The sequence below is a fragment of the Pseudanabaena sp. Chao 1811 genome, assembly GCF_027942295.1.
Lineage (GTDB): Bacteria > Cyanobacteriota > Cyanobacteriia > Pseudanabaenales > Pseudanabaenaceae > Pseudanabaena.
Map to the genome: position 1 here is coordinate 57,672 of NZ_CP101416.1, position 461,373 is coordinate 519,044.

412 protein-coding genes, 6 tRNA genes, 24 pseudogenes and 1 riboswitch (1 of these 443 cut by a window edge) are annotated in these 461,373 nt (G+C 42.5%); of the genes and pseudogenes, 231 read left to right on the plus strand and 211 right to left on the minus strand.

What is annotated here, in order from left to right; genetic code table 11:
* From NMG48_RS00210 to NMG48_RS00240, 7 genes are all read left to right on the plus strand, one after another.
* Positions 1-291 carry the final stretch of an HNH endonuclease gene (locus NMG48_RS00210; RefSeq protein WP_271253479.1) on the plus strand. It extends 1,416 nt beyond the left edge of the window, so only the last 291 of its 1,707 coding nucleotides appear in the window; its start codon lies off the left edge, out of view; its stop codon occupies positions 289-291.
* On the plus strand, positions 288-503 hold the full coding sequence (locus tag NMG48_RS00215; protein ID WP_271253480.1) for a CopG family transcriptional regulator: 216 nt from the start codon (positions 288-290) through the stop codon (positions 501-503). The genes NMG48_RS00210 and NMG48_RS00215 overlap by 4 nt, the downstream gene beginning before the upstream one ends.
* Positions 500-910: a type II toxin-antitoxin system VapC family toxin gene (locus tag NMG48_RS00220; protein WP_271253481.1), complete on the plus strand. Its 411-nt coding sequence runs from the start codon at positions 500-502 to the stop codon at positions 908-910. The genes NMG48_RS00215 and NMG48_RS00220 overlap by 4 nt, the downstream gene beginning before the upstream one ends.
* A gap of 170 nt (positions 911-1,080) precedes the next feature.
* A complete protein-coding gene (locus tag NMG48_RS00225; protein ID WP_271253482.1) occupies positions 1,081-2,211 on the plus strand; it encodes a metallophosphoesterase family protein in 1,131 nt (376 codons plus the stop codon).
* 152 nt (positions 2,212-2,363) lie between these two features.
* Positions 2,364-3,095: an SIMPL domain-containing protein gene (locus tag NMG48_RS00230; RefSeq protein ID WP_271253483.1), complete on the plus strand. Its 732-nt coding sequence runs from the start codon at positions 2,364-2,366 to the stop codon at positions 3,093-3,095.
* 332 nt (positions 3,096-3,427) lie between these two features.
* Positions 3,428-3,742 carry a hypothetical protein gene (locus NMG48_RS00235; protein WP_271253484.1) on the plus strand — a complete coding sequence of 105 codons (315 nt, stop codon included), beginning with the start codon at positions 3,428-3,430 and terminating at the stop codon, positions 3,740-3,742.
* Between the two features lie 223 nt (positions 3,743-3,965).
* A complete protein-coding gene (locus NMG48_RS00240) occupies positions 3,966-4,760 on the plus strand; it encodes a carbonic anhydrase (protein ID WP_271253485.1) in 795 nt (264 codons plus the stop codon).
* A 26-nt stretch (positions 4,761-4,786) separates the two neighbouring features.
* On the opposite strand, the gene NMG48_RS00245 is transcribed toward NMG48_RS00240, so the two are convergent.
* Positions 4,787-5,089, minus strand: a complete 303-nt coding sequence (locus NMG48_RS00245) for an ArsR/SmtB family transcription factor (RefSeq protein ID WP_271253486.1) — start codon at positions 5,087-5,089, stop codon at positions 4,787-4,789.
* A 191-nt stretch (positions 5,090-5,280) separates the two neighbouring features.
* Here NMG48_RS00245 and NMG48_RS00250 point away from each other — a divergent pair, with 191 nt between their 5' ends.
* A complete protein-coding gene (locus NMG48_RS00250; RefSeq protein WP_271253487.1) occupies positions 5,281-6,372 on the plus strand; it encodes an alkene reductase in 1,092 nt (363 codons plus the stop codon).
* Positions 6,373-6,539: 167 nt separating this feature from the next.
* On the opposite strand, the gene NMG48_RS00255 is transcribed toward NMG48_RS00250, so the two are convergent.
* The 13 genes from NMG48_RS00255 to NMG48_RS00315 all read right to left on the minus strand — a co-directional run bounded on the left by NMG48_RS00255 (position 6,540) and on the right by NMG48_RS00315 (position 19,855).
* A complete protein-coding gene (locus tag NMG48_RS00255) occupies positions 6,540-7,769 on the minus strand; it encodes an HD domain-containing protein (RefSeq protein WP_271253488.1) in 1,230 nt (409 codons plus the stop codon).
* Between the two features lie 10 nt (positions 7,770-7,779).
* The gene (gene proB, locus NMG48_RS00260; protein ID WP_271253489.1) at positions 7,780-8,913 is read right to left on the minus strand and encodes a glutamate 5-kinase; all 1,134 of its coding nucleotides are present in this window, start codon (positions 8,911-8,913) and stop codon (positions 7,780-7,782) included.
* A 53-nt stretch (positions 8,914-8,966) separates the two neighbouring features.
* Positions 8,967-9,791, minus strand: a complete 825-nt coding sequence (gene cpdA, locus NMG48_RS00265) for a 3',5'-cyclic-AMP phosphodiesterase (protein WP_271253490.1) — start codon at positions 9,789-9,791, stop codon at positions 8,967-8,969.
* Between the two features lie 562 nt (positions 9,792-10,353).
* Positions 10,354-11,802 (minus strand): protoporphyrinogen oxidase, encoded by a 1,449-nt coding sequence (gene hemG, locus NMG48_RS00270; protein WP_271253491.1) that lies wholly within the window; start codon positions 11,800-11,802, stop codon positions 10,354-10,356.
* 70 nt (positions 11,803-11,872) lie between these two features.
* Positions 11,873-12,358: a hypothetical protein gene (locus tag NMG48_RS00275; protein WP_271253492.1), complete on the minus strand. Its 486-nt coding sequence runs from the start codon at positions 12,356-12,358 to the stop codon at positions 11,873-11,875.
* Between the two features lie 18 nt (positions 12,359-12,376).
* Entirely contained in the window at positions 12,377-12,604 is a 228-nt protein-coding gene (locus tag NMG48_RS00280) for a DUF2811 domain-containing protein (protein WP_271253493.1), read from the minus strand.
* 437 nt (positions 12,605-13,041) lie between these two features.
* Positions 13,042-13,473 carry an NfeD family protein gene (locus tag NMG48_RS00285; RefSeq protein ID WP_271253494.1) on the minus strand — a complete coding sequence of 144 codons (432 nt, stop codon included), beginning with the start codon at positions 13,471-13,473 and terminating at the stop codon, positions 13,042-13,044.
* Entirely contained in the window at positions 13,470-14,789 is a 1,320-nt protein-coding gene (locus NMG48_RS00290; RefSeq protein ID WP_271253495.1) for an MlaD family protein, read from the minus strand. The genes NMG48_RS00285 and NMG48_RS00290 overlap by 4 nt, the downstream gene beginning before the upstream one ends.
* 5 nt (positions 14,790-14,794) lie before the next feature.
* Positions 14,795-15,628: an ABC transporter ATP-binding protein gene (locus NMG48_RS00295; protein WP_271253496.1), complete on the minus strand. Its 834-nt coding sequence runs from the start codon at positions 15,626-15,628 to the stop codon at positions 14,795-14,797.
* Positions 15,629-15,817: 189 nt separating this feature from the next.
* Positions 15,818-16,633, minus strand: a complete 816-nt coding sequence (gene pstB, locus NMG48_RS00300; RefSeq protein WP_271253497.1) for a phosphate ABC transporter ATP-binding protein PstB — start codon at positions 16,631-16,633, stop codon at positions 15,818-15,820.
* Positions 16,634-16,747: 114 nt separating this feature from the next.
* Positions 16,748-17,731, minus strand: coding sequence for a phosphate ABC transporter permease PstA (gene pstA, locus NMG48_RS00305; RefSeq protein ID WP_271253498.1), 984 nt, complete (start codon positions 17,729-17,731; stop codon positions 16,748-16,750).
* Positions 17,724-18,686 carry a phosphate ABC transporter permease subunit PstC gene (gene pstC, locus NMG48_RS00310; protein WP_271253499.1) on the minus strand — a complete coding sequence of 321 codons (963 nt, stop codon included), beginning with the start codon at positions 18,684-18,686 and terminating at the stop codon, positions 17,724-17,726. The genes pstA and pstC overlap by 8 nt, the downstream gene beginning before the upstream one ends.
* 77 nt (positions 18,687-18,763) lie before the next feature.
* Positions 18,764-19,855, minus strand: a complete 1,092-nt coding sequence (locus NMG48_RS00315; protein ID WP_271253500.1) for a PstS family phosphate ABC transporter substrate-binding protein — start codon at positions 19,853-19,855, stop codon at positions 18,764-18,766.
* A gap of 910 nt (positions 19,856-20,765) precedes the next feature.
* Here NMG48_RS00315 and NMG48_RS00320 point away from each other — a divergent pair.
* Positions 20,766-21,821 carry a DUF1176 domain-containing protein gene (locus NMG48_RS00320; protein ID WP_271253501.1) on the plus strand — a complete coding sequence of 352 codons (1,056 nt, stop codon included), beginning with the start codon at positions 20,766-20,768 and terminating at the stop codon, positions 21,819-21,821.
* 48 nt (positions 21,822-21,869) lie between these two features.
* Here NMG48_RS00320 and NMG48_RS00325 read toward each other — a convergent pair whose 3' ends face one another.
* The gene (locus NMG48_RS00325) at positions 21,870-22,781 is read right to left on the minus strand and encodes a TIGR04168 family protein (protein WP_271253502.1); all 912 of its coding nucleotides are present in this window, start codon (positions 22,779-22,781) and stop codon (positions 21,870-21,872) included.
* Positions 22,782-22,916: 135 nt separating this feature from the next.
* Between NMG48_RS00325 and NMG48_RS00330 the strand changes: the two genes are divergently transcribed.
* Positions 22,917-23,867: an amino acid ABC transporter permease gene (locus NMG48_RS00330; protein ID WP_271253503.1), complete on the plus strand. Its 951-nt coding sequence runs from the start codon at positions 22,917-22,919 to the stop codon at positions 23,865-23,867.
* Between the two features lie 47 nt (positions 23,868-23,914).
* Positions 23,915-25,387, plus strand: a complete 1,473-nt coding sequence (locus NMG48_RS00335) for a DASH family cryptochrome (RefSeq protein WP_271253504.1) — start codon at positions 23,915-23,917, stop codon at positions 25,385-25,387.
* A gap of 122 nt (positions 25,388-25,509) precedes the next feature.
* Here NMG48_RS00335 and NMG48_RS00340 read toward each other — a convergent pair whose 3' ends face one another.
* From NMG48_RS00340 to NMG48_RS00370, 7 genes are all read right to left on the minus strand, one after another.
* Complete coding sequence (locus NMG48_RS00340) at positions 25,510-26,205, minus strand: hypothetical protein (protein WP_271253505.1); 696 nt, start codon at positions 26,203-26,205, stop codon at positions 25,510-25,512.
* Entirely contained in the window at positions 26,202-26,672 is a 471-nt protein-coding gene (locus NMG48_RS00345) for a phycocyanin (RefSeq protein WP_271253506.1), read from the minus strand. Before NMG48_RS00345 ends, NMG48_RS00340 begins: the two co-directional genes overlap by 4 nt.
* 134 nt (positions 26,673-26,806) lie before the next feature.
* Complete coding sequence (locus tag NMG48_RS00350; RefSeq protein WP_271253507.1) at positions 26,807-27,184, minus strand: hypothetical protein; 378 nt, start codon at positions 27,182-27,184, stop codon at positions 26,807-26,809.
* 1 nt (position 27,185) lies between these two features.
* Positions 27,186-27,917, minus strand: a complete 732-nt coding sequence (locus NMG48_RS00355) for a V4R domain-containing protein (protein ID WP_271253508.1) — start codon at positions 27,915-27,917, stop codon at positions 27,186-27,188.
* Positions 27,918-27,984: 67 nt separating this feature from the next.
* Complete coding sequence (locus tag NMG48_RS00360) at positions 27,985-28,491, minus strand: 2Fe-2S iron-sulfur cluster-binding protein (protein ID WP_271253509.1); 507 nt, start codon at positions 28,489-28,491, stop codon at positions 27,985-27,987.
* Positions 28,492-28,498: 7 nt separating this feature from the next.
* Complete coding sequence (locus NMG48_RS00365) at positions 28,499-29,350, minus strand: hypothetical protein (RefSeq protein ID WP_271253510.1); 852 nt, start codon at positions 29,348-29,350, stop codon at positions 28,499-28,501.
* Positions 29,351-29,748: 398 nt separating this feature from the next.
* Positions 29,749-30,189: a 2Fe-2S iron-sulfur cluster-binding protein gene (locus tag NMG48_RS00370; RefSeq protein WP_271253511.1), complete on the minus strand. Its 441-nt coding sequence runs from the start codon at positions 30,187-30,189 to the stop codon at positions 29,749-29,751.
* Between the two features lie 135 nt (positions 30,190-30,324).
* Between NMG48_RS00370 and NMG48_RS00375 the strand changes: the two genes are divergently transcribed.
* Both NMG48_RS00375 and NMG48_RS00380 read left to right on the plus strand, forming a co-directional pair.
* Positions 30,325-34,446 carry a cache domain-containing protein gene (locus NMG48_RS00375; RefSeq protein WP_271253512.1) on the plus strand — a complete coding sequence of 1,374 codons (4,122 nt, stop codon included), beginning with the start codon at positions 30,325-30,327 and terminating at the stop codon, positions 34,444-34,446.
* A gap of 64 nt (positions 34,447-34,510) precedes the next feature.
* Positions 34,511-36,307: an EAL domain-containing response regulator gene (locus tag NMG48_RS00380; RefSeq protein WP_271253513.1), complete on the plus strand. Its 1,797-nt coding sequence runs from the start codon at positions 34,511-34,513 to the stop codon at positions 36,305-36,307.
* Between the two features lie 103 nt (positions 36,308-36,410).
* Here NMG48_RS00380 and NMG48_RS00385 read toward each other — a convergent pair whose 3' ends face one another.
* On the minus strand, positions 36,411-37,349 hold the full coding sequence (locus NMG48_RS00385) for an NAD(P)H-dependent glycerol-3-phosphate dehydrogenase (protein WP_271253514.1): 939 nt from the start codon (positions 37,347-37,349) through the stop codon (positions 36,411-36,413).
* Positions 37,350-37,644: 295 nt separating this feature from the next.
* Between NMG48_RS00385 and NMG48_RS00390 the strand changes: the two genes are divergently transcribed.
* The gene (locus tag NMG48_RS00390; RefSeq protein ID WP_126386129.1) at positions 37,645-38,142 is read left to right on the plus strand and encodes a bifunctional nuclease family protein; all 498 of its coding nucleotides are present in this window, start codon (positions 37,645-37,647) and stop codon (positions 38,140-38,142) included.
* A gap of 33 nt (positions 38,143-38,175) precedes the next feature.
* Here the strand turns inward: NMG48_RS00390 and NMG48_RS00395 are convergent, their stop codons facing one another.
* Together NMG48_RS00395 and NMG48_RS00400 are read right to left on the minus strand one after the other, a co-directional pair.
* The gene (locus NMG48_RS00395) at positions 38,176-39,348 is read right to left on the minus strand and encodes a helix-turn-helix domain-containing protein (protein ID WP_271253515.1); all 1,173 of its coding nucleotides are present in this window, start codon (positions 39,346-39,348) and stop codon (positions 38,176-38,178) included.
* Positions 39,349-39,598: 250 nt separating this feature from the next.
* Positions 39,599-40,333, minus strand: a complete 735-nt coding sequence (locus NMG48_RS00400) for a pseudouridine synthase (protein WP_271255301.1) — start codon at positions 40,331-40,333, stop codon at positions 39,599-39,601.
* Between the two features lie 300 nt (positions 40,334-40,633).
* On the opposite strand from NMG48_RS00400, the gene NMG48_RS00405 reads away from it, so the two are divergent.
* The 10 genes from NMG48_RS00405 to NMG48_RS00450 all read left to right on the plus strand — a co-directional run bounded on the left by NMG48_RS00405 (position 40,634) and on the right by NMG48_RS00450 (position 52,685).
* Positions 40,634-42,316 carry a ferredoxin--nitrite reductase gene (locus tag NMG48_RS00405; RefSeq protein ID WP_271253516.1) on the plus strand — a complete coding sequence of 561 codons (1,683 nt, stop codon included), beginning with the start codon at positions 40,634-40,636 and terminating at the stop codon, positions 42,314-42,316.
* Positions 42,317-42,368: 52 nt separating this feature from the next.
* Positions 42,369-43,703: a CmpA/NrtA family ABC transporter substrate-binding protein gene (locus tag NMG48_RS00410; RefSeq protein ID WP_271253517.1), complete on the plus strand. Its 1,335-nt coding sequence runs from the start codon at positions 42,369-42,371 to the stop codon at positions 43,701-43,703.
* 83 nt (positions 43,704-43,786) lie between these two features.
* Positions 43,787-44,716, plus strand: coding sequence for a nitrate ABC transporter permease (gene ntrB / locus NMG48_RS00415; RefSeq protein WP_271253518.1), 930 nt, complete (start codon positions 43,787-43,789; stop codon positions 44,714-44,716).
* A gap of 154 nt (positions 44,717-44,870) precedes the next feature.
* A complete protein-coding gene (locus NMG48_RS00420) occupies positions 44,871-45,707 on the plus strand; it encodes an ABC transporter ATP-binding protein (RefSeq protein ID WP_271253519.1) in 837 nt (278 codons plus the stop codon).
* A gap of 113 nt (positions 45,708-45,820) precedes the next feature.
* Complete coding sequence (locus NMG48_RS00425; protein WP_271253520.1) at positions 45,821-47,842, plus strand: ABC transporter ATP-binding/substrate-binding protein; 2,022 nt, start codon at positions 45,821-45,823, stop codon at positions 47,840-47,842.
* Positions 47,843-47,855: 13 nt separating this feature from the next.
* The gene (locus NMG48_RS00430) at positions 47,856-50,027 is read left to right on the plus strand and encodes a molybdopterin oxidoreductase family protein (RefSeq protein ID WP_271253521.1); all 2,172 of its coding nucleotides are present in this window, start codon (positions 47,856-47,858) and stop codon (positions 50,025-50,027) included.
* 100 nt (positions 50,028-50,127) lie between these two features.
* Positions 50,128-50,463, plus strand: coding sequence for a type II toxin-antitoxin system RelE/ParE family toxin (locus NMG48_RS00435; protein WP_271253522.1), 336 nt, complete (start codon positions 50,128-50,130; stop codon positions 50,461-50,463).
* The gene (locus NMG48_RS00440) at positions 50,456-51,571 is read left to right on the plus strand and encodes a helix-turn-helix domain-containing protein (RefSeq protein WP_271253523.1); all 1,116 of its coding nucleotides are present in this window, start codon (positions 50,456-50,458) and stop codon (positions 51,569-51,571) included. Before NMG48_RS00435 ends, NMG48_RS00440 begins: the two co-directional genes overlap by 8 nt.
* A gap of 15 nt (positions 51,572-51,586) precedes the next feature.
* Positions 51,587-52,495 carry a nucleotidyltransferase domain-containing protein gene (locus tag NMG48_RS00445; RefSeq protein WP_271253524.1) on the plus strand — a complete coding sequence of 303 codons (909 nt, stop codon included), beginning with the start codon at positions 51,587-51,589 and terminating at the stop codon, positions 52,493-52,495.
* Position 52,496: 1 nt separating this feature from the next.
* Positions 52,497-52,685 (plus strand): Cap15 family CBASS effector, encoded by a 189-nt coding sequence (locus NMG48_RS00450; protein WP_271253525.1) that lies wholly within the window; start codon positions 52,497-52,499, stop codon positions 52,683-52,685.
* Positions 52,686-52,709: 24 nt separating this feature from the next.
* Here NMG48_RS00450 and NMG48_RS00455 read toward each other — a convergent pair whose 3' ends face one another.
* On the minus strand, positions 52,710-53,852 hold the full coding sequence (locus NMG48_RS00455) for a transposase (protein ID WP_271252192.1): 1,143 nt from the start codon (positions 53,850-53,852) through the stop codon (positions 52,710-52,712).
* 166 nt (positions 53,853-54,018) lie between these two features.
* Here NMG48_RS00455 and NMG48_RS00460 point away from each other — a divergent pair, with 166 nt between their 5' ends.
* Positions 54,019-54,402, plus strand: coding sequence for a hypothetical protein (locus NMG48_RS00460; RefSeq protein ID WP_441339200.1), 384 nt, complete (start codon positions 54,019-54,021; stop codon positions 54,400-54,402).
* A gap of 212 nt (positions 54,403-54,614) precedes the next feature.
* On the opposite strand, the gene NMG48_RS00465 is transcribed toward NMG48_RS00460, so the two are convergent.
* Positions 54,615-55,166 carry an RNA 2'-phosphotransferase gene (locus NMG48_RS00465; protein WP_271253526.1) on the minus strand — a complete coding sequence of 184 codons (552 nt, stop codon included), beginning with the start codon at positions 55,164-55,166 and terminating at the stop codon, positions 54,615-54,617.
* An 86-nt stretch (positions 55,167-55,252) separates the two neighbouring features.
* Between NMG48_RS00465 and larE the strand changes: the two genes are divergently transcribed.
* The 6 genes from larE to NMG48_RS00495 all read left to right on the plus strand — a co-directional run bounded on the left by larE (position 55,253) and on the right by NMG48_RS00495 (position 62,724).
* Positions 55,253-56,086, plus strand: a complete 834-nt coding sequence (gene larE, locus NMG48_RS00470) for an ATP-dependent sacrificial sulfur transferase LarE (protein ID WP_271253527.1) — start codon at positions 55,253-55,255, stop codon at positions 56,084-56,086.
* A gap of 947 nt (positions 56,087-57,033) precedes the next feature.
* A complete protein-coding gene (locus NMG48_RS00475) occupies positions 57,034-58,170 on the plus strand; it encodes a septal ring lytic transglycosylase RlpA family protein (RefSeq protein WP_271253528.1) in 1,137 nt (378 codons plus the stop codon).
* A 268-nt stretch (positions 58,171-58,438) separates the two neighbouring features.
* A complete protein-coding gene (locus NMG48_RS00480; protein ID WP_271253529.1) occupies positions 58,439-60,013 on the plus strand; it encodes a bifunctional pantoate--beta-alanine ligase/(d)CMP kinase in 1,575 nt (524 codons plus the stop codon).
* Entirely contained in the window at positions 60,010-60,603 is a 594-nt protein-coding gene (locus NMG48_RS00485) for an LptA/OstA family protein (RefSeq protein WP_271253530.1), read from the plus strand. The genes NMG48_RS00480 and NMG48_RS00485 overlap by 4 nt, the downstream gene beginning before the upstream one ends.
* A 121-nt stretch (positions 60,604-60,724) precedes the next feature.
* On the plus strand, positions 60,725-61,453 hold the full coding sequence (lptB, locus tag NMG48_RS00490) for an LPS export ABC transporter ATP-binding protein (protein WP_271253531.1): 729 nt from the start codon (positions 60,725-60,727) through the stop codon (positions 61,451-61,453).
* 83 nt (positions 61,454-61,536) lie between these two features.
* Positions 61,537-62,724 (plus strand): LptF/LptG family permease, encoded by a 1,188-nt coding sequence (locus tag NMG48_RS00495; protein ID WP_126386114.1) that lies wholly within the window; start codon positions 61,537-61,539, stop codon positions 62,722-62,724.
* Between the two features lie 26 nt (positions 62,725-62,750).
* On the opposite strand, the gene NMG48_RS00500 is transcribed toward NMG48_RS00495, so the two are convergent.
* Positions 62,751-63,332, minus strand: coding sequence for a Uma2 family endonuclease (locus NMG48_RS00500; protein ID WP_271253532.1), 582 nt, complete (start codon positions 63,330-63,332; stop codon positions 62,751-62,753).
* Between the two features lie 126 nt (positions 63,333-63,458).
* Positions 63,459-64,094, minus strand: a complete 636-nt coding sequence (locus tag NMG48_RS00505) for a hypothetical protein (protein ID WP_271253533.1) — start codon at positions 64,092-64,094, stop codon at positions 63,459-63,461.
* A gap of 234 nt (positions 64,095-64,328) precedes the next feature.
* Between NMG48_RS00505 and NMG48_RS00510 the strand changes: the two genes are divergently transcribed.
* From NMG48_RS00510 to NMG48_RS00525, 4 genes are all read left to right on the plus strand, one after another.
* Positions 64,329-67,004: a GAF domain-containing protein gene (locus tag NMG48_RS00510; protein ID WP_271253534.1), complete on the plus strand. Its 2,676-nt coding sequence runs from the start codon at positions 64,329-64,331 to the stop codon at positions 67,002-67,004.
* Positions 67,005-67,088: 84 nt separating this feature from the next.
* A complete protein-coding gene (locus NMG48_RS00515; protein WP_271253535.1) occupies positions 67,089-68,729 on the plus strand; it encodes a protein kinase domain-containing protein in 1,641 nt (546 codons plus the stop codon).
* 264 nt (positions 68,730-68,993) lie between these two features.
* A complete protein-coding gene (locus NMG48_RS00520; RefSeq protein ID WP_271253536.1) occupies positions 68,994-69,422 on the plus strand; it encodes a hypothetical protein in 429 nt (142 codons plus the stop codon).
* Between the two features lie 103 nt (positions 69,423-69,525).
* Positions 69,526-69,996 carry a Spy/CpxP family protein refolding chaperone gene (locus tag NMG48_RS00525; RefSeq protein WP_271253537.1) on the plus strand — a complete coding sequence of 157 codons (471 nt, stop codon included), beginning with the start codon at positions 69,526-69,528 and terminating at the stop codon, positions 69,994-69,996.
* Between the two features lie 197 nt (positions 69,997-70,193).
* On the opposite strand, the gene radC is transcribed toward NMG48_RS00525, so the two are convergent.
* Positions 70,194-70,928: a RadC family protein gene (gene radC / locus NMG48_RS00530; protein ID WP_126386107.1), complete on the minus strand. Its 735-nt coding sequence runs from the start codon at positions 70,926-70,928 to the stop codon at positions 70,194-70,196.
* A gap of 77 nt (positions 70,929-71,005) precedes the next feature.
* Positions 71,006-72,658, minus strand: a complete 1,653-nt coding sequence (locus NMG48_RS00535) for a hypothetical protein (protein WP_271253538.1) — start codon at positions 72,656-72,658, stop codon at positions 71,006-71,008.
* A gap of 48 nt (positions 72,659-72,706) precedes the next feature.
* Here NMG48_RS00535 and nblS point away from each other — a divergent pair, with 48 nt between their 5' ends.
* The 11 genes from nblS (at position 72,707) to NMG48_RS00590 (ending at position 81,147) form a co-directional block, all read left to right on the plus strand.
* Positions 72,707-74,683 carry a two-component system sensor histidine kinase NblS gene (nblS, locus tag NMG48_RS00540; RefSeq protein WP_271253539.1) on the plus strand — a complete coding sequence of 659 codons (1,977 nt, stop codon included), beginning with the start codon at positions 72,707-72,709 and terminating at the stop codon, positions 74,681-74,683.
* Positions 74,684-74,695: 12 nt separating this feature from the next.
* Positions 74,696-75,157, plus strand: coding sequence for a hypothetical protein (locus NMG48_RS00545; protein WP_271253540.1), 462 nt, complete (start codon positions 74,696-74,698; stop codon positions 75,155-75,157).
* A 126-nt stretch (positions 75,158-75,283) separates the two neighbouring features.
* Complete coding sequence (locus tag NMG48_RS00550; RefSeq protein ID WP_271253541.1) at positions 75,284-75,538, plus strand: hypothetical protein; 255 nt, start codon at positions 75,284-75,286, stop codon at positions 75,536-75,538.
* A 44-nt stretch (positions 75,539-75,582) separates the two neighbouring features.
* Positions 75,583-76,989, plus strand: coding sequence for a GUN4 domain-containing protein (locus NMG48_RS00555; RefSeq protein ID WP_271253542.1), 1,407 nt, complete (start codon positions 75,583-75,585; stop codon positions 76,987-76,989).
* A 329-nt stretch (positions 76,990-77,318) separates the two neighbouring features.
* Entirely contained in the window at positions 77,319-77,561 is a 243-nt protein-coding gene (locus NMG48_RS00560; protein ID WP_271253543.1) for a hypothetical protein, read from the plus strand.
* Positions 77,558-77,965, plus strand: coding sequence for a putative toxin-antitoxin system toxin component, PIN family (locus NMG48_RS00565; protein WP_271253544.1), 408 nt, complete (start codon positions 77,558-77,560; stop codon positions 77,963-77,965). The genes NMG48_RS00560 and NMG48_RS00565 overlap by 4 nt, the downstream gene beginning before the upstream one ends.
* A gap of 28 nt (positions 77,966-77,993) precedes the next feature.
* On the plus strand, positions 77,994-78,758 hold the full coding sequence (locus tag NMG48_RS00570; protein WP_271253545.1) for an ABC transporter ATP-binding protein: 765 nt from the start codon (positions 77,994-77,996) through the stop codon (positions 78,756-78,758).
* Positions 78,759-78,801: 43 nt separating this feature from the next.
* Positions 78,802-79,053 (plus strand): type II toxin-antitoxin system Phd/YefM family antitoxin, encoded by a 252-nt coding sequence (locus NMG48_RS00575; RefSeq protein WP_271253546.1) that lies wholly within the window; start codon positions 78,802-78,804, stop codon positions 79,051-79,053.
* The gene (locus NMG48_RS00580; RefSeq protein ID WP_271253547.1) at positions 79,050-79,304 is read left to right on the plus strand and encodes a Txe/YoeB family addiction module toxin; all 255 of its coding nucleotides are present in this window, start codon (positions 79,050-79,052) and stop codon (positions 79,302-79,304) included. The genes NMG48_RS00575 and NMG48_RS00580 overlap by 4 nt, the downstream gene beginning before the upstream one ends.
* Before the next feature lie 36 nt (positions 79,305-79,340).
* The gene (locus NMG48_RS00585; protein ID WP_271253548.1) at positions 79,341-80,393 is read left to right on the plus strand and encodes a DUF3326 domain-containing protein; all 1,053 of its coding nucleotides are present in this window, start codon (positions 79,341-79,343) and stop codon (positions 80,391-80,393) included.
* Between the two features lie 136 nt (positions 80,394-80,529).
* Positions 80,530-81,147, plus strand: coding sequence for a metal-independent carbonic anhydrase (locus NMG48_RS00590; protein WP_271253549.1), 618 nt, complete (start codon positions 80,530-80,532; stop codon positions 81,145-81,147).
* 88 nt (positions 81,148-81,235) lie between these two features.
* Here NMG48_RS00590 and NMG48_RS00595 read toward each other — a convergent pair whose 3' ends face one another.
* A complete protein-coding gene (locus NMG48_RS00595; RefSeq protein WP_271253550.1) occupies positions 81,236-82,273 on the minus strand; it encodes an aromatic ring-hydroxylating dioxygenase subunit alpha in 1,038 nt (345 codons plus the stop codon).
* 303 nt (positions 82,274-82,576) lie between these two features.
* Here NMG48_RS00595 and rpmG point away from each other — a divergent pair, with 303 nt between their 5' ends.
* Both rpmG and rpsR read left to right on the plus strand, forming a co-directional pair.
* A complete protein-coding gene (gene rpmG, locus NMG48_RS00600; RefSeq protein WP_009629301.1) occupies positions 82,577-82,771 on the plus strand; it encodes a 50S ribosomal protein L33 in 195 nt (64 codons plus the stop codon).
* 38 nt (positions 82,772-82,809) lie between these two features.
* On the plus strand, positions 82,810-83,037 hold the full coding sequence (gene rpsR, locus NMG48_RS00605) for a 30S ribosomal protein S18 (RefSeq protein ID WP_126386092.1): 228 nt from the start codon (positions 82,810-82,812) through the stop codon (positions 83,035-83,037).
* Between the two features lie 85 nt (positions 83,038-83,122).
* Here the strand turns inward: rpsR and NMG48_RS00610 are convergent, their stop codons facing one another.
* Entirely contained in the window at positions 83,123-84,094 is a 972-nt protein-coding gene (locus NMG48_RS00610) for a histone deacetylase family protein (protein ID WP_271253551.1), read from the minus strand.
* 130 nt (positions 84,095-84,224) lie between these two features.
* Here NMG48_RS00610 and NMG48_RS00615 point away from each other — a divergent pair, with 130 nt between their 5' ends.
* The 4 genes from NMG48_RS00615 (at position 84,225) to NMG48_RS00630 (ending at position 91,846) form a co-directional block, all read left to right on the plus strand.
* Positions 84,225-84,845, plus strand: a complete 621-nt coding sequence (locus NMG48_RS00615) for a helix-turn-helix transcriptional regulator (RefSeq protein WP_271253552.1) — start codon at positions 84,225-84,227, stop codon at positions 84,843-84,845.
* A gap of 111 nt (positions 84,846-84,956) precedes the next feature.
* Positions 84,957-88,652 carry a PAS domain S-box protein gene (locus NMG48_RS00620; RefSeq protein ID WP_271253553.1) on the plus strand — a complete coding sequence of 1,232 codons (3,696 nt, stop codon included), beginning with the start codon at positions 84,957-84,959 and terminating at the stop codon, positions 88,650-88,652.
* Positions 88,653-88,995: 343 nt separating this feature from the next.
* Positions 88,996-91,041: a magnesium chelatase ATPase subunit D gene (gene bchD / locus NMG48_RS00625; RefSeq protein WP_271253554.1), complete on the plus strand. Its 2,046-nt coding sequence runs from the start codon at positions 88,996-88,998 to the stop codon at positions 91,039-91,041.
* Positions 91,042-91,192: 151 nt separating this feature from the next.
* Positions 91,193-91,846, plus strand: coding sequence for a DUF2459 domain-containing protein (locus NMG48_RS00630; protein WP_271253555.1), 654 nt, complete (start codon positions 91,193-91,195; stop codon positions 91,844-91,846).
* 23 nt (positions 91,847-91,869) lie between these two features.
* Here NMG48_RS00630 and NMG48_RS00635 read toward each other — a convergent pair whose 3' ends face one another.
* Both NMG48_RS00635 and NMG48_RS00640 read right to left on the minus strand, forming a co-directional pair.
* Complete coding sequence (locus NMG48_RS00635) at positions 91,870-93,117, minus strand: tetratricopeptide repeat protein (RefSeq protein WP_271253556.1); 1,248 nt, start codon at positions 93,115-93,117, stop codon at positions 91,870-91,872.
* A 16-nt stretch (positions 93,118-93,133) separates the two neighbouring features.
* Complete coding sequence (locus tag NMG48_RS00640) at positions 93,134-93,955, minus strand: FAD-dependent thymidylate synthase (RefSeq protein WP_271253557.1); 822 nt, start codon at positions 93,953-93,955, stop codon at positions 93,134-93,136.
* Positions 93,956-94,264: 309 nt separating this feature from the next.
* On the opposite strand from NMG48_RS00640, the gene argH reads away from it, so the two are divergent.
* Both argH and NMG48_RS00650 read left to right on the plus strand, forming a co-directional pair.
* Positions 94,265-95,656, plus strand: coding sequence for an argininosuccinate lyase (argH, locus tag NMG48_RS00645; RefSeq protein ID WP_271253558.1), 1,392 nt, complete (start codon positions 94,265-94,267; stop codon positions 95,654-95,656).
* A 189-nt stretch (positions 95,657-95,845) separates the two neighbouring features.
* Complete coding sequence (locus NMG48_RS00650) at positions 95,846-96,283, plus strand: peroxiredoxin (protein ID WP_271253559.1); 438 nt, start codon at positions 95,846-95,848, stop codon at positions 96,281-96,283.
* Between the two features lie 230 nt (positions 96,284-96,513).
* On the opposite strand, the gene ureC is transcribed toward NMG48_RS00650, so the two are convergent.
* The 11 genes from ureC to ureG all read right to left on the minus strand — a co-directional run bounded on the left by ureC (position 96,514) and on the right by ureG (position 107,158).
* Entirely contained in the window at positions 96,514-98,226 is a 1,713-nt protein-coding gene (ureC, locus tag NMG48_RS00655; protein ID WP_271253560.1) for an urease subunit alpha, read from the minus strand.
* A gap of 4 nt (positions 98,227-98,230) precedes the next feature.
* Positions 98,231-98,542, minus strand: coding sequence for an urease subunit beta (gene ureB, locus NMG48_RS00660; RefSeq protein WP_271253561.1), 312 nt, complete (start codon positions 98,540-98,542; stop codon positions 98,231-98,233).
* 55 nt (positions 98,543-98,597) lie between these two features.
* Positions 98,598-99,218 (minus strand): Uma2 family endonuclease, encoded by a 621-nt coding sequence (locus NMG48_RS00665; RefSeq protein ID WP_271253562.1) that lies wholly within the window; start codon positions 99,216-99,218, stop codon positions 98,598-98,600.
* A gap of 20 nt (positions 99,219-99,238) precedes the next feature.
* Positions 99,239-99,541: an urease subunit gamma gene (ureA, locus tag NMG48_RS00670; protein ID WP_271253563.1), complete on the minus strand. Its 303-nt coding sequence runs from the start codon at positions 99,539-99,541 to the stop codon at positions 99,239-99,241.
* A 121-nt stretch (positions 99,542-99,662) separates the two neighbouring features.
* The gene (locus NMG48_RS00675) at positions 99,663-100,487 is read right to left on the minus strand and encodes an urease accessory protein UreD (protein ID WP_271253564.1); all 825 of its coding nucleotides are present in this window, start codon (positions 100,485-100,487) and stop codon (positions 99,663-99,665) included.
* 54 nt (positions 100,488-100,541) lie between these two features.
* Positions 100,542-101,264 (minus strand): urea ABC transporter ATP-binding subunit UrtE, encoded by a 723-nt coding sequence (urtE, locus tag NMG48_RS00680; protein ID WP_271253565.1) that lies wholly within the window; start codon positions 101,262-101,264, stop codon positions 100,542-100,544.
* A complete protein-coding gene (urtD, locus tag NMG48_RS00685) occupies positions 101,264-102,016 on the minus strand; it encodes an urea ABC transporter ATP-binding protein UrtD (RefSeq protein ID WP_271253566.1) in 753 nt (250 codons plus the stop codon). Before urtD ends, urtE begins: the two co-directional genes overlap by 1 nt.
* The gene (gene urtC, locus NMG48_RS00690; protein WP_271253567.1) at positions 101,991-103,196 is read right to left on the minus strand and encodes an urea ABC transporter permease subunit UrtC; all 1,206 of its coding nucleotides are present in this window, start codon (positions 103,194-103,196) and stop codon (positions 101,991-101,993) included. Before urtC ends, urtD begins: the two co-directional genes overlap by 26 nt.
* 5 nt (positions 103,197-103,201) lie before the next feature.
* Complete coding sequence (locus NMG48_RS00695; protein WP_271253568.1) at positions 103,202-104,371, minus strand: ABC transporter permease subunit; 1,170 nt, start codon at positions 104,369-104,371, stop codon at positions 103,202-103,204.
* Between the two features lie 195 nt (positions 104,372-104,566).
* The gene (gene urtA / locus NMG48_RS00700) at positions 104,567-105,907 is read right to left on the minus strand and encodes an urea ABC transporter substrate-binding protein (RefSeq protein ID WP_271253569.1); all 1,341 of its coding nucleotides are present in this window, start codon (positions 105,905-105,907) and stop codon (positions 104,567-104,569) included.
* Positions 105,908-106,564: 657 nt separating this feature from the next.
* Complete coding sequence (ureG, locus tag NMG48_RS00705; protein WP_271253570.1) at positions 106,565-107,158, minus strand: urease accessory protein UreG; 594 nt, start codon at positions 107,156-107,158, stop codon at positions 106,565-106,567.
* A gap of 146 nt (positions 107,159-107,304) precedes the next feature.
* Between ureG and ureE the strand changes: the two genes are divergently transcribed.
* From ureE to NMG48_RS00745, 8 genes are all read left to right on the plus strand, one after another.
* Positions 107,305-107,760, plus strand: a complete 456-nt coding sequence (gene ureE, locus NMG48_RS00710; protein ID WP_271253571.1) for an urease accessory protein UreE — start codon at positions 107,305-107,307, stop codon at positions 107,758-107,760.
* Positions 107,750-108,472, plus strand: a complete 723-nt coding sequence (locus tag NMG48_RS00715) for an urease accessory protein UreF (RefSeq protein ID WP_271253572.1) — start codon at positions 107,750-107,752, stop codon at positions 108,470-108,472. Before ureE ends, NMG48_RS00715 begins: the two co-directional genes overlap by 11 nt.
* A gap of 135 nt (positions 108,473-108,607) precedes the next feature.
* Positions 108,608-109,477: a bifunctional methylenetetrahydrofolate dehydrogenase/methenyltetrahydrofolate cyclohydrolase FolD gene (folD, locus tag NMG48_RS00720; RefSeq protein ID WP_271255303.1), complete on the plus strand. Its 870-nt coding sequence runs from the start codon at positions 108,608-108,610 to the stop codon at positions 109,475-109,477.
* Positions 109,478-109,718: 241 nt separating this feature from the next.
* On the plus strand, positions 109,719-110,621 hold the full coding sequence (crtE, locus tag NMG48_RS00725) for a geranylgeranyl diphosphate synthase CrtE (RefSeq protein WP_126386066.1): 903 nt from the start codon (positions 109,719-109,721) through the stop codon (positions 110,619-110,621).
* A gap of 58 nt (positions 110,622-110,679) precedes the next feature.
* A complete protein-coding gene (locus NMG48_RS00730; protein WP_126386065.1) occupies positions 110,680-111,120 on the plus strand; it encodes a divergent PAP2 family protein in 441 nt (146 codons plus the stop codon).
* Between the two features lie 111 nt (positions 111,121-111,231).
* Positions 111,232-112,305 (plus strand): AAA family ATPase, encoded by a 1,074-nt coding sequence (locus NMG48_RS00735; RefSeq protein WP_271253573.1) that lies wholly within the window; start codon positions 111,232-111,234, stop codon positions 112,303-112,305.
* The gene (locus tag NMG48_RS00740; protein WP_271253574.1) at positions 112,298-113,011 is read left to right on the plus strand and encodes a DUF3226 domain-containing protein; all 714 of its coding nucleotides are present in this window, start codon (positions 112,298-112,300) and stop codon (positions 113,009-113,011) included. The genes NMG48_RS00735 and NMG48_RS00740 overlap by 8 nt, the downstream gene beginning before the upstream one ends.
* 84 nt (positions 113,012-113,095) lie before the next feature.
* Complete coding sequence (locus tag NMG48_RS00745; RefSeq protein WP_271253575.1) at positions 113,096-114,850, plus strand: SulP family inorganic anion transporter; 1,755 nt, start codon at positions 113,096-113,098, stop codon at positions 114,848-114,850.
* Between the two features lie 105 nt (positions 114,851-114,955).
* Here NMG48_RS00745 and NMG48_RS00750 read toward each other — a convergent pair whose 3' ends face one another.
* Complete coding sequence (locus NMG48_RS00750) at positions 114,956-115,162, minus strand: hypothetical protein (protein WP_126386062.1); 207 nt, start codon at positions 115,160-115,162, stop codon at positions 114,956-114,958.
* Between the two features lie 470 nt (positions 115,163-115,632).
* Between NMG48_RS00750 and NMG48_RS00755 the strand changes: the two genes are divergently transcribed.
* Positions 115,633-117,693 carry a M48 family metalloprotease gene (locus NMG48_RS00755; RefSeq protein ID WP_271253576.1) on the plus strand — a complete coding sequence of 687 codons (2,061 nt, stop codon included), beginning with the start codon at positions 115,633-115,635 and terminating at the stop codon, positions 117,691-117,693.
* Positions 117,694-118,017: 324 nt separating this feature from the next.
* On the opposite strand, the pseudogene NMG48_RS00760 reads toward NMG48_RS00755, so the two are convergent.
* Positions 118,018-118,383: pseudogene (locus tag NMG48_RS00760) on the minus strand (IS1634 family transposase); the annotation flags it as partial.
* A 37-nt stretch (positions 118,384-118,420) separates the two neighbouring features.
* Positions 118,421-119,632, minus strand: coding sequence for an IS256 family transposase (locus tag NMG48_RS00765; RefSeq protein ID WP_271251743.1), 1,212 nt, complete (start codon positions 119,630-119,632; stop codon positions 118,421-118,423).
* A 76-nt stretch (positions 119,633-119,708) separates the two neighbouring features.
* Here NMG48_RS00765 and NMG48_RS00770 point away from each other — a divergent pair.
* A pseudogene (locus NMG48_RS00770) lies at positions 119,709-120,479 on the plus strand (IS256 family transposase); the annotation flags it as partial.
* 121 nt (positions 120,480-120,600) lie between these two features.
* On the opposite strand, the gene NMG48_RS00775 reads toward NMG48_RS00770, so the two are convergent.
* Positions 120,601-121,567, minus strand: a protein-coding gene (locus NMG48_RS00775) for an IS1 family transposase (protein WP_271253577.1) whose coding sequence is annotated in 2 segments (ribosomal slippage) — positions 120,601-121,203 and positions 121,205-121,567 — 966 coding nt in all. Because the reading frame shifts where the segments join, the coding sequence is not laid out codon by codon here.
* Between the two features lie 36 nt (positions 121,568-121,603).
* Positions 121,604-122,005 carry a cupin domain-containing protein gene (locus NMG48_RS00780; protein WP_271253578.1) on the minus strand — a complete coding sequence of 134 codons (402 nt, stop codon included), beginning with the start codon at positions 122,003-122,005 and terminating at the stop codon, positions 121,604-121,606.
* A gap of 190 nt (positions 122,006-122,195) precedes the next feature.
* Here NMG48_RS00780 and NMG48_RS00785 point away from each other — a divergent pair, with 190 nt between their 5' ends.
* From NMG48_RS00785 to NMG48_RS00805, 5 genes are all read left to right on the plus strand, one after another.
* Positions 122,196-123,197: an AraC family transcriptional regulator gene (locus tag NMG48_RS00785; RefSeq protein WP_271253579.1), complete on the plus strand. Its 1,002-nt coding sequence runs from the start codon at positions 122,196-122,198 to the stop codon at positions 123,195-123,197.
* A 394-nt stretch (positions 123,198-123,591) separates the two neighbouring features.
* A complete protein-coding gene (locus NMG48_RS00790; RefSeq protein ID WP_126387654.1) occupies positions 123,592-123,891 on the plus strand; it encodes a ferredoxin in 300 nt (99 codons plus the stop codon).
* A gap of 286 nt (positions 123,892-124,177) precedes the next feature.
* On the plus strand, positions 124,178-124,477 hold the full coding sequence (locus tag NMG48_RS00795) for a ferredoxin (RefSeq protein ID WP_271253580.1): 300 nt from the start codon (positions 124,178-124,180) through the stop codon (positions 124,475-124,477).
* A 366-nt stretch (positions 124,478-124,843) separates the two neighbouring features.
* Positions 124,844-126,556: a murein biosynthesis integral membrane protein MurJ gene (murJ, locus tag NMG48_RS00800; RefSeq protein WP_271253581.1), complete on the plus strand. Its 1,713-nt coding sequence runs from the start codon at positions 124,844-124,846 to the stop codon at positions 126,554-126,556.
* 256 nt (positions 126,557-126,812) lie between these two features.
* Positions 126,813-128,870, plus strand: coding sequence for a serine/threonine-protein kinase (locus tag NMG48_RS00805; protein ID WP_271253582.1), 2,058 nt, complete (start codon positions 126,813-126,815; stop codon positions 128,868-128,870).
* Between the two features lie 218 nt (positions 128,871-129,088).
* Here the strand turns inward: NMG48_RS00805 and NMG48_RS00810 are convergent, their stop codons facing one another.
* Positions 129,089-131,635 (minus strand): O-antigen ligase family protein, encoded by a 2,547-nt coding sequence (locus NMG48_RS00810; protein WP_271253583.1) that lies wholly within the window; start codon positions 131,633-131,635, stop codon positions 129,089-129,091.
* 224 nt (positions 131,636-131,859) lie between these two features.
* Here NMG48_RS00810 and NMG48_RS00815 point away from each other — a divergent pair, with 224 nt between their 5' ends.
* Positions 131,860-133,056, plus strand: a complete 1,197-nt coding sequence (locus tag NMG48_RS00815; protein ID WP_271253584.1) for a GAF domain-containing protein — start codon at positions 131,860-131,862, stop codon at positions 133,054-133,056.
* A 48-nt stretch (positions 133,057-133,104) separates the two neighbouring features.
* On the opposite strand, the gene NMG48_RS00820 is transcribed toward NMG48_RS00815, so the two are convergent.
* The gene (locus tag NMG48_RS00820; protein ID WP_271253585.1) at positions 133,105-133,302 is read right to left on the minus strand and encodes a hypothetical protein; all 198 of its coding nucleotides are present in this window, start codon (positions 133,300-133,302) and stop codon (positions 133,105-133,107) included.
* A gap of 134 nt (positions 133,303-133,436) precedes the next feature.
* Here NMG48_RS00820 and NMG48_RS00825 point away from each other — a divergent pair, with 134 nt between their 5' ends.
* Positions 133,437-137,240 (plus strand): hydantoinase B/oxoprolinase family protein, encoded by a 3,804-nt coding sequence (locus NMG48_RS00825; RefSeq protein ID WP_271253586.1) that lies wholly within the window; start codon positions 133,437-133,439, stop codon positions 137,238-137,240.
* Between the two features lie 91 nt (positions 137,241-137,331).
* Here the strand turns inward: NMG48_RS00825 and NMG48_RS00830 are convergent, their stop codons facing one another.
* The 5 genes from NMG48_RS00830 to NMG48_RS00850 form a co-directional block, all read right to left on the minus strand.
* On the minus strand, positions 137,332-138,420 hold the full coding sequence (locus NMG48_RS00830; protein ID WP_271253587.1) for a transposase: 1,089 nt from the start codon (positions 138,418-138,420) through the stop codon (positions 137,332-137,334).
* A gap of 51 nt (positions 138,421-138,471) precedes the next feature.
* The gene (locus NMG48_RS00835; RefSeq protein ID WP_271251719.1) at positions 138,472-139,683 is read right to left on the minus strand and encodes an IS256 family transposase; all 1,212 of its coding nucleotides are present in this window, start codon (positions 139,681-139,683) and stop codon (positions 138,472-138,474) included.
* Positions 139,684-139,754: 71 nt separating this feature from the next.
* Positions 139,755-140,393 carry a transposase gene (locus tag NMG48_RS00840; RefSeq protein ID WP_271255304.1) on the minus strand — a complete coding sequence of 213 codons (639 nt, stop codon included), beginning with the start codon at positions 140,391-140,393 and terminating at the stop codon, positions 139,755-139,757.
* Positions 140,394-140,730: 337 nt separating this feature from the next.
* Positions 140,731-143,745: an SbcC/MukB-like Walker B domain-containing protein gene (locus tag NMG48_RS00845; RefSeq protein ID WP_271253588.1), complete on the minus strand. Its 3,015-nt coding sequence runs from the start codon at positions 143,743-143,745 to the stop codon at positions 140,731-140,733.
* A gap of 52 nt (positions 143,746-143,797) precedes the next feature.
* Positions 143,798-144,964: a metallophosphoesterase family protein gene (locus NMG48_RS00850; RefSeq protein ID WP_271253589.1), complete on the minus strand. Its 1,167-nt coding sequence runs from the start codon at positions 144,962-144,964 to the stop codon at positions 143,798-143,800.
* 354 nt (positions 144,965-145,318) lie between these two features.
* Here NMG48_RS00850 and NMG48_RS00855 point away from each other — a divergent pair, with 354 nt between their 5' ends.
* A complete protein-coding gene (locus NMG48_RS00855; protein ID WP_271253590.1) occupies positions 145,319-146,950 on the plus strand; it encodes an iron uptake porin in 1,632 nt (543 codons plus the stop codon).
* Between the two features lie 85 nt (positions 146,951-147,035).
* On the opposite strand, the gene NMG48_RS00860 is transcribed toward NMG48_RS00855, so the two are convergent.
* Both NMG48_RS00860 and NMG48_RS00865 read right to left on the minus strand, forming a co-directional pair.
* Entirely contained in the window at positions 147,036-147,836 is an 801-nt protein-coding gene (locus NMG48_RS00860; RefSeq protein ID WP_271253591.1) for an SH3 domain-containing protein, read from the minus strand.
* 89 nt (positions 147,837-147,925) lie between these two features.
* Positions 147,926-152,290, minus strand: coding sequence for a hypothetical protein (locus NMG48_RS00865; protein ID WP_271253592.1), 4,365 nt, complete (start codon positions 152,288-152,290; stop codon positions 147,926-147,928).
* A 185-nt stretch (positions 152,291-152,475) separates the two neighbouring features.
* Between NMG48_RS00865 and NMG48_RS00870 the strand changes: the two genes are divergently transcribed.
* The 5 genes from NMG48_RS00870 to NMG48_RS00890 all read left to right on the plus strand — a co-directional run bounded on the left by NMG48_RS00870 (position 152,476) and on the right by NMG48_RS00890 (position 156,841).
* On the plus strand, positions 152,476-152,802 hold the full coding sequence (locus NMG48_RS00870; protein WP_271253593.1) for a hypothetical protein: 327 nt from the start codon (positions 152,476-152,478) through the stop codon (positions 152,800-152,802).
* Positions 152,803-153,218: 416 nt separating this feature from the next.
* The gene (locus NMG48_RS00875) at positions 153,219-154,178 is read left to right on the plus strand and encodes an orange carotenoid-binding protein (protein WP_271253594.1); all 960 of its coding nucleotides are present in this window, start codon (positions 153,219-153,221) and stop codon (positions 154,176-154,178) included.
* A gap of 103 nt (positions 154,179-154,281) precedes the next feature.
* Positions 154,282-155,034 carry a fatty acid desaturase gene (locus tag NMG48_RS00880; RefSeq protein WP_271253595.1) on the plus strand — a complete coding sequence of 251 codons (753 nt, stop codon included), beginning with the start codon at positions 154,282-154,284 and terminating at the stop codon, positions 155,032-155,034.
* A gap of 130 nt (positions 155,035-155,164) precedes the next feature.
* The gene (locus tag NMG48_RS00885; protein WP_271253596.1) at positions 155,165-155,452 is read left to right on the plus strand and encodes a hypothetical protein; all 288 of its coding nucleotides are present in this window, start codon (positions 155,165-155,167) and stop codon (positions 155,450-155,452) included.
* 177 nt (positions 155,453-155,629) lie between these two features.
* A complete protein-coding gene (locus NMG48_RS00890; protein WP_271251743.1) occupies positions 155,630-156,841 on the plus strand; it encodes an IS256 family transposase in 1,212 nt (403 codons plus the stop codon).
* Here NMG48_RS00890 and NMG48_RS00895 read toward each other — a convergent pair.
* The 10 genes and pseudogenes from NMG48_RS00895 to NMG48_RS00940 form a co-directional block, all read right to left on the minus strand.
* Positions 156,838-157,206: a transposase gene (locus tag NMG48_RS00895; RefSeq protein WP_271255305.1), complete on the minus strand. Its 369-nt coding sequence runs from the start codon at positions 157,204-157,206 to the stop codon at positions 156,838-156,840. The genes NMG48_RS00890 and NMG48_RS00895 overlap by 4 nt on opposite strands.
* A 53-nt stretch (positions 157,207-157,259) precedes the next feature.
* Complete coding sequence (locus tag NMG48_RS00900; RefSeq protein ID WP_271251623.1) at positions 157,260-157,628, minus strand: helix-turn-helix domain-containing protein; 369 nt, start codon at positions 157,626-157,628, stop codon at positions 157,260-157,262.
* Between the two features lie 203 nt (positions 157,629-157,831).
* Positions 157,832-159,043 carry an IS256 family transposase gene (locus tag NMG48_RS00905; RefSeq protein WP_271251743.1) on the minus strand — a complete coding sequence of 404 codons (1,212 nt, stop codon included), beginning with the start codon at positions 159,041-159,043 and terminating at the stop codon, positions 157,832-157,834.
* Positions 159,044-159,214: 171 nt separating this feature from the next.
* Positions 159,215-160,450: a CCA tRNA nucleotidyltransferase gene (locus NMG48_RS00910; protein WP_271253597.1), complete on the minus strand. Its 1,236-nt coding sequence runs from the start codon at positions 160,448-160,450 to the stop codon at positions 159,215-159,217.
* Positions 160,451-161,178: 728 nt separating this feature from the next.
* Positions 161,179-161,481: pseudogene (gene minE / locus NMG48_RS21600) on the minus strand (cell division topological specificity factor MinE); the annotation flags it as partial.
* Positions 161,482-161,489: 8 nt separating this feature from the next.
* Positions 161,490-162,293 (minus strand): septum site-determining protein MinD, encoded by an 804-nt coding sequence (gene minD, locus NMG48_RS00920; protein ID WP_271253599.1) that lies wholly within the window; start codon positions 162,291-162,293, stop codon positions 161,490-161,492.
* A gap of 60 nt (positions 162,294-162,353) precedes the next feature.
* A complete protein-coding gene (gene minC / locus NMG48_RS00925; RefSeq protein ID WP_271253600.1) occupies positions 162,354-163,400 on the minus strand; it encodes a septum site-determining protein MinC in 1,047 nt (348 codons plus the stop codon).
* Positions 163,401-163,465: 65 nt separating this feature from the next.
* Positions 163,466-165,955: an ATP-dependent Clp protease ATP-binding subunit gene (locus NMG48_RS00930; RefSeq protein ID WP_126386025.1), complete on the minus strand. Its 2,490-nt coding sequence runs from the start codon at positions 165,953-165,955 to the stop codon at positions 163,466-163,468.
* 240 nt (positions 165,956-166,195) lie between these two features.
* A complete protein-coding gene (locus NMG48_RS00935; RefSeq protein ID WP_271253601.1) occupies positions 166,196-166,564 on the minus strand; it encodes a type II toxin-antitoxin system PemK/MazF family toxin in 369 nt (122 codons plus the stop codon).
* The gene (locus NMG48_RS00940) at positions 166,558-166,809 is read right to left on the minus strand and encodes an AbrB/MazE/SpoVT family DNA-binding domain-containing protein (protein ID WP_271253602.1); all 252 of its coding nucleotides are present in this window, start codon (positions 166,807-166,809) and stop codon (positions 166,558-166,560) included. The genes NMG48_RS00935 and NMG48_RS00940 overlap by 7 nt, the downstream gene beginning before the upstream one ends.
* Positions 166,810-166,955: 146 nt before the next feature.
* Between NMG48_RS00940 and NMG48_RS00945 the strand changes: the two genes are divergently transcribed.
* Positions 166,956-167,141, plus strand: coding sequence for a DUF2283 domain-containing protein (locus NMG48_RS00945; protein WP_271253603.1), 186 nt, complete (start codon positions 166,956-166,958; stop codon positions 167,139-167,141).
* Between the two features lie 57 nt (positions 167,142-167,198).
* A complete protein-coding gene (locus tag NMG48_RS00950) occupies positions 167,199-167,594 on the plus strand; it encodes a hypothetical protein (RefSeq protein WP_271253604.1) in 396 nt (131 codons plus the stop codon).
* Positions 167,595-167,599: 5 nt separating this feature from the next.
* Here the strand turns inward: NMG48_RS00950 and NMG48_RS00955 are convergent, their stop codons facing one another.
* Entirely contained in the window at positions 167,600-168,820 is a 1,221-nt protein-coding gene (locus NMG48_RS00955; protein ID WP_271253605.1) for a DUF3293 domain-containing protein, read from the minus strand.
* 18 nt (positions 168,821-168,838) lie between these two features.
* Entirely contained in the window at positions 168,839-169,141 is a 303-nt protein-coding gene (locus tag NMG48_RS00960) for a hypothetical protein (RefSeq protein WP_271253606.1), read from the minus strand.
* Between the two features lie 256 nt (positions 169,142-169,397).
* Between NMG48_RS00960 and NMG48_RS00965 the strand changes: the two genes are divergently transcribed.
* The 4 genes from NMG48_RS00965 to NMG48_RS00980 all read left to right on the plus strand — a co-directional run bounded on the left by NMG48_RS00965 (position 169,398) and on the right by NMG48_RS00980 (position 170,619).
* The gene (locus NMG48_RS00965; protein ID WP_271253607.1) at positions 169,398-169,613 is read left to right on the plus strand and encodes a hypothetical protein; all 216 of its coding nucleotides are present in this window, start codon (positions 169,398-169,400) and stop codon (positions 169,611-169,613) included.
* Positions 169,614-169,616: 3 nt separating this feature from the next.
* The gene (locus NMG48_RS00970) at positions 169,617-170,021 is read left to right on the plus strand and encodes a hypothetical protein (RefSeq protein ID WP_271253608.1); all 405 of its coding nucleotides are present in this window, start codon (positions 169,617-169,619) and stop codon (positions 170,019-170,021) included.
* A gap of 78 nt (positions 170,022-170,099) precedes the next feature.
* Positions 170,100-170,378 carry a BrnT family toxin gene (locus NMG48_RS00975; protein WP_271253609.1) on the plus strand — a complete coding sequence of 93 codons (279 nt, stop codon included), beginning with the start codon at positions 170,100-170,102 and terminating at the stop codon, positions 170,376-170,378.
* Positions 170,341-170,619: a BrnA antitoxin family protein gene (locus NMG48_RS00980; protein WP_271253610.1), complete on the plus strand. Its 279-nt coding sequence runs from the start codon at positions 170,341-170,343 to the stop codon at positions 170,617-170,619. The genes NMG48_RS00975 and NMG48_RS00980 overlap by 38 nt, the downstream gene beginning before the upstream one ends.
* Before the next feature lie 85 nt (positions 170,620-170,704).
* On the opposite strand, the gene NMG48_RS00985 is transcribed toward NMG48_RS00980, so the two are convergent.
* A complete protein-coding gene (locus NMG48_RS00985; RefSeq protein WP_271253611.1) occupies positions 170,705-171,619 on the minus strand; it encodes a sulfite exporter TauE/SafE family protein in 915 nt (304 codons plus the stop codon).
* A gap of 80 nt (positions 171,620-171,699) precedes the next feature.
* Here NMG48_RS00985 and rimI point away from each other — a divergent pair, with 80 nt between their 5' ends.
* From rimI to NMG48_RS01000, 3 genes are all read left to right on the plus strand, one after another.
* On the plus strand, positions 171,700-172,239 hold the full coding sequence (rimI, locus tag NMG48_RS00990; RefSeq protein ID WP_271253612.1) for a ribosomal protein S18-alanine N-acetyltransferase: 540 nt from the start codon (positions 171,700-171,702) through the stop codon (positions 172,237-172,239).
* Between the two features lie 123 nt (positions 172,240-172,362).
* Positions 172,363-172,959 (plus strand): hypothetical protein, encoded by a 597-nt coding sequence (locus tag NMG48_RS00995; RefSeq protein WP_271253613.1) that lies wholly within the window; start codon positions 172,363-172,365, stop codon positions 172,957-172,959.
* A 182-nt stretch (positions 172,960-173,141) separates the two neighbouring features.
* Positions 173,142-174,455, plus strand: coding sequence for a peptidoglycan-binding domain-containing protein (locus NMG48_RS01000; protein ID WP_271253614.1), 1,314 nt, complete (start codon positions 173,142-173,144; stop codon positions 174,453-174,455).
* Positions 174,456-174,496: 41 nt separating this feature from the next.
* On the opposite strand, the gene NMG48_RS01005 is transcribed toward NMG48_RS01000, so the two are convergent.
* The gene (locus NMG48_RS01005; RefSeq protein WP_271253615.1) at positions 174,497-175,075 is read right to left on the minus strand and encodes an L-threonylcarbamoyladenylate synthase; all 579 of its coding nucleotides are present in this window, start codon (positions 175,073-175,075) and stop codon (positions 174,497-174,499) included.
* Positions 175,076-175,117: 42 nt separating this feature from the next.
* On the minus strand, positions 175,118-175,693 hold the full coding sequence (locus NMG48_RS01010) for a DUF2854 domain-containing protein (RefSeq protein ID WP_271253616.1): 576 nt from the start codon (positions 175,691-175,693) through the stop codon (positions 175,118-175,120).
* 726 nt (positions 175,694-176,419) lie between these two features.
* On the opposite strand from NMG48_RS01010, the gene rpoD reads away from it, so the two are divergent.
* The gene (rpoD, locus tag NMG48_RS01015) at positions 176,420-177,583 is read left to right on the plus strand and encodes an RNA polymerase sigma factor RpoD (protein ID WP_412973768.1); all 1,164 of its coding nucleotides are present in this window, start codon (positions 176,420-176,422) and stop codon (positions 177,581-177,583) included.
* Positions 177,584-177,607: 24 nt separating this feature from the next.
* The gene (locus NMG48_RS01020) at positions 177,608-178,084 is read left to right on the plus strand and encodes a DUF29 domain-containing protein (protein WP_271253617.1); all 477 of its coding nucleotides are present in this window, start codon (positions 177,608-177,610) and stop codon (positions 178,082-178,084) included.
* 88 nt (positions 178,085-178,172) lie between these two features.
* On the opposite strand, the gene NMG48_RS01025 is transcribed toward NMG48_RS01020, so the two are convergent.
* Both NMG48_RS01025 and NMG48_RS01030 read right to left on the minus strand, forming a co-directional pair.
* On the minus strand, positions 178,173-179,273 hold the full coding sequence (locus tag NMG48_RS01025; RefSeq protein ID WP_271253618.1) for a sensor histidine kinase: 1,101 nt from the start codon (positions 179,271-179,273) through the stop codon (positions 178,173-178,175).
* On the minus strand, positions 179,260-179,964 hold the full coding sequence (locus NMG48_RS01030) for a response regulator transcription factor (protein WP_271253619.1): 705 nt from the start codon (positions 179,962-179,964) through the stop codon (positions 179,260-179,262). The genes NMG48_RS01025 and NMG48_RS01030 overlap by 14 nt, the downstream gene beginning before the upstream one ends.
* A gap of 210 nt (positions 179,965-180,174) precedes the next feature.
* On the opposite strand from NMG48_RS01030, the gene NMG48_RS01035 reads away from it, so the two are divergent.
* From NMG48_RS01035 to NMG48_RS01065, 7 genes are all read left to right on the plus strand, one after another.
* Complete coding sequence (locus NMG48_RS01035) at positions 180,175-181,626, plus strand: hypothetical protein (protein ID WP_271253620.1); 1,452 nt, start codon at positions 180,175-180,177, stop codon at positions 181,624-181,626.
* Positions 181,627-182,097: 471 nt separating this feature from the next.
* A complete protein-coding gene (gene rpmH, locus NMG48_RS01040; RefSeq protein ID WP_009626678.1) occupies positions 182,098-182,238 on the plus strand; it encodes a 50S ribosomal protein L34 in 141 nt (46 codons plus the stop codon).
* Positions 182,239-182,296: 58 nt separating this feature from the next.
* Entirely contained in the window at positions 182,297-182,647 is a 351-nt protein-coding gene (gene rnpA / locus NMG48_RS01045; RefSeq protein ID WP_271253621.1) for a ribonuclease P protein component, read from the plus strand.
* The gene (locus NMG48_RS01050; RefSeq protein WP_126386002.1) at positions 182,637-183,035 is read left to right on the plus strand and encodes a PH domain-containing protein; all 399 of its coding nucleotides are present in this window, start codon (positions 182,637-182,639) and stop codon (positions 183,033-183,035) included. Before rnpA ends, NMG48_RS01050 begins: the two co-directional genes overlap by 11 nt.
* Before the next feature lie 113 nt (positions 183,036-183,148).
* A complete protein-coding gene (gene yidC, locus NMG48_RS01055) occupies positions 183,149-184,456 on the plus strand; it encodes a membrane protein insertase YidC (protein ID WP_345961220.1) in 1,308 nt (435 codons plus the stop codon).
* A gap of 111 nt (positions 184,457-184,567) precedes the next feature.
* Complete coding sequence (locus tag NMG48_RS01060) at positions 184,568-185,098, plus strand: Jag family protein (RefSeq protein WP_271253623.1); 531 nt, start codon at positions 184,568-184,570, stop codon at positions 185,096-185,098.
* Complete coding sequence (locus tag NMG48_RS01065; protein ID WP_271253624.1) at positions 185,098-185,595, plus strand: YceD family protein; 498 nt, start codon at positions 185,098-185,100, stop codon at positions 185,593-185,595. Before NMG48_RS01060 ends, NMG48_RS01065 begins: the two co-directional genes overlap by 1 nt.
* Before the next feature lie 275 nt (positions 185,596-185,870).
* Here the strand turns inward: NMG48_RS01065 and NMG48_RS01070 are convergent, their stop codons facing one another.
* Positions 185,871-187,403, minus strand: coding sequence for a tetratricopeptide repeat protein (locus NMG48_RS01070; RefSeq protein ID WP_271253625.1), 1,533 nt, complete (start codon positions 187,401-187,403; stop codon positions 185,871-185,873).
* 216 nt (positions 187,404-187,619) lie between these two features.
* Between NMG48_RS01070 and NMG48_RS01075 the strand changes: the two genes are divergently transcribed.
* Positions 187,620-187,772, plus strand: coding sequence for a chlorophyll A-B binding protein (locus NMG48_RS01075; protein ID WP_126385997.1), 153 nt, complete (start codon positions 187,620-187,622; stop codon positions 187,770-187,772).
* An 82-nt stretch (positions 187,773-187,854) separates the two neighbouring features.
* Here the strand turns inward: NMG48_RS01075 and rpsF are convergent, their stop codons facing one another.
* On the minus strand, positions 187,855-188,223 hold the full coding sequence (gene rpsF / locus NMG48_RS01080; RefSeq protein WP_271253626.1) for a 30S ribosomal protein S6: 369 nt from the start codon (positions 188,221-188,223) through the stop codon (positions 187,855-187,857).
* Between the two features lie 274 nt (positions 188,224-188,497).
* Between rpsF and NMG48_RS01085 the strand changes: the two genes are divergently transcribed.
* From NMG48_RS01085 to NMG48_RS01105, 5 genes are all read left to right on the plus strand, one after another.
* Entirely contained in the window at positions 188,498-189,694 is a 1,197-nt protein-coding gene (locus NMG48_RS01085; protein ID WP_271253627.1) for a hybrid sensor histidine kinase/response regulator, read from the plus strand.
* Between the two features lie 24 nt (positions 189,695-189,718).
* The gene (gene ribD, locus NMG48_RS01090; RefSeq protein WP_271253628.1) at positions 189,719-190,834 is read left to right on the plus strand and encodes a bifunctional diaminohydroxyphosphoribosylaminopyrimidine deaminase/5-amino-6-(5-phosphoribosylamino)uracil reductase RibD; all 1,116 of its coding nucleotides are present in this window, start codon (positions 189,719-189,721) and stop codon (positions 190,832-190,834) included.
* A 71-nt stretch (positions 190,835-190,905) separates the two neighbouring features.
* The gene (locus tag NMG48_RS01095; protein WP_271253629.1) at positions 190,906-191,520 is read left to right on the plus strand and encodes a 7-carboxy-7-deazaguanine synthase QueE; all 615 of its coding nucleotides are present in this window, start codon (positions 190,906-190,908) and stop codon (positions 191,518-191,520) included.
* Between the two features lie 19 nt (positions 191,521-191,539).
* Positions 191,540-192,223, plus strand: a complete 684-nt coding sequence (gene queC / locus NMG48_RS01100; protein ID WP_271253630.1) for a 7-cyano-7-deazaguanine synthase QueC — start codon at positions 191,540-191,542, stop codon at positions 192,221-192,223.
* 169 nt (positions 192,224-192,392) lie between these two features.
* Positions 192,393-193,157, plus strand: a complete 765-nt coding sequence (locus NMG48_RS01105; RefSeq protein WP_271253631.1) for a cobalt-precorrin-6A reductase — start codon at positions 192,393-192,395, stop codon at positions 193,155-193,157.
* 50 nt (positions 193,158-193,207) lie between these two features.
* On the opposite strand, the gene cbiE is transcribed toward NMG48_RS01105, so the two are convergent.
* Positions 193,208-194,419 (minus strand): precorrin-6y C5,15-methyltransferase (decarboxylating) subunit CbiE, encoded by a 1,212-nt coding sequence (cbiE, locus tag NMG48_RS01110; protein ID WP_271253632.1) that lies wholly within the window; start codon positions 194,417-194,419, stop codon positions 193,208-193,210.
* A gap of 119 nt (positions 194,420-194,538) precedes the next feature.
* A riboswitch (cobalamin riboswitch) is annotated at positions 194,539-194,722 on the plus strand.
* Positions 194,723-194,745: 23 nt separating this feature from the next.
* Between cbiE and NMG48_RS01115 the strand changes: the two genes are divergently transcribed.
* The 5 genes from NMG48_RS01115 to cobI all read left to right on the plus strand — a co-directional run bounded on the left by NMG48_RS01115 (position 194,746) and on the right by cobI (position 199,525).
* Positions 194,746-195,420 carry a HupE/UreJ family protein gene (locus NMG48_RS01115; protein WP_271253633.1) on the plus strand — a complete coding sequence of 225 codons (675 nt, stop codon included), beginning with the start codon at positions 194,746-194,748 and terminating at the stop codon, positions 195,418-195,420.
* Between the two features lie 135 nt (positions 195,421-195,555).
* Complete coding sequence (cobW, locus tag NMG48_RS01120) at positions 195,556-196,596, plus strand: cobalamin biosynthesis protein CobW (protein ID WP_271253634.1); 1,041 nt, start codon at positions 195,556-195,558, stop codon at positions 196,594-196,596.
* Between the two features lie 130 nt (positions 196,597-196,726).
* Positions 196,727-198,175, plus strand: coding sequence for a precorrin-3B synthase (gene cobG / locus NMG48_RS01125; protein ID WP_271253635.1), 1,449 nt, complete (start codon positions 196,727-196,729; stop codon positions 198,173-198,175).
* Entirely contained in the window at positions 198,168-198,797 is a 630-nt protein-coding gene (locus NMG48_RS01130; RefSeq protein ID WP_271253636.1) for a precorrin-8X methylmutase, read from the plus strand. The genes cobG and NMG48_RS01130 overlap by 8 nt, the downstream gene beginning before the upstream one ends.
* Complete coding sequence (cobI, locus tag NMG48_RS01135) at positions 198,794-199,525, plus strand: precorrin-2 C(20)-methyltransferase (RefSeq protein ID WP_271253637.1); 732 nt, start codon at positions 198,794-198,796, stop codon at positions 199,523-199,525. Before NMG48_RS01130 ends, cobI begins: the two co-directional genes overlap by 4 nt.
* Before the next feature lie 27 nt (positions 199,526-199,552).
* Here the strand turns inward: cobI and NMG48_RS01140 are convergent, their stop codons facing one another.
* Positions 199,553-204,967 (minus strand): hypothetical protein, encoded by a 5,415-nt coding sequence (locus tag NMG48_RS01140; RefSeq protein ID WP_271253638.1) that lies wholly within the window; start codon positions 204,965-204,967, stop codon positions 199,553-199,555.
* Between the two features lie 206 nt (positions 204,968-205,173).
* Here NMG48_RS01140 and NMG48_RS01145 point away from each other — a divergent pair, with 206 nt between their 5' ends.
* Positions 205,174-205,590 (plus strand): hypothetical protein, encoded by a 417-nt coding sequence (locus NMG48_RS01145; RefSeq protein WP_271253639.1) that lies wholly within the window; start codon positions 205,174-205,176, stop codon positions 205,588-205,590.
* Between the two features lie 66 nt (positions 205,591-205,656).
* Here NMG48_RS01145 and NMG48_RS01150 read toward each other — a convergent pair whose 3' ends face one another.
* Positions 205,657-207,270 carry an iron uptake porin gene (locus NMG48_RS01150; protein ID WP_271253640.1) on the minus strand — a complete coding sequence of 538 codons (1,614 nt, stop codon included), beginning with the start codon at positions 207,268-207,270 and terminating at the stop codon, positions 205,657-205,659.
* Positions 207,271-207,554: 284 nt separating this feature from the next.
* Between NMG48_RS01150 and NMG48_RS01155 the strand changes: the two genes are divergently transcribed.
* Positions 207,555-208,241 carry a HEAT repeat domain-containing protein gene (locus NMG48_RS01155; RefSeq protein WP_271253641.1) on the plus strand — a complete coding sequence of 229 codons (687 nt, stop codon included), beginning with the start codon at positions 207,555-207,557 and terminating at the stop codon, positions 208,239-208,241.
* 85 nt (positions 208,242-208,326) lie between these two features.
* Positions 208,327-209,373 carry a glucokinase gene (locus NMG48_RS01160; protein WP_271253642.1) on the plus strand — a complete coding sequence of 349 codons (1,047 nt, stop codon included), beginning with the start codon at positions 208,327-208,329 and terminating at the stop codon, positions 209,371-209,373.
* Here NMG48_RS01160 and NMG48_RS01165 read toward each other — a convergent pair.
* A complete protein-coding gene (locus NMG48_RS01165; protein WP_271253643.1) occupies positions 209,366-209,824 on the minus strand; it encodes a hypothetical protein in 459 nt (152 codons plus the stop codon). The genes NMG48_RS01160 and NMG48_RS01165 overlap by 8 nt on opposite strands.
* Before the next feature lie 33 nt (positions 209,825-209,857).
* Complete coding sequence (pdxH, locus tag NMG48_RS01170; protein ID WP_271253644.1) at positions 209,858-210,496, minus strand: pyridoxamine 5'-phosphate oxidase; 639 nt, start codon at positions 210,494-210,496, stop codon at positions 209,858-209,860.
* Between the two features lie 181 nt (positions 210,497-210,677).
* Here pdxH and NMG48_RS01175 point away from each other — a divergent pair, with 181 nt between their 5' ends.
* The 4 genes from NMG48_RS01175 to NMG48_RS01190 all read left to right on the plus strand — a co-directional run bounded on the left by NMG48_RS01175 (position 210,678) and on the right by NMG48_RS01190 (position 214,449).
* Entirely contained in the window at positions 210,678-211,265 is a 588-nt protein-coding gene (locus NMG48_RS01175; protein WP_271253645.1) for a Uma2 family endonuclease, read from the plus strand.
* 114 nt (positions 211,266-211,379) lie between these two features.
* Positions 211,380-212,879 (plus strand): anthranilate synthase component I, encoded by a 1,500-nt coding sequence (trpE, locus tag NMG48_RS01180; RefSeq protein ID WP_271253646.1) that lies wholly within the window; start codon positions 211,380-211,382, stop codon positions 212,877-212,879.
* 94 nt (positions 212,880-212,973) lie between these two features.
* Positions 212,974-213,951 (plus strand): succinate dehydrogenase/fumarate reductase iron-sulfur subunit, encoded by a 978-nt coding sequence (locus NMG48_RS01185; RefSeq protein WP_271253647.1) that lies wholly within the window; start codon positions 212,974-212,976, stop codon positions 213,949-213,951.
* Between the two features lie 51 nt (positions 213,952-214,002).
* Complete coding sequence (locus NMG48_RS01190) at positions 214,003-214,449, plus strand: Uma2 family endonuclease (RefSeq protein ID WP_271253648.1); 447 nt, start codon at positions 214,003-214,005, stop codon at positions 214,447-214,449.
* An 11-nt stretch (positions 214,450-214,460) separates the two neighbouring features.
* Here NMG48_RS01190 and NMG48_RS01195 read toward each other — a convergent pair whose 3' ends face one another.
* Both NMG48_RS01195 and NMG48_RS01200 read right to left on the minus strand, forming a co-directional pair.
* A complete protein-coding gene (locus NMG48_RS01195; RefSeq protein ID WP_271253649.1) occupies positions 214,461-214,628 on the minus strand; it encodes a hypothetical protein in 168 nt (55 codons plus the stop codon).
* Positions 214,629-214,792: 164 nt separating this feature from the next.
* Positions 214,793-215,935 carry a transposase gene (locus NMG48_RS01200; protein WP_271252192.1) on the minus strand — a complete coding sequence of 381 codons (1,143 nt, stop codon included), beginning with the start codon at positions 215,933-215,935 and terminating at the stop codon, positions 214,793-214,795.
* Between the two features lie 149 nt (positions 215,936-216,084).
* Here NMG48_RS01200 and NMG48_RS01205 point away from each other — a divergent pair.
* Positions 216,085-216,567, plus strand: a pseudogene (locus tag NMG48_RS01205) (IS4 family transposase); the annotation flags it as partial.
* A gap of 35 nt (positions 216,568-216,602) precedes the next feature.
* Here the strand turns inward: NMG48_RS01205 and NMG48_RS01210 are convergent.
* Positions 216,603-217,217, minus strand: a pseudogene (locus tag NMG48_RS01210) (IS256 family transposase); the annotation flags it as partial.
* Positions 217,189-217,530 (minus strand): ISAs1 family transposase, encoded by a 342-nt coding sequence (locus tag NMG48_RS01215; RefSeq protein ID WP_271253651.1) that lies wholly within the window; start codon positions 217,528-217,530, stop codon positions 217,189-217,191. The pseudogene NMG48_RS01210 and the gene NMG48_RS01215, both read right to left, overlap by 29 nt.
* Before the next feature lie 4 nt (positions 217,531-217,534).
* On the opposite strand from NMG48_RS01215, the pseudogene NMG48_RS01220 reads away from it, so the two are divergent.
* The 3 genes and pseudogenes from NMG48_RS01220 to NMG48_RS01230 form a co-directional block, all read left to right on the plus strand.
* Positions 217,535-217,877: pseudogene (locus tag NMG48_RS01220) on the plus strand (IS630 family transposase); the annotation flags it as partial.
* Between the two features lies 1 nt (position 217,878).
* Positions 217,879-218,772 (plus strand): annotated as a pseudogene (locus NMG48_RS01225) (NF041680 family putative transposase); the annotation flags it as partial.
* 132 nt (positions 218,773-218,904) lie between these two features.
* Positions 218,905-219,234: an IS66 family transposase gene (locus tag NMG48_RS01230; protein ID WP_271253653.1), complete on the plus strand. Its 330-nt coding sequence runs from the start codon at positions 218,905-218,907 to the stop codon at positions 219,232-219,234.
* A gap of 100 nt (positions 219,235-219,334) precedes the next feature.
* Here the strand turns inward: NMG48_RS01230 and hisB are convergent, their stop codons facing one another.
* Positions 219,335-219,937, minus strand: coding sequence for an imidazoleglycerol-phosphate dehydratase HisB (hisB, locus tag NMG48_RS01235; protein WP_271253654.1), 603 nt, complete (start codon positions 219,935-219,937; stop codon positions 219,335-219,337).
* Between the two features lie 119 nt (positions 219,938-220,056).
* Between hisB and NMG48_RS01240 the strand changes: the two genes are divergently transcribed.
* Positions 220,057-220,674, plus strand: a complete 618-nt coding sequence (locus NMG48_RS01240; RefSeq protein WP_271253655.1) for a lysozyme inhibitor LprI family protein — start codon at positions 220,057-220,059, stop codon at positions 220,672-220,674.
* A gap of 48 nt (positions 220,675-220,722) precedes the next feature.
* Here NMG48_RS01240 and NMG48_RS01245 read toward each other — a convergent pair whose 3' ends face one another.
* The gene (locus NMG48_RS01245; protein ID WP_271253656.1) at positions 220,723-221,106 is read right to left on the minus strand and encodes a ribosomal maturation YjgA family protein; all 384 of its coding nucleotides are present in this window, start codon (positions 221,104-221,106) and stop codon (positions 220,723-220,725) included.
* A 42-nt stretch (positions 221,107-221,148) separates the two neighbouring features.
* Between NMG48_RS01245 and NMG48_RS01250 the strand changes: the two genes are divergently transcribed.
* The 3 genes from NMG48_RS01250 (at position 221,149) to NMG48_RS01260 (ending at position 226,498) form a co-directional block, all read left to right on the plus strand.
* Entirely contained in the window at positions 221,149-221,748 is a 600-nt protein-coding gene (locus NMG48_RS01250) for a hypothetical protein (RefSeq protein WP_271253657.1), read from the plus strand.
* A gap of 301 nt (positions 221,749-222,049) precedes the next feature.
* Positions 222,050-224,947, plus strand: coding sequence for a cation-translocating P-type ATPase (locus NMG48_RS01255; protein ID WP_271253658.1), 2,898 nt, complete (start codon positions 222,050-222,052; stop codon positions 224,945-224,947).
* A 12-nt stretch (positions 224,948-224,959) separates the two neighbouring features.
* The gene (locus NMG48_RS01260) at positions 224,960-226,498 is read left to right on the plus strand and encodes a YcjF family protein (protein WP_271253659.1); all 1,539 of its coding nucleotides are present in this window, start codon (positions 224,960-224,962) and stop codon (positions 226,496-226,498) included.
* A gap of 36 nt (positions 226,499-226,534) precedes the next feature.
* Here the strand turns inward: NMG48_RS01260 and NMG48_RS01265 are convergent, their stop codons facing one another.
* Both NMG48_RS01265 and NMG48_RS01270 read right to left on the minus strand, forming a co-directional pair.
* Positions 226,535-227,686: an ABC transporter ATP-binding protein gene (locus NMG48_RS01265; protein WP_271253660.1), complete on the minus strand. Its 1,152-nt coding sequence runs from the start codon at positions 227,684-227,686 to the stop codon at positions 226,535-226,537.
* Positions 227,687-227,753: 67 nt separating this feature from the next.
* Positions 227,754-228,143, minus strand: a complete 390-nt coding sequence (locus NMG48_RS01270) for a GxxExxY protein (protein WP_271253661.1) — start codon at positions 228,141-228,143, stop codon at positions 227,754-227,756.
* A gap of 69 nt (positions 228,144-228,212) precedes the next feature.
* On the opposite strand from NMG48_RS01270, the gene NMG48_RS01275 reads away from it, so the two are divergent.
* The gene (locus NMG48_RS01275) at positions 228,213-229,409 is read left to right on the plus strand and encodes a class I SAM-dependent methyltransferase (RefSeq protein ID WP_271253662.1); all 1,197 of its coding nucleotides are present in this window, start codon (positions 228,213-228,215) and stop codon (positions 229,407-229,409) included.
* A gap of 106 nt (positions 229,410-229,515) precedes the next feature.
* Positions 229,516-230,700 carry a response regulator transcription factor gene (locus NMG48_RS01280; RefSeq protein WP_271253663.1) on the plus strand — a complete coding sequence of 395 codons (1,185 nt, stop codon included), beginning with the start codon at positions 229,516-229,518 and terminating at the stop codon, positions 230,698-230,700.
* Positions 230,701-230,772: 72 nt separating this feature from the next.
* On the opposite strand, the gene NMG48_RS01285 is transcribed toward NMG48_RS01280, so the two are convergent.
* Positions 230,773-231,657: a DUF455 domain-containing protein gene (locus NMG48_RS01285; RefSeq protein WP_271253664.1), complete on the minus strand. Its 885-nt coding sequence runs from the start codon at positions 231,655-231,657 to the stop codon at positions 230,773-230,775.
* Between the two features lie 90 nt (positions 231,658-231,747).
* Between NMG48_RS01285 and bioF the strand changes: the two genes are divergently transcribed.
* Together bioF and NMG48_RS01295 are read left to right on the plus strand one after the other, a co-directional pair.
* Positions 231,748-232,914, plus strand: coding sequence for an 8-amino-7-oxononanoate synthase (gene bioF, locus NMG48_RS01290; protein WP_271253665.1), 1,167 nt, complete (start codon positions 231,748-231,750; stop codon positions 232,912-232,914).
* Entirely contained in the window at positions 232,896-234,053 is a 1,158-nt protein-coding gene (locus NMG48_RS01295) for a GGDEF domain-containing protein (protein ID WP_271253666.1), read from the plus strand. The genes bioF and NMG48_RS01295 overlap by 19 nt, the downstream gene beginning before the upstream one ends.
* Before the next feature lie 59 nt (positions 234,054-234,112).
* Here the strand turns inward: NMG48_RS01295 and pnp are convergent, their stop codons facing one another.
* On the minus strand, positions 234,113-236,257 hold the full coding sequence (gene pnp, locus NMG48_RS01300) for a polyribonucleotide nucleotidyltransferase (RefSeq protein ID WP_271253667.1): 2,145 nt from the start codon (positions 236,255-236,257) through the stop codon (positions 234,113-234,115).
* A 252-nt stretch (positions 236,258-236,509) separates the two neighbouring features.
* Positions 236,510-236,755, minus strand: a complete 246-nt coding sequence (locus NMG48_RS01305; RefSeq protein WP_271253668.1) for a hypothetical protein — start codon at positions 236,753-236,755, stop codon at positions 236,510-236,512.
* Positions 236,756-237,301: 546 nt separating this feature from the next.
* Between NMG48_RS01305 and NMG48_RS01310 the strand changes: the two genes are divergently transcribed.
* A complete protein-coding gene (locus tag NMG48_RS01310) occupies positions 237,302-237,691 on the plus strand; it encodes a universal stress protein (protein WP_271253669.1) in 390 nt (129 codons plus the stop codon).
* Positions 237,692-237,823: 132 nt separating this feature from the next.
* On the opposite strand, the gene NMG48_RS01315 is transcribed toward NMG48_RS01310, so the two are convergent.
* From NMG48_RS01315 to NMG48_RS01330, 4 genes are all read right to left on the minus strand, one after another.
* Positions 237,824-238,957, minus strand: a complete 1,134-nt coding sequence (locus NMG48_RS01315; RefSeq protein WP_271253670.1) for a cysteine desulfurase family protein — start codon at positions 238,955-238,957, stop codon at positions 237,824-237,826.
* 229 nt (positions 238,958-239,186) lie between these two features.
* Positions 239,187-240,614, minus strand: coding sequence for a hypothetical protein (locus NMG48_RS01320; RefSeq protein ID WP_271253671.1), 1,428 nt, complete (start codon positions 240,612-240,614; stop codon positions 239,187-239,189).
* A gap of 152 nt (positions 240,615-240,766) precedes the next feature.
* The gene (locus tag NMG48_RS01325; protein ID WP_271253672.1) at positions 240,767-241,843 is read right to left on the minus strand and encodes a PIN/TRAM domain-containing protein; all 1,077 of its coding nucleotides are present in this window, start codon (positions 241,841-241,843) and stop codon (positions 240,767-240,769) included.
* 161 nt (positions 241,844-242,004) lie between these two features.
* Positions 242,005-242,406 (minus strand): pentapeptide repeat-containing protein, encoded by a 402-nt coding sequence (locus NMG48_RS01330; RefSeq protein WP_271253673.1) that lies wholly within the window; start codon positions 242,404-242,406, stop codon positions 242,005-242,007.
* A gap of 573 nt (positions 242,407-242,979) precedes the next feature.
* On the opposite strand from NMG48_RS01330, the gene NMG48_RS01335 reads away from it, so the two are divergent.
* Positions 242,980-243,330 carry a hypothetical protein gene (locus tag NMG48_RS01335; protein WP_271253674.1) on the plus strand — a complete coding sequence of 117 codons (351 nt, stop codon included), beginning with the start codon at positions 242,980-242,982 and terminating at the stop codon, positions 243,328-243,330.
* A 35-nt stretch (positions 243,331-243,365) separates the two neighbouring features.
* Here the strand turns inward: NMG48_RS01335 and NMG48_RS01340 are convergent, their stop codons facing one another.
* From NMG48_RS01340 to NMG48_RS01350, 3 genes are all read right to left on the minus strand, one after another.
* Complete coding sequence (locus NMG48_RS01340; protein ID WP_271253675.1) at positions 243,366-243,869, minus strand: hypothetical protein; 504 nt, start codon at positions 243,867-243,869, stop codon at positions 243,366-243,368.
* Complete coding sequence (locus NMG48_RS01345) at positions 243,859-244,611, minus strand: hypothetical protein (protein ID WP_271253676.1); 753 nt, start codon at positions 244,609-244,611, stop codon at positions 243,859-243,861. The genes NMG48_RS01340 and NMG48_RS01345 overlap by 11 nt, the downstream gene beginning before the upstream one ends.
* Positions 244,612-244,867: 256 nt before the next feature.
* Positions 244,868-246,625 carry a DMT family transporter gene (locus NMG48_RS01350; RefSeq protein WP_271253677.1) on the minus strand — a complete coding sequence of 586 codons (1,758 nt, stop codon included), beginning with the start codon at positions 246,623-246,625 and terminating at the stop codon, positions 244,868-244,870.
* 621 nt (positions 246,626-247,246) lie between these two features.
* On the opposite strand from NMG48_RS01350, the gene clpB reads away from it, so the two are divergent.
* Positions 247,247-249,922, plus strand: coding sequence for an ATP-dependent chaperone ClpB (clpB, locus tag NMG48_RS01355; protein ID WP_271253678.1), 2,676 nt, complete (start codon positions 247,247-247,249; stop codon positions 249,920-249,922).
* Between the two features lie 49 nt (positions 249,923-249,971).
* Here the strand turns inward: clpB and NMG48_RS01360 are convergent, their stop codons facing one another.
* The 6 genes from NMG48_RS01360 to NMG48_RS01385 all read right to left on the minus strand — a co-directional run bounded on the left by NMG48_RS01360 (position 249,972) and on the right by NMG48_RS01385 (position 256,580).
* Positions 249,972-251,159: a DNA double-strand break repair nuclease NurA gene (locus NMG48_RS01360; RefSeq protein ID WP_271253679.1), complete on the minus strand. Its 1,188-nt coding sequence runs from the start codon at positions 251,157-251,159 to the stop codon at positions 249,972-249,974.
* Between the two features lie 47 nt (positions 251,160-251,206).
* Positions 251,207-251,674, minus strand: a complete 468-nt coding sequence (locus NMG48_RS01365; protein WP_271253680.1) for a hypothetical protein — start codon at positions 251,672-251,674, stop codon at positions 251,207-251,209.
* 107 nt (positions 251,675-251,781) lie between these two features.
* On the minus strand, positions 251,782-253,089 hold the full coding sequence (gene thrC / locus NMG48_RS01370; RefSeq protein WP_271253681.1) for a threonine synthase: 1,308 nt from the start codon (positions 253,087-253,089) through the stop codon (positions 251,782-251,784).
* A gap of 159 nt (positions 253,090-253,248) precedes the next feature.
* Positions 253,249-254,322 carry a hypothetical protein gene (locus NMG48_RS01375; protein WP_271253682.1) on the minus strand — a complete coding sequence of 358 codons (1,074 nt, stop codon included), beginning with the start codon at positions 254,320-254,322 and terminating at the stop codon, positions 253,249-253,251.
* A 37-nt stretch (positions 254,323-254,359) separates the two neighbouring features.
* Positions 254,360-255,502, minus strand: a complete 1,143-nt coding sequence (locus NMG48_RS01380; RefSeq protein ID WP_271253683.1) for a cache domain-containing protein — start codon at positions 255,500-255,502, stop codon at positions 254,360-254,362.
* Positions 255,503-255,737: 235 nt separating this feature from the next.
* Positions 255,738-256,580, minus strand: coding sequence for a response regulator transcription factor (locus tag NMG48_RS01385; protein WP_271253684.1), 843 nt, complete (start codon positions 256,578-256,580; stop codon positions 255,738-255,740).
* A gap of 139 nt (positions 256,581-256,719) precedes the next feature.
* Between NMG48_RS01385 and NMG48_RS01390 the strand changes: the two genes are divergently transcribed.
* The 3 genes from NMG48_RS01390 to NMG48_RS01400 all read left to right on the plus strand — a co-directional run bounded on the left by NMG48_RS01390 (position 256,720) and on the right by NMG48_RS01400 (position 257,574).
* Entirely contained in the window at positions 256,720-257,151 is a 432-nt protein-coding gene (locus tag NMG48_RS01390; RefSeq protein ID WP_271253685.1) for an NUDIX hydrolase, read from the plus strand.
* Between the two features lie 185 nt (positions 257,152-257,336).
* Positions 257,337-257,409, plus strand: a tRNA-Glu gene (locus tag NMG48_RS01395).
* A gap of 92 nt (positions 257,410-257,501) precedes the next feature.
* A tRNA-Glu gene (locus NMG48_RS01400) sits at positions 257,502-257,574 on the plus strand.
* Between the two features lie 43 nt (positions 257,575-257,617).
* On the opposite strand, the gene dapB is transcribed toward NMG48_RS01400, so the two are convergent.
* The 3 genes from dapB to NMG48_RS01415 all read right to left on the minus strand — a co-directional run bounded on the left by dapB (position 257,618) and on the right by NMG48_RS01415 (position 259,487).
* Positions 257,618-258,439: a 4-hydroxy-tetrahydrodipicolinate reductase gene (gene dapB / locus NMG48_RS01405; protein ID WP_271253686.1), complete on the minus strand. Its 822-nt coding sequence runs from the start codon at positions 258,437-258,439 to the stop codon at positions 257,618-257,620.
* Between the two features lie 46 nt (positions 258,440-258,485).
* On the minus strand, positions 258,486-258,884 hold the full coding sequence (locus NMG48_RS01410; protein ID WP_271253687.1) for a hypothetical protein: 399 nt from the start codon (positions 258,882-258,884) through the stop codon (positions 258,486-258,488).
* Between the two features lie 240 nt (positions 258,885-259,124).
* Positions 259,125-259,487 carry a cupin domain-containing protein gene (locus tag NMG48_RS01415; RefSeq protein WP_271253688.1) on the minus strand — a complete coding sequence of 121 codons (363 nt, stop codon included), beginning with the start codon at positions 259,485-259,487 and terminating at the stop codon, positions 259,125-259,127.
* A gap of 178 nt (positions 259,488-259,665) precedes the next feature.
* On the opposite strand from NMG48_RS01415, the gene rpmB reads away from it, so the two are divergent.
* Together rpmB and NMG48_RS01425 are read left to right on the plus strand one after the other, a co-directional pair.
* Positions 259,666-259,902 (plus strand): 50S ribosomal protein L28, encoded by a 237-nt coding sequence (rpmB, locus tag NMG48_RS01420; RefSeq protein ID WP_126386374.1) that lies wholly within the window; start codon positions 259,666-259,668, stop codon positions 259,900-259,902.
* A gap of 47 nt (positions 259,903-259,949) precedes the next feature.
* Positions 259,950-260,828 (plus strand): prephenate/arogenate dehydrogenase, encoded by an 879-nt coding sequence (locus tag NMG48_RS01425; protein WP_271253689.1) that lies wholly within the window; start codon positions 259,950-259,952, stop codon positions 260,826-260,828.
* A gap of 406 nt (positions 260,829-261,234) precedes the next feature.
* On the opposite strand, the gene NMG48_RS01430 is transcribed toward NMG48_RS01425, so the two are convergent.
* From NMG48_RS01430 to NMG48_RS01465, 8 genes are all read right to left on the minus strand, one after another.
* The gene (locus tag NMG48_RS01430) at positions 261,235-261,690 is read right to left on the minus strand and encodes a DUF29 domain-containing protein (protein ID WP_271253690.1); all 456 of its coding nucleotides are present in this window, start codon (positions 261,688-261,690) and stop codon (positions 261,235-261,237) included.
* Between the two features lie 33 nt (positions 261,691-261,723).
* Positions 261,724-262,176, minus strand: a complete 453-nt coding sequence (locus NMG48_RS01435) for a DUF29 domain-containing protein (protein ID WP_271253691.1) — start codon at positions 262,174-262,176, stop codon at positions 261,724-261,726.
* Between the two features lie 131 nt (positions 262,177-262,307).
* Positions 262,308-263,402: a redox-regulated ATPase YchF gene (gene ychF, locus NMG48_RS01440; protein WP_169361788.1), complete on the minus strand. Its 1,095-nt coding sequence runs from the start codon at positions 263,400-263,402 to the stop codon at positions 262,308-262,310.
* A gap of 189 nt (positions 263,403-263,591) precedes the next feature.
* Complete coding sequence (locus NMG48_RS01445) at positions 263,592-266,102, minus strand: response regulator (protein ID WP_271253692.1); 2,511 nt, start codon at positions 266,100-266,102, stop codon at positions 263,592-263,594.
* Positions 266,103-266,197: 95 nt separating this feature from the next.
* Positions 266,198-266,755 carry a Rab family GTPase gene (locus NMG48_RS01450; protein WP_271253693.1) on the minus strand — a complete coding sequence of 186 codons (558 nt, stop codon included), beginning with the start codon at positions 266,753-266,755 and terminating at the stop codon, positions 266,198-266,200.
* Between the two features lie 22 nt (positions 266,756-266,777).
* Positions 266,778-269,570, minus strand: coding sequence for a BON domain-containing protein (locus tag NMG48_RS01455; protein ID WP_271253694.1), 2,793 nt, complete (start codon positions 269,568-269,570; stop codon positions 266,778-266,780).
* A gap of 508 nt (positions 269,571-270,078) precedes the next feature.
* Complete coding sequence (locus tag NMG48_RS01460) at positions 270,079-270,777, minus strand: hypothetical protein (protein WP_271253695.1); 699 nt, start codon at positions 270,775-270,777, stop codon at positions 270,079-270,081.
* A gap of 10 nt (positions 270,778-270,787) precedes the next feature.
* Positions 270,788-270,955 carry a hypothetical protein gene (locus NMG48_RS01465; protein ID WP_271253696.1) on the minus strand — a complete coding sequence of 56 codons (168 nt, stop codon included), beginning with the start codon at positions 270,953-270,955 and terminating at the stop codon, positions 270,788-270,790.
* A 75-nt stretch (positions 270,956-271,030) separates the two neighbouring features.
* On the opposite strand from NMG48_RS01465, the gene NMG48_RS01470 reads away from it, so the two are divergent.
* A complete protein-coding gene (locus NMG48_RS01470; protein WP_271253697.1) occupies positions 271,031-272,725 on the plus strand; it encodes an ABC1 kinase family protein in 1,695 nt (564 codons plus the stop codon).
* 91 nt (positions 272,726-272,816) lie between these two features.
* On the opposite strand, the gene NMG48_RS01475 is transcribed toward NMG48_RS01470, so the two are convergent.
* Complete coding sequence (locus tag NMG48_RS01475; RefSeq protein WP_271253698.1) at positions 272,817-273,818, minus strand: pentapeptide repeat-containing protein; 1,002 nt, start codon at positions 273,816-273,818, stop codon at positions 272,817-272,819.
* 484 nt (positions 273,819-274,302) lie between these two features.
* Here NMG48_RS01475 and NMG48_RS01480 point away from each other — a divergent pair, with 484 nt between their 5' ends.
* From NMG48_RS01480 to kaiC, 12 genes and pseudogenes are all read left to right on the plus strand, one after another.
* Positions 274,303-274,920, plus strand: coding sequence for a low-complexity tail membrane protein (locus NMG48_RS01480; RefSeq protein WP_271253699.1), 618 nt, complete (start codon positions 274,303-274,305; stop codon positions 274,918-274,920).
* An 88-nt stretch (positions 274,921-275,008) separates the two neighbouring features.
* Positions 275,009-275,401, plus strand: coding sequence for a hypothetical protein (locus NMG48_RS01485; RefSeq protein ID WP_271253700.1), 393 nt, complete (start codon positions 275,009-275,011; stop codon positions 275,399-275,401).
* Between the two features lie 55 nt (positions 275,402-275,456).
* Positions 275,457-275,825: a helix-turn-helix domain-containing protein gene (locus NMG48_RS01490; protein WP_271251623.1), complete on the plus strand. Its 369-nt coding sequence runs from the start codon at positions 275,457-275,459 to the stop codon at positions 275,823-275,825.
* Between the two features lie 29 nt (positions 275,826-275,854).
* Positions 275,855-276,403: pseudogene (locus tag NMG48_RS01495) on the plus strand (transposase); the annotation flags it as partial.
* Positions 276,404-276,410: 7 nt separating this feature from the next.
* Positions 276,411-277,262, plus strand: coding sequence for a serine hydrolase (locus NMG48_RS01500; protein WP_271253701.1), 852 nt, complete (start codon positions 276,411-276,413; stop codon positions 277,260-277,262).
* A gap of 20 nt (positions 277,263-277,282) precedes the next feature.
* Positions 277,283-278,002: a phytochelatin synthase family protein gene (locus NMG48_RS01505; protein ID WP_271253702.1), complete on the plus strand. Its 720-nt coding sequence runs from the start codon at positions 277,283-277,285 to the stop codon at positions 278,000-278,002.
* Positions 278,003-278,272: 270 nt separating this feature from the next.
* Complete coding sequence (locus tag NMG48_RS01510; protein ID WP_271253703.1) at positions 278,273-278,575, plus strand: hypothetical protein; 303 nt, start codon at positions 278,273-278,275, stop codon at positions 278,573-278,575.
* Between the two features lie 115 nt (positions 278,576-278,690).
* Complete coding sequence (locus tag NMG48_RS01515; protein WP_271253704.1) at positions 278,691-280,628, plus strand: ABC1 kinase family protein; 1,938 nt, start codon at positions 278,691-278,693, stop codon at positions 280,626-280,628.
* A 198-nt stretch (positions 280,629-280,826) separates the two neighbouring features.
* Positions 280,827-281,315: pseudogene (locus tag NMG48_RS01520) on the plus strand (ATPase domain-containing protein); the annotation flags it as partial.
* Between the two features lie 63 nt (positions 281,316-281,378).
* Entirely contained in the window at positions 281,379-281,747 is a 369-nt protein-coding gene (locus NMG48_RS01525) for a helix-turn-helix domain-containing protein (protein WP_271251623.1), read from the plus strand.
* A gap of 29 nt (positions 281,748-281,776) precedes the next feature.
* A pseudogene (locus tag NMG48_RS01530) lies at positions 281,777-282,325 on the plus strand (transposase); the annotation flags it as partial.
* 14 nt (positions 282,326-282,339) lie between these two features.
* A pseudogene (gene kaiC, locus NMG48_RS01535) lies at positions 282,340-283,554 on the plus strand (circadian clock protein KaiC); the annotation flags it as partial.
* A gap of 91 nt (positions 283,555-283,645) precedes the next feature.
* Here the strand turns inward: kaiC and NMG48_RS01540 are convergent.
* Positions 283,646-284,788: a transposase gene (locus tag NMG48_RS01540; RefSeq protein ID WP_271252192.1), complete on the minus strand. Its 1,143-nt coding sequence runs from the start codon at positions 284,786-284,788 to the stop codon at positions 283,646-283,648.
* A gap of 123 nt (positions 284,789-284,911) precedes the next feature.
* Between NMG48_RS01540 and NMG48_RS01545 the strand changes: the two genes are divergently transcribed.
* From NMG48_RS01545 to NMG48_RS01575, 6 genes and pseudogenes are all read left to right on the plus strand, one after another.
* Complete coding sequence (locus tag NMG48_RS01545) at positions 284,912-285,238, plus strand: circadian clock KaiB family protein (RefSeq protein ID WP_271253707.1); 327 nt, start codon at positions 284,912-284,914, stop codon at positions 285,236-285,238.
* Between the two features lie 69 nt (positions 285,239-285,307).
* The gene (locus tag NMG48_RS01550) at positions 285,308-285,706 is read left to right on the plus strand and encodes a circadian clock KaiB family protein (protein ID WP_271253708.1); all 399 of its coding nucleotides are present in this window, start codon (positions 285,308-285,310) and stop codon (positions 285,704-285,706) included.
* Positions 285,681-288,452 carry an ATP-binding protein gene (locus NMG48_RS01555; RefSeq protein ID WP_271253709.1) on the plus strand — a complete coding sequence of 924 codons (2,772 nt, stop codon included), beginning with the start codon at positions 285,681-285,683 and terminating at the stop codon, positions 288,450-288,452. The genes NMG48_RS01550 and NMG48_RS01555 overlap by 26 nt, the downstream gene beginning before the upstream one ends.
* Before the next feature lie 288 nt (positions 288,453-288,740).
* Positions 288,741-290,877, plus strand: a pseudogene (locus tag NMG48_RS01560) (EAL domain-containing protein).
* Positions 290,878-291,099: 222 nt separating this feature from the next.
* A tRNA-Arg gene (locus NMG48_RS01570) sits at positions 291,100-291,173 on the plus strand.
* A 683-nt stretch (positions 291,174-291,856) separates the two neighbouring features.
* A complete protein-coding gene (locus tag NMG48_RS01575) occupies positions 291,857-293,455 on the plus strand; it encodes a B12-binding domain-containing radical SAM protein (protein WP_271253712.1) in 1,599 nt (532 codons plus the stop codon).
* Between the two features lie 139 nt (positions 293,456-293,594).
* Here NMG48_RS01575 and NMG48_RS01580 read toward each other — a convergent pair whose 3' ends face one another.
* Positions 293,595-295,049 (minus strand): sugar transferase, encoded by a 1,455-nt coding sequence (locus NMG48_RS01580; RefSeq protein ID WP_271253713.1) that lies wholly within the window; start codon positions 295,047-295,049, stop codon positions 293,595-293,597.
* 348 nt (positions 295,050-295,397) lie between these two features.
* Here NMG48_RS01580 and NMG48_RS01585 point away from each other — a divergent pair, with 348 nt between their 5' ends.
* Together NMG48_RS01585 and NMG48_RS01590 are read left to right on the plus strand one after the other, a co-directional pair.
* The gene (locus tag NMG48_RS01585) at positions 295,398-295,820 is read left to right on the plus strand and encodes a hypothetical protein (protein ID WP_271253714.1); all 423 of its coding nucleotides are present in this window, start codon (positions 295,398-295,400) and stop codon (positions 295,818-295,820) included.
* Positions 295,821-296,059: 239 nt separating this feature from the next.
* The gene (locus NMG48_RS01590; protein ID WP_126386391.1) at positions 296,060-296,272 is read left to right on the plus strand and encodes a hypothetical protein; all 213 of its coding nucleotides are present in this window, start codon (positions 296,060-296,062) and stop codon (positions 296,270-296,272) included.
* 474 nt (positions 296,273-296,746) lie between these two features.
* Here NMG48_RS01590 and NMG48_RS01595 read toward each other — a convergent pair whose 3' ends face one another.
* The 5 genes from NMG48_RS01595 to NMG48_RS01615 all read right to left on the minus strand — a co-directional run bounded on the left by NMG48_RS01595 (position 296,747) and on the right by NMG48_RS01615 (position 302,055).
* Complete coding sequence (locus tag NMG48_RS01595) at positions 296,747-297,055, minus strand: DUF3155 domain-containing protein (RefSeq protein WP_126390166.1); 309 nt, start codon at positions 297,053-297,055, stop codon at positions 296,747-296,749.
* Positions 297,056-297,271: 216 nt separating this feature from the next.
* The gene (nrdR, locus tag NMG48_RS01600; RefSeq protein ID WP_126386392.1) at positions 297,272-297,724 is read right to left on the minus strand and encodes a transcriptional regulator NrdR; all 453 of its coding nucleotides are present in this window, start codon (positions 297,722-297,724) and stop codon (positions 297,272-297,274) included.
* A gap of 152 nt (positions 297,725-297,876) precedes the next feature.
* Entirely contained in the window at positions 297,877-299,244 is a 1,368-nt protein-coding gene (locus NMG48_RS01605) for a pyridoxal phosphate-dependent decarboxylase family protein (RefSeq protein ID WP_271253715.1), read from the minus strand.
* A gap of 59 nt (positions 299,245-299,303) precedes the next feature.
* Positions 299,304-301,082 (minus strand): dipeptide ABC transporter ATP-binding protein, encoded by a 1,779-nt coding sequence (locus NMG48_RS01610; RefSeq protein WP_271253716.1) that lies wholly within the window; start codon positions 301,080-301,082, stop codon positions 299,304-299,306.
* 493 nt (positions 301,083-301,575) lie between these two features.
* On the minus strand, positions 301,576-302,055 hold the full coding sequence (locus NMG48_RS01615; RefSeq protein ID WP_271253717.1) for a transposase: 480 nt from the start codon (positions 302,053-302,055) through the stop codon (positions 301,576-301,578).
* 377 nt (positions 302,056-302,432) lie between these two features.
* Between NMG48_RS01615 and NMG48_RS01620 the strand changes: the two genes are divergently transcribed.
* Positions 302,433-303,644, plus strand: coding sequence for an IS256 family transposase (locus tag NMG48_RS01620; protein ID WP_271251743.1), 1,212 nt, complete (start codon positions 302,433-302,435; stop codon positions 303,642-303,644).
* 34 nt (positions 303,645-303,678) lie between these two features.
* On the opposite strand, the pseudogene NMG48_RS01625 reads toward NMG48_RS01620, so the two are convergent.
* A pseudogene (locus NMG48_RS01625) lies at positions 303,679-304,606 on the minus strand (IS1/IS1595 family N-terminal zinc-binding domain-containing protein); the annotation flags it as partial.
* A gap of 53 nt (positions 304,607-304,659) precedes the next feature.
* On the opposite strand from NMG48_RS01625, the gene NMG48_RS01630 reads away from it, so the two are divergent.
* The 5 genes from NMG48_RS01630 (at position 304,660) to NMG48_RS01650 (ending at position 308,878) form a co-directional block, all read left to right on the plus strand.
* Complete coding sequence (locus tag NMG48_RS01630) at positions 304,660-304,914, plus strand: hypothetical protein (RefSeq protein WP_271253718.1); 255 nt, start codon at positions 304,660-304,662, stop codon at positions 304,912-304,914.
* A 148-nt stretch (positions 304,915-305,062) separates the two neighbouring features.
* Positions 305,063-305,581, plus strand: a complete 519-nt coding sequence (locus NMG48_RS01635) for a glyoxalase-like domain protein (protein WP_126387581.1) — start codon at positions 305,063-305,065, stop codon at positions 305,579-305,581.
* A gap of 128 nt (positions 305,582-305,709) precedes the next feature.
* Positions 305,710-306,879, plus strand: coding sequence for a glutamine-hydrolyzing carbamoyl-phosphate synthase small subunit (carA, locus tag NMG48_RS01640; RefSeq protein WP_271255224.1), 1,170 nt, complete (start codon positions 305,710-305,712; stop codon positions 306,877-306,879).
* A 63-nt stretch (positions 306,880-306,942) separates the two neighbouring features.
* On the plus strand, positions 306,943-308,034 hold the full coding sequence (locus tag NMG48_RS01645; protein ID WP_271253719.1) for a RuBisCO accumulation factor 1: 1,092 nt from the start codon (positions 306,943-306,945) through the stop codon (positions 308,032-308,034).
* A gap of 235 nt (positions 308,035-308,269) precedes the next feature.
* Positions 308,270-308,878: a hypothetical protein gene (locus NMG48_RS01650; protein ID WP_271253720.1), complete on the plus strand. Its 609-nt coding sequence runs from the start codon at positions 308,270-308,272 to the stop codon at positions 308,876-308,878.
* 127 nt (positions 308,879-309,005) lie between these two features.
* Here NMG48_RS01650 and NMG48_RS01655 read toward each other — a convergent pair whose 3' ends face one another.
* Positions 309,006-310,694 carry a protein kinase domain-containing protein gene (locus NMG48_RS01655; RefSeq protein ID WP_271253721.1) on the minus strand — a complete coding sequence of 563 codons (1,689 nt, stop codon included), beginning with the start codon at positions 310,692-310,694 and terminating at the stop codon, positions 309,006-309,008.
* Positions 310,695-310,784: 90 nt separating this feature from the next.
* On the opposite strand from NMG48_RS01655, the gene NMG48_RS01660 reads away from it, so the two are divergent.
* The 5 genes from NMG48_RS01660 (at position 310,785) to NMG48_RS01680 (ending at position 317,329) form a co-directional block, all read left to right on the plus strand.
* Complete coding sequence (locus tag NMG48_RS01660; RefSeq protein ID WP_271253722.1) at positions 310,785-311,423, plus strand: flavin prenyltransferase UbiX; 639 nt, start codon at positions 310,785-310,787, stop codon at positions 311,421-311,423.
* 2 nt (positions 311,424-311,425) lie between these two features.
* Complete coding sequence (locus tag NMG48_RS01665; protein ID WP_271253723.1) at positions 311,426-312,013, plus strand: LapA family protein; 588 nt, start codon at positions 311,426-311,428, stop codon at positions 312,011-312,013.
* 237 nt (positions 312,014-312,250) lie between these two features.
* Complete coding sequence (locus NMG48_RS01670) at positions 312,251-312,436, plus strand: hypothetical protein (RefSeq protein ID WP_271253724.1); 186 nt, start codon at positions 312,251-312,253, stop codon at positions 312,434-312,436.
* Positions 312,437-312,442: 6 nt separating this feature from the next.
* Positions 312,443-314,164, plus strand: a complete 1,722-nt coding sequence (locus NMG48_RS01675; RefSeq protein WP_271253725.1) for a CocE/NonD family hydrolase — start codon at positions 312,443-312,445, stop codon at positions 314,162-314,164.
* A 234-nt stretch (positions 314,165-314,398) separates the two neighbouring features.
* Complete coding sequence (locus tag NMG48_RS01680) at positions 314,399-317,329, plus strand: cation-translocating P-type ATPase (protein ID WP_271253726.1); 2,931 nt, start codon at positions 314,399-314,401, stop codon at positions 317,327-317,329.
* Between the two features lie 25 nt (positions 317,330-317,354).
* Here NMG48_RS01680 and NMG48_RS01685 read toward each other — a convergent pair whose 3' ends face one another.
* The 6 genes from NMG48_RS01685 to kdpA form a co-directional block, all read right to left on the minus strand.
* Complete coding sequence (locus tag NMG48_RS01685) at positions 317,355-318,458, minus strand: universal stress protein (RefSeq protein ID WP_271253727.1); 1,104 nt, start codon at positions 318,456-318,458, stop codon at positions 317,355-317,357.
* A 5-nt stretch (positions 318,459-318,463) separates the two neighbouring features.
* Positions 318,464-319,096 (minus strand): hypothetical protein, encoded by a 633-nt coding sequence (locus tag NMG48_RS01690; protein WP_271253728.1) that lies wholly within the window; start codon positions 319,094-319,096, stop codon positions 318,464-318,466.
* A 33-nt stretch (positions 319,097-319,129) separates the two neighbouring features.
* The gene (kdpC, locus tag NMG48_RS01695) at positions 319,130-319,756 is read right to left on the minus strand and encodes a K(+)-transporting ATPase subunit C (protein ID WP_271253729.1); all 627 of its coding nucleotides are present in this window, start codon (positions 319,754-319,756) and stop codon (positions 319,130-319,132) included.
* Positions 319,757-319,795: 39 nt separating this feature from the next.
* Positions 319,796-320,023, minus strand: a complete 228-nt coding sequence (locus NMG48_RS01700) for a potassium-transporting ATPase subunit F (protein ID WP_271253730.1) — start codon at positions 320,021-320,023, stop codon at positions 319,796-319,798.
* A gap of 133 nt (positions 320,024-320,156) precedes the next feature.
* Positions 320,157-322,217 carry a potassium-transporting ATPase subunit KdpB gene (kdpB, locus tag NMG48_RS01705; protein WP_345961221.1) on the minus strand — a complete coding sequence of 687 codons (2,061 nt, stop codon included), beginning with the start codon at positions 322,215-322,217 and terminating at the stop codon, positions 320,157-320,159.
* A gap of 115 nt (positions 322,218-322,332) precedes the next feature.
* On the minus strand, positions 322,333-324,045 hold the full coding sequence (gene kdpA, locus NMG48_RS01710; RefSeq protein ID WP_345961236.1) for a potassium-transporting ATPase subunit KdpA: 1,713 nt from the start codon (positions 324,043-324,045) through the stop codon (positions 322,333-322,335).
* A 257-nt stretch (positions 324,046-324,302) separates the two neighbouring features.
* Here kdpA and NMG48_RS01715 point away from each other — a divergent pair.
* A pseudogene (locus tag NMG48_RS01715) lies at positions 324,303-326,735 on the plus strand (type IIG restriction enzyme/methyltransferase); the annotation flags it as partial.
* A gap of 16 nt (positions 326,736-326,751) precedes the next feature.
* Here the strand turns inward: NMG48_RS01715 and NMG48_RS01720 are convergent.
* The 4 genes and pseudogenes from NMG48_RS01720 to NMG48_RS01735 form a co-directional block, all read right to left on the minus strand.
* Positions 326,752-327,300: pseudogene (locus NMG48_RS01720) on the minus strand (transposase); the annotation flags it as partial.
* 29 nt (positions 327,301-327,329) lie between these two features.
* Positions 327,330-327,698: a helix-turn-helix domain-containing protein gene (locus NMG48_RS01725; protein WP_271251623.1), complete on the minus strand. Its 369-nt coding sequence runs from the start codon at positions 327,696-327,698 to the stop codon at positions 327,330-327,332.
* 107 nt (positions 327,699-327,805) lie between these two features.
* Positions 327,806-328,354: pseudogene (locus NMG48_RS01730) on the minus strand (transposase); the annotation flags it as partial.
* A gap of 29 nt (positions 328,355-328,383) precedes the next feature.
* Positions 328,384-328,752, minus strand: coding sequence for a helix-turn-helix domain-containing protein (locus NMG48_RS01735; protein ID WP_271251623.1), 369 nt, complete (start codon positions 328,750-328,752; stop codon positions 328,384-328,386).
* A 13-nt stretch (positions 328,753-328,765) separates the two neighbouring features.
* Between NMG48_RS01735 and NMG48_RS01740 the strand changes: the two genes are divergently transcribed.
* Together NMG48_RS01740 and NMG48_RS01745 are read left to right on the plus strand one after the other, a co-directional pair.
* Complete coding sequence (locus NMG48_RS01740; protein WP_271253734.1) at positions 328,766-329,272, plus strand: Eco57I restriction-modification methylase domain-containing protein; 507 nt, start codon at positions 328,766-328,768, stop codon at positions 329,270-329,272.
* Positions 329,273-329,442: 170 nt separating this feature from the next.
* Positions 329,443-329,988: a TaqI-like C-terminal specificity domain-containing protein gene (locus NMG48_RS01745; protein WP_271255225.1), complete on the plus strand. Its 546-nt coding sequence runs from the start codon at positions 329,443-329,445 to the stop codon at positions 329,986-329,988.
* 92 nt (positions 329,989-330,080) lie between these two features.
* Here the strand turns inward: NMG48_RS01745 and NMG48_RS01750 are convergent, their stop codons facing one another.
* Complete coding sequence (locus tag NMG48_RS01750; protein ID WP_271253735.1) at positions 330,081-331,292, minus strand: IS256 family transposase; 1,212 nt, start codon at positions 331,290-331,292, stop codon at positions 330,081-330,083.
* Between the two features lie 86 nt (positions 331,293-331,378).
* On the opposite strand from NMG48_RS01750, the gene NMG48_RS01755 reads away from it, so the two are divergent.
* On the plus strand, positions 331,379-331,585 hold the full coding sequence (locus NMG48_RS01755) for a hypothetical protein (protein ID WP_271253736.1): 207 nt from the start codon (positions 331,379-331,381) through the stop codon (positions 331,583-331,585).
* Between the two features lie 93 nt (positions 331,586-331,678).
* On the opposite strand, the gene NMG48_RS01760 is transcribed toward NMG48_RS01755, so the two are convergent.
* Positions 331,679-331,993 carry a hypothetical protein gene (locus NMG48_RS01760; protein WP_271253737.1) on the minus strand — a complete coding sequence of 105 codons (315 nt, stop codon included), beginning with the start codon at positions 331,991-331,993 and terminating at the stop codon, positions 331,679-331,681.
* A 138-nt stretch (positions 331,994-332,131) separates the two neighbouring features.
* Positions 332,132-332,455, minus strand: a pseudogene (locus tag NMG48_RS01765) (Uma2 family endonuclease); the annotation flags it as partial.
* Between the two features lie 136 nt (positions 332,456-332,591).
* On the opposite strand from NMG48_RS01765, the gene NMG48_RS01770 reads away from it, so the two are divergent.
* Together NMG48_RS01770 and NMG48_RS01775 are read left to right on the plus strand one after the other, a co-directional pair.
* Positions 332,592-332,960 (plus strand): helix-turn-helix domain-containing protein, encoded by a 369-nt coding sequence (locus NMG48_RS01770; protein WP_271251623.1) that lies wholly within the window; start codon positions 332,592-332,594, stop codon positions 332,958-332,960.
* A gap of 29 nt (positions 332,961-332,989) precedes the next feature.
* Positions 332,990-333,538, plus strand: a pseudogene (locus NMG48_RS01775) (transposase); the annotation flags it as partial.
* 329 nt (positions 333,539-333,867) lie between these two features.
* On the opposite strand, the gene msrP reads toward NMG48_RS01775, so the two are convergent.
* Positions 333,868-334,830 (minus strand): protein-methionine-sulfoxide reductase catalytic subunit MsrP, encoded by a 963-nt coding sequence (gene msrP / locus NMG48_RS01780; RefSeq protein WP_271253738.1) that lies wholly within the window; start codon positions 334,828-334,830, stop codon positions 333,868-333,870.
* A gap of 119 nt (positions 334,831-334,949) precedes the next feature.
* Here msrP and NMG48_RS01785 point away from each other — a divergent pair, with 119 nt between their 5' ends.
* Positions 334,950-335,567: a ribonuclease HII gene (locus tag NMG48_RS01785; protein WP_271253739.1), complete on the plus strand. Its 618-nt coding sequence runs from the start codon at positions 334,950-334,952 to the stop codon at positions 335,565-335,567.
* A 40-nt stretch (positions 335,568-335,607) separates the two neighbouring features.
* Here the strand turns inward: NMG48_RS01785 and NMG48_RS01790 are convergent, their stop codons facing one another.
* The gene (locus tag NMG48_RS01790; RefSeq protein WP_271253740.1) at positions 335,608-336,225 is read right to left on the minus strand and encodes a hypothetical protein; all 618 of its coding nucleotides are present in this window, start codon (positions 336,223-336,225) and stop codon (positions 335,608-335,610) included.
* Positions 336,226-336,412: 187 nt separating this feature from the next.
* Between NMG48_RS01790 and NMG48_RS01795 the strand changes: the two genes are divergently transcribed.
* Entirely contained in the window at positions 336,413-337,387 is a 975-nt protein-coding gene (locus NMG48_RS01795) for an alpha-ketoacid dehydrogenase subunit beta (RefSeq protein ID WP_271253741.1), read from the plus strand.
* 63 nt (positions 337,388-337,450) lie between these two features.
* On the opposite strand, the gene NMG48_RS01800 is transcribed toward NMG48_RS01795, so the two are convergent.
* The 9 genes from NMG48_RS01800 to NMG48_RS01840 all read right to left on the minus strand — a co-directional run bounded on the left by NMG48_RS01800 (position 337,451) and on the right by NMG48_RS01840 (position 345,005).
* Positions 337,451-337,705, minus strand: a complete 255-nt coding sequence (locus NMG48_RS01800) for a hypothetical protein (protein ID WP_271253742.1) — start codon at positions 337,703-337,705, stop codon at positions 337,451-337,453.
* 184 nt (positions 337,706-337,889) lie between these two features.
* A complete protein-coding gene (locus tag NMG48_RS01805; RefSeq protein ID WP_271253743.1) occupies positions 337,890-338,594 on the minus strand; it encodes a DUF4079 domain-containing protein in 705 nt (234 codons plus the stop codon).
* Between the two features lie 107 nt (positions 338,595-338,701).
* Positions 338,702-338,775, minus strand: a tRNA-Pro gene (locus NMG48_RS01810).
* Between the two features lie 160 nt (positions 338,776-338,935).
* Positions 338,936-339,508 carry a TIGR04376 family protein gene (locus tag NMG48_RS01815; protein ID WP_126387666.1) on the minus strand — a complete coding sequence of 191 codons (573 nt, stop codon included), beginning with the start codon at positions 339,506-339,508 and terminating at the stop codon, positions 338,936-338,938.
* 34 nt (positions 339,509-339,542) lie between these two features.
* Positions 339,543-340,661, minus strand: a complete 1,119-nt coding sequence (locus NMG48_RS01820; RefSeq protein WP_271253744.1) for a hypothetical protein — start codon at positions 340,659-340,661, stop codon at positions 339,543-339,545.
* A 304-nt stretch (positions 340,662-340,965) separates the two neighbouring features.
* Positions 340,966-341,931 (minus strand): DUF1517 domain-containing protein, encoded by a 966-nt coding sequence (locus tag NMG48_RS01825; protein ID WP_271253745.1) that lies wholly within the window; start codon positions 341,929-341,931, stop codon positions 340,966-340,968.
* Between the two features lie 180 nt (positions 341,932-342,111).
* Positions 342,112-343,071: a glutathione synthase gene (gene gshB, locus NMG48_RS01830; RefSeq protein WP_271253746.1), complete on the minus strand. Its 960-nt coding sequence runs from the start codon at positions 343,069-343,071 to the stop codon at positions 342,112-342,114.
* A 125-nt stretch (positions 343,072-343,196) separates the two neighbouring features.
* On the minus strand, positions 343,197-344,216 hold the full coding sequence (locus tag NMG48_RS01835) for a long-chain acyl-[acyl-carrier-protein] reductase (protein WP_271253747.1): 1,020 nt from the start codon (positions 344,214-344,216) through the stop codon (positions 343,197-343,199).
* 81 nt (positions 344,217-344,297) lie between these two features.
* Positions 344,298-345,005, minus strand: coding sequence for an aldehyde oxygenase (deformylating) (locus NMG48_RS01840; RefSeq protein ID WP_169365809.1), 708 nt, complete (start codon positions 345,003-345,005; stop codon positions 344,298-344,300).
* A 375-nt stretch (positions 345,006-345,380) separates the two neighbouring features.
* Between NMG48_RS01840 and glyS the strand changes: the two genes are divergently transcribed.
* Positions 345,381-347,507, plus strand: coding sequence for a glycine--tRNA ligase subunit beta (glyS, locus tag NMG48_RS01845; protein WP_271255226.1), 2,127 nt, complete (start codon positions 345,381-345,383; stop codon positions 347,505-347,507).
* Between the two features lie 52 nt (positions 347,508-347,559).
* Here the strand turns inward: glyS and NMG48_RS01850 are convergent, their stop codons facing one another.
* The 5 genes from NMG48_RS01850 to NMG48_RS01870 all read right to left on the minus strand — a co-directional run bounded on the left by NMG48_RS01850 (position 347,560) and on the right by NMG48_RS01870 (position 351,629).
* Positions 347,560-348,111: a hypothetical protein gene (locus NMG48_RS01850; RefSeq protein ID WP_271253748.1), complete on the minus strand. Its 552-nt coding sequence runs from the start codon at positions 348,109-348,111 to the stop codon at positions 347,560-347,562.
* Positions 348,112-348,351: 240 nt separating this feature from the next.
* The gene (locus NMG48_RS01855) at positions 348,352-349,014 is read right to left on the minus strand and encodes a hypothetical protein (protein WP_271253749.1); all 663 of its coding nucleotides are present in this window, start codon (positions 349,012-349,014) and stop codon (positions 348,352-348,354) included.
* 88 nt (positions 349,015-349,102) lie between these two features.
* Positions 349,103-350,293, minus strand: a complete 1,191-nt coding sequence (locus NMG48_RS01860) for a hypothetical protein (RefSeq protein ID WP_271253750.1) — start codon at positions 350,291-350,293, stop codon at positions 349,103-349,105.
* A 255-nt stretch (positions 350,294-350,548) separates the two neighbouring features.
* Positions 350,549-350,830 carry a glutathione S-transferase family protein gene (locus NMG48_RS01865; protein WP_271253751.1) on the minus strand — a complete coding sequence of 94 codons (282 nt, stop codon included), beginning with the start codon at positions 350,828-350,830 and terminating at the stop codon, positions 350,549-350,551.
* Positions 350,831-351,080: 250 nt separating this feature from the next.
* Entirely contained in the window at positions 351,081-351,629 is a 549-nt protein-coding gene (locus NMG48_RS01870; RefSeq protein WP_271253752.1) for a DUF3124 domain-containing protein, read from the minus strand.
* 152 nt (positions 351,630-351,781) lie between these two features.
* Here NMG48_RS01870 and NMG48_RS01875 point away from each other — a divergent pair, with 152 nt between their 5' ends.
* On the plus strand, positions 351,782-352,177 hold the full coding sequence (locus NMG48_RS01875) for a hypothetical protein (protein ID WP_271253753.1): 396 nt from the start codon (positions 351,782-351,784) through the stop codon (positions 352,175-352,177).
* Between the two features lie 36 nt (positions 352,178-352,213).
* Here NMG48_RS01875 and NMG48_RS01880 read toward each other — a convergent pair whose 3' ends face one another.
* Positions 352,214-352,981, minus strand: a complete 768-nt coding sequence (locus NMG48_RS01880) for a peptidylprolyl isomerase (protein ID WP_271253754.1) — start codon at positions 352,979-352,981, stop codon at positions 352,214-352,216.
* 137 nt (positions 352,982-353,118) lie between these two features.
* Complete coding sequence (locus NMG48_RS01885; RefSeq protein ID WP_271253755.1) at positions 353,119-353,676, minus strand: photosystem I assembly protein Ycf4; 558 nt, start codon at positions 353,674-353,676, stop codon at positions 353,119-353,121.
* 206 nt (positions 353,677-353,882) lie between these two features.
* Between NMG48_RS01885 and NMG48_RS01890 the strand changes: the two genes are divergently transcribed.
* The 3 genes from NMG48_RS01890 to NMG48_RS01900 all read left to right on the plus strand — a co-directional run bounded on the left by NMG48_RS01890 (position 353,883) and on the right by NMG48_RS01900 (position 356,911).
* The gene (locus NMG48_RS01890; protein ID WP_271253756.1) at positions 353,883-354,467 is read left to right on the plus strand and encodes a hypothetical protein; all 585 of its coding nucleotides are present in this window, start codon (positions 353,883-353,885) and stop codon (positions 354,465-354,467) included.
* A 156-nt stretch (positions 354,468-354,623) separates the two neighbouring features.
* Positions 354,624-355,442, plus strand: a complete 819-nt coding sequence (locus tag NMG48_RS01895; RefSeq protein ID WP_271253757.1) for a RibD family protein — start codon at positions 354,624-354,626, stop codon at positions 355,440-355,442.
* A gap of 2 nt (positions 355,443-355,444) precedes the next feature.
* Positions 355,445-356,911 (plus strand): ArnT family glycosyltransferase, encoded by a 1,467-nt coding sequence (locus NMG48_RS01900; protein ID WP_271253758.1) that lies wholly within the window; start codon positions 355,445-355,447, stop codon positions 356,909-356,911.
* 300 nt (positions 356,912-357,211) lie between these two features.
* On the opposite strand, the gene NMG48_RS01905 is transcribed toward NMG48_RS01900, so the two are convergent.
* Positions 357,212-358,849: an ArnT family glycosyltransferase gene (locus NMG48_RS01905; protein ID WP_271253759.1), complete on the minus strand. Its 1,638-nt coding sequence runs from the start codon at positions 358,847-358,849 to the stop codon at positions 357,212-357,214.
* A gap of 336 nt (positions 358,850-359,185) precedes the next feature.
* Between NMG48_RS01905 and NMG48_RS01910 the strand changes: the two genes are divergently transcribed.
* From NMG48_RS01910 to NMG48_RS01920, 3 genes are all read left to right on the plus strand, one after another.
* Complete coding sequence (locus NMG48_RS01910; RefSeq protein ID WP_271253760.1) at positions 359,186-359,449, plus strand: hypothetical protein; 264 nt, start codon at positions 359,186-359,188, stop codon at positions 359,447-359,449.
* Positions 359,450-359,514: 65 nt separating this feature from the next.
* Positions 359,515-360,450 carry a DMT family transporter gene (locus NMG48_RS01915; protein ID WP_271253761.1) on the plus strand — a complete coding sequence of 312 codons (936 nt, stop codon included), beginning with the start codon at positions 359,515-359,517 and terminating at the stop codon, positions 360,448-360,450.
* A 189-nt stretch (positions 360,451-360,639) separates the two neighbouring features.
* Positions 360,640-360,711: transfer RNA gene (locus NMG48_RS01920), tRNA-Asn, on the plus strand.
* A gap of 74 nt (positions 360,712-360,785) precedes the next feature.
* On the opposite strand, the gene NMG48_RS01925 is transcribed toward NMG48_RS01920, so the two are convergent.
* Together NMG48_RS01925 and NMG48_RS01930 are read right to left on the minus strand one after the other, a co-directional pair.
* Positions 360,786-362,882, minus strand: coding sequence for a putative bifunctional diguanylate cyclase/phosphodiesterase (locus NMG48_RS01925; protein WP_271253762.1), 2,097 nt, complete (start codon positions 362,880-362,882; stop codon positions 360,786-360,788).
* A gap of 550 nt (positions 362,883-363,432) precedes the next feature.
* Complete coding sequence (locus NMG48_RS01930; protein WP_126385887.1) at positions 363,433-363,957, minus strand: Ycf51 family protein; 525 nt, start codon at positions 363,955-363,957, stop codon at positions 363,433-363,435.
* Positions 363,958-364,239: 282 nt separating this feature from the next.
* Between NMG48_RS01930 and NMG48_RS01935 the strand changes: the two genes are divergently transcribed.
* Together NMG48_RS01935 and gorA are read left to right on the plus strand one after the other, a co-directional pair.
* Positions 364,240-365,037, plus strand: coding sequence for a carbonic anhydrase (locus tag NMG48_RS01935; RefSeq protein WP_271253763.1), 798 nt, complete (start codon positions 364,240-364,242; stop codon positions 365,035-365,037).
* A gap of 172 nt (positions 365,038-365,209) precedes the next feature.
* A complete protein-coding gene (gene gorA / locus NMG48_RS01940) occupies positions 365,210-366,577 on the plus strand; it encodes a glutathione-disulfide reductase (protein WP_271253764.1) in 1,368 nt (455 codons plus the stop codon).
* Between the two features lie 41 nt (positions 366,578-366,618).
* Here the strand turns inward: gorA and NMG48_RS01945 are convergent, their stop codons facing one another.
* The 3 genes from NMG48_RS01945 to NMG48_RS01955 all read right to left on the minus strand — a co-directional run bounded on the left by NMG48_RS01945 (position 366,619) and on the right by NMG48_RS01955 (position 367,899).
* Positions 366,619-366,885 carry a Txe/YoeB family addiction module toxin gene (locus NMG48_RS01945; RefSeq protein ID WP_271253765.1) on the minus strand — a complete coding sequence of 89 codons (267 nt, stop codon included), beginning with the start codon at positions 366,883-366,885 and terminating at the stop codon, positions 366,619-366,621.
* Positions 366,863-367,081: a hypothetical protein gene (locus NMG48_RS01950; RefSeq protein WP_271253766.1), complete on the minus strand. Its 219-nt coding sequence runs from the start codon at positions 367,079-367,081 to the stop codon at positions 366,863-366,865. Before NMG48_RS01950 ends, NMG48_RS01945 begins: the two co-directional genes overlap by 23 nt.
* Before the next feature lie 83 nt (positions 367,082-367,164).
* Positions 367,165-367,899, minus strand: a complete 735-nt coding sequence (locus NMG48_RS01955) for a biliverdin-producing heme oxygenase (RefSeq protein ID WP_271253767.1) — start codon at positions 367,897-367,899, stop codon at positions 367,165-367,167.
* 340 nt (positions 367,900-368,239) lie between these two features.
* On the opposite strand from NMG48_RS01955, the gene ndhC reads away from it, so the two are divergent.
* From ndhC to NMG48_RS01970, 3 genes are read left to right on the plus strand one after another with little or no spacing between them, the layout of a single operon-like run.
* Positions 368,240-368,602, plus strand: coding sequence for an NADH-quinone oxidoreductase subunit A (gene ndhC / locus NMG48_RS01960; protein ID WP_126385882.1), 363 nt, complete (start codon positions 368,240-368,242; stop codon positions 368,600-368,602).
* Entirely contained in the window at positions 368,599-369,339 is a 741-nt protein-coding gene (locus tag NMG48_RS01965) for an NADH dehydrogenase subunit K (protein ID WP_197725198.1), read from the plus strand. Before ndhC ends, NMG48_RS01965 begins: the two co-directional genes overlap by 4 nt.
* Positions 369,329-369,856 carry an NAD(P)H-quinone oxidoreductase subunit J gene (locus NMG48_RS01970; protein ID WP_271253768.1) on the plus strand — a complete coding sequence of 176 codons (528 nt, stop codon included), beginning with the start codon at positions 369,329-369,331 and terminating at the stop codon, positions 369,854-369,856. Before NMG48_RS01965 ends, NMG48_RS01970 begins: the two co-directional genes overlap by 11 nt.
* 71 nt (positions 369,857-369,927) lie before the next feature.
* Here the strand turns inward: NMG48_RS01970 and NMG48_RS01975 are convergent, their stop codons facing one another.
* The 3 genes from NMG48_RS01975 to NMG48_RS01985 all read right to left on the minus strand — a co-directional run bounded on the left by NMG48_RS01975 (position 369,928) and on the right by NMG48_RS01985 (position 371,058).
* Positions 369,928-370,611, minus strand: a complete 684-nt coding sequence (locus NMG48_RS01975) for a Uma2 family endonuclease (protein ID WP_271253769.1) — start codon at positions 370,609-370,611, stop codon at positions 369,928-369,930.
* 76 nt (positions 370,612-370,687) lie between these two features.
* The gene (locus NMG48_RS01980; protein ID WP_271253770.1) at positions 370,688-370,834 is read right to left on the minus strand and encodes a hypothetical protein; all 147 of its coding nucleotides are present in this window, start codon (positions 370,832-370,834) and stop codon (positions 370,688-370,690) included.
* Entirely contained in the window at positions 370,831-371,058 is a 228-nt protein-coding gene (locus tag NMG48_RS01985) for a DUF433 domain-containing protein (protein WP_271253771.1), read from the minus strand. The genes NMG48_RS01980 and NMG48_RS01985 overlap by 4 nt, the downstream gene beginning before the upstream one ends.
* A gap of 560 nt (positions 371,059-371,618) precedes the next feature.
* Here NMG48_RS01985 and NMG48_RS01990 point away from each other — a divergent pair.
* Together NMG48_RS01990 and NMG48_RS01995 are read left to right on the plus strand one after the other, a co-directional pair.
* Entirely contained in the window at positions 371,619-372,269 is a 651-nt protein-coding gene (locus tag NMG48_RS01990) for a hypothetical protein (protein WP_271253772.1), read from the plus strand.
* A gap of 18 nt (positions 372,270-372,287) precedes the next feature.
* Positions 372,288-372,527, plus strand: coding sequence for a DUF2281 domain-containing protein (locus NMG48_RS01995; protein ID WP_271253773.1), 240 nt, complete (start codon positions 372,288-372,290; stop codon positions 372,525-372,527).
* A gap of 83 nt (positions 372,528-372,610) precedes the next feature.
* Here NMG48_RS01995 and NMG48_RS02000 read toward each other — a convergent pair whose 3' ends face one another.
* The 3 genes and pseudogenes from NMG48_RS02000 to NMG48_RS02010 form a co-directional block, all read right to left on the minus strand.
* Positions 372,611-372,892: a Txe/YoeB family addiction module toxin gene (locus NMG48_RS02000; protein ID WP_271253774.1), complete on the minus strand. Its 282-nt coding sequence runs from the start codon at positions 372,890-372,892 to the stop codon at positions 372,611-372,613.
* Positions 372,879-373,163 (minus strand): type II toxin-antitoxin system Phd/YefM family antitoxin, encoded by a 285-nt coding sequence (locus NMG48_RS02005; protein WP_271253775.1) that lies wholly within the window; start codon positions 373,161-373,163, stop codon positions 372,879-372,881. The genes NMG48_RS02000 and NMG48_RS02005 overlap by 14 nt, the downstream gene beginning before the upstream one ends.
* A 132-nt stretch (positions 373,164-373,295) precedes the next feature.
* Positions 373,296-374,024, minus strand: a pseudogene (locus NMG48_RS02010) (IS256 family transposase); the annotation flags it as partial.
* 84 nt (positions 374,025-374,108) lie between these two features.
* On the opposite strand from NMG48_RS02010, the gene NMG48_RS02015 reads away from it, so the two are divergent.
* Positions 374,109-375,320: an IS256 family transposase gene (locus NMG48_RS02015; protein ID WP_271251719.1), complete on the plus strand. Its 1,212-nt coding sequence runs from the start codon at positions 374,109-374,111 to the stop codon at positions 375,318-375,320.
* A gap of 36 nt (positions 375,321-375,356) precedes the next feature.
* Here NMG48_RS02015 and NMG48_RS02020 read toward each other — a convergent pair.
* From NMG48_RS02020 to NMG48_RS02030, 3 genes and pseudogenes are all read right to left on the minus strand, one after another.
* A pseudogene (locus tag NMG48_RS02020) lies at positions 375,357-375,842 on the minus strand (transposase); the annotation flags it as partial.
* Between the two features lie 98 nt (positions 375,843-375,940).
* Positions 375,941-376,270, minus strand: a complete 330-nt coding sequence (locus NMG48_RS02025) for a helix-turn-helix domain-containing protein (RefSeq protein ID WP_271253776.1) — start codon at positions 376,268-376,270, stop codon at positions 375,941-375,943.
* 13 nt (positions 376,271-376,283) lie between these two features.
* Positions 376,284-376,649, minus strand: a complete 366-nt coding sequence (locus NMG48_RS02030) for a type II toxin-antitoxin system RelE/ParE family toxin (protein ID WP_441339182.1) — start codon at positions 376,647-376,649, stop codon at positions 376,284-376,286.
* 407 nt (positions 376,650-377,056) lie between these two features.
* Here NMG48_RS02030 and NMG48_RS02035 point away from each other — a divergent pair.
* Positions 377,057-377,149 (plus strand): annotated as a pseudogene (locus NMG48_RS02035) (NADH-quinone oxidoreductase subunit C); the annotation flags it as partial.
* Positions 377,150-377,219: 70 nt separating this feature from the next.
* Here NMG48_RS02035 and NMG48_RS02040 read toward each other — a convergent pair.
* Positions 377,220-377,903 carry a Uma2 family endonuclease gene (locus tag NMG48_RS02040; protein ID WP_271253778.1) on the minus strand — a complete coding sequence of 228 codons (684 nt, stop codon included), beginning with the start codon at positions 377,901-377,903 and terminating at the stop codon, positions 377,220-377,222.
* 201 nt (positions 377,904-378,104) lie between these two features.
* Here NMG48_RS02040 and NMG48_RS02045 point away from each other — a divergent pair.
* The 12 genes and pseudogenes from NMG48_RS02045 (at position 378,105) to NMG48_RS02100 (ending at position 388,218) form a co-directional block, all read left to right on the plus strand.
* Positions 378,105-378,177, plus strand: a tRNA-His gene (locus NMG48_RS02045).
* Positions 378,178-378,346: 169 nt separating this feature from the next.
* Positions 378,347-380,605 (plus strand): ABC transporter substrate-binding protein, encoded by a 2,259-nt coding sequence (locus tag NMG48_RS02050; protein WP_271253779.1) that lies wholly within the window; start codon positions 378,347-378,349, stop codon positions 380,603-380,605.
* A 106-nt stretch (positions 380,606-380,711) separates the two neighbouring features.
* Positions 380,712-381,497 carry a cache domain-containing protein gene (locus tag NMG48_RS02055; RefSeq protein WP_271253780.1) on the plus strand — a complete coding sequence of 262 codons (786 nt, stop codon included), beginning with the start codon at positions 380,712-380,714 and terminating at the stop codon, positions 381,495-381,497.
* 55 nt (positions 381,498-381,552) lie between these two features.
* The gene (locus NMG48_RS02060) at positions 381,553-381,921 is read left to right on the plus strand and encodes a helix-turn-helix domain-containing protein (protein ID WP_271251623.1); all 369 of its coding nucleotides are present in this window, start codon (positions 381,553-381,555) and stop codon (positions 381,919-381,921) included.
* A 29-nt stretch (positions 381,922-381,950) separates the two neighbouring features.
* A pseudogene (locus NMG48_RS02065) lies at positions 381,951-382,499 on the plus strand (transposase); the annotation flags it as partial.
* Between the two features lie 7 nt (positions 382,500-382,506).
* Positions 382,507-382,887 carry a HAMP domain-containing protein gene (locus tag NMG48_RS02070; protein WP_271253781.1) on the plus strand — a complete coding sequence of 127 codons (381 nt, stop codon included), beginning with the start codon at positions 382,507-382,509 and terminating at the stop codon, positions 382,885-382,887.
* Positions 382,880-384,139 carry a hypothetical protein gene (locus NMG48_RS02075; RefSeq protein ID WP_271253782.1) on the plus strand — a complete coding sequence of 420 codons (1,260 nt, stop codon included), beginning with the start codon at positions 382,880-382,882 and terminating at the stop codon, positions 384,137-384,139. The genes NMG48_RS02070 and NMG48_RS02075 overlap by 8 nt, the downstream gene beginning before the upstream one ends.
* A gap of 92 nt (positions 384,140-384,231) precedes the next feature.
* Positions 384,232-384,687 (plus strand): hypothetical protein, encoded by a 456-nt coding sequence (locus NMG48_RS02080; protein WP_271253783.1) that lies wholly within the window; start codon positions 384,232-384,234, stop codon positions 384,685-384,687.
* On the plus strand, positions 384,684-385,118 hold the full coding sequence (locus NMG48_RS02085) for an IS1595 family transposase (protein ID WP_271255227.1): 435 nt from the start codon (positions 384,684-384,686) through the stop codon (positions 385,116-385,118). Before NMG48_RS02080 ends, NMG48_RS02085 begins: the two co-directional genes overlap by 4 nt.
* A 56-nt stretch (positions 385,119-385,174) precedes the next feature.
* Complete coding sequence (locus tag NMG48_RS02090) at positions 385,175-386,239, plus strand: IS4 family transposase (protein ID WP_271253784.1); 1,065 nt, start codon at positions 385,175-385,177, stop codon at positions 386,237-386,239.
* 120 nt (positions 386,240-386,359) lie between these two features.
* Entirely contained in the window at positions 386,360-387,445 is a 1,086-nt protein-coding gene (locus NMG48_RS02095) for a sensor histidine kinase (RefSeq protein ID WP_271253785.1), read from the plus strand.
* Positions 387,446-387,549: 104 nt separating this feature from the next.
* Positions 387,550-388,218 carry a response regulator transcription factor gene (locus tag NMG48_RS02100; protein WP_271253786.1) on the plus strand — a complete coding sequence of 223 codons (669 nt, stop codon included), beginning with the start codon at positions 387,550-387,552 and terminating at the stop codon, positions 388,216-388,218.
* Positions 388,219-388,247: 29 nt separating this feature from the next.
* Here NMG48_RS02100 and NMG48_RS02105 read toward each other — a convergent pair whose 3' ends face one another.
* The 6 genes from NMG48_RS02105 to NMG48_RS02130 all read right to left on the minus strand — a co-directional run bounded on the left by NMG48_RS02105 (position 388,248) and on the right by NMG48_RS02130 (position 391,929).
* Positions 388,248-389,117 carry a DNA-formamidopyrimidine glycosylase gene (locus NMG48_RS02105; protein WP_271253787.1) on the minus strand — a complete coding sequence of 290 codons (870 nt, stop codon included), beginning with the start codon at positions 389,115-389,117 and terminating at the stop codon, positions 388,248-388,250.
* A 64-nt stretch (positions 389,118-389,181) separates the two neighbouring features.
* On the minus strand, positions 389,182-389,373 hold the full coding sequence (locus NMG48_RS02110) for a photosystem I reaction center subunit IV (RefSeq protein WP_055077578.1): 192 nt from the start codon (positions 389,371-389,373) through the stop codon (positions 389,182-389,184).
* Between the two features lie 217 nt (positions 389,374-389,590).
* On the minus strand, positions 389,591-390,091 hold the full coding sequence (locus NMG48_RS02115) for a L,D-transpeptidase (protein ID WP_271253788.1): 501 nt from the start codon (positions 390,089-390,091) through the stop codon (positions 389,591-389,593).
* A gap of 150 nt (positions 390,092-390,241) precedes the next feature.
* On the minus strand, positions 390,242-390,529 hold the full coding sequence (locus NMG48_RS02120; protein WP_169365792.1) for a small RNA NsiR4-regulated ssr1528 family protein: 288 nt from the start codon (positions 390,527-390,529) through the stop codon (positions 390,242-390,244).
* A 49-nt stretch (positions 390,530-390,578) separates the two neighbouring features.
* A complete protein-coding gene (locus tag NMG48_RS02125) occupies positions 390,579-391,274 on the minus strand; it encodes a class I SAM-dependent methyltransferase (protein WP_271253789.1) in 696 nt (231 codons plus the stop codon).
* A gap of 7 nt (positions 391,275-391,281) precedes the next feature.
* Positions 391,282-391,929, minus strand: coding sequence for a DUF2301 domain-containing membrane protein (locus NMG48_RS02130; RefSeq protein WP_271253790.1), 648 nt, complete (start codon positions 391,927-391,929; stop codon positions 391,282-391,284).
* A 248-nt stretch (positions 391,930-392,177) separates the two neighbouring features.
* On the opposite strand from NMG48_RS02130, the gene NMG48_RS02135 reads away from it, so the two are divergent.
* Complete coding sequence (locus tag NMG48_RS02135) at positions 392,178-393,017, plus strand: hypothetical protein (protein WP_271253791.1); 840 nt, start codon at positions 392,178-392,180, stop codon at positions 393,015-393,017.
* 64 nt (positions 393,018-393,081) lie between these two features.
* On the opposite strand, the gene infC is transcribed toward NMG48_RS02135, so the two are convergent.
* From infC to holA, 3 genes are all read right to left on the minus strand, one after another.
* Positions 393,082-393,606, minus strand: coding sequence for a translation initiation factor IF-3 (gene infC, locus NMG48_RS02140; RefSeq protein WP_126385849.1), 525 nt, complete (start codon positions 393,604-393,606; stop codon positions 393,082-393,084).
* A gap of 139 nt (positions 393,607-393,745) precedes the next feature.
* Positions 393,746-394,876 (minus strand): 3-dehydroquinate synthase, encoded by a 1,131-nt coding sequence (gene aroB, locus NMG48_RS02145; protein WP_271253792.1) that lies wholly within the window; start codon positions 394,874-394,876, stop codon positions 393,746-393,748.
* Between the two features lie 92 nt (positions 394,877-394,968).
* A complete protein-coding gene (holA, locus tag NMG48_RS02150; protein WP_271253793.1) occupies positions 394,969-395,952 on the minus strand; it encodes a DNA polymerase III subunit delta in 984 nt (327 codons plus the stop codon).
* A 41-nt stretch (positions 395,953-395,993) separates the two neighbouring features.
* Between holA and NMG48_RS02155 the strand changes: the two genes are divergently transcribed.
* The gene (locus tag NMG48_RS02155; protein WP_126385852.1) at positions 395,994-396,698 is read left to right on the plus strand and encodes a sugar transferase; all 705 of its coding nucleotides are present in this window, start codon (positions 395,994-395,996) and stop codon (positions 396,696-396,698) included.
* A 54-nt stretch (positions 396,699-396,752) separates the two neighbouring features.
* Here the strand turns inward: NMG48_RS02155 and NMG48_RS02160 are convergent, their stop codons facing one another.
* The 4 genes from NMG48_RS02160 to NMG48_RS02175 form a co-directional block, all read right to left on the minus strand.
* A complete protein-coding gene (locus NMG48_RS02160) occupies positions 396,753-397,964 on the minus strand; it encodes a calcium-binding protein (RefSeq protein ID WP_271253794.1) in 1,212 nt (403 codons plus the stop codon).
* A gap of 317 nt (positions 397,965-398,281) precedes the next feature.
* Positions 398,282-399,217: a hypothetical protein gene (locus NMG48_RS02165; protein ID WP_271253795.1), complete on the minus strand. Its 936-nt coding sequence runs from the start codon at positions 399,215-399,217 to the stop codon at positions 398,282-398,284.
* A gap of 119 nt (positions 399,218-399,336) precedes the next feature.
* Positions 399,337-399,993 carry an Npun_F0813 family protein gene (locus NMG48_RS02170; RefSeq protein ID WP_126385855.1) on the minus strand — a complete coding sequence of 219 codons (657 nt, stop codon included), beginning with the start codon at positions 399,991-399,993 and terminating at the stop codon, positions 399,337-399,339.
* Positions 399,994-400,268: 275 nt separating this feature from the next.
* Positions 400,269-401,747, minus strand: coding sequence for a hypothetical protein (locus tag NMG48_RS02175; RefSeq protein WP_271253796.1), 1,479 nt, complete (start codon positions 401,745-401,747; stop codon positions 400,269-400,271).
* 510 nt (positions 401,748-402,257) lie between these two features.
* Between NMG48_RS02175 and NMG48_RS02180 the strand changes: the two genes are divergently transcribed.
* The 6 genes from NMG48_RS02180 (at position 402,258) to NMG48_RS02205 (ending at position 412,601) form a co-directional block, all read left to right on the plus strand.
* Positions 402,258-406,196: a replicative DNA helicase gene (locus tag NMG48_RS02180; RefSeq protein ID WP_271253797.1), complete on the plus strand. Its 3,939-nt coding sequence runs from the start codon at positions 402,258-402,260 to the stop codon at positions 406,194-406,196.
* A gap of 73 nt (positions 406,197-406,269) precedes the next feature.
* On the plus strand, positions 406,270-406,857 hold the full coding sequence (locus NMG48_RS02185; RefSeq protein WP_271253798.1) for an antibiotic biosynthesis monooxygenase: 588 nt from the start codon (positions 406,270-406,272) through the stop codon (positions 406,855-406,857).
* Positions 406,858-406,942: 85 nt separating this feature from the next.
* Positions 406,943-407,779 carry a hypothetical protein gene (locus tag NMG48_RS02190; RefSeq protein ID WP_271253799.1) on the plus strand — a complete coding sequence of 279 codons (837 nt, stop codon included), beginning with the start codon at positions 406,943-406,945 and terminating at the stop codon, positions 407,777-407,779.
* A 70-nt stretch (positions 407,780-407,849) separates the two neighbouring features.
* Positions 407,850-409,265, plus strand: a complete 1,416-nt coding sequence (locus NMG48_RS02195) for a glycosyltransferase (RefSeq protein WP_271253800.1) — start codon at positions 407,850-407,852, stop codon at positions 409,263-409,265.
* Between the two features lie 153 nt (positions 409,266-409,418).
* The gene (locus NMG48_RS02200) at positions 409,419-411,338 is read left to right on the plus strand and encodes a hypothetical protein (RefSeq protein ID WP_271253801.1); all 1,920 of its coding nucleotides are present in this window, start codon (positions 409,419-409,421) and stop codon (positions 411,336-411,338) included.
* Between the two features lie 132 nt (positions 411,339-411,470).
* Positions 411,471-412,601 carry a CO2 hydration protein gene (locus NMG48_RS02205; protein WP_271253802.1) on the plus strand — a complete coding sequence of 377 codons (1,131 nt, stop codon included), beginning with the start codon at positions 411,471-411,473 and terminating at the stop codon, positions 412,599-412,601.
* Positions 412,602-412,651: 50 nt separating this feature from the next.
* Here NMG48_RS02205 and panB read toward each other — a convergent pair whose 3' ends face one another.
* Positions 412,652-413,416, minus strand: a complete 765-nt coding sequence (gene panB / locus NMG48_RS02210; protein ID WP_271253803.1) for a 3-methyl-2-oxobutanoate hydroxymethyltransferase — start codon at positions 413,414-413,416, stop codon at positions 412,652-412,654.
* 170 nt (positions 413,417-413,586) lie between these two features.
* Between panB and petP the strand changes: the two genes are divergently transcribed.
* The 7 genes from petP (at position 413,587) to NMG48_RS02245 (ending at position 419,851) form a co-directional block, all read left to right on the plus strand.
* A complete protein-coding gene (gene petP / locus NMG48_RS02215; RefSeq protein WP_126385864.1) occupies positions 413,587-413,778 on the plus strand; it encodes a cytochrome b6f subunit PetP in 192 nt (63 codons plus the stop codon).
* 108 nt (positions 413,779-413,886) lie between these two features.
* Entirely contained in the window at positions 413,887-414,204 is a 318-nt protein-coding gene (locus tag NMG48_RS02220) for an HU family DNA-binding protein (protein WP_126385865.1), read from the plus strand.
* Complete coding sequence (locus tag NMG48_RS02225; RefSeq protein WP_271253804.1) at positions 414,176-415,240, plus strand: Get3/ArsA fold putative tail anchor-mediating ATPase NosAFP; 1,065 nt, start codon at positions 414,176-414,178, stop codon at positions 415,238-415,240. Before NMG48_RS02220 ends, NMG48_RS02225 begins: the two co-directional genes overlap by 29 nt.
* 419 nt (positions 415,241-415,659) lie before the next feature.
* Positions 415,660-417,156, plus strand: a complete 1,497-nt coding sequence (locus NMG48_RS02230; RefSeq protein WP_271253805.1) for an Ig-like domain-containing protein — start codon at positions 415,660-415,662, stop codon at positions 417,154-417,156.
* A gap of 239 nt (positions 417,157-417,395) precedes the next feature.
* Entirely contained in the window at positions 417,396-417,956 is a 561-nt protein-coding gene (locus tag NMG48_RS02235; protein ID WP_271253806.1) for a Uma2 family endonuclease, read from the plus strand.
* Positions 417,940-419,118 carry a beta-ketoacyl-ACP synthase gene (locus NMG48_RS02240; RefSeq protein ID WP_271253807.1) on the plus strand — a complete coding sequence of 393 codons (1,179 nt, stop codon included), beginning with the start codon at positions 417,940-417,942 and terminating at the stop codon, positions 419,116-419,118. The genes NMG48_RS02235 and NMG48_RS02240 overlap by 17 nt, the downstream gene beginning before the upstream one ends.
* Before the next feature lie 184 nt (positions 419,119-419,302).
* On the plus strand, positions 419,303-419,851 hold the full coding sequence (locus tag NMG48_RS02245; protein ID WP_441339183.1) for a biotin transporter BioY: 549 nt from the start codon (positions 419,303-419,305) through the stop codon (positions 419,849-419,851).
* Positions 419,852-420,075: 224 nt separating this feature from the next.
* Here the strand turns inward: NMG48_RS02245 and NMG48_RS02250 are convergent, their stop codons facing one another.
* The 3 genes from NMG48_RS02250 to NMG48_RS02260 all read right to left on the minus strand — a co-directional run bounded on the left by NMG48_RS02250 (position 420,076) and on the right by NMG48_RS02260 (position 422,842).
* Positions 420,076-420,225: a hypothetical protein gene (locus tag NMG48_RS02250; protein WP_271253809.1), complete on the minus strand. Its 150-nt coding sequence runs from the start codon at positions 420,223-420,225 to the stop codon at positions 420,076-420,078.
* 55 nt (positions 420,226-420,280) lie between these two features.
* Positions 420,281-421,864, minus strand: coding sequence for a phosphoglycerate dehydrogenase (serA, locus tag NMG48_RS02255; RefSeq protein WP_126385871.1), 1,584 nt, complete (start codon positions 421,862-421,864; stop codon positions 420,281-420,283).
* Between the two features lie 336 nt (positions 421,865-422,200).
* Positions 422,201-422,842 (minus strand): CHRD domain-containing protein, encoded by a 642-nt coding sequence (locus NMG48_RS02260; RefSeq protein ID WP_271253810.1) that lies wholly within the window; start codon positions 422,840-422,842, stop codon positions 422,201-422,203.
* A gap of 117 nt (positions 422,843-422,959) precedes the next feature.
* Between NMG48_RS02260 and NMG48_RS02265 the strand changes: the two genes are divergently transcribed.
* The 4 genes from NMG48_RS02265 (at position 422,960) to NMG48_RS02280 (ending at position 426,168) form a co-directional block, all read left to right on the plus strand.
* Positions 422,960-423,733: a sulfite exporter TauE/SafE family protein gene (locus NMG48_RS02265; protein WP_271253811.1), complete on the plus strand. Its 774-nt coding sequence runs from the start codon at positions 422,960-422,962 to the stop codon at positions 423,731-423,733.
* Positions 423,734-423,830: 97 nt separating this feature from the next.
* The gene (locus NMG48_RS02270; RefSeq protein WP_271253812.1) at positions 423,831-424,697 is read left to right on the plus strand and encodes an alpha/beta fold hydrolase; all 867 of its coding nucleotides are present in this window, start codon (positions 423,831-423,833) and stop codon (positions 424,695-424,697) included.
* 293 nt (positions 424,698-424,990) lie between these two features.
* Positions 424,991-425,512 carry an adenine phosphoribosyltransferase gene (locus NMG48_RS02275; protein ID WP_271255228.1) on the plus strand — a complete coding sequence of 174 codons (522 nt, stop codon included), beginning with the start codon at positions 424,991-424,993 and terminating at the stop codon, positions 425,510-425,512.
* Between the two features lie 257 nt (positions 425,513-425,769).
* Entirely contained in the window at positions 425,770-426,168 is a 399-nt protein-coding gene (locus NMG48_RS02280) for a hypothetical protein (RefSeq protein WP_271253813.1), read from the plus strand.
* A gap of 19 nt (positions 426,169-426,187) precedes the next feature.
* Here the strand turns inward: NMG48_RS02280 and NMG48_RS02285 are convergent.
* Positions 426,188-426,796: pseudogene (locus NMG48_RS02285) on the minus strand (IS256 family transposase); the annotation flags it as partial.
* Position 426,797: 1 nt separating this feature from the next.
* Between NMG48_RS02285 and NMG48_RS02290 the strand changes: the two are divergent.
* From NMG48_RS02290 to NMG48_RS02300, 3 genes and pseudogenes are all read left to right on the plus strand, one after another.
* Positions 426,798-427,787: pseudogene (locus tag NMG48_RS02290) on the plus strand (IS256 family transposase); the annotation flags it as partial.
* 301 nt (positions 427,788-428,088) lie between these two features.
* Positions 428,089-428,400 carry a hypothetical protein gene (locus tag NMG48_RS21765; protein WP_441339178.1) on the plus strand — a complete coding sequence of 104 codons (312 nt, stop codon included), beginning with the start codon at positions 428,089-428,091 and terminating at the stop codon, positions 428,398-428,400.
* A 180-nt stretch (positions 428,401-428,580) separates the two neighbouring features.
* The gene (locus NMG48_RS02300) at positions 428,581-429,690 is read left to right on the plus strand and encodes a hypothetical protein (RefSeq protein WP_271253814.1); all 1,110 of its coding nucleotides are present in this window, start codon (positions 428,581-428,583) and stop codon (positions 429,688-429,690) included.
* Positions 429,691-429,738: 48 nt separating this feature from the next.
* Here the strand turns inward: NMG48_RS02300 and NMG48_RS02305 are convergent, their stop codons facing one another.
* Positions 429,739-430,368 (minus strand): pentapeptide repeat-containing protein, encoded by a 630-nt coding sequence (locus tag NMG48_RS02305; RefSeq protein WP_271253815.1) that lies wholly within the window; start codon positions 430,366-430,368, stop codon positions 429,739-429,741.
* Between the two features lie 152 nt (positions 430,369-430,520).
* On the opposite strand from NMG48_RS02305, the gene NMG48_RS02310 reads away from it, so the two are divergent.
* Positions 430,521-431,614 (plus strand): ISKra4 family transposase gene (locus NMG48_RS02310; RefSeq protein ID WP_271253816.1). Its coding sequence is split into 2 segments (ribosomal slippage): positions 430,521-430,686 and positions 430,686-431,614, totalling 1,095 coding nucleotides; the frame shifts between segments, so codons are not numbered across the junction.
* Here the strand turns inward: NMG48_RS02310 and NMG48_RS02315 are convergent.
* From NMG48_RS02315 to NMG48_RS02335, 5 genes are all read right to left on the minus strand, one after another.
* Positions 431,600-431,797, minus strand: coding sequence for a hypothetical protein (locus tag NMG48_RS02315; protein ID WP_271253817.1), 198 nt, complete (start codon positions 431,795-431,797; stop codon positions 431,600-431,602). The genes NMG48_RS02310 and NMG48_RS02315 overlap by 15 nt on opposite strands.
* A 303-nt stretch (positions 431,798-432,100) precedes the next feature.
* A complete protein-coding gene (locus NMG48_RS02320) occupies positions 432,101-432,457 on the minus strand; it encodes a type II toxin-antitoxin system PemK/MazF family toxin (protein WP_271253818.1) in 357 nt (118 codons plus the stop codon).
* On the minus strand, positions 432,415-432,633 hold the full coding sequence (locus NMG48_RS02325) for a hypothetical protein (protein ID WP_271253819.1): 219 nt from the start codon (positions 432,631-432,633) through the stop codon (positions 432,415-432,417). Before NMG48_RS02325 ends, NMG48_RS02320 begins: the two co-directional genes overlap by 43 nt.
* Positions 432,634-432,855: 222 nt before the next feature.
* Entirely contained in the window at positions 432,856-435,087 is a 2,232-nt protein-coding gene (locus NMG48_RS02330) for a PhoX family protein (protein ID WP_271253820.1), read from the minus strand.
* Between the two features lie 88 nt (positions 435,088-435,175).
* Positions 435,176-436,849: an iron uptake porin gene (locus NMG48_RS02335; RefSeq protein WP_271253821.1), complete on the minus strand. Its 1,674-nt coding sequence runs from the start codon at positions 436,847-436,849 to the stop codon at positions 435,176-435,178.
* A gap of 225 nt (positions 436,850-437,074) precedes the next feature.
* Here NMG48_RS02335 and NMG48_RS02340 point away from each other — a divergent pair, with 225 nt between their 5' ends.
* Positions 437,075-439,147 (plus strand): FAD-dependent oxidoreductase, encoded by a 2,073-nt coding sequence (locus NMG48_RS02340; protein WP_271253822.1) that lies wholly within the window; start codon positions 437,075-437,077, stop codon positions 439,145-439,147.
* 10 nt (positions 439,148-439,157) lie between these two features.
* On the opposite strand, the gene NMG48_RS02345 is transcribed toward NMG48_RS02340, so the two are convergent.
* Both NMG48_RS02345 and def read right to left on the minus strand, forming a co-directional pair.
* Positions 439,158-439,520, minus strand: coding sequence for a cupin domain-containing protein (locus NMG48_RS02345; protein WP_271253823.1), 363 nt, complete (start codon positions 439,518-439,520; stop codon positions 439,158-439,160).
* 52 nt (positions 439,521-439,572) lie between these two features.
* A complete protein-coding gene (def, locus tag NMG48_RS02350) occupies positions 439,573-440,139 on the minus strand; it encodes a peptide deformylase (protein WP_271253824.1) in 567 nt (188 codons plus the stop codon).
* Between the two features lie 256 nt (positions 440,140-440,395).
* Here def and NMG48_RS02355 point away from each other — a divergent pair, with 256 nt between their 5' ends.
* Positions 440,396-440,677: an antibiotic biosynthesis monooxygenase gene (locus NMG48_RS02355; RefSeq protein WP_271253825.1), complete on the plus strand. Its 282-nt coding sequence runs from the start codon at positions 440,396-440,398 to the stop codon at positions 440,675-440,677.
* A 115-nt stretch (positions 440,678-440,792) separates the two neighbouring features.
* On the opposite strand, the gene NMG48_RS02360 is transcribed toward NMG48_RS02355, so the two are convergent.
* A complete protein-coding gene (locus tag NMG48_RS02360) occupies positions 440,793-441,017 on the minus strand; it encodes a DUF6737 family protein (RefSeq protein ID WP_271253826.1) in 225 nt (74 codons plus the stop codon).
* A 52-nt stretch (positions 441,018-441,069) separates the two neighbouring features.
* Complete coding sequence (gene argS / locus NMG48_RS02365; protein ID WP_271253827.1) at positions 441,070-442,827, minus strand: arginine--tRNA ligase; 1,758 nt, start codon at positions 442,825-442,827, stop codon at positions 441,070-441,072.
* A 357-nt stretch (positions 442,828-443,184) separates the two neighbouring features.
* Here argS and NMG48_RS02370 point away from each other — a divergent pair, with 357 nt between their 5' ends.
* Positions 443,185-443,727 (plus strand): hypothetical protein, encoded by a 543-nt coding sequence (locus NMG48_RS02370; RefSeq protein WP_271253828.1) that lies wholly within the window; start codon positions 443,185-443,187, stop codon positions 443,725-443,727.
* A 63-nt stretch (positions 443,728-443,790) separates the two neighbouring features.
* Here the strand turns inward: NMG48_RS02370 and NMG48_RS02375 are convergent, their stop codons facing one another.
* Positions 443,791-445,392: a TolC family protein gene (locus tag NMG48_RS02375; RefSeq protein ID WP_271253829.1), complete on the minus strand. Its 1,602-nt coding sequence runs from the start codon at positions 445,390-445,392 to the stop codon at positions 443,791-443,793.
* 379 nt (positions 445,393-445,771) lie between these two features.
* Here NMG48_RS02375 and NMG48_RS02380 point away from each other — a divergent pair, with 379 nt between their 5' ends.
* Positions 445,772-447,313 carry a leucyl aminopeptidase gene (locus tag NMG48_RS02380; RefSeq protein WP_271253830.1) on the plus strand — a complete coding sequence of 514 codons (1,542 nt, stop codon included), beginning with the start codon at positions 445,772-445,774 and terminating at the stop codon, positions 447,311-447,313.
* A gap of 144 nt (positions 447,314-447,457) precedes the next feature.
* Here NMG48_RS02380 and NMG48_RS02385 read toward each other — a convergent pair whose 3' ends face one another.
* Both NMG48_RS02385 and NMG48_RS02390 read right to left on the minus strand, forming a co-directional pair.
* Entirely contained in the window at positions 447,458-447,916 is a 459-nt protein-coding gene (locus tag NMG48_RS02385) for a YbjN domain-containing protein (RefSeq protein ID WP_271253831.1), read from the minus strand.
* Between the two features lie 270 nt (positions 447,917-448,186).
* Positions 448,187-450,658: an eCIS core domain-containing protein gene (locus NMG48_RS02390; protein WP_271253832.1), complete on the minus strand. Its 2,472-nt coding sequence runs from the start codon at positions 450,656-450,658 to the stop codon at positions 448,187-448,189.
* Between the two features lie 857 nt (positions 450,659-451,515).
* On the opposite strand from NMG48_RS02390, the gene NMG48_RS02395 reads away from it, so the two are divergent.
* Entirely contained in the window at positions 451,516-456,993 is a 5,478-nt protein-coding gene (locus tag NMG48_RS02395; RefSeq protein ID WP_271253833.1) for an nSTAND1 domain-containing NTPase, read from the plus strand.
* Positions 456,994-457,167: 174 nt separating this feature from the next.
* On the opposite strand, the gene NMG48_RS02400 is transcribed toward NMG48_RS02395, so the two are convergent.
* Positions 457,168-457,392 (minus strand): DUF433 domain-containing protein, encoded by a 225-nt coding sequence (locus NMG48_RS02400; protein ID WP_271253834.1) that lies wholly within the window; start codon positions 457,390-457,392, stop codon positions 457,168-457,170.
* Between the two features lie 215 nt (positions 457,393-457,607).
* Between NMG48_RS02400 and NMG48_RS02405 the strand changes: the two genes are divergently transcribed.
* Complete coding sequence (locus NMG48_RS02405; RefSeq protein ID WP_271253835.1) at positions 457,608-458,525, plus strand: histone deacetylase family protein; 918 nt, start codon at positions 457,608-457,610, stop codon at positions 458,523-458,525.
* Here the strand turns inward: NMG48_RS02405 and NMG48_RS02410 are convergent.
* The 3 genes from NMG48_RS02410 to bioD form a co-directional block, all read right to left on the minus strand.
* Positions 458,520-459,122, minus strand: a complete 603-nt coding sequence (locus tag NMG48_RS02410) for a Uma2 family endonuclease (RefSeq protein ID WP_271253836.1) — start codon at positions 459,120-459,122, stop codon at positions 458,520-458,522. The genes NMG48_RS02405 and NMG48_RS02410 overlap by 6 nt on opposite strands.
* A gap of 97 nt (positions 459,123-459,219) precedes the next feature.
* Entirely contained in the window at positions 459,220-460,545 is a 1,326-nt protein-coding gene (locus NMG48_RS02415) for a PrsW family glutamic-type intramembrane protease (protein WP_271253837.1), read from the minus strand.
* Between the two features lie 57 nt (positions 460,546-460,602).
* The gene (gene bioD, locus NMG48_RS02420; protein ID WP_271253838.1) at positions 460,603-461,307 is read right to left on the minus strand and encodes a dethiobiotin synthase; all 705 of its coding nucleotides are present in this window, start codon (positions 461,305-461,307) and stop codon (positions 460,603-460,605) included.
* Positions 461,308-461,373: the final 66 nt, after the last annotated feature.

Sequence of the window (461,373 nt, forward strand, 5' to 3'; positions counted from 1 at the left end):
ATGAAGGATATGTATTCCGTAGAAACAAAATCTTCGCAAACTTTACGGATGCGACATGAAGTGTCTTTTGACTTCCTTGAACAAAAAATTTTTCTTGGAGAAGCTATATTGATTTTCACAAATGTTTTACTTGCTAAATCTATACAAGAAATTGAACAAGAAATTAGTTTGCTGTCTGATGGCGAAGAGATTGATATTTTAATAAAATATGATAAAGCAATAAGATATTTCCCTAAATGGTTTTCTGATAAGAATGATGAGTATGCAGAAATGGTAATACAACAGTTATGAAACCCACAGTTATATATCTTCCTCAAGAAACCGAACAAGTCCTTGAGCGACTTTCTGTTCAAGGAGGCAAAACACCTTCGGAAATTATTCAAGAAGCAATCCAACTTTATGTTGTGAACAAGAAAAAGACATTGCCTAAATGCGTTGGCATGGGTAAAAGTGGCATCTCCGATCTCTCTGAAAGAGTTGATGAACTGCTTTGGAAAGAATGATTAGAGTTATTGCTGATACTGGCGCAATCATTGCCCTACTTGACGAAGACGACAAACACCATGCCGCAGTTGTTGAAGTCGCTCAATCCTTTGATCTGCTGATTCCTGTTACAGTTCTACCCGAAGTAGACTACTTAGTTACAAAATATCTTGGTGAAGCAGTTGTCAGATCTTTTCTAGAGGCAATGACAGAGGGCGCATTTATCTATTTACCGATAGAGATTGAAGAAATTCGGCGCACTACAGAAATTATGGCTCGATATTCTGATATTCCGATTGGCTTTGTTGATGCTAGTTTGGTAGCCCTTGCCGAAAGTCATAATATTCATAAGATTTTGACCTTAGATCGCCGCCACTTTAATATTATTAGACCTGAAGGAATCGACTACTTAGAGCTATTGCCGTAATCTAGAAAGACAATCATAGGTAAAGCTTTACATCATCTGGACGATCGCTATCAATACTTTCGTTAAACCATTGTCAAGTCATTTCAGCATCTACCGCAATTACGCCTAGCGATCGCTATAAAAGCTATAAAATATTGCAGCAATCAGATCGATTAGATACTTAATTTCCTATGGCAATCAAACGGCGGCAGTTATTGATATTAGGTGGATTGGCTCTTGGTGCTGGGATTGGTGGCGCGGCAGTTTCGGGAATCTTGAGTCGTAACAGTCAAGCGATCGCCCCCGCAGATCCTAAAGCAACTACAGCCAATAATCCTAAACCCACCAAATCAACTGTTGCGCGATCGCCAAATCCTGCACCTAAAGGACTATATGCCCCTGCGCGAGGTGATGTACGGATAGTCGTGATTAGTGATCTTAATAGTGCCTATGGCTCAACTGACTATATTGCTCAGGTCAAACAGGCGATCGCCTTTGTGCCAGCTTGGGAACCAGACTTAGTATTATGTGGCGGCGATATGGTGGCAGGACAAGACAATAGTCTCAAACCATCGGAAATAGAAGCTATGTGGCAAGGCTTTGATAAGCATATTGCTGCACCAATCCGTAAAGCGAAACTTCCCTTTGGATTTACGATTGGGAATCACGATGCATCAGGTTCATCCTTTGGAGGGAAGTCAACCTTTGAGAACGATCGCAATGCTGTGATTAAATATTGGCAAGATCCCAAGCATGATGCGAATTTGAACTTTGTCGATCGCGCAGGATTTCCCTTCTACTATACATTTGCCCAAAATGATATTTTCTTTTTAACTTGGGATGCTTCCACATCAGAGATTCCATCGGATCAGTTGAAATGGGCAGAAAAAAGTCTCGCGAGCGAAGCTGCTCAAAAAGCGAAGTTACGCATTGCGATCGGGCATTTGCCCCTCTATGCGGTTGCCAAGGGACGCGAGACGGCAGGTAATTATCTAGATGATGCCGATCGCTTAAGAGCTTTGTTTGAGAAATACAACGTTCACACCTACATTAGTGGACATGATCACGCCTATTATCCCGCCCATAAAGGGAAATTGGAACTTCTGAATGCAGGTGTTTTAGGCGATGGACCACGCCGCCTTTTGAGTGGTGATATTCCCCCAAATCGGACTGTTTCCGTCATCGATATTAAGCTAGAAACTGCGGAAACAATTTATACAACCTACGACATGGATACGCTCAAGGTTATCGATCAGAGTACTTTACCTCGCTACATTGATGCGCCTAACGGTCGCATTACCCGCCGTGATATCAAGATCTAACAAAATAAGCACTTCGTGCTTATTTTGTTAAAAAAGGGAACCTTGTATATTGTTGTTTCCGAAAGTGCAACCAGATGAACTCTCTATTATTTGAGTGATATCGTAAAGACAGTAGAAATGAAAATATCAAAAAATAAAAGAGAGTTAATCCTATGCGTCCCTTAACTACATTTGTTCTTAGTCTTGCCTTTTGCGTTCCCTCGATCGCAATCATTGCCCCTTCCGCAAAAGCCCAAGAAAGTTCGGCAAGCATTCAAGCCATTAAAAATGAGCGCGTTATCACCGTCACAGGTCGAGGGGAAAGATCCGTCAAAACTACCAAAGCGAGAATTCAACTAGGAGTTACTGCCGAGGGTAAAACCGCGATCGCTGTTCAAGGAGAAATTGGTCGGCAAGCCAATAGCATTGTTTCGCGACTACAACAACTAGGCGTAGAAAAGCTCCAAACTACGAGCATTCAACTTAATCCCAAATATGTCTATGAAAACAATCGTCAACGTCAAGATGGATTTACGGGACAAACAAGTGTCAGCTTTGTCGTAGACATAGATAAAGCAGGTTCTACCCTTGATGCAGCAGTTAACTCAGGGGCAAATCAAATTGAGCAAATCACCTTTATCGCTACGGATGCGGAGTTAAATGCTGCCAAACAACTGGCACTTCAGGATGCGGTGAAAGACGCTCAAACTCAGTCCAATACAGTTTTGGGTGCTTTAGGTTTTACAGCTAAAACTATCAAGACAATTAACGTTGGGGAATCAGCGATCGCCTATCCAGTTCCACAACCACGTTTACAAGCATTTGCAAAGGATGCCAACTCCGTACCGATTTTAGGTGGTGAGCAGAAAGTCGATGCTTCTGTCACTTTGCAAATCACCTACTAAGTAGCTAAAAAGCTATAGCGCACGCTGCGCGTGCGCCATAGCTTTTTGAATCTGGAATTATGCCCAGATGCTTACTGCTGATTTCCCCCTAACTAATGCGAGTTTGGGATAACTTGAAACGGTATGAGAGAGGGTTGGCGTAGCCAACCCTCTCTCATATATTCCAGCTTAACCTGAACTAACGTTAGCTATCTATAACCTCAATAACGAAAGACGAAGCAAGCCTCCGTCTTTCGTTATTTGGACTTTTCTCAGCTAAATAACTATTGTTTTTTAGGACAAAATCAATAAATATTTTGTAGGAATCAAGATGCAAATTTTCAGAGTAAGCAATGAAATTGAAGTTGACAAATATACCTGTAGCATTAAGTGATTTTGGCGCATATTTAAAAGCTAGCGGTAGAAGATTTCAGTGGCTTGCCCCCAAGAGAGACACCCAATTTCGGACGATCGCATGGTCAAGTGGCACGATCTTACTGTTGCGGGTGCTATTACCAAACCGCAAGTATGCAATAGCTAGAATCTATTGTGCCAATCCAGAGATCTTAAAAAAGACCCGCCAACATTTACTAAATGGCGATCGCCTCTCGGTAAAACTAGGCTTTCAATTGACGCGATCGATGTGGTGCACGATTCCTCAAGTTTAAAATTTGAGAAGTCATACTCCTTTCCTAGTCAAGAAACAGAGGTGCGGGGCGAAGTCCCGCACCTCTGTTTCTTGGTTTTATATGTCTATTTCTTCGGTGGGAAGGGAGTATTTGGTTAGACTTTACAAATTATCGACTTGGTTTTAGGGAGAGCGCAAAGCGCTATAAACTAAATAACAATAAGCAAGCAATAAATTGCTGCATCCTGAGTCAACACTGGTATATGAGAAAGCTACTAAAGGGTTTACATAAGTTTCAATCGTCCTATTTCCCTGCCAACCAAGAAATTTTTGAACAACTCGCCGAAGGACAAAAACCGCGAGTATTGTTTATCACTTGCTCCGATTCGCGGATCGTGCCACATCTAATTACCCAGTCAGGTGTCGGCGAGCTATTTGTAATCCGTAATGCAGGAAACTTAGTACCGCCCTTTGGTGCTGCCAATGGTGGCGAAGGCGCAGCGATCGAATATGCCATTCATGTCCTCGGCATTGAGCAGGTCATTATCTGCGGTCACTCTAACTGTGGCGCGATGAAGGGCTTATTGAAGCTGGAAAAACTCAGAACTGAGATGCCTCTAGTCTATGAATGGTTGCAACATGCTGAGTCAACCCGTCGCCTAATTCAGGAAAATTACGCTGATACCAAGGGTGAAGAGTTGCTGGCAATTACAATGGCGGAGAATGTCGTCACCCAGATTGAGAATCTGAAAACTTATCCTGTCATTCGCTCAAAGTTGCATCAAAACAAGATGGCAATTTATGGCTGGATCTATGACATTGAGACAGGGGAAGTTCTTGCCTACAATCCTGAAACCGATGAGTTTGAAGTACCACAAACTCTGCTAGCCAATTCTGGTAGTGACAACAAGGGGCATTTTGTACATACCGATGCGCCCCCAATTCCATCGGCATATCAAAAGACTGCACCTCAAACACCAACCAATAACCCCGGTGATTTACCCTCATGGATGTCTCGCGAACAAGCTGATCGCATCTATCGTGGTTCCGCCAGATAAATTAAAAGCAGTGCTAAGCACTGCTTTTAATTTATGCCATTCAACACAGCATCTAACAAATTGGGAAAACGCGCATCTAAATCTTCGCGACGGAGGGAATTGTAATGCTGCGTTCCTTCTAAGCGCGTATACATAATTCCCATATCGCGCAACACTTTAAAGTGATGGGACTGCGTAGATTTACTCATTTCCAAACAGAATTCGCCGCAGGTAATCTCTTCCTGTGTTGCTAGCATTTTCACAATTTGGAGGCGCGTTGGATCGCTGAGGGCATAGAGCACTCCAGTGAGAGAAATATTTTCGCGATCGGGATGTTGATATTGACGCATCACAGACAACTTTAAACAAATCTATCCATATCATTTTGATGACGAACTAAGCTTGGTGCAGTGCATCATGCTTAGTATCTCAAAAGAAATAAATTCTAGAAAGGATACCATTACATTATTGCATAAAGTTTTATTGTTCGCTTATAATCGAACATTAGAAATCCAAACCTTCCTACATAACAATTAAACCCATGAGCGCACCTCTTCTCTCTTCAGTTAAGCTAGGTCGTTATACATTGCCTAATCGGATCGTGATGGCTCCCTTAACGCGCAATCGGGCTGCTGCTGGTAACGTGCCAACAGCATTAAACGCATTACATTACGAACAGCGCGCTTCAGCAGGATTATTAATTACCGAAGCTACACAGGTTTGTCCCGAAGGCTTAGGCTATCCCAATACCCCTGGCATTCATTCTCCTGAGCAGGTTGCAGGTTGGAAACTAGTCACAGATGCTGTCCATGCTAAGGGTGGCAAGATTTTCTTACAACTTTGGCACGTAGGCAGAATTTCCCATCCAGATTTACAGCCCGATGGCAAATTGCCCGTTGCACCATCAGCGATCGCCCCAGAAGGTGAAGTTGCTACCTATACAGGGATGAAGCCCTATGTCACACCTCGCGCCTTGGAACTAGAGGAAATTCCCCAAATAATCGAGCAATATCGGATTGGTGCAAAGAATGCTCTAGAAGCAGGATTTGATGGTGTAGAGATTCACAGTGCTAATGGCTATCTCCTCGATCAATTCTTGCAAGACAACACCAATCATCGTACTGATATCTATGGCGGCTCAGTAGAGAATCGCGCTCGTCTATTATTGGAAGTCACTGAGGCAGTAGTAGATGTATGGGGTAGCGATCGCGTCGGAGTGAGAATCTCTCCTAGTGGCACATTCAACAGTATGTATGATTCCAATCGTGCCGCGATCTTTGGCTATGCTGTGAAGGAACTAAATCGCTTTAATCTTGCCTATTTGCATTTGGTCGCGCCCAGAGTCGAAGGATTTGGCTCGGCTGAAGATCAACCCGATCTCGGTGCAGATTTCTTCAGACCTATCTATAACGGCCCGATTATTACCGCAGGTGGTTATAGCTTTGAAACTGGTAATCAAGCGATCGCTTCAGGTTCGGCAGATCTCGTTGCCTTTGGTCGTCTCTACATCGCTAATCCCGATCTCGTAGAGCGTTTCGCTGCAAATGCACCTTTGAATAAGCCCGATCGCAACACCTTCTACGGTGGCGATGAAAAAGGCTATACCGACTATCCCACTTGGCAAGCTGCCTAAAAAAGCAGTGCTTTTTTTTGGCATTAATATACTTAGCACACCAAATCTTGCAAACCCCCTCTAACTCCCCCTTGAAAGGGGGAGAACTTAGACTTCCCCCCTTTCAAGGGGGGACTGAGGGGGGTAAAAATCTGTGCAGTGTGCCAAGTATATTAACGCCGAATTTTTTATGGATGAACCAACCATGCTCTTTGAATTGGATGCACGATCGCTTGCACTAATGGCGAAAGTCGAGCTATATCCTGCAAGCCCTGTTCCGTTTGAATGTTAATACCTTGGCGGTAAATGCTATAGCCCTTAGTCCGCGATACACGGATGCCACAATAGTATTTCGGATCGAGTCCCAGAGCTTGCAATTTTGCATACCAAATATCCAGTTGTTCCTGTTGCTGAATATCATCGAGGTGTGAGATTTCAGTAGCGTGGAATAGATCGCGATCTAGAAAGCGGCGGCATAAATCCGCGAGAATCGCATCCTCACTATCGCGCCAGCGATGGATGTGATAGGCAAAAACAATATCATCGGAGGCAAGATATTCCTCACAGGTAAGAGTTTGCGGATCTTGGTTGAGCCAAGCGGTAATGGTGCGATCGGCAAATATTTGATTTGGAGAAAGATTTGCAGAAATTAAGGCTTTGGCTCTATGAAAAATCTTTTCTAAAACAAATCTGGCGGCTAAGTTTTTCGCATGGTTATAAACCTGTAAATACATAAAGTAGCGCACCGTTAAATAATGCTCGATCGCCACGATTCCCTTGCGACCAATCACTAAACTTTGAGAAATTGGATCAAATCTTAGTGCTAATAAAATGCGATCTAAATCTAACTGTCCATACTTTGCCCCCGTGAAATAACTATCACGCTCTAAATAATCAAGGCGATCGCAATCAATTTGACTCGAAATTAATTGATAAATAAATGGGACTGGATATTTTTTCGTAAATACTTTTGCTAAATCATCTATTAAATTCGGAGAGAACCTGTCGAGAACCTCGGCAATTTTGCCAAACCTAATTAATCGCAAAGTCCAGATTTCATGGTTACTCCCAAAAACCTCTTCAGAGGCATGACTATAAGCCCCATGTCCGAGATCGTGCAGCAGGGCAGCTACTAAAACCACAGTGCGATGGATTTCCAGATAAGGATATTTGATCACGATCGCCTCAAAAGCACGACGAGTTAACGCCATGACTCCTAGGGAATGCGTAAACCTCGAACCCTCTGCCCCATGAAAGGTAAAGTAGGCAATATCTAATTGATGAATGCGTCTTAAGCGTTGAAACTCAGGTGTATCAATTAGTTGAATTAATAACGCCTCAGTGCGATCGCTACCATTCAGAGTAATCGCTCCATGAATTGGGTCATGATAAGTACGGGATTTGCCTGAGAGGATCATGCAGTTAGTTTTAGAGACTAACTAAATTATCCCGATGAATTACGGTTTCTTCACCATCAAATCCTAGTAATTTAGGAATATCTTCTGACTGCGAACCGAGAATACGCACAATATCATTACTGCTGTAATTAGAAATGCCCCTAGCAATTTCCTTACCATCGCGATCGCATAAACTCACCGATTCATTCACCTCAAATTTTCCTTCCACTTGGGTAATCCCCGCAGGCAAGAGCGATCGCCCTTTACTAATCACTGCATTGACTGCGCCATCATCCAAAAACAGCTTACCGACGGGAACCATACCATAGGCAATCCAACGTTTACGGGCATTTACAGTTTTGGGTTGAGCAGCAAATTGTGTACCAAAGTTCTCTCCCTTGAGAATTGCCGCAATGCGATCGGGAAAAGCACCTCTAGTAATTACTGTGCGAACTCCCGCTGCCGATGCAATTCTCGCCGCATCCAGTTTGGTTGTCATTCCGCCAGTTCCCCATTGTGTACCGCCCCCCTGTGCGCCCAAGGCTTGCTTCTCCCCGATCGCTTGACGGAGTCCCTGAAGCTGTTCATATTCCACAAACTCAATGGGCTGAGCATCGGGATTCTGGCGTGGATCATCGGAATAAAGGCGATCAACATCGGTTAAGAGAAATAACCAATCCGCTTCGATCAAACTAGCTACCAAAGCCGACAGCGTATCATTATCGCCAAATTTCAATTCATCGACAGCAACTGTATCATTCTCATTCACAATTGGCACAACTCCTAGTTCCAGCAGCTCATGGAATGTCGCGTGAACATTCATATAATGCTGACGTTGAATCAGATTGCCACGAGTTAAGAGAACCTGTGCAACGGGTTGTTGCAACGAGCCAAAGAAGTCATCATAAATTCTAATTAAGCGTCCTTGCCCAACGGCAGCCACTGCTTGCTTTTTAGAGATTTTGCGAGGACGTTGTTTCAATCCGAGTCTACCGCAGCCAATTCCCACTGCGCCCGACGATACCAAAACTACGCTATGCCCTTCTCGACGCAAATGAACGATCGCTTCTACTAACTTGGCGATCGTCGCTAGCTGAAGATCCCCTGATTCAGGATGACTGAGGCTAGATGTGCCAATTTTAATAACTATGATCTGCGGCTGCATTTGCTCTAAGGGTTGGTATAAAAAGTCACTAAGCGACTTTTTATACTATCACTTTAATACCCAACTGCTGCCAGATCAGGCTGAAAGCTACCCACTTTGAGACGATGGACTTCAGTTTCCATTGTGCCGTTAGGATAAAGGCGCAAATGACGGAATCCAGGAGGTTGACTATCAATTTGGAACTTGGGATTTTGGGGCTGAAACTGAATACAAGTTGAAGGTGTGACTAAACAGCGTACTGAATTATGGGGAGTTTCATAGATTTCATCAAACTCTTGATGGGCATGACCATTCAGGACAACTTCTACTTGTGGATGGCGATCGCAGATCGCCCAAAATTCATCTTGATTTTCTAGACAAATACCATCAATCCATTCTGAGCCAAGTGGTACAGCAGGATGATGAAAAGCAATTAAGGTAGGGCGATCGGGATAGGCATTCAGATTGTTTTCTAAATAGGATAATTCAGCACCTGAAAGATATCCGTGAACCGCGCCCTCAACTACGGAGCTAAGTAACAAAATTCTCCATTTACCAACATCAAGCGATCGGCTGAGATGAACATATTCGTTAGGTAAATATGTTTGCATAACAGGTAAGTCATCATGATTACCCGCTAAACAATAGGAGTGAATTCCAAAGTTATTAAGGGACTGGCTCAACCGCTCATAGGAAGCAATACTACCATCTTGAGTTAAGTCCCCTGTCAGCATGAGTAAATCAATCTGTGGCAAGGTTCTTTTTATTTTCATCAGAACTTCTTGAAAAGAGAATTCCGTTGGAATGCCCACCAAAGAGCGCTCAATATCTGCAAATAGATGGATATCAGTTAATTGTGCAATGGAAACGAAACTACCGTAATTGATGATGCCTTTCATACTACCTATGCCTGTATAAATAAGCTTTAAGTAGCAACTATCTATTTCTATGATGTTTACTTTTCTTGTGCCGTAGAAAAGCAGTAACTATTCAGCCCATTGAATAGTTAGCTAGATGTTCACTCTATGATGATTTTGATAAATATTTTGAGAAATATTGTCAAAAAGCTTATATCTATTTATTAACTTATGATAGCCGTAACCAAGACGATGTGATTTGCATCACAGCAGATCTATACCGCCATCGCAAAATTGTTAAGAATCAGCATATATAGCAATGAAAGAGATAGCTAGGACAAATCAAAACCCAAATAAACAAAGACGGCGCGAAGCGCCGTCTTTGTTTATTTGGGTTTTATGTCCTAAGCAAAACTTTCACTGCTATAGCAGTCCTAAATCATTTGTAGATTTTTAGGTTTGTGGAAGCGCACCCCTTCGGGGTGCGCTTCCACAAACCATTTAGGATTGCTATTTTTGATGGCGCTTACTAAGTAGCTGAGCATAATCAAAAAACAGTCTAAAAACCTGTGGCGTAGGCTATGCGTGCACCACAGGTTTTTGATTATCCTTGACTACTTAAAAAGGCATCAATTTTACTAGCTTCTTGTAGACCCCGTTTAATGCAATCACCAAGCGAAACACCACCAATAAAATTCGCGCTGACATACAGACCCTGTGACTTTTGCAATTCAGCTTCTATCGTCGCTAGACGCTCTAAATGTCCAATCTCATACTGAGGAATTGCCTTGTCCCACACATGCACTGCGATCGCCTTGGGTTCGGCTTTCGTATCAGGACGCAAAATTGTTTTCTTGAGATCTTGATGCACCGCTTGAACAATCTCAGCTTCTGAAAGTTTTGCCAGAGCAGGATCGAGTGTGCCACCAATAAAGTTAAGTAATAGTTGCCAACCTTCAGGGGCGCGTCCTGCAAACAAACTCGATGACCAAATTGTACCAAGGGTTCTTACGCCTTGCGTGCGCGGAATAAGATTGCCAAATCCCTTCATGTCATAGGCAAATTCGCTTTTGGGATAGGCAAGTACGACACAGGCAACGGTCGGATAGAAAATATCGCTCAGAGCTTGGCTCGCCGCAGGTAAATAGTCCTGCAATAACTTAGCGCTGACATAGGCAGGAGTGGTCAGAACTACCGATCGCGAAGTGATGGTTTCTGCACCCGTAGGTGTATCAAACTGAGAAATATAGATTTCGCCTTGCTTTTCTAGCGATCGCAAAGTCCATTGTTGTTTGACAGCCGTACCTTGATCTCTAAGTTTGGTAGCGATCGCTTCGGGCAGCATTTTAATACCTTGGCGAAAAGAACCTAGTTCGCCAGCCTTCACCTTGGGAATATTGGGATCGTTCAGCTTTTGGGCTTTGCGTTCTTTTGCGGTCAGGATTGCCCCTGCGAGCAAACCACCATAGCCATTTTCTAGGCGGAAAATTTTAGAAAATGCAGCTCTAGCACTGAGTCGTTTAGGATCACCCGCATAGACTCCAGAGATAAAAGGTGCAACTAATCGCTCTACGGCTTGCTTACCGAGTAGGCGCGAAAAGAATTGATCAACGGATTCTTCGCCACTCATCGCAGGACGCGCAAAACCTAATGCACCTAGGGCTAGACGGATTTTGCCGCCCCAAGTCAAGATTTTGGAGGCGATCGCTGTGGGAGGACTCATCGGCAGCGCATTTAACTTGCCATTAAGAAATACAAATCGCGGTAATTTACCATCAGCAAGTACTAACTCATCCTTGAGACCCACCTGTACGGCTAGACGTAATAACTCTGGTGCTGGCTGAAAACTATTGGGTCCCTCTTCCCAGAGATAGCCTTCATCATTACGATTACTGGTAATTGCACCACCCACACGATCCTGAGCTTCTGCCACTAATACATGGTAATTTTTGGCGATTGCTAATTCATGGGCGATCGCTAAACCAGAAATTCCTGCCCCAACGACAAGAACATCTAGAGGTTGATTGATATTGGTGGCAGAATTGGCGATCATAACGGTTGAAGATTGAGTATCGTTTTGCTCTTCAGTCTAATACAAGAGGATGTTTCTAAATCTCTGGTGATCACTGACTGAGGTAGTACTGATCATATAAATCATTCAAGTGGTAATGAATAAAAACCTTAATATAATGAGGTTTACCATCATATTTGGCAGGAAAGTAGATCTGTTCAGGGTCTGGCAAAGCTTTAGATAAGTTCTCAAGCCGTCCTTCATAAATCTTATGGGGTTCTTGCTCTAAATAAAAAAGCGTACTGCCTACAGAAGATAGTTGCCAACCCTTTAAATGCTGTTTCCCTTCCATAGGAATGCCATTACGAAAATATTGGTAGACCTCTCCTGAAACCAACTTTTCACCATAATTAAGTTCACCATCTAAATGAAACCTTTCGTGAATAATTAGCGGTTTATCGCTAGAGTTAATGATAAACCAGCGAACATCATCCAACTTCTCATACTTTTGTATAGTGACTCCTTCGGGTAAAGAATCAACATCAATTGCAAGAGAGTACCCATATCTAGAAGGTGGCGGAATTGGGCGATCGCACATAGGTTTAAGCCATGCTTACTAGAGTGAGTGCTGAAATAAAGCGTTGAGATACACTTTGGCGGTGCTGCGATAGCTATGGGATGCACCACCAAGGCGATCGCTGCCACCATTTTGTAATAGGAACAAAGATAAAGCTGCGGCAAATACGCGATCCTGATCCCAATCGGGGTGGGACTCTAGATAATTCTTGAGGGTTTCGTGCAATTCTTCAGGAATTTCGGCAAGGATGCTGACGGTCGTACTCATGCTGAAACCTCAACTTTTAAACAAGTTTTGTAGGAATGTCGCAACCATTTTCAGAGGTCGGGACTTAATTGTGCGTTCAACTAGCAGTTCTTGTCAACGTAACGAAAAGATTAATGTAAAGGATAAATACATGAACAGCACTTGACAGAATCAGCATTATCATTGTTTTTCTTTTACATATCTTCATAAACTATCAGCTTCGAAAAGTTTTCCCAAGTGTGACACTCTCCTCATTAATGAATCCTTAACCAGTAAGGCTGAAGCATGTTGATTTCTAAAACAACCTGTGGAAAACTCCTATTAATCTGTGGAAAAAGTCCCAATATCTGTGGAAAACTCTGTGGAAAACTTTTGATTTACCAACTTTAAAATTATTTATTTTTAATATTTCTGACATCTCCACTAAAAAATAAAAGAGGGGCTTTGCCCCTCTTTTACTATTGCAGCCAATTTTCAGGAACAACGATTAGGGTTGTGCCTTGTCGTCTTAAAACAATTACTTTCTGCTGAGCGGCGATCGCAATTTTGGGATCATCACACCTTGCTTTCCACGAGACTCCCTCATGCTGTACTCTGCCTGTCTGTCCTGCGGGAATTTCGGTCAGCGTAATCCCTTCACTCGATTCCTTAAGCTGATGGGAATCTCTAGGAATAAAGCGGCGCGATAGCACTACCAATATTCCTGAAGTTAGCATCCAAGCTACTATTTGCAAGGCAGGAATGGGCAGGATCAGTGTGATCGCAGCCACCAAAATTGCCGCTAGTCCCATTGCACCCGCAATCAACAATGTCGGTAATGGTACTAATAACTCAATTACCCAAAGTGCGATACCAATAATTAGCCAAACTTGACTAGGTGTAAAGTTCATTGATCACTTGAGCTAGCAGAATTAGAAGTTCCTGTAACTGAGTTTGTTGTCGATTTGCTAATGGTCGTACTTGGTGTAGGACTATTAATTTTTACTTTTTCGGCATCAAGAGACTTTTCACGTTTGGGTTGATCGTCCGTTGCAGGCTTAATCACCTTGTTCCGCGCAACTTCGACAGTAGTCGGTAATTTAGGGAGATCGCTAGCGGTTTCACTAGATTGCGATTTGTTTGCCGTGGGCAAATTATCCAAATTCGGTGCGGTGGAGAGCAATCCCCCCAAACCATTAATCAAATTGCGAATATTACTACGGAGTTTAGGATCGCCCGTTAGTTCATCGAGATCCGCCGTAATTTTCTTGGCATTAGCAAAGGTAGCTCGCGCCGAATCCAGTGTTTCCCGTAGGGAAGCAATCGTGGCGGGATCATTTAACTCCCCAGTCACCTTGCGCAGGTTTGCCGAAGTCTCAGCCGCATTTTCTGCGAGTTTCTGCAAATTTGCGATCAGTTTGCCATCGTTTAACAGGGGTTTGGCACTAGCTAGTAGCGATCGCGCTTCTCTCGATGTAGCCGCAATCCCATCTAAGGTTTGGGCAAGTTTCTCGCGATTGACCTCAATCAAATCTTGAGCGCTATTTGCCACATTGCCTACCTTCGTCGCTGCCCCACTAATCGCATCAGCCGTATCCCCAAACTTGGCAATCTGACTTTCAAATGTGCCGACTACCCGATTAGCAGAATCAGTTAATTTCTGGATGCTTTTTGCAGTCGCTTTGGCGGAGACTAAAGTGTCATTGAGATTATCAATCAAGCTCTGATCATTAATCTTGCGGAGAGTCACACTCATGTCTTTCAGCAAAACGGTAAAGCTCACACCCCTTGAGCCTTCAATTTGTCCACCTTGGCAAACAATTAAATCATTGTTGCAATCTTTGGCAAGAGGATTGAGATTAGGATCGATCGCTACCTTATCCTTAGGCGGAAAAATATCAATATTGGTATTGCCCAAAAAGCCACTTTGATTAGTTTCGGCAATTGATTGTTTGGGAATCAGTAGTTTTGGGTTTTCAATCCCCACCTGCACATCAACCCCCTCAGCTTGAGCCGTTAGCGCCGTAACTCGTCCTACTTCTACGCCACGAAACCTCACCACTGAGCCAGTATTCAACCCACTAGCATCAGGTAATTTAATCGTAAATGTAAACTTAGAACCATTTAGTTGCAGCCCGCGCAACCAGAGCAATGCGCCCCCAAAGGCAACTACTCCACCGATGATAAATAAGCCAAGCGCACCGTCGCGTAAAGTTTTTCGCTGCACGAGCCTCATACCTCCTTTGTCAAAAGTTGAATTGGACCTTCAGTACTGCCACTAAAAAATTGCCTGACATACAGATTGTCTGTCGTATCAATTGTACTCACGTTTCCTGCATAGCGCACCGATCCGCGATACAAAACCATCAAGCGATCAGCTGTACGACGGATCGTACTATCTTGATGTGTCACCACGATGTAACTATCACAAACCTGCTGCTCCCTCAGAGATCGCATCAAGTCTTCGATAATCGTCGAAGCGACAGGATCAAGCCCTGCGGTCGGTTCATCATAGAGCAGTACTTTTTTCGCTTGATTCTTGGCAGTGGGATCATCCATAATCGCACGGGCAAAACTCACCCGTTTTCGCATCCCTCCCGATAGTTGGCTCGGATAGCGATCGCTAATATTTTCTAGTCCCACCAAAGCTAATTTTTGTTCAACCAGTCGATAAATTTCATGGCGGGATAATCGCGAATGCTCAAACAGTGAAAAGCCGACATTTTCAGCAACTGTCAGCGAGTCAAATAACGCCGCATTCTGAAATACCATGCCAATATTGAGACCATAGCCGCCTTCTTGAATATCTTCTTCAGACTCAACAAGGTTGCCATTGATATAAACTTCGCCAGCATCGGCAGCCAGCAATCCACAAATCACCCGCAAAATCGTTGATTTACCCGTACCAGAGGGACCAATAATGGCGATCGCTTCTCCAGAATGGACAGTTAGATCAACACCATTCAGTACAGCGTTCTCCCCAAAGGCTTTATGGATTCCACGCAGTTCTAGCAAAGGCGTAACCACATTGCTACTATTTTTGGTCAGAGATCTCACTGGCTCCATTGGTATTTATTTCTGCTTAAGAAACATAGCTCTACAAAAAACTAACATTTTTTCAGAAACATTTCCTAAAAAAGCCAAAAAGAAAAGGACGCTTTGCGTCCTTTTCTTTGTTTAAGCAAGACGACAATGTTTTTTAGCGCGGCTTTGCCGTAACACAAACCATTGTCTCCTTAATCAAATTGCAAAATTCTAACCAAATCTACCGCTAATGTACTCTTCGGTAGCAACTTGCTTGGGACTACTAAAAATTATGGAAGTGCGATCCATTTCCACTAGCTTACCTGTGCGCTTACCATGTTCATTAATTTCTGTGTTAAAGAACGCGGTCATATCTGCCGATCGCGATGCTTGCTGCATATTGTGAGTCACAATCACCAGCGTAAACTTTTGCTTGAGTTCCTGCATCAATTCTTCGATCCGCAAAGTGGAAATCGGGTCAAGCGCCGAACAAGGCTCATCCATCAAGATCACCTGTGGTTCCACAGCGATCGCTCTAGCAATGCATAAACGTTGCTGCTGACCACCAGAAAGCGCTAAACCACTTTCCTTGAGCTTGTCCTTGACTTCATCCCAAATGGCGGCTGAGCGCAGTGACTTCTCAACCAAGTCATCCATATCAGTTTTAGAACCCTTAAATCCATTGATTCTGGGACCAAAGGCAATATTTTCGTAAATTGATTTTGGGAAAGGATTAGGACGCTGAAACACCATCCCAATATGACGACGCACCGCAACGGGATCGATTTTAGGATCGTAAAGATTATGCCCATTAAAGGTAATTTTCCCTCTAACTTTTGCCCCTTCAATTAGATCGTTTAGACGATTAAAGCATCTCAGAATCGTACTTTTTCCACATCCTGAAGGTCCGATAAATGCTGTAATTTGATTTTTGAAAATATCTAAGTTAACACCTGCAACTGCGGGTGAGTTAGAGCTATAAAAAACGTTAACATCTTCAACTTTTAAAACTGACTGATTGTCGGAAACGCTGCTACTTAAGTTCATTGTAAAAAACCAAATTCGTTAGATTTATCTCTCGTCCAATATTCTGGGTAATGCTTATTTTTGAGTTTGAAATTTGCCATAGGTAAATTTCAAACTAATGCCCCATAATCTGAATTACTTTGTTCGACTGCGTAGAAAGATCGCAACCAAATTCATACCTAAAACTAATAGCAAAAGCACGACGATACCTGCTGAAGCTAGTACCTGAAAGTCTGCCTTAGGATCACCAACCCATTCATAGATTTGGTAAGGCAGTACTGAAAAGAAGTTGTCGTTTGACCATAATGTATCGGTAAATACATCCCCTATCTTACCACTGAATAAAGCCCCAAAATTGATGGGAGAAGCCTTAGGATCGAAGAGAACCGTACCTGCACCAAGCACAACTATCGGCGCAGTTTCACCAATCCCTCTAGAGGTAGAGATAATTACCGCCGTTAAAATTCCAGGTAATGCCGAAGGTAAAACATGATGGCGGATCGTTTGCCACTTAGTCGCACCAACTCCATAGGAGGCTTGTCTGATTGATTGGGGAACAGCACGGATTGCCTCTCTGGAAATCACAATTACTGGCGGTAAAATCAGTAAAGTAATTGTTAAAATCCCTGTCACTAAGACTGCCCTTCCACTGTACATGCCACGTACAAATAGCCCTAAGCCCAATAGTCCATAAATAATTGACGGAATACCAGCTAAGTTGTAAATATTTAGCTCAATGATCTCCGTAAACCAGTTTTTCTTAGCATACTCTTCTAAGTAAATGGCGGAGCAAACTCCCAAGGGAATTACTAAGAGCAGAACATAGAGCAACATCCAAATCGATCCGAGAATTGCCGCTCTATATCCAGATTCTAAAGGACGGCGCGATGGATATAGGTTAAATAGATCCCAGTTCAAGCGGCTAGAACCATCACTAACCACCTTGTAAAGCAGGAACGCCAAAACGATCAAGCCAAGGGATGTCGCAAAAATACAAAAAGCTGCAAATACTTTTCCCCATAGCTGTCTTGATGCTAGTTTTGGTTCAAATTTTGACTCGCTAGATTGTCCGTCGATCGCATTTTCTAATGGATCGAATGTATCGAACCCTTTACTCATAGGTTTCTTGGAAACGTTTGCTAATTTGCTTACTGATAATGTTGAGAAGAAGCGTGATCAAAAAGAGTGTCATACCCACAGCAAATAGGGCTTCGTATTCAACGCTGCCCACCCGCGAATCACCTTTGGCAACCTGCGCGATATAGGCTGTCATCGTACCAACGGTTTGTCTCGGATCAAGGGTAAGAATCGGACGTTGTCCTGCGGCAATCGCCACAATCATTGTCTCACCGACAGCACGAGATATTCCTAAAATAATAGCGGCACAAATGCCAGACAATGCAGCTGGAAGCACGACCTTAGTAGAAACTTCTTTTTTCGTGGAGCCAAGTCCATAGGCTGCTTCACGCAGAGAGCTTGGTACAGCAATCATTGCATCTGTACTGATTGAGGCGATCGTAGGGATAATCATTACCCCCATAATCAAGCCTGCGCTGAGAGCATTAAAGCCCTGCACCCCAGGTAGAATTTTGCTGAGTAGTGGGGTGATAAAGGTGAGCGCAAAGTATCCATATACAACAGTCGGTACACCTGCTAGCAGTTCAATAATTGGGCGGAGGAATTTACCTAAACTTGGTGAAGCATATTCTGATAGATAAATAGCCGTAGCAAGTCCTAAAGGTGTTGCTACCAACATCGCAATTAGCGCCACCATCAATGTGCCGTTAACAGTTGGCCATACACAAAAACTTTTTTCAGCAAATTGTGGTGTCCAGCTACAGCTATAGTTGCCATTCTCTAAAGTTTTACCAAATAAAAACTCACCAATACTCGCCTTACCAAAGAAACTAATGGTTTCAGAGGCAAGTACATAAACGATCGCAACTGTGGTCAGCACAGAAATGAAAGCGCAAAAAAGTAACACATAGCCGATCACACTTTCGCGGATATTGCGATCGCGGCGTTGATAGAGATCGAGTGAATCTGGTTCAAAATTATTCACGGGACTTGGCATTAAAATTTTCCAATCAAGTAAATCAAAAAAATAAGCCCCCCACCAATAACATGGGGAAGGCTTATCTCAAATTCCGACTATTTCAAGTCTTTGGACATCAATTCAACAATAGGTACGCCTGTAGGAGCGCCCATAAAAGTTGTCCCCACAGTTTGAGACTTGAGACGCTCCTTAACTTTAGTAAGTGCATCACCAGGAAGAGGAACATAACCTACTTCCTTGACCAATTTTTCATCTTTAGCAAGATAGAAATCAACAAAAGCCTTAACTTCAGGACGTGCTAGAGATTTCTTGTTTACATAAATAAACAGAGGTCGAGATAAAGGAGAATATTTGCCAGTATTAATGTTTTCAATACTAGGAGAAACACAGCCTTTGCCACCATCAACTTCAACCGCATTCAAAGACTTGGCATTTTCTTCAAAATAGGCTACACCAAAGAAGCCCATTGCACCTTTACCACCTTGAACACCCTTAACGATGATGTTGTCATCTTCGCTAGGTTGATAGTCTTTACGAATGACTTTCTCTTTTTTATTGATAGCTTCAGTGAAGTAGTCAAAAGTACCAGAGTCTGCACCAGCACCAAACAAAGCGAGAGGCTCGTTAGGGAAGTCAGGACGAACTTGATTCCAGCTTGTGATTTTACCTTCTGACTCAGGACTCCAGATTGTTTTGAGTTCTGCGGTCGTCAAGCACTTTGCCCAAGTATTTTCTTTGTTAACAACTACAGTTAAACCATCAACTGCAACAGGTAATTCAATAAACTCAACACCTGCTTTTTTGCAATTTTCAGCTTCTTTTTCTTTGATTGGACGTGATGCATTTGAGATGTCAGTATCGCCAGCGCAGAACTTTTTAAAGCCGCCACCAGTACCACTTGTACCAACAGGAACTTTTACGCCAGGATTTGATTTTGCAAAGTCTTCAGCAACAGCCTTGCTGATTGGGGCAACTGTGCTAGAACCATCAACAGTGACGTTGCCAGATAGTTTAGATGTTTCGGCTGCGGGATCTTTTGCCGCCGTTGTTTGTGTCGCTGCGGGGCTAGATGCGGTCGCATTTGGTTTGGTGTCGTTGCCGCCGCTACAGGATGCTAGTGTTGTGGCTAATGTAACACCTGCTACAAACGTTAAAACACTACGATTGATATTCTTTTTAGACATCATAAAATCTGGTTGGGATTGAATCTGTTACGGTTGACTAAGCGTTTAAACTACACAAGATTGATACTAAACTGCTTCCGCCAACCAAAGGTTAAGAACTGTTAAAGGTGCAGTTAAATTTGGATTGCCAACAATATTTTGTGTCAAGACTTGCAAACTTTAAGTATATTTTCCTGCTTACCTAGGGATGCTTAGGAAAATAAGAAACCGTTTTTTGGGTGCATATAAGCCTGATCACGAAAAATCTGGTGCATTAACTTCATTACATTGCTGAATACCTAAAGCCTTTCATGATCGCTTCACTATAGAAAAAGCTAAGTGTCTTAATACAACGTCAGTTCGACGAAGGCAGAAAATGGTAAAAATCGCTAAGCGATTTTTACCATTTTCTGCCATTTGCACAGCGCTGCGCGCTGCGCAAATGGCGTTATCGAACTCACGTTAATACAATTTGCCTGCTAAACTATTAAAACTTAAATTTATCTAAGTTAAAGATCCAGTAGTAAATATCGAGTATGGGTTAAGCGATCGCAAAACCTCTCCTAAATTATTTTTACATTCTAATGGGGAATCTCTTTCTTGTTTATTACTATTCAGTCTAGAAGTAAATAATTTGTCATCTCTATTCCACGCAACATTAGTTCTTAATTAAACATAATTCTTTATTGATAGAAGGAATTAATCATAAGGCTAGAAAACGATATAGCGTATACCAATCTAGTGAAGTACAGGGTTATGTCCCTACCTTCGGCGAGGACATAACCCTCTGTACATCGCTTGCTTGAAAAGCGCTATATAGGAACTTATCTCCACAGATAAATGTCAATAATTGAATAATTCATAGACAATATTTAAAGAATATTTGCTTGACTATTATTATTTAGTGAAGCTTAAGACATAAGGAGCAGGACGCATGTTGCCAAATCGACTCGGTTTAATGGCTGTGATGGTAAGTTTGACATTTCTAGGATGTGCTAATCCCGATGCGACTAGTTCATCACCATCACCGATCGCGAGTACTACGACCACAAAAGCTGTTACTTCACCTACTGCTTCCACTTCAGAAGCACCCAAAGCAACTACTGAGCCTAAAAATGCGGCGGCAAAGGCGATCGCAGTAGGTGATATCAAAGAGCTTGACGATAATAGTACCTGTGGCAAGTCTAAAGTCACTTATGCTTATGGTGAAACCTCTAATTATCGAGTTTACATTTGTGCGGATGCTAGCGCACCAGAGCGTCCTCGCTATTACATCAGTCGCAACAAAGATGGTAGCGGTGGTCTCAATATGGAAGCAATGAATTACAATCCCCAAAAATCTGGATCAATTGAATTTAAGAATGATGGATATTTGTATACGCTCGAAGCGCCAACCACCCAAAATCCTGAGCCTGTTTTGCGGGTGACTTTCCCAAATGGCAAATTGAATGAAGAGCAGTTATTGAGATATCTTGCTCGAACTGGTAACTCCAATTCTAGTACTGCTAGTTCTACTGATCCACTCCTATATGTTCTGGACAATCGCGAAAGTCTAGGGGTTTGCAAGGATAATTTCCGTGCTGAGGATGGCAAGAGAGGCATGGGTTCTAAAGCTTTCCAGATCTCTGACAAGAAGTATCTAGTCCAGATTCAATGCTTTTTAGCGGCTTATCAGGGTGCGTTTGAATATGTACTTTGGATTGATGATGCTCCTAAACCCCGTGCAATTCCATTAGAGTTTGATAGTTTCCAAGAAGGAAAGAATGGCGAAAAGCCCAAACGGATTACCGATCGCTCGATCGCTGGTGTGCCTAGAGTAAATGTGCGATCGCAGACTCTCACCAATTTCACTAAGTTCCGTGGTGTTGGTGACTGCGGCTCGTCGGCGATTTATAAACTAGAAGGCGATCGCATGGTTTTACAGGAGTTTCGCGCAAAATATGAATGTGATGGGAAGTATGTACAGGATATGCCTGTGATTTATCCTTAATTCTTAAACCAAAAGAGTGGGGCGCAAATCGCCCCACTCTTTTGGTTATTACTTTGCTACAAATAGAATATCTTCGCTAATTACTTTCAAGAGAGCGTCAAGCCAGACAATCGATATCTGGCTAACTCGTCCAGATTCTAAGGTGACAAGCGAGAAATTCCGATAATATCCATCATTGGTTTGGACAATTCTGGGAGTCAACGCCGAATTGAAAAAAATTGTCCCCATGTCGTTAGTAGCGATCACCTCACGTTTACGATTTTTATTTAGACGTAAATGATGGTGCATATGTCCAAAGGTGGCAAAGGGAACGGATTTACCCATTTGATAGGTTTTCGCGATTGCCTCCGCAAAATCAGGATCGCCATAGTCGCCGCCAATTGGTTTCCAATCCTTACCACAGATCGAATATTCTTCTTTACCCAGTCCAGAGGGTCCATTATGACCTAAAAAGATCACGGTGTCATGCTTAGTATTGCTGACAGATTCCGTAATCCTTTGCGTCGATTCTGCAAAGCTATGTACTTGATAGCGATCACGATAAAAATTTTCCTTCTTCCATTTAGAACTTCCCCAACTAAAGGGACGCGCACCAACTACCGAGAGATCGAATTCAGGGAAATCAAGCCAACTGTAACCGACATGGAGTTTCCCTAAGATATCTAATTGCTGTTGAACGCGATCTTCTTTAGTTCGATCATAGGGACATTGTTTCTTTTGAGAATTTTTACTATGAGGATCGGAGGCGCTATACCAAGCGTCATGATTTCCCAAAATAATTGCCTTGGGCAAGTCTAAATCCGCGATCGCCTGTACAACTTCTACGGACTCATTGCCAAAATCACCCACAAATAGAGTTAAGTCAACTTGCAATGTATGTAATGCTAAACGATCTTCGACGGATTGCCACAGGTCATGAACATCGCCAACTATAGCTATTTTGATGGATGACTTGGGCATAATTTCAGAACAGGCTTTTCACCTTGATGCACCAAGTATACTAGACTTAAAATCCTAAAGAGTAATGATGGGCAGTAATAATCACCATCCATCATTAATCAAAAACTTTAATCCATTTTGGGAGTGCTACAAGCAATGTCCGCTAGTAATGGGAAGTTCACCGCAAGCATCAAAGATCGTTTCAATCAATTTTGGAATTGGCGCACGATCGCTCAATTGATTTTTTTAGTAGTTGGTATCACTTGCAGTATTTTGGCTTGGAATACCCTAGCTAGAAACATGCGAAGTTCAGGGCTGGCGATTAGTTTTGACTTTCTTGGTGATCCTGCTTCCTTTGACATTGCCGATACCCCTTTCCCATACCAAGCTTCCGACAGCTATACCCGTGCGTTACAGGTGGGCTTGATTAACTCGCTGAAAGCAATCTCCGTCAGCATTATCTCCGCAACCATAGTTGGTATTACTGTAGGAATTTCTCGGCTCTCGACTAATTGGTTACTCAAACAAATTGCCCGTGTTTATGTGGAAATCCTCCGCAACACACCATTATTGTTACAACTATTTTTCTGGTATTCGGCAATCTTTTTGTCGCTTCCCTCAACTAGCGATCGCATTTCCCTTGGTTTTGCCACCCTTGCTAAAGATGGATTAACGATTGCAGCTCTAAAAATGACCATTAGCTCTGAGTTTTGCGCCCTTGTCTTAGGCTTGACCATGTTTTCTAGCGCCTTCATTGCCGAAATTGTCCGAGGGGGGATTCTCTCAGTCCCCAAGGGACAGACAGAAGCAGCCAAAGCACTGGGCTTAAGCAATTTCCAAACTATGCAAAAGATCGTCTTGCCGCAAGCATTACGGGTGATTATTCCATCGCTAACTAGTCAATATGTAAACATTGCCAAAAACTCTAGTCTAGCGATCGCGATCGGTTATACCGACATCTATCGCATTGCCTCCACAACGATTAATCAAACGGGTAGACCCGTCAATGTCATTTTGATTATCATGGGAACCTACCTTGCGATGAGTCTGACTATTTCCGCCAGTATGAACTTACTTAATCGTCAATTCCAAATTGTAGAAAGATAAATTTTAGTAGAACAAGGGGCTTCAGCCCTTGTTGCTGATAGGTAAGTATGACTAATCAAAATATCTTAGTTTGGTTTCGCAATGACTTGCGATCGCATGATTGCGAAACTTTATGGCGAGCATCTCAATTCGCTCAGCAAACGGGAGCAACAGTATTTCCCATTTATTGTTTTGATCCGCGTCACTTTGGCGAAACATCCTTTGGTTTTGCGAAAACAGGGACATTTCGCGCCAAGTTTTTAATTGAGTCTGTGGCTAATTTACGGGAGAATTTGCGATCGCTTAATTCTGATCTTATTGTTCGTATTGGTAAGCCCGAAGATATTTTACCAAAATTAGCCCAGCAATGGGGAATTACTTCTATCTATTACCATGCAGAAGTGACAACGGAAGAAAAATCCGTAGAAACGAATCTTCTGACTGCTTTAAATCCACAAGATATTGCAATAAAAAGCTTTTGGGGAAACACACTATTACATCCCAACGATTTACCCTTTGCGATCGCACAACTGCCTGAACTATTTACCCACTTTCGCAAACAAGTAGAAGTTGATTTTACAGTTCGGGATGTTTTCCCCACACCAACTCACCTCAGTCATCTACCTCATCACTTTGATGTTGGCGAAATTCCAACTCTATCGATATTAGGACTAGTAGAACCTGTCCCTTGCGATCGCTCAGTTTTAAAATTTTGTGGTGGCGAATCTGCTGCGATCAAACGTCTAGAGCATTACTTTTGGCAAAGCGATCGCCTACAGGTTTACAAACAAACCCGCAATGGCATGTTGAATGCCGATGATTCGTCCAAATTTTCACCTTGGCTAGCTTTGGGCTGCATCAGTCCGCGCTATATCTATGCTCAAGTCAAGCAATATGAGAGCGATCGCCTTGCGAATGACTCAACTTATTGGCTGATTTTTGAACTTCTCTGGCGCGATTATTTTCGATTTGTAGCAGCGAAACATGGAGACAAATTATTCTATCGCACAGGTCTACGCGGTATGAATATTCCTTGGAAACAAGACTGGAAGAGATTTGAACTATGGCAAACAGGACAGACAGGTTTTCCCTTAGTTGATGCGAATATGCGTGAACTTCAGGCTACTGGCTTTATGTCTAATCGGGGGCGTCAAAATGTAGCTAGCTTTCTTACCAAAAATCTAGGTATTGATTGGCGAATGGGGGCAGAATGGTTTGAATCACTTCTCATTGACTATGATCCTTGCAGCAATTGGGGAAATTGGAACTACACTTCAGGTATTGGCAATGATGCTAGAGGTTTCCGTTTCTTCAATATCAATAAGCAATCGCAGGACTATGATCCTCAGGGTGAATATGTGAGACATTGGCTACCAGAACTTGCAGCTCTACCAACTAGTAAAATCCATCAGCCTTGGCAACTACTAAAGGTTGAGCAAAAACGTTTTCATGTGCATCTCGGTGTTGATTATCCCCATCCCGTGGTCGATTTATTTGCCTCTGCAAAAGTCAATGAAGAAATTTATAACTCTGTCCGTTGATTAACGTGAGTTCGATAACGCCCATTTGCGCGGCGCTTCGCGCCGCGCAAATGGCAGAAAATGGGAAGAATCGCTTAGCGATTCTTCCCATTTTCTGCCAGCTTAACCCGAAATGACGTTATTTAATTGGCTGTTAATTTTTCCAAAATATCCGTCGTGCGTAATCCCTGCTTTACCCAAGGCTCCACCTGTTGGATCTTGCTGTTTACTCCCACAATGAAGCGTGTGTAATTGTCCTGCATAGGAATAGAAGCATCTAGAGACTGCGTAGTACTTACCTCAGCTTGTTCTGACCAATCCGTAGCACAGGCACGAATATCCTTCCCTGCCCAGCGGGAAAACCATGCAGCAATAAATCCTGCTTGGAGCTGATGCCAAGGCAAATTTCCTGACTGCAAGCCAATTTCACTACCTGTAGTTAATACCGAATTTTCGGTCGTAACTACAATCAAGCCATGTTGGCGATGGCTAAAGTCTAAGGTCAAAGTTCCCATGCCGTGGACAGTCCACAGTTGACGCATCGTAGCCAAAAACTCCACAGCATTAGTTGCCATAATCGTTGCGCCTTTATAGGACTCGATCTCACCACGAATGTGATCATAAAAAGATCCGCCCCAGCCAAAGCCAAAGGTATAGAGTGCCAAAGTTCCTGCCTGTCCTGCTTCAGACTGTAAAGCGCGATGGATACTTCGTAACAAAAAATCTGGTATCGCAATGAGGCGATCGCCTTGACGAGTAGACAGTAAACCCGTCGCAGGATCGGACTTAACATAAAAACGAGGCGAGAAATAATTTCCGGGAATTGAATTATTCGTCATTGGCTTAACCATTGGTGAGCGATCGCAATGTAGGGCAGTAGCAAATCTGCATTTTCTTTAGGCAGATTTTCCTGAACAGATTTTTGTAAAGAGCGATAAACAAAATCATTAACTCGTTGATTTTTCAAAGCGATCATGATGTTCTGCATCCAGTACAGCAAACGATCTTTGAGGAGTTCCTCATCCTGCAACAACATCGCGGTGGCACAATAGCGCAGTACCAAGGCCATATCCCGATTGCACTTGTTACCACCATCAAAAGTCACCTTTGCTGCCACATCAGGAGCGGTAACTTGGATCTGCTGCATCACCTGAGCGAGGATGGCATTTTCCTCTACTTGAATCAGATCGTAGGTTTTGCGTCGTAGTTGCCAAGAAGCGATCGCCTGATCCAAAGTTCGCAAATCCTCAGGTGCAATGTATGAGCCATCGGCGCGGTCTAAAACGTTTTCTAATAAAGTAAGCATAATTATAAAATTATTGAGAAATTAACAATTAAATTAATATAGTGATTGTTTAGTTTTGAGTTTTATTTTGCGGTAACGAGCCATAAACAAAGCCTGTTGTTAGCATCGATAAAAATTCCTGACAAACTCTCAACCTAAGCCTCAGGAAAGTTAATCAGTAAATCTTCTAGTAAAGTGAGATCCTCCTCCTTCACAGGCAAAATTTCCTCACTCTCCGCATTCCATTCAATTTTCTGAATAAACTCCCTTGTAGTCAAAAACTCCAAATCTTGCATATCTTCTAAACCCAACAAAAAAGGAGTTGGACGAGAAACAACGCTTACTTGCCTACTATTTAGATAAGATTGATCATACGTTTCGGCATCGTTGTTCTGCGATCGCCCCGACGGCTTAGGATGATTGCGATCGAGCGCGAACAGGTTTCTAAACAATCTCAGAATTGATCGCCCCAACCTGCCCAAACGTTGGAGCGCATTCTTAAAAAACTTACTGCTGCGATTACGCTTCCTCACCTCAAATACCTCCTGTCTCCATGGCTTGGCTGAGACCATTACTATTGGAGATATCCTGATCTAGCAGTCTTTGCTCAATCTCTTGGGCAGTAGCACCAGAACTTAACCAAAACTCTGCTGCCTTAATACGAGTCTCAGACCCGATCAAAAACCGACAGAAGTTATTGCCCATGGAATAGCATTGAATTTCGGTACTACTCAATCCACGATTTAGCATTACCGAAAAGAAACCCGCCAGTAGGCCTGCATAAAGAAAACATACGGGCTTACCAATATTCCCCATCGACTTAGCTACCGCAGAATCAAATAGATCGATAAAAATGAAACCTTCACGAATAGAGCTGAGATCGACATTCCACTTTCCCCAACCTTGAGAAGTTAATGGCCACCACCAAGTTTCTAAAGCAAATTTGAGACTTGATTTGTTAATACTGAGGTGATAATCCCTCTCGAACCAAATTTTAAAATCTTTAGCATCCTCAGTTCCCCAATCCTTACCAATTAAATACATCAACCAACCAGAAGCTTCCCCCACTTCATGCTCTAGCCCCTTAAGCAACGACACAATAAAATCATCACTTGCTAATACATATTTGTGGTGATTCCAGTCATGAATTTGTCCCCTAGATTGATCAAATTTAAAAAAAGTATGGCGACTAAAATGACAAACTTGAGATAAAGAAGTCAACGAAATAAGCGTTTCCCCGTTAGGTATAGTGTTTGATTTTGGCATTGGAACTCCTTACATTTGCGTAGATACGAATTGTGAATCCTGAAGTTTTGTCTAAACAGTGACTGCATTACCTATTTAAAACTTTAGATTTCTCCGAAGGCAATAACATTTGGCTTAAATCAGCCGTAAAGGTGGAATCAATTTCAGTCATCTTTTCTAAAGCCGATCGCAAAATCAGCTTACCTTCCTCAACTAAAACCTCACCAGTCAATGGATGGATTAAATTTTGTTGAGCGCGTTTCCCAATTAAGCTTTTTAATTCCCCAAGCGAGCCTATATACATTCCTTGAGGGACTTCGATCACCAGCCCATCTTGCAAAACCCTTGCTTGACAAGCCAAACGCGAATTTTCCTTAGAGGTAGTGATAAAGCTCAGAGTTAATATTTCCTGTTCACTTTTGGGACTTAGAGCCTCTTTGCCTGATTGAACATATATATGACAGGTTGCACATCGCCCCTGACCACCACAGGCTTGAAGTACATTCATTTCTTGTTCCAGCAAAACACTAAGCAAAGTACTTTCGGTTGCGACCTCCACCTCTTGATTTAATGGTTGTAATTTTATTTGTTTCACTTAGATCTCATTCAACGGGGGAAATTAGCTTAGCAACATCAACAGATATTGCCTTAGATTGCAATACCTGAGAGAAATCAATAATAACCCGTTCACATTCCTTTAAGAAAGCTCTGACCCATGTTTGGACATCCTGCAATTGTTCAGGAGTCAAGGGAGCAATCTGCTCAGAAATAAACGGACAACTGACTTGACCTTGATAATCAACTTGCCAATATTCCAAAGAAGGATGCAGATTCACAAGACTTTCATGACTTTTTCGCCAATAGTTACCGATCGCTAAAGGTCCCAGATAGCCAGAACTATATTTAGTTAAACGGTTGAGGGCTACTAGCGTTGCTTCCCATGTCAAGGTGTCAGGATTGGTTTGGGCTACCAAGGGAAAAGCTTGATCAACAGGCTCTTTTTTAGCGTTAGAAGCATAGATAAGGGTTTTTAAGGCATTGTGAACTAAGGATTTCTGCAATAAGTGAACATTTTGAGGATGAATACTCACCACATCATGAACACCACGGGCGATCGCCCATTCCCGAAAAAAGTCACTAACAACTGACTGTTCAACTAGCAAAATTATCGGCAAATTTTGCCATTGCTTGAGACAGCGTCGGCATACCTCTAGCCAATTCAAATCTTCTAATTTACCTAATAAAATTAGGTCAGAAGACTGTCTGGTGATCGTCTGCTCTAACTGTTGATAGTTAGAACATAGATCAGGAATCCAACGATTATCTTTTTTGATTTCTTGAAGAAGTATCTGGGATACACTTGGTTGTGATTCAGCTAAAGCTAAGTGAATAAGCGGTTTTTTGGGATAAGGCTGATCAACTAATTCTTCAAAAAAAGAATCTGAGTTATTCATCTTTAACGTCTGCATTTGCGGCTTTTATAATGTTTTATTAAATTTTGAATGATATTCTAGTGTTTGAATTTAGATTAGTTAAATGATTAATGTGATAAAAATAAAAAATAAAAAATTAGAATAGTTAATATTAAGAAATAGCCCCTCATCTGCAACACAGTTTCCTTCGGTTACAGCAAATCAAAAAACCGACTTATCCTGAAATTCAGCAGAACAGTATGTAGTTAATTTACTAACGTTGAGAAATGCTATAGATAAAAGTTAATAGTAATCTTGTCACAAATCTATAATCCGTTAAAAGATTGACTGCGAAAAGTTAAAAAAAATATGTAATTTTTAACACTAAGGATAATAAAGCTAAAGACTTGCTTTGTAAGCCTTTAGCTTTACGGATTAAATCAGGAGTCACTCAGCAAACTTTCTAGAATTTCTTGGGTAATCAAAGCCCCTTCTTGGACTAGCAACTCTCCTGTAAGGGGATGATGGATATTACGTGGGGCAAGTCGATTTTTTAATCTTGCAAAGATTTGCGCTAATTTTTTATCAGCTTTATTATCTAAATGAAAAACGACTCCATCTTCTATTACTGAAGCTTGGCAAGTGAGACGGTATAGAGAGATATCTTTGCGCGTGTTTTTCAGGGTTACTTGCTCTAAGGTTTTCATCGGACTCAGGCTACTTGCCCCATCAAAAACCCTCAAGGCACAAGTACCACAGGTTCCTTGTCCACCACAGGTTGCGGCTAGTTCGACCTTGGCATGTTTGAGCGATCGCCACAATCCATTTTTGGCAGAGACATTGATTGTGATTCCTAGAGGTTCGAGTTTAATGCGAGGCATAGAGCGTAGATTGGGCCGAAAAGGTTTTAAAAAAGTTATTAAAAAGTCAGGGCGCTAAATTCGGTCTGGATAATACGACCTTAGAATAGTAATCATATCCTAGGCTCCATGCGTAACTAGAAAGTTATTTTGTTTATGAGCGATCACTTACTATTTCCAGATATTGCTCACAAAAAGCATAGGTTATCTCTGCGATGTATGCTGATTTGTCAGTTTGTGATCTTGATTGCAGGCATATCAGGGGTAATGGCATGGATCTCTTGGCGCAGTGAACAGGAAACGATCGCAAATTTAGTCGGACAGCTTCAAAATGAAATCAGCGATCGCATTGAGCAAAAACTTACCTCTTATCTCGAAACTCCCCATCTAGTTAATAAAATTAATGCTGATGCAGTAAAGCAAGGCATTTTAAAAACTCAAGGTCGATCTAGTGAAATCTATCTCTGGCAGCAAATTCAAAATTTTCCTACGGTTTGTTGGATTTATTATGGCGGCGAAAAGGCAGGCGAATTTTTGGGAATTACTCGATTAGAAAAGGATCAGAACATATCTCAAAAATATCCAGATCCAGCGCGATCACTACAACTCGCAATTAATATCAATGGCTTCCAACGTTACTATTACAGTCTTGATCAACAAGGCAATCGTCTAAGCCTAAACGGAAAGCCCGAATTTTATGATGCGCGTCAACGCCCTTGGTATCAGGCTGCCTTAAAAACAAATAAACCAACTTGGAGTCAAATTTATCCAGACTCTACTTTATCTGATCATGTAATTACTGCGAGTTTGGCTGTTTATGATGCTAATGGTGAAAGGATAGGGATTTTAGGTGCTGATATCTCTTTGGAAAATATTAGTCAATTTTTAAGGGAATTACGCATAGGCAAGTCGGGTCAAGCTTTTATTATTGAGCCATCAGGGTTATTAGTGGCTAGCTCAACTACGGAAAATCCCTATGCGATCGCTAACAATCCCACCAAGCCCCAAAGACTATCCTTTAAAAATAGTAATCAACCGATGATTCGGGCATCGGCTCAGCATCTAGATCAACAGGTTGGAGATTTAACCAAGATCAAAACCGAACAGAACTTACAGTTTTGGGCTGACGGAAAACAGATATTTCTCAAGGTAATGCCCTATCGAGATGAACGGGGGATTAATTGGCTCATCGCTGTAACCATGCCTGAGTCAGACTTTATGGAACAGATTAATGCCAAACGGCAAACAACAATTTTGATGACTTGCATTGCTCTCGGCAGTGCGATCGCTTTAGGGATTTTTACAACTCAATATATTAATAAATCACTGCGGCGACTGACTCTAGCAAGCCAAGCCCTAGCAAATGGAGAATTAGATCGGGAAGTTCCCTCTACCAGAATCGAAGAACTAAATATCCTCTCCCAAGCTTTTAATCAAATGGCTTCTCGCCTCAGACAATCTTTTGCCGAGTTAGAGAGTATCAATGAGGGCTTAGAAGATCAAATTGAAGAACGGACATCAGCATTACGAGCATCGGAATCAAAGTTTAGAAGTTTAGTTGCCAATTTCTCAGGTATCGTTTATCGAAGTACCTACAATCAAGATGGGAAGATGGAGTTTTTGGGCGGTGCAGTCACAGAAATCACAGGCTATTCATCGACAGATTTTATTAATAGTCAGACAAGAAGCTGGAAAAGTATTATCCATCCAGAAGATCAAGAAATGGTAGAGAGAATCATCAATGAAAGCTTGGTCTGTAGAGATTCCTATAGCTTAGAATTCCGAATTATTAATGCTCAAGGTAATATTCGCTGGTTATATGAAAAGGGACAGGGAGTATTTACTGAAGATGATCAATTACTCTGGATCGATGGAGCAATTTTTGATATTAGCGATCGCAAACAAGTAGAAACAGAGCTATTAGAACGGGTACATCTATCAATTTTGATGGCAGAAATTGGTTCTGCATCCACTCAACTCCGTACATTAGAAGAAGTTCTGCAATCCTATGTAGAATCTCTATGGCGGCATATGAACATTGCTTTTGCCCAGATTTGGATCGTTAATGATCTTAGAAATGGTTTGGATCTATATGCCAATGCAGGACATTACAATCATACCGATAGCGATCGCCTGCGGAATTTGATTGCCAAGGATAAAATTTGGGCAATTACACAGGGTAATTTTCAGCCATTGTTAACGGATCAAATCTTAACAGACTTATCGGCAGAGGATCGGGAATGGTTACAGAGCGAGAAGATTGCCTCACTTGTTGGATATCCCATCATGCTGAGAGAGAAGGTGATTGGGGTCATGCTTTTGATTTCTGAGTCACATTTAGATACTGATATCCAATCTATTGATGCAGTTGCTAATGCGATCGCTTTAGGTATTGATCATAAACAGTCCGAGGAAAAGCTTAAAGTTACTAATGCGGAAATGCGCGCCTTATTTGCAGCTATGGATGAGGTGATTTTAGTCCGCGATCGCTCAGGCAGAATTCTCAAGATCCCTGAAACACGCAAAAAACTAGGTTGGCTAACCCCTAGCCAAGTTCTTGGTAAACTTCCTTCAGAAATATTAACTCCCGAACTATCGGAGTTATTTGTCAGTACGATCCAACAGGTGTTAGAAACCCAGCAAACATTAAATATTGAATATAACCTCACTGATACCGAGCAACCAATTTGGTGGAATGCGAGTATCTCTCCCATCGATCAAGAAACAGTAGTTTGGGTAGCCCGTGATATTAGCGATCGCAAACAAACCGAACAGCAACTCAAACAGGCAAAACAAACCGCCGAAGCTGCAAGTCAGGCAAAGGGACAATTTTTAGCAAGTATGAGTCATGAACTGCGAACACCCCTAAATGCGATTTTGGGTTTTGCGCAACTCATGGCTCGCGACACTTTACTCAAGGACACCCATCGCTCTTATCTCAAAATCATCCATAATAGCGGTGAGCATTTATTAGAACTAATTAATGATGTTTTAGATATGTCCAAAATTGAATCTGGACGGATCACCCTAAATATCACTAGTTTCGATCTACATCATCTGCTCGATACGCTCGAAAAAATGTTTCGACTCCGAGCAAACGATAAAGGATTGCAATTAATTTTCAAGCAAGCATCAACACTTCCGCAATGGATTAGTACCGATGAAGGAAAGCTACGCCAGATCTTAATCAATCTATTAAGTAATGCTGTCAAATTTACCAATTTCGGATCTATCATTTTATCTGCCAATATAATCTATTCATCAGAGACTCCAACGGAGAAAAATCTTGGATCGCAAATAGAGCCCCTAGCAGAAAATCCCCAAGATCAAATTATCTTGAGATTTACCATAGAAGATACTGGTGAAGGTATCCCCTCAACGCATTTAGAAAAAATATTTGAAGCCTTTGAGCAAAGTGATCTAGGAAGACAGGCTGGGGAAGGCACTGGTTTGGGTTTACCAATTAGTCGTAAGTTTGCCCAATTTATGGGTGGCAAGATCATTGTGAGCAGTAAATTGGGGCAAGGTAGCATTTTTCAGGTAGATCTGCCAGTGCATATACCTAAGATTTCAGGTTCATCCAAACATTTAAGCGATCGCTATATTATTGGCTTAGCCCCCAACCAATCTGAATATCGCATTCTCGTAGTAGAAGACCGTTGGGAAAGTAGGCATCTGCTAGTCAAATTATTAGAATCTGTAGGTTTCCAAGTGCGAGAAGCAGAAAATGGGGCAGAAGCGATCGCCATTTGGGATGAATGGGAACCACACCTGATCTGGATGGATATGCGAATGCCAGTTATGGATGGCTACGAAGCTACCCGCCAAATTAAAGCCCATCTAAAAGGACAGGCAACTGTAATTATCGCCTTGACTGCCAGCGCCTTGGAAGAAGAAAAAGCCATTATTCTATCGGCAGGTTGTGATGATTTTGTGCGGAAGCCTTTTCGCGAAGATGTAATTTTAGACAAATTGACAGAATATTTGGGCGTATCTTACCTATACGAAACCGATACCGAGCATCACAATCGAGAAGTGGATAACCCTGATCTAGATACATTAGAAGATGATCTCAAGGTACTTTTATCGCACATGCCTGATAGTTGGATCGCCCAGTTACATGAAGCAGCAACTCTTGCTGACAATGACTTAATTGCTGATTTAGTTAAGTCAGTACCTCCAGATAACAATTCTTTAATTCAGTCTTTAATCAGTCTTGTTGATAATTTTTGTTACAATCAAATCATTAAATTAACTCAACAAGCCATCAAAGAATAAATGCAAATGTAGTAGCTAGTCATCTAAATCAGCTAACAAAAAACTTTATGGAAACAGCTAACTAATGACTAGAGAATATAGCGGCGATATATTAATAGTCGATGATACACCTAATAACCTGCGTTTTTTATCGACAACTCTGACAGAACAGGGCTATAAGGTGCGTAGTGTCACGGATGGGTTGATGGCTTTGACCGTCGCCCAAGCCGCAAAGCCTGATTTGATCTTGCTGGACATCATGATGCCCAATATCGATGGCTATGAGGTTTGCCAACGCCTTAAAGCCAATGAAAAAACTAATGATATCCCTGTAATTTTTTTAAGCGCTTTAGATGAGGTGCTAGATAAGGTCAAAGCCTTTAGTGTGGGTGGGGTGGACTATATCACTAAACCATTTCAGTTAGAAGAAGTCTTAGCACGTATCCAAACCCATTTAAGTTTGCGATATGCCCAAAAAGAAATCAGTCAGCTAAATTCTGAGCTTGAACAGCGCGTAAGACAGAGAACTGCTCAATTAGAAAAAGAAATTGCTGAGAGATTACAAGCCCAAGAACGTTTATTACATTTAGCGCTCCATGATGTACTCACGGGACTACCAAATCGCACTTGGTTTATGAAGCGCCTAGAGCAGCTAATGCAACAGGTACGACAGCAAACGGGTTATCATTTTGCGGTTTTATTTTTAGATTGCGATCGCTTTCAGTCAGTAAACGACTCCCTTGGTCATCTTGTAGGTGATCAGCTATTAGTTTCGATCTCACGACGAATCGAGCTATGTTTACGTCCGGGAACCATGCTATGTCGTTTGGGGGGGGATGAATTTACCGTATTGCTGCAAGATATCAACAACTCCAATGATGCTGCTAAAGTTGCTCAAGATATTCTAAGTGAGCTAGCATCACCTTTTCAAATTGGGGATTATCAAATATTTACCAATGTCAGCATTGGGATTGTGATGGGTAATGACCTGTACAAACAACCCGAACATATTCTCCGTGATGCTGACACAGCCATGTATCGCGCTAAGGCAAATGGCAAGGCATGTTATCAATTGTTTGAGCAAACAATGCACTGCCATGCCCTAGATAGTTTTCAACTAGAATCTGATCTCAGACAGGCCTTAGAACGCAATGAATTTGTCGCTCACTATCAACCAATCATTAATTTAGGAACTGGCAAAATTGCTTCATTCGAGGCTTTAGCACGTTGGCATCATCCCGAAAAAGGAATGCTTTATCCTGATAAATTTATTCCGATCGCTGAAGAAATGGGACTAGTGATAGCGATCGATTTGTTCATTTTGCGTCAAGCTTGCCAACAATTGCGGAATTGGCAAAATGAGGGAATTGCGGATGCGTCTTTGAGCATTAGCGTGAATCTTTCCGTGAAACATTTCATGAGCTTCAATCTGCTAGAGAAAATTGATCTAATTCTCCAAGAAACAGGAATTGATGGACATTCTCTAATTTTAGAAATTACGGAAAGCGATATTATGGAAAATGCTGAATTTGCAGGCAAAATTATTGAGCAATTGCAAGTTCGGCATATTCAGTTAAGTATTGATGATTTTGGTACAGGTTATTCTTCCCTAAGTTATTTACATCGCTTGCCGATTGATCACCTCAAAATAGATCGCTCCTTTATCATGAGAATTGGTAAAAATGGCAAGAACACCGAAATTATCAGAGCAATCATTGCTTTAGCCCAAAGTTTAGGCATGTGTACGATCGCTGAGGGGGTAGAAACGCAAGAGCAGTTAGAGCAGATTCAAGAATTAAGTTGCGAATTTGGTCAGGGATATTTATTTTCGCAACCTGTAGATGCCAAAATAGCGCGCAATTTACTAAGTAGCTCAGCATAGTTATAAACTTTCTGTACTGATCACTACGCGGGCGGTACAGAAATAGGGGTTTTAAGTTTACTTATACTTGACTACTTAGTGGGAGGTTTTGAAAGCACAGGTTCTAATTTTCTGGTTTGAGATCCCGTTCCATTAACCCTTCCACCGCTTGCTGTAAGTTAATTTCACCCTTAAGTAGTCGAGCAACGTAGCGCGACACAGGCACACTGATTTTTTCACGATCGCTGATTTCCATTAGTACATGAGCCGTATTTACACCCTCAGCCGTACCCTGCACATGGGCGATCGCCTCTTCTAGACTTCTGCCCTGCGCGATCGCATAGCCCACTTGATAATTGCGGCTGAGATTGCTACTACAGGTTGCTAGTAAATCCCCTAAACCTGATAAGCCCCAAAAGGTTTCAGGTTGCGCCCCAAAATAAACACCGACTCGAATAATTTCAATCAGTGATCGCGTGATTAATGCCGATTTAGCATTAGTTCCCAGATTTAGACCATCACAAGCACCAACGGCGATCGCGATTACATTTTTGAGTGTGCCACCTAATTCCACGCCAATCGGATCAGAATTGGTATAGACCCTGAAATTTCGCGATGCAAAAATCGTTTGAATAAACTGAGCCGCAGCTTCATCGGTACTCGCCACCACCGTTGCCGCAGGTTGTCCCGCCATAATTTCAGCCGATAGATTGGGACCCGATAAAACCACCAACGGATGATCGGGCAACAGCGATCGCCAAATTTGCGATGGGGTTTGTCTAGTAGTTGGCTCCAGACCTTTAGTAGCGCTGACGATCACCGCATGGGGCAGCAATTGTGCAGTTTGTAATTGCTCCGCGATCGCTCTGACCCCTTTCATCGATACTGCGGAAATAATTGCATCACTACTACTAGCCACCTCCGCTAGTGGTTGTGGACTTTGACGCGACCAAATTTGGACATGATGACAATTTTTTTTGACCAGACTTGCTAGCGCTGATCCCCAAGCACCAGCACCAATAACCGTAATATTTCTTAAATCTGATTTCAAGTCTGATTTCATGCTGTGAATAGTGTCCTTAAAAACAAGACGGGAAGCCAGATTCCCTATCGTGACGGTGATATAATAACCTGCAAAAGCCTCTCAATTTCTAAAAGCCTTGCTAGTTAGATATTGATCGTCTTTAATTATCAATATCTAAACTAAGAAGGGACGCGCAGGAAAATAAGGAACCGAGCTTCTGTAGTGCGGCAAAAACGCAACACAGAAGATTAGATTCTTTATTAAATCGCAGAACCCTAAAGTTTTTGATTTATGAGGGGTACTTTCACTCATTTCTTGAGGAAGGCGGGCAATAATGATCGAAATGAAGGTGGCTGGGATCGCTATTGATGCGGTCAGCCGTAATCCTATCGTTCTACTGCGAGATACTTTAGAACGGAGAGCATTGCCAATTTGGATCGGTGAAGCCGAAGCCAAGGCAATTATTGGCGCTTTAGATGGCAGACCGTTAGAGCGCCCTATGACCCATGATTTAATGCTGAATTTCTTAGACGCATGGGGGATCACCGTTGAGCGTGTCGTTGTCCATGCTCTTAAAAACAGCACTTTCTACGCAGTAATTACGGTTTCACAAGGAGATATAAAAAAAGAAATTGATGCCCGCCCTAGTGATGCAATCGCGATCGCAGTGCGTGCTAAATGTCCCATTTGGGTTATGGAGGAGGTAATTCTTGAAGCTTCAATCCCTGTGGATCAAGATGCCGACGAAGCAGAAAGAAAAGCATTCCGTGAGTTTTTATCCAAACTCACACCAGAGGAATTAGTCAAAAAAAGTGGGCTAGAAAGTAATTAACAAAGAAATGGGTGCTACGCACCCATTTCTTTGTTAGGGGATTTCGTTGTTAGACATCGATTCTAAAAATCCACGCAGCTCTGTTTCATTAGCTTCAACATTGTTTGGTTGGTTGATTCCAAAGAGCCTTTCCGCAACTTCCCCTTCCTTACCTAATACCTTGATTTGCTGATTGTTATAGCTCAGACCAACAGCCGAAGCATTACCAGCACGAATCGAGATTTGGCGATCGCCTGACCAAGTCAACTTTTTGCCTTCATCAAGAACACCTTCAAACTCAGTCTTACCATCCACAGTGATGCGTAGCCAAGACTGCCCCTTCATCAACAGCCCAATATTAACGGGCTTATTACCGACAAACTCAAACTTACTATTAGCAGCATTTTCTGAACTATTTTGGTTTGCACTATTTTGAAAGGCAAAATTATTTGTCCAAGATTTAGCGGCATTATTGAGACTAGAACTAACTTCCCCAAAAGTAGCTTCAGATGGTGATTTCTTGACCGAATTAAGCGAATTATTGGAGAGTGAATTATCAGTAGTCGTTGCGGCTGGCAAGACATTTGGCGTTGGTACTACAGCTTTAGACATATTCACGGTAGTTGCCATTGCGGAAGAATCCGTAACCGACTGCCTTAATACCTCTAGTCCGCCAATTTTAGGTAATAGATTATCTTGTTCCGTTGGTTTGTTGGCTTTAGGAGAAACGATCTGGGCAGCACTACTTAAAATGGTTTGGCTGTCGTTAATTTTATTAGCCTCTGGCGCATTTAAAAATGTTGCTAACAAGCTCACTGCGCCAGCAATCACACCAACATATAGCGCATACAAGTGTAGGGGACGTAGCTCCGCCGCAGCACTACCTGCCCATTTTTGCTCAGGCAGCACCGAATTGAGAGGAAAATCTTCCGATAGATCGCCAACCCCTAGGGCATTGCCATATTTACGGATAAAACCACGTACATAAACAGGCTCAGGGAGGGACTCTATTTCCCCATCTTCGATCGCTCGCAGGTAGCGTTCAGAAATTAAGGTAGTTGCAGTTAGATGGGGAATCGATAGGTCTTTATCCTGCCGAATACGCTTGAATTGCGCTCCGATTTCTGCTAATTTCTCTGCTTGCTTGGAGGTTGTAATGTTCACAATACTCACGACATATATGAAGAGATTGGACTGACTGGCTTGTAAAATCTGACGCTGAGTCACACCTTAATAGCCACAAGTTCTATATAGAGCGTTGTTTAGATTTGGAGTAAGTTGATTTGGATTTAGTTACTTACCCTCAATCAATATAACATTTTGCAAAGATTTGAAAGCAAACTCTGAACATATAGGGGATAATCCCTAGATTTTGTCATTGCTCACTCAACTATCGAGATCCTCTAAAAATTACCAGAGAGTCCCCCCTTGCATTACTCTTATCTAATTTTAGTATCCTAAAGATCCTTTGCAATCACTACAAATTTTTAATTTCTTGTTCGTTCAATAACCGATAGTTACCAATTTTTAATGAAGCAACCGAAATTGTGGCGATCGCGACTCGATGTAATGCCAAAACAGGATGCCCTAATAGTTCAGCAACTTTTCTAATCTGACGGTTACGCCCTTCTGACAAAACTATCTGTAATTTTGTGCGCGGGTTTTGACGTGATTTTTGAGCTTTATTCTCTTCAACCTGTTGAATGCTGACAATCGCAGGTAAGGTGCGTTTACCTTCAAGGATGATCCCCTCTTGCCATTGCTTAAGAGTTTGTTGACTAGGAATATCTTTAACCCATACTTCATAGGTTTTGGCGACATGGTGACGAGGATGCATCAGATAGTTGGCAAATTCACCATCATTGGTCAAAATTAATGCGCCACTGCTGTTGTAGTCCAATCGTCCTACGGGATAAACATGGCGATATTGAGCTGGCAATAGATCGAGAACTGTCCTGCGACCTTGGGGATCATCACAGGTACAGACTACGCCCGTTGGTTTGTTAAGTAATAGATATACAAATTCTGGGGCATTAGTTTGCAATAACTTCCCATCTACTTCAATGCGATCGCGATCGGGATCAGCTTTAGTCCCTAATTCCTTAACTTGTCTCCCATTTACCCAAACTCGACCTGACAGAATGATCTGTTCTGCGTCACGACGGGAGGCAATTCCATGTCGAGAGAGGATTTTTTGGAGGCGATCGAGCATGAGCAGCAACAGGAAATAGAGAATGACGGGCTTAAGCACCTTGCTCTTTATATTTACACAATGCAAGCATCTATGCGTTTAATGCATGGCAGTATTGCAATTATTAAATAATAGTTAAAAATATGTAGTTGTTTATACGTATTGGGATCGAAACGTTAAGTAGTGTAAACCCTATACAAAGTTTAAATAGCGCTTGAGAGTTAGATATTTGAGATTTTGCACATTTACATACACATCTATATAAATTGCGATCACCTCTATCTATTTATTCATCTCCAGCATGAGCCAAGGATAAATAACATGGCAAACAAAATTGAAGACCTGAAAGCAGCCAAAGATGGTCTTGCCCTTAAAGCCGAAATCGATCGCTTCGCCGCAATAGGTTGGGAAGCGATCGACGACGACGACTTACAACATCGTTTAAAGTGGCTCGGCATCTTCTTTCGTAAGAGTACCCCCGGACGTTTCATGGTACGGATGCGAATTCCCAATGGTTTGCTCAATAGCGATCAGATGCGTGTTCTCGCCTCAGTAGTTGAGAAGTGTGGTGAGCATGGCGTTGCCGATATTACCACTCGCCAGAATATTCAAATGCGTGGCATTCTTATCGAAGATGTGCCTGAAATGTTCGCAAAGTTTCGTTCTGTTGGTTTGACTAGTGTGCAATCGGCGATCGATAACGTGCGAAATATCACAGGTTCACCCGTTGCAGGTATTGATGCCGATGAGCTTTACGATACTCGCGAATTAGCGATGCAAGTTCAGAATTTACTCACCAATAATGGCGAAGGAAACCCTGCTTTTACCAACTTACCTCGCAAATTTAATATTGCGATCGCAGGCTGTCGCGATAACTCTACCCATGCCGAAATCAATGATTTAGCCTTTGTACCTGCATTTAGAGAAGTAGCTAAGACAAGCCCAGTCACGCCTAAGTCAGAAGGACAACGCCCAGAGTGGGATATTCCTTCAGGATTCTGGCATATCTATAATCAGACTCAAGGTAATAGCTCATCAGAGAGTACTGATACAACTGAGACTCGATTTGGATTTAATGTACTTGTCGGCGGATTTTTCTCCGCGAAGCGGGTCGAGGCAGCAATTCCTCTTAATGTCTGGGTTCCGCCTGAAGATGTCGTTGCCCTCTGTGAAGCGTTACTAATTGTTTATCGCGATCATGGACTCCGCGAGAACCGTGCTAAATCGCGATTAATGTTTTTAATTGATGAATGGGGAATTGAAAAATTCCGTGCTGAAGTTGAGAAGCAACTCGGCAAACCATTGGCAACCGCCGCCGCCAAAGATGAAATTGTATGGGAAAAGCGCGATCACATTGGCGTTCATCCTCAAAAGCAAGCAGGATTGAATTATGTAGGGCTGCAAATCCCTGTGGGACGGATGTATGCCCCTGATATGTATGAGTTTGCAAGACTTGCGGATACCTACGGTAATGGCGATATACGCCTTACGGTTGAGCAAAATTTACTGATTACCAATGTCAGTGATCAGCAAGTACCTGCACTATTGCAAGAACCTCTACTTCAGAAATTCCCTGCTAATCCCGACAACCTCATGCGGGGCTTAGTTTCCTGCACTGGTAATCAATTCTGTCCTGTGGCGATCGTGGAAACCAAAAACCGTTCCCTCGCACTCACCAAACAACTGAGCGAAGATTACCATCTTCCTAAAGTTGTGCGGATTCATTGGAGTGGCTGCCCTAACTCTTGCGCCCAGCCACAGGTTGCCGATATTGGCTTTACAGGCTGCAAAACCCGCAAGAATGGCAAGGTTGTCGATGGTGTTGACATTTATATGGGTGGCACAGTCGGCAAGGATGCCCATCTCGGCAAATGCGTCATGGAAAAAATCCCCTGTGAGGATTTGCGCGAAGTTGTCGGCAAGCTTTTAGTCGAACACTTTGGCGCTGTTCCAAAACAACAGGCGATCGCTGAACCTTCAGCCGAATTAGTCGCAATTGGCTAAAAATCCTCAAAATTAGATTCTCAAACCTCAATCAGTTATTACAAGGAAATTCATGAGTACATTCTCTCGTCGCAAGTTTTTAACCACCGCAGGACTTTCTACTGTTAGCGCGATCGCTTTAAATGCCTGTACAGGCGGCGGCGAAGCACCAAAAACTGATACCAAGACTACCACTGCCGCCAGCAAGTCCCCTGAAGCAAAAGTTAGTGCTGCTGATGCCCCTGAAGTCACTAAAGCAAAGCTTGGTTTTATCGCTCTCACCGATGCAGCTCCTTTGATTGTTGCTAAGGAGAAAGGTCTATTTGCGAAATATGGCATGAAGGATGTCGAAGTTCTCAAACAGGCTTCTTGGGGAACCACTCGCGACAACATTGCCCTTGGATCTGATGCTGGTGGTATTGATGGCGCACATATTTTGTCGCCTATTCCCTATTTACTGAATGAAGGCAAGATTACTAACGGCAAAAAAGTCCCCATGTATGTCTTGGCAAGACTAAATACCAATGGACAAGCAATCTCTATTGCCAATGACTTTAAAGAACTCAAAATTGCGCTCAAGAGTGATTCTCTCAAAGATAGTTTTGCCAAGATTAAGTCTAGTGGTAAAGAAATCAAGTGTGCTGTCACTTTCCCCGGGGGAACCCATGATTTGTGGATGCGCTATTGGCTAGCGGCAAATGGAGTCGATCCGAATACCGATGTCAATACCATCGTCGTTCCCCCACCACAGATGGTTGCCAATATGAAGGCTGGTAACATGCAAGCATTCTGTGTGGGCGAACCTTGGAATGCTCGTTTGGTTGCCCAAAATTCTGGCTACAGTGCCTTAATCACTGGCGAACTATGGAAAGATCATCCTGAAAAAGCCTTCTCTATGCGTGCCGATTGGGTTGATAAGAATCCTAAAGCTACTAAGGCTCTGCTCGCAGCAGTTCTCGAAGCTCAAGTTTGGTGTGAACAAGCTGAAAATAAAGAAGAGATGTGTAAAATCATCGGTGCTGATAAGTGGCTGAAGGTTCCACCTGCCGAAATTTTAGGAAGACTGCAAGGTAAGGTTGACTACGGCGATGGTAGAACTCTAGACAATCCCGATCTTGCGATGAAGTTCTGGAAAGATGCAGCTTCCTATCCATTCAAGAGTCACGATCTTTGGTTTGTAACTGAAGATATGCGTTGGGGCTATTTTGATGCTGACACCGATGCGAAGAAGTTGGTAGATAAGGTCAATCGTGAGGATCTCTGGAAAGAAGCTGCGAAGATGATTGGCAAAGAAGCTGATATTCCTAAGAGTACTTCTCGCGGCATCGAAACTTTCTTTGATGGAGTCAAGTTTGATCCAGAAAATCCCAGCGAATACCTCAAAGGATTGAAGATTAAAAAGGCTTAATTATTAACTGAATCTAATTCTCGAACAAGGGGCTTAAGCCCCTTGTCATCATCTTTTCTAAAGCAAATACGGAGATATAAAAAATGGCGGCAGGAAGCTTAAAGTCACGATTTTCAGTTAATAACATAGGCGAATGGTTTCAGAAACAGGCCCGTTTTATCATTCCGCCTGTGATAGCTTTGTTCTTTATTTTGGGAACATGGCAAATACTCTGTTCAGGTAAAACCCCTCCTTTACCACCTCCAAGCAAAGTCTGGCAAGAGACTCAAGAATATATTTGGAATCCCTTCTTCGATCGCGATTATTTTGATGTTAGTGCTGCGGACAAAACCGATAGTCCTGCCCGTCAAGCCCTCAAGGAAAAACTCACCATCGAAAAAGGCTTAGGCGTAAAAACAATGGTCAGTTTACGTCGTGTGGCGATCGGCTATACCGCTTCCGCGATTATTGGCATTTCCTTCGGTATTGCGATCGGTACAAATGTATTTCTCTATCGTGCCTTTGACCCCATCTTCCAAGTTTTGCGGACAATCCCTCCCCTTGCATGGCTACCGATCGCCATGTCCGCCTTCCAAGGTGTCAACGAATCACTGAAATCTATTGGTCTAGACGTTACCGAAGCCGCCGCATTATTCGTGATTTTCGTCACTTCGATCTGGCCGATCTTAATGAATACCGCAGTTGGCGTACAACAGGTTCCCCAAGACTATCGCAACGTGTCGCGAGTCTTGCGCCTAAGTAAGTTTGACTACTTCATCACGATTCTGATGCCCTCGGCAGCTCCCTATATTTTCACAGGTTTACGGATTGCCGTTGGTCTGTCGTGGCTAGCGATCGTGGCAGCGGAAATGTTGACTGGTGGTGTCGGCATTGGCTTCTTTATCTGGGATAGCTACAACAGCCAAAAGAGTAGCGAACTGATTTTAGCTCTGGTTTACATCGGTTTAGTAGGCTTCCTACTCGATAAAGTCGTTTATTACGTCAGCAAACTAGTTGCTCAGTCAGATGCTTAGTTTTTTAGCCGTTAGCTGTTAGCTTAAAAGGCAAATTTTCAAAGTGAATTATGTTTTTAGTAATACACATCCAAGCTAAAAGCTAAAAGCTAATTGCTAAAAGCTAAAAGCTAATCACCCTACCTCACTTAACTCTTTCCCTTAACCTTCTCCTATGCAGACTCTTGATCTTACAGATAATAATCAGCAAATAAATAGAGATCCATTTCTAGTCATGGATGGAGTTTCTAAGGTCTATCCCACACCTAGAGGTCCTTATACTGTTCTCGAAGATGTTAATTTGACAGTCTATGAAGGCGAGTTTATCTGTGTCATCGGTCACTCTGGCTGTGGTAAATCGACACTTTTAAACATGGTGGCTGGTTTTAATAAACCAACCTCAGGCGAAATCTGTTTGCGATCCAAACCAATCGTTCGTCCCGGTCCCGATCGCATGGTGGTGTTCCAAAACTACTCGCTCCTACCTTGGATGACCGCCTTTGAGAATGTCTATCTAGCAGTTAAGCAGGTTTATAAAGAGAAATCTAAGGAAGAAAAAATCAAAATTGCTAAGGATATGCTCGAATTAGTCGGCTTGAGCGAAGCAATGCACAAAAAACCAAAGGAACTTTCTGGTGGTATGCGTCAGAGGGTATCAATCGCCCGTGCGTTATCCATTCGTCCTGAAGTATTGATCCTTGATGAACCCTTTGGTGCGTTAGACGTAATGACCCGCGAAGAATTGCAGGAAGAACTATTAGCAATTTGGCGCAAAAATCGGGTTACAGCACTGATGATCACCCATGAAATTGATGAAGCACTCTTCCTCGCCGATCGCATTGTGATGATGAGCAATGGACCTGCCGCCCATATTGCTGAAATCATCGATGTACCATTTGCGCGTCCTCGCGATCGCAAAGCGATCGCCGATGATCCTCGCTACTACAGCCTTCGCAACTACATCCTTGAATTTCTCTATAGTCGCTTTGCCTTAGCTGATGAGGCTGATTAATTACGAATTACGAATTACAAATTAAGAAATTCCTAGATATCACTTTCTAATTCGTAAGTCGTAATTTGTAAATACTAGATCCTAAATTCGTAATTCTAAATTCGTAATTGATTATGTCCAAATTCCTAGAAATCGATCACGTTAGTCGTGTTTTTAAAACCAACAAAGGGCAACCCTATGTTGCGGTCAAAGATGTTTACTTTGAGATGAAGGAAGGTGAATTTGTCTCAATCATTGGACATTCAGGTTGCGGTAAATCAACAGTTCTAAATATCCTTTCGGGGTTAGATCGTGCTAGTGCAGGTGGTATTGTCCTAGAAGGGCGTGAAGTACGTGAACCAGGACCCGATCGCATGTTGGTATTCCAAAACCATTCACTGTTGCCTTGGTTAACGGTACGTCAGAATATTGGCTTGGCGGTAAATCGGGTGCTAAGGGATTTACCTAAAGAGGAACGCCGCCGCATTATTCAAGAAAATATTGACTTAGTGGGCTTGAGTCATGCTGCGGATAAGTACCCTAGAGAAATTTCGGGTGGGATGAAGCAAAGGGTAGGTATTGCGCGCGCATTATCGATTAAGCCGAAAATCTTGCTATTAGATGAACCTTTTGGCGCATTGGATGCCTTAACTAGAGGTCGATTACAAGAAAAATTAATGCAGATTTGCGATGAGCATAAAATCTCGGCAGTAATGATTACCCATGATGTTGATGAAGCTTTACTTCTGAGCGATCGCATTGTGATGATGACTAATGGTCCCGAAGCGAAAATTGGTCAAGTCCTCACCGTTGATCTGCCCCATCCCCGCAAAAAACTAGAAGCTGTCAATCATCCCAACTATTACCGTCTCAGAGGCGAAGTTGTTAGCTTCCTCGATCGCCAGAAACAAATCAAAATTGAACGGGCTAAGAACAAGAGCAATGCGGCGATCAGTCTTGGCAATATCGAGAAAACAAATCTCACCATTGGCTACATTCCCCTCACCGACTGCGCTCCCTTTGCGATCGCCCAAGAGAAAGGACTATTTGCCAAATATGGTTTAGATGTCACTCTTTCTAAAGAAAATAGCTGGAATGATCTTGCGGAAGGAATTCGTGAAGGTCGCCTCGACGCAGCCCAAATGGTAACGGGAATGCCTCTCGCAATTACTCTGGGTATGGGTAATCAAATCCCTGTGCCAGTCGTGACATCCTTAACCATGAGTCGGAATGGTAATGCCATTACTCTCAGCAAGAGACTCCAAAACGAAGGGGTACATGATCTTGCTTCTTTAAAAGCTTACATTGATAAATTTCAAGATGAGGCCTATAACCCTGCAATGGGCATGGTACATCACGCATCCATGCACAATCTATTGCTAAGGCATTGGTTAGCTAGTGGAGGCATGGAACCAGATACAGATGTGGATGTAATCGTGATTCCACCACCGCAGATGGTTTCTAACCTGATGGCAAACAATATCATTGGTTACTGCGTCGGCGAACCTTGGAACGTGCGGGCAGTGAATGATAACGTTGGCTTTGTCGTGGCAACTGACCTCGATATATGGCGTGGACATCCCGAAAAAGTACTAGGACTTCGCAAGGATTGGGCGGAGCAATATCCTAATACCCATCTTGCTGTAGTCAAGGCTTTACTAGAAGCATCTCAGTTCTGTGAACCCTTAGAAAATCGTGATGAAGTAGTACTGACGTTATCACAACCACAGTATCTCAATCTTGATCCGACCTATATCCGCCCTGGATTTGCAGGGCCTTATCGGGTCAGTACGATGGCAGCAAAGTATGATCAGGACTTCTGCCAGTTTGGTATGGGCAATATGCCTTCTCGCAAAGAGCATCTCTGGGTATTAACACAAATGGCGCGTTGGGGCTTAGTCAGTTTCCCTGAGAACTATGCGGAAGTAATCTATAACTTGCTAGCAACCAATGTCTATCAACAGGCTGCCAAGGAATTAGAAATAGAGATCGCTGATGAGGATCGCTCACCAATTGCTTTAGCCGATGGCTCTGTATTTGATCCCAATGATCCGATCACAGCATTGCAATCCATGCCATATTCACGATTTACTGAAGCTAGCTACTTTGATCCCGTTAAAGGTTTCGCCACCAAAAAAGTAGCTGTTCGTCAATAGCTCAACATCATCTATGTCTGCAACTACTCCTTCTAATGCCAATGCCACACCACAAATCGCCAAAACCCTCTGTCCCTATTGTGGTGTCGGCTGCGGTTTAGAAGTCGTGGAGACGGGCAAAGAACCAACGCTAAAATTTCCCGATCGCTTTAAAGTTCGAGGCGATCGCAGTCATCCTTCTAGTCAAGGTATGGTCTGCGTCAAGGGTGCAACGATCGCCGAGTCTATCCAAAAGGATCGACTGCTGCACCCAATGATGCGAGATCGCCTTGATCAAGAATTTCGCCAAGTCAGTTGGGATGAAGCTCTTGAAGCGATTACTAATCAGATTCAGCAAGTGCTGGCAACCAAAGGCGCAGATGCTCTCTGTATGTATGGTTCAGGACAATTCCAGACTGAAGACTATTACATTGCCCAGAAATTATTTAAAGGCTGTTTAGGAACTAATAATTTTGATGCCAACTCCAGACTCTGTATGTCTTCCGCAGTTTCGGGCTATGTCAAAAGTTTTGGTTCCGATGGACCTCCTTGCTGCTACGAAGATTTGGATTTAACGGATTGTTTATTTGCGATCGGCACAAATACCGCCGAATGCCATCCAATTATCTTCAATCGCTTTCGTCGCCATCATAAAAAAAATCCCCATGTCAAGCTAATTGTCGTTGATCCTCGTCGTACTCAAACCGCCGAAGTCGCCGACCTACATCTAGCGATTCAACCAGGAACAGATATCGATTTATTAAATGGCATCGCTCATTTGCTATTACTTTGGGATAAATGCGATCGCCAATTTATCGAAAATCACACCACAGGTTTTGCGGAATTCGCAGAAATCACTCAACTCTATACTCCCGAATTTGTCTCGCGTCGCTGTGGGATTAGCATCGAAGATTTAGAACTTGCCGCTAAATATTGGGCAGAATCGCAACGAGTTCTCTCCATTTGGTCAATGGGTGTCAATCAATCTACTCAAGGTACTGCTAAAGTCCAATGTATTATCAATCTGCATTTATTAACTGCTCAGATTGGGAAAGAAGGTGCAGGTCCCTTTTCACTAACGGGTCAACCCAATGCGATGGGGGGAAGAGAGGCAGGTGGTTTAGCCCATTTACTCCCCGGTTATCGCTCCGTTGTTAACCCTGACCATCGTGCCGAACTCGAATCATTTTGGAACTTGCCATCTGGACATATTTCGCCTCAAGTTGGACGCACAGCATGGGATATGATTCGTGGTTTAGAAGCTAATGAAGTAGATTTCCTCTGGATTGCGGCGACAAATCCTGCTGTCAGCTTTCCTGATCTCGTGCGAACCAAAGCGGCTTTAAGGCGATCGCCTTTCACCGTCTACCAAGATGCCTATTACCCCACAGAAACCTCCGCCTTTGCCCATATTCTCCTCCCTGCCACACAATGGAGCGAAAAGACTGGCACGATGACTAATTCCGAACGCTGTATCACCCTCTGTCAAGCTTTTCAGCCCCCCCTCGGTGAGTCCCGTGCAGATTGGGAAATATTTGCGGAAGTCGGACGGAGATTAGGTTTTGCAGATAAATTTCCATTCCAAAATTCTGCCGAGGTCTATGCAGAATTCACACAGATTACTCGCGATCGCCCCTGCGATATCACAGGGCTTAGTCATGCCAAGCTCTCTGAACTTGGCGTAATCCAATGGCCGAATCCTGACCATGCAACTGAACTGGATCGCAAGCATAACAAGCGTCTCTATACCGATCATCAATTTCATACTAGCGATCGCAGAGCTAGATTTGGTAGCTATCATTCTCAAGGTGTCTTTGAAGTTCCCGATGAGCAATATCCATTCATTCTCACCACTGGGAGACTATACGGGCATTGGCATACGCAAACCCGCACAGGACGCATCGATAAGATTCGGCAAATGTATCCCAATCCCTTTATCGAAATTCATCCAAAAGATGCTGCAAAATTCGGTATTAATAATGGCGATCTCGTAGAAGTTAAATCGCGTCGTGGTTCTTCTAAATTTCCTGCACTGGTGACAGAAGCGATCGCACGAGGTGTATTATTCGTCCCGATGCACTGGGGAACGCTCTGGGCAGATAATGCTGAAGCCAATGCCCTCACCCATCCCGAAGCCTGTCCCGACTCTAAGCAGCCAGAATTAAAGGCTTGTGCGGTAGCGATCGCTTTAGCTAGTGTGGATTAATCCTAGTTGATCATAATGCAGATTTTATTGGTTAAATCTAGCTTGGCTAAAAAATTGTGTTAACCTTATGGGTGAATAATATTAACTAAGTCCTGTTATAATGGACATTGTATTCAAAAATAAAAAAATCGATAAGTTGTGCAATAACCAAAAACTTTTAGTCAAAGAATTTGGTGCAGATAGAGCTAAACGCATTCGCCGCCGACTTGATGATCTTCGAGCCGTTGCGGTGCTAGAAGATATGCGAAGCTTTCCAGGGCGTTGTCATGAGTTACTTTATGACCGTTCGGGGCAATTGTCGCTCGATCTCGATCATCCTTATCGACTTATCTTTGAGCCATTTCACGATCCATTACCTCAAAAGCCTGATGGTGGAATTGACTGGACGAAGATTACCTCGGTAACAATTATTGGAATAGAGGACACCCATGATTAGCACAGTTAAAAATCCCAAAAATCAATATTTACCAGATTATGTTTCTCCTCCTGGTGAAACTTTAATGGAACTATTAGAAGATCGTGGTATGACTCAGACCGACCTAGCTGATCGTACTGGTAGACCAAAGAAGACAATCAATGAAATTATTAATGGTAAGGCGGCGATTACCCATGATACAGCTTTGCAGCTAGAGAGGGTCTTAGGTATACCTGCTAGTTTTTGGAACAGTCGAGAGCAGCACTATCGTGAGTTCTTGGCACGTCAGCAAGAGCAGGAACATTTACAACAACAGATTGCTTGGCTTGATCGCGTTCCTGTCAATGAAATGGTAAAACTCAGTTGGATCGAAAAACGAAAAGAGAAGGTTGAGCAGTTACAGATTGTCTTGAATTTTTTTGGTGTGGTTTCCCCTGAGCAGTGGGATACCTATTGGAGTTCGCGATCGCTTGCTTTTCGTAAGTCTGTCAAGTTCGAGGATAATCGAGTTGCCACAAATGCTTGGTTGAGAAAGGGTGAACTTGATGCTCAAAAGATTGAATGCGCTCCTTATCATACGGAAAAGTTTAAGCAGGCATTACAGGAAATCCGTAGCTTGACGGTGCAGCACCCCAAAGAAGTAATTGCTCAGGTGAAGCAGTTATGCGCCTCGGCTGGTGTGGCAATCGCTTTAGTCCCATCACTGAAAGGTGTGAGGGCTAGTGGTGTGACTCGTTGGCTAACACCCAGTAAGGCGATGATTCAACTCAGTTTGCGCTACAAACGGGATGATCGCTTTTGGTTTACGTTCTTTCATGAGGCGGGTCATGTGCTTCAGGAGAAGAAGCGCGATGTTTTTATTGAAACGGATGAGAAGCAGGATTATGACCCGAACGATCCAATGGAGCAGGATGCTGATAAGTTTGCCGCAAATTTTCTAATCCCAAAGCAGGATTTACAAAGGTTTCTGAATGAGAATACATTTGACGATCAGGCGATCGCTAAGTTTGCCTCAGAGATTGGTATTGCTGCTGGGATTGTTGTTGGTCGGTTGCACCATGAAGATTGCTTGTCCTATAAGCGAGGCAATAATTTGCGGCGAAAGATTGACTGGGATGATTTTCAGTAAAGGAGGCATGAAAACATGGGTATTCCAGAAGCACAACTAGAAATATGGGCAAAATATCAACAACCTCAAGCCGCAGTAAATACGCATGAGTCTATTAGACTTGCACTAAACAGCAAAAACTCACCACTCAAACTTAGAGAACTCTCGCAAGGTAATCACTTTGAGATTTACTTGCAAGGATCTTACAAAAATAGTACAAACATTCGTGCTGATAGTGACGTTGATGTTGTTGTGCAACTAAATACAACTTTCTGTAGTAATAAATCAGAATTACCCCCACTAGATCGGATAATTTACAGCAGTACATTTAGTGATGCCACATACTCATGGAACGATTTTCGGAATGATATACTAAACGCCTTGCAATCTTATTACAGTATTTCTAATGTGGTTTCAGGCAATAAGTCGATTAAGCTTGTTAAAGGCAGTAATCGTCTTGCTGCTGACATAGTTCCATGTATTCAGTATCGAAACTATAGGCAATTTAAAAGTAGTAGTGAGGCTTTCATCGAAGGGATGACGCTGTATACACAAAACGAGTGGCGAAAGGTTATTAATTATCCCAAACATCACTATCAAAATGGAATAAACAAACATACCGCAACCAACAAATGTTTCAAACCAATGGTTCGGATCTTCAAAAATGCCAGAAATATTCTTAAAAATGCAAGAATTATTTCCGATAACTGCGCCCCTTCTTATTTTATTGAATGTCTACTCTATAATGTTCCTGATAAGTGTTTTAGGGCAAGTTATCAGGAAAACTATCTTGCAATTCTTACTTATCTATTTGAGTACTCGATCAATTCATTTGTATGTCAAAACAGACAGATTTATCTATTTGGTAATACACCTGAGCAGTGGTCAACACAAAATGCTTTTCTTTTAATGAAAGGCTATCTGGAATTATGGAAGGCATGGTAATATGCACGCATATGCGACGGATGCAAAGGATAGAGAATCAATTCCCTTATGGTTAGCAGCATTTGCTGTTGCTGCTGCATTGGCTCTTAGTTCTGTTCTAAAACTCCTAAAATGGGAAGTTCCTTGGTGGGTGGATGCCCCATCTGTGATGGGATTTTATGGTTTTTTCTATTATTTTTTCGATAACTGAGATCTTGCAGCATTCGTGAAAGAGTCAAGTGGGAATGGGTTTGAGAATAATTTCAAAGCCATGACGAGCAGCAATATCGGCACTAATTTGAAGATACCTGAGAAGTTTCAACCAAAGGACAGAAGGGAATAAAACAGAAAGGGTTAAATCACAGGTAGCTTTCCAGTCCAAGATGGGAGGAAACGACCATTGATCAATCCAATGAGCCAAAAGATAAGAAAGCAGAGAGAGGATAAGCCAACGATAAACGCCAAGTTTTGTAGATTGCCCAAAACAATGCAAACCAAAGCGATGTTTGATGGTTTTGAAGAATCCCTCAATCGCCCAACGCTTACGACCTAACATCACCAGATAAGCGCCAGAATAAGGATGAGAAGAGACCACAAAGCGTAACTCCCGTTTACTATCGGCTCTTTTGAGCCAGAACCAAGAGATCGTCAAAGGCGTACTTAGCCCTTCCAGTAAAATTAGTTGTCCACGTTTGCCATGGGGATAAAGTTGTTTGACGGTACGTCCATCTTGAAGTTTACGATTGTTGCGGACACCGACAACGATGCGCCAAGACTTGGCGCGGACAGCATTGAAAAACTTCACCGTACTAAACTCAGTATCAGCAAGGACAATCACAGTCTTGCCTTGGGTTAGTTGCTTGGGTACTGTCCCCAATAACTTACAAGCTAAGTCAGAGGGACTGGAGTATCCTTTGCCGCGCCATACTCTAAAACTCCATGGTACGCGCCACTCTCCATAGACCAGATACAGTACAACCAGATGTAGTCCTCGCTTTCCGTTGAGGATTCTCACCCATGGGTCTGGTTCGTTTGGGGTGGGATTGCTCAAATGTAAAAACTTGCCGCTTTTTTCTAAGGTGGTCAGGTCTATCAGTATCTTTAATGGCACTCTCTTCGATGGGCGATGCTTGGCGATTTGCCCCAAAATTGACAGCCTTGTTGCTCGAATTAGTCCTCTTGTTGACCAGTTATAGTGATTGAGAAATCGGCTTAATGCACTCGCTGATTTTACCTGTGTATGTTCTGGATAGGGATGCCCTTGCGCTTCCAGAAATAGCCCTAATATTGCATTCAGACTTGCTTTTTGATACACACTTGGCATCAGACAAATTAGGCTATACACTAAACCTTGGGCGTGCTTAACGATGCTTTCCATAATCGTTATTTAATTTACTACTACGCCCTTTTTTTCACATCTTTACTCTCTTTGCAACCCCTTTCCAGAATGGTGCAAGTTCTCAGATAACTTTATCTGGTCATATCAATTAGGAAAATTTTCCTTTTCGAGTATTCCAAACTTAAAGGGAACTTGGGTAGGTGTAATTCATTCTTCTTATAATGATACTGATTATGATGGAATTGTCTTATATGTTCATCAAACATGGTCAAGTGTCAGTGTGCAGTTACAGACAATGACTTCTAGCTCACGTTCAACAATGGCATCCATCAATACTCTAGATTCCTCCGAATCAACTTTAAAGTATGAGTACATGAACGAACCAACTGCAAGAAGCTTGCAAACTATGTCAATTCATCGAGGAACTGCCAATATGAGACTTTCCCCTGATGGACTTTCTTTGGAAGGAGACTATTTCACAGGAAGAGGGCGACAAACTTTTGGAGATATGAGATTTAAATTGATGTCTCGTGATCGAATCACTAGAGATAAAGCTTTAGAAAAATATAGCAAATCGGTTACACCATAACTAAAGGACATAGCATAGATTTAATCTTTCAGTTAACTATGAGTATAATTTGGCTTGCTAAGCGATCGCACTGTATTAGCAATAAAAGGCTATCGCTAGATTTAAAGGCTTGTGTGGTAGCTTTACAATCCATCCATCTGATAAGGAATTTAGGGATACAGGCTTAAAAGTTGTATCAAAATCAGGTTTTTATGCTGTCGTGATAACGAAACCTATTTGCTAACTATTTGTAAATACTCAGGTGGAACGTGATCGACTAACCACACTTGATTAGCGGAACAATAGAAAATAGATCCTGCCTTGTACATCGCCGCCGCATCAACCTCAAATACCACAGGCTTACCATGTCTCTGCCCCACCATTTTCGCAGTTAGCAAATCCATCGATAAATGGACATGATGACGCGACATTTTCTGTAAACCGAAACGTCTAATTGCTTCTACATTCTTTTCCGCAGTTCCGTGATACAGCACATCAGGGGGCAGCATTGGCTCCAGTTGCAAATCCACTTCCACACTATGCCCTTGGTTAGCCCGAATCAAAGTTCCCGTTGGATCAAAGGAAAAACGTTGCTTAGCATTAGTCACGACAACTTCCTCTAATTCCTCATGACTGATGACGAAGTTGTGCTTAGCACTAGCCGCTAGCAAATCATCGACCTTCACCCAACCACCAACATCGAGACTCAAACCAATTTTTGCTGGCTCATGGCGCAGATATTTACTGAGAAACTTGCTAATTGAGGTATTCCGTGACTTGTCCATGATTTCTCGTCAAATAACAACGATTCCAAATAAAGATGCCAAAGGGCAGATGCCACAATATTAAACAATAAGTATCCAGAGTTTTTATGTTAAATGCCACCCTATCCGACAAGCTCGATCGCTTACGTCACATTTTTAATGAAGCCACCGAAGTCCTTGTTGCTTACTCTGGCGGCATCGACAGTACCCTTGTTGCCAAAGTTGCCTTTGATGTTTTAGGCGATCGAGCCTTAGCGATTACCGCTAACTCACCGTCATTATTACCTGCTGACCTCGCCGCCGCCACCGTCCAAGCCGAATTTATTGGCATCAGCCATCAAATCGTCCAAACCGATGAGATGAATAATCCTAATTACACCTCTAATCCAATTAATCGTTGTTATTTTTGCAAAAGCGAACTCCATGACACACTCAAACCCCTCGCCAAAACGATGGGCTATGGCTATGTCGTCGATGGCTTAAATGCTGATGATTTGCAGGATTATCGTCCGGGGATTCAGGCAGCAAAGGAACGCGGCGTGCGATCGCCTCTTGCCGAAGTAGGCATTAGCAAAATAGAAGTACGCATGTTATCGCAATATTTAGGAATGCCTTGGTGGGACAAGCCTTCACAGCCATGCCTAAGTTCGCGATTCCCCTATGGTGAAGAGATTACAATTGAGAAATTACGGCGTGTGGGCAATGCCGAACAGTATTTGCGCGATCAGGGCTGGAAAGGCGACATTAGAGTGCGCTCAATGGGAGATACCGCCAAAATCGAAGTCCCTAGCGATCGCCTCAGTGAACTTATCAACACTATAGATATGTCCAAGCTCACCAAAGCCTTTCGAGCATATGGCTTTACCTCGATTACCTTGGATTTAGAGGGTTTCCGCAGTGGCAAACTCAATGATGCGATCGCTGAAATGACAAAGAAGTAGCAACATCTAAATACTAATCCCCTAAAGTGTGATGGGTAGTCCTAAATAGGTAAGGGATGGGCGGCGCTTCGCGCCACCCATCCCTTACCTATTTAGGTGGTGAAAGTTCAGGGAATTAAAACCCAGTCCCAGCAAGCCTTTAAGTTCAAGAAGCTGTATAGATATTTCTGGAATTGTGATAACAACTAGAGACATCACAGAGCCAAACTTCTGGATATTGGATCTATTTTCAGTGAATCAGATCACAATATTTTTGTTAAGTTAGGCGATTTTTTTAAGATCTATGATTAGAAATCCTTATACTTTAACTGTAAATGTTTTGCTTAGCTTTTTAGTTGTTGCCCCACAGTTCTAGATTTTTCTCGTCAAAAAATCTAGATTTAGCTGATTGCGAACATATTCAGCAAATTAATTCTAAATGGCTTCTATAAATTCAATTTTTGTATCTATCCTAAGGTTGATCTATTACTATTTCTGACATTTTATTTCCAAGATCATGTCTTCATCGGGCTTGTATAGACTCAAAAGTTAGTTGATCCCCTTAACAAACCTAATATTTTCTTGTATATTGCCCTCCTATGCATATAAAAAATTTTTGAGCGCAAAAACACCTATACCCAAAGGCATACTTTTATGGGGATCTTTTTGTGATTATTGGCACAAAGTTCCATTTTTATAAAGAATTCTAATGAGAAAGAAGCAAAATTTTGATTTTTATTGAGAAAGAAGAGCTTAAAAGCTTGACTGACAAGGGTTTGAGCCGCAAACTATTGTCATTTTAAATAACCATGTTAATCTGAACGACAAGAACAAAAACGTTAGTACTTTGTTCCCAAATTGCAAAAACATTTTTCTGAATTAAGCTTGTCAGTAAGTCGCATACAAGCTTATTCAAGAAAGTATCCACTTGTAATTTCAGTCGTTTATCTTCATATTCTGCTTTACCTATGCTTAATTGGAACTGGAGCTATACTCTCTCTACCTCAGTCGTAGCTCTTGCTATCATCTCAAGTCTCGCTAGCCATGGCGCACAGGCACAAACAGGAACTCAATCAGAAGTCAAAGCTACTGATACATCTACCTCCTTGCCACAATCTAATACTCTCAAAATCGGGGAAACCAGATCGCAATCGTTAACCAGAACTCAAAATGAGGCGATCGCCAAAATATATACGCACAAATTGAATGGCAAAAATGCCGCAACCGTATATGTTCGAGGCATTCCTGTAGTTACTTATATTGAATCTGAGAATCCATCTAATTCAGAGTCATCAAAACCATCCATAGATCAGACTGACGAATCAAACTTATCTAAGAACAAAAGCGAAGTTAAGGGCGAAACCAAAAAGAATGCTGAGTTAATTAAGTTGCCATCTAATGAGTTTCAGAACTCTAAGACTGAGTCTAGTAATTCTACTAAATCAGTAAAGTCAACAAACGATAACCCTGAGTATCTCCTCACCTCTCCTAACCCCATCGAGCGTGCCACTGCCGCCGCTGCTATGATTAACCAACTTAATCGCGATGGGTTAGATGCAAGTCAGATTATTCCCGCTTGGAAAAATGGTGATTATGTAATCAAGTTTGGCGATCGCGCTACTTTGAAATTTGATCAACAAGCCCTTTTCCCTGATTCTCAACAAAACAAGTCTGAAGATGTTTTGGAATCAGCCAATTTACTGCGACGCTTGCTTGGTGGCGCAACCCCTGTTTCCGAAGTTGTCAATGCTCCTAAATCTGGAGTTGCGACAAGATCTGTTTTCAGCCAGACCATAAACAATCGTATCGTGGGAGTCATGTCTGGCATGGCTTCTTGGTATGGACCTGGATTTGATGGCAACTACAGTGCTAGTGGCGAATTGTTTAATGCTAGTGATCTAACTGCTGCCCATCCTAGTTTGCCTTTTGGCACTTTGGTGCGGGTTGTGAATATGGATAATGGTCAGTCGGTTGTGGTACGCATCAATGATCGTGGGCCCTATGCCCATGGTCGCGTAATTGATGTTTCTACTGCTGCCGCCAATATGATTGGCTTAATTTCTTCTGGCGTTGCACCAGTGAGACTCGAAGTTCTCTCTAGATAAAAATCTTAAATTGTGAAACCCTAAGCTAATCAACTGCATTGCTTAATTTTCACGGTTTACTAAAAGCATTCCAATCCATACAGCCTATTTAGGGTTTGTGTAATACAGATAAATTTTGAAAAAGCTTGCGAAGCAAGCTTTTTCAAAATTTATCTGAGTTTCGAGAAAGCGCAAAGCGCTGTAAATTAAAAATCACATGTAAAAAGCTATAGTCACTTCCTACAGGAGGCGGCTATGCTTTTTATGGTGGTTTCATTGAGGTGAGTACTTGACACAGATATTTAGTACGATCGCTTCTCTGCGCGATTATTTACATGCTCAGAAATCAAAACAATTGCTGGGGCAAGTTACCATAGGACTTGTACCAACAATGGGTGCTTTACATATTGGGCATTTGAGCCTGATTGATCGCGCTCGCACAGAAAATGCTTGTGTGGTTGTCAGCATTTTTGTAAATCCTCTCCAATTTGGCGTAGGTGAGGATTTTGAGAGATATCCAAGAACCTTAGACCAAGACTTACAAATCTGCGAAACCGCAGGAGTTGATGCAATTTTTGCGCCCAATGCTGTTGAAATGGGCGTAAACAATACCCAAGTGACTCAGGTAATCCCACCATTAGGAATGACCGATATTCTCTGTGGGCGATCGCGCATTGGACATTTTCAAGGTGTAGCCACCATCGTGACTAAGCTCTTAAATGTTGTTCAACCCGATCGAGCTTACTTTGGCAACAAAGATGGTCAGCAACTTGCCATTATTCGGCAACTGGTCAATGATTTAAATATACCTGTGGAAGTGATTGGCTGCCCAACGGTGCGTGAACCTAGTGGATTAGCCTATAGCTCTCGCAATCAATATTTATCAGCAAACGATCGCATTTTGGCGGCACATATTTATCAAAGTTTGCAACAAGCCAAACAGCAGTTTTTCCTATGCCATGAAATTTGTTCCGCATCACAAATCCTTGAAGTTGCCCATAATTATTTAGCCAAGCTACCTGAGATCAACCTAGAGTATATTGAATTAGTCGATGCTAAGACCTTGCAACCATGCAGTCAAATTACGTCTGAAGCAGAGTTAATGCTAGCGATCGCCGCTCGAATTGGAAATACACGCTTAATCGATAACATTTTGCTGAGCCACACAATCACCCCTCGAAAGCCGATCATTGCGATCGATGGTCCCGCAGGTGCGGGCAAATCTACGGTTACCAAACAAGTTGCCAACAAACTAGGTTTATTATTTTTAGACACGGGCGCAATGTATCGCAGTGTCACCCTAGCAGTATTACGTGAAGGCATTGACTTACGTGATCACGACAAAATTCAAGACATCGCCGCCAAATCAAAGATTCAACTATTTGCCAATCCGATCGCAGGGCAACCAATGCAGGTACTCCTCAATGGCGAAGATATCACTACCGAGATTCGCACCCCCGAAGTCACCGCTAATGTGTCTACCATCGCAGCTCAAGCCCCTGTGCGTGAAATTTTAGTCAAGCAACAGCAGCTCATTGGACAGTCTGGTGGGGTGGTAATGGAAGGTCGGGATATCGGAACCCATGTATTTCCCGATGCGGAAGTCAAGATATTTTTGACAGCCTCAGCCAAGGAACGTGCTAAACGTCGTCACGCTGATTTAATTGCCCAAGGTCAGGTTGCCCCCGATCTCGCGACTCTTGAGCAGGAAATTGCCGAACGCGATCGCAAAGACTCCACCCGTGATTCATCTCCGCTAGTTCAAGCCGAGGATGCAACTTTAGTTGACACAGATGGTCTAACCATAGAAGAAGTGGTCGCCGCTATTGTAAATTTGTATGAAGCCAAGGTGCAAAATCTATGAAGACATCAATCACTTCACTTTTTCAAGGGAAAGAAAAATTTCAAGGGAAAAAAGAAAAAGGAAAAACTAAGCGAACATTAGCAATTAGTAAGTTATTCCTAATTGTGTTGCCGCTTTTGGCGATCGCCACTAGCTCGTTGCCACCAACACAAGCCCAGTCGGTGAATACAGCACTCACTATCCGTGCCGATGTCCAAGAGGCTAACTCGATTACTGGCGTAGTCACAGCAACAGGCAATGTAAAAATGAGTTATCCTGCCCGACAGATCGATGCGATCGCCGAGCAAGCACAGTATTTTTCTAAGGAACAGCGCGTAGTTTTGACGGGCAATGTGATTGTCACGCAGGAAGGAGTCAATAGCATCAAAGCTCAAACCATTACCTATCTTGTCAGCGAAGGTAAATTTGTCGCTTCTCCCCCCAATAATCAGCAGGTAGAAACCATTTATGTTGTCCCAGATCGTGACGCAACCAGTACGCCTGCAACTTCTGCCTCCCCTGTCACCCAAATCAAACCTGCCTTTAAAAAGCAACAAGTCAGCCCACCAACTCTAGAAAATACGTCTGAGAAGTTACCAGCAAAACCATAAATGGTAAGACTTAAAGTTACAAGAAAGTTACAAGAATTTGATGATTCCCATAATTCAGTAATACTGAGGGGTGCGAATCTCCAACATCACTTCCAAAACATATGAGTAATGACATTGAGTAATGCAAATCACCCTTGACAACGTTAGTAAAAACTACAACGGTAGGCAAGTTGTTCAGCAAGTAAGCCTTACCGTCAAACAGGGAGAAATCGTTGGACTGCTGGGACCGAATGGTGCTGGCAAGACCACCTCGTTTTATATGGCGACAGGACTGGTACAACCTGATAGTGGCAGTGTATGGCTTGACCAGCGAGACATTACTCGCTTACCGATTCATCAAAGAGCTAGGCTAGGGATGGCATATCTGGCACAGGAAGCAACGATTTTTCGGCAGCTCTCGGTGCGAGACAATATCCTCTTAGTAATGCAGCAATCCCATGTACCAAAATCAAAACGCCCACACCGTCTACGCACTTTATTAGAAGAGTTTCGCTTGACCAAGATTGCAGATACAATGGGAATCCAAGTGTCTGGGGGAGAACGTCGCCGCACAGAAATTGCTAGGGCTTTGGCTGTTGGCGAAGAGGGACCAAAATTTATTTTGCTGGATGAGCCTTTTGCGGGGATTGACCCGATCGCTGTTAGCGAAATTCAGACCATTATTAGCAATTTGCGCGATCGCAATATGGGGGTTTTGATCACCGACCATAATGTTCGCGAAACACTGACAATTACGGATCGGGCTTATATCATGCGTGATGGTGAAGTATTTGCCGATGGTTCTAGCCGAGAATTAGCTAACGATCCCGATGTTCGCAAATACTATCTTGGCGAAAAATTTCATTTTTAATGATATTTTTCCATCCTCCATAGGGATGAAAAAATAAAATCGACCCAAAAACCTGTAATCTCGAATAGAGTCATAATTCAGAAATGGCAACCTTACAAACGACGCAGCCGAGGAAAAAAGTTACAAACGTGTCGCAGGGATGGCTACCGAAACTATCGATCATGGATCGTTACCTATTCACCCAGATGTTAACCCCATTTTTATTCGGGGTGGGGGCATTTTCCTCGGTGATTTTAGCGATCGGATCACTATTTGAACTAATCCGCCTGATCACAGATTCGGGACTAAGTATTTGGACAGCCTTCCAGATTTTTGGATACCAAGTCCCCGGATTCATGGTGTATTCGTTTCCAATGTCAATGTTACTCGCAACATTGCTCTCCTATAGCCGTATGTCTGGAGATGGCGAGACTACGGCTTTACGTAGCTGTGGAGTTAGTACCTATCGCCTAGTCTTACCTGCGTTGGTGCTAAGCCTATTTGTTACAGGAATGACCTATGTGTTTAATGAAGCGATCGTCCCTGCGGCAAACTGGCAGTCACGAAGTACCTTAAGAGCTGCCCTCAACCAAGAAAATCTTCAGTTTAAAAAGCAAGATATTATCTATCAACAATATGGGGAAGTGCCGCAAGAAGATGGCACAACTAGGCAGGGCTTAGTTCGTAGTTTTTATGCCCGTAACTTTGATGGCAAGGAAATGCGCGGGTTAACGGTTTTAGATTTTTCGCAAGGACAACTTCAGCAAATTTTATCTGCGGAGTCCGCAGTTTGGCTGCCCGATCAAAATGTCTGGAAATTTAGTAAAGGCACAACCTATCTAGTCGGAGCAGATGGCAACTATCGCAGTATTCTCCGCTTTGATGATCAAAACCTTAAACTTCCTCGCGCTCCCCTAGATTTAGCCCAAGAGCAACGCAGTACCGAAGAAATGAATATTAGCGATATTCGTCGCAATATTGAGTTGCTACAACAATCTGGCAATACCAAAGAGATCCGTAAGCTAGAGGTCAGACTGGAGCAAAAGTATGCACTGCCCTTTATCTGTGTCGTATTTGCGATCGTTGGGGCATCTTTGGGAATGCGCCCCCAACGTACTGGGGCAGCCCTTGGTTTTGGCTTGAGTGTGTTAATTATTTTTGGCTATTACTTACTGCTGTTTATCTGTGGCGCACTCGGACAAGTTGAGGTTCTCTCACCCCTCGCCGCCGCATGGATGCCAAATCTAATTGGCATGACGGCTGGATTTATTATTCTTGCTCGTGTCACATAATTTAGAAAATAAGCTTTGCTTATTTTCTAATCTTCAGGCTTTTCCTCAAATTGAATTTGTCGATATATATCGCTTACTGCTATTTCGACATTGACCGATTTAAGGAATAGCCGATCACCTATTCCATACTCAAAAAACACCCATTGCCCCTGATCATTACGCTGAAACACTTCCACAATTGGCTGTTCGACTTGCACTAAAACATACTCTTGCAAAGTCTCGAAACTGCGATATTGCGAAAACTTAAAGCCGCGATCAAATCCTTCGGTCGAAGGTGAGATAACTTCGATAATTAGACAAGGAAAACTAACTACTTGGGCATCGTAGCGATCGCGTTCATCGCAAGTAACCACAACATCAGGATAAAAATATTTGTGTCTTGGCTGTACCTGCACCTTAACATCAGCAATGTAAACTTCGCAGGAGCGATCAGCTAGTGCATTATCTAAGATTTTAGAAAAATTGAGTGAGACTCGATTATGGTTACGGCTACCGCCAGCCATAGCGATAACTTCACCATCACAAAATTCATGGCGCATTTCTTGGGTTGATTCCCAAGCGAGATATTCTTCATAGGTCATCAATAGGCGATCAGATAAATCAGCCATACTGCAAAGAGTTTATACAAATAATTTAAACTTGTTAGGATAAACGGCGCTTTGCACCGCCTATCCTAACAACTAGATCAATTTACAAAAACAAAAAAGCAGCACGAAATACTGCTTTTTTTGAGGTTATTTTTTCTTGGTGGATTTGCTTACGGGTACTTCCACGATCGCATTGTCAACTTCTGTCACAGACTCACTAGTAACTTCCGTGTCATCAGCTTCATTAGCATTAGTCTCACTTTCTACAGGTGCAGCAACTTCAGTCACAACTTCGGGAGCTTTAGCTTCGGAGTTGGGAGACTTGAGCGCTTCATCGAGGACTTGACGGGCATTCTCAGCTTGCGATCGCGCATCGAGAAACTTCATATTAAGCTGAGCAAAGTTTTTGAGGGTTTTAAAACCTTCCTTAATGCTATTGATTTGTTCCTCAGAGACAATTTCATCGCTAAACAAAATGTCAATTTGCGATCGCACCTGCATCGCATCAGAGCGCAATTCTTGAACCTTGATTTTGAGGGTTGCAAGATTATTGAGGATTTGTACAGCTTGGGTAATGGGATCTTCACGATCTTCAGACATGGAAAGTTCTCTCACTTCGATAAATTGGTCGGGACTAAAGCCATCGGCAAGATCGGTATCGAGTTTGCCTGAGTCCATTAATTCAATCAGTTCTGCCATTGCCTTGTCGCGTGCTTTTGGCGAATCTTTGCCAGCAACCGTCAAGACAACTTCAGGACTCTGGGCAAGCGTATAGCGCACCATATTTTTTAACTTAAAGTCGATTTGCAAACAAAATACGATCTTAACTTGTTTTTACAGTCAAAACTCGCATAGACAAGCCTTACGGCAAAAACAAAATCCGATCTAAAGTTACGCTTTGTGTCTCATGCGATCGCGAAATCAAGTTAGTTAAAATCCATTGTCTAGGTTAGGTATCAACTATCTGACCTTATCTAGAAAATGCTGGAATACTATCGAGGATAGTCGTTTGCAAACATGGATTCTACCCTCTTAGATCAAATTCGCCACCTATGCCGCGATCGCGCTGCCTATGAACGACTCAAAGCAATTTTGGTGCAGCAGGAACGTGTTCATCAACTGAGCTGGGAAGAACGATACAAAAAGCTCATGTCCGTGCCAGATACGGAAACGGAGACCGCCAATGCTTTTAGCAATATTATTGCTAGAGAAAAAGCACTCGCCCAACTTGCCGATGCCATTCAGCGATCGCCCTCCTTAGAGCTAGTTTTACAGGTAGCTGTCCAAGTCGCACAGAAACTCCTCCAAGTTGATCGAGTCGCCATTTTTCGCCGTTATCCCGATGGGCGTGGTGAGTTTGTTACTGATGCGATCGCCTCAGGGATGGTATCTATTGCAGATATGCCCGAAAGACAACTTCTATTAGCGCGGCATATGATTGATTCTATGCAAACGGAACAATCTCCCCAGATCGTTGACAGTATCCGTAGTTCGAGCTTATCTTCGCATATCATCACATTGCTTGAACAGATTGGCATATCCTCCTATACCGCAAACAAAATTTATGCAGGACATGACGCATGGGGGACATTAGTTGCTTTTCATGGCACTGCTTATCATGTTTGGTCAGAAAGCGATCGCACTTCTCTCTCCCTAGTTGCGGCTCAGATTGGGATTGCCATCTCTTTAGCCAATCTACGGCAACAGTCTCAAGCCTTAGCCGAAGATCTGGAAACTCTAAAAGTTGAACTAGATGGTTTACAAAAAACAGTTGCCGAAATTATCGAGAGTGAAACTCAACCGCTAATTGCTGAAGCGCCAAGTTCTTTAATCTCAAATATAGATGAACCGCTCGTCACGATGTTCTCCCAAGATGTAACGACAGAAGAGCTTGAGAATAACAGTGATGATTTAGAGGAGGATGATCAGAAAGATTTAGAAGAAGATCATTTTGAGCCTATTAGCCCATTAGAACATCTAGTAGATCAAGATTTGGACGAAGAGATTGGTGAATCAGAAGCAGATATCGAAGACGTAGAAGACATTGTTGATGAAGATGAGATTGTCGATTCTGAATATATTGCAATATCTCAGAATGGTCTGCCACGCTTATTTTTGATTCAGGATATCAAGCCATCATCAAATGAGGACTCTGGAGAACCTGAAGATATTGAAGATATTGAACCAGAAGAAGAAACTGCAAATACAGATGAGCAAGCAACGCTCATTTCTCATCCAGTTGAAGCAGAAGAGTTAACTAGAGATGAAGAATGCTTGGAGACTGTTCAAGAGAATACTACTGATACTGAAGAGACTCAAATAGCTGAAAGTGCATCAGAGTTCAGAAGAATTGAGACTGGAGAGGTAATTGTTCATGAGATCAAAGAAATCAATGAACCTGAAGAGGTAATTGTTAACGAGGCTAAAGAAATCAATGAATCTGAAGAGACTATTGAAACAGAAAATATATCTAAATCTGAGACAGAGGAGTCTCAATGCGAAGAGATAATTGTTAACGAGGCTGAAACCACAGATGAGCCTGAAAAGCAACCTGAAGAGGAGATAACTGTTGTTAAATCTGAAGAAGTAAGTGAGAAGGAATCTGAAGTTTTAGAAACCTTTGAGATCAAGAGTCTTGACGCAGAGAAAATAGTTGAGCCAGAAATTCTAAATTTACCATCTCCTGCCAATGTTGAAATAGATTCCAATCAACAAGAAGCGATCGACCCAGAGCCATTGGAACCAATCACTAACGAATCACAACTAGTTGCAGAAGTCTCAGACCTAGAACCATTGGCTCTAGAAGCTCTAGTCGCACCAAGAGCCTTGGATGTAGAAAGTAAGGTAGATGACTCTGAGCAGGAGGCGATCGCAACAGAGCCATGCGAGACAAGCAGTAGTAAAGATCAGACTGAGTCAGATGCAAATTCTGAGATTGCAGCAACATCAGATGGATTAGCCCAACCTGAGCAGGAACCGATCGCCTCAGAAATTGAATTGGAATCTGAAGATGTTGCAGTAGATATTGCAGAAACTATAGAAACCAAAACTTCCTTATCTACGGAACTAGAAGCGACCGAATCTCCTGCGATAGAGTCAACAGAAAATATTGAGGAAGAATCGATTGCAGACAATATTGCCGAAAATAATACAGAACACGGAAATGAATCAACATCTGAGGTAGAAATTAGCACTCTAGCAATAGGACAGGAGAAGGAAGAAATAAAAGATGTAGATGAGAGACCAGAAGAGTTAGCTCCATCAGATCAAGAGAAACTTTCTCAAGCGGATTTAGAAACCTCAAGACCTGATATTTACGACGAAGAGCGCGACCCTGCCATAGAACCGCAATTTATGGAAACGATTTTAGCGATCGCAGGTAATGACAGTAAGGGCATCAATTTCTTGTTAAATGTAATTGATAGCTATTTAGAAGAAACTCCAAAGCTGGTGCAAGCCATTGACAAGGCAATCGCCCTCAATGATCATCCACGCCTATTGCAAATATTGAATACATTGCGCTCAAGTAGTGACTATATCGGTGCATTGCCCCTATCCTATCAATGTCGCCAGCTTGAATCGGCGGTGAGAGCTAATTATGTGGTGTTGATTTATGCTTGCCTATCACAGGTAGCGATCGAAGCTCAAAGGGCTACTGAAGCATTAAGAATCGAGCGATCGCGCTATGTTTAGGCATAGACATTATCAATCAAATATAGCTCTGGTGCTTTAGGGCAAAGCATTGTAAGGTTGCATTGTGGACTCATACAAAACTGCATGATTGATACTGTAATTAGTCAGCGATATCAAATCATCCAAAACCTTGGCAGTGGAGGGTTTGGACAAACATTTTTAGCTAAAGACCTGCAACTACCCGATCATCCCAAATGTGTAGTCAAACGCTTAAAACCTGCAACTAGCGATGCCAATATCTTGCAAATTGCGAGTCGTCTTTTTGAGTCAGAAGCGCGAATTCTACACAAGTTAGGCAGTCATGATCGCATTCCGCGATTGCTGGCTCATTTTGAAGAAGCCCATGAATTTTATCTAGTCCAAGAGTTAATTGATGGCTATGAACTGACCAATGAATTAATCGCCACAGAACGCTCGGAAGATGGTTATCCTGTGGGGCGAATGAATGAAGCACAGGCGATCGCTTTTTTATTAGATGTACTAGAAATTTTAGTTTTTGTACATCAACAGGGAGCTATTCATCGTGATATTAAACCTGCGAATTTAATGCGGCGGCGATCCGATGGCAAATTAGTTCTGATTGATTTTGGGGCAGTCAAACAAGTGGAGACGGCAACGGTGATCGCTTCGACGGTGGCGATTGGCACTGATGGCTATATGCCCAACGAGCAAGCGATCGGCAAGCCCCGCCCCTGTAGCGATCTCTATGCCGTAGGAGTAATCGCGATCCAAGGTTTGACAGGAGTTCCCCCCAGTTTATTGTCAGAAGACATGGAGACAGGTGAACTGGCATGGCGACAATCTCCCCCCTATGCAGCGACAAAATATCGCACCCAGATTAGTGATGAGTTGGCGAGAGTAATCACCAAACTCGTAAAATATGACTTTCGCGATCGCTACCAGTCTGCTGCCGAAGCATTAGCAGATATCCAAAATTTGTATATACCAATCGCACCAACCATTCTATCTAAACCTATTCAAATCAGTACTTCAACAAATACTCAAGATTTAACGGCGATCGCGAGGTTGAGCGATGAGGTGAAACCAACCGTTGCCCCCAGAGATCATCTGCCATCCAAGCCCAAAAATTGGCTAGTAATTGGGGCGATCGCCTTAGTATCAGGAATTATGGCTACGGGTGCAGTTATCTTCTTCCGTCCATCACCTACCCCAAAAAGTGAAGTCAATATCAGTGCTATTTCCCCTAGTCCCCAATATTTGTTTTTGTCAGAACGGGAGATTGCCGATCAGGATTTGATCAATAAGAGTGCATTTGAGCTAGACATCATGCGTAATGAAGTGTTTGCGAGGTATGGTCGTCGCTTTCAAGATCCTGAATTGCAAGCCTATTTTAGTAAACAGCCTTGGTATAACCCCACATACCAACCCAACCAATTTCCTGAAGATCTCCTAACACCGATTGAGATCAAGAATGTTACATATATTCGTGATTTTCAAGCTCGTAACAGTCGAAATGTAAACTTATCAAATCCTAGCTCTAATAATCTCCAAGAAGCTAAGTGTGACTATAGTAAACGCATAATTTCTGACCCCAACCCACCCATTAATGTCCGCACAGGTGCAGGCAAAGACTATGCGATCGTGGGGACTCTCGATAATGGCATACAAATCACGGTTAAGGTTGAAAAGCAAGGCTGGCTACAAATTTCTACTCCAATCGAAGGTTGGGTTGCTGCCAATCGCACCAAGCCTCTATGTCTTTAAAGCCCGATTTTCATTTTTCCTAAGGCAAAAGGAGGGGCGGTGCTTTGCGCCGCCCCTCCTTACCTATTTAGCAAAATGAAAATTCCTATACGCCTGAGTGCGAATCGCTGTAAAATTCAACTTAGTTAAAGATGTTAAGTAGTTCAGCATAGTTAAAATCTAAAATCAGAGCCTTGACCAACCGCTAGGCATGGGGCAAAGGCTTCTAGAATTTAAGGCTTAGCTACTTACCATCCTTTACTTGCCATTTACTACATTGATGTTGTGACAGAAATTTCTGATTGGAGCGATCTTGAAACTCAACTCCAAGAAACTAGAGAATCCTTAGAAGAAATCGAGCAACGCCTGCATCAGGTTCGTCGCGACCTGCAAGAAAAGCAGGAACTGCAAGCACAACAGGAACAAATCAGATCGCAAATTCAAGAAATTGCTGGAGATCGCCCTCGGAGAAATAAGAATTCCAAAATTCGCCGCAAGCCGAACTCAAGTACTGGACAGTCGCTATCAAATCCTCTCCAAGAATCTCTACAGCAACAACTCCAGCAAATTAGCGATCGCCTCGAACAAATCGAAGCGGATCTAGAAAGTCGGCTGATTTCATGGAGCAGTTTACATGAATCTTTCTGGCAAGTCGTTCGTTTTGTCGGCATCGGCATAGTTATCGGCGTAATTTTAAGAGGTTGTGCTGGCTAAATTACGCACAGGGCTTTTTTAAATTTCTTTTGAACCTTTTGATCACCACGCTTGTCCAAACCCTCGTACAGATAATTAAGCCTTCCAGAAAGGGGAAAAACAAATGTTTCGTGATATCAAAAAAGTTTTAGCGATCACCTGTGTAAGTATGGCAGTTGGCGCAGCAACAATTCCTAGCATTGTTTCGGCACAAGATTCTACTCAAAGCCCAACTACAACCAGTACCGCAAAACGCAAGCCTCATCAAGGTGAAGGCTGGAAAAAGCTAAACTTGACCGATGCTCAGAAAGCCCAAATCAAGACCATTCATGAGAATGCCAAAACGCGCCGTCAAAGTGTATTCACTCCTGAACAACGCGCAATTATGGAACAAGCTCGTCAGTCTGGCGATCGCAAGGGTGTCCGTAAGTCGCTGAACCTAACCGATGCTCAAAAGCAACAGTTAAAAGCGATCATGCAAGATACCAAGTCACAAGTACAGAGTGTATTGACTCCTGAACAGAAGCAACAACTTGAACAAATGCAGCAACAACGGAAAGAGCGCCGCAATGCAAGACAAGGAACTCCTCGCTAGTTGTTTCTGATTTATCGTGCTTTAGAGCTTATTTGAGAAGTATCCTATTTAGCATAAATTTCTGCTTTTACCCCCCCCTTAATCCCCCCTTACAAAGGGGGGAAACTCAAATTCTCCCCCTTTGTAAGGGGGAGTTAGAGGGGGTAAAAACTCTCAAACATTCTATAGAGAAAGGCGGCGCATTGCGCCGCCTTTCTCTATTCTGATTGTGGAACTTCTTTCCATAATGTCGAAAGTTCACGAATACTAGAAAAGGTTCCATTGCCTAAAATTAAATGATCTAAGAGAGGAAGACTCAACATTCTTGCTGCTTCCAGTAATTGGCGCGTGAGCTTGATATCTTCAGGACTTGGTGTTGTATTGCCCGATGGATGATTGTGCGCCACGATGAGCCTGACTGCACCACTTTTTAAAACCTCGCGGAAAATATCACGGGGATGGGCAAGCGTTTCTGTTGCCGTACCAATCGTGATGATCCGTTGGGCGATGATCCGATTTTTGTTGTCGAGCATGACTACTGCTAGACGCTCTTGGGGTTGCCACATCAGATCTTGGCTAAGGGCAGCAGCCGCGATCGCAGGTTCCGTAACTTCAGTTAAATCAGGTAACTTCGCATAAAGGGCGCGTTTACCCAATTCGATCGCTGCCAAAATTGCCGTTGCTTTAGCAGGACCTACCCCCTCAATTTGCATCAATTCCTCTGGAGACACAGTTTGCAACGCTGCCACAGGATCACTATTCCGATCTTTACCGATGGTTTGCAGGATTAGCTGTCCTAGCCCCACAGCAGAGAGTTTGCCTGCCCCCTGTCCTGTACCTAAGAGAATGGCGATTAATTCGGCATTGGATAGACTGCGAACTCCCTGACTGAGCAATCTCTCGCGGGGGCGATCACTTTCAGCCATATCTACTATCCGCAGAGAATAAGTCATTTAAAGTCCCACCCAGAAACTATAAAAATCTTGCCCAATTATTGTTGAAAATGTTGCAAAGCAACATTTTCATATTTTTAAGAACTCCAGAAATAAGCGCAGAGATATTCCGTTAAAGTTACTACTGGTAAGCCCACTCTTTGAGCATCAAAACTAGAAATTTGTGGTTGTAAAATAGCCTTACATTGAGGCAAAAACTTCTGTTTATCTAGAGTCTTGGTCTTCAACTGTTTTAGTTGGTTTACTACATTAGGACTCACATTAGCGATTACCGACTCCGCTCTTTGCTGGATTTCTACCCATTTGCTAATTTGCACTAATTCCGCACGATAGGTTTTGAGGTACTTTTGAGCATCCGCATATAGTAGAGAGTCTGTCGGAACCTCTTCCAATAGTTGGATCGCTTGTTGTCGCTTTTCTTGGGCAGATTTCCAGATCGTGGACTTGTGCGGTGGATTTTGGACTAACTTCGCGGCTTCAACTGTACCACTGCGAGCCGACTCCAATTTCTTATTAGCCCCTTGTTCCAGATTCAGTTTGCGATCAAAATCTTCGAGTTTTGCCCGCAAAGTGGTTAGCTCGGTCTGAGCATCGGTGTACAACGAAGCAGGGCGATCGGGAATACTCTCCAATTGAGAAATATTAGCCTGCAACTGATTACGAGTTTCCGCAAGGGATTCTAGTTTTGTAACAGTTTTAGGATTGAGATTTTGACTATTCAAGTCACGGGCATCCGCGATATATTTTTGCTGAACTGAACGATCCCATAATAACCAACCACAAATCCCCAAGATGCCGATCGCTACTACGGCAAAAGCTCCTGACAGAAGCAAAGAATTTTTACTGGGAGAAGCTGATTTTTTGGGATCAGGTTGGATTTCGGAATTATCATCAACCTTAAAGTTGCGTCGGGTAGGAGGCAATGGTGGTGGTGGCAATGGCATAGGCATCGCCAAGGTTGTTTGATCTAAACTAAGGTCATCATCGTTCCAAGCATTTTTATCTATAGGAGTAGGCGATCGATGATTAGACGATGGGCTACTTAATTCAAAGGGATCTGGCTCAAGATGATCTGCGTCTAGACTATCTAAGTCAAAGCTATTTTGCTTTTGCTGGAGATTATTTATTTCAAACCCACTTAAATCTAAATCACCGAAATCAAAGTTCTCAGACTTACCATTACCATTTTTGTGATTGCTGGTGTGATTGCCAGTGTGGTTACTAGAGTTATTATCACCAGTTTTTAGGGATGCTCTTCTGAGGTCATTTTCGATGCTTTGCTTAAAGCTATCAAAGGTATCAGGATTCAAATCAAAACTATCAGTCTGGATTTCAGTTTCATTGCTTTCCATCGGGAAGTTTAAACTCCCTAGCTCCGCAATTTCGCTTAGGTCTTCTAAATCTTCAAGGTCAAGCTCAATCAATGGCAAGGGCGGTTTAATATCACCTGTCTTTTGCCATTCAGGATGTTTCGCGCCAGCCAGTCTGCCATAGAGAACAAAACTACTTGCTCCCTCGATCGCCATCTTATCAATACGGCTTTTCACAATATCATAGAGAGATGCGTAGTCAATCTTATCTCCCTCAGCTCTGGTGATCAGAACATGTAGCTGAGATTCCTTGCGGCGGATTTGGGTTTTTACCTTATAGTTTTGAAGGTCTGCCTGTATCGCACTGAGAATGCTAGCCTCATCCATCTTGAGATCCTTACCCTTGCGTTTCGATCGCACATATTAAACGAAAAGCTATACAAATATCTAACAAATGCCTACAAAAAGATGAACTTTTTGCTTCAAATTTACAATACATCCCGACGTTGGTGGACAGAGTTTTCACTCCAAACGAAGCTAATGGCTCTGATTACGCTGCTAGTGTCTTTGCTAATGAGTGCAGTCACATTTTGGGCAGTCAACGATATTCAGACCGATGCTCGCCTCAATGATACGCGCTTTGGCAAAGACTTGGGATTGCTACTTGCTGCTAATGTTGCCCCTTTAGTTGCGAAAAATGATCTAGAGGAAGTAACACGCCTATCTAAAGAATTTTACGATAGTAGCTCTAGCATTCGCTACATTCTCTATGCTGATCCCGATGGTGAAATTTTTTACGGTATCCCATTTAATTCCAATGAGGTACAAAATTCGCTGAGCATCAGGCGGCGGATTCAGTTACCCGAAGATCCGATGTCGCGCCCCGATCGCCCTTTGGTTCGCCAGCATATTACGCCACAGGGGGAAGTAACAGATGTGTTTGTGAATTTACAACATGATGGTAAATCACTAGGAATTATTGCGATCGGGATTAATCCTAATCCGACGGCAGTTGCCTCTTCGGGACTGACTTTAGATGTGACCACAGCTGTCTTTGTGTCGATTTGGGCAATGGTGATTTTGGGGGCTGCCTCGAATGCGGTGACAATTACGCGACCACTGCGGGAACTAGTGGCTGGGGTACAAAATATTGCCAGTGGTAATTTTAAGCAACGTATTGATCTGCCTTTTGGGGGTGAATTAGGGGAATTGATTCGTAGTTTTAATGAGATGGCTCAAAGGCTCAAAACCTATGAAGAACAGAACATTGAGGAGTTAACGGCTCAAAAGGCAAAGCTGGAAACCTTGGTATCGACGATCGCTGATGGGGCATTATTACTCGACTCAGATATGCGAATTGTCCTCGCTAACCCTGCGGCAATTAAAATCATGGGCTGGGAGCAGGATGCAGAAACCAGTAGCTGGAAAGGTAAAAGTATCTTAAATATTTTGCCAGAGCGACTCAGTGAAGAATTAGGACGATCGCTGATGCAAATTGCCACAGGCGATCGCGAAGGCGGCGAATTTCGGATCATGGCATCGGGTGATAAGGGGGACTCGGTGCTAGCCCATGCCTTTAGAATCTGGATTACTAGCGTACTTAGCTCCAGCAACGAGATTAAGGGGATTGCGATCACGATCCAAGACATTACCCGTGAGGTGGAGCTAAATGCTGCCCAGAGTCGCTTTATTAGCAATGTCAGCCATGAGTTACGCACACCATTATTTAATATCAAGTCCTTTATTGAGACTTTGCATGAATATGGCGATGAGTTAAGCGATGAACAGAAAAAAGAATTTCTCGGTACGGCAAATAATGAAACCGATCGCCTGACGCGCCTTGTCAATGATGTACTGGATCTCTCGCGCCTCGAGTCGGGTCGTCAATATCATTTCTCGGCGATCGATCTATCCGAAACCATCGAACAAACTGTACGCACCTATAAGCTCAATGCTTCCTCTAAGGGTATTGATCTGCTCCATGAGATTGCGCCAAATCTAGAAAGAATTTGGGGTAATTATGATTTGATTTTGCAGGTGTTATCTAACCTCGTTGGTAATGCGCTCAAATTCACTGAAGCTGGGGGTAAAGTCACGATCCGTATTTATCCTTGGCAAGACCAAACCACCACCCATCCCCATCGCATTGTCAATTATGTGCGGGTCGAAGTCGAAGATACAGGTTGTGGTATTCCTGCCGAAGATTGCGATCGCGTATTTGATCGCTTTTACCGCGTCGAGGATAAAGTGCATACCCTTGAAGGTACTGGCTTAGGTCTATCGATTGTCCGTAACATCATCGAAAAACACCATAGTACGATCCACATTAAGAGTGAGGTTGGTGTGGGTACGACGTTCTGGTTTGACTTGAGTGTGTATCAAGATCGTTGTGAGTTACCAGTAGCTGGCGCGATCTCTACACCAGTTCAAGCAATGACGGTTTAATACAGTTGAACGATGTATGACAACACCTGTAAATTTTTAGTCGAAAATTTCCCCACCGACTTTGCCAGTTGGCTCTTGGGGAAGCCGATCCCACTGACGAAACTGGAACCATCGGAGCTATCCGCCGATCCGATCCGTGCTGATTCCGTAATTCTTTTGGAATCAGCAGAAGTGATCATGCATCTAGAATTTCAAACCAAAACCGATGACACAATGGCTTATCGGATGGCTAATTACTACTTGCGGCTCTATGGCAAATATCCCACTAAGGATATTCATCAAACTGTCATCTACTTAAGAGAAACAGGGTCATCACTTGCCTATCAATCAAGCTTTAACACTAAAAAGTTAAATCACGAATTTAATGTCATTCGTCTTTGGGAGCAACCTACAGAAATTTTTCGACAGTATCAAGGACTGTTGCCTCTGGCAGTTTTAACAAAAACAGGCGATCGCACGGAAACCTTAAGATAAGTTGCCCAACTAATTAATAATATTGATGATAAAAAAGTTAAAAGTAATGTCGCTGCTGCCACAGCAATTATCTCTGGGTTAGCATTAGATCATGAAGTAATTCAACGATTACTCAGGAGTGAGATCATGGAAGAGTCAGTAGTCTATCAAGAAATTTTGCGCGAAGGTTTAGCTAAAGGCAAAGCTGAGGGTTTAGCTAAAGGCAAAGCTGAGGGTTTAGCTAAGGGCAAGGTTGAAGCGACTAACCAAATTGCGCTCAATATGTTGCGTTCTAATATGTCTCCAGATTTAGTGGCTCAGTTAACTGGGCTAACCCTAAAACAAATCCAAAAACTACAAAAAATTGCGACAAAGCAGTCTAGTACAAGAAAATCATCTTAATGAAGTAATTAACTCACGCCAGTATAGAAACACCTAGCAAAATCATGAACTATATAAAAGCTATTGAATCTGCAATCGGAATAACATTTCTCGATAAAAACTTACTTTTACAATCGCTAACTCATACAACTTATGCACGATTGATAGGTGATTCTGAAGCTCATAATGAATGGTTAGCAATTTTTGGAGATACTTTACTTGACTTAATTGTGGTTGAGCATCTCTACAAAATTAATGGCAATCGGTATGGTAAGCAATTTATTTCTGATGAACGAGATAAATTGGTAAAGAGGGATGAAAATCTGATCTTATTTTCAAAAAAAATCTTTCTCGATAAACTTGTCAGAGCTAAAAAGACAGACGATCGAATTAGCTTAGAAGATATCATCCGCTCGTTTAAAGCATTGTTAGCTGCTATATATTTGGATCAAGGATTAGGTATAGTCCAGAATTGGTTTATAAATCAATTTCTCTCGCCTCTAGACTCAGATAGTAGTGAAACTATAAAGAATAATCTATCAATAGTTGATATAGCAGTTATTGAAAAGGCAATCTCTCACGAATTTTGCAATAAAGCAATCCTTCAAACAGCAATTACAGAGCGTTCTTATGCCGTGCGATGGAAAAATGCTGGTGACCATAATGAAGGGTTAGCATTGTTAGGAGATTCTTTATTAGATTTCATTGTTCTCGAATATCTCTACAACCTCAAAGGAAAATATGGGAAAGGTAAGTTGTCGAGTAATCGAGACAGGTTGGTGAACGATAATACACTAGAATTTATTGCTTGCAGATTGGAATTAGTACGCTTTATTCGCCACGATGGAATGTTGGGGGCTAAAAATTTGACGGATGGGTTAGAAGCTATATTAGGGGCAATTTATCTTGATGGGGGACTCAATGTTTCAAGAGATTGGCTCTTTAGGCAGATCCCAAAAGAAATCATTACTCAGATAGAAAATGAGTTTCACCAAGATGAATCGATGTCGCAAGGTTTACCTGCAAATATTTTCAGTACAGATTCCTTAATTTCATCAACAGGCATAAGCTACAGCAGACTTAATGATTTATTGAGTAATGGAAAATGGCAAGATGCTGATCTAGAAACAAAGGAATTGATGTTGCGTGTTGTCGAACAAGTTGACTTTTTGCCAAGCGGATTGATTGATACTTTTCCCTGTGAGGATTTAAAAATAATCGATCAACTATGGACATACTATTCAAGTGGTCGGTTTGGGTTCAGTACTCAGGTTGCAATTTTGAGAGATGTAGAATCAGATTGGGACAGTTTTGGGGATCGTGTGGGTTGGCGAGGACAGTCTAAGAATGATCGTATTTATAGCCTGAATGCTCCCAAAGGACATCTTCCTTCATCAGCTAACCGTCTTGCTGGGAAAGGTGCTAAAGCGAGGATGCAACTGTTGAAACGTGCGGAAATATGTAGATTGTAAAAAATTTGATTTGGATCTTGTTGATTCGCCAATTCTAAAGTAGGAGTTTGACTTATACTGATTCAAAAAATCATCCAAAAATCACAAGATATACCAGAAGAAAAACTTGTCAAAATTTATGAGCGTTGCACAATGAATGCGTGATTCGGATAATTCATAGTGGTGAAATTCTTGCTTAGTAGCTTCGTCATATTTTTTGTGTCTTTTAAATATGTAATGCCTAATTCCTTACTTTTGACTAAATTTAGGTAATGATTAATTACAACATTTCACTTCTAATTTACTAACAGTAAAACTTAATATTTAATCTTGTATTGGAGGATAAAAAGATGCCAAACATAACTCTTAGTAACGAGCAAGTTGTGGAGCTAGTTAAACAACTACCTCAAGAACAAAAAACAGAAATATTTAGATTTTTATTGATTTCTCAATGGCAAGAATGGCAAGATTTGTCTAGCTATGGATCTGATAAAGTCAAACTTGCAGCACAAGAAAGAGGATACGACTGGGAAAAGATGTCTGAAGCAGAAAAAGAAGAATTTATTGATGAAGTTTTACATGAAACTCCATGAAATACATTGTTGTTTTTGACACAAATATCTTGATTTCTGCATTGTTCTCACAAACTGGAAGTCCGTTTCGAGTCTTAGCACTAGCAAAAATTGGACAGATAGAGTCTGTAACCTGCCAAGAAATTTTAGACGAATTTGCTGAAAAGCTATTATTAAAATTTAAATTCTCTGAAGAAAAAACTCGACTTGCGGTTAATGAAATACAGAAGTTTTCGCGGATAGTGACAATTTCTGGAACACTTAAAGTCGTGCCGAATGATCCTGATGACGATATGGTAATTGAGTGTGCGGTAGCTGGTTGTGCAACGCATATAATTACAGGTGATAAACACCTTTTGTCACTTAGTCAACATCAGAATATTGCGATCGCTAAAGCCACAGACTTTGTTAATTTATTTACTTAGTATGCTCAACTTTTAACCCGTCAAATCTATGTCGATTGCCCCAATCCTTAAAGCTGAAAACATCTCGAAATCCTTTGGCGGTATTCATGCCGTAAGTAATGCGCGGATCGAAGTACCTACGGGAAGTATCACAGGGCTAATTGGTCCCAATGGGGCAGGAAAAACCACATTTTTTGGATTACTCTCCAATTTCCTGAAACCCGATCGCGGCACAGTGCAATTTGACGGGATACCAATTCAAGGCAAACCACCCCATGCGATCGCCAAACTCGGCATGATCCGCACCTTTCAAGTACCTCGCGTCTTGTCGCGCCTATCAGTACTAGAAAACATGCTACTGGCAGCTCAAGATCAAGCAGGTGAAAAGTTTTGGAATACTTGGTTTCAAGGACAAAAAATCGCCACACAGGAAAAAGAAAATCGCGAAAAAGCAAGACATATTCTCGAATCCGTCGGCTTAATCAGAATGGCAGACAACTACGCAGGTTCTCTATCGGGTGGTCAGCGTAAGTTATTAGAAATTGCCCGTGCCTTGATGACTGACCCCAAATTAATTTTGCTAGATGAGCCTGCGGCGGGAGTAAATCCTGCCTTGATCGAAGAGATTTGTAGCCTGATCCACAAGTTGAATCAACAAGGATTAAGCTTTTTGATCATCGAACACAATATGGATGTGATTATGTCCCTATGCGATCGCGTCTGGGTCTTAGCCGAAGGTCACAACCTCGCTGATGGCTCACCCGCAGAAATTCAAAGCGATCCTAAAGTTTTAGAGGCATATTTAGGTTCATAGATATGTACAATGTACTGTACATATAATCACTAGGTGACTAGTTATGAATGCAGTTACTTATACCTATGTCCGCAATAATCTTGCGAAAACCTTAGAGAAGGTTTGTGATGATCACGATCCTGTAATTGTGACCCGTCAAAATCAAAATTCAGTAGTGATTATGTCACTTGAGGACTACGAAGCTCTTGCAGAAACTGCCTATTTGTTGCGTAGCCCCCAAAATGCTCAGAGGTTAATTAGGGCGATCGCTGATCTAGAATCTGGTAAGGGCAAGCAGAGAGAACTTGTCGAATGACGATAATTTTTTCTGACGATGCATGGGAAGACTATCTTTACTGGCAACGTACCGATCCCAAAATCCTCAAACGCATTAATACACTAATCAAGGAAATTCAACGCACTCCCTACGAAGGCATCGGTAAACCTGAAGCCTTAAAACATGGCTTTTCGGGTTACTGGTCAAGACGTATTACTGATGAGCATCGCATTATTTACAAAGCGGAAACTGATTCTTTGCTAATTGCTCAACTTCGTTATCATTACTGAACAATTTTTTTTGGTCTATCAATTCTCCAATACCAGATGTCGTTGAATTCAAAATCCCTGTCTCAATCTTTCAATGTGTTGCTACTAGTGCCTACTGGCATTAATGCGTCGATCGGTGGTTACGCAGGGGATGCCTTGCCAGTGGCGAGAGCGATCGCCTCAATAGCAGATAACGTAATCACTCATCCTAATGTCTTAAACGGCGCGAGTTTATATTGGTCAATGCCAAATGTGTTATACACCGAGGGCTATGCCCTCGATCGCATGGCAAAGGGCGACTGGGGACTGCGTGCGGTCAGATCTAATCGCATAGGTGTAATTCTCGATCGCGGCATGGAACCAGATTTAGAATTGCGCCACCGTCAAGCAATATCAGCAGCACAGGCAACTTTAGGTTTAAACATTACCGATGTTCTCGTTACCGATCACGATCTGGGAGTGGAACTGCGATCGGGAGACTCTGGCGCAACATGGGGGACAATCGCGAACCTCGATAGTTTGCTCAGAGCCGCCGAGAAATTGATTAAAGTTTCTCAAGTAGAAGCGATCGTAGTTGTCGCCAGATTTCCCGATGATCCTGATAGTGAAGCATTACAAAACTATCGCCAAGGTAAAGGAGTGGATGCTCTTGCAGGAGCCGAAGCCGTAATTAGCCATGCGATCGTGCGCGAGTTTGCCATACCCTGCGCCCATGCCCCTGCTTTACAACCATTACCCCTCAATCCAAGCGTTTCGCCCCGTGCGGCGGCAGAGGAATTAGGCTATACCTTTTTACCCTGTGTGCTAGTCGGGCTAAGTCGCGCCCCGAAGATCATTACCAATCGCAATCTGCTTAAGCCCGATGATATTACGGCTGATGATATTGATGCGATCATTACGCCTTACAGTGCTTGCGGTGGTGCGGGTTTATTAGCACTTAATCCATTACCCCATGTCCAAACTATTTTTGTGAAGGAAAATCAAACAGGACTAAATGTTACTCCTGAGATGTTGGGATTAAAAGGCGTTGTAGTTGCAAATTATTGGGAAGCGATCGGAGTTTTAACAGCGATTAAATCTGGAATTAATCCTCAAAGCTTAAGACCATAAGTAACATTTTCGTGAATTGGTATTACAGAGAATATTTCTGTAACACCAACCCTAAACGGCTAAGCAATGTTTTGCTGTTCCAAGTGCAAAATTCATGAGACGATTAGCTACATAATATTTGCAACTTATAACAATTATGAAGTTTTGGAAGATTAGCATTTCGGCATTGTTGGCTACAGTTACATTTGCCTCTGGAACTCTATTAGTAGTCAAGACATCTGTTGCCCAATCTAAGAGCACAACTGCTCCTTCAAGTCTGAAGACAACTATTGTCAACAGAGCAATTACTGAAAGTGAGGTTTTAGAAGCCCAAAAAGCTTGGGGAGAAGCATTGGTATCTATTTCCACAACATATGAAAAAGAGGGCAAAGATGCTGCTAAAGAATTAGCTGGAAAGGTAATTGACAAAGCCTACGGCTATCAATTTGGACTTGTTCTTTTCAAGCCAACACTCACTACAGCTCCCCAGACATTCCGAACTACCCGCGCAAGCGCTTTGGCTTATTTTGTCGGGGATGATCCTGCATTTCCAAGAGATAAGGGTTTTGCTTTGAATGGTTGGCGAAAAGTAGAGATTAATAATATTGGAATCTTTATTTCTGGTGATACGGCTACCTCTATGGGTAAAGTGAATCTTACCGATAAAGATGGCAATGTGGTCACAGTAGACAAGACTTGGCAGTTCTTTAAGGATGATAGCGGTAAGCTACGCATTATTGTTCACCACTCCTCATTACCTTATTCAGGTAAATAATTCATCCAGCGATGCAATCATAAACCACAAAATGGTAAGAATCGCAAAACGATTCTTACCATTTTGTAGCACGAATATTAATATCAAACTAGGAAGTAAAAGACTTGCCTAAACCCAAAGCCGCAAGCTTTTTACGGAAAGTAATCGAGCTTTTATCGCCAGCAATATGTACCTCGTCAGCAAGGCAAATTGGCAAATCCTCTGGCCATTGCTCCTCAACGATCGCCTTGTCCTCATAAAATACCTGATCATTAAAATCGAGAGTGTTTTGTAGAGGCGCATCTTTATCAAAGTTTCGACAAATCGGGACAAACAATCGCGTTTTCCTTGCCGAAATTGGCGAAGCCGCGTTGAGAATATGTAGCTTGCCATGAGGGAAGAAAACAGTCAGCTTGGCGGTGAAGGGAATAAACAGTTCAAATAGTCTTCGCCACAAAAAATCAGGCGGAGCTAAATGCTTCATGCCATGAGCATAGTTGCTAACAGTACTGATATAGTCGGCTCTGAATCCAGAGGCTGTTTGCTCGATACTATAGTCTGGCACTTCGGGATTATCCTTTTCCCCAAAAGACTTCGCATGGATAAAGGCAAAGTGACTGACATCTAAGAAGCCTTCCACTTGTCGCCCTGCTGCCGCATCCAAATCCACGGACTTGGGTAACACCTGAATATAATCTGGATCTTCCCATTCAGCTAATTCAGGGAATGGAACTGCACCATTATCGATCAATCTTGTCCAGACTAACCCATAGCGCTCCATCACTGGATAGGTCTTGAGTTTAAGTCTTGATGGAATTGTGGCTTCAGGCTGAGCAGGAATATGAACACATTTCGCATTGCAGTCATATTGCACACCGTGGTAAGGACAAACAAGGCGATCGTTTTCAATCCAACCTAAACTCAGGGGTGCGCCACGATGCAGGCATAGATCTTTAGCAACAATAACCGAGCCATCGGAAACTCGATAAATCACCAATCTTTCGTCTAAGAGGTGTGTACCATAGGGCTTTTCAGATGTGATCTCATGGGAAAATGCAACGGGATACCAGAAGGGTGCAAGCGCTTGCCAATCAGTTGAACTAAAAGTGCAATTGCGTGGCAAAGATACTTCTTTGGTTGCTACCATAAAAATCACTCTTTTGTTTAGTTCTATAGAATTGACGTTACAACGCACCAAAGTTTTATTCTGTATAACTTTGCACGAATCTAGTGAACGCGAGTTCGAGATAACTCAAAACCCAAAAGTAAAAGGCTTGCTAAGCAAGCCTTTTACTTTTGGGTTTTTAAAATTTGCTAGCTTAACCCGAACTGACGTTAGTTATTGCGATCGCCAAAATTTCTGACAATAATTTTCCTATTGATGTGGAAGTAGGATGATTTTGTGTAATACTTGTAGATCGCACTTTTAAGTAATCTCACAACTAAAAAAATGGCTAAAAACAAAGGTGTCCGTCTCGTTATTACGCTAGAGTGCACCGAATGTCGCACCAATGCCAATAAGCGATCTCCTGGTGTATCTCGTTATACGACCATGAAAAATCGTCGTAATACCACTGCAAGATTAGAACTCAAAAAGTTCTGCCCTCATTGCAACTCTCACACTGTTCACAAAGAAATCAAGTAGTCCGTAAATCCCAATCATTAAAATCGCATAATCCCATCATGGCAATTAACTCCTCTTTTTATCGCAAGCGCCTCTCTCCGATCGCGCCTGCTGCCAAAATCGACTATAAAGATGTCGAATTACTGCGTAAGTACATCACCGAACGTGGCAAAATTCTTCCCCGTCGTATTACAGGTTTGACCGCAAAGCAACAACGTGCTTTAACCACAGCGATTAAACAAGCGCGTGTAGTTGCATTACTACCCTTCATCAACAAAGAAGGTTAAGAAATAAAAGACGCAATGCGTCTTTCTTATATTTGAGATCAATAAAAATATTAGGGGTAATTCATGAATTGCCCCTAAATATTTTTTATAGGCATTGCTCAATAACGCTAATAACTGATCGCGAAAGGCTATCAAAGTCATAACCGCCTTCTAGTCCAAATAAAATTTTGGGTGTTATTTCTAGACAAAGCTTTGTCAAAGTCCCAAAATCCTCTGGTCTGAGTAAAACGCTAGCAAGGGGATCGTCTGCATTAGCATCAAATCCTGCACTGATAATTAGTAAGTCAGGATTAAATTTTTTCAGGAATGGAATAACTTGATTTTCAAATACTGGTAAATAATCCGCAATTGTCGAATTAGCACGCATCGGAATATTCAAAATATTGTCATGCTCACCTGTTTCATCTTGATGTCCTGTCATCGGATAAAACGGTGCTTGATGGGTGGAAATATAGGCAATATCATGACGATCCCATACCGCTTCCTGTGTGCCGTTGCCGTGGTGCACATCCCAATCGAGAATCGCCACACGATTTAAATTGAGACGATCAATTGCTGACATTGCCGCGATCGCCGCATTACCAAAAATGCAAAAGCCCATACCTGAGTGGGCGCGAGCATGATGTCCGGGGGGACGAGCTAGCACAAAGGCAGGACGACCAGAATTAATCACAATATCCACACCATCTAGCCATGCACTAACGGCTAACAGGGCAACATCATAACTTTGCCAAGATGCGATCGTATCCCCGTCAATATAGCCACCACCTTGATTTGTTAATGCACGCACCGAATCAATATACTCCTGCGTATGAAAACGGCGTACTTCCTGCAAAATATCCACCCCCGATCGCTTCCGTGATTTGACCGAAGTTGGTTCTTGCCAAACTAATTGCGGAGCGATCGCCGAATTTTTTAAAGCATCGATTATGGCAGTAAGCCGACCTGCTTTTTCGGGATGATAAGTCCCTGTATCATGCTCTAGAAAAATATCAGAATAAATGATTGGAAATTTATGGGTAGATGGGGAAGTAATTTCTAAGTTAGATGTCAACATACGCACTTTTGCCTATCGATTAATCAACTAATAGTTGTTGTCTCTATAGAGACTAGCGTTATACTTTTAAAATTACTGATTTGTTGGAAATCTTTCATATTTTCATAGCAATTTTACTTAGGGTTTTCCTGTGGTCGATCCATCTCTACCAACGCAGCAATCAGATACGGAAATGCTAGCCGTGCCAGAGGAACTAGCATTGTCGTTTAAAGAGATTATCCATCTCTATCACTACAACAAACAAAATACATTAGAAGCTGTCAGAAATCTTCTTTCCACAGCGAAAGAAGACATAGATTATTCACTATTAGAAAATCAAAATTTCGCTAGTTATCCCAATAATTCAGAAGTAGAAAGTGAAGATGAATTTCGCAAAAGTTGGGATGGTATATTGAATGTCCAAGTCTATATTGATACTGAAATTTTTGGGGAATTAGATCCTAGACCACCTGCCCTCGTAGAGCTTAACAGTAGCGATATCGACAGCGAGACGGTAATTCAGCATACTGAAGCAACTGAAGCTTATGTTCAGACATGGAAGGAATTAGCGAAAAGTATGTCTACTTTTCCTGATGATTTGTTTACACGCCTCTGGACAACTATAGAAATCGCCAAAATTTTGGAATGTTCACCTAGTAGTTTACGCCGTGCGCGAAGAAGTGGTCGTTTACCAATTCGGATTAAGGATTTAATTCTTGATTGTATTTCCCATGATGGAAAGAGGAGTCTATGGTTTGTCCGCCCAGCCTAAAAAAAGAGGGATTACACTTTACCTAATTACTCTTTTTTAAGTAGCGTTTAAGTCGAGATCGCTATAACATCAAGGTAGAATTATGAACTCTCATTCTTTGCCTATTAGTCCATGATGTCTTCTCAAGACTTACAAAAACGCTTTGGGCTGGGCAACATTTCCCTGTATTGGGTAATGCTCGTACCCTTTGTGGTGCAGATTGTCGGAGCAGTGAGTCTTGTAGGTTATTTATCTTACCGTAGTGGTGAATCGGCAATCGATAAACTAGCTAATCGGATTATGCAAGAGGTCGGCGATCGCATTGATCAAAACCTTGTTAACTATCTTCGCAAACCCACTGAAATTAATCAAAACAACGCTGCTAGCATCAAACTGGGAATTCTGGACTGGCAAAATCTGGCAACTGTAGAAAAATATTTTTGGCAGCAATCACAAATCTTTACAGATATATCTGCCTTGGCGATCGCAACAGAACAAAAAGAAATTCTCATCATCGAAAAATTAGATGATGGCTCCCATGCCATTCGGTTAAGAGATCAAACCACTAATTACAATTGGGATAACTACCTCGCAGATTCTGATGGTAATCGCAAACAACTGCTCAGGCGTTCATCTACCTACGATCCTTATAACGATCCGCCGAATAATCCTTGGTATGGACAGACAAAAAAGGCAAGGCGATCGCTCTGGCGGTTAACCGTTTCTCTCGCAAATCCAAAGAAACCTTCTCTAATTGCTGCCAACTTCCTTCCATTTTTTGATCGCAACAACGATTTCCAAGGCGTATTGGGAACTTCAGTTTCCTTAACCCAGCTTGGTGACTTCTTAAAAAAGCTCAAAGTTAGCACATCGGGACAAGCTTTTATCATTGAGCGCAATGGTCAGATGATTGGCATGTCCACAGGTGAAATTCCCTTTCGACAGGGTTTACTTGCACCATTGACTACAGGGGGACTAAACAAAAATGTCGATCCCAATAATCGCCGACTCCATGTTTTAAATAGTCAAAATGATTTAACCAAGATGACTGCTCAATATCTGATTGAACATTTTGGTAGTTTAGAAAATATCAAAGAACGCCAACAATTACAATTTGAGCAAGCTGGAATCCACTATTTTGTGCAGGTTTTACCGCTTCAGAATGATCTCAATAATCAAGATTTGGATTGGCTCGCGGTACTGGTAATACCTGAAACTGACTTTATAGCTGAGATTCAGGCAAATAAGAATTTAACAATTTGGCTATGTGGACTAACTTTAGTTGTATCGATGGGAATTGGGATCGTGATTACGCGCTGGATCACCAGTCCCATTTTACGCCTAGGCAAAGCAAGTGAAGCTCTAGTCAAGGGAGATTGGCGACCGATATCCGAAGATATTGCGATCGCCGAGATTAAAACCCTAGCCATATCATTTAATTGGATGGCTGAGCAGTTTTACCAATCTTTTACTCAAATAAAAAACACTCTTCGTGACTCAGAAGCAAAGTTTTCCAACATTTTTCAAGTCAGCCCCGATCCTGCGTGGATTGCGACATTAGCAGAAGGAAGATGCCTTTATGTAAATCAAAGTCTGGGTCAGTTTATGGAAACTGACCCAAGTAATATCATTGGTCATACCTGTAGAGAAATTGATCTGTGGGACGATCTTGAGGATTTTCATTATTATCATCAAACCCTAGTTAAGGAAGGAATCATTCAAAACTTTGAAGTAGTCGTTCGTACCGCTACTAGAGCCACTAAAACCGTCTTAATATCTGCAATTCGGGTATATCTAGATGGACAAGACTGTGTGATTGGCGTAATCAAAGATATTAGCGATCGCAAACAGTTAGAGATGACCTTAAGAGATTCTGAAAAACGCTTAAGGCTAATCCTAGAAAGCACTCCAGCTTTTATTGCAGGTATATATATTCATAATCTCGACATTTGGGAATATCAATACTATTCTCCTAATGCAGAAGCGATTTATGGCTATACAAGTGAACAAATTGCCCAAAATCCTTGGCTGATTCCCTCATTGATCTTGCCAGAAGACATGAGAAGGGTAATCAAACCGATTTTACCCGAAATCATGACTTCAGGATTCAATACCACTATAGAATACAGAATCCGCCGAGTTGATGGCACAATTCGCTGGCTCAGTAACACCCTAAGTTCCATTTGGGATGAGTCAATGCAATGTATTTACATGACAGGAATCACTCTCGATATTACTGATCGCAAACAAGCAGAAGCAGATCTGGATAACAGCAAAACCTTTGTCCAAAGGATTATGGATATTACTCCAAATCTGATGTATATCTATGATCTAAAAAAACAACGCAATGTTTACGTCAATCGTCCGATAGCTGAGCTTTTAGGCTATTCTGACATCGAAATCCAAGAAATCGGCGCAAATTTATTGCAAACCATTTGTCATCCCGATGATTTTGAAAAGGTTTGTGAAGCAATCCAGCAATGTCAAGCACTCAACGATCATGAATATGTAGAGCTAGAATATCGAGTTAGAGATGCCGACGGAAACTGGCGCTGGCTATATAATCGTGAAGGAGTATTTTCGAGAGCATCTGATGGCAGTGTTAAGGAGACTCTTGGCACTTCCCAAGATATTAGTAATCTCAAAGAAGTAGAAATAGAACTTCGAGAAAGCCAAGCCAAACTCAACGCTGCTTACACAGAACAAAGTATTCTATTTAACGCGATGACTGATGTCGTCTTAGTTCGAGATGCTGAGGGACGTTGTATTAAGATAGCTGCAACCAAAAACTTAAACTTAAAGGGAACCTACGAAGAAGTTTTAAATAAACCAATTAATGAAGAACTTCCACAGGAATGTGCCAACATAATTTTGCAAGCCATTCACACATCTTTGGCGACAAGACAAATGGTAAGTTGTGAATATAGCTTAGAGATCAATGGTCGCGATCTATGGTTTGTAGCGAGTATTTCACCTTTGACTGAAGATACAGTGATCCAAATTGCACGGGACATCACCGAACGTAAACATGCCGAGATCATTTTAGCTAATGCCAAGGAAGCCGCAGAAGCCGCAACTAAAGCTAAGAGCGAGTTTCTAGCCAACATGAGCCATGAAATCCGCACGCCGATGAATGGAGTTTTAGTAATGGCGCAGCTACTTGCGACGACAGAACTCACAGAAGATCAACAGGAATTCGTCCAAACTATTCTCGATAGCGGCGATGTCCTATTAGCAATTATTAATGATATTCTCGATTTTTCTAAAATTGAATCGGGAATGCTAGAAATAGAGCAAAGAGAATTTCTTTTAGAAGAAGTCATAAGTTCTGTTTTTAATTTACTCAATGGTCAAGCCAAAGACAAGAAAATTGAGTTGCAATATTCGCTACATCCTGATATGCCGACGCATATAGTGGGGGATAGCGCTCGTTTACGGCAGGTTTTGATCAATTTAATTGGTAACGCAATCAAGTTTACCCCCTGTGGCACTATATCGGTCTCAGCTACAGCTAGTCCTTTAGCTAATGATAAACAATATAAGCTTCAATTTGCAGTTACAGATAATGGCATTGGCATTCAAAGCGATCGCATTGTTAATTTATTTCAGGCTTTTACTCAAGCTGACACCTCAATTAGTCGTCGCTATGGTGGCACTGGGCTAGGTTTAGCAATTAGTAGAAAACTGATTGAACTCATGGGAGGAACGATCTGGGTAGAGAGTTTTGGTCAAATTGGGGGGAATTCTCCTGTCGGTTGGCAATCTGAACTAGTCACACAAGGTGCAACATTTTATTTTGTGATTCATGTAGCTGTACATGAGATGTAGTGCTTTGTGCTGTTTAGCTGAGAGCTGCGGAGCAACTCTCTATGCTGAGAATTGCTCCGCAGATCTCTATTGGTTTTTATGTCCTGATTTGAGTGGCTATAGCTATATCTCATCCTCTAAATACAACGTCAGTTCGACGAAGGCGGAAAATGGTAAAAATCGCTAAGCGGATTTTTACCATTTTCCGCCATTTGCGCGGCGCAAATGGCGTTATCGAACTCACGTTAATATAATTAGCGATCGCGATAAATAGTTTCGCAGACTGCGAAACGCTATAATTGACTCGAAGCTTAAAATTTCATTTTTTAAATTTTTCATATTTCATAACCCCATAACTCGATCAATGGTATCTTCGCTGCCCCTAACCACAAACATCACCAATATTCCCATCACCTTTCCCCTTGCGGCTGTGGTCGGTCAAGAAGCAATTAAAACCGCTTTACTACTTGCAGCGATCGATCCTGCGATCGGTGGCATTGCCCTCGCAGGTAGACGTGGCACGGCTAAATCCGTCCTTGCTCGTGGTATTCATGCCCTTTTACCTCCCATTGAAGTCGCCGTTGAATCCCTCAGCAATTGCGATCCGACTAAGCCTGACACATGGGACGATGTACTGGTCAAGGCAATGAAGGATAAAGATCCTAGTGAAATTCAAACCAAAGTCATTCCTGCGCCATTTATCCAAATCCCTTTGGGAATTACCGAAGATCGACTGATTGGTTCCGTCGATGTGAGTCGTTCGGTGCGTGAAGGTCAGACCGTATTTCAACCAGGGTTATTAGCAGAAGCCCACCGTGGCGTTCTCTACATTGACGAAATTAATTTACTCGACCCGCAAATTTCTAATTTACTGCTTTCGGTTCTCTCCACAGGTTATAACCAAGTCGAACGGGAAGGAATTAGCTATCAACATCCCTGTCAACCTTTGCTGATTGCTACTTACAACCCAGAGGAAGGAGCTTTAAGTCAGCATTTGATGGATCGGATTGCGGTTAATCTCTCCGCCGATGGCGTTCTCTCCCTCGATCAGCGCGTAGAAGCTGTGGATATGGTGTTGGATTATGCCAATTCCCCTGAAGCCTTTTTACGTGGCTATGATGCCGATGTTGATGATCTGCGAACCCAGATTATTTTGGCGAGAGAATGGCTGAATGATGTGACCATTTCCAGAGCGCAGATGCAATATTTGATTGCAGAAGCTGTGCGGGGTGGAGTGCAGGGACATCGGGCGGAACTATTTGCGGTGCGTGTGGCGAAGGCGGCGGCAGCGCTGGAAAGTCGAACTCAAGTTAATGCCGATGATTTGCGTCAAGCGGTGGAATTGGTGATCGTACCGAGATCGCCTCTTTCTCCAGAACAACAGCAACAACAACCCGAACAGCAGCAACAGCAAGCACCACCCCCACCGCCCAATGATGATGGTGAACAGGAGCAAGAGGATAATCAAGAGGATCAGGAACAAGATCAAGAGCAGGAAGATGAATCTCCTGAAATTCCTGAAGAGTTTATCTTCGATCCTGAAGGTGTAATTCTCGATCCTGAAGTGCTATTTTTCGCCCAGTCCATGCAAAAACAGGGGCGATCGGGTACGCGCAATGTAATCTATTCCCAAGAGCGTGGGCGTTATATCAAGCCAGTTTTGCCTCAAGGAAAGAGCGATCGCATAGCCGTTGATGCCACTCTCCGCGCTTCGGCTCCTTACCAAAAGGCAAGGAAAGCGCGTCAACCCCATCGCAAAGTCATCGTCGAAAGTACCGATGTCAGAGCGAAGAAGTTAGCCCGTAAGGCAGGGGCGCTCACGGTTTTCCTCGTGGATGCGTCAGGCTCGATGGCATTAAATCGGATGCAATCAGCTAAGGGAGCGGCTTTACGGATGCTCACAGACAGCTATCAAAACCGTGACCAAATTTCCTTGATTCCTTTCCGAGGTGAAAAAGCGGATGTATTGTTACCACCTACCCGTTCCATTGAGGCAGCAAGGCGGCGTTTGGATACCATGCCCTGCGGTGGTGGATCACCATTGGCACATGGTTTGACGCAAGCGGTACGTGTGGGTTTGAATGCTAGACAATCAGGAGATGTTGGTTCAGTAACAATTGTGGCGATTACCGATGGTCGTGGCAATGTGCCACTAGCGCGATCGCAGGGTGAACCGATCGATCCTGAAAATAAGCCCGATATCAAAGGTGAATTAATCGATATTTGCCGTAAAATTCGCGCCTTGAATATTGGTCTATTAGTTATCGATACCGAAAACAAATTTGTATCGACGGGCTTTGCTAAGGAACTCGCTGCCGCAGGTGGTGGTAAGTATTACCATTTACCCAAGGCAACTGATCAAGCGATCGCCAATGTTGCCATGAGTGCGATCGCAGATCTGCGTAACTAAACAAGAAAGGGTGCTTTGCCACTTTTCTTGTTTATGGCTTAATTCCTATCTTCGATTTTGTAGAAGCGCAACCCTTCGGGTTGCGCTTCCATAAACCATTGAGAATTGCTATATGATTATTAGAAATTAGACAATAGCTTGAAAGTTAATCGTGTCCCGCAAAAGAAAAATTGCGATATTGTTAGGCGTATTGTTGGGGATTGCAGTAGCAATCGCTAGTTACTTTCTCTATTGTCCTAGCCCTGTTGCAGGTCTATTTCCACCACCACCCAATACCAAAACTCGGACGATTTATTTTGTGCAGCATGACTGGCATTCAGGATTAGCATGGGCGCAACAAGATAAGGAAAACTTTGGTGCGGAAGCTTGGAAGGATGCGCCATTTGTGGAAGTAGGATGGGGCGATCGCCAATTTTATTTTGCAGGCGATCAATCAATTCCTTCAATGCTGCGCGCAGTTTTTATTCCATCAGATAGCGTGATGCACGTAGCCAGCTTTGTGGAATCACCCGAACAATTTTTCAAATTTCCCGTTTTTAAAATCGAATTATCAGAAGTCGGTTTTCAAAATTTATTTGCCTATGTGAAACAGACTTTTGCGGTGAATGAAACTGGCGATCGCTTAGCGGCGATCGGTAAGGGACAGTATGGTGTGAGTAATTTTTATGCGGCAGTTCCTAGATATTTCTCTTTGTTTAACTGCAACACATGGGCTGCCGAAGCTTTGCGCCAAGCAGGGGTTTCTATCTGTCCTAATCGCGCTCTGTTAGCCAAAAATCTTGCTGAACAACTAAAACACCAATAAAGATTTTAGCTAAGCCCAAATCTTTATTGGAACTCCTGCAACGCCGATCGCAATATTTCCGCAGTTTCGTAATTTTGTTGCTGCTCATGGAGTTGAATGGCTTTAGTAAAAGAGGCGATCGCTTCTGGGAAATATCCCACCTTCATCAGCACCACACCCAAATTTTGATGGGCATCAGCATAGTCTGGTTCTAGAGAAATAGCCTTTTGATAAGCGGCGATCGCTTCCGTAAAACGTCCTGCAGTTTTGAGCGCAATCCCATAGTTGAAATGCCCTTGGACAAAATTGGGAGCAATTTGAGTCACCTTTTCAAAACAGGTGATCGCTTCCTGTTGATTAAGCTCTTGATAGATATTTCCTAAATTGAGATAAGCAGATAGCTTTACGAGATTAGGAACATCTAGCTCAATTACCTGTTTATAAGCATTTTTCGCTGATTCCCAATCCTCATTTTGTTGATAGGCAAGCCCTAAATGGTAATAAATCTCACAGCGAGTCAAGTTCTGTTGATCGGTATCATCAATTAATGACAAGCCCTTTTGTAATAGAGAAATACCAAAATGGCGATCGCTGTCGGGATTATTGATATACAAAGCCCCTAATTTATTGAGCATATAACTGTCCTCTGGAAACACTTCTAAATGCTTGTACATTAGCTTTTGAGCAAACTCATACTTATGCCTAAGTTGAATTGCGCTATCCATGTAGCCGTAATGAAGTAAAACTGGAACTTCCACATCTAGAACTCTCCAATGTGGTTCTTTCACCTGCAAAGCAGCTACCGATTGATCAATAGATTCATGGTAGATTCCCGTAAAGGTAATTGCAGGATGATTGCGGAATAGACGTAATATGAGGGAATAGGGAGCTTGTCTTGCACCAATTTCCGATCGCAAAAGATTTGCAGCCAGACAATCCTCTCGTTCCATCACCTCTTGCAAAATCGCGATCGCACTTTGTTCCAAAACCTCATCAGCATCGATGACTAAGATCCATTTACCCTTAGCCTGTGCGATCGCATAGTTTCGCACCTGTGCAAAATCGTCACACCAAGCAAAATGAAATACTCTCGCTCGATATTTCTTAGCAATGGCAACGGTGCGATCGCTTGAACCTGTATCCACGACAATAATTTCATCAACAAGCGATCGTAAGCTCTCCAGACATTTTGGTAGATGCTGCTCTTCATTTTTCACAATGAGGCAAGCACTTAATAATATAGGAGATGGCGATTTAGAAAATCCTTTTTTAGCTGTTTTAATACGGGACATGGAGAAATCTTGGTATTTATTTACTAAGCCGATTACGTTCTAAATCAAATCGATAGGACTGAAAGCCAGTAAAATTAGCCCGTTTTTCGGAATTAGCTATAGCCATAGCAACATGCTCAAAGGGAGATAGGTGAGCTGGTTTAGAAGTTAATAGGCGATCGTGCAGCTTCACATCATCGGCAAGACTGCGAACCCCATCATGATTGAGATAGCTCACTCGCGCACAACGTCCTACGGCAACCTTAATCAATTCATTAATATCACTAATTTCATCAATATCTTCTTGTTTAATTAGTGGCAAATGCCATTCCCCTGCGGCTAGTTGTTTGGGCTGACTCGCATCATAGGCAGCTTTCATTTTATTAGCGAGAGCTTGGATTTCAGGCTGTGCGTCAGGATGACAACGCTGCTCGAAAAAGTTTTGATATTCCGTGCCTGAACAAATTACAGTAATTGTGGAAAAAGGTTCCAAAAGGCGATTGACAACTTGTTTATGAATACCAATATGCACTAATTGTTTGGCATGACGAATCGCATCAAGTCTAGCTTCCTGCCACACTGCTGAGGCAGCTTGCATTTCCTCTTCTGTAACTTCGGTTTGGGCGGACATTCCCTTTTGATTTTTACCCCAATGTAATGGATAGACTTCTTGACTCTCGACAAGTTTAATCATCTTTTCGACAGGAATGGCGCGACTGCTGCTGCTGTTTTTGCTGAGCATTCGATGGGTCATGAATTCTGAGTGAATCATGCGGTGGTAGGTCAGCACAAAAGTAGTCAGGCGATCGCCTGTTAAATTAACGCTATCAGCAATGATCGCGGCTTGGGGTTGAAACATGATGCTTAATTCTTAATTCATCTAAGATTGTAGTCTTGATTGGCTATATGGGGTATGGCTTTTAGGATAACGGCTAATTTCAAGCTGCCCCACACCTCTGCGGGGCGCTCAGCAACAAAGTAAGTAGCTAGGCATAATTAACAAATAGAGCCAAAAACTGTAGCCCACGCTGAGCGTGGGCTACAGTTTTTGGGTTTTTATATTTAATTGCGCTCAGCAACTTACGATAAATAGTCAATTCATGACAAAAAGGCGCAAAACTGGCTGTCAAAAAGTAAACTAAGTCTTCAAGTACTACAGTTTTTTTGTATGAGCCAGCCAACAGCCCCCCAACCTTGGAGTCAGCGTTTCGAGACCGCGCTGCATCCTGCGATCGCACTATTTAATGCCAGCATTAATTTTGACATTAATTTAATTGAATACGACATCACGGGATCGCAGGCACATTCGCGGATGCTAGCAAAAGTCGGCATCATTAGCGCCGAAGAAGGGGAAATGCTTGTCAACGGATTAGAGCAGATCCGCCAAGAATATCGATCTGGAAATTTTAACCCTGGGGTTGATGCTGAGGATGTCCATTTTGCGGTAGAGCGTCGTCTGACAGAATTGATCGGTGATGTCGGCAAAAAAGTACATACTGCGCGATCGCGTAATGATCAAGTTGCTACGGATGTGCGTTTATATCTGCGTGACCAAATTCGCAAAATCCAAAAGGATCTAAGGACTTGGCAACAAACTCTAGTTAGTAAAGCTGAGCAACATATTGAGACTTTCATCCCTGGATATACGCATCTACAACGCGCCCAGCCCATTAGTCTCGCCCATCATCTCTTGGCATATTTTGAGATGGCACAACGTGACTGGACGAGACTAGATGAGATTTATAACCGAGTCAATATTTCTCCCCTTGGTTCGGGGGCTTTGGCTGGTACGCCCCATCCAATTGATCGGCACTACACTGCGGAACTATTAAACTTTGGGTCTGTGGGGCGCAATAGCCTTGATGGTGTGTCTGATCGCGACTTTGCGGTGGAGTTCCTCTGCGCGGCAAGCTTGATCATGGTACATCTCAGCCGCCTTTCCGAAGAAGTAATTCTTTGGTCATCACAGGAATTTAGTTTTGTAAAGCTAAGCGATCGCGTCAGCACTGGCTCTAGCATCATGCCCCAAAAGAAAAATCCTGACGTTCCCGAACTAGTGCGTGGTAAAACTGGACGTGTGTTTGGACATCTCCAAGGCTTGCTGACAATTATCAAGGGCTTACCTCTAGCTTATAACAAAGATATGCAGGAGGATAAGGAAGGGATTTTTGATGCTGTAGTAACCGTTCGGGCTTGTTTGGAAGCAATGACGATTCTCGTTGAAGAAGGCATTGAATTTCAGCCTAAACGCCTTGCCGAAGCCGTTGCTGAAGACTTCTCTAATGCGACCGATGTTGCCGACTATCTAGCTTCTAAGGGAGTACCTTTCCGTGAGGCATATCAACTAGTTGGGAAGTTGGTCAAAACCTGCACTAGCGAAGGGATTTTGCTGAAGGATCTATCCGTTGAGCGTTGGAAAACTTTCCATCCTCAGTTTGAGGCAGACATTGTCGATGCGATCGCACCTGCACAAGTAGTCAAGGTTCGTAATAGCTATGGTGGGACTGGTTTTGACCAAGTCAGAAGTCAAGTCGAAGCAGCGAAACAGTTAATTGCGTAGTTACAGCACTTTGCGCTCAAACCCGAACCAAGAAAATCTTTAAAAGCCTTGCAAAGCAAGGCTTTTAAAGATTTTCTTGGGTTCTTTTGATCAAAAACTACTGTAATTGCGTAAACATCACCTAACATTGTCTAAAATTTTAGCTGTGCTAAAATCCCAACATTATCCACAAATATCAAAAGGTTAATTATGCCTCTAGCAGTCGGTACGGATGCCCCAGCGTTTACCACCCAAGATACCAACGGCAATACAGTATCTTTATCTGATTTTGCTGGAAAAACCGTAGTATTGTACTTCTATCCTAAAGACGATACCCCCGGTTGTACAAAAGAAGCCTGTAGCTTCCGCGATGCCAAATCTCAATACGAAGGTAAAGATGTGGTGGTTCTAGGAGTCAGTGCTGATGATGAAGCTGCCCATCAAGCCTTCACTGCTAAATACGACCTCAATTTCCCATTATTGGCGGATACCAACAAAGCTTTGATCCAAGCCTATGATGTTGATGGTGGTGGTTATGCCAAGCGTGTCACCTATGTGATTAGCCCCGAAGGAAAAATAATTCTTGTCGATACTGCAATCAACACATCCACCCATGCCAGTGACATTTTAGCTGCATTAGGATTGTAAGGATTCTGCGATTGAATAATTTTTGTGGTGCGGTTTCGCCACACCACAAAAAATTAGTTCTTTTTTTATAGAGATAATAAGTTGAGGTGTTACGTGGAACCCTCATCCCCCAACCCCTTCTCCCGCAGGAGAAGGGGAGCAAAACCCATATTATTTTCTTGTTCCCCTCTCCTGCGGGAGAGGGGCTAGGGATGAGGGCTTTACAACCTTCCACATAACACCAGTAAGTTCTAAAACAAGAAATATCGCTGTGCCATCGGCAATACTGACGCAGGCTCACAGGTCAATAATTCGCCATCAGCACGAACTTCATAGGTTTCTGGATCTACTTCCATCACTGGCAATGCATCATTAAGCTTTAAGTCACGTTTACTAATATTACGAGTTCCTTTAACCGTGAGTACTTGCTTCTGTAAGCCTAATTGGGTAGGAATACCTCGCTCCATTGCAGCTTGAGAAACAAAGGTAAAGGATGTGGGTGCGATCGCGCCGCCATAACTGCCAAACATCGGACGCATATAGACAGGTTGCGGTGTAGGGATACTGGCATTGGCATCACCCATCTGCGCCCATGCAATGAAGCCTCCTTTAAGAACCATTTCGGGCTTTACACCAAAAAAGGCAGGATGCCAGAGAACGAGATCGGCGATTTTGCCAACTTCAATGGAACCGACATATTCGGAAATCCCATGCGCGATCGCAGGATTAATCGTGTACTTTGCCACATAGCGCTGAGCGCGGAAATTGTCGGCTCTAGTACTTTCGGAACTTGAAAGAACTCCTCGCTGCACCTTCATTTTGTGAGCAGTTTGCCAAGTTCTGATAATCACTTCACCGACTCTTCCCATCGCTTGCGAGTCAGAGGAGAGCATACTAAACGCGCCGATATCATGGAGAATATCTTCAGCAGCGATCGTTTCGCGACGGATTCTTGATTCGGCAAAGGATACATCTTCGGGAATACTAGGATCGAGATGGTGACAAACCATCAGCATATCCAAATGTTCATCGAGCGTATTTAAAGTATAGGGACGGGTGGGATTTGTGGAAGATGGAAGTACATTTGCTTCACCGCAAATTTTGATAATGTCGGGAGCATGACCACCGCCAGCACCTTCAGTGTGATAGGTGTGGATAACGCGATTTTTAAAAGCAGCGATCGTATCTTCCACAAATCCTGCTTCATTGAGCGTGTCCGTGTGGATGGCAACCTGCACATCGTACTCATCGGCAACACCCAAGCAAGTATCAATCGTGGCGGGAGTCGTTCCCCAATCTTCATGAAGCTTCAAGCCGATCGCACCTGCTTCCACCTGTTCGACTAAGCCTTCAGGCTTGCTGCTATTTCCTTTACCGAGAAAACCTAAATTCATCGGGAAAGCATCGGCAGCTTGCAACATGCGATACATATTCCAAGGACCGGGGGTGCAGGTGGTCGCATTTGTGCCAACTGCGGGACCCGTACCACCACCGATCATCGTCGTGATCCCAGAGGCGATCGCTACTTCAATTTGCTGTGGACAGATGAAATGGATATGGGTATCAATACCCCCTGCGGTGAGAATCCTTCCTTCTCCTGCAATGATTTCTGTACCCGCACCGATGATGATATTCACATTGTCCTGAATGTAAGGATTTCCTGCCTTCCCGATCGCCACAATCTTGCCATCTTTAATCCCCACATCAGCCTTGACCACGCCCCACCAATCGAGAATTAAAGCATTGGTAATCGCGACATCAACGGCTCCATTGGCATTAGTAATTGGCGATTGTCCCATGCCATCGCGGATCACCTTACCACCACCAAATTTCACCTCATCGCCATAGGTGGTGTAGTCGCGTTCCACTTCAATAAACAGTTCCGTATCAGCTAAGCGAACTTTATCACCAACGGTTGCGCCATAGGTCTCTGCATAGGCGCGGCGGGACATTCTGTAACTCATTCGTTTAATTCTCCAATTTGCCTTCTACTAAAGCATTAAATCCATAGATCTCGCGAGTCCCTACATAAGGAACGAGATTTACTTCCTTTTCATCCCCCGGTTCAAAGCGGATGGAAGTTCCCGCAGGAATATCTAGGTGTGTGCCTTTGGCGCGATCGCGATCAAAGATCAGCGCTCGATTGGTTTCATAGAAATGATAATGGGAACCGACTTGGATCGGGCGATCGCCTGAATTAGCAACCTTGATTGTAATCACTTCGCGACCAGCGTTTAATTCAATATCACCTTCTTGAGTAATAATCTCACCAACAATCATAGATTTATCTCCATTGTTATTTAATGTTTATGTAATTAGGATGTAACGCTACATCCTAGATGTTGAGAATTGCAGCAGCAGTTAAGTCAATCTCTGGAAAAGTCCGCGAATTAATTTTGTCATCTCCTGTAAATCTAGTTGTTTGATATTTACCATTTTCATCTAGCAAATTCACAAACACAGTGGGAATCTTAGGATTACCAAGAAATTCACGACTAGCGATCGCTAAATAATCCACAATCCAATATTCAGGAATACCAAGGCTTTGATATTCTGAAAACTTATCAATATAGTCATCATCCCAATTAGTTGATGTGACTTCTACTGCTAGCTGAATCGGTTTTTGCAATGGAGAATAATCGGCTGGATTAGATTGCCAAAATTGCTTATCTATCACGCTCAAGTCTGGAACCCTACTCTGCTTATCACTACTAGCAATAGTTCTAATACTCACATTTTGGCGCACTACAAGATCCAAATTTAACCTATCAATTTCTCGGTCAAATTTTTTATAAACAAAAGCAACAACATCTTCATGCTGTCTAGTGTTTACCACTTTAACGACTTCTCCGTTAACAAATTCATAGCGTCCGTCAGTAAGTCTCAGATTGACGAATTTTTCATAGGTCAGCTTTGATTCAGTTTGTGAATCTTGAACTTTAGCGATCGCAATCATCTCAGACCTCCATAGCTAAATTAGCGAATAGGATTATGTACTGTTACAAGTTTAGTTCCATCGGGAAAAGTCGCTTCCACTTGGACATCATGGATCATTTCGGGAATACCTTCCATCACATCATTACGGGTGAGCAAAGTCGCGCCATAGGACATTAACTCGGCAACCGTACGACCTTCCCTTGCTCCTTCCAAAATCTCCGCAGTGATAAAGGCGATCGCTTCAGGATAATTTAACTTCAAACCTTTAGCTTTACGACGCTCTGCTAGTAATGCAGCCGTAAAAATCAATAATTTATCTTTTTCTTGAGGCGTAAGTTGCATGAATATCTACCAAACTCATTTACTTAGTTTGTGATTTTGGCGAAGCCAAAATCACAAACTCACCAAACTCTAGGTATGCATTTACTGAGTTTCTAGTTTTGGCTTTGCCAAAACTAGAAACTCACCAGACTCTAGGTACGCATATTGCTCTATCCCTATAGGATACACGCAAAAGCTGCCAAATTTGTTGAAACCATTTACGTGCTTCACTAGAGGAGTGCCCACAATAGCGACAAACTAAACCCGATAGCGATCGCGTGACTCCTGATATTCCTTGATAATTTCCCTGCTCCCAAGTAGAGCGAATGCGCGTAATTAATTCAGGTTCAACTTGTGCGCCTACAAAAACAAAACTCGCAGCGATCGCATAATTATTTAAGCCATTAGGACTCCCTAACATTTCCGAATTTCCATTGAGATATTGCCGATCAATCCATAACGGGCTTTGGTCGCGCCATACCTCCGTATGAGATCGCCAATTCCCATCTAGAAATTTCTCACCCCGAGCCGTGCGCCCAAACCTAACAATTTCCCACATGGTTAAAGTGGCGGCTGGTGCGAGTTCAATTCTGGTTTGCTGTCGATATTGCGCTTCGGAAAATACAATTGTTTCCTGTGGCAACCATTCCAAACTTGCTCCTTCATCGATGTGAATATGGAGATTTTGTAAAGATTCTGCACCTGTGCTGCGATAGATTTTACTAGCGGCTGCCGTAGTAATCAGGGCTTGACTTTGCGGTTGTAAATGAATTTTTGCAGCCAGGCGATCGCCACCGACTAAACCGCCTGCGGTATGTAAGAGAATGCAATGACAAACTTCTTCACCTTCGGGATAAAGCGATCGCTGAATTTTCCAAGGTGCGACAGTGTAATTACGGGTTAATACGGTTTGTTGATTCCGTTTCGCAAATTCTAATTCTAATTCTCCCGCCCAAGGTGAAGCCATAGGAATATCCTCATATTGTAGTAAAGAGAAGCTATGCTTCCCTTTACTACAATACTAAACTGCTAAGAATTTCTGAATAACTTCGTTACTGAGTTCTGAAGTTTTACCAGAAGCAACAATGCCGCCTTTTTGCATGGCGTAATACCAATCTGCTTGGCGCACAAAATGTAAATGCTGCTCCACTAATAGGATCGAAATCCCTGTGGTTGCCACAATATGCTTTACGGCAGATTCAATCTCTAAAATAATCGATGGCTGAATTCCTTCCGTTGGTTCATCAAGAATCAACAATCTGGGCTGTCCCATCAACGCACGGGCGATCGCTAATTGTTGTTGTTGACCGCCGCTAAGGTCGCCACCCATCCGATTGAGCATCGATTTCAATACTGGGAATAGCTCGTACACCATATCCAAAAGATTTTGGCGCACCGCAGGCGTAACAGGACGAGACTCTAAACCGAGTAGGAGGTTTTCTCTCACGGTCATCCGAGGCATCACTTCACGCCCCTGTGGCACATAGCCCACACCCATTCTGGCGCGTTGATCCGGAGTGAGTTGAGTAATATCTTTCCCAAAGAAAGACACATCTCCTTGTCTAGGCTTCAACAATCCCATAATTGTTTTTAATAGAGTAGTTTTACCGACTCCATTGCGTCCAATTAAGCAGACCATTTTTCCAGAAGCCACACCCATATCCACGTTACGGAGAATATGGCTTTCACCGTAATAAACATTGAGATTATTGATTCGTAAAATCGGATCGTAAGTTTCTTCCATTATTCTTCCTCTTCCTGATGTCCCAAATAAACTTCAATGACTCGTGGATCGTTTTGGACTTCTTCAAAATTGCCTTCACAAAGAACGCTACCTTGATGCAAAACCGTGACTTTACGAGCAATCTGGCGCACAAATTCCATATCATGCTCGATCACGATAATGGAATGGGATTCTGCTAAAGACATGAGCAGTTCGCCAGTTTTTTCGGTTTCCTCATCAGTTAAGCCTGCAACAGGTTCATCCACTAGCAACAGATCAGGAGATTGAGCAATTAACATCCCAATTTCTAGCCACTGCTTTTCGCCATGGGATAGAAACTCGGCTTTCATTTCCGACTTGGGCATCAGTCCAATGACCTTTAACAAGTCATTCACTTTCTGCTTTTCGACTACCGATGGTGGCTTAAATAAAGTAGAGAAAACATTCTTATTGGGATTGCTTGCTAACTCTAAGTTTTCTCTAGGAGTGAGATTGAGATATACACGAGGAGTTTGGAACTTACGACCTACACCCATTCTGGCAATTTTATGCTCAGATAGCGATCGCGTATTTCTACCTTTAAATCTAACTTGACCTTCGGTAGGCTTCACTTTACCCGTAATTACATCTAAGAATGTGGTTTTACCCGCACCGTTGGGACCAATAATTACTCGTAATTCACCCTGCTCCATCTCAAAGTTTAAGTTATTAATTGCCTTAAACCCATCGAAGCTTACCGTAACATTTTCAATCTCTAAGATTCTGCCGCTCATTTTGTACCTCTGGATCTAATTCAAGACTGGGATATGTAACCTTCGGTCTAATACCAAAGACTCTCTTAAATAGCAATACACCAGTTGTGCGGAACCAACCGACTAAGCCATCAGGCAGCACCATCACCACAATCAAGAACATTGCCCCCTGAAAGAACAACCAAATTTCAGGAAACTGTTCACTGAGGATACTCTTGGCAAAGTTTACGAGGATAGCGCCGATTAATGCGCCAATGAGCGTTGCTCTACCGCCGACCGCGACCCAAATCACCATTTCAATCGATAAGCCAATATCCATAGCTTTGGGTGAAATGATGCCTGTTTGGGGAGTAAATAATGCGCCGCCAATACCAGCTAAAACTGCGGATATGGCAAAGACGAGAACTTTAAAACCTGTGGGATCGTAGCCTGAAAATCTTGCCCGATTTTCGTCATCCCTTAGAGCTATTAGTAATCTGCCAAATCTACCAGTGGTGAGCCAACGGCAAAGCGCATAGGATAGACCGAGAAAGACAACGGTGAGAATATAGAAAACTCGTTGGGTTTCAGGAGCGTTGATATCATAACCAAATAGGGTTTTGAAATCAGTGAGTCCATTTGTCCCATTGATATACTGCTGCTGACCGTTGAAGAAGTTGAAGAAAATAATCGTGGTTGCTTGGGTCAGAATTGAGAAATATACGCCACGAATACGGTTTCTAAATACGAGATATCCTAAGATTGCGCCGACTATCGCTGGTATTAAGACGATCGCTAAAAGCGTAAATTCAAAGGAGAAAAACGGTTCCCACAATGCAGGTAGTTTGGTAATGCCGTAGAGGGGCATGAAGGAAGGTAACTTATCGGTTGCGTCAGGAGGAAATTGCAGCTTTAAGTGCATAGCGAGGGCATAACCACCCAATCCAAAGAATACGCCATGTCCTAAGCTCAAAAGCCCTGTATAGCCCCAGATCAAGTCAATTCCTAGAGCCACGATCGCTAAAGCCAAAAATCGACCTAGCATCGTGATCCGAAAGGCTTGACCTGTGGCGGTAAAAATTGCAGGAATTACAAAAATCAATAATAGAGCGATCACTAAACCGACACCAATTTCAATTCCAAGCGATCGCCACTTGTTGTTTGATGAATTTTTCGATGTAGATGGAGTCGAAATCGTAGAAATATCTTCTGTCGTACTCATAATAATTACAACTCCACTGAACGACCTTTTTGAGGAAACATTCCCGCAGGCTTATATTGCAAGAAAGCAACAATCATCAGGAACAGCAATACTTTCGCCATACTTGTAGTGCCAAAGAAAGTGAAAAATCCTGCAACGGGACTTTGTGCGCCAAATAAAGTAACAAAGGTTTGGGAACCGAAAAGATAACTCGTAATCCCGATCGCCATTGCGGCGGCGATACTACCAATCAACTTACCGACACCACCAACGACCACCACCATAAAGGTATCGACAATGTAGTTCTGTCCTGTATTGGGACCTACCGAACCAAGGAAGCTCACCGCACATCCTGCGATCCCCGCCAATCCTGAGCCAAGAGAAAAAGTTAAAGCGTCCACAGTTTTCGTAGGAATACCTAAACAAGAACTCATTTGGCGGTTTTGGGTAACGGCACGAATACGTAAGCCCCAAGGCGATTTTTCCAGAAATAAGTAAATGCCGACTACACAGGCGATCGTTAAAACAATGATGAATAGGCGGACATAGGGTAATTGCAATGACCCGATCGCAATCCCACCTCTTAACCACTTAGGCGCTGTTACGTCCACATTCTGAGCGCCAAACCAAGGTTGAGTGACCGCCATTTTGTAAGTCTGTCCTAGAAATACTGCCACGGCTCCTGAAATTGCGAGGGATAGGGGCAAGAGAATCGCGATCGCCCAATTCCGAATCGCTTCCCAATTTGGTCTTTTTTGTAAAATCCAAACTGCCCCAAAATACAACAGGCTAAACACCAAGATGGCGGCAATAATCACCCAATTCACACTGCGAACAAATTGCTGCAAAATCAAGCTCACGCCCCAAGTTGCCAAAAGTGTTTCTAATGGCCGCCCATAGAGATAACGAATTACTCCCTTTTCCAAGAGAAATCCGATCCCTGCGGTCACCAAAAAAGCGGCAATCAGGGCTGCAAAAACATAAAAGTCTGTCCAAGGTTCTCCCAACTTTTTGAAGCCATTCTGCACCACAAAGGTTGTATATGCACCCAGCATCATCAATTCGCCGTGAGCCATATTAATTACGCCCATTAAGCCAAAGACGATCGCCAGTCCTAATGCTGCCAATAATAGTACCGAACCCGTACTGATACCATTAAATACTCCCTCGAGAAGTCGGAGAAGATTTTCATTCATGACTCTATCTACATAAAAAATATGAGCAGCTTCGGTAATAAATACCGAACAGAACCAAAATAGTTTGCTACGCAGTAATTGCCTGCACAGCAAACTATTTTGAGGTTTGAAAGTTAATTGATGTCAGGGATAGACGATGCAAAGCATCTCTCATACCTGCCACGACAAAGGGCTTAGCCCCTTGCCTGTAGAAGTCTAAGCCTTCTTGAATTTGCCACCCTTTGCCTTATCGGAGTAGTCGCAAGCAAAGCCCTTAGTCTCAGCTACGAATTGGTTCCAAGGTAGTGGGGGAACTGCGGTCTTAGTTTCATAGACCACCTTGAATTGTCCATCAGGTGTAACTTCACCAATACGGACAAACTTAGACAAGTGATGGCTATTTTCCATCGTTACCTTGCCTTCAGGAGCATCGAAGGTTTGACCGAGTGCAGCCATTCTTACGGCTTCAAGATCATCTGCCTTACCAGCCTTCTCAACAGCTTGCTTCCAAATGTTGACGGCAATGTATCCAGCTTCCATTGGGTCATTGGTTACACGATCTGCGCCATACTTCGCCTTGAAAGCTTCGACAAACTTCTTGTTAACGGGATTGTCAACGGTCATGAAGTAGTTCCATGCTGCATAGTGACCCTTGAGGAATTCAGGTCCGATCGCTTTAACTTCTTCTTCAGCGATACTTACAGACATGGAAGGATACTTATCAGCCGTGAGACCAGCACCTTGCATTTGTTTGAAGAACGCAACGTTACTATCACCGTTGAGGGAGTTGTAGATTACGCCGCCATTAGGAAGTGCTTGCTTAATCTTGGTGATAATTGGGGTAACTTCAGAGTTGCCCAAGGGTAGATAGTCTTCGCCAACGACCTTACCGCCCAAAGCTTCAAGCTGAGCCTTGATAATTGTATTCGCGGTACGAGGGAATACATAGTCAGAACCGACGAGGAAGAACTCTTTGCCCTTGTTCTTGAGCAACCATTCTACGGAAGGCTCAATCTGTTGGTTCGGTGCAGCGCCAGTGTAGAAGATGTTCTTCGAGCATTCTTGACCTTCGTACTGAACAGGATAGAAGAGTAAGTGATCCTTGGATTCAAATACAGGAAGTACTGCTTTACGGCTAGCAGAAGTCCAGCAACCAAACACGACCACAACCTTATCTTGGTCAATTAATTTCTTGGCTTTTTCTGCAAATGTTGGCCAGTCAGAGTTACCATCTTCCACGATCGCTTCGATTTGCTTGCCAAGCACACCGCCCTTCTTATTAATTTCTTCGATCGCAAGTTGGGTTGCATCAACTAGACTCTTTTCGCTGATCGCCATTGTTCCACTTAGGGAGTGCAAGATACCAACCTTGATAGTGCCACCTTTGGCGGCTGTAGTTGCTGCAGTTGGGGAAGCGGCTGTAGTTGCGGTTGTGGTTGCTCCTGTAGTTGCCGTTGGTGTAGGTGTAGATGGGGTACAGGCTTTAATTAAACCACTAACTCCAAGCGCCGCAGATCCATAGACAATAAACTTACGACGATTAATTTTCTTGCTCATTAAACTTTAATGCCTCCAAACAATTGATAAATTCTATTGAAGAAATTTGACAAAAACTAGGATGGAGGTTGAACCTCACTCCTCTCACACTGAAATCAATCAAAATTTACAGCTTCACAATCCTGATATAGTTAAATCAGACAAGTTGTATCACAGAATACTTTTTATACACCTTGGTTGTGTCAGAACCTATGTTTACCAGTAGTTTGCGATACAACAAGCAAGAGAGCATGTGTTAACACTTTGTGACATAGACAAGTAGGGAAGTCCTGAAAAGGAAGGTATTTACTGTGATTAATGATAGGCGGCGCTTTGCGCCGCCTATCATTAACTATGTAGCACTGCAAGTTCAGACATAAAAAAACAAAAGAGAGTTGCGCCGCAACTCTCTTTTGTTTTTTGTCTTTTCTAATATAACTGGCTATGACTATAAATATTAAATTCCACTGATATTATGCTCATATACAGCGCTTTGTGCTTACTTGTAACCCAGAAATATTTTTGAAAGCTTTGCGAAGCAAAGCTTTCAAAAATATTTCTATACTCCTCAAAGCCTCAATAGGCTGAAAGTATATGTTTAATTAGTCAGTTTGACGAGTGCACGAAATGGTAAAAGAGAAATAGATTTATAGATAGGAATTACTCCCAAGAACCTTTTTACATCTTTTTAATAATGAAATCAGTTATATGTTCTAAACCTTCCTGATTCTTAAGGTTGCTGAAGACAAAAGGTTTGTCGCCACGCATTTTCAGTGCATCCCTTTCCATTACTCCGAGATCTGCACCAACGTAAGGAGCTAAATCAATTTTATTAATTACCAATAAATCAGATTTAGTGATTCCTGGTCCCCCCTTGCGTGGAATTTTGTCACCTGCGGCAACATCAATCACGTAGAGTGTCAAATCAACCAATTCAGGACTGAAGGTGGAAGCCAGATTATCACCACCACTTTCGACAAAGATTAAATCTAAATCAGTAAAGCGAAGTTCTAATTGCTCGATCGCCGCTAAATTCATGGAGGCATCTTCGCGAATCGCGGTATGGGGACAACCTCCTGTCTCTACACCAACAATGCGATCTCGGTCTAGAGCTTCACTCCGTACTAGGAACTGAGCATCCTCTTGAGTATAAATATCATTGGTCACGACAGCAATTTGAAAATGCGATCGCATTGATTTACAGAGCGAATCGACAAGGGCAGTTTTTCCAGAACCGACGGGACCAGCAACGCCAACACGAAATGGTGACATAGAAATTTATCTTTAATCTATACTGTTTAAGGATAACGCTTAAATATTCGCATTTAATATTTTTGATGGAGCGGATTTGCAGCTCCATCAAAAATATTAAATTATGGAAAGCTTAGCGCTATCCACCATAGTATAGGTTAGGAATTATGCACATTCTCACACAACGTTTATCTTCCCATGCCAAACAACTATTTAATGCAGAATCTTTACTTACACTATCTCTAGTTGCAGAAGATAGAACTCGTAGCCGTCATCGCTTTACCACAGTAGAAGGAGAAGAGGTAAATTTACAACTTCCTAGAGGAACCGTACTAAAGGAAGGAGATTTTCTTGCCGATGAGCATGGTCAGGCGATCGCTAAAGTTGTCGCTAAGCCAGAACCCGTTGTCACTGTCACCACCCACCATCCTCTTGATTTTCTGCGTGCTGCCTATCACTTAGGAAATCGCCACATAGCCTTAGAAATTACCGAAAGTTATTTGCGCCTATCCCCCGATCCCGTTCTCGAAGATATGGTTCGCAAAATGGGATTGAATATCATTGAAGAAATTCAGCCATTCCAACCTGAAACTGGCGCTTACCATCATCACCATGATCATTAATCCCGACGCTTTGCAAATATTGCGGCTCTTGCAAATTACTAGTCCTGCTTTGCCTGTGGGAGCCTACAGCTATTCAGAAGGAATTGAGTACCTTTGCAATTCAGGAGTGATTCAGACTGAGGTGGATCTCTGTAATTGGTTAAAGAGAGAGATGCACTTTGGATTTATCACCAACGAGGCGGCGATCGCTCTCCGCGCCCATCAAGCAATGCTCAACAATGATCTAGTTGACCTTAACTATTGGAATAGTTGGCTTTCAGCAACAAGGGAAACCGAAGAAGTCCGTCTTGCCAGTTGGCAAATGGGGCAGTCATTGATGAAGCTCTGGGCGCAACTTGACGATCAACAATTATGGCGATCGCAATCAATAAATCAGATTTTGCCAACCGCTAAGGATAATTCTGAAGGACAGGGTTGTAACTATGCGATCGCCTTTGGCATTGTCGGGGCGAGTTTAGAAATTGATGCAAGTAACACCGTCCTTGGCTACATGCATAGCTGGGTATCGAATTTAGTGAGCGCGGCTGTGCGATCGGTTCCCTTTGGACAAACCACAGGACAGCAGATTATTTTTCGACTCAATACCGATATTTTGCAAAGTTCACAATCAGCATTAGACCGTCTAGATAGCGAGTTGGAATGGTGCGGCTGGGGGGCAAGTTTAGCCAGTGCCAATCATGAAACACAATATTCACGACTATTTCGCAGCTAAAACCCATATTGTTATGCTGTCTACATAGCGGGCTGCATAACAATATGAGGAGGGGCGCAGTGCGCCCCTCCTCATATTGAGCCATCAAACGATACAATCGTTTAGATAGTGGGTATCGCAAAAAATTTAGAGAATATGGCAGTAATTATTGACGGCAAGGCACTTGCTAAGAAAATGCAAAGCGCGATCGCAGAGGAGGTCGCACAATTACAAACCCAGTATGGTCGTCCTCCGGGGCTAGCCGTGCTAATGGTTGGCGATAATCCTGCCAGTGCCGCCTATGTCAAAAACAAAGAAACTGCCTGTCACAAAGCGGGGATCGCATCTTTTGGCAAGCATTTTCCTGCAAGCGTTACCCAACAAGAATTAGAGCAAGTAATTGATGAACTCAATGCCGATGATCGCGTGGATGGCATTTTGATTCAATTACCTTTGCCCGACAAATTTGATGCGATCGCCCTGTTAAATCGCCTCGATCCTGATAAAGATGCCGATGGCTTACACCCCAATAATTTAGGTAAACTAGCGCGAGGTGAAGCAGGCTTACGGAGTTGCACACCTGCGGGAGTGATGGAGCTTTTAGCCGAAGCCAAAATTGATATTGCTGGGAAAAATGCCGTAGTGATCGGGCGCAGCATTCTCGTAGGCAAGCCCGTTGCCCTAATGCTGCTCGAAGAAAATGCCACAGTGACGATCGCCCATTCCCGTACCAAGAATCTTGCCGAAATTACCCGCAAAGCTGATATTTTAATTGCAGCGATCGGTAGACCCGAATTTGTAACTGCCGAGATGGTAAAACCTGAAGCTGTGGTAATTGATGTGGGGATTAACCGCATCACCGACTATGAAGGCAAATCCCGCTTAGTTGGCGATGTGGACTATGCCAGCGTCAGTGAAGTTGCCTCCCACATTACCCCTGTTCCGAGGGGAGTTGGTCCAATGACTGTAACCATGCTCCTACACAACACTGTATGGAGCTACAAGCAAAAGTTTGCTAAACCCTAGAATTTTTGGGTTTCAATAGATTAGGTATTAAAACCCAAAAATTCTAGAGAGAGGATCGCAAGACGTTGCATAATATACATTCTGGATACTGTCTGGAATTCTGCCCCAATTCCAGCAATTATTAGGACTTACGCATCGTTTAGATGTGGCGCGGGCAAAGCCCACGCCACATCTAAACAAAAACCAGTAAATTCTTTAATTATTTATTGTCGAGTAACTGTCGAAATCACTAAAGCCAGCTATGCCATCACAAACCGTCGCATTCAATTTAGATAAGTATTTACGCGATCTCAAGCAGGAGGTTGAGGCAGCCCTTGATGCTTCGATCGCTGTTACCTATCCCGAAAAAATTTATGAATCCATGCGCTACTCGCTGATGGCTGGTGGCAAGCGTTTACGCCCAATCCTCTGTCTTGCCGCCTGTGAATTGCTCGGTGGCGATCGCGCTTGGGCAATGCCCACAGCCTGCGCGATGGAAATGGTACATACTATGTCTTTAATCCATGACGATTTACCATCGATGGACAATGACGATTTTCGACGCGGCAAACCAACCAATCACAAGGTTTATGGTGATGATATTGCAATTTTGGCGGGGGATGCCTTACTTGCCTATGCCTTTGAATTTATCGCTGCTCAAACCAAAAACGTACCTGCGGAGAGGGTTTTAAAAGCGATCGCCCATCTCGGTCATGCTGTGGCGGCGACGGGTTTGGTTGGTGGTCAGGTAGTTGACTTAGAATGTGAGGGTAAGCAGGATGTGACTGCGGACACACTCACCTTTATTCATTTACATAAAACGGCGGCTCTATTAGAGTCCTGCGTCATCTGTGGAGCATTGCTAGCAGGTGCAAATGATACCGACATTAAGCGTTTATCCACTTATTCTAATAATATCGGTTTAGCTTTTCAGATCATTGATGACATCTTAGATATCACTGCTACTTCTGAAGAGCTTGGAAAAACTGCTGGTAAAGATCTCGCTGCTCAAAAGGTTACTTACCCTAGCCTATGGGGAATTGAGGTTTCTCAGCAAAAAGCTCAGGAATTGGTAGAACAAGCAAAAGCTCAACTGGTAAGTTATGGTGATGCGGCTTTACCTCTTATGGCACTTGCTGATTACATCACTGCTCGGAAAAACTAGACTACATTCTCAAACTCTTTCTTGACCTTTTCTTACCCTTTAACTGTTGCAATTGATTATGAACATACATCCTGTTGGCGAAATCCTCGATAACCAAGTTCTGCTAATTGCTTTATGTTCTAGCCTAACTGCTCAACTTCTCAAGTTATTTATTGAGCTAGCGCAGTTTGGAAAAATCAGACCCAAGGTGATCTTTGAAACAGGGGGAATGCCTAGTTCGCATTCTGCTTTAGTTTCGGCACTTGCTACAGGGATCGGTCGTACTCAAGGATGGGATACACCACAGTTTGCGATCGCCACAGTTTTCGCATTTATCGTGATGTACGATGCCGCAGGTATTCGCCGCGCCGCAGGTAAGCAAGCAAAGGTTCTCAATCAGATCATGGTGGAAGTATTCGAGGAAGAGCATGATCCACTTAAGGAGTTATTAGGTCATACTCCTGCCCAAGTTGTTGCGGGTTCGCTCTTAGGTATTTTATTAATGTGGGTTTTCCTATAGATTGCGATTAGATTGCGATCGCTATTTCCAGCAATTGAAAGGGTAGTGCGATGCGCTGCCCTTTATTGTTTTCAGATTAAAATATTTTGTAATGTCTAGGCAATAAAATCCATGATTAGAGATATCTCAATCCAAAATTTCAGATGCTTTGAAAATACCTCTATCTCTGGTTTTAAAACCGTAAATCTCATCACTGGCAAAAATAACGCAGGTAAAACAGCACTTCTAGAAGCTTTACTTTTGGGCGGCTCTCCATACCCAGAGACACTAGCATCTCTTAAGGGTTATCGTCATGAATCTGAAGAGTTGGACAAAACCTTACCTGAAAGAGCTTGGGATTATTTGTTTTATAACCAAGACAAATCGAAGATAATTACTATTGAGACTAATACTAAAAATATTAGCGATCAGACTAATAGCCTTTTTATCAAAATTGATGATAATAAGTTAATAGAATCAAACAAATTAATTGATACTAATAAATATATAGATTTCCCATCTACTAAATCGTCTAATCTACAAATAGAATCTGTTATCAACAAAGACACATTTAAAGGCAAATTGATAGCTAATAAAGAAGGTATTCTAGGCACTTGGTTTAAGCCTTTAGGGAAGGATAATATACCGTTCATACCATCTAGTTTTGTATTTTCTCAACAGCAAATTGCAGATGAATATGATAAAGCTAGGCTTAGCTATAGAGAAAAAGAAGTGTTGAATGGATTGAGGATTGTTGATTCATCTATAGATTTAATTGAGTATTTTGGCATAGGAAGTCCTATGCTTTATTTAACCCGCAATAATGAAAAAAGATTACCTTTACCTTTATTTGGAGATGCTATTAATAGGATTACTGTTATTATTCTTTCGATAGTTAATAACAATAGCAATATATTGCTCATAGACGAAATAGAAAATGGGATTCACTATACTAATCAAGCTAATTTATGGAGAGTATTATTTCACTTAGCCAAAGAATTTAATGTGCGAATATTTGCTACTACTCATAGTTTGGAAATGCTTACAGCATTTGCTAAAGTTGGATTAGAAAGTGAATTTAGTGATTTGGCGGCACATTTTGAGATGGCTAGAAGTGTCAAAACTGGTCAGATAATTGGCATTAAACGCGATATGGAAACCTTAGAATATAGCTTGTCTCATGATAGGAGAGTTAGAGGTGAGTAACCGTATAATTGTTGAAAGTAAAAACGATAAAATCTTTATTCAATCTCTTGTAAGTTATCTCAATATCCATGACATAGAGATTCTCGAAATAAATCTGTCTGATAATGATTATATGACTTTGGGAGGGTTGAGTTTATCTTCTCTAAAAGGTGAATTAGGAGATATAAAGGCTGCTTCTGAAAACAACAATATCTCTAAAGTTGGCATAATTTTAGATGCAGATAATTCCCAACAAGAAAAGTTTGATCTTATAAATAATGCAATTAAAAGTATCTTTCCTCAATTACAACAAGTTAAGCTCGAAAGAATCAACAGTTTTATAAATATTTCTTTTGTTGCATCTGACCAAAAACTATTTTCTCTTCAGCTAGCTTGCTATTTTGTTAATATCAATGGTACAGGTGAATTAGAAACTTTACTAAAATCAATTAAATCCCAACCCTCACCATATGCTGATTGTCTTGATGCGTGGCGAAGCTGTGTAGAAAAACTTAGTAGTGAATCAATTAGCCAAAAAGATTTTGATAAATTTTGGGTTAGTAACTATTTGCGATTTGATACTTGTATTGGTGATGAGAATGATCAGGCTGGGAAAAAATGCAGCATGTCAGGTTTTGATTATGTAATGGCAAATAAACTGCATATTTGGGATTTTGAACATCCTGCTTTAGATGAATTGAAAGTATTTTTAAAAATGTTTGACTGATATATTTTTGTTAGCCAAAACAAAGGGGGCGCAGTTTTTCGGTAAGCTGGAAGATCTACCAAAAACTAAACTTGAGGTGTATTTTTGACAACTCCTCCACCGATCGCACCATTTCCCCTTACATCCCGTCCTCACGGATTAGCGCGATGGCTACCAATTATTGCCGTATTGCGAAACTACAAACGCTCTTGGCTAACACAAGACCTCAGCGCAGGACTAGTACTAACAGCGATACTTATTCCCGCAGGCATGGGTTATGCCGAAGCCGCAGGGCTACCACCTATTTATGGACTCTATGCCACGATTGTCCCTTTAATCGCCTATGCCATTTTTGGACCCAGTCGAATTTTGGTATTAGGTCCCGACTCAGCTTTAATTCCATTAATTTCGGCAACGGTGTTACCACTTGCTGGTGGTGATCCTGCCAAGGCGATCGCGATCGCAGGCATGTTAGCAATTCTTTCGGGGGGAATGTGCATTATTGCGGGTATCGCCAAATTTGGCTTTATTACCGATCTCATTTCTAAACCGATCCGCTATGGATATCTCAATGGCATTGCGCTGAGTGTCATTATTGGACAGATGCCAAAAATATTTGGGTTATCGATTACGGGAAATACCATTTGGGACGAATTAATCGCCTTAGTACAGAATGTTCACGATGGCAAAACTAATATCGTGGCTTTAGCGATCGGTTCATCCTGTTTGTTTGTCATTCTAGGCTTGAAACATTTCGCGCCAAAGATTTCGGGGGTTTTAATAGCAGTAGTTGGTGCAACTATAGTCAGTTCCCTATTTGACCTATCTCATCAAGGTGTATCGGTAGTTGGTATATTGCCACAGGGTTTACCAACTTGGCAGATTCCGAATATTACCCCAGTTAAATTTGACACTTTACTTTCTAGTGCCTTAGCAATCGCGCTAGTTTCCTTTGCAGATATGAGCTTGTTGTCACGCACTTTTGCAATTCGGGGAGGGTATAAAGTCGATCGCAATCAAGAGTTAATTGCTCTGGGCATTGCCAATATCAGCGCAGGACTATTTCAAGGATTTTCGGTAAGTAGTAGTGCCTCACGGACACCAGTTGCTGAGGCAGCAGGGTCAAAAACCCAAATTACAGGTTTGGTCGGCGCAATTTGCATCGCCCTAGTTTTATTTTTCGCCCCAATGTTATTGCAAAATTTACCCCAAGCCGCTCTCAGTGCCGTCGTAATTTCATCGGGTATTGCTATTTTTGAGATTACGGGGACATTAAGGCTTTATCAACTACGACGATTTGAGTTTGGGCTATCAATTGTCTGCTTTGCTGGTGTGGCATTTCTAGGAGTAATTCAAGGGATCTTTATAGCAGTAGGTTTAGCCCTACTAGCATTTGTTTGGAGTGCATGGCGACCACACTATGCAGTTCTTGGACGTATAGACGGGATTAAAGGCTATCACGATGTTTTGCGCCATCCCGAAGCTAGACGAATTCCGGGGCTAGTGATTTTTCGTTGGGATGCACCGCTATTTTTTGCTAATGCGGAAACCTTTTGTGAACGGGTAATGCAGTCGGTAGTGACTGCCCCAACGATGACTAATTGGGTACTAGTTGCTGCTGAGCCTGTTACAGATATCGATATCACGGCAGCAGATGCGATCGCGGAACTTGATAAGACTCTGTGCCAAGCGGGAATCGAGTTATGTTTTGCGGAAATGAAAGGGCCGACTAAGGATCGGCTCAAGCGCTATGGCATCTTTAACACCTTGGGGAAAGAGAACTTCTTTCCGACCATTGGACAAGCCGTGGATGCTTATTTAGAAATCAACAAAGTTGAGTGGAAGGATTGGGATGAATAGACTTACGAAGAGATGCTAAGCATCTCTCCGTAAGTAGTTTTGAAAAACCTTACTGGATTTGCGTTTTACTTCACGAAAGTGTGACCACACTTTCGTGAATTGGTATTAGGACTTAATAGTGATCCAATCTCTCTTTAGTAATGCTCGAAATGTGGTGATGCCTTTAGAGAATCCGTCAGGATCTTGTAAAACATAGTCGGGAAATTCTTCGTAGTTTCGCCATTGTTCCGAGGGGCTATGGCGTAAATGTAGGACATGCTCGCCATTTTCGCGCCTCCAACACATTTGACCACCAGTTGGGATATCAGACATGGTCTCCTCCTTCTTATGTGAATAAAACACTGATAGCATTTTTCAAGGTGATGTAGTTGCTTTGACAAGTCTCTACAGACAACTTGAACATAGCTATAGCGTTGTAGCAATCAATATGAGCTAATTGCTAACCTAATTGTGGCGATCTAAATATTAAATTCTGTAAAGATTGTTACCTTCAATATCGCTATTGTTACCAAATTGGTGTAGGGAGGCAAAATCGATTAGTTCATCCAAAAGGAAGATTTCTCGCGATCGCCTGCTTGTATAGACACCCGCGTTCGCTTACAAATAGGGGGATTTATAGCAATAGCCAAAATAAAACCCAGAAGAGAGTTGGGGCGCTTCGCGCCCCAACTCTCTTCTGGGTTTTGGTACTGCTATATTTGCAATTGCTTGACTACAGGGTAGTTAATCATGCGCGGTAAATGTCAAAATAAACTTTAACGTTGCGAGATTGAGGCGAAACGATGTCACTAAAAGCCGGGAAAGAGGCATTGTTGCGAAAACACTATACTGAGGCGATCGCCATCTTGACTGAATATAGCCAAGGTTGTGACGATCCTACATCCAAAGATTATGTGCAGTCACAAATCTGGCTTGTTTCGGCATACAAAAAGACAGGACGTGCCGATAAAGCGATCGCCATTTGTGAACAATTGGAAACCTATGCTGACCCACAGTTACAAAAATGGGCGCAAAAATCTTTAATTACCCTTCGCGCAATTCTAGCTGATCCACCCGATGATCGGATTAAGCGGAATGAAGATGTTGCCTCGGTAATTAAGTCCAATCCTCGTCGCTATCGCAAAAAAAACGTTACCCTCGCCCTTCCTTCTCGCTACACCTATTTTTTTATTGCCGCAATTCTATTCACAATCCTTTCAATTGTTGGATTGCAGTTTTTAATTGGCTATGGAATTTCGCTGATTTTTACTGATACCTTTACCAATACTTGGTTGATCGCCATTTCAATTGTGACATTCGTGATCAGCATTTTGGTGTTTTTTATGTCACCTTGGATCATCGACATTACCCAAAAGCAATATCACCGAATTCAATGGATTACTCTTGCAGATTTGGATGAGAAAAGTCCCGAAGCTGTAGAAGTTATTGAGGATTTTTGCGAAAAATATAATATTTTTGTACCGCGTTTGGGATGGATTGAGGATGATGCACCTGTTGCCTTTACCTATGGTGTGATTTCCAATTCTGCGCGAATTATCGTTAGTCGGGGTTTATTTGAATGTCTAGATGATGATGAAATCGCGGCGGTTTATGCCTATCAATTGGGAAGAATTCGGAATAAAAGCTTTGCTGTCCTGACCTTTATTTCTGCCCCTGTGCAGATTCTCTATTACCTCTATGTATTACTAAGCCGCCGCAGTTATCGAACCAAAAGTGCCAAACAAGTCTGGCAAATTGCCGCGACCTTTGCCAATGTTCTTTACTCCCTGAGTAATTATTTGCTGGTTTGGCTTTCCCATACCAGTACGATAGTCAGCGATCGCTTTGCCTCAGAAGTAACGGGCAACCCCAATGCCCTCGCCCGTGCCTTACCTAAAATGGCGCGACAAATGTTGCCCTATAATCAGCCTGCCATGCCGACTAATCGGCTTTTAGAATCGACAAGAGCGCTTGGTATCTGCGATCGCCAAACAATGACAGCGATCGGTTTAGCCATGGAAATTGCCCATGTCGGACAAACCGATCAAGATCCCTATCGCGTATTTCTATGGGAGTTATTCAATCCTTGGCGACGTTGGCTAGAGATCCATTCTACGCATCCCTTAATTGGCAAGCGTCTTAAGTTTCTATCTGGATATTCCAAACAATTAGGACTATTAACAGAATATGATTTTGAGGAATTACTCAAGGAAGAAAAGAAGCTCAATAAAAATCGCCTATATCGCAACTTTTGGCGCGACTTATTAATTCAAATCTCTCCATTTATCGGTGTAGCGATCTCCATAATTGCATCAACACTTTTATATCAACTCTTTAACCGATGGTTACTCCTGAGCTTTTCTCTGATTGGATTGGGTCTAGGCTTTATGTTTCAAGGCAGTTTACGCTATCCAGACTTTCGCAAAGTTGCTGATACCGATCTCGTCAGTTTATTAACCGATCCCTATGCCAGCTATGTTCAAGGCGCACCCGTCCAAATCCCAGGGGAATTACTTGGCTATGGTACTGATGAATTTTACATTGGCTATTCATTGCGTTTAGAAGATCAAGGTGGTTTAGCTTTTCTCAACTACATTCCTAACTTCCGCCAATGGATTATCGATCCTTCTAGTACGATTAAAAATTTAGAATTGCTATGCGATCGCTCGGTACTTGCTTCAGGTTGGTTTCGACGTGGCAAGTTTCCCATCATTGATTTATCAACATTACAACCGATCATGGAGGATCGTCCCAATCAACGCGCCTCTCTGATTAGCTACCACCAGTTTTGGAACAATATTGGTAGTTCGATTTTAGTTCTATTAGGTCTGTCAATTTTACTGCTAACTTCACGAATATTCTAAAATCCGCTAAAATTTCTTATAACAGCGAGGTCTCTATGGCACTTCCGTCCGAATTTATAGAAGGTTTAGCAAGGATATTACCTAAACCAAGTTGTTACCCATCGTAAGAAGAAAAAATGCTGCTACAAAGGAAAATAACTGAGTAGCAGCAAGAAAAATGAATAATAAAATTGTAGCGATTTATTGCCTATCGGTTTACAGCGTTGATAGTTTTCCGATTCCCTTCTGTAGAAATATCCACATTCCAAGGTCAAAAATCGGTAGTCCTAAAAAGGAAAGGATTTATTGAGCCCACATTCCGCTCGTAATGGAAGAAAAAAACAATTACGAAACAGGAGCAGGGAGGAGATAGTAGCGTTGGCAGGAGGGAGAAAAGAAATTCAAAATGTGAAGGCGAAGAGGAGACAAATTTGCAACTTGAGTCAGGTTCTGAAAAGAAACTAAATGAACCGCCATAAAACATTGAAAAATCCAACGCAAAGTTGGCGAATTAGTGGGTTTACCCAATTGATTAGGAATAGTATCTTGAGCGAGAGCTAAAGCAAGTCTGAGTTGTCGTTGAGCTAAATTATAAACGAGCAAGCAAAGCACCATAATCATGCCCAAAGCCTCAATGCGTTTAGCAGACTTGAGAAAAACACTAGAAGTAAAAAACAAAGGATCTTTGAGGAAACGAAAGCCACGCTCAGTGCCGAGATTGTCAAGTAAAATGTGTAAAGTCTAGAAGCTAGACGTGGAGACGATCCTCGAAGAGGATGGCAAAGCGATTAAGAGCAGGTTTCCAATCACGAATCGGCATCGTCCACTTCTTCGAGATATTCCGCATTGCTAAATAAACGAGCTTGAAAGCAGCATCATCAGAGGGAAAAATCTGTTGGGATTTAATCACCTTCCGCAAACTACTGTTCATCGACTCAATCGCATTGGTGGTATAAATCGCCCTGCGAATCTCGGTCGGGAAAGCAAAGAAGGGGATAATGTTTGCCCAATGACTGCGCCAAGACTTGGAGATTGATGGATATTGCTTGTCCCACTTTTCAGCAAAGAGTTCGAGATTAAACTCAGCCTCCGATTCCGTCGCCGCGCTATAAATAGCCTTGAGGTCAGCACAAACTTGCTTGCGTTGTTGCCAAGGTACAAAAGCGACCGAGTTTCTGACCATGTGGACAATGCATAACTGCACCTGAGTTTTAGGAAATACCGTCTCAATCGCATTAGGGAAACCAGTCAAGCCATCGACACAGGCAATCAAAATATCTTTGACCCCACGGTTGTGAATTTCGGTGAGTACTGACAACCAGAATTTCGCACCTTCATTCGGAGAAATCCACATACCCAGTAATTCCTTGTACCCGTCCATATTCACGCCCAAGGCAAAGTACAAGGATTTGTTAATCACTCTGCCATTGTCTCGGACTTTGATGACTAGACAGTCCAGAAAGACGATTGGATAGACTGCTTCAAGGGGACGGTTTTGCCATTGCTTCACCTCGTCAATTACTGCATCTGTAACATTGGAAATAAGTGTTGGTGATACTTCAACACCATACATTTCTTGCAACTGGGCTTGAATATCCCTGACACTCATACCTCGTGCGTAGAGAGCAATGATCTTTTCATCTAGTCCTGACAAGCGACTTTGTCCTTTCTTCACCATCTGCGGTTCAAACTCCCCTTGCCGATCTCGGGGGACTGCGATTTCGGCTACGCCAAAGTCACCTTGCACTTTTTTCTGGCTATAACCGTTGCGACTGTTGGTTTGTCCTTCTGGTCTAGGTTCGTGCTTACCGTATCCCAGATGGGTTGATAGTTCTGCTTCCAATGCTCTCTCCACCAACGCGGTTGTCAGTTGTTTCAGAATGCCTCCTTCTCCGAATAGGTCAGGTGGTGTTTTACATTCTTGCAGCAATTCGTCGAGCAATTCTTTGCGTATATTCATCAGTTTTAGTGTTGGTAATTGTGTGTCTAGATCATCTCTCTGTATATATCCCAGACTTTACACACTTCACTTTACACTCTCCGAGGTGAAGCAATGGCAAAACCGTCCCCTTGAAGCAGTCTATCCAATCGTCTTTCTGGACTGTCTAGTCATCAAAGTCCGAGACAATGGCAGAGTGATTAACAAATCCTTGTACTTTGCCTTGGGCGTGAATATGGACGGGTACAAGGAATTACTGGGTATGTGGATTTCTCCGAATGAAGGTGCGAAATTCTGGTTGTCAGTACTCACCGAAATTCACAACCGTGGGGTCAAAGATATTTTGATTGCCTGTGTCGATGGCTTGACTGGTTTCCCTAATGCGATTGAGACGGTATTTCCTAAAACTCAGGTGCAGTTATGCATTGTCCACATGGTCAGAAACTCGGTCGCTTTTGTACCTTGGCAACAACGCAAGCAAGTTTGTGCTGACCTCAAGGCTATTTATAGCGCGGCGACGGAATCGGAGGCTGAGTTTAATCTCGAACTCTTTGCTGAAAAGTGGGACAAGCAATATCCATCAATCTCCAAGTCTTGGCGCAGTCATTGGGCAAACATTATCCCCTTCTTTGCTTTCCCGACCGAGATTCGCAGGGCGATTTATACCACCAATGCGATTGAGTCGATGAACAGTAGTTTGCGGAAGGTGATTAAATCCCAACAGATTTTTCCCTCTGATGATGCTGCTTTCAAGCTCGTTTATTTAGCAATGCGGAATATCTCGAAGAAGTGGACGATGCCGATTCGTGATTGGAAACCTGCTCTTAATCGCTTTGCCATCCTCTTCGAGGATCGTCTCCACGTCTAGCTTCTAGACTTTACACATTTTACTTGACAGTCTCGAAACCTGCTCTTAATCGCTTTGCCATCCTCTTCGAGGATCGTCTCCACGTCTAGCTTCTAGACTTTACACATTTTACTTGACAGTCTCATAGCAACTCCAACATGGAAAGCGGTCGATGATATAGACCAATCGCCATAGCTGGAGTCTTATTCTTGCCTAAGCCCGCATGAGGTCTTACCCAGTTGTGCACTAATCTTTGCACAGTGACTGTGCGTTGTAATCCTTCAGTATTCTTTGAATACAGGTTTTGTCTGCGGCGATAAGCGCTACATCTACTTCTCAAGGCACTGTTGTTTGCTTCATTGTGATTAGCATGAACTTCACTCTTGTCGCTAATCGCTGTATAGGGATGCTCAGGTTTTACCCATTCGACCCGACGATTTCCCTGTGAGCCTTTGATTTTGATCGCCACTTCTAATCCATATCGCCATACTTTCCGATGTCCATACTCACGACTTACTTCGGTGGATTTGAGGTATACACTTGCCATTTGCCACAGTTGTTGGGCATATCTCCTTTCCCCATCGCTAAACCATCGGATGTATTGACTTGCCTTTCCCCATGTCCATGCTGTTTTTGTTGCTTTTGCAAATAGCTCGGTATTTTTCTGTCCTGCCTTTGCTTCAATCCAAGAGCGACTGTTACGTTCGATAAATATCACTGTCCACCCTTTTGATTCACTGGGGGGGAAGGTTCTCGCCTACGCGAGTATAAATTTCATCTCCTTCAATAGTCACTTCTCCTCCTGCTGGGGCTTCTGGACTCCATTGTTCTGCATGATTTGCCAGTTTTTGCTCCCATCTCATGATGCTAGTGTGTGATTTTTCTAGCACTCTCCCACTTGCTCTGATTCCCATCCCCTCTGTCCTCATTTTCAGGGCATAGGACACGATACTTGCTGGGGTTCTTAGCCTTGACATCGCTGTTCCTGTCCGTTCGTTGAATCGCTTGCCACATCCTTTCCATAAATAATTTTGGATCGCTTTGCCGTCTTGGTGGTAATCTCTGCCATTTTTGACCCCCTGTTCACTTTGGCAGTGCGGACATTTCATCTTTGCCTCCTTGTCTCTACCTCTTTATTTTAACCCTCACTCCTTTACTGACCAGTGCCCGTCAGGCATCTCTCGAATTTGTTCTGACATTTCAGTAAAGAATTCATCAATGGCTCCACCAACGCTCCATGCAAGAAAACGAACGGGTTGATGGGTATCGTTCCTGTAGCCGTGAATTGTTCCTGCGGGTACATGCACAAAATCACCAGTTTCAATCGTCAATTCTTGGCTACCTAATTGCATCACCATCATCCCTGCCAACATAAAGTAGCTTTCTTCTTCCTTAGCATGGGTATGGGGAGGAACAGAACCCGTTGGCGGAACCTCCACCGTCATTACCGCCATACGGTTGGGTGAATCCGAGGCTTTTAATTTGATACAAATGCGATCGCTTAATACTTGTAGGGTTTCACCTGCCTGACCTCGTAATACTGTCATCTGACTATGCCCTCTCTAAAATCTGTGTTTAGTTAAATAAGTGGAACTTTTGATAGCTTTAGACTACTGGTTAACCCACTTGCAAAGCAGTGACTAAAAGCGTCGAAAAAATTGACTTAAAATGTCACTGTGCTAAAAATGCCACTCTGACCATGTAATGCATAATCCTGAGAGCATTGAGAGGTCTCTCATGCAAAATTCTGTTTCAGTTAAACTCGTGCAAGCGATTTTAGAGGCTGCTGCCCACTGTGGTCTGGAGTCCAAGCATATTCTCTCTGACCTAAAGCTTGCCCCAAGCTGTCTAGAGGATGTGGATGGGCGGATTTCCCACGAGCGTTTTTGTGCGCTTTGGCAAGTCATTATGCTGCGATCGCCCACTAGCTGTATCGGCTTGCGAATGGCGACATTGGCAAAACCGAAAACTTGGGATGTCTTAGGTTATGCCATGCATAGCAGCGCCTATTTGGGAGAAGCATTTGATCGGCTAGTCCGTTACTCTCGTCTTAGACATACTGGAGCCGAATTTACCTTTGAAGTTCAGGGAGATGTTGCCCAAATTACGATGGCAATTCCTAGTACAGTCCTACCACCAAATGATGCGATGGGTGAATGGGTGGGAGCCAACTTTGTACTATTGAGTCGTCAGTTAACAGGCTTAGATTTAGTGCCGCTACACATGGGCTTCCAGCACTCTAAACCCAAGGACTTGTCGGCTTACCATCACTTTTTTAGGTCTCCTTTAGCATTTGATCAACCCGTCAATGAAATGAGACTAGATGCAGCACTGATCCAACATCCCTTAGTGCAAGCTGATCCGAGTCTCTCTTGTATTCTCGATCGCCATGCCGAAGAACTCTTGGCTCGATTGCCACAATCTGAAGGTTTACTCGATAGTGTCCATCGCTTGATGAGTCAAGGATTGCGGGGAGGTGATCCGAGTTTAAAAGCGATCGCTCAGCAACTTGGCTATGCTCCCCGTACCCTCCAACGGAAGCTAGACGAGGCAGGTACTTCTTACCATAAGCTGCTAGATGATATGAGGCGAGAACTTTCGATTTACTATTTGCGGGAAGCACAAATTGCGGTGAGCGAGGTCGCTTTTTTGTTGGGATTCTCAGAAACCAGTGCATTTCATCGTGCCTTTCGCCGTTGGATGGGAGTTTCCCCTAGCGAGTTTCGCCGTAGTGCCTAACAGCTTGGCAGTGAACTTAGATATATTGAATTTTCCTATTAAAACCTCCTCTATAAATTAAGATCACAGATAAGTTAACAAAAACTTATCGAATATTTTTAAATTCAAACGAAACCTCATCATTTTATAGACCTATCAAAACACCTAAAAGCTCTGACTAGAGGAGGATTTAGCTAATTTAGATGTACCAAAAGCAATCTATAACTATCACCTATCACCAATGATAGAAATAAAAACCTAACTGTTTGTCGTGATGCCAAGAGCGATATGATGCGTTTTATGCCCTTGTGGGTGATGGAAATAAACAGAAATTGGCTGAGTGCCTATACTTGGGTACAAATTCAAGACCACGTTTATTAATTTGGCTGCAATCTTTAAGAGGTCTATTACATTCATGGCTACTACCTACAAAGTAAAATTGATTGATAACGAAGGTAACTCTCAGACTATTGATGTACCTGCTGATGAGTACATCTTGGATGTTGCCGAAGCTCAAGGAATTGATCTTCCTTACTCTTGCCGTGCTGGTGCTTGCTCTTCCTGTGCAGGTAAAATTGTTAAGGGTGAAATCGATCAGGGCGATCAATCTTTCTTAGATGATGAGCAAATCGAAGCTGGTTACGCTCTGCTTTGTGTAACCTATCCCCAGTCTGATCTCGAAGTCTTGACCCACCAAGAAGAAGCTCTATACTAATCGCTTCTTTGTTATAAATATTTTTAAAGCTGCGATCGCCAGCTAAATATAGCCTAGCTAAAAGGCAAAAGAGAGTTGTGACATGTCGCAACTCTCTTTTGCCTTTTGTTGTCTGTTTTTTGGTATTGCTGTATCAAAATTACAAAATTAATTGTTAGCTGTAGGTCTTGCCCAATTAGAGTTGAGAGCAATAAATGTTGCTCGACTCAGTATTTCTCTCTTGTTTAGGTCTCGGATATCACTTATGATTGGGGCTGCAATCTTTAACAGGTTTATTACGGAAAACATGGCTACTTACAAAGTAACGCTTATTAACGCAGCTGAAGGCATCAACAAAACCATCAACGTACCTGCTGACGAGTACATTCTTGATGTTGCAGAAGCTGAAGGTCTAGATCTTCCTTACTCCTGTCGCGCTGGTGCTTGCTCATCCTGTGCAGGTAAAGTCGTCAGTGGCACTGTTAATCAAGAAGATCAGTCTTTCCTAGATGACGATCAGATTGAAGCTGGATATGTCCTTACCTGTGTTGCTAAGCCAACCTCTGATGTCACCATCGAAACCCATAAAGAAGAAGAGCTTTACTAACATAGAACTACTTTGGGGTGATTTGCGCGCCCTAAAGCATTTCATGAATACTGTGAATTCTTTATGTAGAGCATCGTAAACATTACGAAAGCGCCGATCGCTAGCTAACTATTATTTAGCAATCGGTGCTTTTTTCATGCTCGGTAGATAGTTATAGCTGCTGCCAAGTGTATCAGGACGTAAAACCCCAAAGGGAGTTGCGGTGCTTTGCACCGCAACTCCCTTTGGGGGCGGTATATATAATTAAAAAGCTGTGGCGCACTCACAGAGTGTGCCACAGCTTTTTAATTACGCCTTTAGTTACCACAACGATGTGATTTGGTGTTACATTTTTCAGAGTTTAAATTGTAAAGGGCAGCACCAATTTTGTCTGGCAACGAAGAAGATATCGTCATCGAACCTCAACCACCACAATCCACTAAGCGATCGCTTCTCAATATCGCGACGATTGTGGCAGTTGCCACTTTATTGAGCAAAATATTTGGTCTACTGCGCCAAGTGGCGATCGCTGCTGCTTTTGGTAATGGCACAGCCTATGGTGCATATAACTTTGCCTATGTAATTCCTGGATTTTTATTAATTCTCCTCGGCGGCATTAATGGTCCCTTTCACAGTGCGATCGTCAGTGTCCTCGCCAAACGCGATCGCCGCGAAGTTGCCACGATTATCGATAGCATCACCACGATCGTTACGGGCATTTTGCTATTGGTGACGATCGCTTTGGTGATTTTTGCGGAACCATTAATGCACCTAGTCGCTCCTGGCTTATTTGTGCCAGAGGCAGATTTATTGGCTAAGGGCATCTCCCTTGAAACGATTCAAAATCTCAAGATTACTAAAGACATTGCCATTCAGCAGTTTCAGATCATGGCTCCGATGGCAGTCTTAGCAGGGCTCGTGGGTATTGGCTTTGGGGCGCTCAATGCCTCAGATACCTACTGGCTACCTTCGGTGAGTCCGATCTTTTCTAGCTTGACTGTCTTAATTGGCATCGGTGGTTTAGTTTGGACGATGGGCGACAAAATCTTGCTGCCTGAAAACGCAATGTTAGGTGGTGCAGTCCTCGCTTGGTCAACAATGGCGGGAGCAGTGTTGCAATGGCTGGTGCAGTTACCTGTGCAGATCAAATCGGGTATGGGGGGCTTTAAACTAAGGTTTGATTGGCAGCGTCCCGAGGTCAAAGAAGTGATGAAAATCATGGTTCCTGCCACTTTTTCATCGGGGATGCTGCAAATTAATGTCTGGACGGACTTATTTTTTGCTTCCTTTATTCCTAATGCGGCGGCGGCAGTTTCAGCAATGGGCTATGCAGGGTTACTGGTGCAAACGCCATTAGGAATTTTGTCGAATGTGATTCTTGTACCGTTGTTTCCCGTTTTATCGAAACTAACCGATCCCGAAAATTGGGATGAACTGAAACAGCGTATCCGTCAGGGTTTGATGCTCACAGCTTTAACGATGTTACCCCTGAGTGGTTTGATGGTAGCGCTAGCTTTGCCGATCTCTCAGGTGGTGTATGAGCGCTATGCCTTTGATACTGAGGCTTCACAGCTAACCGCTGCTGTATTGATGGCTTACTCTGTAGGCATGTTTGTGTATTTGGGGCGTGATGTATTGGTGCGGGTGTTTTATGCGTTAGGGGATGGCGATACACCTTTTAAAATTAGCATTGTTAATATTTTCCTGAATGGACTATTTGATTACTTTCTTGTCCAAAAATTTGGCGCTCCGGGATTGGTACTAGCGACAGTTGCCGTCAACCTGATCTCGATGATTGTGATGATGTATTTACTTGATCGCCGTTTAAATGGAATGCCTCTAAAAAGTTGGAGTGTAACTATTTTGGGACTAACGATCGCCAGTGTGATCGCAGGTGGTGCAAGTTGGGGGATCTATCATTTACTCAGCCAAAGCTTTGATAGTTTTGGTATGTTGGCAAAATTTGGTGCAAAGCTAGGTGGTTTAGCGATCGCTAGTGCTATTGGTCTAACTATATTTGGGGCGATCGCGGTACAAATGAAAATCCCTGAAATTAGCACTCTCACCAATCAAATTAAGCGTCGCTTTTCACGTAAATAAACACAATCTTATGAGGCAGCGCTTTGCGCCGCCTCATAAGATTGTCCTAACAAGATGGGTGACAGCTATAAAATTACGTGAGTTCGATAACGCCATTTGCGCGGCGCTTTGCGCTACGTAAATGGCGGAAAATGGTAAAAATCGCTAAGCGATTTTTACCATTTTCCGCCTTCGTCGAACTAACGTTAAAATTGATTGGCAATATGTCAAGATGATTAGCAAATCTGAGACATTCCCAGAAAAACTTCAATAACTTATGAGTCTTACAGCAGGGCAGTTAGTCGGCGGACATTACGAAGTTATGACACGGTTAGGTGGTGGTGGCTTTGGCGAGACCTATCTCTCACGGGATTTGCATCTACCTGATCGTCCATCACGGGTAATCAAAAGATTATGTCCTCGCAATTCAGACTCAAGTTTGTTGCAGCTCTCACGACGGCTCTTTGAGACGGAAGCACAGGTGCTTTACCGTTTAGGGGCGCATCCGCAAATACCCCAACTATTTGCCCACTTTGAAGAATTATCAGAATTTTATCTAGTTCAAGAATATATCGATGGCAAAGACCTCAGCCATGAATTGATTAGAGGCAAAATTTGGGAGCAGTTTGCAGTTGTCGATCTATTGCAAAATCTGCTCACAGTGCTGAGTTTTGTGCATCAACACAATGTAATTCATCGTGATATAAAACCTGAAAATATTATTAGGCGGCGTGATGGACAGCTTTTCTTAATTGATTTTGGTGTTGTTAAGCAAATTGCTACGCCAACAATGGTTTTGAATGGACATGAGGAAGCTGTCTACACAGTGGGAATTGGCACCCCCGGATATATGCCTAGTGAGCAGGCGCATGGAGAACCTAAGTTTGCCAGTGATCTCTATGCGATCGGTATGATTGGCATCCAAGCTTTGACAGGCATTCCGCCTAGCCATTTAGAGAAAGATGACAATCTCGAAATTGTGTGGCGACCACTTGCCCCGAAAGTCTATCCCGAATTTGCAGATATTCTCTCGCGGATGGTGCGGTTTGATTTTCGCCAGCGTTATGCCAATGCCCATATTGCCTATGAAGCCCTCAAAGAATTTCGCGATCGCTATCCGATTTCTGATGTCAATCACAGCTTGCCCACAATCAGACTGAGTACGATTCAGTCTAGTAATGCTATTAGTGACTCTGTGCGCGATCTCCATTCTGCCCAGAATCCGCCATCCAAGAAATCAGCAATTTGGCAATATCTCCAACCTTGGCAGTGGTTTTTAGGATTTACAACTCTTGGCGCGATCGTGATTACCACAGTTGTACTTCTCTTATCAGTCCCACCCAAAGCAAGTCGCACTGATGTTTCGGAAGAAGTCACCCCAGCCACTACGGTTCCTCAAAACTCTACACAAACCTCATTAAAAGATGCTCCTAGTTCTGGCACGACCACAGGTTCTATTTCTTTAGTTAAGGAGTTTTCTAGTAATGATGCGATTTACGGAGTTGCTCTGAGTCCCGATGGTAAAACCTTGGCTGGGGCAAGTGCTGAGCGCAATATTGACCTATGGGATTTTGCAACGGGTAAAAAAATTCAAACCTTAAAAGGGAATACAGGTCGAGTTTACGATATTTACTTTAGCCCTGACGGTAAGAGGTTGGTTAGTGCTAGTGATGATCGCAAAGTGATGATTTGGGATGTGAAATCTAGCAAGACTTTGAATATCCTTGAGGGGCATCAGGAACGGGTATATACTGCGATTTTTAGTCCCGATGGCAAAATGATTGCTAGTTCTGGTGGCGATCGCACGATTCGGTTATGGAATGCGGAAACTGGTAAACCCATCAAGACATTCCTCGAAAAATCTTGGGTCTATGATGTGTCCTTTACGCCCGACGGCAAAGTTTTAGTGAGTGCTTGCAAAGATGGGGCAATTCACCTATGGAATGTTGAAACAGGAAAAGTGGTCAAAACTCTGGTGGAAAGTGGTAGCTCTGTCCGTGCCATCAACTACAGCAATAATGGCAAACTGATTGCAAGTGCAATGGAAGATAATACGGTGCGTCTATGGGATGCCACCACAGGTCAGTTAAAGGAAGTGCTGACGGGGCATACGGGTGAAGTGCATACCCTCGATTTTAGTAAGGATGATCGCTTACTTGCCAGTGGCAGTGCGGATAAGACTGTCCGAGTGTGGCATTTAAAAGAAAAGCGATCGCCACAGGTTTTAGCTGATCACGAACGTGGTGTTGCTTCCGTGGAATTTAGCCCCGATCAGAAGTTTTTGATTAGTGGCAGTCTCGATGGCAAAATCAAAATCTGGAAATTAGCTTTATAAAGGTATTAACATACTTGACGGACAAATCTCTAAAACCCCCTCTAACTCCCCCTTGGAAGGGGGAGAACTTAGACTTCCCCCCTTTCAAGGGGGGACTGAGGGGGGTAAAAATCTGCGCAGTGTGTCAAGTATATTAACGCCTTTATAAAATGGTCAGCATTTTGCACTGGACTTAAACCAAAAAGCTGTGACGCTCGCGCAGCGAGCGTCACAGCTTTTCATAAAAATAGATCTTTTAAAAAGAAAGATATTTCGGCGCGATCGCTGACATTGAAAAAGTCAAGGGGAACCACTCCATCCACATGCCGACTGACCACATTAAAGCCTAATCTGGCGCGTCGATAGTTAATGATCAGAGGACTATTGGCAGGTAAAGGCTGACGTAACCAAGCATCGAAATTCGTGGCTTGGTTCATGCGATCGCTCATAGCTTTAACTATGGCAACAGAACGCTCATCGGGCAAACTGCTAGAAGCAAATACATAGGCTCTTTCTAGTAATTTATCGCGCAAGTTGGGATTGAGCCAAGCCGAAACTACCATTTCTAAAGGTGTTTGTGGATTTTGTTTCACTGATGTTAATCCGTCCACATCATTAGCGATCGCCTTAGCGAGCAGTAATGCCATAGGATTTCCCGTTTGTTTGAGTTCGGTTATGGCATTCGGCTGTCCTGTCCACCATCTTAAAGCGGCAAGATGCAAGGCCTGACTGGGATTACTGCTATATTGGCGCTCCACACTTGCCACGATCTGCGGATATAGCGCTTGAAAGGTATCATCTGACCACATTGGGCTAGTAATAAAAATCGGATCATTAACTACTTCCGTAGTAATCGCCTTAATCGCTTCAGCCGTCTTGCCCTGACGCAATAAACTCACCCCTAAACCAAAATAGAGCGATTTTTTTAGAGGAAGTAGCTCTAAAGCGCGTCGGAAATAAGTCTCTGCTTCTGGCGCGGCGCTACTTGAAGTTTGCTGAAGACTGAGCCATGCCGCCGCATTGTAAGCTGCTTCGTTATTAGGGTTAGTGGCGATCGCGGTTTTGATCCATGCCAATCCCTCTTTTTGCCAAGTTTGCGCCTGCGGTAAATTGCTGTAGGTAAGGGCAAGGTCAGCTAAGTTCCAACCCAATTGATAGGGATAGTAAGGCTCCCAAGGGGCAAGTTGATTGGCAAGTTTGAGGCGATCTTGAAATTTATCAACGGCGGCGATCGCTTCAGGTAGAAATTCCTGTTTTGCATTGGCTAAATCTACCTTTGCCCTTGATAAATAGATAAACCCTACACTTGATGCTTGCCAAGCCGTATTCACAGGTACTAACCAAGCGATCGCCGCAACAAGATAAACTGTGGTAATCATTGCTAACCACAGACGGGGCTGTTTGTAATAGCCAAGGGTAATGAGTTCGCCTGTATGTAACTGTCCTAAATAAGCTAAAGCCGCAAAGATAATCACTAAACTGCCACTAATTGCAGGGACATCAAGCTGATAGTCCGTAATTGCCAACATGCCATAGCCCAGCAAACTACCAAATAGTCCATAGGCGATCGCTTGATCCTGCGGATGAGCCTGCCAACTGCGAGAGCGATGCAATTTGATAAAAAGAGATGCGATCGCTACTAATAAAACGACAAAGGTAATCACAGCACCAATCCCTAGTTCTGCCCAGAGATGCACAGGTGTGCTGTGCAATTGGAATAAAATCTCCGCTTCGCGCCCTGCCCATTGGGGACGATATTGCTGATAGAGCATAATTGCCGAGCCTGCCCCTGCCCCAAATAGCCAATGATCTAAGCCCATGCGCCAACCCACATCGGCAGCAATGGTTCTAAACAGTAATTCCCCAGAGCCTTGGGTCGGATTTGCAAAACTAGTGAGCAATCCTGATATCAAAGATCGCAAGCGATTATTTGCCGCTATTAGTAATCCGAATATGGTGATCGCCCCTGTCCCGCCAAAAATGACTAACCAGCGACTAACGTTGCTACGAAATAGTGCCACGATAATTGCATATAAAACTATGGCTCCCAATCCCAAAAATCCGCCCCGTGAACTGGTGGTATATAAATCAATTAGCCCTAGCCCAATGCCTAATAGCCAGATTGATCGCCACATCCCCTTTTGGGCGATCGCTAAACTTCCAAAAAGTGGCAACACTAACATCAAAAATCCTGCCACATAATTTTGATGCCCCATCGGGGCCCAATTGCGAGACATCAAATCCGAAAAGTCGTAATTAAGATTGAGTCCCCATTGATTTAGCTTGGCTAATTGCGCTAGCTGTGGCAGCCATGTTTGCGTTGTCCATAGAAATAAGCTTTCAATAATTACAGCTATTCCCAGCAAACCTTGAAATCTGAGAATTGATAAGACTCCCGAATCCCTAGAGTTATTTGATGATGTGGAGTTATGTCCTATATTGTCAGTTACATGCAGAAAATTATTAGTTACATATAGCGCAATCAAATACCCAAAGGCAGTCAAGCTATACCACATCCCCTGATTGGGAAATTGCGAAAACATTGTGGATAAGCAGAGGGTGACAAAGCCAGAACCAACTACCCAGTCAAAGCTGCTACCTAATAAATAAAAGGGTTTATCCTTGCGCCAGAGATTAAGCAAACCTGCGATCGCAAAGCATAGTAATCCCACTTGCCACAGCAGTACAAAGGGAAATCCCACCATTTGTGTACTGCTATCGGGTAGTAAAGTGAATAAGATATAGGCGGCGATGCCTAACTGGATGATTAACCGACCTGTACTCATAAAACTCGACACCCAAACTCAGCAAAGGATAATCAACAAAAATAATCAATAAAAATTAGCAATTTACGGGAAAGAAGACAATTTCTAGCTTTTCTCTGGTAAATCAACAGGTTAAACTTAATTATGTCAGCAATTCTCATATCAAAACCGATTTTGGGGTGGCATCATCCATAGACCTGTTTAAAAATCGGGATATTATGGCGATCGCTCATACTTTGTAACTTATGAACGAAGTTTTATCATCTTGGGATTCTAGTGAAGTAATAGGGGTTGAATTAATTGCCAATGCAATGTTCTCAAGTACTAACCCTGAAGAGCTATTAAAAATATTCTTAACTAGTTTGGGGGAAAATCTCGCTGTCAATCGAGCTGCTATTTACCAGTTTATTGACCATAATCAGGGCAAAGTGCTTGTAGAAGCTGTTTCTCAAAATTATCAGAGCATTAGAAATCAAGTATATCCAATTAATTATTTTGGAATAGCTTGCCCCAACAACTATCCTTGCGATCGCCCTGTGATTTTGTCAGATCTTTCTCAAGTAACTGAGACTTTGACTATCCATAATTATTGGCAAAGTACACAGGTTAACTCTATGATGTCAGCGCCAATCTTATTGGATGAAGCCACATCAATTAATCAAATCTGGGGATTAGCTTTTGTCCAACAATGCGATCGTTCAAGAATATGGAAATCCCATGAAGCTGACTTTCTCTTTAAAATGTCCCAAGTTTTAAGCCAATGCTTGCAATATTGGCAATTGCGATTGAGATCACCTGCCTTCTCTAAATTGTTTTCTATCGGTTCCCAATATCCAAGCCAGCCATTTGGTGATAACGATCAAGAAGAATTTATTGCCAAAAGAGTAGAGCTATCTCCAGATCTAGAAGAGATACCGACACAGACAGAGACTGGCTCTGAGGAAATCGCAGTGTCGAGTAGCTTTAATATTCCCGATGATGAAGACAATGAAATCCTTGATAGGGTTAATTTTAAAAGTAGTCAAACTTCTATTAATCAAGCTATTAATCTCGCAATGCAAAAACTGGAGAGGCAGAGGCAAAATAGTTCTGCGCAATATTCCCATGATTTTGTGCAAATAGATGATTTCCAAGAATTCGATGGATTTGATGATGTTGATGTCGAATCTTTAACTTTAGAAGATGTCTTAGAAGATATTCACCATGAGCAACCTCAAGATAAAGTTAGCTATTTGCAGCGAAGAGTCCAAGAATTGACAGAATCGCTACAGCAGAAGCTAGATGAAGTCGAAATACTTCAGGAACAAATTCAAGAATTAACGGAATCTCAAAGAAAATGTAGCGAGATATTGCTAGCTTTACAGTCAGAAAATCTCACGAAAACGATTAAAGATGCCGTCGTAGAAGTTTACCGTTCCCTTTTATCTGACTCATCAGCATAATAACTGGTAACTAGAAGCGGTGCAAAGCGCCGCTTCTAAATTCTTCTGCTATTTACGAGTTACGACTGCTTCAATATGAGCAGTTTGAGTTTTAACATTTGTGTCTGTATCAACTTTGCCTTCTACGGCAGTGATCGCCCAACGCAATGGTTCTCCATGTTTGGCTAGCTCCTGTTCAACGGTTTTAGCGATCGCTTCTTGCTTCTCATTAATCTCAATTTCCGCAGTAATAAAATGGGTAGTCATTTTGGTTGATTTTGGCTTAAGTTAATAGTTTGATTAATTAGGATTGTATAGTGATTTGCTGCTATTGGATATAACTTTCGCGGCGATCGCCTATCATCAAAAATATATAGCAGTTGCCAATAACATCATTTGCCATGAGTTCTGATTCGGAAAAGGTTAGCAAAATTAACACAAATTCTAAATGGCAGTTTTGGATTGATCGCGGTGGTACTTTTACCGATATTGTCGCCCAACGTCCCGATGGCGAGATTGTGCTGCATAAATTGCTTTCGGAAAATCCCGATCGCTACACCGATGCGCCGATTCAAGGAATTCGCGATATTTTAGGACTTTCGATCAATGAAGCAATTCCTATTGAGCAAATTGCCGCAATTAAAATGGGAACGACGGTGGCGACTAATGCTTTGTTAGAACGAAAAGGCGATCGCACGGTTTTATTAATTACTAAGGGATTCCGCGATGCCTTACGCATCGGCTATCAGCATCGCCCGAATATTTTTGCTCGCCATATTGTGTTACCTGAAATGCTCTATGAGCAGGTAATTGAAATAGAAGAACGTTATAGCGCTCATGGGGAAGTTCTCATTTCTTTAAATGAGGATTTGGCGATTCAAGAATTACAAAAAGCTTATGATTTAGGAATTAGGGCTTGTGCGATTGCTTTAATGCATAGTTATCGCTATCCGCACCATGAGCAAAGGTTAGCCGAATTAGCTGAGCAAATTGGCTTCACGCAAGTTTCTGTATCCCATGAAATTAGTTCCTTAATTAAGTTTGTTAGTCGTGGCGATACGACGGTTGTGGATGCCTATCTATCGCCAATTCTCAAACGCTATGTCGATCTCGTTAGTGCTGAACTTAATCAGACCCTCACCTCTAGCCCCTCTCCTGTGGGAGAGGGGAATGCGACCCTCACCCCTAGCCCCTCTCCCGCAGGAGAGGGGAATGCGACTACAAAATTAATGTTTATGCAGTCTAATGGCGGCTTGACGGAAGCGAAGACTTTTCAAGGGAAAAATAGTATTCTTTCGGGACCGGCAGGCGGGATTGTGGGGGCAGTGCAAACCTGTCTGCAAGCAGGTTTTGAGAAAATCATTAGTTTTGATATGGGTGGAACTTCTACAGATGTGGCGCATTATGCGGGAAGTTATGAGCGATCGCTATCTACAGAAGTTGCTGGGGTGAGGCTGAGTACACCGATGATGGCAATCCATACGGTGGCGGCGGGTGGCGGCTCGTTACTGTTTTTTGATGGCGCAAGGTATCGCGTAGGACCTGAATCAGCAGGCGCATTTCCTGGCCCCGCCTGTTATCGCAATGGCGGTAATTTAGCCGTAACCGATTGCAATGTGATGTTAGGGAAGTTACAGCCTGATTTCTTTCCGAAAGTATTTGGGAAAGATGGGAATTTGCCCCTCGATCGCGAAGTTGTGGTTGAGAAGTTTACGGAATTAGCGCAAACCATTAGCCAAACCACAGGTCAAACGGTTACGCCTGAAGTTGTCGCCCAAGGATTCCTAGAAATTGCTGTCGAAAAAATGGCGATGGCTATTAAGAAAATATCGGTGCAGCGCGGCTATGATGTCTCGGAATATGTCCTCTGTTGCTTTGGTGGTGCGGGTGGTCAGCACGCCTGCGCGATCGCGGATGTGTTAGGTATGACGCAGGTATTTATCCATCCCTACGCAGGGGTACTATCCGCCTATGGTATCGGTTTAGCGGATATTCGCACAATTCGCGATCGCTCGGTGGAGTCAGAGCTAAATTTAGAACTACTTGCGGAACTGGAAACTATGGCGCAAAATCTTAGTGAAGAGGGCAAGAGCGAGATTTTGCAAGGTAATGAGGATGGCGATTTGCAGGTTGAAACCAGTTTGCGACTGCGTTACACAGGTACAGATTCATCGCTAACTGTAATAATTCCGAATCCTCTCAACTTCTCTTCTCAAGAAACTTTTGATTATTTGCGAACTAATTTTGAAGCTTTGCACAAGGATCGCTATGGCTTCATCTTTGCAGACAAGGCTCTAATCGTTGAAGCGATCGCTGTGGAAACCATCATTTCAAGGAAAAAGGAGAAAGGAAAAAGGAAAAAGGCTAATAGCCAACAGCCAAAAGCTAATAGCCAATCTAACAGCCAAAAAGCCCAAGTCTATATGGCAGGCGCATGGCGCGAAACTCCTGTATTTCAGCGGGAGGATTTGCGGGTAGGCGATCGCATTGTAGGGGCAGCATTGATTATTGATGCGACGGGTACTAATGCGATCGAACCTAATTGGGAAGCAGAGTTAAATGAGGATGATTGTTTGATATTGAGGCGATCGCCTCAATATCAAAATCAAATGTCTGGAGGAGAAGAAATTGAAGTCCCCCTTATTAAGTGGGATTTAGGGGGATCTCTTCCCGATCCGATTAAATTAGAAATCTTTAATAATCTCTTTCAATCCATTGCCGAGCAGATGGGGTTTACCCTGCAAAATACGAGTGCAAGTGTGAATATCCGTGAGCGCTTGGACTTTTCCTGTGCGATTTTCGATCGCGAAGGCGAATTAGTTGCCAATGCACCGCATATTCCTGTGCATCTTGGATCGATGGGTGAAAGCGTCAAGGCTTTAATCAAAGAAAAGGGAACAGAAAATATCCATTTTGGTGATGTGTTTGCAACAAATAATCCCTATAACGGAGGAACCCATTTACCTGATATCACGGTAATTACGCCTGTATTTATTGATTCCGAACAGCCGATTTTTTATGTTGCTTCGCGCGGACATCATGCAGATATTGGTGGGATTACCCCCGGTTCCATGCCTTCTAATAGTACCAGTATCGAAGAAGAAGGAATTCTCTTTGACAATTTCCAACTTGTAAAAAATGGTCAGTTTTGCGAAGCGGAAACCCTCGCTTTATTAACTTCTAGTGCATATCCCGCCCGTAATCCTGCTCAAAATATTGCCGATTTACAAGCCCAGATCGCCGCCAATGAATGTGGAGCAAAGGAACTTAAGCGCATGGTGAATCATTATAGTGCGACAATAGTGCAAGCCTATATGGGTTTTGTGCGCGACAATGCAGAAGATGCTATTCGGAAGGCGATCGCTAATCTTGCCAAGGAAAAAGATGAACGTAGGTTTGTTTATCCGATTGATAATGGAAGTCAAATAGTTGTTTCCGTAAGTTTAGATCCCATTGAGAGAACGGCAAAGATTGACTTTACGGGAACTTCGGCGCAATTAGGAAATAACTTTAATGCGCCGCTTGCGGTGTGTAAAGCCGTTGTTTTGTATGTGTTCCGTACTCTCGTTGATGATGATATCCCTCTCAATGGGGGATGTTTGGAACCTTTGGAAATTATTGTTCCTGAAGGCTCGATGCTTAATCCTGTTTATCCTGCGGCGGTAGTGGCGGGAAATGTGGAGACTTCTCAGGCGATCGCCAATGCTTTGTATGGTGCATTGGGCGTGATGGCAGCCTCACAGGGGACGATGAATAACTTTACCTTTGGTAGCGATCGCTATCAATATTACGAAACTATTTGCGGCGGATCGGGTGCGGGGATTGATTTTGATGGTACTGATGCGATTCAAACGCACATGACCAATTCGCGACTCACCGATCCTGAGATTCTGGAATGGCGATTTCCTGTTCTTTTGGAAGAGTTCTCCATCAGGGCAAATAGTGGCGGGAAGGGCAAACACAGAGGCGGTAATGGTGTGACGAGGCGGATCAAGTTTCTAGAACCGATGACTGCGGCGATTTTGTCGAGTAGTCGCGTGATTCCTCCCTTTGGCTTAAATGGTGGCGAAGCGGGTGCAACTGGACGCAATTATGTAGTTAGGAATGATGGCACGATTACCGATTTAACCAGTACGGCGACAGTCCAAATGGAGTCTGGAGATACTTTTGTAATTGAAACTCCTGCGGGGGGAGGCTATGGATAGTTATGCAAAAGTATGTGTCAAATGGGTAATGAAGCGATCGCTACTTTTTCATAATTAGTTTATCTGAGATCTTGCAGCATTCGTGAAAGAGTCAAGTGGGAATGGGTTTGAGAATAATTTCAAAGCCATGACGAGCAGCAATATCGGCACTAATTTGAAGATACCTGAGAAGTTTCAACCAAAGGACAGAAGGGAATAAAACAGAAAGGGTTAAATCACAGGTAGCTTTCCAGTCCAAGATGGGAGGAAACGACCATTGATCAATCCAATGAGCCAAAAGATAAGAAAGCAGAGAGAGGATAAGCCAACGATAAACGCCAAGTTTTGTAGATTGCCCAAAACAATGCAAACCAAAGCGATGTTTGATGGTTTTGAAGAATCCCTCAATCGCCCAACGCTTACGACCTAACATCACCAGATAAGCGCCAGAATAAGGATGAGAAGAGACCACAAAGCGTAACTCCCGTTTACTATCGGCTCTTTTGAGCCAGAACCAAGAGATCGTCAAAGGCGTACTTAGCCCTTCCAGTAAAATTAGTTGTCCACGTTTGCCATGGGGATAAAGTTGTTTGACGGTACGTCCATCTTGAAGTTTACGATTGTTGCGGACACCGACAACGATGCGCCAAGACTTGGCGCGGACAGCATTGAAAAACTTCACCGTACTAAACTCAGTATCAGCAAGGACAATCACAGTCTTGCCTTGGGTTAGTTGCTTGGGTACTGTCCCCAATAACTTACAAGCTAAGTCAGAGGGACTGGAGTATCCTTTGCCGCGCCATACTCTAAAACTCCATGGTACGCGCCACTCTCCATAGACCAGATACAGTACAACCAGATGTAGTCCTCGCTTTCCGTTGAGGATTCTCACCCATGGGTCTGGTTCGTTTGGGGTGGGATTGCTCAAATGTAAAAACTTGCCGCTTTTTTCTAAGGTGGTCAGGTCTATCAGTATCTTTAATGGCACTCTCTTCGATGGGCGATGCTTGGCGATTTGCCCCAAAATTGACAGCCTTGTTGCTCGAATTAGTCCTCTTGTTGACCAGTTATAGTGATTGAGAAATCGGCTTAATGCACTCGCTGATTTTACCTGTGTATGTTCTGGATAGGGATGCCCTTGCGCTTCCAGAAATAGCCCTAATATTGCATTCAGACTTGCTTTTTGATACACACTTGGCATCAGACAAATTAGGCTATGAGACTGTCAAGTAAAATGTGTAAAGTCTAGAAGCTAGACGTGGAGACGATCCTCGAAGAGGATGGCAAAGCGATTAAGAGCAGGTTTCCAATCACGAATCGGCATCGTCCACTTCTTCGAGATATTCCGCATTGCTAAATAAACGAGCTTGAAAGCAGCATCATCAGAGGGAAAAATCTGTTGGGATTTAATCACCTTCCGCAAACTACTGTTCATCGACTCAATCGCATTGGTGGTATAAATCGCCCTGCGAATCTCGGTCGGGAAAGCAAAGAAGGGGATAATGTTTGCCCAATGACTGCGCCAAGACTTGGAGATTGATGGATATTGCTTGTCCCACTTTTCAGCAAAGAGTTCGAGATTAAACTCAGCCTCCGATTCCGTCGCCGCGCTATAAATAGCCTTGAGGTCAGCACAAACTTGCTTGCGTTGTTGCCAAGGTACAAAAGCGACCGAGTTTCTGACCATGTGGACAATGCATAACTGCACCTGAGTTTTAGGAAATACCGTCTCAATCGCATTAGGGAAACCAGTCAAGCCATCGACACATGCAATCAAAATATCTTTGACCCCACGGTTGTGAATTTCGGTGAGTACTGACAACCAGAATTTCGCACCTTCATTCGGAGAAATCCACATACCCAGTAATTCCTTGTACCCGTCCATATTCACGCCCAAGGCAAAGTACAAGGATTTGTTAATCACTCTGCCATTGTCTCGGACTTTGATGACTAGACAGTCCAGAAAGACGATTGGATAGACTGCTTCAAGGGGACGGTTTTGCCATTGCTTCACCTCGTCAATTACTGCATCTGTAACATTGGAAATAAGTGTTGGTGATACTTCAACACCATACATTTCTTGCAACTGGGCTTGAATATCCCTGACACTCATACCTCGTGCGTAGAGAGCAATGATCTTTTCATCTAGTCCTGACAAGCGACTTTGTCCTTTCTTCACCATCTGCGGTTCAAACTCCCCTTGCCGATCTCGGGGGACTGCGATTTCGGCTACGCCAAAGTCACCTTGCACTTTTTTCTGGCTATAGCCATTGCGACTGTTGGTTTGTCCTTCTGGTCTTGGTTCATGTTTTCCGTAGCCCAGATGCATGGATAGTTCTGCTTCCAATGCTCGCTCCACTAACGCGGTTGTCAGTTGTTTCAGAATGCCTCCTTCTCCGAATAGGTCAGGTGGTGTTTTACATTCTTGCAGCAATTCGTCGAGCAATTCTTTGCGTATATTCATCAGTTTTAGTGTTGGTAATTGTGTGTCTAGATCATCTCTCTGTATATATCCCAGACTTTACACACTTCACTTTACACTCTCCCACTATAGACTGGCGGAACTCCCCAAACACAGCGATTAGATGCCAAACGCAGCAATAGATCTGCCTCAATATTCGCTGTTGCTTTGACAAAACTAGCATTCCCATATCCTCGGTCATAGACAGCTAGTGAACGTACGCTTAACTGCTCTGTGACTTGTTTGAGTTGGAAGGCTGCTTTACTCACAGGAGTCTCGAAACTGCTGATCCGCTCATGTTTTATCGGTAGTGCCCAACTCCCACTTGCTTCGGGAATCCACGCCAAGGTGCTGTAGCTTTGTCCTACGTCGATACTTTCGTCTTTGCCATGATGGAATCCTCTTTCCTTCAGCGTTTCTGCATCTGGTCGCAACCATACGCTATTATCTCCTGCTAACAAAGGTTGCTCTTCCGTGGGCAACTCTTGCACCATCAGTTTCATCAACTTTGCTCTGACTGGTCGACTATCCCGCAGTCCCTCATAAATACTTGACCATTTTCGCCGAAATAATGGATTCATTGATAGACTCACATACGAGCTAATGCTCGGACTTGTCAGGACGGCATCCATTATTTCAAATACTGCATCTTTTCCTGTCCCAAGGTATTCATATATCGACTTGCGAAATTCTTGTAGTTTTTGGAAAATCATAGTAGTCAATGTCAATTTGGTTTATTGATCATTGCTCTTTTGGCAATTTGTGCCTAGCACTTCCTGCCTTTCTTTTCTTCTTTTTAGTCTAAAGTCCAGGCTGATAACGATAATTCTGCAAATGATTTCACGCTCGGACTGGTTAATACTGCATCCATTAAGTCAAATATTGCATCTCGTCCATTCCCTAAAAATCTATATACCTGTTGACGAAAGTTCTGTAATTTATCAATAATCATGGCTGTAGATGTCCTTTTTCTTTTTCATCTACTTTAGGCAGTTTGTATCTCTTTTACTCTGCCTTTCTTACCTTTTTTAGTCTAAACTCCAGTCTTTGTTAGATTCTCACCAATTCTGAGCCATTGATGGACTTGCGAACGTGAATTTGGGTGGGTAATCGCTCGGCTAGGGATTGGATGTGGGTAATCACACCGATTAAGCGATCCTGTTGGCGCAAGGACTCGAGGATTTGGGTGACGCTTTCGAGGGTTTCACTGTCGAGCGTGCCGAAACCTTCATCAAGAAAGAGACTACCCAGTTCGATCCCCATTGATAATTTTTCTGATAGCGCCAGTGCCATTGACAGGGAAGCTGCAAAGGTTTCACCACCTGACAGGGTGCGTACGCGGCGCTTTTCGCCACCATTCCAATTGTCTGCTACCCAATAGTCACCACTTTCTATTTGGAGGATATAGCGATCTTCTGAAAGTTGTTGTAAGAGAACTGAGGCACGATGAGCGAGTTCCTGTTGCAGACTATCGAGAATATATTCCTGAAAGCGATTGGATTGCAAGTCTTGAGCGAGGGTGTGATAGGTTTGCTCTTGTGCTTGAAGAGCTAGTTTACGTCCTTCAAGTTCCTGCGATTCTTGGCGTTTTTGGTAGGCTTGCTCTAGCCATGCTTTGAGGTCGGCGCGATTTTCACTGGCTAGCTGTAAGGATTCTGCGGCTTGTTGAGATTCCTCACGCAATTTTGCGATCGCCTGTTCATCAGTAGTTCGCTCAGCGATCGCTTCCGCAAACATTTGTAAGCGCGTCGTTAAATCCTGCTCTTGACGCTGATAGTTCTCGATTTGTTGTTGCCATGCGTCCATTTGCGATCGCGACGTTTGTGCGGCGAGAAACTCTAGTTCAGTGAAGTTAATGGAATTGAGTTCCTGTTGCCAATTAGATTCCTGTTGAGATTGCTCAGCAATGGCAAGATCGTGATTTTCTTGAGCCTTATTTGCTGATTCCTCCCGCTTAGCAAAGGTTTCACGGGCTTGTTGATATCTGGTTTCAATGGTTTTGAGGCGATCGCTAAGTTCCTGCTTTGCTTGCAAAATACTTTGGCGCAAGGATTCATAACTCTTGCCATTGGTAATTTCTAGCAACCGTTGCGAAATTTCATGTAATTGCGATTCTCTGAGGACTTTTTCCTGTGATGATTTATCAAATTCTGTTTGGGCTAATTGCAGACTTTCTTGACTGGTTTTAAGTTTATTTTCGGCGTTTTGAGCAGCGATCGCAATTTCCTTTTGTTCGGCAATGAGCTTGAGATAAGCTGATTCTTGCGCTTCGAGCGTTTGGCGATCGCGAAGAATATCGACCGCTTGCCAAGCAGACTTGAGAACTTGATCGATTTGTTTTTTCAATTTTGAAAGTTGTGATTCTAAATCCTCAATTTCCTGAGCTTGACTTTGCAATTGTTGCTGTGAAGCTTCGAGACTAGCCTCGATTTTTGCTTTATCTTGTAATAACTTCGCTAACTGACGCTCAGTGACATCCTTCTGTTTTATCAATCCTGTCGTATCAATTAATGCTAATTCAGGAAGTTCGGGCAATCCCTCTAAACTATAGAGATGATTACAAACGGGGCAATGATCGCCATCATGTAACTCAGCCCGTAAAGCGTTAGCGTGACTAGTTTGCAGGGCTTGTAAATTAGAAGCTTCTGCTTCCCTGAGAGCATTATTCGTAGTTTGGGAATCACTTTCAGCCTTAGCGATCGCCTGTTGTGTCTTTTCGAGTTGCTGCGTGAATTTCTGGATCTCTGTTTGGAACTGGGTTGATTTTTGCTGTTGCTTAGTGAGATTTTCTTGTAGAATTTGCCATTGTGTAAGCGGTTCAGCAATTTGACGCAATTGTTCGAGCCTAGTGGGATCGTATTGCGAATTTTTAAGAGCAGTTTCAAAGCTTTGCAGATTTTGGTTAATAGTTTGTAAATCTGATTCTGCTTGAGTTACAGCCTTATTTGCCTTTTGGAGAACCTGCGATCGCTCTTGCAAATTCTGCTCTGCCCGTTTTAACTCAGATTCCGATTGTTGTTGCTGTGTATGGAGAGATTCTGCTCGAGCAAGATTGCGCTCTTGCGACTCGATCTGACTTTGGGCGACGATCTGCTCTGAGCGAGATTGTTCATAAGCTTGTTGCTGCTGATCGAGATCTAGCCTCGAAATTTCTAGCTGTTTCTTAGCGCTTGCAAGATCAGCGATCGCAGTTTCTACTCGCTTACGCGCAGTCTGGAGAACTGTCCAAGTTCCCATAATCGAATTTGCTAACTGAGCATTTCGTAATTGATTTTCTAAAACTTGGATTTGCGATGCGTCCTGTTGCAATTGTGCTAATTTTAGAGAAAGCTGCTGGTATTGCTGGATTTGAGCAAAGAGTCTTTCTTCCACTTCCAAAAGTTTCTGACTTTGCTTTGCTTGCAGATCCAACTCAGGAATTAAAATTTCTAGATTCGCTAACTCTAGTTGTTGGGCTTCCACTTCCGCTTGCGTTGGCGCTTGCATTCCTTCAAGGACTTTATCTAAGCCTTCACGCTCAGCTTTAAAACGACTAGTGCGATCGCTTGCCTCTTTCCGCATTTGCTCAAAAATTTGAAATCCTGCCAACTGTCGCAAAATCTCGCGCCGCTTACCCGCCTCACCTTTGAGGAATTCATCAAACTGTCCCTGCGGCAAAATGATCACACGGGTAAAAGTCTCAAAGTCCATCCCGATGATGTCTTCTACCTTTTGGACGCGATCGCATCTTTCCCATTCCCCATCAATTAACTGATCAAATAGGAATTTCTTCTCGTCGGTTTTGCCGCGATTACGCCAAGTTCGCAATACCCGATATTCCGTTTGGCGCATCTCAAACCGAAATTCTACTTTTAGCTGGCTCGCGCCTTGGCTAACTAATTCTTTAGAGGAATTGGGCTTATTCGCCACCTTGTCATAAAGGGCAAAGGTAATCGCATCCAATAGCGAAGTTTTTCCTGCCCCCGTTGCACCCGTAATCGCAAACAAATCAAGGCTCGTAAAATCTAACACTTGACGAGTGCGGAAACTGGTAAATCCTTCAACAATTAATTCAAGAGGACGCATCAAAAAACTCCATGTAGAATAGCAATAATCAATTAGTCATTAGTTTTGTTTTTTAAGCGGGTATTTCACTAAATTCCATATACAACTCTTTGAAAGCAGTAATTACTTCAGGAGATAAGTTTTTTTCCCGATCGCTATAAAACTTTTGAAACTCAGCGATCGGATCGAAGCGATCGTAATCCTTTGGTTCAGGAACCTGTGCCGATTCATTTACGATTAACTTCGGCTCGACTATCACCGCTTGTGGACAAACTTTTCGCACCCGATCCGCAAGTCCGATGGGCGGTGTATTCACAGCGATCGCAAATTTCAAATAGCCTTCATAATCACGATGGGCTTCTAGATGCTCATCCAGTTGATCCAGATGACATTCCACGCGCTTGAGGGGCTTATGGCAAGTAAGCGGCTGAAATTGCACTTTCGCAGGTCTACCAGTTTCCACTTCAATTAAGTTAAATCCTTTCTCTTCGCCCACTTCCCCAAAATCCACTTGAATTAGAGAACCAGCATAATAGGTCGGCGCCGCATTGGGAATTTGCTGTGGTCGATGGATATGCCCTAAGCCCACATATTGACATTCCGAGGGAATTGATTGTCCCGAAAGACTATACACAGCACCACTATAAAAAGCTGCCTCAGAACCCGTAAACTTTGCTCCATTAACGGTCATATGCGCCAGCATCACATTTACTGCATCAGTTTTAAAGGCATTAGCAAGATTCTGGAGAACATAGGTAACCGTAGTTTTATAATCATTTCGCTGTTCCAAAGCATCCTTATTCCAAACATCCTCAGCAGCTAATAATTTCCGTTCCGAGGCGAAGGGCATCGCACCAATGCAAAGTTTACCACTTGCAGTTTCTAGATTGACCACCCCACCCTCCTCAGCAATTCTAGGACGACCCAAAGCTCTCACCCCTGCTAGCGATAGCAAATCGGCGAGGCTATCAATGCGATTTGCTGAGTCATGATTTCCTGCGATCGCTACGGAAGGAATGCTTAACTGATTGAGCTTATAGAAAAAATCATAGGCAACGCGCTCGGCTTCAGTTGTAGGATTTGGCACGTCGAAAATATCACCTGACACTAAAACGGCATCCACTTCATATTCTTTTGCATATTTGAGGATTTCGTCTAGGGCTAAGGCAATTTCAGGCGTGCGATCAACTCCTTTTAACTTTCTTCCCAAATGCCAATCTGAAGTATGTATTAAACGCATAATCGAGGTTTACCGATGAGAGCAAGCTAGGTAGATCAGAAATAGCACGAATACCAAAATTATGCCACTTAGTAGTTATTTATAGCAATTCTTTATCATTAGTAGATTTGAGGATTTATAAAAGAGATCGCACAAATAGAAGCTTTTTAGTAACGATTGAGGATAAATACTTTACATAAATTACAAGTTTGGTATAAGCTAATTGCAAATTATATTCAATTAGCTATGATGCTACGTGAGTTATAAAAAGTCATGCTTTTGACTAAATGGCGCTTACATAGTTTAATCAAATAATTGATAATGATAATCGTTATCAAATTCAGGATCATATAAATTTAGGTGAGGAACTACGCTGTGGCTAAGGTTTGGTCTCAACAAGTACAAATATCTCTGGTTGGCGCGATCGCTATTTCCGCGATCGGTATGAGTGCGCGTGCATCTGCTCAATCGCAACAGTTGAACTCAGTCGCAACTCAAGATGTAATCGGGCAAAATGTCACATCGGTCTCTCAACTTAGCGATGTCCGCCCCACCGATTGGGCTTTTACCGCTTTGCAATCCCTAGTGGAGCGCTATGGCTGCATCGCAGGATATCCCGATCGCACATTTCGCGGGAAACAAGCGACCAGCCGTTATGAATTTGCCGCAGGTTTGAATGCTTGTTTAGACAAAATTAATGAAATTATTTCCGCAGGGTTAGCTGACAAAGTTAGCAAAGAAGACCTAGCCACATTGCGAAAACTACAAGAGGAATTTGCCGCAGAGTTGGCAACCTTGCGCGGGCGTGTCGATGCCCTAGATGCTAAAGTTGCTAAACTTGAAGCACAGCAATTCTCCACTACAACTAAACTTGATGGTCAGGCGATCGTTTCAGTTACAGCAAGCGGCTCTGGAACAGATAACCTATTAACGGCAAATGGAACTTTAACGGGGAATTCGGGTAAAGCGAATACAACTGTAATTAATCGTGTGCGCTTGAATTTGAATACCAGCTTTACAGGCGAAGATTTGTTGCTCACCCGCTTAGAAGCAGGTAATGGTGGTGCGAGTATTGCAAATTCCCTTGATGCGGCTGGTGATATTTTTCGAGGTTTTTCAGGATTTAAGAATAGCTCCGTTGCCGACTACAGTGAGGTTGGCAATAATTTTGTACTAGGACGTTTGCGCTATGATTTTCCCATTGGCAAGGATATTAGAGCATCTGTAGGGCCAATCATTGCTTTAAATGATCATCTTGATAAAAATAGTTTTGCTAATGATGAATCCGTTGATTTTTCAACCCGTTTATTCATCAACAACCCGCTAATTTTGCCTGTAAACGATGGGGCTGGTGCGGCGATCGCATGGAATATCAACGGTGGTGCTTTTAGCTTGAGAGCAGGATATGTGGCGGCGAATGCTAGTAGTCCAACTGTGAATGCTGGCGCTCCTAATGGAACAATTAACCAAGGCTTATTGGGAGACTCCTACCAAGGTACGTTTGAGTTAGAGTTTGCACCCAAAAATGGCGAGGATGAAAAGCCTTTTGCGGTACGGTTGCAATATACCCGCGCATCGGTCAATAATCTCGATTACAACACTGGTGGCGTGAACCTAGAGTGGGCATTTAATAAAGCGATCGCTATTTTTGGTCGCTACGGATTTGGCAATATCAGCAATCGTGGTACAGCGATCGCCACAGCACTACCGACCTATATCAACGCTGGGGCATCGGGTGATTCGCTCAGTCCGCAAACATGGTCGGCTGGGTTTGCTTTTCCTGATTTATTTAAAGAAGGAGCAATGGCTGCGATCGCCGTGGGTCAGCCTTTAATTGAGAGTACAGTTGGCAATGCCACACAGACCAATGTGGAGTTGTTCTATCGCTTTCCAGTCTCCACCAATATCAGCATTACTCCTGATTTGCAGTTCATCTTTAATCCCAATAACAACAGTGGCAATAGCACCATCACCGTCGGTACATTGAGAACTGTATTTACCTTCTAAAAACGAATTACCGTGCAAAAAAGGCAACATGAAAAATTACTTTGTGATTCTTCATGTTGCTTTTTGTTGAAGAACCCTTCTGAATCTATGGATTCACAAAGCGAATCGTACTTGTAGGCGAAGTAAAACTAAAGTTCTTGGCGTTGATCCATCCTTTCTTGCTATAGGCAAATTGCACCTGAATCCAATCATTATTACTTGAAGATTGAACAACAGAAAGAAGCTCATTCCTCGATATCATGGTGACAATCTTAGATTGAGCATCTGGGAGTTCTCTAATTGCTACACAATCCCCTAATACCCAACCATATTGTCTATTTTGACTCCTCCATAACTTTGCGGATTTATCCCACTTTGCAAACACAGCCCCTCTAAAAAGCTGTAAGTCTAGCATTTTGTTAAGCTGAGCCCCTGGTAAATCTGTAACTCCCAAATTAACAGCTTTTGTTCCATCTGGTTTGAGAAAGAGATAAGTTATCTCTTGACTCGTATCGTCTCCCATATAGAACAATAACTCTTTCTGTCCATCACCATCGATATCACGATCCAATGTTAATCGATGTACCCAATAGCTTGCCACACTGCTTCCATAGGATTTCTCGAAAATGACCTTACCCGTCTTTTCTCCATTGGCAAATAGAGTGTATCTCACAAATTTGCCAGACACCTTATGGCAAGTATTTGTGGAATCATATTTGGGAATCCAAACGGGGCGAATGAAATAACTAGAAATAATCAGGTCAGGCTGTCCATTATTATCGACATCCTGTTTAATTACAATTTCAGATTTTGGCAAATCTAGATTTGGCTTGGCATATCCCAAAGCAGGAAATAAGCCGATAGATGTTAACCCAATGGTTAATACAAGTCCAAAATTTCTAATCATGTGTGTTATTAACGTATGAAATTTGTTTTCTCACCTTCGACGGTGAAACAAAAATACTTGTTGCGTCTAAAAAAGATTTTTACAGCTATTTATTCCCATGATTCCAACTCGATCGCTAAACCACGAAATAACGCCAAAATGCGATCGCGCCTTACTTCAAAGTTTGCGGCAACCAGAATAAAGCCAATCCCTGCAAAGATACCGAGCGCCCACATTAGGAATGAATATTGAGTGATTAAAATTACGGCTTGGGTGAGGACTAGCAAAATGAATGTCAGCGTTCCCATAAAGAGATAGGCACGGATACGGAAAGACAGCCCCAAAATGATAAAAGCAAAACTTAAGCCCCAAGTCGCAAAGGCAATACTCGGATCGCTAAAGGAATAGAGAAAGGCGATTAGTCCCATTGCCCCTGTAAGCAGACTGCGTAGGGCATGACGTAGAGCTTTGCTATTATGCGATCGCAAACTTGGTTCCACTTGCGCGAAATATAAACCTGATAGCCCAATTACAAGAACATAGCTTAAGAAATCGAATCTTCCCAAATTGGCAGCCCCTACATTTTGGAAGATTGCCCAATCCCATAGGAGAACAGTTAGATAAGAGGCTCGAATTTGATCTTGGACTCTGGCATAGATGGCGTAGAAAATCCCAACGATGACTAGGCTCAGGGCCACATTATTGGGAAATAGAGTGAATATCAAGGGTAAGGAGAAGGCGGTATTATGCCAAGGATGCTCTGACCAGCCCCATTCTTCCCAAGGTGGTAAGTAGAGAATTGCAGCAAATATACAGGCGATCGCTGCCCCATAGGGTTGGATCACATTGGTAATTAGCCAAGGATTGGGGAAGGCAAAGAAGAGGAAATAGGCGATCGCACCAAGGCCAGTAGCAATCCCTGTATAAATCCAGAGATCTGAACCCTCTGAATCCCCCTTGCGAAGGGGGGCTTGCTCTATTCCCCCCTTTGCAAGGGGGGATCTTCCCTGCGTAATTGCATAGGCAGCTAAGGCGATCGCTAAACCACCACCGATCAAGCCACCAGTGGCTGAGGGTTGATATAAACTTCCTGATAGCAAGAAGAGAACGCTGGCAGTCCAATGTAAATGGGCAGAAATGCTGATTTCACGGACAGAAAGGCGTAAATATGGCACGATCCAATCGGTAAAAATCTGATAGGCATAGGCGATCGCACAGGCAAGCGTCGCTAAAATCACTAAGCCATCGCCAAGGCTACCACCTTTGGAATTAGCAACCATTTGATAGAACAGTAACTCGTATGCCGAGAAGGTGGCGACTACCATCGATAGATAGGTTAGAGCTTTGAATACAGGATTTGATTGGGATGCTCTGCGTCCAATGCCAATACCAATTAGAGAAGTGCTTAGGGAAAATAGTCCTGTTAAGCCACTAAAACTACCGATCCGAAATAGTGAACCCATTGCCCCATAGATTAAGGGAACAATATCCCAACTACGTGGATATTCGCCCCTGTTTGTACCATCGCCTGTATGCTGCATCCACCAGTCGCCGATTAGTTGCGTGATAAAACCAAGGGCTAAATTAGCGATCGCCAATTCAATTACCGAACCATTAAAAACGGCGATCGCTCCTGAAGTCAGGAGTTCGATGCTCCATGCAATTCCCCATTCTGTCCAAAAGGGAGGATATTGTTTTGAGGAGGATTGTCCAAGGGATTGCCAGACGCGATAAATTAAGCCAAGAGTGACTAAAATCGTGCTGGGTAGCAGATTGACAAATAATTGCTCATCTGCATTAAAGGCAAATACATTAATGGCTAAGAGCGATTGCAGAATTAGTAAGCCTGTGGAAAGTACTGCCGCCCAAATATCAAAGGCTTGGGCATAGGATTGATTTAAGGGCAGGTTGAGATCGGCGACATGGCGATCGCGGCGATATTTGAGCCAATGATTGAGAACATAGAGCAGCAAAACGCTAACGATTAAACCCGTGATCCCAAAGGTGAATTGGGCAATTTGACCATCACCAACCTTAAACTTCCATAGCATCGCCGCAATAAATAACAATCCATAGCCAACAGTGTTGAAAGTGGTTAACAGAGATTTGCTACGGCGCGTATTCACCAACATCAGGGCAAAGGCAACCCCTAAGCCAATCAAACGCGAACTATCATCTGTCCATGTGAGAAATTGCGCGATCGCTAGTCCTGCAATGCTGAGTTTAATCGCCAAATCGCGATCGGTAAATTCGCGCCAAGTTCCCAAAAATGTTAGAGATAAAGGCACGGATAACCAAGCGACACTCCAATAACTACTATTAATTAACAATTCACTACTGCCAAATTGCCCCAGTCGTTGACCTTCAATTGTGGCATTCCACAGCAAAATGTAACTCAATGCCGCCAAACTCGCACCAATATGCCAAGCACTATCCCGCCATGCTTGCAAATGAGGATTCTCTCTCTGGGATAGGGGCTGGGGGCTAGACTCATCACCAAGAGAAACCGCTTGAAGTTTAAACTTCCCAATCACTAAAACCACAGTCCATTCCAGCAACATAATCCCTAAGAGAAATCCACTCCAGACAAAGATCGAATTAATTCGAGTGAGTAAATAGCTCCCTAAGCTAATGGCGATCAAACTCACAATATGAGCGCAATAAACCAGACTGCTCAAGTCTTTGCTAGTAGGCGATCGCTTTGCTTGGACAGCTAAGAGGGTAATTGCTGAAAGCGTTAAACTAGCGCACAGGGTATTCAAATTCAGGAAGCTGACACTAGTAAGTGTTACCCCAAATCCTAATGCTAGTAATTCCCCACGTATGGCTAAACTAGGCTTTTGGCGATCGCGATAAATCGCGGCAATCACTAAAAACAAAATCGCATAGGGAAATAGCAAAACACCTAATAAGGCTATTTCCGAAGTAGTTTGAAATAGAGCAAGCAAAAATTTGAAGGTATGTCCACCCCATGCTTCGGGAATTAATCTTTTAACTAGCCAAAGCAGTTGTAAACCCCAGACAAATAAATAAGTTAAATCGTTAGGTTCTTCATGCTTGAATAGGCGATCGCATAATATCCATGCAATCAGTAAACTCACCGTAAAAGCTTGCCAAGGATATTGATCCCAAATCGATACCAGCCAACCTAAGCCTAAGAGAATCTGCCCAAGATTTTTCTGAAATGATAATACTGACTTACTGCCCACAGATTGTTGGCTGAGCGAAGCCTCACCCAAATCCCCAACCCCTCGCTGGCTGAGCGAAGCCGAAGCCAATCTCTCCGTTTTATTGGTAATTTGCACCAACACCCAGCCACAAATCCCAAATGCTAATCCCAACTTAAAAACGGAAACATTAGCAAATAGAAGCGCTCGACTAACCAATAACACCGTGCTGTAAGCGCCAGTAATCAAGGCTAGCGGGAATGTAGAACTATCGGCAGTATTTAATCCCTGATCGCGATTGAGAAAAGTGGAAGTCGCGATCGCGCCAATACCTAAATAAACGGCAATGAGTGGATAGTAGGGAGATATCAGCCATCCCAAATGCAACCAAGAAAGAATCAGAATTGTAGCGATCGAAAGTTGGCTAAGCTGTCGCCTTGTGCGCCTAAGTTTTTGGGAATCTGCGTTAATTTCCTGTGTCTCGCGAAAGAGAAAGGAGGTTTGCAAAAGAAAGATGGCAATCCCTGAGAGCAGACAACCAGCGATTAATCCTAGCCCCACTCCCGCAGGATTAGTTAAGACCCTTAGCCCATCGATCGCCCAAAAGTTTGCAGGCACTAACAGCAAAGTCACCAACTGCAAAGCGCGAGTGGTCAAGCGCAAACGCTCATTTTTGCTTGTCCAGAAACTCACCCCAAAAAATCCCAGCGTATAGGCAAATAGGAGTAAATATTGCCCCTGTGCATCAAAATTATTCCACTGACTCGCGGCAAGTAATCCCGATGACACCACCACCAGAAACACGCCTAAAAACAGCAACCACATCGTGCTGAATTCCGAAATGAGCGATCGCACAGTTTGCGCGACCTTACTCGGTGGTTGGTCAACTTTAGGGGAAATTGGTCTTGGTGGCGCTTGAGGCGATCTCGTTAGCCGTGAACTAGAACCTGAACTAGAAATATTGGCAGAACGCGATCGCGATTTTGCATGACTCGATACCATCGGCTCGGCTTGTGCTGGGACTTCGGCTTTAATCTCACAAACAAAGCGCGTTCGCCCCACAAGCATAACTTGCTCATGACTCAGCAAACCCATCTCTAGCCATAGATTCAGTCCATCTAAAATTGCCTCATTCTGAATCGCGACAACCCTTAGCCGATTTACTGATCGATTAGTATTGCGCCATTGAAAATCTATTTCTGAGACTAGACCTAAATCAAACCAAGCTTCCAATCCCTCTAGAACAATGTTATAGGGAACATCTATTGGTATGTCGAAACGCAAATATTTCAAGGGGGCTGACGGCATTGGCGATCGCTCCAAATTTACAATCAGAGATTGAATTCATTATGTCCGATTTTGTATCCATTTTTTTCGTGCCTTATTCAGAAACATCACCAAGAAAATAAAGAAACTTAGTGATAATCCCTCAAACCAAAAGCTTAGTTACTATTGTTAATATAAATACATAAATATATTTTTTAATTTTAATAATGCAGTTAACAAACGCTGAGTGGACAGAAACAGAGGAAGACATTGCGAAAAAAGCTTTTGAAACTGCCTATAACAGAGAAATTAGCCACTTGATCGATTCAGTAAAACACAAGGCAATTTCCCTCGAAGAAATAGAAGATATGTGGCATTTGCATGATTTTCTGAGCGCAAAGCGTCATGAAGTCGATGGGAAGTATGACTATCGATTGCCAATGCTAGTATTTGTATTTGCGGGGTTGGTCAAAGATGGTTGGTTGAGTCTTAGTGAATTAGAAGGATTAACTTCCGATAAAATCGCTAAAATATCAGCACTTGCACGTATGTAGAGTTAAAGTGGGGATAAACAGCTATTTGTGCTTTCTATCCCCACTCTCAAATAGGAGCGACAGGGCTTTGCGCTGTCTACTCCGTTGTATAGATTGTTAGGGGATCTCTACCTTTAGAGGTTTTGAAACAGTAATGACAATATGAGTAGATATTAATGAGAGAAATCAATAAATGCACTAAAAACAATAGCTTGTTTAATTGAATTACTTAATTGCTCGTTTATTGTTGTGATTTCTCAGAATTAATTATTCTAACTATGCAGTAATTGCAATTCCTGTAATTACTTATATGCGATAACTGATTCGCCCATAACTGCTGGAATTAAGGTTCTATAAGCCTAGTTCCAGATTTGTTTCGACGGTTTATGCTCTTGTGCGGACTTAAATCCCTTCAGTCAACCCCTAAAACAACTCATATGACATATACCGTTTCCACTGCAAGAAATATTTTCCCTAATACCTTGGCTGCTGACGTTGTACCAGCAACCACAGCAAGATTCAATCAACTTAGTACCGAAGATCAACTCGCTTGGATTTGGTTTACATACCTTGAGATGGGTAAAACTGTAACAATCGCGGCTCCGGGATCAGCAAGTATGCAGCTAGCTGAGTTGACCTTAAATGAAATCAAGAAAATGAGTTTTCAGCAACAAACTCAGGTCATGTGTGACCTAGCGAATCGTGCTGATACTCCTATTTGTCGCACCTACGCGATCTGGTCTCAAAATATCAAGCTAGGTTTTTGGTATCAACTTGGCAAATGGATGGAAGAAGGAATTGTTGCTCCTATTCCTGAAGGATACAAGCTTTCTGCTAATGCTTCTGCGGTTCTTGCCACATTAATTAGTTTAGAACCCGGTCAACAAATTACGATTCTCCGTAATTCAGTTGTAGATATGGGTTATGACCCTAACAAACTGGATGGAGCAACACGCATTACTGAGCCAGTATTGCCTCCTAAAGAATTATCAAAACGTACTCAAGTTAAGATCGAAGGAATTGACAATCCCACAGTATTGTCTTACATGGATAACTTGAATGCCAATGACTTTGATGCTTTGATCTCGCTATTCGTGACCGATGGTGCTTTGCAACCTCCCTTCCAAAAACCAATTGTTGGTAAGGAAGCGATTATGCGCTTCTTTACAGAAGAATGTCAAAATCTTGTGCTTGTTCCAGAAAGAGGTGTTTCTGAAGCCGCAGATGGTGGCTACACCCAAATTAAAATCACTGGAAAAGTGCAAACACCTTGGTTTGGCTCTGGTGTAGGTATGAATATCTCTTGGCGCTTTTTGCTTGACCCTAGCAATAAGATTTTCTTCGTAGCGATCGATTTACTCGCTTCTCCGAAAGAGTTATTGAACTTGATTCGTTAAAAATTTACAGCGCTTTGCGCTTCAAACCAAGAAATCCTTAAAGAGTGTTGCTTTGCTGCACTTTTTAAGGATTTCTTGTAATTCCTTAATTTCTTCTTGAGAAATGCAAATACTTAGACTGCAAAACAAGGCGCTTAAAACTGATAACTGGATGGGCGCAATCATAACCGTTGTTATAGCCAGTTTATGGATTGCTAGTCTAGTTGGCTCGTTTCAGATTTTCGTACCAAATAGTTCTTGGATATGGCTAATTTGTTTGATCTTAATTCGTACATATTTGCATACTGGGCTGTTTATTCTTGCCCATGAATCTATGCATGGGAACTTAATTCCACAAAACCAACGCTTAAACAAGATAGTTGGACGCTTGATGTTAGGCATCTATGGATTTCTACCCTACGATCGCTGTTTGGTGAATCACATTAATCATCATCGCTATCCTTCTCAAAGTGGTGATCCTGATTTTCATGGCGATGTGGCAAATCCCATCCATTGGTATTGCAAATTTATGGGCGAATATTTCCCATTGCGATCGCTAATTACTTTCATTACGAGCATGATTGTAATTATTGCAATCTTGATGATTGCTTTCAATGTTTCCCTCACAAATCTAATCCTCTTTTGGCTTTTACCCCTCATCCTCAGTTCGCTACAGCTATTTTTCTTTGGCACATATCTTCCCCATCGCCTAATTGATAACAATTTAAACTTCTCGCCCCGCTTGCATAGCGATCGCTATTCGATGCTGTGGTCATTTTTGAGTTGTTACAACTTCGGTCATTACCATTGGGAACACCACGCATATCCCCATGTTCCTTGGTATAAATTGCCTACAGCGCTTCACACCCAAACTTAAAGAGATTTTTTGAAATGGTTTCATAAGCTTGTAAAGGTGAATTTCTCGAAGTTAGCTATAATATCACCATGAATGTTATATAAGAGATTAAAAGAAGTTTTTTAAAAAGCTGATTACGAGGGTTGTTAACATGTCAAAAATTACACAAATGACGCTGAGCTTACCTACTGATTTGATTAATGCTACCGAAAGGTTAATTCAGTCTGGACTCGTCAAAACTATTGATGATTTTGTTACTTTGGCTTTGCATCATGAGCTTTTAAAGATGCAGAAATTATCAGAAATTAGTCAAGATTCACAAGAAAATAGTGATGCTTTTGATGATCCAATTTGGGGATTAGGAGAGAATCCTATTCAATCTGGTTTAAGGGATGCTTCTGAGAATATTGATAAATATCTATACGGCACTTCAGTCTAGAACCTTAGAGGAGTTCAAGTTACATCTTTAGATAGAAATACATAGTTACTTTTGATGAATTACGCCAATTCAAGGATGAAATGCAACGGTATCTGAGAGAGTGTAAAGTGAAGTGTGTAAAGTCTGGGATATATACAGAGAGATGATCTAGACACACAATTACCAACACTAAAACTGATGAATATACGCAAAGAATTGCTCGACGAATTGCTGCAAGAATGTAAAACACCACCTGACCTATTCGGAGAAGGAGGCATTCTGAAACAACTGACGACCGCATTAGTGGAGCGAGCATTGGAAGCAGAACTATCAACCCATCTGGGATACGGTAAGCACGAACCTAGACCAGAAGGACAAACCAACAGTCGCAACGGTTATAGCCAGAAAAAAGTGCAAGGTGACTTTGGCGTAGCCGAAATCGCAGTCCCCCGAGATCGGCAAGGGGAGTTTGAACCGCAGATGGTGAAGAAAGGACAAAGTCGCTTGTCAGGACTAGATGAAAAGATCATTGCTCTCTACGCACGAGGTATGAGTGTCAGGGATATTCAAGCCCAGTTGCAAGAAATGTATGGTGTTGAAGTATCACCAACACTTATTTCCAATGTTACAGATGCAGTAATTGACGAGGTGAAGCAATGGCAAAACCGTCCCCTTGAAGCAGTCTATCCAATCGTCTTTCTGGACTGTCTAGTCATCAAAGTCCGAGACAATGGCAGAGTGATTAACAAATCCTTGTACTTTGCCTTGGGCGTGAATATGGACGGGTACAAGGAATTACTGGGTATGTGGATTTCTCCGAATGAAGGTGCGAAATTCTGGTTGTCAGTACTCACCGAAATTCACAACCGTGGGGTCAAAGATATTTTGATTGCCTGTGTCGATGGCTTGACTGGTTTCCCTAATGCGATTGAGACGGTATTTCCTAAAACTCAGGTGCAGTTATGCATTGTCCACATGGTCAGAAACTCGGTCGCTTTTGTACCTTGGCAACAACGCAAGCAAGTTTGTGCTGACCTCAAGGCTATTTATAGCGCGGCGACGGAATCGGAGGCTGAGTTTAATCTCGAACTCTTTGCTGAAAAGTGGGACAAGCAATATCCATCAATCTCCAAGTCTTGGCGCAGTCATTGGGCAAACATTATCCCCTTCTTTGCTTTCCCGACCGAGATTCGCAGGGCGATTTATACCACCAATGCGATTGAGTCGATGAACAGTAGTTTGCGGAAGGTGATTAAATCCCAACAGATTTTTCCCTCTGATGATGCTGCTTTCAAGCTCGTTTATTTAGCAATGCGGAATATCTCGAAGAAGTGGACGATGCCGATTCGTGATTGGAAACCTGCTCTTAATCGCTTTGCCATCCTCTTCGAGGATCGTCTCCACGTCTAGCTTCTAGACTTTACACATTTTACTTGACAATCTCTCTTAGCACCTGTCGCTGTAATTGCTTTTGCGACCCCCTCAACTTTATGGCAGTTGAGGTTATCCATGATGATCCTATGCTCAGGACGTAATTTAGGTACTAGGTCATCTTGGACAAAGGTGAGAAAATCTGCTCCTTTCATAGAACCCTGAATCGTTTTCAGGCAAACAATCCCATCAACTGAAATAGCGCCAATTATTGTGTATTTCTGACCTTTGTAAAAGGGACGAAGACTGAATACTCTTTTGCCACATTCACTTCTTGCCACAGAGCGTTCCATCCCCTGCCATACTCCCGTTTCATCAATACAAATCAGATCTTCAGCTTTCACTTCATTCAATGCTTCCCAAAATTCACATCTTTGCTGTTGTACTGCCTCACTTTTTACCTTTTCATGGCGATAGGTCTTTTTTTTAGAGTGATGTTATGCCTCTGGAAAAATCGGCACATGCTGCCTGTGGTCACTGATACTCCTGTTTGTTCTGCTACTTCTTCACAGTACTGCCATAGTGTCCAATCTGGATGCTCTGAGACAATTTCGAGGATTTTCTCCTGATGCGCTTCGAGGGGACTTTTGATTGGACTACCTAATGGTTTGTGGTTTAGTTCTCCTGTCTCTCGGTATTGATTCAGTAGTTTTTGCACTGTTTTCGTCGCGACTTGAAATTGCTTCGCTACTTCCCGAATCGATGTATTTCCTGCTTCGTAGTTTGCTACGATCTTTTCTCTGAGATCTAGTGAGTAAGGTGCCATTTTTTACTCTCTTTTGGGTTTTGCTATCCTAGCTTATCTTGTACTACTCTTTCCCTCAATAGGCTGTAGGAGATCGGGTGTATAGTTCAGAAGAATCACATCTTTGCTTACTTTTTGGCTTTTGTTAAGTTAGAACATCTTCGGATGAAAACTAAACTCAATTATTTTGGAGACTGTCAAGTAAAATGTGTAAAGTCTAGAAGCTAGACGTGGAGACGATCCTCGAAGAGGATGGCAAAGCGATTAAGAGCAGGTTTCCAATCACGAATCGGCATCGTCCACTTCTTCGAGATATTCCGCATTGCTAAATAAACGAGCTTGAAAGCAGCATCATCAGAGGGAAAAATCTGTTGGGATTTAATCACCTTCCGCAAACTACTGTTCATCGACTCAATCGCATTGGTGGTATAAATCGCCCTGCGAATCTCGGTCGGGAAAGCAAAGAAGGGGATAATGTTTGCCCAATGACTGCGCCAAGACTTGGAGATTGATGGATATTGCTTGTCCCACTTTTCAGCAAAGAGTTCGAGATTAAACTCAGCCTCCGATTCCGTCGCCGCGCTATAAATAGCCTTGAGGTCAGCACAAACTTGCTTGCGTTGTTGCCAAGGTACAAAAGCGACCGAGTTTCTGACCATGTGGACAATGCATAACTGCACCTGAGTTTTAGGAAATACCGTCTCAATCGCATTAGGGAAACCAGTCAAGCCATCGACACAGGCAATCAAAATATCTTTGACCCCACGGTTGTGAATTTCGGTGAGTACTGACAACCAGAATTTCGCACCTTCATTCGGAGAAATCCACATACCCAGTAATTCCTTGTACCCGTCCATATTCACGCCCAAGGCAAAGTACAAGGATTTGTTAATCACTCTGCCATTGTCTCGGACTTTGATGACTAGACAGTCCAGAAAGACGATTGGATAGACTGCTTCAAGGGGACGGTTTTGCCATTGCTTCACCTCGTCAATTACTGCATCTGTAACATTGGAAATAAGTGTTGGTGATACTTCAACACCATACATTTCTTGCAACTGGGCTTGAATATCCCTGACACTCATACCTCGTGCGTAGAGAGCAATGATCTTTTCATCTAGTCCTGACAAGCGACTTTGTCCTTTCTTCACCATCTGCGGTTCAAACTCCCCTTGCCGATCTCGGGGGACTGCGATTTCGGCTACGCCAAAGTCACCTTGCACTTTTTTCTGGCTATAACCGTTGCGACTGTTGGTTTGTCCTTCTGGTCTAGGTTCGTGCTTACCGTATCCCAGATGGGTTGATAGTTCTGCTTCCAATGCTCGCTCCACTAATGCGGTCGTCAGTTGTTTCAGAATGCCTCCTTCTCCGAATAGGTCAGGTGGTGTTTTACATTCTTGCAGCAATTCGTCGAGCAATTCTTTGCGTATATTCATCAGTTTTAGTGTTGGTAATTGTGTGTCTAGATCATCTCTCTGTATATATCCCAGACTTTACACACTTCACTTTACACTCTCTTATTTTGTTCTCAAAGCTAAACTCTACTTCAATGGGATTAGAGCTAGTTTCTCTCTTCTCCAAAAGCTAACTATTCCTTCCACATAACATCAGTACTTAATAATTGATTGAACAAAAGTGATCGCCTCTGCTCTAGAACTAATCTTGCCCTCTACCTGAGCAATTTTCACACTTTCGAGAAACTCCCCAATCTGTGGACTAGGTGGTATTCCTAAATCCTTACGCAGATCATCACCTGTAATTAAGGTAATCGGATAGGCGATCGCATCATTCGGATTGAGCCAACGCTCTAACCAAGGGCTAATCCGCTCTAACTCATAACCACTGGCGAGAGCTAAAGTAGCGATCGCTGGAAAAAACTCTAGAGTTGATTGAAAAAATTTGTATTGCTCCTTAGGGGTAGCTTGATCTAGCAAGTTAATAAACTGAGGCAAATATCTCAAAATACCTACTAACCAGCGTTGCTCAGCTCGACTTAATCCCAAAGATTCCAGAGCAGTTGCACTATTGGTTAAAGCCGCCAATTTGACGATCACAATAGCATAGCGATCGCCTGACAAATGTTTGCTAAAAAATAATTCTAAATTAGGAAACTGAGATAGCAAACTGGAGATTACTCTCTCTATCTCTGCAAATCTGGGCAAATTCAAATGCTGACTTGGTAGCCAATCCTCTAAAATGCCATCGCTGATTGCTTCCATCATCCATCGGCTACCATTGTTAATTGACAATAGATAACCTAATTCTGTGCGTACTCGTTCTGCTGCCACAGACTTTAATCTCGACGCGAGTTTCATCAAAACCTTTCGCGTTAAATCTTCGATCTCAAAGCCCAATTGTGCTGATTGACGATATCCGCGCAAAATCCGTAAAGGATCTTCCGCCAAGTTCTCAGGAGCAACCATCCTAATTCTCTTTGCTTTTAAATCCCCAATCCCATCAAAAGGATCTATAAAATCTTCTCCTGCCAATCCATCACCAATAGATTGATCTTCAATTAATTGATGACATTCCATTGCGATCGCATTCATACAGAAATCACGCCGCCCCAGATCTTCCTCTAAACTAATGCCCATCTGCTGAGCAAAATCCGCCGTACCATTCTTAAAAACAACCCTCGCAATTTTGCGTTCAGCATCTAGAACGACAAAGCCTGCTTTATATTTACGAGCAACCTCTTGAGCCGTTTCCACAGCATTTTCAGGTAATACAAAATCTAGATCAAGATATTTACCTTGACGATTCAATAGGCGATCGCGCACCCATCCCCCCACGAGATAAGTTGGTGTAGGCAAATCATTAAAATCAAAAGGAAACTGCTGCAAAATCGATTTATATTCCGCTTTTTATAAGGTTTTGATGGCTTAAGCTATGTTATACGATCATCGCACTGACAATATAAGCGATCGTACTTCGTTTGAATTCCTTAAGTTACAGATCTGACCCTAAAACAAATCGAAAAACTATAGAAACAGTCTCTGATAAGGATTATAAGATTTAATAAGGAAACGATTTTTTGTGGTGCAGCTTCGCCGCGCCACAAAAAATCGTTTCCTTATTTTCCTGCATGTCCCTAAGTAGTCCAAAGTTATAAAGCACCCTAAATCTAAAAAGTGCGCGTGCAATAACTAAGGTTTTATTTAACTCAAAATTTCCTTCACTCTGAGACTTGATTAGAGGTTTCTGAAGATTCCTCAGAGTCTGTCAAATTGAAAGATAGCTCTAATTGATCGCTTGCTTGTTCTTCTAATTGTTCAGGCTCATTACTAATAGAACTTTCTACTAAATCACTAGCAGTACTTGTAACTTGCTCCTTAGGTATATCAGCAGTAGGAGCATCTATTTCTAAATTTTGTTTTTGTGATTTATTTGCCGCGTTCCTTAATTTGTTAGCTACTTCAGTAGTTCGTTCAGCAAGTTCTGTAGTGTTTTCTAAACTCGAATTTTCTGGAGCTAATTTGGTATTTTCTTTTGCCGCGATCGCATCAAGTGCCTCGTCGGCAAATTGATCCATCTCTAATGCTAATGGGTCAGATTGTTCAGAATTTGTTTCTTGGCTAGGTTCATCAAAAAGTGCTACGAGATCAGGTAGTTCTTCGCGCACCATCCTAATGGGCAAATTGGCAATTAACGCGGTCATTCGCTTATCGGACTCTAGGCGAATATCTAAAGAACCCTCATCAAGCTCGACATATTTAGAGACGACGCGCATAATTTCATGGCGCATATTATCAAACACCTGTGGCTCGATCGCAGCCCGATCATGGGCGAGGATAAACTTCAAACGCTGTTTGACTTGCGTTCCGCTAGTAACATTTTGGCGTTGAAAAAGGCGATCGAGCAGTGTTGAAATCATCTCAAACCTCAGGAGTTCCCACTAATCCAGCTTGACAGACGGGCAAAGATTCCTTTGGGTGGAGCTTCGAGTTGTAAAAACTCAACCTCTCTACCTTCAAGTCGTTTTGCCACATTCATATAGGCAGTGCCTGCGAGTGAAGGCTTATCTGACAACACCAATGGTTCCCCTTTATTGGTGGAAACGATCACCTGTTCGTCATCGGGTATTACGCCAATTAATTTAACTGACAGAATATCCAACACGTCTTCGACACTCATCATGTCGTTATTTTTTACCATAGCTGGGCGAATACGGTTCAAAATTAACTTAATATCCGTAATTCGATTGGCTTCTAAAAGCCCAACGACGCGATCAGCATCACGTACCGCTGAGATTTCAGGAGTTGTGACAATAATTGCTTCTTTTGCACCAGCGATCGCATTTTGAAACCCTGACTCAATCCCTGCGGGGCAATCGATCAAGACATAATCAAAATATCGGCTTAAAACTTCCACCAAAGCCTTCATATGCGCGGCAGTAATCGCCGTTTTATTACGAGTTTGCGGTGCTGCCAATAAAGATAGATTCGGTTGGCGTTTATCTTTGACTAGGGCTTGGTCGAGTTTACATTCTCGCGCAATCACCTCTAGGGCTGTATACACGATGCGATTTTCTAATCCCAATAACAGATCGAGATTTCGCAAGCCAAAATCAGCATCCACCAAAACCACTTTGCGTCCGAGCTTAGCGATCGCCATGCCGAGATTTGCGGAAGATGTGGTCTTGCCGACACCACCTTTACCAGAGGTAACAACGATAATGCGACTCATGTTTACGGGTTACTATAGGTTACTATTTGACGATTAATATCGCTTTGCGCGACTAAATACTTATTTCTTAGAATAATCAACAGCTTGGACAATTTGGATCGCAGGTACACCTTGCGTACTTACAAAGGCAACTTCTGGACAAAAATAAGTACTCGGACTCTCAACACGGGCGATCAAACTGGCAATTCTAATTTGGGTAGCATCGAGGTGCAAAGCCATAACCACCGCTTGGGCATTGCCTTTGACACCTGCATGAGCCATGCCCTTCAGCTTGCCCCATACAATAATGTCACCCTCAGAGATTAGCTCTGCACCAGCATTTACATCACCGAAGATAATAATACTGCCAGAATGCCGAATTTCTGTACCAGATCTTACGGTCGCCTTAATATATAGGGGATCATCCAGAGGCGCATCAGGAATCGGATTGAAACCTAATATTTCACGAAAGATGGTTCCCTGCTCTACACAGAAGCCCATACTCGCAGCGTTAATTGCTGTCTGGCGGCGATTTGTCACCACACAATGTAACAGCAATTGATGATTTTGTAATGACTCGGATAATTCTTGGAGTTGGCGCGTATCTAATAAGCGATCGCCTGCTTGCAAATATACCTGTGTACGGGGCTTCCAGTCATGCCCACTTGCCGCCATTCTTTGTTCTAGCTGGGCGAGTAGCTCTTGCCAAGTTAGACTCAATAATGGCGTTGCCGAGGCATTAAAATTGCCATCATTACCAGTATTTACAACTGCTTGCTCCGCATTAGTAGCTACTTTATCAAGCGTGATACTTGTCTTGTTTTCTGTCGGCAATAGTAGATTTAGCTTGCCATCTAAGGTCTTAAATCTGACTTGAAAAACCTCAGGATCGCTACTCGGTTCAGATTGCGGTTGCTTAGATGGTTTGATCGGAATCGGCTTAAGCTCCCCACCCTCAACATCCGCAAGAGTTAAAGGTGCAGGAATGTTGCCAACAGGTTCCTGATTGTCAGGAACAACAATCACTTCAGGCATCTCCGCAGATGACAAATCCCCTGCACCTGACTGGAGTTTGCTAGGCGACAGAGGATTAGTTCTCACGGCTATATTACGCTCGTTTACATTCATGAAGCTTTGGTCAAGCTGAAAAATCTAAATATAACGAAACAAGGGGCTTAAGCCCCTTGTTTATTCTAGGCTGAAGGCAGTAACTGAAGGTTGTTATCAGAACCACTTAAAGCTTCTTGTTCAATGACTTTGACCTTGCCATCGTCATCGACATCTACCTGTACCGATGCGCCTTCACGGACTTTGCCCGTCAAGATCTCTTCAGCAAGAGAATCTTCAAGTAAGCGCATGATCGCTCGACGTAATGGACGTGCACCGTAGCTAGGGTTATAGCCTTCCTGGACTAACAGATCCTTAAAGCGCTCGGTCACGGTCAGAACAATGTTCTTATCGAGCATCCGCTTGAAGAACTCGTTGAGCATGAGATCGGCGATCTCCTTGACTTCGGGCTTAGTCAATTGACGGAAGACGATGATTTCATCAAGACGGTTGAGGAACTCTGGACGGAAGTACTGCTTCAGTTCTTCGTTAACTAGGGAGCGAATGCGGGTATAGAGTGCATCCTCTTGGCTAGCAGCGAAGTCAAAGCCGAGTCCACCACCACCCTTTTCAATGACCTTAGAACCAACGTTGGAGGTCATGATCAGGAGGGTGTTCTTGAAGTCAACGGTGCGACCCTTCGAGTCAGTCAAGCGACCATCTTCAAGGACTTGTAAAAGCAAGTTGAAGACATCGGGGTGAGCTTTTTCGATTTCGTCGAATAGCACAACGGTGTAGGGACGACGACGGACTGCTTCGGTAAGCTGACCACCTTCGTTGTAGCCGACATATCCAGGAGGTGAACCGATCAGCTTGGATACGGTGTGACGCTCCATGTATTCGGACATATCGAGGCGAATCATCGCTTCTTCGGAACCGAAGAAGTAGGATGCAAGTGCCTTGGTTAGCTCAGTCTTACCAACGCCTGTAGGTCCAGAGAAGATAAAGCTTGCGATCGGACGGTTAGGACTCTTCAGACCAACACGGGCGCGACGGATCGCACGGGAAATTGCCTTAACCGCTTCATCCTGACCGATTACGCGGCTATGCAGGGTTTCTTCCATCTGCATGAGCTTGACGGACTCGGATTCGGTGATCTTGAGAACAGGTACGCCAGTCCAAGAACTGACGATGTAGGCGATGTCCTCTTCGGTAACGCGAATTTCAGGAGCATCCTCGGTAGGCGCTTCGGCTTTTTTGGTTTGGCTAAGGGCACGAATTTGTTGCTTGAGGTCGATTTCCTTATCACGCAATTCCGCAGCCTTGTCAAAGTCTTGCTTGCGAACGGCATCATCCTTATCTTTGAGGGTTTGGCGCAATTCTTTGTCGAGTTCTTTGGCGGCAGGAGGCAACTGCGAGTTAATCAAGCGCACACGAGAACCAGCTTCGTCGATCAGGTCGATCGCTTTGTCGGGTAAGAAGCGATCACTGATGTAGCGATCGGACAATCTTGCGGCGGCAACAAGGGCTTCGTCGTCAATCTTGAGTTTGTGGTGTTCTTCGTAACGCTGACGTAAACCGATCAAGATTTCGATGGTTTCTTCAACGCTAGGCTCACCGACCATGACGGGTTGGAAGCGACGCTCTAGGGCAGCATCACGCTCGATGTGCTTACGGTATTCGTCAAGGGTAGTTGCGCCGATGCATTGCAGTTCGCCACGAGCGAGGGCAGGCTTCAAGATATTCGCGGCATCGATCGCGCCTTCGGCAGCACCAGCACCGATTAAGGTATGGACTTCATCAATTACCAAGATCACATTTCCAGCCGTGCGGATTTCTTCCATGATTTTCTTGAGGCGTTCCTCAAATTCACCACGGTATTTTGTACCCGCTACGAGCAAGCCGATATCGAGGGTGACAACCCGCTTTTCTTGCAAAATGTCGGGGATGTCACTGTTAGAGATGCGCTGCGCTAAACCTTCAGCGATCGCGGTTTTACCTACCCCCGGTTCACCGATCAAAACAGGGTTGTTTTTGGTACGGCGACCGAGAATTTGGATTACTCGTTCAATTTCTTTTTCACGACCCACAACAGGATCGAGTTTGCCATCTTGGGCTAGCTGAGTCAGATTCGAGCCAAATTCATCAAGGGTAGGTGTTTTGGTGCGTCCCGATGAACCGCCACCTGCGGATACTTCAGCAGTCTCACCGAGCATTCTGATTACTTGTGTGCGAACCTTGGAGAGATCCACGCCGAGATTTTCTAAAACTCTAGCGGCAACGCCTTCGCCTTCGCGAATTAGTCCTAGCAATAGATGCTCAGTCCCGATATAGTTATGTCCCAACTGGCGAGCTTCTTCTAACGACAACTCTAGGACTCTTTTGGCGCGAGGCGTGAAAGGTATTTCAACTGCGACAAAACCAGAGCCGCGTCCGATGATTTTCTCAACCTCGATGCGGGCATCTTTGAGGTTTACACCCATGGACTTAAGTACTTTGGCGGCAACGCCAGTTCCTTCTCCGATTAGACCCAATAGGATTTGCTCTGTGCCGACAAAGTTATGACCGAGGCGGCGAGCTTCCTCTTGAGCCAGCATGATGACTTTAATTGCTTTTTCTGTAAAGCGTTCAAACATGGCGTTTCCCCATACTTTGCTGCGTTCTGGTTAAAGTTAATACTAGCACAGCATTAGCAGCATTCTGTGTGTACGGCTTTCACTCCTTTTTACCTAAATTGTTAAGATCTCTCTTAGGGATTATGTTGGTTTTTTATAGGGCGTTTTAACTCAATATTTTTAGCTTTTTGTTGCCTGTGCAACCGATTAAAGAGACTCTTTGATGTAGCAAAATGTTTTTAGCAATACTTTGAGTAAATCTTACAACTGGATTATTTGATTAAGGCGATCGCATACTTGAGTAAACAATTCAATATTCAACTTTCCTAAAGGATGGGGTTTTGCGCCACGTAATCGCCAATCAAAAGATTTGGGCTGATGACAAAGAACATAACTAGTTTTACTGGCTTTACGTCCTGAAACTTTTCCTACGGAGATTGCAAAAGGATTGTCGGCATTGTATGCGGCTGTTGTCATTGGTAAGCCAATTACGATCGCTGTTTTGTCATTAAAAATGCGTGGTGATAGTACTAGGAAAGGATGAACGTCTTTCATTTCCTGTCCAACCTGTGGATTGCAATCGATCCAAATAATGTCTTGGCGATCGGGTATCCATAGTTTTTTTACCATTGCTCTGCGCCAAGTCTTTGCGATGTTGCCATCACTTCGCCACCATGTCGGGCTGGATCAAATTTAGCTAGCCGCTCTTCAAGAGTTAATGGCTCATCTAAAGGTGTAATAACGACTTGATTATCGATAACAGATAGTTTCACTCTTTGGTTGACGTGGAGATGGGCAGCACGAGCGATCGCTGCGGGTAGCCGAACACCTAAGTTATTGCCCCATGTTTTGATATCAAGTATTACTTCAGCCATAGTAATATTCCACAAGAGAAATGTTTAAACATTAGTATAAACATTATGCCTTTTTTGATAGCAATTTGAAGGAAATAGAAATATGAAAATCAGATATTTTGCAGATACCGACACCCTTTAATATCGTCTTTTCTCAAAAAACACCTATGGAGACACGAGATTTAGACGAGAATACATTATTGGATTTAGATGAAGATGCTCAACTTTGCAGTATGACGATTGAACACGCTAAAGAAAGGGTATGTATTCCAGAGATTGATTATCAACAGATAGCTGCACAGATTGACACAGCGATCAGTTATTCCATAGATAAAATACTTGTCAACAGTTGATAAGTTGATATGTGTGGCAATCTCTGGGAAGTCTTAGAATAATTGAGATAATCCACAATGTCCGCAATTACTACAATGACTAAATATAGCCAATTTCCCAGTGAAGAAGACTTAGAAGCGCTCTTAGAAGAGGAGCCTGTGTACAGTGTGTATTGGGATAGTGAATCACTTGGGGCAGGTGCTGATCTTGAGCAAGTATATCGTTGGGGCGATAAATATATCGTTTGTCTGAGCAGTGACGAAAATACAACGGTATATTCATCACTGTTAGAGGCTATCGCAAGTAATGATCTCTTCAATGTCGGTGATGTAACTAAAGAGATCGGTAGCTCAGAGTTGTCATCAGAAGAAATTGCTATTCGTCTCAGGACTTTGGAACAAAAGCCTTACAAAATTTTAATAAATGGTGAGACTTGGCAATTTGGCGATAATCAAAAGTTTGACAGAACTTGATCTATTCAACGTTTACGAGGTAAATCTTTAACTTCATATTGATCTTTAGGATTAGTCGGAATAACACGAATATAGTCTTGATCAAGCTCAAAAACTGCCCTTTGTCCAAACATTTCTGCTAACTCACGAGCTTCATTTATACCAATACCTCCAACAGCAAAGCTATTCTGTTTCCAGTTTCCATCGGGAGATTGACCAACAACTTCTTCGTATTCCCACTTACCATCATTATTCTTTGAACAACGGCTATTGAGAATATCAAGCAGTGCGTTAGTTCTGATTTTGTTTTTGTCTTCTGAAAGCACTTCTCCTGATGGATTCGCAGCACTTATTATATAAATGGCTGGGGATGATAATAGATCTAGAGGCAAATCCACTATATTGGAACCAACCCAAAACTCCTCTTTCAACGTAACTATATGCGTACCTTCATAAGCTTTCCATAATTGCTCTCTGTAGTCATCTAATTTGGAAATAGCTGCTAACACATTGTTGATTTTCTCGTTGCGTTTAATAAGATCTTTTATATCTTTAGCAAACGAAAGTATATTTCGTCCATGAGCAAGCTCATCTCGAAGAGCAGCCATAGATCCTAGATGTTCTAATGTCACATCATATTTTTTTAAGTCATCCCGAAGATTTGATATACTAATTTCTTTTGGTTTATCGGAATACTCTTTAATTTTTTTAATTACATCTTTAAAATACTTAGGATCTCCATCAACTCCGTCTTTGGATGGGGAGTCAGTAGTAGGAATATTTGTATATGTACCCAACAATCTGCGAAGTCCAGATTCTATCATCAATAACTTTGCTAACAAATAGAAAGAAACTGCGGGTCTACCAAAATCCTCTAGAGTAACAATCCCCTGTAAGTCATTACCTGTACCGACAAAAAACCATCCTCTTTCACCTAGTTCTTTTAGTGCATCTTTAATAGACGCATCTTTCCCAACAAATTTACTTGGGTCTATTGGTTTCATACGACTTGCAATAGTTTCCCCTTCAGCATGAGCTTTGAGATCTTTTTCTCTATCAATAAAGAAAGATTTTTCGCCATCTTTTTTCACAGGAACAATATTAAAATCATTCGCCTTCATCCGAGCAAGTACTTCTACAGTAGGATCTTGTGAATCAACATATTGTAATTCTTCGCCCATCGTTGCAAAATGCTCAACATGAAGCGCATCTGCTAATTTTTCTAAGTCTTTAAAGTATCTGAACATAGTAGTAATCTCCAATAATTAATGAATATTATTTTCGTGAAGTAAATCTTCTAAGTCTTGCTGCATTAGTTGTGCAAGACTCTTGCTTGGCGTTTTCTCTATCTCGATTACGAGTTGTACTGCCTGTTGATGCCATTCTTTCTCCAGATTTGGGCAAGAAAACTCATCACGAGGTTTGTCTAGTCTCGCCATAGCCGCTACAAAGCCTGATTTTGCTGGCAAGTTGCGCTCAACTAGGCATTCAGCACCGCAGATGTTACATTCTAATGATTTATAAGCATTTGGCTCAGTAACAAAAAATCCATATCCTTGAGTTGCCATGTATTCCCCCTTAAATTGAGAGTAAAAATTGAAACATGACAATATAACTACAAATCCTCAAAATTATCTTGTATAGCAAGGAATATTTTTATATTTGATAACCATACACGAAATTCCAACAATTCAAAGAGTTAAGTTACTGTTCGATTGTTTTTGGTGAATAGATGATCGCTGTTTTGTAATGTCAATGGTGGGGCGATCGCATTTGATCAAGTTAAGCTAGAAACACAAGATTTCAGATTATGGAGACACCAACATGACATTAGCTGAAGTAATTCCAGCAGCACGGCGACTCAGTGCGATCGAAAAGCTCAAACTAATTCGTGTTCTAGTAGAAGACTTAGATATTGCTGAAGATATTGCACCAATAGAAGCATTTAAAACCTATGACCTGCCGACTCCTTACGATATGTTTGGTGCTGGTGCAATTTTAATGGAAACACTCAAACAGTCAGACACAACTCATCAATAATCTATGCGCTTTCAGTATTCCACCACTAGCCCAAGTCAAAACGAGTTTGATAGCCCCCCAAGAATTCCACTAACACTACAACAAGGCGATCGCGTATTTGATACAGTTGGCTTAGTTGATAGTGGCGCTACGATTAACGTCTTGCCCTATGAGATTGGTTTGCAATTAGGAAGTGTATGGGATGAGCGCAAGGCTATAGTTCGATTAACAGGTAATCTTGGTAATCAGCAAGCAATACCGTTTTCTTTAATCGCTCAAATTGGAGAATTTGAACCAGTCAAATTAGTGTTTGCTTGGACAAATAGCCCAAATGCTCCATTAATTCTTGGTCAAACCAACTTTTTTCTTGAATTTGATGTTTGCTTTTATCGTTCCAAGTCAGAGTTTGAAATTAAACCCAAATCTTGAATTATTAAGATCGCCTTATTTTGATTTTTGGTGAATAGGTGATAATGAAAACAATTAGTTTGATTAGCTATAACATTCATGCAGTTTGAGTGGGACGAAACAAAAAATCTTGAAAACATTCGTAAACATGAGATTGACTTTGTAGATATTCCCTCAATGTTTGATGGTGAAATGCTGATTGAGCTAGATAACCGCTTTGATTATGGTGAAGATCGCTGGTTTGGGATCGGTTTTCTCGGTCTTGGAATAGCGGTAGTAGTCTGGACAGAACGTAAAAACAACATCATCCGAATCATTTCTGCAAGAAGAGCCAACCGTCATGAACAGAGAAGATTTGAACAGTACCTCTCGTACTAACTGGGAAGCATTGAAGGCAATGTCAGATGAGGATATTGACTATTCAGATATTCCACCACTAACAGATGAATTTTTTGAACGTGCAACTTTACGCATTCCCGTAGATCAAGCTCAAAACTTAGTTCAACTAGATCCTGATGTAAAACAATGGTTTCAGAATCAAGGAGATCAGTATAAAACTCTGATTAATAGTGTGTTACGCCAATATATTGAAAACAGTAAAACTCAACAGTCCGCCTAAAGTTGTTCTAAATACTTTGATGGATAGGCGATCGCCTTATCTTGATTTTTGGTGAATAGGCGATCGCCTTAAGACTTATTCCTAACTACAGGATATTTAAAAACAGACTTCTTTGTTGCCATAGCATCCATGAGCCACCAAGTCCCATAAAAGCAAGAACAACTTGGCGGAACTGTTGAGGACTCATGCGATTAAGGAGATATTTGCCAATGAGGTTCGCAGGTATTGCGGCTAAGCCGATCGCTAATCCTGCGACAATTTGTTCCTTTGACATGGCGGCTAACGCACCGTAGGTGATGATTTTCACGACATGGATAATTGTCATATGAGTTGCTTTAGTGGCTAGCATTTTCTCCTTGACCAATCCATAGCCTAGATAAAAAGGATTTAAGACGGGGCCAGTAGTGCCGACTAAACCTGATACATAAGCCTTGAGGAAACCCGCAGGCATAATGTGCCAAGCCTGAAGTTTAAATTTGGGTTTTACTTCTTGAGGAATTAAATCTGATTTTTCAAGAGCGCTTAATTCACTTAATTCACCTAGCTGATTGATTTCGATCAGTTCTTCTATCTCTTCTAACTCCTTGGAATCATCGACCAGTTTGATCTGTTTTGCCTGATCCTCAGCAACGGTTTTTTCGGGACTTTTTTCTAGTTCAAATAAAACAGCACTCACAATTAGGAATATTGCAATCACGATTTGCAACCAATCGAGATGGATTTGGGTAAAGGTATAGGCTCCCAAAATTGCCCCTGCGATCGCCCCCGGTGCATACCAAGCTGTCAAAACCCAGTCAATATCTCGCCAAAACAGTAAAACTCGGTGGGCGTTACCAAAAAACATACCGATCGTGATTACAGGTGGAACGGCGGCAGCTCCCATGAGCAGGTTAACTAGAGGAATTAGGATGAAGGGACTACCCCCACCTGCCAAAGTGCTAACAATCCAAGCAAAAAAGCTAACCACGCTGAGATATACAATTGGCATGAGTTCTGACATTGATCGATAATCCGTTGGTATCAGGCTAGTTACGGCACTTTATGCCGCAAATCCTATGAATGTTTAGATAATTACAACACATGAGCCTATCGACCCGAATCTATCTAAGTGAGATTGATCAAAAATTTTTAGCGCAGTTAAGGGCTATTGATTGTGCGTGCCTAGGTGATTTTTGGAGTTTAGAAGCTTATCAACGTGAAATCGATAACCCTAGTAGTTGCGTACTCGGCTTAACAACGGAAAATCATGAATTACTTGGTTTTGGTTGCCTTTGGGCTGTTATGGAAGAAGCGCATATTACGGTTTTAGCGGTACGTCCCGAATATCAAGGTCAAGGTTTCGGAAAGTCTCTAGTTTGGGGCTTACTTAAAAAGGCTCGCGATCGCCATTTGGAATGGGCAACCCTCGAAGTCCGCGAGTCCAATCACATAGCGATCGCCTTATATCAAAGCTTTGGATTTCAAGAAATCGGTAGAAGACCTAAATATTACGAAATGACAGGTGAAGATGCTTTGATGCTATGGCGCAAAGGAATACATACCCAAGAGTTTGGGATATTGCTAGAGCATTGGCATGAGTCAATATCTTTCAATTTGTTAGCTAAAGGCTGGGATTTATAAAGGTATTAACAAGTCATTGCACTAAGTAAGGCAACTCGTAAGGCTGCTCAAAAAAATTATCTAGGCATTGCTATAGAATTAATTTAGGTTTAAGAACTATCAAGGTTTAAAGGGTTAAGATTTATGAAGATGCCCGACTGGACAAAGAAAGCTATCGGCTTGGTGATTGCTAGTCTAGGACTATGGAATGTGGCGATCGCTAGCACTAATGCCCAAGCAGGCAACGTTCTCGTTTATGTCGCAGGCAATAATCCTGTAACTCTCAATATTGCAAGGCAAGTGGTCACTAATCCTGTAGTGGCTTTAGTAAATGGACAGACTTCGATTGTGGCAGGAGCATTTGATCCTTCGACCGCAGATTTTGTGACCAGAGAACTGCAACGGCGTGGTGTTGCTGCCCAGCAAACTTCTTCTGCCAATTACCAAGTTAGCCAAAATCCTAATACTTCGCCTTATGTAACATTGCCAAGCTATCTCCCTACCAATCTTTCCAACACGAATAACTTGGCTCAATATCGCTACGTTACCGCAGTACCAATGGGAGCAGGAGGAGCAGGGGTTTTAGCACAGGTACAAAGTTTGATTCCTAACGCATTTATTGCGAAATCAGGTCGTGGTGATTACATTTATGCTGGTGGCTATACCAATCGTGATGCAGCCGAGGCATTGAAACATTTCTTGCGATCGCAGGGAATAGATGCCCGTGTGATTTATTTTTAAATGCAGAAGTTAAAGGAACGGGCGTTCGATAAAGCCATTTGCGCGGCGCGAAGCGCCGCGCAAATGGCTTTATCGAGTGAAGTTAAAGGAAGAAGATGGTTAGCTTTCGACAATACCTACTTCTGAGTTTGCTAGACTTTGAGCCAATCGCGAACTATTAATTTGAGAAAATTGGGCTAATTATGGACGCAATATTAAGACAAGGTAGTAAGGGTAATGCTGTAGCTGAGTTACAGCAAATTCTTCAGGTTAAAGGATTTTATACTGGCAAAATCGATGGTGATTTTGGGGCTGGTACTGCCAACGCGGTTTTAAAATTTCAAAAAGCTAATGGTCTAACGGCTGATGGCATTGTGGGTAATGCTAGCTGGGCAAAATTGCGAGCATCTAGCCCATTACCAAGTACTCCTCAACCTGCTCCGCCTTCTGCCCAATTATTACCAACTTTATTACCAGGGTCGCAAGGTCAAGCTGTAGCTCAAGCCCAACAACTTCTCAAGGCAAAGGGCTATTACCAAGGTCGCATTGATGGTGATTTTGGCGTAGGCACAAGGGATGCGATCGCGGCTTTTCAACGTGCCAATGGTTTAACTGTTGATGGCAAAGTGGGCGCACAAACATGGCAAAAATTACAAGCACCTGCGATCGCTGATGTTACACCTTCGCCATCTACAACTCCACCAACTGAGGTAGTGATTGTTCGTCCACCAGATATAACACCCTCACCTACACCTGCAACCCCATCTCCATCACCTAATCCTACTCCTACTCCTCCATCCTCAGTCTTTGTCCCTACGCCGACAGCTTCTCCAGATACCAGCCCTTCACCTGCGATTCCAGCAGCAAGCGCTATTAGTTTAGTTGATGCTGCTAATAGCTATAGCCGTGGCAAATTACCGAATCAAACCGTGGCTATTAATAATTTGCAAGCGAATATTTCAGGTGAAATATTGCAGCAATTTTTGCAACGTTGGCAAGTTGCCTCTGGTCAAGCAAATACTGTGGCATCTTTGCAGGAAGCTCTTAGTGGTTATAACAGTAGCCAAATGCTTAATCAAAATCTCGCTTTACAGTGGTTACAAAGTCAACTACTACCCCAAACCCTTGATCAGTTTCGCCAAGACTGGTCAAATCTGAACGTTGCTGTAGGCACAGTAGGTACACCATTTACCCCATCTCCTCAACCCAGCACCCAGCCCACAAATACACTCCCACTGCTCAATCTAACGGATGCCGTCAAGGTTTATAAGCGTAGTGCTAGTCAAGTAACTGCCCTAGAAAATCTCCAAGCTGCTATACCTGATCAAACCTTGCAACAATTTTTCCAACGTTGGTCAACGGCTTCCGAGCAAAGTGCGATCGCCATTTCTTTGTTAGATGTTTTCCAAGACTACAACAGCCAGCAATTTCCGAGTCAAGTTACTGCCTTGCAATGGCTAGAAAAGGAATTGACCACTGCTCAGTTAGAGAATTTCTCACGAGATTGGCAAGCTTAAAAAAGGGGGACGCTAAGCGTCCCCCCTTTTTGCATTTGTTTTTAAAACTTAATTGCCCCTTGCCGACGAACTAACCACCCCCCTTGTGTCCATTCCACGACTGTCGATGGCAAACCACTTCCTATTGGCTCAGCAATATCGATCCCATCACCTAAAGTCCATACATTTGGGAAATTAGTAGCTATTTCTAGCATTTCGCGTAAGGGGGGCTGATTACTTTTATTGGCACTAGTAGTCAGCATGGCTCCTGTTTGCTGCAAAATTGCGATCGCAATTTTACTATCAGGAATTCTGATACCTAAAGTTGTAAAGCCTTGATTTAACTTTGCGCCGCGATCGCTAGCAGGCAAAACCAAAGTTACGGCTCCCGCAAAATATTTCTCAGCAGTTTGTTCCCAAATTTCTAAAGCGGGATGTCCAATATCAATAAATGGTAAAAACTCCTGCCAACTCGATGCCATCAAGATCAATGGCTTATCAGGCGATCGCTGCTTGAGAGTAAAAATATCGGTACTGCGATCGGGGCGTACCGCCAAAGCAGGTACAGTATCAGTCGGAAAGCTAACTAACTGCCCCGATCTCGCACCTGCAATTAAAGCTGCTAAAGATACTAAACCCATTAGTTTTGTTGCATTGTTAATTGGTAATTGTTGATTGAAAAGCTAATCAGCTACATTCTGGGAAATCAACCGCAGATCAACTTCTTTATTGGCGAGTTCAGAAACAGTAGCCACAATTCCAGGACCAAAAAATCGCGTTAACTTATCTTGTTTTTCTTGCCAAACCTCAAAGCCCATTAGAGGAGATTGAAATCGCAAAACTAAACTGTAGGCTCCCTTAGTTTCTTCAGCTTGGGAAATCTCTTCATAAATACCAATCAAGAGAGGACGTTCTTCATCGGTAGGTCGCATTCCCAATTTTTCTAAAACTTCATCTAAATGTGCCTTAATCCCATAGCGATAGCGAGTAACATCCTTGCGTAACTGCTTTTGGGTTGATGTTTCTTGCAACTTACGGACAGCCAAAACATCCTCAGATTCAGGCACAATCACGGGTATGGGGGCTACCTCCGATGATTTAAAAGCAAATCCTCCCAAGAGAATCGGAAAACCATAGAAAAATCCAATCAGATTTAAGGTTGAATTTCCCTTAGAGTAAGCCCAAAAACCAACTACAAACAGGATTCCGCCAACAAATAAGCCAATTGAAGCGAGGGATATTTTATTAAGCTTAAGCATAATCAAAAATTAATAATACTTAATAAATGTATCTGAGTTTTTGCAAAATATAGTGATCCCTAGGGAATAGGTAATGAATATTGGTGGTTGGTACTATCAGCGATCGCTATCTGATATCTATGTGTTTCGAGTCAATATTAAGTAGTTGAGTGCAATTAAATATAAAAAAGCAAAGCCTGTAGCGCAAGCTGCGCTTGCGCTACAGGCTTTGCTTCTGGTTGTTAATTATGCCAAGCTACTTAGCAACTTGTGTAAAAGTAAAACTTTGGAGAATGTCGCGAAGCGATGTAATCCTAGAGGGTTTGGAGAAGAACACTTTTCCACAAACAAAAAATCTACAAATAATTGAGGACTGCGATAAATTTATTTGATAATCACTAAAATTCTTTCAAAAGTAAACAGAGCATCGCTAGACTATAAATATATAAGTAGGAATTACAACACTAGTCAGACAACTTTTAAGTATTAGGGATGTGCAGTAAAATAAAGAACCGTTTTTTGTAATGTGGCTTTGTCACACCACAGAAATTCTGACTCTTTATAAAAATCGCAGAAGCCTTATGAACTAACTTTTAGAAGTTGTTTGCATGATTCTTAAGTAGCTACAATCACCATTTTTGTGTTTGTCAAGCTACAATCATCTAGGTGTAAATCCCCGTAGACACAAGTTTTAGACAGTACGGATCTGAGGAATCTGGCATGAGCAAAGCAGCCATCGACCTACCTATTGACATCAAGTTGCCTATTGGCAAGCTTGGCGCAAATCTTGAAGAAATTGAAGAAGACCTTGAAGACTTAGATGATGATATCGATCTTGATAAGGACGACTTAATTGATGACTCAGACGAAGACCCTGATCTTGATGACGATCCCGACAAAGCTGGCAAATTAAAGGGGGCTAAGGGGAAAAGAGCCAGTCAAACCAAGAAAAAGCACTTTACCGAAGACTCTATCCGTCTCTATTTGCAAGAAATCGGTCGAATTCGTTTGCTTAGAGCCGATGAAGAGATCGAGCTAGCGCGTAAAATTGCCGATTTGCTGGAACTAGAGCTAAAGCGTGAAGAAATAGCTACCGAAATCGATTGCCATCCCGATGATGTCAGAGAGCCTGATTGGGCTGTCAAGATGGGTATGCCCCTTGGCGAATTTCGCAAGCGTCTCCACTCTGGTCGCCGTGCCAAAGACAAAATGGTGCAGTCGAACCTACGTCTAGTCGTATCGATCGCCAAAAAATATATGAATCGTGGCTTGTCCTTCCAAGACTTGATCCAAGAGGGCAGTTTAGGTTTGATCCGTGCCGCCGAGAAGTTTGACCATGAAAAGGGTTATAAATTCTCAACCTATGCGACATGGTGGATTCGTCAGGCAATCACCCGTGCGATCGCCGATCAATCCCGTACAATTCGTCTTCCTGTCCACCTTTACGAAACTATTTCGCGAATTAAGAAAACTACCAAGTTACTTTCTCAAGAAATGGGACGTAAGCCTACCGAGGAAGAAATTGCCACGCGGATGGAGATGACAATCGAAAAGCTCCGCTTTATCGCCAAATCTGCCCAGTTGCCGATCTCTCTCGAAACCCCCATCGGTAAGGAAGAAGACTCTCGTCTCGGTGACTTCATTGAGTCCGAAGGTGAAACCCCTGACGATCAAGTTGCTAAGAGCCTTTTACGTGAAGATCTTGAAAGCGTTTTAGGAACTCTCAGCCCTAGAGAACGGGACGTACTGCGACTGCGCTACGGCTTAGACGATGGACGAATGAAGACCCTCGAAGAAATTGGACAAATCTTTAACGTTACCCGCGAACGTATCCGTCAAATCGAAGCTAAGGCTCTCCGTAAGTTGCGCCATCCCAACCGTAATAGTGTTTTAAAAGAATACATTCGTTAATTCGTTCGCTGTTGAGTATCTGCTATGACTCAAGCCTTACCCAAACCTTCTAAAACCTCTCTCTACGATCACGATCTTCATCTTTGGTTAGAAGAGGCGATCGCCCAGTTAAAAGCTGGTGATTTTCAAAGCCTTGATATTGAAAATTTAGTGGAGGAGTTAGAAGGTTTGGCTGGTAGGGATAGACGAGAGATAAAGCAAAGATTGACTACGCTAATTGAGCATTTGCTGAAGCGTTGCTATGTCAAAAGTGAGTATGACTATGCAGGGTGGGTAGAAACCATTGACAGAACACGCAATGCGCTTAGAGATATTCTCAAGCAGTCACCGAGTTTAAAAAATTATGCTAGTAGTCCTGAGTTATTTCAGGATGCTTTTGATGATGCTTTACGCATAGTTAGAAGAAATATAGGTTATAAGTCTGTAAATTTTCCTGATACATGGGAATTTAGTCGAGATATCGACTCATTGTTAACTATTGATTTCTGGGAAAATAGTTGAATAAGGATCTCAAGAAAAATTGGAGCTGAGCATTGCTCAAGGCACTCGACATTTTTAAAAGCGATCACTTTGAATAATTCAGATTTAATTAACTAGGCAGGCAAAAACGAAAGATACTACCTTCATTAAGTTGACTTGCTACTTCAATCTCGCCGCCCTGTAATTCTACTAAGCATTTAGTAATCGCTAAACCAATACCAGTCCCTCCTGAACGTCGCGATCGCGCCTTATCGGCTCTCCAAAAACGGGCAAATACATGGGGCAAATCTTCGGACGCAATACCAATACCTGTGTCTTGGACTTCAATCCAAACTCGATGATCGCGGTCATAGGTACGCACAATAATTTTGCCAACTTCAGTATATTGGATGGCATTTCCAATTAAATTAACTAAAACTTGTTCTAAACAATCGCGATCGCCAATTACACTAACCGCCTTAGAGTTATATTCTAAAAACAGTTCTATATCCTCAACTAACTGCTCGGCAAACCTTTCCACCAACATTGACAAAATTGGCTTAAGGGCGATCGCTTCTAGCTTTACAGCAATAGTTCCCGCCTGCGCCTTTGATAGCTCTTGCAGATTATTCACCAATCTTTCCAAACGCCGATTTTCTTGAATTAGACTTTGAAATAGTTCGGGTGAAGGTTCAGATTTTCCATCTAGCAAACGCTCAAGATATCCTCTCGTCACAGTTAGCGGCGTTCGCAACTCATGGGTCATATCACTAATCAACTCACTCCGCTTCTGTTCTGAGTCCTCCAAACTCCGCGCCATCAGATTAAAGCTTTGACTCACATAATCGAGTTCAGGAATATCATTACTAGGTATGCGTACTTTGAAATTTCCTTCCCGAAACTCCTGCATCACTGTCGTAATTTTTTGTAAAGGATGACGAATGCGCCGCGCCACTAGATAACTCAAACCAAATGCTCCGATCGCCCCTAAAGCGATCGAAATCGTCATACTTTTTCCCCAAGAATGATGAAACTCTTGCGTAATTAGCTTCTGCTCGGTCTGCGAATCAATATCTAGCAAACCCTTATTTTGCATTTCCTGAACTTTGCGATCGAACAACAATGGATTAATTGAAACCCCACTCAAAGCAACAATCACCATACTTAGCACAACCACTAATAAATGGGAAACTAATAGCCTTGTTCGTAAACTCGGTTTAGCCATCATCATCCTCAAACTTATAGCCCACACCACTCACAGTCTTGATAAAAGTTGGTTTACTACTATCAAACTCCACCTTCTTTCGCAATCTTGCCACATGACTATCGACGACCCGATCTTCACCAAAAAAATCATCACCCCATAGTTTCTCAATCAGTTGGGCGCGACTCCAAACCCGATTCGGATAACTCAAAAAAGTTGACAATAACTTGAATTCAATTATCGTTAAATCTAGAAGTTCCGAATTTCCCCCATATAAACGAGTCACAGTTCGCCGATCTAAATCGATCGCAAAATGCTGTGTTCGATAAATTTGAACTGGCTCTAAGTGACGCAAACTACGACGTAAGACCGCGCGCACCCTAGCTATCAGTTCCCTCGGACTAAAGGGCTTCACCATATAGTCATCTACACCCGTAGATAATCCAATAATGCGATCGATCTCTTCACCTTTAGCCGTCAGCATAATAATGTAGGGATCTTTAATAGATTTATTTTGTCTGATACGCGAACAAATCTCTAAACCATCAAACCCCGGCAACATTCGATCTAACACAATCAGATCAGGCTGTGTCTTCTGCACTAAGTCTAATGCCACTATCCCGTTATCAACTGATTGACAAGTAAAGTTTTCCTCTTCTAAGGTCTGCTGAATGAGATGCCGAATCTCTGAGTCATCCTCAACGATTAAAATCTTCATTAATTACTTGTTTAGCAACGCCCCATATTTTACAAGAAACTCACTAACATCAATTCATCTCAAGTTTTTTATGCCTTGACACAAAAATGACATAACTCTAGCAAACCCTCGACATATCTCTTTTATAGATTAGTTACATCGAAAAGCAAAGGCAAGGCAACCCCGAACCTCAAGCCAATCAAAGACTAATTAATTCAAGGAGATAAAGACATGAGCATATTTAGCAAAGTGTTTAAGGTGGTTTCTGATGCAGTTTCCCAAAAAGTCGACACAGCTATTAGCATCATCAAACTACCACTTGATGTGATCAGTATCCGCGAACCTCAGGATGCAGCGCGTCTAATAATAGATGCAGCAAACAGATACACACAGACCGTTATTACTCCCTACAAAATTATTGCGGACACAATTAATATTGTGAAACCCATGGAAACTAACTCAATTTCTTCTTGGGAAAATCGCGAGATAAAAAAAGATGCCAAGACTTACATCGTAATTCATGGATTCCAGAGTGGTGCTAATGAACAGTGGGTAAAAGATATTGAGTCAGGGCTAGCAAAGAAAGACCCCTCGGCAAACATCCTTGCCCTTGACTGGCTCAATGGTGGCAATTTCATGAAGAAGTTGGTTAATAAGGAATATACCAATGCCGCAGACATGACCGCCGAAGCAGGAAAGTATCTTGCCCAGTATCTTAAAGACAAAGGGCTTGATCCTAGCAATATCACTTTAATTGGACATAGCTTGGGCGCTCATGTCGCAGGTATTGCTGGAAAAGAATATCAGAATTTGACGAAAACCAAGTTAGGCGAAATTCTTGCCCTTGATCCCGCAGGTGTTGAGAATGGCACCAATTTGATGTGGGATGGACTCAGAAACTCTTCGGCAAATCGCGTTGTCTCCCTACACACAAGCCGCATTTTTGGGACTCAGATCGAAAAATCATCAGATCCTCGTAATGCTAGATTGGCAGACCTAGATATTCATATCAATCCGTATGATCGTTATCAACCCAATTCAAAAAGCCCTATTGATAATCACAGCTATCCTCAAGAATTATTGGTCAAACTTCTCAATGGCGAAAGCTTCAAACAGGCTGATGGTTCAATCTTTAATTTAGATTCTCTCAAAAATTGGAAAGGCAATAAAGAGATTATGACCAAAAGCTCTACCCCTGATTTTTTACTTTCCAATGCACCAGACAGACTTATATCACAGTCCGAGAATTCTCCAACCGAACTTTATGCAATTCAGCCAAACTTCGCTCAAGAGTTTAATTGGATAGGGCAAGGCGGCATAAACGATGCTGAACCCGTAGAACATTCCAATTTCTATACCAATGCAGCTAACTCTTTGCAATCTGAAATGAATAGCTTTCTGGGGGGACAAGGTAATGCGCATCTTCTTGTTTCTGAGAAAAGGGTAGATTACTTTCAAAATTCCAGTGTCTTTAACAACAGTTCACCTTTCGATACCTCTTATCAAAGTAGCAATAATGCTCTTGATGTGAATACTTCTAACAGTTCTTTTAGTATGGGTAGTCTGACTCAAGTAAGTCCAATGACAATGAATGCAAATATATTGATCAATGACCAAGTTATAAGTGATGTATTTAGTACACAATCCAATCCTGAATTCATAAACTTCACTAAATCTTTATAAACAGCTACGCAAGGGTAGGTGGCACAAAGTGTCTTCTACCCTTACTTAATGCGAGGTCGGAATAATTTGAAATGGGCTTTGAGAGAGAGTTTGATACGCAAACCCTCTCTCAAAGCCCAAAAGTAAAAGCCTTGCTACGCAAGGCTTTTACTTTTGGGCTTTTAAAATTTGCCAGCTTAATCCGAACTGACGTTACTTAGACGTTACTTATTAGTATGTATCTGATGTTACGGTAAGGTTGATATTTCCCCTGTGCTCACTTTAATTGAATGGTTTCCCGATCGTTTAGGTATAGGAACAAGGATGGCGATCATGGGAGTTCTTTTTGGTGGTGCAATTACCTCCAAGTAATGGCAGTAGCTCTCAAATGTTACCTTAGTAATTGTTAGCAAATGGCTAAACACAGGTGTTATAATTAAAAGCCTGTGAAAAAATTGACATCCTTTGAAACTAAATAAGTAAGTAACGGTTATGACAAAACGTACTCTACGCGGTAGTGTCCGCAAAAAGAAACGCACCTCTGGATTTCGCGCCAGAATGGAATCCCCCACAGGTCGCCGTGTCATCAAAGCTCGCCGCAGTAGAGGCAGAGTTCGCTTGACAACCGTATAATTATTCAGATTTAATTCGCAAACCTATTCGTACTTAACTTGTACTTGTTAATTTTCTAGTGCTTCCTAATCAAAACCGTCTGCGACGGCGAGAGGATTTCGCAAAGGTATATGCCAATGGCGATCGCTACAGAGGCACGTACTTAAATCTGAGAATTCTTTTTGATAGTAATGCCGAATTCACCAAGATTGGCATTGTTGTCAGTAAAAAAGTCAGCAAGTTGGCGGTAAGCCGTAATCGATTTAAGCGCCAACTTCGCGCAATTTTTCGACAACTTCTGTCACAATTGAAAAATAGATTACAAATTGTTGTAACAGTTATTGCTTCTCAAAGCAAACCAAGTTATCAACAGCTTTGTGATGATCTCAAGAATTTATTAGCAAAGGCGAAGGTTTTGCATGGCAGTTAATGAGGAAGTTTATTACGAAGGCGCACCTCACATCGGCGATCTAATTATTAGCTTGCTGATGAGTATTTTTGTGATCACAATTCCCTTTGGCATTGCTGCGATCGCAAGGGCGCTATGGGTACGTTATCGCATCACCAACCGACGCATTACCGTTACAGGTGGATGGAGAGGTCAAACTCGCACAGATGTTGTGTATGCAGAAATTGCCAAAATTGTCACCGTTCCCCGTGGCTTAGGCAGTTGGGGCGATATGGTATTGACCCTCAAAGATGGTTCACGCCTTGAATTAAAATCTTTGCCTAAGTTTCGTGAAACATACGAATATATCGAATCAAAGCTAAGCCTGAAAGCACAAGACAGAAGTGGTGCGATCGGTAGCAAAGCCTAAAATATTCAAGGATCGCCCTAGAAAATAAGCTCTTAGGCGATCCTAATTTTAATGAGTGATAGCTGATCACTTAGTAGTCACTTTTAGATGCAAACTCAACAGTAAAGTAGAAAATGGATTTCGGTGTAGGTTTTCTTTCCAACAACATAATGTTGCCTTTCCTAGATTTTTTCTACGGCATCGTGCCGAGCTATGGACTGGCAATTATTGCTTTGACGTTGGTTGTACGTTTTGCGTTGTTTCCCGTTAGCGCTAATCAGCTTCGCAGTATGCGTCGCATGAAAATCGCTAACCCCGTGATGCAACAAAGAATCAAAGAAGTGCAAGAGCGTTACAAGAGCGATCCTGCCAAACAGCAAGAGGAGCTAGCCAAAGTAAACTCGGCAAACTTCAAAGAATTTGGTAATCCTTTGTCGGGATGCCTACCTGCGATCGTGCAATTGCCAATTCTCTTTGCTTTGTTTGCAACTCTAAGGGGATCGCCCTTTGCAGACATTAACTATTCGCTAAACTTCCAAATAGCTGCTCCTGCGGAAAATCAGGCGCAGATTATCCATCAGCCTTTTACTTCGCCTAGCCAAAACGTTTACTTTGCCGATCGCGTACATTATCCGATTCTGGCGACTGCTTTAAATGGTACAAACTTGGCGATCGGTGAGCAATCGAAAATTGTTTTACAAACTTCTCAAGGTCAAGATTTCACCGCATTATCTGCTGAGTATCCAGACGTAGATCTTACTCCTCATTGGAAAGTTACTAAAGGACAAGACTTAGTAGAGGTTTTAGCCGATGGAACCGTAGTCGCCAAGCAAGCTGGTGATGTCACTGTTCAAGCGACTGTACCGGGCTTAGCTGCCAATAAAGGATTTCTCTTTATCAAAGCACTTGGTAAAACTGGTGTAACTAATGCTGATGGCAGTATTAATTGGGACATTGTCATCATGGTTTTGGGCTTTGGCGTGAGTCTTTATGCCAATCAAAATATCTCTGGTGGTTCTACGCCTAAATCCAGCAATCCCAGCCCTGAGTCTTCCCAGCAAGACACCATGAACAAACTCACACCAATTATTTTCTCTGGTATGTTTTTGTTTTTCCCCTTGCCATCTGGTGTAATGCTCTATATGTTGATTGCAAACATTTTTCAGACATTACAAGCATTTATTGTGGCTAAAGAACCACTGCCAGAAAATCTGCAAAAGTTAGTTGCGGTTTCGGCAAATGAGGCTCCTGCGAGTAAAGCTAAAGCTGATCCCAAAGCAATCACTCCTAGCAAAGCCGAGTCTAGCAAAATCCCCTTCGATGCTAAAGCTAAAAATACAACTGTAGTAGATGACAAGACTAAAGGTGCCAAGCCGCCAACTAAATCAGCTCTACCCTTTGAACCCAACTCTAATTCTTCTAAGAAAAAGAAAAAGAACTAGACTATAGGTTGCCAATCACCACATAGTTGGAAAGATAAACTTACTAAATCAGGTAGTGCTTTGTGCTGCCTGATTTAAAAAATATTTATATTGAGTGGGAAACTACCGTTTATGCAAGATGCTTCAGCAAGTGCAAATTGGCTTCAAGAGCTTTTAAGCTTGATGGGGTATTCGGCTTCGGTGAATACTCATCTGCTAGAAGCATCTCCAGAACAAGCTGCTAGTAACTCTAAAAATTATTGGCTGGAAATCAGTACGGATGGTTTACAAGAGCAGCAAATTCAAAAATTGATTGGTCAGGATGGCGTAGTAATTGATTCGCTCCAATATCTTGCTAATACTGTCCTGAACAGTCATCTTCCATCAAATTTAAATCAATCATCCAGTCATCCACAAAACCATAATTTTTATACTGTCGAACTAAATGGCTATCGCTCAAAATATTTAGCTAATTTGAATGACTTAGCTGAAAAAGCTGTACAACAGGTTCGCGAAACCCAAACAGAATTTGCTATTAAGAATCTTTCATCTGCCGATCGCCGTTATATTCATCAGTTTTTAGAAAGTTTTCCTGATATTCAAACCTATAGTCAGGGCAAAGAGCCAAATCGTCACTTAATTGTTAAATTGGTGCAGATCTAATGGAAAAACTATATATCCCTCAAATTGCAAGAGCTGTTGAAGCAACCGAGTCTTTTGAGTTTAAGGAATTTATCGAAGGACTCGAAACCCTCACACCTGTTCAGGGATTTATCTCTGTTTGTCATCTTGGTGCGTTTCTTGAGGTCAATGCCAAAGCTTCGACAATCATGACCTTGACCTGCGATCGCACATTGGTGCAGTTTAACTATCGATTGGCGATCGATACATCAGAGAAGATTTGGTTAGCCGAGCCATTACCCGAAAGTGAATATCCCAAGGAAAGAGAGGTCGAATCAGGAGATTTAGTTGAGTCTTTGTCTCCTAATGGATATTTTGATCCTGCGGCATGGTTATATGAACAGCTAACTTTAGCTATTCCCTATCCTAAGATTGCTCCTGATGCTCCTGCTTTGGAGTTAAGAGATACAAGTGCAAACTTAGAAACTTCCGTAGATAAGCGCTGGGCAGCACTTAGTTCACTCCAGTTATCTGAATAAAAAAGTTTCACAATGCGCGGCTTTTATAACAGTAGCCATTATGTTAATAGGAGAACTGGGGCGCGAAGCGCCCCAGTTCTCCTCTAGATTTTATGTCTTAACTTATTTAACGTGAGTTCGGGTTAAGCTGGCAAATTTTAAAAGCCCAAAAGTAAAAGCCTTGCTACGCAAGGCTTTTACTTTTGGGCTTTGAGAGAGGGTTTGCTACGCAAACCCTCTCTCAAAGCCCATTTCAAATTATCCCGAACTCGCGTTTATTTAGCCATAGCTATAACTTAACTAGCACAAGTAAATAATTTGCCCAACTGTTCTTTTTCTTTGGGATTCTCGATTTCTTGAGCGATTGCTTGGGCTTTATCCCGTTGACCGATCGCCCAGTAGGTACTACTAATATCAGAGAAAGCTCTAGAACGAATATTGGGATCAGGGGCAGTTTTGGCGAGAGCAAAGCTATCTTGCAAAATTGGCTCCACTTTATCAACTAAGCCAAACTCCCCATAGGTACTGGCAATGATGTTGAGAGCTAAAAGTCTTTCAGCAGGTTGAGTCAGTTTTTGGGCGATCGCTAAAGCTTGATCCCAAGTTTTGCTTGCCTGTTCTGTATTTTGAATGGTTTGGTATTGACGACCAATTTCAACGAGTATATTAAAAACATCTATTGAAGGCGCAAATTTACTTAAGTCTTGCAGACTTTGAGCGAATAATTTATTCGCTTCATCAACCTTCTTGTCCTTAGCATTGGCGATCGCGACATTGGCAAGTCCAATACTTTTCTCAATTACTTTTTCGTCAAGGTTGTTGATGACTTCTAGAGCTTTGTCATACTGCTTGGAAGCTAAATATTGACCAGCAACTAAAAATAGCGATCGCGTTTTCAAGATTTCCGCGTTAGCTCGCTCTGTTTGTTCGACAACTTGAGGATCGGGGACATCTTTTTCATCCTTAGCAGAATCATTTTTGAGAGACTTGGTTGCTACTTTGGGAGATGATTTTTTGGTAGTTTTCGCATTTTTGGCAGCGTCCTTAGCTGAGGCGATCGCATTGTCGCGGATTGCATCAAACTCTTGGAAAACATTGGACAATGAAGCAACTGCCTTAGCATGATTGCCTGCCTGAGCGTAGCTTCCTGCTATCTCAACTCTTGCTCTAGTTTTAGTATTGCGATTGTCGATCATAGACAATAGCTCAGTGGCTTCGGAAATCGCTGATTCAGAATTGAAATCATCACCTAGTTCCGTATATATATTGGCGATCGCCGCAAAGGCTCGCGATCGGACATAGGGATCAATAACTTCAGGAGTGGCTTTAATCGTAGCTGCTAGCAAGTTTTTCGCAATTTCCTTTTTGCCAGCTTCACCATAGGCTTGAGCAATTTTGATATTGGCAAACACTCGATCTACAGGATCAGGTAACTCCTTAGAAATTGCTAAAACGCTATCTAAAGTATCTGTTGCTAGTTTTAGTTGTGATGCCTTAGTCAAACGACCTGCTGTATCTAATAACGCAAAGGCTTTTAGAGATGGATTAACGATGTCATTGGCAGCAAGGATGCTCTTCTCTAACACCTTCTTTGCCTGATCGGGACGTTGTAATTCTAAATATTGACCCGCGATTTCAGTATAGGCTGCGACCTTGGCTTCAGGAGAGTTGCCTGCATCAGCTAGGGATATATAGCATTGCAGTGGTATACCCTGAAATTTTGGATCTCCAGTCTTCTTAGGGGCCGCCGCCCATACTGCACTCGTGGTGGTCAAATTGATCAGTACAGCTAAACAGCCCGCTAGAAGCCTAATCCATATTTTTCGCATAATTAATTCTGTCCTTGCGTGGATTATTGATTGTAATGTCTTTTGGATTCTACCCAATTCATTAGCGATCGCACCAAAATCATCATCAAAATTACCGCTTTGACATGGGTTGAGAATTTCTTCCTAAAGGTGGAAAACGTAAAGAAAGATTGCAAATCCTTAATAAATCTGTTACATTTCGCAATGTAGAGCAATTAATTCATAAGGTAAATCGATATGTCTGACGAAAACCGTAATGTATGGAGTTTTGGATTTAATACTGGTGCTGAAAATTGGAATGGACGCTTAGCCATGATCGGCTTTGTATCAGCACTAGCGATCGAATTAATTAGCGGTCAAGGCGTATTGCACTTTTTCGGTATTCTGTAATTAACAAAAAGAGGCCGTGATTTTCACAGCCTCTCTTGCTTTAGGGGTGGCGCTTTGCGTCACCCCTAATTTATTGGATTCTTTATTCAGCAGTAGCTACTTCTTCTACAGGAGCTTCAGCATCGGGAACTACTTCACCACCATCTTCAGCAGCTTCTGGATCAAGCTTAATGGTTAGGTAACGAATCACATCGTCGCCGAGACGAAATGTTCTTTCTAAGGTTTCAATGGTTTTAGGGGTTGCTGAGTAATTAACTTGAATGTAGATACCTTCACGATGTCCCTTAATGTCGTAGGCTAATCTACGTCTACCACGATGTTGAATTGTGATATCTTCTGCTTCTTGTTGTACTAAGAAGTCTTGATATTTGGCGATCGCTGCATCGGCATCCTGATCGGGAAGATCAGGGCGCAGGATATACATAGTTTCGTACAAACGCTTAACAGTCATTTAGTTATTTCCTTACGGTCAAGTAATTTGGCTTCTACTAGCTTAGATATTAGAAGCAAGGATTTATTATTATATCGTGTTAAGGCAACTAAAACATTCTACTCTCAAGCAAAAAGCACATTTTCATCAAAAAAGCTGTTTAGTAATACTTTCAAGGAAAATAGCTCTGTTTAGTAGTAATCTAGAGTGTAGGATAAGCTGTGTTTTAATGTCCTAATTCTAAAGATTTTCACCCTGAGTTTTATATAGTAATCATATAATTAAAATATAAACAGTGCTAGAAGCGGTTTATTCCCATTATAAGCAAGGCGCAGTAAAAAGCATGACGGTGCAGACTAATACGATAGCAAATGTCTTAATTGTGGAAGATGAACTTGTTACCGCAAATGCACTTTCAGACGTTCTATCGGATTTGGGGTACAGAGTTCTCGAAATAGTTGATAGCAGTGACGAAGCGATCGCATCTATCCATCGGCATCAACCCGATATTGTTTTGATGGATATTAAGTTAAGAGGCTCTGATACTGGGATTATTGCGGCTAGCGAAATTCATAAAATTGCACCTATTCCTGTAATTTACTTGACAGCCTTTAGTGATCCAGAAATTTTACAACAAGCAATTTCTACTTCTCCCTACGGGTATCTTACCAAACCCCTCAGATATGCCGAAGTAAATATGGCGATGATGCTTGCTTTAAAGAAGCATCATGAAGAACAAATCCTCCGAGAAGCCTTAGAAAAAGAGAAAGAGCTTCATACTTTAAAAAATCGCCTACTTGCGATGGCATCCCATGAATTCTCTACGCCGATGTCAGTAATTAGGTTGTTGATTTGGAAATTACAAAATTTTGAAGAACAACTAAGTAAGGAAAGTAGAGCAAAAAATCTTGCTTCTATTCAATCAGCAATTAAAGATATCAACTGGCTACTGGAAGAGATTAAACTAATTTCCTGTTCTGAGTCTGGCAAATTCCCATTTCACCCTGAAAATGTTGATGTTAAAGCATATTGCCAGCAATTAGTTGATAGTTTTCAGACAGAAGATAGCAACTGCAAATGCCGTATTAAATTTCAGAGTCATGGAAAATGCCAAAGATTAAAAGTTGACAAGAAATTGTTATGGCATATAGTCATGAACTTAGTTTCTAATGCGATTAAATACTCCTATGAAGGTGGTACTGTTGATGTTGATTTAAACTGTGATGCTCAGCAGTTGATTTTAAGTATTCGCGATCATGGTATTGGCATACCTGATGAGTACTTAAATAGTTTGTTTTTACCCTTTTTAAGAGCTGAGAATGTTGGCAGTGTTAAGGGCTTAGGAATGGGGTTATACATCGCTAAGCAAGCTGTGGATGCACATAATGGCAAAATAGCAGTGGAAAGTGAAGTCAATGTGGGAACCAAGTTTACGGTTATGTTGCCTTCAGCGAATACCCAGTCTAAGCAGACACATCCAATCATTCCATAAGTTAGAACGGATCAAAATTTAGAAATGATAGCAAGAGATCATGAAGTCATCCTAGCTTCCCATGAGTACTGGATGCAGCGATGTATTGATTTAGCGAAACAAGCTAGAGGTCAAACAGCTCCAAATCCAATGGTAGGTAGTGTGATTGTTAAAAATGGAGAAATCTTAGGTGAGGGCTTTCATCCGAAGACAGGTGAACCCCATGCAGAAGTATTTGCCATTCGAGCAGCCCAACAAACGGGAGTCGATTTGAGTGATGCGACTTTGTATGTCAACTTAGAACCTTGCAATCATCATGGTCGTACTCCTCCCTGTTCCGAGGGAATTATTCAAGCAGGAATTGGTAATGTGGTAGTTGGTGCGATCGATGCTGACCCTAGGGTGTCAGGCAGTGGTTGCGATCGCTTAAGATTGGCGGGCATTAATGTGACGACAGGTATTTTAGAACAGCAATGTTTAGACCTTAACGAAGCATTTTTTCACCGTGTAAAGACTAACTTGCCCTTTGGCATTTTTAAATATGCGATGACCCTTGACGGCAAAATTGCGACAACTTCAGGACATAGCTATTGGATTACAGGGAAGGAAGCGCGGCACGTGGTGCATGATTTACGCCTTGGCTGTGACGCAATCATTACAGGTGGGAACACGGTCAGGTTAGATAATCCCCACTTAACGACGCATGGATTGAGTGAGCATTGCCCTTTACGGGTAGTCGTTACCAAGAGTTTTAATCTTCCTGAAGAAGCGAATTTATGGAAGATTACTGATATGGAAAAAACCCTCGTGATTACATTGCCTCATCAAAATCCACAACTCCAACAAAAGCTAAGCGATCACCATGTAGAAATTCTAGAACTAGAAGATATATCACCACCAATAGTCATGAAGGAACTAGCTAAGCGTGGCTGTAATCAGGTTTTGTGGGAATGTGGTGGTAGATTAGGTGCGGCAGCAATTAAAGCCAAAATGGTACAGAAGATATATGCTTTTGTTGCTCCTAAACTAATCGGTGGCTTTACAGCCCCCAGCCCCATCGATGATCTAGAGTTAAATTTGATGACTGATGCAATTAATCTACTACAACCGCAATTTCAGCAAATTGGTACAGACTTTTTAATTACTGGCTATACACGTTAATAAATGTTTTGTAATGAATGCTCTGTAATGAATGCCTGTGGTGCATCATTCTGTAATCCACATAATAATCTATGAATAAAATCAATTATCTAACGCATTTACCAATTGTCGAAACCTTTCATTCTGTTCAAGGAGAAGGTACATGGATGGGGACAAATGCTTTTTTTATCCGCTTAGCAGGTTGTGATGTAGGTTGTCCTTGGTGTGATACTAAGATCTCTTGGAATGTTAAAAAGCACCCTGAGATTGCGATCGCCGATTTGGTTGCAGAAGCTGTAAATGCTGATCCTGCGATCGTGGTCATTACAGGTGGAGAACCATTGATGCATGATTTAACAGAGTTAACACAGCAGTTAAAAGCGAAAGGTTTGCAAGTTCATTTAGAAACATCAGGTTCTCATCCATTCAGTGGCAAATTTGACTGGGTAACTTTTTCACCGAAGCAGTTCAAACATCCCCATGCAAGTATTTATGAACAGGTGAGCGAACTTAAGGTAGTAGTCAAGGATGAATCAGATTTAGACTGGGCAGAAAAGAATGCAGCCAGAATCCCACATAATGTGGTGAAATATTTACAGTCTGAGTGGGAAACTTCCAGTAGTAAAGATCTAGTGTTGCAGTATGTTCTAAGTCATTCAGACTGGCGAGTGAGTATCCAAACTCATAAGTTACTGGGTGTGCGGTAAGGTAATTGAGGAAATTAAAATGACCGAAGCAACAAGTTCTCCAAATCTTAAAAGCACTAAAAAAGCAGTGGTTTTATTGTCAGGCGGTCTTGATTCGTCAACGGCAGCAGCTCAAGCGATCGCTGATGGCTATGAAGTGATTGCCTTATCCTTTCGTTACGGTCAAAGGCATGAACGAGAGTTGTTGGCAGCAAGACAGGTTACAGCAGCGCTAAAGATTACTGAACATTTGGTTGTCGATGTGAATTTGGCACAGTGGGGTGGCTCAGCATTAACCGATGACACGCTTAATGTCCCAACTGAAGGTGTACAAGCAGGAGAGATCCCGATTACCTATGTACCCGGACGCAATACGGTATTTATTGCGATCGCCTTATCTCTAGCTGAGTCAAAAAGTGCTGAGGCAATCTATTTGGGTATTAATGCAGTGGACTATTCAGGTTATCCCGATTGCCGTCCTGAGTATTTGGAAGCATTTCAGAAGCTAGCCGCTCTTTCCTCCAAAGTGGGTGTGGAAGGACATGCCCCAAAATTGATTGCGCCTTTAGTTATGGATTCTAAAACTGATATTGTGCGACGAGCAAAGCGTTTAGGTGTGCCGATTGATCTGACATGGTCATGTTATCAGGGTGGAGAAACTCCCTGTGGTGTCTGTGATTCCTGTCGCATTCGTGATAAAGCAATCCTTGAAGCTAATATATAACAGCGCTTTGCGCTTAAACCCGAATCAAGAAAATTTTTAAAAGCTTTGCTTCGCAAAGCTTTTAAAAATTTTCCTGTAGTTCTTGTGCTCGAAAACTGTTGTAATTTATCTATGATAGGAATTGGCACTTTGTCCCACTTTCCAATTATACAGAACAGTTTTTTGAGGAATGAAACATATTAAAAAAGTCCTGATTTTAGGTGGTACAGGTGATGCGGTTAAATTAGCTGCGAAACTAGTCGATATCCCTACAATAGAAGTCATTAGCTCCCTCGCAGGACGCACCAAAAAGCCATTAGCCCTAGTTGGACAATTTCGCATCGGTGGATTTGGTGGTGCGGAGGGCTTAGCCAATCATTTGCGAGAGAATGCTATTGATTATCTAATTGATGCCACCCACCCCTGTGCTGGACAAATTACGGTGAATGGAGAGATCGCTGCTCAATTAGCTAATATTCCTCATTTAATGCTTGTGCGTCCTCAATGGGAAAGGCAATCTGGCGATTATTGGATTGAAGTGGAAACGGTGGAGTCTGCGGCTAAAGCCATTCCTGAATCGGTAAAGCGTGTATTTATTACGTCAGGAAGACAACAGTTAGAGCCATTTTTACAGCGATCGCAGACCTATCCAGATACTTGGTATTTAATGCGTTCCATCGATCCCCCTGATATCGAACTTCCTAATAGCAAAGTATTACTAGATCGCGGTCCTTTTAGTTTAGAGCAGGAACGAGAATTACTTCGCGAATACCAGATTGAGGCAATTGTTAGTAAGAATAGTGGCGGTGATGCGACCTATGCCAAGATTATTGCCGCAAGGGAATTAGGAATTCCGATCGTGATGGTACAGCGTCCTGCAATACCTGAAGGCGAGAAAGTGACAAGTATTGAAGAAGCGATCGCTTGGTTAAACTCTCAAATAAAACCATTTTAAAAATGTTTTTATTGCCATACATTTTTTGAAAGTTTTGCTTTGCAAAACTTTCAAAAAGGCTTTATTGCTTGCCATTGTGTAACAGGACGCATCGGTTTCCATCCTAGAAAAGATCCGATCACTTCGGCACGACTGATCGAGATTTGCGTAAGCGTGCCGCCATATTTTTGTTGCCATTGAAATAGTTTTTGCTCTCCCTCAAGCGTGACAACGTTAGCAACTAAACGTCCCTGCGATCGCAAATTTGCCCAACAAGTCTCAAATAAATCTGGAACAGTCGCACCACCACCGATAAAAATCGCGTCAGGGGTGGGTAAACCCTGCAAAACTTCGGGAGCTTTGCCCTCGATAATTTTGAGGTTAGGAGTACCGAGAGCGATCGCATTTTCAGCGATGAAATGGGTGCGGGACTTTTCGATGGCGATCGCTTGACAACGGGGATGACTTCGCATCCATTCAATGCCAATGGAACCGCAACCAGCCCCAACATCCCAAAGTAATTCGCCAGCATTGGGGGCAAGGGTAGATAGGGTAATTGCTCTGACCTCGCGCTTAGTTAACTGTCCATCATGACAAAAAGCATCATCGGGCAGCCCTACCATCCGCGATAGAATTTTCGTTTCAGGATTAGGAATACATTCCACGGCGATCGCATTGAGATCAGCAAATTCGGGAAAGCTCTGAAATTGATTAGTTACAGTAGAAATAATCTGTTCTTTAGTTCCGTTGAGATGTTCTAAGACCGTAATTTTGCTATTGCTAAAATTGCGATTGCAGAGCATATTTGCCACAATTTGCGGTGTTTCTTTTCCCGAACTCAGGATTAGCAGTTTAGCATTTGGATAGATATAGGACTGTAAAAGTGAAGCAGGACGACCGCATAGGCTCAGGGTTTCCACTTCGTTCAATGACCATCCTAATCGCGCACAAATCAAACTAAAAGTAGAAGGTGAGGGAATAATCGCTATTTCCTCAATGGGAATTCTCTTTAATAAAGTTGTGCCAATGCCAAACCAAAGGGGATCGCCACTAGCTAAGACACATACTGATTTACCACGTAAATTAATGATTTGCTGAATAGTTGCCTCAATGGGCGATGCCCAAACAATTTGAGATCGCTGATCTTCTGGCAACATCGCTAAATGGCGATCGCCACCTACTAATATTTCAGCATGATCGATTAGCGATCGGGCGGATGAGCTTATTCCCCCTAAACCATCCTCACCGATACCAATAATCTTTAGCCATTTTTCACTGGTCATCGACACAATTTATAAATCTATTAAGTATTTTTTCGCAAGGCAGTCAAATTATTGTAAAGTCAAAGACTGTTCTAGTTTTAACGGGGAACAGCCGTTAACAGATGTAATTGTTTCTATGACTTGATTCTAAGCTTCTTAGCCCAAAATTCTTTTCAAAGATACAAAATTGCAAATGGGGAAAGTTTGGTGAAAGTCCAACGCTGTACCGCAACTGTAAAGGATACCTCAGTAATATCGTTTTCCTTCGGAAAACGATATTACTATTCCCAAAGTCAGGATGCCCGCTAGAGCTAGTTTAATTTGTCCATATCTGCGAGTTACAGAGTATGAATTTATCTAAGATTTTCGCTTCAGTTCAATCTAAAGCTCTAGCGATCGCCATTGGTTTTAGCCTTTTAGTAGTGGCTAGTCCCGCATCAGCACATCACGCAATGGGTGGCGGGATGCCCAGCAACTTTTTTGAAGGGTTTATGTCGGGCTTGGCTCACCCAGTGATTGGTGTCGATCACCTTGCCTTTATTGTTGCGGTTGGTTTGTTTGCCGCGCTTAAGCCCCAAGGTATTTTTATTCCCTTATCTTTTGTTTTGTCGGCAATGCTCGGCACGGGAATCCACCTGTTAGGTGTATCTCTGCCAGTAGTTGAACTCATTGTTTCCGCATCAATTTTGCTATTTGGGATTTTGATGGCAATGAAGAATAGTCCTAACCTATTAGTTATGGTGGCTCTGTCGGCAGTAGCAGGCTTGTTTCATGGCTATGCCTACGGTGAAGCAATTTTTGGCGCACAAACTACCGCTTTAGTGGCTTATTTAGTTGGCTTTACCACGATTCAATTAGTGATTTCGAGCGCAGCCTTCTTTGTCGGTCAGAAAGTCCTTAAAGGTGATTTTTCTCAAGTATCGCCTAGCCTCAAATCAGCAGGTTTAGTAATTTGCGGAATTGGTGCTGCATTTTTTGCATCAAGTCTTTCTTCTTTGATTCTCCCAGTGCCTAAGGGTTAAATCATTTTTCAAGGTAGGGGCAGTTCATGGCTTGCCCCTATTTTTGAAATTTCTATTAATAACTGATGGCTTCGGCTTCGCTTAGCCATCAGACTTATTAACAACAAGGGATTTTAAAGTTTTTTAGAGAGAATTATGGCAGCGAAAATACCTGTAACTGTGATTACTGGTTTTTTGGGTAGTGGTAAAACTACCCTCATTCGAGAACAGTTACAAAATAACCAAGGTCGGCGGATTGCCGTACTGGTGAATGAATTTGGCGAGATCGGCATTGATGGCGACTTGCTGCGTTCTTGTCGGGTGTGTGATGAAGATGGCACAGAAGTTACGCCCAATATTGTGGAATTGACCAATGGTTGTCTTTGCTGCACGGTGCAAGAGGAATTCTTGCCAACGATGCAGGAACTTCTAAAAAGACGCGATCGCATTGATTGCATTCTCATCGAAACCTCTGGCTTAGCCTTACCCAAACCCTTAATCCAAGCCTTCCGTTGGCAAGAGATTCGCAATGGCGCGACGGTTGACGGTGTGATTGCGGTAGTTGATTGCGAGGCTGTCGCTAGTGGCAAATTGGTAGGCGATCTGGATGCGATCAATGCTCAGCGTCAAGAAGATCCCAATCTCGATCATGAAACTCCGATTGAAGAATTGTTTGAAGATCAGTTAGCCTGTGCGGATTTGGTCTTATTGACGAAAACGGATTTGGTGGATGTTGAAGCTCAGAACAAAGTTCATGCTTGGCTTAAGCAGGAATTGCGGGATGGCGTTAAGGTCATTGCTTGCGATGAAGGCAAAATTAGTTCTGAAATTCTCTTAGGCTTCAATGCGGCGGTTGAGGATAATCTTGATACTCGTCCTAGCCATCATGATTCTGAAGAAGAACATGAGCATGATGATGATATTAATTCGATTAATATCGTTACCGATCGCGCCTTTGAGCCGACACAGTTACTCACATCGCTAAAACAAGCGATCGCCGATCAAGAGATCTATCGGATTAAGGGCTTTGTGAATGTCCCGAATAAGCCGATGCGAATGGTGTTACAAGGCGTAGGCGATCGCCTCGAAACATCTTACGATCGCCTATGGGCTAGTGATGAATCTCGCCAAACCCGTTTGGTATTTATCGGTCAAGGTCTAGAGCGATCGCAAATTGAAGCGGCGCTAAGTTTATAAGACCCTCACCCCCCTGCCCCCTCTCCCATTAAGGGAGAGGGGGAGAAAGAGCTTTTCTTGTTCCCCTCTCCCTTAATGGGAGAGGGGCTAGGGGTGAGGGCGCAATCTATATTTTTTGGAATTTTCTCAATTGCAATCTACAACAGCTATTTGTCCCAGTCTCTTTAATGCCACCACTGCTCAAGATGGCATTCTTTCGCGTATCCGTTTACCTGCGGGATTAATTACTTCTACACAATGCGAAGTTCTCACAGAGGTCGTCAATCAATTTGGTAATGGCGAAATCCAAATTACCAATCGCGCAAATCTGCAAATCCGCACCAGTCAAGCTTTGCCTGAAGAAGTGCTACTAGATTTCCAAGACTATGGACTTGCCTCTAGTACCGAAAGTACCGACGGTTTGCGGAATATGATGGCTAGTCCCAGCGCTGGGATTGATGTCCATGCCAAAATAAATACAATTCCATTGGTTAAAGCATGGAATTTCTATCTACTACAGCATCCTGAATTAGCGATTCTTTCTAATAAGTTCAGTATTTGCTTTGATGGCGGTGAGGCGATTAGGGTTAGTGATCGCCCCAATGATATTTGTTTGGTAGCTATTGAAACTAAAAGCGAGATTTATTTTGATTTGCATTTAGGCTTAGGCGATCGCGGCGATTCGCCAGCACCAGTCGGTGTTGTGATTCACCATAATCAAGTCTTGGAAGTTCTTGCAGCTCTAACAGAAGTTTATCGGCAATATACAGAGCAAAAGCTAGAGCAGAAGATATATTCGCGATCGCGTCCGCCTAGATTGAGGGAATTACTGCATGATTGGGGCGTGGAAAAATATCTTGATTTAGTTGAACAGCAATTAAGTTATTCATTAAGACCCTCACCCCTAGCCCCTCTCCCATTAGGGGAGAGGGGAACAAGAGCGTATGAACATTTAGGGATTCATGCACAAAAGCAATCGGGACTTTTTTATATTGGTGTGGTTGTGACCTTAGGAAGATTAACTTCGCCGCAACTCGCAGGATTAGCAAGCCTTGCTAAACAATATGGTGGTGGGGCTTTGCGGTTAACGCCTTGGCAAAACTTGCTGATTACGGATATTGCGGAAGCTGATCTTGAGCAGGTAACGCAAGAGATTTTGAACTTAGGATTGTATATTTCGGCTCATCATCCCTATGCGGCGATCGCTGCTTGTTCTGGCTATAAAGGCTGTAAGTCAGCCTTTACGGATACTCAATCTGATGCCAAGGCGATCGCCTCGCACTTAGAAAAATGTATTCAACTGGATGATCCCATTAATTTGCATGTTTCAGGTTGTGATAAATCTTGCGCTCAGCATCATGCAAGCGATATTGCGATCATCGGACAAGCCTCTGAAACTTACAAAGTTTATGTTGGTGATGGCGAGATTAATTTCGGCAGGGAACTCTATGCCGAATATGCGGCTCATGAGCTACCGCATTTAATGGAACGATTGATCAATATCTATCAAAACCAACGCCAAAATCCTGAACAGAGTTTTCGAGAATTTGTCAATCAATGTAATTTGCAAGAATTAAGGGAAGTGATCAGCCATGCTTGATTACATTCGTGATGGCAATGAAATCTATCGCAAATCCTTTGCGACGATTCGTGCTGAGGCAAATTTAGCTATCTTGCCAGAAGATTTAGAAGTGGTAGCGGTGCGGCTTATTCATTCCTGTGGGATGACCGATATTGTTAATGATCTTGCCTATTCTGAAGATGTGGTTAAAATCGGTAGAGAAGCGCTCAAAAATGGTGCAAATATTCTCTGTGACGCACAAATGGTGGCGAATGGAGTTACTCGTAAGCGCTTACCAGCAAATAATGCCGTAATTTGCACTCTCAATGAACCTGAAGTTCCCGACCTAGCTAAACAAATCGGTAATACGAGATCGGCGGCGGCGATGGAACTGTGGCGATCGCATATTGAGGGATCGATTGTGGCGATCGGTAATGCGCCTACAGCGTTATTTCGACTCTTAGAATTGCTTGATGACGGTTTTCCGAAGCCAGCCGTTATACTAGGATTCCCCGTTGGTTTTGTCGGTGCGATCGAGTCAAAAGCAGCTTTAGCGGAAAATAGTCGTGGTGTCCCCTTTTTGACCATTCACGGTCGGCGTGGGGGAAGTGCGATGTGCGCCGCCGCCTTGAATGCCTTAGCGATGGAGAATGAGCTATGAACCCCGTTGAACCAATTGAGAATGAAGTCAAAAAAGGAAATTTATATGGACTAGGCATTGGGCCTGGCGATCCAGAGCTATTGACCATTAAGGCGCATCGCATCTTAACCTCAGTTCCCGTAATCGCCTATCCGACGATGGAAAGCGGCAAGGTTTTTGCGAGGGCGATCGTTGCTGACTTTATCCGTCCTGACCAGATCGAAGTACCGATGCCGCTTCCCTTTAGCGTAGAAAGATCTTCACAGCCCTATTACGATATTGGCGCAGAAAAAATTGCCGAACATTTAGAAGCAGGGCGCGATGTTGCCGTGCTTTGTGAGGGCGATCCTATGCTGTACGGTTCCTTCATGTATATTTTCAAACGACTATCCGATCGCTTTCATACTGAGGTCATCCCTGGAATATCTTCCACCTTTGCCAGTGCCGCCATGCTCGGTGCGCCGCTCACTTTTCGCAATGACGTATTGAGCATTATGCCTGCAACTTTGGAAGCGGAGATTTTACGCGATCGCCTAGCGGTTGCTGATGCTGCTGTAATTATTAAACTTGGTAGGCATTTCGCCAAAATCAAAACGATTTTGCAAGAATTAAATCTGTTTGAACGCGCCTTATATATCGAACGGGCAACTTTGCCCAATCAAGTAATTAGACCGATCGCTGAAGTTGATCCCGATAACGTTCCCTATTGGGCGATCGTCATGATTCCCAGTCAAACTAATCCTCAATAAAAAAGTGGTCGCTAAGCGACCACTTTTTTAGACTTTGACTTCAGGAAATACTAGTGGCTCATTGAGGGTTTGACTCATGTTGCCAATAATCGCTTGCAAATAGACCCTTAATTGCTGGAATTTAGTCACATTTGGCTGATAGGTTCCATCGGTCTCTAGCTCAAACAACCGACCTGCGAATAGCTCACTGCTAAGAGTTGGATCTTCTAAGACGGCTCCATGTTCAGGCTCTTGCCAAGGGAAAATTCCTTCTGGCAAATCACCTTGCAAAATGCTGAGAATGCGATCGCGGCAAGCCTTAATATTGACACCCCGCATTTGTAACTGCTTCAGCAATTGGTTAGGATTGACAGATTGGGTGAGGTTGAGGCGGCAAATCTCTTGCAATAGGAAATAATCGGAATATTGCTGACGCGCCACATCATGTAAATTTGCATATAGGGGAGCAACTGCTAAACCATTGGCGACAACCGATGCACCTAAGGGATCAATCTTGGCATTAGGTAGTTTTTGGGCTAACCAACGGGACAGCAATGGGATATGCATGGTATTACCAAGGAGCAACACTTGACGCACATCTTCTCCTAAAATGCCCGCATTGCTAATAATGGCATTCAGTTCGCGATTAATGCGTTGGATAAATGGTTGCAAAATCAAGTTTTCCACTTCACGGCGTAACACCACAATCGGCTGCCCCAGCAAATCCTCATTCCAACTATCAACACTAATGTCTTGACCAAAGGTGACCTTAAGGCGATCGGCTAATTCCAACATCTGTTGACCAACATTAGAACCTAGTAAGTACTGTTGTAGGGGAATCCGTTGCTGTGGTGACTCTGTACCGACTTCTGGCAAAGTGAGATGATCAAATTTGCAAAGATGACGATTGGGGTTAGTAATTAATTGCCAATGGGGATAGAACAACTGCACGATAATATCTTGGCTCAAGCTATTACCTGCATAGTCCAGACTGCGGATATGTAATTTTGAGCGATCGCTCGTTTTTCGATCCAGACTGCCTTTGATTAAACATAGACTAGTTGTTACTGCCCCTGCATCTATGAGGAGTGTAATTTCTTGGGAAGTTTTCTGCTCATGGATCAAAGCCAACACTGGTGCGATCGCTTGATCAACTGCCATTACCTGTTCTGGTTGTACAACTAGTCCTGATTTGAGAATTGCTTCGCGTATATTCAATACATAGGTATCTGACCAGCTTGCTGGATAGCCAAATACCACACCACTGAGCTTTAATAAAATCAAGCCTAGATCAGGAAGTTTCGGATGATTGGCACGGGTTTGAATTTGTTCAATCAGATTTTTAAGTGCGGCGATCAACCAGCGCAAATTTGCCTGATGACTATCCGACCATTGAATAATCGGCTGCCAAGTACTAACTCCACGATAGGGCAATCCCAGTTTCAAGAACTGCTTAAAGTGGGTAATTGCTACCTCTCCATTTTCTAAATCCGATATCTGGGATTTCTTAATAAGTACTCGAATATCCTTAGTCATCGGATCATCCAGACTGTGATCTTCAGTCCAGACTAGCCGACAGGGAAGCTCATCAACATCATCTAAATACAGAGAATAAACCTTACCTGTATTAGCATTCAGTAAACTAGTACGCAGCGCGGTACTACCAAAATCGATACCAAGAACCCAAGTATCATCTAGGCTATATACTTCCTTTTCAGGTGGAGGGGGTATGAGTGCGGCACTGCGAGATTCTACGACTAATGAATCAATATCTAAAACATTATCAAGGCTGTCCGTAATCGGTGCGACTGATGATAAACCAAGCTGTTCTCGGTGATCATCTAATAATGGTTCGCTGAAATTGAAAGCATTTAAATCATTTAATAGATTGTCCCAATCATTATCCAAAACCTCATTTTGGGAATCAGCAAACTCATTTAGTAATAGATCGGCTGAGTCATCCTCAGAGCTAATGTCTAGATCAACTAAATCAGCGATCGCTTGATTTGAGGATTTAGTTGATGACCAAGAAGTCAAAGGATCTAATTTTTCACTAGCATCTGCAAACATGTTGAGTTTATTGCTCTCTAGCGAAGCAAAGAACTCATCGGCTGAAAGTTCACCAACTTCAGGTTTATACTCGGAATTCCTGACGGGTTGAGTTAATTTTGCTTCCAGTTCCTCTAGTGCAAAGCTCCATTCATCTTCTTGGGTAATGTTTGCATTCGGATTTTCAAGAACTGTCGGTAAGTCCTCGATCATGACAAAGTTCGTATCTTCTTCAACAGAACTAGCTAGGTCTGACACTTCTGTTCGAGCTAAACCTTGCAAAATCGTATCCAGTTCTTCTACATCTTGCATAGATTCAGGAAAAGTAAGCGCTTCCTGCATGGTTACTGCCCCAACATCTAGCCCTGCATAATCATCCTGTTTCCATTCCTGCAATACTGTATCGAGTTCATTAACTTCTTTGAGTTGAGGATCATTGTTTTTGACAACGGGTAATTGTGGGGTGGTAGCGGTGATATCTGGGCTAGCCAATTTATTGATAAAGACATGTTCAATTTCAGTGTCAGGATCGAAGCCAAATAAAAGCGTATCCAGTTCACTCTCATTCATTTCTGCTTCGGCTTTGATTCTCTCCATAGATGCTTGCGAATCAGCATCAACACTACCAAGATGATCAAAATCGATATTGGATGCAGACTTGTTATTTTTCCCAGTTCCCTCAAATAATTCATCAAGCTCGTCATTAGTTTCAAAGGGAGGGGATGGGGCAGCATACCTCGCAGTTGTTTCGGCGATAACATCCGCAAAAATAGCCTCCATGTCATCATCGATAGAAGAAGATTGTGAAACTTGCAGTGGAGTTTTGCCTGCTATCTCAAATAGAGCGTCAGGGTTGTCAAAGATCTCAGGGATTTCGCTGGATTCTGTACTAAAAGGTGATGATTGTGAGTCTGTATCAGTTACTGTCTGCTCATTGGAGAGATTAATTTGCAGTTTATCCTGATTATTTTCTAATGACTCAGTGGTTTGTGGCTGAACTTCTGTAGGTGGCTTAGCTGAAACCTCGATAATTGTAGGATAAGCTTGTGACTCTTCAGTTTCCCAGTTGATTAATGCATAGGGAGTGTTGCGAATAAACTGATCTAGACTGGTTGTAATTTCTGGATCAACAATTAAACCCTCGTCAAGGTGTTCTAGATCTGAATTTAGCGCATTAACTAATGCAGCTTCCCATTCTGGAGACTCGATACTACCAGTATTTTTGTTAGTGAGTAATATTAGTGATTCATCTGAGTCAGAGGCTTGATCACTAAGAGAATGATTAGAAGGTAGCTGTTCAATCTCGTTGTCTATTTGCTCACCTTGATTCTCACTAACAGCAATTTCAGTTGAAGATTCCAGATCTACAGACGCAGCCAAATTAGTATTAATAATTTCTAGATCTGAGATCGAATTGGTTACTATAGATGCCTGTTGTGGTTGCTTAGGTATTCTTGCCATATCAAGCGCGTCATTACCTAGCCATGATAATAAATCTTGATCAGGTGATATTTCAGCGATATTTGTGGTAGGAACGGGACGATTACTACTTTCCTCTAACCATTGTAGAAGTTCTGGTTCATTAACTGTTTGTCCAGATTCAATGGCTAATTCTGGAGATAAACTGAAGGGCTGTAAATCCAGTTCATTAGTTTCTTCAATGCTCGTAATATCCTCATTAAAACTATCAAATATTTGCGTTTCTGCTTCTATATCAAAGTCAGGACTAATTTGAGGAGCATTGATATTACTTTGAGGATCTTCGCTAAAACTGGGATCTAGATATAAACTTTCTGCATCATCAAGGAAGCCAGCGAATGGCTCATCGTTCTTGCTAGTTTCAACTGGAGACTCGAATAGAGTGTCAGAGGAAGCGCCTAGAATAATTTCAATCTCGGTAATCTCCGAGTCATCTTCGTCAGAATCATCGGTATTACTCGGCTCTACGAAGTTAACTAGTTGATCACTAGATTCGTTCTCATTATTACTATCTGTAACCACAGATTCTAAATTTAGCTCTGAGTTGAGATGGAGATCGGTTAACTCTGCATTCATCTCCTGTTCAAGCATCTCAGCTTGAGGCACATCTATTAATGGAGATACTTCAATAATTTGCTCAACAACTGGTTCAGTAATTGTTTCGCCGAACTCATTACCAGCTAGTAGGGCATTAATGAGATTTTCGTCAGCAGGTTCTGTAACAGTTTCAAGATATTGGGCGGGAATATCGTCTGGTAATTCGGGTAATATGTTGCTGGACTCAGATATCGAGTTTTCGACTTGATTTTCGCTCTGTTGACTAATTCGATCAACTAGAGCATTAATTAAAGCTTCCCCTTTCTGTTCTAGGGTTTCTATATGACCAAGCTTGGCTTCGATGGAACTTTGATATTCTTGGATATCCTGTTCTAGAGCTCGAAACGTAGAGTTAAACATTTCATCTAAGTGCAGTAAAAAGCGATCGGTTTGCTCCTGTACTTTGTTTACAAATTCCTGTTCACGATTTGATTCAGTTTCTAAATTGGCATTAACTGATGGCAGATTTACTAAATTATCTTGTAATGTAACTTGAATTGTGTCTTGAATTGTTTGGGCAACAGTTTGATTAACTGTTCCTGTCACTGTTTGTTGTACGGTGTCGCTAATCTGATCGCGAATCTGATCCTGTAGATAAGTATTTACCGATCGCAAAGATCGATCTAACGACTCTTGCTGTGAGGATTGAAATTCTTGAAACTGCTGCATCCAAGATGCGCGATCCGATTCTAGCTGCGAAATTTCCGCACTTAACTTTTGCTTTTGCTGATTTAACGTTATTAATTCCTGACTTATTTGCGATCGCTGTTGGGATTCGACAATTTTATTTATGCTCGCGGAGATTTCTCCCACCATCAAGGCTCTTTCTACGGCGAGAGTTTGACTAACGACTTGCTGTACTGATAGCTGAACTGACTCTTTGACTACCTGTTGCAATGTTTGTTGAATTGCTTGCTGGAGCGCGGCAATCATGCGATCGTTGACAAATGAATTGGATTCAGGCGTGCCATTCGTCATTGTGCTAGTCTCCTGTATTAAGTCAGATTCAGCACCAAATAAGTTGCTAACTACTGGGCTGACTAATAGGGTTGGCAATGTCTCTAGTTTATCTGTTCTGGGGGCTTGGGTGTTTGCGGTTAAATGCTCAATATCTTTGCCATGAGGACTTTGCAAACGGATGACTAAAGCTTGGTACTGTTTGTCTAAGTTTCCTATTTGAGAGTCATCGGTTAAGCTTTCGAGATGCGATCGCAATTGTTTTAACTGCTCTCTTTGGTGAATTGTATCTGGGGATGCCTTCCTAGATACCGATCCTACGGGACGGCTCAGCAATACGTTAATTTCATCAATCAAACTATTAATCAGAACTTTTGACATAACGCCCCCTAGATGACCTCCATGACGACACAAAAAATAATGGGTAAATATTAAGGAAATAATTGACCGTTAAATTGGCTCTTGAATGAGCTACACTTTAAAGCCAAATTTGTTAGCAGACAATAGCACACATCTTTCCCAGTTTTTTGCTAATATCTTGGCGATTTTTGTATAATTTTTTTTGTGAGTTTCTGGCGAAGATAACTATGAAAAACAACTCGCATGTTTCTCCGATTTTTCCCCTTGCAGGGCGGTTGCGTAGATTTACTAACTACTTAATGCTTTCGGCGATCGCGTCTTTATCAACTATGGCGATCGCCAGTAGTGCTGTTGCGGAACGTCGTGAGGTCGATATTCGGATGCTGGTCAATCAAGATGAGGGTTTTGCGGTGATGACTCGTAAAGCTGAAATACTAGCGCGATCGGCTGCCCAACGCACCTTTGATCGCGAAGTCCTTGTCTCGGACGTATCGGTCAAAATCACTGCCCAAAACCCATATCAAGATCAAGCGGCAATTATCTTGCAATTGATTGTTTCGCGTAGTGAATGGGCAAGCCGTCCCGATCCTAAAGTATGGGCAACTTATTTCCCGATGGCAAAAAAATTAATTGGTATTAAATAAAAACAGGGGTGGTGCTTTGCACCACCCCTGTTATACAAAAGGGACGCAAAGCATCCCTTTTGTATATTAGAACGAGAATACGGTTCTCAAAGTACCAACGAAAATGGTGCTACCAGATGTGTTGTTAGGATTGAAAATAAACTGAACATCAGGAGTAATACGGATGTTGTTGGTTACAGGGAAGTTGTAGAACAATTCCAAGTTGGTTTGTGTAGCGTTGCCAATTTGGTTTTCGATGAAAGGCTGACCTACAGCGATCGCAGCCAAAGCACCTTCCTTGAACAAATCAGGGAAAGCGAAACCTGCCATCCAAGTTTGAGGACTCAAGTTAGTTGCTGCAGCATTAGCTCCAAGTAGACTTGTAAAAGGAGCTACATTAGCAAGAACACCACGGTTGTCAAGTGTGCCAAAGCCATAACGACCAAAGACAGCGATATTCTTGGCAAATTTCCACTCAACGTTAACACCACCAGCATTAACACCAGTATTGTTTACTGCACCATTGGTGTACTGAAGTTTAATGGCAAAGGGCTTATCGCCATCAGCATTCTTAGGTGCAAATTCCAATTCAGCCGTTGCTTGGTAAGCATCACCGAATAGACCGCGATTAACACCAGCAGCAGCAGTAGGGCTACTAGCATTACCTGCTAAGTAAAGACCACGAAGAGTGAAAGCACTCTTAGCAATATTCCAATCGAAGGCCGCACCTGCTCCACCAGTTTGACCATTAATCAAGACCATCAAAGGATTGTTAATGAAGAAGGTAGAAGCAAAGTCATAGGCTTCATTGTTGGCAAAGCTGTTGGTGTCGATGTGGTCATAGGCGTGCATTACGGGACCAATCGATACACGAGCATCAGCAACATTGAAGTCGTAACGTAGTTTAGCTAATGTAAAGGTTGTACCACCAGTCAAACCTGTGTAGTCTTGACCATAGGTTTGGAAACCAACATTGCTGCTGACTCCAGTAGTTCCAGTAGTTGAAGCAGCATTAAAAGTCCCAGGGATATTAGTTGTTCCATTGCCAACTTCTAGTCTGGTTTTCAACAGATCGCTACCTGTGAAGCTAGTGTTGAGGTCTAAACGAACACGGCTAGACACAAATACGTTTGTACTTGTGGGGAATCCAACTGTATTGTTACCGCTAGCACCTTGTACGGAGAAAATAGCTTCGCCAGTAAGCTTGGTAGTGGTGGAGAACTGTTGTGCTTCAAGCTTGGTAACTTTGGCATCAAGAGCATCGACACGACCGCGAAGGGTTGCTAGCTCAGCCGCAAACTCTTCTTGGAGCTTTTGTAGAGTTGCGAGATCTTCTTTGCTAACCTTGTCAGCGAGACCTGCGGAAATAATTTCGTTGATTTTGTCTAAGCAGGCATTCAAACCAGCAGCAAACTCATAGCGGCTGGTTGCTTGCTTACCACGGAAAGTGCGATCAGGATAGCCAGCGATACAACCGTAGCGCTCTACCAATGATTGCAATGCAGTGAAAGCCCAATCAGTAGGCTTAACATCACTGAGTTGGGATACTGAAGTTACGTTTTGAGCAACTGGATCGCTGCTCATTGCTTGGCTAATTTGCGAAACACCAGTGGTTTCTGCAAAAGCTGGACTTGCGGCTACTGCACCAATAACGCCTAGCAAGCCGATACTACCAACCAAATTCAAAGATACTTTTTTCATATTCCACTCCTCACGAGAGTAAATTTTTAGTTTATGTATGTCTAACATATGTATTCCGTAGGAACAGTGGATGACCGATATGCTATTGGCACGTCAGTCAATCTATGGGAGTAGATTTGTTTAAACTACTCTTTTATAGCGACGGATACTGATAAGTTAGCTACATAGATAGAATCACATTTGTATACTAGCATACATGGCTCCCATGTTTGGGTCATCCAATCGGGGCATTTCGCTATCTTTAATTTCTCTATTAATACTTATATTTTTAAGTTTTTGCTTTTATGTTTTCTAACGATCAGAATCTAAATTTACGCAATATTGCTCAACAGTTAGAGAGTGAAAATTCTCGCGATCGCCTCCGTGCTTTGGTATCTCTGCGAGATTTATCGCCTGAAGAAGCAGTACCTTTGATTCTGAAAGTGATTGATGATGATAATTTGCAGATTCGCTCAATGGCTGTATTTGCGTTGGGATTAAAACATACGGAAGATTGTTTTCCAGTATTGTCAAAAATACTAGAGACGGAAAATGATTATGGGATTCGTGCTGACGCGGCGGGAGCCTTGGGCTATTTACAGGACAATCGCGCAGTAGAACCTCTATTAAGGGCTTTTTACGAAGATACAGAATGGTTGGTACGATTTAGCGCAGCAGTCTCCCTTGGTAATTTGGGTGACATACGCGCTTATGATGCTTTAATGCAAGCATTGGAAAGCAAAGAAACGATGCTGCATCAAGCGGCGATCGCAGCTCTAGGTGAAGTAGGCGATTTGCGTTGTATAGATAAGATCTTAAGGTTTGCGCAGTCCGATGATTGGCTAACCAGACAACGTTTAGCCGAGGCGTTAGGACATCTCAAGTGTGATAAGAGTTTGTCAGCTTTGAATTACCTAGTGAAAGATCCCCATCCGCAGGTAGTAACAGCTGCAAAATATGCAATCGAAAAATTTGGAGCAGATAGCAAATAAATAATGGGTAAAGATTTGACAGTCTCAATCTTTACCCAATTTAGTTTCAAGGTTCTTTTCTTGTACTTCTTCTAAGGACACAGACATGACAATAATTTTAGCTGGTGATATCGGCGGCACTAAGACACTTTTGCGTCTTGCTGAGAAGAGTGGAGCAGAATGGCGATCATTGTACGAACAACGCTTTGCTAGCGCTAACTATGCCAGTTTCTCCGATGTTTTACGTGAATTTCTTGCTCAGTCAAAGCAGAATTTAGGTGATCTGCCAAATTTGGCGGCGGCTTGTTTTGGGATTGCGGGACCAGTGCGCGATCGCCGATCTAAATTAACTAATTTAGGCTGGTCGTTTGATAGCGATCGCCTTGCTGAGGAATTTAATATTCCCAAGATCAGCTTGATTAATGATTTTGTGGCGGTTGGTTATGGGGTTTTAGGATTGCAACCCCATGATTTGCATACTTTACAAGATGGGAATGTGTTAGAACGAGCGCCGATTGGAGTGATTGGTGCGGGGACAGGCTTAGGTGAGGCATATTTAGGATGGAATGGCGATCGCTATGAGGTCTATGCCACAGAGGGTGGACATACTGATTTTGCGCCGAGGAATGAGTTAGAAATTGAGTTGTTAAAATATTTGCAACAGCGTCATGATCGCGTATCCGTGGAGCGGGTAGTCTCAGGCATGGGGATTGTGACAATTTATCAATTTTTGCGCGATAACCAAGCTGCACCTGAATCTTCAGAGATTGCCGAAAAGGTGCGTCAATGGGAATCGGGAGATGTGGAGTCGGGAGCCGCCGCCGCGATCGCTAAGGCAGCTTTAGCAAATTGTGGAATCAATAGTGAAACTAATGGTGATCATCTCGCTACACAGACAATGCAAATGTTTGTGGAAGCCTATGCTGCCGAGATTGGGAATTTAGCTTTAAAGTTAATTCCCAATGGCGGCTTATATATTGCAGGAGGCATTGCCCCAAAAATATTGCCACTATTACAGGATGGAACATTTTTGCGAATTTTAAAAAGTAAAGGCAGAGTCAGCCCAGTTTTGGAAGATATTCCTATTCACATCGTGCTGAATCCTGAAGTGGGGCTAATTGGCGCAATGCTTTATGGGGCAATCTCTATTTGAGTCGCAATCGAATCTTATCGCCTACAGGTAATGGAAATACTTGATTGATTCTCTCTGGAGATTTTTTTAACTCAGCGATCGATAAGTAGTTCAATACCGTAAAGTGAGTTTTTTCTACGGCTGCAACTTTAACTGCGCCTTCGCCAATTAATGCTTTTTGTCTAGATATTTGTCTATATATTTTCACCCAGATGTAATATTTAGGCAAAGCAACACCAACTTGAGTTGGCTTAGCTCGCAGTAGTTCATATTCAACAGTTACAGTTTCTTTATAGGTGTCCTGAAAATAGTTGGTGAGATCTCGCTTGAGAAGTTTGTCAAACTGTTGAGGTACATCAGGTGTATTGACCTTAACATGCGAACCTTGAACGATCGCTAATGGATGTAATAGCTTTAATGGAGCATATCCAAAGCTAGCAATTCCAATCAATAGGATCATGCTATATTCCATAACAATTAGCCTCTACATAGAAATATCGTAAGTTTAAGGAGCTAGTCTATGAATTTGCCATGATTGATCTTCTTGCAATGTATATAAGAAGCGATCATGCAAGCGGTTAGTGCATCCTTGCCAAAATTCAAAGCTAGTCGGAACTACGCGATATCCTCCCCAGAAATCAGGCAAGGGAATTTCTCCATCCATAAATTTCTGCTTAATCTGTTCAAATTGCATGAGTAGAAGTTGTCGAGAAGAAATAATAGAGCTTTGTTGAGAAGTCCATGCTCCTAGCTGGCTACCGCGAGGACGAGAGCTAAAGTATTGCAAAGATTCGGCAGTGCTGACCTTCTCAGCGGTTCCTGTGATATGGACTTGACGCTGTAGCGGTAGCCAAGTAAACAGAATTGAAACCTTGTGATTATTCTCAATCTGTTTTGCCTTGCGACTTTCATAGTTAGTAAAAAATACTAATCCCTTCTCATCAAAATATTTCAGTAATACTGTCCGCATAAACGGTTGACCATCAGCATTAACAGTTGATAGCGTCATGGCATTAGGTTCTAGCAATTCAGCATTACATGCCTGCTGAAACCATTTCTCAAACTGCTTAAAGGGATCATCATATAGATCTTTGCGTCTTAGTTCCCCCTTTTTATAATCTTCTCTTAGCGCATGGATATCCATTTTCTAAACTCTATAAGAACAACTGATTTTAATCTCAGTATATAGCGATCACCCCTTGAATTATGCTGAGATGTGGCACTTTACACTGAATTTCATTCCATAGCCAATTAATGCCCATGATAAAATCAAGATTGCTATAGCAAGTATCAGCTAATGACAATGACTTAAGTGAGGCATATCAATGCTAGTTCAAACTAAAAGGTTTACGATCGCGGAATATCATCGCCTCAGTGAGTTGGGAATGTTGCAAAGCGAGTTTGAATTCCCACGCACCGAATTAATTAAAGGAGAAATCGTATCAATGTCAGCTAAAGGTACTAAGCACACAGTTTGCTGTAGTAATTTAATTGCAGAACTGTCAGTCTTGGTTAGGGGGCGGGCAATATTGAGATGTCAAGATCCAATTTTTTTGCTTCCTGATAGTGAGCCTGAGCCAGATTTTACGATTGTGCGCGATCGCGAAGATAACTATCTCACAGGACATCCCACAGCCGATGATATTTTGTTAGTCATTGAAATTGCTGATTCTTCTCTTAATTATGATCGCGATATAAAAGGTGCACTTTATGCCGAAGCGGGGATTGAGAACTACTGGCTATTTAACCTAGTAGATAATCGTTTAGAGGCTTATAGCGAACCTTACCGTGATGCTCAAGGTAAAGGTAACTATGCTCAAAGGAAATATGTTCTTGCCCATCAAGCGATCGCTTTACCAGCATTTACTGATACGAGCATAGAATTGAGCAAAATTTTACCTAGTGCCAAGTAGGAGGTGCGGCGCTTCGCGCCGCCCATCCTTTTCTGTAGCTTTTTGTTAAGCAGTGTGAAAAACCACGATAAGATCTTAATTAGTTGAACCAAATTATTTAGCAATCCTGATCGCATGATTTTCCCTGAGTATTCTGACTTTATTAAGCTTGCTGAGCAGGGCAACTTTGTACCTGTATATATGGAACTGGTAGCGGATCTGGATACCCCTGTGTCGGCTTGGTATCGCGTTTGTCAAGGTCAACCCTATAGCTTTTTGTTAGAGTCAGTCGAAGGTGGCGAGAGAATTGGTCGTTACAGTTTATTAGGTTGCGATCCCCTCTGGGTATTGGAAGCAAGGGGCGATCGCACGACGCAGACATTTCGTGATGGCAATGTCAAAGAATTTATTGGCAATCCCTTTCAGCATTTGAGTGAATGCCTTGCACCGATTCAGCCTGTGCATTTGCCACAGTTGCCACCGAGTCTGGGGGGACTATTTGGCTATTGGGGCTATGAATTAATTAATTGGATCGAACCGAAAGTACCTGTGTTTCCCTGTCAGGAAGGAGATACCCCTGATGGTGTGTGGATGCAGGTGGATAGTCTGTTGGTATTCGATCAGGTCAAGCGCAAGATCTGGGCGATCGCCTATGCCGACTTGAGTAATGGCAATGATCCTGAAGCTGCCTATAAATCCGCTAGCGATCGCTTGACGATATTGGTGGATAAATTGCGATCGCCCCTAGATCGACAGAAGACCGCGATCAAATGGACAAATCCTCGCTTGCAGCCGCCTGTAAACTTTACGAGCAATGTCACCCGTGAAAAATTCTGTAAGGGTGTTGAACTAGGTAAAGAGCATATCAAGGCTGGCGATATCTTCCAAGTTGTTCTCTCGCAACGTTTGACAACGGAATTTAAAGGTGAGCCATTCAGTCTGTATCGCTCCTTGCGCGTAGTTAATCCTTCGCCCTACATGGCATTCTTTAACTTTAAGGATTGGCAGCTCATTGGATCTAGCCCTGAAATCATGGTCAAGGCAGAAGTAATTAATGGGGTCTCCAAGACTGTGCTCCGCCCGATCGCAGGCACAAGACCTAGAGGTGCAAACTCTTTAGAGGATGCAGAACTTGCCAAGGATTTACTTGCCGATCCTAAGGAAGTTGCTGAGCATGTCATGCTCGTAGACCTAGGCAGAAATGATTTAGGTCGCGTTTGCAAAAGTGGCACGGTCAAAGTCGATGAGCTAATGTCCATTGAGCTTTATTCCCATGTCATGCATATCGTCAGCAATGTCGTCGGAGAAATTCGTCCCGAAAAAAATGCTTGGGACTTACTGCAAGCCTGTTTCCCTGCGGGTACGGTTAGCGGTGCACCCAAGATTCGGGCGATGGACATTATCCATAACTTAGAAGGAGATCGCCGAGGCACTTATGCAGGAGCCTATGGCTATTATGATTTTGAGGGACAGTTAAATACTGCCATTACCATTCGCACGATGGTGGTCAAGGATGGCAAGGCAAGCGTACAGGCGGGTGCTGGCGTAGTTGCTGATTCCGATCCTGAGAAGGAATATCAAGAAACCTTGAACAAGGCAAAGGGAATGTTGGAGTCTCTACGCTGCTTAGGTTAGCTTTAGCTTTGCACATCCATTAAGCATTAAGTTTGAGCTAAACTTGATGCAAAAAGCCAAATCGTGAATGTTCCCTGATAATGAATAGCTAACCATGAATATTACTGTCAAGCTTCGCCGCCAAACATCTCGTACTAGCGAACCCACCTATCAAACCTTTGAAATTGAAGCCGATCCCGATCGCACTACAGTATTAGATGTATTGATTAGGATTCAAAGTGAACAGGATGGCTCCGTTGGGTTTCGGCGCAACTGTCGCAATGCGATCTGTGGTTCCTGTGCAATGCGAATTAATGGGCGATCGGGCTTAGCTTGTCAGAAACATATTAGTGAAGTGATGGGAGAGCATGATACGGAATTGGTAATCGAACCAATGCAAAATCTGCCTGTGATTAAGGACTTAATCGTGGATATGACAAAGTTTTGGGATAACCTCCACAAAGTCGATCCCTATGTCTCCACTGCATCACGGCAAATTAGCAAAACGGAATATCTGCAAACCCCTGCTCAACGCACCAAACTCCAAGTCGCCGCCAACTGCATTCTCTGCGGTTCCTGCTATTCCGAATGTAACTCCGCAGCAGTCAGCGATCGCTTTGTTGGTCCCCATGCCCTAGCTAAGGCATATCGCGTCATGGCAGATAATCGTGATGATCGCACGGTCGAACGGGTCGAAAAATATAATGAGTCGGGCTTTGTTTGGGACTGCACGCGCTGCTATAACTGCAATGAAGTTTGTCCAGTAGAAGTGCAACCCCTAGATCGGATTTCCCAAATCAAGCATGAGATTCTCGCTAATCGTGATTTGCCAGAATCTATGCCACAGCGTCATCGTCATACTCTGCTCGATTTAGTCAAAGAAGATGGTTGGATCGATGAAAGTAAATTTGCGGTACGACTAGTCAGTGACGATTTCAAAGATTTAAAAGCATTGCTGGGTATTTTTCCCGTCGGTATTCGGATGTTGCTAAGTGGCAAAATCCCCTATCCTTGGCAATTCAAAAAGTCGGAAGGAGCAGCCGAAACTAAAGCTCTAATTGAGGCGATCGCTTCAGCAAAAACAGAAAAATAAGAGACGGTTCGCATAGCAAACCATCTCTTAGAGAAACTAGGGTACTTAAACATGAAAAGTACATTGCAAGGCGAACTTGTCCCAGAGATTAATCGGATCTTGAAACCGCATCGGATTGGTCGTGCTTATCCTGAATTGCGTTGTACCTTTGGTGGTCGTTCAACAGTGCCCGATATTACTGTTTTCAAATGGGAGAGAATTCCCCGTGAAGCTAATGGTGAGGTCTCTAATACTTTTGCGATCGCACCCGATTGGACAATAGAAATCCTCTCACCCGATCAAAGTCAAACCAAAGTAACCAAAAATATTCTGCATTGCCTAAAGCACGGCACACAAATGGGTTGGCTAATCGATCCAGATGAAAAAACGGTATTTGTCTATCAGCAAAAACAAGAAATCGAAGTTTTTGAAGAACCAGAGGCAATTCTTCCCGTTCCAGATTTTGCTAATGGCTTACAACTTACAGACAAAGACTTATTTGCGTGGCTATTAGATTGAGTATGGTTTTCTTAAACCACATCTTGTAACCATTGCCGACAAGCTCTCATGGCGACATTTCGACCTTGGTGAAGAGCGATCGCGACAAACTGGGGAATTGCTTCGGTAATTTTTAGATTTGGGAAGATGGGACTCATTGCAGTGGCGATGTAGCGATCACCTTGCAAAATGTAAATCAATAATTGGCGATCGCTGTAGCACCATAGCTCTTTAACTTGTAAAGCTTCATAAGCTTTTAACGTTGCAAAAGTAGGCAGGGAGGGGTTTTATAAAAGATAACCACATCGTAAATAAAACCCCTATGAAAGAGATTAACTGAGATCTTGCAGCATTCGTGAAAGAGTCAAGTGGGAATGGGTTTGAGAATAATTTCAAAGCCATGACGAGCAGCAATATCGGCACTAATTTGAAGATACCTGAGAAGTTTCAACCAAAGGACAGAAGGGAATAAAACAGAAAGGGTTAAATCACAGGTAGCTTTCCAGTCCAAGATGGGAGGAAACGACCATTGATCAATCCAATGAGCCAAAAGATAAGAAAGCAGAGAGAGGATAAGCCAACGATAAACGCCAAGTTTTGTAGATTGCCCAAAACAATGCAAACCAAAGCGATGTTTGATGGTTTTGAAGAATCCCTCAATCGCCCAACGCTTACGACCTAACATCACCAGATAAGCGCCAGAATAAGGATGAGAAGAGACCACAAAGCGTAACTCCCGTTTACTATCGGCTCTTTTGAGCCAGAACCAAGAGATCGTCAAAGGCGTACTTAGCCCTTCCAGTAAAATTAGTTGTCCACGTTTGCCATGGGGATAAAGTTGTTTGACGGTACGTCCATCTTGAAGTTTACGATTGTTGCGGACACCGACAACGATGCGCCAAGACTTGGCGCGGACAGCATTGAAAAACTTCACCGTACTAAACTCAGTATCAGCAAGGACAATCACAGTCTTGCCTTGGGTTAGTTGCTTGGGTACTGTCCCCAATAACTTACAAGCTAAGTCAGAGGGACTGGAGTATCCTTTGCCGCGCCATACTCTAAAACTCCATGGTACGCGCCACTCTCCATAGACCAGATACAGTACAACCAGATGTAGTCCTCGCTTTCCGTTGAGGATTCTCACCCATGGGTCTGGTTCGTTTGGGGTGGGATTGCTCAAATGTAAAAACTTGCCGCTTTTTTCTAAGGTGGTCAGGTCTATCAGTATCTTTAATGGCACTCTCTTCGATGGGCGATGCTTGGCGATTTGCCCCAAAATTGACAGCCTTGTTGCTCGAATTAGTCCTCTTGTTGACCAGTTATAGTGATTGAGAAATCGGCTTAATGCACTCGCTGATTTTACCTGTGTATGTTCTGGATAGGGATGCCCTTGCGCTTCCAGAAATAGCCCTAATATTGCATTCAGACTTGCTTTTTGATACACACTTGGCATCAGACAAATTAGGCTATACACTAAACCTTGGGCGTGCTTAACGATGCTTTCCATAATCGTTATTTAATTTACTACTACGCCCTTTTTTTCACATCTTTACTCTCTTTGCAACCCCTTTCCAGAATGGTGCAAGTTCTCAGTTAACCTATTCCGAGAAAAGTTGCAGCAACATCTGCAATGGAATAGAGCAAGACTAGCCAGAGATTAACCTATTCCGAGAAAAGTTGCAGCAACATCTGCAATGGAATAGAGCAAGACTAGCCTTTGTGTGCATGTTCTTGATCGCGCTAATGCGAGTAAAGACAGTAAACCTAGCTGAAATTGCCACAGGATTTAGTGGTTATGCCAAAGTCGAATCACACTATAAGAGGTTACAGAGATTTTTTCGAGACTTTGAAGTGGACTATGAAAACATCGCACTCATGGTAGTCAAAGTCATGCAAATCCCCGAACCTTGGGTAATTTCTATCGACCGCACCGATTGGGAATTCGGTAAAACCGTGTTTAATGTGCTGACATTGGGAATAGTGCATTACGGTATTGCATTCCCGTTGGTATGGATGATGCTGGACAAAAAAGGTAACTCAAACACCCGTGAGCGCTGTGAATTGTGTAATCGATTTCTGGAAATATTTGGAGACCGCAAAATCGACTTTTTGAGTGCAGACCGAGAGTTTGTCGGTGAGGGAGACTGTCAAGTAAAATGTGTAAAGTCTAGAAGCTAGATATGGAGACGATCCTCAAAGAGGATGGCAAAGCGATTAAGTGCAGGCTTCCAATCGCGAATCGGCATCGTCCATTTCTTGGAAATATTCCGCATGGCAAGATAAACCAGCTTGAAAGCCGCTTCATCGGTCGGAAAAATCTGTTGAGATTTAATCACCTTCCGCAAGCTACTATTCATCGATTCAAGTGCCTTGGTGGTATAAATCGCCCTACGAATCTCAGGGGGGAAAGTAAAGAAGGGGATAATGTTCGCCCAATGACTACGCCAAGACTTGGAGATTGATGGATATTGCTTGTCCCACTTTTCAGCAAACAACTCAAGGTTAAACTCCGCCTCCGACTCCGTTGCAGAGCTATAAATAGCCTTGAGGTCAGCACAAACTTGCTTACGCTGTTGCCAAGGTACAAAAGCGACCGAGTTTCTGACCATGTGGACAATGCATAACTGCACCTGAGTTTTAGGAAACACAGTCTCAATGGCATTAGGGAAACCAGTCAAGCCATCGACACAGGCAATCAAAATATCTTTGACCCCACGGTTATGAATTTCGGTGAGTACTGACAACCAGAATTTCGCACCTTCATTCGGAGAAATCCACATACCCCATACTGGACTTAGAAGACTTATCGCAACTTAAGAGATTAAGAGCAAAGTGACGCAGCATCGCCATATTTTCAGGAGAATTATCTTTGCGAATACGGGAAGCATCTTCGTGAAAAGAGACATCTAAAACCCAATGCAATGAATTTTCAATCGACCAATGAGTACGAACAGCCTCTGCAATAACGGTTGCATTGGAAGGCAAGCTAGAAATGTAGTAGCGATTTTCAGTGGAGACTTTCCCATTGATTCTGCGTTCACTCTGAACTAAGGCAATAGTTTGTAAACCAGCCCATAGAGGCAATTGAGTCAGGTAATCCAAGTTAGGGATTGTCCGAAGTCGAGAACAGGTGCGTCATTTCCTGAAATCGATGGGAATGAGTTGTCGCCGAGTGGGTCTAATACCTGCTAAGGTTGACCCAGCAGCACAAGAGGAATTTCTCAAAAAAACTAGAACCACGCTTAGAGAAAGCTAAATCTGGACAAAGAGCCGTTTTCTTTGTCGATGCGGCACATTTTGTCCTCGGTGCTTATTTAGGCTTTTTGTGGTGTTTTGAACGCTTGTTTGTCAAATCTGGGGCTGGAAGGCAGCGTTTTAATGTCCTCGGTGCACTTAATGCTGTTACTCATGAGTTGATTACTGTGACTAATGATTCTTACATCAATGCTCATGTCAGGGAGTTGGGCAATCCCTTTATGTCACGAGCGAATCAGTAGTTTTGAGACAGCAGCCCAAAGAGGTGCTTTCCAACTGAGGCAAGTATGTCGCGATTTGTCGGTAAGACCGATCGCCACCTATGACAGCGAATATGGCAGTGCCGCATTTATAAATTTGACTGAGGATATCCCAGCAGACTTACTACTGCGTCTACGCCCGAATCGATGCTTGTACAAATCTCCTGAGGCATATAGTGGCTGTGGTCGTCCCCGCAAGCATGGTGATAAATTCCAACTTGCTAATGCTGATAGTTGGGGAGAAGCCCAATCAACTTTTACCCTAGAGGATGAAACGGTCGGACAGGTGCTAATCCAACAATGGTCTAATTTACACTTTAAAAAAGCAGCCCAACGACATTTCCACGTTATTCGAGTCACCCATCCCCATTGCTCTAGTTTGTGGTTAGCTTGGGTGGGTGAACAGATGCCGACTTTGTCTCAACTTTGGCGTTTGTACTTACGCCGTTTTGCTATCGACCATTGGAACCGTTTTGCTAAACAAAGATTACATTGGACTCTGCCCCTTTTGTTGACTCCTCAGCAAGCTTTGAGATGGAGTGACCTGAGGCAATTGCTCTCTTGGCAATTGTGGCTAGCACGTCAACTGGTTATTGATACTCCTTTACCTTGGCAGAAACCTCAAACTAATCTCACCTTTGGTCGGGTTGCTCAGGGCTTTGCGTCACTTTTAGTCAGGATTGGCTCTCCTGCTTGTGCTCCGAAACCTCGCGGTAAGTCTCTTGGTTGGAAATCTGGACGTAAGCGTTCTCTTCATCTTCGGTTTCCCATCATCAAAAAACGGGCTTCTCGTCCAAAAAAGGACAACAAAGACAACCCTAATTCCTAGTCCTGAATATTCTCCTTTGCATTCTCTTGGATTTGCTCAGTTCTCCATTTTCTGGGTTTCTTTTTCCTGCTCTTTTTTTCTTGTCTTAATCAACTTAGTCTAAACTCCAGTAGTTATCAATATCGATGTCAATTGTATCGAGACCTTGACAGTATTCTGGCTCTGTTACCGACTCAAGAAGATGGACTGAGATTACAGAAGCGATATCTGGAGTTACGAGAAAACTTATTCCTGTTTTTGGATGACCCCACCATTCCACCGACTAATAACTCTAGCGAACAATCTTTGCGTTGGAGCGTCATTTTTAGAAAAGTTACGAATGGGTTTCGCTCTGATTGGGGGCGTGATTTATTTGCGGCTGTTCGTTCCATTGTCAATACTGGAAGAAGACAAGGCTTTTCTGCTTTTGAGTCCATTCTCATCGCTTTGAACCCCGTCAAATCCTTGTTTGCTATAGGTTGAGCAATTACATTTATAGTTACTTTGCAGTTATCAAAAGATCAAACTTAATTCAAATCTTAAATACAAGGGGCAACTCACGAGTTGCCCCTTAAAAGTAGACTTATAAAACGCCTTTAGAGCTAGGAATCACACTGGCGCGACGTGGATCGACTTCGATCGCCACTTTCATCGCACGGGCAAAAGCTTTAAAAGCAGCTTCGATGATGTGGTGGGAGTTGCCGCTTTCTAAAAGGCGAATATGTAAGGTCATTTGAGCATGATTGACTACGGCTTGAAAAAATTCTTTCACTAGCTCGGTGTCGTAAGTCCCCACACGTTGATTGGGAATCACTAAGCCATAGACGAGATAGGGACGACCCGAAAAATCAAGGGCAACCTGCACCAGAGACTCATCAAGGGGAGCCACAAAATGTCCAAAGCGATTAATGCCCTTGCGATCGCCTAGTGCTTGTCCGAGCGCTTGTCCTAATACAATCCCCACATCCTCATTGGTGTGATGGTCATCAATATGTAAGTCGCCTGTAGCTTGGACATCAAGATCGATCAAGCCGTGGGAGCAAATTTGATGCAGCATATGATCGAGAAAGGGAATACCAGTATTGATATTGCCTTTGCCCGTGCCATCAAGATTGAGCGACACGGTGACATCGGTTTCACCAGTTTTGCGATGGACTTTGGCAATGCGAGGAGTATCGTAGGACATAGCAGAGCAGAATTGATAAAAGTTGTAAGTTGTAAAATGCCAGGTTTACTACACTTTAACCTTAAATTGCGATCGCATTATTTTTTGACGTAGCATGAAGAATCGATGTCGAGGTAATCATGCAAAAGATTTTCAAGTCTCTTCCAGTCGCCTTGGGACTGTCTTGTATGGCGATCGCGCCTGCTGGCTCGCAAACCATTGCTCAATCTCAAAACTATGGCGTTGCACCACCCGCTTGCCATGAGCAAACCCAGATTGCGCTTAATTTCTGTGCTGTGCGCTGGGCAAAAACCGCTGATTTTTTGCGATCGCTAGTTTATGAAGATATCAAGACGCAACTAACTTCAGCCAAGCAGATCCAACTGAAAGCGATCGAAACAAATTGGAATTCCTATCGCGAGAAACACTGCCTAGATTTGAGCAAACCATTCCGTACAGGTTCCATTTATCCATTGCTTTACCACAGTTGTCTAGCTAGGGTAACGAATGATCGCATTGCTGATTTGCTAGGCAAAAGTAATTCGCAACTTTCTCCCGATGAAACATCTCAGCGTCTTGCCAAAGTTCTCAATCAAGATAATCTCAAAAATTCGGCTGGGCAGATTCAATGGCTACGTTATCAATCTCTGCAATGTCGATTTGAGGCTTTACAGTTTACGGAGACACCTCAGAGGGCAAAGCAATGTCGCGATCGTTTAGCAGCAAGTCGGCTAAGGGAACTAGAGAAAATTAGATAGAGAATTGAGTGCCGCCACAGGGTAGGCAGCACTCGATTCACTCTCGATTCACTTATGATTAATTCTATTTTCTGTAATAAGAATGATTGCTGTGCCAAGAGCATAGGCAATAATATCCGCCCAATCAAAGGTGGAGCCTAAAACAATTACTAAGAGCCTGTACTGACGCAATCCTAGCTTGTCAATAAGATTTAGATACTGCAAGCCTTCGATCGCACAAGCAAAGATAAAAACTGATAGCGCTACGGCTTTGACTGGGGCTTGCCAAAAAGATCTAATAAAACAATAGATGAGAATGACAACCAGAACGTCTCCAACCAAAGGACGAATCAAGCGATCGTCAACCCAAATTGCAATACAGACTTCTATTACAAAGAGAAGAATTGTTAAAAGGAAGTATTTTCGATTGAAGGTAAGTCTATTCGCTAACATCTTTAAAATAAAAGCTTGTACTGAAAGAATAATAACGAAATAATGGCTAATCGCTTCTTATTTATACTGTTGTTGCTTTTGCAACTAATTTGTCTGGGAATACTGTGGATTAGTTGCTTTCCGGGCGAGCTTGCTGACCTACGCTTTTTTCTGATTGTGATTGTCTATATTTATGGAATCCCGATTGCAATTACATTTGTCGTGATCACTGTAGTTGGGATGCAAATCTTGAAGAAAATCAAATTTTTCCCTGCAACTCAAACTTTAGTAATTACTGCCGTGATAACTTTAGGTCTAACTGTAGTTTTATTGAAAACAAATCTGCCCCAAACCATTGCTTTTTCGATATCACGCCCCGCATTTGAGGAAGTTATTGCTAACGCAGATAAGCTCAACTCTATCTGTAATAGCAAACCAGTTAAACAACAGTTAGGCTTGTATCGCGTCATAGAATGCGATCGTGATCGCCGTGGTGGTATCTATTTTAGTACTGGGAACTTTCGCTTTATTGATATCTCTGACTTTTATGGATTTGCCTATCAGCCTAACCCCGATGGGAACTACCACTTTGGCTCTGATGTTTATGAATATTATCCCATTGTCGGGGAGTGGTATGGATTTACGGCAGGTAAGCGTTCTTGATATTACAAGGGTTTTGCACTCAAAACCAAACCAGAAATATTTTGAAAACGTTGCTTCGCAACGTTTTCAAAATATTTCTTGGTTTGGTTGATCGAGAATTGCTGTATGGCAAACTTTATAACGCTTTGCGTTCAAACCCAATCCAAGAGATTTTTTGAAAAGCTTGCGAAGCAAGCTTTTCAAAAAATCTCTTGGGGACTGCGATCGCGCTCATCAGTCGCAATACATCTTAGCTTCGAGATAGCATAGACTCTGATAGGCTTAAACAGAGACTTCAGAACTAAGAGCGTTGACAACCCAAATGGCAACAAATATACCAACCAACCAAGTTTGGCACGCACTGACTGCTGAAGAAGCGATCGCGTCTTTGGATGTTAATCCAGAGCTAGGGCTAGAGTCTTGGCAAATTAGCGATCGCCGTGCGGTCTACGGGCGTAATGAATTGACTGGCAAAGCAGGACGTACCAAGCTGAGTATTTTTGTCGATCAGTTTACGAATATCATGCTGTTGATGCTGATGGGCGTAGCCGTGGTGTCAGCAGTATTGGACTTGCGGGTGGGTAGTTTCCCAAAAGATGCCGTAGCGATCGCTGCGATCGTCATTCTCAATGGGATTTTAGGCTATGTACAGGAAAGTCGCGCCGAGCAAGCATTGGCAGCTTTGAAACGGATGGCGGCTCCCAATGTGCGGGTATTGCGCGAAGGCAAAGTTGCGGAAATTCTGTCGGCAGAATTGGTGGTTGGCGACATTGTATTTGTGGATGCGGGGATGCAGATTGCGGCGGATGGGCGCTTACTGGAGGCGGCAAAGCTAAAGGTGCGGGAAGGGGCGCTCACAGGCGAATCGCAGGGAGTTACAAAGATTGCCGATCAAGTATTTGGAGAGGATGAGTCCTTAGGCGATCGGCGCAATATGGTCTTTCAGGGAACTGAGGTGTTGCAGGGGCGGGGGATGATGGTAGTTACGGCTACGGGGATGCAGACGGAATTAGGAAAGATTGCCAATCTGCTGCAAGATGTGGAATTGGAAGAAACTCCATTACAGAAGCGAATGACGGAACTATCGAAGGCGCTGGTAATCGCCTCCTTAGTGCTAGTAGCTCTGGTAATTGTGGTGGGACTATGGAGAAATGGGGACTTTGTGAAGTTACTCAATACTTCCCTCAGTATGGCAGTAGCCGCAGTTCCCGAAGGTTTGCCTGCGGTAATTACCGTGACGCTTGCCCTAGGAACGCAGAGAATGGTGAAGCGCAATGCGCTCATTCGCAAATTACCTGCGGTGGAAACCCTCGGTTCCGTTACAACCATTTGTTCCGATAAAACGGGAACTCTCACCCAAAATAAAATGGTTGCCGAAAGCCTCTTTACCGCGAATTATGCAGCACAAATTAATGGCACAGGTTATGAACCCATTGGCGAATTTGCGATTTCCCGTTTAGCAGGAGATATGCTCGCCAGTGATTTGAATGTTTATCAATGTCCTGAAATACAACTTCTGCTAGCTGCAAGTGCGATTTGTAATGATGCCTATTTGCAGAAAACTGGTTCTAACAATCAAGGAACAAAGGGCTTAAGCCCCTTGCCCGTTAACACTTCTCAATGGAAAATCATCGGTGATCCGACGGAAGGAGCCTTATTGACTCTGGCAGGTAAAAGCAATCTTTGGCAAGCCCAATTTACGAGCTATTTTACAAGGGTTGCGGAAATTCCTTTTACCTCTGAGCGCAAGTTAATGAGTGCGATCGCGGCGATTCAGAGTATGGATGCTGAAGATGCGCCCGAATCGATGCGAACGATCGCTAGTTTATTGCCCGATGCTCCCTATTTCTTATTTTGTAAAGGGTCTCCTGAATTGATTCTAGAGCGATGCGATCGCATTCAACTCGAAAAGCAAATTAGCTCCATTACAATTTCCCAAAGATCAGCGATCAATATCCAAAATACACTCCTTGCCACGAAGGGAATGCGCGTCTTAGGTTTTGCCTATTTGCCTTTAGATCATCTGCCAACGGAATCAGAACTTAATCATATTGAAAACAAACTGGTATGGCTGGGACTAGTGGGCATCCGTGACGCACTACGGTCAGAAGCAGCAGTTGCGGTGCAGGTGAGCCGCCATGCAGGGATTCACACGATCATGATTACAGGCGATCATCAACTGACGGCTCAAGCGATCGCCCGTGATTTGAATATCTTCTCTCCTGAAAACGATAAGGTATTGACGGGGCAAGAAATTGAATTAATGGATGATGATGAGTTAACGGAAATTGCGCGACAAACTGCTGTCTATGCCAGAGTCTCACCTGAGCATAAATTACGCATTGTCCAAGCATTGCAACGCGGAGGCGAAATCGTGGCAATGACAGGGGATGGGGTAAATGATGCTCCTGCATTGAAACAGGCGAATATTGGCATTGCGATGGGAATTACGGGAACGGATGTATCTAAGGAAGCGAGCGATATGATTCTGCTCGATGATAACTATGCGACGATTGTGGCAGCAACGGAGGAGGGGCGAACAGTTTACGCCAATATTCGCCGCTTCATTAAATATATTCTCGGTAGTAATGTCGGTGAAGTGATTGCGATCGCTTCTACGCCATTTCTAGGCTTTGGCGCAGTGCCTTTGACTCCACTACAAATATTATGGATGAATCTCGTTACCGATGGTGTGCCAGCCCTTGCCCTTGCCGTGGAACCCGCTGAAGCCGATGTGATGGAGCGACCTCCCTTTAATCCTCAAGAGAATATTTTTGCAAGGGGTTTAGGTTGGTATATTCTGCGAATTGGTGTGGTTTTTGGATTGCAGACGATCGCCTTAATGGAAATCGCCTATAACTCTGGCAATCTCTCATGGCATGAGCATTGGAAGACGATTACCTTTACGACGCTCTGTATCGCGCAAATGGGTCATGCCCTTTCCTGTCGTTCTGATTCCAAATTACTGATTGAATTAAATCCTATTTCCAATCCCTATCTGTTAGTGTCCGTCATATTCACCACAATTCTGCAACTGTCATTGCTCTATGTGCCAACATTACGGCAATTCTTCGGCACTGATGCGCTCACAGCGTCAGAATTGGGCTTATGCTTTGGATTTAGTATGCTCCTAGTCCTCTGGACGGAATCTGAGAAACTGGTGTCAAGATGGTGGGGTAAGCGTCGTACACCAAAATCCATTGTCAAGAATCAGCCCTAAGCCCTAGAAGCTATGAGAAGAAAGTTCCCTTGGTTGCGATCGCTAATTGTTTTAGGCTGTTTTGGTCTAGTAATTTCCTTTGTTGTTCCCTTACTCGATCGCATTATCCAAATCTATCAACTCGTCGCCAAATCATCGCCAATTTTGGGCGGCTTTGTGGTGCTGTTGGTGATGGGTGTATTAGCAGGCTTATTTTTTGTAACTTGGCGCTATATCAATCTCTTCCAATCGGAACCAACGCCACCACGCCCCATTCCTGACGCGCCCACCGACAAAATTGAGGCGGCTCAAGACAGTCTCGAAGCCCTAGAGCGCCAAGTTGAGCAGATCCAAGATGAGGTGATGCGGCGATCACTAGCTGAGCAGACCGAACAGTTAAAACAGAACTTCATTCGTCAAGAATTGCGCGTTGTCGTATTCGGTGTCGGCTCCGCAGGTAAAACTTCCCTCGTTAATGGCTTGCTAGATTTGTCACTGCAAGATATTGCCAGTAAAGGGGAAGTCGGCGCAACGATGGGAACTACGCAATTAGGCAAAGTCTATGCTCCCGTGCAGTTTCAAAATCTGGAAGTACCGATTCAATTTACCGATTGCCCCGGAATTTTAGAGGCAAGTGCCTTGGGTAGCGATCGTGAACAGGAATCGCGAAAAATTGCGACTGAGGCAGATTTGATCGTATTTGTAGTTGACGATGATTTGCGGCGTTCAGAATTTGAAGTCCTAAAAGCGCTTACGGAAATTGGTAAGCGCACGATTCTCGCTTTCAATAAAATCGATCGCCTTACCAAAAGCGATCGCGAAATGATTCACACCAGTTTGCGATCGCGGGTTTTGAGTTTTATCGCACCTGAAGATGTGGTAGCGATCGCCGCTAGCCCAAGTCCAATTACCCTCGACAATGGCGAAGTCGTCACCCCTAAGCCCAAAATCCAGCCATTGCTAGCGCGGATTCTCGATATTCTCAGCTATGAAGGCGATGAACTGGTGGCGGATAATGTGTTATTGCGATCGCAAAGGCTAACGGAAGAGACTCGCGAAGTTCTCTCTCAACAGCAACAAGCGGAAGCGGAAAAGGTGGTTGAGAAGTTCCAATGGTTAGTAGTCGGTGTGGTCTTTGCGACACCTTTGCCCGTAGTCGATCTCTTGGCTACTGCGGCGATCAATGCCCAAATGGTTGTGGAAATTGGCAGAGTTTACGGTTGTGAGATCAATATCGATCGCGGTAAGGAATTAGCGAATTCCCTCACTCGTACTTTAGTCAGTCTCGGCATTGTCAAAGGTGTAGTGCAGATCGTGACTACTGCTATTTCGGTAACCTTAGTAGGCTTAGTTCTCAAAGCAACAATTCAATCAGTAACGGCAGCTTATCTCACCCGTATTGCTGGCAAGAGCTTTATCGAATATTTTAGTCGCGATCGCGATTGGGGGGATGGTGGTATTGCGGAAGTGGTACAGCGTCAGTTCCAATTAAATCGCCGTGATGAGTTTCTCAAGGCTTTCTTACAAGATGCGGTGAATCGGGTAATGGTTTTGGTTAAGCAACAAATGTAAACTGACGTATTTTGTGATCGCCCAGTCAAGAGATCGCTACACCTTGCTATAGGGATGATGCAAAGTAACACCTGAATCAGCATCAAAGGCATAGAGCTTATGCAGTTCAAATCGCCAAAAACTGCGATCGCCAATTTGCCAATGATATTCCAAACTAGTATCGGCGGAAACCCTTGCTCTGATTTCACTATTAGCGAGTTTTAATAACACAATGGTTTCCGAGCCTAGCGCTTCGACTAGTTCGACAGTGCCTTCTAAATGGGCATTTTCAGCAGTTGTGGGTTGTAAATCTTCGGGACGGAAGCCGAGGGTAAAAGCACGATCGCGCCCAATTTGATTAATTGATAATTCATTAATGAAAATAGGCTGATGCAAACTCTCACCATGTAGGCTGCCATTACTATCGACCTGTACTGGCAGAAAATTCATCGGTGGTGAACCCATAAAGCCAGCCACAAAAACATTGGCAGGTTGGCGATAGATATTTAAAGGCGTATCCACTTGCTGAATGTCACCTTTGTTTAACACCACAATACGATCGCCCATCGTCATTGCTTCCACTTGGTCATGGGTCACATAGATCGTTGTTACTTGTAATTGCTTTTGTAACTGCACAATTTGCGATCGCGTATCACTGCGTAACTGAGCATCGAGATTTGATAGCGGCTCATCCATCAAAAAGACCTGAGGATTGCGGGCGATCGCTCGCCCGAGGGCAACCCGTTGTTTTTGTCCGCCCGATAGTTCCTTGGGTTTGCGGCTTAGTAAATGGGAAATTTGTAGAGATTCCGCAACCTGTTGTACTCTCTGATCGATTTCGGATTTTTGTTTTTTGCTGCTGGGCGATAGCCAAGCGAGGGGGTACAAATTGCGCGATCGCTGCCGTCTTAAACCAAAGGCAATATTGTTATAGACGGTCATGTGGGGATAAAGCGCATAGCTTTGAAATACCATCGCAATATCGCGGACTTTGGGTGGTAGGTGATTAATTTGGCGATCGCCCAGATATATGGAGCCGTCGGTTACTTCCTCTAAGCCAGCTATTAACCGCAATAATGTACTTTTGCCGCATCCTGAGGGACCTACCAAGACCAGAAATTCGCGATCGGCTACTTCTAGATCAATTTCTCGAAGAACGGTGTTTTCTGCAAATTTTTTGGTAACACCACATAGACGAACGGGAGCCATTTTGAATTTCCTTAAATTTTATTTTTGTTGGGGGGAGGGAACCACAGAGGCACTAAGACACTAAGGTTTAGAGGGCGATGCGTTTGATGCCGTCTTTGATGAGGGGGACATTGAAGTTGATTAGGAGTCCGAGGCGGTGTTTGGTGAGTTTGAGGTAGGTCATGAGTTGGGCAGTATGTACTGGCAAGACATATTCTACGGCTTTGAGTTCGACGATGACGCAGTTATTCACTAAGAGATCTAGACGAAATCCAGCTTCAAGCCTTATGCCGTCATAAATTACAGGAATCGGTACTTGTCGCTCCACCCTTATCCCCCTTTTCCTTAGCTCATGTTCCAAACAAATTTCATAAACACTTTCCAACAACCCAGCTCCTAACGTAGAATGCACCCGAAAAGCTGAATCCACAATCTCCTTAGCTACCTGATTCACCCCCTCCGAAATCGCCTCTCTCATAATCCCTTTGTGTCTCCGTGCCTTTGTGGTTTATATTCCTAAAATACCAAAATAATTTTAAAATTACCCATGTCCGATCCCAAAGTCAGCGAAGCCGTTGCCAAACTCTACAACACCTACCCCTTCCCACCAGAACCCCTCCTAGATGAGCCACCTCCCGGATATAACTGGCGCTGGAACTGGCAAGCTGCCTATAACTTCTGTACTGGACAAAAACCTACTAAAAATGATATTCGCGTTCTCGATGCGGGCTGTGGCTCAGGCGTAAGCACCGAATATCTTGTCCATCTCAATCCCGAAGCCCATGTTGTCGGTATTGATCTCAGTGAAGGAACCCTCGCTGTTGCCAAAGAACGCTGTAAAAGGTCAGGCGCAACCAGAGCAGAATTCCATCACCTCAGTCTATTTGATGCAGACCAATTGGAAGGAGAATTCGATCTAATCAATTCCGTAGGTGTTCTCCACCATACCGCCGATCCCATCCGTGGCATACAAGCATTAGCAAATAAGCTTGCCCCCGGAGGATTGCTGCATATTTTTGTGTATGGCGAACTAGGTCGTTGGGAAATTCGCTTGATGCAGGAAGCGATCACTTTATTGCAAGGTGATAAGCGTGGCGATTATGTCGATGGCGTGAAAATCGGTAGAGAAATATTTGCAAACCTACCTGAAACTAATGCACTCCGTCGTCGTGAAACTGAACGATGGGCAGCAGAAAATCAGCAGGATGCCTGTTTTGCGGATATGTATGTGCATCCCCAAGAGCTTAATTACAATGTGAATACGCTCTTTGAATTAATTGATGCTTCAGGTTTAGAATTTCTCGGCTTCTCCAATCCACAAGTATGGGATTTAAATCGCTTGATCGGCAAAGCCCCTGACTTAATTGAGCGATCGCAACATCTCACCGAGCGCCAACGCTATCGCCTCATCGAAGTTCTCGATCCGCACACAATTTCCCATTATGAGTTCTTCTTAGCCCGTCCACCACTTGAGAAGAAGACTTGGCAAGTTGATGCGGAATTACTCAGGGCCATTCCTGAACCAAGCCCCTGTATTTATGGCTGGCGCGATAGTTTACATTTCTTTGATTACAACTATCAGCTTGTTAAAATCAGCGATTCTGCTTGGAAGTTCCTGTTAGCAACTGATGACAATCAAAATAAAGGTCAAACTGTCGCACAGATACTAGAGTCCGTTGAGGCTACTTTAGAAGATGTACGATCGCTCCAGCAGCAACAAATTATCTTATTAACACCTCAGTAGATTGCAGCGCTTTGCGCTAAATTAAACTCCAAAGAAATTTTTGAAAGTGTGGCTCCGACACATTTTCAAAAATTTCTTTGTACTACTTAAAGCCTCAAGGCTGTATATGAAGATATTACTCATAGAAGAAGATGAAATCTTAATCGCTAATTTAACTAAACATCTCACCGCACATCATTACATCGTTGATGTAGTCAAAGATAGTGAAACAGCTTGGAGCTATGGTTCAACCTTTGAATATGACCTGTTTATCTTCGATATTACATCACAAAGTTTAAATGGAATTAATCTCTGCCATCGCTTTCGAGTAGAAGGCTATATGATGCCCATTCTGCTCATCACCGAAAATAGTAGTAAAGTCAAGATAAATGGACTAGATGCAGGCGCAGATGATTGTGTAGTCAAACCCTTTGATATGTCAGAATTAATTGCAAGAGTTCGCGCTTTATTGAGAAGGAGCAATGCCAGTTCGTTCCCTTTGTTAGTTTGGGGAGATTTACTACTCAATCCTAGTACCTGCGAAGTTTCCTATAATAGTCAGCCGCTAACACTAACCAATAAAGAATATGAATTATTAGAACTTTTGCTACGCGATAGCCAACACTTACTCAGTGCTGACGAAATTCTCGATCGCCTTTGGTCTTCCGATGATTTTCCTTCTGAGGCAACCGTGCGATCACATATTCGTCGCTTGCGTCACAAGTTAGTCCAAGCAGGCGCTCCCTCAGATTTTGTTGCTACCGTGCATGGGCGAGGCTATTACCTCAAAGCACCAGATAAGAGTCCAGATTTAGAATCAGCAAAAACATCACAGATTTCTAATTTACCTGACTTATCTGGCGTAGATTTCCCGTTAACCCCAATCGTCGCTAACTCATCGCTCTCATTCACCATCAAGCAACCTCAAGCCGCAATTAAATTAATGGTTGTTGATGATGATATTGACTATTTGCGATCGCTACCAGAGCTACTTGCACCTTGGGAATTTAAAGTTACGACCCTAGACGATCCACAGGAGTTTTGGTCAGTTTTAGAAGCCGTATTACCAGATGTTTTAGTCTTAGATGTGAACATCCCCCCCTTTGATGGAATAGAAATTTGTCAGGCTCTCCGTAGCTACCCTCAATGGCAACGTTTACCAGTTTTGTTTTTAAGCGCTGTAAGCGATCGGCATACGCAAAACCTAGCTTTTAGTGTCGGTGCTGACGACTATTTATGTAAGCCGATCTCAGGTATCGATCTGGCTAACCGTATTCGTAATCGACTACAAAGAATTAGTGCATATAAGTGAGAGACAGCACAAAGCACTGTCTCTCATATCAAGAAACTGCTCTATAGCAAATGGCGTTATCGTATTTGGAGATTAATAGGTTTTAGCCTTATTAGCAGCATCTTTAAGATTGCTATTAAAGAACATAGGAATGAACTTCTCAACAAAAGCAGAAGGATCTTTTTCCCATGCTTTCTTAAAGAGATCGATTCTAGTCTTTTGCAATTCAGCAGAGAACAATGTCTCAGGTAGTTGATCGAGCAGATATTGAGGGCGTTCCCATAGAGGAAGGGTATCTGCAATTTTTAACAAATTCTCAAGACGACGAACTTCTGCACCAGCGAGAACATCCATTTCTGATTCAAAGGCAGCTTGCTCGATCGCTACATATTTGCGTTTAGCCGCCTCGACTTTAGCGTGGTGAGCCTCACTCTTTTTGCTAATCTCAGCAAGCTTGCGATTGCCCCAACGCACATGGGCTGCCTCTTCAGGCAGGATTTTCTCAATGGTTTCACGGATTTTGACATTTTCGGGAGTCTGTTCCGCCTTCTTTAGAGAACGAATATGCGCGGCAAAATATTCACAACCACGCTTTTCCGCAACATTGATTCCAGCCAAGGCATCGATCACGAAGTCTTCGGGATCGGAAATTGGATATTTGCTCAAACGCGAAAATTCATCAATATACAAAGTTCCATCGGGTGTACCGATCTCCTCACCTAGATCGTAGAGTAAATCAGTCAACCATGCAGCATGACGGGCTTCATCAGATACGTGATGAGAAAGGTCTTGAATTAAATCACGAGGCTTGCCATCGAGGAATTCAATTAGTCCAGTCAAGTCTTTGCAGCTACGTTGTTCGCTAAAGCGATAGCGATTTAGCGTCTTCATGTGGATTTCACGCTGACGCACAACATTATCAAGGATATCTTCGGCGCTGAGTTGACCGCGAAATTTACGAGGATATGCAACAGTCATTTTTTAAACCTAGATGGATAATAGCGATAGGATAAACGGCACATACACCTATTTATCCTATAAAGATTTTAAACTGATTTGTAAAGAAGTGTGAAGACTGAACCTATATCTACTCCCTATGACTGGCTCGATCGCTCCTTAGACTCCATTCACAAAGCTAATTGGTATCGTTCTACGCAGACTATCACCAGCAAGGCAGGAACAATCGCCACCATTGATGGGCGCGAAATGCTGATGTTTGCCAGCAATAACTATCTAGGACTAGCAGGCGATCGCCGTTTGATTGAGGCTGCCATTAGCGCAACGGAAATCTACGGCACTGGCGCAACGGGATCACGCTTGGTAACGGGGCATCTTGCCCTACATGAAGAATTAGAAACAGCGATCGCCGATCTGAAAAATACAGAAGCAGCTTTAGTCTTTAGCTCTGGTTATTTAGCAAATTTGGGGACAATTTCGGCAATTGTAGGACAGAGGGATTTGATTTTAGGTGATGAATATAATCACTCCTGTTTAAAAAAAGGAGGGGTACTCAGTGGAGCAACCGCGATCGATTATCAACATCTAAATTTAGCTGACCTCACTGCTAAATTGCAGGATCATCGAGCTAAATATCGGCGTTGTTTGATTACTACCGACAGCGTATTCAGTATGGATGGCGACCTTGCACCATTACGAGAAATTATGGACTTAGCTAACCAATATGACTGTATGGTCTTAGTTGATGAGGCGCATGGTACGGGAGTATTTGGCGATCGCGGTGGCGGCTTGACAAATGCGTTAGGAATTCAGCAGAACTTAATCCAAGTGGGAACCCTCAGTAAAGCTTTAGGAAGTTTGGGGGGCTATGTCGCAGGCTCAGCAAAATTAATCGACTATCTCCGCAATCGAGCCGCAACTTGGATCTATACAACGGGACTCTCGCCTGCGGATACGGGTGCAGCGATCGCGGCAATTAATATCGTCATAACAGAAACTATTCGCCGTCAGCAGCTTTGGCAAAATGTGGAGACTGTGAAACAGGGTTTACAGGATTTGGGTATACAAGCGATCGCCTTAGATTCCCCAATTATGGCGATCGAAGTTGGCGATATCCCACAAACCCTGAAAATGGCTAAACACTTACGGGATAATGGAATCTTTGCCCCTGCCATCCGTCCGCCCACTGTTCCCACACCACGTATCCGCCTCACCTTGATGGCAAGCCATACTCTCAGCCAAATTCATTTTTTGATGCAATGTTTACAAGTTTGGTAAATCTTGACATTCAGACCATGATCTTCATGACTAGCCTTGATGCGATGTTGCAAGTATCAATGCTCGTCTTTTTATGCTTTTTGGTAAATCAATATCGAGGCATTAAAACCTATACAATCGGCAAAATTTTTACAATATCGAGCTATTTCATCACTTTCAGCAAAGTTTTTCCAGTATCTGCCACATTAATTACTGCTGGGCTATTCCTCTTAATGGGTAGTTGTATTACATGTATCGCTATAGCTCAATTTACTGGTCAAAAAATTAAGTTCCATTACTTTCTCCTATTCAATCTTCTATTTATCGGAATTCAATCATATTTTGTAATTTTCCAAGATATTTTTCTATTCAAAACTATTACCCAATCAGTTTTTCAGATCGCAATCTTTGCCCTATCTATTTACTATTTGCGATCGCATTCCCATACAAGTTTTGTTGGCTCAGCTAGATTTATGGTGAGCATTATGGCTGGTTTAATACTGTCATTAATAGCCAGAATTATCATCCTGATTCAGAATCCACCTGAAAATCTATATGCACATACCGAGATTAATTCCGCCTCATTACTCATCATTTTTATCTTCACTTTTTTGATGACGGCTGGTTTTATCATGATGGTATGCCAGAGGCTCTATTACGATTTACATCAGGCAGCTAATACTGACGTACTAACTCATCTGCTCAATCGCAGGGCAATGATGCAGAAACTTGAGAAAGAAATCAATCATTTCTATCGTAGCGATCGCCCTTTTGCCATTATCTTGATCGATGTTGATTTTTTTAAGCGCGTTAATGATGTTTATGGACATGATGGCGGTGATACAGTTCTCATGCACCTTGCCCAGATTCTACAAACAAAAATGCGGCATATTGATTCGGCTAGTCGTTGGGGAGGGGAAGAGTTTTTGATTTTGTTACCTGATACGACACTCTATAAAGCGCAGGAAATTGCCGAGCGATTACGCTCCTACATAGAAGCTAACCCCACCCAATCCAATATTCAAATCACCATTAGTTTAGGAATAGCCGTAATTCGTCAGCATGGGAATTCTTTAGAAAGCTTAATTACGGCTGCGGATCATGCTTTATATGAAGCCAAAAGAACTGGGCGTAATCGTGTAGTTGTTGCCCAAGCATAAAGAAAGGGAGGTAAAGCCTCCCTTTCTTTATGCTTTTTGCACCTAAAATGCTATCGGAATTATGCGTTAGTTGCGGCGGCTGCACGAGCAGCGGCTGCCTCATCGGGATGAATACCCAGACGAGTGAGATTAAAGCGTCCACGACTATCAACTTCGCGGATTTTAATCAGGACTTCATCACCAACGGCAACTTCATCTTCGACTTTGCCAACCCGTCCTTCGGCAAGTTGCGAGATATGCACCATTCCTTCCTTTCCAGGGAGAAACTCAACAAATGCGCCAATGGGAATGATCCTTGTGACTTTGCCCAGATAGACATCACCTGAACCGACGCGACGAGTCATATTTTCGATAATGCGTTTCGCCTTGAGCGCACCTTCACCACTCATCGAGGAGATCATGACCGTGCCATCATCTTCGATATCAATCTTGGCTCCCGTTTCTTCGGTGATACCCTTGATATTTTTACCTCCAGGTCCAATGATCATGCCGATTTGTTCAGGATCGATGCGAATGGTCAGCAAGCGTGGTGCATAGGGAGAAAGTTGAGGTCTTGGTGCAGGCAGAATTTCCAGCATTTTTGACATGATATGAGCGCGACCAGTTTTTGCTTGAGTGATCGCCTCACGCACGGTACTCATGGAGATGCTAGTAATCTTCATGTCCATTTGCAGAGCAGTGATACCAGTATCTGTACCAGCTACTTTGAAGTCCATGTCACCTAGAAAATCTTCGATACCTTGAATGTCAGTCAAGATACGAACTTCTTCACCTTCTTTGATTAAGCCCATCGCCACACCACTAACGGGTTTAGAGATAGGAACACCTGCATCCATCAAGGCAAGGGTTGACCCACAGACGGAACCCATTGAGGTTGATCCGTTGGAGGATAAGACTTCAGAAACTACACGCAGAATGTATGGGAATTCAGACTTTGATGGTAGTACAGGCAACAGGGCGCGTTCGGCTAAGGCTCCGTGACCAATTTCGCGACGACCGGGAGATCGCATTGGTCTTGCTTCACCCACTGAGTAAGGAGGGAAGTTGTAGTGGTGCATATAGCGTTTTTTCGCATCAGGATGCAAATCGTCCATTTCCTGAGCATCTCCGGGGGTGCCAAGGGTAGCGATCGATAACACCTGTGTCAAACCACGATTAAATAAGCCACTGCCATGCACACGAGGTAATACGCTTACTTCTGTCCAGATGGGGCGCACTTCATCGAGCTTACGTCCATCAATTCGCACGTTCTGCTCGATCACCTGCAAACGCATCAACTTTTTGGTGAGTTCCTTATAGATGGCACTCACCACTTTTTTGTCCGCAGCAAGCTTGATTGGATCTTCATCGGGCAATGCAGCGATCGCTTCTAACAGCTCAGCTTTGATCGCATCAAGGTTAGCATCACGGACATTACGATCCTTTTCACAGCTAGCAACTACTTCAGCAACTTTATCCTTGACGGTATCAGCAATAAAGTTTTCTAGAGTCGGATCAGTTTCAGGGGCTGTGAGGTCGGGAGGGGCAATTCCTAGCTCTTGGAGCAAATCAAGTTGTGCCTTGATCAGCTCTTGCACTGCTTCATAACCAAAGTCGATCGCCTCGATCATGTCGGCTTCAGGCAATTGATTAGCCCCAGCTTCCACCATGATGATCCCTTCGGCAGTACCAGCTACAACCAGATCCAGATCACCTGCTTCAACTTCAGCATAGGTGGGATTGATAATAAATTCATCACCGACTAGTCCCACTCTTACCCCTGCCATAGGTCCCATAAAGGGTAGTCCTGCAATTAGTGCCGCCAATGACGCACCAGTTACCGCTAAGACATCGGGGGGGACTTTTTCATCGATCGCCATGGTTGTAGCAACGATCTGGATATCATCACGCAACCAATTGGGGAATAAAGGACGCATGGGGCGATCGATCAACCGACAGATCAATGTTGCTTTTTCAGGCGGTCTACCTTCACGACGCAGGAATCCACCAGGAATACGTCCTGCAGCATATAAACGCTCTTCGTAATCTACAAGGAGGGGTACAAAATCTACACCTTCACGAGCAGGACCTCTGGTCGCTGTCACTAAAATTGCGGTTTCCCCACACTGGACTAATACTGAGCCACCAGCTTGAGGTGCAAACGTGCCAATTCTTAATTTAATTTCCCTGCCATAAAAAGGGATAATTTTTGTTACGGCATCCATCTATAATCTTCTTCCGTTTTGACTTTTTTCTCTTTATATATCTCGCAATGTTAGCACTGATGTAGTAAAGTCTGTCGCTTGCAGTCGAGAAAGTAGATAGCAACGCAAAGTACACCTATCTACTTTCTAGTAGCAGTTCTTACGCTGATATAGATAATGAAAAAACTGTAAACCAAGACAAATCTAGGTTTTACGATTTTCAAATTGTCTACGACAATTTGAAAATCGTGATCATGACTCGATAAATATTTATTAACGTTTGTCAGACTGCATCTGAATTAATAAACGTTTAATTAACATGATTGCCGTCTGCTTTATAGAACTTAATAATTGGCGAATTCCGCCAAAGCTTCCCATCATTTTCCAGATAAATACAACCCAATGCCAACCCTTAATGATTTCTCCCCAGAGAGTAATCTTTTCAGGGGTAATGACTTCTGCGTCAGGTTTAGCAGCTTTAGCTTCATCTGAAGTATTGAAGTTTGATTGCTGAGTCATAATTTTGCTCTCATTTACTTGATTGCTACAGAGATCTGTAATTTGTTGTGGTAGATATACCTATCACAACCACAGGTAATATTTCGACAAAATGTAGTCATTTTGTCCAGCCAGAAACCAACCCTCACTCAATAAGAGATCTTTCAGTAGTAATATTGCTCTTCGCAGAGTAAGAGACATGATCACTAGCAAGGGTTTGAAAGTCTAACAAGGCGACATTCTGAGATTGGGTAATAGCGCTTTCAAGCAAGCGAGGTACAGGGGGTTGTGTCCCCGTGACACAACCCTCTACTTTCCTAGATTGGTATACGCTATAAGTAGCATTATCTAAGTGTTCGCGGATCTCGTAAAGCTAGGTACGTCCCAAAACCAGGAAGGAGATGCGGCAACTCTTATTTTCTTGGTTTTACATCCAAAGTTGCCAACATGTTAAAAATTAAGAAAATTAAATCTTTGCAGCCTCTTAGTTATTAAAATGAAATAAAGAGAATAAAAATTTCTCAAATTCCAAATTTGTTGTCCGAATTGCAGTGTTAGGTAGGAATTATGTTTAAAACTGTTTTATTTCCTTTAAACAGAAGTCAAGAAACCCGCCAAGCTGTAGCCGTTGCGATCGATATAGTCCAGAAATATCACGCGCAACTATATATACTGTCGGTTACTGAGCATGATGCCAATGATAGCGATCGCACTTCATCCCAAGATTTGATTGAAGAAGTAAAGACTTATTTTGCAGAAGTCGGCATTTCCATCCAAACAAAGATAGCTGAGGGAAAAGCTGCTTTTGTAATTTGTGATTTTGCTGATGAAATTAACGCTGATTTAATTGTTATGGGTTCAAGGGGAGCGAGTTTGACCGAAGAGCATCCTGATGAAAATAGCGTCAGTCAAAAAGTGATCAATCTATCACCCTGTCCTGTTTTAGTTGTGCCATAAAATTTTGGGTAGTCCTAAAAAGGAAAGGATTTATTGTGGTAAGGATGGGCGGCGCTTCGCGCCGCCCATCCTTACCTATTTAGCACTACCAAATTTTGAAAGGGTTGCAAGCAACCCTTTCAAAATTTCAAGTTAATAGCGACTCAAAATTTGATGGATAGCTAATGCTGTCCACTCAACATCAGCTTCAGTCGTAGATTTACCGAGGGTGATGCGAATACTATTTCTTGCTGCTGACTCGGTATAGCCCATTTCTAATAGGATCTGACTTGGCTCGATCGCTCCACTACTACATGCCGAACCAGAACTAATCGCGATGCCTGCGTAATTTAGTTCGCGCACAAGGCGACGACCATCGAGATATTGATGATAAAAGCTGAGATGATGGGGTAATCTCTCTTTACTGCCTGTGGCAATGAGATCGGGAATATCATCGAGTAGAGCATAGAGGTGATCGCGTAATTTTTTGAGCCGTTGAGCTTCATTAACTAATTCTTTTTCAGCTAGCTCGGCGGCAAGACCAAGCCCTGCGATCGCCGCGACTGCTTGCGTACCAGATCGATAACCCCGTTCCTGCCCACCACCTAAATTGAGGGGAACTAGTGATTGCTTTTTAATAATTAGGGGATGAATATATAGCGCTCCGATTCCCTGAGTGCCATAAAACTTATGCGCTGAGAGGGATAACAAATCAACTGGTAAGGTCTGCATATTGAGATGCATCTTCCCAACTGCTTGGACTGCATCGGTATGGAAAAAGACGTTGGCATTACGACAAATTTGTCCTAGTTTCTCAATTGGTTGAATTGTGCCAACTTCATTTTGGGCGGTAATTACTGACACCATTACAGTGTTAGGACGTAGCGATCGCTCTAAATCCTGAGGAGATACCTTGCCTTCGCAATCGACTGGTAATCGTGTAATTTCCCAACCATGCTGCTCAAGATACTGAGCAGGTAAACGTATTGCCGAATGTTCAACTGAGGAGATGATCATGTGCTGTGGTGTTTGATATTGCCGTGCAATCCCCATCAAAGCCATGTTGTTCGACTCTGTACCACCTGACGTAAAAATTATGCCTTCAGGCTCGGCGTTCAGTAAACTTGCTACTTGCAAGCGGGCGCGTTCGATCACCATAGTTGAACGTTCACCCCACCAGTGGAGGCTAGAAGGATTGCCCCATTGAGATCGCATTACTTCTGTCATGAGGTCAATGACTTCTGGTCGCGCAGGGCTGGTAGCACCATGATCTAGATATATTTGCATAAATCAATTTTAGCGGTTTGTTGAGTACGCCTAAGCAACGGAGAAAGTAACAACAATATTTCTAAGAACCAGATTTTTTATAGCGAGGCAAAGCCTCGCTATAAAAAATCATTTCCTTCATGTTTGAGAAGTTCCCCCCTCTAACTCCCCTTTGGGGAGGATTTGAGTTTCCCCCCTTGTAAGGGGGGATAAAGGGGGGTAAAACAAGCTTCTATATAGGGTTCTATGTTTAGTAATTGTTATTCCAAAGAGGAGTGCGACGAACAAAGGCGAAGATACAAATCCCAACGCCAATACCTAGCCAGCCACATATCAGAGTTAGCAAAGGCAATGATTGATTTAATGTGACCAGAGTGGAGGTTTTGCTTATAGTTTGTGTAGCCAGAAAAGCGCTAATCAGTAAAATTGCTGTGCCGATTTCCCAAGGTTGCAACTGATTGTGGGGATAATTTGGGCGATCGCTTTGGAGACTATTAGTTGCAACTAATTTCAAAACAAATCTAGCGATCACAGGGCTAACGATGCAAACACCAAGCCAAGCAATCACACTACCGACCAGTTGGGTAGTAATCGGAAAAATTAGTAAAATCAAACTACCAATAATCGTAAAAGCGGTTCCTGCTAAGATGCCTGCTCCTTGTGGTAATAGCACATGGGCTAGACCTAAACTATCGCTCTCAGTTTCCTGTTTTGCTAGATGAAATTCTTCCCTTAGGGTTTGTCCTAGAGGATCATTTTCACTGGATTCTTCTTTGATTTGACCAGTTAACATTGTCATAGCTAAAGGCAGCGTAATCTCACTATTACCACCTGTTAGCTGCATCCAGCTCAATTCACCATTCGCTTCTTGTAATTTCACAACCGATAGGCGGGAAAAGGGACGTAAATCAATCACATATTCCGCCGCTACACCCCACAGACCGCTAAAGCTGAGATGCAAAATCTTTTCAGTCGATCGCAATTGTGCGTACCATGTAAAAAAACCCGTCAAGCCTGTCATTGTACAAACTATGGCTGCGATCGCCCGAACCCAGCTAGGGAAATCGAGCATTGTCCAAAAGAACAAACCTAATAGAATTAACACCAAACTATTAAATTGCCGTGGTTGCTGCGCTAATGAAGATGGACTAATCAAAACGGTTTGATCTGAATAGGTAACAACATTCAACGATTCAGCATTGGTGACTTCTAAAGCTTGCAGATTATTGGCAACTGCCAATTTTGACTTTGTAGATCGCAGCATCATGGCACTGGAGATACCCGTAAAAATTGCCGCAGGTAAAACCCACCAAATTGCCACAAAAGATTGCCCAACAGTTACAGAATAATTACTACTCGCTACCAGCAAAACTAACCAATAACTAGTAATCACAAGGCATTGACATTGGGAAAATTCATAGTCAGCATTTTGACGACATACCTCAACAACTGACTTAGCTGCATAGATCCCAACTAAAAATCCCGCTAGTAAAAGTAACCCTGCGATCGCTAAGAAGCTCGGCTCATTCGTCCGCACTAATTTGGAGATCGCCACTAACAGCATCAAAATTCCTGCAATACCAAAATTAGCAGAGATTGGATAAGTCGCCTGTCGCCAGCCCCAGCCAACTTTACCCGATACCAATTGTCGCTGTGAGTGAGAAGGCGAAACTTGCATAGGCGAGTAAATTGGTTGTTGATAGTTGGGATCGGTTATCGAGATAGGTTATTGGGGATTAGTTTTCCTTTTTACTGTCCCCTTTTTACTTAAAGGCTTCTACTTAAAAGTTTGTTTTACTTAAAAGCTGAATTGAAAGGCTGAATTGAAAGCTATACAGTGGCGATCGCTTCGTGACGGGCAAAGATCATCCGACCTGCGGAGGTTTGCAAAGCACTAGTGACAATCACAATGATTTGTTTACCGAGATACTCACGACCTTCTTCAATTACTACCATTGTGCCATCTTCAAGATAGCCGATACCTTGCGATGCTTCTTTCCCTTCCTTCAGCACCTTGATTTCTAGGGCATCTCCGGGCAGGTAAGTTGGGCGCAAAGCTTGGGCAAGATCATTAATGTTTAAAACTTCAACCTGTTGCAAATTGGCAACTTTGTTGAGGTTATAGTCATTGGTAATCAAGGTGCAACTGAGTTCTTGCGCGAGGCGTACTAACTTAGCATCAACAGTATGCAAATCTTCATAATCTGCTGAGTGAATCGTGATGCGATCGCTATATTGCTCACGCATATTATTGAGAATATCAAGTCCCCTTCTGCCCCTTACCCGTTTTTGATCGTTAGAGCTATCAGCGATCGTCTGTAATTCTTGGATCACAAAATGTGGAATTAATAACTGTCCCTCTAAAAATCCCGTTTCCATTAAAGTTTGAATACGTCCATCAATGACGGTGCTAGTATCCAAAACCTTGGCACTGGCAGTTCGCAGGGTTCCATCAGCCAGCAAGCTACTTTCTACATTATTGGGATTAATCAAACGCAACAAAGCACGTCCATGGGTATCAGAAAGCGTCATTCCCGAATAGGCAAAGATAATGCTCACCAAAATTGCGGTGAGAGGCTTAATAAATGTAAAGTCATCGGAAATCGGAATCAAAAATAATGGCGCTAGCATCAAGTTAGCAACCAATAGACCAAATACTAAGCCAACGGCTCTGCCCAAAATTGTCTCAATCGGCAAAGCTCGCACATTTGCCTCAATGCGGCGATAGGTATTTTGGACTACTAACCCTGCTACTAGCCCAACAAATGAGCCAACTCCAAGAGTTACCCAACGAAAATTTTGGACATTGATATTAGCCAGCGTATCCGATGGCAAGAAATCGATGCCATGGAAGCCAGTGCCTGCTCCCGCAAGAATGAATGTGAAGATGATAATAGCGTCAATCATAGGGCGGAACTCCGCTTAGACGAATAAATATAAGGGTATGAGATCAACAAATAATTTCTAGCCTATCGCTTTAATTGAGTTTTCGGTGATACTCTTCCAACTTTCTCAATCCTTTGCATACAATTCTACACAACTACTTCAAGGATTGTTTCAATCCTTGGCTATTTTGCTGGTTTAGGACAACCTTCGCTAGATTTTTGACCGTCAGGCATAATTGCGCCACAAAAGTTAGTCTCTGACATATAGGCTCCTGTCAGATCTGCCCCTGTGAGATCAGCACCTCTTAGATCAGCTTGATCTAAAATTGCGCCAATAAGATTCGCTTCTCGCAAATCAACAAGTTTGAGATCCGCAGAAAATAGATTGGCATTGCGTAAACTTGCACCTCTCAGGTTCGCAAAACTTAATTTCGCACGTACCAGATCGCAGCCATCACAGGATCGCGTTTGCAAAACTTGACGGATTTGATTGGGATCGGCAAAGGCTGATTCTGCATAGCTAAACGTCGCGATCGCCCCGATTAGTCCTGAAATTATCAAGCAGGAATTAATAAAAGGTTTCATAGTTGATCTCTTAGTTATCCAAGTAGGTTATCCAAGTAGCTGGGCGGAATTAAATATAAAATATAAAATCCTAAAACCTTTAGGGCACGCCCATTGTGCGCTAAAGGTTTTAGCTTTATTTTTTAATTATACCTAGCTACTCAGTTAGTTATTTCGGTCGTTTTTTAGATTAAGGATAATCCACGCAAAATACGGACAAAATGCCAGTGAGCATAGAGTTTTATGTAGATGTTTTGGGCGGAGCTACCTTGTATTAGATGATTTATATATTGCTCCAACAACATCCTAAGTGATGACTTTAGCAGGGTAATTTTGCAAATCACGATGGAATGCGATCGCAATCACAAGAGGTGATAGCTGACATCACTGGCAATCATTGTAAAAAGTTTGATGATGTTGTTATTGAGTTAATCGCTCATGGGTAAAGTTCACCCAGTCGATTGAGTTGATAGTAGGAAGTCGCAATCATAACTTCTGCTGGAAAATTCAATCATAGAAGTTGAGCTTTAGGATTTTGGTTTTGATTTATCAATTTCATTGAACGCAGTTAGAGAAAGTAGCATCGAGGCAGTTATGAAAAATACTTTTGTCGCCACATTATTAGCCATTTCGGGTTTCGCTATTTCAGGGCTTGCTCTTGCCACACCAGCCAATGCCCAAACAGCAATTATTGCTGCTCTCTATCAAAATCCCACCACTTCTCAAACCGAAGTACGTTACAACAGTACTGAGGCTAACTCAAATCAAATCATCGTTGCTGTCAATACTAGTCCTGAAGTACTCACAATTACGGAAAACCTCATGTTTGGCAATAGCTATGATCGCATCGTCACCATGAATCACGCAGAAAATTTAGCTTGTATGGTCAATGGCAAAGGTTCGACTGATGGCGCTGTAATGTGTGGTTTGATTGACCACGAATAACTAAGAAGGGACGTCAAGCGTCCCTTCTTAGTTATCTAGGCAATGTTAGCGTTATTTTTAATTTCATTGAGTTTTTGTAAACCAAACTGAGCACGTTTAATTTGTTTTTCGCATAATTCCTCAATATCGGTACGCCCAATTTCAATGCCATGTTGCGTATCCGTAGAACGATCAAAAAACACGATGCTATCTACCTGTTTCATACCTATTAAGCGAAACAGCATATCAATGACGTTATATTCGCCACATTCAAGATTTTCATCATTTAATTTCAAACGATCAATATTTGCAGGTGTGCGATCGCAATAGGCATAAATTGTAGTTTTCTCGATTTCAGGATTATCGTGATTGCTTAGAGGTGTCAGTAACCAACCACCCTCAATATCTTGAATTACGAAATAAATTGTATGTTTTAGATTTTGAGCAATTACCTTCAGTACTGAGGCAATTAAGCTCACAGCACTAGCAGTTTCCTCATCGGGCGTGCTTTGTACTAGTAAAGCGACTTGGCGATCGAGAATTTGATCTTTAGTTAGCATTATTGATCTTTAAATTGACATTGTGAGCAGATCTTTTGAGGGCAGGTTTAAGCGTATTGGTTTCTAGTGCCTCCAAAGTCTCAAAGATTGCCTCGCGCATCGTTACTTCTGTTTCACGGTTTAGCAAAAGCTGACAACAATCGGCGATCGCCCGTTCTTGAGCAGCAGGCAAAGGATTTGCTTGGATGTATTGAGTGATTTGTTTAATAGCAATCAATCGGGCAAGATCATCATTCACCGTCAGTTGAGTAACTAGCTGATCAAAGTTGTCCTGTTGACGCTGTAACCATTGGCTAAATGCTTGACGCGCTAACAGTGCGAAAACTCCTAAAGTGGCAATGAGCTGCAAAATACTAGCTGAAGCTAACCAATGATTTTCTTGAGTTGCCCAGAGTGTAAGTATGGTATAGGTCAAAAAAACTGTCACAGTGCCGCTAGCAACCGATAGAGGCAAATGGCGATAGGGACTTTGGAGGAATTTCTGGACTCGCCATAAAATCACATTCCAGTTCCAGTCCTGCACAACATAAATCGCGATCATTGCCACGATCCCTGCACTAGTAGCCGCAATTAACTGCCAATTCCACACTAGCAACAGCACCAAAAAAATCGCTAATAAAGCCCATACTGGCAATCCCTGCTCCCGTGAAAGTACACGAAAAAGCGATCGCAGCAATTGCTGAGATTGCGAAGTCGTTGTTGAAGTTGTTTCTTGCTCTTGAAAGCGAAAGTCTTTAACCACTGTTTATCCCTAAGGACTCTAATAGCTACTTTACAGGATTTTAATCCCAAAAATATAGAGTATATAGAGTGAGTACTTGCCACTCACCATTATCAACATTATTTTTTATTTGATGTAATTTCGACGAAAGCTTGCAAAATTTGCAATTCCAGAATCAAAAGCCTTGCTAAGCAAGGATTTTGATTCTGGAATTTAAGAGAGGGTTTGCGTAGCAGACCCTCTCTTAAAGCGAGTTTTAAATTATCCCGATCTCGATTTATTTAGCGGTCTTTTTATACATATTCTGAAGACTAAGTAGTCCCACACCGCCTGTAACTAGAAATACTCCAAATAACTGAATCGGGCTTAGTTTATCTCCCAAAACCGTGAATGCTAAAAACGTGGTAAATACAGGTCCACTAGCACTCACAATCGAAGCCTGAGCTGCACCCATTAACTTTGTACCAAAGCTGGTCAGTAAGTATCCGCCCAAAGTAGTTAAAGCGACTAGGAAGCACATGAACACCAATGAGCCATTTAGGGAAATTGATGACAAAGTAAAAGGTATAGTCCCAATACATAGGAGCAAGATGATTGCAAAATTGATCGATGTAAATGAAACAGGATTCAGTTGTTTGAAACAGGCCTGTGAGGTGATGATATATCCTGCAAAAGCGATACCTGAAATCATTGCAGCAATTACGCCCCATGTGTCAGGCTTATTCGCTCCGAAGATGTTGTAGGTTAGCATGATCCCCGCATAGATGATCCCAATCACAATCCAACGCTCTTTGCTGGGGCGCTCGCCTAACAACAACCAAGCCATTAATACCGTAACAGTTGGGAAAATGAAGAATAGGGTAACAGCAAGTCCGGGATTCAAAATGCCTAAAGCTACATAAATAAATGCAAAGGAGGCAAACTGTAATAAAGCGCTAAAGGCAACTCGACGAAATAGCGATCGCCGAGTGGGATGAAGTAATTGTTGGAAATCGCGAAATACATCTACTCGAAATATTACTTTGGCTACCATCCACATAATTGGTGTGGCAAATGCCATTCTTAGCAACAACAACATAAAAGAGTTGGGGACAGAAGCCTTAATCAATCCACCAAATTGAAAAAGCCCCAAAATATTTGAGTTTGAGAAAATTACCCTCACCAAAATATTTTGCAAGGATAAAACTACCGAAGCGCACAACACCAAAACAAATCCAAACCACCAATCATTAAGACGTTTGGTTGGTTGCGCTAGGCTGGGTTCAGGGACTGGCGATTCAAAAGATTGAGTAGGATCGTCTGTATAGGGGCGCGTGTCATTGGGGTTATATTGCCGAAATTGACTACTGCTGTTATTAAATGTCGGAACCTGAATTTGACTGTAATTGCCATTGCCATTAGATCGGACAGGTTCTGTGCTGTTTACATTAGTACCCATCGCCCCCGCAAAGCCAGATGTCCCTGTAAAGTTAACTGGTGGATTTCCCCCTACATTTCCTCCATAGCGATCGGCTGAAGATCGTCGTAAATATTCATCAATTCTTTCTACAAGGGCAGACAGCATCAGTTCGCCCTGTTGCCTCTGGGTATACATTCTCTGCATTTGATCATCGAGATCACGCTGATAGGTATCTACATCTCGTTGCAAAGACTGAAATGTAGTGCGGATAGCACTATCAAGGTTGAGCATTAGCTGCTCGAAGTTTTGCGAATGATCGCTAAGAACTTGGGAATTAGTAACAACCACATCATTTTTAAGGTGATAGGTGATCGCTTGAGCAAGTTGCTCAATCCATTGCTGACGCTGGATTTCCTGTTGATTCATCCCCTGTTGTGCAACGGTTAACACTTCTAGCTCTTTACGTTGAGACTGGAGACGATGAATGTCATCGGTAAGAGCATTTTTTTGGGCTTGTAAAATTAAAATCTCACGACTGAGCTTGCCCAAGATATTTGCCCGCAGATCTGACAAGTCCTTGGTGACACCCGCAAGGGTCTGCTCGTAAGAACTACTACGAATATTATTGTTCTCCATTTAAGAAATCACCTCGTAACAATGCCATCTGAAATAACGCTAGGGACTATGGTTGGCACTAATTTTTTAATTGGCTTAACTTGGTTGCGTCTAGTTTGCGAACTTTATAACACTAATTTGAGCATCTGGCATATTTTGTTTTGTTTGTTGTTCGTGAAAGTAGATACCAGACTTAGGGAATTAGCAAATCGCTAACAGCCATATAGCAATCCTAAATGGGTTGTAGAAGCGCACCCCTTCGGGGTGCGCTTCTACAACCCTCAAAAATCCACAAATGATCTAGGACTGCTATATCCATATATTTGGAGTCTAGGGTTCAGCGATTTAATAAGGAATAGATTTTTTATGGCGCGACGAAACTATGCCACAAAAAATCTATTCCTTATTTTCCTGCGAGTCCCTCAGCTCTTTTTTGGCTGACTATTGCCGTTGTTGGTAGTCCTAAAAAAGGAAAGGATTTATATGGTAAGGATGGGCGGCGCGAAGCGCCGCCCATCCTTACCTATTTTTAGCACTACTACCGTTGTCAATGGGGTTTTATAGGCTTTGGCGATAATGTAAACTTATTTTAACTAAACACTTATTAGTCCTCATCACTGAATCCTGCTGTAACCAAAGCCAATGCAACCAACTGATCCGAAAAAATTTACTGAAAAAGCATGGGAAGCGATTGTTAAATCGCAAGAGGTCGCGAGACGATCGCAACATCAGCAACTCGAAGTTGAGCATTTAGTAATGGCACTCTTGGAGCAGGAAGAGGGCTTGACAACGAATATATTCACTGCGATGGCAGTGCCAATGGCAAGGGCGCGGCGACAGGTCGAGGAGTTTTTGCGCCGACAGCCGCGTGTGGCAAGTCCAGAACAGTTGTACTTAGGACGTAGCTTAGAGGTGTGGCTCGATCGCGCTGAGGAAAGTCGAAAGAGCTTTGGTGATGACTTCATGGCGATCGAGCATATGCTAATCGGATTGGCGGATGACGATCGCCTCGGTAAGCGTTTATATCGCGATTTGAGTATCGATCGCAAAAAATTAGAAGAAACGATTAAAGCGGTTCGCGGTAGTCAGACAATTACAGATCAAAATCCTGAAGCTAAGTATGCAGCTTTAGAGAAATATGGACGAGATCTGACTGAACAAGCGAAAGAAGGCAAGCTTGACCCTGTGATTGGTCGTGATGATGAAATTCGGCGAGTCATGCAGGTGCTATCTAGACGTACAAAAAACAATCCTGTATTAATTGGCGAACCGGGGGTAGGGAAAACAGCGATCGCCGAAGGATTAGCCCAACGCATTATTCGAGGTGATGTTCCTGAATCCCTCAAAGACCGTACAATTATCAGCCTTGATATGGGTTCTCTAATTGCAGGAGCCAAATATCGTGGTGAGTTTGAGGATCGCCTGAAGGCAGTCCTTAAAGAAGTTCTCAATTCCGATGGCAAAATTGTGCTGTTTATTGATGAGTTACATACGGTTGTGGGGGCGGGAGCCACGCAACAGGGGGCAATGGATGCAGGGAACTTGCTTAAACCAATGTTAGCGCGAGGGGAATTACGTTGTATTGGTGCGACCACCTTGGACGAATATCGCCAGTATATTGAGAAAGATGCAGCTTTAGAACGACGCTTTCAACAAGTTGTTGTCGATCAGCCCACAGTAGAAGATACGATCTCAATTTTGCGCGGACTCAAAGAACGCTATGAAGTTCATCATGGGGTGAGTATTTCTGATTCGGCACTCGTAGCAGCAGCAACCCTGTCTAATCGCTATATTACCGATCGCTTTCTGCCAGATAAGGCGATCGATCTCGTTGACGAATCGGCAGCAAAGCTAAAAATGGAAGTAGATTCACGACCATTGGAACTCGATGAAATTGATCGCCGCCTAATGCAACTGGAAATGGAAAGACTCTCCTTGCAAAGAGAGGGTGGTTCTACGCCCATCGAACGTACCGAATCTGAAGGTAAAGTAGTCTATAAAACCAAGAGTGGTAAAGCAGTCCAAGATCGCCTTGATCGCCTTGACAAGGAAATGAATGAGTTGCGTGATCGCCAAATTGCCCTTGATGATCGTTGGCAACAGGAAAAAGATACCATTGATAATCTGCGAACTCTGAAAGAGCAGATCGATCAAACCAAGCTACAAATTGAACAGGCAGAACGGGAATTTAATCTTAATCGGGCAGCAGAACTGAAATATGGTAAGTTGACGGAACTAGAGAAAAATCTCGATGAAGCTGAGTTAGAACTGAATCGTGCAAGGGCGGATGGTTCGATTTTATTCCGTGAGCAAGTTACTGAAGATGATATTGCCGAAATCGTGGCACGCTGGACAGGGATTCCGCTTAAGAAATTATTGCTATCAGAACGTCAGAAATTACTGACGCTAGAAACGCATCTGCATGAGCGCGTAATTGGTCAAGAGGAAGCCGTAAGCTCGGTAGCATCGGCAATTCGTCGCGCCCGTGCAGGGATGAATGATCCTAATCGCCCCCTTGGTTCATTTCTGTTTTTAGGTCCAACGGGTGTTGGTAAAACGGAACTAGCCCGCGCCCTTGCTGAATTTTTGTTTGATTCCGATAGCTCAATGGTACGCATTGATATGTCGGAATATATGGAAAAACATTCCGTATCGCGCTTAATTGGTGCGCCCCCTGGTTATGTAGGCTATGAAGAAGGCGGGCAATTCTCCGAAGCAGTACGTCGCCACCCTTACTCTGTAGTACTTTTCGATGAGGTCGAAAAGGCTCACCCCGATGTATTTAACATTCTCTTGCAAGTGCTTGACGATGGACGTATTACCGATAGTCAAGGACGCTTAGTCGATTGTAAAAACACTGTCATCATCATGACCAGTAATATTGGTAGCGATCGCATTCTCGAAGTATCCAAGGACTTGCCTACGGAGAGCGATGGTGACTCACGCTATGACGAAATGCGCGATAAAGTCCTAGATGTTCTTCGCAATCATTTCCGTCCAGAATTTCTGAATCGGATTGATGAAACGGTGATTTTCCATGCGTTGCGCCGTAACGAGATTCGCTCGATCGCCACGTTGCAAATTAAACGTATTGAGAATAGATTAAGCGATCGCAAGATCTCCCTCAATTTAAGCGAAGAAGCAAAAGACTACATCGCAAATATTGGCTATGATCCCTCCTATGGCGCACGTCCGCTAAAACGAGCAATCCAAAGGGAAATTGAGAATCCGATCGCTACCAAAATCCTTGAAGGAATATTCGGAGAAGGTCAGACAATTTCCATCACTGTAGAAGATGAAAAGTTAGTTTTCAATTAACATCCATTTTGCGCTATTTGCGCCGTGCGAAGCACGGCACAAATGGCTATTATGCAATACTGCTGCGTTTGCGGGACTCTTTATAAGATGTCGTGATATTGCGTAAACCAGACTTCACCATTTGTTGTTCTAAAATCGCAAAAAAACGACGGCGATCGCTACCTGTGACAACTGCCTGATTATGGGCTTCTGCAAGCACTACAGGATAGCCATAGCCCTTTTGTACCTGTGCGAGAATAATTTGCAAAGCTTGCGATCGCATTTCAGGATCAAGGGCAGTCCATGCAGGCATCTCGATTCTGGCGATTTCTGTGCCCACATGGAGATAGCAAAAATAAATCTGATGTTCGCCATATTCCTGTAAAATCCGTGCCTGACTTTTCCAGAGAGGACTACATTCTCCGACTTTTAATAAGCGACTCCATAATGTACCATCCCGCAGAGGTTGAATTTGGCTACAGGGAGCAGAATCTAGTGGCTTAGTAGAACAATGAGTATGACAATCAGGCTGCTCAAAAGGACAAATTTGCAAGCGCAAAAAATTAGTCGCTTCCGCCGCACGAGGAGCGCTGATATAGCCTGCTAGGGGAATCCGTTGAGATTTTAAGTCGTCCCACGCAGCGAGAATATCTAGCAAAAGTTGCGATCGCGCATCGGCGGGAATCTCATCAAGCTCCCAATGGACTAAGGCTCCATCGCTAAAAGCTAGCATTGGTGACTGAGGATAACTCCCAATTGTGGCGATCGCTAAATTGGCTAATGCAACATTCTCGGCAACAGTGCGTTTGAGGGTCATCCATTGCTCTGTCTGAATTCCCCATTGACGAGCTTTATAGAGATCTTCAGTTTTATAAAAGACTTCAGGAACATTATCGAGTAAGGGATAGATGCCAGAATTATAGTAAATGGCAACTCGACCAATATTAATCAAATAGCAATAGGCAATTTCATGTCGGCTAGGGGCAATCTGTGAGCCATCGGTGGCAAGAACAATATGTGGTGTGGTTATGGGAGATATAGATTGAATTTGTCCCAGAGGTTCAACAGGCTCCGCGCAATTAAATATGAAGCGATCGCGCAGGATTTCACTATGTTGACAAAGATTAGCTTGGTTTGCAGTGGCTTGATGGAATATGGTTTCAGCGCGATCAAGTTTGCCTGTCAATTGCTGAGCCTCCTTCTGCAATTGTTCAGACATCCCTTGCATCTGTCCCATCAATTTCTGTAAATCCAGCATAGTTACCTATAATTCATTGTCTCGGCAGAAAGCATTCTCCTGAAATATCATCTATTCATTTTCTGAGCAGCAGCCCGACTTAACAAACCAAATATCAACCCCAAAAATCCATAAATGAATACTAAAAGTCTAGCATTATGCAAATGTTCTTCTTTTAAATCAAACATCAATTGAGAGGATTCAATAAATTGATTGATGCGTGATACATCTTGCTTAGTAGACTCACTGACTTGATCACTTAAAGGAATTTCACCATGTTCTGTCAATAGCAGAACAGTATATCTTTCTGTATATTTGTCTTTAGTTACTTTCTCATAGGCATATTTTAGAGAGGTAATATTAATTGTTTTACGATATACCATTGAGGTTTGTACTAACACACAGCTCGGTAAACTTGCTGTACTACGATAGCAATGTAATTCGCCATCTTGAACAGTAAATGCGATAGCTAATGTAGCAATTACAAAAGCAATACATATTCCCATCAAAGCCCCAATTTTTTTATAAGCTGGCATATTTTCTAAGATAAAACAACCATATTGCTAATTTTTACATCAGCCTAGTTTTTTATTAACAAAAAAAGCGGTGCAATGCACCGCTTTTTTTGTTAGCTAGATTTTATTTAGACAGAAACAGTTTGCCATTCAAGACGCTCTAATGTGTGAGAACGCTCTAGCGCACGCTCGAAGCTATCAAGTTTAGGTTCAATCAAGAAGGGTTCGCCAACATAACCTTGAACTGCTTCCTGAGTCTTCAAGCCATTACCAGTGATATAAACCACGGTGGTTTCTTCAGGATCAATCTTGCCTGCTTCCACTAGCTTCTTCAGGACAGCAATTGTGGTTCCACCAGCAGTTTCTGTGAAGATACCTTCGGTTTCCGCGAGTAACTTCATTGCTTGGATGATTTCGTCATCGTTTACCGATTCGATGTTGCCATTGGTTTTGTGAGCGATATCGATCGCATAGATACCATCTGCAGGATTACCGATCGCCAAACTCTTAGCAATGGTCTTAGGCTTAACAGGGGTAATGAAATCGCGACCTTCCTTGTATGCTGAAGCGATCGGAGAACAACCTTCAGCCTGTGCGCCACTGTAACGAACGGGCTTGTCTTCCACTAAGCCTACCTTTACAAATTCATTGAAACCCTTGTAGATCTTGGTGAAAAGAGAACCAGAAGCCAAAGGTGCGACGATGTGATCGGGAAGCTTCCAACCAAGTTGTTCGATTACTTCATATCCAAGAGTCTTAGAACCTTCAGAGTAGTAAGGACGGAGATTGATGTTTACAAAGCCCCAACCGTGAGTATTGGCAACTTCTGAGCAAAGACGGTTTACTTGGTCGTAGTTACCATGGACGGAGAAAACTTTAGGATTGTAAATGGTTGTACCAAGAACTTTACCTGCTTCGAGGTCAGAGGGAATAAAGACACAACACTCCAAGCCTGCATGGGCTGCGATCGCCGCAGTGGAGTTGGCAAGGTTACCAGTACTAGCACAAGCAACAGTAGTAAAACCTAGTTCACGGGCGCGACTGAGAGCAACCGACACCACACGATCCTTAAAGCTCAAGGTGGGCATATTCACAGCATCATTCTTAATGTAGAGATTTTTGATGCCGAGACGCTTGGCAAGGCGATTTGCCTTGATCAAGGGAGTCATGCCTGTGGAGACATCGATATAGTTGTCAGTTTTGACGGGTAGAAAATCACGATAGCGCCAGATGGAGAGGGGGCCAGCTTGAATAGTTTCGCGGCTAACTCTAGCGGCGATCGCATCATAATTGTAGGCAACTTCTAGAGGACCAAAGCACAATTCACAAACGTGCATTGCCTTGGCTTCGTACTCTGCACCACACTCTTTGCATTTGAGATTACTGAAGGTATCAACACGCTCGCTGGTGTAAGGAGAAGCAATGGTTGCTGTCATGTTCTTGGTCGCCCTTTTAGTCGCTAAAAGTTTTTTTGATTTCTTTGATTGAAATGAACCTTAACATTATGGGTCTATAGTCGTCAAATATACCAGACTAAATTAGTCGGATATAGATTAAATAAAAAATTAGAGCCGCTAGTGGCTCTAATTTTTTATTTATGGTAAAGCGAGTAAAACTACACGGGTGATTAGGATAATTAGCCCTAGAGGTAAACTCCAACGGAGGAAATTAGAGATCTCAGCCACAATGTATTTGCCACCAAATAGCTTTTCGAGGGATGGATTCATAATCGTTGCGTTAACGGCTAATCCAAGAAACTGGAAGGCAAATCCTAGAAAAATCACTTGAAAAAAGACATTTTCCACTCCCAAGGCAGGATAACGCACCGATAGGGTGAAACTAAGGGCAACCATGGTCAAAATACTACCTGCCCATGCCGAAATGCGCTTGTCGAGATCCGTATTAGTCCAGAGCGCCACAATCGTAGGTACTAATAGCACTAAAAACAGAGGGATAAATACATTAGGTAAATGACTTGCAGGATTGCGCTTCATGGCGATCTGCGCTTCTAGTTGGGGATGGAGATCGCCATCTAAACCCTTAAAACTTGATGGCACAAAGCTAACTCCGCCAGTATTCCAACCTGACAAGCGAATTTCCTTTGGAATGCCCGAAAAATCAATGTCGTCTTGGGTTTGCCAGAAGATGATTTTATTACTGTTGTATTTGGAGATTAGACGGATCGGTAAAGTTTGAATATCAAAGGGGAAATTCGCAAGCTTGTACTTCGCCTCTAAAGTGACAGTTAATCGCTGGAGATAGATCACCGTACCATTAGCATTCAAATAAAGCTCTGATTCTTGCTTTAATGGTTTCTCTGCTAAATTGGCGATCGCAACTTTCGGGTTCCAGATCGTCGCTAATTTGTTAGTAGCATCGTCGCCGACAAAACTTTGCTCGCTAGTACCGACAGTTTTCGAGTCGAAGGCTTGATTGGGATTGTACCAACGCAGGCGCAAATCAATATCTGCGGTAAACGTACCCGTCGCATCCATAATCTTCGAGATATTGTTAATGACGAGAGCAACTTCTACCTTAATCGGCTTGGGAACATTGGAGGGAAACTCATTGGTTGGTTTAGTAATTACAGTGGGTTTCGGAACTGGCGTGACTGGAGGCGTAGATTGTTCTTGAGCATAGGCAATCTTTGCACCTGTCAGAACGAGCAAAAAGCAAAGTCCAAATGTAATAAGGAATCGATAGAATTTAAGCATTGTGATTCTGACCTTTGCTATCTTCTTTCAATTTTTGCTGGAGTAACTCACATCCCCTTGCAATTTTGCCAACTTCATCCTTACGAATAGCCAGATCTTCTATCGATTTTGCAACGGTATCACCGATCGCTAAACTAGTGATATAACTGCCCACAGCAACCATCGGACGCATCAGCAAGCCATTAAATAGAATTGTTGCCGTTCCCGCTAAGACAATCACCTCAAATAGAGCTATCACTAAAGAATTGACTAAAATCGCATTAGCTTGACTTGTTAAAGCCTGAAAACTTTTGCCAGCAACAATTACACCAATTTTTTTACCTTTAAAATCTAGTAAAGGGACTAAAGCAATCCCATAATCAATGCCATCAATTTTCTGAACTTTTACAGTCGTATCATTGACCTTACGCAATACATCAGGTGTGAGTAATGGACGGATAAATCCCCAGTTAGTAGCATTCTCATTTCTTAAGCCACCAATTACGCGATCGCTTTCAGGTGCAGGCAGTCCTGTAGCAACTTTAGTCATCAATTCATTATCAACAAATACTCCTAGCTCAAATCCAGTTATCTGTTTAACCGCTTCTAAAACGCTATTAAAACTCATGCCGACTTCAAAACTCCCAATCGCGCCTTGAGCATCAGAGATAGGGACAACACCACGAATATTTAGTCCATGACGACTGATTTCTACGCCACTTTGCGGTTCTTGTTTCTGATTGGTAATTACTACTGTTTCTCGAAAGCTAGTCAGATCCTCGCCATAATTCTTCAGATAAAATAAGCGTAAGAATGATGTCGCTGGTGCTAAATGAAAATGAGCATCACGGACTTCGTAGCGATCTCGTTGAATCAAAAACGTAGGAACAAGAATCTGCGCTAGTTGGTCACGATCTTTAGCGCGAAAAGCCTGTTGGACTGACGGGAGAGAAGCGACTAACTCAGCCCTAGACAAGGCTTTTTTCGTTTGTTCATCGGTATATTTCTGGATTAAAGTAACTGTAGTTGCTAGTTCCTCTTTTTGGTTATTCTCAATTGATTGAAGAGACGTTTGATAGAAGAATAAAGTCAGTAGAAGAGAAGCAATAAAAGTAACAAGTGTAATTAGTAATGGAACCTTAATCCTTAACTGCATGAATATATCCGATCAAACTTAAGAATAGACGGAAATTATATAGCAATAAAAGGATTGCTTAGGACATAAACCCCAAAATATGAGTGGCGACGCTTCGAGTCGCCACTCATATTTTGGGGTTTGATTCATCCTATCTATCTCTTTATATTTGGTGCAGATAGTCCTGTGGCAAGTATGGGCGGCGCTTTGCGCCGCCCATACTTGCCACAATAAAGCTTTTCCTTTTTAGGACTACCTAATATTTAGCAAATGATCGACTAGGTGGAGCAGTAAACTGTGGCGGGCGATCGCTATTTGAGTTATTTGTACTTTGAGTACTATTTCGTAGAGGCGATCGCATCAGTGCTTCAGGATTAAAGCGATAACCAATATTTCGTACTGTTTGAATTAAATTAGGTTGTTGCGGATCAACTTCTAATTTTTTCCGCAACGATAAAACATGGGTATCCACAGTACGCGGATTATTAATCTCATCTGGCCATGCTCGTTGTAAAAGCTCTGCACGACTTAGGGCTAAACCCTCCGATTGAGCAAGGACATATAGCAAGCTAAACTCCTGCGGCGTGAGATCGATCGCACTGCCCTTGAGTCTGACCTGTCGCTGGACTAGATCGATTTTTAATACGCCATAGTCAAGACAAGCAGGCGGAGCAGAAGTGCGTAATCTGCGTGTTAATGCCTCTACCCTTGCCAAAAATTCCTGCATTCCAAAGGGTTTTGTCAAATAATCATCCGCACCCGCTTTCAAACCCTCCACAATGTCCGACTCACCTGTACGAGATGAAATTATAAAGATCAAAGAACTTCTTTGCTTATGTAACCAACGACATAGCTCAATCCCATCCCCATCAGGCAGATCTGTACTCAAAATCACCAAGCTTGGCTGTTGCTTTTGAAATACCAACTTTGCTTGCTGACCACTGACTGCCTGAAATACCGAATAGCCAATTTGCTGTAAATGCCAACCCAAGAGAGAGGCAAGATTCGGATTACCTTCTACAATTTCTATACTGATCGGAATCAAAGAAATACTCTCCTGCCGAGTAATGCCTATAGCTCTCGGATTATGAGTCTGCATAATAACCTAGTACTAACCTGCATTTTGTAGCTGTAATTACCCTCTAAGACACAGAAAGCAAAGCCTTTCACCTTATAGTTGGGAATAATGTTTAACTCTAGTCATACTCCATAACAAATAAACCTTAGAAATCAAGCAAATGGCTTATCGCAATCCTACTCCTACCGTTGATATCATCATTGCCCTGCGCGATCGCCCCCATCAACCGATTGTGTTAATTGAACGACTTAATCCACCGCATGGCTGGGCGATCGTTGGGGGATTTGTGGACTATGGCGAGCGTTTAGAGGATGCAGCAAGGCGTGAGGCTGAAGAAGAAACGGGTTTAAAGGTTGAGTTAATCGATTTATTAGGAATTTATTCTGATCCTCGTCGTGACGAACGACTGCATACGATCAGCGCTGTGTATATGGCGGAGGCAGTGGGTGAGCCTAAAGCGGATGATGATGCTAAGTCTGTGGGAATTTTTGCGGCATGGGAAATGCCAAGCCAGTTATGTTTTGATCACGCCCAAATTTTGCAAGACTACTGGCGTTACCGTAACTATGGCATTCGCCCCTCAATTAGTTAAAAAGCCACTACTTAGGTGGTGGCTTTTTAACTAATTGCTTCGCAGTAAAATAAGAGCCCAGCTTTTTGATGGTGCGGCTTCGCCGCACCATCAAAAAGCTGGGCTCTTTATTAAATTGGAAAAGTTTGGTTTAGGTGTTGACAAACTAGCAACTAAGTAGGTATCTTAATAAAGGTCAAGAACACGCCCCCATCGTCTAGAGGCCTAGGACACATCCCTTTCACGGATGCGACGGGGATTCGAATTCCCCTGGGGGTATTCTTGATAAGCAAAAAACACCTGCGGAGCAGGTGTTTTTTGTCGGAAAGAAAACTTAGCTCAATTAGCTAAAAAGCAAACTCAAACAATACGCCCCCATCGTCTAGAGGCCTAGGACACATCCCTTTCACGGATGCGACGGGGATTCGAATTCCCCTGGGGGTATTCTTTATAAACAAAAAACACCTGCGGAGCAGGTGTTTTTTGTTTATAAAAGTTTTTCTAATCCGTAAATTAGTGACTTGAGAGCAAGTACTTTGCGGACACAGAGCAAGACTCCTGCCATGTAGCAGGTGCGATCGCTAGCATTATGCTCAATTTTTAAAGTTTCTCCCATTGCACCAAAAATCACTTCTTGACGAGCGACTAATCCTGGAACGCGAAGACTATGAATGCGAATGTTTTCACCATAGGTTGCACCTCTTGCGCCTGTGAGATGTTCTTTTTCATCGACAAGGGCAGGATTGAAGGATTGACCTAATTCTGAGAGCATTTGGGCGGTTTTAATTGCCGTGCCGCTCGGAGCATCAGCTTTTTGATTGTGGTGCAATTCGATGATTTCGACGTGCTGGAAATATTTGGCGGCAGCGATCGCTGCTTGTTGCATGAGGATTACGCCCACGGAGAAATTTGGGGCAATGATACAGCCTGTGCTTGCCTTGTCTGCAAAAATGGCTAGGTCATCAATTTGTTTTTCGCTTAAGCCCGTTGTACCGACGACGGGACGCACACCATAGGCGATCGCTGAGCGAATATTGTCATAGATGATGCTGGGGTGGGTGACATCGACCATTACGGGGAGTTGTGATTCTTGGGCAGCTTGAGCAAGGACAACTTCGAGATTATCGGTCACAGGTATTTCTAATTCGCCAATACCAACAACTTCGCCAATATCTTCGCCAAGGTGCTTCCGCCCGATCGCCCCTACAAGATACATATCTGGTGCTTGGGCGATCGCTTTGATAATTTCGCGCCCCATTTTGCCTGTCGCCCCAGAGACAACAACAGGAATTTGTGCATTATTGGTCATGGATTAAAACTGGAAAGCATTATGTTTTACGAGCTTAGCTTACAAGTTAGCCAGTTTCTTGGTTAATCGCTCTATTAGTGAATTTAATCGCACCAATAATTAACAGGAAAATCACACAGCTTAAGATTGCCAATATTGTTTCCTGTGGCTTAGGGGAAATAATTACGATAAAACCTTGATCTTTGATCAATGAAGAGAAACTAGATACGCAAAATGGCATTAAATACAGTCGAAATATTTGCCAAGAATCAACTTTGCTATTGCTATTAGAAACGCTTAAAATAAGTGCAGTACCAATTACTGAGCTTATTCCGATGGCATTGACCCATATTTTAGGCGTAGGATCAAAATAAAAAGTGACGATCACTAAATACCAAATTAAATAGCACCATAAAATCAATTTATTGAGTTTGATCTCTCGAAAATATTGCATCAACCAGTTCATAGTTTCTACACACTACAAATTACAATCAAATCTCAAGAGATTAATTTAACCCAAGTTGCTACCTATTAAAAATCGGCTCAAAACAAGTTAAAAACAGCCTCGCTAAGTCCAAAATGACGCTATTTTTATATAAAAATCTAGCATTTTTTATTTTAACTTTAGTCTTAAATGAATAGGTAGCAACTTGGGTTAATTTACTTGTAAAGTGAGCAAATCAGCCTCTTGAGAGTCTTAAGAAGCCTATGTGCTGAGCAATACAGGTTGATATCCTGCGGTAGCGGGTGAAACGGTTGAGATAAAAACTAACGGTTCTTCGCCATCGTTCAATACTCCATGCACAAAGCCTTTGGGAGCAATCACAATATCGCCTGCGGCGATCGCTTCTGTATTCCCTTGTTGGTCTAAATAATATTTGCCTCTGCCCTGCAAAATAGTCCAAGTATCCTGTCCATGGGGGTGAAGGTGGGGCGCAATTTCTTGATTGGGGTTAATATACCAAGCAACAACGACGGTATCTGGGGATTCTGTAACGACTGAGCGAATAGGCTCTCCGTCTGTTGATTGAAAAAACTTAGCACTATCAAAAATTCGGCTATTACTCATTTGTATCTATCTGTCCTACCAAGAGTTAGGCTATCTATTCGCAACTCTTATTGTCTGGCTAAATATCTTTGTTGTTTGTCTAACTAATCACCGTGACGAAACTTTTTTTAGGATTGCCTAAGTATGCTTTGAGGTTGTAGTATGGTTAGCTGGACTGAAAAAATAGGAGACTAGTACTATGAGTCGCGTATGCCAACTAACAGGCAAAAAAGCCAATAATGCCGTATCGATTTCCTTCTCACACAAACGCCATAAGCACTTACAACACGTAAACTTACAAGATAAGAGAATTTGGTGGGAAGAAGGAAAGCGTTTTGTAAAATTACAAATTTCCACCAAAGCAATCAAGACTTTGCAAAAGAAAGGGCTTGCTGCATTTGCTAAGGAAGCTGGACTTGATCTCCGTAAATTCTAATATGCGTAAAGGGGTGCTTTGCACCCCTTTATTGCATTGGAGCCTCTATGAAAATTGGTATCGTCGGACTGGGATTAATTGGTGGATCACTAGGTTTAGATCTTCTCGTTGCAAATCAAGATTCTAAACAAGATAATCATGTATGGGGCATCAGTCGCAATCCTGAAACCTGTAAACAAGCAGAAGCGATCGCTGCTGTAAATATTGCCAATATAAATATTGAGAATATTCCCGATCGCATTTTGGCGGAAACAGAGTTAGTCGTCATCTGTACCCCGATCGCTTCAATATTACCAACGCTTATGGCGATCGCGCCCAAGTTGCCAAGCCATGTAATTTTTACGGATGTTGGTTCTGTAAAAGCAGCGATCGTCGAACCTGCATCAAAAATTTGTGCAGAGTTCGGGCAAAGATTTATCGGTAGTCATCCCATGGCTGGCACAGCTTTTCAAGGAATCTTAGCCGCCGAAAAAAATCTTTTTCAAAATCGCCCCTGTGTGGTTACGCCTAGCGAAGATCGGGAAGCATTAGAGAAAGTGCGATCGCTTTGGCAAGCAGTGGGCATGAAAGTCCTTGAATGTAGTCCAGAAGAGCATGATCGGGCGGTAGCAATGATTAGCCATGCACCTGTGATGATTAGTGCCAGTTTAATTGCCTCTTGCCAACAGGAAAACGATCAGAAAGTTTTAAAATTAGCCCAAAGTTTAGCAAGTTCGGGATTCCGTGATACTAGCCGTGTGGGGGGTGGCAATCCTGAACTGGGGAGGCTCATGGCGGAATATAATCAATCGGCAGTATTGCGATCGCTCCATACCTATCAGCAATCTTTGCAGCAAGTAATCAATTTAATCGAGTCCAAAGAATGGGACAAACTCGAAGCATTTTTAGCTAATACTCAGCGCGATCGCCTGTTTTATGTGGAATAAAAACGAGCATTGCTTGTTTTGGCTGAATATATTGTCAAATCTAGAGTTGTCAGCTATATTAGCTATCAGGTTGAATAAGCCTTTCGATGTCAGACATCGAAACCCCGTTTGATAATAAACATTTAGACAACAGGAGGTGATGCCCATGCAATCAGATAGTAGTAACGGTAAACGTATGGGTCTTCAGGTTTCCGAGCTGTGCGCTGGGGCTGTTCTGTAAGGTATCTAGTTAAATATCTCTAGTTCGCTAGTTTGATTTACTAGTAAGCCTGAGATCCTTCCAGCAGTTGACTGTGACCTAAAGATCCTAAAGTATTCCGAAACAAAAAGACCGAGCCAATGGCTTGGTCTTTTTGTTTGTTAATTAAGATGCAGTGCTTCGCACTGCATCTTATCTATTAGAGTTTTATTCCCAGAAATCAACATTTAACATCGTGTCGATATCATGCCCAAACTGCCACACATCAGGAAATTGATATCCTTTTTTGGAATATTCTTTTCTCACATCTCTCAATGCAGCGCGAAAAGCAATATCGAAGGTATCATTCCACAAAGCTTGTAAGCTAGGGGAGTCATCAAGTAAGAACTCAATTTCAGTTCTTTGATTTCTGATAGTTCGCTCCCAGCCATTGAACTCTTGAGGCATATCAACATATATACGTTTGATCAAATGTTCTAGCAAGGTTGTTAGTCGGCTTTTAATCTCCTTTTTTTCTGATTTACCCAAACTTTCGATTTCCTCTATCAAGTTTTTCAAGTCCACATGGTCAAAGTCCTTAGCCTTTAGCTTGGCTACTGTGTCTTGAGTCCAGAGCAGAAAATCCGACTCATATAGCGATTTACTAAGGATTGCTTGTGTCATTTTGATTTAGCTCCTTTATTATTGGTGCGATCGCTATTCCCAAAAATCAACATTTAACATCGTGTCAATATCGCGGTGAAATTGCCATGTTTCAGGAAAAGCCGTTTCAAGATATTCAGTCCGTACTATTTTTAAGGCTGTAGCAAAGGAATCATCAAACATTTTTGAGAAGTGAAGTTTGAGGCTTGGTGATTGCTTAAGAAGTTTTTGGAGTTCATCGCGTTGATTAATAATCGTGACTTCCCATCCTCTAAAGCATTCAGGCATATTGACATAACAGCGTTTAAGAATATGTTCAATTAGGCGTTTTAGCCTAGTCTCTACCTCACGTTTGTTACTACCCGACAAGCCCTCTAACTCCTCTATTAAATTTTCAACATCAAGATTGTGAAAATCACCTGCTTTTAACTGGGCGATCGCGGTTTCTAACCATAGGTCAAGGTCACGCTCGTATAGGGTTATTGACGGAGTGATTGCTTGAGTCATTGATTGCAACTCCTTTGATAAAGCTAGTTATACCAAAACTAAAAATGGCGTAGCCATTTTTAGTTTTGAAAACCCTTACTGGGTTTGTTTTTTAATTCATAAAAGTGTTGTCACACTTTCGTGAATTGGTATTAAGCGCTAGTCAGGAATAAAATTACATCGCCTTCTTGAACGACATATTCCTTGCCTTCACTGCGTAGTAGTCCCTTGGCACGCGCAGCACTCATTGATCCTGATTCTACAAGATCCTTAAAGGCAACGGTTTCGGCACGGATGAATGCTTTTTCAAAGTCAGAGTGAATCACACCTGCGGCTTGAGGAGCTTTCATGCCAGCATGAATTGTCCATGCTCGCGCTTCTTTGGGGCCAACCGTGAAATAGGTGCGTAAACCTAAGAGATGATAGGTAGCTCGAATTAAGGATTTTAAGCCACCTTCCTTAACCCCAAGAGATTCTAGAAAATCTTGACGCTCTTCTTCGGGGAGTTCTAGTAACTCTGCTTCCACTTGGGCGGAGACAATGGTTACTTCTGCATTTTCCGCATCTGCGATCGCTCTCACTTTATCGACAAAAGCATTACCTGTTGCCAAATCATCTTCAGCAACATTGGCAGCATAAATGGTTGGCTTGAGCGTTAACAACTGCAATACTGAAATTGCATTTTTTTCTTCATCAGTAAGATTAGCTAAACGCGCAGGCTTACCAGCATCAAGGACTTCGCGGACTTTTTCTAAAGCAGCCATTTCGACTTTTGCTTCAGAGTCATTACTGCGGACTCCTTTGCGGGTGCGCTCAATGCGGCGCTCAACTTGGGCTAAATCAGACAGTGCGAGTTCAAGGGTGATGATCTCAATATCACGGGCAGGATCGATTGAGGCTTCTACATGGATGATGTCATCGTTTTCAAAACATCGAACCACATGGACGATCGCATCGCAAACTCGAATATTTCCTAAAAACTGATTTCCTAAACCTTCACCCTTACTAGCACCTCTGACCAGTCCTGCAATATCGACAAACTCGACTCTGGTAGGGATGATTTGCGCGGACTTACCAACTTCAGCGAGGGTTTTGAGGCGATCGTCAGGGACGGACACCGAGCCAACGTTGGGTTCGATCGTGCAAAAGGGAAAGTTGGCTGCTTCGGCTTTGGCGTTGGCAACTAGGGCATTAAATAACGTAGACTTGCCCACATTGGGTAGTCCGACAATCCCAGCTTTGAGCATGGCTATCTAAACGAAAACTTTTTTGACATTGTGCTTATAAATTTTGTCATAAAAGTCTCACTACATGAGACTTTTCGCAAAACAAACAGTAATTCTCTGTTTTTTATAGCAACGAAAGAGATAGCTAGGATAAACCAAAACCCAAAAGATGAGTTGCGGCGCTTCGCGCCGCAACTCATCTTTTGGGTTTTATGCCCTAATTTTGAGCATCCAATGTTCGAGCATTTCTTGGAGTTGTTTGCGGCGGATGGGTTTACTGAGGTAATCATCCATACCAACCGCTAAACAGCGATCGCGATCTTCCTTAAAGGCATTCGCAGTCATAGCAACAATAAATATATGCTTGAGCAACTCCTGAGTCATTTCCATTTGCCGAATCGCTTGTGTAGTGTCATATCCATCAAGCAAAGGCATCTGACAATCCATCAAGATGATGTCATAATCTTTAGATTTGATTAATTGCAGTACCTGTTCTCCGTTATCGGCTAAGTCTGCTTGACAGCTTAGCTGAGATAAGTAGGACATCATAATTTTCTGATTAACAACATTATCTTCAGCTAACAGGATCTTCAAATTACTAAGCCTTTCTATGGCAGAGTTCTCTCCTATATTATTTTCCTGTTCAGCTACTAGTTGAGTAATGACCAAATCATCAATGGAAGGTAATATGTCTATATCTAAAGCCAAGGATATAGATTTTAACAACCTTTGTCTTTTAAAAGGCTTGGTGATATATCCACAAAATCCTTGATCAATGACTGTTTGTATTTCACCTTGACGATTAGCTGTCAATACTGCAATTAGTGGGATATTTCTATTTTGTTGAGACTGGATTCGTTGAACTAATTCAACGGTATTAAACTCTATTAGTTTCCAATCAATTAGAGCGATATCAATTTGTTTGCCTGTATCCAAATAAGCGATCACATCTAATATATTGGTTGCTTCATAGACACCTGCGCCAAAATCCTTAAGATAATAACAAATCGCCTCACGAGTATGTTGATTTTCGTCAACCACCAAAATAGTTCTCTTACGTAGAGGTTGATTTTCGTCTACTACTAATGATGATATATTGTGGGGCTGCCGATAAAAAGGTACTCGAAACCAAAAGCACGTACCTATGCCTTGCTCTGGAATAACTACGCCAATTTCTCCCTGCATCAACTCCGCTAATTGACGACAAATTGCCAGTCCTAGACCAGTACCACCAAAACGACGGGTTGTAGAAGCATCAACTTGGGAAAAAGGCTGAAATAACTTGTCATAATCTTTTTCATGAATGCCAATACCTGTATCAGTGATGGAAAATTTTAAATAAATAGGAGGCTGCTCTAAGTAGTTACTTGTTGCATTCACCTCTGAATTATTCGCTGATTCCATTAAGGTTTGCTCAAATAGGCGATCGCGCTCAACCCTAACAAATACTTCTCCCTTATCGGTAAACTTAATCGCATTACCAATTAAATTCATCAGTATTTGCCGCAACCTGACTGTATCCCCTAATAAAAAATTTGGTAAGTTCTCTTCAAAGAGGACATTAAGCTCTAAACCCTTACTATGAGCTTGCAAAGAAAATATTTCTAGAGTCTCTTCCAAACACTGTTCTAAATGGAAAGCCAAGCTTTCTAATTCCAGTTTCCCTTCTTCTAGTTTTGATAGGTCAAGAATACGATTAATTAAACTCAACAATAGATTGCCACTGAGCCGAATATTATCAACAAAATCTTGCTGACGAGGATCAAGATTTGTACTCAGCAATAAGTCTGTCATACCTAATACACCATTAATCGGAGTACGGATTTCATGGCTCATATTTGCTAAGAAAATATTTTTTGCTTGAGCAGCTTGCTCTGCAAATTGTCTAGCAGCTAACAGTTCCTGCTCTTTACGCTTAATTTCGGTAATATCCCGTCCAACATATACAAAATGATGGCTTGGCTCAATATCATATTCTAATTGATGGTTAAATATTGTTGAGCAAGAAAAAGAGATGAGAACTTCTTCCTTCTGTTTTGATAAACAGAGAATTTCAATATTATAAAAATTGCAATTGTCTTCTGTAACTTGACCTCCATCAGATTGACAAGAAATAGCATCAAGCTGATGAGCATCATTAAAGATTAGCGTGATTGAACTGCCGATCAATTCATCTTGAGAATAACCAAACAAGTTTATAGTAGCGGTATTGATCGTTTTAATAATGCCTTGATGATCGGTAACAATTAAGGCATCTGCCATTGACGAAATAATTTTATCAATATATTCCTTTGATTTTGTAAGTGCATTAGCTAATAACTCTGACTCATTAATTCTTTGCAGCAAAACCTGAGATTGCATCATCATTTCTGTAACGTCTTCAATACAGATAATAATATTTTTGTCTGATTCGTCTAGTTCGTTTGTACCGATGATATAAAAATCAAAATAGAGATTTTTCCTTGTAGGAGAAGAGCGACAAATCCCCTTAATTTCAAAACTAGTTGATTGATTAAGCCAAATATTATTGAAAATCCCCTCTAAGCCAATAGTCTCTGGAAATACTTGGCGAATATCTTTATCTAACAAAGACTCATACGGACATTCAGAAAACCTTTCAGCCCCATAGGATGTGTCTGTAATCACAAACTGTCGATCAATCGTTACAAATGAGCGCTCTGAAGCAGTGAGAAGCTTTTTAAGGATTTTTGACTGTTTCATAGCAGCTAATGATGTAAAAGAATACCGACCTTATTGTTCTTTTAGGATATTTTTATCAATATTTTTGTTATTCTATTAAACAAATAATAATGTACTTATTCTAGCATTAGCATCTGATACGCTAGTGTTTGGAATATCTCATCAACGCCTTCTCCTGTCTTCGCTGATGTCGCTTTCAATAGTACTTTAAGTTCGGCAAATTCCGTAGGAATAGATTCAAATAGAATCTCTTTTTCATGGGCTGTGATTAAATCGACCTTATTCAAAGCAACGATTACATGGGAATGGGGATTAATTGATTGAAAAAGTTGGACATGTCCTTTCAGGCTCTGCATACTTGCTTGCCTCGTAACGTCACCGACAATTAATGCACCTTTAGCTCCTTGGAGATAGCTAGGAGCAATTCCTTGAAAGCGCGTACTTCCTTCAATATCCCAAACAATTAGTTGTAATTGCTTTAAATCTTCCTTGTCGGCATTTTCAATAGAAGTTGCGATAGATACGAGTTTCCGTGATATTTTCACCCCGACTGTTGATAGGTACTTATCGCTAAATTGTCGATCTACAAATTGACGGATCAAGCTAGTTTTGCCAACGCCAAAATCGCCAACAAGACACATTTTTTGAGAAATTACTTTTGGTGAAGAATTCATTTAGTTAAATAGTCTCGGACATTTATTTTAGCGTAGGTTCAAACTCTACCCATCTTGCTATTTGGTCAGAAGGTTGCTGAATAGATGGTTCTATTATCCCAGAAATATGTAACCGATTTGCATTGATGCCCTTCTTTAGCAGAGCATCACGTAATGCTTGAGTACGCTTTACCCCTAGTTGATAGTTCACTGTGCGATCGCCGATATTGTCACTTTTGGCAGAAATTTTGAGGCTGTAGTCAGGATACATATCTAGAAAAGCCTTAACTTCTATTAATTTTTCTAACTCTGATGGTTGGAGGATAGTTACACCAAAAGGGAAGTAAATGCGAGTCGATAGCTTCGGCACTATGAGTATCGTGGCATTGGTTACGGCAGTAATTCCCGCAATTTTGGTGAAAGTTTGAGTGATTTTAGGGATCAGGCTGGGTTGCTCGACTTGCCCTGTAATCGTCAATTGCCCATTATTGAACTCTGTAGCAATATTGACCCCTTGGGTATAGTTAAGCACTCTAGTAAGCCGTTGGACTTCTGCCGCAACGAGTATGGGATCTGGTGGGATATTAACGGCATAGATATTGTTGTTAATGTTGGCGATCACTATTTCCGTTTTGGTTACTTCGTTGGCAACTTGAAGGGCGCGATCGCGTAAATTTTGATTTGGTAATTTACCTGAGAGTTTGAGTTGCTGACCATTGGCAGCAACATTGAGGCGATAGACCGCAAGTTCTGGCGTACTTGCAAAGGCTTCTAAAACTTTGGCTTCGATTTGGCGATCGCGTTGGGATTGATATTGATAAATTCCCATTGGTACAAAAACTAAGGCAAATAGGGCTAAACCCAGAAAAATCAGAGCTTTTGATGATTTTTTAGGCTGAGTCTTTTCTACTTCCATCAAAGTCTTTAGTTCTAGATGAACTTTAAAGGGAACCATACTGGGATCACCATCAAATTGTTTGAGGCGATCACCATAAACTTGGATAATTTGACCAAATATATCGCGAATTTTCGTCACAAATTCGGAGTCTGGCTCCCCTCGAATGATGACTGCGAGATAACAATAGCCAGCAACTTCTAATAAAATTTTTGAGCCACTATAGTTAATTGCATCAATCTCAGCTTTTTCTTCTGATGAGCGTGACATACATTCGTTGGCAAAGCTCCGAATTGCAGTTAACATCCCCGCTAACATATCCGAGTCAAGCGGCTCGATCAGAGTATTAAGATCACTCTGTTGAATATCAACCATCACTAATCCCGAAAGATTATGAATCAAAAATATTGCTTGCACCTCAAAGGGAACTGATTCTTTGAGAATCAATTCTGCTTCTGAAACCCCCTGAATTTTGGCTCGCAATTTACGCTGTAAACCTCCAACACTAAAGGTTTGCTCTACTTTTTCATTAATAGATCGAATAGCTTCAGCAAAATATTTGGCGATCGTATTGCCAATTACTGGATAAAGGGCATCTACCATTGAATCGCGTTCAAGGGCAATTTGGCGTTTGATTGCGGAACCCATCTCTGGGGCAATGGCATCAATAATTGCATCCCGATCTAGGCGAATTTGTTCACGAATGGCAGCTCCCATCTCTGGGGCGATCGCCTTGGCAATCCCTTCAGGACTACTATGAATATGCTCACTAATAGCACTGGGCAAAATATCAGAAATCGCATGACTCATGGCAACTCGATCTAGTTGCGATCGCTCAAAGATCACTTCCGCAATAATTGGCATGATCGCTTGACACATTGATTCTCTAGATTCTGTCACTTTCAGACTCAGGATATCCGCAATTACTGGCAGCAAAAGTTGTACTAGTTCATCTGGTTCATTAATTCGATTTTCTAATTGAGCAACTCGCTCTCTCACACCAGCAATTTCGGTAGGGATATTGTCATTCTCATTATCAATTTCTGTAAGTCGTGAACCAAGACTACTTAACCCAAGAGAAGCATTTTGAATTAAGCTCTCTAATCCCTCAATTTTATCCATTAAGGCAGGATTGTTAACCTGACTTTCAACAATTCCGAGTTTTTGTTCGACAGAAACTTTAAAACTTCTGAGATCTTCGATCTCTGGTACAACCAGAATATCTTGGAGAAGGTGCAATGCCTGATCATCTTCTAAGGGACTTGATGCAGAGCTATAGGAAGATGGATCTTTTTGATTGCTTTTTTGATTAACGCTATCTAGTTTTTGTGGTTGAGTTGCTGATTGCATTGGCAAAACAGATTGAGATTTGCCAATGCTTAATTCATTTAGTTCATTCTCTGTTGGCAAATTAGGTTGAGTTTGATCAAGTTTTAGTTCACTTCTTAAGAGAAGATCATGAATAAGATTGATAGTTTCATTTTCTTCTGCTTTTTCTAGTGGCAAAGATTCTCTAGCATTTGATGCAGTGCCATTGCCATTGTTCTGAGCCGCATTATTACTATTGTTAATGCCATTATATTCAATGGGTTGAATATTCTTTAGAAAAGGTAACTCATCAAGAAGGCTAGGGAATGGATAACCTGAAGGCGATCGCATTTCTAAAGGTTCATCTAGAGATTCCTTAGATGATTCAAGATCTACCAATCTAGATCTGTTTTTTAGCTCTTCATTCTCAGGATTAATATCTACAAAGCTAGAATTATATTCGTAGTCTGCAACCTGTTCCTCATATTCTGATTGCAAAACCAGTGACTGATTTTGATTCTCAGAGTTTCGAGTTTTTTGGGATTCAATAATGTTGAGTTCAGAGAGCAGAAGGAAAAACTTCTCAACGTCGCTGAGAGAATTATCATTGATATTTCCATTTCTCTCTGACATAGGATTTGGGATAACAACGTTATTCTATACGATAGCGTCTTTCAGGCTAGTCATGGGAATATTACTACCCTAACACTAAATTCACAACAGCAAAATATATAAGAGTTTGTAATTTATTTTAACGTCAGTTCGACGAAGGCGGAAAATGGTAAAAATTGCTAAGCGATTTTTACCATTTTCCGCCATTTGCGCGGCGCTTCGCGCCTCGCAAATGGCGTTATCGAACTCACGTTATTTTAGAAAAAATGCAAACTAAAAAACTAGGTAGTCCTATAAAAGAACGGATTTATTGTGGTAACTGGTGTTACGTGGAAGTCTTCTAAAGCCCTCACCCCTAGCCCCTCTCCCGCAGGAGAGGGGAACAAGAAAAAAATATGGTTTTGCTCCCCTTCTCCTGCAGGAGAAGGGGTTGGGGGATGAGGGGCGATCCTAGTTCCACGTAACATCAGGTGGTAAGTATGGACGGCACTTCGCGCCGCCCATACTTACTTAATCTTAAACTGAGAACCTATGAGAGTTTAGATTTAGAGCGAGCTGTAGTTTTTGTTGTGCTGCTTGAAGTTGTATCTGAACCTAGTGAAGTCGATCGCTCATTTTTTGGTTCCGAACCAATTATATTGACCTGCTCATATTTCTCATCAACTCTTTCTTCGGCTGCCTCACGCAATTCAGGCACAAATTCTGACCCCTTCAGTCTCATGCCTAACTCAAATAGCAACTCCGCCAAATCATCTTTAGAGAGCTTGTCTTCACGGAGAATCGAGAAATGACGGTCTAGCTCTTCTAAAACTAGCGATCGCAAATCACGGGTATCATTTTGCAGACTATCTCTAGTTTGCGCGAGTTCATCCCGCAGGGCAACTCGTTGAGCTTCAACGGTCTCATCAAGGGTTTCAATACTATTGGTAAACTTGCGATTAAGGCGATCGAACTGTTGGCGAAGGTCGGCAGCTTCTTCTTGGGCAGTCGAACTAATCGTTTTTAGGCGTTTATCAATAGACTCAACCGCAGTCCTTAATTCAGTGGCTAAAGTTACTTTTAGGTCATTCAGGCGATCGCGGACATCCTGTTGAATTGCCGAAATATCTGACTCTGCTTTATCTAGACGACTAGTATATTCGCGCAAATGTGCGCCGAAAATGATATCGCGAATTTGATCAATATTGCCTAAGCGTTCGCGGATTTCATCTCTGGTGATTTCACCCATTGGATTACCTCTAGGAATGTTGGGAATAAATATAAAGTTTTAGCCAAAGTTTTAGCCAAAAATTCAGCTTTTGGTCTTTGTATATTCTGGCGATCGCCAATACAAAATAACCATAGCAAAGTCTTGCCATTTTTGCTGTATAGCTCATGATGGCAAAAGTAAAAGCAGTGCTTACCATTGCTTTTTTTGGTTTCGCAATTGGGTAAGATAAATACAGCAATGCTATTTGGCAAGGCTTAATTATTAGCAAAATATGTCTGCGATCGCCCAATTACCTCCCAAAAAACTACGCTGGCAGAGAATTAAAAGCTCTTCCCTTGCCCGTCAACGAGAAGTATTTTTAGCTACATTTACATTCCTGTTTTTTATATGGTGGGATAAGTTTTGGCAAATTGATACATCGCGTACCCGCAACAAACGAGCTGAGTGGCTAGTTCGCAACATGCTCGAACTAGGTCCAACATTCATTAAGATTGGTCAATCACTATCTACTCGCGTTGATATCTTGCCACCTGAATACATCAGCAATTTATCGCAGCTTCAAGATAAAGTGCCAGCTTTTAGTGCTAAAGAAGCTAGAGACATCATTGAGTTAGAACTAGGCAAATCACTCTATACCATCTATCGTGATTTCGATGAAGTGCCTCTTGCTGCCGCTAGTCTTGGACAAGTGCATCGCGCTACACTGCATACAGGTGAAGATGTCGTTGTTAAAGTTCAACGTCCGGGGTTGAAAAGATTATTTGATCTCGATTTACTAGCCGTTGGTAAGCTTCTCAAATTTTTTGATCGCTATTTCGCTTGGACTCGCAAATATAATCTACAAGGGATTTATAACGAATTTTTTACCATTCTTTATCAAGAAATTGACTATGCGATCGAGGGGAGTAATGCCGATCGCTTTCGCAAAAATTTTGAAGGCTATCCAAGGATTGTTATTCCTAAAGTTTATTGGGAATATTCTACTTCGATGGTTTTAACCTTGGAATACGTTCCAGGAATCAAGGTGGATGATCGTCAAGCCCTTGAAGCTTGCGGGTTAAACCCTAAGGAAATCAATCAATTAGGAATCTGTTGTTATCTCAAACAACTACTCCAAGATGGCTTCTTTCATGCTGATCCACACCCCGGAAATTTAGCCGTTAGTCCTAGCGGTAGTTTGATTTTCTATGACTACGGCATGATGGCAGAAGTCAAGACTATGGCAAAGGATCAAATGGTAAAGACCTTCTTTGCTGTATTACGAAAAGATACGAATGAAGTCGTTGATACCCTCATGAGTATGGGTTTTATTGAACCGATCGCCGATATGAGTCCCGTCAAACGGATGTTGAAATTCGTATTAGATCGCTTTACAGAACGACCTGTCAATATCTATGAGTTTGAACAAATTAAAGGTGAAGTGGTTGCTATCTTTGAGAAACAGCCATTCCGTTTGCCACCACAGATGACCTACCTGCTTAAATCTCTAACGACCCTTGATGGGATTGCCCGAATTCTTGATCCTGAATATAACTTTTCTACAGCGGCTCAGCCCTTTGTTAAAAGCATTGTGCTTACTAAAGGTCGAGGCAATACTCTAGGAGCTTTAGCCCAACAAGCCAAAGACTTTCTGGTCTATCAGCTCAATAAACCAAGTCGTATGGAAATTTTGCTCGAACGCTTGGAAGAAAGGATAGAACGGGGCGAATTGATGATTCAAGTAAAGTCTACTGAAAGCGATCGCACCCTCAAGCGGATTAATATTGCGGTTAAAGCTCTAATCTATGCCTGCTTAACAGGATTTTTATTACTAGCAGGTGCTGTACTTTTAGTTGGGACAAATGGGTTATATAGCGGCTGGGCGATCGCCGCCTTTGTGGGGGCAGCTTTTTCAGGGTTATCCTTGCTTCGTGCTTTAGTCCAGCTATCAATTCGCGAAAAAATTGACAATCTTGCTGAACAATAGTCATGATTTAAACCCAATACTTAGCCTATTTGAAATGTCTCTTTTGCAAGATAAAAGTCGGTGCATCTCGCCGACTTTTATCTTTGAAATTTTAATTTTGAACAGAGCCATCAGGCATAATTGTCCCAAACAATTTTGCCTCTGATAAACTGACTTCATTGAGATTGGCTAATCTTAAATTAGCTTTTGCTAAATTAGTACCAATTAAAAACGCTGCATCTAATTTTGCGGAAATCAATTGAGCCCCATTCAAAGTTGCACCACTTAGATTGGCATTACTTAAAACTGCATCACTTAAAATTGTATCTTCCAAGTTACTATTGCTTAGATCAGCATGGCTAAGGATCGCATTACTAAGAACAGCACTTCTAAGATTTGCATTACTTAAGTTCGCATTACTTAAATTCGCATTACTGAGAACGGCATCAGTTAGATTTGCGTAGCTCAAGTTTGATTGATTGATAGTCGCATTGCTCAGATCACATTCTTGCAAATTAGCATTACTCAAATTTGCTGTACTAAGTTTGGCATCAGATAAATTAGCATTACTCAAATCAGCAAATTCTAAATTTGCATTTGTTAAATCACTACGCCTCAAATCTGCATTGGTGAGGCTTGCATTACTCAAAATGGCATTACTGAGATTAGTCTCACTCAAGTCGGCATTCCTTAAATCGCTAGAATCTAAATCTGCACCACTCAAATTAGCTCCATTAAAAGAAGCCTCAGTTAAATCGGTTCCATAAAGATTTGACAAACTCAGGTTACATCTTTGCAAACAAGCTTCACGCAGGTGGGCTTTACTCAAATAAGCTCCACTAACTTCAGCATCCCTTAAATTTGCCTTATACAAATCTGCTTCTCTGAGGTTTGCTTTTACTAAGTCAGAGCTACTTAGATTCGCACCTAGTAAATTGGCATTACTTAGATTTGTCCACCGTAAATTTACTCCACTTAAATCGGCTTCGCGGAGATTAGCTCGTCTCAAATTAGTACCACTAAGATTGGGAATAATCTCAGGATTCTCTAGTCGCCATAGATTCCAGCTAGCTACTCCTTGTTTCAGTATTGCAAGATGTTCCGAGTTTCCCATATGTCTCTTCCTATGACCCCTTGATCTGGTTGGGTGTAGCTATTTTTTAAGTATTTATTTTTATTTAAGAGCGCAGAGTGAGCGCTGTATGAAATTTAGACTAAATTTTGAATGGCTTATCTTGCCACTAAATTAGCCACTAGCGAAACAAGAAAAAATCAGATTTTTATAGATCCGCCCAAGACAAAATCATTGATAGTCGCAATTTATTGATGTCAATTAGTGACTAGGCACAATTCCTGAAACTCTATCGTTTTTTTGCAAAGCTCAGTCGCGAGAGATTGATGTCAATGGTAGTAAAGTCAAGCTATTAAAAAGCTACTTAGATTTACAAGACTTAAATCAGCTTGTATCTAGCAATACCTGTAATTCACGCTAGTTTACATTAGTTAATATTTTAACTACACAATCAGTCTAAAGAGTTAGGATACTGAAATGGGAGTAGCGCAAAGTTTCTAACTATATAATCTTAATTTTTTGAAATATGTCTTCTTTTAAATCAGAACCATTTTTATGGATTCATCTATCAGGAATTGTGGCTTTCCCAGTCTTTTTGGGAATTACTTGGTTTAGCTTATCAGTCAGCGATCACTCTTCTACACTCGGACTAGAAATATTGCTAATGATCGTAATTGGCATCCTTCCTATTTTTCTTATGCAGTGGACTCGCCCTTTTGAGATTTTTAGTTTACTGATCCTTGCGATGAAGCCCGATAAGATTTCCTGTCAACAACGCCAAATTTTGAGTTTATTTAAAGCTCCAAAGCAACGTATTCTCAGCACAGCAACAGCGATCGCAATGATGGGGATATTGTATGGTCTATATCAATTGCCTCCCTTAACAATGATTGAGTTACCGATACTTACTCAATTACTTAGTCAATCCCATATTCTGGGGCTAGTGGTTGCCTGTGGCGCTTTTCTGGGAGCTAATCTGTTTTTGCAAGTCCCTATCAGCGTTTTAGGAGTATTGCTCAGCAACGAACAAGATTTTGCGGCGATCGCCCCCTATCCCACTGACAAAATTACACAGGATTTTACCTTGGCGGGGTTTTGGGTCGATAAAATTATTGCGATCAATTCAATAACTCCACAAAAATAAAAATTAAAATCACTAGTAAAAATTAAAATCGCTTATTTCGGTATAGTTTTCCTAGTAGTTGGTGACTGGCTCCAATCAGGAAGGAAAAATGAAACGATATTCGCTCGCGATCGCAGTTCTAATCACCTGTATTAGCGGACTTCCTACTTTTAGTCACAAATTATCCGTTTGGGCAGAATCAACAAATTCTTCACCAGTTATTGCATCACAGGTTGTCACACCTCAAAAAGCGATCGCTCGTTTACTTAATTCTCCAAAGCCAAAAGCGGAATGGTTTACTACTGAATTCTTATCTCAGTTATCTCTTGCCCAAGTTGAGCAAATTGTTGCCAATCTCCAAGTATTTGTCGGAAATTGTCAGCAAGTGCAAGGTCAAGATGTCAGCTATCTAGCAATTTGCGATCGCGGAAATGTACCAATCAAAATCAAGCTTAATCCAGAAGGGAAAATCGCTGCATTTTTCTTAGGTACAGCCTATTGAGGGAAAGAGTAGTACAAGATAAGCTAGGATAGCAAAACCCAAAAGAGAGTAAAAAATGGCACCTTACTCACTAGATCTCAGAGAAAAGATCGTAGCAAACTACGAAGCAGGAAATACATCGATTCGGGAAGTAGCGAAGCAATTTCAAGTCGCGACGAAAACAGTGCAAAAACTACTGAATCAATACCGAGAGACAGGAGAACTAAACCACAAACCATTAGGTAGTCCAATCAAAAGTCCCCTCGAAGCGCATCAGGAGAAAATCCTCGAAATTGTCTCAGAGCATCCAGATTGGACACTATGGCAGTACTGTGAAGAAGTAGCAGAACAAACAGGAGTATCAGTGACCACAGGCAGCATGTGCCGATTTTTCCAGAGGCATAACATCACTCTAAAAAAAAGACCTATCGCCATGAAAAGGTAAAAAGTGAGGCAGTACAACAGCAAAGATGTGAATTTTGGGAAGCATTGAATGAAGTGAAAGCTGAAGATCTGATTTGTATTGATGAAACGGGAGTATGGCAGGGGATGGAACGCTCTGTGGCAAGAAGTGAATGTGGCAAAAGAGTATTCAGTCTTCGTCCCTTTTACAAAGGTCAGAAATACACAATAATTGGCGCTATTTCAGTTGATGGGATTGTTTGCCTGAAAACGATTCAGGGTTCTATGAAAGGAGCAGATTTTCTCACCTTTGTCCAAGATGACCTAGTACCTAAATTACGTCCTGAGCATAGGATCATCATGGATAACCTCAACTGCCATAAAGTTGAGGGGGTCGCAAAAGCAATTACAGCGACAGGTGCTAAGATTTTGTACTTACCCACCTATTCTCCTGATTTTAATCCAATTGAGATGATGTGGTCGGTTCTCAAATATTTTATTAGATTGCTTAGACCTCATTCTCAAAAACTACTTCAGCATTTAATCAACGTTTTCCCTTACTTGTTAGAAAAAGATTTCTTCAAAAATTGGTTTACTAAGTGTTGTTACTGTACTACTTAATCCCTCAATGGACTGTAAACATCAACAAACCTTTGAGCAGGCTGTTGCTAGTTTTAAAGCCCTAGACGGCAAAGTTAGTCTTTTGGTGATGGAAGGTAAAAATCAACGGGCAGGTATCCAAGTTGATAGTCCGATGGCAGTGGGTTCTGCTTTTAAATTAGCAGTACTAAATACTTTAAAAAAGCAAATTGCTGAAGGAAAAATTACTTGGGGGAAAGTTGTCTCACTTCAGGCAAACCAACAAAGCCTACCAACAGGACTCTTGCAAAACTGGTCAGCAGGTTCGCTTTTAACTGTTCAGACTTTGGCAAGTTTAATGATTTCCCTCAGTGATAATACAGCTACAGATACACTGATCGATCTCATTGGCAGAAATGAAATAGAACGTTTCTCACTGCGTAATCGTCCATTGCTCAAAACCCGTGAAATGTTTACATTGCGAAGTGCGAAGAATGCAGATCTATTAAAGAAATATCGACTTGCAAATACTAGCGATCGCCTACAAATATTGCAAGAGATTTCCCGTCAAGATTTACCTGATGTGATGGAATTCGTAACCAATCCTCAGATTTCTCTCGATGTTGAATGGATTTTTACAGTACGGGAGTTATGCACTCTCATTGAAGATGTTGCCGATTTACCATTAATGTCATTTAACGCAGGTATAGCCGATCCGACCGTATGGAAAAAGGTAGCTTTCAAAGGTGGCTCAGATGCAGGTGTTTTAAATTTTACAACCTTGCTCCATTCCAAAAATGGTAAATCCTATTGTATTTCTGCAACATGGAATAATACTAAGCCTGTCAGCGAAGTTCAGTTTGCTACTTTATATAAAGGATTAATTGATACGCTTCCATAGTAAAAACATAAACTTAAGCTATGAAAATTGCTGTAAGGATTGCAATTCAAACTTTGGTACTGGGTTTAGCCTGTGCAGATACCCTATTCGCTCAAACCCTTAAATTACCTCCAAATCTAATTCCTTTTAACTCTATAGAAGGGGAAAAGCTATTAATTAATAGTCAGTTTAGAAATGACTATTTCCCATTAAGTATTCATTTTGTGACTCAGAAAAATCAAGCTTATTGTGGGGTTGCTAGTATGGTAATGGTGCTAAATGCTTTAAATATTACTGCGCCTGAAGCCCCTGAATATCCCAGTTTTCATACCTTTACTCAAGACAATTTTTTTGACAATGAGAAAACGAGTAAGATTTCTTCTGCCAAAGTCATTTCTAGGCGAGGGATGAACCTAGAGAAGTTAGGTAAATTATTGGAAAGCTATGATGTTAAGGCAAAGGTTTATCATGCTGTGGACATTGACATATCACAATTTCGCCGATTAATTACTGACAATTTAAAACAACCAAATAACTTTGTCATTGTTAACTATTTACGAAAATCTATTGGTCAAGAACAAGGAGGACATATCTCACCGATCGCTGCTTACGACCAATCCACAGATCGATTTCTAATTCTTGATGTTTCCCGTTATAAATATCCGCCAGTTTGGGTAAAAGCGGAAGAATTATGGCAAGCAATTTCTACTATCGATTTTGATGGTGGCAAGACACGCGGTTTTGTCTTAATCAGTCAATAAACGAGAGTTAGATAACGCCATTTGCGCGGCGCGAAGTGCCGCGCAAATGGCGGAAAATGGTAAAAATCGCTTAGCGATTTTTACCATTTTCCGCCTTCGTCGAACTGACGTATAGTTAATGTGAGTTCGGGATAATTTGAAACGGACTTGAAGAGAGGGTTTGCATAGCAAACCCTCTCTTCAAGTCCAAAAGTAAAAGCCTTACTGATGTTTAATAATGTGCCAAGATACGCACAGCAACTTATCACATGCTTTTCAACAATTTAAACAATGCGCGCCAAGATTGATAACGAAGTTCTATTTATTCACCGTGAGGATGTCCCGAAGTATAACAAACAAGGATCTATCGTCCGTAATAGTTACTTTTGGGCATTGCGATCGATCGCAGGTAGGTCAAACTCTCGCTATGATTGGGAATTTGAATCGGAAATATGGATTGCCTTACAGCGCATGTTACTCTCTTTCGGCGAGTCAGGCTATTTGCCGACCCGTGAAACTCAGTTAGAATTTGCCCCCGATACAGAAGATATTCCCCAAGTTTTGCGATTAGTATCCACCATTGCAGATCCATAGCAATGCTAAGGGGCTGCAATCGCAAAACATAATCCTAGAGAGCTATCCCGAATTGTGTAACAAATTGTTAAACTAATCTATACGCCAAGTCTAAAAGTGAGCCAACAAAAGTCCTATGTCCGCACCAAAATCAGACTTTGAGTTAGATCGTTATGATATCAATGCGATCGCCGAATATTATCGTAACCAACCTTTGCGTGTCTGGTGGCGTTGTGTAGTGATTTTCGTGCCACTGATCTGGCTATTTCTAAGATTGCGCCTCAGTGCCAAATCCTCAGCCGCAGAATTAAAAAAATTAGCGATCGAATCACGGGAACTAGTAACCCGCCTTGGACCCGCATTTATCAAAATTGGGCAAGCCCTCTCTACCCGTCCAGACATCGTACCGCCAGTATTCATGGACGAGCTTGCTGAGTTGCAAGATCAATTACCTGCCTTTCCCAATGAGATCGCTTTTCAATTTATTCGTGATGCCCTAGGAGCCGATCCCTCAGAAGTCTATGCGGAAATATCGGAAAATCCGATCGCAGCTGCATCCCTTGGGCAAGTCTACAAGGGCAGACTGAAAACAGGGGAACTCGTAGCTATCAAAGTCCAACGTCCCGATATCGCCGCAGGCATTGCCCTTGACATGTATATTTTACGGGGCATTGCCACATGGATGAAAAAGACCTTTAAATTTGTCCGCACTAATTTAGCCGCAATTCTTGACGAATTTGCTAGCCGCATTTTTGAAGAAATGGACTATACCTTTGAAGGGCAGAATGCAGAAAAATTCGCTAAATATTATGGCGGATTAGAAGGGATTTATGTGCCAAGAATCTATTGGCAATACACTGCTAAGCGAGTGTTGACAATGGAATGGATTGAAGGCATCAAGCTCACCAATGTTCAAAAAGTTAAAGAAGCTGGTTTTGATAGTCGCCACATTATTGAAGTTGGTGTGCAATGTTCTTTGCGTCAATTGCTTGATTATGGCTATTTCCATGCCGATCCCCACCCAGGGAATTTATTAGTCATGAATGATGGCAAACTTGCCTATCTAGATTTTGGCATGATGAGTGAAGTTTCCTCCGAACAAAGATTTGGTCTGATTGAAGCGATCGTGCATTTGGTCAATCGTGATTTTGATGCGTTGTCTAAGGATTATGTGCGCTTAGGATTCTTGACTGAAGATATTGATTTTGGAGCGATTGTACCTGCCCTGTCAGATGTCTTTAATCCGCCTGAAGGTCAGAGTCTTACGCAAATGGATTTTAAAGACATGACTGATCAGCTATCACAGATCATGTATGACTATCCCTTTCAAGTACCTGCCTACTATGCGTTGATTATCCGATCGCTGGTCACACTAGAAGGTATTGCCTTTAGCGTCGACCCGAATTTCAAAGTCTTAGCAGTTGCCTATCCCTATGTCGCCAACCGCTTGCTCAATGACTCAGCCCCAGAATTAAGGATGGCGCTCAAGGACTTGCTATTCCGTGATGGCGAGTTTCGCTGGAATCGTCTCGAAAATTTACTGAGTAATGCCCAAATTAACCCAGACTATAACTTAAATGGAACTATTGATAAGGGCATAGATTTCCTACTTTCCGATCGCAGTGAATTTATGCACGATCGCATCATCGATGAAATTGTCAAAGGTATTGAAGTAGAAGCGAGCAAGCGTTTACCTGCCAACCTCCGCACCTCTCTAATTGGCGATATCGTTGTTGATCCTCAAGTTAAAGAAAAAATCACGCAAGCTGGAACCCCTTCTAGTTTGGGTTACATTGCAAGGCTATGGTCAATCTTGCAAAAAGATAAGGCAATTACTCCCAATGAGATTCTACCCTTAGCTACTCGAATTTTGAGTAAACCCCAAACCTTAACGCTCGGTCGTGATGTCATCTCTAAACTAGCTCAGCGATCACTAGTCAGGACAGTGCGAGGAATGTTACTACGTGATGAGAAAAAGTACCAGACTGAGAAACAAGAACAAAAAGAAGAAAGAGAACTCATCGGCTCTGCTGTTTCAGGATTGAGGCGATCAATCAATGGACGCAGTTGGTAGTATGAATTCAGTCTATTGACTAGCGTTTACGTTATGTTTCCTAGGCAGTGGTTAAGGTAAGGGCGAGAGATCATGTTAGGATCTTAAGTACTCGATAATAATCAGGAATATCTTCTATAAAACAAAGCTGATTATCATTGGGTAGCGGGAGTTGCTCAAACTTTCGTCCTCTCGATTCTAATCACTTTGTAAATCTCCATGGACAACAATCAAGAACTACAGTTAGCCAAATGCCTCACAGGTATTCAAGGACTCGATGAAATCACTGATGGTGGATTACCCCAAGGTAGACCGACCTTAATTTGTGGCTCTGCGGGTTGTGGCAAAACTTTGTTTGGGGTCGAGTTTTTGGTGCGCGGGGCGACACTGTATGGAGAAAATGGAGTTTTAATTACTTTTGAAGAAACAGCGACAGAAATCACTAAAAACGTTTCCTCATTGGGATGGAATTTAAACCAATTAATTTCGGATGGCAAAATTTTAATTGATCATATTTATATAGAGCCAAGTGAGATTGAGGAGACAGGAGAATATGACCTCGAAGCACTATTTCTGCGTCTGAGTTATGCAATTAAAAAAATTGGTGCGAAACGGGTGCTGCTAGACACGATTGAAGTTTTATTTGCAGGTTTAGCAAATAGTAATATTGTTCGTGCTGAGTTGCGACGCTTGTTTCATTGGTTACAGCCTATTGAGGGAAAGAGTAGTACAAGATAAGCTAGGATAGCAAAACCCAAAAGAGAGTAAAAAATGGCACCTTACTCACTAGATCTCAGAGAAAAGATCGTAGCAAACTACGAAGCAGGAAATACATCGATTCGGGAAGTAGCGAAGCAATTTCAAGTCGCGACGAAAACAGTGCAAAAACTACTGAATCAATACCGAGAGACAGGAGAACTAAACCACAAACCATTAGGTAGTCCAATCAAAAGTCCCCTCGAAGCGCATCAGGAGAAAATCCTCGAAATTGTCTCAGAGCATCCAGATTGGACACTATGGCAGTACTGTGAAGAAGTAGCAGAACAAACAGGAGTATCAGTGACCACAGGCAGCATGTGCCGATTTTTCCAGAGGCATAACATCACTCTAAAAAAAAGACCTATCGCCATGAAAAGGTAAAAAGTGAGGCAGTACAACAGCAAAGATGTGAATTTTGGGAAGCATTGAATGAAGTGAAAGCTGAAGATCTGATTTGTATTGATGAAACGGGAGTATGGCAGGGGATGGAACGCTCTGTGGCAAGAAGTGAATGTGGCAAAAGAGTATTCAGTCTTCGTCCCTTTTACAAAGGTCAGAAATACACAATAATTGGCGCTATTTCAGTTGATGGGATTGTTTGCCTGAAAACGATTCAGGGTTCTATGAAAGGAGCAGATTTTCTCACCTTTGTCCAAGATGACCTAGTACCTAAATTACGTCCTGAGCATAGGATCATCATGGATAACCTCAACTGCCATAAAGTTGAGGGGGTCGCAAAAGCAATTACAGCGACAGGTGCTAAGATTTTGTACTTACCCACCTATTCTCCTGATTTTAATCCAATTGAGATGATGTGGTCGGTTCTCAAATATTTTATTAGATTGCTTAGACCTCATTCTCAAAAACTACTTCAGCATTTAATCAACGTTTTCCCTTACTTGTTAGAAAAAGATTTCTTCAAAAATTGGTTTACTAAGTGTTGTTACTGTACTACTTAATCCCTCAATGGACTGTAAAGGATCAAGGTGTTACGGCTGTAATTACAGGAGAGCGAGGAGATAAAACTCTAACCCGTCAAGGTCTAGAAGAATACGTTTCCGACTGTGTGATCAAATTAGATCAAAAAACCGTTGAAGAAATTGCGACGAGAACGATTCAAATTGTTAAATATCGTGGATCTCGCCATAGTAATAATGAATATCCTTTTTTAATTGAAGAGGATGGCATTTCTGTCTTACCGATTACTTCTCTCAATCTCAATCATGAGGTGTCTAATGAGCGCATCTCGACGGGGATCGCCCAACTCGATGAGATGTTTGGTGGTGAGGGTTACTATCGCGGTAGCAGTATTCTCATCACAGGTAGGGCAGGTACAGGTAAAACCACACTGGCAGGTTATTTTGCTCAAGCAACCTGTATGAGGGGTGAACGGTGCTTATATCTGGCGACCGAAGAATCGCCGCAACAAATTCTTCGCAATTTACACTCGATTAGTTTGGACTTAAATCCATATTTGGAGCAGGGATTATTAAAATTTGATGCGGTACGTCCCAGCAATTACAACTTAGAAATGCGATTGTTTAAAATCCATAAATGGATCAAGGAATTTCAGCCAAGCGCGATCATTATCGATCCGATGAGCAATCTCATTTTAAGTGGGAGTGCGATGCAAACCAAGAGCTTTTTTATGCGGTTGATTGACTATTTAAAGAGTAAGCAAATCACGGTTTTCTTGACTAATTTAACATCTGGTGAGATTGACCTCGATCAAGAAAGAACGGAAGTTGGTGTTTCTTCGCTGATGGATACTTGGCTAGAAGTGCAAACGATCAAGGTCAATGGCGAGCGTAATCGGATTCTTTATGCGCTCAAATCTCGCGGTATGCCTCACTCCAACCAAGTCCGCGAATTTATCGTTAACAGTCAAGGTGTGAAGTTGGTAGATGTTTATTTGGGTGAGGGGAAGGTGTTGACGGGTACAGAGAGAATTAATCAAGAACTGGCAGAAAAATCTCTTGCGAAAAAGCGTCAACAGAATTTTGAATTGAAAAAACGTGATTTTGATCGCCAAAAACAACTGCTTCAAGCCCAAATCAATGCTTTGCAAATGCAGTTAGCCAGTCAGGATCAGGAATTTGCATTACTGCTAGAGGAGGAGAAGGAGAGCCAAAATGCAACCCTTACCAATCGCATTTTTATGGAAAAATTGCGGCATATTAATCCTTGAAGAGATCCCCCCAGTCCCTCTTTTCAAGGGGGATTGAAAGGGATTTCTCAAGATAAATTTTAACTGAGATCTTGCAGCATTCGTGAAAGAGTCAAGTGGGAATGGGTTTGAGAATAATTTCAAAGCCATGACGAGCAGCAATATCGGCACTAATTTGAAGATACCTGAGAAGTTTCAACCAAAGGACAGAAGGGAATAAAACAGAAAGGGTTAAATCACAGGTAGCTTTCCAGTCCAAGATGGGAGGAAACGACCATTGATCAATCCAATGAGCCAAAAGATAAGAAAGCAGAGAGAGGATAAGCCAACGATAAACGCCAAGTTTTGTAGATTGCCCAAAACAATGCAAACCAAAGCGATGTTTGATGGTTTTGAAGAATCCCTCAATCGCCCAACGCTTACGACCTAACATCACCAGATAAGCGCCAGAATAAGGATGAGAAGAGACCACAAAGCGTAACTCCCGTTTACTATCGGCTCTTTTGAGCCAGAACCAAGAGATCGTCAAAGGCGTACTTAGCCCTTCCAGTAAAATTAGTTGTCCACGTTTGCCATGGGGATAAAGTTGTTTGACGGTACGTCCATCTTGAAGTTTACGATTGTTGCGGACACCGACAACGATGCGCCAAGACTTGGCGCGGACAGCATTGAAAAACTTCACCGTACTAAACTCAGTATCAGCAAGGACAATCACAGTCTTGCCTTGGGTTAGTTGCTTGGGTACTGTCCCCAATAACTTACAAGCTAAGTCAGAGGGACTGGAGTATCCTTTGCCGCGCCATACTCTAAAACTCCATGGTACGCGCCACTCTCCATAGACCAGATACAGTACAACCAGATGTAGTCCTCGCTTTCCGTTGAGGATTCTCACCCATGGGTCTGGTTCGTTTGGGGTGGGATTGCTCAAATGTAAAAACTTGCCGCTTTTTTCTAAGGTGGTCAGGTCTATCAGTATCTTTAATGGCACTCTCTTCGATGGGCGATGCTTGGCGATTTGCCCCAAAATTGACAGCCTTGTTGCTCGAATTAGTCCTCTTGTTGACCAGTTATAGTGATTGAGAAATCGGCTTAATGCACTCGCTGATTTTACCTGTGTATGTTCTGGATAGGGATGCCCTTGCGCTTCCAGAAATAGCCCTAATATTGCATTCAGACTTGCTTTTTGATACACACTTGGCATCAGACAAATTAGGCTATACACTAAACCTTGGGCGTGCTTAACGATGCTTTCCATAATCGTTATTTAATTTACTACTACGCCCTTTTTTTCACATCTTTACTCTCTTTGCAACCCCTTTCCAGAATGGTGCAAGTTCTCAGTTAACTAATAAATTTTAACTAATTTCTAAATGAAACTATGACAGATCACCTATCAAAAGAGCCTACTGACCTCTCCCAACCAGAGACTTGGCAATTGCGGCTCTATGTAGCGGGGCAAACCCCTAAATCTCTGGTGGCTTTTGCGAATTTGAAGAATATTTGTGAAGAATATTTGCATGGTCAATATAGCATCGAAATTATTGACCTAACTAAACAACCACAACTAGCGATCCAAGATAGCATTGTGGCTCTACCAACCCTTGTTAGAAAATTGCCCGAACCAATTAAGAAAATTATTGGTGATTTATCAAATACAGAGAAAGTGTTAGTTGGACTACAGATCATTTCCCTTATAAATGAATAGTAGATCAAGCTTTAGATACTGAATCTAGCAAATAAATTCAGTAAGTAAAATAAGTATAAGGCAATAATAATGACTGATCCAGAAGAATTAGAACTAACAACTACAGAGATTTTTGAGCGATCGCTTTCTCATTCAAAAGAGCAGCACTATATCCTCCGTCTTTACATCGCAGGGACAACGATCCAATCGGTGACGGCGTTACGCAATATTAAGAAGATTTGCGAAGAAAATCTCCAAGGACGCTATGAATTGGAAGTCATTGATATTTACCAACAGACAGAGAGTCTAGCATCTGAAAATATTGTCGCAGTTCCTACTTTAATTAAAGAATTACCATTGCCTTTACAAAGGATGATTGGCAATTTATCAAATACGGAAAAGGTTTTAATTGGTCTAGATCTTTTGTCGAAAGGGAATTTAGATATTACTGGAGAGGAAGATAATGGAAAACTCTCAAGCCCATCTTGAGATACTGCGTCAGGAAGTCGAGAGCTTACGGCAGCAATTGGCGGATACACAGGAGCGTCTAGCGGTAACGGAAGAAACGTTACAGGCAATTCGTTCGGGGGAAGTTGATGCGGTGGTGGTGTCTACATCGCAAGGGGCGCAGGTGTTTACATTGCAAGGGGCGGATTATGTTTATCAGTGTTTAGTAGAACAAATGGGTGAGGGGGCAGCAACGGTTTCTACGGAAGGTTTGATTTTGTATTGCAATAAACAGCTTTCAGAACTACTAAATTGTCCACTTAAAAATTTGATTGGTGCACAGTTAGAAAATTTTGTGGCTCCTCAAAATCGCAAAGAGTTTGGACTAATGTTGCAACAAAGTCAGCAAGAAGCAACGCTAACAATGGAGTTATCTTTGATAGGTTTAGTAGAAACTAAAGCCCAATATCAGGATCAGGATATTAGTAAAAACAAAGAAATACCCGTTAAGTTATCGCTGAAACAATTTAATCTTGATCAGCTTGTCGTTAATAGCATTGTGATTACGGATATTACTGAATCTAAGGTGAAGGAAGCAACAAAGCTTAACCAAATTCTGAAACGCGCGATCGCCACAATTACCAATTATCAATTTTATCCTGATTGCACTCGGGAGTTTGAGTACTGGTCTGATGGTTGCGAAGTCCTCTTTGGCTATACCGCCGCAGAATTAATGGCGGATCAAAATCTTTGGGCAAGTCGAGTTGAGCCTGAAGACTTGAAAATGCTTATTGCTCAGACCCTTGCCGCCTGTCAGCAAAATCAAAGTAGTAATAACATCGAGTATCGCTTCTATCACAAAAATGGCGATCAGCGTTGGCTGTCATCTTCTCAATTTATTAAATGGGATGAAACAAATCAATATTGGGATATAAATACAATTTTAACCGATGTTACCAAGCGTAAACAGATCGAAATTGCCTTACATGAAGAGAAAGAAAAATTAAGTTTATTTATCCAATATGCACCTGTGAGTGTAGCGATGTTTGATCGCCAGATGCGTTATCTTGCGGTCAGCCAATACTGGATAGATCTGTATCAACTTGGCTCTAGGGAAGCAGTGATGGGGCAATCGAACTATGAGGTCTTGCCGAATATTTCGGAGACTTGGCGACAAATCCATCAAGAATGTTTAGCAGGAGCAACGAGAAAATGTGAACAAGACTCTTTTATTCTGCCCGATGATTCCGAGAAATTATTGAAATGGGAAGTGCGACCTTGGCTTCAGAGTACGGGAGAAGTGGGTGGTATTTTGATTTTTGTAGAAGATATTACGGAAACAAAGAGACTAGAAGAACAATTTTATCATGCTCAACGCTTAGAGAGTTTAGGAACATTAGCTAGCGGTATCGCCCATGATTTTAATAACATTCTGACCCCAATTTTAGGTGTTACGCAACTGCTGCCTCTCAAGATTTCTAACCTTGATGAAAGTGTAGCCAATTTATTAACAATTCTCTCTAACAGTGCGCGGCGTGGCTCTGAGCTAGTCAAGCAAATTTTATTGTTTAGTCGCAATACTGAGGGTGAATATGCCATATTACAACTAAATTCTCTTCTTTTAGAGTTAATTGGAATTGCTAAACAAACCTTTCCTAAATCGATTGAGATCATCTCAGAAATACCTATTCAAAATCTCTGGAATATTTTGGCTGATGCGACCCAAATCCACCAAGTATTTCTGAATCTGATGATTAATTCTAGGGATGCCATGCCCGATGGAGGAGCATTGACAATTTGTGCTAAAAACCTGCAATTAGAGGAGGATAATGCGCTGATGAGTTTAGCCGCCAAAGCAGGGGAGTATGTGGTGGTGACGATGACTGATACGGGTATAGGGATTCCCGCAGAATTATTAACTCGTATTTTTGATCCTTTTTTCACCACAAAAGAAGTCGGCAAAGGCACAGGACTAGGACTATCGACGGTAATGGGAATTGTCAAACATCATGGCGGCTTTATCACCGTAGAGAGTGAAGTGGGCAAAGGTACAGAATTTAAGGTGTTCTTGCCAGCGATCGCAGGAGCAGTGAATCAGTCTAGCATCGAAGCATCAACTCCTAGAGGTAATGGAGAGTTAATCTTGATTGTGGATGATGAATCCGCCATTCGAGAAGTAACCAAGGCTACTTTAGAAAGCTATAACTATCGGACAATTTTGGCTAGTGATGGTATCGGCGCGATCGCCCTCTATGGAAAACATCAACAGGAAGTCAGCGTCGTAATTATGGATATCATGATGCCTAACCTCGATGGTGTGACGACCATTCATACCTTGAAAAATCTAAATCCTCTAGTCAAAGTTATCGCTACGAGTGGACTGATTGATAATCGTAAACTCGCTCTAGAGGCAAAGGCAACCACATTTTTGTTAAAGCCTTTCAGCATCAAGCAATTATTACAAACATTAACGGGAATCCTATCGCCCAATCAATCCGATCAATCCGATCAAATTCAAAGCGATCACCTCATGTCCATTGAGATAAATCCATCTCCTACACCAAAAGTAGAATTATCTAAAGAAATGATCGCCATAATGCCTCCTGAATGGTTACAGCAAATGCACGATGCGGCTTATTATTGCGATACTGAAGTAATGCTGGAATTAATTACTCAGATTCCATCTTCACAACAGGCGATCGCTCAAGTACTCAAAGATTTAGTCCTAGATTTTAAAACAGACCGCATTATGGAGTTAACTGAGGCTATAAACCCATTTCAGAATTAATCTTGGAGACTAGGATAGGCAGTGCTTTAGGCTTTAGGCTATCTATCCTGAATACTGGAATCTAAGTTTTTAAGCTCATAATGCTCTTGCGTTTCTGTAGTGAACTATACTAATGCGAGTTCAGAATAATTTGAAATTGACTTTGAGAGAGGGGTTGCTACGCAACCCCTCTCTCAAAGCCCAAAAGTAAAAGCCTTGCTACGCAAGGCTTTTACTTTTGGGCTTTTAAAATTTGCCAGCTTAATCCGAACTGACGTTATACTAGATATAAGAATCATAAACACCATAATGAATAGCGATCCAGTTACTAGTGATCGGGGCAATATTTTAGTTGTTGATGACTTACCAGACAACTTACGTCTGATTAGAGACGCATTAAGTGAACATGGATATAAAGTTCGTAGTGCCACAACTGGAGCAATGGCTCTTAGAGCCGCCGAGTCACCATTAACAGAATTAATTTTGCTGGATATCAAACTTCCTGATATGGATGGTTATGAAGTTTGTAGCCAATTAAAGTCTAGCGCTCGCACCGCAGATATTCCCATCATTTTTTTGAGTGCGCTCAATGAAACCTTCAATAAGGTGAAGGGGTTAGAGATTGGCGGCGTTGATTATATTTCTAAACCATTTCAAGTTGAAGAGTTATTAGCAAGGGTCAAAACCCATTTAACGATTCGACGACTCCAACAGAACCTTCACGAACAGAACTTGCGACTCATGGAAGAGATGCAAGAGAATCAGCGACTCAAAGATGTCTTCTTTGCGGAAAAAGAGTTAGCACAAGTCACCTTGCAATCTATTGGTGATGCAGTCATTACCACTGATGCTCATGGTAATATTCGATATTTCAATCCTGTTGCCGAACAGTTAACTGGTTGGAAAGCGGAGGAGGTGGAGGGAATATCACTATATACAGTTTTCCAAATTATTAATGAAACAACGCGAAAGCCTGTAGAGAATCCGATCACCAAAGCTCTGACAAAGGGGCAAATTGTGGGTTTGGCAAATCATACGATCTTGATTGCGCGGGATGGAACGGAATATGCGATCGAGGACTCGGCTGCACCAATTCGCGATCGCCAAGGAGTGATTATCGGTGCAGTAATCGTCTTTCATGATGTCACCGAATCTCGCAATCTTGCCAATCAACTCAGTTGGGAAGCTAGTCACGATGCCCTCACAGGTTTGACTAACCGTCGTGGATTTGAGCAGAAACTTGTCGATGCGATCGACTCTGTCCAAGATGGTAATCAGCACCATGCCCTCTGTTATTTAGACCTAGATCAATTCAAAGTTGTTAATGATACCGTTGGTCATATCGCTGGCGATGAGCTACTGCGCCAAATTACCGTCATTATTCAAAGAGGAGTTCGAGCAAATGATCTGCTGGCGCGTTTGGGGGGTGATGAGTTTGGGCTTTTACTCATGCAATGTCCCCTCTCTCAAGCTGCACAGATTGCCGAAAATCTGAAAGAATTGGTGCGTCAATTTCAGTTTGTGTGGAATAATAAAACCTTTATTATCGGTGTCAGTATTGGGGTAGTTGGCATTGATCAAACTAGCCAAGATTTAATTCAAGTTTTAGGGGCAGCAGATGCCGCTTGTTATGCTGCTAAAGCCGAAGGTCGTAACTGTGTCCATGTATATCGGATCGATGATTGTGAACTCATTAAGCAACGGGGCGAAAGGCAAGTTGTGTCTAAAATCAGTCAAGCTCTCAAAAGCAATCATTTCCGTCTCTACTACCAAAAGATCCGCTCGATATCTCCACAGCCAACAGCCGAGCATTATGAGGTTCTTTTGAGGATGCTCGATGAAGATGGGCCCTAATTCCTTCATTCCCTCTGCCGAGCGCTATGGCTTAATCACTGATATTGATCGCTGGGTCATCAGCACCTTTTTTGCGAATTATCATAATTTATCAGGGCAACAGGCTTTTACAGAAGGTTTGTATACGATTAATCTTTCGGGCGCGAGTATTTGTAACAATCAGTTTATGAGGTTTTTAGTCGGGCAGTTTCCACTTTACCAAGTCCCTCCAGAGATCATTTGTTTTGAAATTACTGAAACTGCTGCGATCGCCAACTTTGAGCAAGCTAGATATTTCATTAGCGAACTCAAAAAAATTGGCTGTCGATTTGCTTTAGATGATTTTGGCAGTGGTTTAAGTTCCTTTGCCTATCTGATGAATTTACCCGTTGATTACCTCAAAATCGATGGTGTTTTTGTGAAGAATATTTGTCATAATCCAATTGCCCAAGCGATCGTAGAAGGGTTTAATCGCATTGCCCATGCTATGAATCTCAAAACCATCGCTGAGTTTGTTGAAGATGAAGCAATTTTAAAAAAGCTACAAGAGATCGGCGTAGATTATGCGCAGGGGTATGTGATCGCTCGTCCCGTTCCGATTAACTTTAACTAAATGGTAGTCCTTTTATTGTGGTAAGGATGGGCGGAGCTTCGCGCCGCCCATCCTTACCTATTTAGCACTACCCGCAATTAAATATAAAATCCAAAAACCTGTGGTGCAAGCTGCGCTTGCACCACAGGTTTTTAGTCTGGGTTTTAATTATGCCCAACTACTTAGTATAATGAGGTTAACTTGCTATCGTAATTTAGTAGGCTAAATCAGACTCATTAACTAGGGAATGTAGCTCAGTTGGATAGAGCGAGCGCCTCCTAAGCGCTAGGCCATCGGTTCGATCCCGATCATTCCTGTTCTAAAGATAGGCAAAAATCCAGATTTAAAACCTGCGGTGCAGGTTTTAAATCTGGATTGTAATTAACGTGAGTTCGGGATAATTTGAAACGGGCTTTGAGAGAGGGTTTGCTACGCAAACCCTCTCTCAAAGGTAAAAGCCTTGCTACACAAGGCTTTTACCTTTGAGCTTTGAAAATTTGCCAGCTTAACCCAAACTGATGTTAATTGTGATTACTTGTTTGAAAATTGGGATATTCCGCATTACGGGTGGGATACCGTTAATGAAAGTTTTACTTAGGACATAAAATCCAAATAAATGAAGGCGGTACGAAGTGCTGCCTTCATTTATTTGGATTTTAGTTTGTCTTAGATATCTCTTTTGCTATATTGCTTTTTTGTAACGAAAAAGCTAAAAAGTATCTGTTATAGTTCAGATGTAATTTATTTTTAGCTCTATTTCTAAGATAAGCAAGAATTAATTAGATTTGAGTAATCACATATAACGTTGATCCGAGTATGTTTGCCAATGAGGATAAATATTCATGGCAAACATACTCGGATCAATCACAGCAAAGTTTTTTGGGTTTTCGTTTTGCATTAGGCAAAACGAAAACCTCTATATTTCTTCTAAAGGAAAAATTTAGGGGAACATTGGCTATTTCCGATCAATCGAAATTATATTTCTATATGGAGCATTGCCATGAAAGCCCTGTTGTTATACCCCCAGTTTCCTCAGTCATTTTGGTCTTATGATCGCGCGATGGCAATGGCTGGACTCAAATCCGTTATTCCTCCACTCGGAATTCTTACCGTTGCAGCACTCTTACCTCAAGAATGGGAGATTCGATTTTACGATCGCAATGTGGGTTTAGAAACGGATGCAGATTGGGAGTGGTGCGATCTGGTTATTCTTTCCGCAATGCTAGTTCAGAAGCCCGACTTTCATGCCCTAATCCAAAAAGCTGTGCGATCGGGCAAAAAAGTGGCCGTGGGTGGTCCCTATCCGACCTCAGTTCCTCAGGATGCCTTAGACTCTGGTGCAGACTACCTAATTCTAGATGAAGGGGAAATGACCGTACCAATGTTTCTCGAGGCATTGGCTCAAGGACAACATCAAGGTGTATTTCGCTCTATCGAGGACAAGCCTGATGTCACTACTAGTCCAATTCCCCGATTCGATTTACTGAATATTAATTCCTACTTTATGATGGCAATTCAGTTTTCGCGGGGATGTCCCTTTAATTGCGAATTCTGCGACATCATTAGCCTTTACGGAAGGAAACCGCGAACTAAAGAACCGAGTCAAGCCTTAGCAGAGCTACAAACTCTCTATGATTTAGGCTGGCGTGGCTCTTTGTTTATAGTCGATGACAACTTTATTGGCAATCAGCGCAATGTCAAACGCTTCTTGCGCGAACTGATTCCTTGGATGAAACAGCACAACTATCCCTTTACCTTTATCACGGAAGCATCAGTAAATTTAGCTGAAGACGATGAGATGCTACAACTGATGGTGGAGGCTCGTTTCTGGGCAGTTTTTCTAGGTATTGAAACTCCCGATCACGATAGTTTGCATGTTACTCAAAAAGTCCAAAATACTCGTAACTCCCTCGTAGAAGCCTGTGACAAAATCAATCAAGCTGGAATGTTAATTTTTGCAGGGTTTATTCTTGGATTTGATGGTGAGCGTACAGGTGCAAGCGATCGCATTCAAACATTTGTGGAACAAACCTCGATTCCTCAACCAATGCTGGGAATCCTACAAGCCTTGCCAAATACTGCCCTCTGGAGTCGATTGCAAAGGGAGAAACGATTAATTGAGAATGTCCATACCACAGCGACAGGAGATCAGAATGCTTTAATGAATTTTGTTCCTACTCGTCCGATCGCAGAAATCGCTAGAGAATATGTGGAAGGTTTTTGGAATATGTATGACCCTAAAAAATATCTCAGTCGATGTTTGCAGCAATGTATGAATATCAGCGTCCTCAATGGTTCTCAACAAACAATGAAACTTCCTTTGGGCAAAGAATTGCTGGTTTTTGCTCAGTTGATTTGGCATCAGGGTATCCGCCGTCCTGAAATTCGCGGACAGTTTTGGCAACAGTTATGGACAGTTTTACGCAAAAAACCTCAAGTTTTAAATATGTATTTGTTTCTTTGCTTGACTGGCGAACATTTTTGGGAATATCGCAGTGTTGCAAGACAAAGGATTGCTCAAGAGTTAGGCTACGATCTGCTCACAGCTTCGGAAATACCCGACAAGCCATTGGTAACAATTTCTAGCAGTAAGGCTTAGAGAGTGTGAGTTTGTGTTCCTAAGTAGCTGGATAAAACCCCAAAACCTGTGGCGCACGCTGCGCGTGCGCCACAGGTTTTGGTTCTGTTTTTTAATTACGCCTAACTACTGATCGAAGACAAGAACATGAATTGAGATTTTAATATGCACCTTTGCCGAATATCACTAGTCTGACTGTTTCTATCAGAATTTCTAGATCGAAGTTTAATGACCATCGATCTATATAAAACAAATCTAATTTTGCAACATCATCAATCGTATCTAAATCCGATCGCCCCGAAATTTGCCAGAGTCCAGTAATCCCCGGCATCACTAAATGACGTGTGTGATGCCAGCTAGTGAACCGTGCGACATCACGCACAGGCAAAGGACGTGGTCCCACTAAACTCATTTGTCCAAGCAATACATTAAATAACTGAGGTAGCTCATCGAGACTAGTACAGCGCAAAAAATGTCCTATGGGAATAATCCTTGGATCTCGCTCAATTTTAAACATCACACCATCAGCACTTTTGTTGAGATGCTCTAATTCAGCTTGGCGGCGATCGGCATCCATAAACATACTGCGAAATTTCCACATACGGAATACATGCCCTTGTAAGCCAATTCGCTCTTGGGTATAGAAAACGCTACCTTTAGAACTAGTTTTGATCGCGATCGCAATCACCACGAATACAGGTGACAGGACAATCAAGCCAATTAAAGCCGCAACAAAATCTAAACAACGCTTAAAGACATATTCCCAATTTGCCAAAAGTGATGGTTCAATCCGAATCATAGGCATAGAGGCAAAAATTTCAGGATTGCCCCGCCGATGTAGCAACATTAAACTCGATGGTACTAGCCTTAAACCAATTCCTGCATTGCGAAGTTGCCAATATAACTGGGAAGCTAGCTGCGTTTCGGGCAGCCCTTCGGCTATGACCTCCTTTGCCCCCGAACTCATAATTGCTTGAATGGAGTGGGAAGAATTAGCTAAAGAAGAAGCTAGCACTCCCACCACTCTATAACCTGTGCGTTTTTCAACAACCTTAGCCAAGTATGAAAGGCGATCGCTAGGGGCAATGATAAAAACAGGAGTATGGGTTCGGGCGATCGGAAACTGATCGAAAATCAGCGTCAGTAATAGCCGCAAGCCAATTATCATCACTACACTGCCAAGCCATGCTGGTAAAAAAAGCGATCGCGGCGCATCTACCTTAGGGTCGTAAAAGTAACAAACCACCAATGACGATAAATAGACACCACTAATAAATTGAGCTTGTTTTACATAGTTGCGCCATTGGGACTCACTTTTATAAAAATTGTGATAGGCAAAGCCTGTGACGATTACTGCCGCAAATGCCCAAAACAAACCCGTTAACCCTGCAAATTCTCCCCAATTTAGTTCTGGTGGCAAAGTTGAGAACGCTTGATTAAAATTTAGGGATACTTTCCAAACTATCCCCAAGCCCAAAATATCGCTCAAGATCAGTAATAGCGTTCGCAACCAATTAAGCTCAACCACATTCCATCGCTGGAAATAATTTCCTGCCCGAAGGTCACGCTTTATAGAACGCTTTTCGGTTGGTTGGCGATCGCTACTCACTCTCATCTTCCTCTTTGCTCTGACCCTGATTTTGCACTACAACAGATACTCTGTTAACTCCTGTGTATTATCTTGCCCAAATTTATGTAGTGGGTAGTCCTAAAAAGGAAAGGATTTATTGTGATAAGAATGGGCAGCGCTTCGCGCCGCCCATAGCACTACCTAGTAGTGTTATAGGCAATAACTAAAGGCTAATGAATAAAAGCTATTAGAGCCAATTTTTTGTGGCAAGGGTTTGCTGTGTCACAAAAAATTGACTCTTTGAACCCTTAGTCTCTGGCTATGAGTTTTGTCCAAGCTTTATGCTATTATCACTAAGGCAAAAAATACGGCTTTGGAGTCTTGATTCGCTCGATGAATACAGAAATTGCAGAAGATTTATTCACTCAAGGTTTAGAACGCTACAAACAAGGTGAATCTGCGGCGACCTTAATTCCTGTGTTTGAAAAAGTGTGCGATCGCCAACCCAAAGTTGCAAGTGGTTGGATTTGTCTGTCTTGGTTGTATTTGCTAGACAACAATGCCAAACTTGCTCTCAAAGCTGCCCAAAAAGCAGTCAAGATTGCTCCTGAAGATCCTCAAGGACGCATTAACCTTGCGATCGCCATGTTGGAATTGTCTCAAAAGGGTGTGCGCGAACAAATCGAAGCTGCTCAAAATTGGTTGATGATTTTGAAAGATATTAAGCCAGAGATTGTTGAGAATTTTGAAGAAGGTTTACGCCGTCGTCCAGACTGGAAAGCGCTTGAAAAGGTTAGAGATTGGGTACTCAACTAAAATTTCAGCGACGACTTTAAATGGTTATTAATATTTGTTAAAGCTAACTGTTTAAGTTAGGGATATAACTTTACCTAAACTCATATAACTTCATAACTATCATCACTTTGTCAGAAAAACTTAACACAGGTTTTTTGTCAAGAGTGCTAGGCTACCTAAATATAAGCGACTGATAAAGTTGTTAAATTTTTTTATTGCTGATAGTTGTACATCTTTGTATTGAAAAGGAAGTTAGTCCCATGATCTTAGAAAACGTCAGAGTCAAGCCCGATACCCGTAACCACAAAGGCTTTTTTGTATTGGAAGCTTCTTACAAATTGATTAATATTGATGGCAATGGTTGGGCATTGATTTGTTTAGATGATTATGCCTGTCATTACGTCGATCCTGACGATCTAAAGTTACCTAGAGGATGGAAAAAAACAACTAGTAACCAAGTTGTCAATGCTTAGCGATCATCTTTCTTTTTCCTCCCTATGCTGGATATTGAAAAATTACCGATTTTTAAAGACAAATTAATCATAAAAAAGAGCGAACAATGTTCGCTCTTTTTTATGATTAATTGCAATTCCTTTTATTTCTTTTAATCATAAAAAATCCAGAGGTAAGATGTCACCTCTGGAAGATGTAATAAAAAAGTTCAACAGTTAATATCTGTAGTGTTCAATAAAATCCCCACTTAGCAGTCGCATAAATAACCGTACAAATCTTAGATATACTTAGCCAGAAAATAAAAATAAATCGGGCTAAATATATTAGCTTTATTAGCGACGACTCCATAACCAAATCTACATTTGCACTATTTGTCACGATAAACACCGTTTTTAATAGAGACAAGTATTTATGATTATGTGTAGAACGCGAAGAAAGTAACACGGACTTTAATAGTGAGGCTTTTTATTGTTCTGTGATGAGTTGATAAAAATTTATCTAGATACAGCAAGTGCAACTTCTCTTTCTTCAGGCGGTTTTAGACTAGGGAACAAGAAGTGATTTTCTTCAACATACTGTGCTCCAAATAGTCCTTTCTCTGCCCAGAAGTATCGATCTGTTGTATGCTCGTTGCGTCTTACAAGCAACAGTGCTGGAGGAAGAATGCCATGGGTATGGATGTACTTACGTGCAGCCGTCACAGGCTTATCTTCACCGCTATCGATACTAAATTGAGGAATATGTTCTAGGATTTTGCGCCCTTCTTGGCGACGTCTACTCTTGCGCTTACGTCTCCTTGCCAAATCAATACCTCCTAATTTAGACCCTGAAATGCGATCGGGATTACAAAACATAGCTATTATAGCTAGGGTAAATAAAAAATTTCAACTTTTCTTTACAAATTTTTGTCAGTTGTCATTAAGTGTGCTTTAACCTGATACACTTTATAGACCATAAATGAGCTTATCAGCCTATAAATTGGGGATTTATCGCAATTTCAAAGATGTCAATGTAATTTACTACTTAGCGTCAAAGTGATTTAAAGCTTCGGCAAAATCCCGCACCCCACGAAACTGTCGATAGACTGACGCAAAGCGCACATAGGCAACTTCGTTAATATCTTGCAAATATTGCAAAACCATTTCACCAATCTCGACACTAGAGACCTGATGGCGATCGCGTGTTTGTAGTTGTGCTTCAATTTCATCGATGATCGATTCGAGGGTAGTCTGGGATACCCCAGTTTTCTCACAGGCACGGATCATGCCTCGCAATAATTTAGAGCGATCGAAGGACTCACTCACACCATCACGCTTTAACACGGTAATGGGTACAAACTCAATGCGCTCGTAGGTAGTAAAGCGACGCTGACAACTGAGACATTCCCGTCTGCGTCGAATACTACTGCCTGCCTCTGCCGAACGAGATTCTAAAACACGGCTATCGGTATGCTGACAAAACGGGCAGAGCATGACATATCTCAAATTTATGAATTATTGCTAGCTTAGGCTTTGTTTTGGACTGTCCCAGCTATTTATTAACTTTAAATTATAGTGAGTCATTCCAAAATAATTTTTGTTGAAAGTGTTGCTTTGCAACACTTTCAACAAATCAAAGACAAGGGCTAACCTGCATAGGGATGTAAAACGACGGCTTTGAGAATGCGATCGCCTTTCCATAGTGGTAAAGACAGCCATAATTTCCCTGCATCGATCCATTGTTGCCGCAGGAGTGCACTACTAAGGTTTGGATTATTAGATTTCAAACAGATAATATTTAGAGTTGGTTCACAGACTAGTTCTAATTCGGGTGATGCTTCTACCCATTGTCTCAAGTTATCGGATAGATCTAGCGATCGCTCGACGAGATAGCGACAACCCGAAATGCCCATCGCTTTTAGTGCCATCCACAGCTTCAGGCTATCGGTACGGCGCGTTCCCTGTAGGTTAAGATTTCCAAAATTGAGAGTGCGATCGTCCATATAGGGAAGTTCGCCATCAAAGCCATCGACAAGATGCTGCTTATCTTTGACGATGAGCATGGCACAGGTTCGCGCTACCCATAGCCATTTTTGCGGATTAAAGGTGATCGAGTCCGCAAGTTCACAGCCTTGAAATAGCGGTTGTAATTTCGGCGAAAAAATTCCTGCACCACCGTAGGCAGCATCGATATGAAACCAGCAGTCATAACGTTTAGCGATTTCTCCCACGGATTGAATCGCATCGACTGCGCCTGTAACTGTCGTTCCTGCGATCGCTGCCACAAAAAAAGGTTGTTTCCCTTGTCTAATTGCTTTTTGGATTTCCAGTTCTAATTCTTCGAGAATAATTTCACCCCGATCATTAGTGAGAACTCGCACTAAGTTCTCTTTGCCAACGCCGATTACATTCATCGCCTTCTCAAAGGAAGTATGGGCTGCATCAGAAACAAAGGCAACTAAATTATTCGCCTCGCCTACAGTCTTGCTCTGTGGTTGTTTCCAGTTTCTCGCTAATAATAGTCCCGAAATATTGGCGAGACTTCCCCCTGCGGTCAATGTACCAAAACAATCAGTTCCCATTCCAAAGAGATTCCCAAACCATTGCATCAGTTGTGCTTCCATTTCTGTAAATACGGGAGCGAGTTCATAACTGAGCATATTGTTGTTAATAGCCGAGATGAGCGCATCTGCCCAAATCGTAATCGCAGTAGGTACACTGTCCATATGTCCCATGTAGCGAGGATTTTGGAAATTGACAGTACGAGGCAAAACCTGCGATCGCACTTCGGCTAACAAGTCTGCAAGTTTATCTCCATGCTCAGGGATATTGATCTTAAAAGAGGATTCATCCTGAACGAAGGCTTGATTTTGTGTATCTAGAACCGAATCAACAATGAGATCGACAAAGGCATAGCCCAACTTGCGGATGTCTTCAAGATTAGAGCGATCGGGATTGAGAAAGTGGGAATCAAGAAAGTTTTGCGGTAAAAAATCGGGAGGGAAATCGGGCATTGTCGCAGTTAATGAGTTATATGCGTTATAGAAATGATGCTTCGCATCATTTCTATAACCTAATTATTGACATAGGGAATACGTGGAATCGAAGCGATTAAAGACTTGGTGTATTCATGTTGGGGATTGGTCAACACTGCCTCAGTACTGCCCTGCTCTACAATTTTACCCTTACGCATCACCGCAATGCGATCGCAGAAAAATTGAGCCACGGCGAGATCGTGGGTAATGAAAATATAAGTTAGCTTAAATTCCTGTTTGAGGTCACGCATCAGTTGCAAAACTTGGCTCTGAATCGACGCATCGAGCATACTCACAGGCTCATCGCAAATAATAAATTTGGGATGCGTAATCAAGGCGCGGGCGATCGCTACCCGTTGCAATTGACCACCTGACAAGTCCGAGGGATAGCGATCGGCAAGCTCGGAATTAAGTCCGACTTTTTCCAGAATTGCATAGACCTTATCCTTAGCCGCTTCGAGATTGGGGGCAAAGTTATGAATTATCAAAGGATCGGCAACGCTGTTAAAAACAGTCATATAGGGGCTAAAGCAAGCGCGAGGATCTTGGAAGATCATTTGCATTTGCGATCGCATTTGGCGCAATTGCTCACCCTTGAGTTTGGTTAACTCCACCCCATTAAATCGCACAGAACTACCGCGATCGGGTTTAATCAATTGCAAAACTGCTCGACCCGTCGTACTTTTGCCAGAGCCACTCTCGCCAATAATGCCAAAGGTTTCTCCTGACATTATTTCTAAATCAATGCCATCAACTGCTTTGACTAAACCACTAGAAGGATCAACAAAGCGCGTTAACAGATTTCCCCCCGTAACATAATGCTTTTGTAGGCGATTGACATGGAGAATCACTCTGGGAGCTGGTTTCACAGAAGTCACAGACTTCTCAATCATCGCAAATTCTTGACTATTTCCTTGAGCATTAGTCTGTTCTTGACTATCTTCTAGAATATTGATATCAGAAGCTACAGGAGCATCATCTGCAATCTCTTGATTAATTTCCTCCCCAGTATCTTGATCTTGAGATTCAGATTCATCTGTTCTGATAGTTAATGCTTCTGGATTGAAATGGAGAACTGAAGCTAGCAAGCTTTTGGTATAGGGATGTTGCGGATCGCGGAAAATCTGCTCCACATAGCCAGTTTCCACAATATTCCCGTTATACATTACGGCAATGCGATCGCAATATTCCGCAACCATACCAAGGTCATGGGTAACTAACAACAAGCCCATCGATCGCGTTTTGCGAAGTACCGTTAGCTCCTTGAGAATATCAGTAGCAACGGTGACATCGAGGCTCGTAGTTGGCTCATCGGCAATTAATAAAACAGGATTTAGCAATAGTGATAAAGCGATCGCCACTCTCTGCCGCATCCCGCCGCTAAATTCGTGGGGATATTGCTTAGCGCGACTAGGATCGATGCGAACTGAGCGTAGGGCATCATGTATGCGTTGTTTTGCCGACTGCGATGAAAGTTTCGGATAGTGGGAAGACAATACTTCTAACCCGTGATCCTCAATGCTCATCAAGGGATCGAGCCTTGTCATCGGATCTTGGAAAATTAAGCCGACCTTTTCGCCGCGCCATGTTCCATCCTTTTTCTCCGCAATTTCTTCCCCATCGACACAAATCTTCCCCTCAACATTGGCATATTTGGGTAATAGCTTGATTAGAGATCGCCCGATGGTGGATTTACCACAGCCGCTTTCACCAATTAATCCGAGTGCTTCACCTGCTTGCAAATGAAAAGTCACGCGATCGACCGCAGGCGTTGCTTCGCCATAACGAACAGTCAAGTTGTCAACTTCAAGCAGCATGATTTTTTGGGGCTTTTTAAGAGTTAATTGATAAGCATCTCAAGCTAAAATATCATGCTATTGCCACTTAATCGCCGCAAATAATTGCTGAGGTGACATTTGGAGAATCAATGATAGCAGTTAAGGGCAGGGCAGGGCATTCCCGATTTGAGGCGATCGCAGAATTTCTAGATTGTGACACGAATGCTCTGCTTCTGAGAGAACTATGAAATCAATCGCCGTAGGGGTAGAGCATTTGCGGCAATGTCTGCAAATTACCACCAAAATCTCTATACGCAAATGCTCTACCCCTTGGGCATTTATCGATAAATTATCCCTGCGGTTTGGGGATTGTCAGTGAATGCTGGAGGTTTGGGCGAGGTTTGGGATTTTCGGTGAATGTTGGAGGTTAAGGGCAGAGCATTCCCAATTTAGACACATTTGCAAAATCATAAATTTCTGTGGGAATGCTCTGCCCCTACGGGAATTATGGGAATGCAAACATTATTTCAATTTATTTGGTATCGCGATCTGTCCAATTAGCTGGGTTGTTTTCAATGTATTCACGCAGTTTTTTTAATTCCTGCTCAGTCTTTACAATCCTTTCGCAATAGTTGCGTTGCCAAATTGATATGCCGTAGCTTTTGTTAATACGGTTGATTTTGCGAGAAGAAATAGATTTAAAGTTTTGAATGATGTTGGCTAAGGAGGATTTTTCCTTTGATTCGGAAATTATGATAATTCCATGTAGATGATCGGGCATCAGAATAAATCCATCAAGTTCTACATTCGGAAAATGCTGAGGAATTTTTTGCCATAGGTTAGAAACAATTTGACCGATCGCATTTATTTTCATTTCTCCGTTATCTATCTCTCCAAATAAATGCTGTCTTTGATAGCAACAGATGGTTACAAAATAGATTCCTGCATTTGTATAATCATACCCCTGCAAACGAATAGAACGCCGATGATGAATTTCAGGGTTGTAAGACATAAATCAAATGCGGAAAGATGACAAATGGTAGGGGTAGAGCATTTGTGGCAATATTTACAAATTATTACCGAAATCTGAATACGCAAATGCTCTACCCTCTTGGCTTTTACCAATAAATTATCCCTGCGGTTGGGGGATTGTCGGTGATTGTTGGAGTTTTTGGGCAGAGCTTTCCCAATTTAAGATGGTTACAGAATTTATAGATTGGGCACTGGTGAGTTAATTAGTGAGACAATGAAATCCCCTAGAGGATAATAATTCCAGCATAGAAACGGGACGATAAAAAAGTCCGATCGGAGAGTGTAAAGTGAAGTGTGTAAAGTCTGGGATATATACAGAGAGATGATCTAGACACACAATTACCAACACTAAAACTGATGAATATACGCAAAGAATTGCTCGACGAATTGCTGCAAGAATGTAAAACACCACCTGACCTATTCGGAGAAGGAGGAATCCTGAAACAACTGACAACCGCGTTGGTGGAGAGAGCCTTGGAAGCAGAACTATCAACCCATCTGGGATACGGTAAGCACGAACCAAGACCAGAAGGACAAACCAACAGTCGCAATGGCTATAGCCAGAAAAAAGTGCAAGGTGACTTTGGCGTAGCCGAAATCGCAGTCCCCCGAGATCGGCAAGGGGAGTTTGAACCGCAGATGGTGAAGAAAGGACAAAGTCGCTTGTCAGGACTAGATGAAAAGATCATTGCTCTCTACGCACGAGGTATGAGTGTCAGGGATATTCAAGCCCAGTTGCAAGAAATGTATGGTGTTGAAGTATCACCAACACTTATTTCCAATGTTACAGATGCAGTAATTGACGAGGTGAAGCAATGGCAAAACCGTCCCCTTGAAGCAGTCTATCCAATCGTCTTTCTGGACTGTCTAGTCATCAAAGTCCGAGACAATGGCAGAGTGATTAACAAATCCTTGTACTTTGCCTTGGGCGTGAATATGGACGGGTACAAGGAATTACTGGGTATGTGGATTTCTCCGAATGAAGGTGCGAAATTCTGGTTGTCAGTACTCACCGAAATTCACAACCGTGGGGTCAAAGATATTTTGATTGCATGTGTCGATGGCTTGACTGGTTTCCCTAATGCGATTGAGACGGTATTTCCTAAAACTCAGGTGCAGTTATGCATTGTCCACATGGTCAGAAACTCGGTCGCTTTTGTACCTTGGCAACAACGCAAGCAAGTTTGTGCTGACCTCAAGGCTATTTATAGCGCGGCGACGGAATCGGAGGCTGAGTTTAATCTCGAACTCTTTGCTGAAAAGTGGGACAAGCAATATCCATCAATCTCCAAGTCTTGGCGCAGTCATTGGGCAAACATTATCCCCTTCTTTGCTTTCCCGACCGAGATTCGCAGGGCGATTTATACCACCAATGCGATTGAGTCGATGAACAGTAGTTTGCGGAAGGTGATTAAATCCCAACAGATTTTTCCCTCTGATGATGCTGCTTTCAAGCTCGTTTATTTAGCAATGCGGAATATCTCGAAGAAGTGGACGATGCCGATTCGTGATTGGAAACCTGCTCTTAATCGCTTTGCCATCCTCTTCGAGGATCGTCTCCACGTCTAGCTTCTAGACTTTACACATTTTACTTGACAGTCTCTCCGATCGCCATAGCAGGAGTCTTATTCTTACCCAAGCCCACATGAGGTCTCACCCAGTTGTGAACTAGTCTTTGCACAGTGACTGCTCGTTGTAATCCTTTGGTATTTTTCGCATACAGGTTCTGTCTGCGACGATAAGCACTACATCTCCTTCTCAAAGCACTGTTGTTAGCTTCATTGTGATTGGCATGAATGTCACACTTGTCGCTAATAGCCGTATAGGGATGCTCAGGTTTGAGCCATTCGACCCGACGATTTCCCTGTGAACCCTTGATTTTGATCGCAACTTCTAAGCCATGTCGCCATACCTTGCGATGTCCATACTCACGGCTTACTTCGGTGGATTTGAGGTGCACACTTGCCATTTGCCACAGTTGCTGAGCGTAGTGTCTTTCGCCATCAGTAAACCATCGGATGTATTGACTCATTTTTGCCCATTGCCATGCTGTTTCTGTGGCTTTAGCAAATAGTTCAGTATTTTTGAGTCCTGCTCTTGCTTCAATCCAATAGCGACTCTTACGCTCAATGAATGTCACTGTCCAGCCTTTTGACTCACTGGGGGGAAAGGTTCTCGCCTACGCGAGTATAAACTTCATCGCCCTCGATTGTGACATCTCCTCCTGTTGGGGCGGATGGACTCCATTGTTGGGATTGGGTTGCTAATTTTTGCTCCCATCTCATGATGCTGACATGGGATTTTTCCAGTACTCTCCCACTAGCTCTGATTCCCATCCCTTCACTCCTCATCTTCATCGCTAAGGACACTACACTTGCTGGTGTTCTCAGCCTTGACATTGGCGTTCCTGTCCTTTCACTGAATCTCTTGCCGCATCCTTTACATAAATAATTCTGAACAACTTTTCCGTCTTGGTGGTGATGTTTGCCGTTTTTGATTGTCTTTTGGCTTTGGCAGTGGGGGCATTCCATGGCTTTCTCCTTGGCTCTGCTTCTATTTTCTCATGCCACTAATTTACTGACCAGTGCCAGATTTAAAGAAGATTCTAGAAAATAACCCAGATGGGATTACTTTTTTTGAAGCAAGTACAAAAACAATGGAACTAAATCCTGCAAGACGGTTGCATTATGAACAATACATTAGACAACTTCGGGATGAACAATTAGTTGAGATAGTAAGAGATGATAAGGTGTTTAATGGTAATGGCTCTTTAAAACGACAGGACATTATTAGAAAAAGACGAACTACTCAGCTATCCTTTTTTAAATTCCCTTTTTAGAGATTTATTCCTGACAATTTTTAGTCAATATCCTAAAAAAGCTTGATTAGCGTATAACTTTGTTTGAGATCGTGTAGTTTGTGACTTAAACCTATGACAGTTGAGTTAAACTAAAAGCCTAAGTCTCTTAATATGTAGTTGCTTTACGATGGAGTCACTGTTTTCTACTCAAGGCATCATGGTTATGCTGCTCGGTGCATATGCTGTTGCCATGTGGATGTTTCTCACCAGCGCACCGAAAGTACATACGATCATGGTTTCTGACCTCGATCAAGCGCGATATTTTTACGAAGGCGAGTTAAAACTGCCGATCGCTGATGTGCCGCTACATTATTACTATGGCTATGAATACGGCATGGGTGCACCTGCTGATCCTATTTATATCCCTGCCACGGCACGAACCGCTAAGTCTAAATATTCAGCAGACATGGAAGGCGCATGGTATCAACTAAAGAAGAATGTGCAACTGCATATAGTTCCGGGAGCAAATACCACAGATTCCAATCGCAGTCGGCATATTTGTTTTAATCGCGACTGTGTAGAACAACTCTTGTTGCAAATTCAAATTAAAGGCATTAAGCACAAAGTCCGTAGCGAAAAGCCACTTAACTTTTTAGTCAAAGATCCTGATGGACAGGTAATTGAAATTGCTGAAGTGATTAGCTAATCAAAAAATAATCTATAAAGAGGGCTTGCATTGCAAGCCTTCTTTTTTGATCTTGTGACCTAGATAACGTTTAGAATGATCGCTAGTGTCCAAAATAAGTGGACAGCAACGAACGAGTATTTGAAGATATGGCAACAAAGCAAGCAGCGATTTTGGTCTTGGCGGATGGTACTTGTTACCGAGGCTATGCCTTTGGCGCGTCTGGAACCGCGATCGGCGAAGTGGTATTTAATACAGGTATGACTGGCTACCAAGAGGTAATGACCGATCCCAGCTACCGAGGACAAATTGTTACTTTTACCTGCCCTGAACTTGGCAATACAGGCGTAACCCCCGAAGATGATGAATCCGATCGCCCACAAGTGCGAGGCGTAATTGCACGTAACATTACGGCTGTCCCAAGTAACTGGCGATCGCGTCAGTCCTTACCCGATTACCTCAAGGCACATAATGTTGTTGGTATTGCAGGGATCGATACTCGCGCTTTAACACGCAAATTGCGATCGCTCGGTGCAATGAATGGCGGCATCTCTACGGAAATCCTCGATCCTGAAGTATTACTCGCTAAGGTGAAAGCAGCACCATCAATGCAAGGGCAGAACCTCGCTCAAGAAGCTTCCACCGATCGCATTTATGAATGGACAGAAAAAACCATCTCTGAATGGGAATTTGTGGAGCCATCACAGTTAACAGGTGAAGCCTTAACAGTTGTTGCGATCGACTTCGGCGTAAAGCGGAATATCTTGCGCCGACTCGCCAGCTATGGTTGCCGCGTGATCGTTGTTCCCGCCGATACCCCCGCCGAAAAGATTCTCTCTTACAACCCCGATGGCATCTTCCTATCCAACGGCCCTGGCGATCCCGCCGCCGTTACCCAAGGCATTGAAACCGCTAAGGCTTTGCTAGCTGCGGACAAACCAATGTTTGGAATTTGTCTAGGACACCAGATTTTAGGCTTATCGATGGGCGGCGACACCTTCAAGCTCAAATTTGGACATCGCGGACTCAATCAACCTGCCCAAAACCAAGCTGAAAATGCCGATCGCCGAGTGGAAATCACTAGCCAAAATCACGGGTTTGCCCTCACAGGTGAATCCTTTGACTCCTCTCCCGCGATGTTGACCCATATCAACCTCAATGATCGCACCGTCGCAGGGCTAGAGCATAAAACCTTGCCGATCTTCTCGGTGCAATATCACCCAGAGGCTAGCCCCGGTCCTCACGATGCCGATTATCTCTTCGAGCGTTTCGTGAACTCCATGCGCGAACACAAAAATTCTAAGCAGGTTGCTGCTTAATTTACCCTCACCCCAACCCCTCTCCCGCAGGAGAGGGGCTAAAAATCCATTTATAAAAATACTATGCCAACTCCCGTAGCCAATCTTCCCACCGACTCTGAAGGACTTTTGAGACTCTTACGCCATAAGGAAGGAACTTGGGTGCAATGGGGAATTGCTTGTCAAATGCTGCAAAAAATGGGTGAAAACTCCCTTGCAATTTTTGAAAATACTGGCTTTGAACCAATTCAACAAAACCAGATTGTGGTTGCGTCTCAGGTCTATGCCAGTCTACAAGCAGGTAATGCGGCGGATATTGTATTAGCTCATTTTGAGCAGAAAGGGAGTGACATTCTCAATGAGTTGCGTGTACTCAATCAGTCTGAGAGAGTGGCGATGGCAACCTTTGCGCTCGAAAAAAATCTAGATGTTTTGGAAGCGAAAGATGTAGTTAAGGCAATGAAGGAAGCTGCATCTGTGGCTAATTTGCCAGAAGGATTTACCCGCCATCCGGGAGATGCCGTAGTTTTACAAATCCTAAAAGCAACACAAGGTAAAATTGATCCTCAGGAACGTACGAGATTGATTGCTCGTGGTTTACGCTTTGCTCACAGTGAGAAGGCTCGTGCAGCGATCGAGAGACTTCTTACCGATATGGCAAATCCTACTAAGAAGAAAGCTCCCAATCTTCCTAATTTCCGTTACGATGCTGAAGATAGTATTCCACGTATTTTGCCTGTTGTCGGCACTTTGCCTCTATCCGTGGAGAAATTTACAGCCGTGCCACAAGTGCAGGAATTAACTCCTTTTGGAATTGTCAGCTCCTCAGTTGAATCAACTTGGGCAACTCTCCCTGGTTGGTTTGTAGTCCACGAAGCTGAGGATGGGGTGATTGTTTCCTGTAATACTGATACTTTGCAATCAGCCATCAATCAAGAAGTACTTAGCTCTGTGCGCGATCGCGCTGAGGATATCTTGATACTAGTTGATCGCTCTCAACGCACATGGGATGAAAATAGCTATTTTGCGATCGCGGGTGAAGATGGCAACCTCAAGTTTGCATGGTTTGATACACAGCCAACCGTAGAAATTTTAGGCAAGGTCACTTTAACTTTGCGTCCCAAACGGTTCTTTGATGAAAAAGCCTCCCAAGATCGCTGGCAGTTTGAGGAATAATGGGCAATTACGATCCAAAGTTTTGACTGGCAAAGATGTATAGCAATCCTAAATGTTTTGTGGAAGCGCACCCCGCAGGGGTGTGCTTCCACAAAACCAAAAATCTACAAATGATTTAGGATTGCTATATTAACGTAAGTTCGACAACGCCATTTGCGCGACGCGAAGCGTCGCGCAAATGGCGTTATATTAATCAGGATTAAAGATTAAGTCAGAATCATAGGAGGCTTAGATAATGGCATACAGCGATTTTGATCTAAGAAAGGTTAAGCAGAACCTCGGCGTTAATTTAATTGAAAGGGAAAATCTTTTTTCATCTATTCAATGTTTTAGTATCAGTGCATATCTTAAAGAAACTCTAGCCGAAAATATTCCTCTAGCGCGTGCAATTAATACTGAAAAAGCGCGATCAGAGTTGATCATTGCCAATATTTTAGTTGAGTTAAGAAAAATTCTAGAGCATAAAATAAGTTTTTTTTCTGGAATTGAATTTAACGTTGATAAAGAAAAAGGACTAAATGGATTTTGTGATTTCATTATCAGTGCATCCACCGAACAATTAATGTTAAGTAATCCCATTGTTGCTGTTGTGGAAGCGAAAAATGAAAATATTATCGGTGGATTAGGTCAATGTATTGCGGAAATGGTTGCATCAAAAATTTTTAACGAACAGGAAAATGAGGCAATCGTAAAAAGAGTTTATGGAGTCGTAACGACAGGAACAACATGGAAATTTCTAAAGATAGATGATAGGGATGTGTATATAGATTTAGACGAATATCCAATTGAAAATCCTGAAAAAATTATCGGTATTTTATTAGCAATGGTGTCTCAGAATGCCTAGTATTGGGCAATGGTCATTTACAGCGCTTTGCGCTGACTTGAAACCCAGAGAAATTTTTGAAAGCGCGGCTTCGCCGCGCTTTCAAAAATTTCTCTGGACGACAAAGTACCAATTTTAAGATTTCTGGCTATGAACGAACTGGTAAGCAAATTGTACGGGTGACTTTACAATTAATCCCTTGATAATCGCGGCAAACTTTTTTAGCTGTATTTTCGGCAGTAATCGAACTGACAGCCCAGCCTGAGCCTGCTGCTCCATTAGAACCTTCGGCAAGGGACATACAAGCATTTCTTGACCAGATCAATACTTGACAATCTCCAGGGCTAGAGAGACTTTCACATTCACTTAAAGCTCTAGCTTCGGCAGCTTTTTGGGTAGTGAAATTCCAAGAGTATCCCTTATCTTGTGTTGAAGGCGATCGCGCGATCGCCCCATAACTGTCGGTTCGACTCAGTGGATTAGTTGGCGAAGGTGTTGGTGTAATGCTAGGAGTTGGACTGGGAATAGCTGTTGGGGTTGCCACAGGCTGAGTTGTTTCGGGACTAGGGGAAGCTGTCGGTGATTCTGTAGGAGAGGGACTTGCGGAAACAATGGGAGAAGCGCTAGGAGAACTTGAGACAGAGGGAGTGGTTGATATATCGCTCTTAGAATTGTTGTTGGAATTATTGTTGGAGCTATTGTCCGCCTGACGATTAGTTAGCTTTGGCAAGATCATCGCTGTGGCGATCGCCGCAAATACTGAGGTCAAGGCAATCAAAGCAATCCACAGAATTGGGCGAAAGTTACTTAAGGAATGGCTAGGAGCAGAAATCGTGGCATGGGGAGCCGTATGCGACGGCTGGGGAGTCGTGGGCGCAGGGACAGGCACAGTCGGATTGGAAGCAGGTGGCACATTAGAGCCTGAGTCTGGATAGGGTGAATGCGTAATTGCTTCGGTTGGGGCGATATTCACCGTAGGAATATTCGCAGGAATAAAATTAATATTGGTAGCAGATAGGGATTGTATGGCGTGTAAAGCCTCAATCGCCGATTCATAGCGCTGACTAAAATGATAGAACACCATTTTTTGCAATATTTCGGCAAATTCATGGCTAACTTCAGCGCGATCTCGCCACAAAATTTCACCAGTATTGGCATCTTCCTGCAAGCTATCGGGGGCTATACCTGTGAGTGCCTGAATGCCAATCATGCCTACAGCATAAACATCACTACTCAAACGAGGTTTACCCCTTGCCTGTTCGCTAGGCATATAGCCTGGGGAGCCAATACTAACGGTGACATTGGTATTTCCTTGGGAATCAGTACCTAATACACCAACATCCTTAACAGCACCAAAATCAATCAGCACAATTTTGCCATCTTGACGACGACGCATCAGGTTAGCGAGTTTAATATCCCGATGGATAACATTATTTTGATGGACAAAGGCGAGAACTTCTAGAATCTCTAGCAGTAGAGTAATTGTGGCACTTTCTGAGAGTTTGCGACCGATGGGAATCTCGGCGGCTAAGCTATATCCATCCACAAATTCTTGGACTAAAAAGAACTCTCCATTTTCTTCAAAGTGAGCAAATAGCGTAGGGATTTGGGAATGGGAATTACCTAATTTATAAAGGTATTCAGCCTCGCGTTCAAATAAACTTTTAGCGATTGGCAAAACCTGTGGACTCGTATCTTTAGGCTTAAGCTGTTTTACTACACATTTGGGATAGCCTGGTAAGTCTATGTCTTCAGCTAAGTAAGTATCTCCAAAACCACCACTTCCTAGCACTTGCAAAATTTTGTAGCGATTCCTTAATGTTTTGCCAACTAACATAGTCACCTACCCAGCTCTAAACCACTGCTATACCTTTAGCTTAACAAACAGCGATATGATTGAGCTAATATGCTTAATCTAGATTATTGAATGCAAAATCAACGGGCTATCGTGTTAGGAGTATCTGGAGCATCAGGCATGATTTATGCCGTGCGATCGCTCAAATTTTTGCTAAGTAATCATTACCACGTCGATCTGGTGGCTTCTAAAGCCGCGATGATGGTTTGGCAATCGGAAAATAACATTGCCATGCCCAGTAATTTGCGATCGCAGGAACAGTTTTGGCGAGATCAAAGTGAAACCGTGGATGGCAAATTAGTTTGTCATCAATGGGCAGATGTGGGGGCAACGATCGCCAGTGGTTCATTTCGGACATTGGGTATGTTGGTTATCCCTTGCAGCATGGCAACGGTAGCCAAAATTGCTCACGGTTTAAGTTCAGATTTGTTAGAGCGAGCTGCCGATGTCCACCTCAAAGAAGGTCGTCGTTTGGTGATCGTTCCCCGTGAAACCCCCTTAAGTCTGATTCATTTACGAAATCTCACAACCCTAGCGGAGGCAGGGGCAAGGATCGTCCCAGCGATTCCTGCTTGGTATCATAAACCCCAAACCATCGAGGATTTGGTAGATTTTGTCATTGCCAGAGCGCTTGATCAATTGGATATTGATACAAATTTAATCCAGCGTTGGCAAGGTAGAAAGACTGAAATTTTTGAAGGAGAGCAATAACTATGACGCGATCGCCCTTTGGTAAGCAATCACCAACGCCAAATACTGCTAGAAAAAATTCTTCAGGAGCGCTACCGATTGTCCAGCTTGTGATTTTGGGGATTGTGATCACCATTTTTGCGGCGGTATTTATCCAGAATCTGCAACCTCTGGTACAGGTTTTCTTTTTAGGTCAAAAGACTTTGCCAATTCCTCTGAGTGGAGCAATGTTAATTGCCTTTGTGACTGGTGGGCTGATTGCTTTGGTGTTTAATGTGATCGCTTCTTGGCAACAGAATCTCGCGATCCGTCGAGCAGTGGTTGCAGCTGGCTACGGGACAGAGGGAAAAAAGGAGCAGGTCAAACCTAGTAATCCTCCTAGTAGCTACCAAGCAGAGCGCTATTCTCAAGAAGAGGATGAGGAAGATTTTGAAGAAGATGAGTATGAAGAAGAAGATCTAGAGGAAGAAGAGGAGGAGTTTTACGAAGAGGAGGAGGAAGATGATGATCCTGATACTGTCCCCTATGGCGATCGCAAAAATTTAAAATCGGCTAAACCTAATCGTGAAAAACGCGATCGACCTCCCCTTGAGGCTCGATATATCAGATAGATATAAAAAAATTTTCGTGGCACGGCGAAGCCGTGCCACGAAAATTTTTTTATATCTAAAGTATTATGGTATTCGGTACTTTACATTGATTGTATCAATCTCTATCCAAAATAATTCGGTAGTGCTAAATAGGTAAGGATGGGCGGCGCTTCGCGCCGCCCATCCTTACCACAATAAATCCTTTCCTTTTTAGGACTACCAATAATTCCTAGTTCTTAATTTATAAAAGTCTTTACTATGTCAACTCCTGAAACCTTAAAAGAAAGATTTGTAGCGATCGCTAGCAAACGTGAATTATTAGTCCAACTATCCCTCAAGGATAATTTGGGTAGCCTGAGTATCGATGTCATCCAAGCTCTAGAAGAACTTGATGACCTCCTCATTGAAATCAGAAAAATCTTTCCCGATTGGCAACAGGACTAGATTTCCATGCCTCCTAAACTAACCTCCTTCCATTCTCAAGTTAATGTGCAGCGTCAGGTGCAAATCCCCATGCGCGATCGCATTAACTTAACGGCTGATATTTATCGCCCCAAAGGTGTTGATACACCGTTACCAGTACTATTGATGCGCTTACCCTATGGAAGAGCGATCGCCTCCACCTGCACCTATGCTCATCCTAGTTGGTATGCTAGCCAAGGCTATATTGTGGTCATCCAAGATGTGCGAGGCTGTGGTAATGCTGAGGGAGAGTTCTATCCATTTCGCCATGAATATGATGATGGATTTGACACTGTGGAATGGTGTGCCAAGGAACTAGAAGGCAGTAATGGTAAGGTGGGGATGTATGGGTTCTCTTATCAAGGTGTGACCCAATTTCAGGCAGCAGTACAGCAACCCGAAGGACTAGTTACCATCTGCCCAAGTATGGCAACGGCAGATCTATATCATGGCTGGTTTTATTTTGGTGGTGCAGTTTGCCTAGATTTTGATTTGAATTGGGCTTTGCAATTAGCTCAAAATCGCGCATGGTATCTCAAACAAGAACCTCAAGCAACTAAACTTTTTGAGGCGCAAAAGCAATCGAGCAAATGGCTAGAGTCTGCGCCATTAAGTGAAATAGAACTATTTAAAAATGCCGAATTTGGAGATTTTGGTGCTTTCTTTTTCGATTGGATTGGTAATCAAAAAGCAGATGATGACTATTGGCAAAAGCTGAATCCTCTTAGTTATTTCGATCGCTTTGATTTACCAGCCCTACATATTGCAGGATGGGCAGATATTTTCATCGAAGCAACGATTAATACCTATCACCAAGCCCAAGCTGCAACCCAAAAACCTCAGCATTTAGTGATTGGACCTTGGCAGCATCTCCCTTGGTTGCCCAAAGTCGGCGAAATTGACTTTGGTGAAGCCGCAGTTTCGCAAATTGATAAGTTACAGGTTGATTGGTTTGATTTTTGGCTTAAAGGTATTGACAATGGGATCTGCGATCGCGCCCCTGTTCAGCTTTTCCTCATGGGAAAAAATCACTGGCTCGACCTCCCAGAATTCCCTGAATCTCCAAGTATCAAAAATCTCTATCTCTCATCAAACAAAAAATTAACCCCCCAATCACCAATCACCAATCACCCATTACCCGATATCTACGTCTACGATCCCCGCAATCCCAATCCTGCCACAGCTTACGGATTCTACGATCAGCGCCAAGTACATCAGAGATGGGATGTATTGGTTTATCAAAGTGAAGAATTAGAGCAGGACTTAGCGATCGCAGGTATTCCTAAGTTTATTCTCTATGCGGCAACCACAGCGATCGATACCGATTGGGTAATTAAGCTTTTAGATATTTATCCCGATGGTAAGCAAATGCTCGTTTCAATGGGTGTTTTACGAGCCAAGCTCCGTAATTCATGGACTGAGATTGAATGGGTTGAACCTGATGTAGTGCATGAATATCAGATTAACTTGCGTCCGACCTGTCAGGATTTTGCCCAAGGACATCGAATTGGTGTGGCAATTGCTAGTTCTGCTTTTCCGCTCATTGAACGACATTCTAATACACAGAAATCGCCTTCTGAGGCGACTATTAGTGACTTGGTAGAAGCAACGCAGCAAATTTTTTATGGTGCAGAATATCCTTCTCATTTGCAACTACCAATTTGTTCATATAGCAATAGCCCTGTAATAAATTACGGACTGAAAGCTTAAATCCTTTGAAATGGATTGATCATAGGAGTTCTTTAGTCTGCTTTAGCTGACTAAAGCTTTTAGCCAAGAACTTGAGTTCTTGGTTATTTTGCGTAAGTCCTATTTCTTTTAGTTGCTTTAAGATTTCCATCGGGCATCTAATGCTAAGTTAAAACTCAAGATATTTTAAAGATCAAGCCAGAGTTAATTCAGCTTTCATCAACTAGCGAGTTTTAACTTGAGGAGTAAACGAGCGTGGCATCACTTCACCAGCCAATCTGGGTATTGTCCTTTGAAGAAGTCTATGAATCTCTCAAAACTAGTGCCAATGGGCTATCACAGGACGAAGCTAGAAAAAGATTAGAGCAATTTGGCGCTAATGAATTACCTGAACCTGTACAGCGCCCATTGTGGCTCAGATTTTTGGATCAATTGACCCACTTCATGGCTTTGTTGCTATGGGTTGCAGGAATTTTAGCTTTTATTTCACGGACTCCTGAACTGGGTTGGGCAATTTGGGCAGTCATCTGGATTAATGGAATTTTTAGCTTTTGGCAAGAGTTCCAAGCGGAGAAAGCCTTATCTGCGTTAAAAAAAGTATTACCGATGCAGGTCAAGGTTTATCGCAATGGCGAACTCAAGCAGATTCCTGCGCGAGAACTGGTACGTGGCGATGTCATGCAATTGGAAGAAGGCGATCGCATTTCCGCAGATGCTCGTTTAATTTCCGCAGAAAGTCTATATCTCGATGTGTCAGTGATGACGGGGGAATCTCTTCCCGTAGCTCGCAATGCTTACCCTGTGCGGTTACGGGAAGCTGTTTCAGTGCGTGGTGGCAAGACGATGCTTCGCCAAGGGGAACAGCCATTACAGGAAAAGGTTAATCCCTCAGAAATTGCCAACCTTGTTTTAGCAGGCTCCACTGTGGCGGCTGGTCGAGCCGTAGCCGTGGTTTATTCGACGGGTGCAGAAACTGAGTTTGGACAGGTGGCGCATTTAACTACTGTGGTGAAGCGCGATCCCAGCACCCTAGAAGTACAAGTGGCGCGGATCGTGCGAATCATTACCGCGATCGCAGTCAGTATGGGTGTACTGATCTTTTTATTGGCATACTTTCTCGTTGGCATAGAAGTCAAAGAAAGCTTTATTTTCGCGATCGGTATTATTGTGGCTCTAGTGCCAGAGGGATTATTACCAACTGTCACCTTGTCTTTAGCGATCGGTGTCCGCCGCATGGCAAGAAAGAATGCTTTGGTGAGAAGACTGTCGGCAGTGGAATCTCTGAGCGCTACTACGGTCATTTGCACTGATAAAACAGGCACATTGACCAAAAATGAAATGACGGTGCGTTATCTATGGTTACCAACGCAACCCGATGTCGATGCTAATCCTGCTGATCATACTATTGCTAATCAAAACCGACTAATTGAGGTCACAGGCGCAGGTTACGATCCCACCAGTGGGAAAGTTAACCTTCCCTCAGATTCCGAAATTGTATGGAAAGCCAAAATTCTGCTCATTGGTTCTGCACTTTGTTCTAATGCCCGTTTAGTTCATCTCAATGCCCCCAGTCGCTGGCAAGAAATTGGTGATCCTACAGAAGCGGCTCTCTTAGTCGCAGCAGCGAAAGCAGAATTAAATTTAGAAGAATTACAAAAGCAGTTTCCTCGTCTACGGGAAATTCCCTTTGATTCGCGTCGCCTCATGATGACCGTCATTTTAAATTGGCAATCATCAGCATTATGGAAGGATGAACTTCCCAATCTTGCCTTTACCAAGGGCGCACCCTTAGAAGTTCTTAAACATTGTCATTGGATTTTGCGTGATGGTGAGCAGCAGGAATTGACCCATGACTATTGGCAGGAAGTGGTCACGGCAAATGATGATTTGGCTAAGCAAGGTTTTCGGGTATTAGGGCTGGCGGCGAGACGGGGTGGACAGGAACTGATCGATCTTAAGGCTCAGGATCTAGAGCAAAATCTGATCTTCATCGGTTTAGTTGCCATGTTTGATCCACCTCGCGATGAAGTACCCAAAGCGATCGCCCAATGTCATCAAGCAGGGATCAAAGTCACGATGGTAACGGGAGATTACGGACTTACTGCTGAGGCGATCGCCCATCAAATTGGACTAGTTGGCGATCGCGTGCGGGTCGTCACAGGCGAAGGTATGGGGCATCTCTCCGACGCACAACTACGGCAAGTTGTGAAATATCGGCATGGACTGGTGTTTGCGCGGATGTCCCCTGAGCATAAATTGCGTTTGGTACAAGCCTATAAAGATATTGGCGAAATCGTGGCAGTTACAGGTGATGGGGTAAATGATGCGCCTGCGTTACGGGCGGCGAATATTGGCGTGGCAATGGGGCAGAATGGCACGGATGTGGCGCGCGAGGCCGCCGATATTGTGCTGACCGATGACAACTTCGCGACGATTGTGGTGGCGATCGAGCAGGGGCGATCTGTATATCAAAATATTCGTAAGTTTATGACCTACATCTTGGCATCCAATGTCGCGGAACTAGTGCCATTTCTAGCGATGGTGATCTTCAAAATCCCTCCTGCTTTGATCATTATGCAGATTCTGATCGTTGATTTAGGAACGGATATTTTGCCTGCTCTCGCCTTAGGAACCGAACGCGCAGAATTAGGAACGATGCAGTTACCACCCCGCGCCAAATCAAAACCATTGCTCGATCGCTCTTTGTTATTACGTGCTTACTGTTTCTTAGGACTCATCGAGGCAGCCTTAGGGATGTTCGGATTCTTCTGGGTATGGCATAGCTATGGCTATGACTTCAACTCCTTGCAAGCGATCGCACCTGCCATTCTTTCCCATACTACTAACCCAGAAATTAGTTTCATTTATGCTCAAGCAACAACGATGACCTTGGCGATCATCGTGGCTTGTCAAGATGGCAATGTCTTTGCCTGTCGTTCCGAGCAAACTTCGATTTTTCGCATCGGTTTCTTCTCCAATCCTTTCATCTGGTTAGGAATCGCGACAGAGTGGATCTTGATTATCTCAATCATTGAATTTTCGCCCCTACGCCAGATCTTTGCAACTGCGCCCTTGACTATTTGGCAATGGTCACTCTTACTAATCTGTCCTCCGATTTTGCTAGGTGCAGAGGAACTTCGCAAATCGTTCCTTCGTAATCGTAAGAGACGGATTTCTGTTCCATAGATAGAATGAATGTCGTGCATTCTATCTAAATATCTGAGGTCTTACCTGTGGAAATGATGTGAATATCAACATTTTTGAGAAGCCTTAAAATCCGTTGGGTGAGAGACCCCTTAAATAAAATTTGCCAACGAGATTTTTGACTCTCGCCCATGACAATCTGCGTGACTCGATAGCTTTTTGCCGTATCGACGATCGCTTTCAAGGCATTACTATCACGCACACGGATAAAAGTCCCCTCAAATTCCTTACATAGACGCTCACAGGTCTCAATATGTAAGCTTTCAGCCTTAGTCAAAAAGCGATCGGGATCGTCAACGAATAGCACATATAACTGAGCGTGCATATAGTTGGCAATCCTTGCTCCTCTTCGCAATAATTGCAGTGAATTAGGATAGGTGGAAACACAAACTAAAACTCGTTCGTGAATATTACAAACAGGGTTTGTAGAGGACAATGACTGATCATGAGCTTCCAGATCGTCTTCGATATTATCGGCAATTTCCCGCAACGCTAGCTCTCGTAAAGCAATCAAATGACGACGCTGAAAAAAATTATTCAGAGATTGATCGATTTTTTCAGGCGCATAGATTTTGCCTTCGCGTAGTCGTTCTTGGAGGGTCTCAGGGGTAACATCAACGACAACGACTTCATCGGCAGCTTCTAAAATGCGATCAGGAATACGCTCCCGTACGATTATGCCTGTAATCTTCGCCACTGTGTCATTTAGGCTCTCGATATGTTGAATATTTACAGTGGAATAAACATCAATCCCTGCTTCTAGAAGTATTTCTACATCCTGATAACGCTTTTCTCGTTCAGAATTTGGCACATTCGTATGAGCCAATTCATCCACGAGTACTAGCTGTGGCTGACGTTCGAGAATTGCCTCCGTATCCATTTCCGCAAGAGTCACAGAATTACAAGTAATCTGTTGACGGGGAACTATTTCTAAACCTCTTGCCTTTTCTGCGGTTTCAATACGGTTATGGGTTTCCAATAGTCCAATGACCACATCAATTCCTTCAGCACGTAGTCGATGTCCTTCCTCTAGCATCCGATAGGTTTTACCGACTCCTGGACTCATACCGATAAATATTTTATGCTTGCCTCGTCGATGAGCTTTAATCATGATCCTCAGACAGATGCTAATTCTAATTTAGATTGCTCAAACATAAAGGCGATCGCCGCAAATAGTAACTTCAAATTTTGAATTGTATAAATCGTAATCTCTTTCGTAAAGTGATTTACACCATGCTTTTCTCTAAGCATGGCAAATTCCCAAATTACACCATTAGATACAATCCCAAATATAGTCGTTGAATTTTGATTTGCTTGATAATTAATCTTTTGAGCAGCAATCATCTCCGCGATACATTGCGCCCAGCCTTCCTCAAAGTTATCTTTTTTTGCTTCTACGATAATCAAAAATGGCTTTTCGAGAAAGATTTTACCCATAGGCGATCGCTTTGCCACCATGTAGTCAGGGATACCACATAGATTTTCATCATAATTCAGGGGTTGATGACTCCAGAGTAGTAGCTCATTTTTATAAAGTTTCCATACTTCTCGAAGTGTAGGATAGATTAAGGTTTCACAAAGAGCGTATTCTGAGTTTTTATAGACTCCTTCTTTCAGTGTCAATTCAATTTCAGATTCAAAGTATTTCGGTACTTCTACTTCAGCTATTTGGATAAAGTTTTGTTCAGCATAGGTAACTGCAAATTCGCCTAGTACTTCATCAATTTTTTTGTAATTGTTGTATGGCATATTTTAAATTTATGTGAATCTAGTTTAGCGAAATCATAAACTATCTAAAGCTAAGTTAAGCTTTAACACATTCACGCCATCTTCGCCAAAGATACCGAGAAAACGGCGATCAGTATTTTGTTGAATTAATGTTTCTAGCTTACTAGGTTCAACTTTGCGAGCTAGAGCTACTTTTTGGATTTGAGCTTTAGCGGCTTCAGGGGTAATGTGAGGATCGAGGCTAGAACCAGAGGTATAAATCAAATCTGCGGTGGGTTTAATACCTGCTGTTTGAAGTCTGGTGATATCTCCCGCGATCGCCTTACTAGGATCGGGGTCAGACTTACCTTTAATGCGATTTAGCAGATCGGGATTGCTAGGTGCTAAATTACTCGCGCCTGAAACTCCAGTTTTTAGAATACCAGCATCATCTTTTTGAGGATTAGCGGTGCTGTAGTTGGTGGTACTAGGGCGACTATTGAAATATTTGTCACTGGTAAATGGTTGTCCAATCAGTGCAGAACCAACTATTTGTCCTTGAGCATTAAGGATGAGGCTACCATTGGCTTGATTTGAGAGAAATGGTAATTTGGCGATCGCTAATATTCCAAAAGGATAAATCACAGCGACGAGTATCCAAAGAACAAGAGTGGCACGAATAGCCTTAATAATTTCATTCATAGATTTTGGGTAATTCGTAATTCGTAATTCGTAATTAATTTAAAACTTCTCAGGTTGAAACATCACGACAAAGAGATAGATAGAGAATGCAAAGGTGGCAATTCCTAAAAGTCCTAGAGCGTAGGCTTGGAATTTGGTGAAGCTTTCAGCATTGGCGGCATAGACTGCGGGGGCAACGATGAGGTTGAGGCAGAGGGCAAAGAAGATATATTTAGGATATTTCTTTTGAGTTGCGAGTTGCCATAGATCGGCAAGAAAGTTGTTCATAGTGGGTTAGAAATAAATTAAAAGTCAGAATCACAGATTAGACAGATTAAGGGATTACACAGATTTTTAGATTTGACTGTTAGCTGAAATAGCATCAAAATCAGTGACATCAAACAATCCATTTAATCGGTGTTCAAGTGATTGGGAGAAGAATATCGATAAACTTGATGGCAATAAATGGAGCGATTACTCCTCCCAGTCCGTAGAGGAGAATATTGCGCTGGAGGAGTTGATCGGCAGTGAGAGGTCGAAATTTGACACCTTTGAGCGCTAGAGGAATTAGGGCAGGAATAATCAAAGCGTTGTAGATTAATGCTGAGAGAATTGCCGATTGGGGACTCTTGAGACCCATGATATTTAATGCGCCAATTCCTGCGGCGGCGAAGATCGTGGGGATAATCGCGAAGTATTTGGCGATGTCATTGGCGATCGAAAAAGTGGTCAATGCACCACGGGTAATCAGCAGTTGCTTCCCGATCGCCACGAGATCAATTAGCTTAGTCGGATCGCTATCCAAATCCACCATATTTGCAGCTTCCTTGGCGGCTTGTGTCCCTGAGTTCATCGCTACGCCCACATTTGCCTGAGCCAAGGCAGGAGCGTCATTTGTGCCATCCCCTGTCATCGCTACTAGTTTGCCCTGAGCCTGTTCGCTACGAATGACTTCGATTTTATCTTCGGGAGTTGCTTCAGCGATGAAGTCATCGACCCCTGCCTCTTGAGCAATTACGGAAGCAGTAATCTGGTTATCGCCTGTGAGCATGATCGTGCGGACACCCATCCGTCGCAGTTGATCGAAACGTTCGCGCAATCCGGGTTTGACAATATCTTTGAGATAAATGACTCCGTAGAGGTCGCCGCCCTGACATAAGCCCAAGGGAGTGCCGCCTAGTTTGGAGACTTTCTCATAGGCAGATTCAAATTCCTCTGGAACATGTCCAGCACGCGATCGCACAAAGCCTCGAATTGCATCTACGGCTCCCTTGCGAACTTCGATATTATCGGGTAAATCTGTGCCACTCATGCGGGTACGGGCGGAGAAATCAATGCCTTTAGCTTGGTTGCGATCGAAATTCAGCACGGCTCCTGATTGTTCGGCTAATTGCACAATCGAGCGTCCTTCAGGGGTTTCATCAAAGATGCTTGCCGCAAGCGCAACTGTAGCAACCTCAGCGAGGCTGTGACCATTAACGGGGATAAACTCATCGGCGAGGCGATTGCCGAGGGTAATTGTGCCAGTCTTATCGAGAACGAGGGTATTGATATCACCGCAAGCTTCGACAGCACGACCAGAGGTGGCAATCACATTAAATTGAGCGACTCGATCCATACCTGCAATCCCGATCGCACTGAGTAAGCCGCCAATCGTCGTCGGAATCAGGGCAACTAAAAGGGAAACCAAAATTGCGATCGTGGTGGGCGTATTGACATAATTGGCGAGGGGAGTCATCGTTGCCACGACAATCAGAAACACCTGTGTTAGCACCGTTAGCAGTACGGTCAAGGCAATTTCGTTAGGCGTTTTTGTGCGCTCGGCTCCTTCGACTAGGGCAATCATGCGATCGATAAATCCCTGTCCGGGGTCGGCAGTAATCCGAATCGTCAATTCATCGGAAACTACGCGAGTACCACCTGTAACGGAACTAGCGATATCCGTCCCCGGTTGCTTGAGAACGGGAGCCGATTCGCCTGTGATGGCGGATTCATCAACGGAAGCTAAACCTGCGATCACTTCTCCATCGGCAGGAATCATCTCACCGATCGCTACTTTCACAAAGTCACCACGCCGCAATTCCGTAGAACTAGTGGGTTGAACCGTGCCATCGGGAAGAACTTTTCGAGCGATCGTATCCGATCGCGTGGTGCGTAGGGAATCAGCCTGAGCTTTACCCCGTCCCTCAGCGATCGCCTCGGCAAAGTTGGCAAATACCACTGTAAAGAAGAGAATGATTGTAATCGCACCATTGAGAAGCCTTTGTTGATTGGGATCGGCTTGGACATTACCAAAGAAATTCGGATCGATGGTGACAAGTAAAGTAACTAATGTGCCAACCCAAACCATAAACATGACAGGATTTCGTACTGCAATTTTGGGATTCAGTTTCCGAAAAGCATCACAAATAGCACGTTGGTAGAGTCCCGCCATTGATGCTTTGGGCGTATGTTTACGCGAGTCACGAGTGCCGCTAGGCATGGGTTTTATTGAAGAATTATTCATAGAATTTGAAATTATTTGTGACTATCCAGATCCCCGACTTTTTGTGTGAATTTACAAGTTATCTTTGATTTGGCAGAAAAAGTCGGGGATCTCAACCTCCTCCTCTAGCAATTAGAAAACTTTCTGCAATAGAACCAAGCGCTAGTACTGGAAAGAAAGTTAAAGCTCCCATAATCAAAATCACTCCAGCCGTAACGCTAGTAAATAGAACGGTATCGGTTCTCAATGTCCCTGTGGTCATCGCCACAGGTTGCTTACGCGAAATGCCATCCGCTAGAAGTAATAAGGCGATCGCAGGAATATAACGCCCGCCTAACAAACTGACGGAAGTGCTGAGATTCCACCATAGAGCAGAGCTTGCGGGTTGAGTATCAGCTAAGCCTTCAAAACCAGAACCATTATTGGCGGCTGCCGAAGCATATTCATAGACAACTTGCGAGAGTCCGTGAAATCCAGAATTGCTAATCCCTGCCAACTGATCGGGAAATGCTAAGGCGATCGCACTAGGGATGAGAATAAAAATTGGATGGATTAGCAAAATCAAGAAACTCGTTAAAACCACTTCATTTTTCTCAATCTTGCGCCCAAAAAATTCTGGAGTTCTACCGACCATTAGCCCTGTCACAAATACCGCCAAAATCAAGTAGGCAAATAAATAGGCGGTTCCTGTTCCCTGTCCGCCCCAAATGATTTGCAGGAATAGATTTGACAGAGTGATAAAACCGCCACTAGGCATAAGGGAATCGTGCATGGAATTTACTGCACCTGTCATCGTTCCTGTGGTGGTCACAGCAAATAGAGCAGACTGCGCCCAACCAAAGCGAACTTCTTTTCCTTCAAGGTTAGGGCTTTGCGAACCAAGTAACGCATTCACCAGAGGATTGCCTTGGTATTCGCCAATTCCTACCACGACAATAAAAATTACATAGAGAATAAATACCATTCCAAAAATGAGCCAAGCTTGCTTACGGTTATGAGCAATTTCGCCATAGGCAAAAATTAGTGCCGTAGGAATGGAAATCATCGCCAAAATTTGAATCAGATTCGTAAAGCCATTGGGATTCTCAAACGGGTGGGTAGAATTAGCACTAAAAAATCCGCCGCCATTTTCGCCCAGTTGCTTAATAATCTCGAAATGAGCGACAGGTCCGATCGCGATCGCCTGACTAATATTTGCATCTTCTAAAGTTGGCACAACTACGGGAGCCGATAGGGTTTCGGGGACACCTGCGGCAATGAATATAATTGCGCCAATAATGCTAATTGGTAACAGGATTCTCGTAATCGACTGCGTTAAATCCACATAGAAATTACCAAGCGATCGCCCAGTTAAACCACGAATAAAAGCAATCCCAATCGCTAATCCTGTACCCGCAGAAGTAAAGAATAAAAATCCTAAACCCAAGGTCTGGGTGAAGTAACTGAGAGTGGTTTCACCAGCATAGTGCTGCTGGTCAGTATTGGTAATGAAGGAAATCGTGGTATGTAAGGCGGTATCCCAACTAGGAGCGCTCAAACCTGTAGGATTTAGCGGTAATGCTCCCTGAAACATGATCATCAGGAATAGCATAATTGCCATGACCAAATTACTATACAAAATTGCACGAGCATATTGCCAGCCCGTCATCTGTACCTTTGACTGCACGCCACTGAGACTAAAAATCAAATTCTCAAATGGTGTCAGAACTTTGTCTAGAAATGTCTTTTGCCCTAAAAATACCCGTGCGATGTAACGACCAAATATCGGTGCGATCGCTACAATCAGCAACAGTGTAATTCCTATCTGCATCCATCCTTGTAGCATGGAGATTTCTACTTCCTTTTGAGTCGATGAAGTATCAAGCAATTGCTGTGATAGTCAAATCATCAACCTATTTCTCTACTCTGACAAGGTATATCTTTTTGTTTAGAATTCTCTTGCTTACTTAAGTATAGATTTTAAACATTTTCAAGATTGCGTTGTTTAGACAGTGTTTAGATGGTGTTTAGTTAGCGGTGATCGCTAGCTACGAAATCAGGCATAATGAGATTAGCCGATATTTTCACTTAATGTAAAGTTTGATGATCCTTAATAAGCTCGAACCCAAGCAAGCATTAAATAGTAAGTATTTGAAGATTAAGCCTGATGCGGAGAATATTCAGGAATTTAAGGCTAATTTGGGGCGGATGCTTAAAGATTGTGACAACAAAAAGGATGAAGAGTTTAATAAAAATTTACTGAGTGATTTTCTAAAAAAGAGCTTTTATGGCGATCGCTATTTCATTAATACGAAGGAAAATAGCGATCTAGTAATCCACAATGATAAGGATGTGGAAAGTACGGTTGGGGTGATCTTTGAGACGAAGAAGCCAACTAAAACTAATAGTGGGGAAATGCCAAGGGTAGATCATCTCAATCGCAAGGCTTTTCAGCAGTTGGTTTTATATTTTTTGCGGGAGAGGGTGACGCATGGCAATGTTGCGGTGAAGCATTTGGTGGTGACGAATATTTATGAGTGGTTTATTTTTGATGCGAAGATTTTTGAGGAGTTGTTTTATAGCGATAAGCAGTTAGTTAAGAATTTTCAGGATTTTGGAGAGGGGCGGCTGAGTGGGACAACAACGGACTTTTTTTACAAGCAGATTGCGGAACCTGCGATCGCTAAGGTAATTGACCGCATTAAATTCACACATTTTGATTTGCGCGATCTTGAGAATTTAGATTTGCTTGATCTTTACAAGATTCTTTCGCCTGAGCATTTGTTGAAGTTGCCCTTTGCTAATGACAGCAATAGTTTAAATAAGCCTTTTTATAATGAGTTGCTGTATATCATTGGGTTGACGGAAACGAAGTCAGGGGGCAAGAAGTTAATTGGGCGGATGGCGGAAAGCGATCGCCATGATGGTTCTTTGATTGAGAATGCGATTAGTCGTTTGGATAGTTTGGATAAGATTTCGCAGTTAAAGAAGCCTGAAGAGTTTGGGGAGAGTTACGAGGAGAGGCTTTTTAATGTGGCGCTGCGGTTGTCGATTAATTGGATTAATCGGATTTTGTTTTTAAAGTTATTGGAGGCGCAGTTAATTAAATATCATCAAGGCGATCGCGATTTTGCTTTTCTGAATTTGGCAAAGATGCAGAACTATGATGATCTGGATAGTCTGTTTTTTGATGTGTTGGCAAGGGAGCAGGATAGGCGCGAGGCAAAGGTTAAGGCGGCTTTTGCGAATGTGCCTTATTTGAATAGTTCGCTATTTGAGCCAACAGAGGCGGAGCAGCAAACGATTGTAATTAGCAATCTCAAGGATCGGGATTTGCCAATTTTTAGCGGGACGGTGCTGAAGGATGGTAATGGGAATAAGCGATCAGGTGAGTTGAATGCGTTGGCTTATTTGTTTGAGTTTTTGGATGCTTATAAGTTCGATCGCGATGAGTTGGAAGATACGCAGGAAGATAGTGAGAAGTTGATTAATGCCTCGGTGTTGGGGTTGATTTTTGAGAAGATTAATGGCTATAAGGATGGGTCTTTCTATACGCCGAGCTTTATTACGATGTATATGTGTCGGGAGACGATACGGCGGGCGGTGGTGCAGAAGTTTAATGAGGTGAAGGGTTGGAATTGTCAGAGTCTTGATGATTTGTATGAGAGGATTGAAGATAAAAAAGAGGCGAATGCAATTATCAATAGTCTCAAGATTTGCGATCCTGCGGTGGGTTCGGGGCATTTCTTGGTTTCAGCTTTGAATGAGATGATCGCGATTAAGAGTGAATTGCGTGTTTTATTGGATCGCTCTGGTAAGTCGCTAAAAGATTATCGAGTGGAAGTACGGAATGATAAGTTGTTGGTTTACGATGATGAAGGGAAGTTGTTTGCTTATCATCCGAATAATGCTGAGAAACAGCGTGTGCAGGAGGCTCTATTTCATGAGAAGCAAACGATTATTGAGAGTTGTTTGTTTGGGGTGGATATTAATCCTAATTCGGTGACGATTTGTCGGTTGCGGTTGTGGATTGAGCTTTTGAAGAATGCTTATTATAGACCAGATGGTAATCTGGAAACCCTGCCAAATATCGACATTAATATCAAGTGTGGTAATTCTTTGATTAGTCGGTTTGGGTTGGATGTGGATGTGAAACAGGTTTTGAAGAAGCAGAAGTTTAGTATTGAACAGTATCGAAATGCGGTGCAGACTTATCGCAGTGCGGAAAGTAAGGCGCAAAAGCGAGAGATGGAAAATTTGATTGCGAAGATTAAGGCTGGTTTTAGTTCGACTTTGTTGGCTGGTGATCCTAAGAAGGTGAAGTTACGACAGTTGCAAGCGGAGCTTTATAGTGTCGAAAATCAGACTTTGTTATTTGAAGAGACTAAGGCGGAGGTTAAGGATAGAGAAAAGAAGGTTAATAAGTTAAATAATGAGATTGATAAGTTAACTGCGGAGATTGAGGATATTGAAAGCGGTCGGCTCTATGAGAATGCTTTGGAATGGCGGTTTGAGTTTCCTGAAGTTTTGAATGATACAGTCCATTGAGGGATTAAGTAGTACAGTAACAACACTTAGTAAACCAATTTTTGAAGAAATCTTTTTCTAACAAGTAAGGGAAAACGTTGATTAAATGCTGAAGTAGTTTTTGAGAATGAGGTCTAAGCAATCTAATAAAATATTTGAGAACCGACCACATCATCTCAATTGGATTAAAATCAGGAGAATAGGTGGGTAAGTACAAAATCTTAGCACCTGTCGCTGTAATTGCTTTTGCGACCCCCTCAACTTTATGGCAGTTGAGGTTATCCATGATGATCCTATGCTCAGGACGTAATTTAGGTACTAGGTCATCTTGGACAAAGGTGAGAAAATCTGCTCCTTTCATAGAACCCTGAATCGTTTTCAGGCAAACAATCCCATCAACTGAAATAGCGCCAATTATTGTGTATTTCTGACCTTTGTAAAAGGGACGAAGACTGAATACTCTTTTGCCACATTCACTTCTTGCCACAGAGCGTTCCATCCCCTGCCATACTCCCGTTTCATCAATACAAATCAGATCTTCAGCTTTCACTTCATTCAATGCTTCCCAAAATTCACATCTTTGCTGTTGTACTGCCTCACTTTTTACCTTTTCATGGCGATAGGTCTTTTTTTTAGAGTGATGTTATGCCTCTGGAAAAATCGGCACATGCTGCCTGTGGTCACTGATACTCCTGTTTGTTCTGCTACTTCTTCACAGTACTGCCATAGTGTCCAATCTGGATGCTCTGAGACAATTTCGAGGATTTTCTCCTGATGCGCTTCGAGGGGACTTTTGATTGGACTACCTAATGGTTTGTGGTTTAGTTCTCCTGTCTCTCGGTATTGATTCAGTAGTTTTTGCACTGTTTTCGTCGCGACTTGAAATTGCTTCGCTACTTCCCGAATCGATGTATTTCCTGCTTCGTAGTTTGCTACGATCTTTTCTCTGAGATCTAGTGAGTAAGGTGCCATTTTTTACTCTCTTTTGGGTTTTGCTATCCTAGCTTATCTTGTACTACTCTTTCCCTCAATAGGCTGTAGTGGCGATTTTGTTGGCTTTGATACAGTCCATTGAGGGATTAAGTAGTACAGTAACAACACTTAGTAAACCAATTTTTGAAGAAATCTTTTTCTAACAAGTAAGGGAAAACGTTGATTAAATGCTGAAGTAGTTTTTGAGAATGAGGTCTAAGCAATCTAATAAAATATTTGAGAACCGACCACATCATCTCAATTGGATTAAAATCAGGAGAATAGGTGGGTAAGTACAAAATCTTAGCACCTGTCGCTGTAATTGCTTTTGCGACCCCCTCAACTTTATGGCAGTTGAGGTTATCCATGATGATCCTATGCTCAGGACGTAATTTAGGTACTAGGTCATCTTGGACAAAGGTGAGAAAATCTGCTCCTTTCATAGAACCCTGAATCGTTTTCAGGCAAACAATCCCATCAACTGAAATAGCGCCAATTATTGTGTATTTCTGACCTTTGTAAAAGGGACGAAGACTGAATACTCTTTTGCCACATTCACTTCTTGCCACAGAGCGTTCCATCCCCTGCCATACTCCCGTTTCATCAATACAAATCAGATCTTCAGCTTTCACTTCATTCAATGCTTCCCAAAATTCACATCTTTGCTGTTGTACTGCCTCACTTTTTACCTTTTCATGGCGATAGGTCTTTTTTTTAGAGTGATGTTATGCCTCTGGAAAAATCGGCACATGCTGCCTGTGGTCACTGATACTCCTGTTTGTTCTGCTACTTCTTCACAGTACTGCCATAGTGTCCAATCTGGATGCTCTGAGACAATTTCGAGGATTTTCTCCTGATGCGCTTCGAGGGGACTTTTGATTGGACTACCTAATGGTTTGTGGTTTAGTTCTCCTGTCTCTCGGTATTGATTCAGTAGTTTTTGCACTGTTTTCGTCGCGACTTGAAATTGCTTCGCTACTTCCCGAATCGATGTATTTCCTGCTTCGTAGTTTGCTACGATCTTTTCTCTGAGATCTAGTGAGTAAGGTGCCATTTTTTACTCTCTTTTGGGTTTTGCTATCCTAGCTTATCTTGTACTACTCTTTCCCTCAATAGGCTGTATCGTAATTGGTAATCCGCCTTATGGAGTAACATTAACTAAACAAGAAGACTCTCTATTTAGGCAAAATTATCAAGTATCGAATTATCAAATTGATACATATACTTTATTTACTGAGTTAGGAATAAAAATTAGCAACCCTAACTTTATTCTATGTTTGATTATCCCTAATACTTGGTATGCATCAATTTATGATACTCAATATAGAAAGTATTTAATAGATAATAAATTTGTTAATAGCATTACAACTTGCCCAGTTAATACCTTTGATGATGCCGTAGTTGAAACCTGCATTTTAGAATGCATCCCCAAAAATAATAAAGATTATTTTGAAGTTTATTCTCTCAAAAAAGAAGAATTAAACAAGGTTCTATTTGATGACATTATATCTAATGAAAGATATTCAATTGGTTCATTTTCAAAATCAAGTGATTTTACGCTGACAAAAAAATAATTGATTCCAACGAAAAAGTTAATGATTATTTTGATGTAATATGGGGAATAAAAGTTTATGAGAAAGGTAAGGGAAATCCTCCTCAAACTGGTGAAGAATCACAACAAAAAATCTTTCATTCAGAAAGCCGTCTCACTCCTACACATAAGCCTTTAATTGGAGGCAGTGAAATTTTTCCATACAGATTATCATGGAAAGGTGGCTTTGTAAATTATGGAGATTGGATTGCAGCACCTAGAAAGCCAATATGGTTTGAGGCTAATCCCAGAATTGTTGTTAGAGAGGTTACATCAAAAGGACATATTTTTGCAACACTAATATTTGATGAATATGTTTTCTCAAATTCAGTTGATGGAATAAAAAGTAAATCAAATAATATTCAAGATTTAAAAATTTTGCTTGCTATACTCAACTCTAAGTTTGCACGGTTCTTTCACTTAAATAAATCTGGTAATAGCTCAAAAGACACTTTCCCTAAAATTTTACTTCAAGATCTCAGAGAATTCCCATTTCCAAAAGGTAGAAGCAATTTTGAAGAAATCTCGATAATTGTTGACGAAATTCTCACTGCTAAAAAAGGCGATCCTAATGCTGATACGAGCGAATTAGAAAAGAAGTGCGATCACTTAGTTTACAAACTCTATCAACTCACCTATGAAGAAGTAAAAATCATTGATCCAGAATTTGAACTAACAGAACAGGCACTGGTGAGTTAATTAGTGAGACAATGAAATCCCCTAGAGGATAATAATTCCAGCATAAAAACGGGACGATGAGACTGTCAAGTAAAATGTGTAAAGTCTAGAAGCTAGACGTGGAGACGATCCTCGAAGAGGATGGCAAAGCGATTAAGAGCAGGTTTCCAATCACGAATCGGCATCGTCCACTTCTTCGAGATATTCCGCATTGCTAAATAAACGAGCTTGAAAGCAGCATCATCAGAGGGAAAAATCTGTTGGGATTTAATCACCTTCCGCAAACTACTGTTCATCGACTCAATCGCATTGGTGGTATAAATCGCCCTGCGAATCTCGGTCGGGAAAGCAAAGAAGGGGATAATGTTTGCCCAATGACTGCGCCAAGACTTGGAGATTGATGGATATTGCTTGTCCCACTTTTCAGCAAAGAGTTCGAGATTAAACTCAGCCTCCGATTCCGTCGCCGCGCTATAAATAGCCTTGAGGTCAGCACAAACTTGCTTGCGTTGTTGCCAAGGTACAAAAGCGACCGAGTTTCTGACCATGTGGACAATGCATAACTGCACCTGAGTTTTAGGAAATACCGTCTCAATCGCATTAGGGAAACCAGTCAAGCCATCGACACAGGCAATCAAAATATCTTTGACCCCACGGTTGTGAATTTCGGTGAGTACTGACAACCAGAATTTCGCACCTTCATTCGGAGAAATCCACATACCCAGTAATTCCTTGTACCCGTCCATATTCACGCCCAAGGCAAAGTACAAGGATTTGTTAATCACTCTGCCATTGTCTCGGACTTTGATGACTAGACAGTCCAGAAAGACGATTGGATAGACTGCTTCAAGGGGACGGTTTTGCCATTGCTTCACCTCGTCAATTACTGCATCTGTAACATTGGAAATAAGTGTTGGTGATACTTCAACACCATCCATTTCTTGCAACTGGGCTTGAATATCCCTGACACTCATACCTCGTGCGTAGAGAGCAATGATCTTTTCATCTAGTCCTGACAAGCGACTTTGTCCTTTCTTCACCATCTGCGGTTCAAACTCCCCTTGCCGATCTCGGGGGACTGCGATTTCGGCTACGCCAAAGTCACCTTGCACTTTTTTCTGGCTATAACCGTTGCGACTGTTGGTTTGTCCTTCTGGTCTAGGTTCGTGCTTACCGTATCCCAGATGGGTTGATAGTTCTGCTTCCAATGCTCTCTCCACCAACGCGGTTGTCAGTTGTTTCAGAATGCCTCCTTCTCCGAATAGGTCAGGTGGTGTTTTACATTCTTGCAGCAATTCGTCGAGCAATTCTTTGCGTATATTCATCAGTTTTAGTGTTGGTAATTGTGTGTCTAGATCATCTCTCTGTATATATCCCAGACTTTACACACTTCACTTTACACTCTCAAATTATGAGCACATCCGATTGCAACCCACCACAGATTAATCCAGCTACCCAAGAAACAGCACAAAAACTCTTTAGCGAAATTAGTCATCTTATTGATGTCGCCAAACAACGCGCCGCCATTGCTATTATTAGAAAAGAGCTACTCCAAGCAAAGCTCCAACAAGCGATCGCTTCAGCACGTCGGCAATTACCTTCATCGGAACAGGATTGATATGTTTTATTGATAGTAGTTCGATTTAATTAAATGAAGTGACATACTTCGAATGAAGTGACATACTCCGCATGTCACTTCATGATCACCATCTTAAATTTCGTCGTCAATCCCTAATTCTCTTAATTTTGCTGCCAAGCGATCGGCTCGTTGTTTTTCGAGTTGAGCTTGTTGTTCAGCCTGTGCCAATTTTTGCTTTTCCTGTAATAGTTGTTCTGAGGCATCCTTGAGATTTGTGAATTTCTTGCCATCAGGGAAATAAAGCTCTAATTGTTCGCCACTGAGATCAAAGCGAATCCCTAATCTAGGGCTAATCCAACCATCAATGGCATCGATTACCTCTAGCTCATTGCCTATGCGTTGCCAGCCTGTTAACTCGACATCACTAGGATCATAAAGATAACCCAAGTTGCTACCTATTAAAAATCGGCTCAAAACAAGTTAAAAACAGCCTCGCTAAGTCCAAAATGACGCTATTTTTATATAAAAATCTAGCATTTTTTATTTTAACTTTAGTATTGAATGAATAGGTAGCAACTTGGGTTAAAGATAATATTCCTCAACGCCATAGCGCTCGTAAAATTTCAGTTTCTTTGCCATTTCACTGGTTCTATTACCCGGAGAAAGAATCTCGAAGGCAACTTGAGGGGCAATACCACCCTCGACCCATTGCATATAGGAACCACGTCTGCCCTTCGGTCTACCAAATACCACCATCGCATCGGGAGCCGTGCGAATTGTATTATCTCCTTCAATGGGATACCAGAGTAAATCGCCTGCAACAAATACATTAGGATCGTTCGCAAAGAGACATTCCAAGTTCTCTTTAATCATTACAATCCAGTCAAATTGCTCAGTATTGTTGCTCATCGGCAGCCCATCATCGTCAGGATAAATAACCCAAGTTGCTACCTATTAAAAATCGGCTCAAAACAAGTTACAGCCTATTGAGGGAAAGAGTAGTACAAGATAAGCTAGGATAGCAAAACCCAAAAGAGAGTAAAAAATGGCACCTTACTCACTAGATCTCAGAGAAAAGATCGTAGCAAACTACGAAGCAGGAAATACATCGATTCGGGAAGTAGCGAAGCAATTTCAAGTCGCGACGAAAACAGTGCAAAAACTACTGAATCAATACCGAGAGACAGGAGAACTAAACCACAAACCATTAGGTAGTCCAATCAAAAGTCCCCTCGAAGCGCATCAGGAGAAAATCCTCGAAATTGTCTCAGAGCATCCAGATTGGACACTATGGCAGTACTGTGAAGAAGTAGCAGAACAAACAGGAGTATCAGTGACCACAGGCAGCATGTGCCGATTTTTCCAGAGGCATAACATCACTCTAAAAAAAAGACCTATCGCCATGAAAAGGTAAAAAGTGAGGCAGTACAACAGCAAAGATGTGAATTTTGGGAAGCATTGAATGAAGTGAAAGCTGAAGATCTGATTTGTATTGATGAAACGGGAGTATGGCAGGGGATGGAACGCTCTGTGGCAAGAAGTGAATGTGGCAAAAGAGTATTCAGTCTTCGTCCCTTTTACAAAGGTCAGAAATACACAATAATTGGCGCTATTTCAGTTGATGGGATTGTTTGCCTGAAAACGATTCAGGGTTCTATGAAAGGAGCAGATTTTCTCACCTTTGTCCAAGATGACCTAGTACCTAAATTACGTCCTGAGCATAGGATCATCATGGATAACCTCAACTGCCATAAAGTTGAGGGGGTCGCAAAAGCAATTACAGCGACAGGTGCTAAGATTTTGTACTTACCCACCTATTCTCCTGATTTTAATCCAATTGAGATGATGTGGTCGGTTCTCAAATATTTTATTAGATTGCTTAGACCTCATTCTCAAAAACTACTTCAGCATTTAATCAACGTTTTCCCTTACTTGTTAGAAAAAGATTTCTTCAAAAATTGGTTTACTAAGTGTTGTTACTGTACTACTTAATCCCTCAATGGACTGTAAAAACAGCCTCGCTAAGTCCAAAATGACGCTATTTTTATATAAAAATCTAGCATTTTTTATTTTAACTTTAGTATTGAATGAATAGGTAGCAACTTGGGTTAAATAATTTTTTGAGAAGGTGGCATTTGTAAAATCATGGCGCAACCTCAAAAATGTTTGGTTATCTTCTAGGGAACCAGATTTTTTACGGCAAAGCTGCACTATAAAAAATCTGACTCCTTATTTTACTGCATCTCTCTTAAGTAGCTCATCATAGTTAAACCCTAGAAGCGTGGGTTGCCCGCTTTGCGGGCAACCCACGCTTCTAGGGTTTAGTACAAACTAGCAACATAGGACGCATAGCCGTTATACATTTGCGTAGCATAGCGATCGCCTGTTCCTAACATTTTTTCACTTGCCTGCGACCAGCGTGGATGCGGGATATTCGGATTGACATTAGCAGCAAAATCATATTCTTCGGGAATACGAGTGTTCCAAAATGTGGAAGGTTGGCGATCGCTAAATTCGATTTTCTCAATGGACTTGATACTCTTGTAACCATATTTCCAAGGCAAAACTAATCGAATCGGAGCGCCATGCTGTTTGGGTAATTCATGACCGTAAATACCAACAGCCATAAAAGCCAATTCATTCATCGCTTCTTTGATCGTTAATCCTTCCGTATAGGGCCAAGGCTGATTATGCAAAATCTGTCTGCTTGCCTGTTTAGTACGAAAAAATGTGGTGAACTTGACATGAGTAGCATTTGCTTTCGGTTCCACTAACTCGATTAATCGCTTTAAAGGGAAGCCCATCCAAGGTACTGCCATTGCCCAAGCCTCCACACAGCGATGGCGATAGAGCCTCTCTTCGATGGGCATTTTGGCGATTAAGTCCTCGATCGCAAATTTCTGAGGCTTCGCTACTAGTCCCGTGACTTCTATCGTCCAAGGATGGGGCTGAAATTTATCCACATATTTCCATACATCTTTGTCTCCACTGAATTCATAGAAGTTGGTATAGACAGCCGCGCTATATTCTTCCGTAATTGGGCGATCGAGGGTAAAGGCAAGGTTGCGAGAGGCTGTAATTGCTTTCAGTCGTTCATTAGATATCTGTTGCTTGACGATCGCTTTTTTCTCTTCGAGGGTTTGACAACCTGCCAGCAACCCGATCATGCTTAGGCTCCCTAAACCAGTACTCTTTAAAAATCGGCGACGATTCAGGTACACCGATTCTGATGTGGCTTGACTCTCGGGCAGAAACCAATCAGGAAGAATTTTGATCAAGGTCATGGTTATAATTCCTAAAGCAATTTGCGATGAAACCTGCCAAAGCTTGTACTAATCTAATGAAATCTCCGCCGAAGGCGGAGATTTCATTAGATTGCTGGAAAAGCACTATATTTACCATTATGAACCGAGAAGATTTGCGATCACTAGAAATTGCCAACTATCCAGTTGCAGGAGTTGATGAAGTTGGTCGAGGTTGCCTTTTTGGTGAAGTGGTCGCCGTAGCAGTAATTTTGCCTATTGAGAAAATGGCATATTTAGCAGATTTAGGCGTAACTGATAGCAAAAAACTGTCGGCATCAAAGCGTGAGCATTTAGACAAGATCATTCGTGAAGTAGCGATCGCCTATGCAATTGGGACTGCCTCAGTTGCAGAAATCGATCAGATCAATATTCTCGCCGCAAGTTTGTTAGCTATGGAAAGGGCAATTTCTCAACTTAACCCACAGCCCAAGCATTGCTTGGTTGATGGTAATCAGCCTTTACGCTTTCAACTAATTGCGCCTATTCCCCAAACAACCGTAGTTCAGGGTGATTCCTTATCAATTTCTATTGCGGCGGCGAGTATTGTCGCAAAGGTGTGGCGCGATCGCCAAATGATCGAACTTGCCAAAACCTATACAGGATATGATATTGCTACGAATAAAGGCTATGGAACTCCTAAGCATCGAGAAGCGATTAAGAACCTTGGTTACACCGATCTCCATCGTCAAACATTTAAGATACGTGCAGCAAAATAATTTATAGGTTTTTAGAAGTTGCAAAGCAACTTCTAAAAACCTATAAATTATTCTCACATTCCTGAAAAGCTAAACGTAAAGCTCCTAAAGTCTTAGCGATATCATCAGAACTATACATTCCTGTTTCGTAGACTTCGTTGGTAAGGGTAAGTTTATAAAATATCCATCCTTGCCCATTAGTAACAATTCCCAAAACATCAATCTCTTTTCCTACTTGCCGATTTTCCCATTGACAAGCTTGCATTTCTACTAAGCATTGAGCTAAACCCTGCTCAAAGTCATCGCGTTTAGCCTCGACAATACATAGGAATGGTGTATCTAAATAGTCTTGCCTAGCGGCAATTAAATAGTCAGCATTGCCAATTAAAATATCACTTTCTATTTTGCCGCCTTTCCATATTTTGAGTTTGTCAATACTATCCATTGCTTCTTCGCAAAAAGCATCGATCAGCAGCTTTTTGGATTCCTCATAACTCCGCAAATCGAAATTGCGATGTAAGCGCTCTAATCTTTTGATAAAAAATTCGCTAGGAGCGATCGCTAAATCTGGTAATTCCCAATGGGTTAAAGTTTTGATACCTAATTGCTTATAAGCAGATGCTAGATCAAAGCTAGAGAAGCTCTTTTTTTTAGGTTTTGATGGTTTAGTCTGTTTCATATAGATGTAACTTGCTATCTTAAGGTTTGCCTACATCCTAACTAATGTGAATGATGGCAAGCCGTAGCTTTGCCTAAATTATGCTTAGTCTCAAGTTTTTGGTGTAAGTTTTGGTGCAAGATTTACACTTTGTAAAGTTATAATTGAGCGTTAGCCCCAATAACTATGTAGACATTAATAGATAAATATGGCAGAGGTTACTTTTTTTAACGCCCTCAGAGAGGCGATCGATGAGGAAATGGAGCGCGATCCAGCCGTTTATGTTCTAGGCGAAGACGTGGGGCATTATGGCGGCTCCTACAAAGTAACCAAAGACCTTTACAAGAAATACGGTGACTTGCGCCTCCTCGATACCCCGATCGCCGAAAACAGTTTTACAGGCTTAGCGATCGGTTCAGCCATGACAGGCTTGCGCCCCATCGTTGAAGGCATGAACATGGGCTTCTTGCTACTCGCCTTTAACCAAATTTCTAACAACGCAGGGATGTTGCGCTATACCTCTGGTGGTAATTTCAAAATCCCAATCGTCATTCGTGGTCCTGGTGGTGTCGGTCGCAACCTCGGTGCAGAACATTCTCAGCGTCTTGAAACCTATTTCCAAGCAGTCCCGGGGATTAAGATGGTGGCTTGCTCCACACCTTACAATGCTAAAGGTTTACTAAAATCAGCGATTCGCAACGATAATCCGATCCTATTCTTCGAGCATGTGTTGCTGTATAACCTCAAGGAAGATATTCCCGATGAGGAGTATTTACTGCCCCTAGATAAAGCGGAAATCGTGCGCGAAGGTAGCGATGTCACAATTCTCACCTATTCGAGAATGCGCTATCACGTTCTCAAGGCTGTTGAGACTCTCGTTGATAAGGGCTACGATCCTGAAGTAATTGACTTGATTTCCTTGAAGCCTCTCGATCTGGAAACTATCGTTACCTCCTTGCGGAAAACCCATCGCATTGTCATCGTTGAAGAAGGAATGCGTTGTGCCAGTATCGGTTCCGAAATCATCGCTTCGATCAATGACAATTACTTTGATGAGTTAGATGCACCAATTGTACGTCTTGCCGCTTTGGATGTTCCTACTCCCTATAATGGCGGATTGGAAAACCTAACAATCCCTCAACCTGAAGATGTAATTGCAGCAGTTGAGAAGTTACTAGCTTAGAACTTCACCTATACCAAAAAGAAGATACGTTGCGTTGCGATGTGTCTTCTTTTTTTATGCAAATTAAGCGGCTTGAGCAGATTGATAAATTATTTGATTAGGAACTGAAACCCAGACCCGAAATAGTTCTCCGTCTGGAGTGATCAATACGGCAAAGCCTAGATCGAGGTCTTTTCTAGAAGCTGCGATCGCTTGATCGAGATTGCTATAGGATTGATCAGCTACAAAAGTTTTGCCTAAAAAAACAAGCCCTTGTTCTCGACCAGCAAGGGTAATGACTTCTATGGAACGAGTATCATTTAAGGAGTTGAGGATCATAAACTTGAAGCGATAAAAGAACTTGACTATAGATTTAAGTATCTATTTCTATAGGTGTTTAGACAGCGATCGCTAGTTCCTGTTCCTGTGATGTCAAAATTGATGGCTAGTGATATTGATCACCAACTTCCCTACATTAAAAAGGCTAGTTGCGGTGCGAAGCGTCGCAACTAGCTGAATAGAATCATTTAACCTGTGGACAGACTTTATTAGTGAAATCACATTTGCCAAGGTACGATGCCTGCCAACTAGGAGCAATATCTAATAAATCCCTTGCGCCTGTAATTCCTTGTCCTAGAAATAGTAATAGAGCTAGACAATTGAGAATGATATGGGCTGTCCGCCAACGATCGCTTTTGTCTTTGTAAATATCTTGGGTGATCGCCACAGAAATAATCATCAAAATTGCTGAAGCAACACCATAGTAATAATGGGAAATAAACCATTGGCGATCGAGTCGATAAACCTCTGGCTGACAGCCGATCACAATCAATCCCATACTTGTCAGTCCCGCAAAGACCACTTTCCAAATTGTCACTTTGCTCCGACAAAGAAATGTCATTGATGCGGTAGTCACGATAAACATCACAGCAACAAAGACAACTCGCAATGGATCTGTTGTTAAAACATCTTTCGCAATCATTTTGGAGGTTATGGCAAATGCCAAGCCTATTAATGCTACGCCGACAACGGCAATACTCAACCACAGTCCAGTTTCTACATGTTCAGAACCAACAACTGGCGGGATTTTACTCTTTTCTCCAGCTTTAGTGATGAGGCGACGCTGACGCACAAGGATAGCGCGATTGACGACCATGCCAATTAAGGGAAATACAATGACAACTGCGATCGCAGGATGTAATAAAGCAAAGGCATCTTTTAAATCCATAAAATCCTCGTAATATCATAAATGCGAGCGAGTCAGTTAGCGGAACTGCCTACTCTCTGATATGGATAATATAGAGCTAATCAATTACATGATTTGCTGACCAGTTATCGGAATGTTGGGATTTGAACCCAAGACCCCCACTACCCCAAAGTGGTGCGCTACCAAGCTGCGCTACATCCCGTTGCATTTTTGATGCTTTCCTATCATAACATAACTGTTAGCAAAATTTGCATACTGACAAAATAAATTGCTCAAATATTCTCTAAGTAGCTATGCTTAATTAAATATAAAACCCCAAAAGCTATAGCACACGCTGCGCGTGTGCTATAGCTTTTGGGTACTTACTTGCCCAAATTACGTTTGAGGCGCTCAAGCTCTTCATCCATCTCCCAACGTCGAAATGTTTCTTCTAGCTTGTCATTAGGATCGCGGAAGGGAGGCGTGTAGAGATTATCCCAGTTTAAGGGTGTGCTAGCAGGAGATTTTGCCTTAGCAGCTTTGGCAGCCTCTGCAATTTTAGCTTGCACCTCCTTACGCCGTTCTTGGATTTGAACTTGCAAGGATTGGCTATCGATCGCCCGTTTTTTAACTAGTTCCATCTGCGCCCAGATTTGATTACCTTGACGCAAGAGTGCAGCTTCTCGCTCTTTAGCTAGATTTGCTAAATCTGGACGATCAAAGGATTCCGCCTTGACGGTGCGATCGTGCCAGACACGGATCTCTTCGGCTATTTCCAGAATGCGATCCTGTAGATTTTTTTCTTCTTGCTTAGAAGTAATAATTAATTTCGCAATTTCCTCTTCTTGCTGGCGTAACTTATCTTCGAGGATTTGCAATTCGATTTGGGGATTATTGCGAATAAACTCCTCTAGACGAGTTTCTAAAAAGCGAGATATATCCTCTAGTAACCCCATATATTTTCCTTAGCTAGTTAATTTTTGAGATTTTTTAGAACTTCTGTCCAACCAATATGGTTTTAGTTTCTCTACCCCGTTTCGCCACAATCTCTTGTTGACTGACACGGGCTAAGACCCAGCCTGTATTGCCGATCGCCTTGCCTAGTCCAATGGACTGGACTGAACCGTTCATATCAAACATGGCTGTCGAGCGATCGCCCAAGTCCAGAACACCGATTAATGTATATGATGGCACAGGAGCCGCCGCTTGAGTAGATACAGCGTTTGGTCTGGCATTGGCTGTAGAGTTAGACACATCAATTGAGTTGCCCGATGTGACAGGTGGTAAGGCGAGGGGCGAGGGCAGATTGCCACTATTGGAATTATTGAGTGTCGGTGGTTGATAGACAGGCACATACATCGGTTGCTGTATCCCGTTCATCAAGGGATTCGTGCCAATCGGTAGAGGCATCGTACCCGCTAAAGGAGCTGCCATTAGAGGAAGATTGCTGCCAATATTGCCATTGGAATTAGCCGCGATCGCCCGATTTTTATCAACGATATCTGACAACATTCGCTTAATTTCGTCAGCAAAGGGTTTATTGTCAGGAGTATTTTTAGTATTAGCGGTGACAACGCTAACTGATTGTCTGCCTAACCAAATGCCATGATTCACTGTCCACATCACTGCGGCGAGCAGGGCTGAGCTACAGGCAAGAATTAATAAAATGCGATCTAGTAAACTTGACTTTTGAACTGTGGGGTCAGGTGGGCTAGGCGGAATATTGGACGGTGGTTCTGGATTCCGCATAATGTAGGGTTGAATCCAGAGTACATCTTGCTTAGAAATGGGTGGTAAGGAGATATCAGCAAGATTTAGCTTTGTAATGTTAACGGTGTCTTTGGAGGTGGATATGTCTTGGCTATTTGGCTCAAATTTTGATATAGCAACTATGTCTGAGCTTGAAGAGGTTGCAGAAGCATAGGGAGCTGACTTTTTAGGTTGCACTTTTGGGGATTTAGATCCCTGCGATCGCTTTTTAGCATAATCAACATGAAGAGTACTTTCCACCTCCCCAAATAAATCATCCATTAAGTGATCAACGTTGTCCGTATAGGCATCAACGTCTTGAGTTACATAAAACTGATTTTTATCTGTGTTTTGCATCATATGCAGACCTTATTCACTCCATTATTCACACGCACTCACCACAAAAACTGCCATACTCAATAAAGTGCTGTTGGAATAGCTATCTTAGCCAAATCAGAATACTTGAAAGTTGTCTCGAAAAAAATAAGAAAAAATAATACTGGTAAGTGATACCACAGATCAGCCCTTAACGCTACAACTTTAGGTTAGATTGCGTAAATCTTTTTAAATCATTTTAAGTCGTTTATACAGTAAAGGCAGCGCTGAGCGCTGCCTTTGGTCAGATTACAGAGGCGATCGCGCCCTCCTTCTGTGGTACAGGGGGTTAAATTCTTACTAGATCTGGATATACGGTTAAAACTTCATCATTGGTGAGTGTATAGTTCTCCGACTGAGGCTCCCACAGGATTTCTACAGCTAAGAGGTTATCTTCAGGTACAGAACCGATCACTGATAGAGCTGCTTGTAAATCTTCAGAAGATCTCAAGGTGGGTAGCTTAGTGAGGGAATCACCTGCGACTGCTAATAGCATGGTCACTACAATATATTCGCTAGGATCTTCGAGACTCAGACTACCCTCACTAGGTAGAGATGCCGCAGTTTTACCCTGTAGCACGCGCCCACCGACATTACTTAAAGTTTCCGCGTTAAGCTTGCTACGCTCAGACATGACTAAACTATTAAATTTTTGTTCAGCAAGGGCAAACTTGGTGTTTTCGCTACCGCTACTAACATATACCCAATATTCAGGATGACGCATTAGGGAAACAGCCGTTTCGCGGGTAACGGTGGCTAAACCTTCGGAAGAAGATGTATCAGACTCCAGAGCCAAACGGGTTAGCTCTTGTTGGAGCGATCGCGCAGAGGCAAGGAGCCCAACTTGGATTTTGGCAACGCTCACTTTGCTGTCCATGCCTGTAATACCTTCGCCATCACCACGACCACGAAAGGCTTGCATGATTGCGCCTGCAACAATTACCAATAGCAATAGGGTAAATAAGCCGCCACCCATGCCACCACCAAAAAACATAGGTAAGAAGAAAAATCCACCACCACCATTGTTGTAGTAGGGAGTGGTACTACCACTATAGTTAGGGTTCGATGGTGCAGAGCGGCTGGGAGCAGATTTGAAAGAGCTACCGCCAATTCTGCCACCTGAACGCTTAGCAAAAGCTTCGTGGGCATTACCAAAGATTGTCATTGCTACTAGGGATATTGCAACCAGTGATCGCGTCCAGACCTTAACGTTATTTTTCATCTTTTTCATAAATTCTGGGCTAAAAATTTTCATAGGTAAAAGCGACATAACTAAAAACTTGTCTATAGATGTTCTAACCCTATTTTAACTCTAGTCAAGAGGTCTAGGTTTTGAAGTGAGTTATTGGAATTAAATGTAGGACGAGTTAGCGATCGCGTAACCCATCATATTTGTTTAATTGGATGCGTTAGTGCAACGTAACGCATCCTACAACTAAAAACTTGCTAGCCAATCCATCACGCGATCGCCTAAAGATACTCCATCGAGACGATCAATTTCGCGTACACCTGTGGGACTAGTGACATTCACTTCCGTCAGATAGCCGCCAATCACATCGATACCCACAAATATTAAGCCATCACGCTTGAGGGTGGGGGCAAGTTGAGTACATATTTCTCTTTCGCGATCTGTAATATCCACTTGCACAGCACTACCTCCTGCTGCCATGTTGCCGCGAAATTCCCCTGATTTTGGAACTCGATTTACTGCACCAATGGGTTCGCCATCAAGGAGAATAATCCGCTTATCACCCAATTGAGCATCGGGCAAGTATTCCTGTACCATTACAGGGGTTTTACCAATATTGGTACTGATTTCGATTAGGGAGTTAATATTGCGATCGCCTGTTTCTAAAAATAGAATTCCTTCACCACCTTTGCCACCCAAAGGTTTCATCACGGCTTTTCCTTCCGTTTTCACAAAGTCGATAATTGTCCCTTTATCAGCAGTGACGATGGTTTTGGGAATCGCGCCTGTAAACTGCAAAGCATACATCTTCTCATTTGCCGCACGAATGCCTTGTGGGGAGTTGAGAACTTTAGTCTTCAGAGGATCTACATAATCGAGAATATAGGTAGCATAGAGATATTCGGTTGTCACAGGTGGATCGGGACGCATCCACACAAACTGCATATTCTCTAAGGGTTGAAAAGATCCTGCCGCCACTTCATACCAAGGATTGGGAACTTGCCATTTTCCATTAACAAGGGGAATAGGATGAATCTTGGTCGCTTGGAGAAATGCCCATGCTTTGCCATCTCTAACACTAAGCGTATTCATATCCGTGATAAATACTTCATAGCCCCTGCGACAAGCTGCTTCCATTAGCGCAACACTAGTGTCATGGGCGGGATCGAGTCTAGCGATCGGATCGATAATAAAGGCAAGTTTCATTGTTCACAGCAATTTCATGCTTAGCTATTTTAGCCATAATATAGCGACAGATATCGATCGTCACCTACACAAGTGCATGAAATCTCAAAGATATAGGTGACGCAAAGCGCCACCTATAATCTCCATTAATTAATTAGCGGTCTGAATCCGTGCTTGATCGATACTGCGCCAATTTTGTCCATATTCTCAATGGAGATTTGATTGCGTCCCCATGAGAAATTGGTATGCCAACCTTCAAACTCTAATAGCATTGCTTCAGCAAAACAGGCGAAAAGCTGACGGGCAGGGGCAGTCATATTCACGATTTTCATGATCTTCCAATCAATATCGAGGCTATGCTCAACGATGCCACCATCGATTACATGAATTCCTTCCTCTTTGACAAGGGTAGACATATTTTTGGGATAGCCACCATCAATGAGGATGCAGGGACGCTTGAGGGTGGCGGAATCGATCGCCATTCCCTTTGCCATACTCGCTACCCACACAATAATGTCGGACTGGGGCAAGGCTTCTTCGATACTCAAAACTTTACCGCGACCGAGTTGGGCTTGAAGTTCTTGCAAACGCTCTTGATTGCGGGCAACTAGCAATAGATCTTTGATATTAGTACGTGCATCGAGCCAACGACATACCGCGCTACCAATATCCCCCGTGGCTCCACAAACTGTAACCGTAGCCTTGGCTAAATCAATGCCAAATTTACGACTAGCTTCTTCAATTTGGCGACAAATAATATATGCCGTATGGGTATTGCCTGTGGTGAAGCGATTAAAATCTAGCTGAATATTTCGCACGCTCGACATTTGGCTCAAGTTAAAATTCTCGAAAATAATCGAGGAAAATCCCCCCAAAGCGGTGATATCAATATCATGCTTCTGTGCATGAGCCATCGCGTTAAGGATTTTGCGAATAGCGGTTTTAATTTTGCTACCTGCCAACATTTCGGGCAAGAAGCATGATTCTACATATAGCCCTTCGATCTGCTGACCTGTGGCACTCGTAACTTTGATGCGATCGACGATTTGGGGTGGGGCGCTACACCAAAATTCCAAACCTTGATCGGCATATTCGGGATAGCCTAATTCCCTTGCTACAGACTGAGCGTGTTCAAGACTTGTCAAATGCCCAATGAGACCAAACATCGATTGCGGTTACCAGTTACAGTTGTCAACGAAAATATTTTGGTTTAAACGCGCCATCGGCGCGTTTAAACGGTGAGGTGATTAAGCAGCTACCAAGCCCATTGCAGACATCTTCATAATGTCACGGGTGCTGAAGCCAATTTTGCCAAGACTTTCTCCATATTGGATCATGAAGTCTTCTACTAAAGCTTCCTTTTCCATGCCGAGGACTTTGGCATCGGTTTCAACTTGGTTGAGCATTTTCCAGACGATCGGCAGGTTTTGACGATTGGCTTGCTCTAAATTTGCTTTGGATTGTTCAAAATGCTCTTGCAACCATTCTTCGCCAAAGTTAAGATGCAGGTATTCATCTTTGACTACGCCCTCAGTGATTTTGCGGGCGAAGGGATCGGCGACGGGAATATAAATGTTATAAGCGGCGATCGCAAAACACTCAATGATAAGTGATTGGATTAACAGGCAAGTAACAATATCTTTAGTTGCAAATGCTTTTTGGAAATTGCTATGCAATTCGGCAAAGAATTTCTCAGCAAAGTCCATGTCTGGGGTGACATTGAGGTTTTTACCGCAGGCAGTAAAACCCTTCTTATGACGCTCCTCCATCTTGGCAAGTTTAATCAGATCATTTTTAGATTCGGGCAGTAGCTCCGCTAGTTGGAGATAGTTGCTGTATGCTTCAGCTTCGCCCTCAATGACGATCGCATTGATTCGGCTGTAGGCATCGCGATATTGTTCAGTCTGATAATTGATTTGATCAGTAATCGCTACAGCTTCGAGTGTTTGCCCCATGTTTTGCCTCTTTCAGTATCCCTGCTCAATAAAAGTTAATCTCTAGCTATTTTATGCTAAGTGGCACTGTGCAATAAAATTAAAAGCCAAAAGAGGGTTGTGGGGCAAAGTCCCACAACCCTCTTTTGGCTTTTATAGCTACAGCCTGTTGAGGCTTAAAGTAGTCCAAATAAATTCTTGAAAGCGTGGCTTTGCCGCGCTTTCAAGAATTTATTTGGATTTCAAGTCAGCACAAAGCGCTGTATATCTCCTAAGTATTTTCAGGATGCTGCCAATTCTTTTAGGTCAGATGCAGAGTAGATGCTGTAAGTGACTTACCCTTTCTTTATTGCGCGTCAAGGCGCTAAACTGAAGATTGTCCCTCAACTCGTGGTTATGGCAAGTTTTCTGTTAGAAGTTGGTACTGAAGAATTACCCGCTAGTTTTATCGTCGATGCTTTGCGCCAATGGCAAGAGCGCATCCCTAAAATTTTAGATGAACACCAACTAACTACGAGCAAGGTCAGTGTCTATGGTACGCCCCGTCGTCTTGCCGTGCTAATTGATGGTTTACCTGTGCAACAAAGCGATCGCAGTATCGAGCTGAAAGGACCTGCGGTAGGTTCTGCTTTTGTTAAGGGAGATCCACAGGGTGAACCAACTAAGGCTTTATTAGGTTTTGCCAAGTCCAAGGGTATTGATCTCAAAGATATCTTTATTAAAGAGACTGACAAAGGTGCATTTGTTTTTGCTAATCAGCAAATTGTTGGTCGTCAGACTGCGGATATTTTGCAAGAGCTAGCACCATCTTGGATTACAGGACTCGAAGGTAAGCGCTTGATGCGTTGGGGCAATGGCGATCTCAAGTTTCCCCGTCCGATTCGTTGGTTAGTTGCCCTGTTCAATTCCAAAATTTTACCGATCGCCTTAGAAAATGTGCAGAGCGATCGCCTGAGTCAGGGGCATCGTGTCTTGCATCCCCGCTCAGTTGTGATCGACACCGCCAAGGACTATGTGGCGACTTTGCGTGAAGCCTTTGTCATTGTTGATGGCAAAGAACGTCAGCATCATATCCTCACCCAAATTAATAGCATTGTGGAGCTATTTAATGGAAATGCGGAAATTCCTGAGGATTTGCTCGAAGAAGTTACCTATTTAGTGGAATTTCCCACAGCAGTTATCGGTGAATTTGAGCGTGAATTTTTGGAATTGCCTCAGCCTGTGATTAAAACGGAAATGGTGAGCCATCAGCGCTATTTCCCTGTGCATTCCGCCACTAATCCCGATCAATTATTGCCGCGCTTTATTACGATTTCCAATGGTAATCCTGACAAGTCGCGGTTGATTGCCGCAGGTAATGGGCGGGTAATTCGGGCGCGTCTTTCCGATGGCAAATTTTTCTACGATAGCGATCGCGCAGTGCATCTAGAAACCTTCTTGCCACTTTTAGAAAAGGTTACTTTCCAAGCCCAGCTTGGATCGGTTGCCGAAAAGGTGGAAAGAATTAGAGCGATCGCTAAATTAGTGGTTGACTCGATTACGAATTTAGAAATTACTGAAGCCGAGCAAGTACTAATTGATCGCACTGCTCAACTTGCTAAAGCCGATCTGGTGACGCAAATGGTCAAGGAATTTCCTGAACTGCAAGGTCAAATGGGTTACTACTATGCTCTCTCTAGTAAGGAACCTGTGGCGGTTGCTACAGGTATTCGTGAGCATTATCAACCCAAAGGCGCAGGGGATGCCTTGCCAACTTCTTTAACGGGCAAGATTGTGGCGATCGCGGATCGTATCGATAGCCTCGTTGGTATTTTCGGTTTGGGCATTATCCCTACTGGTTCGTCCGATCCCTTTGCCCTGAGGCGTGCGGCTACTGGTGTTGTCCAAATTGCATGGGAAAACGGATTTGCGCTGGACTTACCAAAACTGCTGCAATCGGCGATCGCCATTTATGCCGACAAGAATTTGCTGGCGAAACCTGCGGAAACTGTGTTGGAAAATCTCTATAAATGGTTTAAGCAACGCTGCGATACGATTTTGTCCGAGCGGGGCATTGATTATGACCTTATTGATGCGGTTACGGGGACTGATGATCTCGCCTATACCCTGCAAGGTTTGAGCAATCTCACTCGCATCAAAGAACGCGCCCACTTCCTGCAACAATCTCGCGAAGATGCCACCCTTGGTGCGATCTATGAACCAATTGTGAGAGCTTCTCGCCTTGCAGTACAGGGTGATCTAGATAGCATCACCGTTGATGTTAAGTCGGTAGTTAATTCTGCTACCTTGACCGATGCTGCGGAACAGGAACTTTATCAGGCGATCGCTGCTTTGCCAAGTCAACCCAGTGATGAGCAGTTAATGGAAGGTATTAAGGCGATCGCGCCTGTACTAGCTAAGTTCTTTGATGATGTGTTAGTCATGGCAGACGATCCACAAGTGCGCAAAAACCGCCTCAACCTCCTCGGCATTATCCGTAACTACAGTCGTCAGTTAGCCAACTTTAGCGCCATACTTAAGTAAAAGAAGAGGGGATGCTTTGCATCCCCTCTTCTTTTACTTGCCTAATTTCGGCTTACCACTCTATGCCTTCTTCTTTAAAGAGCTTTCTGATGAAATCTTCCTTTTCAATTTTTAATTGCTCAATCTTTTGAGTCTGTTTCATAATCCATTCTTCATGCTTACGGATATCTTGCCCATAGTTCCCATCAGGTTTATTCAGATAGGATTGAATTTTAGTCTGATGTGCAAGCACTTCAGCTTCTGCATAATCAATCGCCATTATGCAGTCACAGATGCGCTCTTCAATATATAGAACCCACTCTTCAATTGGCTTTAGTTCTGTAAATAATACATCTATGGTTTCATTATCTAATTGTTCGATTGCATATCCATAGAGAACTCTCTCTTCAGGAGCAACAAACAAGTATTTATATTTGATGCCTCTTTGGATATACCAATGATCATTTTTTTTGAAGTAGTGATTGAAATTTGCATCCCAATCGTCACCCAACCCTTTTTCAATAGACCACTGATGATCAGCCTCTAAAACCTCTTTGTCACCATTTTGATATTCACGAATTCTGTACCATTTTTTAGAAAAGTTTTTTGAATTTGACCAAGACATATACTGATTGCCTTACATCTTCGAGAACTAAACCCAATGCGAAATTCTACAGACTATTTAGGCTTTGTGTATGTGTAGCTGTAGTTGCTCAAAATCATGACATAAAACCCGATAGAGAGTTGCGGCACGAAGCAACGCAACTCTCTATCACTGGCAAGGGAGTAGTACAGATAAATTTTGAAAAAGTTGGCTTCGCCAACTTTTTCAAAATTTATCTGGGTTTTAAGAAAGCGCAAAGTGCTATAGCACTTTGCGAAAAGTAAATTTTTCAATCCATGCATCATTAGTTTCTGGTAGATCAAGTTCCATATTCGTAAGAGGGGAGAGGCAAATGATATATCCCACTGAGGTTAAGTTCCCTTCACTGTCATAGTCATCTAAGTCCAATTCGAGCATTTCTTCTTCATATCTTTCATACTCTTCTTCGTCCAATGTTCCCATAAAGGTTGGACTTGCAGGATAAGCATAGATATTCACTTCGTATAAATCTGGTGGTACATCGATAACTTGAAAAATCATAAAATCTTCTCTAGGTGGTTTCCCAGAAATTGCATGGGCAACATCTTCGGCAACACAGCTACATAACAAGATTAATTTGCCGCAGGGAATGTTCAATTTCCAAGTGAGTCGCGCACACCAATCCTTCTCTTCTTGAGGTGTTAATTGTCCAATTACAAAAAGTGTTTTGTGATCTAGAGCGCAATCACTCTCAAAAAGAATAGGCATACAAATCCCCTGCTCCAAAATAGGAGCGATATCATCAGATGAGCCATTTAAAACAAGCTCAGAAAACTGACTGGGACTTAGATCGCTACCACCTAAACTGGCTGAGGTAAGCACATATCCATGACCATCACAAAAAAAATGACTAGAAATAGGTATGCGCTGACTGGACAGATTCATCTTTTCTATCTCCTCTAAATACTTTCCTATAGAAAGTTTATGCATAAACAACCAAAACAACAAATTGATAGCGACAATTTAAAGAATTTTAATGAGTTGGGAACGGCACTTTACCCAAAATCTTGCCATTGAGATCAACTGTATAAGTCAGTGATTTCTGAAAATTTGTCACTGTGACATTCCAACCGTCAAGTTTCTTCGTTGGTAAACAGGGGGTATTGGGTGGAGCCGTGGGACTAATGAAACAATTGAATCTTTGTTCAACTTGGGTAATGCTGAGATTGGCAATGGGTTGTTGCAAGTCTGATTGGGCTGCTTTGAATACTAGGCGGGCGATCGCTGTTGGTAGCTCATCGGTGCGGGTAGGCAGTCCTGCGATCGCTTCGGTGCGAAGGTTTAAGGCATCATTACTAATGCGATATATTTGCCTTGCTTGCGACTTTCCTATTACTGTTACCCGATAGCCTTGAATAATTTGCTGGGCGCAGGATTCTGCCAAATTCCCTAACCCTAAACAGCTATCAGGAAAGTTTTGAGGCTCAACTTTGGTAATTAGTACAACGGAGGGTGGGATTTGCAGATGTTTACTGGCAATACGCTTGATTTCGTTACGCACCTGATTTGGTAAGCTCCGTTCAATCGCAGGATTATTCCGTGCAATCAATTGTATATCTTCGGCTGTTTCACCTTGAAGCACCCAACTTTGGCGTTGATGGGGAAGGGTGATTTTCCAGCCTTGACGAACAACGGGATCGCAAGGATAGGGAGCCGAGATATTTTCACAACCGCTTGCCCAAGTTGTTTTTGTAGAAACAATCTTAGTTAGTTGGGGTTGTTCAGAATAGCCCCATTCTTTTGCTAGGCGAGTCGCTGCGGTGATCATTTGTGGTGGCGGAACTTCTTGGGCAGGTTTTCCTACAGTATGGACGTTTTGCCCATTTTTTTGCATCAAGACGATAAAGATTCCATCTTCTGTAGCGAAATAAACTAAGCTTTGATGCTGATCGGCGATCGCAATTTTCCAGTGAGCTGGAGCTTGGTACATCCAGATATCGCCCTTACCGATGCGCTCGACTTTAACAACTTTTGCTGTGTTATCGAGTTTCTCTTTGGCGATCGCTTTTTTAAGTACCTGTTGGGCGATCGATTCCGCTTGTGGCGTAGCCAAAATTTGTGGATTAGCAACAGTAGGCTGTAAAGGAATTAGCGAACTAGAAAGAAGCAGACATCCACAAAGAGTTGATTTTATTAAGGCTTGGGGAAAGAAATGTTGCAGCATAGGTATTGAGATAGAAATTTCAGTAAATCTTGTAATTTCAAGTTAACCAATAAATATCAAGACTGAGGATTGAGTTACAGTTTTAGCAACAAAATAAGTTTTTAATTATGCCCAGCTACTTATCAATCTGGATAGGGATCGGGGCGATCGCCTTAATGAATAAATCCGAAGACTCAGACTTGAGTTATCGATTTAGAAACAAGTGGAAAATTTAAGAGCGTATTAAACTCGACAAAGATTGGGCGATCGCTAGAATCAACGTTCCAGAATTTTGCGAATATTAGGAAGGGCGGATTCAATTAAGGATTGAGAGGCGATCGTTTGCTGCCAACTTTCTCGTTGCGCGAGGCGCTCTGACCAAGCTTTTAAGCGAGGATAGTCATCTAGAGGTAGCGCAGGAATTAATGTGCCAGCCACAGCTTCCGCAAGGGTAAATTCTTCTTTGGCAAAGTGAGTTCGCCCATCGAGCAATTCTTCAAAGAACTGTAAAACGCTGGTTACTCGCTGTTGTGCCGCTTCAATTTTTCCAAGGTTCAACTTCTAATACACACTTTGCTTGACAGTCTCCCTCATGTGTACCTGTGGTCATAATTTCTCGAACTATTTCTCTATATAGTTCATAGCGTTTGCCATCTTCGGAATATCATTCTACAAATTCTTCAAAGCTTATACAATCTCTATTGACTAATCCGCTTGCAACTAATGATTGGATCATGGCAACACCTATAAACTCTTCGGCTCTGATTGCTTAGTATATTTTTTTAGGGCAGATTTCAGGCGAATATGTTTAGAAATGCGATGAATTGTATTGCTTGAGAACACGACCCGTACTAGTAAACGAAATTCCTTGAGCAGAGGCAGTGCTAATCATGATGGCTTCAACTACGGGGGCATATACCTTTTTCTCCGCAGTCCATTCAACAATAAAATTTGCGCCTGCACCTCCAGCAACATCATCTGTTTCAATAAACACCTCAGTAGAGGCAAGGGGTTGTAATTCCACAGGTTGACTGATGTATTGCCGAACCAATTTTCCCTTTGTGTCGTAATAACGCACCGAGGCGATCGCAATGGAATTATTCAGGTCAGTATTGCGAATGCTGAGGGTAGCTGATAGATTTAGCCCTCGATCGGGACTATTGTTGTGATAAATATGCGAGTAGATTGGCACATAAATGAGCTGCCCTGACACTACCTTGGCGCGATTAATCACTGTAGTTTTAAGCTGAGTTAAAGGATTAGTAGAGATATCCTTTCTTTGAGATAAATTTGAGGGAGAACAGGATGTCAATGCGATCGCTATGAGCAGTCCACTAACTGATAAATATGCTTTCATTTTCACTAAACCGTAGGATTGAAATATCACTCTTAATAAACAGTGCCTTCACTTTGCAATAGAACTGCACAGGCTAGAGATATTGAGCTAAAGTAGAGATAGGCGGCTCTATGTTGTGTTCTTCAGTACAAAGAGCATAAAGGCATAAATCTATGAAAGCATTATTAGCAGCAGTTACATCTCTTGGGGTGATGTGTTCATTTGTGGGAACAGCGATCGCAGATGTGTCGATTAGTATTAGATTCGGCTCAAGCCCATCGTACAATTCCTATCGAAGTTATCGATCCTATCGCTCTAACATCTATCAGCCAACATATCCTAGCGTTCCTTATCAAAACAATCATTATGATCATTTTGATCGCTACAATCGGAATATTAATTCCTCAGTCATAGTTCCTAATCTATATCCATCTTCTAGCTACCATAGAAATTCTTGGAACTATGCTGTACCAACAATTATTCACCGATCCAACTCCTTTGAGCGTCACTATAGCAATCATCAAGGTGATCGCTACATTATCGAAAAACGGATAATCCGAATTAGATAAATACAAAAAAGAGCCTACATGTAGGCTCTTTTTTCGTTAGACAGGCTGTTTGATATTTTCTTCGCCTTGGGTAATGGTGATCGATTCAATGCGATCGCCGACTTGGATTTTTTCGACTAACTCCATACCATCAGTCACATAGCCAAATACAGCGTAGGAACCATCGAGAAAGTAAATATCATCAAGGGCAATATAAAACTGACAGGAAGCAGAATTAGGAGACTGAGATCGTGCCATCGCGATCGCACCTTTGTTATGACGTAACTTTGGTTTTTGGGTGGGGGGTAAGATTTCACCATAGACAGGTTGCTTTGCCCCATCAGGAAGAATTTCGAGGGGAATATATCGAGTCTGAGATGTGACTGGATCTACAAAGTTACCAGTACCATTACCGAGTGGATCACCACCTTGAGCCACAAAAGGAGTAGGTTCTTTCACTACACGATGAAAGGTTAAACCATTATAGAGACCACGTTTAACCAAGTCTGCGAAGTTACCTGCGGTCAATGGAGCATTAGTACCATCAAGATCAATCTTGACAGTCCCTGATTTTAGTTTTAGTTCTACTGTCGCCTTACCTTTAAGTTGTACAAATTTCGCAAGGGCAGCTTCCAAAGAATTTGGACTGGCGCTAGGTGAAGCATCAGCAACTTTGGTAGGCGATGCCTTAGCAGTAGCAGTCGAGGACGCAGAAGCACTTGGTGATGCGCTTGGTGATGCACTAGCGGAAACACTGCTACTGTTACTACAACTAGTAAGTAGAATGCTGATTGCCAAAAAACAACTAAAAATCCAACGAAACATTTTTACACCTTAATAATTTCAGTATTAATTTAAAACCAAATGCAGCATTTCACACCACAGATGATCAACAAGCTTGGAGATGCTTAACTGATGTTTAACTTTAGACGCAAAAAAAGGCTCCGAGGAGCCTTTTTTATTTATAAACCTTCGAGGGGTACTGATAAAAACTTAGCAATCTCGGCAGCTCGATCTTCAAGGACATTCAAGGCGATCGGTTGACCAACCTCAGAAAGAGGCAAATCACCTCTGCCCTTGACCCGCAAATATAGCGCTCTCTTTGGATTTAAGCCTTCGCGAATCTCTACACGCACTGCCTGTACATCCGCAATATTGTAGGTAAGCTCAATGTTTTTGCTTTGGCTACGTCCACGACGGAACAATGTTACCTTGCCATTATTGCGATCGAACTCGTTGTAGCCGCTACCGTAATCAACAGCAATAACGTATAGCAAATATATTTCTAGCAAAGTACCAGCAATCCCATAAAAGGAAAGCGCCAATCCTTGTGGCACAAAATCCATTTCTAAAGGCTGGGAAAATGGCAACAAATTAATTTTTAAGAAGCTAGATAGTCCTGCTAGCAAGAATCCCAACGCACCTATGGCAACAATAACCGCAAAGCCATAGTTACTAACGCGTCGTGACCCAACAATGTCATATCGCAGAACATTGGATTGAGATTTTGTAGTTACCATCGGTTGAAAAAATATAAAAAAAATTACGACATCTAGAAAAACAGTATATAGCGGCTTGCAGCTTCTCGCCAAATATCCGACAGGTTCTAAGCTATGATGCAAAGGATTTGCTAAGCAATAATTCGCAGAGTATCCTACATACACAAGCACCTCAAGGCTGACATCCCGACTGTCACTTATTGTTACTTAATAATTCCCAATTAATCGTGAAAAAATCACTCAACTATTCTCTAAAGCAAAGTATCCTAGCCGCGATCGCCGTTAGCTGTGTTTCCGTTGTATCTGCTTGCCAACAACCACCCGCACCTACTGAAACTGCGGCGACTCCTGCTTCAAGTGCTAAACCTACTGCTACTGCTTCGGCATCTCCTAGCACCTCTGCATCTCCTAGTGCTAGCCCCTCTCCAAAATCTACTGAATCTGCTTCAAGCACGGGCAGTACCAATCCCGCTAGCCTTGATAAAGTCGCAGGTGAATATAAAGTTGTTTTAGATCCAAAAGTTTTAGCTGATGCTGAGAAGGAAGGCGTTAAGTCTGTAACTGGTAAGTGGACAATTAAAGCCGAAGGTAGTTTTGAAGCTACATTAAAAGCAGTTTCGACTAAGGATGAAGTTCAAGAAATTAAGACTGCTGGCAAGATTTCGATCAAAGATGGCAAAGTTGTCTCTCAGGTTGAAACTGTTAATGGGGAAAAACCACCGACAGCCCCTCCTGAACAGCCCTACACCCTTTCTGCTGATGGTAAGGAATTACAAGCTGATGGTCAGCCTGTAAAACTAGTTAAGCAATAGTTTTGTGAAGGAGCAAAGACATTAAAGATATAAAAACATCAAACATCTTTGCTTACAGCGCTTTGCGCTGTCATAAAACCCAGTGAAATTTTTGCAAGTGCTGCTTTGCGGCACTTGCAAAAATTTCACTGGGTCTTTTAGCTATACAAGGTGCTTATGTACAACAGTTTTTATTCATCCCACGATCGCATTTATAACTTTGAAGAATTGGCTTTTCCCACCGCAGGAGTGGAGTTTAGTTGTAATCATTTGGATGATTTATCTGAAAATTTAGAAATTAAGGGCGATCGCCTCAAGCGTCCCTACATTATTTTTAATATGGTTTCGAGTGTGGATGGCAAAGCCACAACCTATGCAGGTAAACTTACAGGATTTGGTTCGCGCCCCGATCGCAATTTGATGAAGCGGTTGCGATCGCAGGTAGATGCAGTCTTAGCAGGTGGTGGCACATTACGCCATGATGCTTTTATCCCCACATTGCCCCCAGAACTCCTAGAAGAGCGCCAAAAGCATTTTGACAATCCGCAACCCCTTGGCATCGTAATTAGTAACTCAGGTGATCTGCCTAAGGAACATCGATTTTGGAATGCTGGTAGAGATTTACGAATTGTTTTACTAGGTGAAAATGCGTCACCTGAAGCATGGCTGTACGAAAAGGCACAGGTTTTTAAATTTCCAGTTCAAGACCAGAAAATAGATTTAAATCAAGCTTTATCAATGCTATTTGAGAAGTTTGGCATTAAGCGACTGTTGGTAGAAGGTGGTGCATCTTTAAATTACTCCTTGATATCTCAGGGCTTTGCCGATGAAATATTTCTAACCCTATCACCACATATAGTAGGGGGTATGAAGAACATGTCGATTATTGCTGGTGAAGACTATGGTATGGGCGGCGGCGATTTACCCAAACTCAAATTGCGATCGCTGTATCATCATGATTCAGAACTATTTTTGCGATATCAATTTGATCGTTAAGTATGGCTACTGTTGCCCTAGCTGCGTTTATCCTGTTGCGAGTAGGTTTCTGGCTATTCGCGCCCCCAAATCCCGATGAAGCTTACTATTGGCTTTGGGGACAGCATTTAGATTTCTCCTACTATGATCATCCACCGTTGCAGTCATGGTTACAGGGATTAATTACTGCTTGCTTGGGCAAATCTCTATTTACTTTGCGATCGCTAAATGTCATTACTAATGGCATTTTTTTCTATACCTATTACCAACTGCTCCAATATCTCTATGGCGATCGCGTCAAGCGTTATATCTGGTGGATAATTCTCGCCATTTTCGCATCTCCTCTCTACAGCATCATGTTGTCATTGGCATGGCATGACCATGTGGCAATTACCCTAACCTTGATGGGCGCTTATTTATGTATAAGATTTCTCGATGAATATCTGATTGATGGCAAAGGCTCAAGTTGGCGACTATATGGCAGTGCGATCGCTTTATCCTTAGCGCTGATTACGAAATACAATTCCCTCTTTATGACCTTGGGATTGTTAGTTGCGATCGCGACGCATTCCCAATTACGGAAGCTATTTAGAGATATCCGTTTGTGGTTATGCGTGGTGATAGGAGCAATTGTCTTTACCCCTGTTTTCTATTGGAATTACAGTAATAATTTTCAATCATTTCGCTTTTATGCAAGTCGTAGCGTTGATAGTGGCTTGCCAATCATGCGCTTGCTAGAGCCTTTAGGATTTATTGGCATTTCTCTATTAATGCTTTCTCCCTTTGTGGCATGGTTGTTGTGGAAAGGATTTAAAGAAAAATTGCCACTTCAGGAAACAGTTTATAGACATATTGCCTTGTGGACATTTGCCGTACCCACATTTCTACTAATCGCAATTTCGCTAATTTCTACAGCGCTTTATTATTGGAATATCCATGCCTACCTATTGCTATTTCCATTGCTACCATTAGCTCTAGAATCTAGACCACAGATAAAGTCGCATCGATTGCAAGTTTTCTATGGAGCGCAAGTTGCTGGTTTATTATTTACCGCTTTCTTTGTTTGGAATTCCTCTGTATTTCCTGTGAGTGCATTGTTTGGCAAAGATGGAGATCAAGATGGACGGATGTTATTTGGATGGAGTGAAGTTGCATCAGAAGTGCAAAAGATTGCAAATACTTTGCCAGAGAAGCCCTTGCTAATTACTTCTGATTATCGTTCAGCCGCTGCCCTTGCCTATGAGATGAATAATCTTAACGTCACAGCATTGTCTAAACGCATTAGTCAATTTACGCTTTGGAATTTACAGAATGCAGCACAGCAAAAGGGTAAAAATGCAATTTTCATCTCTGATCAATGGTATCCACTTACTGAAGAAGCGATCGCCCATTTCGAGAACATCCAACCCATTAGTAAAGTAGCAATTACTAGATTTGGTGTGTATTTGAAGACTTACGAAATTGCGATCGCTCAAAACTATCAACCCTAAAAATTAGGCAGCACAGTGCGCCCACTTGGGTAAACATAACGCGAGTTCGGGATAATTTGAAACGGGATTTGAGAGAGGGTTGGCGTAGCCAACCCTCTCTCAAATCCCAAAAGTAAAAGCCTTGCTAAGCAAGGCTTTTACTTTTGGGATTTTAAAATTTGCCAGCTTAACCCGCACTGACGTTAACCATACGTGAGTTCGATAACGCCATTTGCGCGGCGCGAAGCGCCGCGCAAATGGCGGAAAATGGTAAAAATCGCTTAGCGATTTTTACCATTTTCCGCCTTCGTCGAACTGACATTAACCATAGGGACGAGGATAGGGTTTAAGCATAGGAGAAGCACGATAAACAGGAAAAATCTGGACGGCTTGACCACCACGTTTAATAGGAATATCAGCGATTTTTTCGAGGGACTGGAAGTAACCTTTGTATTTATCTAGAGGCTCTGGAAATCGCTCATCCTTCATAAACTGTTCAGAAGTAATATAGAGCGAAGTCTTACCTACAAAATCTTGAGCTTTACTCCAGTAAGCAAACCCGCGTAAGTCTTCATCAAAACAGGTAACTTTTTTGCCCAGTGGCTCGATCGCCATGCCCACTTGTCCCGCCACAAAAAAACTATTGCTAAATACAAAATCTGCTTTTTGTAATTCTGCTTTCAGTGCTGGAGAATCGACAAAGGCTTGGCGTAACTGCTCAATATCAATCATTTGCGTAGAGGGATCATCCTTAGCTTCCCAGAAACCACCCGCGATCGCCGCATCACCCCCTTTTTGAGCAATACCCAAATGCACATGGAGTAAGCCGATTAGCAACAATGGCAAAATCACCATACCCGAACCCCAGAGCCAATTGCGAATAAATTTGGGGCGTTTGATCTGCACCAATGCAGCCCGTTCGCCTAATAACAAAGTTGCGCCAAAGAACCCTGGCATATGCCATGAGGGGAGGATTTGGATAAAGCCACCCATAAAGGTAAATCCAAAGAAAATTGGCATCGATACGCAGAGGATTAGTAATCGTTTTTGATGGAGTATTTCCAAAGCGCGTACTTCTTCCTCTGGTTCTTCACTGGGAATGCCCTTAAGTTTACGATTGCCAAATTGTAATAATTCGCCCAAGTCACGAAAACTTGTCCACCAAATGGGAACTCCAAACGTAGGAAATAGATAGCCAAGAGCCACTAAAATCGTCACTAATAGACGTTCTAAGTTATATCCCTCAGAGGGTACAGCACGCTTGCTTTGAAATCTAAAGGAGGCAAATTCATGTTGGGAGTTCCAGAAGAGAACGGGAGAAGTCGCGATCGCAAATAAAGCGATCGCAGCTAATGTCCATCCCGAAAACAAAGCTGCCCGATGGCGACTACTAATCAAGCAAAATAGGACTAGTCCGCCACCAAGTAGCACGCCATGATATTTGCCCAAAAAGGCTAATCCCACTAATAGACCAATGATTGCTAAGCGATAGGTCGGTTTATAGGGCTTATGGTCATAGATTTCACCCGATGGGAAAAACTCAGTCGCGGCAACATATAAACAAGCTGACCAGAAAAACATCAGCGCATTGTCTGGCAAAGTGAGAATGCCAAAGGCAATCTGAAAAATCGGAATTGTTGTCAGAATCGCAAGGGTCAGCGTAGCTGTGCGTTCCCCAAATAGCTTCTTGCTAGCCAGATAGGAAAAAATTAAGGTTCCTGTATAAAGTAAAACGCCACCAATCCGAATCGTGAAGGGTGTAACTGCACCTGTAAGCCAAACTCCTATTCCCGTAGTCAAAGCTACCAGCGGCGGATGGTCGAAATAGCTCCAGTTGAGATTTTGCGTATAAAGATAGTAGTAAGCTTCATCAAAGCCCGTATTGAGATAGATAGCGGACGTAGCCCTAAAGAGGAAACCCCACAATAATATGGCGATCGCCCACTTATGAATTTTCACTCTAAATTCCTTTAACTTAATGTACAAACAACTTTTAAAAGGTATTGTCAAATCAAGCAGCAATTCTCATTATGAAACCGAATTTTGGGGTTTCTAGCGTCTTTGGCACTAGAAACCCCAAAATCGGTTTTTTGAAAGCCCGCCTACAACGAACTTTCAAAAAACCGATTTTTATACTGAGAATTGCTGTAAGTCAAGCTTTTAAAAGCTGTTGGATTTTTACGATCAATCTTATCGCAACCAAAATAACAGTAGAGATAATTCATGAATTGCCACTACTATGATTTGCTATATAATTCGGCATGATTACGCGAAATTTAGACGGAGTAGATCGAGATGCCGAGAGAACCCAGAAAGCCTAATGAATACATCGTGCATTTAAAGCTAGAAGGTGGGCAAGAAGTCATAACAAAATTTACGACCATCGAAGAAGTCAAAACTTGGTATGCATCACAGTTTAAGGCAAAGGCAAATGAAGATGATCTCATGCCGATTCCTGTTAAAGCGGAACTAAATGAAATTTTGCTGGTTCGTCCGAAACGGGTAATCGCTATCCATGTTGAGCCGATTTACTCCTCTAGCGTTGAAATGTTTTCATAAAATCAAATCTCATAAAATCAAAGGTGAGCGCTTTATGCTCACCTTTGATTTTATAAATACTAACAATGCTTTTACATCAAGTTTCAGGGCGATCGCGTTTAGGTCTAGCGCTATCACTGCTTACGGTTTTGCTATGGGGATTTTTAGCGATCGCGCTGAAGATTGTCCTCCAAGAGCTAGATCCATTCACCGTTACTTGGTTTCGCTTTACTGTCTCAGGAGTTGTACTGGGGGCATATCTAGCAATAAGGCAGCAACTACCAACATGGCAACAATTGCAGAAAGTTTCCTTGCCAGTGTTTTTAGTAGCCGTTGGCGGACTATCGCTGAACTACATTTTGTTTTTAATTGGCGTAGGCAAAACTTCCGCCAATAATGCTCAAGTCATTACACAAATTGCGCCTGTAATGATGGGCATGGCTTCATTAGTCATTTTTAAAGAAAAATACAACTACAAACAGTGGGGCGGCGTAGCAATTCTTATCTGCGGATTGTTGATGTTTTCCCATGACCAAGTGCGATCGCTAGTTACCAGCTTTGACACCTATATGTGGGGCAATATTTTGCTCATCATCGGCGCGATCGTCTGGGCATTTTACGGACTTGCACAAAAGCAACTCTTACTCAATCTTCCTTCAACTTCCGTGTTGTTATGCCTATATCTCAGCGCCGCAACACTATTTGCACCGATGGCACATCCAGATAGGCTGCTTACACTATCAGCATTGCCCATGATTGCCCTGATCTTTTGTGCATTTAATACTTTGATCGCCTATGGAGCATTTGCAGCGGCGCTCGAACATTGGGAAGCCTCACGGGTCAGTGCCGTAATTACCCTTGCGCCCCTCGTCACCTTAGCCGCCTCGGCAATCCTACCCAATTTTGTACCGCAGTTCTTACCACCTTCGCCTTTGAGTTGGCTGGGTTATCTAGGTGCGATCGCTGTGGTGTTTGGCTCAATGGTCATTTCTCTAGGTGCAAGTCGTAAGTCCAAGCCATAACCAATAGAAATTTTGAAAATCTTGAAATTTTTTCAATCTCTAAAAATCTTGCCTAGACTCGTTTTGGGGATTTATAGCTTAAAAAATTAAACTTTTTTAAAAAATTTTTAAAAAAGGGTTGCACAATTGCCACCCTTATACGCTATAGTTATTAACGCTGAAGTCAGTGACGCAGCGAAACAGCTACATTCCTCAGTAGCTCAGTGGTAGAGCAATCGGCTGTTAACCGATCGGTCGCAGGTTCGAATCCCGCCTGGGGAGTTTACAAAAAGAGAGTTCACTTTGTGAACTCTCTTTTTGTTTGCAAAACTCCACCGCAAAGCGGTGGTAATACCTTAAATAGTTGTCTGAATCCACTGAGTCGCTTTGTCCGTGTCTAGTGGATGTGAAATAAAGTAGCCCTGTACCTCAATACTGCTACCACCCAAGCTTTCAAAATACTCTAGCTCCTCAGAAGTTTCGACCCCTTCAACGATAATCCCCATACCAAGGCTATTAGCCAGACGCAAAATTGACTGAATAATTCTTTGGCTTTTAATGTCAGTAGCAACCTTATTAGTAAAACTACGATCAATTTTTAAAACATCAATTGGTAAATTTTTAAGATAGCTAAAGGAAGAAAAACCAGTCCCAAAATCGTCAATATGTACTTGCACACCAATTTCTCGAAGCTGTTCTAATTTTTGCGAAGAAACTTCAATATTTTCCATCAAAATTGATTCAGTGATTTCCAGCTTAATTAAATTAGGTAAAATCTGTTTCTCAGTAATGATTTCCTGAATCCGTTCTACAAAATCAGATTGCACAACTTGTAATGTTGAAACATTAATACCTAATGTAAGTTGAGGAATATTAGGGAAGTCCTGTTGCCATTGTCGTAACTGATTACAGGCTGTTTCTAAAACCCAATAACCAATTTGAATAATATCCCCTGTTTCCTCTACTATGGCTAGAAATTCTTGCGGAGATATCAGACCTTGTAAAGGATGTACCCAACGTAATAATGTTTCAAATCCTGTTAGCTGATGTTGATGTAATGACACTATTGGTTGATAGACCAAATGAAACTCTTGGCGTTCGAGGGCATAGCGCAAATCGTTTTCTAGTTGCCACCTTACCTTTGCCCCCTGATTCATGTCCGTACTAAATAGAGCATACTTTCCTCTACCTAGCCTCCGTGAATGGTGCATGGCAATATTGGCATCTCGGAGAATTTCATTAGCATAGATATATTCAAGATCGCTAATAGCAATGCCTATACTAACAGAGGTAAAAATTTGATTTTCATTAATCGAAAATGGCTGTTTAATACTTTCTAAAATCTGACTAGCTAAGCTTATAATAATTTCTTGGTTGTCAAAACTTTCCACTAAAATCGCAAATTCGTCACTATCAACCCTTGCAATAGTTACATTAATTTTGCGATATACATTTAGACGCTTGCTAATTTCTTTTAATAGTTGATCACCTATGGATATACCAAAGTTATCATTAATGCTCTGGAAGCGATCGCAATCGATGAAGAGAACTGCAAAGTTGCGATTTGAGTTAGTTTGCAATTTGGTAAAGGCAAGATCCAGCAAACTCATAAATGAATCGCGATTGGGGAGTCCTGTTAATGAGTCATGGAGTTGGCTGTAATGTAGCCTCGCAATAATCTGATCTCTTTCTACGCGGATCGAGTCTGATTTGACTAATAATTGTAATTGATGGATAGAAATAGTAAGTTGAGTGCCTAATTTTTCTAGTAGTTCAACTTCCCAACTCTGCCATTCACGCACAGCATCGTATTGATGTAAAACTAGAAGTCCCCAGAGCTTTTTACCACTAGGAATCGCTACAGCAAGCACTGATTTTACGCCTAAGGGTCTAAGGGATGCGCTAAGTTGCGGATCAACATTAGGAGCGTCAATATCATTGACAATTTGACTAATAGAAGTTTGATATCTTTCTAGCCATTCAGGATCAGTATAGATTGTGGGGAGTCTTTGCTCTAAAAGTGCTCGCGCAGGATCACTAACCGATTCGTAGCCAATAAAGAGATTGTTTTCTTCTAAGGATTGCTGACTCAATTGATAGGCAATTACATGATCATTTTGCAATAGCTGATGAATCTCGAAAACAACTGTCTCCAATAGTTCATCAAGAGTTATGGACTGTCGCATCCGTGCAAATACCAAAGCTAATAAAGTATCAACTTCGTTTTCATTACGCGAATCTATATACTGATTAGATTGATAAAGCTGTTTGATCCTTTGCTTGAGGCTAGATATTTCTCTTTCTGCATGATCAAAATATTTACCTAAGTTTTCGCCAAGAGATTTTATATTTTGTAGATTATCTTGTTGTTGGCTATTTAGTTGTTCGGATGCAATTAGGTTATCTACAATGGAAAATAATTCTAATAATGACTCAGGGAAATCTTTTCGCATAATTCCTAAAAATATTATTTATGGATACTTCCTAAAATCAAACTACATCTATTTTAAGAACTAATATGCAAATAATTATAAGTTTAATTATTTTAAAAGATACCTTTTTAGCAATTTCATAATGCAATAGAAAACAATATTTTTGTTAAAAGTTTTGTCAGAAAACCTTTAATAGAAATATTGTGACTTTTTTTACATTAACGGTTCGATATAGTCAATTGCACTGTGCTTCGCACGGCACAATTAGTTGAAGCTAACATTAAATTAATAGGAATACAATCGCTGAGTTAACCTATAAGATCTCTATGATAACCATAGTTAATACCTGTACTAAAGTTATAAGTAAAGCTTGTGATACCTGCTACGAAGGCATTACAAGCTTAGTTACCTACCTTTAGGAATTATATGTCTAGTAAGATATTGCAAGTAAAAGTCAATTATAACAATCCCACCTGATTAGTGGAAGCGCACCCCAAAGGGGTGCGCTTCCACTAATCCAAAAATCTACAAATGATTTAGGACTGCTATAGAAGCTCTCATGTAGCAACTTTTATGATGTTGTGTTTTGGGAAAGCTTAGCAAATTGATCCTTAAAAATTTCAATTTCAATATTAGGATCATTTCTTAAGCTGAGCGATCGCTTTACACGACCAAGATATATGGGTTGGGACAAGCCCTCTTTAGGATGAACGATGGTTCGGGCATAAATTGTAAGTTGTTCTTGTCCTTGACCATTACGACCAGACGAAAATAAGTTGTTGCTGGCTTGGGTTAGCGTGGATTGAAGCTGTTCAGGGGTAATTGTGGGTTCAACAGCGATCGTGGCTTGAGGACCAAAGCGATCGTAAACAAGTTTGAATGGGGCAGATCCTTCAGTTGATGAACGGGTAATTGGCTCAAAACTGAGGGAAAAAAGTCCTACAACTAGCACAACTGAAAACAGGGTTACACCTACCATCCGATAGCGCCAACTCCACTGCCGAGCGACAGCCAATCCTGTAATCAAAGCACAGACCAAGACAAATATGCCCATTCCTTGTGCAAGCTGTCCGAATAAAGCAGGCGTTAGCGACATAACTTATTTATTGTTAACTATTTAATAAACTACTAAGTTCATTTTATAGTGGCTTGTACTGCAAACCAAATAAAGCCGAATTCAATTAAGTAGATGGGCGCAATTAAACATAAAAACCAGAAAACCTGTGGCGCACGCTGAGCGTGCGCCACAGGTTTTCTGGTTTTTAATTATGCTCAGCTACTTAATTGAAAATTGACTCCTGACTTAATTGGGATATGAATCTGGGCTTGGTGGTTGCTAAATATTTGTGTCTAATTCAGCAAGAGCGCGAGTAATCCCATGAATGAAACCCATCCAAATCGTGGCAAGAATATTAAAAATATGCTGTCATTGTTAGCGATCGCCATAGTAGCCATTACCTGTTTGTTCCTATCTCCACCAGTATTTGCAAGCTCTGGAGATTCTTCTCATTGGGGATATGGAGGGACAGAAAATCCAACCCAGTGGGGACAACTAAATAGAGATTTTGAGCTATGTGAGTTGGGTAAAGCTCAATCTCCTATCAATATCAAAAATCCTGTCGTCAGTACACCAACAAATATCAATTTTGATTACAAGCCTACTCCTTTAGTAGTGGTCAATAATGGTCACACTATTCAGGTGAACTATGGGCAAGGTAGTAGCGTGAATATTGATGGCGAAAAGTATTCTCTGCTCCAGTTCCATTTTCATACTCCTAGCGAACATACCATTAATAGCAAAGCCTCTGCCTTGGAACTACATTTAGTCCATCGAAATGATGTAGGAAAACTTGCTGTGGTCGGAGTTTTGCTTACTGAAGGTAATGCTAATCCTGTAATTGAGGAAGTGTGGCAGAATATTCCTGAAACAGGCAAAACTAATACTGTTAGCGATCGCCTAATTAATGTGGTAAATCTCTTGCCAAGAAGTAAAGCCTACTATAGTTATGTGGGTTCTCTAACTACGCCACCTTGCAGCGAAGGTGTGAAATGGAATCTTTTGGTAGAACCGATGACAGTTTCTGAAGAACAGATTGCAACTTTTGCCAAAATTTATCAAGTTGATGCGCGTCCAGTGCAACCGACCAACGGTAGAAATATTGAGTTACATCGATAAATATAAAGGCGGCGCATTGCGCCGCCTTTCGTTTGGAATCCTTTAGCATGAATACAATGATGAGAATCGCATAGTAGTTTTTACCATTTTGTAACATTTTCATTGTGCGTTGCACAGGGTAAATGTCTATTGACTTTATCTTAAATTTATAAGAGTATTTGCAAAAAACAATATGACAGATTTTGATTATGACTTATTTGTAATTGGTGCAGGTAGCGGTGGACTTGCCGCCTCAAAACGCGCCGCCAGCTACGGGGCAAAAGTAGCGATCGCGGAAGGTGACTTAGTGGGAGGCACTTGTGTAATTCGTGGATGCGTCCCCAAAAAGTTGATGGTCTATGCCTCCCACTTTTCCCATTTCCCTAATGAATCCGCAGGCTATGGCTGGACAATTCCTGAAGGGACTTTAGATTGGGAGAAACTCCGTAATGCTATTCAAACGGAAGTATCGCGTTTAAACAAATTGCACATTGGCTTCTTAGAAAAGAACAATGTGGAGTTAATTTCAGGATTTGCCAAATTTGTTGATACTCATACTGTGGCAGTGGGCGATCGCCAATTTACCGCCGAACGCATCTTGATCTCAGTGGGTGGTGAAGCCTTCAAGCCTGATTTAGCAGGTATTGAATATGCCATCACTTCCAAGGAGATGTTTTTGTTGCCACAGTTTTCCAAACGATTTGCGGTGATTGGGGGTGGCTATATTGGGACTGAGTTTGCGGGCATCATGCGTGGACTCGGATCTGAGGTTACACAAATCATTCGCGATCGCTATGTCTTAAAAGGCTTTGACAATGATGTGCGTACCAATGTGCAAGAAGGAATGGTCAATCATGGCATCAATTTCCACACCTGCATTGATAGCAATTCCCTCAAGATTACCAAGAACAGTCAGGAACAGGAAAATGCATTGACGATATCCTTTAATGATGGAGAAGGCAAGGCGCAACAAGTCAATGCTGATGTTGTTTTAGCCGCAACAGGACGCAAGCCCAATCTAACCCCACTCAGTCTAGACCAAGCAGGAATCACAGTCGTTAATGGTGCGATCGCTGTTACCGAAGATAGCTGTACCAATCAACCCCATATCTATGCGATCGGTGACTGCACCAATCGCGTGAATTTAACTCCCGTAGCGATCGCTGAAGGTCGTGCCTTTGCCGATACTGTTTATGGACATAAACCAAGATTTATCAGTCACAAAAATATTCCCTCGGCTGTATTCTCACAACCCGAAGCCGCTACCGTTGGCTTATCTGAAGAGAAAGCACTTGAGCTATATGGCGATCGGGTAAAAGTCTATAAAACAAAATTCCGCCCCATGTTTTACAGTCTGGCAGGTGGTGAAGCCAAAACAATGATGAAATTAATTGTCGTTGGTGAAGAGGAACGAGTTGTAGGTTTGCATATGGTCGGGAAAGATGCCGCTGAGATCATTCAAGGCATGTCTCTAGTCGTCACGATGGGCGGCTGCAAAAAAGATCTAGACAATACGATGGCAATGCATCCCACTGCCGCAGAAGAATTTGTCACCATGTAACAAAAGAGAGTATGTGCAAGGCACATACTCTCTTTGATGATTTATTCTTCATAGTGTCCCCCAATCGCAATGATATGTATATTTTCATCATCAAAACTATAAATTATTCTCTCCTTATCTGACAGTCTCCGAGAGTAATATCCAGATAGTTCATATTTTAATGCCTCTGGTTTACCAGTTCCCTGAGTGGGATCGGCTTTTTGCATCTCTTTGAGAATACTTAGCAATTTTTTATGAACAGATTTGTTAGATTCTCTCAAATATTCATAAGCTTGCAAAGTATCTTCATGAAACACAATTGAGCGCATGATGCTTTTGTTTATGGACTTCGATTATTGCTTGAATTTGTTTTACTAGATCAGGATTGCTCACAAGGTATTCAAAATCAATTGACTGTCTTAATTGATTAATTGATGATTTTTTAGCGTTATCTTGAAACTGCCTGATCTGTTGCATCAGGATGGAATTACTCAAAACATATTCAGTTTCTTGATAGCTGTCCATAAAGCTTAATGTTTATAACCTATGCTTATACTTTTATCATATCTGAATGATCATAAAAAAGGGCGCTTCGCGCCCTTTTTTATTTAGCTAGCAGCGTTTGATTCGCGGCGGACAGAGGTGTTTTTGGGTTCACCCTTGATTTTGGTGACCAAAGAATTCCAGCCAAACTTGGTTAGAGCCAATAGCCAGTTACCTTCCAACTCACGGAACATTGCCATATTCATATGGAAGGAAGCATTTGCTTCATCGACAATGCGCTGAGCAGTTGCTTCATCTACAGGCAAAGTATCGAGAGCAGCACGATAGTTTTTCTTGAATTCACCGTGATTGCGAATATCATCGAATTCATAGAAAGCAGTACCATCGCCCTCGGCTAAACCCATCGACTCCTTAGCGATTTTCTTAAGGATTTGACCACCAGATAGATCACCCATATAACGAGTGTAGGCATGGGCTACAAGCAATACAGGGTCAGTAGCCGAAATTTCGCGGATACGAGCCAGATACTTTTCGCAAGCAGGGGTGGGCTTTACGGCTTCGCGCCAGTTCGAGCCGAAGTAAAACAACATATCGAGTTCTAGACTCTTTTCGCGCCATAGCTCACGATAGTAGAGCTTGCTGAGGATCGGGTCATTTTTGTGAACTTCAAACTCTTCCTCGATCGCTTTGTAAACAAAGTAAAGATTACCGACGAGTCGGCTATAGGCAGTCTTGTTAACTACACCCTTTAAAAAACATTTAATAAAATCGGTACTCTCTGCTGCTGAGTGAGATTTTTGTGTACCTACGCGCAACTTTGTTGCTAAACCTTGACTCATGAAAACTCCTAAAACTTTTAAATCAAGATGGTGAATTTAAGCGAATTTATTGATAGTTAAATTTGTTATTAAGAATATATTTTGGGATAAATTGGTGAGATTTATCAAGATGATGCCAATATGCCGAAAAAACTGCGATCGCCGCTAAAGCCTTAAATCACAAGCATTTGGCACAGTATTCAAGTATATAAGCCAATGTATAGAAAAATTTCTAGTCTGTAACAAATTTTCATCTACCACTGCGACCATATAATGTAGTCACGATCTCCTAATTTGTAGCAGTTGCTAACATCCGCCGTTATAAATTAGATTTAGTCAAGCTAGCTTGAAGAGGTAATACATCTTGGTTTTAAGCGGATACGAATACTTACTGGTATTCATCATCGTTTGTACGCTTGTCCCGATATCGGGATTAGTCCTATCTGGTCTTTTAAGTCCCCAACAGTCTGGAGCTGCAGGTCGTACTACCTACGAATCTGGCTGCGAACCTGTTGGGGGAGCTTGGATCCAGTTTAATATTCGTTATTACATGTTCGCCCTTGCCTTTGTGATATTCGACGTGGAAACAGTGTTTTTATATCCTTGGGCAGTGGCTTTTAGCAAACTAGGCTTACTTGCCTTTGTTGAAGCACTTATCTTTATTAGCATTCTCATCTTAGGTCTAGTCTACGCTTGGAGAAAAGGAGCCTTAGAATGGTCATGAAATCCGAAAACGTTGGTCTGGACTTCAGCATTGAAGAACAAACTCAGCGCCTTATTAATCCTGCCGCAACGCCACAAGTCACCCAAGACTTATCTAATAATGTCATTTTGACCACTCTCAATGACCTCTACAACTGGTCGAGAATGTCTAGCCTCTGGCCGATGCTCTATGGCACTAGCTGTTGCTTCATTGAGTTTGCTGCCATGATCGGCTCTAGATTTGACTTCGATCGCTTTGGTCTATTACCCCGTTCTAGCCCTCGTCAAGCTGACTTGATCATCACCGCAGGCACAGTCACCATGAAAATGGCTCCTGCACTGGTGCGTCTTTACGAACAAATGCAAGAACCCAAATATGTAATTGCCATGGGCGCTTGCACAATTACAGGCGGCATGTTTAGCACCGATTCCTACACCACAGTGCGTGGTGTGGATAAGTTAATTCCCGTTGATGTGTATATCCCCGGTTGCCCTCCTCGTCCTGAAGCGATCATGGATGCGATTATCAAATTGCGTAAAAAGATTGGGACTGAGGGCTTTAACGAAAGAGCCAACCTCAATCGTACCCATCGCTACTATGCCGTCAAACATGAAATGAAGGTGGTTAGCCCCATCCTCACAGGACAATATCTAGAAATGCCTAGCCGTATGGCTCCGCCTAAGGAACTAGTCGAGTCTGGTATTCCCTTACCCGCTTTGCAAATGGCTCAAAAGGAGGTCGAGACAGTTGGCAGATAATCAAGAAGCAGCTTTGGTCACGACTGAGGTAACTTCCCCAGTTTCTCAATGGCTAACTAACAATGGCTTTGAGCATGAGTTTCTAGGGCTTGACCAACAAGGCGTTCCCATTCTCAAAATCGATCGCCAGTTTTTACTTCCCTTTTCCACAGCGCTCTATGCCTATGGCTTTAACTACTTGATGATGCAATGTGGTTATGATGCAGGCGCAGGTGATAGTTTGGTGAGTGTTTACCATCTCGCCAAGCTAACCGATGAGGGTATTGATAAAAGCGATCGCCTTGAGGAAGTTCGCGTTAAGGTATTTCTCCCTCGCACCGATCCCCGTTGCCCATCGGTCTATTGGATCTGGAAGACTGCGGATTGGCAAGAGCGTGAAACCTACGATATGTATGGCATTGTCTACGAAGGACATCCCAATCTTAAGCGGATTCTTATGCCCGAAGACTGGATTGGCTATCCGATGCGAAAGGATTACGTCACACCAGACTTTTACGAATTGCAAGACGCATATTAAGAAAGAAGCACCCAATGGGTGCTTCTTTCTTAATATAGAAGAGGCGGCGCATTGCGCCGCCTCTTCTATATTTATGTGACTGCGACATTAGCCCGTACCCATTTCCGAAATTCTCTTAAGGTTGCACTCTCTCCTAAAGTTAATCGTTGCTGCACATATTCGACAACGATCGCGGCAGGTAAATCGGGAAAGGCTAAACTCTTCTCAATCGGTTTATATTCTCCATCCTCTAAGGCTAGAAATTCTAAACTATAGCCATCATAGCGCCAGACTTCAGGCACATTTAGCAAGGCGTATATTGGTAAACGGTGATCGCTAGGGTTGGTAATATCTACTTCTAAAACCAAGTCAGGTGGAGGATCTTCTCCCACAATAATTACTTCTTTATTCCTAATTATTGGCTCATTCTGGATGTAATAACAAGAATCTGGCTCTGCTCCTAACTTTAGATCAGGAATTTTCATCAGTAAAGAGCCAAGCTTTCGCAAATCAATTTCTAGCTCATCAGAAAATGCTCTAATTAAATCATCAATAAACCGATTGCTACCTTCATGAATTGAGAGGGGAGACATAATTTCTAATGTGCCATTGAGGTAATGAAATAGGGTGTTGCGGCGATCGCCTAGATCGGCAAGTAAACTTTCAAAAGTCTGCCAACTAACGTTATGTAGGGTCACGCGATATTCGGCAAGGGGACGATCTTGATCAGCGATCGAAGATGAAGTAACGGATTTGCTTAGTGTTGTCGCAGTCATCGTAATTTCCTACGGATTTTATTTTCTTGTCTTTGTCAGCAATTGAAGATCTCAAATTTTTTACTATTTTCCTAAATTACCATTTCAGACATTCCCAATCTTCTTCATCTACGATTGGGCTAACAATATCGCCTAATGTTTTGCCTTTACCAGCCATGTCAGGGATAGGAAAGCGAAGGTGGGATAATCGCACGGGTAATTGAGCATCAATGAGAAATTTCATGCGAGAACCTTGTGGATGCTCTTTACTTGGCTAAGTTTTGTGGCATAGGCGAGGACTGCAAAAATATCATCTTGCTCTAGATCGTCATAGTCTTCTAGGATTTCTTCGGTGGTCATGCCTGAACTGAGGAGTTCTAAGATCATCTCAACGGGATAGCGCAGACCTCTGATGCAGGGTTTACCATGACAGATATTCCAGTCTAAGGTGATGCGTTGTAGTAGCATATCTAGAGATTTCTTGTTGAATCAGTTAAAACGATTTTACTCTGGTTACATAGAAAGAGATTTTTCAAATTCTTGTTTTTTACTAGAGATTAAAGAACGTAGGCAATCGCCTTTTTCCTGTTGTTTCCTCTCCTCAGGTTGATTATAGATAATTTTAGGAAACAAATGTTAGTATAAATATTAGCTAAAATTAAGCCATAACGTTTCCAGATATGCCGCTAAGTTGGAATGAGATTAAGCAAAGGGTAATCGCCTTGAGTCATAGCAGGAGGAAGAGGCAAATGCTTGGACAAGGGAGTTTTTAATTCCATCAGAGTATGATGCAGATTTATCTACACTGAGATCGCGTGACGATGTAATTGGTTTTGCTGAGAGGCTTGGGATTCACGCTGGGATTGTAGTTGGACGACTACAGTATGACAAAATTATTGAGCATAATAGTAAGTTGAATGCTTTAAAAGTAAGCCTCAATCCTAAAAATCAAAAATTTTCCTATTTCAAAATTTTAACCACTCTTGATTTCAGTACTTCCAAAATCCATATTTAACGGAAACATTGATATGTATAACTTGACTGACTCTCAAAAAAAATTTGTAAAGTGGTTAGTTCAAAATGTTAGAGAGAAAAAACTAGATGAGGAATTTCATATACAATGGTCTTTCACCCCTTTCGATGAGTTGATACCAATTTGCCTATCGAATTATAGGGGAACAGATCAAGAATTGCAGAATATAGATATATCGAAGGGCTGTATAAATGCCTTAGCTATGCATAAGTTACTTCTTTATCAAGTCCTCCAATCAGATCAAGATGGATCTTATATAAATGGTGAAATAAAACTTCCTCGCCCCGAAATTTGGAATTGTACTTTAACAAGCGATATTTACAAAGCTGTAGATAATGATTTCGAGAATCCAGAACTACCAAAATCACCAAGGCATAAGCAAAATCCTTGGACATCAGGCTCATTTTATTTGTTTGCTCTTGTTGTTGTCTCAGCATCATTTGCTGTCATAAGTGCTTATATACCTTGGTACATTATTCCTATTCTTCTCATAGCTGCAATTATAGCTTTAGGAGTCATTGGTGCGTTTCAACTTCGGATGGATGGAGAACTAAATGAATCAAACTTCCTAACTCTCATGATTGAGACTTATAAACGCTTGCCATTGTTGGTTCAATACAAAACTAAACCACCCATCGAAAAGTAATTTAAAAACTGCAAAATCATGCAAACACTAACTAAAATCGAAGAAACATTAATCGCAGTTATCAAAACTTTACCACCTGAAAAACAGCAAGCACTATTAGAGTTTGCTGAGTTTTTGCAAGCCAAAACATCGTCTAAAGCCTCAAGCAAAAGTATCAAAGGCTTATGGGCAAATACAGATATTAACCTCACCGAAGAAGAACTCGCCACAACCAGAAAAGAAATGTGGGTAGACTTTCCCAAAGATATTGCAATCTAAAACTTATCCAATATTCAGACAATTTGGTAGCTTTAAAAACAGGTGTGTTTAAACAATCGTCTGATATGGCGATCGCCTCTAATTCAATAATGATATCTACATTGCAAAAATTTAATGTAATTTTGCTCAACTAGATAGACCAATCGATGCTCTTGAGTAATACGGCGCGACCAAATACCAGAGCCAAGATATTTCAAGGGTTCAGGCTTCCCAATTCCGTTAAAAGGATCGCACATAACTGCATCAACTAAATCCATTACTCGCAAAGCTACCTTACGATCAACAGAAATCCAATGGGTTAAATCTGTACGAAAATCTTGATCGAAAATAGATTCTCTACTTAATGGAGCATTACTCTTTGACAAGTCCTAACTCCCTGCGTAAATCAACAGGTGTTTGAGAAATTTCTGCATTTGTTCTAGCGCGACTAATAGCATTTAACAAACGTTCCGCATTTTTAGGAGATCGCAAAAGATGCATAGTTTCTAACAAGCTTTCTAACTCATCAGCAGCAATCAAGGCAACATTCTCACCACTTTGACTTTTGATGTAGATAATCTCGCGATCATTAACAACGCGATCGAGTAATAGATTTAAGTTTGGCGTTGTCTGTGCATAGCTAGTTTCAACAATCATAATGACTTCCTGAAATCTTATTAAGATTATAGTCGGTTCCTTAAAAACTAAGGCATAAAGCTTTAAAAGCAGATGTAATTAAACAATCGACTGATATGGAGACTGTCAAGTAAAATGTGTAAAGTCTAGAAGCTAGACGTGGAGACGATCCTCGAAGAGGATGGCAAAGCGATTAAGAGCAGGTTTCCAATCACGAATCGGCATCGTCCACTTCTTCGAGATATTCCGCATTGCTAAATAAACGAGCTTGAAAGCAGCATCATCAGAGGGAAAAATCTGTTGGGATTTAATCACCTTCCGCAAACTACTGTTCATCGACTCAATCGCATTGGTGGTATAAATCGCCCTGCGAATCTCGGTCGGGAAAGCAAAGAAGGGGATAATGTTTGCCCAATGACTGCGCCAAGACTTGGAGATTGATGGATATTGCTTGTCCCACTTTTCAGCAAAGAGTTCGAGATTAAACTCAGCCTCCGATTCCGTCGCCGCGCTATAAATAGCCTTGAGGTCAGCACAAACTTGCTTGCGTTGTTGCCAAGGTACAAAAGCGACCGAGTTTCTGACCATGTGGACAATGCATAACTGCACCTGAGTTTTAGGAAATACCGTCTCAATCGCATTAGGGAAACCAGTCAAGCCATCGACACAGGCAATCAAAATATCTTTGACCCCACGGTTGTGAATTTCGGTGAGTACTGACAACCAGAATTTCGCACCTTCATTCGGAGAAATCCACATACCCAGTAATTCCTTGTACCCGTCCATATTCACGCCCAAGGCAAAGTACAAGGATTTGTTAATCACTCTGCCATTGTCTCGGACTTTGATGACTAGACAGTCCAGAAAGACGATTGGATAGACTGCGAGAGTGTAAAGTGAAGTGTGTAAAGTCTGGGATATATACAGAGAGATGATCTAGACACACAATTACCAACACTAAAACTGATGAATATACGCAAAGAATTGCTCGACGAATTGCTGCAAGAATGTAAAACACCACCTGACCTATTCGGAGAAGGAGGCATTCTGAAGCAACTGACGACCGCATTAGTGGAGCGAGCATTGGAAGCAGAACTATCCATGCATCTGGGCTACGGAAAACATGAACCAAGACCAGAAGGACAAACTAACAGTCGCAATGGCTATAGCCAGAAAAAAGTGCAAGGTGACTTTGGCGTAGCCGAAATCGCAGTCCCCCGAGATCGGCAAGGGGAGTTTGAACCGCAGATGGTGAAGAAAGGACAAAGTCGCTTGTCAGGACTAGATGAAAAGATCATTGCTCTCTACGCACGAGGTATGAGTGTCAGGGATATTCAAGCCCAGTTGCAAGAAATGTATGGTGTTGAAGTATCACCAACACTTATTTCCAATGTTACAGATGCAGTAATTGACGAGGTGAAGCAATGGCAAAACCGTCCCCTTGAAGCAGTCTATCCAATCGTCTTTCTGGACTGTCTAGTCATCAAAGTCCGAGACAATGGCAGAGTGATTAACAAATCCTTGTACTTTGCCTTGGGCGTGAATATGGACGGGTACAAGGAATTACTGGGTATGTGGATTTCTCCGAATGAAGGTGCGAAATTCTGGTTGTCAGTACTCACCGAAATTCACAACCGTGGGGTCAAAGATATTTTGATTGCCTGTGTCGATGGCTTGACTGGTTTCCCTAATGCGATTGAGACGGTATTTCCTAAAACTCAGGTGCAGTTATGCATTGTCCACATGGTCAGAAACTCGGTCGCTTTTGTACCTTGGCAACAACGCAAGCAAGTTTGTGCTGACCTCAAGGCTATTTATAGCGCGGCGACGGAATCGGAGGCTGAGTTTAATCTCGAACTCTTTGCTGAAAAGTGGGACAAGCAATATCCATCAATCTCCAAGTCTTGGCGCAGTCATTGGGCAAACATTATCCCCTTCTTTGCTTTCCCGACCGAGATTCGCAGGGCGATTTATACCACCAATGCGATTGAGTCGATGAACAGTAGTTTGCGGAAGGTGATTAAATCCCAACAGATTTTTCCCTCTGATGATGCTGCTTTCAAGCTCGTTTATTTAGCAATGCGGAATATCTCGAAGAAGTGGACGATGCCGATTCGTGATTGGAAACCTGCTCTTAATCGCTTTGCCATCCTCTTCGAGGATCGTCTCCACGTCTAGCTTCTAGACTTTACACATTTTACTTGACAGTCTCTAGACTGCTTCAAGGGGACGGTTTTGCCATTGCTTCACCTCGTCAATTACTGCATCTGTAACATTGGAAATAAGTGTTGGTGATACTTCAACACCATACATTTCTTGCAACTGGGCTTGAATATCCCTGACACTCATACCTCGTGCGTAGAGAGCAATGATCTTTTCATCTAGTCCTGACAAGCGACTTTGTCCTTTCTTCACCATCTGCGGTTCAAACTCCCCTTGCCGATCTCGGGGGACTGCGATTTCGGCTACGCCAAAGTCACCTTGCACTTTTTTCTGGCTATAGCCATTGCGACTGTTGGTTTGTCCTTCTGGTCTTGGTTCGTGCTTACCGTATCCCAGATGGGTTGATAGTTCTGCTTCCAAGGCTCTCTCCACCAACGCGGTTGTCAGTTGTTTCAGAATGCCTCCTTCTCCGAATAGGTCAGGTGGTGTTTTACATTCTTGCAGCAATTCGTCGAGCAATTCTTTGCGTATATTCATCAGTTTTAGTGTTGGTAATTGTGTGTCTAGATCATCTCTCTGTATATATCCCAGACTTTACACACTTCACTTTACACTCTCCTGATATGGCGATCGTTTTACCTACTCACAACCTGAGTACGCGCCTGAGAACGAGATTTAGGCTTATCTTTTACCACAATCTCCACATCACGACCTAGAGAATTTAAAAACCTAAACAACCTCACAGTCGAGAATCCTGATAACTTGCCATTGATCAAAGCCGACATCTTAGGCTGATCAATTCCCAATAGTTTAGCCGCTTCAACTTGAGTGATTCCTAATTTAGTAATGATACTGCTAATTTTGTAAGCAAGTTCTGCTTTGACCAGCAACTCATCAGAATTCTCTAATCCCAAATCTGCAAAAACATTACCACTGCTCTTTTGTACCTTAATCTCTTCACCCATTTAGCACCTCTATTTATTTCTTGTTGTAATGCTCAGCATAGTGTTCTTTAGCCCGTTTTAGTCTTGCCTCAATCAAATCCATATCTTGCTTTGGAGTAGCAATGCCCTGTTTCGATTTCTTTTGAAAGGAATGCAAAACATAAACAACATCAGCAAATTTGATCGTATAAACTGCCCGATAAGTGTCTCCATCAAAATCTTCTACTATTTCCACAACTCCAGCACCTTTAAAACCTTTAAGTGGCTTAGCAGAAGGATGTTTATCTCCACATTGAGCGATGTACAAAGCATAACCCACAACTTGCTGAACCTCGTCTGGGAAATCTTTTAAATCATCTAGCGAACTCCCAATCCACTCAACAGATTTCAACGGTAAAATACTCACATTACAAATATGCTAACACTAGCATATCGCATAAAATTAATATTGTGGCATAAAGCTTTAAAAGCAGATGTAGTTAAACAATCGTCTGATATGGCGATCGCGAATCTTTACTATTACTTCAATTAGATAATTCAAGACTATGCAAACACTACCTAAAATCGAAGAAATATTAATCGCAGTTATCAAGGCACTGGTCAGTTAAATCGTGATAGACATATTTGAGTCTTTTTTATCGACATGAAATGGACGTTTCAGAACTCATCCCACATTAGCTGACCAGTGCCTAGGTTTAACTGCTTGATGGTGCAATGTGGTGATGACGCTTGCTGGTGATCGTTTGCTAAGTGGCATCTCGCCAAGCTGACCGATGAGGGCATTGATAAAAGCGATCGCCTTGAGGCAGGAGGATTCTTATGCCCAAAGCCTGGATCGGCTATCCGATGCGAAAGGATTATGTCACGCCAGACTTTTACGAGTTACAAGACGCATATTAAGAAGGAAGCACCCAATGGGTGCTTCTTTCTTAATATGGAAGGGGCGGCGCATTGCGCCGCCCCTTCCATATTATGTGACTACGACATTAGCCCTCACCCATTTCCGAAATTCTCTTAAAGCTCCACTTTCTCCTAAAGTTAAGCGTTGCTGCACATATTCGACAATAATCGCGGCGGGTAAATCAGGAAAGGCTAAACTCTTCTCAATCGGTTTATATTCTCCATTCTCTAGAGCCAGAAATTCTAAGCTATAGCCATCATAGCGCCACACTTCAGGCACACCAAGTAAGGCATATATCGGTAAACGGCGATCGCTTGGATTGGTGATATCAACTTCTAAAACTAAATCAGGCGGTGGATCTTGCCCAACAATCACATTCTCTTGAGCGCGAATCCTTAACTCATTTTTGAGGTAATAACAAGAATCTGGTTCCCCACCTATTTTTAGTTCAGGTATTTTCATTAGCAAAGAACCTAGACATCGCATATCAATTTCTAGTTCATCTACATAAACTGTTAATAATCTATCAAAAAAGCGACTGCTACCTTCGTGAAGTGAGAGGGGAGACATGATTTCGAGAGTGTCGTTGAGGTAATGAAATAAAGTCTTGCGGCGATCGCCTAGATCGGTAAGTAAATTTTCAAAAGTATGCCAACTAACGTTATGCAAAATCACGCGATTTTCGGCAAGGGGGCGGTTTTGTTCAGCGATCGGCGATGGGGAATTAGTTTTTCTGATTGTTGTGGCGGTCATAGTGATTTCCTCCAATCTGAATTAGATCTAGCGATCGCGTACATTCTTACTCCTGTTAATTTTAACGTGAGTTCGATAACGCGCTTTGCGCCGCGCAAATGACGTTATCGAACTCACGTTATTTTAGAAATTTTTGGAAATTTTCAAAAAAGCTCTTGTCTAAATACACGCACTAGTATTAAGATAGATAACGGTTAAATGGCGAGCGTAGCCAAGTGGTTAAGGCAGAGGTTTGTGGTTCCTCCACGCGTGGGTTCAATTCCCATCGTTCGCCCTTAAAAATTAAAACCATAAAAACCCAAAACAAAAGAGAGTGCCTAGCGCTCTCTTTTGTTTTTTGAGTATTTTGACGCTATCTCATGGGTCTAAAATTGCGAGAGAGTTTTATTTGTGTTTGGCAAACTTTCTCTTGGCAATTTTTAATTAAGGACTGCTGTATTTTCATGGGCAAGACAGTTACAAGATTTTGGGCGATCGCCTTAATCGCACTTTTGAGCGTCGTATCGCTCGGTGGCTTATTTCCACAAGGTTCAAGGGCTGAGGGAAATGCGATCTCGATCGCGGTGGCAGCCCCTCTAAGCGGCGATGGAGCCAGTGGTGGACAGGAAATTGTCGATAGCGTCAAACTATATATTGATGCAACTAATCGGGATGGGGGGATCAATGGTCGTCAGCTTAAATTAAATGTTTTTGATGATAAGGGTAATGTGGATGGGGCAACTCAAGTTGCTAACGACATTGCCAAAAGTGATGCTCTTGTAGTTTTAGGACATCGCTCCTCTGATGCTTCGATCGCTGCGGGTAGTATCTATCAAGACAAGAAATTACCAGCGATTACGGGGACGGCGAATAATCCCAAAGTTACGAGCGATCGCCCCTATTATTTTCGGATAATTTATACCAATCCTGCTCTTGCGAAAACCCTGTCCATCTATGCCCAGCAGGTACTTCAGTTCAAAACTGCAAGTGTGATTTATGACAAAGCTAGCAAAAATGAACAAGCCCAGTCAGAAGTAATTAAGTCTGCCTTTGAAGCCAATGGTAATGGCAAAATTCAAAAAATTTGGGCGATCGATTCTGACCCCAATAATCGCAAATCTTCGGTGCAGCAAATTGTCAATGAAATTGCCGCCGAGCCTGAAACGGGAATTTTGTTTTTAACTTTATCTAAAGAAGAGGTTGCTGAAGATTTTTTGGTAGCTCTCAAACAAAAGGGGTTAAAGAATTCGATTTTAGGTGAGCAGGCTCTCGGTCGAGAAAACTTTGCCAAACGTTTTGAAAAATATGATGAAGAAAAGAAAAATGCAGGATTCTTTACGGATGGAATGTATGTGCCATTGCCGATCTTGTTTGACAGCGCAGGAGCTGATGCTCAAGACTTCTTAACTGCCTATCAAAAAGCCTATAACAAGACTCCCTCGTACTTAGGGGCAAAGTTTTATGAGGCAGCGATCGCCGCAGTGGACGCAATTCGTAAAGCCAATCCTAAAGGCACAAACATAGAAGGCGATCGCGAACAGGTGCGTGATGCTCTGTCAAAACTCAACAATCGCAAGGTGGGGATCAGGGGCTTAACGGGTTTGCTGTACTTTAATAGCGATCGTAATAGCGACCAGCCTGTGCGCCTTGCCCAATTCCAAAACCAAAAACTAATTTCCGCATCTCAACAATTTACGCCGATCGCCAATCCTGAACGGTTGAATTTACCTAAAGAATTGCAATCGGGCAGTATTGTCCAGTCGGGCGATCAATATTTTTGGCGGCAGCGTGTGGTTTACGCAGGTATGGATATCAATAAGTTGAATCGGATTGATAAGTCCACCTTTACCGCCGATTTTTATGTATGGTTCCGCTATAGCGGTGGTGATGAACCTACCGAAATTCAATTTCCTGATGCAGTGAGCAATAGCGTCAATCCTACGGCTCCCGTATTTGATGGCAAAGCTCCGATCAAGGCGCAGGTAGTTAATGGTTTAAACTATCGCCTCTATCGGGTGCGTGGCGAGTTCCGTAATGCCTTTGATTTTCGCGATTATCCCTTTGACTCGCAAAGATTGAATTTACGCTTTGATAATCCCAACTTGTCCACCGAGCGCCTAGTTTATGCGATCGATAAGGTTGGCTTAAAACTACCAAGACCTGAAGCCGATGAACGTAAGCCATTTCAAGGGCTGCAACTGTGGAATTTTAAAAGTATTACCTATTTCCAAGATTCCTCACGTAGTACCTCCACCCAAGGCGATCCCGATCTATTTCAATCCAATGCTCAAATTGAATATCCCGGTTTGAGTATTCGCATGACCTTCCAGCGCAAAACCTTAGTATTTCTCTCTAAGAATGTTTTGCCCTTAATTTTGCTATCTCTCTTAACCTATTGCTGCCTATTCTTCCCCTACAGCATGTTTGTACCCCGCACGATGGCTCCTGCGTCGGCATTACTATCAGGAATTGTGTTGTTACTCTCCTTTAACAATCAACTCCCTGAAGTTGGTTACACCGTGGCAATGGAATATGTGTTTTATGTCTATTTCTGTTTATGTTTATTACCAATTTTAGTCACAGTAATCGGTACAAAATTGGACAAAGATGGTCATAAAAAAGCCTTTAAATATCTAAATATCGCTTCGTGGATTGTCTATCCATTGATTCTGATAATTACCATCTCTACCTTTGCGATTACCTATAGCGATCGCTTAGTTTAATTTGAACAATGAGGTTGTGGCACTTTGTGTCACAACCTCATTTTTGTTTGAGCAATAACAACTAAAAAATGTCATCAGCTTTCTGTCAGTTAGCTGTAAGGGAACTATGAATATTAAGTGGAAATCTCAACTATTGTTGTTTATGGTGGCAATAACCACCTCGGTCTTATCAGCATATTCGGGGTTTGAAGCGAACAATGCCATGATCGAGAATGCCAAGAAACGGGAACTGAATATCACAGCTACATTAATTCAGAACAATATTAACGAGCAGATTAACAAAGCTGCTGCCCGTGCATCAATGGTGTCTTCGTTACCCTCGATCAAACAAGCTTTTCGCGCCAAAGACCGCGAAGCGATCGCATCCCGCCTATTGCCTGCCATGATTGTTCAACGCGATCAGTTTGGCGTGAGAGAAGGACAGTTTATTCTGCCACCTGCCATCTCTTTTCTCCGCATCTATGCTCTCAAGGATGGACATGGCGAAGATTTGAGCGGATTTCGCCAGATGATTCTTGTTGCCAATCGCACTGGAGAACCCCAACGTGGTATGGAAATCGGTCGTCGCGGACTCAGCATTCGTGCCGTCTATCCCGTCAAAGATGATGGGGGATTGATTGGCTCCTTTGAAATTGGGATGAGCTTCTCATCGGTACTAACCCAAACTAAGGCAAATACTGGATTTGATGTCGGTGTGTTTATTGACGATAAGTTGATGACTGAGGTAGCCACATTAAATCCTCGTCCCGATAGTGAGCGAATCATCGGTGGCCACCAAACCATTGAAGTTACTGATTGGGCAGCGATTAAGCCATTACTGTCTCCTGCAATCTTTGCCAAGTCTCGCGATGTTTCCTTTGACCTGCTCACGGTAAATGGTACAGCCTATTGAGGGAAAGAGTAGTACAAGATAAGCTAGGATAGCAAAACCCAAAAGAGAGTAAAAAATGGCACCTTACTCACTAGATCTCAGAGAAAAGATCGTAGCAAACTACGAAGCAGGAAATACATCGATTCGGGAAGTAGCGAAGCAATTTCAAGTCGCGACGAAAACAGTGCAAAAACTACTGAATCAATACCGAGAGACAGGAGAACTAAACCACAAACCATTAGGTAGTCCAATCAAAAGTCCCCTCGAAGCGCATCAGGAGAAAATCCTCGAAATTGTCTCAGAGCATCCAGATTGGACACTATGGCAGTACTGTGAAGAAGTAGCAGAACAAACAGGAGTATCAGTGACCACAGGCAGCATGTGCCGATTTTTCCAGAGGCATAACATCACTCTAAAAAAAAGACCTATCGCCATGAAAAGGTAAAAAGTGAGGCAGTACAACAGCAAAGATGTGAATTTTGGGAAGCATTGAATGAAGTGAAAGCTGAAGATCTGATTTGTATTGATGAAACGGGAGTATGGCAGGGGATGGAACGCTCTGTGGCAAGAAGTGAATGTGGCAAAAGAGTATTCAGTCTTCGTCCCTTTTACAAAGGTCAGAAATACACAATAATTGGCGCTATTTCAGTTGATGGGATTGTTTGCCTGAAAACGATTCAGGGTTCTATGAAAGGAGCAGATTTTCTCACCTTTGTCCAAGATGACCTAGTACCTAAATTACGTCCTGAGCATAGGATCATCATGGATAACCTCAACTGCCATAAAGTTGAGGGGGTCGCAAAAGCAATTACAGCGACAGGTGCTAAGATTTTGTACTTACCCACCTATTCTCCTGATTTTAATCCAATTGAGATGATGTGGTCGGTTCTCAAATATTTTATTAGATTGCTTAGACCTCATTCTCAAAAACTACTTCAGCATTTAATCAACGTTTTCCCTTACTTGTTAGAAAAAGATTTCTTCAAAAATTGGTTTACTAAGTGTTGTTACTGTACTACTTAATCCCTCAATGGACTGTATCGATTATGGGCTTGTCTTAGTGCCAGTGCTTGACTATAAGGGCGAACGCATTGGTGCAGTAGTTGCAGTTCGTGACTTTGGCGAATTCCAAAACCAACAAAGGTGGGCGCTCACAAGCACCGTTGCCATGTCGGGACTACAGATAGTATTGCTAACAGGTGCATTGTTACTGGTAGTCAATGCCATGCTACTGAAACCATTTGAGGCGATCGCTAGTGCCAGCAATCAGCTTGCCGATGGTAAACCAGTTGCCGATCTGGAGGATTTGGCAAACCGTCGCGACGAAATTGGGGACATGGCGCGATCACTACAAGCACTCGTCGCTCAAGGGAACTCGAAGAGTGATGATAGGGAGTCCCACAATGCGTAGATATAGACCTTGGAAAATTTGGTTATCTCGCCTCCTCATCGCCTTGGTATGCGGATTTTCCATCTACTTTGCTACCGACATCGGGACAGGGTCAAACATAATAACGACGGCGATCTTTGCCCAATCTAATACGGAGACAGCAAGTAATGCGTCAGCCCCACTAGCTAAATTGCCAGCGATTAGTCCTGCCGAGGCAGCAAACCCTCCTGTGATCAAGGATAGCGTCAAAAAATCTACTCCAGATGCCAACCCATTGGGGATGAATAATCTTGTACCTTTTCCATCTAACGTGGCTTTGCCAATGCGGGTTGGTGTGGCTTTATTTGTAAATAACATTAGCAAAATCAACGAAGCCACCAATACCTTTGAGAGTCAGTTCGATATTAGGTATGTCTGGAAAGACCCGCGTTTGGCGTTCGATACTGGCGAGATGGGAACGAACCGTCTAGAATTTGGACAGGAAACTGCGGTAGCTAAGTTAGCAACCATCTGGAATCCCCAAATTAAAATTACCAACATCATTGAGAAAGATGCTCAAATTGTCCCCGGTTTATTCATCCACTACGATGGCAAGGTCGAACTCATCCAGCGAGTCAAAGCAACCTTCGAGAGCAAATTAACTTTAGATGCCTTCCCCTTTGATACCCAGTCACTACTGGTAGCGATGTTGTCATCTAAGTATAATTCCAACCAGATTGCCCTGTCTCAGGATCAAGAAGATCTCAACGAATCAGGACTTGATCAAGATCTCAAAGTTAATGGATGGAAGCCACAGGGTATTACCTTCAAAATGACACAAATCCGCGCTTGGAATGGCGCTTTTCTCCGTCAGATTGAGGCTCGCGTAGGAATGAAGCGAATTCCCAATGCAATTTTAGGCTCGATCTTCACTCCTTTTCTGCTGACTCTGATCGTGCCAACGATCTTGACCTTCTTTTCCAATTCGGAATTAGGTCCCCGTTTAGTCGCATGGAGCGGCTCGATTTTGGCTTTGGTAGCCCTTACCTTCACTTTTTCAGTGCGCTATCCATGGCTCGGTAGTAACAGCCTTGTATCACAGATATTCACAACAGGTCATGCCTATCAGCTGATTTCTGTACTGCTGTCGATCACTTTACTAAATCCTGACATAGCTCGGCGGATGGATCGGTTCATCGTTGCCGAACTCGTCAGATATCTACGGTGGATCGTTCCTGTTGGCTTTTTAGGTGTCTTAATCACCAAGTCATTGCTCACGGCTTTTGACTGGTAAAGCGATCGCACCTTAGCGAGCTCGCTCATATGGGGAAGCAGGTGAAATGGCAAAATAGGGGGGAGTCATTTTCATGAATCGATAAAGATGCGATGATCAAATTTCCCCTGACAAAATTATTAGATGAGCAAGCCAGCTATGAATGGTTATTAGAAATTCTACATCCGAAAGGATTGTATTGTCCCAATGGACACGCAATACCAGTGGGACAAGCACCGCATGATCGCCAACGCGAACCAATCGTCAAATATAAGTGTCGGGGATGTGGGAAAGTGTTCCATATTTTTACAGGAACAGACTTATCAGGAAGTCATTACACCTGTGGTCAGATCGTGCTGATATTGCGTGGATTCTTACAAGGACAAACGACCCAACACATAGCCGAGGAACTAGGACTCGACTATGGGACATTATTGTCTTGGCGGCATCGCATCCAACGACGAGGATTTGCCCATTTGATTAATGGTAATCTGTCCGATGCTGAAACCGAGATGGACGAGATGTTTCAGAATGCAGGAGAAAAGGGAGCCAAAAAAAAGATCCAATAGCAGACCCACCAAGACGACGAGGGAATCAACGCAAAGGCAAAGGAACAATGGCAAATGACCGTCCACCTGTTGTCGGCACGGTTGGACGCAACAGTGGTCAGATCCGCATGAAGGTCTGTGACAATACTCAACAAATCACGATTCAGCCGCAGGTAGAGGTAACAACTTTACCAAATACAACAGTCTATACCGATGAATCTGATGCTTACAATCGCATACCTGATTCTGGTCGTGAGCGTCAAACTGTTTGTCACTCTCAGCGCGAGTATGCTCGCGATGACGATCAAGATGGCTTTTGTGAGGTTCATTGCAATACTATGGAGGGGATTTGGGTTGGTTTACGCAATTTCCTGCGTCCCTTTCGCGGTATTCACAAAAAATATTTGTATCTGTATGTAGCCATGTTTGAGTGGTCATACAATCTGCGTTAGATTGATTTTGACTTTCTGCGTCGTCTTCTTTTTCCTCCTTCCACCTATTTCCCTACATGAGCGAAGAGATTAACCTATTCCGAGAAATGTTGCAGCAGCATCTGCAATGGAATGCAGCAAGACTCGCATTTGTGTGCACATTCCTGATCGCGCTAATACGAGTAAGGACAGTAAACCTAGCCGAAATCGCGACGGGATTTAGCGGCAAAGCCAAAGTTGCATCACATTACAACAGACTACAAAGATTCTTCCGAGACTTTGAAGTAGACTATGAAAGCATTGCCGTAACCGTCGTCAAAGTAATGCAGATACCCGAACCATGGGTAATCTCAATCGACCGCACCGATTGGCAGTTTGGCAAGACAGTTTTCAATGTGCTGACTCTAGGAGTAGTGCATCATGGAATCGCTTTCCCGTTGGTATGGATGATGCTAGATAAAAAAGGCAACTCTAACACCCGTGAACTATGTGAATTGTGGAATCGATTTTTAGAAATATTTGGCAGTCGCAAAATCGCCTTTTTGACCGTAGACCGAGAGTTTGTGGGGGAAGAGTGGTTTGACTATTTGCTGTGTGAGCCATGTACCCCATTTAGAATCCGCATTCGTAAAAACACCTTGCTTGACGATGGGCAGAAGCAACTGCGGGCTGAAGTTTGTTTTCAAGACCTCCAGTTTGGTGAATTTAGGGTGTTGGGCAAACGTAGGCAAATTTGGGGATATTGGCTTTATATTGCAGCAATGCGTCTAGAGGATGGTGAGTTGTTGCTCTTGGTTACTGATCATGCTCCTTATACTGCTATTGCTGATTATGCTAAGCGTTGGGCTATTGAGACTTTGTTTGGTTGTTTTAAATCCCGTGGCTTTTGTTTAGAATCCTCTCATCTTCAGGACTCAGAAAGGCTTTCTAAGCCTATTGCTTTGCTTACTCTGGCTTTGTGTTGGTGTTTTTCCTCGGGTTTATGGCAATTCTTACTCAATCCTCTCAAACCTAAAAAGCATGGTCGCTTACCTAAAAGCATTTTTCGGCTTGGCTTTGATTTCATTCGCCATATCGTCTTTGACTTACACCTCAATTCTGTTGCCTTTTTCAACTCCATTAAATTTTTGTCCTGTACTTAGGTATCATTAACAGAATTTAGCTTTGGTGGCTTAGGACTGACTGCACAAGACTTTCAAGAACTATTTGGTTAATTCATAAGATGTGATTTTTGAGAGAAAGTATGAGGCTCAGCTACAAGAATGTCCAAACAACAAGCAGAATCATCTTGGCGATCGCCTTTTTTTTGGATAGTTGTGGGACTGTTCGGGATAGTCTTTATTTTAGAATTTTCCACACCACCAGACTATGTGATGAGTTATCTCTACGTCAGCCCGATTCTGATTGCTAACTCTCGATTGAGTCGTGGCGCGATATTTCAAATTATCTGCGCTGCGGTAATTTTGACTTTATTAAATATTTGGGTTCCCATCCACGACAAAATTCACACTTCAATGGTGGTAAATCGTTTAGTGACGGTATTTGCTCTGATATTGACTGGGATTTTGAGTGATCGCTATCGTCAGACCCAACAGATTTTAGTCCAGCAACAGGTAAAGCTCCAAGCCCAAGAACAAATCATGAATATGCGAGAGGATTTTGCTTCTACTTTGGCTCATGACTTACGGACTCCTTTACTCGGTGCGATCGAAACTCTTCAAGCATTTGATCGAGGACATTTTGGAACGATTCAATCCACTCAAAAGACAGTCTTAGCTACGATGATTCGCAGTCATCAGAATAGTTTGCGACTAGTGGAAACTCTCCTTGATGTCTATCGCAATGAAACGGAAGGTTTGCAACTACAATTAACACCAATCAATTTAGCAGTTCTCGCAGAGGATGTGGCAACTTCCCTATTGAGTCTATCTACTAATCGTAGTGTCTATCTAAATTTGCACTATGGTGAGTCGGACTTTCGCAAATTCCTATGGGTGAATGGTGATGATTTCCAATTACGGCGAGTTTTTATAAATTTGCTGACCAATGCGATTAATCATTCACCCCGTGGCGCAAAAGTAGAAGTAGTGCTAGAAACTCAATCTGCTTATCAGGTGGTGCAAGTGCTGGATAGTGGTGCAGGGATTAGAGCCGATGAAAAGCCCTATCTATTTGAAAGATTTTATCAAGGACAAAGCGATCGCCTCGCGACTGGTTCGGGGTTAGGGCTATATCTATCTCGCCAAATTATTGAAGCGCATGGCGGTACAATTTGGGCAGAGAATCGACATCCTCAGGGCGCAGTTTTTGGCTTTCGTTTGCCAGCCCTGCCATACTCATCTTCCTAAATAAAAAAATGGCTACGCCATTTTTTTATTTGTTATAACCAGAATATTTTTAGATTCTTGCTTCGCAAGAATTTAAAAATATTCTGGTAGGGCAACCCGAAATTATGACCTTAGATAATCGCAAAATATTGTTAGTTGAAGACGATGAGCTATTTCGCCTTGGTTTGCAGGTGCGCTTGCAGCAGGAAACTAAAATTGCCGTTTTAGCAGAGGCAAGTGATGGAGAAACAGCGATCGATTTGGCAAAACAGCAAATCTTCGATCTTGTCCTCCTTGATATTGGCTTGCCGGGACTCGGCGGTATGGAAACCTGTCGGCAACTCAAACAAAACCATCCCAACCTACCGATTTTGGTCTTAACTTCACGCAATGAGCGTACCCTTATTTCCCGCTTAGTGACCGCAGGCGCACAGGGCTACTGCATGAAGGGTGTTGCCGCCGAGACCTTAATTTTGGCGATGCGATCGCTAATTGCTGGGGCTTCTTGGTGGGATGCCACTGCGACTGCGGAAATTCAGCATACTTTTCAGAATCATTCTTCTGAACTCACGGATGATCCATCCTCTGAGGCAAAGGTCAATACTCTGACTCGGCGTGAGAAAGAAATCCTGATGTTGATGTCAGAGCATAAAACCAATCAAGAAATTGCCGATCTGTTGTACATTTCCTCAGGCACAGTGCGAGTACATATTCATACGATTTTGCATAAACTAGAAGTAGCCGATCGCAAACAGGCGATCGCGATCGCTACCCAAAATAATCTTTTGCCATAAGCAAGATAAGTAGCGCGAAGCGCAACTATCTATAGGCTCTGGCATTGAGCGCAAAAATGTGTCGATCGCCCACCGAGCTTAATTCGAGAAATTACTGTCCCACAAACATTACAGGGTTGCCCCGTGCGTCGAAATACCCAAGCGGTATCGATGTAATTGCCCTTTAGTCCTGCCACATTCTGGAACGAGCTAAAAGTTGTCCCACCCTTAGCAATCCCATCACTAAGTGATCGGATAATTCCTTGATGCAAAGCCTTGACCTGTTCTGCACTAAGAGAATTTGCAGCTTTTTGAGGATGAATTTTGCCAAGAAATAACGACTCATCCGCGTAAATATTGCCAATACCCGCCACAGTTTCTTGATCGAGCAGTACTGTTTTGATCGGGCGACCACTACGGCTAAGTTTGGCGGCTAAATGCTCAGGTGTAAACTCTGGGTCAAAAGGTTCTAAACCTAACTTCTGTAATCCCGTAATAATTGATTCGGTCGCGTGATTAGGCGGAACCCACCAAACTTTACCAAAGGTACGCTGATCATCAAATCGCAATTCCTTCTGACTTGAACTTTTCCCCTTTTTCCCTTTTCCTTTTTCCTTTAAAAATAAACGTACTCGCGTATGTTTCCCCACTGCCATATCGCGATCGCACCAAAGCAAACTCCCCGTCATTCGTAAATGGACACCCAGTTGATTACCTTGGGACAACTTCGCAATTAAATATTTTCCCCGTCGCTGCCACTCAACAAACTCTGCTCCCGTTAGAGCATCTAAAAAAGCTTGTGGATTTTCAGGATAGGCGATCGCACGGGGCAGCAATACCTCACCACCTTCAATCTGCCAACCTAACGTACTTTCATTTAAACCAATCCGAACTGTCTCAACTTCTGGTAACTCAGGCATTACTTACTAAAAAAGGTACAATCTCTGCTACGCAGAGATTGTACCTTTTTTAAGTTAGAAGAATCTAGGCGACTTCTTCGACTTCATCGATCGCAAAGTTGTTGGTTGCGACGTTGGAGTAGTTGACGCTATCGAAACGGACGATCACTGGGTAGATGATGCCGCTCTTATCAACAGAAGCTACAGTACCGACTTCACGATACCAGTAGGACTCTTTACGCAAAATGCGAACCTTAGAACCGCGTTGAACTGCCATAGGTTTATCCTTATTCCTAAAGACTGTAATTTGAAAATAAAATGATTACAGATATCGTCTCTAGGTTACTGTGAGGCGATCGCCTCTGTCTATTTCTAATGCGTTAAGTTTTATTTAGCAAAATAGGATGCATTGCATCCTATTTTGCTGATATAGCTATCCCTAACTTGTCTTAGAACCAAAGAAGAGATGCGCCGCCCTCTCTTCTTTGGTTTTGCTAGCGTACAACTACGGTTGTACCCACAGAAGCCCAACTATAGAGCCATGCAGCATGATCTGGTGCGACATTGGTGCAGCCATGACTGATCGGTATACCAAAACTTCGATGCCAATATGCCCCATGAATGGCGTAGTTGCCACTGTAGTACATCACATGGGGCACATCAGGAACGTTGTAATCTTCCCCTTGCATTCTGGCGGTAGGATACTTTGACTGAATTTTAAAAATACCCGCAGGCGTGGGTGTCTCAGCTTTACCCGTAGAGACAATCACCGAATATATGGCTCTATTGCCTTGCCAAGCGATCAGAGTCTGACTACGCCGATTAATCTCAATCCAGCGTTGACCAGATCGCTTTAAATTCTGAATACTACGGCTACTGACGTAACTACCACGAGATTGGGCGCTTACGACATCTAGATTAATCCATTCGCCTATGCCCAGCAGCAATAGCGCTGTGATAAAAACTTTGGGTATAGCTTGCCAATACTTAATCATTTTGAGAGTCAAGGTTGCTTATTAACAATTATGCCCAAAATCTGATTAAATCCGCCAAAAACTTGTATTGCTACAGTGCTGCAAGTTACAGCGCAACGCGCTGTAACTTGCAGCACTGTTTGTATGTGGGCGCAAAGCTCATACAAACGATTACTTATTGTAAAAGTAAGCAATATCCTTATCTTTAAGTGGGGCAAAGCCTGCTTCCAACAATTTTTGATTCAGCTCATCTTGAGGGATATGTTTTGCGCCAATACGGACAATGCGCGATCGCATGGTATTAGTTACACCACTGCGTTGACGACCAGCTTCTAGAGCCATCACACTGTTGTATAGATCAAGCTTTTTAGGATCGATGGGTGTGCCATCAAAATCAATGCCTTGAGCGATCGCCACATCAATCGCATCAGCACCTGTTGTTGAAGAATTATCAGACATAATCTAACCTGTAAAATTTGCGGTGACTTGCTACGCAAGTTTCACCAAACTACCACTGAACGCGATACATCGAAAATAGCAACCCATCTTTTTTAGCGGTAATTTTGCCACCCATCGCCTGCACCAGCTCGGTAAATTCGCTAAGAGGAGTAAGAAATACTTCTGCGCCTAAATAGGTTTCTAAAATCGCCCAATTTTCAGCAAATTCTAAATCGGGGGCGATCACATCAAAAATTAAAACTCCATTGGGCTTTAATACCCGTTTTGCCTCCTGCAATACTAATTTCCAATATTTCAGAGGGTAATAGCAACTAAAGCCCGTCGCAATTACGCGATCGAAAGTGGCATTTTCATAATTTAACTGGTGAGCCGCTCCATGTTGCACCCCTTTAAATAATTTTGAGTTAAGCTGCGAACCTCTCGAATTAAGCGCATCCTTTGCCACAAAACTTATCTCTTGACCATAAAAAAATACGTCCCAATCGCGCCAAGGATAAATTAAAAAGCTAACCCCACAACCAATATCTAAACACCGTTGATTTTTTTGAAATTGCGCCAATTCCCAAAAAGGCGAAGCAATTTTACCCGCTAGAGTATGGCTCACCCATTCTCGAAATAGTGGCATCGACTCCACCTCTGCGGGTAAATCAAATGCTTCATTCCGATATTCGCGATCGTAGCGCTGCTGTACCGGGGTGATTGCCTCTGTCCATTCATCTGCCTGAGAAGTAAAAGCTTTATTCATGTTTGTATTAAGCTGCTTGTTGCTTTTGGGCTTTGAGATAAGCAAATACTGATTTATCGCCAATGTCTGAGGGGATTTCTTGGCTTAATTTACGAATTGCAAAAATCATAAATAAAACTGCCCAAGTACCTAATAAACTTTGCTCGATCGCTATGGGCAGAAGACTCACCAAGTGACCAAGAATCAATACTGGCAATAATGGAACTAAAAATTTAGTTTCAAAGCGATTAAAACAAAAAGATTCTTTAAAGAAAATCCCAGTTAGAGCGGCAAAACTAAAACCGACACCAATTAAAGCGATCGGATGTTCGTAAATTGCGATCGCTAAAGGTTCTGGGAAATACAAAGCAATACCGACCGAAGCGATCGCGCCAATCGCCCAAAATAGCTGCAACACCCGATGAAGTAATTCTAGATAAATATGGATCGTCCAAAGTGCAACCCCTAAACCTAGCGAAAATCCCCAATATAGCCAAGTTAACCAATTTAGGATTTGAGGATTACTTGGCTGTAGTAGCACTAACAACGCTCCTACGCTAAAACATACTGCCGCGATCGCTAAGGCACTGCGATAGATAATCACACTTAGGCGATCGCTCTCAGTAATCGTAAACTCACCAAACTGACCTTGATAAACTTCAGATGTAATTTCCACAAATTTCTCCGTCAATGGCTATTACTAAAAGTATAGCTGTCGCCGTTTGTGTTAGAAAAAAATCAAAACTCCAGAAGAGTTTGGCGGCGCGCCGCCAAACTCTTCTGGAGTTTTATTGGTAAAACTTAATGTTATCTCTTGTTAATGATTGCCAAAATGACCATAATGCTTTACTATCTTGCAGTCAAAATCGACAACATCGGATGACGCTGTACCGAAAAACAAGTAGGCAGCAGAGGAACTTTTTTATGCGTATCTATTACCTAGCTGGCGTGATTCTTAGCATTACTACAATCCTTAGTGCTTGCGGTGAGGGTACACCAACCGAATGTACGATCAGCACTGCAAGAGAACTCAGGCAAGGTGTTACCAAAACAGGGAAATTTGCCCCAGGGACTGATTGCGAAGCCATGAGAAGGCTTGCGGAAGAAGGTAAGCCATTGCCAACAATTGCTGAGGCAACTACCACAAACACTGCTCCAAAAGCAGCGGCAACTCCAGCTCAAGAATCTTTTAAAACGCCATTTGTGGCTGGTCAAAAAACGCAAGAGTTAATTGCTACCACTGATAAGCAGGCTCGAGTGCAAGAGTTAGAAAAGAAAGTCAATGCTGACTCTAAGCAAGCTCGTGATCCCTTTACTAGTACAATTATCAACCCCGTCCCAAAATTAGAGGAACTATTAGCTAAGCCCAAAGAGCAGCCAAAGCTCAGAGCCGCTGTGGTTGTCAGAACGTCTAATGTGATTAAAAAAGTTGTTATTCCTCCTGACACCAAAGCAGCGGAAGGTACTTTAGTTACAGGTACAGTTGAGGTTGGAGGTACGGTTTATGCGATCATTCAAGCACCTGATGAGTCAACCGCACGCAATGTGAGAGCTGGTCAGTTTATTTCTAGAGGGAAGGTGCTAGTTAAACGTATTGATACTAATTCTGAACCACCAATAGTTGTCTTACAACAAAATGGAGTGGAGGTTTTAAGACCTGTGGGAGCGCCCGTAGTTGCATCTACAGATAATAGTCAAGAATCGACTTCTCCAAATACTCAACCTACTCCTATTTCTATACCAGCATTAAATCCTCCTCGATAGTTCAGTCGACGACAAAAAACTAAAAAGCCTCGCATTGCGAGGCTTTTTAATTTTGCTTGCAAGACTATTTCTTGGGAGCCATCAACATGGTGATATTTCTACCTTCACGCTTTGGATATTGCTGAATCTCAGCAACAGCTTCAAGGTCGCTAGCCATCCGATTGAGCAGAACTTCAGCAAGATCGACATGTTGGATCTCACGTCCACGGAACATTACTGTTGCCTTAACCTTGTCTCCTTCCTTTAAGAAGCGCTCCGCATGGTTGATTCGCACTTTGTAGTCATGTTCTTCAATCTTGTAGCGCATCTTTACTTCCTTAACATCAGAAGTATGTTGTTTTTTCCGAGCTTCCCTTGCCTTCTTTTCTTGCTCAAACTTGAATTTGCCATAGTCCATGATCCGACAAACAGGAGGATCGGCTTTGTCGCTGACTAATACAAGATCTAGCTCTTTTTCTTCAGCCATTTTCAAGGCTTCTTTTGGGGTCAGGATGCCGAGCTGCTCCCCCTCCATATCAATGACTCGAATTTTTGGATATCTGATGCGTTCGTTGATTTGGGGGAGGTCTTTAATTGGCTTTTTAGTCATGAAATCTCTGTTGTCTAGACTCTTTGGGTATGGGGTTGAATTACTAATGGTTTACAAATGTATGCCTAAGCTTAGCAATATTTTTGCTTGACATAAACGTTTAAGTATAGTACGAACTACCCTTTGATGTGTCAAGTGATTATGTCAAAATTTGACGTAAATTTTGTTTAACTAGATCCCCAGTTACTCGATCGCTTAGGGTGACATGACCGATCGCAGTGGGCAAAATGAATCGAACCTTGCCCGCTTCAACCTTTTTATCGGTAGATAGGGACTCAACGATCGCTTCTTGATCAATGTCCGCAGGTAGGGTTTGCGGTAAACGAGTTTTGGCAATCAGAGCAACCTGTTGGGCTTGATCTTCCGCAGACCAGAGCCCGAGATCAACTGCGATCGCCCCAGCAATGAGCATCCCTAAACCAACGGCTTCACCGTGATTATAGAGGCGATAGTTGGTAACGGATTCGATCGCATGGCCAACGGTGTGACCATAGTTAAGAATGGCACGAAGATTTCCTTCTTTCTCATCCTTGGATACTACTTCAGCCTTGGCTTTAGCACAACGATAGAGAATGGTTTGCAAAAGCTCATCGGAAATATAGCGCAATTGATCGAGGCGATCGCATTTAGCTAATAAATCAAATAACTCCCGATCCCAGATCACACCATATTTAATTACCTCTGCCATTGCTGAGCGAAATTCACGGGCAGGTAAGGTTTTGAGAACTTCAGGATCAATCCAGACTAGGCGAGGTTGATAGAAAGCTCCGATCAGGTTTTTGCCCTGTGGGTGATTGATCCCCGTCTTGCCACCGATCGCTGAATCCACCATTGCCAAAAGCGTGGTCGGTACTTGTACTAGATCAATACCGCGCAACCAAGTTGCCGCCGCATAGCCTGACATATCACCAATTACACCACCACCAAGGGCAACAATTGCCGATGAACGTTCTAAGCGATGCTCAAGGGCAGCATCATAAATTTTTTGGAGAGAGTTGGCAGTTTTAAAGCGTTCACCTGCGGGAAGAATCAAATGAGCAACATCAAAACCTGCATTACTTAAAGAATTATGTACGGTCTCACCATAATGCTTGTAAATGACAGGATTAGAGACGATCAGAAGCTTTTTGCTTTTTTTGCCTAAGCCAATTTCTACTAATTTTGTGCCCAAATTGTTGAGGCTATGGGCAGCGATCGCAATGTCATAACTGCGATTAGGTTGATTATCGCTACTAAGTGCAACTGTAACTGTTGCGGAATTTTCGGACATATTTCTAAGTAAATGATCTAATTCTCATCGTAGCAGCGATCCTGTTTCTCAATCTCTCCCAAGGGAAAAAGTATCACTTTGTGATGCTTTTTCTATTTAGCCATTGTTTGACATAACTCAATGATGGCAGTTTGGAGAGTCGCAGTTTCGTCTTTACCATGCTTCAGATCGGCTTCTAATCGCAACAAGATACTTAGCGATCGCATTAACTTTTGACTATTCAACCCCTGTACCTCTTGCTTTAAAAAATAAACTCGTTTAGGATTACCAATTTCCGCAGCCTCCGCGATCACCTTGTCATCGCGTTCACCCGACTCCTGCATGAGCTTAATCCAGAGCCATGTGCGAAACTGTCCCACTAAGGTTGCACAAATTCGCAAACCAACTTCATTGTTTCGGAGTAATTCAGCAATTAAAGTAAGTGCCTGACTCACATTTGCTGAACGAATTGCACTCGCCAATTGCAAGCTGTTATGAGCAGATGCTTGGACAAGTGGTGCAATTTCTTTAGCAGTTAGAGGTTTGTTGTTGCCATGATGAGATAGTTGCAATTTTTGCAATTCCATTGTTAAGCGACGGGTATCATTGCCAATTGCATCAACCAACAAATCAACCCCATCTGACGACAATTTCAAGTCAATTTCTGTCGCCGCTTGCTTAACTAGTTGAGCGATCGCGTCAGTTTTCCAAGGTGGTATTAACGAAAACTCTAATATTTGGGCATACTTCTGCAATAACTTCGTAGATTTGGCTCTCCCATCAGGTTTGTTGGATGCGGTAAACAAGATATAGGAGTCTACAGGTAAATGATTAAAAGTTCGTTCTAGCTCTGCTAGCAACGGTTCTGAACATCGTTGGGCGATCGCTGTATCCGCTAGCCAAGTCAATCGATTCCCCATCCCAAAGGGTGCAGTCACCGCTTGGTTTAGCCCATCCATTACCTCCAGATCAGCCGTAGCATAGATTTTGACATAATTAAAATCTCGCCACATCGGATCGACATAGGTATCAATTAGCTTTTTGACTGCTTGAGAAATTTGGTAGTCGTCATCGCCCCAATAAAAGTAGACAGGCATTGTATGATTAGTTCAACTATGTGGTGTGGTGTAGAGATTTGATGATTACTAGAAGCAACGAAAATAGTCAAGCGAGCCTCAGAACAAAGAAAACAGTTACGAGATCAGTCACAAATCGCACAGATCATTATGCAACTTGGGGAAAAAGAATCTTTGATATTGTATTTGCATCAATCGTTCTAACTGTGTTTTCGCCACTTTATTTAGCGATCGCGATTTTAGTTTTCATCAGTTCTCGTGGCTCTGTTTTATATATCCATCCTAGAGTGGGTTTACATGGTCAAGAATTCAAGTGCATTAAGTTTAGAACTATGATTAATGGGGCTGACCAAGTTCTAGAAAATTATTTGAATTCCTGTCCAATTAGTCGAGCTGAATATGAAGCATCCTTTAAGCTCAAGCATGATCCTCGAATTACCAAGATTGGTAAGTTCTTGAGGACAACAAGCCTAGATGAATTACCTCAGTTTTGGAATGTTCTAGTTGGCGATATGAGTGTGGTCGGTCCCAGACCATTGGTTAGAGCTGAACTGATTAAATATGGTTCATCAATCGATAAAGTACTTAGTGTACGTCCGGGAATTGCAGGGTTATGGCAAGTTTCAGGCCGCAATGATATTCCATATTCCCGGCGTATCCAAATTGATGCTAGTTATGTACGACTGATGAGTTTCTGGCTAGATGTCAAATTGATTTTTAAAACTATTTTGGTGGTAATTTTCCCGAAAGGAAACGGTGCATATTAAAAGAAAGAAAAGAAAGAGGGATTATTAAACAGTCCCTCTTTTTCGTTTCAGAATTCAAACATAGTTAAATTGACTCCCACTAGTTAAACTAAGTGCTGTTGGGGCAATATTTTGGACGACTCCAATTAATTCGTTATAAGTCGACATCATGCCCATACCTGTGGCAAGTTTTGCATAGATGCCAGTGCCAGAGATGCCGTTGCTGCTATAACTCATGAGAATATAGTTACTGCTTGATCCCTTGAGTTCAATTTTATCGCCAGAGTTAAAGTCAGTAATTTTGGCAAATCCTTCAACGGCTCCTGAAGCACGCATATAGCCATCATTGTAATAGATTGCATTGGTATCTCCCAAAACAAAGACATCATTCCCGCCATTGCCAGTGAGGGTATCAACCTCAGCAAAGCCACGGTTTAGTCCAATAATATCCACACCCGTCAAGCGGTTATTGCCACCACTACCTACAAGAATATCACTGCCAAAACCGCCAACGAGGATATCGGGAGTTAACTGAGTATTACTACCAGCATAGATTTCGTCATTGCCTGCACCACCAAAAATTTGATCAGTACCACTGCCGCCTTGCAGATTATCGTTGCCTGAGCTACCTTTAATCGTGTCATTGCCGTCACTGCCAAATAGAGTAACTCTTGCTCCAGCTAAACCTCCTCCTGTAAAAGCACTGGCATCTAAAATGTCATCGCCACCACCACCAATGATAAATGCAGCCTCAATACTGGTGAGTGTATCAGTTCCTAGAGAGTTAGAGATAAGCTGATTGTTGGTTAAAGTGAAGCTACCACCACTAGCATATAAAGTGTCATAGCCACTGCCTCCGTCAATAATGTCATTGCCACGACCTCCTGTAAGACTGTCATTACCATCATCGCCATATAGCTCGTCATTACCAGTACCACCATTTAGAGAATCATCGCCAATGCCACCAACGAGGACATCATGACCTCCTTCACCAAAGAGATAGTCATTGCCTGCACCGCCATATAGTTGGTCTTTAGCTGGATTTATTGAATCCTCAGCCTCATTACCACCGTAGATGACATCATCACCATCTTCGCCATAAATTATGTCTACCTTTCCAGAAATAGGTGATAGACCTGTTATAGAATCACGTCCATCACCCCAAATAATATCGTTACCTGCTCCAGCATGAATGACATCTACATCCAAGGAACCAAAGATATCGTCATCCAGACTAGTTCCTTGAATAAAGCTGTTACCAAAAATTGGATTAGGATTTTTTGCCATTTTTTTACCTAATTAGTTTTGCTAAGCTAAATAGTTGAATAAGTTTGCTGATTGAATCTTAGTAGTTAAAAAATTTGCTTCAGCTCTCGTTACCATTTTTGTAACTAACGTCAGTTCGGGCTAAGCTGGCAAATTTTACAAGCCCAAAAGTAAAAGCCTTGCTACGCAAGGCTTTTACTTTTGGGCTTTGAGAGAGGATTTACTACGCAAATCCTCCCTCAAAGCCCGTTTCAAATTATCCCGAACTCGTGTTAACTAAGTCATATTTCTCTTTTACAGATAAAAAAGGCGGCGCATCGCGCCGCCTTTTTTATCTGTTAACCTCGACGACCTCGTCCTGTTGGACGTGAGGATAAATCAAATTCTAAAGCGGCTGCCATTCCCCACAGAATAAAAGCAAGAATCCAGAAGAATTCCGCAGGCTCACCACTTTGATAGGGTTTTGCTTTGCAAATATCACTGATATTGATGCTGTAGTTAAACCATAAATCGCTAAAAAACATTGCGATCCCAGCACTACCGAGTAATCTCCAAGACTGTGCTGCTTTGCCACCCCAAAAAGCGAGCAAAAGAATGGTAGCGACAATTAAGAGCCAGATATCGCCTAGAGCGTAAACAATATTTAGGATTTTACCTGTGTCAAGCGTAAAACCACCACCTGCACCAAAAGTAACATAGGCTGCAAGCCCCACCCCAACAAAACCAACTGCCCCAACAACACCCCACTGCTTGGGATAAAGATTGAGTCTCCGACCAATTACGGACATCGCCATGCCCCATGATAAAAACACATAGGTTGCTGTAAAGAAAATATCGGCGATCGAGGGAAAGGTTTTAACCAGATTTTGTGCGCCCTTAGCTCCACCTGCTATTAATCCACTTTGATATTGAAAATCTAAGTATCCAAAAATTAAGTTGCCAATACCCCAGGATAGGATACCTAATCCTAGTCCTAGCCAGACATTACGACCGCTAATAATTTTAGGACTACGCCAATTACGCAAACATAGTATTCCTGAAAAGGCGATCGCTACAGTTTGGAAGATATATGTTCCATAACGATACCAATTTGGTCTTACGATTAAGTCTTTAACTACTTTGTTACATTCTTCGGGCTTAATGATATGTGGTCCATCAGTAGGTGCGCTAAGAAATAGATAGAACATCAAGGCTAAGGTTGCCCATCCGATCGCTGCCCAAATAATAGATTGTGTGGAAATCCCTGATGGGGAAGAAGATTTGGCTCTACTCATGTATCTTGAACCTTGGCTACAACCATAAGAAATGCAGTATTAAAGAACTAAAAATAACAAATAGCTACGACAAGCTATGAATTTTAAAGTAAAAACAGAAATCAAGTAATTATTAATAATTACTGCCAAAGTTTACCTTTGGGAGTTTTTTTCAGCCAAGCAGTTACTGAAACTGATTCGGGTAATTCGTTTAAAGCATCGATCGCACTATCGACAAAACTATCATTTCCAAAATAGGAAGAGGCAAGTCGATGTAGCTCCCCTAAAAGCAGCTGCAATTTGCCTTCATCCCAGTTGGGGATTTGTACACTATTAAGTGGATTAATTGATAAAACGGCTTCCAGTGCTGAGATCGATTCACTTTGGGCAAACTTACCCTGTTGCATAAACTTGAGTAGATCTTGCTTAAATGAACCTGCTTGTCGTACGCCAAGGAGATCTTCAACTTCAAGATATACAGCTTGCAATATGAGTAAACAACCTTGGACAAGATGTGTACCCGCCGAAGAACTATCAGTGGCTACTGAGTGAATTTGGTCGAGCTTGACCCTGCCCCAGACACTAAAGCGTTGAGGCTCTTCCAATAATACGCAAGCTTTGCCTTTGTTATCAGTTAAGTCACGCCAAAGCGCTAAAGCTTCATCTCGATTATCGCCAAACATGTTGAGTAACCGAAATGTTTGCCCCTGATACTGCAAAATCGGTATTTGTTGATCTTTGTTTTGTGGGTTTTGGACGTTGACGATTTCAACGTCTTGGCGCTTCAGGATGAACATGTGTCTACTGTTGACTTAACTGATGTTACCAGTAGCAACAAAGCGTGGCTACCTAATGCCAAAGTTAATGATAATGCCAAAATTACATTTACACCTTGAAATTTAGTTAAACCCCATAAATGAAGGTTTGTACAAAGTGATATTTTCTTAACTTTAAAAAGAAAAAGTTACTGATAACCCTTGTATTTGAGAAACAAAAGCCATGTAAATAAATCCTAGTATTTTATTGAAAGTGCCACTAGTCAAGACTTTTGCCAAAATAAAACGATGACATTTTAGAAAATAGATTTGGGCATGGGGAGAATAATTAGCAAGGCGATTGCCATTAACCCTATCCCTAGTAAATCGCGGGTTCTGTCAATTTCTATACTTTCGTTTACAATTGAGGGCGGTGGGGCAGGCAGCAAAAATAATAATAGGCTGTAAATTCTTAACCAAGGCTGAGCAAGTAAGGCGATCGCTAGTAGTACGATTCTGGTAATCCTTGCAATTAGGGTAGTTTGCCGATGTCCAAACATGGCGATCGCTAAATTGCCGCCATCGAGGAGTCCGAAGGGTAGTACTTGTAAAGCGCTGAGGGCTAACCCAGTCCAGCCTGCTAGGGTAAGTGGTGAAAGGATCTGCGTGATCTCAGAAGTATTGGTTGAAATAGTTGCAGATTTATCTATAGAAAAAATAGCCTGCAATAACGTTACAAAAATTGAGCTTTTAAAATCAAAGCTATGGAGATTGGGCATTAAGAGAGAGGTGGAGATCGCAGAATTGGTAGATTCTGTGGGGACTAATAGCCAATTGCCCAAAATTAATAAAATTATGGAAATGCCTAAACTTGCGGTAGTAGAAATTATAGCTAAATCAAATAGAATACGCCGTTGATTGTTAGGGTTTGGAGATATTTGAGGATGGAGATGCAGATTTCCCAGTAAACCAAATCCACCAAAGCAGGGTAATAGGATGGGCGGCTCGAATCGTAGCTTGTATTTTTTGGCGATGGCATATTGAGCGATCGCCCTTGCCCCAAATATGCTGGCTATACCAAGCAGGTAGGGAAGGCCTGTTTGTAAATTGTTAAGGTTTAAATCTTCAAGGCGATAAACTTTTGCTCCCACTACTAGCACTGTGAATGCAGTGAGGATAATGCTAACAACGCTCGCTATCCAAGACGAGTAAGAAAATCGCTTCCTAAATCCTGATTGCTCAAATTGAGCAATGTTTTGGTTAGGAATTAAATGAAAGCAATAGTTGTTTAATTGCTGATCGTTGGATGATGCCCCAAAGCCTCTACCTCGGTTTTCGATGGGGCTTTCTTGTAAATAGCAAAGAAAGCGATCGCCAAATATTTTTTGGATATTTTGGCTAATGGTGTCGTAGGCGTATTTGTGATTTTGCGATCGGAGGCTACCACGACAGTAAATTTCTTGAGGATGGTACTCTAGATCCTTGAGGTGATAAGTAGTTGGGGAGAAGCAGTTCCTGAGTTGCTTTTCTTCTGTAGGTGTGAGATTGATAATTTCATGGTTGTCTCTTGAAGACCTACGATAAATCCAAGTCCCCAACAAAAAGCCAACCACTGTAAAAGTTAATGGTAAAGAAGTTTGGTTAAGAATTGTCCATGCGATCGCCAAACTAGGAAAAACAATTGCCAAAATCCATAGAAATATTGTTTGCTCCTGACGCTCTCCCTGTTGCGATCGCTGGTAGTAGCTTGCCACGCAACCTGCTACAACAAAAGCAAAGGCTTCCTCAAATCCCATATCAAGTTACTCACGACTACATGCACTATATATCAATCCCAAATTAGTTGTGAGTATCAGAGATCATGTTTGTACTTCGCACACCTAGAAAACATAACTAACGCGAGTTGGAGATAGTTTGAAATGGGATTTAAGAGAGGGTTTGCTACGCAAACCCTCTCTTAAATCCCAAGGGTAAAAGCCTTGCGTAGCAAGGCTTTTACCCTTGGGATTGTAAAATCTGCCAGCTTAACCCGAACTGACGTTAACTAAATATAAATAGGAATTACGCAGGCTTAACGAATTTACGGGTTTTTAAGTAAATTTGGTGCGGGCAAAAGCCCGCGCCAAATTTACTCATTGTGTAAGTCCTATAAATAGTAGCTGTGACATTTTTACTTGTAGTGAAAGATCGATGCGATCCATCGCATCGCGAACTCTCGTTTGGGTTTTATGTGGCTATAGCTATAGAATTAGGGATGCACTCAAAACCAGTCTCTAATTTTGCTGGCTTTCCTAGTCCGTAGGTATATGAGCAAAGAATTTGAATCTATCAGCGATCGCTTACCCCCACAAAATATTGAGGCAGAGGAGGCTGTCTTAGGTGGAATTTTAATCGACCCAGAGGCAGTTTCGCGAGTTTTAGATACTTTGCGTCCTGAAATGTTTTATGTAGCGGCCCATCAGGAAATTTTTCGGGCTTGCTTGATGTTGCATAACCAGTCGAATCCCACGGACATGATGAGCTTGACCACATGGCTCAGCGATCGCGACATGCTCGAAAAAATTGGTGGTCAATCAAAAATTGCTCAACTTTGCGATCGCACCGTTAGCGCCGTCAATATTGACTTTTATGCTCAACTGGTTGCCGATAAGTATGCCCGACGTAAGCTTGCAGAGGCGGCTCGAGGAGTAGTTGATATTAGCTATAGCAATGAACTCGAACTAGCTCAACTCCTTGATCAATCTGAGCAGAAAATTTTTGCTGTCACCCAATCTCGCGCTCAACAAGGTCTAGTTCCTGCCGCCGACATTCTCACGAAAACCTTTTACGAACTAGAAAATCGCTTTAATTCCCTTGGTACAGGTAATTCAACGGCTACAGGTTTAATTACAGGTTTTTACGATTTTGATGCGATGACCAATGGCTTGCAGCGATCGGATCTGATTATCCTCGCAGGTCGTCCATCAATGGGTAAATGTCTAGCCTTTGATAGTGAATTGGTTTTAGCCGATGGCAGTATCAGTACTATCGAAGCAATCTATCAGCAATATCAACAACTTCAAACCAAACCCAATCTTTTAACCTTGAGAGAGAATTGGCGGTTTGATTTGACGGAACCATCAGCTTTTATCGATGATGGCATCAAGCCTGTATTTCGTGTCACAACAGCGTTAGGACGACAAATTGAAACTACTTTAACCCATCCATTTCTAACGATTACAGGTTGGCAGCAACTAGCTAAGTTATGTGTAGGTGACAAGATTGCTCTCCCACGTAAGATTGCAGTTTTTGGGAAAGAAGTAAGTCGCCCCTGTGAAATCAAGCTATTAGCCTATCTCTTAGGCGATGGTTGTTTAACTGAAACTAGTCCCCGATTTACGAATATTAATCCCAAAATTCAAGATGATTTTATTTGGGCGGTCGAGCAATTTTCTCCTAGTTTAAAGGTGACAATTGATACTCATGGCGATCGCGCTGCAACGCTGCATACTATGGCAAAAAAAAGAGGCTCAGGTAATCCCCTAATTACTTGGTTAAGGGATTTAGAAATTTGGGGTAAGAATGCCTATTCCAAAATAATTCCAGATTTTGTTTTTCGTTTAGAAAAGTCTTTAATTGTTTTATTCTTAAATCGATTACTAGCTACTGATGGATGGATATCTGTTTTAAGTAGTGGTCAAGTCCAATCAGGTTATGCCACTGTTAGCGAAAAGTTAGCTCGTCAAGTTCAACATTTATTATTACGCTTTGGCGTTATTGCGAAACTTAAACACAAATCTGTTAAATACAAACAAGAAATTCGTTACTGTTGGCAATTAGATATTACTGATGCTTTGTCATTGCAAATTCTAATTGATGAAATTGGCATTTTTGGGAAAGAAGATTCAATTAGTAAGGCAAAGTCGGCTTTATGCGCTAAAAGATATCAAACTAATACTGATTTAATACCTGTTGAAGTTTGGCATGATTTGACAATTGCTAAAGGTGAGCAATCTTGGCAGCAATTATCACGAGCCGCAGGTATTAATAGCTCAAATATCCATGTGGGTAAACGCGCCCCTACTAGAGAGAGATTACTAAAACTAGCTACAGCTATTGATTGCCTATCATTACAAAATCTTGCCACTAGCGATATTTATTGGGACAAAATTACAGCGATCGAATTTGTCGGCGAAAAGCAAGTTTATGACTTGACTATTCCTGAAACTCATAATTTTGTTGCCAATGATATTTGTGTCCATAACACAGCTTTCGGACTCGAACTAGCTCGCAAAATGGCAGAAATCCATAGATTACCTGTGGCGATCTTTAGTTTGGAAATGTCCAAGGAGCAATTAGTTTATCGCCTCCTAGCTAGTCAGTCCAAAGTTCGCTCTAGTGACATGGGCATCGATAGTAATCGTCTTCGCACTGGACAGATTAGCGAAAATGAATGGGGAACCGTAGCAATGGCGATTAGTGGACTTTCTGAACTTCCACTATTTATCGACGATACTCCTAATCCTCCCATTACCGAATTGCGTTCTAAGGCTCGACGTTTGCAATCAGAAAAGGGAGGTGTACTTGGTCTAATTCTGATTGATTACTTGCAGCTAATGGAAGGATCAGGTTCCGATAATCGTGTACAAGAGATTTCGAGAATTACGCGATCGCTTAAAGCCCTAGCCCGTGAATTAAATGTTCCCGTAATTGCGCTATCCCAGTTAAGTCGAGGTGTAGAAGCAAGAACTAATAAGCGTCCGATGCTTTCAGATTTAAGAGAATCTGGATGTCTGAGTGGAGATTCTTTAATCACTATGGCAGATACAGGAGCCGAAGTTCCCATTCGCGATCTGGTTGGCAAATCCAATTTTGCAATCTGGGCAGTCAATCCCCAAACCTTCAAAATGGAACGGGCGCTCGTGAGTAATGCTTTTTGTACTGGATCTAAACCTGTATATCAACTAAGAACGCAGCTAGGGCGATCGCTCAAAGCTACAGCCAATCATAAATTCTTGACCATTCAGGGCTGGAAAAGACTTGATGAAATCCAAATAGGCGATCGCATTGCCACACCCCGTCAAATTCCTTGTCCAGAATTACAAACAATTGGTGATGCTGAACTAGCTTTATTAGGACATTTAATCGGTGATAGCTGTACATTGCCAAGACATGCCATTCAATACACAACTAGAGAATTAGATCTAGCAGAATTAGTAGCTGGATTAGCAACCGCAGTATTTCGCGATCAAATTTCACCAAGGATCAAAAAAGAAAGAGATTGGTATCAAGTTTATTTAGCATCTACAAGCAATCTAACTCATGGCGTTAAAAATCCTATTACTAAATGGTTAGAGAACCTAGGCATATTTGGTTTGCGATCGCACGAAAAGTTTATTCCAAATCAAATTTTTGAACAACCTGAAAATGCGATCGCTATCTTTCTCCGTCATTTGTGGGCTACAGATGGCTGTATTGTCGCAAGCAAGAAGTCTTTCTATCCCGCAGTTTACTACGCATCTAGTAGTGAAAAATTATCAAGAGGTGTACAGGCTCTCTTGCTCAGACTCGGCATTAATGCCACCCTAAGAACTGTCTCTCAAGGAAAAAAAGGTCGCGATCAATATCAGGTTGTCTTAAGAGGAAAGCCCGACTTAGAAAGATTTATCAATCTTGTGGGTGCTGTTGGTAAATATAAACAAGAAGGATTGCAAGCAGTTAATTTGTATATAAATAACTCTGGAAAAGCTAATACTAATCGAGATATTATACCTAAAGAGGCATGGGCAATATACATTAATACTGCTAGAGAGAAACTTGGATTAAGTACTAGGCAAATGCAAGCTAGTCTTGGCATGAAATACTGCGGTACTAGCTTACATAAAAGTGCAATTAGCAGAGATAGAGCTTATAAGTTAGCTGGGATTCTCAAGTCAACAGATATTCTCAATCTAGCTACTAGTGATATCTATTGGGACAAAGTAGAAGCCATTGATTTACGGGAAGAGGAAATGGTATATGACTTAACTGTATCGAGCTTGTCTAACTTCGCTGCCAATGGATTTTATGTCCATAACAGCATTGAGCAAGATGCGGATTTGGTCATTAACCTATATCGTGATGAATATTACAATCCCGATACCCCAGATCGCGGAGTTGCTGAGATCATTATTGCAAAGCATCGTAATGGGCCTGTTGGCACAGTCAAATTATTATTTGAACCACGCTTAACTAAATTTGAGAATATGGCTTCTAGTAGGAATTAGAAGAAGACAATTGTTCTCCTAGGGTTGTGAAGTTTTATAATTTAGCTATGCCTATTTAATTGGTGATAATTCTATGCAGACATCGGGACAGCATTCAGATCCGATTACTTTAGTCATCTCAGAAGTTGTTGAACCAAATCGCATAGAGGAATATGAAGCTTGGACAAAAGAGGTTAATCAGGCAGCGCAACAATTTGCAGGATTCATCGGGGTTGATGTCATTCGTCCCCGTGATCATCAATATCCCGAATATGTAGTAATTGTCAAATTCGATAACTATGAACATTGCAAAGATTGGTTGACTTCGTCCGTTTATCAAAACTGGATGCGTAAGTCTAAAGAATTTATCGCTAAGCGATCGCAACAACATCTCCCCAATGGACTAGAACTATGGTTTAACTTACCTAAAAGTTCACTACCAAATCCACCACAACCTGCATATTATAAACAGGTTATTATTGGTGTGATCACGGTATATCCTCTGATAATATTAGCTAAATTAGTTCTCAATCCATTCTTGCAAGGTCTTCCAGATCTATTAGGCTTATTTATCTCGGTTATCTTTGTTTCTGCATTACTAACCTATCCAGTAATGCCATATCTCACCCAATTACTCAGTTTTTGGCTCTATCCATCTACATCTAAGCGGAATAGAAAGTGATATATAGAGATTTTCAATAGCATTTGTCACTATAATTACGCAATATTAGCGTAGATCACACTTTAACTAATTTACGGAAAAATCAATGGTCAATATTGGCTATCACGCAGCAAAAATCCAAGGAAAATTTCTTCGCTCCATTTATAAATCTAGTATTTCCACTCTAGTTAATTTTCCGATCAAGCAAGATCGCCAATTACCAATCAAGGTTTATGCCCTATCCTGTGAACGAGATTTGCCAGAACAGGTCGCGAGCTTACGTTCTTTTTTGCGTTATGTAGGAATTCCTCAAGCATTTACCATCATGTCTGATGGAAGTTACACTCAACAAAGTATTGAACTACTCCGTAAAATCCATCCCTGTGTTGAAGTCCAACTTCTGACCACATTTCAAAGAGAAGATTTACCACCATCAGTGTACGAATATGCTTCCCAGCAAGCAATGGGTAAGAAACTAGCTGCCTTGATGTCTATTCCTATTGATAGTGCAACTCTATATACTGACTCAGATATTCTCTTTTTTGAGGGTGCTTCTGATTTAGCAGATTTAGCCTCATCTAACGATACATATACCTATTATTTACCCGATTGCAAAAATTCGCTAGATCGTCGCCTCATCTATGACGATGGTGAAATGCAAGAGCCTATTAACGCAGGGTTTATCCTATTCAAAAAAGCCTTAGATTGGAATGATGCTATACAGAGATTAGCGAAATTATCCGAACCACCCAATTATTTCTCTGAACAGACAATCGTTAATTTAACAATTAAGCAGAATCATGGTGTAGCTCTTGCCAGTGACAAATATATTATGAATGTTGACGATCAATTTATATATCCTGATCAGTTTGCCACTAAGCAAATTGCAATGCGACATTATGTAAGTGATATCAGACATAAATTCTGGATGAATGTGATCTAAGGATTTAAACAAAAGTATCACTGAATTCAGATTTGTATAAAATTTCTATAAATATATAAACTAAAATATTATGACAACTAATGCGCCAGATCAAAAACAAATTGAGACTGAGATATTAACTTCTAAACCAACGCTTTTCTGCATATCTCATATTTTTCCACCTAAAATAAATCCCCTTGCAAACAGAGTTTCTAAATTGCTATCTGGCTTTCAAAAAGATTGGAATATCATTGGTTTAACGGATACAGAAAATGCATTTTTAAATGATTCAACTAAAATTCATATCGTAAAGCCTTGGACACCTCAATTAATTATTGATATTCTCAACAAACTAAAGCTTAGCAAGTTTTTAGACTTATTCATTTGGCCAGATAAATCTGTGTTTTGGGTTCTTCCAGCTTTAATTAAAGGGTATCAAATCATTAAGCAGGAAAAGCCTGATGTGATGTTAGTTTTTTTGATGCCATATTCTGCAAGTATTACTGGCATCATTCTCAAATGGCTTACGGGAGTACCGTTGATATTTAACTTAAATGATTCGATCACCTGTACTGATATGCACGCAGCTACTCCCACTTGGATACATCATCGCCTAGAGCTATGTTTAGAGTATCTCTATGGTCGTCATGCGGATGCTTTAGTATATGTTTCTCAAGTTAATTTAGAAATTGCCCAAAAGCAGCAAGCTCCTGATCAACGGGCTAAATTTCATTTAATCCGTTGTGGCATTGATCCATCTGACTACAATTTGCCAATTGATTCTGGAACTGATGAATCGCAACCTAATGCAGTCAATGATTCATTGGATATCATTTATACAGGTGGTATGAATGGATGGTATGAATTTTTAAAGCCTGAGGAAGAAAAGAATTATTTTAAACAGCTCTATCGTTTTTGGATGGGATTGGGTTGGTATATCAGAGCGAAGATTGATTATCGTAGTTCTAGCCCTGTCTTTATTGGTAAAGCCATGCAGCAAGCGATCGCCCAAAATCCTAGTTGGCAAGACAAGTTACATCTAAAAATATATGGCAATGGATTTCCAGATGATATTGTCCATCAGGTTTTAGAAGATCAAGGCTTAAAGGGACTAGTTAATGTATTTGGCAAAACTCCCCATTCACAGGTAATTCAAATGGCTAGACAGGCTGATCTATTACTACTGACTTTGCCAGCAAGACCTGATGGCAATTATGGAGGGAGAATTTCGGTCAAGACCTATGAGTACCTTATGACCGATCGCCCCATATTAGCAGCTATTCCTAAGGGAGAAAATTGGAATTATCTCAATGGGAAAGCAGGTGTATGGATTGTTGAGCCTATGGATATAGATGCCATGTGTGAGGTGATCAATCTAGTATTTTCGGCGAAGCTATCTGGCTCTCCACTGAGATTTGATCGGACTGCAATCCATGAAGAAATGAGTTATACAAAGTTGACTGAAGACTTTTTGCAAATCTTAAACACATTTAAAAAGTCCCCATAGTCCGCATAAGCGATGAGAATTTTATTTTAAGAAGTTGTGTAACTGCATTGACCTAAACCAGAATTAATTATGAGCATATGTAGTTTTGATATCTTTGACACTATTTTAACAAGATTGGTATTAACACCATCTGAAGTTTTTTATATTTGCGGAATGCGCGCTGTGCAATTTGGTTGGCTCACTATTTCACCGAAGATGTTTCAGATTGAGCGTGTGAATGCAAGGGATCGATCTTGCAAATTTATCGAGGGAGGAGAGAATACCCTTGATGAAATCTATGAGGAACTTGCTGATGCTCTAGAAATACCCCAAGAAACTATATCTAAACTCAAAAACCTCGAACTTGAAGTTGAAAGGGAATTGCTCATTCCTATCCCTAAGGCTTATCAAATGCTTGCTGAAGCAAGGCGATCGCATTCTTGTATTTTATTTCTGTCAGATATGTATTTACCCTCTAGTTTTCTTGAGGAGAGACTGCGACATCATGGTTTTTGGGAAGAAGGCGATCGCTTATATGTATCCTCAGAATTCCGAAAATCAAAAGGAAAAGGGGATTTATTTTTAAAAGTACTTGAAGAGCGCAACTTGCGACCTCAAGAACTCACACATATCGGTAATAGTTGGCATTCAGATTTTGCAACGCCGAGTTCCTTGGGCATTAAGGCTGAATATTTCAATGATGCTAATCCCAATCGATATGAATCAGTACTTCAAAAATATGCTAGTACCACGAATGGAATAACTTCTCTTTGGGCAGGACTGTCTCGCTACACCAGACTAACGACTTTATCCAATACATCTAAAGAAGGGATACTCAGAGACATTGCGGCATCCGTGGCTGCACCAATTTTGACAGCCTATACGCTCTGGATTTTGCAACAGGCTAAGGCGCGGCAACTTGCGCGGCTGTATTTTTTGGCAAGGGATGGAGAGATATTGCTACAAATTGCGAAGGAACTTGCGCCACAGATCTATCCAGAAATAGAGCTACGTTATCTATATGTCAGTCGTCAAGCGCTGAGAATGCCAGGGGTAGTTGAAATTAATCAAGCGTTTTGGGAATGGATGTTTGATGATACGCATCTTTTGTCCATTGAAAGTCTACTCAAACGGATGTGTCTCGATCGCCAATCTGCCCAACCAATTTTTGATGAGTTAGGTTATCCCTGCGATCGCTGGCAAGACAACCTCACTAGATCAGAACGAATTGAACTACGGGCAAAGTTAGAACAGCATCAACCTTTGCAGGAGATCATTCTCCAAGTTGCTGCCCAAAAACGTGAAGTTTTAAAAGCCTATCTGCAACAGGAAAAAATGCTTGATGGTCAAGCATTTGGACTAGTCGATGTTGGTTGGCGTGGCAGTTTACAAATTTCCCTAGAAAATGCCTTTGAGATCTTTGGTACAAGAATGCCCATAGGATTTTATTTTGCTTTAGATAAACCAACGGGCAACCTCAAGCATAAGGGTGAGGTACTAGCATTTTTCTTTAATTTAACTAACTCGACAGGACATAGAAATCATATTGATGCTCGTTATGTAACTGCGATGGAGGTGTTTTGTGCGGGCTGTGAAGGAACTACCCTCGATTATGCTGTGCAGGCAAATGGCACAGTAAATCCTGTTTTGAAGCATAAAAATAATCAACCTGCCCTTGATTGGGGTTTGCAATATTTTCAAACAACGGTGATTAATTTTGTGCGCTATCTTGTAGAGCGATCGCCTGTAGATTTTCCTCTGACCACCTCCCCGAAACTATTACGTGATGCTCTAGATGACCTATTCCTGACCTTTAACAACTCCCCAACACAACGGGAGGCGGAAGCTTTTATGGACTGTCCATTTTTTGATGATCCTAATGAGCTTTATCACTTTTATTGGGCAATGCCTTTGCGGTTAATTAATGTTTTGCGCTATGCGATCGCGAAAAATGAGATCTTTGTTACCCACCGCAATGCTTGGAATGAGGCAAGTCTACAGGTTAGTTCCCCACTGGTCAAAGCCATATTTCCTGTAGCGATCGCTCAGCGTAAATTTCTCAAGCGATGCAAAAAACTGATTACAGGTAAGTAGCTAGATCTGTAGCGCATGCTGCGCGTGTGCTGAGAGATATCACAAAATCTCCAAGCATCTCCAACAATGTGAAACCTGCAATCAGTGCTTAACTATTATTAGGAATATATTAAGCATTGTATAAATCTGCATATGAGTGTATCGACCAAAAATAAACCTATCGAGCCTGCCCTTGCGGCGGTAAAGCAACGCTTAGAAGAAGGTGGTGCATTGCTTCCAGATAGTCCTGACAACTTACTCGAAGTCGTTGGCATACTCAAAAGCTATGGTGTCATATTGGGAGAATATTATCGAAATCTCACTTATATCTCCGAATATCAATTTTTAGAATTTTTCCCATTTTTTAAATTCTTTAATGGTGATTTTTCGTTAAATAAGCTAGGTCGTCACTGGTGGCACAATCGCATTAATTTTGAATTTGCCGAATACTGCATGAAGGCGATGTTTTGGCATGGTGGTGGTGGACTTGATAATTACTTGGACTCAGAGGAATTTAAACAACGCGCCAAAGCTGCGATCGCCGCAAAAAGTAAAAGCAATCCCCTCATGGCAATTTTAAGTCGATTGTTTCCTGACTTTTTGCCAGAGCAAGTGCGCCTGATGACCTACTACAGCGCTTTAGGATATTTTTGGTCGTTCATGTCACCGATGTTTTTAGAACTGAGCGATCGCTATGATCGGGGTGAAATCAAAAGTATCCCTGATGTGGTGAAACATATTCAAGATGGGTTAGTTGCTGCCGCCGCTGTTCCCTATGTCTACAAAGTAAGCATCAATGGCAGCGATTACGAGATCGTGCCAAAATCGGCAAATTTAACATTTTTAATGGATACGGCTGTCCCCTATGTGGAAGCTGTATTTTTCCGTTCTTTCCCCTTCCGTGGCACGGTTTCCTACAACGCACAGGCGCAGCAAATCTCTCCTGAAATCTCACACTTCAATTATGGTGTGCTGTATGCCGATCCTTTACCCGTTGGCGGCGCAGGTATTCCGCCCACATTGCTAATGCAGGATATGCGTCACTATTTACCCCAATATTTATTGGATGTGTATAGAAACAGCGATCGCGGTGAAGAAGATTTACTGGTACAAATTTGTCTTTCGTTCCAAAAGTCGATGTTTTGTGTAACGACAGCCGCACTACGTGGTTTGGCTCCTCATCCCTTTGAAACACAAGATCCTAAAGAGAAAAAAGCTAACGACAAATTTCTTGCACCTTGGCTAGATCGCCTCTCGCGATCGCGCCTATACACCTTGCAATAGGATAAATGAGCTTCTGCAAAAATAAAGAGTCGGCGCATTGCGCCGACTCTTTATTGATTTCTGACATCTTGGCAATATTGCTTGACAGCTTCTGTAATTGTCTCTTGCAAATTTGTATATTTCTTCGCAAAGGGGGGCTGCCAATCGGATAAGCCCAGCACATCGTGGGTCACTAAAATCTGTCCATCGCATTTCTTGCCAGCACCAATACCAATCGTAGGCACAGGAATTAAATCTGTGATCTTGGCGGCTAATTCCGCAGGAATATTTTCTAATAACAGTGCAAAAATACCTGCTTCTACTAAAGCCTTTGATTGATGCAAAATCTCTTCGGCGGTATCGGGAGTGCTACCTTGAACCCGATAACCAATGCGATGCACCGATTGTGGCGTTAGTCCTACATGTCCCATCACGGGCATTCCCGCTTGCACTAATTTACGAATCGTGGCAACCATATCGGGATACCCCCCCTCCAGCTTGATACCCCGCGCATCGGTTTCCTTAAAAATACGTCCCGCCGATCGCAGAGCCTCTTCCGCGCTCACCTGATAACTTAGAAAGGGCATATCGACAATGAGTAGCGCATTCTCTACAGCACGTCCGACCGCTTGAGCATGGTGGATCATTGCCTCAAGGGTAATGGGGAGTGTGGTTTTATGTCCTAGGGCAACCATTGCAAGAGAGTCACCCACCAAAAGCATATCCACACCTGCTTGATCTAGCAATTTGGCGATCGCATAGTCACTTGCCGTCAAAGCTGCAATGGGCTTCTTTTGCTGTTTCCATTTTTGCAATTGGGCGATCGTCACTGGCATCGGGGCGTTCCTCGTAAGTTAAAGCTTCGCTATTGTAGATTTTTCAGTTGGTGGAATAACCCTGCTTTGGGGCGCTATTCCATCAAAAAATTAATAGGGTTAATATCTAATGTAAACTTTTTAAAGCAAACACAAAAGGTTAATTGAGTTCGGTACGAGAATCAAACATTATGCAAGTTGGACAAAGAGTTCGTGTTCGTGGTTTCAAAGATGGTAGTGGTAAGGCGATCTCCAGCAAAGTTGGTGCGATCGGTGTCATCAAAGAAGAAAAGATTATGGATGGCAGCAAATGGGGCTATATCGTCAAATTTGATGACAGCACCAAGTCTTGGTTTTTTGCAGACGAGCTAGAGTCCGCCTAAATGGGTTATGATGTCGCTCCGCATATTAGCAAGGGATTAGACTGCCGACTTAGGCGGGAGCCTAATCCCTTGCTAAAGAAGTGAGCATCATAACTACATCTAAGCCCTATGGCAGATATTAACCGTCAAGATATCATTCGGGGCATGATGGCGGAGGTTGATGGACTGAGCTATAGTATGGCTTCAGCAAGTCTTGAGGCAGTTATTACCTGTCTCACCCAAGCTCTCGCTAACCACCAATCGATTATGTTGAGTGATTTTGGCAAGTTTGGGGTACGCCATCGTCGCGCCCGTTCGGGAAGTCATCCTCGCACTCATCAGCCCATTACAATTCCCGAAGTTACTGTTCCCCATTTCACCCCCAGTCCTCATTTAAAAAAGCTGGTGCAAAAGTCCAATGAGCCTAATTCTGACATTTCTCGGTAAAGGTGGTGTTGGCAAGACGACAACCGCGATCGCGGTTGCTCGTGCTTTTGCCGCCCAAAATAAACAGGTTTTATACGTCGGTCAACAAGCGGGCGATAGCCTCAGCATTAGGTTAGGCGTTGATCTCAACAGTGAACCACAATCCGTTGCGCCCAACTTTTCGGCTGTTCATTTAAAATCCACAGTTTTACTCGAAAGATATTGGGACAAGATGAAAGGCTTGGAAACCCAATATCTGCGTACTCCTTTTTTTAAGGAAGTTTATGGTCAAGAGCTAGGTATTTTACCTGGAATGGATGCGGCTCTCGGCTTAAGTTTTCTGCGAGAGCGTGATGCTGAAGGTAAATATGACGTAATTATTTACGATGGCGTTGGCGATCTGGAAACCTTGCGGATGCTGGGAATGCCAGAGATCCTCGGTTGGTATCTGCGTCGCTTTAAACAGGTATTAACGGGTTCAGCGATCGGTCAAGCTATTTCTCCATTTGTGGAGCCAATTTTAAGAAGTATTCTCCAAGTTTCCAGCACCGATGATATTTCCCAACAAGCGGGAGAAATGTCATCGGTATTAACTCGCGGTCAAAAAGCCGTGAATGATCCGCGCCATGTTGCTGCTTACCTCGTCACGACAGGAGATCCCTATGCGATCGCTACGGCAAAATATCTCTGGGGTAGCGCTCAACAGGTTGGCTTAACTGTTGGCGGCATATTTGCCCGTGATGCCATATCTGAGGAAGAATTTGCACCACTTGCGATCTTCCCAGTTTCCGATCAAGTTACGGAGTTGGCTATTCCTGATCGCTTGAATGCAACCTTTGCGCCCCAACCAATTGAGATTGATATTGTCAGTAAGCAGGTGAAATTATTCTTGCCTACATTTAACAAGAAACAAGTCAAACTCATCCAACTAGGACCCGAAGTTACGATCGAAGCAGGTGATCAGCGCCGCAATATTTTCTTGCCGAATGAACTCGCTGGCAAACAAGCCACAGGCGCAAAGTTTCAGGATTCCTATTTAATTATTTCTTTCGGCTAAAATCTCAAAAAACAAGGCATTGTAAAACAATGCCTTGTTTTTGATTTGGTTATGGCACTGGTTAGTTAAAGCATGATTGGCATATTTGCGTCAATTTTGTCTGCATGAAATGGTCGTTTCATCCCCTGTCCATGCTTAGCTGACCAATGCTAGTAGGTGAACCTGAAGGATCTTAATGCTTTTCCATATTCGCAAAGGATATTGCTCAATTAGATGAGATCTATACAGATAGCAATACCATTGTTGCGACGGATAAATTCTCGAAATTTGGATTAACTGATTGCGGCATAGTAAATGTGGCTAAAGATAATTACTTAGTGCTTACCGATGACCTAAAACTAGCAAGCTATTTGCAAAATAGAGGCATTGATACACTTAACTTCAATAATATTCGTGTATATGGATGGAAATAAGCTGACATGCAACTTAGCCCTCGCTTTAAATGGTTTTCACAGCCGATTGATCACTATGCAATTGGGTTAGCGGCAATATTGAGTATAGCGATCGCCATATTGCTATGGATTGGCGATCGCACTGCGCCACAGGTAAGAGACTTTAGTTGGCAAGGGCAGAGAGTTGATGCTAGCAATACAGCCTTTGTATTGACCTTTAACCGTCCAATGAATCGTGAAAGTGTCGAACAAAACCTCAAATTTGACCCACCCCTCCTCGGCAAAATCAGTTGGTCATCACGGCGGATGTCCTATACACCGTTAGCACCTGCAACCTATGGTAAGTCTTATACAGTCAAGCTCGATAATGCTTACGATCGCTTTGCTAATGAATCTGGTAAAAAAATAGCGATCGAGCCTTTTACGGGTAGCTTTACCACACCAAATCCTTACTTTGCTTATATTGGCTTACAGGGGGAAGAAAAAGGTCGCCTTGTCCTTTACAATGTGTTACAGAAAGAAAAGCGAGTTTTAACACCTCCTAACCTGACAGTTCTAGATTTTCGGATCTATCCTGATCGTCAAAAAATTCTGTTTGGAGCGATCGAAGCGGCGGGGCAAAGCTTACTTGACCAAAAACTCTATGTGGTAACGACGGGAATTGATCGCGAAGATCGTTTAACGTCCAATCCCTCTGACATCAAACCTATACTTGGTAGTGATGATTATCAAAACTTCAAATTCGATCTCTCGCCCGATGGCAAAAACATCTTGGTGCAACGGCTCAGCCGTCAGCAAGTTGGTCGTTATGGACTTTGGCTTATTAAAGAAAACCAACAACCGCGATCGCTGGACAATCAACCAGGGGGCGATTTTATGTTTACGCCCGACAGCTCATCGGTGGCGATCGCCCAAGGTGAAGGAGTTGCGATTTTGCCTCTTGAGCCGCAAGCCCCACCGTTGGACTTTCTCCCAAGATTCGGGACTGTTCTAAACTTTGGTAGGAGTGGGACGCAAGCCGCCACTATTAAATTTAATAAGGACTATACGCGATCGCTCTATTTGGTAAATAACCAAGGCGTACAAAAGGAACTTACCAAAATTAGTGGATCTATTCTTGGTGCTCAATTTGATCCTCAAGAGAAAAATCTCTATTGCTTGCTTACTGACGTAGAGCAAGATACTGCTAAAAATATTTTTCGTGAAAAGCCCTATCTTGCCGCAATTAATTTGGAATCAGCGCAACTACGAAGACTTTTAGAGCTTCCATCCCAAAGAGAGATTCAATTTAACGTTGCTCCCGATGGACAGTCGATTCTTCTAAATTCTGTTACCCCAAGCAATAGTGATTCTCTTAATTCTCCAACTACGCCTGAAGACTCTGCTAAAGCCTCTAGAAGTCCACAGACTCCTCAAGTCCCAACGCAGCTAATTGTGTTGCCGATTAACACCTTAGATAGCAACAATTTACCGCAACCTGAAGTGTTACCAATGTTTGGTAAATCTCCTCGATGGTTGCCTTAACTTTTCTCGATGTACTGTGCAAAGCGTAGTATATAGCAGTACTAAATCATTTGTAGGTTTTATGGTTTGTGGAAGCGCACCCCAAGGGGTGCGTTTCCACAAACCATTTAGGATTGCTATAGAACCACAAGAAATTTTTTAAAAGCATTGCTTTGCAAAGCTTTTAAAAAATTTCTTGGTTCGGGTTTAAGAGCAAAGCGCTGTAAGGCTAAAATAACATTAGTTCTACGGAGGTCAATATGCCAGCGACATCAGTACTCAAGCGCCTCTTCACCGTTAAAGAATATTATCAGATGTTCGAGTCTGGTCTATTCGCTAATGAGCGTGTAGAACTAATTAGAGGAGAAATTATTAAAATGTCACCGATTGGAAGAAGGCACGCTGCTTGCGTTGATCGCTGTAATTATACATTTGCCCATAAATTAGGAACAAAGGTCATAATTCGGATTCAGAATCCTGTGGCTTTGGATAATACTTCTGAGCCTGAGCCTGATGTCATGGTTTTGAGTTATAAAGAGGATTTCTATCGATCTGGACATCCACAACCAGCAGATGTATTACTTTTAATTGAAGTTGCAGATAGTACAGTTGATAGCGATCGCCAATTAAAAATTCCCCTCTATGCAGAAGATGGCATTGTTGAAGTTTGGCTAGTTGATATTAACAATGCTTGTGTAGAAGTTTATCGTCAGCCTACTGTTACAGGCTATCAAGAAATTCTCCAATTCCATCGCGGACAAAATTTATCTATTCTTGCCTTTCCTGAGGTTAATATTACAGTTGATGAAATCTTGGGATAGAGACATTGAGCTAACAACTGTAGTTGTTACAGGTATAGGGATGATGACCGCGATCGCCAATGATCGCGAAAATACTTGGAATCAACTCTTACAGGGCAAGTCAGGAATTACAATCGATCAACAATTACAAATTCCCGTTGCCCGAATTGATGAAATAGAAAATTCACAATGCAATGCTCAGTCGTCTAGAGCGCAATATTTTTTACAAAAGGCAGTTTTAGAAGCGATCGCTGATGCCAATTTAGAACTTCCATTAATTAACTGTGGAGTAGTAATTGGTTCTAGTCGTAGTAATCAAAGGGAATTAGAACTATTACTTGATCATCCTGATCGACAATTGATGCAGGATAATTGGTGGAACTGCCAACCAGCCAATTTATCAGCCTCAATTGCTCGTTTATTACAAACACAAGCTCCTGTACTTGCGCCAATGGCAGCCTGTGCCACAGGAAACTGGGCGATCGCTCAAGCCTGTGATTTAATTCGCTCAGGTAAGTGCGAAATGGCGATCGCAGGGGCAACGGATGCGGCAATTACGCCACTAACGATCGCAGGTTTTCAAAAAATTGGGGTGTTAGCAGAGTTAGGTGTATATCCATTGAGTAAAGAGCGTCAAGGTTTTGCCCTTGGGGAAGGGGCGGCATCTCTAGTTCTAGAATCGTTGCAATCGGCAAAACAACGGGCTACTAGAATTTATGGCAGCGTGTTAGGTTGGGGCATTACTAATGATGCTTACCATGCCACTAGCCCTAGTCCCGATAACCTGATGGCAGCGCTCGCTATTAAAGACTGTTTAACGCGATCGCAAATCACATCAGAGCAAGTCGGTTATATCAATGTGCATGGCACGGCTACACAAATGAACGATGCCCGTGAAGCCGAATTAATCCAAAATATTTTGCCTAGTAGTAAAGTTAGTGGCACAAAAGGAGCAACGGGTCACACTTTGGGCGCGACAGGAATGATTGAGGCAGCATTTTGTTTATTAGCTCTGCGCGATCAAGTCTTACCGCCTTGTGTGGGAATGCAAACTCCTGCCTTTGATATCCACACAATTCAAAAAGCTGAGCGATCGCCTGATCTGCAATATGCCCTTAACTTCAGTTTTGGCTTTGGTGGACAAAATGCGATCGTTGCCTTCGGTCAAGAATGCAAAACCTAAGAAGCGAGTGGCGGCGCGAAGCGCCGCCACTCGCTTCTGATCTCAAGACTGATGACATCTATATGCCACCTATAATTCTTGACCAGAATTCATGTACGATTCTATTTTGCATATTTTGTAAAATAGCTATTTTTTGTAGATAAGTTTGCCGACTGAGAAGCTTGTGCCGAAACCATTACAGCTAATGTGGGCTTTGTCTGGACTGTTGCTGACAATTGCTAGCACTTTCATTCAACCATCTATGCTTTTGCCATCCCTTGCAGGTCAGGGAAATAATATTGCGATCGAATCGATCAGCGTTACCATGCAAATTGGAGCAGTTTTGCTTACAGGCTGTCTTGGAGGCAAAAATGCTGCTCTTTTATCGCAAATTGCATATATTACTCTAGGTTTGAGTGGACTTAGTGTTTTTTACCAAGGTGGAGGACTAGGCTATCTCAAGTCACCTGCCTTTGGATATTTATTGGGATTTTTGCCCGGTGGATGGCTCTGTGGGTTTCTAGCTTTTTTGAGACCTCCAAGTATAGAAAGGATGGCAATTAGTTGTGTTGGTGGATTATTAGCAATTCATTTAGTGGGCATCGTTTATTTAATTTCCATTCAGCTACCTAATTTCAGTGCGATCCAGTCTTCATTGTGGCAATATTCTATCCAAGTGTTATCTGGTCAGTTTTTAGTTGTGTGTGCCACTATCGTCATTGCCACTATTTCCCGAAAATTATTGTTTTACTAGTTCGATATAACCATTTGAACCGCGCAAAGCAAGTTTCAAATGGTTATATCGTATAAGCTTGCTCTTGCTAGTGCAGCAATTGAGTCTGTTGAAGGGCTTTATGAGAGTCTAAGGATTTAGTAGAAATGGGCGATCGCGAAGAGATTTTGGCAGTGGCAATAAGACTAACTCACGAAGAATTAGTTGCTTAAATAAACAAAAGGCTCGCTTAGCGAGCCTTTTGTTTATTTAAGTCTACGTTTATTTAAGTCTTCCAGATAAGCCCGTTGGTAATCGAGGAAGCTACTATGCCATTCTTGAAAACGGCGATAGCCATCACGTACCAACATTTGACGATATTTTTCCGAGGGAATATATTGTTTTGAAGTTGACATAATGCTTATCAACTAAACTTCGTTCAAATATTAACGCATTGCGTCAACATTTCAACTATAGCTTGACCACAAAAGCATCGGTTACGCCTTGGATATGCACAATTTCATCGAGCAAACCGCTAGGCAATGGATCGTCAATGTTCAAGACCATTACCGCTTCACCGCGCACCATACGACGACCGACCTGCATACTGGCAATATTTACATTGAAATTACCAAGCAAGGAGCCGATGCGACCAATGATCCCAGGCATATCGCGGTGGAGAGTCAACAACATGTAATGAGTTGGTGCAACGTTGATAGGGAATTCGTTGATGCTGGTGATCCGAATTTCCGACTTACCGAGCAATGCTCCTGTTACTGATTGTTGACCTTGGCTACCGTGAGCAGTCAAATGGATTGAGCCACTGTAATCTTCAACGGAAGGATCACGGGTTTCAGTGACGCGGATCCCCCTCTCCTTAGCCTCAATGCTGGCGTTGACAAAGTTAACGCGCTCACGCAATGCAGGAGATAGCAAGCCCTTGAGAGCTGCTACAACGATGGGTTGACTTTCACTGTTAGCGATTTCACCTTGCAGTTTGACATCTAGGTTATCCACACGACCGCCCGCCAATTGTCCAACCAAGTTGCCTAACATTTCCGCAAGTTGGAGATAAGGCTTGAGTTTTTGCCATACATCGGGACGCAGACCGGGGATATTTACTGCCGATCGCGCAGGTAAACCTAGCAATACATCACGAATTTGTTCGGCAACATCAACAGCGACGTTGGTTTGTGCTTCTTCCGTAGATGCGCCAAGGTGAGGAGTCAGGATGACATTTGCGCCGAGTTCACGCAAACCAGAATCAGCTTCAAGGGGTTCATTCTCAAATACATCAAGAGCAATACCTGCAATTTTGCCGCTCTTGATGGCTTCAGCAACTGCCACTTCATCAATGATCCCGCCTCTAGCGCAGTTAATGATTCTTACGCCATCTTTCATAATCGCAATGCGATCGGCGTTAATTAAGTGAGCAGTGTCCTTAGTTTTGGGTAAGTGCAAAGTGATGTAATCAGCTTCACGTAGCAAAATTTCGAGATCCACTAGATTTACGCCAAGCTTTTCAGCGCGTTCGGTTGTCAGGAATGGATCGTAGGCAAGGATCCGCATTCCTAAGGATTTCGCAACGGTAGCAACGTGGGAGCCAATTTTGCCTAAGCCAAGAATACCAAGGGTTTTCTTATAAACTTCAACGCCAGTAAAGCTCTTGCGATCCCACTTACCACCCTTGAGGGATGCGTTGGCAGCAGGGATAAAGCGAGACAAAGACATCATCATCGCGAGGGTATGCTCGGCGGCGGCGATGGTGTTACCTTCAGGAGAGTTAACTACCACAATGCCCATACGGGTTGCTGTGGGAACATCTACGTTATCGACCCCAACACCAGCACGACCGATGATTTTGAGGTTTTTACCAGCTTCGATCGCTTCCTTGGTGAGTTTTGTACCAGAGCGGATCATGATTGCGTCATATTCAGGAAGAACTTGGATTAGCTCTTCAGGGCTGAGAGTTGTTTTTACGTCAACGGTGGCGACTTGAGAGAGGATATCGATACCGACTTGATCGATGGGGTCAGAAACGAGAACTTTGGGCATAACGATTAAAAAATGTACCAGTGCCTATAGCGGAAGGTTTGCGGCTACGCTCTAAATCCTAAACGCACTTGAATTAACTCAAAATAAATGCAAGATAAACGCTAGATATAACGCAGCTTAGACACACTAAGACGACAATAATTGCTTACATTAACAATATTAAAGCAAAAATGAACGCTCCCACATTTCATCGGGATTAGGCAATCGTTTTACAGTGTTTTACACTGCTATAAAATCTCCAGAAATTTTTGAAAGTACTATAAATTAGGTTTCGTTTTGCCTTGCCACAAAAGAGGGTGGCAGTGCAAAGCGCCGCCACCCTCTTTTGTAAATATTTTATGACTGCACTTTCAAAATACCGCGTAACTCGCCCGCACGATTCGACTTGGTGTGAATATCAACATATAAGCCACCACTGTTAAGCGCTTGAAGTTGTGCATCCGATAGCTCGTATTCTCCCTTAACTTTGCCGCTTAAGCCATCGGGATTAACCTGTATTTGCAAAGCGTACTGGAAAGGACCGTTGGCATTTGCCGCACCTTGATGAATATGGACACCTGAAGTAATTTTTGGATTGGGAGGGGTTAAAGGATCCGTTGCATAGTCGCGTAAAGCGCTACTTAGATTATAAAAACCACCACGCACAACTAGGCGATTGCCATTGAGGGCGGCTCCTACTACACCACCTGCTGTAGTTGACACGGGGCTGGGATAAACCTCATCGCCTGATAAGATGGCTGCAAATCTAGTGAAATTAGGACTCTGGCTAATCAAATTATTTTGAGCAAGTAGTTCAGCCTCTGCTTGCTGTTGGTAGTTTTCTAAACTGATAGAAGCATCAATCTGCGAATTAATAATTGCTGATGAAAGATTATGAGATTGGGCTGGCGCATTAAAATTTATTGCAAGTAGGCAGATAGTAATGCCGAGAACTAGGCTGGATAAAAACTTCTGATATCGTTTAAAAGCCTGAAGCATATTTTGTATTTCCTAATTTATTTGGACAGATTTTGCAGTTACTTACGATCAGTACGTCCAAAATTTAAATTTGGATTTGATTAAATTGTTTTATTTCTATATATAGACATATATTTCATGGATCTACAATATTTATTGATTTTTGTGGCAGCCTTGTTTGCGGGGGGACTAAATGGGATTGCGGGGGGTGGTAGCTTCATTCTATTTCCTGCACTGATGTTTGCTGGTATACCACCAATTCCTGCGAACGCAACTAACTCGATCGCTTTATTACCGGGGACATTAGCCAGTGCTGGAGCCTATCGCCATGAATTTGCTAAAGATAAACGGGCTTTGATTCAGGTATGTGTATTAGGTGCGATCGGTGGGCTAATTGGTGCAATTTTGCTTTTAAGGACACCACCTGTAGTTTTTTTGCGAATCCTACCCTATTTATTACTAATCGCCACTTTAGCCTTTGCTTTTAGCAAAAAATTAACTGCTTGGGTAGAGTTGCAGCAGGGGCGGTTTGCCAAGCTTAGGCAATTACGAACGATATTAGTAACAATGTTGCAGCTAATTGTGGCGGTCTATGGTGGTTTTTTTGGTGGAGGTATGGGGATCTTATTTCTTGCCTCCTTTGCGTTGATGGGGATGACTAATATTCATCGTATGAATGCTTACAAAACGATATTGACTAGTTGTATCAATGCGATTACCGTCATTCCTTTTGTGATTGCAGGGGCAATTCTCTGGCAACAGGGGGCGATCGCGGCAATTGGAGCGGCGATCGGTGGATATATCAGCGCTCACTATGCTCAAAAGATTGCCCCGATTTTAGTTAAGCGTTTTGTAATTGGCGTTGGGACAGTGATGACACTGTACTTTTTTATTAAAAGTTGGATTTCCTAAATGGCTAGGAGAGGATACTTTATGTATCCCTTCCCTGTCTTACGATATGATTGGAATAGTGATCGCATTTTGTCTCTATCTATAGGCTTTTCTCTATATGTCTAGCGTCATCATTCAAGGAGCAAAACACCGTTACAATCTCACTTCACCATCGCAGTCGAGGGCTAAATCCTCTTATACAATTGTCTTCCTGCATGGTTGGATGCTTAGTCAGGCTTATTGGCAACCATTAATTAATTATTTGCAGCCAGATTTTCAATGTTTGACGTATGATTTGCGGGGGTTTGGTGATTCGCAAATTGGCGATCGCGATGATTATTCGCTAGTTAGCTATGCACGAGATTTAGAAGAGTTGCTGGATCGACTAGAAATAAATCAAGTTTGGCTTGTTGGGCATTCTCTAGGTGGTGCGATCGCTCTATGGGCAGCAAATTTATTAAGCGATCGTATTTTGGGGGTAGTCTGCCTGAATGCGGGTGGTGGTATTTATATCAAAGAAGAATTCGAGAAGTTTCGCACCGCAGGTAAACTGATTCTCAAATTACGTCCTAAATGGTTGCAAAGCTTACCGCTAGTTCATGCTCAATTTGCTAAAGATAGTGTTCAAAATCCTTTAGATATCTATTGGGGAAAACAAAGAGCGATCGATTTTGTCTCGGCAAAATATGCTGCGGCAAGAGGAACTTTGCTAGATTCTACTAGTGAAGAAGAAGTTCATAAATTGCCTCAAATTGTCTCAAAGTTGCGCCAACCTGTGTATTTTATTTCAGGAGCCAATGACACGATTATGGAACCTAAATATGTGCGTCATCTCGCTAGTTTTCATCCTTCCTTTAATGGCTATGGTGAGAATGTGTTTGAACTTCCTAACTGTGGACATATGGCAATGCTTGAGCAGACGGGACTATTACACAATGTGCTACTGGACTTATTAGCAGATCCAGTGACTTCATCCTGTCTCTAAAAAATAGTCGAATTATTTGGAATGGCGGCGCTTCGCGTCGCCATTCTTATTTGGGTAATAGTCGAATTATTTGGAATGGCGGCGCTTTACACCGCCATTCTTGTTTGGGTTTTAATAGTCGAATTATTTAGAGTGGCGGCGCGAAGCACCGCTATTCTTGTTTGGTTTTTAATAGCTATACCTAGATATAAGAAGTATGCAAGGGATGAACTATATCTCAAATTATTCCATGCGATCGCGGATACAGATAAGATTGTGAAGTTCTCTAGCGATCAACGATGGTCAAATATTCTATGGACTTTAAAAGCATTATTCGCGATATTCCTGACTTTCCTCAACAAGGCATTGTTTTTCGCGATATTACGCCCTTGTTAGCCCATCCTCATGGTTTAACCTCAATTATCCAAGGATTTCAAACCAAGTTTGCAGAACTGAATATTGGGGAAATTGATTGCATCATCGGAATTGAGTCGCGAGGTTTTATTCTCGGTGCTGCATTGGCGATGAGTTTAGGGGCTAGTTTTGTACCTGTGCGTAAGCCTAAAAAACTCCCATCAGCAGTGTTTAGCGTGGAATATTCCCTTGAGTATGGAACTGATACCTTGGAAATTCATCAAGATGCACTTGCTAAGGGTGAACGAGTACTGATCATTGATGATGTAATTGCGACAGGCGGAACTGCGGCGGCAACTGCAAAGTTGATTCAGCAAGCGGGTGCAGAATTGATCGGGTATGGATTTTTGATCGAGCTAGATTTTCTCAATGGCAGAAAGGCTTTACCCGAAGTTCCCATTGTTTCCTTGGTGAATTACTAAGTAGCTCGGTATAAAAATTTTTAAATGCAGCATTTAAGATCCCCGACTTTTTCTTGGCAATCATAGATTAGTTCTATTAGTCACCCAAAAAGTCGGGGATTTGGTCAATCACAGTTTTCTTTTGCTGACCTACCTATGGCGATCGCAAAGCTACACTTTCAAAAAGTTTCTTGGTTGGGGTTTGAGTGCCAAGCGCTATAAGTAAAATTTAAAAGTTGTTGTAGACTCAGTTAATGAATTTTTAACAATAATTTCTTATGGATATCATTACACCGCTTGTAAGTTTTCTGGCTCCTTTTTTGCCTACGCTGTTGGGAGTTGGGAAGAAAGCCTTGGACAAAGGGGCTGAGAAGTTGGGTGAAAAAGGGGCTGAGGAAATTTTTAAGAAGCTATCGCCTCATTTGGAGGCTAAACCCAGTGCTAAGGAAGCGGTGGTTTATGTTGCAGAAAATCCTGATGATGCGGATGGGTTGGGGCAGTTGTGGCTGCAATTAAAGAAAATTCTGGAGGCTCCAGAGAATGCGGTTTTAAAGGCGGAAATCGCAAAGATTTTGGAGGGAGAAGAGGCAACAGCGAAGGGCAAATTCAAGGTTAATGCTCAGGGTGCGAATATTGTGGTAATCGGCGATCGCGCCAAGGTTGAGATTGTCAAGTAAAATGTGTAAAGTCTAGAAGCTAGACGTGGAGACGATCCTCGAAGAGGATGGCAAAGCGATTAAGAGCAGGTTTCCAATCACGAATCGGCATCGTCCACTTCTTCGAGATATTCCGCATTGCTAAATAAACGAGCTTGAAAGCAGCATCATCAGAGGGAAAAATCTGTTGGGATTTAATCACCTTCCGCAAACTACTGTTCATCGACTCAATCGCATTGGTGGTATAAATCGCCCTGCGAATCTCGGTCGGGAAAGCAAAGAAGGGGATAATGTTTGCCCAATGACTGCGCCAAGACTTGGAGATTGATGGATATTGCTTGTCCCACTTTTCAGCAAAGAGTTCGAGATTAAACTCAGCCTCCGATTCCGTCGCCGCGCTATAAATAGCCTTGAGGTCAGCACAAACTTGCTTGCGTTGTTGCCAAGGTACAAAAGCGACCGAGTTTCTGACCATGTGGACAATGCATAACTGCACCTGAGTTTTAGGAAATACCGTCTCAATCGCATTAGGGAAACCAGTCAAGCCATCGACACAGGCAATCAAAATATCTTTGACCCCACGGTTGTGAATTTCGGTGAGTACTGACAACCAGAATTTCGCACCTTCATTCGGAGAAATCCACATACCCGACTTTGGCGTAGCCGAAATCGCAGTCCCCCGAGATCGGCAAGGGGAGTTTGAACCGCAGATGGTGAAGAAAGGACAAAGTCGCTTGTCAGGACTAGATGAAAAGATCATTGCTCTCTACGCACGAGGTATGAGTGTCAGGGATATTCAAGCCCAGTTGCAAGAAATGTATGGTGTTGAAGTATCACCAACACTTATTTCCAATGTTACAGATGCAGTAATTGACGAGGTGAAGCAATGGCAAAACCGTCCCCTTGAAGCAGTCTATCCAATCGTCTTTCTGGACTGTCTAGTCATCAAAGTCCGAGACAATGGCAGAGTGATTAACAAATCCTTGTACTTTGCCTTGGGCGTGAATATGGACGGGTACAAGGAATTACTGGGTATGTGGATTTCTCCGAATGAAGGTGCGAAATTCTGGTTGTCAGTACTCACCGAAATTCACAACCGTGGGGTCAAAGATATTTTGATTGCCTGTGTCGATGGCTTGACTGGTTTCCCTAATGCGATTGAGACGGTATTTCCTAAAACTCAGGTGCAGTTATGCATTGTCCACATGGTCAGAAACTCGGTCGCTTTTGTACCTTGGCAACAACGCAAGCAAGTTTGTGCTGACCTCAAGGCTATTTATAGCGCGGCGACGGAATCGGAGGCTGAGTTTAATCTCGAACTCTTTGCTGAAAAGTGGGACAAGCAATATCCATCAATCTCCAAGTCTTGGCGCAGTCATTGGGCAAACATTATCCCCTTCTTTACTTTCCCGACCGAGATTCGCAGGGCGATTTATACCACCTATGCGATTGAGTCGATGAACAGTAGTTTGCGGAAGGTGATTAAATCCCAACAGATTTTTCCCTCTGATGATGCTGCTTTCAAGCTCGTTTATTTAGCAATGCGGAATATCTCGAAGAAGTGGACGATGCCGATTCGTGATTGGAAACCTGCTCTTAATCGCTTTGCCATTCTCTTCGAGGATCGTCTCCACGTCTAGCTTCTAGACTTTACACATTTTACTTGACAATCTCCGATTTTCTAAGGTTTATCTACGAGTTCCCTATCGTTTTGACAATCGTGACCCATTACCAGTTTATGCTGTCTATGCAACGGAAATCGATTGCCCTGAAGGTGAAACCTCTTTGGAATGGATGCTCCTGACCACTGAAGTCGTAGAAGAACTAGATGCAGCCATTAAGATTTTACGTTGGTATACTTACCGTTAGCGTGTAGAAGATTTTCATAAAATCTTTAAGTCTGGCTGTCAGTGTGAGCGCTATAGACTTGCTGCTGAAGGGATGAAGACATTGCTCGGCTTTTTAAGTGTCTGTGCGGTCGAGCTTTTACAGGTTACTTATCTCCATCGAAATCAACCTGATGCTCCTGCGGTTGAGATTCTTTCTCCTGTCCAAATTCAGGTTTTAAAGACTCGATTTCCTAAATCTCCTCCTGTTTTAACTGTTGCTTGGGCTATCGAATCGATTGCTTTCCTTGGCGGTTATCTTGAGCATCGCCGTAAATCTCCCATTGGTATTCAAGTTCTCTGGCGTGGTTGGTCTAATTTACGTGAACTTTGCCAAGGTTGGCTTCTTGCCCAAATTCATACTTAACGGGAAAAGTAAGATAAGCTGACGAATTTCGCTAAAGAGTGTTTGCGTTGTCTCTTGAATATTTGAAGTCATCTGTAGCTAGATTTGATTGACTTAGTCCATTTAACTGTTTTTTAGATCAGATTATGGTAGACGACTAATTCTGATAAAATTCAGATATGGTGGTGTAAATGAGTAAATATGGTTGATATTAATACAATTGAACTTTCTTTCAAACGTATCCCTGAATATAATGCTGAACTTGCAAAAACAGTTCCTTCAAATGTAAAAACTAATTATTTAGTTGGTTCAGTTATCGCAATTGGGATAGGTCTATTTACTTTGTTAGCGACTTCTCAAAGTATGCTCAAAATCCTTGGTGGGGGCTTAGCAGTTGGTGGTGTGGGTACATCTGTTTACATATCGCAGCGCAAAACAGATGATTCGAGTGAAGCACAAGAGGAGAGGAAAAAGTTCAATATCGCTGAAAGTATCCGTAAGGCGAAGGCAAATGTCTCAAATGAACGGGTTAGGCTAACTAATGCTGCCCATAGTTTTCATTCCTTCAGTTTTGACACTGCAAACGCAATTGGTGACTCCATTTCTTTTAATTCATATACCGTCAAAGTAACTGATAGACCAGATAGTATAAATATTGGATTGAGAACAGATAAAATCCTCTATCGCACTGAATCCTATGCAGAGTTTTATACAACTAAAGGAGGCAAATTAAAATCACGGCAGCGTAAGCGTAAGGTTGCAGATCGAGTAAAATTTACGGTAGCTTTTCCAACACGTAAACGTGCAGTGAAGGGGGTAATGCCTTTTGATAGTTACAATCAGATGATATCTCTGTATAACGCCAGACATCAGAAAGCTCAAGATTTAGCTGAGTTTAATCAGCGTTACACCATAGCTGAAGAGAATATTCGCAAGCATGGCGATCAAATTTATTTTTCTCCTGAAGAAAAGAAAGCGATAGAAGAGGCAAAAGCTTTAGCTAGTTTCGATCTGCGTCTTAATCAAATTGGAGAAGAGGTAGCTATTGTTATTGATGAAAGTGAGTTTGCAGAATTTGATCAGCAGCTAGGTTTAGACTCATTTTCTAGCAATCCAGATATTGAAACAGATGATGAGTTTATTGATGAATCTGATGATTCAAGCGATAATCAAACTGTTCAGTTTACAGAATCGGAACTTAAAGCAATCGGTCTTCCAGCAATTCGGAAGCAGTTTAATATTACTGCTCGTAGCTATAATGAAGCATTTACAAAATTAAGTTTGCAGGGTGTTACTATTCTTAAAAAATAACTTACCTATTGTTAAAATATTTTCATTTTGACTTTTTAAATTGGGAATTTATTGCTTTTCCATTCCTTCTATATCTGGATCAAAGTTAGATGGAAACCTTGTCTCACTGCAATATTTAGCGCCCTTCAATTTAGTGTCTTTCAAAATGGCATTCCTCAGATCTGATCCATAGAAAATAGCTCCCTCTAAATCTGCTCCACTAAAATCCACACCCTCAAGATTTGTGTTGCCAAAATTAGCTTCCCTTAGATTTATACCCCTGAAATTTGCATTAACTAAATTAGCTCTTACAAATAAGCTCCTGCTAAGGTCTAAAGTTTCACCACTTACATCATATCTATAATTGCGTTGACCGATTGCAGTTATTGCCTCTTGAATAGTAAGACGAACTTTTGGATAACCCTGCGAATTGCTAGAGTCCTGTGGAGCGTATTCAAGAGGTTTTCCCCTAATGAAGGACGCTAAAACTTTCATTACTAGAAAATGATATTCAGGAGAATCACTCGCGATTTTTGACAAGGTATAGATACCCGACATTACAACAGTTATATTATTGTTTGTTACTAACTGTTCAACAGCTTTAGAAAACCGTTCAGTAATAAAGCGTGATTCTGCTATTTCGATATCTTTTTTAGATTTTTTTGCATCTAATTCAATTTTTCTTTCTGCAAGCTTCAAATTCTTATAAGCCACCCTGAAATTTAGAAATAGAACGATTCCTCCTACAATTGTTGCTAACGTTCCGACGGGAGCATCTCACTTAGGCAGTAAGTATAACTACTTAGGGAAGCAAGGGTGAGATAATAGAAAAAATCGCCACTCCCAAGCCAATGACACCCGAAGATCAACAAAAGTTAGAAGAATACAGTCAAGGAATTGCCGCCATATTGTATCGCAATGCAGAAGCAAAGAATGTTGAGCAGCTAAAAACATTGGAAGGGATAGAACTAGCAGTGCGAGAGCAACTGTTAGAAAATGTTAGCCCGAAAATCGGTATTTTTTTGTCGAGACAAGCAGTGGAACAAAAGCAGGAAAAGAGAGACATCTAAAGAGTTGTATTGGCGATCTGACAATCACTAGTAATCAAGCAAAACAACTACAAGTAAGAGCAAGAACACGGCTTAGTCCGCACATGGAAAAATGCTGCTTGCTCACCAGTGGCAATGAGTCCTACGAACGAGCAATGAAAAACGTTAAGGAGTTGACAGGGATTTTGGTTAGCCACAGCACCCAACAGCGACTAGTACAGCGATACAATTTTCCGCAAGTAGCCTTAGCTGAGACTGTAGAAGAAATGAGCTTGGACGGAGGCAAAGTAAGATTAAGAACCGTCAAAGGGGAAAAAAGTGAATGGAAAGATTATAAATCTGTTACGCTGCAAGGAAAAGCGGTAATTGCATATTTTCAGGAAAATTCAGCCTTAATTGAGAGGATACAGCAACAGGAATTAGCGGAAATCGTCTCTTGTCTGGGCGATGGGCATGACGGTATTTGGAATTTATTCTCACAAATTGCTCCAAGAGAGCAGCGATTTGAAATCCTTGATTGGTATCATCTGGTTGAGCATTTACATGGCGTTGGCGGCTCCATACGCAGACTAAAAAACGCTGAACAATTTCTCTGGGATGGTGATGTTGACTCAGCTATAGCTTTATGCGAGGGTTGTAAATTTAAACGAGCAGTGAATTTTGTAAGTTATTTACGCAAACATTGTCTACGGATTCCTGAATATAGTTACTTCCATCGCCTTGGTCTGACTATTGGCTCTGGTGCAGTCGAATCTTCGATTAAGCAAATTGGGCGGCGCATTAAGATTTCTGGCGCTCAATGGAATCAAAAAAATGTCGCTCAAGTTTTGAAGCATCGCTGTGCTTATCTCAATGGGTTGCTTGATTCTGAGTACTTATACTCATCGCAAAACTGAGATGCTCCCCGTTCCGACACCACCAATAATTGCTTTGCTAATTTCTAATGACGCTTCAAATTTCTCTTTTCCATTTTGGAGACCTGCATAATTGTTAGTAACTTGAACACCCCAAGGTATAATCCATAATGCTAGGATGAAACCTGCAATTAGTAATAGAAAGACCCAAAAATATTTTTTCATGAGATTGAGATTTTGCCTTATATACCACTAATTTTTGCACTAAAATTTCATGTAATATTTTAACTCTATCTTGCTGATTTGAGATAATTTTGAGGTAATAGCTAGATGAGATCGGCTTGATAAATTAGCGATCGCTATTTGTAGAGATTATTTGTGTGATCGCCTATCTCTGCCTTCTCACATTCTGACTTTTGAAGAGGTTATTTTTATCTACAAGGCTCTGTTAGCTATCGGCTTGATAAATTAGCGATCGCAATTTTGGGTGATGGATTTAGCGATCGCCCCATGAGATATCGTTTCTAGTTAAAGTTCTAAATACCTAACTAAAATCTGTTGTATTTCTTCTAATTGATTCGCTTCTACTTGACCAAGACATTGAATCAATCTGCGTTTATCAAAAGTCATCGGATCGATACAGACAACAAAACTATTACTGCTAAGACCATTTGTAACAGAAGGAATCAAAGGCACAATCACTGGAAGTAGGCGATCGCTAGGATTAGCAGAAGTAATCGGTAACACAGTTACCTTACTACGCTGATTAAAAGCAGTTCCAGAGATAATCACCACAGGACGAGTTTTGCGAATTTCTGTCCCAATCGAAGGGTCGAAACTAACTAGCCAGATACTTCCCAATCGATAATCGCCGCTTGCTGCCATGCTGTATCCTCATCATTTGATAACTCATCTAACAACAAACAAGCCTCAACCATCGCCTGCTTTTCCTGCTGCTTCCGCCATGCTTGTAGTAGCCCCTCAATGAGCCGACTACGATTTTCTACGCGATCGTCAACGTAATGGACTAACTCATCTGGAAGAGAAATAGATACTTTCATAGCTATTTTATGCTACTCATAATACTACCTACAGTAGCATAAGTATCGAATAGCGATCGCCTTTTGTAGAGATTATTGGTGCGATCGCTTTTAATACTGAGTTTTACCAAGCTAAAGCTAAAAATATTCTAAAACTCACTAGATGGCAACAATACCGCCAAACGGAAAGAATCGCAAAGTGAATCCTTCCATTTGGCAGCATTTGTCGAGCTGAGCTACTGATTAGATCGCAGTGTTATCAATCTTGCGAATGGCGACTACCGCAGGTTTTGGTGAATCATTGGGCTTACGTGAGGGCCAGTTGGAACCGATGGGGACTTTGCGAGTTTGCATAAACTCCTTACCAGTTGTGGTTCGCATCGCAAATTTGCGCGACTCAAATGCCATGTCCTTACGAATGCCCGTCACTTCCCCAGGGTGTTGTACCGATAGGAAAAGTGTCTGCTGATCGCGAGAGAAAAATGGTCCCGTCGTTTCACATTCCATTGGACCAAAGCCGAATAGATAAGCCTTGCCCATATCTGTACCAGATGTTGGCATAAACCAAATCGAACTATTGCCATAGAGTCCGCGTAAATTTGACTGACTAATAGGCTTGTCAGACTTATCCTTGCGATTGGGGATGGAAAGATTGTACTTATCGCTAGAGATATCTGTAACCATCCAGATATTGCCACCGCGATCGATCGCTAAGTTATCAGGATTGGCAAAGCCCAGACCACCCTCCGCAGGTTCGCCACCTGTAGCCACCATCGACCATTTAAAATTCATGGCTTCAGGTTTATTCGCATCTTCATTGAGACGCATGATCCAGCCATATTCATATGCCTTACCATCGGCTCCCTTAAAGATGCGTAGATCAGGACTACCATCACTAGAACTTATAGAACCAGAGGTAAAGGCAATAAATAGAGAACCGTCGGGGGCAATTTTTGTATCTTCGGGACGGGCAGTACAGGTTGCACCGACAGCATTCGCCGCATAGTGAGCATCGATTAGGATTGCCCCTTGCTTTTCGCGATCGCTACCCGTATACAGATCGCCTAAAGTCTTAAACTTAGACTTAAATTCTGTAAGCTCTTCTTCTTTGGTTGCCTTAAAAATACCACCTTGAGGACGTTGGGGAAGTGGAAGCATTTTCCCTGCAAGAACATCCAATTTATGAGGATTAATCGCTGTCGAAGTTTTTAGCGCAATCCAGCTACCAGTGCCATCGGCATTAAACTTGGCAGCATAGAGCATTCCTGATTCCAAAAGTTTAGAGTTCGCTTTATCTTTAGGATCTTTGACAATACCTGTGCTGACAAATTTATAGAGATGTCCACCTCGGCGATCGCAACCAGAATAAAACACTAAGGGTTTACCTGCTTCGGCGCGAATACCCACTGCTTCATGGCGGAAACGTCCTAACCATGTGTGCTTAGTACCGTAGTCATTGGGATTGGCAGGATCGATTTCGACCATCCAGCCATACTTATTACCTGCCAAGCCAAATACACTAGCAACACCAAATAGATCAATATTATCTTGAGAAAACTTCTTTTTGCTAGGGGATAAAGAGGTTCCATCAGCCATCACCGCCTCTGGTACGAACTCTTGATAATTTTCTTCAGCACTAAATACGGTTCCCCAAGGGCTAGTTCCCCCTGCACAGTTATGAAATGTCCCAATAATGCGATCGCCTAGTTGATCGGTATAGCCTAAGCCTTTCTCTTTGCGGAAAATAGCAACGGCGGGGCCAGTTGATTTGAGATAGCGACCATCTTCTAATCCAGAGAGTCCTGTAATACGTCGATCCGCAGAGGAGTTGGTGCGTACCCATTTACCATCAGGATTACGGCGTACCGAAATCACGCCAATACCCACATCAGTTAAAGCTTCCTTCGCAATTAAGGCAATTTGAGATTTGAGAGGATCGCTATCTGCAAGTGACCATACATCAATCTCTTGCTTATCTGCCGCCTTAAGTGCTGCATCGACCTCCTTAAAAGGCAAAGACTTGCCAATTACCTTCTCATAGGCTTGTTCCCAAGGAGTGCGACTAATATATTCAAAATTGACGGTTAAATAACCTTCGTTATTGTTAGTTTCGACGAGGGAGAGATAGTCATTGTTATAGCCAAAACGCGAATCGCCAACGCGATCGCCCCAAGCCGCAATTACATCATAGACAAAGCCTTCAGGCAAAACGAGATCGTCAACCACTTCCACATTTTTGTAAGCTTGACTCTGCTTGGATGGCGCGATCGCATCTGTGACTAATGGCATCACACCCTTAATTGATTTGAAGCTCAATTGCGAGGAGTTTGCTGCAAATGCTTGATTGCTTGACTCAGAACCCATAAAGGGCATGGAGAATCTAGGGATGTTAGGATTGCGAGGCACTGCATCAAATAGCATCGCTCCGCCCATACCACCTAAGAAAGTTAGGAAGTCTCTACGTTTGATCGTCATATTGTTTTGGTAGTGATCTAAAGATGGCAGGATTTTAGAGTCAGGATTAGCAGCACAAAGTGCCGCCAATCCTGACCGTTTGACTGATTTAGAAACTGAATAGAGTTCTAACGGTTGCAACCCAAGTGGTGGGATTTAAAGCATTTTGATTGGGATTGAATACCGCAAAGATCCCAGGGGTAATTGAGATATTTTTGCTAACACGAATGTTGTATTGCAGTTCCAAAAGGTATGAAGTATCTGGATCAATCCGTGAAGCGATCGAGTTAGAAGTTACCTTGGGAGGCTGCCCAAAAATAATGCCGCCTGTATTTCCATCCGCAAACAAATCTGGGAATGCAAGGTTCAGACTCCAGTTAAACAGGTTGGCATTGTTAGCAACTCCTGATTCCTGACGCGCATTCGCAAAGCCAATCCAGCCACCAACATTAAAACCTTTGGCAGCTTGCCAGTTGAATTGAGCGCCATAGCGATCGGCAGAGGTATCAGTATTACCAAAGGGTTGGTTCCCAAAATTACTGCCAGTACTGCTACTGACATTGACCGTAGCTGCGGCGGTTTCAAAACTGCGAGCATAAACGGCTCCAAACTTAAAGGCTGGGGTTGGTGCATAGACCAGTTGCACATTGGCAATATAGCCACCACCAAATAGTCCACCCTGTCTAGTTGCATTAGCCGCAGTTACGGAATTCGCAAGGTAACTGACGGAGGCAGTAAATTCAGGAGAGACTTTGTAAACTAAACCAATACCTGCTCCCGAAGGTCCTCGGAATAGTAGGGGATCGAAGCGCCCAAACCGTGATAAGGCTCCTCTATCACTACTTTCAAAATAGGGATTGATGGTATTAGCAATATCATCGGGATCGAGCGCATTCACGCCCACATATCCAGTCAAACTATTCGCGATCGGAAATCTGTAATAGAACTTGTCAACTTGAAATACATTACCTGTATCTTGGGCAAAGGCTAAACGTGCCATGTTGGTATTAGTCGCACTGCCCAAATTTGGATTGTTACCAGCTTGTAGACGCAGGCGGAGTAAATCTTTGCCTGTAAAGCTAGTGTCGAAGTTCAACCTTGCACGATAGGAAAAAGAAAGGTTAGTCGCATCAGTAGTTTTTTGAGGATTTTGCAGCGCTGTGCCTGTACCTACTCCACCGAAGGTATCAGCAAGGGCAAAAATTACTGTGGCATTGAGTTTAGTAGTTGTAGAGAATTGCTGAGCTTCCAGTTTAGTCACTTTTGCATCAAGGGCATCAACTCGACCTCTCAAAGTGGCAAGTTCCGCCGCAAATTCTTCTTGAAGTTTCTGAAGTGTGGCTAAATCTTCTTTGCTAACCTTATCGGCTAAACCCGCAGAAATAATTTCGTTGATCTTGTCTAGGCAAGCATTTAGACCTGCTGCGAATTCGTAACGAGATGTGGCTTGCTTACCACGATAGGTGCGATCGGGGTAGCCAGCGATACATCCATATCTTTCTACTAAAGATTGTAAAGCGGTAAATGCCCAATCGGTAGGCTTGACATCTGTAAGTTGAGATACAGATGTAACATTTTGGGCGGTTTTATCAGACTCTAAGGTTGGAGTTTCAACGAGAGTATCGGTTTCAATTTTTTGCAGGATATTGGCTGCATTGCTTGCATTTTGGGAAGTTGAACTTGATTTCAGTTCAACTGCATTGGCATTCCCAATATTGAATATTGTTAGTAGAACTGATGCTACTACGAGTGGTTGTGTTACTGACTTTTTAATGTAAACCATGATGCCTATTTCTCACACTGAAGGTCATCATACGTTCCAATTTGCTTCTATAATTTAACTTGCGGTTAAGCTTCGTTTATGCTTTTGCAAAAGAATCACAAGGCTCAAATGTTAGGTATAGCATTCCTCAATAATTTGTAGATCTTGGGGTTCAAGGTCAACTAGCATCTCTCCCATTCAATCCTGACCACTTTCGTACTCACCCATTTAACCTAGCTAAAACCCTTGAAGAAAATTATTTCTAAAATTCGTTTCTCCTATTACACGATTTTTACGGGGATCACGTTAACGATCGCACTAGTTCCTCATGCGATCTCTAATACCCCAAACCAAACTTCTATTCCGCAAAAAGTGGATCAGACTGAAGATTGTGAAATCCTGATTGTGGGTGGAGGTGTAGCAGGTACAGCCGCTGCCTATGAGGGATTGCTCGCAGGGCGAACTGTTTGTATGACGGAGATTACTGACTGGATCGGTGGACAGATTACATCTCAAGGTACTTCGGCTCTGGATGAAGCTAAGAAACAGCGCAGTCTCTGGTACTTCCCCAAGGGCTACACCGAGTTTCGTCAGAGAATCGAGCAGAAATATGGCAAATTAAATGCAGGAGACTGTTGGGTAAGTGTTTCCTGTTTCATTCCTAATACCGCCCAGCAAATATTAGTGGAAATGTTGCAGGAGGCAGAACGTAAAGGTAATGGCAAATTAAAATGGTTTCCGAATACAGTTATTAAAAAGTTAGAAATTAGTGCTGATGGCAAATTAATTAATAGTGCGATCGCCATTCAACATCGACCTGCACCAAACACCCCCCCATTAAATAGTGAGCCACTTTCGCAAATTATCGATGATGCTTATCGCTACGAAAATTCATCGCGATTACAGAAACAAATTATTCGCTTTGTTCCTTTCAAAAATTCTTCAACCCAAAATCCTCAAAAGCGTCCTAGTGATTGGTTTGTGATCGATTCCACAGAAACGGGTGAAATTATTGCCTTAGCAGATGTTCCCTATCGTCTGGGTATCGATCCGCGATCACATCTAAATCCATCATCTCCTGTTACAGACAATGATGCTTACTGTACACAGGGCTTTACCTACACCTTTGCGATGGAGCAGACAAACGAGGCACAACCTCAACAAAAGCCTAGCTTTTACGATCGCTATTTGCCCTATTACGGCTCTGACCCCAAACCAAGCCTCGCCAATTTTGACAATATTTTTACCTATCGTCGTATCTGGAGTGCTGCAACTGATCAGCCCAAAAAGAATGCCTTTGGGGTTTCCTCGATGAAGGCAGGTGATATCTCCATGCAGAACTGGGTCTGGGGTAATGATTATCGCCCTGGTACAGACAAAGATAATTTGATTTATTCCAGAGAGCAATTATTGCAATCGGGACAATTGGAACCCAATGGCTGGATGGGTGGCTTGAGGCAAGAAACTCTCAAAAGTGGTGAAGAAATTGCCCTCGGTTTTTACTATTGGCTAGTGGCTGGCACAACCGACTCCCAGCAAAAAACTAATTGGAAAAAGCCTTTCCCGAATCATCGTTTACTGACAGGCTTTGACTCACCAATGGGAACTCTGCATGGACTATCCAAATATCCCTATATTCGCGAATCAAGAAGAATTATCGGTCGTCCTTCCTATGGCTATCCTGAAGGCTTCAGTATGTCTGAAATCGATGTGTCACAGGTAGACTTTAGTACGGAAACCTATCGCCAAAATCTCTCACAGGAAGCCTATCGCAATTTATGGAAAGCCTTAGCAGGTTTAGAGTCAGCCAGTGCGATTCGGAATAATACGGAACCAAAACAAATCTCCCGTCGCACCCGTTCGACCATTTATCCCGATGCGATCGGCATTGCCCAATATTATCTCGACTTCCATCCCTGCCTCAGTGAATATCCTGTCGAAAAAGCAGGCAATACAGAACGCGCTGGTGTTCGTAATGGTCATGGAGCTGCTTTCCCCGGACAAATACCTTTGCGATCGCTCATTCCCCAAAAAATCGATAATCTGATCGTCTCTGGCAAAAATATTGCCTATAGCTACATTGTCGCCGCAGGTTATCGCGTCCATTCCTACGAGTGGTCAGTGGGAGCAGCCGCAGGCACAACCGCATCCTTTGCCCTGACAGAAGGTATTTTGCCCTATCAATTAGTTGAGAGCTTGCCGAGAGTTAGCCCACTACTCACCAAGTTACAGCAAACCCTAGTGCAGAATAATAATGCGATCGCCTTCCCAGACACTTCCATCTTTAATCTCAATTGGAGTGACTGGAAAATTTGGTAATTGCACCTAGCTACTCATAAACAGTTTCATCCTCCTTTCGCCAAGCAGGGTCAACAATACAGATAAATACAATTGGTTCATCACCAATATTCTTAAGAAATTGCTTGGCATTGGGAGGAATATATACGGCATCACCTGATGTGATCTCGCGAACTTCCCCATCAATATACATTTCGCCAATACCGCTCAGAATGTAATACACCTCAGAAGTAGTAAGAGAATGTGGTTGCGAAGTTTCTCCTACGGGCAAAATCGCATGGGCAAGGCTATAGCGAAGATTGATCGCTTGTTTATCGGGGTGTAATAATTCGCGCAATATGGTCGAGTCACCCGCAATAAATTCTGGACAATCAAGCAATTTTTGGATCAGCATAAATAGAGTCTCTTAATTTGTAATTAAAGCAGCGCTCAGCGCCGCTTTAATCTTATTTAATCGCTTGGACATCCTTGGTGGCAAAACCATGAGCAGTTAATTCTTTATTCAAGGCGATCGCATTTTTAACGCGATCGACGAATAATACTCCATTCAAATGATCCATCTCATGTTGAATTACCCTTGCCAGTAAGCCATCTGCCACCAGCTTTTGAGGTCTACCATCTTCATCGCGATAGGAAACTTCCACTTGATCAGGACGGACAACATCAAGAAACACTTCAGGAATGCTCAAACATCCCTCTTCGCCAGTGATCAAGTCTCCACCCGAACTCTTAATTTCAGGATTGATCATCACTAAAGGTGGTTTGCTCTCATCCTTAAGTTCAATATCAATCACAAGTAGTTGTTTGTTAATCCCCACCTGTGGTGCAGCTAGCCCGATTCCATCATTGCTATACATGGTGATCAGCATATCGACGATGATCTGCCGAATTTCGTCATTGACTTTACTGATGCGTTTGGCGGGCTGACGTAATACGCGATCGCCCAGAGTATGAACCTCTAGAGGCGGATTTTTGACCTTTTGCTTGGGTACTTTAATAGAAATTGCAGACATTGCCAATTAGCTTGTAAATATAAGCTTGTAGTTAACTATTTATATTTTGGCATAGTTTACTGCACTGCTTGATGTGCTTTGTTGTTTATGGCATAGGTAAGGATGGGCGGCGCTTCGCGCCGCCCATCCTTACCACAATAAATTCTTTCCTTTTTATGACTCCCGTACAAATCTCCGCCTTATCTGGATCGAGGTTTCATATAAAAGGGTGATCGCCAATCTCGTAAAATGTATTAATACCAATCTCAAGTAACCCATGCAATACGTTTTGATCATTCACGAAGTCGCGGATTATCCTGCTTGGAAACAAGTTTTTGACAATGCTGCTGACATTCGCCGAGAGGCAGGTGAGCGCTCTTATCAGGTTCTCAAATATGAGAATGAACCAAACAAGATTGTACATTTCTCAGCATGGACTTCGATTGAAGATGCCAAGAATTTTTTTGAGTCATCCAAGTTAGTCAAAATCAGAGCTGAAGCAGGTGTTAAGTCTCCAGATTTTATCTACTTAGAACAACTAGAATCTGGCACGCTATGATTTAACATTAAGTATCTCAGCATAGTTATAAACCAAACCGAGATTAATGGACTGCCCGCTACGCGGGCAGTCCATTAATCTCGGTTTTATGCTCAACTACTTACTAGTTCAAGCATTAGATAGATTGTTGATTCTCTGCTTGAAGGGCTAATTTAGGAAATAGAATCACGAAAAAGCCCATCCATGCAGATATGGGAATTGCCACGAGAATTGTGAGCCAAAGGATTTTAAACAATAGCCAACTGCCACTAATAATCGAGATGCCAGTCAAAATGATGCTCCAAGGCTGACACCACCAAGGCTTATGATTCCAAACACTATCAGGCTTTTCTGAGGTCATTTTTCTAGATTTCCATATTGAAAAAGGTCGTGCTTTGCACGACCTTTTTATTTTACATGCGTTCTAAAACACGAATACCAAGTAGATTTAAACCAAGCTTAAGAGTCTTGGCAGTAATGTCACAGAGACTCAGGCGGGAGATACGTTCAGATTCTTCAGCTTGTAGCACAGGACATTGCTCAAAGAATTGATTGAACTTTTGGCTGAGTTCAAAGAGATATTGGCAAAGACGATTAGGATAGAGTTCTTCCGCAACTGCATCGATCGCTTCCGCAAATTGCAACAAATGCTTAGCCAAGACAATCTCTGGCTCTTGCGTGAGCTTGACTGCATCCACATTTAAGCTGGCAAAATCAATCTCACCTTTGCGTCCGATGCCCTGCACGCGCACATAAGCATAGAGCATATAGGGAGCCGTGTTGCCTTGCAGAGCCAACATCTTATCGAAGCTGAAAATATAGTTGCTGGTGCGATTTTGGGAGAGATCGGCATACTTTACCGCACCGAGTCCAACGGCTTCAGCGACATCCTGTTTAAATTCCTCTGAGGCTTCAGGATTGCGGCTTTCGATGTCGGCACGGGCGCGAGTAATTGCTTCTTCGAGCAGGCTCTTGAGAGCAACGGTATCGCCCGATCGCGTTTTAAACTTTTTGCCATCATCACCCATCACCAAACCAAAGGGAACATGGGTAGTCTGTACTGTTTCAGGAATCCAATTGGCTCGTTTGGCGACTTGGAAGACTTGGGCAAAATGTCCCGATTGACCGATATCGGTAACGTAAATAATGCGCGTGGCTTTGTCCTCACGAATGCGATAACGCAGAGCCGCAAGGTCGGTAGTGGCATAGTTATAGCCACCATCGGATTTCTGGACGATCAGGGGTAAAGGCTGACCATCTTTATTGGTAAATCCTTCCAAGAACACACATAATGCGCCTTGATCTTCTTGCAATAAGCCAGTTTCTCGCAGATCAGTAATTACCTCTGAGAGAAAGGGATTATAAAAAGATTCGCCACGTTCAGTAACTTGGATATTCAGGGCATCATAAATCTTTTGGAATTCACGACGGGACTGTTCGCAAAGTAATTGCCACGCCAGTTTTGCCGATGGCTCACCTGCTTGTAATTCCACAACGGCATTCCGCGAAGTTTCCTTGAAGGCTTCATCTTCATCAAAGCGTTTTTTTGCAGCGCGATAGAGTTCTACCAAGTCACCGATCGCGATCGCATCAGCTTTCGTCAACGCATCGGGATAGACCTCACGCAGGTATGTAATCAACATCCCAAACTGGGTTCCCCAATCACCGACATGGTTAAGACGGAGAACATCATGCCCCTGAAATTCTAAAATCCGCGCAATGCTGTCACCGATAATCGTTGATCGCAAATGTCCGACATGCATTTCCTTAGCAATATTGGGGCTAGAGAAATCGACAATCACACGCTCAGGTTGATCAACTTTAGCGATCGCTAAGCGATCGCTTTTTTGCATTTTCGCTAATTGGGTTTCTAAATAACTAAGTTTTAGCTTTAGGTTAATAAAGCCTGCCCCCGCGATCGTAGGTGGTTCAAATATTTCATTTATCGATGCGTCGGCTAGTAAATTTTCAATAATTTTTGCTGCTACATCTTGCGGCTTTTGTTTTAGCTTCTTGGTCAATCCCAGAGCCGCATTACATTGATAATCCCCAAATTTTGCATCCTTAGAAGGGGCAACAGCAGGATCGTGGTTGGTATATTCTTCACCAAAAGCAGAGGCGATCGCCTTAGAGAAGCGAATTTTCAGATCGGATAAAACAGAAGTGGTCATGGGTTAATAATTGCTTTGAGCATAGGCAGATCAATATAACGCTTTTCCAGCGCATGATGTAAATATAGCTGTCGCCATTCTTGTTAGGACATAAAACCCAAATAGTGTAAGGCGGCGCTTCGCGCCGCCTTACACTATATTTACAGGTGACTATAGCTATGGGTTGGGTTCCCGCCTTTAGCAGAATTCATCTTGATCTATTCAATATTATGAGTCATCGGTAGTGCTAAAGAGGTGAGGATAGTCTGTAGCCTATCCTTGCTCGGTGTTAAGAAACCGCGGGAACCATCAATCTGCTTTGGGGTTCTGAGTTAATAGATAGATCACCTAATGCTGACGATCAAGAGCAGAAATTATATGAAAAGTTTTAGGTTTCCAACAGTCAAGAAAAATTTGCAGCAGCTATGTTTAGGATTTGGGGCGGCGACGATCGCGCAACTATCGCTATTTGCCCATCCAAGTTTTGCCAATCCTCGTCAAATTACTTTTAGCGTTTATCCCTCTGACTCAGGTGCAGCATTTCCCATTTGCCCCACCGAATTTAGCCTCACCGAAACCCCACGTCCCTATTACGAAGGCGGCTATACTATCGACGGCTCAGCATCACTGGGTTGGTTTGCGAAACAATTTAAGGTTGAAACCAGCGATCGCTTTAGTGTGACTTGGGCAGCTAAGCTCCAGACTAAGTATCACAACTGCATCGCCACAGCCAAGATCACCAAAATTAACGCTGAACCATTTCGGGAGCATTCCTATTTACGAGCACGCTTTATGGATGGCAAGGTCTATCTGATTTTGGATATGACGGGGATGCGTGATGCCAATTCCCTAACAGCAGTAATTCTGAAAAAAGATGTCAAAAACGGCAATCCCATTTGGACTTGGGGCGGTACAGACTGATCATAGAATTAGAAATTTGATTAGAAATTTGATTAGAAATTTGCCTAAGGCAAATTTCTAATTCTATAACCCCGCTATCGCACGTTCGAGGTTTGCCCGCGCTTGGTTATAACCAATAATTGCTTGCACACGATTAACATCGGCACGGGTGAAGTCGGACTCAGCCGTAAGTACCTCAAGCTGTGTACCCACACCTGCATCCAGACGCAAACGTGCTAAACGAAGAGCTTCTTCAGCTTGTTTGACAGCTTTTGTGGCAGTTTCAATTTGCTGGAATCGCGATCGCTGATTGATATATGCCGACTCCACATCAAAACGGGCTTGACGGGCAGCTTGTTCAAATTTACTTTCGGCAATGGCTTGATCGGCTTTAAATTGGTCAACTTGGGCAGCCGTTTTGCCACCGTCATAGAGAGTCCAGTTTAAGGTTGCACCAATCTGGTAGCCAGTACCGATCCCACCACCACTGGTAAATTCTGATGCAGTATTGACATTGGCAAATAGACTCACCTGTGGACCAAGTCTCGCTAAGGCAGCATTGGCATTATTACGGGCAACTTCCCTTTGTAATTTCTGAGTATCTAGTTCAGCTCGATTGCGTACTGCCAATAAGATTGATTCTTCTAAGGGTAATTTCCACTCAGCTACAGGGGCAATTTTATCCGCAGCCGTAATTTCCACCGTAGGCGGATAGTTGAGTTGACGTGCCAATTCCCGTCTTGCTACTAATTGTGCTGCCTCGGCATTTAACAAATCTTGTCTAGCATTTGCAAGGGAAACCTCAGACTGGAGGACATCAAATTTTGTACCAACCCCTGCCCGTTCCCTTGCTTGGGTATCTTGTAAACTTTTTTCGGAGTTTTTTACTGCTTGACGTTGAATGCGAATGGTTTCATCAGCATTTTGTAGATTGTAATAGGCAGTCACAATACTCAAGCGCACCACTTGTCTAGCTTGATTGAGATTGGACTCAGCAATGCGTAGGTTATTTTCCGCCGCCGCGATCGTTGCATCATTTACGCCAGAGTCGAAAATATTGTAATTAATCCCCAAAGTACCCGTAAGGGGATTACTGGTGGTTTTGTTTGAGGTGAAATTGTTATTGCTATTGTTGATAATATTCAGACGCGATTGGGCAGAATCACTATAGCTATATTGGACTGTACCTGAAACCGTTGGCGATCGCCCCGCTTCCGCAGCCTGTAATGCCGCACGCGCCTTGTCTATAGCAATTCTGGCTTGAATCCAGTCGGAGTTTGTTTTTTCAGCTAACTCAAGCACTTCTTCGAGAGTAACGGGCTTGGTACGTTCTAACTTAACTTGACTAGGAGTAGTGGGCACAACTAGCGTCTGTTCAGGATCTAATTGTCCAGAATTAGTGACACCAGAAGTAGGTATCACTATTGCGGGTTCTGTAGAGCTAATCAGGGTTGGTAATTGCGGAGATTTTGCCGTCTCTGAAGTATTAGCTTGAGATGCAGCAGCAACTTTTAATGGGGTCAATTCTTGAGCATTGGCTGTCCAAGCTGGAATCAGAAGCGATAAACTCGCACCAAGCGTCAACCAACTGGAAGAAATTCGCATAATCTTAATCTGTAACTCCTCAGATTTAAACAGCAGCCAACATAACTTACTTGAAGCATGTTCTGATAGTACATGTGTCACAATCATCATCCAATTGGGTAAAGATGTGAAAATATGTCCTTAATTTAATAGAGATTGTAGTATAAAGCCATAAATGCAGAATTGCTTCATGAACTTGCCAAGTAATAGCAATTTTTCCAGTCAAGCTACATAGCACTTTTCAAGCAAGAGAGGTACAGAGAGTTGTGGGACACAACCCTCTCCTTCACTAGATTTGTATAGGCTATAAACCCTCTACAAATACTTTTCTTTGAAGCAAAGCCAAATAATGCTTGAGTAATCAAATCCCAAAAGTATTGATAGCGGTGCTATCAATCTTTTGCGTTGTATATCCTCAGTAAAACTTGCATTGCTGTATATATATTAGGTATATAGCCAAAACCTACAGACTATATACAAAATGAAAATTCTTACATCAGAAACTGCGACCCAGCTTTGGCGGGGAGATGCCCTTGCGATCGCTGTTTTTGCGAAACCCAAAGATCCTAATGAGAAAACTAATGAGCAAGTAGAGGGTCAAGTAACTAAAACATTAGAGCTGTCAGAGACCCTCAAGCAGTTAGATATGAAAGTCTTAGCTTGCACCCTAACGGATTTGATTACGGAGGGAGAGTTTACTGGAGAAAGCGGGACATCGGTTAGTGGTCGTGTCGGTGTTGACTATGCGGTGCGTAAGGTAATTTTGATCGGCTTAGGTGATCCTGCGAAGGCAAATGCGGATGAATGGCGCAAAGCTGCTGCTACAGCCGTCAAATGGGCAAATAAGGAAAAAGCACCCAGTTTAGCGATCGCTTTTCCTGAATATAACCAAGATGTCAGTGCGACAACTCAGGCGATCTCCGAAGGGTTGTTACTCGCGGCTCACCAAGATAAGCGCTTTAAGTCCAAAAACAATCAACCTTGGCGCGTCGAACGGGTGGAAATCGTGGAAACGAAACCTGAAATCGCCAATCCTGCGATCGCCAAAGCACAACAGATCGTTGATGGCGTAATTTTGGCACGGGAACTAGTATCGGCTCCTGCCAATGTCGTGACCCCAATTACATTGGCGGAAACTGCCGTGGCGATCGCCGCCGAATCCGAGCATTTCACTGCCAAAATCCTTGAACAAGCTGAATGTGAAGCTCTGGGCATGGGCGCATTTCTCGGTGTAGCTAGAGCTTCGGACATTCCGCCCAAATTTATTCACCTCACCTACAGCAACGGTACGCCGAAGCGCAAATTAGCGATCGTCGGTAAGGGCTTAACCTTTGACTCTGGTGGTTTGAATCTAAAAACGGGCATCGGTAGCAGCATCGAACTGATGAAAACCGATATGGGAGGTTCCGCCGCCGCATTGGGTGCAGCCAAAGTGATCGCCCATCTGCAACCCACTGATATCGAAGTGCATTTCATCGTCGCTACTTGCGAAAATATGGTCAATGGTAGCGCCATGCGTCCGGGGGATATCCTCACGGCTTCCAATGGCAAAACCATTGAAGTGAATAATACCGATGCTGAAGGTCGCTTGACCCTTGCCGATGCGCTTGTCTATGCCGATAAGTTAGGTGTTGATGCGATCGTCGATCTTGCCACGCTGACAGGTGCTTGTGTGGTTGCCCTTGGGGAAGATATTGCAGGTATGTGGTCGATTGATGATGACTTTGCCGAGGCGATCGCTAAAGCTGCTAAGGATGCAGGTGAGAAGTTCTGGCGGATGCCCCTCGAAAATCCCTACTTCGATCAGTTGAAGTCGGTGGTGGCAGATTTCAAAAATACAGGTTCTCGAGCAGGTGGTGCGATTACGGGTGCTTTATTCTTGAAGCAATTTGTGGAAAAGACTAAGGCATGGGCGCACCTTGATGTGGCGGGGCCAGTTTGGACTGAACGCGAGTCGGGTTATAACAATGCTGGTGGTACAGGTTTTGCAGTTCGCACTTTGGTGAATTTAATTATCAATTAACTAGTGTTACGTGGAAGTCTGTAAACCCCTCACCCTTATTCCCTTCTCCTGAGGTAGAGGGAAAGAAGAAAATTATTTTTTCTCCCCTTCTCCTATGGGAGAAGGGGTTGGGGATGAGGACAGGTCTTCTCTCTGCGTAACAAATTAAACTTCATTTTCAATTTTGGCGATCGCTTCTAGTGGTGTTACTGCGCCATAAGCAACGGCAGTGATTCCTGGCAAATACTGATCCATCATCACGGCATTGGTATAGACTAGCCGCTTAATCAAATTAAAATCTAAATGACTACCTTCTACGTCAATACTAGTTTTAAAACGAATTTCGCCATCCTCCAGATCAAACTCAAAGTTGCCAATTACGAGGTCGAAATTTGCTCTAGTGAGAAACTCTGATATATCCTGACGCTTAAGCTCTGGAATATGAATTGGACAAAGGGAATAGAAGACAAATTGAGCAGGTGATTCGCGGGTCTCTCCATAGCAGCGCCATTGTCCATGCTCGCCACCAAAGTTTGTGTAAAAGGCTGTCTCATCCTCATGTTTCTCAATATGCCAATTGTCTTGCTTAAAAAAGTTTGTGACTGCCTCAAACACTGATTGCATGGTAGAAAATCCTGTAAAAACCTTGATAATATTGTATCGTCCGCGATCTTATGAATATCAATCATTGTACAAAGATCTGATTGATTGAAGTTCTAACCTCTCTGTACCATTCTTGATTGCTTCTAAAACTCTCTTTTCAACATCTTGAAAATCTTTGGATTGAAAGCTCTGATCTTGTCATAATCTTTGCTTTTTCCTCAAATCTCTAGTTTTTTAAGGTTTTGAAAGACTGAACGCACTTCTCCAAACACAAAGATTTTCTGAAATTCTTTAGGAGAGAGCCATGAATCCATATTTTTTACGTAGTAACTTCTCTTTACCATTGTTGATTGCTTTGAGAACCTTTGCTTCAGCCTCTTGGAAATCTTCGGGTTGATATTTCTGATCATTTGCTGATCCTGTCTTTTCCCTCAAATCTCCAGTTTCTTTGAGGTCTCGGAAGGCTGCATGGACTTCTCCAGATATAAAGATTTCCTGTAATTCCTTAGGGGAGAGTCCCGCTTTGATTCCCTGTTTAGTTGCGATCAGGTGTAACTTCATCAATTCCCAAGACTCATCTGGAATCATCTTCTCGGTTAACTCAGGTGCAAACCTACTAATCTCTTCTACTTTACCTTTTAAGTGTGTGATCACCTGATCTGGGTTAAGTTGTTCCGCTAGTATCTGAAACTCCTCTGAGAATGGCGCTTTAGCTGCTTTCTGTTGAGACCAAGCTAAATTATTGCCATTCTTTTGATTTACTTCATATCGATCTAATGTAGGCAGCATCTCACCTTGATCTACTGGGCGTAATTTTCCTTGTTTATCAAAGACTAAATTGCCTCCATGTCGATCATAATTTCCAGTCATCAAGTCAAAGAATGCGATCTTCTGCACTTCGTCTTGCCGCTCTGGAGTATCGACTTCCTGCTCTGTTCGGAGTTTTTCACCCCCTTCCTCTAGGAGTTTATTGTAAGTATATTTAATATCTACTTGTTCTTGCCATACCCCAATCTGTTCAGGCATTTCCGCTTCAATTTTTGCAAGAGCTACATTCTTCTTCTTATTCTTGTTCCAATTTATTCCTGCATGAGCAAATTCCTCACTAGATAAAACTGCTAAGCCTGTTTTAACAATTCCCAAATCTTTTTTGATGCCGAGTTCTTTTTCAAATAGATCTCCAATATACTTAGAAAATTCGTACGCTAGGATCTCTCGAATCACCTGATGTCCATCTGGCAATGCCCAATCTGTATGCGGTGACTGCGATAATGGCTTAAAAAACCCGTTGGGAACCAGATAAGTTTTAGATAGTCCTCCTCCAACTAGCTCAATTTTACCGCCAGCTTTAATACCTTGATTAGACTTTTCGATCTCTTTTGCTATTTTGGGGTCAAAGGTCTTAACACCTTTTGTGATTAGTTTCTTCTTCTTCTCAATTTTGTTCTTGTAATCGTTACGATTTTGTTTCGATATCGACTGTATTAACTTTTTGAGCTTTTCTTTTTCTTGGGAGATAGAGCTATACTCATCATTTATAAAGTTGCTGTTTATACTCTTAATAGCCTCTTGTCTTCCTTCCCTAAGTTCTTGTCTACTGTTGAATTTAAGTTTTCTCAGACCTTTTTCAATAAGAGATTCTTTATTTAACTCTTGTACACGGGCTGCATAAAATTGACAAGCAACTTCGATAGTGTCCAATTGAGGAAGTATCTTCGATGAAATATACTCTTCTAGAGTATCATTTTCTAAAAAGATTTGGTCGATTTTTTCACCACCCTTAATGAGTAGTTCATCGATTTGCTCTCTATAAATTTTATATCCTGAAACTATCAGCCCTGCTAAACCATTTAATTGATCATCCCCAACATTACCCCACTTCTCAATATCCGACATGGGATGATGAAGGTCTAAGATGTAACTTGGATCAATTGATAGTAGCTCAAAATGCTTATGGATTTTGTGTTTCTCTTTAGTAGAAGTATTCAAGTTTTCTGTCTTGGGTGAATTCTCATGCTCAGATTCTGAACCATCAGTTTCAGAATTGTCATCAGGAATTTCTGGTTTTAGGGGGCGATGAACTCCGAACTTGATTGGTCTATCCTCTTCATTACCTAAGGTGTCCTTTGGAGGATGTGAGGCTAGCCAAGATGGATTCTCAGGCTTATATTCTAAACCGTCATTGGTCACTGTCCCTATATTGGCACTTACTTCACTAGCTTGTCCTATTTGTGTTGGAGGTGTAGAGGTGGAATATCTCCTCAAATTAAGATCTGTAGGTCTTTCGTTTTGCTGCACCACATGCGTCAACTCATGAGCAATTAACTCCTGTCCTCCTCGACTCCTTGGCTCATATGCTCCCTGCTGAAAGAAAATATCCTGCCCTGTTGTAAAAGCTTTTGCTTGAATTGATTTATTTAACCGATCAGATTGTGAATCTGTATGCACTCTCACATTACTAAAATTCGCACCCATTGCCTGACCCATCTTTGCTTGTAGATAAGTATCAAGCGTCTGACCATGACCTCGCGCACTTTGAATAGATGACTCTAAAGCTGAAGATGCTTCACCTCCACCAAGATTGTTTTGTCTTTGTACTAAAGGCTTCCTTTGTAATTTTTTTTCCATTGCCCCTTGCCTTTGGACAGAATAATTCTGTGGTGATGAGTTAATCTGTTGGACTACTTTTGCCGCATTATCATCTGCTTCCCTCTCATACTTATCATTTGGCTCACCAATATTCAGCTTTGCTTGAATCAACATTCTCTGAGTATGAGCTTCCTTTAACCGATTCTGTGACTTTTTTTGCACTGGGCAAGTAGAAGGTTCCAATTTTGTTGTTGAGATTAGTTTTTCTAAGAAATTCTCTGATACATAGGATTTATTAGCTTTGAATGTGTCATCCTTTTGCGAGGATTCTTGCCCTAGGGAGTTATTTGGTGCAAAAGCTCTAGTTTGCAGATTTAGAGTCATCGGACTAGGAGATGGAACAGGCTGAAATAAAATATCCTTTGTTCTTTGTTTAAACATATTATTTGAGCCTCTAAATTTTTTGTACCAAGACAAGACCGCTTTCATTAATGTGAGTGCGATGAAAACACAAAAAATAGCCAGAATGGCTTGATTTTTCTTAACTGCACCATTTGCGGTATGACTCGCACACCGCAAATAGCTATATCAAACTCACATTGAATTACTATTTTTTCTAAGTACAGTCCCAAAAACAGAACGGCAAAGAACACATGAAGCATTTACCAAATAGAGATCACAAGCGTTCTGAAAGTATTTCTAGGAAAGAGTCTTAAAATTTTTATTTTGTGCTTAGATTATTTTTATTTAACTTTTATTTATCACTAAAACTTTATAGATGCCATCAGCCATAAGGCGTATATTCAACCTAAGTTCGGGTTAAATCGCCAAAAAGGTGTACGAAAGCTCTCAAATGTATAGCCTACCAACATAGAAAGCCAATGATAGTCCTAGTCCCAAAACAAAGTCTCGTTTAACTTCTCAAACAAGCTCTGATATGAGTTAAGTAAAAATAAAAAAGTCTTGCTAAGCAATCCTTTTTTGTTTAACTGGTTAATAATGTAGCAATCTAAAATCTGGGTCACAAGGCGATGAGTGATGATTCTAAGCTGACATCAGCAAATATTTCTCCTGAGAATGAGGATTTATTGCAAGAGCTTTCGATGACTCTGGATATGTACGAAGGTGAGTTTAAGCTGCTACTGGCGCGATGCAACTATCAGGATTTACGCGATCGCCTAATTACTCGCCTCAAGGAAATTCATCCCCAGCCGATCTATGAAATAAAGTTGCCGCGATCGCAAAAGGATTTATATAGCTACATCATTGCTCAGGTGCGATCGGAGACTCCCAAAGTATTGTCGATCGTGGGACTAGATGAACTTGAGGATTTGCACGCTGCACTTTTAGACATCAATCTCAATCGCGAGATGTTTCGCAATCATTGCCCCTATCCAATTGTCTGGTGGATTTCTGATAGTACCCATAAGCGGATTATTAGGACTGCGCCAGATTTTGAGAGTTGGACGACGACGCTGGAGTTTCCCATTGATACCGATGAGTTACTGACTTCTCTACATGATGGTAGTGAAGCTCTATTTAGTCATGTACTTGCGCCTAGTGAGATTCCTTTTTTCAAAAAGTTAGGACAAATTCATCAGCTCGGTTCGATTCAATGTGCGGAATTAGAAACGGCTCTTAAAGAAATTAGCGATCGCGGATTAAATCTTGAGCCAAGACTGCAAGCAAATATCAATTTTATTAGAGGTTTAGACACACTACCGCCCAATAATTCACCTACTAAGGCTTTGCAATACTTACACGCAAGTTTAGAGTATTGGCAGAAGATCAACGATCTAGAACGTAGTGGATTATTACTCAATCAAATTGGAGAATTAAATTATCAAATTACTAAGGCTGAGAAATATCGCACCCCTAATTGGCAATCAGTGAGATCAGCCTTTCAAAGTTCTGTCGAATCTCTGGAAAAGGCAAATCGTCCTGATCTAGTTGCCGATGTAATTCTTCAACTAGTTAGAGCCGTAAAACGGATGGCTGATTGGGAAGCAGTTGAAGAAATTGTCAAAAAAGCCTTACTGTTACATTTAGAGTTTCCCAATAATTATCATCTTGCTCTAGATTATCGTCATTTAGCTGACATTGCGATCCAAAAACAAGAATGGGATACTGCCAGAAATTATGGGAAAATGGCGCTATCTTTCTTATCTAAAGTGCCAGAAGAAAATCGAGAATGGCGTAATTTATATTTATTTGCAATCGCTCAAGCAGAAATTAATCTCGAAAACTATCAAGAAGGATTGCAACTACTTTTTGAAGCTAGAGAGCTAGGAGATAGCGGACATCCAGAGGTGTATATTGCGATTTTGACAGAATTGCGATCGCTTTACACCAAACAAAAGCAATATCTCGAAGCCTATGTCACCAAGCAGGAACAATATGCGGTTGAGCAGCAATATGGCTATCGGGCGTTTATCGGTGCGGGTAGGTTGCAGGGTAAGAAGTCGGTCGGTAAATCGCAAACTGATGTGGCGACGGAAATTGAGGCTTCGGGACGCAAGCACGATCTTGATGAGTTGATTACGCGCATTGCTAAGCCTAGCTATAAATTGATCGTACTGTATGGCAAGTCAGGTGTGGGTAAGAGTTCGCTGGTGAATGCGGGATTGATTCCGCAGTTGGAGCATACTTCGTTTGAGGGTAGGGATGTTTGTGCGATCGCTATCCGAGTTTATACGAATTGGGAAGAGGAGTTGGAGAAAGTGCTAAAGCCCCTCACCCCCCAACCCCCTCTCCCATTGGGAGAGGGGGAGCAGGATTCTTTGTCTATGGAGAAAGAATCTGAGAATGAAGTCTTGCTCCCCTCGCCCTCTGGGAGAGGGGCTGGGGGTGAGGGCATCATCTCGAAACTACGGGAAAAAGAATCGCAAAACTTGCGTTTAGTTTTGATTTTCGATCAGTTTGAGGAGTTCTTTTTTGTTTATTATAATCAACCTACTGAGCGGCGGCGATTCTTTGAGTTTATTGGAAGTTTGCTAAATGACTCGCAAAATCTATCTTCGCTGAAGGTGGTTTTGTCATTGCGGGAGGACTATCTGCATTATTTGTTGGAATGTAATCAGATCGAAAGTATGGAGGCGATCGATCAAGATATTCTCAGTAAGAATGTGTTGTATCGTGTGGGCAATCTCAATGTGGAGGCGGCTGAGTCACTGATCCAGACGCTTACGGAGAAGTCAAGGTTTTATTTGGAGCCTGAATTGATTGGGGCGATCGCTAATGATCTCAAGGATGAGCTAGGCGAGGTGCGTCCGATCGAGCTTCAGGTGATCGGGGCGCAGTTGCAGCAGGAGGGTATTAAGACTCTTGCTAACTATCGCCTGTTGGGTACGAATCCGAAGGCGATATTGGTGGAGAGTTATTTGAATGATGTGATTGTGGATTGTGGGGAAGAGAATGAGCGCTTGGCTAAGTTTCTGTTATTTATGATGACAGATGAGCGAGGGACTCGTCCTTTGCGTACCCGTGTGGAATTGGAAAAGGATTTAGAAGATTTGCTTGCTGACGTACATGGCGATGATTCGGCGTTGGATTTGGTGTTGGAGATTTTTGTGCGATCGGGTTTGGTGGTGTTAATCCCTGAGTCACCTTTGGATCGCTATCAGTTGGTGCATGACTATCTAGCGGAGTTTATCCGTGCGTCACAAGCACCTGAGATGGCGAAGTTGCAACAGGAGTTGGCGGAGACGCGGGAAACCTTAAGAGAAACTGTGGATCGGCTGAGTGTGGCGGTGAAGGAGGAAGAGGCGGCGAAGTTTAAGGCAAGGGGGCGAAGTCGGTTGGCTTTTGGGGTGGGGATTGTGGCGAGTGTGATGGCAGTTGGAGCAGGAATTGCGGGATTTATGGCTCTGAAAACTAGCGTTGACGCGCAATTTGTGTCTGACAGTTACAAGATGCTATCGCTTCTGAATGGCGATCTTCAGATTGAGGCGTTAGTTGAGGCAATAGAAACGGCAGAACAGCTAAAACAAAGTACATTCGTGGCTTCTACTGTGAAGACAAGAGTGATTTTGTCCATGCAAGAAGTAATTTATGGCATGAAAGAGAAAAATCGCCTCAAAGGGCATAGCAGTGGGGTCTATAGCATCGCCTTTTCGCCCGATGGCAAGCAATTGGCAACCGCTAGCGATGACAATACCGTCAAAATCTGGAGTAGCGATGGCAAGGAATTGCAAACCCTCAAAGGGCATAGCAGTGGGGTCTATAGCATCGCCTTTTCGCCCGATGGCAAGCAATTGGCAACCGCTAGCGCTGATAATACCGTCAAAATCTGGAGTAGCGATGGCAAGGAATTGCAAACCCTCAAAGGGCATAGCAGTGGGGTCTATAGCGTCGCCTTTTCGCCCGATGGCAAGCAATTGGCAACCGCTAGCGATGACAATACCGTCAAAATCTGGAGTAGCGATGGCAAGGAATTGCAAACCCTCAAAGGGCATAGCAGTCGGGTCTATAGCGTCGCCTTTTCGCCCGATGGCAAGCAATTGGCAACCGCTAGCGCTGATAATACCGTAAAAATCTGGAGTAGGGATGGCAAGGAATTGCAAACCCTCAAAGGGCATAGCAGTCGGGTCTATAGCGTCGCCTTTTCGCCCGATGGCAAGCAGTTGGCAACCGCTAGCGATGACAATACCGTAAAGATCTGGAGTAGGGATGGCAAGGAATTGCAAACCCTCAAAGGGCATAGCCGTTGGGTCAGTAGCGTCGCCTTTTCGCCCGATGGCAAGCAATTGGCAACCGCTAGCGGGGACAATACCGTCAAAATCTGGAGTAGCGATGGCAAGGAATTGCAAACCCTCAAAGGGCATAGCAGTGGGGTCTATAGCGTCGCCTTTTCGCCCGATGGCAAGCAATTGGCAACCGCTAGCGATGACAATACCGTCAAAATCTGGAGTAGCGATGGCAAGGAATTGCAAACCCTCAAAGGGCATAGCAGTCGGGTCTATAGCGTCGCCTTTTCGCCCGATGGCAAGCAATTGGCAACCGCTAGCAATGACAATACCGTAAAAATCTGGAGTAGCGATGGCAAGGAATTGCAAACCCTCGAAGGGCATAGCAGTGGGGTCTTGAGCGTCGCCTTTTCGCCCGATGGCAAGCAATTGGCAACCACTAGTTGGGACAATACCGTAAAAATCTGGAGTAGCGATGGCAAGGAATTGCAAACCCTCAAAGGGCATAGCAGTGGGGTCTATAGCGTCGCCTTTTCGCCCGATGGCAAGCAATTGGCAACCGCTAGTTGGGACAATACCGTAAAAATCTGGAGTAGCGATGGCAAGGAATTGCAAACCCTCAAAGGGCATAGCAGTGGGGTCTATAGCGTCGCCTTTTCGCCCGATGGCAAGCAATTGGCAACCGCTAGCGCTGATAATACCGTAAAAATCTGGAGTAGGGATGGCAAGGAATTGCAAACCCTCAAAGGGCATAGCAGTCGGGTCTATAGCGTCGCCTTTTCGCCCGATGGCAAGCAATTGGCAACCGCTAGCGATGACAATACCGTCAAAATCTGGAGTAGCGATGGCAAGGAATTGCAAACCCTCAAAGGGCATAGCAGTTGGGTCTATAGCATCGCCTTTTCGCCCGATGGCAAGCAATTGGCAACCGCTAGCGGGGACAATACCGTCAAAATCTGGAGTAGCGATGGCAAGGAATTGCAAACCCTCAAAGGGCATAGCAGTGGGGTCAATAGCGTCGCCTTTTCCCCCGATGGCAAGCAATTGGCAACCGCTAGCTGGGACAATACCGTAAAAATCTGGAGTCTGGACTTGGAGCTTCAGATTGGACTTGCCTGTTATTGGCTACAAGACTACATAGCGATACAGCCAGATTTGCAGCAAAAACTAGCAACTTGTCGCGATCCCGAAACTATCAAAGTGGCGGCTCCTGCCTTAGTCGCGGAAGCAAGAACTAAAGGGATGAGTAGCAAACCTGAAGATGCCCTGTTATTATTTCAAGAAGCAAAGAAACTCGACAATAGTATTCCCCTCAATTTTGAAGTAGAAGTTGCACCTTACTTTATTACCAAAGGAGAGAAACTAGCGAAAAAGGGTGAGATCAAATCTGCTGTAGTTGCCTATCAACAGGCAATTAAGAACGATTCCAATCTCAAAATCTCAGCAGATTCATGGAATACACTTTGCTGGCATGGAAGTATAAATAACTTCGCAAGTCAAGTTATTTTCGCTTGCAATAACGCCATTAACCTTGAGCCGAATAACTTCAATATTCTTCGCAATAGAGTCATAGCTAGAACACTTACAAATAATAAAAAAGGTGCGATTGAAGATTTAAGAAAATATATATATCAACAGCAAAACGATAAATTTAAATACTTCTTATTTGATCGAGGGCAACTTTCTGAAATATTCAAAAAAGGAGAAGAGCAAGTTTGGTTAGATGCTCTACAACAAGACAAAAATCCATTTACTCCCGAAAAATTAGCAGAATGGAGAAAACAGGCAAAAGAAGAATTGGAACGGGAAAACAAATCTGAATAGATGTATGTAAATGCCCAGATGCCTGACTTTTTCTTCGACATTAACATTGATTGACAAGTTTACAAAAAAAGTCGGGGATCTTAATCTTTGCTTTTTATGTGAGTGCTAAGCGATCCCTAAATTGTGCTTACTTATAAACCAATTTTGGAGAGAGATTATGATCGAAAAGAAGCTTCATGCTTTTACCAAAAGGGTTTGCTGTTCGCGATCAGCAGCATAGCTAAGACAAGCAAAAATATCTTCTTGAGTAAGGTAAGGAAAATCTTCAAGAACCTCCTGATAGGTCATACCAGAAGCAAGATAGGACAAAACATCATAAACAGTAATTCGCATCCCTCTAATACAAGGCTTGCCACTACGTTTACCAGATTCAATAGTAATGCGATCGCGATAATTCATTGACTTTAAATTGTAACTTCTGCTGATAGAGCATTTTAGCTACTTGTATATTAATCTAAGCCCGATATTTTTGTAGCGATCGCCCCCTAATCTCCTCACAAAGCGATCGCCAAATTTTGCTTACTAGATGAGAGGCTAATAAGCGATCGCGATACAATACGCAAAAACCATAGAGTGGTTTAATCCTGACAAGGAATCATGGCAAAATAGCACAGATGGATTTACCACTCGTTTATCATCCCAATTACGTCGCACCGATCGCTAATACCCATCGCTTCCCGATGGAGAAATTTCGCTTGCTTTACGAGATGCTCATTGCCGATGGAGTCGCCAGACCAGAGCAATTTTTTCGACCAGAATTACCAGATTTAGAAATCATCGCCTCAGTCCACGATCGCCAATATGTCGAGGCATACTGGCAAGGCATACTCGACCACAAAGCCCAACGTCGCATTGGTTTACCTTGGAGCTATGAACTAGCTTATCGGACGAGGATTGCTGTTGGTGGCACATTATTAACCGCCAGATTAGCATTAGCTCACGGTTTAGCCTGCAACACCGCAGGGGGAACTCACCATGCTTTTCCTAGCTATGGTTCAGGATTTTGTATATTTAATGATCTTGCGATCGCTTCGCGAGTATTGCTCAATGAGGGGCTAGTCAAAAAGATATTAATTGTTGATTTGGATGTGCATCAAGGCGATGGCACAGCGCTCATTTTTCAGGATGAGCCGAATGTATTCACTTTCTCCATGCACTGCCAGATTAACTTCCCTTCTGTTAAACAAATTAGCGATCGCGATGTTCCCTTACCTGAAGGGATGGAAGATGATGCTTATTTACGCACCCTTGCCAATCATTTACCCGATTTACTTAACGAAGTTCAGCCCGATCTAGTTCTCTATGATGCAGGAGTTGATCCACATATAGGCGATCGCTTAGGCAAATTAGCGCTGACGGATTCGGGACTCTATCGGCGCGATATGCAGGTTTTAAGTACCTGTGTGTCCCAAGGTTTCCCTGTCGCCTGTGTGATTGGTGGTGGTTATTGCGAAGATATGCGATCGCTAGTTTATCGACATTCCCTCTTACATCGTGCCGCCAGTGATGTTTATCGGCAATATCGACTATAGCCCTTGTCGAAATGCTTTGAGTGCTGATTTTGGTTCTGCCATCAGTAAACAACTGGCAAGTAATTCTAAATCAATCTGGGGTAAACATTCACTTTGGGAGATCGCCTCATAGCCATTGTCAAGTAACCGATAGAGAGAAAATTTGCCATCTTCCCAAAACCATACTTCCTTGGTGTTAAAGCGACGGTAACGCTCTAATTTGGCGACATTACCACTGGTAAAAATTACTTCAATTGCCAAATCACGATCGCCCACTTTATTGCCAAAACAAAAAGACAAATCTGGCTCTACACTTGCGCCTTTAGCTTCTGATTCCAACGTAGCGCTACCCGTAGGAATAAAATCGATATCCATTTCTGCAAAGTAAATTCCCAACAACATCGAGAGTAAATGCACGATGATTTCATGGGCAGCAGATGTGGTCATAATCTCGATAGTACCGTCAAGATAATTGAGATGGATATTACGTGAATCACCGATTAAAGCAGAAAGTGTCTTAAATTCTTTCCATGAGTATCTATTCGGAAAAACAAAGTGTTGAGCTTCCGTTTGGGTCTGATCTATTTCTATAGATTTTGTTGATTCTTGAGCAATCACGATATTGTAAAGATAATAGTATCTATCGCAAATATAAGTGAAACTATAGCACAACCTCACATCAAGCAATTTGGCTGAGCGCAGTCGAAGCCTATTTTTAAACTCTAGAAGAAAAACTATGGGCTTTGAGGATCGCCGCAACGAGAAAGGCATAGGAAACACCACCGACGATCGCCAATAGCCAAAAACTGACTAAGGCACTGGTATTCCATAGGGCATGAAGCAAAGCGGAACTGAGATATCCAATTGTGAGAATTTGCCAACGGAGCGAAGGCTTCATTACGCTTAAACCGATGAAATAGCCGAAATAGCCACTATATGCCATATGTCCTGCTACGGAACCAAGCACACGGGGAATTAATAGCTGTAAACCCGTCAGTTCAGCAATCTCAGGGCTAAGCGCTTGATTCGCTACACTCTGGACAATGCTGGGAACATACAATCCGAGGGTTTCCGTTAAGGTAAAGCCAACTGCGGAAGCTGCGCCAATTAAGATGCCATCCAGAGGTTCGCTAATACCAATACGTGATCGCCATTTCTTTCCCAATCGCAAACCCATAAACCAGAGCGAAAAAACAGGTAATGCCTTGAGCAATTCCTCCATCATCCCCGCTCCAAAAAACATAGAAATCAAAACACTGACAAAACTCACCTGTCCCGTCGGTGCAGTTCCGGGGAGAACTTTATAGAAGAACCAGAGAAACAGATTTAAAATGGGGCTTCTGAGAATAATTGCAGTAAATATCGCCGCACCTAAAATAACCCACCAAGGCTTATTCTTGTCGCAAAGTTGATAGACAAAATAATAGGCGGCGAGGCTGATATAGACAGAAATTGTGAGATTAAATAATTGCGGCTGCCCCAAGAAAGCAAACATCATCACCACAAAGCCAACCGTCGCCATCCCCGGAAGGAGATAGGCTTTTTTCCAAAGATCGTTCCCTGTCGAGAAAATTGGTAATAGCTTTGTCAGCGTAATGCTCGTAATTTGCGATCGCGGACGACGGCTATAGTCTGTGCCAACCGTGGTATCAGGACTAGACTCTAGCTCAAAGATAAATTGGGGACCATCTTTGGTTAACTGGATGCGATCGCCATGTTGCAGAGCGTAACAGCCATATAGGCGGCGATCGTTGATAAATGTGCCATTGGCGCTATCGAGATCGCAAATTTCCCAACCCTGAAAATTTTTATTAGTTATGGGGCGAATCTCTGCATGGCGACGGGACACTGCTCCATAAAGATTGATATTGATCGCGATGTCACAACTAGGATCGCGCCCTAGGGTAATTATGCGATCGCCTAAAGTCGCCACAATTTCAGCCCGATCAAAGCCTTGGCGATCGGCTGAAATTTCTTTGAGAAAGGCGATTGAGGTAAGGCGATCGTACATAGCTTCATTTATATCATTAGTGCAGGTCATCGCCACACGATACCCTTACTAAATGTGAACCTCGCTTCGCAAGGTTCACATTTAGCACTAAACAAGAATTCTTTCTATATCTAAATCCGATGCAGCATGGGCAAGTTGGGAAATATCGCTGAGATTCCCAATACAGGGCAGTATCCCCAATACAGGAACTGAAGTCAGTCTGGAAATCATCTGGGGCGGTGCAAGTTGCTCGATTTCCTCTTCGGTATAGGTTTGTGAGCAACTCAGGACAATTCCGCGCAACTTCACCTTCTGCAAAGTCGCCAGAGCCACATTAGCGATCGCTTGAGAAATCGCCCCCAATCGCACAGGTACAACTAAGATCGCATCCAGATGCCAATCTCGCGCCAAATCCGCCACAATATACTCATCGGTAATCGGCGAACCTAATCCACCCATTGCTTCCACTAGCAAGCATTCCTTTTGTTGTTGCAATTTCTGGAACTGTTGCCAAATTAATCCTAAATCGATCGCTTTTCCCTCAATATGAGCAGCGATCGCAGGGGCAATGGGAGTTTCAAAATATAGGGGTGTAATCTCTGCAAGGGTTTGCGATAGGGAAAAAGTTTGATCATAAAACTCGCGATCGCCTTCTCCCGATTGCAAAGGCTTATAAATCCCTAAAGATGTACTAGGGACATTTGGGGATGAATTGCGATCGCGATAGGTTAACCAATAGGCGGCTAGGGCTGCGGTTAACACGGTTTTGCCCACACCCGTATCACTACCAACAATCAATAAAGGTTTCGTCATTATGTTAGAAGTTCAAGTTTTTGAATATTGAAAAAGGGGCAAAAGCCCCTTTTTGAGAATTTCGAT

Bases quoted from the DNA above. Each gene is read 5' to 3' on its own strand.
- NMG48_RS00885 (WP_271253596.1), top strand. From the start codon at position 155,165: ATGTCAAAAATTACACAAATGACGCTGAGCTTACCTACTGATTTGATT.
- argH (WP_271253558.1), top strand. From the start codon at position 94,265: ATGAGCCAGCCAACAGCCCCCCAACCTTGGAGTCAGCGTTTCGAGACC.
- NMG48_RS00965 (WP_271253607.1), top strand. From the start codon at position 169,398: ATGACATTAGCTGAAGTAATTCCAGCAGCACGGCGACTCAGTGCGATC.
- NMG48_RS01105 (WP_271253631.1), top strand. From the start codon at position 192,393: ATGAAACATATTAAAAAAGTCCTGATTTTAGGTGGTACAGGTGATGCG.
- proB (WP_271253489.1), bottom strand. From the start codon at position 8,913: ATGCAGCCGCAGATCATAGTTATTAAAATTGGCACATCTAGCCTCAGT.
- NMG48_RS00905 (WP_271251743.1), bottom strand. From the start codon at position 159,043: ATGAATATACGCAAAGAATTGCTCGACGAATTGCTGCAAGAATGTAAA.
- NMG48_RS01470 (WP_271253697.1), top strand. From the start codon at position 271,031: ATGTCTGCGATCGCCCAATTACCTCCCAAAAAACTACGCTGGCAGAGA.
- NMG48_RS00380 (WP_271253513.1), top strand. From the start codon at position 34,511: ATGACTAGAGAATATAGCGGCGATATATTAATAGTCGATGATACACCT.
- def (WP_271253824.1), bottom strand. From the start codon at position 440,139: ATGTCTGCAATTTCTATTAAAGTACCCAAGCAAAAGGTCAAAAATCCG.
- NMG48_RS01735 (WP_271251623.1), bottom strand. From the start codon at position 328,752: ATGGCACCTTACTCACTAGATCTCAGAGAAAAGATCGTAGCAAACTAC.
- NMG48_RS02395 (WP_271253833.1), top strand. From the start codon at position 451,516: ATGAGTGATGATTCTAAGCTGACATCAGCAAATATTTCTCCTGAGAAT.
- NMG48_RS01685 (WP_271253727.1), bottom strand. From the start codon at position 318,458: ATGATTAAAGCTCATCGACGAGGCAAGCATAAAATATTTATCGGTATG.
- NMG48_RS01360 (WP_271253679.1), bottom strand. From the start codon at position 251,159: ATGCTGGATTTACAGAAATTGATGGGACAGATGCAAGGGATGTCTGAA.
- NMG48_RS00875 (WP_271253594.1), top strand. From the start codon at position 153,219: ATGACATATACCGTTTCCACTGCAAGAAATATTTTCCCTAATACCTTG.
- NMG48_RS00570 (WP_271253545.1), top strand. From the start codon at position 77,994: ATGTCGATTGCCCCAATCCTTAAAGCTGAAAACATCTCGAAATCCTTT.
- NMG48_RS00695 (WP_271253568.1), bottom strand. From the start codon at position 104,371: ATGAATGAAAATCTTCTCCGACTTCTCGAGGGAGTATTTAATGGTATC.
- NMG48_RS01280 (WP_271253663.1), top strand. From the start codon at position 229,516: ATGAAGATATTACTCATAGAAGAAGATGAAATCTTAATCGCTAATTTA.
- NMG48_RS01525 (WP_271251623.1), top strand. From the start codon at position 281,379: ATGGCACCTTACTCACTAGATCTCAGAGAAAAGATCGTAGCAAACTAC.
- NMG48_RS01655 (WP_271253721.1), bottom strand. From the start codon at position 310,694: ATGTTAGTTGGCAAAACATTAAGGAATCGCTACAAAATTTTGCAAGTG.
- NMG48_RS02070 (WP_271253781.1), top strand. From the start codon at position 382,507: ATGGACTGTATCGATTATGGGCTTGTCTTAGTGCCAGTGCTTGACTAT.
- NMG48_RS01140 (WP_271253638.1), bottom strand. From the start codon at position 204,967: ATGTCAAAAGTTCTGATTAATAGTTTGATTGATGAAATTAACGTATTG.
- NMG48_RS02025 (WP_271253776.1), bottom strand. From the start codon at position 376,270: ATGGGTGAAGAGATTAAGGTACAAAAGAGCAGTGGTAATGTTTTTGCA.
- NMG48_RS00405 (WP_271253516.1), top strand. From the start codon at position 40,634: ATGGCAAACAAAATTGAAGACCTGAAAGCAGCCAAAGATGGTCTTGCC.
- holA (WP_271253793.1), bottom strand. From the start codon at position 395,952: ATGCCTGTCTACTTTTATTGGGGCGATGACGACTACCAAATTTCTCAA.
- NMG48_RS02300 (WP_271253814.1), top strand. From the start codon at position 428,581: ATGGTTGATATTAATACAATTGAACTTTCTTTCAAACGTATCCCTGAA.
- NMG48_RS00560 (WP_271253543.1), top strand. From the start codon at position 77,319: ATGCCAAACATAACTCTTAGTAACGAGCAAGTTGTGGAGCTAGTTAAA.
- NMG48_RS01825 (WP_271253745.1), bottom strand. From the start codon at position 341,931: ATGAAAATTTTTAGCCCAGAATTTATGAAAAAGATGAAAAATAACGTT.
- NMG48_RS01455 (WP_271253694.1), bottom strand. From the start codon at position 269,570: ATGTCAGAGAGAAATGGAAATATCAATGATAATTCTCTCAGCGACGTT.
- NMG48_RS01930 (WP_126385887.1), bottom strand. From the start codon at position 363,957: ATGTCGCTAACGCCTGCTTTATTCGGACAGCTTGCACAAGGAATGGGC.
- NMG48_RS02185 (WP_271253798.1), top strand. From the start codon at position 406,270: ATGCAGACATCGGGACAGCATTCAGATCCGATTACTTTAGTCATCTCA.
- thrC (WP_271253681.1), bottom strand. From the start codon at position 253,089: ATGACAGCAACCATTGCTTCTCCTTACACCAGCGAGCGTGTTGATACC.
- NMG48_RS00755 (WP_271253576.1), top strand. From the start codon at position 115,633: ATGTCACTAAAAGCCGGGAAAGAGGCATTGTTGCGAAAACACTATACT.
- NMG48_RS01160 (WP_271253642.1), top strand. From the start codon at position 208,327: ATGACAATAATTTTAGCTGGTGATATCGGCGGCACTAAGACACTTTTG.
- NMG48_RS00610 (WP_271253551.1), bottom strand. From the start codon at position 84,094: ATGTTGACATCTAACTTAGAAATTACTTCCCCATCTACCCATAAATTT.
- NMG48_RS01305 (WP_271253668.1), bottom strand. From the start codon at position 236,755: ATGACTCAGCAATCAAACTTCAATACTTCAGATGAAGCTAAAGCTGCT.
- NMG48_RS02360 (WP_271253826.1), bottom strand. From the start codon at position 441,017: ATGACCTCAGAAAAGCCTGATAGTGTTTGGAATCATAAGCCTTGGTGG.
- NMG48_RS01275 (WP_271253662.1), top strand. From the start codon at position 228,213: ATGTCCGATCCCAAAGTCAGCGAAGCCGTTGCCAAACTCTACAACACC.
- NMG48_RS00215 (WP_271253480.1), top strand. From the start codon at position 288: ATGAAACCCACAGTTATATATCTTCCTCAAGAAACCGAACAAGTCCTT.
- NMG48_RS00890 (WP_271251743.1), top strand. From the start codon at position 155,630: ATGAATATACGCAAAGAATTGCTCGACGAATTGCTGCAAGAATGTAAA.
- NMG48_RS02055 (WP_271253780.1), top strand. From the start codon at position 380,712: ATGAATATTAAGTGGAAATCTCAACTATTGTTGTTTATGGTGGCAATA.
- carA (WP_271255224.1), top strand. From the start codon at position 305,710: ATGGCAACAAAGCAAGCAGCGATTTTGGTCTTGGCGGATGGTACTTGT.
- NMG48_RS00850 (WP_271253589.1), bottom strand. From the start codon at position 144,964: ATGCGTTTAATACATACTTCAGATTGGCATTTGGGAAGAAAGTTAAAA.
- NMG48_RS00675 (WP_271253564.1), bottom strand. From the start codon at position 100,487: ATGGCTTCACCTTGGGCGGGAGAATTAGAATTAGAATTTGCGAAACGG.
- NMG48_RS01410 (WP_271253687.1), bottom strand. From the start codon at position 258,884: ATGAACTGGTTGATGCAATATTTTCGAGAGATCAAACTCAATAAATTG.
- NMG48_RS00585 (WP_271253548.1), top strand. From the start codon at position 79,341: ATGTCGTTGAATTCAAAATCCCTGTCTCAATCTTTCAATGTGTTGCTA.
- NMG48_RS00835 (WP_271251719.1), bottom strand. From the start codon at position 139,683: ATGAATATACGCAAAGAATTGCTCGACGAATTGCTGCAAGAATGTAAA.
- NMG48_RS01390 (WP_271253685.1), top strand. From the start codon at position 256,720: ATGGCTTATCGCAATCCTACTCCTACCGTTGATATCATCATTGCCCTG.
- hemG (WP_271253491.1), bottom strand. From the start codon at position 11,802: ATGATCGCCAATTCTGCCACCAATATCAATCAACCTCTAGATGTTCTT.
- NMG48_RS02075 (WP_271253782.1), top strand. From the start codon at position 382,880: ATGCGTAGATATAGACCTTGGAAAATTTGGTTATCTCGCCTCCTCATC.
- NMG48_RS00245 (WP_271253486.1), bottom strand. From the start codon at position 5,089: ATGCGTCAATATCAACATCCCGATCGCGAAAATATTTCTCTCACTGGA.
- NMG48_RS01335 (WP_271253674.1), top strand. From the start codon at position 242,980: ATGAAAAATACTTTTGTCGCCACATTATTAGCCATTTCGGGTTTCGCT.
- NMG48_RS02090 (WP_271253784.1), top strand. From the start codon at position 385,175: ATGAGCGAAGAGATTAACCTATTCCGAGAAATGTTGCAGCAGCATCTG.
- NMG48_RS00295 (WP_271253496.1), bottom strand. From the start codon at position 15,628: ATGGAGCCAGTGAGATCTCTGACCAAAAATAGTAGCAATGTGGTTACG.
- NMG48_RS02060 (WP_271251623.1), top strand. From the start codon at position 381,553: ATGGCACCTTACTCACTAGATCTCAGAGAAAAGATCGTAGCAAACTAC.
- NMG48_RS00960 (WP_271253606.1), bottom strand. From the start codon at position 169,141: ATGGCAACTCAAGGATATGGATTTTTTGTTACTGAGCCAAATGCTTAT.
- NMG48_RS00985 (WP_271253611.1), bottom strand. From the start codon at position 171,619: ATGTCAGAACTCATGCCAATTGTATATCTCAGCGTGGTTAGCTTTTTT.
- NMG48_RS02225 (WP_271253804.1), top strand. From the start codon at position 414,176: ATGAGCCTAATTCTGACATTTCTCGGTAAAGGTGGTGTTGGCAAGACG.
- NMG48_RS01115 (WP_271253633.1), top strand. From the start codon at position 194,746: ATGAATTTATCTAAGATTTTCGCTTCAGTTCAATCTAAAGCTCTAGCG.
- NMG48_RS02155 (WP_126385852.1), top strand. From the start codon at position 395,994: ATGATTACTAGAAGCAACGAAAATAGTCAAGCGAGCCTCAGAACAAAG.
- NMG48_RS01620 (WP_271251743.1), top strand. From the start codon at position 302,433: ATGAATATACGCAAAGAATTGCTCGACGAATTGCTGCAAGAATGTAAA.
- NMG48_RS01795 (WP_271253741.1), top strand. From the start codon at position 336,413: ATGGCAGAGGTTACTTTTTTTAACGCCCTCAGAGAGGCGATCGATGAG.
- NMG48_RS00230 (WP_271253483.1), top strand. From the start codon at position 2,364: ATGCGTCCCTTAACTACATTTGTTCTTAGTCTTGCCTTTTGCGTTCCC.
- NMG48_RS01005 (WP_271253615.1), bottom strand. From the start codon at position 175,075: ATGGGTTTAGTATCTTTAGCAGCTTTAATTGCAGGTGCGAGATCGGGG.
- NMG48_RS00830 (WP_271253587.1), bottom strand. From the start codon at position 138,420: ATGCCAAGTGTGTATCAAAAAGCAAGTCTGAATGCAATATTAGGGCTA.
- NMG48_RS02380 (WP_271253830.1), top strand. From the start codon at position 445,772: ATGAAAATTCTTACATCAGAAACTGCGACCCAGCTTTGGCGGGGAGAT.
- NMG48_RS01635 (WP_126387581.1), top strand. From the start codon at position 305,063: ATGGAGTCACTGTTTTCTACTCAAGGCATCATGGTTATGCTGCTCGGT.
- NMG48_RS01840 (WP_169365809.1), bottom strand. From the start codon at position 345,005: ATGGGGCAAACACTCGAAGCTGTAGCGATTACTGATCAAATCAATTAT.
- NMG48_RS01850 (WP_271253748.1), bottom strand. From the start codon at position 348,111: ATGTCTTGGTCAAATTCAAAAAACTTTTCTAAAAAATGGTACAGAATT.
- NMG48_RS02315 (WP_271253817.1), bottom strand. From the start codon at position 431,797: ATGAAAAAATATTTTTGGGTCTTTCTATTACTAATTGCAGGTTTCATC.
- NMG48_RS01670 (WP_271253724.1), top strand. From the start codon at position 312,251: ATGTCAACTCCTGAAACCTTAAAAGAAAGATTTGTAGCGATCGCTAGC.
- NMG48_RS01615 (WP_271253717.1), bottom strand. From the start codon at position 302,055: ATGTCTTACAACCCTGAAATTCATCATCGGCGTTCTATTCGTTTGCAG.
- NMG48_RS02110 (WP_055077578.1), bottom strand. From the start codon at position 389,373: ATGGCAGTTCAACGCGGTTCTAAGGTTCGCATTTTGCGTAAAGAGTCC.
- NMG48_RS01980 (WP_271253770.1), bottom strand. From the start codon at position 370,834: ATGAAATTTCTCATTGATGCTCAATTACCCGTGCGATTATCCCACCTT.
- NMG48_RS01925 (WP_271253762.1), bottom strand. From the start codon at position 362,882: ATGCGAAAAGATTTCCCTGAGTCATTATTAGAATTATTTTCCATTGTA.
- NMG48_RS02345 (WP_271253823.1), bottom strand. From the start codon at position 439,520: ATGCTGATCCAAAAATTGCTTGATTGTCCAGAATTTATTGCGGGTGAC.
- NMG48_RS01590 (WP_126386391.1), top strand. From the start codon at position 296,060: ATGATCTTAGAAAACGTCAGAGTCAAGCCCGATACCCGTAACCACAAA.
- NMG48_RS00425 (WP_271253520.1), top strand. From the start codon at position 45,821: ATGTCCAAATTCCTAGAAATCGATCACGTTAGTCGTGTTTTTAAAACC.
- NMG48_RS01915 (WP_271253761.1), top strand. From the start codon at position 359,515: ATGCTTTTACATCAAGTTTCAGGGCGATCGCGTTTAGGTCTAGCGCTA.
- NMG48_RS01475 (WP_271253698.1), bottom strand. From the start codon at position 273,818: ATGGGAAACTCGGAACATCTTGCAATACTGAAACAAGGAGTAGCTAGC.
- NMG48_RS02235 (WP_271253806.1), top strand. From the start codon at position 417,396: ATGCCAGCGACATCAGTACTCAAGCGCCTCTTCACCGTTAAAGAATAT.
- NMG48_RS00955 (WP_271253605.1), bottom strand. From the start codon at position 168,820: ATGTTCAGATACTTTAAAGACTTAGAAAAATTAGCAGATGCGCTTCAT.
- ribD (WP_271253628.1), top strand. From the start codon at position 189,719: ATGATAGCAAGAGATCATGAAGTCATCCTAGCTTCCCATGAGTACTGG.
- NMG48_RS01610 (WP_271253716.1), bottom strand. From the start codon at position 301,082: ATGCTGCTTGAAGTTGACAACTTGACTGTTCGTTATGGCGAAGCAACG.
- NMG48_RS00285 (WP_271253494.1), bottom strand. From the start codon at position 13,473: ATGAACTTTACACCTAGTCAAGTTTGGCTAATTATTGGTATCGCACTT.
- NMG48_RS01490 (WP_271251623.1), top strand. From the start codon at position 275,457: ATGGCACCTTACTCACTAGATCTCAGAGAAAAGATCGTAGCAAACTAC.
- NMG48_RS01880 (WP_271253754.1), bottom strand. From the start codon at position 352,981: ATGTTTCGTTGGATTTTTAGTTGTTTTTTGGCAATCAGCATTCTACTT.
- nrdR (WP_126386392.1), bottom strand. From the start codon at position 297,724: ATGCTCTGCCCGTTTTGTCAGCATACCGATAGCCGTGTTTTAGAATCT.
- NMG48_RS00820 (WP_271253585.1), bottom strand. From the start codon at position 133,302: ATGACTACCCATTTTATTACTGCGGAAATTGAGATTAATGAGAAGCAA.
- NMG48_RS00440 (WP_271253523.1), top strand. From the start codon at position 50,456: ATGATTAGCACAGTTAAAAATCCCAAAAATCAATATTTACCAGATTAT.
- rimI (WP_271253612.1), top strand. From the start codon at position 171,700: ATGAGCCTATCGACCCGAATCTATCTAAGTGAGATTGATCAAAAATTT.
- NMG48_RS00950 (WP_271253604.1), top strand. From the start codon at position 167,199: ATGTCCGCAATTACTACAATGACTAAATATAGCCAATTTCCCAGTGAA.
- NMG48_RS01540 (WP_271252192.1), bottom strand. From the start codon at position 284,788: ATGGAAAGCATCGTTAAGCACGCCCAAGGTTTAGTGTATAGCCTAATT.
- NMG48_RS01325 (WP_271253672.1), bottom strand. From the start codon at position 241,843: ATGATTGACGCTATTATCATCTTCACATTCATTCTTGCGGGAGCAGGC.
- ntrB (WP_271253518.1), top strand. From the start codon at position 43,787: ATGGCGGCAGGAAGCTTAAAGTCACGATTTTCAGTTAATAACATAGGC.
- NMG48_RS01145 (WP_271253639.1), top strand. From the start codon at position 205,174: ATGAAAAACAACTCGCATGTTTCTCCGATTTTTCCCCTTGCAGGGCGG.
- NMG48_RS00275 (WP_271253492.1), bottom strand. From the start codon at position 12,358: ATGTGCGATCGCCCAATTCCGCCACCTTCTAGATATGGGTACTCTCTT.
- NMG48_RS00495 (WP_126386114.1), top strand. From the start codon at position 61,537: ATGGCAACCTTACAAACGACGCAGCCGAGGAAAAAAGTTACAAACGTG.
- NMG48_RS00330 (WP_271253503.1), top strand. From the start codon at position 22,917: ATGTCCGCTAGTAATGGGAAGTTCACCGCAAGCATCAAAGATCGTTTC.
- NMG48_RS01265 (WP_271253660.1), bottom strand. From the start codon at position 227,686: ATGGCTCCCGTTCGTCTATGTGGTGTTACCAAAAAATTTGCAGAAAAC.
- ureG (WP_271253570.1), bottom strand. From the start codon at position 107,158: ATGTCACCATTTCGTGTTGGCGTTGCTGGTCCCGTCGGTTCTGGAAAA.
- NMG48_RS02125 (WP_271253789.1), bottom strand. From the start codon at position 391,274: ATGAATAAAGCTTTTACTTCTCAGGCAGATGAATGGACAGAGGCAATC.
- NMG48_RS00980 (WP_271253610.1), top strand. From the start codon at position 170,341: ATGAACAGAGAAGATTTGAACAGTACCTCTCGTACTAACTGGGAAGCA.
- NMG48_RS02040 (WP_271253778.1), bottom strand. From the start codon at position 377,903: ATGACCGCCACAACAATCAGAAAAACTAATTCCCCATCGCCGATCGCT.
- NMG48_RS00340 (WP_271253505.1), bottom strand. From the start codon at position 26,205: ATGACGAATAATTCAATTCCCGGAAATTATTTCTCGCCTCGTTTTTAT.
- NMG48_RS01725 (WP_271251623.1), bottom strand. From the start codon at position 327,698: ATGGCACCTTACTCACTAGATCTCAGAGAAAAGATCGTAGCAAACTAC.
- NMG48_RS01515 (WP_271253704.1), top strand. From the start codon at position 278,691: ATGTCCGCACCAAAATCAGACTTTGAGTTAGATCGTTATGATATCAAT.
- NMG48_RS21765 (WP_441339178.1), top strand. From the start codon at position 428,089: ATGAAGACATTGCTCGGCTTTTTAAGTGTCTGTGCGGTCGAGCTTTTA.
- NMG48_RS01555 (WP_271253709.1), top strand. From the start codon at position 285,681: ATGGAAAACTCTCAAGCCCATCTTGAGATACTGCGTCAGGAAGTCGAG.
- panB (WP_271253803.1), bottom strand. From the start codon at position 413,416: ATGCCAGTGACGATCGCCCAATTGCAAAAATGGAAACAGCAAAAGAAG.
- NMG48_RS00970 (WP_271253608.1), top strand. From the start codon at position 169,617: ATGCGCTTTCAGTATTCCACCACTAGCCCAAGTCAAAACGAGTTTGAT.
- pnp (WP_271253667.1), bottom strand. From the start codon at position 236,257: ATGGATGCCGTAACAAAAATTATCCCTTTTTATGGCAGGGAAATTAAA.
- NMG48_RS01340 (WP_271253675.1), bottom strand. From the start codon at position 243,869: ATGCTAACTAAAGATCAAATTCTCGATCGCCAAGTCGCTTTACTAGTA.
- NMG48_RS01245 (WP_271253656.1), bottom strand. From the start codon at position 221,106: ATGTTAGCGAATAGACTTACCTTCAATCGAAAATACTTCCTTTTAACA.
- NMG48_RS01975 (WP_271253769.1), bottom strand. From the start codon at position 370,611: ATGACTGCGACAACACTAAGCAAATCCGTTACTTCATCTTCGATCGCT.
- NMG48_RS00375 (WP_271253512.1), top strand. From the start codon at position 30,325: ATGAGCGATCACTTACTATTTCCAGATATTGCTCACAAAAAGCATAGG.
- NMG48_RS01240 (WP_271253655.1), top strand. From the start codon at position 220,057: ATGCAAAAGATTTTCAAGTCTCTTCCAGTCGCCTTGGGACTGTCTTGT.
- NMG48_RS01065 (WP_271253624.1), top strand. From the start codon at position 185,098: ATGGAAAAACTATATATCCCTCAAATTGCAAGAGCTGTTGAAGCAACC.
- NMG48_RS01650 (WP_271253720.1), top strand. From the start codon at position 308,270: ATGGCATACAGCGATTTTGATCTAAGAAAGGTTAAGCAGAACCTCGGC.
- NMG48_RS02135 (WP_271253791.1), top strand. From the start codon at position 392,178: ATGCGTATCTATTACCTAGCTGGCGTGATTCTTAGCATTACTACAATC.
- NMG48_RS01365 (WP_271253680.1), bottom strand. From the start codon at position 251,674: ATGCCAGCTTATAAAAAAATTGGGGCTTTGATGGGAATATGTATTGCT.
- NMG48_RS02335 (WP_271253821.1), bottom strand. From the start codon at position 436,849: ATGGTTTACATTAAAAAGTCAGTAACACAACCACTCGTAGTAGCATCA.
- NMG48_RS00620 (WP_271253553.1), top strand. From the start codon at position 84,957: ATGATGTCTTCTCAAGACTTACAAAAACGCTTTGGGCTGGGCAACATT.
- NMG48_RS01990 (WP_271253772.1), top strand. From the start codon at position 371,619: ATGTATAACTTGACTGACTCTCAAAAAAAATTTGTAAAGTGGTTAGTT.
- NMG48_RS01965 (WP_197725198.1), top strand. From the start codon at position 368,599: ATGAAATCCGAAAACGTTGGTCTGGACTTCAGCATTGAAGAACAAACT.
- NMG48_RS00805 (WP_271253582.1), top strand. From the start codon at position 126,813: ATGAGTCTTACAGCAGGGCAGTTAGTCGGCGGACATTACGAAGTTATG.
- NMG48_RS01855 (WP_271253749.1), bottom strand. From the start codon at position 349,014: ATGAATCTGTCCAGTCAGCGCATACCTATTTCTAGTCATTTTTTTTGT.
- NMG48_RS01770 (WP_271251623.1), top strand. From the start codon at position 332,592: ATGGCACCTTACTCACTAGATCTCAGAGAAAAGATCGTAGCAAACTAC.
- NMG48_RS00865 (WP_271253592.1), bottom strand. From the start codon at position 152,290: ATGCCGTCAGCCCCCTTGAAATATTTGCGTTTCGACATACCAATAGAT.
- NMG48_RS00410 (WP_271253517.1), top strand. From the start codon at position 42,369: ATGAGTACATTCTCTCGTCGCAAGTTTTTAACCACCGCAGGACTTTCT.
- NMG48_RS02115 (WP_271253788.1), bottom strand. From the start codon at position 390,091: ATGATTAAGTATTGGCAAGCTATACCCAAAGTTTTTATCACAGCGCTA.
- NMG48_RS00320 (WP_271253501.1), top strand. From the start codon at position 20,766: ATGTTGCCAAATCGACTCGGTTTAATGGCTGTGATGGTAAGTTTGACA.
- NMG48_RS01270 (WP_271253661.1), bottom strand. From the start codon at position 228,143: ATGAGAGAGGCGATTTCGGAGGGGGTGAATCAGGTAGCTAAGGAGATT.
- NMG48_RS02005 (WP_271253775.1), bottom strand. From the start codon at position 373,163: ATGATTGTTGAAACTAGCTATGCACAGACAACGCCAAACTTAAATCTA.
- NMG48_RS00880 (WP_271253595.1), top strand. From the start codon at position 154,282: ATGCAAATACTTAGACTGCAAAACAAGGCGCTTAAAACTGATAACTGG.
- NMG48_RS00580 (WP_271253547.1), top strand. From the start codon at position 79,050: ATGACGATAATTTTTTCTGACGATGCATGGGAAGACTATCTTTACTGG.
- NMG48_RS01665 (WP_271253723.1), top strand. From the start codon at position 311,426: ATGACGCGATCGCCCTTTGGTAAGCAATCACCAACGCCAAATACTGCT.
- bchD (WP_271253554.1), top strand. From the start codon at position 88,996: ATGGTATCTTCGCTGCCCCTAACCACAAACATCACCAATATTCCCATC.
- NMG48_RS02050 (WP_271253779.1), top strand. From the start codon at position 378,347: ATGGGCAAGACAGTTACAAGATTTTGGGCGATCGCCTTAATCGCACTT.
- NMG48_RS01900 (WP_271253758.1), top strand. From the start codon at position 355,445: ATGGCTACTGTTGCCCTAGCTGCGTTTATCCTGTTGCGAGTAGGTTTC.
- NMG48_RS02390 (WP_271253832.1), bottom strand. From the start codon at position 450,658: ATGTTGATTCAAGCAAAGCTGAATATTGGTGAGCCAAATGATAAGTAT.
- NMG48_RS02120 (WP_169365792.1), bottom strand. From the start codon at position 390,529: ATGTCTGATAATTCTTCAACAACAGGTGCTGATGCGATTGATGTGGCG.
- NMG48_RS00240 (WP_271253485.1), top strand. From the start codon at position 3,966: ATGAGAAAGCTACTAAAGGGTTTACATAAGTTTCAATCGTCCTATTTC.
- urtD (WP_271253566.1), bottom strand. From the start codon at position 102,016: ATGAGCGGCAGAATCTTAGAGATTGAAAATGTTACGGTAAGCTTCGAT.
- NMG48_RS01295 (WP_271253666.1), top strand. From the start codon at position 232,896: ATGTTTACAAGTTTGGTAAATCTTGACATTCAGACCATGATCTTCATG.
- NMG48_RS02175 (WP_271253796.1), bottom strand. From the start codon at position 401,747: ATGGGATTTGAGGAAGCCTTTGCTTTTGTTGTAGCAGGTTGCGTGGCA.
- urtE (WP_271253565.1), bottom strand. From the start codon at position 101,264: ATGGAAGAAACTTACGATCCGATTTTACGAATCAATAATCTCAATGTT.
- NMG48_RS00325 (WP_271253502.1), bottom strand. From the start codon at position 22,781: ATGCCCAAGTCATCCATCAAAATAGCTATAGTTGGCGATGTTCATGAC.
- bioD (WP_271253838.1), bottom strand. From the start codon at position 461,307: ATGACGAAACCTTTATTGATTGTTGGTAGTGATACGGGTGTGGGCAAA.
- NMG48_RS01835 (WP_271253747.1), bottom strand. From the start codon at position 344,216: ATGTTTGGTCTCATTGGGCATTTGACAAGTCTTGAACACGCTCAGTCT.
- aroB (WP_271253792.1), bottom strand. From the start codon at position 394,876: ATGTCCGAAAATTCCGCAACAGTTACAGTTGCACTTAGTAGCGATAAT.
- NMG48_RS02320 (WP_271253818.1), bottom strand. From the start codon at position 432,457: ATGGCAGCAAGCGGCGATTATCGATTGGGAAGTATCTGGCTAGTTAGT.
- NMG48_RS02080 (WP_271253783.1), top strand. From the start codon at position 384,232: ATGATCAAATTTCCCCTGACAAAATTATTAGATGAGCAAGCCAGCTAT.
- NMG48_RS01575 (WP_271253712.1), top strand. From the start codon at position 291,857: ATGAAAGCCCTGTTGTTATACCCCCAGTTTCCTCAGTCATTTTGGTCT.
- NMG48_RS01425 (WP_271253689.1), top strand. From the start codon at position 259,950: ATGAAAATTGGTATCGTCGGACTGGGATTAATTGGTGGATCACTAGGT.
- NMG48_RS02105 (WP_271253787.1), bottom strand. From the start codon at position 389,117: ATGCCTGAGTTACCAGAAGTTGAGACAGTTCGGATTGGTTTAAATGAA.
- NMG48_RS01450 (WP_271253693.1), bottom strand. From the start codon at position 266,755: ATGAATTCTTCACCAAAAGTAATTTCTCAAAAAATGTGTCTTGTTGGC.
- NMG48_RS01605 (WP_271253715.1), bottom strand. From the start codon at position 299,244: ATGCCCGATTTCCCTCCCGATTTTTTACCGCAAAACTTTCTTGATTCC.
- NMG48_RS01200 (WP_271252192.1), bottom strand. From the start codon at position 215,935: ATGGAAAGCATCGTTAAGCACGCCCAAGGTTTAGTGTATAGCCTAATT.
- NMG48_RS00595 (WP_271253550.1), bottom strand. From the start codon at position 82,273: ATGGTAGCAACCAAAGAAGTATCTTTGCCACGCAATTGCACTTTTAGT.
- rpmG (WP_009629301.1), top strand. From the start codon at position 82,577: ATGGCTAAAAACAAAGGTGTCCGTCTCGTTATTACGCTAGAGTGCACC.
- NMG48_RS00665 (WP_271253562.1), bottom strand. From the start codon at position 99,218: ATGATTGCGATCGCTAAAGTTCAAGATTCACAAACTGAATCAAAGCTG.
- argS (WP_271253827.1), bottom strand. From the start codon at position 442,827: ATGACCACTTCTGTTTTATCCGATCTGAAAATTCGCTTCTCTAAGGCG.
- NMG48_RS01505 (WP_271253702.1), top strand. From the start codon at position 277,283: ATGAAAATTGCTGTAAGGATTGCAATTCAAACTTTGGTACTGGGTTTA.
- NMG48_RS01945 (WP_271253765.1), bottom strand. From the start codon at position 366,885: ATGCGCTCAATTGTGTTTCATGAAGATACTTTGCAAGCTTATGAATAT.
- NMG48_RS02100 (WP_271253786.1), top strand. From the start codon at position 387,550: ATGACCTTAGATAATCGCAAAATATTGTTAGTTGAAGACGATGAGCTA.
- NMG48_RS01700 (WP_271253730.1), bottom strand. From the start codon at position 320,023: ATGAACAACTTTCTTGCCGATCTATGGCAACTCGCAACTCAAAAGAAA.
- NMG48_RS02385 (WP_271253831.1), bottom strand. From the start codon at position 447,916: ATGCAATCAGTGTTTGAGGCAGTCACAAACTTTTTTAAGCAAGACAAT.
- cobW (WP_271253634.1), top strand. From the start codon at position 195,556: ATGGCAGCGAAAATACCTGTAACTGTGATTACTGGTTTTTTGGGTAGT.
- NMG48_RS00935 (WP_271253601.1), bottom strand. From the start codon at position 166,564: ATGGTAAAAAAACTATGGATACCCGATCGCCAAGACATTATTTGGATC.
- NMG48_RS01500 (WP_271253701.1), top strand. From the start codon at position 276,411: ATGGACTGTAAACATCAACAAACCTTTGAGCAGGCTGTTGCTAGTTTT.
- NMG48_RS00995 (WP_271253613.1), top strand. From the start codon at position 172,363: ATGAAGATGCCCGACTGGACAAAGAAAGCTATCGGCTTGGTGATTGCT.
- pstC (WP_271253499.1), bottom strand. From the start codon at position 18,686: ATGCCAAGTCCCGTGAATAATTTTGAACCAGATTCACTCGATCTCTAT.
- NMG48_RS01815 (WP_126387666.1), bottom strand. From the start codon at position 339,508: ATGGGGTTACTAGAGGATATATCTCGCTTTTTAGAAACTCGTCTAGAG.
- NMG48_RS00335 (WP_271253504.1), top strand. From the start codon at position 23,915: ATGACTAATCAAAATATCTTAGTTTGGTTTCGCAATGACTTGCGATCG.
- NMG48_RS02180 (WP_271253797.1), top strand. From the start codon at position 402,258: ATGAGCAAAGAATTTGAATCTATCAGCGATCGCTTACCCCCACAAAAT.
- NMG48_RS02095 (WP_271253785.1), top strand. From the start codon at position 386,360: ATGTCCAAACAACAAGCAGAATCATCTTGGCGATCGCCTTTTTTTTGG.
- NMG48_RS00640 (WP_271253557.1), bottom strand. From the start codon at position 93,955: ATGTTTCAACCCCAAGCCGCGATCATTGCTGATAGCGTTAATTTAACA.
- NMG48_RS01950 (WP_271253766.1), bottom strand. From the start codon at position 367,081: ATGGACAGCTATCAAGAAACTGAATATGTTTTGAGTAATTCCATCCTG.
- NMG48_RS01025 (WP_271253618.1), bottom strand. From the start codon at position 179,273: ATGATGATGGCTAAACCGAGTTTACGAACAAGGCTATTAGTTTCCCAT.
- NMG48_RS00795 (WP_271253580.1), top strand. From the start codon at position 124,178: ATGGCTACTTACAAAGTAACGCTTATTAACGCAGCTGAAGGCATCAAC.
- NMG48_RS02260 (WP_271253810.1), bottom strand. From the start codon at position 422,842: ATGCTTCAGGCTTTTAAACGATATCAGAAGTTTTTATCCAGCCTAGTT.
- NMG48_RS02400 (WP_271253834.1), bottom strand. From the start codon at position 457,392: ATGAATTATCGCGATCGCATTACTATTGAATCTGGTAAACGTAGTGGC.
- NMG48_RS01985 (WP_271253771.1), bottom strand. From the start codon at position 371,058: ATGCTACTACAACGCATCACCTTAGACTGGAATATCTGTCATGGTAAA.
- NMG48_RS01895 (WP_271253757.1), top strand. From the start codon at position 354,624: ATGTACAACAGTTTTTATTCATCCCACGATCGCATTTATAACTTTGAA.
- NMG48_RS02405 (WP_271253835.1), top strand. From the start codon at position 457,608: ATGGATTTACCACTCGTTTATCATCCCAATTACGTCGCACCGATCGCT.
- ureC (WP_271253560.1), bottom strand. From the start codon at position 98,226: ATGAGTTACAGAATGTCCCGCCGCGCCTATGCAGAGACCTATGGCGCA.
- NMG48_RS01380 (WP_271253683.1), bottom strand. From the start codon at position 255,502: ATGCAGTTAAGGATTAAGGTTCCATTACTAATTACACTTGTTACTTTT.
- NMG48_RS00220 (WP_271253481.1), top strand. From the start codon at position 500: ATGATTAGAGTTATTGCTGATACTGGCGCAATCATTGCCCTACTTGAC.
- NMG48_RS00370 (WP_271253511.1), bottom strand. From the start codon at position 30,189: ATGCCTCGCATTAAACTCGAACCTCTAGGAATCACAATCAATGTCTCT.
- NMG48_RS02165 (WP_271253795.1), bottom strand. From the start codon at position 399,217: ATGAGTAGAGCCAAATCTTCTTCCCCATCAGGGATTTCCACACAATCT.
- NMG48_RS01315 (WP_271253670.1), bottom strand. From the start codon at position 238,957: ATGCAAATATATCTAGATCATGGTGCTACCAGCCCTGCGCGACCAGAA.
- NMG48_RS00390 (WP_126386129.1), top strand. From the start codon at position 37,645: ATGATCGAAATGAAGGTGGCTGGGATCGCTATTGATGCGGTCAGCCGT.
- msrP (WP_271253738.1), bottom strand. From the start codon at position 334,830: ATGACCTTGATCAAAATTCTTCCTGATTGGTTTCTGCCCGAGAGTCAA.
- NMG48_RS00465 (WP_271253526.1), bottom strand. From the start codon at position 55,166: ATGGACAAGTCACGGAATACCTCAATTAGCAAGTTTCTCAGTAAATAT.
- NMG48_RS00840 (WP_271255304.1), bottom strand. From the start codon at position 140,393: ATGATTTTCCAAAAACTACAAGAATTTCGCAAGTCGATATATGAATAC.
- NMG48_RS02330 (WP_271253820.1), bottom strand. From the start codon at position 435,087: ATGACGATCAAACGTAGAGACTTCCTAACTTTCTTAGGTGGTATGGGC.
- minC (WP_271253600.1), bottom strand. From the start codon at position 163,400: ATGAATGTAAACGAGCGTAATATAGCCGTGAGAACTAATCCTCTGTCG.
- NMG48_RS00870 (WP_271253593.1), top strand. From the start codon at position 152,476: ATGCAGTTAACAAACGCTGAGTGGACAGAAACAGAGGAAGACATTGCG.
- NMG48_RS01460 (WP_271253695.1), bottom strand. From the start codon at position 270,777: ATGGGTGAAATCACCAGAGATGAAATCCGCGAACGCTTAGGCAATATT.
- NMG48_RS01155 (WP_271253641.1), top strand. From the start codon at position 207,555: ATGTTTTCTAACGATCAGAATCTAAATTTACGCAATATTGCTCAACAG.
- NMG48_RS01790 (WP_271253740.1), bottom strand. From the start codon at position 336,225: ATGAAACAGACTAAACCATCAAAACCTAAAAAAAAGAGCTTCTCTAGC.
- NMG48_RS00860 (WP_271253591.1), bottom strand. From the start codon at position 147,836: ATGATTAGAAATTTTGGACTTGTATTAACCATTGGGTTAACATCTATC.
- ureB (WP_271253561.1), bottom strand. From the start codon at position 98,542: ATGATTGTTGGTGAGATTATTACTCAAGAAGGTGATATTGAATTAAAC.
- NMG48_RS00420 (WP_271253519.1), top strand. From the start codon at position 44,871: ATGCAGACTCTTGATCTTACAGATAATAATCAGCAAATAAATAGAGAT.
- NMG48_RS00345 (WP_271253506.1), bottom strand. From the start codon at position 26,672: ATGCTTACTTTATTAGAAAACGTTTTAGACCGCGCCGATGGCTCATAC.
- NMG48_RS00845 (WP_271253588.1), bottom strand. From the start codon at position 143,745: ATGCGTCCTCTTGAATTAATTGTTGAAGGATTTACCAGTTTCCGCACT.
- NMG48_RS01750 (WP_271253735.1), bottom strand. From the start codon at position 331,292: ATGAATATACGCAAAGAATTGCTCGACGAATTGCTGCAAGAATGTAAA.
- NMG48_RS01165 (WP_271253643.1), bottom strand. From the start codon at position 209,824: ATGGAATATAGCATGATCCTATTGATTGGAATTGCTAGCTTTGGATAT.
- NMG48_RS01185 (WP_271253647.1), top strand. From the start codon at position 212,974: ATGAATATTACTGTCAAGCTTCGCCGCCAAACATCTCGTACTAGCGAA.
- rpmB (WP_126386374.1), top strand. From the start codon at position 259,666: ATGAGTCGCGTATGCCAACTAACAGGCAAAAAAGCCAATAATGCCGTA.
- NMG48_RS00825 (WP_271253586.1), top strand. From the start codon at position 133,437: ATGAGTTCTGATTCGGAAAAGGTTAGCAAAATTAACACAAATTCTAAA.
- NMG48_RS01860 (WP_271253750.1), bottom strand. From the start codon at position 350,293: ATGCTGCAACATTTCTTTCCCCAAGCCTTAATAAAATCAACTCTTTGT.
- NMG48_RS02200 (WP_271253801.1), top strand. From the start codon at position 409,419: ATGCGCGCTGTGCAATTTGGTTGGCTCACTATTTCACCGAAGATGTTT.
- minD (WP_271253599.1), bottom strand. From the start codon at position 162,293: ATGAGTCGCATTATCGTTGTTACCTCTGGTAAAGGTGGTGTCGGCAAG.
- NMG48_RS01010 (WP_271253616.1), bottom strand. From the start codon at position 175,693: ATGCTTAAGCTTAATAAAATATCCCTCGCTTCAATTGGCTTATTTGTT.
- NMG48_RS01800 (WP_271253742.1), bottom strand. From the start codon at position 337,705: ATGATCCTCAACTCCTTAAATGATACTCGTTCCATAGAAGTCATTACC.
- NMG48_RS01060 (WP_271253623.1), top strand. From the start codon at position 184,568: ATGCAAGATGCTTCAGCAAGTGCAAATTGGCTTCAAGAGCTTTTAAGC.
- crtE (WP_126386066.1), top strand. From the start codon at position 109,719: ATGCCATCACAAACCGTCGCATTCAATTTAGATAAGTATTTACGCGAT.
- NMG48_RS02355 (WP_271253825.1), top strand. From the start codon at position 440,396: ATGCAATACGTTTTGATCATTCACGAAGTCGCGGATTATCCTGCTTGG.
- NMG48_RS00590 (WP_271253549.1), top strand. From the start codon at position 80,530: ATGAAGTTTTGGAAGATTAGCATTTCGGCATTGTTGGCTACAGTTACA.
- NMG48_RS01875 (WP_271253753.1), top strand. From the start codon at position 351,782: ATGAAAGCATTATTAGCAGCAGTTACATCTCTTGGGGTGATGTGTTCA.
- ychF (WP_169361788.1), bottom strand. From the start codon at position 263,402: ATGCTCAAAGCTGGGATTGTCGGACTACCCAATGTGGGCAAGTCTACG.
- NMG48_RS00785 (WP_271253579.1), top strand. From the start codon at position 122,196: ATGCAAAATTCTGTTTCAGTTAAACTCGTGCAAGCGATTTTAGAGGCT.
- rpsF (WP_271253626.1), bottom strand. From the start codon at position 188,223: ATGACTGTTAAGCGTTTGTACGAAACTATGTATATCCTGCGCCCTGAT.
- cbiE (WP_271253632.1), bottom strand. From the start codon at position 194,419: ATGACCAGTGAAAAATGGCTAAAGATTATTGGTATCGGTGAGGATGGT.
- nblS (WP_271253539.1), top strand. From the start codon at position 72,707: ATGAACTTTTTGCTTCAAATTTACAATACATCCCGACGTTGGTGGACA.
- NMG48_RS01350 (WP_271253677.1), bottom strand. From the start codon at position 246,625: ATGGAGAACAATAATATTCGTAGTAGTTCTTACGAGCAGACCCTTGCG.
- NMG48_RS02415 (WP_271253837.1), bottom strand. From the start codon at position 460,545: ATGACCTGCACTAATGATATAAATGAAGCTATGTACGATCGCCTTACC.
- NMG48_RS02220 (WP_126385865.1), top strand. From the start codon at position 413,887: ATGGCAGATATTAACCGTCAAGATATCATTCGGGGCATGATGGCGGAG.
- NMG48_RS01910 (WP_271253760.1), top strand. From the start codon at position 359,186: ATGCCGAGAGAACCCAGAAAGCCTAATGAATACATCGTGCATTTAAAG.
- NMG48_RS02245 (WP_441339183.1), top strand. From the start codon at position 419,303: ATGTGGGCTTTGTCTGGACTGTTGCTGACAATTGCTAGCACTTTCATT.
- NMG48_RS00505 (WP_271253533.1), bottom strand. From the start codon at position 64,094: ATGGTGCGCTATACGCTTGCCCAGAGTCCTGAAGTTGTCTTGACGGTT.
- kdpC (WP_271253729.1), bottom strand. From the start codon at position 319,756: ATGAATGAAATTATTAAGGCTATTCGTGCCACTCTTGTTCTTTGGATA.
- NMG48_RS00225 (WP_271253482.1), top strand. From the start codon at position 1,081: ATGGCAATCAAACGGCGGCAGTTATTGATATTAGGTGGATTGGCTCTT.
- NMG48_RS01820 (WP_271253744.1), bottom strand. From the start codon at position 340,661: ATGATGCAAAACACAGATAAAAATCAGTTTTATGTAACTCAAGACGTT.
- NMG48_RS00450 (WP_271253525.1), top strand. From the start codon at position 52,497: ATGCACGCATATGCGACGGATGCAAAGGATAGAGAATCAATTCCCTTA.
- NMG48_RS01000 (WP_271253614.1), top strand. From the start codon at position 173,142: ATGGACGCAATATTAAGACAAGGTAGTAAGGGTAATGCTGTAGCTGAG.
- yidC (WP_345961220.1), top strand. From the start codon at position 183,149: ATGGATTTCGGTGTAGGTTTTCTTTCCAACAACATAATGTTGCCTTTC.
- NMG48_RS01690 (WP_271253728.1), bottom strand. From the start codon at position 319,096: ATGCCATACAACAATTACAAAAAAATTGATGAAGTACTAGGCGAATTT.
- NMG48_RS01130 (WP_271253636.1), top strand. From the start codon at position 198,168: ATGCTTGATTACATTCGTGATGGCAATGAAATCTATCGCAAATCCTTT.
- pstB (WP_271253497.1), bottom strand. From the start codon at position 16,633: ATGAACTTAAGTAGCAGCGTTTCCGACAATCAGTCAGTTTTAAAAGTT.
- NMG48_RS00255 (WP_271253488.1), bottom strand. From the start codon at position 7,769: ATGATCCTCTCAGGCAAATCCCGTACTTATCATGACCCAATTCATGGA.
- queC (WP_271253630.1), top strand. From the start codon at position 191,540: ATGACCGAAGCAACAAGTTCTCCAAATCTTAAAAGCACTAAAAAAGCA.
- NMG48_RS01480 (WP_271253699.1), top strand. From the start codon at position 274,303: ATGTCTTCTTTTAAATCAGAACCATTTTTATGGATTCATCTATCAGGA.
- NMG48_RS00385 (WP_271253514.1), bottom strand. From the start codon at position 37,349: ATGAAATCAGACTTGAAATCAGATTTAAGAAATATTACGGTTATTGGT.
- NMG48_RS00565 (WP_271253544.1), top strand. From the start codon at position 77,558: ATGAAATACATTGTTGTTTTTGACACAAATATCTTGATTTCTGCATTG.
- NMG48_RS02015 (WP_271251719.1), top strand. From the start codon at position 374,109: ATGAATATACGCAAAGAATTGCTCGACGAATTGCTGCAAGAATGTAAA.
- NMG48_RS00280 (WP_271253493.1), bottom strand. From the start codon at position 12,604: ATGAGTACGACCGTCAGCATCCTTGCCGAAATTCCTGAAGAATTGCAC.
- NMG48_RS00235 (WP_271253484.1), top strand. From the start codon at position 3,428: ATGAAATTGAAGTTGACAAATATACCTGTAGCATTAAGTGATTTTGGC.
- radC (WP_126386107.1), bottom strand. From the start codon at position 70,928: ATGACTTATTCTCTGCGGATAGTAGATATGGCTGAAAGTGATCGCCCC.
- NMG48_RS02265 (WP_271253811.1), top strand. From the start codon at position 422,960: ATGGATCTACAATATTTATTGATTTTTGTGGCAGCCTTGTTTGCGGGG.
- NMG48_RS01870 (WP_271253752.1), bottom strand. From the start codon at position 351,629: ATGAAAGCATATTTATCAGTTAGTGGACTGCTCATAGCGATCGCATTG.
- NMG48_RS00525 (WP_271253537.1), top strand. From the start codon at position 69,526: ATGTTTCGTGATATCAAAAAAGTTTTAGCGATCACCTGTGTAAGTATG.
- hisB (WP_271253654.1), bottom strand. From the start codon at position 219,937: ATGTCCTACGATACTCCTCGCATTGCCAAAGTCCATCGCAAAACTGGT.
- NMG48_RS00515 (WP_271253535.1), top strand. From the start codon at position 67,089: ATGATTGATACTGTAATTAGTCAGCGATATCAAATCATCCAAAACCTT.
- NMG48_RS01035 (WP_271253620.1), top strand. From the start codon at position 180,175: ATGAGCATATTTAGCAAAGTGTTTAAGGTGGTTTCTGATGCAGTTTCC.
- folD (WP_271255303.1), top strand. From the start codon at position 108,608: ATGGCAGTAATTATTGACGGCAAGGCACTTGCTAAGAAAATGCAAAGC.
- serA (WP_126385871.1), bottom strand. From the start codon at position 421,864: ATGCCCAAAGTTCTCGTTTCTGACCCCATCGATCAAGTCGGTATCGAT.
- NMG48_RS01020 (WP_271253617.1), top strand. From the start codon at position 177,608: ATGACTCAAGCCTTACCCAAACCTTCTAAAACCTCTCTCTACGATCAC.
- rpmH (WP_009626678.1), top strand. From the start codon at position 182,098: ATGACAAAACGTACTCTACGCGGTAGTGTCCGCAAAAAGAAACGCACC.
- ureA (WP_271253563.1), bottom strand. From the start codon at position 99,541: ATGCAACTTACGCCTCAAGAAAAAGATAAATTATTGATTTTTACGGCT.
- NMG48_RS02325 (WP_271253819.1), bottom strand. From the start codon at position 432,633: ATGAAAGTATCTATTTCTCTTCCAGATGAGTTAGTCCATTACGTTGAC.
- NMG48_RS01510 (WP_271253703.1), top strand. From the start codon at position 278,273: ATGCGCGCCAAGATTGATAACGAAGTTCTATTTATTCACCGTGAGGAT.
- NMG48_RS01585 (WP_271253714.1), top strand. From the start codon at position 295,398: ATGAATACAGAAATTGCAGAAGATTTATTCACTCAAGGTTTAGAACGC.
- NMG48_RS01150 (WP_271253640.1), bottom strand. From the start codon at position 207,270: ATGAAAAAAGTATCTTTGAATTTGGTTGGTAGTATCGGCTTGCTAGGC.
- clpB (WP_271253678.1), top strand. From the start codon at position 247,247: ATGCAACCAACTGATCCGAAAAAATTTACTGAAAAAGCATGGGAAGCG.
- NMG48_RS01415 (WP_271253688.1), bottom strand. From the start codon at position 259,487: ATGAGTAATAGCCGAATTTTTGATAGTGCTAAGTTTTTTCAATCAACA.
- NMG48_RS01465 (WP_271253696.1), bottom strand. From the start codon at position 270,955: ATGGTAAGCACTGCTTTTACTTTTGCCATCATGAGCTATACAGCAAAA.
- NMG48_RS00945 (WP_271253603.1), top strand. From the start codon at position 166,956: ATGGAGACACGAGATTTAGACGAGAATACATTATTGGATTTAGATGAA.
- NMG48_RS01660 (WP_271253722.1), top strand. From the start codon at position 310,785: ATGCAAAATCAACGGGCTATCGTGTTAGGAGTATCTGGAGCATCAGGC.
- NMG48_RS02275 (WP_271255228.1), top strand. From the start codon at position 424,991: ATGGACTTTAAAAGCATTATTCGCGATATTCCTGACTTTCCTCAACAA.
- NMG48_RS02195 (WP_271253800.1), top strand. From the start codon at position 407,850: ATGACAACTAATGCGCCAGATCAAAAACAAATTGAGACTGAGATATTA.
- NMG48_RS00550 (WP_271253541.1), top strand. From the start codon at position 75,284: ATGGAAGAGTCAGTAGTCTATCAAGAAATTTTGCGCGAAGGTTTAGCT.
- NMG48_RS01885 (WP_271253755.1), bottom strand. From the start codon at position 353,676: ATGGTAACTACAAAATCTCAATCCAATGTTCTGCGATATGACATTGTT.
- lptB (WP_271253531.1), top strand. From the start codon at position 60,725: ATGCAAATCACCCTTGACAACGTTAGTAAAAACTACAACGGTAGGCAA.
- NMG48_RS02240 (WP_271253807.1), top strand. From the start codon at position 417,940: ATGAAATCTTGGGATAGAGACATTGAGCTAACAACTGTAGTTGTTACA.
- NMG48_RS00765 (WP_271251743.1), bottom strand. From the start codon at position 119,632: ATGAATATACGCAAAGAATTGCTCGACGAATTGCTGCAAGAATGTAAA.
- NMG48_RS01550 (WP_271253708.1), top strand. From the start codon at position 285,308: ATGACTGATCCAGAAGAATTAGAACTAACAACTACAGAGATTTTTGAG.
- NMG48_RS00930 (WP_126386025.1), bottom strand. From the start codon at position 165,955: ATGTTTGAACGCTTTACAGAAAAAGCAATTAAAGTCATCATGCTGGCT.
- NMG48_RS00475 (WP_271253528.1), top strand. From the start codon at position 57,034: ATGCTTAATTGGAACTGGAGCTATACTCTCTCTACCTCAGTCGTAGCT.
- NMG48_RS01675 (WP_271253725.1), top strand. From the start codon at position 312,443: ATGCCTCCTAAACTAACCTCCTTCCATTCTCAAGTTAATGTGCAGCGT.
- NMG48_RS02160 (WP_271253794.1), bottom strand. From the start codon at position 397,964: ATGGCAAAAAATCCTAATCCAATTTTTGGTAACAGCTTTATTCAAGGA.
- NMG48_RS01580 (WP_271253713.1), bottom strand. From the start codon at position 295,049: ATGAGAGTGAGTAGCGATCGCCAACCAACCGAAAAGCGTTCTATAAAG.
- NMG48_RS01645 (WP_271253719.1), top strand. From the start codon at position 306,943: ATGCCAACTCCCGTAGCCAATCTTCCCACCGACTCTGAAGGACTTTTG.
- petP (WP_126385864.1), top strand. From the start codon at position 413,587: ATGCAAGTTGGACAAAGAGTTCGTGTTCGTGGTTTCAAAGATGGTAGT.
- NMG48_RS02280 (WP_271253813.1), top strand. From the start codon at position 425,770: ATGGATATCATTACACCGCTTGTAAGTTTTCTGGCTCCTTTTTTGCCT.
- NMG48_RS00900 (WP_271251623.1), bottom strand. From the start codon at position 157,628: ATGGCACCTTACTCACTAGATCTCAGAGAAAAGATCGTAGCAAACTAC.
- NMG48_RS01445 (WP_271253692.1), bottom strand. From the start codon at position 266,102: ATGAAACAGTCAAAAATCCTTAAAAAGCTTCTCACTGCTTCAGAGCGC.
- NMG48_RS00500 (WP_271253532.1), bottom strand. From the start codon at position 63,332: ATGGCTGATTTATCTGATCGCCTATTGATGACCTATGAAGAATATCTC.
- NMG48_RS01075 (WP_126385997.1), top strand. From the start codon at position 187,620: ATGTCTGACGAAAACCGTAATGTATGGAGTTTTGGATTTAATACTGGT.
- NMG48_RS00400 (WP_271255301.1), bottom strand. From the start codon at position 40,333: ATGCTCGATCGCCTCCAAAAAATCCTCTCTCGACATGGAATTGCCTCC.
- NMG48_RS00510 (WP_271253534.1), top strand. From the start codon at position 64,329: ATGGATTCTACCCTCTTAGATCAAATTCGCCACCTATGCCGCGATCGC.
- NMG48_RS00485 (WP_271253530.1), top strand. From the start codon at position 60,010: ATGAAGACATCAATCACTTCACTTTTTCAAGGGAAAGAAAAATTTCAA.
- NMG48_RS02250 (WP_271253809.1), bottom strand. From the start codon at position 420,225: ATGTCAACTTCAAAACAATATATTCCCTCGGAAAAATATCGTCAAATG.
- NMG48_RS02170 (WP_126385855.1), bottom strand. From the start codon at position 399,993: ATGTTCATCCTGAAGCGCCAAGACGTTGAAATCGTCAACGTCCAAAAC.
- urtC (WP_271253567.1), bottom strand. From the start codon at position 103,196: ATGAGTACGACAGAAGATATTTCTACGATTTCGACTCCATCTACATCG.
- NMG48_RS01285 (WP_271253664.1), bottom strand. From the start codon at position 231,657: ATGACTGTTGCATATCCTCGTAAATTTCGCGGTCAACTCAGCGCCGAA.
- NMG48_RS01260 (WP_271253659.1), top strand. From the start codon at position 224,960: ATGAGAAGAAAGTTCCCTTGGTTGCGATCGCTAATTGTTTTAGGCTGT.
- NMG48_RS01785 (WP_271253739.1), top strand. From the start codon at position 334,950: ATGAACCGAGAAGATTTGCGATCACTAGAAATTGCCAACTATCCAGTT.
- NMG48_RS00365 (WP_271253510.1), bottom strand. From the start codon at position 29,350: ATGAATAACTCAGATTCTTTTTTTGAAGAATTAGTTGATCAGCCTTAT.
- NMG48_RS00455 (WP_271252192.1), bottom strand. From the start codon at position 53,852: ATGGAAAGCATCGTTAAGCACGCCCAAGGTTTAGTGTATAGCCTAATT.
- NMG48_RS00975 (WP_271253609.1), top strand. From the start codon at position 170,100: ATGCAGTTTGAGTGGGACGAAACAAAAAATCTTGAAAACATTCGTAAA.
- cpdA (WP_271253490.1), bottom strand. From the start codon at position 9,791: ATGAAAGGCATCATCAATTACGGTAGTTTCGTTTCCATTGCACAATTA.
- larE (WP_271253527.1), top strand. From the start codon at position 55,253: ATGTTAAATGCCACCCTATCCGACAAGCTCGATCGCTTACGTCACATT.
- NMG48_RS00430 (WP_271253521.1), top strand. From the start codon at position 47,856: ATGTCTGCAACTACTCCTTCTAATGCCAATGCCACACCACAAATCGCC.
- NMG48_RS02190 (WP_271253799.1), top strand. From the start codon at position 406,943: ATGGTCAATATTGGCTATCACGCAGCAAAAATCCAAGGAAAATTTCTT.
- infC (WP_126385849.1), bottom strand. From the start codon at position 393,606: ATGACTAAAAAGCCAATTAAAGACCTCCCCCAAATCAACGAACGCATC.
- NMG48_RS01190 (WP_271253648.1), top strand. From the start codon at position 214,003: ATGAAAAGTACATTGCAAGGCGAACTTGTCCCAGAGATTAATCGGATC.
- trpE (WP_271253646.1), top strand. From the start codon at position 211,380: ATGATTTTCCCTGAGTATTCTGACTTTATTAAGCTTGCTGAGCAGGGC.
- ureE (WP_271253571.1), top strand. From the start codon at position 107,305: ATGCACATTCTCACACAACGTTTATCTTCCCATGCCAAACAACTATTT.
- NMG48_RS00940 (WP_271253602.1), bottom strand. From the start codon at position 166,809: ATGGCTGAAGTAATACTTGATATCAAAACATGGGGCAATAACTTAGGT.
- NMG48_RS00635 (WP_271253556.1), bottom strand. From the start codon at position 93,117: ATGTCCCGTATTAAAACAGCTAAAAAAGGATTTTCTAAATCGCCATCT.
- NMG48_RS01485 (WP_271253700.1), top strand. From the start codon at position 275,009: ATGAAACGATATTCGCTCGCGATCGCAGTTCTAATCACCTGTATTAGC.
- NMG48_RS01385 (WP_271253684.1), bottom strand. From the start codon at position 256,580: ATGCAGACTCATAATCCGAGAGCTATAGGCATTACTCGGCAGGAGAGT.
- NMG48_RS00650 (WP_271253559.1), top strand. From the start codon at position 95,846: ATGCCTCTAGCAGTCGGTACGGATGCCCCAGCGTTTACCACCCAAGAT.
- NMG48_RS01805 (WP_271253743.1), bottom strand. From the start codon at position 338,594: ATGGATTTAAAAGATGCCTTTGCTTTATTACATCCTGCGATCGCAGTT.
- NMG48_RS00545 (WP_271253540.1), top strand. From the start codon at position 74,696: ATGTATGACAACACCTGTAAATTTTTAGTCGAAAATTTCCCCACCGAC.
- NMG48_RS00555 (WP_271253542.1), top strand. From the start codon at position 75,583: ATGAACTATATAAAAGCTATTGAATCTGCAATCGGAATAACATTTCTC.
- NMG48_RS01330 (WP_271253673.1), bottom strand. From the start codon at position 242,406: ATGAAACCTTTTATTAATTCCTGCTTGATAATTTCAGGACTAATCGGG.
- NMG48_RS01310 (WP_271253669.1), top strand. From the start codon at position 237,302: ATGTTTAAAACTGTTTTATTTCCTTTAAACAGAAGTCAAGAAACCCGC.
- pdxH (WP_271253644.1), bottom strand. From the start codon at position 210,496: ATGGATATCCATGCGCTAAGAGAAGATTATAAAAAGGGGGAACTAAGA.
- NMG48_RS00750 (WP_126386062.1), bottom strand. From the start codon at position 115,162: ATGTCTGATATCCCAACTGGTGGTCAAATGTGTTGGAGGCGCGAAAAT.
- NMG48_RS00780 (WP_271253578.1), bottom strand. From the start codon at position 122,005: ATGACAGTATTACGAGGTCAGGCAGGTGAAACCCTACAAGTATTAAGC.
- NMG48_RS00355 (WP_271253508.1), bottom strand. From the start codon at position 27,917: ATGCCAAAATCAAACACTATACCTAACGGGGAAACGCTTATTTCGTTG.
- NMG48_RS01935 (WP_271253763.1), top strand. From the start codon at position 364,240: ATGAATGAAACCCATCCAAATCGTGGCAAGAATATTAAAAATATGCTG.
- NMG48_RS02370 (WP_271253828.1), top strand. From the start codon at position 443,185: ATGAAAAGTTTTAGGTTTCCAACAGTCAAGAAAAATTTGCAGCAGCTA.
- NMG48_RS02230 (WP_271253805.1), top strand. From the start codon at position 415,660: ATGCAACTTAGCCCTCGCTTTAAATGGTTTTCACAGCCGATTGATCAC.
- NMG48_RS00435 (WP_271253522.1), top strand. From the start codon at position 50,128: ATGGACATTGTATTCAAAAATAAAAAAATCGATAAGTTGTGCAATAAC.
- pstA (WP_271253498.1), bottom strand. From the start codon at position 17,731: ATGAGTAAAGGGTTCGATACATTCGATCCATTAGAAAATGCGATCGAC.
- kdpB (WP_345961221.1), bottom strand. From the start codon at position 322,217: ATGCCTAGCGGCACTCGTGACTCGCGTAAACATACGCCCAAAGCATCA.
- cobI (WP_271253637.1), top strand. From the start codon at position 198,794: ATGAACCCCGTTGAACCAATTGAGAATGAAGTCAAAAAAGGAAATTTA.
- NMG48_RS00250 (WP_271253487.1), top strand. From the start codon at position 5,281: ATGAGCGCACCTCTTCTCTCTTCAGTTAAGCTAGGTCGTTATACATTG.
- glyS (WP_271255226.1), top strand. From the start codon at position 345,381: ATGGCAAGTTTTCTGTTAGAAGTTGGTACTGAAGAATTACCCGCTAGT.
- NMG48_RS01175 (WP_271253645.1), top strand. From the start codon at position 210,678: ATGCTAGTTCAAACTAAAAGGTTTACGATCGCGGAATATCATCGCCTC.
- NMG48_RS01070 (WP_271253625.1), bottom strand. From the start codon at position 187,403: ATGCGAAAAATATGGATTAGGCTTCTAGCGGGCTGTTTAGCTGTACTG.
- NMG48_RS01545 (WP_271253707.1), top strand. From the start codon at position 284,912: ATGACAGATCACCTATCAAAAGAGCCTACTGACCTCTCCCAACCAGAG.
- NMG48_RS00735 (WP_271253573.1), top strand. From the start codon at position 111,232: ATGATTAGAGATATCTCAATCCAAAATTTCAGATGCTTTGAAAATACC.
- NMG48_RS01995 (WP_271253773.1), top strand. From the start codon at position 372,288: ATGCAAACACTAACTAAAATCGAAGAAACATTAATCGCAGTTATCAAA.
- gorA (WP_271253764.1), top strand. From the start codon at position 365,210: ATGACAGATTTTGATTATGACTTATTTGTAATTGGTGCAGGTAGCGGT.
- NMG48_RS01955 (WP_271253767.1), bottom strand. From the start codon at position 367,899: ATGAGTCAAGGTTTAGCAACAAAGTTGCGCGTAGGTACACAAAAATCT.
- NMG48_RS01255 (WP_271253658.1), top strand. From the start codon at position 222,050: ATGGCAACAAATATACCAACCAACCAAGTTTGGCACGCACTGACTGCT.
- NMG48_RS01755 (WP_271253736.1), top strand. From the start codon at position 331,379: ATGAGCACATCCGATTGCAACCCACCACAGATTAATCCAGCTACCCAA.
- NMG48_RS00575 (WP_271253546.1), top strand. From the start codon at position 78,802: ATGAATGCAGTTACTTATACCTATGTCCGCAATAATCTTGCGAAAACC.
- NMG48_RS00715 (WP_271253572.1), top strand. From the start codon at position 107,750: ATGATCATTAATCCCGACGCTTTGCAAATATTGCGGCTCTTGCAAATT.
- NMG48_RS00815 (WP_271253584.1), top strand. From the start codon at position 131,860: ATGAACGAAGTTTTATCATCTTGGGATTCTAGTGAAGTAATAGGGGTT.
- NMG48_RS01430 (WP_271253690.1), bottom strand. From the start codon at position 261,690: ATGACACAAGCAATCCTTAGTAAATCGCTATATGAGTCGGATTTTCTG.
- NMG48_RS00315 (WP_271253500.1), bottom strand. From the start codon at position 19,855: ATGATGTCTAAAAAGAATATCAATCGTAGTGTTTTAACGTTTGTAGCA.
- NMG48_RS01320 (WP_271253671.1), bottom strand. From the start codon at position 240,614: ATGCAAGTTTCGCCTTCTCACTCACAGCGACAATTGGTATCGGGTAAA.
- rpsR (WP_126386092.1), top strand. From the start codon at position 82,810: ATGGCAATTAACTCCTCTTTTTATCGCAAGCGCCTCTCTCCGATCGCG.
- gshB (WP_271253746.1), bottom strand. From the start codon at position 343,071: ATGAAACTTGCCTTTATTATCGATCCGATCGCTAGACTCGATCCCGCC.
- NMG48_RS01250 (WP_271253657.1), top strand. From the start codon at position 221,149: ATGGCTAATCGCTTCTTATTTATACTGTTGTTGCTTTTGCAACTAATT.
- NMG48_RS01050 (WP_126386002.1), top strand. From the start codon at position 182,637: ATGGCAGTTAATGAGGAAGTTTATTACGAAGGCGCACCTCACATCGGC.
- NMG48_RS00790 (WP_126387654.1), top strand. From the start codon at position 123,592: ATGGCTACTACCTACAAAGTAAAATTGATTGATAACGAAGGTAACTCT.
- dapB (WP_271253686.1), bottom strand. From the start codon at position 258,439: ATGACCAATAATGCACAAATTCCTGTTGTTGTCTCTGGGGCGACAGGC.
- NMG48_RS02205 (WP_271253802.1), top strand. From the start codon at position 411,471: ATGAGTGTATCGACCAAAAATAAACCTATCGAGCCTGCCCTTGCGGCG.
- NMG48_RS00810 (WP_271253583.1), bottom strand. From the start codon at position 131,635: ATGAGTACAGGTCGGTTAATCATCCAGTTAGGCATCGCCGCCTATATC.
- kdpA (WP_345961236.1), bottom strand. From the start codon at position 324,045: ATGCTACAAGGATGGATGCAGATAGGAATTACACTGTTGCTGATTGTA.
- NMG48_RS02270 (WP_271253812.1), top strand. From the start codon at position 423,831: ATGTCTAGCGTCATCATTCAAGGAGCAAAACACCGTTACAATCTCACT.
- NMG48_RS00445 (WP_271253524.1), top strand. From the start codon at position 51,587: ATGGGTATTCCAGAAGCACAACTAGAAATATGGGCAAAATATCAACAA.
- NMG48_RS01435 (WP_271253691.1), bottom strand. From the start codon at position 262,176: ATGACTCAAGCAATCACTCCGTCAATAACCCTATACGAGCGTGACCTT.
- NMG48_RS01095 (WP_271253629.1), top strand. From the start codon at position 190,906: ATGAATAAAATCAATTATCTAACGCATTTACCAATTGTCGAAACCTTT.
- NMG48_RS01030 (WP_271253619.1), bottom strand. From the start codon at position 179,964: ATGAAGATTTTAATCGTTGAGGATGACTCAGAGATTCGGCATCTCATT.
- urtA (WP_271253569.1), bottom strand. From the start codon at position 105,907: ATGAGCAAGAAAATTAATCGTCGTAAGTTTATTGTCTATGGATCTGCG.
- NMG48_RS00730 (WP_126386065.1), top strand. From the start codon at position 110,680: ATGAACATACATCCTGTTGGCGAAATCCTCGATAACCAAGTTCTGCTA.